The following is a 450,277-nucleotide window of genomic DNA, read 5'->3' on the forward strand; positions in this document are numbered from 1 at the left end:
GCGCCGATGAACCGGTCGAAGTAGGCGCGCTCGGTCGGCAGGAAGCCGGCCTTCTTGACGTTGCCCTTCCAGTTCTTGATGTCGAGGGTGCGGTGGCCGACGTTGAGGTCGCCGACGACGACGGCGAGGGGGGAGTGCGCGGCGAGTTCGGGCAGGCGCTGCTCCATCGCGTCGAGGAACTTGTACTTCTCGACCTGCTTGGGGGTGCCGTCTTCGCCGGAGTGCACGTAGGCGCTCACGACCGTGACGACGCGGTCGCCGACCTCGTAGTCGGCCTCGAGCCAGCGGCCGGCGCTGTCGAAGTCGGCGGCACCGAGCTCGACCCGGTGGATGTGCGCGCGTCGGCGGCTCGCGATGGCGACCCCGGCCCGACCCTTCGCGGTCGCGGGGTCGTGCAGGATGTCCCACTCGTCGCCGAGCAGGCCCTGGAGGTCTTCGGTGGACGCGCGCACCTCTTGCAGCGCGAGGATGTCGACGTCGCGCCCGGCGAGCCACTCGCCCATGCCCTTCCGGAATGCGGCACGCACTCCGTTCACGTTGACGCTGGCGAGACGGAGGGGCTTCGCAGAGGGCATGAACTCGATCCTACGGGAGCCCTCCGACGCCATCGGCCGACGGTGCGCCGTCGGGCATCGCCTCGAGATCGGCGAGCTCCTGCTCGGCGCGGGCGAGCCGGCGCTTCGCGCCGAGCTGCTCGAACCATCTCGCGTCGGCGACCGCACCGCGTGCCACCCGTACCCGGACCCGTGCGGCGGTGAGCAGCGCCTCGCGTTCGCGCTGTCGCTCCTCAGCGGCGAGCTGTTCGGCGGTGACGAGCCGCAGGCTCTCGTTCGCGTCGGCGGCCTCGACGGCGATCCAGCTGGCGGCGACGAGGATCACGATGCTCGTGAGGTGGAACCAGAGCAGGAGTCCCACGAAGACGGCGAACGTCGCGAGCAGCGGGTTGCTCGTGACGCCCGAGACGAGCAGGCCGCTGAGCAGTTGCATGGCCGACAGCGCGGCCGACCCGAGGAGCGAACCGACCCACATGCGGCGCCACGGCATCGCCGCGCCGGAGAGGAAGCGGAACATGACCGCGAGTGCGAGCGTGTCGATCACGAAGACGACGAACAGGGTGCCGAATCGCACGGTGAACGCCTCCCACCCGTCGGCGTTCGGCACGTTCAGGAGGTCGAAGAGCCACGTGACGAACGACGTCGTCGCGACCGACAGCACCGACGCGATGATGAGCACGCCGCCGAACGCGAGGCCGGCGAGGAAGTCTCGCGCCTTCAGCAGCACGTACGCCCGGGTGTCCTTCGGCAGTCCGAAGATGCTCCGCACGGCCAGGCGGGCGTAGGTGATCCAGCCGATGGCCGTCCAGATGAAGCCGATGACGGCGATGGCGCCCGTCCAGCCGAGCACGCCGCTCGACACGGTGACGATCGAGGTGAGCTCGTCCTTCGAGATGACGCCGGCGCCCTCCGTCTCGCCGATGAGACCCGGTGCGAACGTGTTGACGAGCTTGATGAGCGCCTGGAGGGTCTCGGGGTTGCTCGTGAGCCACAGGCCGGCGACCGCGAAGAGCACGTAGACGGCGGCGAACACCGCGAAGAGCGCCTGGTAGCTGAGACCTGCCGAGAGCAGGAAGCCGTTGCGCGCGAGGAAGTGCCGCCACACCCGCACCGGGAACAGCGCCATCGTCTTCTTCGTGATCGTCGACACCGTGCTGATCGGTTCCTCGAAGCGATCGCGGAGCGGCTGGCTGAGCGCGTCGAAGCGCTCCTTCGCGCTGAGCCCGGCGTCCGGCGTCGACCCATCGGCGCCCGGGGCGTCCACGGCGCCCTCGGGCCGGCGGCTCGCGTCGCCGCGGTTCGGCGTCGACGCTGCGCGACGTCGGGGGGCTCGCTCACTCACGATGCCAACGATAGCGAGAAGCGCAGCGACCCCGTCGCACGGCTCGAACGGCGGGCGGATGTCTCCGAAGGGGCGGTCCCGGAACTCGATCGCGCAGGCCCGGCACGGTGCCCCGATCGGCTGTTCCGCCCCGGCCCGAGTTCGGGGGACAAAGCGTGAGGAATTCTTGTTTTCGTGGGGCCGCGAGGAGGAAACTGGCGGTGCTGACCCGACTACCCGAGCCGGCTCCCTTACCCGTACCCGACGTTTGGAGCTGTCATGCCTCAGTACCCGCCTGTCCGTCGCGCCCGGAGTTCCGAGAGGGGCCGGCTTCGCGCCTCCCTCGCGGGGCTCGCCGTGGGCGCCCTCGTCGTCTTCGGCGCGCCCATGGCGGCGTTCGCCGACGACGCCGTCCCGGCCGATCCCGCGATCGCGAGCGAGCCGGCGGTCGTCGCCGCAGCTCCCGCGCCGGCGGCCGAGCCCGAGGAGGCGGCGCCGCCGGCACCCGAAGCGGCACCGGCACCGGAGGCCCCGCCCGCCGAACCCGAGCCCGCCGCTGAGGAACCCGCGGCCCCCGAGGATCCGGTGGCGCCCGAGGAGCCCGCCGAGCCCGAGCCCGCCGCGCCCGAGGAGGCGGTCGCCTCGCAGCCCGACGAAGCGGCGGCTCCCACGACGAGGACGGTCTCGAAGGAACTCGCGCCGGCCGCCGACGAGAACGGCGGACCGCCCGTCACGACCGTCCCCGAGTGGAACGACCACGTCGCGATCTGCCACGCCACCGCGAGCGAATCGAACCCCTTCGTGTTCATCAGCCCGAGCGTGCGGTCCATCATCGATCCGCAGGGCGACCCGAGCGACCCGTTCTCGGGCGGCCACGCGCACTCCCTGCACCAGGGCCTCGAGGACGTCATCCCGGCGTTCGACTACTTCGACGCCGAGGGCGAGCTGCAGCACTTCCCCGGGCTCAACACGACGAAGACCGAGCTCACCGGTGAGGAGGACTGCCTGCCCCAGCTGACGGTCACCGCTGCTCCCTGCATCGAGCCGGGCGGCGTTCCGCCGGCCGTGGAGGTCTCGCTGACCGGCCTGCTGTTCGACTTCGAGTACACGATCACGATCACCGAATCGGGCAGCGACGTCGTCGTCGACGAGCACACGTTCACCGACCCCGACGGGGAGTTCACGATGGAGTTCGACCTCCCACCCGGAACGTACGACGTGACCGTCCATCGCACCGACAGCAACGTGGAGCACGACCTGCATGCGACGGTGACGGTCGAGCCGTGCCCGCCGGTGCCGCACTGGGAGCTGCGGAAGTCCTCCGACCCGACCGACGGTGAGACGGTCGAGCCGGGCGAGCTCATCATCTACACCCTCCACGCCGTCAACGACTCGGAGGCCACGGTGACCGGGGCGCAGGCGTTCGACGACGTCTCGGACGTGCTCGACAACGGCACCATCGTCGACCTCGGCGACGGGTTGTCCGGCCCGGTGGACGACGTGCTCACGTGGGACATCCCGGACCTCGAACCCGGTGAGTCCGCGTCGGTGTCGTACACCGTCGAGGTCGCCGACGGCGTGTTCGGCGAGCTGCTGCACAACGTCGTCACGCCCGGACCCGGCGGCGAATGCCCGGTGGAGGAGAGCGACGACCCGTGCGTCGTCGACCACCCGGTGATCGACATCGACCTCGTGCTCGTGAAGGAGGAGGCCACCGAGAACGACGAACCCGTCCAGTCGGGCGAGGACGACGTCATCACCTACACGCTGACGATCACGAACGAGGGTGCCGATCCGGCGTATCGGAGCTTCGTGTTCGACACGCTCCCGGACGGCGTGACCTACGTCGACGGCTCGGCGGTGATCTCGCCGAACCCCGATGAATGGGGCGAGGTGGACGTGACCGACGGCATGCTCTCCGTCCAGCACGAGGGGTGGATCTTCCCGGGCGACGTCATCACGATCACCTTCGAGGTGACGGTCGGGGATCTCGGCCAGCCCGTGCCCACGGAGCTGCTGAACCACGCGTGCGTGGCGAGCGAGCAGTACCCGCCGGACGATGACGAGGTCGTGACCCTCGCCGACGGGCCGGGTTGGGAGTCGAACCCCGACAACAACTGCGATGACGCCCGGACGCCCGTGACCGAGCCCGACGAGCCGTCGAAGCCCGCCGGCCTCGCGGAGACGGGCGTCGAGACCGGTCTGATGCTGCCGTTCGCGGTGCTCATGACGGCCATCGGCGCCGCCGCCGTCGCGCGCGGCCTGCGTCGTCGCGAGAACTGAACCACTGATCGCGGATGCCTCGCCGGGAGCGATCCCGGCGAGGCATCCGTCGTTCGTGCGAGCCGCAGAGAACGGAACGGGGGCCGGTCGCCTCAGGCGACCGGCCCCCGTTCGAGGATGCTGCGTGGTTACGGCTTGCCGCGCATGACGGCCTGCTTGACCTCGGCGATCGCCTTCGTCACCTCGATGCCGCGGGGGCACGCCTCGGTGCAGTTGAAGGTGGTGCGGCAGCGCCACACGCCCTCCTTGTCGTTGAGGATGTCGAGGCGGGTCTGGGCGTTGTCGTCGCGCGAGTCGAAGATGAAGCGGTGCGCGTTCACGATCGCGGCCGGGCCGAAGTACTGGCCGTCGGTCCAGAACACGGGGCACGACGAGGTGCACGCGGCGCACAGGATGCACTTCGTGGTGTCGTCGAAGATCGCCCGCTGGGCGACCGACTGCACGCGCTCCTTGCCGGCCTCGGGCGTCGAGCTCGCGACGAGGAAGGGCTGCACCTCGCGGTAGCTCGCGAAGAACGGCTCCATGTCGACGATGAGGTCCTTCTCGAGCGGCAGGCCCTTGATCGCCTCGACGTAGATCGGCTTCGAGATGTCGAGGTCCTTGATCAGCGTCTTGCACGCGAGCCGGTTGCGGCCGTTGATGCGCATCGCGTCGGACCCGCAGATGCCGTGGGCGCACGAGCGGCGGAAGGTGAGCGAGCCGTCCTGCTCCCACTTGATCTTGTGCAGCGCGTCGAGCACGCGGTCGGTCGCGTACATCTCGACGTCGAAGTCCTGCCAGCGCGGCTCGGTGTCGACGTCGGGGTCGAAGCGACGGATCAGGAAGGTCACGGTGAACGACTGGATTGCGGCCTCCGCGGCCGGCGGCTGCTCGAGCGTGGCGGTGCTCACGATCAGTACTTCCTCTCCATCGGCTGGTAGCGCGTGACGACGACCGGCTTCCAGTCGAGCCGGATGTGGTCGCTCGCGTCGGACGAGTGCGCGTCGCCCGACAGGTACGCCATCGTGTGCTGCATGAACTTCTCGTCGTCGCGGTCGGGGAAGTCGTCGCGCATGTGACCGCCGCGGCTCTCCTGGCGGTTGCGGGCGCTCGTCACGACGACCTCGGCGAGGTCGAGCAGGAACCCGAGCTCGACGGCCTCGAGCAGGTCGGTGTTGAACCGCTTGCCCTTGTCCTGCACGGCCACGTTCTTGTAGCGCTCGCGCAGGCCCGCGATGACGCCGGCCGCGTGGGCGAGCGACTCGTCGGTGCGGAACACCTGGGCGTTGCGGTCCATCTCGTCCTGCAGCTCCTTGCGGATCGCGGCGATCCGCTCGGTGCCGGTCGAGTCGCGCAGGCCCACGAGCAGGTCGCGGACGCCCGCGGCGGGGTCGGCGGGCAGCGGCAGGAAGTCGACGCCCGAGTTCACGTACTCGACCGCGTTGCGGCCGGCGCGCTTGCCGAAGACGTTGATGTCGAGCAGCGAGTTCGTGCCGAGGCGGTTCGAACCGTGCACCGAAACGCAGGCGCACTCGCCGGCGGCGTAGAGGCCCGGCACGACGGTCGTGTTGTCGCGCAGCACCTCGGCGTTGTTGTTGGTCGGGATGCCGCCCATCGCGTAGTGCGCGGTGGGCATGACGGGCACCGGCTCGTACACCGGGTCGACACCGAGGTAGGTGCGGGCGAACTCGGTGATGTCGGGCAGCTTCGTCTCGAGCACCTCGGCGCCCAGGTGCGTGCAGTCGAGCAGCACGTAGTCCTTGTGGGGGCCGGCGCCGCGGCCCTCGGCCACCTCCTGCACCATGCATCGCGCGACGATGTCGCGGGGCGCCAGGTCCTTGATGGTGGGGGCGTAGCGCTCCATGAAGCGCTCGCCGCTCGCGTTGCGGAGGATCGCGCCCTCGCCTCGGGCGCCCTCGGTGAGGAGGATGCCGAGACCGGCGAGGCCGGTCGGGTGGAACTGGAAGAACTCCATGTCCTCGAGCGGCAGGCCCTTGCGCCAGATGATGCCGACGCCGTCGCCCGTGAGGGTGTGCGCGTTCGAGGTCGTCTTGAAGATCTTGCCGAAGCCGCCCGTGGCGAAGATGATCGCCTTCGCCTGGAACACGTGCAGTTCGCCGGTCGCGAGCTCGTAGGCGACGACGCCGCTCGGCTGCGGGGTCCCGTCGACCTCGGTCATGACGACGTCGAGGGCGTAGTACTCGTTGTAGAACTCGATGCCGAGCTTCACGCAGTTCTGGAACAGCGTCTGCAGGATCATGTGGCCCGTGCGGTCGGCCGCGTAGCAGGCGCGGCGCACCGGCGCCTTGCCGTGGTCGCGGGTGTGACCGCCGAAGCGGCGCTGGTCGATCTTGCCCTCGGGCGTGCGGTTGAACGGCAGGCCCATGTTCTCGAGGTCGATGACCGCGTCGATCGCCTCTTTCGCGAGGATCTCGGCCGCGTCCTGGTCGACGAGGTAGTCGCCGCCCTTGACAGTGTCGAAGGTGTGCCACTCCCACGAGTCCTCCTCGACGTTCGCGAGCGCCGCGGCCATGCCGCCCTGCGCCGCGCCCGTGTGCGAGCGGGTGGGGTAGAGCTTCGAGATGACGGCGGTCTTCGCCCCGGGGCCGGCCTCGATGGCCGCCCGCATGCCGGCGCCGCCGGCGCCGACGATCACGATGTCGTACTGGTGGTAGTGGACGCCGTCGACGATCTTGGTCTCGGCGTGGGTTTCGCTGGTCACGTGTCTCCTAGAGCGCGGCGCAGAAACTGGGGAGGAGGTCCGCCGGGGCGCCGGCGGGACACGGGTCGAAGGTGAAGACCACGAGCGTGCCGAGCACGATGAGCACCGCGGCGGCCGCGAAGAGGGCGCCCTTCAGGAGCTTCTGCACCGTGCCGGGGTTCGTGTAGTCGTTCACGAGGGTGCGCATGCCGTTCGCGCCGTGGATGAGCGCGAGCCAGAGCATCAGCACGTCCCACCACTGCCAGAACGGGTCGGCCCACTTGCCGCCGACGAAGCCGAAGTCGATGGCGTGGATGCCGTCGCCCAGCATGAGGTTCGTGAAGAGGTGCCCGAAGATGAGCACGAGCAGCAGCACGCCGGAGGCGCGCATGTAGATCCAGCCCCACTTCTCCAGGTTCGCGCCGCCCTTGCGGGCGGGTCGCGCCGGGGTGCGGGGAGCTTCGATGGTCGCAGTCATGTCAGTGAACCCCTCAGTGCCCGAACACGTTCATCAGGTGACGCGGCGTGAACGCCAGCATCGTGACGACCCAGAGGGCGATGACGACCCAGAACAGCACCTTCTGGTGGCGCGTCGCCCAGGTCCAGAAGTCCACGAGGATGATCCGCAGGCCGTTGTAGGCGTGGAACACGATCGCCCCGACGAGGGCGACCTCGCCGAGTCCCATGATCGGCGTCTGGTAGGCGCCGATGACCGTGTTGTAGGCCTCGGGGCTCACCCGCACGAGCGCCGTGTCGAGGATGTGCACGAGGAGGAAGAAGAAGATGGCGACACCCGTGATGCGGTGCAGCACCCATGACCACATACCCTCGTGGCCGCGATAGAGCGTGCCTCCCGGCTTCTGCTTCGCCGGCTTCTCGGGTGCGGTCAGGGTTCCTGCCGAGGTCTCTGGCATGAACAACCCTCCCTGGCTGTGTGAAACGCGCCCTTGACAGGCGGGCGCAGGGGCACGACGGCCCGCTCCGAGTCTAGACCCGGCTCGCTCGCCACGCAGGTGAGGGCACCCTTAGCCGCTCGCCACGGCGGCGAACAGCGGTCGCGGATGCCTCGCCGCTATCCTGTTCGGATGCCGAACGAACCGCTCGAGGGCTTCTACACCATCATCCCCGCCGGGGGAGTGGGCTCCCGGCTCTGGCCGCTGTCCCGCGCCGACGCGCCGAAGTTCCTGCACGACCTCACCGGTTCGGGGCAGACCCTCCTCAAGGACACCTGGGACCGGCTGGCGCCGCTGTCGGGCGACCAGCGCATCATGATCGTCACGGGCCGCGCCCACCGCGGGGCCGTCGAGGAGCAACTGCCCGACCTCGCCGACGCCAACATCGTGCTCGAGTCCGAGCCTCGCGACTCGACCGCCGCGATCGGGCTGGCCGCCGCGATCCTCGAGCGCCGCGAGCCGGGCGTGGTGATCGGCTCCTTCGCCGCCGACCACGTCATCTCGGGCGACGCCCTCTTCCAAGCCGCGGTCACCGAGGCCGTCACCGCGGCGAAGGCCGGCTACATCGCCACGATCGGCATCACGCCCACCGAGCCGGCGGTCGGCTTCGGCTACATCGAGTGCGGCAGCCCCCTCGACATCCCCGGCACCGAGCACGCCGAGGTCGTGTCGAGCTTCGTGGAGAAGCCCGACCTCGCGACCGCCAAGCGCTATCTCGCGGGCGGCAAGCACCTCTGGAACGCGGGCATGTTCATCGCCAGGGCCGACCAGCTGCTCGCCGAGATCGAGCGCAACAAGCCCGAGCTCCACGCCGGGCTCGTCGAGCTCGCCGAGGCATGGGACGATCCCGCGACCCGCGGCCCGGCGGTCGACCGCATCTGGCCGAAGCTCGAGAAGATCGCGATCGACTACTCGGTCGCCGAGCCCGCCGCCGCGGCCGGCCGGCTCGCCGTCATCCGGGGCCACTTCCAGTGGGACGACGTCGGCGACTTCGCCTCGCTCGCGAAGCTCAACACCGCGGGACGCTCGGGCGAGCTGGCGATCCTCGGCGAGCACGCACGCGTGCTCGCGGATGCGTCGAGCGGCATCGTCGTGAGCCGCTCGAAGCGCGTCATCAGCCTCATCGGCGTTCGCGATATCGTCGTCGTCGACACGCCCGACGCACTGCTGGTCACCACGAGCGAGCACGCCCAGCGCGTGAAGGCGGTCGTCGACGCCCTGCGGCTCGGCGGCTCGAGCGACGTGCTCTGAACCCACCACCATCGAGAGACAGGTAGCCGGATGCCTCGGACATCGCGCAATCTCATCGCCGCCGCGTTCGCCGTGGCATCCCTCGCCCTCGTCTCGTGCGCGACCGCGCCCGAGACCGGCCCGACCGACGCGGCGAGCGACGTCTGCGCCCGGATGGTGACGAACTCCGGAGGCCTCGAGGACCGCTCGTTCAACCAGTCGAGCTGGGAGGGCCTCCAGGCGGCCGAGGACGAGTACGGCATCGAGGCGGAGGCGATCGTCTCCACCGGCGAGACCGACCTCGCCCCGAACGTCGCCCAGGCGGTCGACTCGGGCTGCGAGCTCATCGTCACCGTCGGGTGGGAGCTCGCCGAGGCCACGACCGACCAGGCGGCGAAGAACCCCGACCTCGACTTCGCCATCGTCGACGAGACCGTCGAGGGCGACAACATCAAGCCGGTCGTGTTCGACACGGCGCAGGCCTCGTTCCTCGCCGGCTACCTCGCGGCGGGCGTCTCGAAGACCGGGGTGGTCGCGACCTTCGGCGGCGGCAACCAGCCGCCCGTCACCCTCTTCATGGACGGCTTCGTCGACGGCGTCGCGAAGTACAACGAGGAGCACGGCACGAACGTGCGCGCGCTTGGCTGGGACAAGGCGAAGCAGGACGGCGCGTTCACGGGCGACTTCGAGGACGTCAACAAGGGCAAGACGCTCACGCAGGGCTTCATCGACCAGGGGGCCGACGTGATCCTCCCGGTCGCGGGCCAGGTCGGGGAGGGGGCGACCGCCGCCGCGCTCGAGCACGACGGGGTCTCCGTCATCTGGGTCGACAGCGACGGCTACGAGACCCTGAACCCCGAGTTCCGCCCCGTCCTCCTCACGAGCGTGCTCAAGAACACGCAGGACGCGATGGTCGAGATCGTCGGCGACGTCGTCGGCGACGAGTTCACGAACGACCCGTACATCGGCACGCTCGAGAACGGCGGCGTCGAGATCGCGCCGTACCACGATCTCGCCCCGCTCGTCTCCGAGGAGCTCGACGCGGAGATCGACGAGCTGCGCGCGGCGATCGTCGCCGGCGACCTCGTGGTCGACTCGCCGAGCGCGCCGTAGGCGCGGGCGAGGCGGCCCGGTACCGCTTCACCCCCGTTCGCGGGGCAGATCGCGTGCTCATATGAGCAGAATGTCGCGTATTCATAACCATTGACGATGGCGCGCCCCGAGGGGCATCGCGCTCGGCGAAACATTGGGTAACGTGACATCGATCAGCCCCCGCGAAGGTCGGGGTCTTGCGTCTTTGGAGGACACAGTGAAGGTCACGACCAAGAAGGCCGCGCTCGGCGGTCTCGCGCTGCTCGGCAGCAGCGCACTGCTGCTCGCGGGCTGCGCATCGGCGCCTGAAGAGGCGGCCACCCCGACGGCAGAGGCGATCGAAGGCTTCCAGCCCTGCATGGTCTCCGACGCGGGCGGCTTCGACGACAAGTCCTTCAACCAGCTCGGCTTCGAGGGCATCACCAAGGCCGCCGACGAGCTCGGCGTCGAGCCGATCACGGTCGAGTCGAAGGACGAGACGGAGTACGCCCCGAACCTCTCGAGCCTCGTCGACCAGGGCTGCTCGGTCATCGTGACCGTCGGCTTCGCGCTCTCGGCCGCCACGGTCGAGTCGGCGCTCGCGAACCCCGACATCGAGTACATCATCATCGACGACGCGGCCGACAACGACTTCGACGGCACCGTCGACGCCGAGAACATCAAGCCGATCCTCTTCGACACCGCCCAGGCCGCGTTCCTCGCGGGCTACGCCGGCGCCGACTTCTCGGAGACCGGCGTCGTCGGCACCTACGGCGGCATGAACTTCCCGACCGTGTCGATCTTCATGGACGGCTTCGCCCAGGGCGTCGACTACTACAACGGCGAGAAGGGCACCGACGTCAAGGTCGTCGGCTGGGACCGCGCCAAGCAGGACGGCTCGTTCACCGGTGGCTTCGAGGCCAACGACCAGGCCCGCCAGACCGCGCAGGCGCTCATCGACCAGAACATCGACGTGCTCCTGCCCGTCGGCGGCCCGATCTACCAGTCGGGTGCCGCGGCAGTGCGCGACTCGGGTCGTGACATCGCGATGATCGGCGTCGACGCCGACCTCACGCAGACCGACCCCTCGGTCGCCGACCTGATCCTCACCTCGATCCTCAAGGGCATCGACGTCGCGACCTACGACTCGGTGCTCGCCGCGGGCAAGGGCGAGTTCGACCCGACGGCCTACGTCGGCACGCTCGAGAACGAGGGCGTCGGCATCGCGGAGTTCCACGACTTCGAGTCGAAGGTCTCGCCCGAGCTCCAGGGCGAGCTCGACGAGCTGCAGGCCGCCATCATCTCGGGCGACGTCCCGGTCGAGTCGTACCTCTCCGCGCAGGAGTAGTCTGATCCGCCTGATCGGGGAGGTCGGTTCGCCGGCCTCCCCGATCTGCGTTCCACCCGGTTGCGCGCCTTCGCGCCGACCGCAACATCTGAGCGGCCCGCATATCGGGCCGCCGACATCCGCGCAGCCTCTGCTACAGATGCTGCGCGCTCACTAGGATCGGGGACATGAAGCTCGAACTTCGCGGTATCACGAAGCGGTTCGGCAGCCTGGTCGCGAACGACCATATCGACCTCACCGTGGAGGCCGGAGAGATCCACTGCCTGCTCGGCGAGAACGGTGCGGGCAAGTCGACGCTGATGAACGTGCTCTACGGCCTCTACCAGGCCGACGACGGAGAGATCCTCCTCAACGACGAGGTGCAGCACTTCTCCGGTCCCGGCGACGCGATGGCCGCCGGCATCGGCATGGTGCACCAGCACTTCATGCTCATCCCCGTGTTCACGGTCGCCGAGAACGTCATGCTCGGCAACGAGGCCACCAAGGGCGGCGGATTCCTCGATCTCGACGCGGCCCGGCGACGGGTCCGCGAGATCAGCGAGCGCTTCGGGTTCGACGTCGACCCCGACGCCCTCGTCGACGACCTGCCGGTCGGCGTGCAGCAGCGCGTCGAGATCATCAAGGCGCTCTCGCGCGACGCGCGGGTGCTCGTGTTCGACGAGCCGACCGCGGTGCTCACGCCGCAGGAGACCGACGAGCTCATGGAGATCATGCGGCAGCTCAAGGCCTCCGGCACCTCGATCGTCTTCATCACGCACAAGCTCCGCGAGGTGCGCGAGGTCGCCGACCGCATCACGGTCGTCCGCCTCGGCAAGGTCGTCGGCGAGGCGTCCCCGACGGCCTCGAACACCGAGCTCGCCTCCCTCATGGTGGGGCGTGCCGTCGAGCTCACCGTCCAGAAGGACGAGCCCAAGCTCGGCGAAGCCGCCCTCGTCGTGCAGGGCCTCACGGTCATCGACCACATCGGCCAGCTCGTCGTCAACGACGTGAGCTTCGAGGTCCGCCAGGGCGAGATCCTCGCGGTCGCCGGCGTCCAGGGCAACGGCCAGACCGAGCTCACCGAGGCGCTCGTCGGCCTGCAGCCGCGCGTGCGCGGGTCGATCAGGCTCGACGGCGTCGAGCTCACGAGCGAGAGCGTGCGCAAGATCCTCGACTCCGGTGTCGGCTTCGTCCCGGAGGACCGCAACGAAGACGGTCTCGTCGGCGAGTTCACGATCGCCGAGAACCTGATGCTCGATCGCTCCGACGGCGCGCCGTTCGTGCGAGCGGGCAACATCCAGCGCGGCGTGCTCGCCGAGTTCGCCCGCGACAAGGTGAAGGAGTTCGACGTCCGCACCCAGGGCATCGACGAGAAGGTGCGCCAGCTCTCCGGCGGCAACGCTCAGAAGGTCGTGCTCGCCCGCGAGCTCAGCCGGGAGCTCAGCCTGCTCGTCGCGGCCCAGCCGACCCGCGGCGTCGACGTCGGTTCGATCGAGTTCATCCACAAGCGCATCGTCGAGACCCGTGACCGCGGCGTTCCCGTCGTCGTCGTGTCGACCGAGCTCGACGAGGTCGCCGCCCTCGCCGACCGGATCATGGTGATGTACCGCGGCAAGGTCGTCGGCATCGTGCCCGGCGACACCCCGCGCGACGTGCTCGGCCTGATGATGGCCGGCGAGCAGCCTGCAGAAGGAGCGGCAGCATGACCGAGCCCCAGCCTCAGACCAGCGCCGTCCCCAGGGACACCACGACGGTCCCCGCCGAGGCGCCCGAGCCCTCGCGCTGGCACACCATGTGGCAGCAGATCGTCACGGGCAACGCCCTCATCTCGGTGCTCTCGGTCGTGCTCGCGCTCATCGTCGGCGCGATCATGATCGCCTTCACCGACGAAGACGTGCAGCAGGCGAGCGTCTACTTCTTCGCCCGGCCCGGTGACACGCTGATCGCAGTGTGGGACTCGGTCTCCGGCGCGTACGCAGCGCTCTTCCAGGGTTCGATCTACAACTTCCGGCGCGACACGTTCCTCGACGGCATCAAGCCGCTGACCGACACGCTCACGTTCGCCACCCCGCTCATCGCGGGCGGCCTCGGCGTCGGCCTCGCGTTCCGCGTCGGCATGTTCAACATCGGCGGCCGCGGCCAGATGCTCATCGCCGCGTCGGTCGCCGGCTGGGTCGCCTTCGGATTCGACCTGCCGTGGGGCATCCACATGGTGGTGGCCCTCATCGCCGGCCTCCTCGGCGGCGCGCTGTGGGGCGGTATCGCGGGCCTCCTGAAGGCCCGCACGGGTGCGCACGAGGTGATCGTCACGATCATGCTCAACTTCGTCGCGTTCTACCTGGTGTCGTGGATGCTGCGCACCCCCGGCCTGCTGCAGGCGCCCGGCTCGTCGAACCCGAAGACGCCGCCCATGAAGGAGACGGCGATCTTCTTCGACCTGCTCGGCCCGAAGTACCAGCTGCACTTCGGCTTCATCCTCGCCGTCCTCGCGACCGTGCTCGTGTGGTGGATCCTCAGCCGCTCGAGCCTCGGCTTCCGTTTCCGGGCCGTCGGCGAGAACCCGAACGCCGCGCGGGTCGCCGGTATCAACGTCCCGTCGATGTACGTCTACGCGATGCTCATCTCGGGTGCGCTCCTCGGTCTCGCCGGCGTCAGCCAGGTGCTCGGCACCGTCACGACGGGTTTCACCGCCGGCATCGACGCGGGCGTCGGCTTCGACGCGATCACCGTGGCCCTGCTCGGTCGCTCCTCGCCGTGGGGCATCTTCCTCGCGGGCATCCTGTTCGGCGCGTTCAAGGCCGGCGGGTACTCCATGCAGGCCGCCGAGGGCGTGCCGGTCGACATCGTGCTCGTGGTGCAGTCGCTCATCGTCCTCTTCATCGCGGCGCCGCCGCTCGTTCGCACGATCTTCCGCCTGCCCGACCCCGCCCGCGGGCCGAAACGTCCCCGCCCGATCGTCACGAAGGAGGTGGAGGCGAAGTGAGCACCGTCACCGAGCACCACAAGGTCTCACCGCAGCCCGACGCCCTCGACACGACCGTCGTCGTCAGCTGGAAGGCGCCGATCGCGTACGCCGTCTTCGTGCTCGTCGCCCTGGCGCTCGCGGTGTTCGCTCCGCGCGAGGGCGACACCAACTACCGTCTCGTCGCGTCCGACGACGACGCGATCAAGGTCGCCGACATCTCGGTGCCCGCCATGCCCGCGCTGTGGACGGTCATCGTCCTCCTTGCGGTCATCACGGCGGTGTCGGTCTGGCTGGTCGCGTCGAAGCGCCGGGTGCCGCTCTGGCTCACCGTCGTGTACGCCGTGCTGTTCCTGTTCGGCTTCCTGACGTGGGCCGGCGCCGGCGCGACACTGCCGATGATCGGCCTGCTGTACGGAGCGCTGAGCCTCTCGGTGCCGCTCATCTTCGGTGCGCTCACCGGCGTGCTCGGCGAGCGAGTCGGCATCATCAACATCGCGATCGAGGGCCAGCTGCTCGCCGGCGCCTTCACCTCGGCGGTGACCGCGTCGGTCGTGACGTCGTCGACCGGCGTCGTCTGGATCGGCCTGCTCTCGGGCGTGGTCGGCGCGATGATCGCGGGCATGCTCGTCGGCATGGTCCTCGCGGCGTTCTCGATCAAGTACTTCGTCGACCAGGTCATCGTCGGCGTCGTGCTGAACGTGCTCGTCACGGGCCTCACGAGCTTCTTCTTCTCGCAGGTCCTCTCGAACAACGCCGCGGTGCTGAACTCGCCGCCGAGGTTCCCGAGGCTGCCGATCCCGCTGCTCAGCGACATCCCCGTCATCGGCCCGGTCTTCTTCCGCCAGACGCTCGTGGTGTACATCATGTACATCGCCGTCGCGGCGGTCTACGTCGGACTGTTCCACACCCGCTGGGGCCTGCGCCTCCGCGCGGTCGGCGAGCACCCGCAGGCCGCCGACACGGTCGGCATCAACGTCAACCGCACGCGGTTCTGGAACGTCGCCTTCGCCGGCGCGATCGCCGGCTTCGGCGGCATCTTCTTCACGCTCGGCTCGGGCATCGCCTTCAACAAGGAGATGACCGCGGGCATGGGCTTCATCGCCCTCGCCGCCGTGATCTTCGGCGGCTGGGACCCGATCCGCGCGACCCTCGCGGCGCTCCTGTTCGGCTTCGCGTCGAACCTGCAGAACACGCTCTCGGTGATCGGCTCGCCCGTGCCGAGCGAGTTCATGCTCATGCTGCCGTACGTGGTCACGATCATCGCGGTCGCCGGGCTCGTCGGCAAGGTCCGCGGGCCGGCCGCGGCGGGCAAGCCCTACATCAAGTCCTGACCGGATGCCTCGGGGCCGACGCCGGCCCCGAGGCATCCGTCACCCATCTCGAACGGGGGAGCAGCATGACCGCCACCGACGCGATCGATTGGGCCGACCTGCGCGAGCGCGCGCGGGAGGCCATGGCCAAGGCGTACGTCCCGTACTCCGAGTTCCCCGTCGGCGCCGCCGCGGTCGTCGACGACGGCCGCATCGTCAGCGGCTGCAACGTCGAGAACGCCTCGTACGGGGTGACGCTCTGCGCCGAGTGCTCCCTCGTGTCGGCGCTCGTGATGTCGGGCGGCGGCAAGCTCGTCGCCTTCACGTGCGTCGACGGGCACGGCTCGACGCTCATGCCGTGCGGCCGCTGCCGCCAACTGCTCTACGAGCACTCGGCCGAGGGCATGGTGCTCGACACCGTCTCCGGCTTCAAGACCATCGACGAGGTGCTGCCCGACGCGTTCGGACCGCGCCAGCTCGCAGAATTCCGAGGAGCGAAATGACCGACGCCGCCATCGAACCGTTCGACGCGGTCGATCTCATCCGTGCCAAGCGCGACCGCCGCGAGCTGACGACCGACGAGATCTCGTGGCTCGTCGACGCCTACACGCGCGGATACGTCGCCGACGAGCAGATGTCGGCGATGACCATGGCGATCTTCCTCAACGGCATGGGCCGGCGCGAGATCCGCGACATGACCATGGCGATGATCGCCTCGGGCGAGCGCATGGACTTCTCGGGGCTCGGCAAGCCGACCAGCGACAAGCACTCCACGGGCGGCGTCGGCGACAAGATCACCCTCCCGCTCATGCCGCTCGTCGCGACCTTCGGCGTCGCGGTGCCCCAGCTCTCCGGCCGCGGCCTCGGGCACACGGGCGGCACGCTCGACAAGCTCGAGTCGATCCCGGGCTGGCGGGCCGAGCTCACCAACGACGAGATGTTCGCGCAGCTGCGCGACGTCGGCGGCGTCATCTGCGCGGCCGGTGCCGGGCTCGCGCCCGCCGACAAGAAGCTCTACGCCCTCCGCGACATCACCGGCACGGTCGAGGCGATCCCGCTCATCGCGTCGTCCATCATGTCCAAGAAGATCGCCGAGGGCACGGGCGCGCTCGTGCTCGACGTGAAGTTCGGCTCGGGCGCCTTCCTGCAGGACATCGAGCGCTCGCGCGAGCTGGCCCGGACCATGGTCGAGCTCGGCGAGGACGCCGGGGTCGCGACGAGCGCACTCATCACGAACATGAACGTGCCGCTCGGCCTCACGATCGGCAACGCGAACGAGGTGCGCGAGTCCGTCGAGGTGCTCGCCGGCGGGGGCCCAGCCGACGTGCGCGAGCTGACGATCGAGCTCGCCCGCGAGATGCTCGCGCTCGCCGGCCGCGACGGCGAGGACGTCGAGGCCGCGCTCGACGACGGTCGCGCGATGGACACCTGGCGCCGCTCGATCGAGGCGCAGGGCGGCGATCCCGATGCGGCGCTGCCCGTCTCGAAGGAGCAGCACGTCGTCACCGCCGACCGCGACGGCGTGCTCGTCGCCCAGGAGGCCCTGCCGTTCGGCATCGCCGCATGGCGACTCGGCGCGGGCCGTGCGCGCAAGGAGGACCCGGTGCACCACGCGGCGGGCATCGACCTGCACGCGAAGCCCGGAGACGCCGTGCGCGCGGGGCAGCCGCTGTTCACCCTCCACGCCGACGAGCCGGCGCGCTTCGAGCGTGCGCTCGCCGCCGTCGAGGGCGCCTGGCGCATCGGCGACGAGGGCGACCCCGTCGAAGACGGCGGCCCGCTCATCGCCGATCGCATCGGACGCTGATGCGCGCGGGCGCGCGGGGAGCGAACGCCTCGGGCGCAACGGGCCGGCGAGCTTCGAGATTGCCGAGACTTCGCGGCGACCTCGCCGCTATCGTTGTCTCGTGAACACGATTCCGACCGAGTACCGCCTCGAAGGCGACGGCACGAACCTCCAGGCGCTGCCGAAGGTCTCCCTGCACGACCACCTCGACGGCGGCCTGCGCCCGCAGACGCTCATCGAGCTCGCCGACGAACTCGGCCTCGAGGTGCCGGCGCCCGACGCCGACTCGCTCGCGACGTGGTTCACCGACCAGTCGAACTCGGGTTCGCTCGTCGAGTACCTGAAGACGTTCGACCTCACCACGGCCGTCATGCAGACGCGTGCGGGCCTCACGCGCGTGGCGCGGGAGTTCGTGCAAGACCTCGCGGCCGACGGCGTCGTGTACGGCGAGATCCGCTGGGCCCCCGAGCAGCACCTCACCCGCGGGCTCACGCTCGACGACGCGGTCGAGGCGGTGCAGGCCGGCCTCGAGCAGGGTGCCGACGACGTGCGGCACCAGGGCCGAGCCATCCGCACCGGCCAGCTCATCACCGCGATGCGCCACGCCGACCGCGGCCTCGAGATCGCCGAGCTCGCGGTGCGCCACCGCGATCGCGGCGTCGTCGGATTCGACATCGCCGGTGCCGAGGCAGGGTTCCCGCCGAGCCGGCATCGCACGGCGTTCGACTACCTCGCGAGCCAGTTCATGCCCGTCACGGTGCACGCCGGAGAGGCCGACGGGCTCGAGTCCATCCGCGGCGCGCTGCTCGACGGCCGTGCGCTGCGCCTCGGGCACGGCGTGCGCCTCGCGGAGGACCTCGTCATCGAGCGCCAGGACGACGAGAACACCTACGTGTCGCTCGGCCCGGTCGCCCAGTGGGTGCGCGACCGCGAGATCGCCCTCGAGACGAGCCCGTCGTCGAACCTCCAGACCGGCGCGATCGCGGCGTGGGGCGACGAGCTCATCGACCACCCGTTCGACCTGCTCTACCAGCTCGGCTTCCGGGTCACGGTCAACACCGACAACCGACTGCAGTCGGGCACGAGCCTCACGCGCGAGCTCGCACTGCTCAGCGACGCGTTCGGCTACGACCTCGACGACCTCGAGACGTTCCAGCTCAACGCCGCTGCCGCGGCCTTCCTGCCCCTCGACGACCGCGACGAACTCGCCGAGCTCATCCAGGACGGCTTCGACGAAGCCTGACGACGAGCCCTGCGGGCGGATGCCTCGAGCCTCCGCCGCTCCTCACGCCGCCCCGAACGGACCCAGATGAACCTCCCCCCGCTGCCCGACGACGCCGTCGTCATCGGAGCGCACGCCCCCGACTGGCGTGCCGCCGTCCGCGAGGCCGGTCGCGCCCTGACCCGCTCGGGCTCGACGCGCACCGAGTACGCCGACCGCATGGTCGCCGTCATCGAGGAGTTCGGCGCCTACGTGGTGATCGCCCCCGGGCTCGCGCTCGCGCATGCGCGTCCGGGGCCCGACGTCCGGCGGGAGGGCATCGCGGTCGTCACGCTCGCCGAGCCGGTGCCGTTCGGTCACCCGCACAACGACCCCGTCCGCGTCGTCGTCGGGCTGGCGGTGTCGAACGCCGAGGAGCACGTCGCCTCCGTCGCGACCCTCGCGAACGTGTTCAACGACCCCGGTGCGGTCGGCCGCATCGCGCGCGCCGTCGACGCCGCCGAAGTGCGGGGGCTGCTCGGGCTCGAGGCTGCGGCATGAAGATCGTCGCGGTCTGCGGCGCGGGCATCGGCACCTCGGCGATCCTCAAGGTGAACGCCGAGCGCGCGCTCGAGCGGCTCGAACTGTCGGCCGACGTCGATGCGAGCGACCTCGCCGGCGTCGCGGTGGCGGCGGCCGACGCGCAGGTCATCCTGACCTCGACCGAGCTGGCCGACGCCGTGCGCACGGCGATCGGGCGCAGCTTCACCGAGGTCGTCGAGGTCGTGAACTACTTCGACGTCGACGAGATCACCCGCCTGCTCGAGCGGTCGCTCGGCTGAGGCATCCCCGCCGCGCACGTCGTCCCCGCCCGCCGGCGGTTGCCGCACGCGCGGCGTGGCGGCACCTGGTGTACGCAGCGCCATCCCTCGTCGAGAGTGCAGTCGTCGCCCGTGCGCCGGGCGACGACTGCACTCTCGACGCAGAGGGGGGCGGCGTGCTCGGTGCGAGACGCACCGAGGGTGCACTCCTCGCCCGCCTTCGGGCGACGAGTGCACGCTCGGCGAAGATCATCGAAGCGCACGAACGCCGAGGTTCGTGCGCCGCGCGTCCCGAGCTCAGGCCACGAGTTCGCGCATGCCGGCCTCGAGCGCGGCGATCGTCGCCGTCGCGGCGGCGCGGCGCTCGGCGACGGTGCCCTGATCGGCGACGGCGTCGAGGTAGACCTTGAGCTTCGGCTCGGTGCCGCTCGGACGGACCATGACCCGTGAGCCGCCCTCGAGCACGATGCGCAGCACGTCCGACGGGGGAAGCTCGCCGAACCCGTCGGCGAGGTCTTCGATGCGCTCCACCCGGATGCCGCCGACCGAGGCCGGCGGTTCGGCGCGCAGGCGTGCCATGACCGCGCCGATGCGCGAGAGGTCGGTGACCCGGATCGACACCTGGCCGGAGGCGTGGCAGCCGAACTTCTCGACGAACTCGTCGAGGTGGTCGGCGACGGTCCGGCCGGCGGCCTTGAGCTCGGCCGCGAGCGAGAGGAACGCGGCGGCGGCCGAGATGCCGTCCTTGTCGCGGACGACGCCGGGGTTCACGAGGTAGCCGAGCGCCTCCTCGAAGCCGAACACGAGGCCGGGCGCGCGCGAGATCCACTTGAAGCCCGTGAGCGTCGCCTCGAAGTCGAGGCCGTAGGCGCGGGCGACCGCCTCGAGCCCGGGGGAGGAGACGATCGAGCAGGCGAGCGAGCCGATCGGTCCGCCCTCGCCGGTCGCGGACTCGGCCGCACGACGCGCGGCGAGCCAGCCGAGCGTGAGTCCGACCTCGTTGCCGGTGAGCCGTCGATAGCCGGCGCCGTCGGGCGCGGAGGCGTCGGGGATCGCGATCGCGAGCCGGTCGGCGTCGGGGTCGTTCGCGACGACGAGCTCGGCGTCGACCGCGCGTGCGCGCTCGAACGAGAGGTCCATCGCGCCCGGCTCCTCGGGGTTCGGGAACGAGACCGTCGGGAACGCCGCGTCGGGGGCGATCTGCGCCTCGACGAGCGTCGGGGCGTCGAAGCCGGCGGTCTCGAGCACGCGCGCCGCCGTCTCCCAGCCGACGCCGTGCATGGCGGTGTAGACGACGCGAGGCTGCGCGGCGGGCCTGCCGGGTGCGGCGCTCGCGGCCGTCTGCCGCACGTACTCGTCGACGACCGACTCGGGCGCCGTCTCGAACCCGCCGCGCGGCAGGTCGCCCACCGTCGTCGAGGACGCGACGCGGAGGATGTGCGCCGCGATCTCGGCGTCGGCCGGTGCGACGATCTGGGAGCCGTGGTTCGCGCCGCCGAGGTAGACCTTGTAGCCGTTGTCGTTCGGCGGGTTGTGCGAGGCGGTCACCATGACGCCCGCCGACGTGTCGAGGTGGCGCACCGCGAACGCGAGCACGGGTGTCGGCAGGAGGCGCGGGAGCAGCACGGCGCGCACGCCCGCGCCCGCGAAGATCTCGGCGGAGTCGCGGGCGAACACGTCCGAGTTCTTGCGCCCGTCGTAGCCGATCACGACCGACGGGGTCGTGCCGGGCTCGGCGCGCTCGATGAGGTACGCGGCGAGGCCGGCCGCGGCCTGCGACACGAGCACTCGGTTCATGCGGTTGGGCCCGGCGGCGATCGCGCCGCGCAGGCCCGCCGTGCCGAAGGCGAGCCGGGAGTCGAAGCGGTCGGCGAGGTCGGTCGCGGCGCCGGCGTCGCCGCTCCGCACGGCCTCGACGATCGCGGCGAGCTCGGCGCGCGTCTCGGGGTCGGGGTCCTGTGCGATCCACGCCTCGGCGAGGGCGACGCGCTCGGCGTCGCGGGAATCGAGTTCGAGCGACATCCGTCGTCGTCCTTCCTGCCGCTGCGCTGCGTTACAGCGAGGCGACGATCTTCGCGAGCAGGGCGCTGATCACGGGCTCGGCGGCCTGGCCGGCCTCGATGACCTCCTGGTGGCTGAGCGGGGTCTTCTGGATGCCGGCGGCGAGGTTCGTGATGAGCGACATGCCGAGCACCTCCATGCCGGCCTGGCGGGCGGCGATCGCCTCGAGTGCGGTCGACATGCCGACGATGTGGCCGCCGATCGTCTTCGCCATCTGCACCTCGGCCGGGGTCTCGTAGTGCGGCCCCGTGAACTGGCAGTAGACGCCCTCGTCGAGGGTCGGGTCGATCGAGTGCGCGAGGTCGCGCAGCCGCTGCGAGTACAGGTCGGTGAGGTCGACGAAGGTCGCGCCCTCGAGCGGGGAGTCGGCCGTGAGGTTGATGTGGTCGCTGATGAGCACGGGAGTGCCGGGCTTCCACGTCTCCTTGATGCCGCCCGCGCCGTTCGTGAGGATCATCGTCGTCGCACCGGTCGCGGCGGCCGTGCGGACCGAGTGCACGACCCGTCGCACGCCGTGGCGCTCGTAGTAGTGGGTGCGGGCGCCGATCACGAGTGCGCGCTTGCCGGTCGGCAGCAGCACCGAGCGCAGCGTGCCCACGTGCCCCTCGACGGCGGGCTTCGAGAAGCCCGGCACGTCGGTCGCGGCGATCGTGTGGGTCGTCTCGCCGATGAGCTCGGCGGCCTTGCCCCAGCCCGAACCGAGCGTGAGGGCGACGTCGTGCCGCTCGACGCCGGTCAGGGCGGCGATCTGCGCCGCGGCCTCGCGGGCGATTTCGAACGGGTCTGCTGAGGGCGCGTCGAGCGGGTTGGCATCGTGCATCCCACCACTCTAGAGCGCGGGGGATGCTTCGGGCACGGCCCTGCTCATGTGCTGGCCGGGCTCGGGGAACTGACAGAATGTGAGCATGGCCTACGAGTTCGAGCGCACGCAACGGATCGCCGTCCTCGGAGGGGGGCCCGGCGGGTACGAAGCCGCCCTCGCCGCGGCGCAGCTCGGGGCCGAGGTCACCCTCATCGAACGTGCGGGCGTCGGCGGGTCGGCCGTGCTCACCGACGTCGTCCCGTCGAAGTCGCTCATCGCCACGGCGGAGGCATCCAACGCCGTGAAGGAGGCCGCCGACCTCGGCGTGCAGTTCTACGCCAAGGGCGAGGCCGAGAAGGCCGTCAAGCCGCAGGTCGCGATCAACCTGGCCGCCGTGAACAAGCGCCTCCTCGGCCTCGCGGCGCAGCAGTCGGAGGACATGCGCTCGAACCTCCTCGAGGCGGGCGTGCACCTCGTGCAGGGCGAAGGCCGGCTCGACGGACCCAACGCGGTGATCGTCGCGACCGCGAAGGGCGGCACCGACTTCGACCGCATCGAGGCCGACACGCTCGTGCTCTCCGTGGGCGCGACGCCGCGCGTGCTGCCGACCGCGGTACCCGACGGCGAGCGCATCCTCACCTGGACCCAGCTCTACCAGCTCGAGCAGGTGCCCGAGCACCTCATCGTCGTCGGCTCGGGCGTGACGGGTGCCGAGTTCGCCTCGGCGTACCGCGCCCTCGGCGCGAAGGTCACGCTCATCTCGAGCCGCGACCAGGTGCTCCCGGGCGAAGACCAGGACGCCGCGACCGTCATCGAGAAGGTGTTCAAGCGCAACGGCATGAAGGTGCTCAACAAGTCGCGCGCCGAGTCGGTCGTGCGCGAGGGCGACGGCGTCGTCGCCACGCTCTCCGACGGCCGCCAGGTGCACGGCTCGCACTGCCTCATGGCGGTCGGCTCGGTGCCGAACACGCGCGACCTCGGGCTCGAGCAGGCGGGCGTGCAGCTCGCCGAGTCGGGCCACATCCGGGTCAACCGCGTCGCGCGCACGTCGATGCCGAACATCTACGCCGCCGGCGACTGCACGACGTTCATGCCGCTCGCCTCGGTCGCCTCGATGCAAGGGCGCACGGCGGTGTTCCACGCGATGGGCGACGTCGTGAACCCGCCCGAGAACCGCAACATCACCTCCAACATCTTCACGCAGCCCGAGATCGCGACCGTCGGCTGGACCGAGAAGGAGATCGAGGAGGGCGTCGTGCCCGGCGTCGTCTACAAGCTGCCGCTCTCGTCGAACCCGCGCGCGAAGATGATGGGCATCCGCGAGGGCTTCGTGAAGCTGTTCGCCTCGAGCGGCTCGGGCTCGATCATCGGCGGCGTCATCGTCGCGCCGAAGGCGTCCGAGCTCATCTTCCCGCTCGCGCTCGCCGTCGAGCACCGCCTCACGGTCGACCAGTTCGCCGAGGCGTTCCCGGTGTACCCGTCGCTGTCGGGCTCGCTGACCGACGCGGCGCGCGCCATGCACGTCGTGCGCTGAGACCCGGCGCGCGCGCCCGCACCTCCGCCGCGGCGGGCCCGGGCGTACGCTGGGTGACACGCAGCGCCGCGCCCGCGGCGCGACGACGGCTTGGGGGAGCGATGAATCTACGGGTGAAGTCGGTCGAGGCGTCGATCGCCGATTCGGTCGACGAGACGCGCAGCCTGAAACGCTCGCTCGGCACGTGGGACCTCGCCCTCATGGGCATCGCGGTCGCCGTCGGCGCCGGCATCTTCTCGGTCGGCGCGCAGGCGGCGGCGAACTTCGCCGGGCCGAGCGTCATCCTCTCGTTCGTGCTCGCCGCGATCACGTGCGGCCTTGCGATCATGTGCTACGCCGAGTTCGCCTCGACGGTGCCGGTCGCCGGCAGCGCGTACACGTTCACGTACGCGACGATGGGCGAGCTCCTCGCCTGGATCATCGGCTGGGACCTCATCCTCGAGATGTTCACCGCCGCGGCCGTGCTCGCGAAATACTGGGGCGTCTACCTCTCCGAGGCGCTGCTCGCGTTCGGGCTCCCGTTCCCGGCGACGTTCTCGATCGGCGGCGTCGAGGTGAGCTGGCCCGCGTTCCTCATCGTCGCGGTCTTCACGGTGCTGCTCGTCGCCGGCACGAAGCTCACCGCACGGGTCGGCGCCGTCTTCACGCTCATCAAGGTCGCGATCGTGCTGTTCGTCATCGTCGTCGGCTTCTTCTTCGTGCAGGCGGCGAACTTCACCCCGTTCATCCCCGAGGCGGTGCCCACGGAGGGCGGCGCCGAGGACGTCTGGACGCAGTCGCTCTTCGCGTGGGCGACCGGTGCCGCGCCCGCGCAGTACGGCATCTTCGGCATGCTCGCCGCGGCATCCCTCGTGTTCTTCGCGTTCATCGGCTTCGACGTCGTCGCCACGAGCGCGGAGGAGGTGCGCGAGCCCCAGAAGCGACTGCCGCGCGGCACCTTCCTCGGCCTCGGCATCGTCACGCTGCTCTACGTGCTCGTCTCGATCGTGATGACGGGCATGGTGCCGTACACGGAGCTCGCCCAGGAGGAGACCCCGTCGCTCGCGACGGCGTTCCGCCTCGTGGGGCAGGACTGGGCCTCAGCGGTCATCTCGCTCGGCGCGCTCGCGGGGCTCACGACGGTCATCATGGTGCTGCTCCTCGGCCTCTCCCGCATCGTCTTCGCGATGAGCCGCGACGGGCTGCTGCCGCGCTGGCTCTCGAAGACGACCGAGCACACGAAGACGCCCGCGCGCATCCAGATCATCGGCGGCACCGTCGTCGCCCTCGTCGCCGCGTTCACCGACGTGGGGCTGCTCGAGGAGATGATCAACATCGGCACGCTCTCGGCGTTCGTGCTCGTGTCGATCGGGATCGTCGTGCTGCGCCGCACCCGCCCCGATCTCCCGCGCGGCTTCAAGGTGCCCTGGTCGCCCGTGCTGCCGATCCTGTCGGCGGCGCTCTGCGTGTGGCTCATGCTCAACCTCACGACGCTCACGTGGGTGCGGTTCCTGGTCTGGCTCGCGCTCGGCGTCGTCATCTACCTGCTCTACGGCCGTCGCCGTTCGCGCCTCGTGGGCGAGCAGGTCAGCGAGGTGGAGCTGCCCACCGCCCAGGGCGCCTGACGCCCGGTCTCCCCGGCGGCCGGTGCCGGCCGTCCGACTTCGCGCTCATCATGTCAACACCGTTGACACCGTTGTTCACACATCGATAGTCTCCGAGCATCCAGCGTCGGCGCGATGATGCACGCCGCGACCGACCCACCGGTACGACGAGGTTCCAGGAGGCGGACATGTCAGGGACGCGACCGAGCAGCACGACGACGACCGGCAGGGGAGGGGTGACGCGACGTGCCGTGCTCGTGCTCGGCGCCGCAGGTGCGGCGGGTGCGGCCACGCTGGCCCTCACCGCGGGCGCCCGTCCGCCGGCCGCCGTGCTCGGCGGCGACCGACGCATGTGGGATGCGATCGTGCTCGGCGCCGGGGCATCCGGACTCGGCGCGGCCCGCACGCTCGCCGACGCCGGCCGGACCGTGCTCGTGCTCGAGGCCCGCGACCGGATCGGCGGACGTATGTGGACCGACCGCACGAGCATGTCGATCCCGGTCGAGCGGGGCGCCGAGCTCGTGCACGGCAGCCGCGCCTCGACCTGGGACCTCATCGCCGCCGAGGGCATCGCGACGCGCCGGCAGCAGTCGATCCGGGGCCGGCTCGCGCCGGGCACCCCGTGGCTCGACGGCACGAGGTACGAGTCGCTGAAGTTCCCGCTCGGCGTGCCCGCCGGCCCGCTTCCCGACCCCGAGCCCGGCGAGACCGCGCTCGCCTGGCTGACACGGGCGGGCATCCCGCCCGAGAACTACCCGATCCTGCTCGCAGCGATCGAGGTCGACTCCGAGCAGTTCGACGTCCTCCCGGCCGACTGGGTCGTCGACACGGTCGCGTGGGCGATCGCCGAGCAGGATGTCCCGGGCTCGACGCCGTTCGAGGAGCCGTACGACGACCACCGCGTCATCGGCGGTTACGACCAGGTGCTCCGCCCGCTCGCGGCCGGGCTCCCGATCCGGCTCGACACGCGCGTCCACACCGTCGAGCATCGCGCGGGACGTGTCGACGTGCACACGAGCCGGGGGAGCTTCAGGGCGAAGACGCTCGTCGTCGCCCTGCCGGGCGGCGTGCTGAAGCGCGGGGACGTGACCTTCGACCCGCCGCTGCCCGCCGAGCGTCGCGCCGGCTTCCAGGAGATCGAGTACCTGCCCGTCTTCAAGGGCATCCTCGAGTTCGCCGCGCCAGTGCTGCCGCCGGGGCATGCGGTGCCGCGCGAGTGGGATGTGATGACGACCTTCTCGAAGCGTCCGCCGAGCCTCTGGAACGCCTCCATCGGCACGCCCGGCTACGCGGGCGAGGTCGTGGTCGCCTGGGCGACCGGCGGCGTCGCCCAGGACCTGCTCGACCTGCCGGAGGCCGAGCGGCTCGCTGCGGCCCTCGACAACGTCCGCACCGCGGTCGGCGACCAGGGGCTCCAGTCGGTCGATGCTTCGACGTACGACTGGTCGAAGGACGAGTTCGCGCGCGGCGCCTACCCCGGCCCGTTCTCGCGTCGCACGGGCCTCAACGGCCCGATCGCCGACACGATCTTCTGGGCCGGCATGGTGACGAGCACGATCCACTCCTCCCGCAACTCGGGCATCACGGCGGCGAAGCAGGCGCTCACCGCGCTCGCGCTCCGCTGACGCCCACGCACCCTGCAACACCCGCACCACCTTTCACGAGACGACGAGGTTCCAGGAAGGCAGGACAGATGTACGACGAGGGAACGAACCGACCGGCCGGACTCACCCGGCGGACCCTGCTCGCGGCCGGGGCGGCCGGGGCGGCCGGCGCGGTCGGGGTGCTCCTCACCGGCGGAGCGCCGCCGAAGCCCGGCGACTGGCAGAGCAGGACGTGGGACGCGATCGTGATCGGAGCCGGTGCGGCCGGCCTCGGTGCCGCGCGCACCCTCGCGGACGCGGGGCGCAGCGTCATCGTGCTCGAGGCGCGCAACCGGATCGGCGGTCGCATGTGGACCGATCGCACGAGCATGTCGATCCCGTTCGAGCGCGGCGCGGAACTCGTGCACGGCAGCACCGTGTCGACGTGGGGGCTGATCGACCAGCTCGGCCTCCAGACGCACCGGCAGACGGAACTCTGGGGGCGTCTGACCCCGCAGACGCCATGGGTCGACGGCGGCGACTACGCGTCGTGGCACTTCCCGCTCGGGGCGCCGTCGTTCCCGAACGGGCTGCCCGAACCGACCGCCGGCGAGACCGCGCTGCACTGGCTCGAGCGCGTCGGCATCGTCCGCGCGAACTACCCGATCATGCTCGCCGTGATCGAGGTCGACGCGGAGCAGTTCGACGTACTGCCGGCCAAGCCCGCCTTCGAGGCGGTGAAGACGGCGCTCAAGTTCGTGGACCTCTCCGGGCCGATCCCGCCGCAGGAGTACGGCGACTACCGGATCATCGGCGGGTACGACCAGGTGCTGCAGCCACTCGTCGCGGGCATCCCGCTCGTGCTGAACGCGCGGGTGCAGACGGTCGAGCACGCGCCGGGCCGGGTCGAGGTGCACTCGACCCAGGGCGCCTTCAGGGCGAACTCGGTGGTCGTCGCCCTCCCCGGAGGGGTGCTGCAGCACGGCGACGTCGTGTTCGACCCGCCGCTTCCGCCCGCGCAGGTCAACGCCTTCCAGGAGATCGACTACCTGCCGGTCTTCAAGGCGATCCTCGAGTTCGCGCATCCCGTGCTGCCCCAGGGACACGCGGTGCCGCCGAGCTGGGATGTCATGGCGACGTTCTCGAAGAACCCGCCCAGTCTCTGGAACGCCTCGATCGGCACACCAGGCTACGGCGGCGAGCTCGTCGTCGCCTGGATGACGGGCGGCAAGGCGCAGGAGCTGCTCGACCTGCCCGAGTCGCAGCGCTTCGCCGCGGCACTCGACAGCGTCCGCACGGCGACCGGGGACCAGGGCCTGCAGTACGCGCGCGCGTCGACGTACGACTGGTCGAAGGACCAGTTCGCCCGCGGCGCCTACTCGGAGCGGTTCACCCGGGGCACGCAGCTCGCGGCGCCGGTCGACGACACGATCTTCTGGGCGGGCATGATCACGAGCACGATCGCGTGGTCGCGCGACACGGGCATCGAGGCCGCGAACCAGGTGCTGGCCGCGCTCGCCGCACGCTGAACCGCGCGTCGAACGGGCGGCGCGGCGCTCGGCGCGCCGCCCCGGCTCAGCGCCGGCCGCGGATCGCGTCGAGGTGCTCGGGGCGGCGCGGCACGACGTGCGAGGCGTATTCGGGATGCTTCGGCAGCCACGCCCGCACGTACGGGCAGACCGGCACGATCGCGAACCCCTCGGCGATCACGTCGTCGACGACCGCCCGCACCAGCAACGAGGCGAGGCCCTGCCCCGCGTAATCCTCGGAGACCCCGGTGTGGATGAGCACCCTCTCGACGATGCCGTCGCGGTCGACGTCGACGTATTCCTCCTCGCCGATGACGAGGGCGGAGGCCGACTCGGTCGCATCGCCATCGATTCCGACGGCGCCATCGGCGGCATCGTGGTCGAGCAGCACGTAGCGCGCCTCGGCCGGCCGATTCTCGACGGTGAACCGTTCGCGCGTCATGCGTGCACCTTTCCCTCGGCATCCCGCGGCCGGACGGGGTGCTCGCTGAGGATCGAGATCCGGTTGAAGAGGTTGATGGTCGCGGCCACCCACTCCGCCGCGACGAAGGCCGACTCGCCCAGCACGTTCCGGGCGGCGGCGAGGTCGGCCTGCGCGTCGTCGGTCAGCGGCAGCCGGGTCGCCGCCTCCGCGACGGCGAGCACCGCCTCCTGCCGCGCCGAGTAGCGGTCGCTCTCCCGCCACGCGGGCAGGAGGTCGAGCTGCTGCTGCGGGATGCCGGCCGCCCTGGCCTGCCTCGAATGCAGGTCGAGGCAGAAGGCGCAGCCGTTCAGCTGCGACGCGCGGACCTTGATGAACTCCATCTCCTCGGCCGAGAGACCGAGCTCCGCGGCCTCCCGTGCGACGACGGCCGAGTAGGCGGACGCCGCCTGCCACGAGGCCGGACCGGCCTTGTCGAGGTACGGACGCATCGTGCGGGCTCCTCTCCGCGGACGGCCGGAGGCCGGGCCGGGACGTCTACGCGTCGGCGATCGAGAGGAGCAGGTGCCCGCTCGAGACGGTCGCGCCGGGCTCGGCGTTGATGCCGCCGATGACGCCGTCCTTGTGGGCGACGATCGGCTGCTCCATCTTCATCGCCTCGAGCACGAGCACGAGGTCGCCCTTGACGACCTTGTCGCCCTCGGCGACGGCGACCTTCACGACGGTCGCCTGCATCGGGGCCTTCACGGCGTCGCCCGTGCCCGTGTCGACGGCGTGCGAACCGGTGCGGCGACGCGGCGCCGGACCAGCGGTGTGCGAGAAGGATGCCCCGCCGGCGAGCCGCTTCGGCAGGCTGACGTCGATGCGACGCCCGGCGACCTCGACCACGACGTTCGTGCGCGCGGCGGGACCGCTGGTCTCCTCGAGCTCACCGGACCACGGCTCGAGCCGGTTGTCGTACTCGGTCTCGATCCAGCGCGTGTAGACGGAGAACGGCTCGTCGCCCGCCGGTGCGAACGCCGGGTTGTCGACGATGTCGCGGTGGAACGGCAGCACCGTCGGGAGCCCCGCGACCTCGAACTCGTCGAGTGCCCGGCGGGCGCGCTCGAGGGCGTCCTTGCGGTCGCGACCGGTCACGATGAGCTTCGCGAGCAGGGAGTCGAAGGCGCCCGAGATCTCGTCGCCGCTCGTGACGCCCGAGTCGACGCGCACGCCGGGGCCGCCGGGGAAGCGCAGCTGGTGGATCGGACCGGGGGCGGGCAGGAAGCCCCGGCCCGGGTCCTCGCCGTTGATGCGGAACTCGATCGAGTGACCGGTCGTCGTGGGGTCGGGGTAGTCGAGCACCCCACCCTCGGCGAGGCGGAACTGCTCGCGCACGAGGTCGAGGCCCGTCACCTCTTCGGAGACCGGGTGCTCGACCTGCAGGCGCGTGTTCACCTCGAGGAACGAGACGGTGCCGTCCTGGCCGATGAGGAACTCGCAGGTGCCGGCGCCGACGTAGCCGACCTCCTTGAGGATGGCCTTCGACGCCGAGTACAGCGCCTCGACCTGGGCCTCGGTGAGGAAGGGCGCGGGCGCCTCTTCGACGAGCTTCTGGTGGCGGCGCTGCAGCGAGCAGTCGCGGGTCGAGACCACGACGACGTTGCCGTGCTGGTCGGCGAGGCACTGCGTCTCGACGTGGCGCGGCTTGTCGAGGTACTTCTCGACGAAGCACTCGCCGCGGCCGAACGCCGCGACCGCCTCACGGGTGGCCGACTCGAAGAGCTCGGCGACCTCGTCGCGGTCCCGGGCGACCTTGAGGCCGCGGCCGCCGCCGCCGAACGCCGCCTTGATGGCGACGGGGAGGCCGTGCACGTCGACGAAGTCGAGCACCTCCGAGGCATCCGCCACGGGGTTGAGGGTGCCGGGTGCGAGCGGGGCGCCCACCTTCTCGGCGACGTGCCGTGCCGAGACCTTGTCGCCGAGGCGTTCGATCGCCTCGGGCGACGGGCCGATCCAGATGAGGCCCGCGGCGATGACCGCTCGGGCGAAGTCGGGGTTCTCGGCGAGGAACCCGTAGCCCGGGTGCACGGCGTCGGCGCCCGAGCGCCGCGCGACCGAGAGGATCTTGTCGATGACGAGGTACGTGTCGGCGCTCGTCGTGCCGTCGAGGGCGTAGGCCTCGTCGGCGAGCTTCACGTGGCGGGCGTCCCGGTCCTGGTCGGCGTACACGGCGACCGAGCCGATGCCGGCGTCGCGGGCGGCGCGGATGACGCGGACGGCGATCTCTCCACGGTTGGCGATGAGGACCTTGGTGATGCGCGGCATGACCCCCAGCCTATTGCGCGGGGCCGCCATCACTTTGGGCGACCTCCACAAAATGAACGGAAGTCTCTTGCGGCAGCCGACAATCGCGCGGATCAGGTCGTGCGGTTCCAGAGCGCGGTCCAGTCGACGCCGAGCTCCCGCACGAGATCGCGCAGGGTCGACAGCGAGAGGCCGACGACGGTCGACGGGTCGCCCTCGACCCGTCGGATGAACGGCCCGCCGAGCGAGTCGACGGTGAACGCCCCGGCGACGAGGAGCGGTTCGCCCGAGGCGATGTACGCGTCGATCTCGGCCTCGTCGAGCGCCGCGAAGCGCACGGTCGCGACATCCGGCCGGCCGACGGCGCCGTTCGCCCGGCCGCCGCGGTGGTCGATGAGCCAGTGCCCCGACCACAGGTCGCCGTGGCCGCCGTTCTGGGCGAGCCAGCGCGCCTTCGCCACCTCGGGCGTGTGCGGCTTGCCGTGGATCGCGCCACCCGTGAGGAATGCGGAGTCGCCGCCGAGGATGAGGCCGTCGATCGGCTCGCCGCCGGGTTCGGCGCCCACCAGCGCCTCGGCCTTGGCCCGCGCGAGCAACTGCACCATGTCGGGGGCGGCCAACGGCCCGTCGACGGCCTCGCGCGCCGCGACGGCGGCCTCCTCGTCGACGCCCGGCGCTACCGCGATCGGCTCGATCCCCGCAGCTCGCAGGGTCTGCAGGCGGGCGGGCGAGGTCGAGGCGAGGTAGAGGCGCATCCTCCCATCCTGCCCGCGGTCAGGCTGCTGTGGAATGCTCGAACCATGGTGAATCCCGATCGTCGACGCAGTGCCCGAACCCGCCGCCGCCCGGCGGGCGCCGCCGGTGCCGCGCCCCGCGCACCCCGCCCCGCACCGGCGGAGCCCCGGCTCGACGGGCCGGTGCTCGAGCTCGACGTCGAGCGCATCGCCCACGGCGGCGTCGCGGTCGCACGGCACGAGGGACGGGTCGTGTTCGTCGCCGATGCGATCCCCGGTGAGCGCGTCCGCGCCCGGGTGAGCGACACCGGGAAGGCGAAGTTCTGGCGCGCCGAGACCGTCGAGGTGCTCGAGCCGTCGGCCGATCGTCGCGAGCACCCCTGGGCGGAGGCCGGCGTCGACCACGCCCCCGAGCACCGCGCCGGCGGCGCGGAATTCGGCCACATCGGCATGGCCCGCCAGCGCGCGCTGAAGGCCGAGGTGCTCGGCGACGCGCTCGCACGGTTCGGCGGCATCGACCGGGTCGTCGAGGTCGAGGCCGTCGACCCCGCGCTCGCGCCGGGCGCCGATCCCGAGCTCGGCACCGGCTGGCGCACCCGGCTGCGACTGCAGGTCGACGCCGAGGGACGCGTCGGCCCGTATGCGGCTCGGAGCCACCGAGTCGTGCCCGTGGCCTCCGTGCCGCTCGCCGTGCCCGAGCTCGCACCCCTCGCGCCCCTCGACGAGCGCTTCGCCGGGGCTCGCGCCGTCGACCTCGTCGCCCCCTCGCTCGGCAACCCGTGGGTCGTCGTCGACACCGGCGAGGCGACGCGGGGCGGGCGCCGCCATCGCATCGAGGAGCAGGTCGGGGAGCGGGTCTTCCGACTCGACCAGGGCGGCTTCTGGCAGGTGCACCGTGGCGCCGCCGCGACGCTGACCGCGGCGGTGCAGCAGCTCGTCGACGCCGACCTGTTCGACCCCCGCGCCGCGAACCACGACCTCTACGGCGGGGTCGGCCTGCTCGCGGCCGCGGTCGGCGATCGCTTCGGGACGACCGTCCGCATCACCTCCGTCGAGTCCGACGCCCGCGCGACGGAGCACGCCGGTGCCAACCTCGCCGACTGGGTGGGTGCGCGCGCCGTGACCGGCCGGGTCGACCGATACCTCGACGAGCTCGCCGCCGGCGCGGGGCGCGCGGAGCGCGACCGCCTGCGCGCCGCCACGGTCGTGCTCGATCCGCCGCGCTCCGGGGCCGGCCGACCGGTCGTCGACCGGCTCGCCGAGCTGCGTCCCCGCCAGCTCGTCTACGTCGCCTGCGACCCGGTCGCGCTCGCCCGCGACATCGGGCTCCTGCGCGAGCACGGGTACGAGCTCGACGAGTTGCGGGCGTTCGACCTCTTCCCGAACACCCATCACGTCGAGGCGGTGGCACGGCTGACGGTCCACGAATAGGCGCGGCGCGGCGCGGCGCGACACGGCGTAGTCGCGGCTCGGCCGGGCGCTATCGTGGATCCGAGCCCGTAACCGACGAGAAGGGGGATCTCGTGGCAGACGGCGAGCATCAGGCGACCGTGGCGATCGTCGACGATCACGAGGCCGTGCGACTCGGCCTGCGCGCGGCGTGCGAGGCCGCCGGCTATCTCGTGGTCGCCGACACCGCCGACGTCGCGACGCTCCTCCCGGTGATCGACGGGCGCCCGTGCGACGTCGTCGTCCTCGATCTCTCGCTCGGCGACGGCACGACCGTCACCGAGAACGTGCGAGCCGTGCTCCGCACCGGCAGCGCGGTGCTCGTGCACAGCATCGCCGACCGCGTCGCCGCGGTGCGGGAGTCGCTCGCCGCCGGTGCGGCCGGCGTCATCCCGAAGGCCTCGCCGATGTCGTCGGTCATCGCCGCCATCGCGACGGTCGCGGGCGGGGGCGTGCTCAACAACGTCGAGTGGGCGAGCGCGATCGAGGCCGACCGCGACTTCGCGAAGGCGCAGCTGGGCCGGCGCGAACGCGACGTGCTGCACCTCTACGCCTCGGGCCTGCCGCTGAAGGCGGTCGCGATCCAGCTCGGCATCGCGCACTCGACGGCCCGCGAGTACCTCGACCGCATCCGGGCGAAGTACGTCGAGGTCGGTCGCCCGGCACCCACGAAGGTCGACCTGCTGCGTCGGGCGGTCGAGGACGGCATCCTGCCGGGGCTCGATTCCGAGGGCGGAGATGCCCGCGCCTGAATGGCGGGTGCCCCGCCTCGCGCGGACCCGCGCCACCGTGACCCGGGCCCAGGTCGAGACGATCGTCTCGCGGGCGCTGGGGCTGTTCGGGCTGGTGTTCGGCGCCCAGACGGTACCGCTCGCGCTCGGACAGGCCGACGCCCTGGGGCGCGGCTCGGGCGCCGCGCTCATGGCGGTCATCTACGGTTCGATCGCCGCGCTCGCCGTGGCGACGGTCATGAAGTCCGCCGTGCGGGTCGCCTGCCTCGTGTTCGCCGGGCTCTACGCCGTCTCGCTCGTCGTGTGGCCGCTGCTCGTCAGCGATCCCGCTGCGCTCGACGGCGCGGCGCCGTGGCTCTACTACCTGTGCACCGTCGCGACGACGGCCGCGGTCGTCGCCCTGCCGCCCGTCTGGGCGGCCGCCTACACGTTCGTGGTGCCGGCGATCTACGGCGTGGTCAGGATCACCCCGTCGGGCGGCGGGGCGCCGGCGCTGCTGGCCGTGCTCGACGCGGTCTACGCGATCGTGCTCGGGGTCGTGGTGCTCGCGATCATCACGATGCTGCGGGAGGCCGCCGAGTCGGTCGACAGCGCCCAGGAGGCGGCGCTCGAGCGGTACGACCTCGCGGCGCGCCAGCACGCGACGGAGGCGGAGCGGGTCAAGGTCGATGCGCTCGTGCACGACAGCGTGCTCACGACGCTCCTGTCGGCCGCCGCGGCGACGACGACGGGGGAGCAGCAGCTCGCGGCACGGATGGCGAGGGACGCGCTGCACCGCCTCGACGAGGCGGGGGCGACGGGTCCGAGAGCGCTCGACCGGGTCGGTCTCGCCGTGCTCGTGCGTCGCCTGCGCGCCGCGCTCACGACGTTCACCACGCCGTTCGTCGTGCGCGTCGTCAACGCGGCCGGCGTCGAGCTGCCGGTCGAGGCGATCGACGCCCTCTACACCGCCTCGGTGCAGGCGATGGTCAACAGCCTGCAGCACGCCGGTGAGCCCGGGCGTCGCGTGCGCCGCGACATCCGCATCCGCGGCGTGCGTGCGGGCGGATGCGTCATCGAGATCTCCGACAACGGCGTCGGCTTCGACGTCGCGACGGTGCCGGCCGTTCGGCTCGGGCTGCGGGTGTCGATCGAGGAGCGGCTGACGAACGTGGGCGGCAGCGCCGACATCGACTCGCATCCGGGGCAGGGCACGACCGTGACCCTCGCGTGGCCCGCGGGCGCCGACCACGCGCCGCGCACCGACGCCGGCCGGCTCGGCGGCCCCATCGACGACGGCGAGGAGGTGGACACGTGATCACGATCCCCCGATGGCTGCTGCTCGTGCTGGGCGCGATCTTCTCCGTCTACCACGTGGTGCTCGGCATCTACTCGATCGACGTGCCGGCCTCGCCGTGGCCGGCGGTCGCGGCGCTCGTGCTGTACGCGGCCGCCACGGCGATGAGCCTCTGGCCCACTCGCCGCATCCGGATGCCCGACTGGCTCGCCGCCTTCGATCTCGCCGTGAGCGTGGTCGTGCCGGTACTCGTCACCGGACAGCTCGACCCGAACGCCGACAACGGCTACGCGACCTGGTACGTCGCCGCGGTCGGCACGCTCATGACGATCGCGGCGGCCCGACGGCGGCTCGTCACCGCGTGGCTCGGCGTCGGGGCGCTCGCCGTGCAGACGGTCATCTGGGCGGGGCCGCTGGCGCTCGGATCGCTCGGCGTGATCGGCAGCATCGTCTGGGTCGCGATCGCCCACATGCTCACGAGCGCCCTCGCGAGCGCCGGCCGCGAGACCCGGCGCTACGCGCAGGCCGAACGCGAGGCCGCGGCGTGGCAGGCGGCGCAGGACGCGCACCTCTTCGAGGGCCGCATGCGACTCGCGCACACGAACCGCGTGGCCGCGCCGATGCTCCGGCGCATCGCCGACCTGGACGGGCGGCTCTCCGAGGCCCAGCGCGCCGAGTGCCGTCTGCTCGAGGCGACGGTCAGGGACGAGATCCGGGGGCGGATGCTGCTCACCGATGCCGTTCGCGTCGAGGTGCAGCGCGCCCGGCAGCGCGGCATCGACGTCACCCTGCTCGACGAGGGCGGCATCGACGACCTCGACGAGGCGGCTCGCGACCGGGTGCTCTCGCGCCTCGCGGAGGCGATCGCGTCGTCGCACGCCGATCGCATCATCGCCCGCACCGCAGCGGAGGGTTCCGCCACCGCGGTGACCGTCGTGGGCCTCGTCGAGGGCGGTGCTCCCGACGCCGTCGCGGGGGACACCGACGACCTCGATGTCGAGCTGTGGCTGGAGATCCCCCGGGCATGAAGGAGGGGGACCGATCCTCGATCGGTCCCCCTCAAGCCCGAGCCACGGCGACAACCCGAATATCGCCCTGGCTCGCCCCCAACAGGTCATCGGTTACCCGACCGATGACTGTGGCGACTCCAGTGGAGCCTGCACATCTATGGTCCCCGATCCGCAAGGCCGATACCAGTCAGCATTTCGGGGGACACCCGTGTCCCCCCTCCGCGGCACGGGTCGACGGCTGGGCGCGCGTGTGCGCGCACGACGCCGCATCCGCGACTCGGGCGAAACGGGGGACACGCCGCGGTCAGCGGACGGAGCGCACCCACCGGCCGGGGCCGACCTCGAGCGGCGTGCGGAACGCGCCGCTCGAACGCACCCAGGGGTCGCGCCCGGGCTCGGCGTCAGCGGACGCCGCGTCGCCCACGGCCTCGGCGTCGACGGCGGCGAGCAGCACCGCGGTGACCGCGGCCGCCTCCTCGTCGCTCACGGGCGTGAGGATGCGGAGGTCGGCCGCTCGCGGGTCGGCCTGGCGGTCTGCGACGGCGTCCGCCGCGGCATCCGATGCGTGATCGTTCATGGCCGGCCCCCTACAGCGGGATGTTCCCGTGCTTCTTCGAGGGCAGGCTCGCGCGCTTCGTGCGCAGTGCGCGCAGGGCCTTCACGACCGCGACGCGGGTCGCGGCCGGCTCGATGACGCCGTCGAGCTCGCCGCGCTCGGCGGCGAGGAACGGCGAGGCGACGTTGTACGTGTACTCGTTCGCGAGCTTCGTGCGCACGGCGGCCACGTCCTCACCCGCCTCCTCGGCGCGCTTGATCTCGCCGCGGTAGAGGATGTTGACCGCGCCCTGCCCGCCCATGACCGCGATCTCGGCGGTCGGCCAGGCCAGGTTGATGTCGGCGCCGAGCTGCTTCGAGCCCATGACGATGTAGGCACCGCCGTACGCCTTGCGCGTGATGACGGTGACGAGCGGCACCGTCGCCTCGGCGTAGGCGTAGAGCAGCTTCGCGCCGCGGCGGATGACGCCCGTCCACTCCTGGTCGGTGCCGGGCAGGTAGCCGGGCACGTCGACGAGGGTGAGGATCGGGATCGAGAACGCGTCGCAGAAGCGCACGAATCGCGAGGCCTTCTCGCCCGCGGCGATGTTCAGCGTGCCCGCCATCTGCGAGGGCTGGTTCGCGATGATGCCGACCGTGCGGCCCTCGACGCGGGCGAAGCCCACGACGATGTTCGGCGCGTAGAGCGGCTGCACCTCGAGGAAGTCGCCGTGGTCGACGACGCCCTCGATGACGGCGTGCATGTCGTACGGCTGGTTCGGCGAGTCGGGGATGATCGTGTTCAGCCGCTTGTCGTCGTCGGTGACCTCGAGCTCGACCTCCGAGTCGTACACCGGAGCGTCCGTCATGTTGTTGTCGGGCAGGAACGAGACGAGCGTGCGTGCGTAGTCGAGGGCGTCGGACTCGTCGCTCGCGAGGTAGTGCGCGACGCCCGAGACCGTGTTGTGGGTGAGCGCGCCGCCGAGCTCCTCCATGCCGACGTCCTCGCCGGTGACCGTCTTGATGACGTCGGGGCCGGTCACGAACATCTGGCTGGTCTTGTCGACCATGATCACGAAGTCGGTGAGCGCGGGGGAGTACACCGCGCCGCCGGCCGCCGGGCCGCAGATGATCGAGATCTGCGGGATGACGCCGGAGGCCTGCGTGTTGCGCCGGAAGATCTCGCCGTACTTGCCGAGGGCGACGACGCCCTCCTGGATGCGCGCGCCGCCCGAGTCGAGGATGCCGATGATCGGCACGCCGACCTTGATGGCGTGCTCCATGATCTTGATGATCTTCTCGCCGGCGACCTCGCCGAGCGAGCCGCCGAAGATCGTGAAGTCCTGCGAGTACACGGCGACCTGGCGACCGTGGATGGTGCCGGTGCCGATCACGACCGAGTCGCCGTACGGGCGCTTCTTGTCCATGCCGAAGGCGTGAGTGCGGTGCCGCACGAACTCGTCGAACTCGACGAACGAGCCCGGGTCGAGCAGTTCGGCGATGCGCTCGCGCGCCGTCATCTTGCCCTTGGCATGCTGCTTCTCGATCGCCGCCTCGCCCGACGCGGTCACCGCTTCGTGGTAGCGCAGCTTGAGGTCGGCCAGTTTGCCGGCGGTCGTGGAGAGGTCGGGGCCGTCAGTCGCTTCGGTCACGCCGTTCACTCTACCGGCGAGCATCCCGGCCACTTCGTTGATGGTTTCCTACAAATCCACGCGCGAGTTGCCCGAGTTCGTACAAATGCGGCGAGCGCAGGTCGTGCCGCGCCTGATCCGACCGCCCGCCCGGCGGCCGCGGCCGCGTGGCTAGGGTGTGTGTCATGGAGTGGGAGCGATCGCGCGCGGCGGTACCGCGCTTCGAGTTCCTCGCCGAGGCGGGGTCGACCAACGACGAGTTGCGTGCGGCGGCCACGGGCGAGGATGCCTCGAGCTGGCCGAACGGCTCGGTCGTCGTCACCGACAACCAGACGAAGGGCCGCGGCCGGCTGGGCCGCACCTGGCTCGCGCCCACGGGCAAGACGCTCGCCATCTCGCTGCTGCTGCGGCCGGAGCTCCCCGGCGGCCGGGCATTCCCGCCCGACGCGTACGGGTGGATCCCCCTCATCGCCGGTGCCGCGATGACCGAGGCCGTGCGCACGGCCGTCGCCGCCGCCGAGGCCGTCGTCGCCGCGAACGATCCCGAGCACGACGCCGACGACCGGTCGGGCGGGGTGTCCGTCGAGCTCAAATGGCCGAACGACGTGCTCGTGTCGGACTACAAGATCTGCGGCATCCTCTCGGAACTCGTGCCCGCCGCGGACGGGCGGCCGCCCGCCGTGGTCGTCGGAGCCGGCCTCAACCTCACGCTCGATGAGCACGACCTGCCGACGCTCACGTCGACGTCGCTGCTGCTCGCGACGGGCGTGCGGCCCGACGGCGACGCCGTGCTCGCCGACTACCTCGAGCGGCTGCTCGCGATGTTCGACGACTTCTGCCGCGCCGGCGGCGATGCGACCGCCGCCGGGGTGCACGAACGGGTGACCGCGCTCTGCGGCACGATCGGCGCCGAGGTGCGCGTCGAGCTGCCGGGGGACCGCGAGCTCCTCGGCCGTGCCGATCGGCTCGACGCCGACGGGCGGCTCGTCGTGATCGACCGCGAGAACGGCGAGCCGTGGTCTGTCGCCGCCGGGGACGTCACCCACCTGCGCTATTAATGGGCGTATGACGAGAGCCGACGCGCCGGCGACGGCCGCGCCGACCGTCCCGCCCGAGCGGGTCGTGGCACGGCTGCGCCGTCACGCGCGCGTGCTCATCCTGCCGGGGCTGCTGCTCATCGCGGTCGCCGGCGGTGCGGGCTACGCGGTCGGGTTCGTCGACGAATCGTGGCAGCTGCTGGCCCTCGGCGCCGCGGCGCTGCTCCTCGTCGTGCTCGGGTGCGTGCTCCCGTACCTCGCGTGGCTCACCGGCCGGACGACCGTCACGACCCGGCGCATCATCATGCGCCGCGGCGTGTTCGTGCGCGTGCGCAACGAGCTCGCCCACGCGCGCGTTCGCGAGGTGACGGTGCGCAAGAACCCGGGCCAGAGCCTGTTCGGCTCGGGCGACGTGCGCATCGACGTCGGGCAGGAGAAGCCCGTCGTGCTGCACGACCTGCCGCAGCCCCAGCTCGTCCAGTCGGCGCTCCACGAACTCATGGAAGCGGCTCACCGGAGCCCGATCGGGGTCGCGCACGACGTTCCGGTCGCGCTCGACGGCGACACCGTGGCGTGGGGCGGCCGCTGAGCGCGTAATGTAGTCGCTCGGTTCTCGCGCGCCCCCGAGCGCGAGACGCGCACGACGAAGGGTTCCAATTGGCCGACGAATGCATCCACGGTTTCGACGACGGGCTCTGCGCCATCTGCTTCCCGCCGAAGCAGCCCGAACCGACCGTCACGGCGCCCGTGCGCGGTTCGACGCGCGAGAACGCGCGCACCGCGACGCACTCCACCCGCACCGCGACCGCCGAGGCATCGCGGCCGTCGAGCAGGCCCGCCGCGTCGGGTCGCCCGCTCACGGCGCCGCCGATCGAGGTCGGCACTCTGCGCATCTACCACGTGACCCACCTCGACAACCTCGCCCGGATCCTCGGATCGGGCGCCATCGTGCCCGACGCGGCCGGGGCGAACCCCGCGGTCGACCTCGCGGCGCCCGCGGTGCGCGAGTACCGGCGCACCACCCCGGTGCCCGGGACCGACGCCGTGCTGGCCGACTACGTGCCGTTCCTGCTCACGCCCGACGCGCTCGTCTGGGACGCCGTCCGCACCGGCAGCCCCGATCCGCGCCTCAGCGCCGAGGCGATCGAGCGGCCGGCCGCCGACCACGTGATGCTCGTCGGCTCCGTGGCCGCAGCCCGCGGCGCGCTGACCGCGCCCGGGACGATCGCGGTGAGTGCGACCGACGCGTCGCTTCCCGGTGCGCAGGTCGTCGTGGAGTGGGGCGAGGTCGAGCGACTGCTGCGGCGGCTCGCGCACGACGACGAGACCGCGCGACTCGCGACCGCCGAGCTCCTCGTGCGCGGCGAGGTGCCGCTCGAGCGCATCGCCCTCATCGCGGTCGCCAACGAGAAGGTGCGGGATCGCGTCCGTGCCGCGCTCGCCGCGGTCGGCGTGCGCGCCCGCGTGGCGGTCTACCCGCCCTGGTTCCAGCCCGCGGGCGTCGACGAGGCCTGACCCGGCGCCGGGTCGCGCGGCGCGGCGTCGCGCGACCCGGCCGCCGAGGCATCCGGTTCCTCGAAGATGGCCCGCTGGGCCTCCTCCACGCGGTCGAGCTGCGAAAGTCCGTCCGCACGGTGGTGCCCGTACACCCAGTAGCGGTAGAGCACGAAGCGGAACGCCGTGCCGAGCCCCAGGCCGACGACGTTCGACGAGATGTTGTCGGCGACGAGGTTCGTGAGCCCGAGCCCGTGGTGGCTGATCCAGAGGCACGCGAGCGAGATCGCCATGCCGCCGAGGGAGACCACGACGTATTCCGCGAACTCGCGCAGGTAGTTGCGGCGCCGGTGCTTCCGGAAGGTCCAGTAGCGGTTGCCGAGCCAGTTGAACACGATCGCGACGCTCGTCGAGATCGTCTTCGCACCGATCGCGGACTGCGCCCAGCCGTCGGCGCCGAACATGCCGAGCCGCAGCGCATTGAAGAGCGCGACGTCGATGACGAGCCCGATGAGGCCGACGACGCCGAACTTCAGCGCATACGCGATCAGGCCGTGCCACGCGCGCGCGGCGACGCCGGCGGGGCGATCGGGCGCAACGGTGGACACCGGCACATCATATTCCCCGACCCGTAGACTGAACTGGGCGTCGGCCGGGCGCCCACGACGATGAGGAACAGGGGTGCACGGAGTGCGGGTCGGAGTGATCGGTGGCGGACAGCTGGCTCGGATGATGGTTCCCGCGGCGATCGAACTCGGCGTCGAACTCCGCGTGCTCGCCGAGCAGGCGGGCATGTCGGCCGAGATCGCCGCCGACCGCGTCGGCGACTACACCGACACGGCCACCGTGCTCGAGTTCGCGCGCGAGGTCGACGTCGTGACGTTCGACCACGAGCACGTCCCCCAGGACGTGCTGCGGGCGATGGTCGACGCGGGCATCGCGGTGCACCCCGGCCCCGACGCGCTGCGCTTCGCGCAGGACAAGCTGCTCATGCGCGAGCGGCTCTCCGAGCTCGGCCTCCCCGTGCCCGACTGGGCGCGCATCGAGACGGCCGACGAACTCGACGCGTTCATCGCCGACCACGGCGGCGCCGCCGTCGTGAAGACGCCGCGCGGCGGCTACGACGGCAAGGGCGTCAAGGTCGTGCGCAGCGCGGGCGAGGTCGCCGACTGGTTCACCACGATCGTCGAGGACGGCCGGCAGGGAGCGCTCCTCGTCGAGGAGCTCGTCGACTTCCGCCGCGAGCTCGCGCAGCTCGTGGCGCGGCGGCCGAGCGGCGAGATCGCGGCGTGGCCCGTCGTCGAGACCGTCCAGGTCGGCGGGGTGTGCAGCGAGGTCATCGCTCCCGCGCCGCGTTCGGCCGGGCGGCTCGCGGATGTCGCGGCCGACGTCGCCGTCACGATCGCCGAGGGACTCGGCGTCACGGGCGTGCTCGCCGTCGAGCTGTTCGAGACGACCGACGACCGCATCCTCGTGAACGAGCTCGCGATGCGTCCGCACAACAGCGGCCACTGGTCGATGGACGGGGCGACGACCGGCCAGTTCGAGCAGCACCTGCGCGCGGTGCTCGACCTGCCGCTCGGCGCCACCGGCAGCCGCGACGAGTGGTCGGTCATGGTCAACGTGCTCGGCGGCCCCGCCGAGGGTGCGCTCACCGACCGCTACGCGGAGGCGCTCGCGGGTCACCCGACCGTCAAGGTGCACAACTACGGCAAGGCCCCGCGACCCGGCCGCAAGATCGGCCACGTCACCGCGACCGGCGACGACCTCGACGAGGTCGTGTACGAGGCCCGGGCTGCCGCGGCGTTCTTCCAGGACTGACGCTTCCGATGGTCTCGATACGCTTCGCTGCTCGACCGAGCGTCGGTGTCGTTGCGGTGATCTCCCAGCGCTCGGCCGTACACTCGATCAAGTGACTGAGACGAACACCAGCCCGCTCGTCGGCGTCGTGATGGGGTCGGACTCCGACTGGAACGTCATGCGCGAGGCTTCCGCCGTGCTCGACGAGTTCGGCGTCGCCCACGAGGTCGAGGTCGTCTCGGCGCACCGCACCCCCGAGAAGATGATCGACTACGGCAAGCAGGCGGCCGCCCGCGGACTCAAGGTCATCATCGCGGGAGCCGGCGGCGCCGCGCACCTGCCCGGCATGCTCGCCTCCGTCACGACCCTGCCCGTCATCGGCGTGCCCGTGCCGCTCGCGAAGCTCGACGGGCTCGACTCGCTGCTGTCGATCGTGCAGATGCCCGGAGGCATCCCCGTCGCGACCATGGCCATCGGCGGCGCCAAGAACGCCGGTCTCTATGCGGTTCGCGTGCTCGGCGCCTCCGACCCCTCCCTCCAGGCCGCCCTCGACACGTACGCCCGCGACCTCGCCGCGCTCGTCGAGGAGAAGAACGAACGGCTGAAGCAGTCGCGATGAGCGTTGCAGCAAGCCCCATCCGGTACCCGGATGTCGCCTCGCGCACCGTGATGACCCGCCGCGGGTGGTGGCTCGTCGTGCTCAACTTCCTCATCCCGGGTGCTCCGCAGGTGCTCGCGGGCAACCGTCGCCTCGGCCGGTTCGGCCTCGGCGCGACCCTCGTGTTCTGGGCGCTCGCGATCCTCATGCTGCTCGGATGGTTCTTCTGGCGATCCGCGCTGTTCACGATGTTCACGATGACGTGGACCCTGTGGATCGTCGCGCTCGTGCTCGCCTTCTACGCCGTGCTCTGGGTGGTGCTGACGCTCGACACCCTGCGGCTCGTGCGCATCGTGAAGACGGCCCCCTCCGCCCGTGGCTGGATCGCCGGCCTCACGACGCTCGTCATGATCGTGTTCTCGGGCGGTGCCGCGTACGGGGCCTACCTGGCGACCACGGCCAGCGGGTTCCTCTCGTCGATGTTCGTCGCGGGCCCGACGGAGCCGCCCGACGAGAACGGCCGCTACAACATCCTGCTGCTCGGCGGCGACTCCGGGCCCGACCGCGAGGGCATGCGGCCCGACAGCATGTCGATCGTGTCGATCGACGCCGACACGGGTGAGGCCGTGACGATCGGCCTGCCGCGCGACCTCGAGTACTTCCCGTTCCCCGAGGGGTCGCCTCTCGCCGAGGTCTACCCCGAGGGCTACGGCGCCATCGACGGCTGCGAGGTCGACGTCTGCCAGCTCAACTCGGTCTACACCGAGGTCGAGCTGAAGAGCCCCGACATGTACCCGAACGCGGTCGCCGAGGGCTCGGAGCCCGGCATCGAGGGCATGCGCGACGCCGCCGAGGGCATCACGGGGCTCGACATCCAGTACTACGCGCTCATCGACATGCAGGGCTTCGAGGCGCTCATCAACGCGCTCGGCGGCGTCGACATCGATGTCGAGACGCGCATCCCGATCGGCGGCGACGAGGACAACAACGGCGTCGACGGCTGGATCGAGCCCGGTCAGCAGCACCTCGACGGGTACCACGCGCTCTGGTACGGCCGTGCGCGGTACGGCGTCGCGGGCGGCGACTACGAGCGGATGGCGCGACAGCGCGTGCTGCAGGAGGCGATCCTGCGCCAGTTCACCCCGACGAACGTGCTCGCGAAGTTCCAGGAGGTCGCGTCCGCCGGCGCGGACACGGTGAAGACCGACGTACCGCAGTCGATGCTCGGCTACTTCGTGAACCTCGGCATGAAGACCAAGGAACTGCCGATGGGACACGTCGAGCTCACGCCCGAGAACGGCATCGACCCGACCGACCCGGACTACGAGTACATCCGCCAGCTCGTGCACGATGCGGTCGTGCCGCCCGCGACCGAGGAGCCGGCCGAGTAGGTCGCCGGTTTCGCGGCCGCTGGGCCGCTGCGGTGGGCTTCGGCGGCGGGGCCGCGGCGCGGCTGCGCGAGCTTCGGCGCGGGGCCGCGGCGCGGCTGCGCACCCGTGCGGATGCCGCGGCGCGGCGCCCCTCAGATCTCGGCGTGCAGCGCCCAGACCCGCTCGGCCGAATCGCGCCAGCTGTACGCGTTGGCGCGGTCGCTGCCCGCGACCGACATCCGCTCCGCGAGGTCGTCGTCGCCCACGACGTCGGCGATCGCGCCGGCGAGCCGCTCGGCGTAGCCGTCGCCGCCGTCGCCGACCTCGACGGCCCGGCCGGCCTCTGCGGCGACCTCGAGGTAGGCGGGGGTGTCGGAATGGATCACCGGCACCCCGAGGTGGAAGGCCTCGATGAGCGAGGTGCCCGCCCCCTCGTCATGGCTCGGTGCGACGTACGCGGTCGCGCCGGAGAGGACGGTCGCCAGGTCGGCCGGGTCGGTCAGTTCGAGCGCGCGCACGCGGCCCGGCGTGACGCCGGCCTCTTCGGCGACGGTCGCGAGGTGCTGCTCGCCCCAGTTCTCGGGGCCGAGCACGACGAGCGGAAGGTCGGGGGAGTCGGCTCGGCCGAGCGCGGCGAGCAGGTCGACGACGCCGTTGCGCGGGTCGAGGGAGCCGGTCGTCACGAGGTAGTCGCCCGGCAGCGCGAACCGGGCGGCCCGGTCGGCGGCGTCCCGCGGCATCTTGAGCCCGAGTCGCGGGGCGGTGCCGATGACCCGCACGCGGTCGCCGAAGTCGGCGACCATGCCGAGCCGCTCGGCGAGGGCGTGGGTCGGCACGACGACGGCGTCGGCGTGCTTGCGGGCGCGCTTCAGCATGCCCTTGTGCCAGGCGACCGTCGTCGCGGTGAGCGACTCGGGGTGGGTCCAGGCGAGCAGGTCGTGCACCGTCACGACCGTCTGGTCGCCCGCCGATCGATCGTGCCGGCGCAGTGGCGCGAAGAGCCCGGGTGCGTGCACCATGCCGCCGCCGGGCGAGGTGGTCAGGCCGAACTGCCAGGCGGCCGCGAGCTCGCGACGCGCGAGGCTCGTCTTGTAGAGGCCCGAGAGCCCGGGGAACCGCGCGAGCAGCCGGTCGTAGTCGGCGGGGAGCGACGAGGAGACGACGCCCTCGACCTCGCAGCCGGGCGGCGCCGTGGCGATGAGCGACTCCGTGAGCGCCTCGGTGTAGCGGCCGAGCGCGCCGGGAACCGGCGCGACCACTTGGTCGACGATCATCCGAAGCGTCGTGGGCATGCCCCTCCTCCGAGCGTCACAGGCGACCATCCAATGTAGCGCGCCGCTTCCCGAGAATCCGGCGAGAGCCCGTTCCTGTGGAAAGTCGGGCGCCGGGGACAGGGCAAGATAGTGGGGAGCCTTCCCGAGATCAGCGAGAGTCGATGAGTCCGTCACCTGTGCCACCGCGCGTCGTCGCCGTCGTCGTCGCCTACAACCGGGCGGCCCTCCTCGCCGAGGTGCTCGCCGCGCTCGCGGCGCAGCGCGCGCCGCTCGCGAAGGTCGTCGTGGTCGACAACGCCTCAACGGACGACTCCGCCGAGGTCGCCCGATCCGCCGGCGACCGCGTCGACCTCGTCTCGCTGCCGCGCAACACCGGCGGAGCCGGAGGCTTCGCCGCGGGAATGGCGGTCGCCCTCGCCGACCACGCCCCCGACTGGCTCTGGCTCATGGACGACGACACGGTGCCGACCGGGTCGGCGCTCGCCGAGCTCCTCGCCGCCGTCGACGGCACCGACCTCGTCGTCGCGGGCTCCCGCGTCGTCTGGAACGACGGCACCGAGCACCCGATGAACACGCCGCGCCAGAAGCCGTTCGTCGACCGCGACGAGCGCATCGCCGCGGCGCGCCGCGGAGGCATCCCGATTCGCAGCACGTCGTTCGTCTCGATGCTCGTGCGGGCCGACGTCGTGCGCGAGATCGGCCTGCCCATCGCCGACTACTTCATCTGGAACGACGACTTCGAGTACTCCACGCGGGCGCTCCGCGGGCGCCGGGGCGTGCACGTGCCCGCCTCGGTCGTCGTGCACAAGACCAAGGTGCTCGGCTCGACCGACGCCGACCCCGGGCCGCGCTTCTACTACGAGGTGCGCAACAAGCTGTGGATGTTCCGCCGCTCATCGAGCCTCTCGGCCGGTGAGAAGCTCGTGTACGGCGCCTCGAGCGTGCGGCGGTGGATCCGCACCGTCGTGCGGTCGAGCGACCGCGCCGTGCTCGGCGACGGCTGGCGTCGCGGCTACCGCGACGGCACCCGCACCCGCCCGCGGCCGAACGCGATGGCCCTCGACGGGCTGGGCCGGGCGAGCGAAGCGGTACGCCTGGTGGAACCGACGTGAGCGCGCCGTTCTCGCTGCTCATGCCGGTCTACCGACGCGACGACGCCGCGCACTTCGCGAAGGCGTTCACGTCGAGCGTCGGCGATCAGGCCGTACGCCCCGCGCAGGTCGTGCTCATCCAGGACGGGCCGGTCGACGACGCCCTCGCGGCCGCGATCGACCGCGTCGTCGGCGACAGCCCGGTGCCCGTCACGCACCACGTCATCGACGAGAACGTCGGGCTCGCACGAGCCCTCGACCTCGGCTTGAGCCTGTGCGAGCACGAGATCGTCGCCCGCATGGACGCCGACGACATCTCGCTGCCCGAGCGGTTCGCGCGGCAGCTGCCCGTCGTCGAGGGCGGCGTCGACCTCGTCGGCACCGGGATGTTCGAGTTCCTCGACGACGGCGGCGCGATCGTCGCCCGGAGGACGCCCCGCACCGGGCACGACGAGATCTCGCGCTACGCGCGCTTCCACGACCCGTTCAGCCACCCGACCGTCATGTACCGCCGCAGCGCCGTCGAGCGGGCGGGCGGCTACCAGCCGCTCGGGCTGATGGAGGACTACTGGCTGTTCGCGAGGATGATCCACGCAGGGGCATCCGTCGAGAACCTCGCCGACCCCCTCGTGATGTACCGCGTCGGCGCCGGCGCGTACGCCCGCCGCGGCGGGCGGGCGCAGTGGCGCAGCGAGCTCGAACTGCAGCGGGCGCTGCGCCGCATCCGGTTCACGAGCCGCTGGGAGTACGCCCGCAACGTGACCGTGCGCGGGGTCTACCGGTTCGTGCCCGAACGGGTGCGGAAGGTCGCCTATCGCCGGCTCATCGCCGGCGGGGGCACCACGGCGTGATCGCGCCGCGCGGCGATCGCGCGGGCGGTTCGCGCGGCGGCGCCGGACGCCGCACCCGTGCGGCCGCAACTAGGATGTCCTGAGTGTCCAGGCCCCGCATCCTCTGCCTCTCGTTCTCGCACTTCCTCGCCGACTCGCGGGTGCTGCGCCAGCTCAAGGTGCTCGAGCGCTACGGGGACGTGACGACCGTCGGGTACGGCGAGGCGCCGCCCGGCGTCGCCGAGCACCTCGAGATCGACGCCGCGCTGCCGTCGCTGCCCCAGACCGTCGGCGGCGTGGCGAAGCTGGCCGTGCGGGCGTACCGCTCGGTGGAGTTCGACGCCCCGGCCGTCGCGCGGGCGCTCGAGCTGATCGGCGACCGCAGGTTCGACCTCGTCGTCGCGAACGAGGCGCGGGCGCTGCCCCTCGCGCACCGGGTCGCCGCGGGGGCGCCGGTGTGGGGCGACATGCACGAGTGGGCGCCGCAGGAGCGCACCCACGTCCTGTCCTGGCGCCTCCTCGTGGCGCCGTTCATGACCTGGGTCTGCCGCGAGTACCTGCCCCGCACCGCTGCGGTGTCGACCATCAACGGATCGATCGCCGAGCTCTACGAGCGCGAGTTCGGCGTGACGTCGCGCATCGTCCGCAACGCGATCGACCTGCAGCCGCTCGAGCCCGGCCCCGTCGCCCCCGATCGCATCAGGCTCGTGCACTCCGGCGGGGCGGTGCCCGGCCGCAGCATCGAGACCCTCATCGAGGCCACCAAGCAGCTCGACGAACGCTTCACGCTCGACCTCTACCTCGTGAAGGCCAGGGGCTCCGACGCGTACTGGCAGTCGCTCGTCGACGCCGCGTCGACGAGCGACCGCATCGCGGTGCACGATCCCGTCGCACCGGCCGAGCTGCCGCGCACCCTCAATGCCTACGACGTCGGCGTGTTCGTGCTGCCGCCGCGCACGACGAACCATCGCCTCATGCTGCCGAACAAGTTCTTCGACATGGTGCAGGCCCGCCTCGCCCTCGTGTTCTCGACGGCGGTCGAGACCGACGCGCTCATCGAGCGCTACGGCCTCGGACGCATCTCGCCCGGATTCGGCGTCGACGAGCTCGTCGAGACCCTGCGCGGCCTCACCCCCGAGGACGTGGCCGGCTACAAGGCGAACGCGGATGTCGCGGCCGAGTCGCTCAACTCCGCCGAGGACGAGCGGGTCGAGGCCGAGATCATCGAGTCGCTGCTCGGCCGCTGAGCCGCGCTCCGGTGCGCCGCTCGGAAGCGGGCACGGGTCAGCGCGCGCGGCCGTCGAGCAGGTCGGGGTAGAGGCGCGCGAGCTCGCGGTAGCCGAGTTCGGCGTCGTGCGTGCGGGCGATCCACTCGGGGCCCGCGGCGGGGTCGCCTTCGCGGTCGGCGTCGCCTTCGCGGTCGGCGTCGAGCATCGCGAGCGCCGCATCGGCGATCGCGTCGGGCCGGCCCCACGCGTCGGCGCCGCCGCCGATCGGCGGCTCGTCGGGATAGAAGCCGGGCTTCAGCGGCGCCACGACGGGGACCCCGGCGCCGATCGCCTCGAGTTCGCTCGACGAGAGGATCCCGGCGCTCTGCCCGACGACGAGCCGCGAGTCGGCCATGTAGCGCACGTACTCCTCGTGCGGCATCTTCGGGACGAGCACCACGCCCGCCGCGCGCGCGGCCTCCGTGCCCGGGCCCCAGTCGAGCCCGGTGACGACGACCCCTGGGGGCGCGTCGGCGACCAGCCGGCGAGCGACCGCGAGCTGCGACTCGAGCCCCTTGACGTCCTCCCAGCGCGAGGCGAAGAACACCCGGGGAACCGCATCGGCGGGATGCTTCGGCAGGCCGGCGAGGTCGACGGGGACGGGGAAGTAGCGGGCGTCGGGCCGGTGCGGCAGCACGTGCTCGGCGAGGTCGGGCGTCGAGTAGAGCACGGCCGCGGCCGTGCGGACGCCCCACAGCACGGAATCGCGCCAGGCGGGGTCGTACTGCAGCGTGCGGATGTCGGTGCCGTGCAGGTGCAGCACGAACCGCTTGGGCACGAGCCGCGTGTGCTTGAGCATCGCGCCGGAGTGCACGTGCAATAGGTCGACGCCCGCAGCCCGACGGGCGAGGCCGGCCGCCCAGGCGGCGCCGCGCGCCGCGAACCGGGCGCGGCCGACGACGCCCGACCAGGCGGGGTCGGCCACCGCCCGGGGATAGAACGACCACGGCTCGCCGTGCCGGGCGGCGACCGCCAGGAGACGATGCGCGGTGAAAGCGGCATCGTTCACGTGGAGGACGCGCACGCGGCGCGGCGAGCCGCTCACGTCAGGCGCGCCCGATGACCCGGTACACGACGTCGCCCCAGACCTCGGGCGAGCTCACGCGACGGCCGTCGATGAAGGCGCGCACGCCCGGCAGGTCGGCCGGGCCGATGCCGCGGTACTCGGCGTGGTCGGCCTGCACGATCACGGCGTCGACCGGCTCGCCGAGGTGGTACGGCGCGAAGTCGTAGCCGGCGAGCTCCTCGTCGGTGTACATCGGGTCGTGCACGAGCACCTCGGCACCGCGGGCGCGCAGGGCCGCCACGGTGTCGAAGACGCCCGAGAAGGCCGTCTCCTTCACGCCGCCGCGGTACGCGGCGCCGAGCACGGCCACGCGGGCGCCGGTCAGGTCGCCGAACGCGCCCTCGAGCATGCCGACCGCGTAGTCGGGCATGCCGAGGTTCGCCTCGCGCGCGGCGCGGACGACGGTGGCGTCGGGGTCGTTCCAGAGGTAGAGGCGCGGGTAGACGGGGATGCAGTGGCCGCCGACGGCGATGCCGGGCTGGTGGATGTGGCTGTACGGCTGCGAGTTCGAGGCCTCGATCACCTTGTAGACGTCGATGCCGGACTTCTGCGCGAACCGGGCGAACTGGTTCGCGAGCCCGATGTTGACGTCCCGGTACGTCGTCTCGGCGAGCTTCGCGAGCTCGGACGCCTCCGCGGAGCCGAGGTCCCAGACGCCGTTCGGCCGGGGGAGGTCGCTTCGCTCGTCGAAGTCGAGCACCGACTCGTAGAACTCGACCGCCTTCGCCGCGCCCGCCTCGGAGAGACCGCCGACGAGCTTGGGGTACTTGCGGAGGTCGGCGAAGACGCGACCGGTGAGCACGCGCTCGGGCGAGAACACGAGGTGGAAGTCCTCGCCCTCCTTCAGCCCGCTCGTCTCCTCGAGGAGCGGCTTCCAGCGGTCGCGGGTCGTGCCGACGGGCAGCGTCGTCTCGTATGCGACGAGGGTACCGGGCGTGAGGTGCTCGCCGAGGGAACGGGTGGCGGCGTCCATCCAGCCGAAGTCGGGGCGGGCCTCGGCGTCGACGAAGAGCGGCACGACGAGCACGACCGCGTCGGCACCGGGCACGGCGTCGGCGTAGTCGGTGGTCGCGCGGAGGCGGCCGGCCGGCACGAGCTCCGACAGCCGCTCCTGCAGCTCGGCCTCGCCGGGGAAGGGCTCGACGCCCGCGTTCACGAGCTCGACGGTGCGCGGGTTGACGTCGACGCCGACGACGTCGTGGCCCTTCGAGGCGAACTGCACCGCGAGGGGGAGTCCGATCTTGCCGAGGGCGATGACGGCGATCTTCACAGGGGAGCTCCTTATCGGATGATGCGTGCTCAGTCGCACGCGGTGATCTGGTACAGCGCCGCATCGCCGTGGCGCGCGACCTGCTCGAGGAACCTGGACTCATCGAGATCGTTGAGCCCAGCGTACTTGGGAGTGTCGCCGTACCCGTCGATCACGTAGCGGTCGCCGAAGTCGATGACGTACGTGATGTCGAGGTCGTCGAGCACGGGGCACAGCTCATCGGCGTCCGCGGCGAGGCGGTCGCCGACCGACAGCCGCTCGTCGCCCCACGAGCCGTTGATGTGCGGGAAGAGCACCTCGCGTCCGGTGTAGGCGTATGCCAGGGACGCGCCGCTCCACGGGTTGCCGGCCACCATCTCGCCCTCGGGGACGATGCGCTCGATCTCGTCGAAGACGGCGACCTCGTCGGGGGAGAGGATCGCGGACTTCTCGTCGAACCGGTAGGCCACCTCGCTGAGGAACGGGACCTGGGTGTTCAGCGTGCGCACCTGGCTGCCGGCGACCAGCACGGCGAAGACGCCGATGACGACGACGCGACGCGCGACGGTCGAATCGCGGAACCGGGTGGAGCCGAGCCCGCGCAGGCACCGGTCGACGACGAGCGACGCACCGAAGGCCGCGAGCGGGATGCCGACGACGGCGAGCATGCTCGCGACGCGGGTGGTGTCGTTGTACCAGATCCCGACGATGAATGTCCGGACGGCGGCGACCGTGAGCGCGGCGGAGACGATGTAGAAGGCGACCGACACGGCGTACGAGCCGACCACCCAGTACCGGCGGCGGAGCAGCTCTCCGACGATGCCGACGATCACGAGCACGGCGAGCACGACCGCGATCGGCCGGCTCACCGGAGCCATCCAGAGCACGTCGCCGGTCGCGGCCTGCACCGACTCGAACGGCTCCCACCTGGTGTCGGTCGGTCGTGCGCGGCTCCAGAGCACCGCTGCGCCGGCGACGTACGCGAGGCCGACCGCCACGACGAGCAGGCGCGTGCGGAGCGACGTCGCGCCCCGGAACCCGGCGATCAGCGCCGAGGCGAGCGGCGGGGCGGCGAGGGCGATCAGGGCGAAGAGCGCGTTCGGATGCGCGAGGGTCAGGCCGAGCACGGTGAGCGCGAGCAGCGGCCACCCGACGGCGGGCCCGATGCCGGGGGCTTCGGTGCGACCGAGCAGGACGACGAGGAGCGCGAGCGCGATCGGCACGGCAGCCATGCCCAGCAGGTTGGGGAACAGCACGCCCCACGAGAGCATCCCGAGCGGGAACATCGCGAACCCCGCCGAGAACGCGCCCCCGAACGCGACGGCGATGGGGCGCTTCGGCCACAGCACGCTCACGAGGTACATCACGGCGATCGGCCACAGCACGGCGACCACCGCGATCGTGAACGCGTTGGTGGCGGCGATGACCTGCCCGCCCGCGACGGGGACGACGAGGGCGACCATCGCGTGCCAGACCGTCGGGTAGAAGCTCGACGCCCGGCCGGGCACCGACATCGTCATGTCGAGCGGCGAGGCCATCCCGGTCTGGGCGATGAACTGCACGGCGTTGTAGTGGAAGACCGCGTCGAACAGCTGGTTCGGGTGCTCGGGCGCACCGATCGAGGGGATGAGCGCGGCGAGGAGCAGTCCGCCGCCGAGGATGCCGCCGACCGTCGCCGGGAGGAGCAGGCGAGCGCCGTCACCGCTCGGCTTCGCGGGCGCGAAGCGACGGCGGATGAGGAATGCGACGAGCGTGATGAGCGCGGAGACCGCGATGAGCGGGAGGTAGCCCCACGGGATCCCCGCCCATCCGGTGAGCACCGACGTGAGGGCGACGACGCCGATCGACGCACCGGCGCCGAGGGCGGGCAGGGCGAGCCCCCGGGCACCGCAGGCCCAGGCGATCGGGAGACCGGGAAGGAGCAGGAGCAGGGTCCCGACGAGAATCGCAGGAACCAGCTCGAGCCAGGTCATGCCTCGTCGCCGCTCTCCACCGCGACGCCGGCACGGATCGCGGGCGCGAGCCGGTTCTCGAACATGCTGAGGGCCGAGCCGATCGCCATGTGCATGTCGAGGTACTGGTACGTGCCGAGACGGCCGCCGAAGAGCACGTTCGACTCGCGCTTCGCGTCGCCCCGGTACTTGAGCAGCCGCTCGCGGTCGCTCGTGGTGTTGACGGGGTAGTACGGCTCGTCGCCGGTCTCCGCGAAGCGGGAGAACTCGCGCATGATGACCGTCTTGTCGGTCGGGTAGTCCCGCTCGGGGTGGAAGTGGCGGAACTCGTGGATGCGCGTGTACGGGACGTCGGCGTCGGGGTAGTTCATGACGCTCGTGCCCTGGAAGTCGCCGACCTGCAGCACCTCGCGCTCGAAGTCGAGGGTGCGCCACGAGAGGTGACCCTCGGAGTAGTCGAAGTAGCGGTCGACGGGGCCGGTGTAGACGACCGGGACGTTGCCGACCGTGTTGCCCTTCGAGAACGGCTGCGTCTCGTCGAAGAAGTCGGTGTCGAGGCGGACGTCGATGTTCGGGTGGTCGGCCATGCGCTCGAGCCAGGCCGTGTAGCCGTCGACCGGCAGGCCCTCGTGCGTGTCGTTGAAGTAGCGGTTGTCGTACGTGTAGCGGACCGGGAGCCGCGAGATCACCTCGGCGGGCAGCTCGCTCGGGTCGGTCTGCCACTGCTTCGCGGTGTAGTGCTTGATGAACGCCTCGTAGAGCGGGCGGCCGATGAGCTGGATGCCCTTGTCGTTGAGGTTCTGGGGGTCGGTGCCCGCGAGCTCGCCCGCCTGCTCGCGGATGAGCGCGCGCGCCTCGTCGGGGCCGTACGCCGAACGGAAGAACTGGTTGATCGTGCCGAGGTTGATCGGCATCGGGTACACCTCGCCGTTGTGGCGGGTGTAGACGCGGTGCACGTAGTCGGTGAACTTCGTGAAGCGGTTGACGTACTCCCACACCCGCTCGTTCGAGGTGTGGAAGAGGTGCGCGCCGTACTGGTGCACCTCGATGCCCGTCTCCGCGTCGTCCGCGCTGTAGGCGTTGCCGCCGATGTGTGGCCTGCGGTCGATGACGGTGACCTTGAGTCCGAGCTCCCGGGCGGCGCGCTCCGCGATGGTGAGCCCGAAGAAGCCGGATCCGACGACGAGCAGGTCAGTGTTCATGAATGGCGTGTCCTCTCAAAACAACACTCAAGGGTACCCGACCGCGACCGGGCATCCACCGGGGCGCCGCCGGCCCGTCTTCAGGGGCGGCCGGCCGTCGCGTAGACCTCGTCGTAGGCTGCGAGGCGGGCGGCGTCGCCGAACCGGTCGCCGAGCGTGGCGGCGATCTCGTCGGCCGTCATTCCGCGCGTGCGGGCCACGACGTGCTCGATCGCGTCGGCGTAGTCGGCCGGGCTCTCGCCGGTCACGAGTTCGCCGACCGCTGGGTCGACGAACTCGCGCTGCCCGCCGACGGCGCCCGTGACGACGGGCCGGCCGTGCGCGATCGCCTCCGCGATCGCGACGCCGAAGGTCTCGCCCGCGGTCGGCAGCACGAACAGGTCGGATGCGTCGAGCCGAGCGCCGACCGCATCGGGAGCCACCGCGCCGGCCAGTCGCACGTGCTCGGCGACGCCGAGCTCGGCGGCGAGGGTCGCGACCGGATCGGCGAGCGGGCCGGCGCCCACCCACTCGAGCTCGGCGTCGACGCCGCGCCCGCGCAGTTCGGCCAGCGCGCGCACGGCGAGGAGCGGGCGCTTGACGTCGGTCAGGCCGCCGACGGCGATGAGCCGGAGCGGACCCTCGACGGAACGGCGCGGGACGAGCGCGGCGGGGCCGTCGACGGCGTTCGGGATCACGACGACCGGCCCGCGGCGGCCGAGGCGGCGGACGAGCTCGGCGAGATGCCCGCTCACGGTCACGACCACGGCGGGGCGCTCGAAGAGGCGGCGGCGCAGGGCGCGGCTGCGCCGTGCCGACGCGGTCGACCCGAACGAACCGGCGACCGCGGAGGAGTGCTCGGTGTGCACCCACGGCACGCCGCTGCGGCCAGCGAGCGTCATCGGCCAGAGCGAGGTGGCCGCGTGGGAGTGGACGATGTCGGCCCGTTCGCGCAGGGCGCGCAGCCGACGGGAGGCCCGCCACCATTCGCGCGGATCCGCGGGGGCCATCGGGATGCGCACCACCTCGACCCCGTCGCGTTCGACGACGTCGGGGCCGTCGTCCCGGTGGCCGGGCGCCACGAGGTGCGCGACCGTCACGTCGTGCTCGCCCCGCAGCATCCGGACGTCGCGCTCGACGAACGCGCCCGTGTACGGACCGGTCTCGTTCGGATACCAGGGCGTGACGACGAGCACCCTCACGCCCGGCTCGCCTCCAGCACCGCATCCGCGGCCGCCGCACCCACCGAGGCGAGCGAGGCGTTCGCCTCGACCCAGGCCGCGCGCTCGGCGCGCGTGGCCGCGGTCGCGCCCGAGCCCCATTCGTCGATCGCCGCGATCATGGCCGCGGCGATGTCGTCGGCCCGGTAGTCGACGGCGCGGCCGAGCCGGTGGTCGCGCACGAGTGCCGCGCCCGATCCGGTGCCGGCGAAGATGACGGGCGTGCCGCACGCGGCCGCCGCGTACGTCTTCGTGGGACGTGCGAAGTCGTAGCCGATGCCGGGAACGATGCTCACGAGCGCGCCCGCCGCGCCGCGGATCCACTCGGCGGCCTCGGTCGGCGGCACGACGCCGCCGAGCAGCACGGCCTCGGGGGCGAGGCGGGCGGCCGTCGCCCGGATGGCGGGCTCCGAGGCGCCCTGGCCGAAGAAGCGCAGCCGGGTGCCGGGGTGGCGCTCGAGCACCGCCGGCATCGCCTCGACGAAGCGCTCGGCGCCCTGCCACTCCGACATCGTGCCGGTGTAGACGAAGTAGGGGTGCTCGTCGGACCTGGCCGGCCCGTCGGGCGAGAACATCGTGGTGTCGACGCCGTTGCCCACGGTCGCGATGCGCGCACGGTCGACGCCGAAGCCGGTCAGCCGGTCGGTCACCTCGTCCGAGATCGAGAGGACGCAGGCCGCGCGCCGCATGACGTGCCCCTCGACGGCCCGCATCGCGCCGATGACGAAGCGCGGGGCGCCCATCGCGATGACGCCGTCCGTCCAGATGTCGGCGGCGTAGTAGGCGTAGGGCTTCCGCCGGAGCCGGCTCACGATCGAGACGACGAGGCCCGTCGTCGGCGGCGCCTCGGCGACCGCGAGGTCGAAGCGGGCGAACAGGATGCGGAAGAACAGCGGGATGTCGAAGCTCAGGTACTGCACGTAGCCGCGGACGTTGCCGCCGCGATCGCGCAGCACCGGGAATCGGGAGACCTCGAGCCCGGGTTCGTCGAGGCTCGTCTCGGGAGCCGTCGGCGGCGCCGTCGTCGTGACGACGCGGACGCGGTGCCCGCGACGCAGGAAACCCTGGGCGAGCGCCCGGAGGCGGAACGCGCCGGCGCTCACCTCGGGGGCGAAGAGCCGCGACGCGATGAGGACGCGACGAGCTTCGGCCATGGTTCAGTCGGCGCCGAGCTCGATCGACCGCCCGGTGCGGGCGGAGTCGACGACGGCCTCGGCGACGCGGAGCGTCGCGAGCCCCTCGCGCATCGTGACGGTGTTCGCCGACTTGCCGAGGATCGCGTCGCGGAACGCCTCGTGCTCGCTTCGCAGCGGCTCGCGCTTCGAGAGGGCGAACCTCGTCATCGATCCCTCGGCGACGCCGCGGAAGGCGGCCATCGACTCCCACTCGGTCGCCTGCGTCCCGTTCTCGAAGAACGTGAGGTCGGCGCTGATGGTGTCGGCGACGAAGGCGCCGCGCTCACCGGTGACGACGGTGATGCGCTCCTTCATGGGGGAGAGCCAGTTCACGAGGTGGTTCGTGATCGCGCCGTTCGAGAGCACGCCCGTGGCCGAGACCATGTCCTCGTGGGGGCGGCCGCTGCGCGTCGTCGTGCGGGCCGCGATCGCCGTGTACGGCGACTGCGCGAGCCAGGCGGTGAGGTCGATGTCGTGGGTGCCGAGGTCCTTCACGACTCCGACGTCGGCGATGCGCGCCGGGAAGGGGCCCTGGCGGCGGGTCGCGATCTGGTAGAGGTCGCCCAGTTCGCCCTCGGCGAGACGTCGGCGCAGGTCCTGCAGGGCGGGGTTGAAGCGCTCGATGTGCCCGACGGCGCCGACGAGGCCGGCCCGTTCGAACGCGTCGGCGACCCGCTCGCCCGCGTCGCTGTCGCTCGCGATCGGCTTCTCGACCAGGGTGTGCACGCCCGCGGCGGCGAGTTCGAGCGCGACCGCCTCGTGGAAACCGGTCGGCACGGCGACGACGGCCGCGTCGATGCGCTGGTCGATCAGCGCATCGACCGTCGGCAGCACGGGCAGGCCGCCCGCGACGCCGTGGGGGTCGCCCTGGGCGTCGGCGGCCGCGACGAGCTCGACGCCGTCGACCTCGCGGGTCACGCGCACGTGGTGGCGGCCCATCATGCCGAGGCCGATGACGCCGATGCGGAGGTCGGCCATCACGCACCCGCCTTCGCGAGGGCGTTGACCGCCTCGACGATGCGGTCGAGGTCGCCCTGGCCGAGCGAGGGGTGCACCGGCAGCGAGAGCACCTCGCGGGCGGCGCGCTCGGTCTCGGGGAGGTCGAGCTCGAGGCCGAACGACGGCAGGCGGTGGTTGGGGATCGGGTAGTACACGCCCGACCCGACCCGGTACTCGTCGCGCAGCGCCGAGGCGAAGCCGTCGCGGTCCTCGGGCACGCGGATCGTGTACTGGTGGTAGACGTGGGTGGCGCCGGCCGCGACCGGCGGGGTGACGACGCCCTCGAGGTTGGCATCGAGGAAGGCGGCGTTGCGCTGCCGGTCGGCCGTCCAGCCGAGGACCTTCGTGAGCTGCACCCGACCGATCGCGGCGTGCAGGTTCGTCATGCGGGCGTTGAAGCCGACGAGCTCGTTCTCGTACTGGCGCTCCATGCCCTGGTTGCGGAGCAGCCGCAGCCGTCGCTCGACCTGGGAGTTGCCGGTCGAGACCATGCCGCCCTCGCCGCTCGTCATGTTCTTCGTGGGGTAGAGGCTGAACATCGCGAAGCGGCCGAAGGTGCCGACGCGACGGCCGTCGACCTCGGCGCCGTGGGCCTGCGCGGCGTCCTCGAAGAGGGCGAGGCCCCGCTCGTCGGCGAGCGCGCCGAGCGACGCGACGTCGGCCGGGTGGCCGTAGAGGTGCACGGGCATGATGCCGACGGTGCGGTCGGTGATGCGGGCGGCCACGTCGGCGGCGTCGAGTCCGAAGTGGTCGGGCTCGATGTCGGCGAAGACCGGGGTGGCGCCGGTGAGCGCCACCGAGTTGGCCGTCGCGGCGAAGGTGAACGAGGGCACGATGACCTCGTCGCCGGGGCCGACGCCCGAGGCGAGGAGCCCGAGGTGCAGGCCGGACGTGCCCGAGTTCACCGCGACCGACGCCCGGCCGTCGAGCAGCACCTGCGAGAACTCCTGCTCGAACGAGGCCACCTCGGCGCCCTGCGCCAGCATCCCCGAGGCGAGCACGGCGTCGACCGCCGCGCGCTCCTCGTCGCCGATGATCGGTCGTGCCGCGGGAATGAAGTCGGTCATCACTCAGCCTCTCGCAGAGTCTCGTTGTCTTCGATGTAGTGCTCGCCGGTCTCGGGGCAGACCCAGTGCTCGCCCGTTCGGACGAGCGGGACCCCGGCCTTGCCGACCCAGCGGATGCGCTTGGCGGGCACGCCGGCCACGAGCGCGAAGTCGGGGACGTCCTTCGTGACCACGGCGCCGGCCGCGACCGTGGCCCAGCGGCCGACGGTCACGGGGGCCACGCAGACCGCTCGGGCGCCGATCGATGCGCCGTCGCCGATCGTGACGCCGACCGGCGTCCAGTCGTGGGCGCTCTTGAGTGCGCCGTCGGGGCTGATCGCGCGCGGGTAGGTGTCGTTCGTCAGGACCACGGCCGGGCCGATGAACACGCCGTCTCCGAGGGACGCGGGCTCGTACACGAGCGCGTAGTTCTGCACCTTGCAGTTGTCGCCCATCACGACGCCCGTGCCGATGTACGCGCCGCGGCCGATGATGCAGTTCTCGCCGAGCTGCGCCTCCTCGCGCACCTGGGCGAGGTGCCACACCTTGCTGCCCTCGCCGATCCGGGCGTCGGGGGACACGTCGGCGCTCGGGGCGATCGTGGTCACGTGGGAGGTCCTTTCAAACGGGCTCATGGACGCGACGGTCGCTGAGGCGTGCCTGATTCGTCTCCGGAGGAGTCGCGGTCGGCCTCGAGCCGCTCCAATCTTAGCGACAGCAGCGCCGAGTGTTCGGCGAGGGTGCGGGTCTTGTCCTCGAGCTCCGTGAGCTCCGCGCTGTGCTGGAGGTTCACGAGGAACAGGATGACGATGCTGAAGAAGAACGCGAGATTGCTCGGCAGGCCGAAGCCGAGCCACGACGCGACCGAGGTGAGCATCGCGGGGAAGATCGCGACGACGAGCGCGAGGATCGCCGCCACGAACCACCAGATCGCGTGCCGCTCCCGGAGACGTCGCCGACGCAGCAGCTCGACGACGGCGAATAGGGCGATCGCCGCGGCGACGATGCCCAGCACGTAGGTGGCGGTGCTCATGAGGCGTCTCCTTCGGGGACGGTCACCCGCGGGCGCATGAGGGCGAAGACGAGGGCGATGCACGCGCGGCCGAGGTAGACGGTCGACTTCCACGCGTTGTGGGAGGGCGTGCCCGCGAGGCGCGGCCGCATGGCGACGGGGATCTGCGTCACGCGCAGCCCGGCCTTCTGCGCGATGACGAGCGCTTCGACGGTGTCGCCGAGGTACTCGGCCGGGTAGTGCTCCGCGAACAGCGCGATCGCGCGCCGTCCGTTCGCCTTGAGCCCGCTCGTGGCGTCGGTCAGCCGCACCCGGCCGATGGCGCTCACGACGCCGGCGAGCATGACCATCGCCCAGCGGCGCGGGCCCCGGGCGCTGTACTCGCCGGTGCCCGCGAAGCGGGCGCCGATCACGATGTCGGCGTCGGCCGCCGCGGCGACGAGGTCGGGCACGCAACGCGGATCGTGCTGGCCGTCGGCGTCGATCTGCACCACGAGGTCGTAGCCCTCGTTGCGCGCGTAGGCGAACCCGGCGCGCATCGCCCCGCCGACCCCGAGGTTGAACGGGAGATCGAGCACGGCGACGCCGGTCGCCCGCGCGGCGGCGCTCGTGGCGTCGGAGGACCCGTCGTTCACGACGAGGCAGTCGATGCCCGGGAGCACCTCGCCGATCTCGCGCACGACCTGGCCGACCGCCTGCTCCTCGTTGAAGGCGGGTACCACGACGAGTACCCGGGGGGAGCGTTGGGGCATGTAGGGGATCCTAGCAATCGGGGGCGCACGGCCCGTTTCGGCGAGCGCCTGCGCGCGGCCGCGCGGTCACGCCCGCGCGAGCAGTTCGCGGACCACGCGCTCGGCGGCGTGCCCGTCGCCGTACGGCGTCTCGCTCGTCGGGGCGGGCGCGGGCCGCGTGACACCCGCGGCGATCTCGTCGGCGGTGTTCGCGAGCACGTTCCACCCGAGGTCGACGGTCTCGACCCACTCGGTCTCGGTGCGCACGGTCGTGCACGGCACGCCGAGCAGGAACGCCTCCTTCTGGAGGCCGCCCGAGTCGGTGACGACCCCGGCGCTCGCGGTGACCGCGGCGACGAGGTCGGGGTAGGCGAGGGGAGAGTGCTGGACGAGCGAACCCCGGCTGAGGCTGATGTCGTGGGCGGCCGCCTTCGCAGCCACGCGCGGGTGCGCGAGCAGCACGACGGGCTTGTCGAGCCCGGCGAGGCCGGCGGCGATCTGCTCGAGGCGCGCCGGGTCGTCGGTGTTCTCGGCGCGGTGGATGGTCGCGACGTAGTAGCCGCCCCGGGCGAGGTCGAGCTGCTCGGCGAGCACCGAGGGCGAACCGGCGACGCGGTCGCGGATCTCGTAGAGCACGTCGGTCATGACGTCGCCGACGAGCACGGTGCGGTCGGCGAGGCCCTCGCCCGCGAGGTGGTCGACGGCCACCTGCGTCGGTGCGAGCAGCAGATCGGCGGCGTGGTCGGTGAGCACGCGGTTGTGCTCCTCGGGCATGCGTCGGTTGAACGAGCGCAGGCCCGCCTCGAGGTGGGCGACGGGCAGGTGCAGCTTCACGGCGCTGAGCGCCGCCGCCACCGTCGAGTTCGTGTCGCCGTAGACGAGCACCCAGTCGGGCGCGTGCTCGTCGAAGACGCCGTCGAGCGCGCCGAGCATGGCACCGGTCTGTACGCCGTGCGAGCCCGAGCCGACGCCGAGGTGAACCTGCGGCGCACCGATGCCGAGGTCTTCGAAGAAGACGTCGGAGAGCATCGGGTCGTAGTGCTGGCCGGTGTGCACGATCACGTGGTCGACCGAGGCGGCGAGCGCCGCACGGTGGATCGGTGCGAGCTTGACGAACTGGGGGCGCGCGCCGACGACGCTGACGATTCTCACGGGCATCGAGTCTAACCGCTGCGATCGGTCGCGATCACGGCGCTCAGCGCACCACGTCGCCGAGGGCGGCGATGCGCGGGTCGAGCTGGCGGCGGCGCTCGTACTGCGAGGCCCACGCCTGCGCCGCGGCGCGCTGCTCCGGCGACTGGGATGCCGCGAGCTCCGCGGTCTCCACGAGCGCGCGGGCGACGTCGTCGACCGCGAGCGACCGCGCGCCGACCCAGGCCGGCGAGCCCTCGAGCACCTGCGTCGCGGCGTTCCCGGGATCGTGCACCGAGACGATCGGCAGGCCGGTCGCCGCGTATTCGTAGACCTTGCCGCTCGTGACGTAGCGGCCGGTGCCGAGCGCGAGCACGAGCGCGTCGAGCTCCCGGTAGGTGCGCCCGATCTCCGACTTGCCGACGGGGCCGCGGTACGCGACGCCGTGGTCGCGGGCGGCCTCGATCGCGGTCGAGAGCCGCGCCGACGACTCGCTGAAGTGGCCGAGGTAGCCGAAAAGCTCGAGGCGGGCGCCGGCGAGCGGGGCGGCCGTGCGGGCCTGCTCCCATGCCGCGAGCAGCACGTCGATGTGGACCTGGTCGGTGATCGTGCCGATGTACCCGAAGACGAGCCCCGACTCCCGGCCCTCGCGCACCGGCACGGCGAGCGGTTCGCCGTACGACTCGTAGCCGTTCGCGACGACGTGCATGCGGTCGGCCGAGGCGGGGAACCGTTCGGCGTGCCACTCGCGGATCGGCTCGTTGACGAACCAGATCTCGGCCGCCCCGGCGAGCAGGGCGCGCTGCCGGCGGTCGACGCCGGGCACCCACGACTGCAGGTCGGCCCCAGAGAACACGTCGAGCGTCCACGCGTCGCGGTAGTCCATGACGTAGGGGACGCCGTGGCGGCGGTGCAGGTACCAGCCGGTCGCGAAGTCGACGTTCGGGTTCGCCGTGCCGACGGCGAGGTCGACCGGCTTGCGCGCGTGCACCGCCTCGGCGGCGCGCTCGAGCGCGGGGCGCCAGCGGCCGTAGCCGGGCTCGGGGAATCCGACGAGGTCGCGCCAGCGGTCGGCCACGCGCCACAGTTCGGGATGCCGCGCGCGAGTGCGGCTCCACCTCGAGAGGTCGTTCTGGAAGGCGGGGATGTCGGGTTCGATGCGCACGACCTCGACGCCGGGCGCGATCTTCTCCTCGAGCGTCGGATCGATGCCGGTCGAGCCCTCGAACAGGCCTCGGGGCACGGTGAGCACCGTGACGTCCCATCCGGCGTCGGCGAAGGCGTTGACGGTCGCGAGCGCGCGGTAGACGCCGCCGGCGCGGCTGGGCGGGAAGCTCCAGGCGGTGTACAGCAGGTGCGGGCGGCGGGCGGTCATCGTGCCCCCTCCGAGATCGCGGCCCGCGCCGCGGGGAAGCCGTGCACGACGCGCCGGCCGGGTCGGCCCGGGGTGCGTCGTGCCGCCTGCCAGGCGGCGTAGATGCCGTCGCGCTCGCCGGCGACCACGAGGTCGGCGTCGCGCACGGCCTCGGCGACCTCGGCGCGTCGGCGGACCGCGCCCCAGAAGGTCCGGCCGTGGTCGAGCGGCGAGATCCGGTGCAGGTTCCGTCCGAGTGCGCTCCGGCTCATCCGCGGCCAGGTCGTCGCGCCCCGGCGGGCGGTCCAGCTCGTGCGGGCCACGGCGATGTCGTCGCCGGTGGCGGTGCCGTCGGTCCAGCGGATGACGGTGAGGCGGGAGCCCTCGGGCAGCGCGGCGACGGTGGCGTCGTCGAGGACGCCGCTCGGGGCGAAGACCACCATGTTCGTCATGCGAGCCCCGCCAGTCGGGCCTGCACGCCGAACTCGGGCTCCGCGGCGACCACCTCGGAGAAGCTGCCGCGGGTACGGATCCGTCCGCCGCTCATGAACCATACCTCGTCGTTGTCCTTGATGGTCGAGAGCCGGTGGGCGACCGAGATCACGGTCACCTCGCCGTGGAGTTCGGCGATCGCCTGGGAGACATCCGCCTCGGTCTTGGTGTCGAGTGCGCTCGTCGCCTCGTCCATGACGAGCACGAGCGGATCGCCGTAGAGCGCCCGCGCGATGCCGAGGCGCTGGCGCTGGCCGCCGGACAGCGCGACGCCGCGGTCGCCGATGCGACCGTCGATGCCGCCCGTGCGCGACTCGACGAGGTCGAGCAGCTGTGCGCGGCGGAGCGCGGTGCGCACGCGATCCGGGTCGATGTCGTCGCCCCAGGAGAGGGCGACGTTCTGCGCGACCGACCCGTCGAAGAGCGCGACGTCCTGGGGGACGTAGCCCACCCTCGATCGCCACGCCTGAAGGACGTCGGCGAGCTGCTGGTCGCCGAGCGTGATCGTTCCCTCGGTGGGCGTGAGGAGCCCGAGCAGCAGGTCGATGAGGGTCGACTTGCCCGCGCCCGAGGAGCCGACGATGCCGATCGTCGAGCCGATCGGGAGGTCGGCGCTGAGCGCGTGCACGGCCGGTTCCTCGGAGCCCGGGTAGGTGAAGCTCACGTCGCGCAGGTGCACCGCGGTGGGTTCGCCGACGATCGGGTCGTGCCCGATCGTCTCGACGTTCGCGACGTAGCTCTGGGCGGCCGTGACGTCGCGGATGACGGCCTCGACGTGCGGCGAGTTCGACGTGAGGACCGTCATGAGGCTCTGGAAGCTCGTGAGCGAGGGAACGAGACGGAGTCCGGCCACGCCGAACAGCGCGAGTGCGCTGATCGCCGCGGGCATTCCGCCGGCCACGTACGCGATGCCGCCGACGAGCACGAACCCGCCGATGAGGGCCGCGTCGAGCACGAAGCGCGGCACTGCGCCGATGAAGTTGATGTTCGCGCGGGCGCGTGCGGTGATCTGCCGGTTCTCGTGGACCACGCGCGCGACGTCGGTCGACTTGCCGCGGAGCGTGATCTCCTTCATCGCGCCCATCATGTCGGTGAGGAGGGTCGCCACCCGGAACGAGTAGTCGCGGTTGACGCGGCCCGCCTGCACCGACTTCTTGGACAGCACCGAGTAGAGCAGGAAGGCGATCAGGCCGAAGTACACGACCGTGATGAGCGCGGTCAGGGGCTGCACGAATACGATGACCGCCATGACGACGATCGCCGTGATGATGAGCGTCGGCAGCTGCATGAACGGGAGGAGGAACCCGCTCGTCACGTTGGCGATGCCGACGTCGGCGAGACGGATGAGCTCCGCCCGGTTGCGCTGGATCCGCTCGGTCCACGGCGCGTGGATGTACGCGTCGAACAGCCGGTCGCCGATCTCGAGTTCGAACGCCGCCATGCGCCTGGTCGCGATCCACTGGAACGAGACCGCGAGGATCGACTTCAGGATGATGAGCGCCGAGACGGCGATCAGGATCCACACGTAGCCGTCCTGGTCGACCGACCCGATGACGGGCAGGGTCACGGCGCTGCCGGCCACCATCGACGCGAGCGACACGGCGAGCAGCATGAGCGCCGCGATGTCGAGCACCGCGAGCAGCGAGGTCGCCACCATGTAGAAGCGGATGTACTGCTGGGCCCGGCCCGGCAGGTGCGGGACGATGCTCCGGAAGGTCTTCATGATGTGCTTCATGCGGCACTCCGATCGGCCAGGGCGTCGATCGCCTGCTTCCATTTCGCGACCTCGGCGTCGGCCGCGAGCTCGCGCGCGTGCTCGTGGGCGGCGAGCCGCATCGCCGTGACGTCGTCGGCACCGAGCGACTCGACGGTCTCGGCGATCGCCGCCGGGGTGAAGTCGCGGGTGACCGTGCCGATGCCGTACTGCTCGACGACCCGAACCATCTCGGGCGACGGCCCGATGATCGTCGCGAGCCGCGCCTGCACGAAGTCGAAGAGCTTGTTCGGCAGGGTCCACTGGTAGTTGAACGTCGAGAACGGCAGCACGAATATGCCGGCGTCGTACTCGGCGAGCGTCGCGACGAGCTGTTCGTACGGGACGGGATCGTGCACCGTGATGCGTCCGTGGCTCGCCCGGGCGCGCCCGCGCAGCTCGTCGAGGTAACCCGGGTCGTTCGGGGTGAGGTAGAGGTCGAGCGTCGCCCCGTTCTCGGCGGCGAGCACGCCGTCCAGCATGAGGTCGAGGTGGCGCGCCCGCATGGCGCCGCCCGAGTGCACGAGTCGCAGCGGCAGCGTCGTCGGGGCGGGCGCGGGGACGTCGCGGAACGGGGTGGCGTTCGTCACGACGGTCGGCCGGAATCCGAACATGCGCTCGTACTCGGCCGCGATGCCCTCGCCGACCGTCGACCACGACGAGGCACGGCGGACGTAGCGACGGCACTGCCACTCGACGTAGGGCCGGATCCGCTTGTTCCAGAGCGGGAGGTTCTCCTTCACGCGGGGGTGGTACTCGTGCAGGTCGGCGTGGACGCCGAGCTTCGGCCGCAGGTCGAGCGCGAGCGGCACCGCGTCGACCTCGTTCGCGAGGACGATGTCGTAGGCGCCGCGCTCGAGGTGCCCCTTCGCCCACTTCACGGCGGAGGTCGACCAGTACGCGCGACGGTACAGGTGGGCGGTGATGAGCCGGCCGTTCAGGTCGTTCGCGCGCAGGCCGTCGGGGATCCGGATGTGGCGCACGACCCCCTCGGGCGCCTCGCCGTGTCCGCACGTGGTGACGTCGTAGCGGTCGGCGAAGAGCCGCACCTGCTTGAGCACGCGCGCGTCCTGCTCGATTCGGGAGAAGGAGAGGATCAGGAGGGACGGTCGCCCGCTCATCCGCGGGTGCCTGGGATCGACATGCCTTCGATCGTACCGGGGGCGCTCCCGGGAGTTGACCGAGCGGGCCGGTCAGGCCGGGGCGACCCCGAGGAACGGCGCGAGCGCCGCGGCCGACCGGCGACCGTCGTGGACGGCGGCGACGAACGCCGGACCGGCGGCCGCGACCTCCCGGTAGTGGGCGGGGCGCTCCCGGATGTCTCGGAGGACGTGCTCGAGCGTCGCCGCCGTGGTCTCGACGATCGGCAGATCCAGTCCGGTCTCGCGACGGACGGCGTCGCGGACGAATCCGGACACGTGCGAGACCACGAGGCGCCCGGCGGCCATCGCCTCGCACGCGGCGACGCCGTAGATGCCGAGCGTGAACTGGTCGATCACGATGTCGGCGCCGTGCACGATCGGGGGCATCCGCTCGGCGGGCGTGCGCTCGATGGCGCGGTACTCGACGACCCCGGCTTCTGAGAGGCGATGCAGCACGGGCTCGGCGAGGTCGGTGCCCTTCAGCCCGGCGTGGCTCGGCGCGTGGATCGCCACCGGCCGGTCGCCGGCGAACAGTTCCCGATCCGTCGTCCAGCGCTCGAGGTCGACGACGACGGGCAGCCAGGTCGCGCGGGGGCGGTCGAGCAGGAGGTCGGGCGTCGAGACGAACTCCGGTCCGTCGAGTTCGTCGAGGACGCGTGCGCTGCGCTCGGCGCCCGCCTGCAGCCGGCGGGTGAGCTCGCTCCCAGCGTCGTGGAAGGGGGAATCGGGCTCGTGCTCGCGGTGGCGGCTCGGCAGTCGGATGTCGCTGCCGTGGCAGAGGGAGGCGACGGCGACGCCGGCGCGGGCGAGCGCGGCCGCCTCGGCGATGACGTCACCGCCGAACCGCCGTCCGAAGATCGGGCGCTGCGACTCGACGATGACGTGCGAGAAGCCGGCCGCGACGGCGGTGAACTGGCCTCTGCCCCACCGATCCGAGTGGGCGACGACGGCGCTCGGCACGGTCGAGTCGGCGGGGTAGCCGAGGTCGCGAGCGCCGCGGACCTGCATGTCGACGGCGCCGACGCCCGGGAGCCGCTCGGCCGCCCTCGCCCACGCCCAGCCCTGGCCGGCCGAGTTCACCGGGGCGACGTAGAGGCGCACGGCGGCCTCGGGCGGGGTGACCGGCGGCGGGACGTCGGCGGCCCGGTAGGCGACGCGCGACGGGAACCAGCGCAACCGGAACGACTCGGGCAGACGCTGGAACGCCCGGTTCGCGGCACCGCGGAGGGTCGGCCGTCGGCGTTCGGCTCCGGTCTGGCTCACTGCTGCTCCAAGGGGTCGGATGTCGCGGGATCGCCGTTCGGCGCGCTGACGAGCCTAGTCCGGGCCCGGTGGTGGAAGCCCGGGTCGGTCGCTAGGGTGGACCCCACGGATCCCTGCGTCCGCACAGTTCCACCGGCCCGAACCCGGCGCCGCCGCGGGGGTGCGCCCGAAGGTGGTGCCGCAGTGAAGCAGCTCGCGATCGCAATCCTCGCCGGTGCGTTGGCCGGACTCGTCGGCCTCTCGCCGGCGCACGCCGACCCCGGCTCGGACCCCGCCAGCCCGGCGACCGAGGCGGCGGAGTACGCCGAGCACGTCGCCGGCCAGGCGGCCGGCGCCGACGACCCCGTTCCGGGCGACGAGGCCGCCGAGGCCGACGCCGAGGCGCGCACCGAACTCGATCGGGCGCTCGCCGAGGCATCCGGTTCTGCGACGACGTCCGCGACCGCGGCGACCGGCTTCACCGCGGGCAACCTCATCGCCGACGCCAACTTCTACAACGGCAACGCGATGAGCGAGTCCGCGATCCAGTCGTTCCTCGTGAAGATGGGCGCGGGGTGCACGAGCAGTTCGTGCCTCGCGAACTACCGGGAGACGACGCAGAACATCGACTGGAGCTACGGCGGCTGCACCGACTACGTCGGCGCGACGAACGAGTCGGCGGCCCGCATCATCTACAAGGTGCAGAAGGCGTGCAAGCTCAGCGCCCGCGTCATCCTCGTCACGCTGCAGAAGGAGCAGTCCCTGCTCACGAACCGCGCCCCCAGCGCGGCGACGCTCGCGAAGGCGATGGGCTACGGATGCCCCGACGAGGGCGCGTGCGATCCCGAGTACGCCGGGTTCTTCGAGCAGGTCGCGTTCGCGTCGCGGCAGCTGACCTACTACGGCACCGAGGGCAGCTCGTTCACCTATCTCAAGGTGGGCCAGTGGAACCCGATCGACTACCACCCCGACGACGCGTGCGGACGATCGAACGTCGCCATCGCCAACCGGGCCACGGCGGCGCTCTACTACTACACGCCGTTCCAGCCGAACGCCGCGGCGATCAAGAACCTCTACGGCGCCGGCGACGCCTGCTCGTCGTACGGCAACCGCAACTTCTGGCGCATGTACACCGACTGGTTCGGCGACCCCCGGGGCGGCGCGGCGATGAAGGTCGCGCGCCTGCAGGGCGCCGACCGCTATGCGACCGCAGCCGCGATCTCCAAGGCGTCGTATCCGACGCCCGGCGTGCCTGTGGTCTACGTCGCCGCGGGCCTGCAGTTCGCCGACGCGCTCGCCGCCGCGCCCGCCGCCGCCCACCAGGGCGGACCGCTGCTGCTCTCGGCGACGTCGTACCTGCCCGAGTCGACGCGCGCGGAACTCGTGCGGCTCGCGCCGGAGCGGATCGTGATCGTCGGCGGCACCGGCGCGATCAACGGGTCGGTCGCCACCGCGCTCGCAAAGGTGGCCACGGCGAAGCGGATCGGCGGCACCGACCGCTACGACACGTCGCGGCGCATCACCGCCGACGCGTTCGGCGCGGCGGACGTCGCGTACATCGCCACCGGCCGCGACTTCCCCGACGGCCTGAGCGCGGGTGCGGCGGCCGGGGCCATCGACGTCCCCGTCGTGCTCGTCGACGGCAAGGCGCGCACGGCCGGAACGGCGACGGTGTCGCTCCTGAAGCAGCTCGGCGTCGACCAGGTGCGCATCGCCGGAGGCACCGGGGCGGTCTCGTCCGGTGTGCAGTCGAACCTCGCGGCCTCGTTCGCCGTGAAGCGTTACTCGGGCTCCGATCGCTACTCGACGAGCGCGGCGGTGAACTCGATCTTCCGGACGACGGCGAACGCGTACCTGGCCACGGGGGCGGCGTTCCCCGACGCGCTGTCGGGCGCCGCGGCCGCGGGTGCCGCGGGAGACCCGCTGCTCCTGTCCCAGCAGGGCTGCGTGCCTCCGGTGATCCGCACCGCGATCTTCGCGAAGGGCGCGACCTCGATCACGCTGCTCGGCGGCACGGGAGCACTCGGCGATCGCGTCGCCAAGCTAGTGTCGTGTTGAGTCGCCGGTTCGGGGGCGGTTCGGGGGAGTGCGCCAATGTTGAAGACCACGATCGTCGGGATCATCACGGGAGCGGTGCTCGCCGCCTCCCTCTTGTCGCCCGCCGCGGCTGAGGAGGCGCCGCCGCCCGCGGTCGAGGCGTCGGCCCTTCCGTCGGCGGCTCCGGCCACGGGCGACGACACGGTCGACGAGCGCTCGCTGTACGAAGCCCACCTCGCCGAGCAGGCGGCGAAGGCGGGCGACGCCGCCCCGGGCGACGCCGCAGCGGCCGCCGAACGACAGGCCGCGCTCGACGAGGAAGCGGCGCTCGAGGCATCCACCGCGCCGTTCTCAGCGACCGCGACCTCGCCGTTCACGGCGGGCAACCTCATCTCCAACGCGAACTTCCGCAACGGTGCGGCCATGACGGAGTCCGAGATCCAGGGCTTCCTGCAGCGCATGGTCGGCACGTGCACGAGTTCGACATGCCTCGCGAAGCTCAAGATGGACACGCCGACCCGCACCTGGAGCTTCGGCACCTGCTCGACCTACCAGGGCGCTCGCGGCGAATCGGCCGCGCGGGTGATCTACAAGGTGCAGCGCGCCTGCGGGCTCAGCGCGAAGGTCATCCTCGTGACCCTGCAGAAGGAGCAGTCGCTGCTGACCGACCCCGCGCCCACCTCCGGCGTGCTCCGCAAGGCCATGGGCTACGGCTGCCCCGACACCTCCGACTGCGACTCGACCTACTACGGCTTCTTCAACCAGGTGTTCGCGGCGGCGCGGCAGCTGACCTGGTACGGCAACCCGGAGGGCTCGTTCACCTGGTACAAGGTCGGCCAGTCGAACTCCATACGCTACAACCCGGACTCCACCTGCGGTTCGTCGCTCGTCACGATCAAGAACGCGGCGACGGCGGCGCTCTACTACTACACGCCCTACCAGCCGAACGCGGCAGCGCTCGCGAACCTCTACGGCACCGGCGACCGCTGCTCGAGCTACGGCAACCGCAACTTCTGGCGCATGTATCGCGACTGGTTCGGCGACCCGCGCGTCGACACGGCCATCCCGATCAAGCGGCTCGAGGGCGAGGACCGCTTCGAGACCGCCGCGGCCATCTCGAAGTCGAGCTATCCCACCGCGGGAGTCCCGGTCGCCTACATCGCCTCGGGCTCCGACTTCGCCGATGCGCTGGCGGCCGCACCCGCGGCGGCGAAGCAGGGCGGACCGCTGCTGCTCGCCCTGAAGTCGTCGGTTCCGTCGCCCACGCTCACCGAGCTCAAGCGCCTGAAGCCGGCGCAGATCGTCGTGGTCGGCGGCACGGGTGTCATCTCGGGTTCGGTCGCGACCGCGCTGGGCTCGATCGCCCCCGTCAAGCGGATCGGCGGCGCCGACCGCTACGACACGTCGCGGAAGCTCGCGAGCTCCGCCTTCCCGTCGGCCAAGGTGGCCTACGTCGCGACCGGCCGGGACTATCCCGACGGGCTGACCGCCGGGGCGGCGGCCGGCTCGATCGGTGCGCCCGTCGTACTCGTCGACGGCCGGGCGAGCACCGCCGACAGCGCGACGAGAACGCTCCTCGGCGCGCTCGGCGTCACCGAGGTGCGCATCGCCGGCGGAACCGGCGTCGTGTCCGCGGGGGTCCAGTCGAAGCTGGCCGAGCAGGCCACCGTCAAGCGCTACGCGGGCCCGGACCGGTACGCGACGAGCGTCGCCGTGAACTCGATCTTCGCGACGAGCCCGAACGCGTTCATCGCGACCGGGTTCGACTACCCCGACGCGCTCAGCGGCGCGGCGGCGGCCGGCCGTGCGAAGCAGCCGCTCTACCTCACGCTGCGAACCTGCATGCCGAGTGCCGTTCGCGGCGCCCTGCTGAAGCAGCAGGTGACGCAGCTCACGCTGCTCGGGGGGCCCGGCGCCCTGAGCGACCGGGTGGCGCGCCTCGTGCTCTGCTGACGGCCACGCGCAACAGTCGTCGCCCGGTTCAGTTCGCCGGGCCGGCCTCAGCGCCCTCGCGGGCTCGCGACGGCTCGACGTCGAGCGACCGGATCGCGTCGACGAAGCGGCGGGCGAGGTATCGCTGACCGTCGGAGTTGACGTGCAGCCCGTCGCCCAGGTCGTACTCGGACGAATTGGCGTCGTCGATCCACGGGTCGGGCGTCATCGTGTCGATGAAGGTCGCACCGCCGTCGTGCGCCCCGGCCGACACCGCTGCGGCGTTCACCAGTCGCGTCCCGTCCTGGGCCACCGGTGCGGTGAGCCCCAGCACGATCACGTCGGCTCCCGGGAACTCCTCGTTCGCGGCGGCGACGGTCTCCTCGACCGCTCGGCGGACCTCGGCGCCGGTGTGCCGCCAGTCGTTGAGGCCGCCCTCGAGGATCACGACGTCGACCGGGAAGGCGAGGCGGCCCGACCACTGCTCGAGGCGCTTCGAGTACGGGGTGCCGGCGGGGTCCCTGGGTGCCGCTGTGAGGTACCCGCTTCCGCCGATGCCGTCGACGATGCAGTCCCAGCCGAGATCGCGGCAGGCGCGCCAGGCCCAGGACGTGCCCGCCGGCACGCCCTGACCGGCCGTGTAGGAATCGCCGATCACGAGCACCCGCGGCGCGGGCGGCCCGGGTTCATCCGTCGCCGGTTCCGCGGTGTGCGGATCGGTCGGCCCCGTCGAGGACGCGGGTTGCACGAACCACGGCAGCCGGTCGACGGGGATGCCCGCCGCGCAGCCGCCGAGGGCCAGCAGCGCGAGCGCGCCGACGACCCCCGCGCCGGCGACGCGCGCGACTCGGGTTCGCCGCATTCGGGGCATGGGCCGATCGCGCTCGGAACGCGGGCTCACGACTTCGGCGTGAAGTGCGGGTTCCACGCCTCCGCCGAGGTGATCTCCGGAAGCGCGGCCCGGTACTCGCGAGCGAGCTCGGGCCAGCGCCGGCGCAGCTCGCGGTGGAGTCGACGGCTCTCGCGCAGCAGCCGGCGGAAGGTCTTCGGGTCGCGCGTGTAGCGCACCTTGCCGGAACCGTCGGCCGTCGAGACGAGCGCGCTGTCGAAGTGGGGCAGGCGGAACCACGTGCCGTCGCGCTTGGAGAGTTCGACCTGGGGCTCGGCGACGTTCCGCGCCGCCGGCCTCGTGAACCACTGGCGCAGCGTCATCCGCGCCGTGAACGCGACGAGCGGGATGCCTCGGGGCCCGGCCGGCCCCGCGGCGGTCGGCGGCACGGGGTAGACGCGCTTGCCCTCGACCGTCATCGGGATCTCGGATTCGTGGCGCAGCACCGTCTTCTCGGGGAAGTCGGCGGCGGCGGCTCGGAGCTCGCCGAGGATGGTCGGCATGCCGCGCTGCATGTGCGCCGGCCCCGACAGGATGTCGCGGAGCGCCCGATGGCGGAGCGTCACGGGGTAGTACTGCATCGAGAGCAGGTGCTTGAGGTCCCAGCGCTCGCTGTCACGGGGCAGGAGGCCCCCGTTCGCGAAGGGGGAGTGGAGGAGGCCCGCGACGATGCGGTTGCGGGCGTGGAAGTACGCCTGCCAGTCGATCGAGTCGTCCTTGTCGAGCCACGACACGTGCCAGAGCGCCATGCCCGGCAGGGTCACGGTCGGGTAGCCGGCGTCGCGGGCCCGCAGGCAGTACTCCGCGTCATCCCACTTGATGAATGCCGGCAACGACAGGCCGATCGACCGGATGACCTCGGTGGGGATGAGGCAGAACCACCAGCCGTTGTAGTCGGCGTCCATGCGCGCGTGCATCCACCGCGTCTGGCGCAGGTTCGAGAACCGGAAGTCGTGCGGCGTCTCGTCGCGCGGCTGCGCGTGCCACACGAACGGCTTGAGGTCGACCGTCTCGGCGAACGCGTGCAGCACCGGACGGTTGAGGAGGTCGAACATGTGCCCGCCCACGACGATCGGGCGGGTCGCGTGCCGCGCGAATCGCACGGACCGGGCGATGCTCTCGGGCTCGACCGTGACGTCGTCGTCGAGCAGGATGAGGAAGTCGCTCGCGCCGGCTTCGACGGTCTCGGCCATCGAGCGCGCGAAGCCGCCCGATCCGCCGAGGTTCGGCTGCTCGATCATGGTGAGCGCGTCCCCGAGGCGTTCGGCGACGGCGTCGAAGCCGGGTTCGTCGACGACGCGCCGGTCGCCCTGGTCGACGATGTAGATGCGGTCGATGACCTCGCCCACGGTCGCGTCGCCGGCGAGCGCCTCGAGCGTGCGCACGCAGTAGTCGGGCTTGTTGAAGGTGGTGGTTCCGATCGAGGCGCCGCCCGAGCGCAGCTCGGGGGCGTCGGTCTCCCACCGGCCGTCGGCGACCACGACCTCCGCGTCGCCGGCGACGACGTCGAACCAGTACCAGCCGCCGTCGCCGAACGTGGTGACGGGCAGCTCGATCTCGTGCCGCACCGTGCCCGAGAACGGCTCGGAGGTGACGCGCTGCGGCACGCCCTGCGCCGTCGAGCGGTAGACGAGCAGGTTGCCCTCGCCGCTCGTCTCGACCGAGAGGCGAACGCGCGCGACGTTCGTCCACTGCTGCCAGTACGAGGCGGGGAAGGCGTTGAAGTAGCTCGCGAACGACACGCGGTCGCCCGACGAGATGCGATACCGGTCGCGTGCGAGCACGTCGTCGAGGTGCGCGCGATCGCTCACCCGCACCTCGCGGTCGCCGACCCTCGCCCACACGTCGGCGTCGACGTAGAGGGAGATGACGTCGGGGTCGGCGTCCTGCGGGAAGACGACGCGTTGGATCTCGTGCCAGGTAGCGCTCACGCTGCGGTGCTCCGTGTGGGTGTCGTGGGGATCGCGCCGCGGCCCCCGGCGCGACTACGAGCCTACTGGGTCGGTGCTGCGAAGGCTGGGAGTCTGCGCGACGAGCGGTCGCGGCCGCCCGGTCCCACGAGCGCGGGCCGCACGGGTTCGAATAGGATCGGATGACCGATCCGGCCATCCATACGCGACCAGAAGGCAGCGTGTTCGTGACTCTCCTCCATCGTGCGGTCCGACGAGCACCGCTCACGTCCGATCGGCGGGGATTCGGCGTCCGCTTCGATTCGCCGGCCATCGGACGGCTCGTCGACGTCGAGATCGACGGTCGTCGTCTCTGGAGCGTCCTGGTCCCGGAATCGGCGAAGCGCACCGTCCGGGTGCGCTGGCCGCAGGTCCTGCGCGACCACCTGAGCGGGTCGGGCGCCATCGCGCTCCGCGACCGGGCGAACGGCAGCCTGCTCGCCGAGGGGCGATTCGCGCTTCCGACGGAGCCGGGCCGCGTCGGGCTCGCCGACCTGGCCGCCGCGGGGCAGGTGATCGACAAGTGGGGCAAGCTGACGGACGCGCCCTCCGACACGCTGCACGACCGGCTGATGGTGGCGCTCCGGCAGGTGCTCGCCGACCTCTCCGGGCTGGGCTACACGGCCGCGATCACCGGGGGGACCCTGCTCGGCGCGATCCGGCAGGGCACGATCCTCGCCCACGACGACGACGTCGACGTGCTGGTCTACGTCGGCGAGGTTCCCGCGCCCGACGTCTCGATCGCGTCGTACGAGCTGGAGCGCCGCATCCGTTCGCGGGGATACGAGGTGATCCGTCACAGCGACGCGCACCTGCAGCTCATGTTCGGCGAGCCGAGCGGCTCGACCGTGCACGTCGACCTGTTCCTCGGCTTCCACGACCGGGGCGTCTACAACCAGCCCATCGCCGTGCGCGGCGAGTTCGCGCTCGATGCGCTCCTGCCGATCCGGGAGGTGACGCTCGCCGGCGTACCGGTGCCGTCGGTCGACGACGCCGACGCCTGGCTGGCGCTCTGCTACGGCCCGAACTGGCGCACGCCCGACCCGTCGTTCCGGTTCGAGACGCCGATGTCCACCCGGCGTCGCTTCGAGAACTGGTTCGGCGTGTACGACCAGAATCGCGACTTCTGGGAGCGGCACTTCCGATTCGGCCGGCCGCAGCGCTGGCGGGGCGACGCGGAGCGCATGCTCGCGGCGACGAACCCGGGTGATCGCGTGATCGACCTCGGTTGCGGCGACGGCGAGCTCGCCGCGTTGCTCGCCGCCGGGGGACGGCGGGTACTCGGCGTCGACTACGCGCGAACGGCGCTCGCGGCGGCGGCGAACCGTGACGGCGTGTCCGTCCGACGCGTCAATCTCGGCGACCGTCGAGCCGTGCTCGACCTCGTCGCCGACGAGCTGGCGCTCGACGCGGGTCCGCGTCACTTCCTGTTGTCCGACGTGCTGCACGCGCTCCCGAGGGAGGCCAGGGCGAACACGTTCCTCCTGCTGCGGGCGCTCATGGCGCCCGACTCGGTCGTGCTCGCGTCGTTCCCCGTCAACGCCTCGCTCGTCTTCGACCATCAGCGGCCCGACACCTGGCACCTGCCCCTGGCATGGCTGCGGAACGAGGCGGCGCCGTTCGGTATTGAGGCCTCGCTGCAGTCGCGGCGGATGCGGAAGACGACCGCCGGTACGAGGGCGGTCGCCACGGTGCGATTGCACCGAACGAAGGAGGCCGCTCCGGCGGTCCGGGAGGAGATCCGATGAACCGCATCCGAGCGGCCGTCCGCAAGCTCGAGCGCCGTGGGCCGGCGGTGCCGGAGTCGGCGGAGATCGCCCGGCTGCAGGGCGAGATCGACGAGCTCAGGGCCGAGGTCGACGAGCTCCGCGTCGACTCGCGCCGCATCGCCGAGCTCTACGACCTGGTCTTCGAGCGGTTGCGCGAACAGGCTCAGGCGGACCCGAACGGCTGACGACCGCCACCGGCGCGGGAGCGCGATGCGGAGCGGAAAGCGCGGATCGAGACTCCCGCCGACTCAGCGCTTCGCCGAGGCGACCTGCACGTCGACGACCTGGCCGGTGAGCTCGGAGTCGAGCACGCGCAGCGCGACCGCGGCCACGTGGTCGGGGTCGAGGAGGGTGTGCGTCGGCTCTTCACCGAAGGCCTTGGTGCGCATCGGAGTACGTGTGCGCTGCGGGTTGAGGCAGTTCACGCGCACGCCCGCCTCGGCCCACTCGTCGGCGAGTGCCTGCGTGAGGTTGACGACGCCCGCCTTCGTCGCCGAGTACATGCTGTAGCCGGCGCGACCCCGCGTGTACGAGCTCGACGTGAAGAGCAGGAGCTGGCCGTTCGACGCCTCGAGGTGCGGGTAGGCCTCCTGCGCGATGGTGGCGGGGGCCAGGAGGTTCGTCTCGAGCGTGGAACGCAGTCGCTTCTTCGGGGTGTCGGTGAGGTTCGCGATCGCGAGCACGCCGGCGGTGACCACGACGAAGTCCACGGGGCCCTCGGCGGCCGCTGTCGCGAGGGCACGGCGAACCTGCTTGCGCGACGTGACGTCCGTTCCGGTGGCCGAGCGGCTGAACGCGTGCACTCGCGCTCCGGCCGCCTCCGCCTGTTCGGCGATGCTCGCCCCGATGCCGTAGCTGCCGCCGAACACGACGATCGACTTGCCCGCGAGATCGAGCTCGGCGTCGCTGCGGGCGGCGAGGGGGGTGGTCTGCAGCTGGAAGATCTTGTCGGCGATGTGGATGTCGAGGGGCTCGGTGATCTTCATGTTCTCGGGCGTGCCGGCCACGACCTTGATCGGCACCTCTGGGAGGTACTTGAAGATGACGCCGCAGTCGTCCGTCGCCGCGAAGGACGGATCGCCGGCGGCGAGTTCGTACGCCCTGCGGATGACCGACAGGCGGAAGGCCTGCGGAGTCTGCCCGCGGCGCAGCCGTGCCCGCGGCGGGATGCCCGTGATGATCGAGCGGTCGTCGACCTCGATGATCGTGTCGGCCGACGGAATCGCGGTGTCGACCGCGTCGTACTCGTCGAGCGCGGTGACGCAGTCCTCGATGATGCGGTCGTCGACGAACGGGCGCACGGCGTCGTGGAAGAGCACCTTCGGGTCGCCGTCGGCCGGGAGCGCGTCGAGCGCGAGCCTCGTGGTGTCGTTGCGGGTCTCGCCGCCGGGCAGCACGGCGGTGAGCTTCGTGAACCGGGGATCGGATCGCAGCCGGTCGAGCTCGTGGATCGATGCGGCGTTCATCATGACGAACACCTCGTCGATGAGCGGGCTCGCCTCGAGCGCCTCGAGCGTGTGCTCGACGATCGCCTTGCCGGCGATGCGGATGAGCTGCTTCGGCGTGCCGAGTCCCACGCGCTCGCCGATGCCGCCGGCGAGCACGACGGCGTACGTGGTGGCGGTCATCGAGAGGCCTTGAGCGCGGCGATCGCCTCGGGCATCTCGCCGTCGAAGATGAGTTCGCCGTGACGCAGCACGATGCCGCGATTGCAGATCTTGGCCGCCATCGCCAGGTCGTGGGTCACGATGAAGAGCGTCTTGCCCTCGGCCACGAGCTCGCGGATCTTCGCGTTGCACTTCTCACGGAACGGGGCGTCGCCGACGGCGAGCACCTCGTCGACGAGCAGGATGTCGAGCTCGGTGTGGATCGCCACCGAGAACGCGAGCCGGACGAACATGCCGGAGGAGTAGTGCTTCACCTCCGTGTCGATGAACTCGCCGATCTCGCTGAACGCGAGGATGTCGTCGAATCGGGCGTCGATCTCCTCCTTCGACATGCCGAGGATGGCGGCATTGAGGTAGACGTTCTCGCGGCCCGAGAGGTCGGGGTGGAATCCGGCGCCGACCTCGATGAGCCCGGCGACGCGACCACGCGTCAGGATGCGGCCGGCGTCGGGCCGGAGCACCCCCGAGACGAGCTTCAGCAGCGTCGACTTGCCCGAGCCGTTGTAGCCGATGAGCGCGATCGCCTCGCCCTCGCCGACCGTGATGCTGACGTCGTTGATCGCGTTGAACGAGGTCGACGTGCGCCGCTTCCTGGCGCGGGCGACGAGCGTCTCCTTGAAGGAGTGCGTGTGTCGCAGCGTGTACGTCTTCTGGACGTTCTCGACGATGATGCGGGGCAGCTCGTCCTCAGAGTTCTTGAGCAAAGCGACCCTCCAGCCGGCGGAAGACGAGCTGTCCGATGAGCAGCGTGACGAGTGCGACGACCATCGAGATGCCGGCGAGCAGCCAGAGATGCTCGGGCCGGGCGGCGGTCTCCGACGTCGTCGGGTACCAGAACGCCGAGTGGAAGAGCTCGACCGCGGACGTCAGCGGGTTGAGCATGTAGAGGTCGTACGCCCACGGCTCGAGCTTGTCCTGGACCATCGCGTACGAGTAGAGCACCGGCGAGGTGTACGTCGCGAACATGAGGATGAGATCGACGAGGTTCTGCGAGTCGCGGTAGGACACGTTGACGGACCCGAACAGCAGGCCGAGACCGGTCGCGAGCAGCAGCACGATGGCGATCGCGAGCAGGGCACCGGCCAGCTGCACCACCGTGGGGACCCAGCCGGTGAAGAGGCACACGACGAGCAGGATCGTCAGCTGCGGCAGGAAGTGCACGAAGGCGATGAAGACGTCGGCGATCGGGAAGAGCTCGCGCGGCAGGTAGATCTTCTTGACGAGCGCCTTGTTGTTGACGATCGACTTCGTCGCATTGCCGAACGCCTCGTTGAAGAGGTTGACCACGACGATGCCCGAGAAGAGGTAGACGGGGAAGCCCTCGATGCCCCGGTTGAGGCCGAGGAACACGCCCATGACCATGTAGTAGATGAGGAACTGGGCCGCCGGCTTGACGTACGACCACGCCCAGCCGAGCACGGAACCGTGGTAGCGCGTCAGGATTCCCTTGCGCACCAGCAGGCGGAGGAGGTATCGGTAGCCGAAGACATCGAGGATGCCGCGCCCTGTACCGGGTACGGCGAACGCCGAGAGATCGACGGAATCGGGCTTGGACATCCCGACGATTCTATTCGTCCCGAGACCGTGAGAATGCCGTCGGCTCGCAGCGGTTGTTCAGTTTCGCTTCAACGCGTCGCGCCAGCTCATGTCTCTCGCCGCCTTGACGGCGCAGATGACGACGAGCATCCAGCCGCCCTCGTAGAGCGCGAAGCTCTCAGCGGCGCTCGTCGCGGTGATCGCCACGAGCACGAGCGCGGGCCACAGGTACACGACGCTGCGACGGTTCGACGCGAGCAGCCACGATCGTACGAGGGCGACGCCGATGAGGGCGGCGAACGCGAGCGCCCCGATCACGCCGATCTGGAAGTAGGCGTCAAGATAGGCGTTGAGCGCCGATTCGTGGGGCCGGCCGACGCCCGCCTCGAGCCAGGTGTACGGCGGCGCGTCGGGCCACTTGCCGACCCATCCCCAGCCCTGGAGGGGGTTCAGGCTGAGGTAGCGCGAGAGCTCCCGCCAGAGGTCGAGCCGCACGTCGAACTCGGCACGGGCGTCGAGGAGCTCGATGATCCGGATGCGCAGGATCCACCCGGTCACGAGCGCTGCGGCCACGAGGACGAGCAGCCCCAGCTGCCAGCGCCAGCGATTCGCTTCGGGAACGCGACGCAGCCCGTAGAGCGCCGCCAGCGCGACGAGCGCCGCACCGAGCGCGATCCACGTCGTCGGTGAGCCGGCCAGCACGATGCAGGCGAGCGCGAGCGCGGCCGAGAAGATCGTGCGGGTGCGGGTGACGATGTGCGTGCGCCACTCCACGATGAAGGTGATGAGGGCGATGAGCGCGACGAACCCGAGCATGTTGCGCGAACCGAAGATGCCCTGGATCGGGCCGAGGAGCGCGATGTTCCCCTCGATGCCGAGGAACCGGATGGGCGAGTCGATGAGGACTCCGGCGAACACCTCGAGCGCGAGGGAGACGCCGAGCAGCAGCCGGAAGGTGTCGCCGAAGGCGCGCACGATCTGGATCGTGTCGCGCATGAGCGCGATGTAGATGCCGAGCACCGCGTACGCGACGAGGTAGGCCACCCTGACCGTCGAGACCAGCGGGGTGTTGCTCCAGAGCACCGAAGCCGCGCTCCAGCCGACGAACACGAGGATCGTGAGCGGGAGGATGCCGTACCACTCGATCGCCCGCCACCTCGTGACGAGCGACGCGGCGCAGAGCACGAGCAGGCCGCCGAGCGCGGCGAGCATGCCGGGCCAGCCGATGAGCGATCGCACCGCGTGCGCGGTGAACGCGAGGCCGATCGCGATGAGCGAGAGCGCCTGGGCGAAGCGCGCCGAGCCCACGAACTCGCGAACCGCGCCCCAGTTCAAGCGCCGTCCTCCGCCGAGCGGATCGAGGATGCGGGAGGCGACGCCTCGTTCGAGGTGGTCGAGGGGGAGCGCAGCGACGTCTCGAAGCCCCGACCCGCCGGCAGCCGCCGCCGGTCGAACCCGGCGACGAGCGGCTCGGGCTCCCACTGGCGCCGCTTCGTCGCCCACGCGATCGCGAGCAGGAGCGCCCACCCGCTCTCGACGAGCAGGCGGCTCTCGGCGAGGCTCTGGCCGATCAGGGCGACGACGACGAGCAACGGCAGGAGCGCGGCGGGGGAGTACGGGATCGCTCGCCCCGAGGCATCCATCGGCCGGTCGACGGCGAGGAACCACGAGCGCCAGAGGGCGCCGACCACGATGGCCGCGAAGGCCAGCAGCCCCACGATGCCGATCTGCATCCAGACATCGAGCCAGGCATTGTGCGCCTGCAGGTAGACGACGCCCTTGCGGACGGCCAGGTCGTCGAACGGCTCGACGAAGGGGTTCCAGTAGCCGACCCAGCCCCAGCCGAACCACGGCCGCTCCGAGATCATGCCGACCACGGAGCTCCAGATGTCGAGACGACCGGTCAGGTCCTCGCCCTTGCCGAACACGGCGAGCAGGCGGTCCCAGAAGACGACGAGCAGCGCGACGGATGCCACGAGCACGCCGCCGGCGGTCCAGTAGACGCCGCGACGGCGATCGGGTCCCACCCGGCGGGTCCAGAGGGCGAATCCGAGTGCGACGGCGACGACGACGGCGACGAGGATGACGGTGGCCGACCGCGTGAGCGCGAAGGCGGCACCGGCGACGACGAGCCAGAACACGCCGCTCGCGCGGCGCATGGCGCCCGATGCGACCATCGTGCCGAAGACGATGAGCGCGAGCAGCGCGGTCATCGCCAGGAGGTTGCGGCTCGCCACGACGCCCTCGATCGGGCCGCCGTGGAACAGGAGGGCGCGCGACCAGTAGAACGCCATGGGAAGCTTCTCGGCGCTCGCGTCGAAATCGGGGAAGTTGGGCAGCAGCGGCTCGCGGACGACGACGGCGACCCAGAGCTCGAAGAGCAGCGAGAGGGCGAGCACCCACTTGAGCGCGGCGGCGAGCGCCCGGACCAGCCGCGGCCAGGCGAGGCACAGGGCCAGCGCGACGCCGACGAAGCTCGTCACGAGCGTGAGCGCAACCCCGAGCGCCGAGGCGCCCGGGTAGAACGACCAGGCGATGGACGCCGTCGCGATGACGAGGAAGACGAGCGTCGACTTCGGCACCCGACGCCAGTTCCAGGCGGGCTTGACGGCGACGATCAGCCAGACCGCGCCGACGATGACGAGCCCCGCGACGATGCCGAAGCCCCACCAGCCCAGCAGATTGCGCCAGAACTGGCCCGCGAGCAGGGTGAAGAGCGCGAACGTCGCGTACGCGCCGGTGAGCGCGTCTCGACGTCCGGGAGTCATGGGGTCAAGGCTACCCGGCCGAATAGCGCAGAATGGACTGGATTGACCTGAAGGAGAAACGTGAAGCTCTCGGTGATCGGCTGCGGCTATCTCGGAGCGGTGCATGCCGCCGCAATGGCCAAGCTCGGGCATGAGGTGATCGGCGTCGACACCGACCGATCGAAGATCGAGAAGCTCGCCGCCGGTGAGGCGCCGTTCCACGAGCCCGGGCTTCCCGAGCTCCTCGTCGAGGGGGTCGAGAGCGGCCGGCTCCGCTTCACCACCGACATCTCCGAGGCCGCCGACGCGCAGGTGCACTTCCTCGCCGTGGGCACGCCGCAGCTCGCCGACGCCGACGGCGCCGACCTGCGATTCGTCCACGGGGCCATCGACGCCCTCCGGCCGGTCCTCGCGCCGGGCGCCCTCGTCGCGGGCAAGAGCACCGTGCCGGTCGGCACGGCGGCCGCGCTCGCCGAGCGCATCGCCGACACGGGCGCCGGGCTCGCCTGGAACCCCGAGTTCCTGCGCGAGGGCTTCGCGGTCGCCGACACGCTGACGCCCGACCGCATCGTGTACGGCGTCACCGACGAGGCGCATGCCGAGCTGCTCGACGACGTGTATCGGGTCGCGATCGACGCGGGCACCCCGCGCATCGTCACCGACCTCGCCACGGCCGAACTCGTGAAGACCGCCGCGAACGCCTTCCTCGCGACGAAGATCAGCTTCATCAACGCGATGGCCGAGATCGCCGAGGTGACCGGTGCCGACGTCACGACGCTCGCCGACGCGATCGGCCACGACGCCCGCATCGGCCGCCGGTTCCTCAACGCCGGGATCGGCTTCGGCGGCGGCTGCCTGCCCAAGGACATCCGCGCGTTCACGGCCCGCGCCGAAGAACTCGGTCGTGCCGAGTCGGTCGCGTTCCTCCGTCAGGTCGACGCGATCAACCTCCGCCGACGCGAGCGGGTCATCGACCTCGCCGTCGAGATGCTCGGGGGTTCGGTCTTCCAGAAGCGCATCGCCGTGCTCGGCCTCACGTTCAAGCCCGACTCCGACGACATCCGCGACTCGCCGGCGCTCGACGTGGCGGCCCGCCTGCACGGCCTCGGCGCCGAAGTGATCGCGACCGACCCGTACGGCATCGAGAACTCGCGGGCGAGGCATCCGCAGCTCGACTACGTCACCGACGCCGGCGACGCGCTGCGCGACGCCGAACTGGCTGTGCTCGTGACCGAATGGGGCGAGTACCGCTCGCTCGATGCGGCTGCGGTCGCGGGCCTCATGGCGACGCCGCGCATCATCGACGGGCGGAACGTGCTGGATTCGGCGACCTGGAAGGCCGCCGGCTTCGAGTACCGCGGGCTCGGCCGGAGCTGACCCCGCGGCCCGCCGGTGTCCGATCGGGCACCGGCGCGGCCCCGGCGCCTCAGGCGTCGGTCTCGGGCAGTCGCATTCCCCGCCACTGCTCGAACGAGCCGTTGAGCAACTGGGACTCGGACCGCACCCACGTGTGCGAGTCGGAGTGCCGGATGTACATGTAGCCGAGCCCGTGCGTGCGGTACGCGACGCCGCCTTCGTCGGCCAGGCGGATGAGCACCGACCGGTCGGTCGAGTTCGGCGTGGGGCGCCATCCGCCGAGGCCGTCGAACGTCGCGCGGGACAGCATCATCGCGCCGCCGGCGGCCTGCTGGTGGTACCGCTCGACCGAGAACGTGCGATGCACGGTGTGGTCGATGCCCTCGAAGTAGAGGTACTCGGTGGTCTTGCCGACGAGGTCGGCGCCCGAGTAGAGATATGCGAGCACCAGGTCCCAGATGTGGTGCTCGCTGTACCAGTCGTCGTCGTCGAGCTTGGTGATCAGGTCGCCGTCGGAGTGCCGCACGCCTTCCGCGAGCGCTGCTCCGAAGAGCAGCGTCGAGTCGACGGGCACGATGCGGTGGTCGAGCCCGTCGAGCTCGTCGGTGAGCGCCGTCAGGTCGGGTGACTCGACGCCGTGCATCACGGCGATCACTTCGAAGTTCGGGTAGGTCTGGCGCGCCATCTGCTGCAGCACCGCCGGAATGCGGTCGGGCCGCATGCTCGAGAGGATGACGCTCACCCGCGGGAGCAGCCGGTGGCCCGTGCGCGCCGTCGTGGCGCCGGCGAGGCCGAGGAACCCGGCGTGGTGATGCATCGCCGCCCGGCGGAGGGCGACCGAGCGCTTCTCCCGCTCGAGCCCCATCGACTGCCGGTAGGGCTTGCGCAGCAGGTCGACGAGCTCGGGGGCGAGGTTCGGAGCGATCTCGCTCGATGCGGGGAGCCCGTGTCCGATCACGCCGGTCGCCGAGATCTCGGCCAGACGAGCGGCGAGCTCGGAGTCGACCGGCCCGACGAGCGAGTCGAGGGCGAGGCTCTCGACCCCGCGGAGCGCACGCACGTGCGAGGCGGCGAGGGGCTGCGCCGGATCGAACCGCAGTTCGTCGACCACGGTCCCGTCGGGTTCGAGCCGGCGCACGACGAGGTCGGCCCCGTCGGTGCCGACGAGTTCGTGCGGCGACGGCGACGGGTCGAAGGACTGGAACCTGCCGATCGGATTGTGCACCTGGAGGTCGATGATCGCCGAGGGCGCCGCTTCGACGGTGAAGTGCCCGGCGCCGGTCATCGTGAGCCGCTCAGTCGCTGCCCGCTCCTCGTCGCCGAGCGTCTCGCCCACGATCAGCACGTCGGCGTTCTGCAGGCCCACGCCCTCGAGTGCGCGAGGGAAGTCGATGAGTCGCCGCGGTGCGCGGGTCGGGATCGTCGCCAGGACGTCGGAGGGGGCGGAGGCGTCGACGGCGACGAGGGGGAATCCAGCACCGGTCATCGCGTAGCCGGGGACGAACGCCGGGAGCAGTGCCGCGGCGAGGTCGGCGAGCGCGACCGGCTCGTGGAGGCGGACGTGGGCTTCGGCCGTCTGCTGCTTCGGTCGGTACACGAGCGAGATCTTCGCGAGGTGCCGGATGTGTCCGGGGCGCCCGCGCCAGTGGGGGAGCGGAGCCTCCCAGTGATCGATGCGCAGGCGGAGGTCGCGAGTGTGGACCATCGGGTCGGCCGGCAGGGCGAGGAGCCGCAACGCGGACGCGTCCGGGACCCGCAGCTTCACCTTGGGCGCCGCGCCGGGGTCGGTCTCGACGAGGCGTTGCGCGCTCGCCGCGTCTTCGACGTAACTCGCTCCCGTCCACTGCGACTGGTCGGCCACCTTGACCGAGTGCCGCTTGAAGCGACCGAGTGCGCGACGGATCTTCGACACGGTGTGTGCAACCTCTCACGGGTGCGTCGGCACCCGGCTCGGGACGTTCGATGACACTCCGCCGAAACGGGCGCGTGCCCTCAAGATTGTATAATCGCTCGGTGCCCGAGATTCTCCTGCCTACGCCGTCCGCAACAGTTCCTGTCGTGAAGAACCGCTGGCGTGACGTCTTCGACGGCGAGCTCCCGAGCGGGTGGGTGCCGACCATGTCGGTCTCGGTCGTCATCGCCTCGTACAACAGCGCGACGCTTCCGCTCACCCTCGCGTCCCTCGCCGCGCAGGACTACCCCGAGGACCTCCTCGACGTCGTCGTCGTCGACGACGGGAGCGAGCCGGCCGTCGAGCTCGGCCCGGTGGTTCCGAAGAACCTGCAGCTGATCCGCGTGGAGGAGGGCTGGGGGCGTTCGAACGCCACCGACATCGGCATCAAGGCGACCAAGGGCGACATCATCTACTGGGTCGACGCCGACATGATCCTCTTCCGCGACAACGTCACCCAGCACGCGAAGTGGGCGCACTTCATCCCCGAGGCGGCCACGATCGGGCACAAGGGATTCATCGAGACGTGGGACTACACCCCCGAGACCGTGTACCAGAAGGTGCTCGACGGCACGATCGGCGACGACTACGACCCGACGACGTTGCACGAGCACTGGTCGATCGAGATCTTCCGGCAGACCGATGACCTCAACAACTCCGACGGTCGGAACTACTCGACGCACATGGGGGCCTGCGCGACCGTGACCCGCGCAGTCTACGACCGCACGTTCGGCCAGGACACGCGCCTCCACCTCGGCGAGGACACCGAGATCGCCTACCAGATCTGGCAGGCCGGCGGTGTGTTCATCCCCGTGAACGACGCGCGCACCTGGCACCTCGGTCGCGGCACCGTCCAGGACCACGCGGTCAAGGTCGCCTGGCACAACGACGTCCACTTCGCCCAGCGCATGCCGATCCCGCGCTACCGCCGACGAGCCGAGAACCGCGTGTGGGAGGTCCCGCTCGTGCAGGTCGTCGTCGAGGTGACGCCCGAGACGGCGAAGTTCGCGCGCAACTGCGTCGACCGCGTGCTCGCCTCGACCCTCACCGACGTGCACGTCGCGCTCGTCGGCCCGTGGTCCGAACTGCACGACGGCCGTCGGCGGGTGCTGGCCGATCCGATGAACGAGCTCTACCTGGTCCAGGAGTGGTTCCGTTCCGACGGTCGCGTGAAGTTCGTCGAGGAGGTGCCGGCGACGGTCTTCCCGGCGCCGTTCCGCCTCGACCTCCCGGTCACCGCGGGGCTCTCGTCGGACAGCCTGCGCCGGATGTACCGTCACATCGACTCGAACCGGCTCGGTGCGGTCCGTTTCTTCACACCCGGACACGGGAAGGACGAGTCCGTCACGATCTGGGATTCCGCAGCGGTCGCCCGTGCGCGTGCGTACGTCGACCCGGAGCACGACCTCGAGGACCGCATCGAGCAGGTCTGGGGATTCGAGTGGGGGTCGGCCGAGGAGGCCGAACTGCTCGACCTCCGTGAGGTCGACCTCGACGCGAAGGTGATCATGGAGGACGCGCGCGTCAACGAGCTCACCGAGCGCGTGGCCAAGGCGGAGTGGCGCCTGCACAAGGAGCTCGCCGCGAACCGCTCGGTGTTCCGACGCGGGATGCGGGCCGCGGTGAGACTCGTCGGCCGGCCGGCCGTGAAGGCCTACCGGTCGGTGCGACGGACGCCCCCGACTCCGTGATGAGCGGGGCCGTTCGCCCGACGCGGGTCCGTGACACGAAGCTGGACGTCGTCAAGGGCGTCCTGATCATCCTCGTGGTGTTCGGTCACTTCCTCGAGAAGTTCGGTCCGAACGGCGTGGGGGATGTGCCGCGCGGTTGGCAGAGCCAGCCGCAGGAGCTCATGCTCACGGCCATCTACCTGTTCCACATGCCGCTCTTCGTGGCGTTCGCGGGCATGACGGCACGTGCGGGGTCCGCGGTCCGTCGTGCACTGCAGATGCTCGTGATCTACGTCGTGATCCAGGCGAGCTTCGTCTTCTGGGACGGAGCGGCCTTCACGTTCGCGCCGGGCCGGCTCCTCTACCCGTTCTTCGCGCTGTGGTTCCTCGTCGCACTCGCCTTCTGGCTGCTGACCGTTCCGCTGATCGATCGCTTCCCCCGGATCTCGGTCGCCCTCTCGATCGTCATCGCGATGGTCTCGGCGCTGTCGCCGCTCCAGCCCGCCCTCCTCGGGCACAGCCGTGCGCTGTTCTACTTCCCCTTCTTCGTCATCGGCCACGTCTACGGGTGGCGCGTCCTCGCGTGGAGCAAGCAGCGCTCCTCGCGGTGGAAATGGGGGGCCGCTGCGGTGATCGGTCTCGTCACGCTGGCCGTCGTCGCCTCTCACCTCTACCCGCGCTGGATCATGGGCACGGCGACCGCCGACAACGTCGACGACGGCACGTTGGCCGTCATGGTGCTCAGGATCCTCCCGATCCCGATCATGGTGGTGGTCTCGGCGGCGGCGTTGCTGCTGATGCCGGAGCGCTCGGGAACGCTCGCGCGGCTCGGTACCGTCAGCCTCGCCATCTACGTGTTCCACCAGTACGTGGTCGTACCCTTCTCCTCGGTCACCTGGCCGAGCCTCCCGGGCTGGGTCTACGTGACTGCAGCGGTCGTGGCGACGGCGATCACGGTGTGGGTGACGTCGTTCCAGTTCTGGGAGACGGCGCTGCGCGAGTCGAGTCGGTTCGTCACCGACCTCTTCTGGTGGCGCTGGCGCGGAGACGGTCAGCGCCGACGCAAGACGGCCGTGCCCTTCTCGGTCGCCACGGATTCCAGCGAGAGTTCGGGGAACTCGGTCAGCCAGCGCTGAACGGTCGCCCGTTCCTCAGGGCGGTCGGCATCGTCCAGGTAGAAGACCGCCGTCTCCCGACACCTCTGCAGGAGCGTCGGCATGGCCGGATAGCGCGCGAACGTCCCGAGGTTTCCGGGCGGTCCGTCGACGAAGACGAGGTCGATGTCGTCGAGGTCGCTCATCGCATCGGTCTGGTACCACGGCAGATCGTGATCGAGTCCGGCGCCGCCGGTCGTCAACGGCGCGTGGCGCACCTCGACGACGCCGTCGAGCCCGTGCTCCTCGACGAGCCGCCGGCTCGCCGCGAGGAAGCGGTCGTCGTGCTCGATCGAAACGAGCCGACCGCCGACCTTCGCCAGGGCCTCACCCAGCCACACCGTGGATGCACCGCTGCCGAGCTCGACGACGAGGGCGGGCCGCGAACGGAGGATCTCGGCGACGATCAGTCGCAGCACATCGGGAGAGGCGGCCCAACCGCGCAGCGACGGCATCGGGTGGGTGATCCCGATCAGCTCGCGCAGTTCCGCCCAGGCCGCGCCCTGTTCGTAGTCGTGGATCCCGCTCGACGTGATGTGCCGACGCAGATCCACCCTGAGGGCCGGAAGCTCCGTTTCCCGGAGTTGCGCAAGAGCGGCCTCCAGATGACCCAGGGATTCGGCCGATGACCGGATCGCACCGGCCGTACCGCCGAGCTCTCGAGCGTGGGCCGCCTCGGACTCGGTCACACGACGTTGCAGGACGTCGACCTGTTCGCGAACGCGGCGGGCCTGGATGGAGGCGCGGCGAGCGTACACCGCACCGACGAGGACGACGAGACCGATGCCCCAGATCGCGATCCCCGCGACGGCTTCTGGGAGTCCGATCCACCCCATCGCCCACGAGGCGACGACGAGGCCGAGCCACGCCAGTGATGCGATGCCGATCACCGCGATGCCGACGAGACGGGGGGCAGACGAGGGCATGGCGCTCCAATCTCTGTGGCGGCCAGCATATCGTCGACCCCGGGACTCGCCTTCGCCGCGAAACCGCCGGCGACCTCGACGAATTAGTATGGTGGTGCGTTCACTCCCGAGCGCATTCCCTGGCGTCATCGCCGTCGGAGCGGTCAAGCATGGCTTTGATCCGACGGTCGTCGGCGGATGACCCGGTCTCCGGTGCGCTGCCATCCGCCGTGCACGTTGCCGATTGGAGACCACCCGAATGAACGCCGCCAGTAACGGCGCGACGGCGCGTGACGGCGCGACCACCGGTGACGGCGCGCCCCGAGTCGGAGCGGTCAAGATCAGTCTCGCGGTCGTCGGCGCGTTGGTGTCGACGACGGCGCTCTGCTCGACGACGCCGGGGTCGCTGCTCGCGCCCTCGACACCGGGTGCTTCGTTCACCGCGGTCGTCGTGTTCATCGCCCTGTCCGCTGCGGGGGTCTGGGTGCTGCGGTCTGCGAAGGCATCGATCTGGCTCTGGGCGGTCCCGGTCGGAGCGCTCCTCGCGGCGGCGGTCGTGGTCGGCGCCGCGTTGCGCGAGTTCGATCAGCTGGGCGCGATGCTGCACAACCCCGTCTGGTGGTCGATGCAATGGCTCGGCATCGCGTGGGCTGCCGCCGGTGCGGTAGCCGCGCTCATGGTCGTCGTGGACCGGTTGACCGCCGTGCCGGGCCCGGCCGATTCCCGGCCGACCTCGGCGATCGCACGCTTCATGGAGCGGCTGACCGCCGCAGACCGGCGGCGGCGCGCCATCGCGATCGCCGTCGTGGCGGCCGTCCTCTCGCTCTCCCGCATCCTGGTCCTCGTTCTGTGGTGGCCGGGCATCATCGTCCCCGACACCTTCCGCAGCTACGCCTACGCCCGCGGCACGTCCCCGTGGGAGTCCTACGAGCCCGTCGGCCACTCCCTGCAGATCGCTGCGACGCAGTGGCTCGGGACCGCGCTGGGCTTCGGGGATGCCGGCGGCGTCGTGCTCGGCGCGGCGACGCAGATCGTCGTGGAAGTGGCCGCGTACACGCTGCTCCTCACCCGGATGGCCGTCTGGCGCGTCGACCACCGCATCTGGCTGGCGTCGTTCGCGTGGCTCTCGCTCTCGCACGTGCTCGCGCTGAGCAGCATCGTGGTGGTCAAGGACGTTCCCTTCACCTCCTGCATCACGTTCTTCGCCGTCGCGATCGGGGAGCTGGTATTCCGATCCGATGCCGCCCGGAAGTGGTGGCCGTGGGTCACGCTGGTGGTGGCGGGCAGCATGGCTGTCGGAATGCGAAGCAACGGCATCTACGTGGTCATGCTGGGTCTCGCGCTCCTCTTCTTCCCGCTGAGGCGTCACTGGAAGAAGCTCCTCGCCGTCGTCGCCGTTCAGGCGGCACTCTTCGTCCTGTACGTCGGCCCGATCTACTCCGCGCTCGACGTCCAGCCCGGGCCGAAGGTGGAGACCTGGTCGGTGCCGATCCAGCAGTTGGCGCGAATCGCACGGGATGATGCTGCGGCACTGACTCCGGAGGAACGTGCGTTCCTCACCGAGTCCTTCGACGGTGCCGAGCTCGACGAACTGGTCACGCACTACGTTCCCGAGCTGTCGGACCCGATGAAACTCGAGGGCCGCGGTGCTTGGAACTCGAACTCGACGACGACGATGCTCTCCGGATGGGCCGAGCTGGCGCTTCGCTTCCCCGCGACCGCCATCGAGGCGACGCTGGCGAACACGGTCGGATACTGGGACCCGGCGTCGGCGCCGTACCAACTCCTTCCTCTGTACTCCGGGAACGACGTCAGGCAGATCCATCTCGACATTCCGTCCGGAGAGCCGACCGACGGCTTTCCCGCGTGGCTCATCGCCAGCGGGATCGTTCCGTCGCACGACTACTTCCTGGGCACCGAGAACGACGGTTTCTACGCGATCCCGGTGATCGGCCGCCTTGCTGCGCCGGGTTTCATCACATGGCTCTGGATCATCGCGGCCGTGGTCGTGATCCGTCGCCGGAACTGGACCTCGCTCGCCGTGTTCATCCCGTACGCGGTGCTCATGCTCACCCTGCTGGCTGGGCCGGGCAGCATCCAGCGCTATATGCTGCCCTTCTACGCCGCACTTCCCCTGGCCGCGGCCGCCATGGTGCTGACGCCGGCGGCACGGCCTCGGCGCGCCGGCGAAGGTGAAGCCGTCGACGCGGATCACCCCGAACCAGGACTCGCCGCACCGGACTCCTCGCCGGTGTCCCTCACGAAACCGGAGACCAGCAGTTGACCGCCGAACCGCAGATCGTCGCGATCGTCCCCTGTCACAACGAGGAGATCGCCGTCGGGCGGGTCGTCGGCGACCTGAAGGCGGCGGTGCCCGGCATCACCGTCTACGTCTACGACAACAACTCCACCGACGACACGGCACGCGTCGCTCGCGAGGCGGGCGCGATCGTCCGCACCGAGCGTCGCAAGGGCAAGGGCAACGTGGTTCGCCGGGCCTTCGCGGACCTCGACGCCGACATCTACCTGCTGATCGACGGCGACGACACGTACGACGCGTCGGCCGCGCCGGAGATGATCGAGGCGCTCCGCGAGGGGCCGCTCGACCACGTCCTCGGCGTGCGACGCCAGTCCCAGACGGAGGCGACCGCCTACCGTCCGGGCCACGAGACCGGCAACCGCATCTTCAACCGGCTCGTCGGCTCGCTCTTCGGCGAGCCCGTGAGCGACATGCTCAGCGGTTATCGCGTCTTCTCCCGGCGATTCGTGAAGTCGTTCCCCTCGCTCTCCCGCGAGTTCGAGATCGAGACCGAACTCACCGTGCACGCCATGAGCCTCCGAGTGCCGCAGACCGAGGTGCAGGTCGGCTTCCGCGACCGGCCCGACGGCAGCGTCAGCAAACTGCGCACGTACCACGACGGGTTCCGCATCCTCGGCCTCATCGGCAATCTCTTCCAGCACGAGCGACCGATGTTCTTCTACGGGGTGATCGCGTCGATCCTCGCGCTCGCCGGGCTCGTCTTCGGCATCCCCGTGATCGTCGACTTCGTGCAGACGGGCCTCGTTGCGCGGTTCCCGACCGCGGTCCTTGCGTCGTCGCTGATGATCATCGCGATGATGTCCTTCGTCGTCGGGCTCATCCTCAACGGCGTCCTCCACGCTCGACAGGAGGCCGCACGGCTCTCGTACCTGCGATGGTCGGCCCCCGGCCAAGACGGCCGGTGAACGGAGTGACGATCTCGGAGTCGGAGGAGTCGGAGTCGGGGTCCCGCCGAGGCGGGGCCGACGACGCCGCGCCCGACCCGCGTTGGAGGCGATGGTGGGACCGGTACGGTTCCATCCTGCGGTACCTCCTCGTCGGCGGGTTCAACACGCTCCTCGACATCGGGCTCTTCACGCTCTTCGCGAGCTTCCTCGGGATGCAGGCGTTGGTCGCGAACGTCCTCTCCACGGTCATCACGCTCTGCGTCAGCTACCTGCTGAACCGTACCTTCGTGTTCCGCTCCGATCGGAAGCACAGTCACACCCTCGTCCAGTTCGTGGCGGTGACGCTGCTGTCGGGCCTGGTCATCCAGTCGCTCGTGATCTGGCTCGTCATGGCGATCGGCGGTGCGGTGGCCCCTGGCGTGCCGACCGAGGTCATGGCCCCGATCGCGAAGGTCTGCGCGGTCTCGGTGGGCATGGTGTCGAACTACCTCGGCTACCGCTGGCTCTTCCGGTCGCGGTCGCAGCCGCACGAGAGCGCCTGAACCGCGCACGATCCGCGTCGCGCACTGGCGGAACCGTCGACGGACGGGCATCCTGTACCCAATTCGCAATGACGTACGGCGACCGCTCGGCGCCGACTCGCCGAGCAGCCGATGACGGTTGACACGAGAGAACCGTCGGGCGTCGGACCCTGCGCGGCAGCCTCCGGCGATCGCCCTGATGTTCGAAGAGGGTTCAACGTTGAGGGATCTGCGTCGCCTGTGGGACCTTCCGACCGCGCTGCTGTCCGTGGCGCTGGCCGGTTTCACCGTCGTCGGCGCCTCGTTCTCCGCCACGGACAGTGCCGCCTGGTTCTGGTCCTCGGCGGGAGCAGCGCTCGGCAGCCTCGTCGCCGTCATCGGGATCGCGGTGCTGCTCTACACGCTCGTCACCGTGGCGTTCGCCGCGCTCGACAGACGGTGGGACGGCTCGCCGCGCTCGGTGGGGACGGAGTCCGACCGGAGAGGGACGATCGCCGCCGACGGGCGACTGTGGCGGATGTGGGTCGCGCTCATCGGTCCGTGGTCGGCATGGTTGTTGCTCCATTGGCCCGGGAACATCGACTCGGACACGGTGACGCAGAAGCTCCAGTGGCTGGGACTCCAGCAGCAGACCGATCACCACCCGTGGTTCGACTCGATGGTGTTCGGAACGTTCTGGAATCTCGGAGAACTCCTCGGTGACGACCGGTGGGGGATGTTCACGTTCCTCGCGCTGCAGGAGGGTGCGATCGCATTCGGCGTCGCGTACATGCTGACGTACCTGGCACGACTCGGCTTGCCGCACGGGCCACGGTGGGTACTCGTGGTGGCTGCCGCGACGCTGCCGGCATTCTTCACGGGCCCCTCGGTCATGGTGAAGGACACGTTCGCCCTGGTGTTCTGGCTTCCGTTCCTCGTCGTGTACGTGGACGCTCTGCGTACTCGCGGGCAGTCGCTCATGAATTGGTCCGGTGCGATCCTGGCGATCGCGTTCTCCTGCGGACTCATCTTGACCAAGCGGACGAACGTCTACCTCGTCGCCGTCTGCCTCGCCGTGCTGCTCGCAACCTCGGTTCGAGGTCGGCGCTGGAGGATCCTGGCGGGCGGCTCGATCGCGATGCTCGTGTCGACGATCGCCTGGACGACCCTGGTGCTGAACCCGCTGGGCATACGCCCCGCCACGTCGACCGACGTCCTGAGCCTGCCGGTGCAGCAGACGGCGCGCATCGTCCGTGACCACGGCGACCAACTGCCGCCGGGCGAAAAGGCCGTCATCGACGAGGTGCTCCGATACGACGGTCTTGCGGCGGCGTACACCCCGCGGCGATCAGATCCCGTGAAGGGCCGCTGGAACCTCGAGGCATCGTTCGCGGATCGGCTCGACTATGCGCGCGTCTGGTTCGATCAGCTCATCCGCTACCCGGGTACCGCGCTGTCGGCGACGGCGAACAACACCTTCGAGTACTTCGCGCCGACCACGTCGATGTCGTTCCAGGACGACCTCGACACCAGCAGGTACATCGAGTACTGGAAGTCTCGAAGCCTCCCCACGACGACGGTGGAACAGATCACCGAGATCTCTGACGAACTGCACAATCCCGAGGCGCTCGTCGCGACGATGACGTCGGTGAACCGTGCCACGACGGCGTTCTCAACCGGCAACCTCTTGTCGACGAAGGCGTTCTACGCTTCGTGGATCCCGCTGATCGCGCTGGCCTTCTTCGTGCGCCGGCGGAGCCGGCTCCACGTGCTGGCCACCGTGCCCGCCTTCGTGAACCTCGCATTCCTCGTCGCCAGCCCCACGGCGCTTCCTCGCTACGTCGTCGCCTCGGTGTTCGGCAGCCTCTTCCTGATCGGGCTCATGCTGACACCGATCCCGTGGGCGCGGCGCGGCGCCGGGCGGAAGGCGACCGCTCCGGAACTGCTCGCCGATTCCGCGGGCGATCGCGCAGATCCCCGTCCCGAATCCGGGACGCGCTCGGCCGAAGAGGATGCGGACCACGGCAGCCGACCGTCGACCGCTTGATCCCCGGTGCCGCCCGGTCCGCAGCAACGGCCGACGAACGCCGGCCGCGACCGTTGGTAGCGTGGGAATCCCGGCGACGAGAGGACCCTCACCGATGTTCGTGGCGATCGACAACACCCCGCGCGACTACGCCTGGGGATCCCGCACCGCGATCGCCGACTTCCGGGGGCGCACCCCGTCGGGTCGCCCGGAGGCCGAGCTGTGGCTCGGGGCGCACGCCGGGTCGCCGGCGAGGCTCGTCCACGAGGCATCCTCGGGGCATGCGAACCTCTCCGAGTGGATCGCGGCCGACCCCGCGACCGCGCTGGGGCCCGACCTCGCCGCACGCGGCGCGCGCCTCCCGTTCCTTCTGAAGGTGCTGGCCGCCGCAGAGCCGCTCTCGCTGCAGGCGCACCCGACCCCGGCGCAGGCGCGCGCGGGCTTCGCTCGCGAAGAGGCCGAGGGCGTCGCCATCGACGCCTTCGACCGCAACTACAAGGACGAGTTCCACAAGCCCGAGCTCATCGTCGCGGTGAGCGAGACGTTCGACGCGCTCTCGGGATTCCGCCCGCTCGACGAGGTGGCGGGCGTGCTCGACGCGCTCCGCGCCGCCGACTCCGCCTCGGCGGATCCGCAACCCGGTGCGCTCGACCTGCTCGCGGCGCACCTCGCCGAACCCGAGCCGCTGCGGTCGACGGTCGAGTGGCTGCTGCGCGACGGTCGCGGCGGCGACTCCGGCGAGGCCAGCTGGGTCGTCGAGCGGGTGACCGCGCTCGCCGCATCGCCCGAGGCGGCGGCTTCCCCCTATGCCCTCTCGTTCGATACGGTCGGCGCGCTCGCCGAGGCGTACCCCGGCGACCCGGGCATCGTCATCTCGCTGCTGCTCAATCGGGTGCGGCTGCATGCGGGGGAGTCGCTCTACCTCGCGGCCGGCAACGTCCACGCCTACCTCGACGGACTCGGCATCGAGCTCATGGCCGCGAGCGACAACGTGCTGCGGGGCGGGCTCACGCCGAAGCACATCGACGTCGCCGAACTGGTCGACGTGCTCGACTTCACGCCGGGCGAGCCGCCGCGACTCGAGCCCGAGCGGCCCGGACCCGGCATCGAGACGTTCCGTCCCGATGTCCCCGATTTCGTGCTGCACCGGCTCGAATCCGGCTCGACCGCAGGCGATGCGGATGCCTCCGGCGGCGCCGCCCCGGTCGTCGAGCTCGAGGGGCCCGCGATCGTCATCGCCGACGGGGGGCCGATCGACCTGCGCGGCGCCCTCGGGGCTGTACGCCTCGAGCGGGGCGAGACCGTCTACGTGACGCCCGACGAACGGCGCATCGAGGTCGACGGCCCGGGCGTCGCGTGGATCGCGACCGTCGGGCGGGTCTGACGCGACGGGGAGGTCAGCGCCCCAGCCTGCGGATCAGCTTGGCCGGGACCCCGCCCACCATCGCATTGTCGGGGACATCGCGGGAGACGATCGCGCCGGCCGCGACGACGGCACCCGACCCGATGGTCACGCCGGGAAGCACGATGGCGCCCGCGCCGATCCAGGAGCCGTCGCCGATGCTGATCGGGGAATGCGAGACCGCTCCGGCTCGCCGTGATGCGGGACCGATCTCGTGCGTGTCGGTGATCAGCCGGACGAACGGGCCGAGATTGACGCGATCCCCGATCGTGACCTGCGGACGCACGTACGCGTCCCGATTGATGAAGACCGACGTTCCGATGGTGATCGGCCCGAGGAACTCACCGCCCCGGTAGATCGTCGTGCCGGACCCGATCACGATGCCGTCGCCGAGCATGCGGACGGTCTTGTCGATTCGGGTGTCTGAGGCGATCTCGTTGGTCACTGAGCCATGATTTCACGAGTGCCCGGCATTCGCGGCGCGCCCGCCGACGGTGCGGCCTTCGCTACCATTGGGAGCCGTGCGCAGCAGTCGACGTGTGATCGTCTTTCCGGCTTGGCCGCTCAACCCCTACCTGAACCTGATGAGCCTGGCGCCCCGTGCATCGGGGTGGGAGGTCATCGAGGTGACCGCCCGCCGAGAGCTCGAGTCGGCCGTGCGGCGACTCGAGCGGGGCGACGTCGTCCACATCCACTGGACGGCGCCACTGCTGCAGCGGGAACCCACCGAAGCCGATGCCCGGCGAGCCCTGCAGTCGGTCCGGACGATGGTGCGGCGGATGCGCCGGGCGGGCGTCCGGCTGATCTGGACGGTGCACAACCGCCTTCCGCACGAACTCCTCCACCGCGATGCCGAGATCGACCTGTACCGCCTGCTCGCGGCCGAGGCCGATGCGATCCACGTCATGGCGCCCGACACCGCCGAGATCCTCGCACCGATCTGCGTCCTCCCGCCGGATCGCGTCCACGTGATCGACCACCCCAGCTACGTGGGCGTGTACGGCGCGGCCGTCGACACCGCGACGGCTCGCACCCGGCTCGGTGTCGACGTCGCACGGCCCGCCGTGCTCTTCCTCGGCCAGATGCGCCCGTACAAGGGGCTCGACGTGCTGATCGGCGCGATGAACATCCTCGCCGCCGAGGGCGACGCGCCGACGCTCCTGCTCGCGGGCGCGGCCGACGCGGATGCCAGGCGTTACATCGAGCGCACCGTCTCCCCGGAGATCGAGTTCGCGTCGCATCTCGACTACGTCGCCGACGGCGATGTCGCGACGTGGTTCGCGGCGGCGGACCTGGCCGTGTTCCCGTACCGCGCCATCCTCAATTCGGGCAGCGTGCACCTCGCGGCGGCGTTCGAGACGCCGGCGATCCTGCCCGATGAGCCGCACCTGCGCGAACAGTTCGGCACGCAGTCGTGGGTGGGCTACTTCTCGGGCGGCGTTCCGGAGGAGGCGCTCGCGCGCGAGGTCCGCGCGCGGTTGCGGCAGCCGGCGACGTCCGCCGAGTTCACGGCGTTCAACGCTGCCCGGTCGCCGTGGCGGATCTCGAGCGAGTATCTCCGACTGCTCGCCGAGGTCAGCGGCCCCTCCGCATGACCTGGTGACGGACGACGCGCCCTCCCTTGGCGAGGGCGCGCGCGACCCAGGACCGGCGACGCGACACCTCCAGCACGTCGCGATGCCTGGTGAGCTCGAAATGGTCGAACCGGTCGTACTCCGGGAGGCCCGTCGCGAGGCGGGCCGTTCGCAGCCGACCCGTGCGAGTGTCGCGCATGACGAGGATGCCGCGCCCCGCGATCGGCAGGCGTCCGGGCCGGAAGTCGGCGACGATCCCGTCCTCCGTCCGCCTCGAGGCCGAGGACCGGACGACCCGGCCGTCGGCCGGCGTGAAGAGCGCCGGCTCGAGGTCGGCGGGGACCGGTGTCTCCGCGTCCGCGACGACCCGCAGCCGGCCCCCGCTCGTCACCGCGCGCAGCGTCGCCGGGGAACCGAGCCCGTCGACGAGCGACCGGCCGTCGGCGACCGGGAGGAGGGCGACCCCGCTGAGTTCCGGCACCTCGTCGAGAGAGGCCGGGAGCCGGTCGGCGGCGAGCGGCAGAAGCTCGGCCACACGCTCGGCGAGCGACTCCGTCGGGTCGCTCAACGCGGAGGTGAGGGCCGCCCCGAGGCGGCGAGCGAGCCACCCCTCGTGCGTCGCGAACAGGCGCAGGGCCGCCGGGTCGGCTCCGAGCAGCCCGATCCACTCGGTGAGCTCGTCCGCCGGCTCGAGCATCGGTCCGCTCGTGATCCGGGCCAGGTGCCCGGCCGCGTCGAACGCGCCCGCCAGTGCGAGTGCGAACACCAGCCGCTTGTGCGGGGCGGCGATGTCGTCGACCCCTCGGCCGACGGTCGAGAGGAGCAGCTCGACGGTCGTCCGGACGTCCTCATCGCGCGGGCGCTCGCGCTCGGGCGCTCGCAGGTACCGCGCGAGGTGCACCCAGCCGTCGCGCTCGAGGACGAGTTCGGCCTGGGCGAGCGCGAGGCCCGTCGAACCGTCGGCCCGGACGAGGCGGGCGCATTCGATCTCCTGGCCCAGGTAGCTCAACAGTGAGTCGGCACTCGCCGCCTTCGACGACATCGAGCTGCCGCCCTGCCGCTCGCGGTAGAGGTAGACGATGTCGTCGACCATGTCGATGGCTCGGGCCCGGAGGTACGTCGTCGTCATCGGCACGATGTCGTTGGAGCGCGGCACGTCGGGGAAGACGACCGCGGACTCGTCCCAGAACGAGCGCCGGAACACCTTGTTCCAGCAGGCCCGGCCGTAGAGGATCGACGGCACGTCGCGAGCCGTGAAGGCTCGGCGCGCGTGCGCGTACGCCGCCCAGTTCGCCGTCGGATGCCAGCTGGCGTTCGGCGAGAACTTGATGAAGTCGCCGAAGGCGATGTCGGAGCCCGACGCCTCGAGGCTCGCCACGAGCGCAGCGTACGCGTGCGGGGGAACGAGGTCGTCGCCGTCGCAGAAGGCCAGGTACCGGCCGCGAGCGAGCGCCACCCCGGCGTTGCGCGCGGATCCGCCGCCGCGCGTGTCCGCCCGGTGGAGCCGGATGCGCGGATCGGTCGCGGCCATCTCCCTGACCACGGCCGCCGTGTCGTCGTCCGAGTGGTCGTCGACCACGACGACCTCGAGGTCGTGGAGGTCCTGTGCGAGCACCGTCCCGAGGGTCTCGCGGATCCACGGGTGGACGTTGTGGGTCGGCAGGATCACCGAGAGCAGGGGGTCGTCCGACGTGCGAATCACCCGGCGATTCTACGATGGTGGTCGGCGCGCCCGAGGCGGCGCGAACGAAGCGACATCGAGATGGGGAGCTGATGGGTTCAGCGGCCGACGCGAAGAACATGCTGCGAGCACTGGCGTCGCGCGCCCGAGGGCGTGCGCTCGGAGTGCGAGGGCGTGTTGCGGCGCGAGCCGTGCCCGATGCCGATCGGGTGCGCGGATGGGTCGACCTCGTCATGCCGGTCCACGACGTCGGCCCGCTCGTGGAGCCGACGATCCGATCCGTGCTCTCGCAGGGGCACTGGAAGGTCCGGATCCTCGTCGTCGACGATGCATCGACGGACGACACCGCGGCCCGGGTCGCGAAGTGGGCTGCGCGCGATTCGCGCGTGCAACTGGAGCGGGTCGCGTTCCGCGACGTCAACGCGACGCGCAATCACGCGCTCGCGCTCGCGCGGGCCGAGTTCGTCGGGTTCCTCGACGGCGACGACCTGCTGCGCCCCGGCGCGCTGCGCGATCTCGTCGCGAGCCTCGAGTCGACGGGGTCCGACTTCGCGGTCGGCGGCTACGACCGCCTGCAGGGTCGTCGTCGAACGCCACCCGCGTTCTGGATCGACGAGGCGCACGAACAGCCTCGACGCCGCACCTCCGCCGAGGCGTTCCCGCTGATCATGGTCAACGCCGTGCAGTGGACGAAGCTCTACCGCCGCGAGTTCTGGGAGCGGGCAGGACTCCGCTTCCCCGAGGGCGGACACTTCCAGGACCAGCTCGTGAGCGCGCGGGCGTACGCCCGGGCGTCGACGGTCGACGTGCTCACGCGCAAGATCGTCGACTGGCGCATCCGCGCCGACGGGAGTTCCATGACGCAGCAGGGCGTCAGGCCCGGGCAGGTGCGCGACCGGTTCGCGACCGCGATCGCCGCGGTGCAGGTGCTCGCCGAGGAGTCGACCGACGCCGTCCGTCGGGCGAGGATCGCCCAGTTCCTGGCGAACGACGCCGCCGTGGCCACGGCGGAACTCCGCGACATGGACGACGAGGCGTTCGCGAACCTCCGATCGGGGCTCGGCGGCCTCGCCGCGCTCGCCGACGCGGAGATCTGGCGCGAGGTGCCCGCGGAGTCGAAGGTGCTGTACGAGTTCGTGCTGCGCGGCGACCGTGCGCGGGCCCGGGCGTACATCGAACGCGGCGGCCTCGAATCGATGCGCCATCCGCTCGTCGAGCACGACGGCGAGCGCTACATCGAGTTGCCGTTCTGGGGCGACGCCGAGGCATCCGTGCCGGTCGACCGCTTTCTCGCGGCGCCCCGCGAACTGCGCGCCTACGAGGCGACCCGCACGCCGAACAGCCGCCGGTAGGCGGTCGGGGTCGTCTGCAGCACCTTGACGAAGTGGTGCCGCATGACCGCGGCGGTGCCGAATCCGGTCTCGCGGGCGATCTCCTCGAGATTGAGGTCGCTCTCCTCCAGCAACTGCTGCGCCCGCAGCAGACGCTGGCGATTGAGCCAGGCGTTCGGCGTCGTGCCGGTCTCGGCCCGGAACCGGCGCGCGAAGGTGCGCGGCGACATGAGCGCCTTGCGGGCGAGCAGGTCGACGGTGAGGTCCTCGTCGAGGTGCTCGAGCATCCACGCCGTGATGGTGGCGAACGAGTCGCTGCGGCACTCGACGACCGGCGTCTGGATGAACTGCGACTGGCCGCCGTCGCGCTGCGGCGGCACGACCATGCGGCGGGCGACGATGTTCGCGGCGCTCGCCCCGAGCTCGGTGCGCACGATGTGCAGGGCGGCATCGATGCCGGCCGCGGTGCCCGCGCCGGTCACGACCTTGCCGTCCTGCACGAAGAGCACGTCGGGGTCGACCTCGGTGCCGGGGAAGTCGGCGGCGAGGCGGTCGGTGTACATCCAGTGCGTGGTCGCGCGGCGGCCCTCGAGGATGCCCGCCCTGCCGAGCATGAAGGCGCCCGAGCAGACGCTCAGCACCCAGGCGCCGCGGTCGACGGCGTCGCGCAGGACCTCGGCGATGCGCTCGTCGACGGGCTGGTCGATGAGCGCGGCGGGCACGGCGACGAGGTCGGCCGTGCGCGCGAAGTCGAGACCCTCGTGCACGACGAGGTCGAAGCCGAGCTTCGTCGAGACCGTGCCGGGGTCGGCGGCGACGACGTGGAAGTCGAAGACGGGCCCGCCGTGCTCGGAGCGGTCGATGCCGAAGACCTCGCAGATCACGCCGAACTCGAACGGTGCCATCTGCGGGACGGCGAGGCAGGCGATGGAGCGGAGCACGGGGGACCTCCGAACGGTCGAGGGCGGGTGGCAGGAAAGAGTCGATCTGTGTCAACTCTGCCACTGTCGGCAGGATCTTGCAATGCATAGATTTACTGCCATGTCCATCTTCGTGATCCTCCTCATCGCCGCTCTCATCGCGCTCGCCGTCTGGGGCGTCGTCGCCACGGTCTCCGGGCTCGGGGGCGACGGCTACGGCCGGCCCGAGATCCGCGATCGGGTGCGGCACGTCGAACGCCTGGGATGACTCGGGGTCGATCGACCTCGTCGTGCGCTTCCCGCACGTCGACCACCCGGGTCTCGATACGCGCTCCTCGCGTCTCGACCGGCGAGTTTCGTTAGGCTCGTGGGGGCGCCGGAGAGACCGTCGCCGGAGAGGCGGGACATGAGCTGGCTGGTCACCGGGGGAGCGGGCTACATCGGTGCGCACGTCGTGCGGGCGTTCCAGGCGAAGGGCATCGACACCGTCGTCGTCGACGACCTCTCCTCGGGGCGACGCGGGTTCGTCGCCGACGGCACGCCGTTCGTGCAGGGGTCGATCCTCGACGGGCGCCTCCTCGAGTCGACCTTCGAGCGCTACGACGTGCGGGGCGTCGTGCACCTCGCCGGCTTCAAGTACGCCGGCGTCTCGGTGCAGCGCCCGCTCCACACGTACCAGCAGAACGTCACGGGCACGTCGACCCTCCTCGCCGCCATGGAGTCGAAGGACGTCTCGCGCATCGTCTTCTCGTCGAGCGCGGCCGTCTACGGCACGCCCGACGTCGACCTCGTGACCGAGTCGACCCCGAAGCATCCCGAGTCGCCCTACGGCGAGTCGAAGCTCATCGGCGAGTGGCTGCTCGCCGACCAGGCCCGGGCGACCGGCCTGGCCCACACGAGCCTGCGGTACTTCAACGTGGTCGGCTCGGGCACGCCCGACGTGTTCGACCCGAGCCCGCACAATCTCTTCCCCCTCGTCTTCGACGCGCTGCTCGACGGGCGTACGCCGCGCATCAACGGCGACGACTACCCGACGCCCGACGGCACGTGCGTCCGCGACTACATCCACGTCGCCGACCTGGCCGAGGCCCACGTCGTCGCCGCGCAGCGCCTCGACGCCGGCGAGCCGGTCGAGCCCGTCTACAACCTCGGCTCGGGCGACGGCGTGTCGGTCGGCGAGATCATGCGCGCGGTCGCCGACGTGACCGGCATCGACTTCGCGCCCGAGATCGCGCCGCGTCGTGCGGGCGACCCGGCCCGCATCGTGGCGTCCGGCGAGCTCGCCGCCCGCGACCTCGACTGGACGATGCGGTACACCCTCACGGAGATGGTGCGCACCGCGTGGGAGGCGCGTCGCGCCGCCGCGTGATCGGCGTCGATTCATAACTTCTGTCCAACACCACGGCGTGTCGCGAGTGGCGTGAAGCCTCGACGGGTGATTGAGGGTTTACGATCCGCGACTTGACGCGCGGGAATTACACGGGTGTAATTGTTGTGACACACCCTCCGGGTGGTCGGTACAACTGGGTGGGAGACGATATGGCTAGTCCTGAATATCGTTCTGGAGTACCTGACGATTGGTTCGTCGATCCGGTCAGGCTGGGGGTACCCGGTGTGCGCCCCGCGGTCGACGACGACAATCCGTTGGCGTGGCAGAGCGACGCATTGTGCGCGCAGACCGATCCCGAGGCGTTCTTCCCCGAGAAGGGCGGTTCGACGAGGGACGCGAAGAAGATCTGCACCGGGTGCGAGGTTCGCGCCGAGTGCCTCGAGTACGCGCTCGGCAACGACGAGCGCTTCGGCATCTGGGGCGGGCTCTCCGAGCGCGAGCGGCGGAAGCTGCGCAAGCGAGCGGTGTGAGTGGCGGGGCCTGCTTCGGCGGGCCCCGCACTCGTCCGTCCCGGTTTCGAGGCACGCCCGGGGGAGTCGCGCGGCACGCGGCATGCGCCGCTTAGGCTGACTGCGATGTTCCCCAGAGTCACCGCCGTCCTCGTCGTGCATCACGGCGGCGACCACCTCCGTCAGACCCTCGAGGCGATCCGGGCGCAGGAGCGAGCCCCCGATGCGCTCGTCGTCGTGCTCACCGAGGCCGACGTCGTCGCTCGCGAGCAGATCGCGAAGATCTCTCCGACGCGCCTCGTCGACCTGTCGCAGCGCCAGTCGTTCGGCGATGCCGTGCGGGCCGCCGACCGCGTGCTCGACGACCCCGGGTCCGACGCCGACGCGCTCTGGCTGCTCGCCGAGGACAGCGCACCCGCACCCGACGCGCTCTCCCGGCTCATGGCCACCCTCGAGACGGCCAAGTCGGTCGCGATCGCCGGTCCGAAGCTCGTCGAATGGTCGGAGCCCGATCGCATCGCCCGATTCGGCCGCTCGATCACCCGCCTCGGTCGTAGCGTGACGATCGTCGCCGACGAGCTCGACCAGGGCCAGCACGACGGCATGAGCGACGTGCTCGGCCTCGACCCGGCCGCGATCCTCGTGCGGCACACCGTGTGGCGGGCGCTCGGGGGCTTCGACCCGGGCCTGCCCACCGTCGACGACGCGCTCGACCTCTCGATCCGGGCGCGCCTCGCGGGGCATCGCGTCGCCGTCGTCCCCGAGGCCCACGTGCGCTTCGCGGGGACCGGTGTCGCCGGCCCGGAGACCGGTCCGAAGGCGCGCACGACGCGTCGACGGGTCCGGGCGACGCGGGCGGCGCAGTTGCACCGGCGCCTCGTGTACGCGCCGCTGGCGGTCGTGCCCCTGCACTGGCTCGCCTTCCTTCCTCTCGCGGTGCTGCGGTCGATCCGATTGCTCCTCGTGAAGGCGCCCGGTGCCATCCCGGGCGAGTTCGCCGCCGCGGTGACGACGATGTTCTCCGGTGCGCGCGTGCCGCGCGCCCGCCGGGCGCTCAAGGCGGCCCGCACGGTCGGATGGTCGGCGATCGCACCGCTGCGCATGCAGCCCGACGAGATGCGGCGTCGGCGCCAGCACTCCGCCGAGGCCCGGCGCGAGCGGGCGCGCGGACGCAAGCACGAACTCCAGTTCCTGGGTACCGGCGGCGGCTGGGTGCTGCTCGTTTCGGTCGTCGCATCGGTCGTCCTCTTCTCGTGGCTGTTCGGTGCCGGCGGCGTCGGCGGCGGCGGCCTCGAGCCGCTGTCGAACCGGCTCGACGTGCTCTGGCGCAACGCGGCCTACGGCTGGCGCGACATCGGCCCGGGCTTCATGGGCGGGGCCGACCCGTTCGCAGGTGCGCTCGCCGTGCTGGGATCGGTCACGTTCTGGGCGCCCTCGTTCGCACTCGTGCTGCTGTGGCTGCTCGCGATCCCCACGGCCGCGCTCGGCGCCTGGTTCGCCGCCTCCCGCCTCACCGAGCGCGGATCGGTCCGCGCGGTCGCCGCGCTGCTGTGGGCGTTCGCACCTCCGTTCCTCATCGCGCTCGGCGATGGGCGACCCGGTGCCGTCCTCGCCCACGTGCTGCTCGCCTGGCTCGCCTTCGCCGCCTTCGGTGCAGCGACGTCGTGGGCGGCGGCGGCGACCGCGTCGCTCCTGTTCGCCGCCGTCATCGCCGCGGCACCGAGCCTCACGCCCGCGCTGCTGATCGCCTGGATCGTCGCGCTCGCGGTGAGCGGCCGCGCCGCCGTCCGGCTCGTCGGGCTGCCCATCCCGGCGATCGTGCTCGCCGCACCCCTCGTGCTCGGGCAGCTGCAGCGTGGAAACCCGCTCGGGCTGCTCGCCGACCCCGGCCTGCCGACCGACAGCACCGTCCCGTCGGTCTGGCAGCTGGCGCTCGGCCTCCCCGACGGATCATGGGGCGGCTGGAACGCGTACTTCGAGACGACGGACGTCGACTTCCGCATCGCCCTCAGCGCGCTCGTCATCCCCCTCGTGATCGTCGCGCTCACGGCGGTGCTGGCGCCCGCGTTCCGCTCCGCCGTGCTGTCGCTCGGGGTCGCCCTGCTCGGATTCGCGACGGCCGTCCTCGCCACGCACCTCGCCCTGTCGAGCTCGGGCGCCACGTCGGTGCCGCTCTGGTCGGGTGCCGGGCTGAGCCTCGCCTGGCTCGGACTCGTGCTCGCCGCCGTCGTCGCCCTCGACGCACTCCGGCGCGGCCGTGCGATCCTGGCCTGGGTCGTGCTCGCCTCCGTCGTGGCCGCCGTCGTCCCGACGGCCCTCGACCTCGCGACCGACCGGGTCGCGGTGCAGCCCGCGGCCGAGCGGACCCTGCCGGCGTTCGTCGGAGCCGAGGCCGAGACCGATGCGCGGGTCACGACCCTCCGGATGACGCCCGACCTCGACGGCAGTCTCCGTGCGACGCTCGAACGCGGCGCGGGCACCACCCTCGATGAGCAGTCGACGCTCGACGCGACGGCGCTGACCCTGTCGGCCGATGAAGCGCAGCTCGCCGAGATCGCCGGCAACCTGGCCTCCCGCAGCGGCTACGACCCCGAGGCGGCGGTGCGCGAGTTCGGCGCCTCGTTCGTGCTGCTCGACGACCCCGACGTCGACGACCCCGCTGCGGTCGCGACCGCCGAGCGGGCGCGAACGGCGCTCGACGGCAACGCCGCGCTCGTGGCCGTCGGGCAGACCGACTTCGGCACGCTCTGGCGGTTCGCGTCGGCCGAACCGGATGCCGCGGCGGCGCAGATCCCGGCCGAGGCGAGCAGCTGGCTGGTGGGCGCGGTGGCCGCCGTGCAGCTCATCGTGCTCGGAGCGACGGTGCTGCTGTCGATTCCGACGGGAGCCGGCCGCGAGGCCGACCGGAGCCCGCGGACTCGTCCGACGCGGCGACCGCTCCTGCGTCCCCGGAGGCCGAAGGCCGCTGCTGCGGTCGCCGGACCGCAGGCCGCCGACGCGGGCGAGCCGCCATCGGCGGTCGAGGCGACGGCAGATCCGGGGCCTCCGGCCGAGCACGAGTCCGCGCCCGCGGTCGCCGACGGACCCGGGCCGGAGGCATCCGACTCGCCGTCGGACGACGGGCCGGACGACGGCGAGCCCGAGGCATCCGCCACGACCCGCACCGAACCCGTGACCGACGCGACCGAAGGAGACGACGATGGCCGCTGAGCGCAACCTCGCTCGTCGCGTCGCGCGGATCGGCGGGCGCGGCCTCGCCGTCGTGATCGCCGTCGGTGTCGCCGCCGGCGCCATCGCGGCCGCCGCGCTCGTGCCGTGGCCCGAGCACCGCATCGACCCGCCGTCCGTCGTCGTGAAGCCGGCGGAGACGGGGCAGCTGCGCGTGTGCCCCGGGCCGCTGCTCTCGCTCGGCGACGACCCCGAGGCGGCGACCACCGCGACGTCCGTCGGGCCCGCATCCGTGACGCCGGGTGCCGCCCCCGACGACGCGGAGATCACCGAAACGCCGCTCACCGCGCCCGAGAACCCGCGCGCCGAGCGCGACGGGACGCCGCTCGCGCTCTCGACCGAACCCGGCTCCGTCGAGGCCGGCATGCTCGCCGGCGCCCAGAGCCAGGAGGTCTCGCGCGAGTCGATCGCCGGCTTCGCCGCGGCCGGGTGCACCGAGCCCGTCGCCGAGGCGTGGCTGGTCGGCGGCGCCACCGACGTCGGCCGTTCCGGACTCGTGCTGCTCTCGAACCCCACCGCAGTCGGGTCGACCGTCGACGTGCGCGTGCTCGGGGAGAGCGGCCCGGTCGAAGCGCCCTCCGGGCTCGGGATCATCGTGCCCGCCGGAGAGCAGCGCGTCGTCTCGCTCGCCGGTCTCGCACCGAATCTCGCCTCACCCGTCGTGCACGTCACGAGCACCGGCGGCGGCATCGCCGCCTCGCTCGAGCACACGGTCGTCGAGGGGCTGACGCCCGCCGGCGTCGAACTCGTCGGGCCCGCGGCGGCGCCCGCGCCGGAGCAGCTCATCCCCGGGTTCACGGTGCCGGTCGACGGCGGCGTCGAGGCGACCGACGACCACGCGGAGGGCGACGCCTTCCCCGCGGTGCGCCTGCTCGCGACCGGTGACGACCCCGTAGAGGTGTCGATCGACGTCGCGCCCGAGTCGGGCTCCGGCGGCGCGAGCATCGACGCGACCCTCGAACCCGGCATCGTGAGCGACGTGCCGCTCGGCGAGCTCGACGCGGGCGAGTACACCATCAGCCTCGACGCCGACGGCCCGATCGTCGCGGCCGCCCGGGCGACGACCGGTGCTCCCGAAGCGCAGACCGAACCCGGCGGCGACGACCGCGACGCCGCCGTCGACCTGGCCTGGACGGCGAGCACCCGGCCGCTGCTCGACACCGCCGTGATCGCGGTTCCTGCGGGACCGGATCCGGTGCTGCACCTCGCGAATCCGGGCGAGGAGGAGATCGAGGCGACCGTCGTGGTCGACGGTGAGGAACGGCTGCTGGGCGTTCCCGCCGGCGCGACCGAGGCCGTCCGGGTCGACGCACGCAGCGTCGTGGAACTCGAGGGAGCGGCCGGCCTGCACGCGACGGTGGCCTACTCGGGCCGCCAGGCGCTCTCCTCGTTCCCCGTGCGGCCGCCGGGACCGCTGGACTCGCCGCTCAGGGTGTACCCGCACTAGGTCTCACGGGTCGGTACGCGTCAGAAGTGGCGGTACCGGCCCGGAGCGAGCTCCCACGGGTCGCGCCCGAGGAAATCGGCGATCGCGCGGAACACGCAGCTCTCGACGAGGAGCTTCTCGTCCTTGTCCTCGCCCTCCTGGAGGCGCAGGAACCGCACGATCGGCAGGCGGAAGAAGATGATCCGCCGCTCGTCGTGGTACACCTTCCAGCGGTCGATGTGGTCGTCGTGGATCGCCTCGGCCGGCGCCTGGGCGACCTCGAAGACGACGCCCTCGAGTTCGGGCCAGAGGCCGCGGAGGTACGACACCGTCGTCGCGATCGTGAGCTCGAACTCGTCGAGCCGGTTCGTCAGCATCGGGAGATGCGGCCCCGTCACGGGCGAGCGCATGCCCCGCCCGTGACGATCGCGGGCCAGCCGCCTCGGGGAGCGCGGTTCGGCGACACGACGAGAGCGGGGCATACCCTCCATCGTAATGGCGGGGGTCGTCGCTACTCTTGATCTGCCATGAGACGTTGTTCGCGCACCGCATGCGCCGCCGAGGCGGTCGCGACCCTGACCTTCGACTACGCCGATTCGATGGCCGTGCTGGGGCCGCTCGCGGTCGTGCCCGAGCCGCACGGCTACGATCTGTGCGCCCGTCATGCCGAGCGCACGTCGGCCCCGGTCGGCTGGCAGGTCGTGCGGCACGTCTCCCTCGGTGAGGTAGGTTTCAAGGCATGAATCCCGCCGAGACCTCGGGCGCTCGTGCGCGCCTCGAATCGATCGTGAAGGCCTACGACGTCCGCGGAATCGTGGGCGAGGGGCTGACCGAGGCGACCGTCGAAGCGCTCGGAGCGGCGTTCGTCGACGAGGTCGGCGCGGCGGGCGGCCGGGTGGTCGTCGGCCATGACATGCGGGACTCGTCGCCGACCTTCGCGGCGGCGTTCGCGGCCGGCGCGTCGATCCGTGGCGCCGACGTCGTGTCGATCGGGCTGTGCTCGACCGACGAGAGCTACTTCGCGTCCGGTTCGATGGGCGCCCCGGCCGCGATGTTCACGGCGAGCCACAACCCCGCCGCGTACAACGGCATCAAGTTCTCGCGCGCCGGCGCGCAGGGCATCTCGCTCGACACCGGTCTCGCCGCGATCCGCGACCGCGCCGCCGACTACCTCGAGGCGGGCATCCCCGCCGCCGCGACGACGGGCGCCGTGACCGACGCCGACGTGCTCGCCGACTACGCGGCGTACCTCCGCTCGCTCGTCGACCTGTCGGGCGTCCGCCCGCTGAAGATCGTCGTGGACGCCGGCAACGGCATGGGCGGGCTCACGGTGCCGGCCGTGCTCGGCGACGGTGCAGGGCTTCCCGCCCTGCCGCTCGAGATCGTGCCGCTGTACTTCGAGCTCGACGGCACCTTCCCGAACCACGAGGCGAACCCGCTCGAGCCGGCGAATCTCGTCGACCTGCAGCGCGCGGTCGTCGAGCACGGTGCCGACCTCGGCCTCGCGTTCGACGGCGACGCCGACCGCTGCTTCGTCGTCGACGAGCAGGGCGGCGCCGTGAGCCCGTCGGCCGTCGCGGCCATCGTGGCCCTCCGCGAGATCGCGCGCGTCACGGCGGCCGGCGAGACCGACGTCAACGTCATCCACAACCTCATCACGTCGCGCTTCGTGCCCGAGACGATCGAGGCGGCGGGCGCGAATCCGGTGCGCACGCGCGTCGGGCACTCGCTCATCAAGGACCAGATGAAGGCGACGGGCGCCGTGTTCGGCGGCGAGCACTCTGCCCACTACTACTTCCGCGACTTCTGGGGCGCCGACAACGGCATGCTCGCGGCGATGCACGTGCTCGCCGAGTTCGGCGGCCAGGCGGTCCCGCTCTCCGAGCTGGCCGCCCGGTTCACGCCGTACTCGCTCTCGGGCGAGATCAACTCGGTGGTCGACGACGTGCCGTCCGCCTACACGCGCGTCGTCGAGGCGTTCACGGGTCGCGGCGAGTTCGACGAGCTCGACGGCCTGACCGTCACCGGCGTCACCGCGGGCGACGAGCCGTTCTGGTGGTTCAACGTGCGTCCCTCCAACACCGAGCCGCTGCTGCGCCTCAACGTCGAGGGTGAAGACGAACCGACCATGGCCGCCGTCCGCGACGAGGTGCTCGCGCTCATCCGCGCGGTGTAGGCGAGCGACAGGCGGCCGCGCGAGGTCACGGGCGCGCGGGCCTGCGAGAATGGTCGGCATGAGCATCGAGCCCGCCACCATCGCCCTCCCGTTCAAGGTCGCCGACCTCTCGCTCGCTGAGGCGGGGCGGCACCAGCTGCGGCTCGCCGAGAACGAGATGCCGGGCCTCATGGCGCTGCGCGCCGAGTTCGGCGCGTCGAAGCCGCTCGCGGGCGCCCGCATCGCCGGCAGCCTGCACATGACCGTGCAGACGGCCGTGCTCATCGAGACGCTCGTCGCCCTCGGCGCGCAGGTGCGCTGGGCGAGCTGCAACATCTTCTCCACGCAGGACGAGGCCGCCGCCGCGGTCGTCGTCGGCCCCGAGGGCACGGTCGACGAGCCCCAGGGCGTGCCGGTGTTCGCCTGGAAGGGCGAGACGCTCGACGAGTACTGGTGGTGCACCGACCGCATCTTCGACTGGAGCGCCGAGGCGACGGCGGCCGGCGCCGACTGGATCGGCCCCAACATGATCCTCGACGACGGCGGTGACGCCACGCTCCTCGTGCACCGCGGCCGCGACTTCGAGGCCGCGGGCGCCGTGCCCGAGGCATCCGCCGACGACAGCGCCGAGTACCGGGTCGTCCTCGAGACGCTCCGCCGCTCGCTCGAGCTCACCCCCGACCGCTGGACCCGCATCGCCGCGGAGCTCAAGGGCGTCACGGAGGAGACCACGACCGGCGTGCACCGCCTCTACGAACTGCACGCCGCGGGCGAGCTGCTGTTCCCGGCGATCAATGTCAACGACTCGGTGACGAAGTCGAAGTTCGACAACAAGTACGGCATCCGCCACTCGCTGCCCGACGGGCTCAACCGCGCCACCGACGTGCTCATGGGCGGCAAGGTCGCGTTCGTCGTCGGCTACGGCGACGTCGGCAAGGGCGCGGCCGAGGCACTGCGCGGCCAGGGCGCCCGCGTCATCGTGAGCGAGGTCGACCCGATCTGCGCCCTGCAGGCCGCGATGGACGGCTACCAGGTCGCCCGCGTCGACGACGTGGTCGGCGACGTCGACATCTTCGTCACCTGCACCGGCAACAAGGACGTCATCCGCCTCGAGCACATGCTCGCGATGAAGCATCTCGCGATCGTCGCGAACGTCGGTCACTTCGACAACGAGATCGACATGGCCGCGCTCGAGGCGCTCGCGGGCGCCGAGAAGGTCGAGATCAAGCCGCAGGTGCACGAGTGGCGCCTGCCGACGGGCCGGTCGATCCTCGTGCTGAGCGAGGGTCGCCTCATGAACCTCGGCAACGCGACCGGGCATCCCTCGTTCGTCATGTCGAACTCCTTCGCGAACCAGGTGCTCGCCCAGATCGAGCTGTGGACCCGCCCCGAGGCCTACCCGACGGGCGTCTACGTGCTGCCGAAGCACCTCGACGAGAAGGTCGCTCGCCTCCACCTCGACTCGCTCGGCGTGCAGCTCACGACGCTGAGCCCCGAGCAGGCCGCCTACATCGGCGTGCCGGTCGAGGGGCCGTACAAGGTCGACCACTACCGCTACTGAGCCGCGCGGACGGGCGGGCGCCATGAGGCGCTCGCCGCCCATCGCGTCACGGTCGGCGGGGTGGATGCCTCGTCGCCGGCGTCAGCGCTCGGGGAACCCCGTCGGCCGTGACGTGAGCACCGGCGCGAGCGCGTCGATGCGCGCGCGTTCGAGCTCGAGCGCTGCGGCGTCGCGCTCGCGCCGCAGGGCCGCGACGCCGGCGAGGAAGAGCTCGGGCGGTGCGGCCGGCACCGGCGAGACGTACGGCGCGACCTCGGCGGCGAGCGAGGCGGCGACGCGCGCACGGCTCTCGGGAACGAGATGCTCGACGTTCGCGAAGAAGGCGGCGACGCGGCGCGCGAGGGGGTCGGGCAGCCGGGCGACGTCGGCCGTCGTCGCCCATGCGGCGAGCGGCACCGGCACCCCGAACGCCGTCGACGGGGGAGCGGGCACCCGTTCGACCTGGGAGTGCGTGCCTGCGAGGATGTCGCCGAGCCGCTTCGACGACGGGTTCAGGAACCCGACGAGGAGCGCCAGCCCGCCGAACGTCATGTAGATCTCGACGACCCCGACGAGGGCGCGGATGAACGCATGGCGGAATCCGCTCGCACCGCCGTCGTCGCGGACGACCCGGAGGCCGAGGGCGAGCTTGCCGAGCGATCGGCCGTGCGCTGCCGTCTCGACCGCCGTCGGCACGATCACGAGCACGGTCACGATGCCGGCGATCATCGCGGCGCGCAGGGCCGCCTCGTCGACGCCGAGGCTCGCGAGGAGCCAGAGCAGGCCGAGGAGCAGCGCGATGCTGACGAGCACGTCGATCGCCGCGCCGCCGGCGCGCATGAGCACGCTCGCGGGGCGGACGTCGAGCGAGACCGCTTCGCCGGTGAGCACGCCGTCGTCCTCGAAGCGGCCGACCCGCACGAAGGCGGCCCCCTGTGGTGCCGTGCCGGTCGGAGAGGCCATGGGTAGTATTCAAGCAGATGGACCTCGAAGCCCTCGCCGCCGCACGCCACGACGACTGGCAGCGACTCGACGCGCTCGCGCGCAGTCCACGGCGCCTGACCGGCCCCGAGACCGACGAGCTCATCGAGCGGTACCAGGCCGCGGCATCCGACCTGTCGCTCGTGAAGTCGACCGCCGGATCGACCGCCCTCGGCGACCGACTCTCGCTGACCCTCTCGAAGGCGCGACTGCGATTCACCGCGGCGCCCGAGAACGCGCTGCGCCGGCTCACCCGGTTCGTCGGCGTCGACCTTCCGGCCGCGCTCTACCGGCTGCGGTGGCTGACGCTCGCGGTCGCGCTCGCGACGTTCGTCATCGCGGCGCTGTACGCGTGGTGGATCATGGGCGACCCTCGGGTGCTCGCGTCGATCGGCTCCGAGCGCGAGCTGCGCCAGATCGCGGAGGAGGGGTTCGTCGCGTACTACTCCGAGAACCCTGCGGGGTCGTTCGCCGGGTCGGTGTGGACGAACAACGCCTGGATCGCCGCGCAGTGCGTCGCGTTCGGCATCCTCGGCGTCTGGGTGCCCTGGGTGATCATGCAGAACGCGCAGAACCTCGGCGTCAACGCGGCCGTCATGTTCACGTACGGGGAGGGCGACACGTTCTTCCTCTACATCGCGCCGCACGGCCTGCTCGAGCTCACGTGCGTCTTCATCGCGGCGGCGGCGGGCCTGCGCATCTTCTGGGCGTGGGTCGCGCCGGGCCCGAGGCCGCGCGGCGTCGCGCTCGCCGAGGATGCGCGGGCGCTGTTCGCGGTCGCGATCGGGCTCGTGTTCTTCCTCTTCGTCGCGGGGCTCATCGAGGGATTCGTGACGCCGGCGCCCTGGCCGTGGGCCGTCAAGATCGGCATCGGCGCCCTCGCCCTGGCCGCACTCCTCTTCTACATGCTCGTCGTCGGCCGTCGCGCATGGCGGGCGGGCGCGACGGGCGACCTCGCCGAGTTCGACGCGGGGGCGACCCGGATCGTCGCGGGCTGACCGGGCCGGTCGCGGCGCCGACGCGCGGCGCGACCGGCGCACGCCACCGGCGCCGTCGCGCGCCGGGCGCACCCCGGCGCCGTGGCGCACCCTTCGTCCTCCCGCCCGACCCCGCGTCCCGGTGAGCGGGAACCGTCCCGGCCGCGCGCGCCCGGGTACGACGAAGGCGGATGCCTCGCGGCATCCGCCTTCGCGGGAACGGAGCGACTACGCGGCGAGACGCGCCGGGCGGTCGAAGAGCGCCTTGTAGATCACACCGGCGAGGAGCGCGCCGACGATGGGCGCGACGATCGACGCCCAGAGCTGGCTGAGCGCGAGCGGGCCGCCGAAGACCGCGGTCGCGATCGAGCGGGCCGGGTTGAACGAGCCGTTCGACACGTTGCCGGCGACGAGCACGAGCACCGTGAGGGTGAGGCCGATCGCGAGCGGGGCGAGGTTCGAGGCGGCGCGGCCGGCCGAGGTGACGCCGAGGATCACGAACAGGAACACGGCGGTCGCGACGATCTCGGCGATGAAGAACGACACGAGGCCGAATCCGCCGGGCGAGAGCTCGTCGTAGCCGGTCGACACGCTCTGGAAGATCGCCATGTCGAACTTCGGTCCGGTGGAGAGGATGCCGAGCAGCACGACCGAGCCGAGGATGCCGCCGACGACCTGCGCGACGATGTAGCCGAGGGTGTCCTTCCAGGCGAAGCGGCCGGCGATCGCGAGGCCGAGCGTGACGGCCGGGTTGAAGTGGCCGCCCGAGATCGGGCCGAAGGCGTAGATGCCGACGAGCACCGCGAGGCCGAGCGCGAAGGCGACGCCGAGCAGGCCGGTGCCGGCCGACGAGAAGATCGCGGCGCCGATGACGCCGAAGACGAGGATGAACGTGCCGAGCAGTTCGGCTGTGAGCTTCTGGCCGGTCGACGGCGTCGCGACCGCGGGAGCGGTCGTCGGTGCGGATGCGGGTGCGGTGTCGGACATGTGACTGCCTTTCATTGGGGGGACCGGAATCATGGGTTCGAACGGTCGGGAGACTCGGCGCACGGCCTCGACGGCGCCTTCCAGAGCGTAGCGACCGCCGGCACGCGGGCGCGTGAACCTCGCGCGAATGTCTCGAAACGTGTCGGTGTGCGACGCCGGGCGACACCGGCTCAGAGCTGCCCGGACGCCTTCAGGTCGAGGTAGCGGTCGGCGAGGGCCGGCGGGAGCCCCTGCGGCGATGCCGACACGGTCTGGCCGCCGAGCCGGCGGACGGCGGCGGCGACCCGCTCGCCGTCGTCGAGTCCGCGCTGGGCGGCGGCGGCCCGGTACACCGCATCGAGGTCGTCGCGCACGACGCCGGCCTCGAGGAGCGCCGGGTCGGCGACCGAGGCGACGATGACCGTGTGCCGCGCGGTGAGCTGCGGCAGCATCGAGAGCAGGCCGCGCGCGCTGCCGGGGGAGTCGGCGGCCGTGAGCAGCACGACGAGCGCCCGCCGGCTCGTGACCTGGCGCACGAGTCCTGGCACGATCGACCAGTCCGCCTCGAGCAGTTCGGCGTCGATGCCGGCCATCGTGTCGACCATGCGCGCGAGCAGCTCGGGTCCCGTCGCACCGTGCACACGCCCGCGCAGCCGGCGATCGGTCGCGAGGAAGTCGACGCGATCTCCGGCGTGCGTCGCGAGGGCGGCGAGCAGCAGGGATGCCTCGTACGCGGTGTCGAGTCGCGGCTCGTCGGCGATCCTCGCGGCGGCGGTGCGCGAGGTGTCGGCGACGATCACGATCCGCCGGTCGCGCTCGGGGCGCCACGTGCGGACCATGAGCCGGGCGTTGCCCGGCACTTCGGGGTCGATGTGGCGCGCCGTCGCACGCCAGTCGATCGAACGCACGTCGTCGCCGCGGACGTACTCGCGGATCGAGTCGAACTCGGTGCCCTGCCCGCGGATGAGCAGGGGCGTCCGCCCGTCGAGTTCGCGAAGACGGGTGAGCCTCGAGGGCAGGTGCACGCGGGAGTGGAACGGGGGCAGCACGCGCACCCTGCCCGGCGCGGCGAGCGTCGCCTGCCGCGCCCACAACCCGAGCGGACCCGCCGACCGGATCGTCACCTGCTCGGTGCGCCGATCGCCGCGCCGCGAGGGCACGAGATGCAGGGTCATGCGGCGCCGCTCGCCGGGCGGCAGGTCGAGGCGGGTTCGGTTGGCACCCCGGACGCCCGCCGACGGCTCCCATCCGTCGCGCACGACGGCGCGCATCCGCCGGCCGCCGAGGTTCTGCACGGTGAGCACCGATTCGACGGGTTCGCCGAGCCGCACCCGCTCGGGAAGTTCCCGGGAGAACGAGACCCGACGCGGGGAAGCGGCGATCGAGAGGTCGACCGCTCCGGCGCCGACGGCGACGAGCAGCCAGCCGACGAGCGCGACCCAGGCCTCGGCCGCGCCGGCGAACCCCGCGACGACCACGGGGATCACCCCGAGGGCGACGACGAGGGCGAAGCGGCCGGTCAGCGCCATCGCGGCTCCTCCAACGGATTCGGGGTCGTGCTCAGAGCGGCACCTGCACCTGCTGCACGATGCCCCGCAGCACCTGGTCGACGGAGACGCCCTCGAGTTCGGCCTCGGGGCGCAGCTGCACCCGGTGCCGCCACACGGGCAGCAGCATCGCCTGCAGGTGGTCGGGCGTCAGCGAGTCATGGCCGGTGAGCCAGGCCCACGCCTTCGCCGCGGCGAGGAGACCGGTCGTGCCGCGCGGGCTCACGCCGAGTCGCATCGACGGGCTGCGACGCGTCGCGCGGGCGAGGTCGACGACGTAGGCGAGCACGTCGTCGGAGACGCGCACCGCGGCCGCGGCCGCCCGGGCTCGGGCGAGCTCGGCGGCGCCGAGCACCGGCTCGACGCCGGCCGCGGCGAGGTCGTGCGGGTCGAACCCGTCGGCGTGACGGCGGAGCAGCGAGATCTCGGCGTCGCGTTCCGGCACGTCGAGGACGAGCTTGAGGAGGAAGCGGTCGAGCTGGGCCTCGGGCAGCGCATAGGTGCCCTCGTACTCGATCGGGTTCTGGGTCGCGGCGACCATGAACGGGTCCGGCAGGGGCCGGGTGACGCCGTCGGCCGAGACCTGACGCTCCTCCATCGCCTCGAGCAGGGCCGACTGGGTCTTCGGCGGCGTCCGGTTGATCTCGTCGGCGAGCAGGATGTTGGTGAACACCGGCCCTTCGCGGAACGCGAACTCGCCCGTGCGCGGGTCGTACGCGAGGGAGCCCGTCACGTCGCCCGGCATGAGGTCGGGCGTGAACTGCAGGCGCCGGGTCTCGAGCTTCAGCGTCCGGCTGAGGGTGCGGACGAGGAGGGTCTTCGCGACACCCGGCACACCCTCGAGCAGGACGTGCCCCCGCGTGAGGAGGGCGATGATGAGGCCGGTGACCGCGCCGTCCTGACCGACCACGGCCTTGCCGACCTCGCTGCGGACGCGATTGAGGGCGGCGCGCAGTTCTGCGTCGGGCGGGTTCGGCGCGCTCGCCGCGGACGGCATCGCCGCGGACGGCACCGCCGCGGCGCGGGCGACGGGCGGAGGCGCGGCCGGCGGCACGGCGGGCGGTGCCGCCGCGTCGTTCGGCATCGGGGCATTCGCGATCGGGTCGGTCATGGTCGCCTTCCTGGTCGGGTCTCGGGTGCGAGTGTCGCACGCACGTCGTCTTCGAGGTCGCCGAGTTCGCCCGCGAGTCGCACGAGCTCGGCGTCGCCGTCGGGTCGAGCGTCGACGAGCAGCACCCGCACCGCGACCGGATCGCGCCCGGTCGCGGCGGCCGCGGCGTCGGCGAGCCGCGCGACGTCGATCGACGCCGGCAGCCGCAGCGCGTGCGCGAGGCGGCGGATCGTGCCGATGCGCAGCTGGTCGAGGGCGTGGGCGCGTGCCGCGTTCCGCGCGTACATCCGCGCGCGACCCTCGCTCGTCTCGCCGGACGGGACGTGCACGGGAAGGTTCTCGACGACGAGCGGTCCGAACCGGCGACCGCGCCAGACGCCCACGACGATCGTGACGACGAGCGCGAGGGCGAGCACGGGCGACACCCAGCCGGGTGTGAGCTCGGCGAGCGTCGGCGCGTCGGCGGGGTCGGCGTCGGCGGGTCCGGGCAGGTACCAGGCCAGGCGGTCGGCCGCTCCGGTCAGGCCGATCGCGAGGGCCGCGTTGCCGTGCTCGGTGATCCGCCCGTTCTCGAAGGCGGTCGCCGAGGCCACGAGGGCGATCTCGCCGCCGCGGCCGTCGCCCGTCACGAGCGCGTAGCCGTATTCTCCGTCTCGGAAGCAGCCCATCCATCCGGCGGACGCGGCGTCGTCGTCGACCGTGAGCAGGCGCTGGTCGCTCGAGAGCGACCCGGCCCGCTCTGCGACCGGCAGGTCGCACGCGACGTCGTCGATCGGCCCGCTCGCGTCGCCGGCGAGGCGCACGCCCGGGGCGATCGCCTCGAGCGCCCGGAAGTCGGGGGCGACGACGACGAGCCGGTCCGCGAACATCGCGAGCTTCGACCAGTCCTCGGCGGCGAGCATGCCGTACTCGTCGTACACGAGCACCGTCGAACCGGACTTCGCCGCCTCGAGCGCCGCGTCGTAGGCGTCGACCGGCGTCGTCGCGACGCCGTGCCCGCGCAGCACCTCGACGAGGGCCTTCGAACCCTCGGGCGCCGGGTTGGCGGCGCCGAGCCGCGGCCCCGCGCCGCCGGCGGTGCCCTGGATGAGCAGTATCGCGAGCACGCCGATCACGACGAGCGCCGCGAAGGCGATCCAGATGCGCCGGCGTCGCAGCGTCGCCCGGATCGTCGGTGTGAGCACGGGGGCCGCCGCCTCCGCACGGGCGGGATCGCCGTCGCCGGGGCGTGCGCGCGATGAATCGGCCATCTCGTCGACCGCCGGTGCCGTGTGCCCGCTCATCGGGCGGTCTCCGCGGCGACGTCGACGGCCCCGGCCGGCCGGGCGCCGGCGATGCGCTGCTCGAGCCGGGTGAGGTCGCCGTAGATCACGGCGTCGCCCGTGCCGCCCGAGTAGCGCACCTCGTCGAAGGCCGCGGCCGCCGCGGCGAGCTCGGCCGCCTCGTCCGGGAAGGGACGTGCCGAGGCATCCGCGAACGCCCGGGCCGTGGTGCCGGGATGCACCTGCACGAGGTCGCGGTCGACGATGCCGCGCACGAGCGCTCGGAAGCGCTCCTCGATGGCGAGCGGCCAGTCGCCCGCGGTCGCCGCCGCCTCGGCCGCGCGCCGGATCTCCGCGAGGTCTCGCACGTCGTGGTCGTCGAAGAGCGGCAGCGTCGTGCGGCGGGCGCGCCTGAGTCGCGGGGCGCCGAAGACGAGGAACGCGACGACGACGAGTGCGACCACGACGAGCACGACGATGAGCCCGACGATCGGGCCGGGGACCCCGCCGGCGCCGCTCAGGAGCTCGGCGATCCAGTCGCGGATCGCCTGCATGGCGAGGTCGAACGCCGTGGGCTTCGCGTTCTGGTATTCGGGCTTCAGGAGCTCGTCCTCGAGCCACCGGCGCGCCTCGGGCGCGTCGGGATCGAGCGGAGTGGCGACGAACACGATCAGCGCGGCGCCCGGGTGTCGCCGGCCGACGCATCGGGCACGGGGCCGTCGTCGTGCATCGCAGCGGGGTACGACGTGTCCGTGTCCGCGGGCCGGGCGTACGGATCGCCGACGGGGCGCCCGGCGGCGCGTTCCTCGACGTGGCGGGCGAGCGAGAGGTCGAGTCCCTCGCGGCGCATTCGCAGGTCGATGTAGATGACCGCGACCAGGGCGGCCTGCACGACGGCGGTGATCGCACTGATCACGATCGTGAGCACGATCGAGACGACGACGGTCGCGATCATGATGCCGGTCGACGCGCCGGATCCGGTCGGGTCGACGATCCCGGCGAGTACGGTGCCGAGCAGGGCGACCGGCTGGGAGATCACCTGGCTCGCGAAGTAGAGGATGACCGCGACGAGCAGCAGCGTGCCGAACGTCCGCCAGAAGTAGCCGCTCGTCAGCCGCCAGGACCGCCGGACCGCCTCGGCGATGCCGGCCCGTTCGAGCACGATCGCGCTCGGCACGACGGCGAGCTTCGTCGTGAGCCACGCGGCGAGCACGAGGAACCCGAAGCCGCCGACGAGGCTGATGACGACCGCGGCGACCGCTCCGCTCGGACCGCCCGCGACCGCCGTGCCGGCGACGGCGGCGAGGGCGATCACCGCGACGAAACCGATCACGGCCGCGAGCAGCGCGCCGGTGACGATCGCCGTCCAGCCGAGCAGCGGCCCGAACCGGCGCGCCGCGCGTCGCCACAGCGCGCCGAACGCGAGGCGCTCGCCGACCGTGCCGCTCGCGACCTCGACGACCATCACGCCCTGCAGGAACGCGCTCGCGACGAGGGTGATCGCGATCGGCACGAGCATGAGCAGGAGGAGCCCGCCGAGGGCGCCGGCGGCGAGTGCGTCGGCGTCTTCGGCGCTCTCGGCGCTGTCGACCCGGCTGAAGACGAAGACCATGAAGGGCACGAACACGGCGAGGGTCGCGACCATCGTGACCAGTTGCACGATGAGGCCGGAGCCGAAGGTCGCGGCCGGGTTGCGGCGCAGTGTCTGGAACGGTGCCCACAGCAGCGTGCCGAACCCGAGCGGGCGCAGGGGGAGCAGACCGGGCTTCGGCGGCGGCGCCCACCCCGGTGCCGGGGGCGGGTACCCGCCGGCGGCCGGTGCGTACCCGGCCGGCGGAGGGTACCCGCCGGGGACGGCGTACGCCGCCGGGGCCGGGACCTGCCCAGGAGCCGGGTACGCGGGAGGCGGGTAGGCGACGGGCGGCGGGTAGGCCGCCGGCGGCGCGACGGGCGGCGGGTAGGCGTTCGGGGGCGCGACGGGCGGCGGATACGCAGCCGGGGGCACCGGCGCGGGCCCGGGACGGCCCCCTGCGGGCGGCGCGCCGGTCGGCGGTCCCGCCGTCGGGGTGCCGTTCGCGCCACCGGGCGCCTGCCAGTCCTGGTCCGACACGTCTACGCGCTCCTTCCGGCGGGTGTCCCCATGCTTGCACATTCGGCCGTGCGGCACGCCCGACCCGTTACGCTGGTGGGCACCGGATTCCGCCGAGCGATCGGCTCCTGACAGGAACGAACGGGATGACTCCACGCGTACTCGTCGTCGACGACGACACCGCCCTCGCCGAGATGATCGGCATCGTGCTGCGCACCGAGGGCTTCGAGCCCGTCTTCTGCGCCGACGGCGCCGGCGCGCTCGCGGCGTTCCGCGAGCACAAGCCCGACCTGGTGCTCCTCGACCTCATGCTCCCCGGCATGGACGGCATCGAGGTGTGCGGACGCATCCGCGCCGAGTCGGGCACGCCGATCATCATGCTCACCGCCAAGAGCGACACGGCCGACGTCGTCAAGGGCCTCGAGACGGGCGCCGACGACTACATGATCAAGCCCTTCAACCCGAAGGAGCTCGTGGCGCGCATCCGCACCCGCCTGCGCCCTGCGCCCGAGACGGCGTCGGCGACCCTGCCGATCGGCGACCTCGTCATCGACGCGGCGGGGCACGAGGTCCGCAGGGGCGACGCCCGCATCAACCTCACTCCGCTCGAGTTCGACCTGCTGCTCACCCTCGCGTCGAAGCCGCAGCAGGTGTTCACCCGCGAGATGCTGCTCGAGCAGGTCTGGGGCTACCACTACAAGGCCGACACGCGTCTCGTCAACGTGCACGTGCAGCGGCTGCGCGCCAAGGTCGAGCACGACCCCGACAACCCGCGCATCGTGATGACGGTCCGCGGCGTCGGCTACCGCGCCGGCGCGACGACCTGAGGCCGGCGACGGGCGGATGACGCAGGCCGAGGCCCCGGCGGTGGCATTCGCCGGCTCGTGGCGCGAGCAGCCGAGGCGGCTCGCGGCGCTCTGGCGACGGTCGCTGCAGTTCCGCACGGTCGCGATCACCCTGGCGCTCTCATCGCTCGCGATCTTCGTGATCGGCCTCTACATCTCGTTCAGCGTCGCGTCGGGCCTCTTCCAGAACCAGCTCGACGAGGCGCTCGACGCCTCGAACAGCGCGACGACCGCCGCGCAGCAGATCCTCAACGCCTCCGACGCGAGCGATCCCGCGTCGCTGCAGGCGCTCATGAGCTCGACCGTCCGCACGGTCACGTCGGTGTCGGGATCGAACGCGATCGCGTACTTCCGGGTCGACGAGGAGCCGAACCGCGTGGCCCCGCCGGACCGCGGCAACCGGGCACTGACGAGCGTGATCACGGAGGAGCTGCAGCAGCGGGTCGCCGACAATCCCGAGGGGCAGTTCTGGCAGTCGGTCGCGTTCAGCAACGAGACGGGTGGTGAAGACCCCGGGGTCGTCGTCGGGTCGACCATCACCGTGCCCCAGGCCGGCCGCTACGCCCTCTACATCGGCTACAACTTCGCGGGCGCCCAGCAGACGCTCGCGTTCATGCAGACGGTCGGCGTGATCGGGGCGATCGCGCTGCTCGCCCTGCTCAGTGCGATCACGCTTCTCGTCGTTCGCTGGGTGATCGAGCCGATCCGCACCGCCGCCACGACGAGCCGCAGGCTCGCCGCGGGCGACCTCGGGGTGCGCATGCCCTCGAAGGGCGAAGACGAACTGGCGACGCTCGCCGCCTCGTTCAACGGCATGGCCGACAGCCTGCAGGCGCGCATCAGGGAGCTCGCGGAGCTCTCGGTCATGCAGCAGCGGTTCGTCTCCGACGTCTCGCACGAACTGCGCACGCCGCTCACGACGATCCGCCTGGCCGGCGACGTGCTCTACGGGCAGCGCGACGACTTCGCGGGTCCAACCTCGCGCACCGTCGAGCTCCTCCACACCCAGACCGACCGGTTCGAGACCCTGCTCGCCGACCTGCTCGAGATCAGCCGGTACGACGCCGGCTCGGTCGAGCTCGCGACCGAGCCGACCAACCTCGTCCACCTCGCGGGCGACGCGATCGAGTCGATGCACGAGCTCGCTCGCGAGCACGGCTCGGAGCTGCGCCTGGTCGCCCCGGGCGGGCACCTCGACGCGGAGGTCGACCCGCGCCGCATCCGCCGCATCGTGCGCAACCTGCTCGGCAACGCGATCGAGCACGGCGAGGGCGGCCCGATCGTGGTCGCGGTCGACAGCAACGCGTCGGCGATCGCGCTCTCGGTGCGCGACTACGGTCTCGGCATGACCGAGGAGGAGAGCGCGCGGGTGTTCGACCGGTTCTGGCGCGCCGACCCGAGCCGCACCCGCACGATCGGCGGTACGGGGCTCGGCCTCGCGATCTCCCTCGAGGACGCCGTCGCCCACGGCGGCATGCTCGACGTGTGGTCGAAGCCGGGGGTCGGCAGCGTCTTCCGACTCACCCTGCCTCGCACCCGCGACGTCGAGGCCGTCACCTCGCCGTTGCCGCTCGAACCCGACGACGTCGACGCGGCGGGGCCGCCGCCCACGGGCGTCGTCACGGCCATCGACCTGGATGCCTCGGAGGGGGGCCGGCCCGATGCGTAGACGACCGCTCGCGACATCCCTCGTGGTGCTCGTCGCGACCCTGCTGACGGGGTGCGTCGCCCTGCCGACCTCGGGTCCCGTCGGCGTCGGCAATCCCGACCCGATCGAGGAGTCGCTCGAGTTGGACACGTTCGTGCGCCCCCCGCAGCCGGGCGACTCGCCCGAGGAGATCGTGCAGGGGTTCATCGAGGCTGCGGCGAGCCCGCGCAACAACTACGCGGCGGCCGGGCAGTACCTGACCGAGGAGTTCGAGTCGGAGTGGAACCCCGATGCCGGCGCCACGATCGACGTGCGCGCCGACCGGGCGATCGACGCCCCCGACGTCGCCGACGACGCGACCGAGGCCCAGGTCACCGTGGCCGCGTCGCCGGCCGCGGCCCTCACGGCGACGGGGCAGTACGAGCTGCCCGAGTCGACGGCCGACGCGACCCTGGCGTACCGCCTCGTCACGGTCGAGGGCGAGTGGCGCATCGCCGAGGCGCCGCAGGGGCTCCTGATCGACGAGCTCACGTTCAGCGAGGTGTACCGCGCCTACGAGCTGTACTTCTACTCGCTCGACGACCGCTACCTCGTGCCCGACCTGCGCTGGTTCGCGCGCAGCGACGCCGTGCAGACGAACGTGGTCCGGGCGCTGCTCGCCGGGCCGGCCGAGTGGCTGGCCCCCGGGGTGAAGACGGCATTCCCCGAGGGCACGGCGCTCGAGCAGAGCTCGGTGCCGATCACGAACGGCACCGCGAGCGTCGACCTCTCGGGCGCCCAGTTCGACGACACCCGCAGCGTGCAGCGCATGCAGGAGCAGCTCGACGAGAGCCTCGTCGGCCAGGTGCGCGATGTCGACAGCGTCGCGCTGTCGATCGACGGCGCCCCCCAGGATCCGCCGCCCCTCGCCGACCCGCCCCTGCAGAACCCGACGGTCGACCCGCGCCCCGTCGTCTACGACGGCACGAGCTTCGGCCACCTCTCCTCGTCGAGCGACGAGATCGAGCCGATCCCCGGAATCTCGCCGCAGGTCGAGGGCATCGCCCCGGAGGGCGCCGCGGTCGGGCCCGGGGGCAGCGCCGTCGCCGTGCGCAACCAGGCCGGCGTCTCGATCGTCCGGTCGGGCGAGGAGGCCGATGTGATCGATCCGAGGCAGGGGCTCATCGATCCGGCCATCGACCCGCAGGGAGTCGTCTGGTCGGTGCCGTCGACTGCGCCCGGCGAGCTCTTCGCCTACCCGCCGGGGGAGGACGCCGTGCCGATCCCCGTGCCCTGGGCGGGGTCGACGATCGCCGCGCTCGAGGTGTCGCGAGACGGCACCCGGCTCATCGCGCTGCTCGGCGACGGCACCCGTGCCAGGTTCGCGGCGGCGTCGATCGAGCGCGACGCCGCCGGCAACCCCGTGCGGCTCGGCGAGGTCGCGCTGCGCCTCTCGAGCCTCTCCGGCACGCCGTTGGACGTCGCGTGGCTCGACGCGAACCGCGTCGCCGCGCTCGTCGAACTGCCCGGCGGCGACACCCGGCTGGTGATCCAGGAGCTCGGCGGGGTGCCCGACACGACGGCCGGCCCGGTCGACGGACGGATGCTGGACGCGAGCAACGGCGAGCGCAGCCTGCGCGTGCTGACCGCCGACGGCGCGCTGGAGGTGCCGAGCGGCGTCGCCTGGCAGGTACGGGCGACCGGCATCGGCTTCGTGTCCGTGCAGATGCCCGACTGAGCCGACCCGTCCTCCCCAGCGGGCTGACGGATCCGGTTCGTCACGCCACTCGCTTCGATCGCACGAGCGCATCGTCGCCGACGACAGGCTGGCGGCATGACGGCCCGCCTCCGCCGCTTGGCCGATGTCGCCGCGGCCGCTGCGCTCGACGCGATCGGCGTGCTCGTCCCCGTCTCCTGCGCCGGCTGCGGGCGAGCCGACCGCGCGGTGTGCGGCGAGTGCCGAGCCGCACTCGCGGGCGCCCCGCGCACCGTCCATCGGGACGGACCCGACGGGCGGTTCGCCGTGCAGGCCGCGCTCGAGTACTCGGGCGTCGCGGCGAGGGCGATCGGGGCGTTCAAGGACGGCGGTCGCACCGATGCGGCACCGGTGCTCGGCGCAGCGCTCGGCGGAGCGATCTCGGCGACGCTCGAGGGGGTCGCCCGTGCGTCGGACGCGGCCCGCGCGGCCCCGATCGAGATCGCCGTCGTGCCGTCGACCCGCCGGGCGATGCGTCAACGCGGCTACGCCCCGGTCGGGCTCATGCTCGCACGGTGCGGCCTGCGGCCGGCCCGGGTGCTCGCGCTCACGAGGGAGCGCGCCGACCAGGCCGCGCTCGGCGCGGCGGCGAGACGCGCGAACGCCGCGGGCGGGCTCACGGCGGTCGGCGCCCTCGCCGGGCGCCGCTTCCTGCTCGTCGACGACGTCGTGACGACCGGGGCGACGCTCGCCGAGGCCGCCCGTGCGCTGCGGTCGGCGGGCGCTTCGATCGTCGGTTCGGCCGTGCTCGCGGAGACCCCGCTGCGGCATGTTCTCGCTCTCGGCGAACTCGATGGAAACACTCCGTGACATTGCCGGTCGGGCGGGCTACGGTGGCAGGACAGGCGTGGTCGATCCACCCTTCAGAACCGGGTGACACGCCGGTGAACGGAGGTCGTCATGGAACTGAACATCGTCGGACGAAACCTGGGGATCACGGACCGATTCCGCGCCTATGCGACGGAGAAGTCCGAGAAGGTCACGCATCTGACCGACCGGGCCATCTCCCTCGACGTGAAGCTCAGCCGCCACAACGAGAAGAACGGCAACCCCGGACTCGACCGGGTCGAGCTCACCCTCTTCGGCAAGGGGCCCGTCGTCCGGGCCGAGGCCGACGGCACCGACAAGTACGCGGCGTTCGACGTCGCACTGGGCCGATTGCTCGAACGCATCCGCCGCGCGAAGGATCGCCGCAAAGTGCATCGAGGCGGCAACCACCGGCACACCTCGCTCCGTGAGGCGGCCGAAGACGGCTTCTCCGGCGTCGGCGTGCAGGCCGCGGGCGTCGACGTGCTGGAACAGGTGCGCACCGGCAGCATCCCGGTCGTCGAGACGACCGACGAGATGGGCGACGACGAGGTCTACACGCCGGTGGTGATCCGGCGCAAGGTGTTCGCGTCGACACCCATGACCGTCGACGAGGCGCTCTACTTCATGGAACTCGTCGGCCACGACTTCTACCTCTTCATGGACTCGGAGACGAACCGGCCGAGCGTGGTCTACCGCCGCAAGGGCTGGGACTACGGCGTCATCGGCCTCGACGAGAACAGCGAGGGTGCGATCGACACCCCCGTGGCGAAGGGACGGGCGTCCGTCGCGTCCTGAGCGCGACCCGGCCCATCGGCGACCCCGCCACCGCATCCGGCGATGCGGTGGCGGGGTCGCTCAGGTGGCGGCCCACTAGCATGGCTATGATGGCCGCTGCACAGGCGGTCACGGGCGCCGAGGCCACCCGAGGCCACGCCCGATGACGCAGCGCCCATGAAGGCAGCGCCCATGAAGTACGGGAGAGAGAACATTCGTGGCTTCGATTCTTGAAAAGGTCCTCCGCGTCGGCGAGGGTCGAACCCTCAAGCGGCTCGAGAACTACGCGGCGGCGATCAACGCGCTCGAAGAGGGCTTCCTGGCCCTCAGCGACGACGAGCTGAAGCACGAGACGGTGGAACTCCGCGAGCGGTACGCGAGCGGCGAGTCGCTCGACGACCTGCTGCCCGAGGCCTTCGCGGCCGTCCGCGAGGCCTCCCGCCGCACGCTCGGCCTCCGCCACTTCGACGTGCAGCTCATGGGCGGCGCAGCCCTCCACCTCGGCAACATCGCCGAGATGAAGACCGGTGAGGGCAAGACCCTCGTCGCGACGACGGCCGCGTACCTCAACGCGCTCACGAGCCGCGGCGTGCACGTGATCACCGTGAACGACTTCCTCGCGAGCTACCAGTCGGAGCTGATGGGCCGTGTTTTCCGCGCCCTCGGCATGACGACCGGGTGCATCGTCGCAGGGCAGACGCCGCAGGTCCGCCGCGAGCAGTACGCCGCCGACATCACCTACGGCACGAACAACGAGTTCGGCTTCGACTACCTGCGCGACAACATGGCGTGGCAGGCGTCCGACATGGTGCAGCGCGGCCACCACTTCGCGATCGTCGACGAGGTCGACTCGATCCTCATCGACGAGGCGCGCACCCCCCTCATCATCTCGGGCCCGGCCTCGGGGGAGGCGAACCGCTGGTTCGCCGAGTTCGCGCGCCTGGCCGATCGACTCGTCCCCGGTGAGGACTTCGAGGTCGACGAGAAGAAGCGCACGGTCGGCGTGCTCGAGCCCGGCATCGAGAAGGTCGAAGACTACCTGGGCATCGACAACCTCTACGAGTCGGCGAACACGCCGCTCATCTCCTTCCTCAACAACTCGATCAAGGCCAACGCGCTCTTCAAGCGCGACAAGGACTACGTGGTCATGAACGGCGAGGTGCTCATCGTCGACGAGCACACGGGCCGCATCCTCGTGGGACGTCGCTACAACGAGGGCATCCACCAGGCGATCGAGGCGAAGGAGGGGGTGCAGGTCAAGGCCGAGAACCAGACCCTCGCGACCGTGACGCTGCAGAACTACTTCCGCCTCTACGACAAGCTCTCGGGCATGACCGGCACCGCCGAGACCGAGGCGGCCGAGTTCATGTCGACCTACAAGCTCGGCGTCGTGCCGATCCCGACGAACAAGCCGATGGTGCGGATCGACCAGCCCGACCTCGTCTACAAGAACGAGGAGGCGAAGTTCGCGCAGGTCGTGGAGGACATCGTCGACCGCCACAAGAAGGGCCAGCCGGTGCTCGTCGGCACGACGAGCGTCGAGAAGAGCGAGTACCTCTCGCGCCTGCTCGCGAAGAAGGGCGTACGGCACGAGGTGCTGAACGCCAAGAACCACGCTCGCGAGGCGGCGATCGTCTCGCAGGCCGGCCGGCTCGGTGCGGTCACCGTCGCGACGAACATGGCGGGCCGCGGCACCGACATCATGCTCGGCGGCAACGCCGAGTTCATCGCCGTGCAGCAGCTGCACGAGCGCGGCCTGTCGCCCGCTGAGACGCCCGACGAGTACGAGGCCGCCTGGGACGAGGTGTTCGAGGCCGTCAAGGCCGAGGTCGCGGTCGAGGCCGAGAAGGTGCTCGCCGCCGGCGGACTCTACGTGCTCGGCACCGAACGGCACGAATCGCGCCGCATCGACAACCAGCTCCGCGGTCGCTCGGGCCGTCAGGGCGACCCGGGCGAGAGCCGGTTCTACCTGTCGCTCACCGACGACCTCATGCGCCTGTTCAACGCGGGTGCCGCCGAGAGCCTCATGTCCCGCGGTGTGCCCGACGACGTCGCGATCGAGTCGAAGGTCGTCACCCGCGCGATCCGGTCGGCGCAGTCGCAGGTCGAGGCGCGCAACGCCGAGATCCGCAAGAACGTCCTCAAGTACGACGACGTGCTGAACCGCCAGCGCGAGGCGATCTACTCCGACCGCCGACACATCCTCGAGGGCGACGACCTGCACGAGCGCACCCAGAAGTTCCTCGACGACGTCATCGACGAGGTGCTCGACCAGCACACCGCCGACGGCAACCCCGACGAGTGGGACTTCGACGCGCTGTGGGCCGAGCTCAAGACCCTCTACCCGATCGGAATCACGATCGACGAGGTCGTCGCCGAGGCCGGCGAGAAGGGGCGCGTGAACCGCGAGTTCGTGCGTCGCGAGATCATCTCCGACGCGAAGCTCGCCTACCAGCGCCGTGAGCAGCAGCTCGGCAGCCCCGCGATGCGCGAGCTTGAGCGTCGCGTCGTGCTCTCGGTGATCGACCGCCGCTGGCGCGACCACCTCTACGAGATGGACTACCTGAAGGACGGCATCGGCCTGCGTGCGATGGCGCAGCGCGACCCGCTGGTCGAGTACCAGCGCGAGGGCTACGCGATGTTCCAGCAGATGATGGGCTCCATCCGCGAAGAGACCGTTGGCTTCCTGTTCAACCTCGAGGTCGAGGTGGCTCCGCAGGCGGGCGCCGGGGCGGCCACGACGATCGAGGCGAAGGGACTCGCCCGCGAGACGACGCCCGATGAGAAGCTCAGCTACACCGCGCCGAGCGACTCGGGCGGCGTCGAGGTGCGCAACCAGCGCGGCCAGGTGCAGCAGGCGGCGACGCAGCGCGCCCGTCGCGCCGTCGCCGAGAGCCAGTCGCCGCAGCAGGCGGTCGAGGGCGGCGAGCGCGGGGCGTTCGGCCAGCGTTCGGGCGGCGAGGCGCCGCAGAACCGCGCCGAGCGTCGCGCGCAGGAGCGCAAGGGCCGCTGAGCGCGGCATGACCGAACCGCGCGCCGTCGTCTCCTCGGGGAAGCTGCGCGGCACCCGCTCCGGCGGGGTCGCGCGCTTCCTCGGCGTGCCGTACGCGGCCGCTCCGTTCGGCGACGGCCGGTTCGCCGCACCAGCGCCGCATCCGGGTTGGGCCGGCGAGCGGGATGCCTCGGCGCCGGGCGCGACGGCGCCGCAGGCACCCTACGGCGGCGGTCTGGAGCAGGTGCTGCCGTCGGTCGAGGTTCCCGGCGATGAGATCCTGAACCTCAATGTCTGGGCGCCCGATTCGCCCGTCGCCGAGGGCGAGTCCTCCCGGCCGGTGATGGTCTGGGTCCACGGCGGCGCACTCTCGCGCGGTGCGAACGCGCTCGACACCTACGACGGAACGCCGTTCGCGCGCGACGGCCTCGTCTTCGTCTCGGTGAACTACCGTCTCGGCTCGGAGGGCTTCTCGGTGCTCGAGGGGGCGCCGCTCGATCCGGGCCTCCTCGACGTCATCGCCGCGCTCCGCTGGGTGCGCCGCGAGATCGCGGCGTTCGGCGGCGATCCCGCCCGAATCACGGTCGCCGGCCAGTCGGCGGGCGCCTCGCTCATCGCCGCGGTGCTCGCCCACCCCACGGCATCCGGCCTCGTCGACCGGGCGATCCTGCAGAGCGGACCGCTCGCGGCTCGTCCGCGGGAGAAGGCCGCCCGCATCACGCGACTCATCGCGAAGGACCTCGGCATCCCGGCCACCCGCTCGGCCTTCGCCGCGGTCGCACCGGCCGAGCTCGTCGCGGCGCAGCAGCGTGTGACCGCGGGCACGACGCCCGTCACCGGCGGGCCCGGATTCGCGATCGCGATCGGCGACGGCCTGCCCGATCCCGAGCAGGCGCTGGCTGCCGGGTCGGCCGACGGAGTGCCGATGCTCGTCGGGTGCACTGCGGAGGAGGCCCGGCTCTGGCTGCAGCCGACGGGACTCGTCTCGCGGATCGGCCGCGGGCATCTCCTCGCCGCCCGGCTCGCGTTCCGCATCCGATCCCGAACGATGCGCGTGTATCGGCGGAACCGCCCCGGCATCGGTCGGGGCGATCTGTTCGGCGTGCTCGCGACCGACCTCCTCCTGCGGCTGCCGATCAACCGCCTCGCCGACGCGCGGCTCGCGCGTGGCGCTGCGACCTGGGTGTACGAATTCGCCTGGCGGAGCCCGCGGCTCGAGCTCGGTGCGGCGCACTGCATGGAGCTGCCCGCGGTGTTCGACCGTCTCGACGCGCCCGACGCGCGCTCGCTCACGGGCGGAGCGGCGCCCGAGTCGCTCGCCCGCGAGATGCATGCCGCGTGGGTCGCGTTCTGCCGTGACGGCGACCCCGGCTGGGAGGCGTGGAACGCCGAACGGCCGGTGCGAACGTTCGACACCGAGACCCGCACCGTCCTCGCACCGCGGGAGGACGAGCGCGCGGCCTGGGACTGAGCCGACGCGCTACAGCACGCCGATGGCGCTCGCGCGCCACCGCTGGTCGAGACCCTCGAGGCGGATCGCGACGGCGCGCGAACGTGCCCGCTGGTGCACCATGACGACCGCCTCGACGACCCCGTCGGCCGGCTCGCAGACATGCACGCGGCCGACGGAGAACGCCGGGCGCTGCGCGGACTGCCCCTTGACCCGGCGCGCACGCGCGGCCAGGACGACGCGCTTCGAGAGGTTCCGGTAGACGTCGTCGGTGACCCAGCGCGCCAGCTGCTCGAGGTCGCGGGCGCCGGCCAGCGCCTCGATGACGCAGTGCGTGAGGTTGCGCAGCAACTGCTCGGGATCGGGAAGCTCGTCGCGGCGAGCGGGCTGGCGCGCGAAATACTCGTCGTCGTCGAGGTGGCGGGCTGCTGCGCCCTGCACGGCCGTCGTTCGGGCGGCGGCGTCGCGTACGGTCATCTTCGCTCCAGTAGGGCTGGCGGTCGCGCGAGCCTCGCAGCATCGCGATGGGAAATCACCCCCACTCGGGGGACACCGGTGATTCCTGAAGCGAATGTAAGCACGCCGGCCGAAGGTGTCAAGAGAATTCTCCGACTGTGGAGAACTTCGGACCCGCCGCGATGCATCGGGGTACCGTCGCGGTATGCGCTGGGACCAGCTGTTCGCCGACCTCGAGTCTCAACTCGACCGCGAGCACCTCGACGAGCAGCGCGCCCTCGAGCTCGAGGAGGAGCGGCTGCGGCTCGGCCGGCTGACCCTCCGCGACCGCATCGCGGCGCTCGCGCGTCGTACCGGGCCGGGCGACGAGGCGGTCGTCCGCATTGAGCTGCAGGGCGGCGGCGTCTTCGCCCTCCGGCCGCTCGCGTTCGGCCGGGACTGGCTGAGCGCGGAGACGCGGCACCACGGGCGACCGGCCGAGCAGGTCGTCGTGCCGTTCTCGGCGATCGCGGCGGTGCTGCCGGGGCGCGAACAGCTCGAGCACAGCCTCGTCGGCGTGCCGGAGTCATCCGTGCGGCTCGCCGAGCGCATCGGGTTGCCGTTCGTGCTGCGCGACCTCTCGCGGCGCCGCACGGCCGTGCAGCTGACCACGGTCGACGGCATGGCGCACGGCACGATCGACCGGGTCGCCCGCGATCATCTCGACCTCGCGTTGCACGAGCCCGGCTCGCCTCGGCGCGAACGCGAGGTGCACGGCTACCGCATCGTGCCGCTCGCGCGCCTGCTGCTCGTGCGCTTCGGCTGAGACGACCGCGGAGCGCTCCCGCCTCGCCGCTGCGCGGCGACGGCGGAGCTCGTGCGCGGCGACCGGCCGGTCAGTCGACCGGACGGATCGGCGTGGTGCGCACTCCTGAGAGCTCGGTGATGTTCGCGAACTCGCCCTCGTTCCACGCGACGTCGACGCGGGTCTCTTCGTACTGCAGTTCGATCCACACCTCGAGCTGGGCCCGCTCGATGCGCCACGGACCCGAGCTGCCCACACGGATCGCCGGCAGCTCGCCGCTGCGGATGAGCGCATCGACGGCCGCCACGTCGACGGCGAGGATCTCTGCCGCGTCGGCGATCGTGAGGAAGCGGCCGATCTCGCCGCCCGAACCTGGTGAGGGCATGTCTCGATTATCGACCCGTCGCGGCGGGCCGGGGTCGTGCCGGAGCCGTTGTGGATAACTTCGGGACGTTCTTCACGGTTCGGGCGACGATGGAGGCCGGCGCGTGCGCGTCGTGGAGAGGAGACGTGACCAGATGACCGGTCGCAGCCGTGAACGCGGGGCCGTCCGACTCGATCCGAGGCTGCTCATCGGCCTCGTGCTCGTGGTGGGCTCGACCGTCGGAGTCTGGGCACTCGTCGACGGGCTCGACGACACGGTCGACGTCTACGTCGCCCGCGAGACGCTCACCCCGGGCACCGCCCTCGAACTCGATCGACTCGACGTCGAATCGGTCAGGCTGGGCGCCGCCGAGGGCGGGTACCTCCGCGTCGACGAGACCGATGACGGGCTCGTCGTGACGAGCACCGTCCGCGAGGGCGAGCTGGTCCCGGCGGCGGCCGTCGGCCGCTCCGATCGCACCGGGCTCTCGGTCGTCGTGCTGCAGAGTCGCGGCGCACTCGCGAGCGGGCTCGACGCCGGTTCGCGGGTCGACGTGTGGGCGGCGAGCGCGACCGGGCGCGGCGGCTTCGAGGCGCCCAAGGTACTCGTCGCCGGCGCCGAGATCGCCGGGATCATCGAAGACGAGGGCATGGTCTCCACGGGCGGCACCTCGGTCGAGGTGCTCGTGCCCGCCGACCGCGTGGCCGCCGTGCTCGAGGCGCTCGCCACCGGTGACGCGATCGATCTCGTCGCCGCCGGGGCGGGCGACTGAGATGGCGAGGATCGCCCTCGCGCTCGATGCGGCGACCGAGAACCGCCTGCTCGCCGACCTCGTCGAGCACGGCCACACCGTCGTCGCGCGGCTCGTCGGCCGGCGCGACCTCGTCGACAGCCTCGACGTGCTCGCGCCCGAGGCCGTGCTCGTCGGCGCCGGCCGCGGCACGTTGAGCGCCGAGCTGTTGAGCGCCTGCGACGATCGCGGCATCCGGCTCGTCGCGGTCGCGGGCGACGACGCCGAACGCGCACTCGCGGTCGCGCTCGGCGTGCACGAGATCGCCGGACGGGACGACGGCTGGGTCGAGATCGAGTCGCTGCTGTCCGGCGTCGTGACGCTCCCGTCGCGGCTCGACGGCAGCACGCCGGCGCGAACCGAGGGCGCGGTGATCGCGGTGTGGGGCCCGGCCGGAGCGCCCGGTCGCACGACCGTCGCCGTCAACGTCGCCGCCGAGCTCGCGGGGGCCGGCCATCGGGTCGCGCTCATCGACGCCGATCCGTACGGCGGGGCGGTGGCACCGGCACTCGGCCTGCTCGACGAGACGCCGGGCTTCGCGTCGGCATGCCGCTTGGCAGGTGCCGGCTCGCTCGACCGTGCGGAGCTCGAGCGCGTCGCGCAGCGGTACAGCTCCCCGCGCGCGGCGTTCGACGTCTACTCGGGACTCGTCGGACCGAACCGCTGGCCCGAACTCGCGCACGAGCGAGTCGGCTCGGCGCTCACGGTGATGCGGGAGCACTTCGAGTTCCTCGTGATCGACACCGGCTTCAGCCTCGAACGCGACGAAGAGCTCACCAGCGACCAGTTCGCGCCGCGGCGGAACGCCGCGACCTTCGCCGCGCTCGAGGCGGCCGACCGCGTCATCGCCGTCGGGCTGGCCGATCCGGTCGGGCTCTCACGGCTGCTGCGCGGTCACGGCGAGCTCGTGTCGCTCGTCGATCACGATCGCGTCGACGTGATCGTCAACCGCGTCAGGCAGAGCGCGCTGGGCATCGACGCGCATGCCCAGGTGCGCCAGACGCTGCGCCGGTTCGCCGGCATCGAGGCGGCCGCGCTGCTGCCTCACGACGGCCGGGCGGCCGACGCCGCGATCCTCGGGGCGCGCACGCTGCGGGACGCCGCGGCTCGGGCCCCGCTGCGGTCCGCCCTTCGCGACTACGTGCTCCGCACCCTCCTGCCCGAGCCCGAGCCGCGTCGGCGCGGTTTCGGGCTTCCGCTGCTCCGCCGGATCGAGGTCGGCTGAGCCGGTCGCGCCGCACGGCGTCGTCCCCGTCGGGGATCGCCCCGCATCGGGTCGCGCCGGCGTCGCTTCCGGGCTGCGTGGCGGCGGGGCATCCGCCCAGTACGCTGGGTCTGTGTCGACCCTCAGTGATCTCGTCCTCGCCCAGGGCCGCAGCAGTCAGGCCGACGTCGACTGGCTGCACATGCTCGTCGGCGACCTGCAGCTGCTCGCCGATCTCGCCTTCGCGGACATCGTGCTCTGGGTGCCGTCGGGCGACGACGGCTTCGTCGCCGTCGCGCACTCGCGTCCGTCGAGCGCGGCGACGCTGTTCTACCGCGACTTCGTCGGGCAGGAGATCAAGCCCCAGTGGCGCGACCTCGTCACCGAGGCGTTCGGCTCGGCGGCGATCGCCGACTCGTCGGCGCCCGACTGGTACGAGGAGATGCCGACCCGGGTCCGCGCCGTTCCCGTGATGCGGCGCCTCACCGAGTCTGGCACGGCGCTCGCGCCCGAGCCGGTCGCCGTCATCACCCGGCACACCAACCTGGGCGCGACGCGCACGCCGAGCCGGCAGGAGCTCACGTTCAACGAGTGCGCCGAAGAGCTCTTCCAGATGATCGCCTCGGGCGACTTCCCCGATCTCGGGGCGCCGACCGGACCCCGCCGCGGGGCGCCGCGCGCGTCCGACGGGCTCATCCGTCTCGACGTCGACGGCGTGACGACCTTCGCGAGCCCGAACGCCCTCTCGGCCTTCAACCGCATGGGCTTCGACGACGAGCTCGAGGGCGAGTCGCTCGCCGAGGTCACGACCGGCCTTCTCGGCGGCAAGCTCGTCGTCGACGAGTCCCTGCCGCTCGTGGTCACCGGCCGGGCGCCGTGGCGAACCGACGTCGAGTCGCGCGGGGTGACGGTGTCGCTGCGGGCGATTCCCATCCGCCGGCGCGGTGAACGCATCGGGGCGATCGTGATGACGCGCGACGTCACCGAGCTGCGCCACCAGGAGCAGGAGCTCATCACGAAGGACGCGACGATCCGGGAGATCCACCACCGCGTCAAGAACAACCTGCAGACCGTGGCGTCGCTGCTGCGCATCCAGGCACGACGCACGCACTCCGACGAGGCGCGGGAGGCGCTCACGCAGGCGATGCGCCGTGTGGGCGCGATCGCGGTCGTGCACGACACCCTGTCGACGGGGCTCAGCCAGAACGTCGACTTCGACGAGGTCTTCGACCGGGCGCTGCTGCTCGTGGCCGAGGTCGCCTCGGCGCACAACACGACGGCGCACCCGAAGCGTCAGGGCTCGTTCGGCGTGCTGCCGAGCGAGTACGCGACGCCGCTCGCGCTCGCCCTCACCGAGCTCGTCACGAACGCGGTCGAGCACGGGCTCGCGGGGCAGGAGGGCGACGTGGAGATCATCGCGAACCGCTCCGACACCGTGCTCACGGTGCAGGTGCGCGACACCGGCGCCGGCCTGCCCGAGGGCAAGGTGGGCGAGGGTCTCGGCACGCAGATCGTGCGCACGCTCATCCAGGGCGAGCTCGGCGGCACGATCGACTGGCACACGGTCGTGGGCCGCGGCACCGAGGTCACGATCGACGTGCCGCTGCGCTGGATCACCCAGGCGTAGCGGCACCCGATCCGGGAGGCGTCGGCGAACCACGGCGGGACCACGGGGACGTCTTCGCGACGTGCGAGGTCGTGGATCGGGCGGCGCGGGGGAGCCCCGCCGATGCGGGCGCGCCCGGCGGAGTCACCGGGCGCGCGGCGCGCGGGATCAGCCCGCGCGACGGGCGCGAGCGGCGCGGCGCTTGAGGGCGCGACGCTCGTCTTCGCTCAGACCGCCCCAGACGCCCGAGTCCTGGCCGGTCTCAAGGGCGTACTGCAGGCAGATCTCGGTGACGGTGCAGCGGGCGCAGACCGCCTTGGCCTTCTCGATCTGGTCGACGGCGGGGCCGGTGTTGCCGACCGGGAAGAAGAGTTCCGGGTCTGCGGTGAGGCAGGCGGCCTTGTCGCGCCAATCCATGGAGATGCTCCTTGCGGGTGTTCGTTCGCAGACGTGCGTGATTGCACGTGCCCATTCGGGCTGCTGCAGGGGGAAAGCCGAATCTCGGGAAGTAGGATCATGACTGATCGGCTCACCACCCTGTGAGCATCAATTCGACCTTGTAAATGGTCGCATAGCCCCGAGTCCGAATCAATAGCCATGTATGGGATAACCCTGTGAATCGACGCGACGACCGGCCCGACACGTCCGAACGAGGCGGCGCCGAGGCATCCCCGTCACCGGCCGGCGAACGCGGCCCGCGCGTCGCCCTCGCGGTCGTCGGCGCCCTCCTGTTCGGCGAGGCCCTCCTGGTGACGGTGCTGCTCGGCTGGCTCCTCGTCGACCTCTTCTCGCTCGAGCCGTCGTCGATGGCGACCGCGATCGCGTTGATCGTGCTCGTGGCGATCGGCGCCATCTGGGTGTGGGCGGTCGCCGTCGCGTCGCTGCGCCGGGCGCCGTGGTCCCGTGCGGCCGCGATCGTCTGGCAGATCCTGCAGCTGTCGGTCGCGGTGGGGGCGTTCCAGGGGCTGTTCGCCCGTCCGGACGTGGGCTGGCTGCTGCTCGTGCCCGCGATCACGGTGATCGGGCTGCTGCTCTGGACCCCGGTGCGCGTCGCCTACTCGCGCCCGGAGGACCGCCCCGTCGAGGAGGCACCGCCCGGCGCCTGAGTGCACGAGCGTCCGCCTGCCGACGGCATCACGACGACGCACCGACGCACGAGGGCCCGGCCGCGATCGCGGCCGGGCCCTCGCGGGGACGATCGGGTCTCAGCCGTCGAGGCCGAGCTCGCGGCGCACGCGGGCGACGTGGCCCGTCGCCTTCACGTTGTACATCGCCCGCTGGATGCGGCCGTCCTCGTCGATGATGAAGGTCGAGCGGATCGAGCCGACCACGATCTTGCCGTAGAGGGACTTCTCGCCCCAGACGCCGTACCGCTGCTGCACCGCGAGGTCGGGGTCGGAGAGCAGGGTGAAGTTGAGCCGGTCGCGCTCGGCGAAGCGGCCGAGCTTCTCGACCGCATCCTTCGAGACGCCGAGCACTCGGATGCCGGCGCTCTTGAACGAATTGAGGCTGTCGCGGAAGTCGCACGCCTCGGTGGTGCAACCGGGGGTCATCGCCTCGGGGTAGAAGTACAGGACGACCTTCGTTCCGCGGAGCGACGAGAGCGTGACGGGGGAGCCGTTCTGGTCGTCGAGCGTGAAGTCGGGGGCGAGGTCGCCGGGGCTGAGTCGTGCATCGGTCATGCGTTCCATCGTAGGCAGGCATCGACGGCGGGATGCCGCGGTGTCGGCGCCGCTCGTCCCGTATTCGCCGGCGACCGGGCGTGTCAGGCGAAGGTCTCGAGCAGGCGCTGCAGCGAGTCGAGCCGGGCGCGGCCCGTGTCGCCGAGCTCGCCCGCGTCGACGGCCTCGACGATCGCGCAGTCGGGGGCGTCGGGCAGGTGCGTGCAGCCGCGCGGGCAGTCTTCGGCGATGCGGGCGAGGTCGGTGAACGCGCCGAGGATGTTCGCGGGATCGACGTGACCGAGCCCGAACGAGCGCACGCCGGGGGTGTCGATGACCCAGCCGTGCCGGCCGTCGTGCTCGATCCGCAGCGACACGGTCGACGACGACGTGTGCCGGCCGCGGCCGGTCACGACGTTGACGTGCCCGGTCGCGCGGTCGGCGCCGGGCACGAGTGCGTTGACGAGCGTCGACTTGCCGACGCCCGAGTGGCCGACGAACACCGTGCGATGCCCGACGAGGGCGTCGGAGATCTCGTCGAGCGGCATCGCATCGGTGCGCGAGCGGAACACCGGCAGGTCGAGCCCCGCGAAGTTCGCGAGGAACTCGGCCGGGTCGGCGAGGTCGGTCTTCGTCATGCAGAGCAGCGGCTTGATGCCGGCGTCGTACGCCGCGACGAGGTACCGGTCGATGAGCCGGATGCGCGGCTCGGGGTTCGCCGCGGCGACCACGATGAGCATCTGGTCGGCGTTCGCGACGATCACCCGCTCGACCTCGTCGGTGTCGTCGGCGCTGCGTCGCAGCAGGGTGGTGCGCTCCTGCACCCGGACGATGCGCGCGAGCGTGCCCTCGTCGCCCGACACGTCGCCGACGAGGTCGACCCGGTCGCCCGTGACGACCGACTTGCGACGGAGCTCCGACGCCCTGGCGGCAGTGAGCGCGCGTTCGTCGGGGCCGCCGTCGTCGACGAGCACGGCGTAGCGACCGCGGTCGACGCCGAGCACGGTGCCGGTCACGGCGTCGGCGTGCTCGGGCCGTACCTTCGTGCGGGGGCGCGAGCCGCGACGGTTGGGGCGCACGCGGACGTCGGACTCGTCGAACTCGGGCTCGTCGTCATCGTCGTCGTCGGGGCTCCACCAGGTCATGCCAGCAGCCGCCCCCAGAGCTCGGTGAACTGGGGCAGGGTCTTCGAGGTCGAGCCGATGTCGTCGACGACGACGTCGTCGACGGCGAGGCCGACGATGGCGCCCGTCGTGGCCATGCGGTGGTCGGCGTAGGCGTGCCACACGCCGCCGTGAAGCTCGGCCGGTTCGATGCGCAGGCCGTCGTCGAGCTCGGTCACCTTCCCGCCGAGCGCGTTGAGCTCGTTCGCGAGCGCCGCGAGCCGGTCGGTCTCGTGGTGGCGGATGTGCCCGATGCCGGTGAAGGTCGACGGTCCGTCGGCGAAGGCGGCCAGGGCGACGAGGTTGGGCGCGAGCTCGCCGGCCTCCGAGAGGTCGAGGTCGGCGCCGCGGATGCCGCGGCCCGTGCCGTCGGCGGGCGTCGGCGCGTGCACGGTGAGCCGGTCGCCGTCGCGCTCGACACGGGCCCCGAAGCGGGGGAGCAGCTCGGCGAGCTGCGCGCCGACCTGGGTGGTCTCCGCGGGCCAGCCGGTGATCGTGACCGAGCCGCCGGCGACGAGCGCCGCGACGAGGAACGGTGCGGCGTTCGAGAGATCGGGTTCGATGTCGACGTCGATCGCACGGATCGGACCCGGCGAGACGGTCCACCGACCGGTCTCGGGGCTCTCGACGACGACGCCGCGTGCGGCGAGCGTCTCGATCGTCATCTCGATGTGGGGCAGGCTCGGCAGGCGCTCGCCGACGTGGCGGAGGTCGAGTCCCTCGTCGAACCGCGCGGCCGACAGCAGCAGGCCCGACACGAACTGGCTCGACGCCGACGCATCGATCTCGAGCGCACCGCCCTCGACCCGGCCCGTGCCGTGCACCGTGAACGGCAGCGTGCCGCGCCGGTCGTCGTCGAGGTCGACACCGAGACCCTTGAGCCCCTCGATCACGCCCGACATCGGGCGCTTGCGGGCGTACTCGTCGCCGTCGAACGTGGTGGGGCCGAGCGCGAGCGCGGCGACCGCGGGCAGGAACCGCATGACCGTGCCGGCGAGGCCGCAGTCGATCGTGGTCGACCCGACGAGCTCGTCGGCGGGCGTCACGCGCAGGTCGTCGCCGAATCCGCCGTGGCCGGGCACGCGCTCGAAGACCGTGCCGAGCGCCCGCAGGCCCTCGATCATGAGCTCGCTGTCGCGCGACCAGAGCGGTGCGCGCAGCGTCGACGGGCCGTCGGCGAGGGCGGCGAGCACGAGCTCGCGGTTCGTGAGCGACTTCGACCCCGGCAGGGAAAGCGCGGCGGACAACGGCGTCGTCGCGCGCGGCGCGCGCCACGAGGCATCCGTCTCGGTCTGTTTCATGTCGCCGTACGGGTCGAACTCGGGTTCGGAATACCTCGAAATCTGCATCGGTTATCAACAGTAGCGTCGCCGTCCTCGACGAGTGCGACGCGGAAGGAGATGATGCGCGTGTCGCTTGCGGTACTCGAGCGGTCCACCGGACTGGTGGTCGATCGTGGCGTGGAGGCCGACGATCTAGGATTGCTGGTGATGACTGCCGACGAGATCGACCAGGCGCCCAGCGAGTCCGAGGCCCCCGAAGAGGCCCGCCCGCTCGGCGAACTCTTCGAAGAGCAGGCGCTGCCGTTCCTCGACCAGCTCTACGCCGCCGCACTGCGCATGACGAAGAACCCCGCCGACGCGCAGGACCTCGTCCAGGAGACGTTCGTGAAGGCCTACGCGGCGTTCGCCCAGTTCAAGCAGGGCACGAACCTCAAGGCGTGGCTCTACCGCATCCTCACGAACACCTTCATCAACAGCTACCGCAAGAAGCAGCGCGAGCCCTACCAGGGCACGATCGACGAGCTGGAGGACTGGCAGCTCGGCGGCGCCGAGTCGACGACCGCGCGCTCGAGCCGCTCGGCCGAGGCCGAGGCGATCGACCACCTGCCCGACAGCGCCGTGAAGGACGCCCTGCAGGCGCTGCCGGAGGACTTCCGGCTCGCCGTCTACTTCGCCGACGTCGAAGGCTTCTCGTACCAGGAGATCGCCGACATGATGAACACCCCCATCGGGACCGTGATGAGCCGCCTGCACCGTGGCCGGCGACTGCTGCGCGAGTCCCTCGCCGACTACGCCCGCGAACAGGGGTTCGCCGCGGCCGAGAAGGCGCCGAAACCCGCGAGGAGCACGAAATGACCGACTGCGGTTGCGAGAAGGCCCGCGCCGAACTCGAGGAGTTCCTGCACAACGAGCTGCAGGCCGCCGACGCGGTCGACATCCGCGAGCACGTCGAGAACTGCGCCGACTGCCAGGCCGAGCTGCGCGTGGGCGTCGCGATCACCGAGGTCGTGCAGCGCGCCTGCCGCGAGAGCGCCCCCGAGGAGCTGCGGGTGCAGGTGCTCACGAAGATCCGGCTGTACCAGTCGACCCACACGGTGACCGTCGCCGAGTAGCGCTCGTTCAATCGTTCGTTCGATGTGCGACCGGTCTCGACGCTCGTAGCGTCGGGGTGTGATCGAAACCCGTGCCCGTCGTCGCCTGCCCACGTGGCTGCGCGTCCTCATCCCCGTCGTCCTCATCCTCGTCTGGTTCGCCGCGTTCGGCGCGGGCGGCTCGTCGTTCGGCTCGCTGAGCAAGCTGTCGGTCAACGACCAGAGCCAGTTCCTGCCGGCATCGGCCGAGGCGACCGAGGTGGACGCCCTGCAGGAGGAGTTCCGCGACGCCGAGACGATCCCGGCGATCGTGGTCGTCGCGACCGACGACGGCACCGACCTCGACGACGCGCAGCTGGCCGCCGTCGACGACCTCCGCTCGGCGTTCGCCGATGTGCCGGGCGTCGTCGACGACGAGGTGTCGCCCGCGATCGCCTCCGACGACGGCGAGGCGGTCGAGATCGTCGTGCCGATCGAGTCGGGCGACGGGGCCGAGCGGGCGTCGGTCGTCGTGGGCGAGCTCCGCGCCGCCGTCGACGATGCGCCGATCGAGGGGGTGACCGTCGCCGTCGCCGGGCCGGCCGGCTTCAGCGCCGACATCGCGGGCGCCTTCAGCGGCATCGACGGCCTGCTGCTCGCGGTCGCGCTCGCCGCGGTGTTCATCATCCTCATCGTGGTCTACCGTTCGCCGCTCCTGCCGTTCATCGTGCTGTTCACGAGCATGTCGGCCCTCTGCGCGGCCGTGCTCACGGTGGTCTCGCTCGCGAAGGCCGAGGTCATCGTGCTCTCCGGGCAGACGCAGGGCATCCTCTTCATCCTCGTGATCGGCGCGGCCACCGACTACGCGCTGCTGTACATCGCGCGGTATCGCGAGACGCTCGCCCGGTACGAGCGCAAGTGGGATGCCACGTGGGCGGCGCTGCGCGGCTCGTGGGAGCCGATCGTGGCGAGCGGCGGCACGGTCATCGTCGGCCTGCTCATCCTGCTCGTGAGCGAGCTGAACTCGAACAAGACGCTCGGCCCCATCGCCGCGATCGGCATCGTGTTCGCCCTCCTGTCGGCGCTCACGCTGCTGCCCGCCCTCCTCCTCTGGGCCGGCCGTGCGGCGTTCTGGCCGCGCAGGGTCGCGCACGTCGGCGACCCCGGTGCCGAACTCCCGCACGCGAGGCATGCGGCCGGCGTCGTGCACGATGCATCCGCCCCCGACGAGCGCGACCTGCCCGACCGCGGCCTGTGGGCGGGTGTCGGCCGCCTCGTCTCGCGCCGCCCCCGTACGGTCTGGATCGTGTCGGTGCTCGCCCTCGCGGGCATGTCGCTCGGCCTCGCGCAGCTCGACGCCGACGGCGTGCCCTCGAGCGAGTTCGTGCTCGGCGAGTCGCAGGCGCGCGACGGGCAGGCGATGATCGGCGAGCACTTCCCGGCGGGCTCGGGCACCCCCGCGGTCATCGTCGGGCCCGAGGACGAGCTGCAGGCGATGGCCGACGTGGCACTCGCCACGCCGGGCGTCGCCTCGGTGTCGGTCGTCTCGGCCGACTCCCCGTCGGGCTCGGCGCCCGTCACGGAGGACGGCGTTCAGGCGTTCGGCCCGCCCGGAACCCCGGCGCCGGCGCCAACCGTCGTCGACGGCGAGGTGCTGCTGCAGGCCACCCTGTCGGACGCGTCGGACTCGCTCGAGGCGGAGGCGACGGTCGCCGAGCTCCGCACCGCGCTCGACGAGGTCGGCACCGACCTGCTCGTCGGCGGCCAGACGGCCGTCGCGCTCGACACGAACGATGCCGCGATCGCCGATCGCACCCTCGTCATCCCGCTCGTGCTCGCGGCGATCCTCGTGATCCTCATGCTGCTGCTGCGCTCGATCGTGGCGCCGCTCATCCTCATCGGCAGCGTCGTGCTGTCGTTCGCGGCCGCGCTCGGCGTGTCGGCCCTCGTCTTCGAGCACGTCTTCCACTTCCCGGGGGCCGACCCGTCGGTGCCGCTCTTCGGGTTCGTGTTCCTCGTGGCGCTCGGGGTCGACTACAACATCTTCCTGATGACCCGCGTGCGCGAGGAGTCGCTGCGCTTCGGAACGCGGACCGGCATCATCCGGGGGCTGCGGCTGACGGGCGGCGTGATCACCTCGGCCGGCCTCGTGCTCGCGGCGACCTTCGCCGCGCTCGGGGTGCTGCCCATCTTGTTCCTCGTGCAGATCTCGTTCATCGTCGCGTTCGGGGTGCTGCTCGACACGTTCCTCGTGCGCACCCTCCTCGTGCCGGCGCTCGCCTACGACGTCGGCCGCGCGATCTGGTGGCCCAGCAAGCTGGCCCGCTCGGCCGAGTAGCCTGGCAGCGGGAGGCCCGGCGGCACTGCCGCCGGGCCTAGCCATACCCGCCCGGACCTCGCCCGCACCATCCAGTGCGGCGAGTCGCCGAAAAGTGCGCTTCCCATGAACGGGAAGCGCACTTCTCGGCGACTCGCGGCAGGTACGGGAGGTAAGGGCGGCGGTACGGAGGGGAGGCGCGGCGGACGGGTGCACGGACGCACGCGCGCACGGGACGGCGCGGGGCGGCGCGGGGTGCGCGGCGCACCACGCGAGCAGGCGCTCCGGCGCGGGCGCCGCACCCGGAGACGACGAAGCGAGCGGATGCCGGTGGCATCCGCTCGCTTCGTTCGTTCGCGCCTGGCGCGGACGCCGCCGCTAGAGCGTGGTCGCCCGGCGCACCAGCTCGGCCTGCTCGGCCGCGTGGCGCTTGGCCGAACCCGTGGCGGGCGACGCCGCCGCCTGTCGGGCGACGACCGTCACCTCGCGGGGGCCGAGCTTGTTCGTCTCGATGATGAAGTACGGCCAGGCGCCCTGGTTCTCGGGCTCGTCCTGCGCCCACATGAGCTCGGCGTCGGGGTAGGCCTCCGCCACGGCCTTGAGCTCGACCGCGGGCAGCGGGTAGAGCTGCTCGACCCGGACGACCGCGACCTCGGTGTTCTGCTGCTTGTCGAGCTCGGCGACGAGGTCGTAGTAGATCTTGCCCGACACGAACACCACGCGCTTGACCGTCGAGCGGTCGGTGATGCGCGGGTCGTCGAGCACCGGCTCGAACCTGCCCTGCGTGAAGTCCTCGACCGAGCTCGTCGCGCCGCGCAGGCGCAGCATCGCCTTCGGCGTGAACACCACGAGGGGCCTGCGCGGGCGGGCGTACGCCTGTCGACGCAGCAGGTGGAAGTACGACGCGGGCGTCGAGGGGCGCGCGACCGTCATGTTGTTCTCGGCGCACAGCTGCAGGTAGCGCTCGATGCGCGCACTCGAGTGGTCGGGGCCCTGGCCCTCGTAGCCGTGGGGGAGCAGGAGCACGACGCTCGAGCGCTGGCCCCATTTCTGCTCGGCCGAGGAGATGAACTCGTCGATGATGGTCTGGGCGCCGTTCGCGAAGTCGCCGAACTGCGCCTCCCACAGGACGAGCGCGTCGGCCCGCTCGACGGAGTAGCCGTACTCGAAGCCCATCGCGGCGTACTCGCTGAGCAGCGAGTCGTAGATCCAGAAGCGGGCCTGGTTCTCGGCGAGGTTCTGCAGCGGCAGCCACTCCTGGCCGTTCACGCGGTCGTGGAGCACCGCGTGGCGCTGCACGAACGTGCCGCGGCGGGCGTCCTGGCCGGCGAAGCGGACGGGCGTGCCCTCGACGAGGAGCGAACCGAGGGCGAGCAGCTCGCCGAAGCCCCAGTCGATGCCGCCGTTGCGGCTCATGTCGAATCGCTTCTGCAGGAGCTGCTGGATCTTCGGGTGCACGGTGAAGCCGGCGGGCTTGTTGTTGAACGCGTCGCCGATCGCGTGCACGACCTCGAGCGAGACGCCCGTCGTCTCGAGTTCGCCGGTGGCGGGCTCGGGCGGGTGCACCTGGGCGGTCGCACCGACGACGTCGATCGCGCCGGTCTGCACCGCGTGCGTCTCCGCGAAGGCCCGCTCCATGCGGTCCTGGAAGTCGCGGTGCGCCTCTTCGTACTCGGCCTCGGTGATGTCGCCGCGACCGACGAGCGCCTCGGTGTAGAGCTTGCGGACGCTGCGCTTGGCCTCGATGAGGTTGTACATGAGCGGCTGGGTCATCGACGGGTCGTCGCCCTCGTTGTGCCCGCGGCGGCGGTAGCAGACGAGGTCGATGACGACGTCGCGCTTGAACTCCTGCCGGTACCGGAACGCGAGCTCGGCCACGCGCACGACGGCCTCGGGGTCGTCGCCGTTCACGTGGAAGATCGGCGCCTGGATCGTCTTCGCGACGTCGGTCGAGTAGATCGACGAGCGGGCGTCACCCGGCACCGTCGTGAAGCCGACCTGGTTGTTGATGTTGACGTGGATCGTGCCGCCCGTGCGGTAGCCGCGCAGCTGCGACATCTGCATCGTCTCGACGACGACGCCCTGGCCCGACATGGCCGCGTCGCCGTGCACGAGGATCGGCAGGGTCGAGAAGGTGCCGATGGGCTTGCGATCCTGCTTGGCGCGGACGATGCCCTCGAGCACGCCGTCGACGGCCTCGAGGTGCGAGGGGTTCGCCGCGAGCGACACGGGCACCTGGTGCCCGTCGTCGGCGGTGAACGTGCCCTCGGTGCCGAGGTGGTACTTCACGTCGCCCGACCCGTGCGCCGAGGCGGTGCCCTCGAACTCGCGGAACACCTGGCCGTAGGTCTTGCCGGCGATGTTGGTCAGCACGTTGAGGCGGCCGCGGTGCGCCATGCCGATGGCGACCTCGTCGAGGCCCTCCTTCGCGGCGCCCTGCAGGATCTCGTCGAGCAGGGCGATGACCGACTCGCCGCCCTCGAGGCTGAAGCGCTTCTGCCCGACGTACTTCGTCTGCAGGAAGGTCTCGAACGCCTCGGCCTCGTTGAGCTTGCGCAGGATGCGCATCTGCTCGTCGTGGGTCGGCTTCTCGTAGGGGCGCTCGACCTCGTTCTGGATCCACTGGCGCTGGACCGGGTCCTGGATGTGCATGTACTCGATGCCGATCGTGCGGCAGTACGAGTCGCGCAGCACGCCGAGGATGTCGCGCAGCAGCGCCTTGCGCTTGTCGCCGAAGCCGCCGGTCACGAACTCGCGGTCGAGGTCCCAGAAGGTGAGGCCGTGGCTCGCGATGTCGAGGTCGGGGTGCGAACGCTGCACGTACTCGAGCGGGTCGGTGTCGGCCATCATGTGGCCGCGCACGCGGAACGAGTTGATGAGCTCCTGCACGCGGGCCGTCTTGTCGATCGCGCTCGCGATGTCGACGGCGATGTCGGGCGCCCAGCGGATCGGCTCGTACGGCAGGCGCAGCGCGGCGAAGATGTCCTCGTAGAAGTCGCGCTGCCCGATGAGCAGCTCGTGCACCTTCTTCAGGAACTCGCCCGAGCCCGCGCCCTGGATGACGCGGTGGTCGTAGGTCGAGGTGAGCGTGATCGTCTTGCCGATCGCGAGGTTGGCGAGCGTCTTCTCGCTCGCACCCTGGAACTCCGCGGGGTACTCGAGGGCGCCGGCGCCGATGATGCAGCCCTGCCCCTTCATCAGGCGGGGCACCGAGTGCACCGTGCCGATGCCGCCCGGGTTCGTCAGCGAGATCGTCGCACCCGAGAAGTCGTCGGCTTTGAGCTTGTTCTGGCGGGCGCGCGAGACCAGGTCCTCGTAGGCGTTCAGGTACTCGTTGAACGTCATGGTCTCGGCCCGCTTGATCGCGGGCACGAGCAGCGCGCGGGTGCCGTCGGGCTTCGGGATGTCGATCGCGATGCCGAGGCCGATGTGGGCGGGCTTCACGAGCGACGGCTTGCCGTCGGGCTCGGCGTAGTAGACGTTCTGGCTGGGGAAGTCCTTGAGCGCCTGGATCAGCGCCCAGCCGATGAGGTGCGTGAAGCTGATCTTGCCGCCGCGGGTGCGCCGCAGGTGGTTGTTGATCACGATCCGGTTGTCGATCATCAGCTTCGCCGGGACCGTGCGCACGCTCGTCGCGGTCGGCACGGTCAGCGAGGCGTCCATGTTGGCGGCGAGCGCCTTCGGCATGCCCTTGAGCGTGAGGACCTCGTCCTCCTGGGGGGCCTCGGCGACGACCGGCTGCGGGCTCGTGACGGGGACGTCGGCCGGCACGGGCTGGGTGCGGGGGGCGACCGACGTGGTGCGGGCCGCGGGGGTCTGGCCGATGACGGGGGTCGGCGCCGTCGCCGGGGCGGGCTCGGCGGCCACGACGGGGCCGTCGGGCTGCGCGGGCGCGGCAGGCTGCGCGGGCGCGGCGGCCGGCTGGGCGGATGCCTCGGCGGGGCTCGCCGGCGAGGCCGAGCCGTTCGGGGCGGTGGCGCCCTCGGTCTGCACGCGGTGGTAGTGCTCGAGCACCGGCCACCAGGTCTTGTCGACCGACTCGGGATCGGCGAGGTACTTCTCGTACATCTCGTCGACGAGCCATTCGTTGGCTCCGTACTCGCCCGACGCCGACTCGTCGGCTCCCGCTCCGGTCAATTGGCTCGACACAGCCTCTCGCCCACTCTCTCCGTTGATGCTGGTTTGGCGGAGATCGACCCGGCCGCGCACGCGGACGTGGCCGATCACCCACACAAGCCTAAACCCCGCGCGCGGCACCCGGCGCACGCTTGCGCGCGCCGCCTACGCTGGGGGCATGGAGTTCTATCGCACGGCGCCGACGCACGATCTCACCTACTCCGACGTGTTCCTCGTCCCGAGCCGCTCGGGGGTCACGAGCCGGCTCGACGTCTCCCTCGCGCCCGACGACGGCTCCGGGGCGTCCGTGCCCATCGTGTCGGCCAACATGAATTCGATCACCGGACCGCGACTGGCCGCCGCGCTGGCACGACGCGGCGGCATCGGCGTGCTCCCGCAGGACCTCCACCTGCAGGACCTCGCCGAGGCGATCCGCCGGGTGAAGGCGCAGTCGCCCGCGTTCGACACGCCGCACTCGTTCGCGCCCGAGACCACCGTGGCCGAGGCGCTCGAGTCCATCCCGCCGGTCGACGGCCACGGCATCGTCCTGCACGATGCGAAGGGCCGATACGCGGGATGCCTCGTGGCCACGCGCCTCGCGAGCGCGCTGCCCGATGCGCGGCTGGGCGACCTCGTGCACGGCGGCATGCCGTCGCTGGACGCGGAGGACGTCGACACGCCCCGGCGGGCGTTCGACCTCATGGTCGAGGCGGACCTCGAGTTCGCCCCGGTCATGCAGCACGGCCGGGTCGTCGGCACGCTCAGCCGGCGCAGCGCGCTCCGCGGCACGATCTACGCGCCGAACGTCGACGCCGACGGCCGGCTCCGGGTGGCCGCGGCGGTCGGGATCAACGGCGACGTCGCCGCGAAGGCGACCGCGCTCGCCGAGGCGGGCGTCGACATGCTCGTGATCGACACGGCGCACGGCCACCAGGAGGGCATGGTGCGCGCGGTGTCGATCGTGCGCGACCTCGACCTCGGCCTGCCGATCGTCGCGGGCAACATCGTCACCGAGGCCGCGGTCGCCGACCTCGTCGAGGCGGGGGCTGACGTCCTCAAGGTGGGTGTCGGCCCCGGCGCCATGTGCACCACCCGCATGATGACGGCGGTCGGCCGCCCCCAGTTCTCGGCGGTGCTCGAGACCGCCGAGGCCGCGCGCGAACTCGGCGCCCGGGTCTGGGCCGACGGCGGGGTGCGATACCCGCGCGACGTCGCGCTCGCGCTCGCCGCGGGCGCCTCCTCGGTCATGATCGGCTCGTGGTTCGCCGGCACGATCGAGGCGCCCGGCACGTTGCGGCGCGACACGTCCGGCCGGCTCTTCAAGGAGAGCTGGGGGATGGCCTCGACGAAGGCCGTGCGCGAGCGGTTCGACCGGCTCTCGCCGTACGAGCTCGCCCGCAAGGAGCTCTTCGCGGAGGGCATCTCGTCGTCGTCGATCTACCTCGACCCGCTGCGCCCGTCGATCGAGGACCTCCTCGACATGATCACCTCCGGCGTGCGCAGCTCGTTCACCTATGCGGGCGCGCGGACGCTCGACGAATTCCGCGAGCGGGCGCTCGTCGGCATCCAGTCGGCGGCGGGCTACGAGGAGGGCAAGGCGCTCCCGGTCAGCTGGTAGCCGCCGCCGATATACTGGATCGACCATGGACGATCCTCCTTCTGCGACGACCCCCGGCCATAGACCCTCGCCCGTGACCGCTCGGGGAGGCAGCGATGTCTGAGTGGATCCTGCTCGGAATCGGACTCCTCCTCACGATCGGCACGGGCTTGTTCGTTGCGAGCGAGTTCGCGCTCGTCAATCTCGATCGAGCCGATCTCGAGGCGCGGCGCGAACGAGGCGAGTCCCGGCTCGGCATGACGATCGCCGCGCTCAAGATCACCTCGACGCACCTCTCGAGCGCGCAGCTCGGCATCACGTTGACGACGCTGCTCACCGGTTACACCATGGAGCCCGCGATCTCCTCGCTGCTCGCCGGCCCGCTCACCGCGGCGGGAGTGCCCGAGGCCCTCGTGCGACCCATCGGTGCGACGACCGCCGTCGTCGTCGCGACGCTCCTGTCGATGGTGCTCGGCGAACTCGTGCCGAAGAACTTCGCGCTCGCCCTCCCGCTCGCGACCGCGAAGTTCGTGATGCCGTTCCAGTCGGCGTTCACCTGGGTGTTCCGCCCCGCGATCGTGCTGCTCAACGGCAGCGCGAACGCCCTGCTCCGGTCGATCGGCATCGAGCCGAAGGAGGAGCTGTCGGGTGCGCGCTCCGCCGAGGAGCTCTCCTCGCTCGTGCGCCGTTCCGCGAGCGCGGGCCTCCTCGAGGAGGACACGGCGACGCTGCTCGGCCGCACGCTGCGGTTCGCCGAGCACGACGCGTCCGACGTCATGACGCCGCGCCCGCGGGTCGCGGCCGTCCAGCGGCTCGAGCCCGCCGAGGCCGTGCTCGAGCTCGCCCGCCAGACCGGGTTCTCGCGCTTCCCGGTCTACGACGAGAACCTCGACGACGTCGTCGGCGTGGTGCACGTCAAGCAGGCGGTCGCGGTCCCGCGCGACCGCCGCGGGGAGGTGCCCGCCTCGGCGCTGCAGTCCGACGCGCTGCGGGTGCCCGAGACGATCAAGCTCGACGCGCTCCTCAGCGAGCTGCGCGGGCGCGGCTTCCAGATGGCCGTCGTCGTCGACGAGTACGGCGGGACCGCGGGCGTCGCGACCCTCGAGGACCTGGTCGAGGAGCTCGTCGGCGAGGTCGCCGACGAGCACGACCGCACGCGCGCTGGCATCGTGCGCCGCGGTGACGTCGTGAGCTTCCCCGGAATACTGCGGCCCGACGAGCTCGAGGAGCGCACCGGGATCGGAGTCCCCGAGAACGGCGACTACGAGACGGTCGCCGGGTTCGTGATGTCGGCCCTCGGGCGGCTCCCCGTCGTCGGCGACGAAGTGGCGATCGACGGGGGCACCCTGTCGGTGCAGCGGCTCGACGGCCGGCGCATCGATCGGCTCCGCTTCGTGCCGAGTCCGGTGCCCGCCGGTGACGACGAGGAGGGCGGACGATGAGCGACTGGGCCGGACTGGCATGGCTCGTGGTGCTGCTCGCCGCGAACGCCTTCTTCGTCGGCGCGGAGTTCGCCGTCATCTCGGCGCGACGATCGCAGATCGAACCGCTCGCCGACGCGGGCCGCCGCAGCGCGAAGACCGCCCTCTGGGCGATGGAGCACGCGACGCTCATGCTCGCCATGAGCCAGCTCGGCATCACCGTCTGCTCGCTGCTCATCCTGAACGTGTCGGAACCCGCGATCCACCACCTGCTCGAGGTGCCGCTGCACCTGACCGGCTGGCCCGAGGAGGTCGTGGCGACGATCGCGTTCGTCGTGACCCTCGTGCTCGTCTCGTACCTGCACGTCGTGTTCGGCGAGATGGTGCCGAAGAACCTGTCGTTCTCGGTGCCCGACCGCGCGGTGCTGCTGCTCGCTCCGCCGCTCGTGTTCCTCGCCCGCATCTTCAAGCCCATCATCGTCGCGCTCAACGCGACGGCGAACGGGGTGCTGCGGCTGTTCGGGGTCGAGCCGAAGAACGAGGCGAACTCGACCTTCACCCTCGAAGAGGTGCAGACGATCGTCCACCAGTCGCGGCGCGAAGGGGTGCTCGACGACGCCAGCGGCACCCTCACGGCGGCGTTCGAGTTCACCGCCAAGCGGGTGAAGGACGTCGCGGTGCCCGTGTCGGGCCTCGTGAGTCTCCCGGCGGCGGCGACGCCGGGCGATGTCGAGCGTGCGGTGGCGCGGCGCGGCTTCTCCCGCTACCCGATCCTCGATGCGAACGGCGAACCCGACGGCTACGTGCACCTGAAGGACGTGATCGACCTCGACGACGACGAGTTCGACGACCCGATCCCCGCGAAGCGCATCCGGCGGCTCGTGTCGATCTTCGACGGCACCGACCTCGAGGACGCGCTCGCGACCATGCGTCGACTCGGCACCCATGTGGCTCGAACGTTCGAGGAGGACGGCTCGACGAGCGGGGTGATCTTCCTCGAGGACATCATCGAGGAACTCGTCGGCGAGGTGCAGGACGCGACCCGGCGGGGGTAGCCGCACCGGTGGGCCCGACGACGTCGGTCCGGGCCGTGCCCTCCTCAACGCGCGCGGGGCGGCGTAGACTTGCCTCGGCCCGAGGAACCCGAGGAAGAATCATGTTCGAGAAGATCATGGCGACCGCGGTCCTGCCCGCCGCGGACATCGCGAGAGCGAAGCAGTGGTGGCACGACGTGCTCGGCCGAGACCCCCTGATGGAGGACGACGAGTCGCTGTTCTACGAGATCGGCGGCGTCGTCGTGATGGTCTACCGCACCGACTACGCCGGGACTGCGGAGAACACCGCGTTCAACCTGTTCACCGACGACCTCGACCGCGACATGACGGCGATGCGCACGCAGGGCGTGGTCTTCAACGACTACGACCTGCCGGGTCTCACGACCGTCGACGGAGTGGCCGACCTCGGCGGCGAGCGCGCGGCGTGGTTCACCGACAGCGAGGGCAACATCTTCGCCATCGGCGAGATGTCTCCCGAGCGCAGCGAGGCCGCGGCGCGGCTGCGCCAGGCCATGCTCCACGGCTCGTGACGCCGGCGATCACCACTCGCCGTCGTTGAGCTCGGGCCGTGCCCTGAGGTACTGGCGGGGCCACATCGACGTGCCCGCGCCGAGTTCGTGCGCGGCCCGCATCGCGAAATGCGGGTCGCGCATCATCGCCTTGCCGAGCATGACCGCGTCGGCCCGCCCTTCGGCGACGATCGCCTCGGCCTGCGCCGCGTTCGTGATCCGGCCGACCGCCGACACCGGCGCCTCCGACCGTTCGCCGACGTACTCGGCGAAGCCCGCCTGGTAGCCGGGACCGATCGGGATCTCGGCCGCGGCGACGAGGCCGCCGGTCGAGATGTCGAAGAAGTCGGCTCCGGCTTCCTCGGCCCAACGGGCGACCTGCGCCGTCTGCGCCTCGTCCCAGCCGCCCGGCGTCCAATCGGTGGCGGAGAAGCGCACGAAGAGCGGCATCGCCTCGCCGATCTCGGCACGGACGGCCCGCACGATCTCGAGGAGCAGCCGCGCCCGGTTCTCGAGGCTTCCGCCCCAGTCGTCGGTGCGCCGGTTCGACAACGGTGAGAGGAACTGGTGGACGAGGTACCCGTGCGCGGCGTGCACCTCGACGAGGTCGAAGCCGGCTCGCACGGCGCGGGCGGCCGCCCGGCGGAAGTCGTCGACGACGCCCGCGATGCCGGCCTCGTCGAGCGCGACCGGCTCCCGGAGCCCGTCGAAGGCGACGGGCGAGGCCGACACCGTGACCCAGCCGCCCTCGTCGATCGGCTGCGAGCCCGCCCGGCGCATCGGCTCGGGCCAGACCGAGGCCTTGCGGCCGGCGTGCGCGAGCTGGAGCCCGGCCGCCGCGCCCTGGGAGCGGAGGAACCGGGTGATCCGAGCCCACGCCTCGACGTGCTCCTCACCCCAGATCCCCGTGTCGTGGTCCGAGATGCGACCCTCGGGGCTCACCGCGGTCGCCTCCGCGACGACGAGTCCGGCGCCGCCCGCAGCCATCGCGCCGAGGTGCACGAGGTGCCAGTCGTCCGGCACGCCGTCGCGGGCGGTGACCGAGTACTGGCAGAGCGGCGGCACCCACACGCGGTTGCGGATCTCGAGCCCGCGGATCGTGATCGGCCGGAACAGCGCCGGCGTCGCCCCGCGGCTCACGCGAGGCTCCGGAGCCACCGCTCGAGCCCCGAGGCATCCGTGAAGACGTGGCCCTCGCCGCCCACCGCGCGGGCGCCGTCCACGTTCTCGGTCCTGTTGTCGACGAACAGCAGGTCGGATGCCTCGATGCCGAGCTCGTCGATCACGTGCTCGTAGATCGCGGCGTCGGGCTTCACGAGACGGAGCTCGCCGCTCACGAAGACGCGCTCGAAGAGCGGACCGAACGAGCCGTGGCGCAACCAGCCGGCGAAGTCGGCGCCCGCATTCGAGAGGAGGGCGAGGCGCGTGCCGCCGGCCGCGAGGGCGTGCACGACGGCCAGCGTGCCCGGGTCGACGGAGAGCCAGCCGCGGTGATCGATCGCCCAGAGCTCGTGCACGTCGATCGCGCTCCACTCGGAACCCGTGTCGCGTGCGACCGCGCCCCAGTAGTCCGCGATCGACGTCGTGCCGCGGTCGAGGCCGTCGCGATGCGCCCAGTACGCCGACCAGAACGCCTCCGCGTCGGCCGCAGCGACGCCCGCCCGGGCGAGGAGTCGGGCGCGGTCGGTCCCGCTCGGTTCGCGCGAGATGACCTCCCCGTAGTCGAACACGACGACGCGGGGGGACAGGCTGATCGGGGCGAGGACTGTCGCAGGCATGATGCTCCAACCTATCGTTGGAACATGGGCAGCGATTGGCAGGAATGGACGGCCGCCGACGCGGCCCGCTGGGTGCGTGCACCCCGCGCGGAAGACGACAAGTACACCCGGGGCGTGCTCGGCGTGATCACCGGATCGACCGACTTCCCCGGAGCCGCGGTGCTCGGGGTCGAGGCCGCGACGCGTGCCGGCATCGGCATGGTGCGGTACACCGGCCCTCGCGGGGTGCGCGCGGCCGTGCTGCTGCGCCGCCCCGAGACGGTCACCGTCGCCGGCCGGGTCCAGGCCTGGCTGATCGGCTCGGGCATCGATCCGGGCCGGCGCTCGTTCGTGCTGCAGGGCGACCTCCAGCACGCGCTCGCCTCGCGCGTCCCGGTCGTGCTCGACGCGGGTGCGCTCGACCTCGTCGGCACGCACACCGCACCGACCGTCATCACGCCGCACGCGCGCGAACTCGCGAACCTGCTCGTCTCGCGCGAGGTCGAGACGACCGTCGACGAGGTGCGTGCCGATCCGGCCGGTTGGGCGGAACGCGCCGCGCACGAGCTCGGCGTCGCCGTGCTGCTGAAGGGCGCCGTGACCCGCATCACCGACCCCGACGGGCTGCGGATCACCGTGACGGCGCCGACGCACTGGCTCGCGTCCGCCGGCACGGGCGATGTGCTCGGCGGCGTGCTCGGCGCGCTCGTCGCGACGCATCACGCCGAGCTCGCGCACGATGCCGGCGTCATCACGCGCCTCGCCGCCACCGCCGCGTGGATCCACGGAGAGGCCGCGCGTCGCGCGAGCGCCGCGGTCGGCGGCGGGCCGATCGCCGCACTCGACATCGCCGCCGAGGTGCCGCGCGTCATCGGCGGGCTGATCGGGGCCGAGTAGTCGCTGCGGGTCGGTGACGCCGGCGCGCGACGACCGATCAGGCGAGGAAGCGCGCGAGGAACTCGCGCGTGCGCTCCTCGCGGGGCGCGCCGAAGAACTCGGCGGGCGGGGCGGCCTCGATGATGCGCCCGCCGTCGAGGAACACGACGCGGTCGGCCACCTCGCGGGCGAACGCCATCTCGTGCGTCGCCATGACGATCGTCGTGCCGCCCTCGGCGAGCGACCGGACCAGTGCGAGCACCTCGCCGACGAGCTCGGGGTCGAGCGCGCTCGTGACCTCGTCGAGCAGCAGGAGCTCGGGACCCGTTGCGATCGCGCGCACGATGGCCGCACGCTGCTGCTGGCCGCCGGACAACCGGTCGGGGAACGCCTTCGCGTGCTCGGCGAGCCCGATGGAGCCGAGCAGCTCGAGCGCCCGGCGCTCGGCCTCGCGCCGAGGCATCCGGTGCACGAGGATCGAGGCGAGCGCGACGTTGTCGAGCACGCTGAGGTGCGGGAACAGGTTGTAGTGCTGGAAGACGACGCCGATGCGGGCCCGCACCGCGTCGGCGTCGACCCGCGGATCGCTCACGTCGTCGCCGCGGAGGAGGATGACCCCGTCGTCGATCGGCTCGAGCAGGTTGATGGTGCGCAGCAGGGTCGACTTCCCCGAGCCGCTCGCGCCCACGAGCGCGACGACCTCGTGCGGGGCGACCTCGAGGTCGATGCCGTCGAGCACCACGCGGTCGCCGTACGCGCGGCGCACGCCGCGCAGGGTCAGCACCGTGCCGGCGCCGGCCGGGTCGTTCGCCGTGCCGGTCATACGATGCTCCCGATCTGCTCGCGCGAGCGCATGCGGGCCGTGACCCAGTCGGTCAGCCGGATCGTCGGCCAGGCGAGCAGCACGAACAGCAGCCCGGCGACGACGTACGGCGTGTAGTTGAAGTAGTGGGCGGTCTCGATCTGCGCCGCGCGCACCGCGTCGACGGCGCCGAGCACCGAGATGAGTCCGACGTCCTTCTGCATCGCGACGAAGTCGTTCATGAGCGCCGGGGTCACCTTGCGGAGCGCCTGGGGGAGCACGATGCGCCGCATCGTCTGGCCGTGGCTGAGGCCGAGCGCGCGCGCCGCGAGTCGCTGCGACGGGTGCACCGCCTCGATGCCTGCGCGGAACACCTCGGAGACGTACGCCGAATACGTCAGGATGAGCGCGATCGTGCCCCACACGGCGACGGGCAGCCGCGGGAAGAAGTCGAGGCCCGGCACGCCGAAACCGACGAGGTAGAGCACGATGAGCAGCGGCACTCCGCGGAAGAGGTCGGTGTACCCCGCGGCGAGCGCTCGCAGCGGGAAGAACACCGGGCCTCGGAGCGTGCGCAGGGTCGCGAGCAGGAGGGCGAACAGCACGACGCCGACGCTCGCCGCGATCAGCACCTGGATGTTGAGCCACAGCCCCTCGAGGATGCGGGGGAGCGAGGCGATCGCGACGTCGAGGTTGAAGAACGACTGCCGCACCGCCTCCCAGCCGGGGGAGCCGATGAGGGCCCACGCGACCAGCACCGCGAACACGATCGTCGAGACGGCGCTGACGAGGACGGACCGGCGCGTCTGGCGGCGGCGGAACGCGCGGCGGTCGAGCTCGAGCGCGCTCGGCTTCCACGCCGCGCCGGGCGCCGGGGGAGCGCCGGGTGCGCCGTCGCCCGTGGAGCTGGGGGTGATCACGACAGCAACGCTATCGGCCCGCGTGCGCCGGACGGCGCGTCACGGGGACCGGCCTCACTCGAGGACGGGTGCCGTGTCGTCGCCGCCGAGCCATTCGGCGGCCAGCTCGTCGAGCGTGCCGTCGGCGCGCAGCGCGTCGACCGCCGCGGTCACCTCGGCCGTGAGCGGCGAGTCCTTCGCGAGGACGAACCCGAACTCGTCGCCGCCGCCGGCGGTCTCGGGCAGCTGACCGATGATCTCGCCGCCGTCGAGCTCGACGCCCGTGAGGTAGAACGCCGTCGGCAGATCGACGACGATCGCGTCGACGGTGCCGTTCTGCAGGGCCAGCTTCGCGTCGTCGTTGGTGTTGAACACCTGCGCGCCGGCGGTCGGCTGGATGACCTGCTCGACGGCGTCGAAGCTCGTGGTACCCGTCTGGGCGCCCACCAGCAGGGGCTTCAGGTCGGCGATGGAGGAGGCGCCCGACGCGGGCGAGCCCTCGACCGTGATCACGACCTGGGTGGTGGCGTAGTACGGCGACGAGAAGTCGACGTTCTGCGCGCGCTCTTCCGTGATCGAGAACTGCTGCAGGTTGAGGTCGAAGTCCTTCGGGCCCGGCGCGATCGCCTGGTCGAAGGTGGTGCGCACCCAGACGACGTCGTCGTGGTCGTACCCGAGCTCATCGGCGACCGCGTAGGCGACCGCGGCCTCGAAGCCCTCGCCGCTCTCGGGGGCGTCGTCGACGACCCACGGGAAGTAGGCCGGCTCGCCGGTGCCGATCGTGAGCTTGCCCGGGGTCACGTGGCCGTCGCCGGCGTCGTCGCTCGCGCTCGTGCCGCCGCCCGTGGCGCAGCCCGCGAGCACGAGGCCGGCGGCGCCCGCGAGGGCGAGCGCGGCGAGCGCACGACGTGCGCGTGCGGCCGGGGAACGGCGGGCGGTCGTCGTGCTGGTCGTCGTGGTCGTCATGGCGTGCCTCCGGGGTGTCGTGCAATACAGCATCGCGGATGCCGCCGACGCCGCGCGTGCGCGTGGCGGAATGTGACGCTCGGATAGGCTCGTCGGCGTGACGGGGGACGAGCGCGAGGCGGCGGGCGTCGCGCCTCGGCGACGGCTCGGGGGCCGTGGCGCCCTGTGGGCGGGGTTCATCGCGGCGCACGGCCTCGTCGTCTGGCTCAACCTCGCCGCGCCCGGCCTGCCGATGGGCGACGTGACGGGCGTCTACCGGATCTGGGCGGAGAACGCCGCCCACGGCTGGCTGCGCATGGGCATCGACGCGCCGTGGGTGTACCCGATCCTCGCGTTCGCCCCGATGACCGCAGCGCTCGCGTTCGGCGAGGCGTACGTCGCGCAGACCTGGCTCGCGATCGTCGTGCTGCTCGACGCGATCGCGTTCTCGATCCTCATCGGTCGCGCGACGATCTCGCGCCGCCGTCGGCTGGCCGCATGGTGGTGGCTCGGGTTCATCGTGCTGCTCGGGCCGATCGCCCTCGGACGCATCGACGCCGTGACCGTGCCCTTCGCGATCACCGGCCTCCTCTGGGCCGCCGGGCGGCCGCGGGTCGCCGCGACGCTGCTGACGATCGGCGCGTGGGTGAAGGTCTGGCCGGCCGCCCTCGTGGCGGCGCTCGTCATCGCGGTGCGCCGCCGGCTCGAGGTGGTCACGGTCGCGGTCGTGCTGAGCATCGGCATCGTCGCCGTGAGCCTGCTCGCGGGATCGGGCGCGAACGCCCTCGGGTTCATCGCCGAGCAGGCCGGCCGCGGGTTGCAGATCGAGGCGCCAGCCGCGGTCTTCTGGCTCTGGCAGATCGTCGCCGGGTCGAAGGCGGTGCGGATCGTCTACGACCGCGACATCCTCACCTTCCAGATCGCCGGGCCCGGTGCGGACGCGGCCGCCGCGGCGACGACGCCGCTCATGGTCGTCGGCGTGCTCGTCGTCGTCGCGCTCGGCGTGCGCGCGGCTCGTCGTGACGCCTACCTCGGACGCCTCCTGGCACCACTCTCGCTCGCGTTCGTCGTCGTGCTCCTGCTCGCCAACAAGGTCGGCTCGCCGCAGTTCGTCACGTGGCTCGCCGCACCCGTCGTGCTCGGTCTCGTACTGCGCCCCTCGCGCTTCGTCGTGCCGGCCGTGCTCACGGCCGCGATCGCGCTGTTCACCCAGATCATCTACCCGTACTGGTACGGGTGGCTGCTCATCGCCGACCCGGCGTTCGTGTTCCTCCTGACGGTCAAGGCCGCGCTGCTCGTCGCGCTGCTCGCCTGGGCGCTGCACGCGGTGTGGCAGGCTGGTGCGCGGCGGGACGGGGCGCTCCCGATCGGTGAGCGCCGCGGCGGTCCCGCCTGAGGAGGGTGAGATGCTGGTCGCATTCTCGGTCGCGCCGAGCGGCACGGGCCGCGCCGACGGTTCGGTGCACGACGCCGTCGCGGCAGCCGTGAAGATCGTGCGGGAGTCGGGCCTGCCGAACCGCACCACGTCGATGTTCACCGAGATCGAGGGCGAATGGGACGAGGTCTTCGACGTCGTGCGCCGCGCCACCGAGGCGGTCGGCGAGTACGGGTCGCGCGTCTCGCTCGTGCTGAAGGCCGACATCCGCCCGGGCTACACGGGCGAGATCGAGGGCAAGCTCGAACGTCTCGAGGCCGAACTCGACGGCTGAGCCGCGCGGGCCGGTCGCCGGGGGGAGTCGGCGCCGACCCCGGGGGCGGGGCGCGTATCCGTCGAGCGCACCGGTTGTCGAATCGATTCGATCCGTGAGAGGATCTGCCGGTGACCCCTGATCCCTCCGGGCCGACGACGTCGTCGCCGGCCCGTACTCGTTTCGCGCTCCTCGCACTCGCCCTCGGCGGATTCGGCATCGGATCGACCGAGTTCGTCGCCATGGGCCTCCTGCCCGACCTCGCGCTCGACCTCCTGCCCGGCCTCCACGCCGAGTCGGCCGACGCGGCGAACGCGGCCGCGGGCTGGATCATCTCCGCATACGCGCTCGGGGTCGTCGTCGGGGCCCCGACCATCGCCGCCGTCGCCGCGCGGTGGCCGCGCAAGCGCCTGCTGCTCGCCCTCGTCGCCGCGTTCACGGTCGGCACGGTCGCCTCAGCGACCCTGCCCTCGTTCGGACTCGTGCTCGTGGCGCGATTCCTCTCGGCGCTGCCGCACGGCGCCTACTTCGGCATCGCCTCGCTCGTCGCGGCCGGCCTGATGGGGCCCGGCAAGCGGGGACGCGGGGTCGCCCTCGTGCTGTCGGGCCTGACCATCGCGAACGTCGTCGGCGTTCCCGCGATCACCTGGCTCGGCCAGGCGACCGACTGGCGGGTCGCCTACCTCGCCGTCGCCGCGATCTTCGCACTGACGTTCGTCGCCATCGCCGCCGCGGTGCCGTGGCAGCCCGGCGACGCCACGGCGAGCGTGCGTCGCGAGCTCGGCGCGTTCTCGCGGCCGCAGGTCTGGTTCGCCATCGCGATCGGCGCGATCGGGTTCGGCGGATTCTTCGCGATGTACAGCTACATCGCCCCGCTCGCGACCGAGGTCACCGGGCTCGCGGCGGCTGCGGTGCCGCTCGTGCTCGTGGCGACCGGTCTCGGCATGACCGTCGGCAACCTCGTCGGCGGCCGGCTCGCCGACTGGAGCGTGCGGCGCACGATGTACCTCTCGTTCCTGGCGCTCGCGGTCGCGCTCGCCCTCCTCGCGCTCACGGCGCAGGTCGCGGCAGGGCTCTTCATCGGCACGTTCCTCGTCGGGGCGACCTCGTCGGCGCTCGCACCGACCATCCAGACGAGGCTCATGGATGTCGCGCGCGACAGCCAGTCGATCGCCGCGGCGCTCAACCACTCGGCGCTCAACATCGGCAACAGCCTCGGCGCCCTGCTCGGAGGCACCGTGATCGCCGCCGGCTTCGGGTACCTCGCGCCGATCTGGACCGGGCTCGTGCTCACGATCGCCGGCATCGCGCTCGCGCTGTGCAGCTTCGCCATGGACCGTGCGAGTCGACGGCGCGGCGTGCACGTGCCGTACGCGACGGGGGCCACGCCGGCCGTCGACGTCTGACGGGACGGCGCCCGCCCGTCAGTCGGACTGCAGCAGGATGCCGTCGGCGATCGCGCGCTTGCGGAGCGCGACCTTCGTGCCGACGTCGTACCCCGCGGCGCGGTACTTCTCGCGGATGCGCTTGAGGTAGCTCTTCGCCGTCTCCTCCGAGATGCCGAGCTGGAACGCCACCGCCTTCACCGGCTGGCCCGCGCCGTAGAGGGCCATCACCCGGCGCTCCTGCGCCGACAGCTTCGGCACGGTGCCGTCGTCGAGCAGGGCCGCCTCGAGCTCGGGGGTCAGGTAGGACTCGCCGAGCATCGCCGACCGGATCGCCTCGATGATCGAGTCGACCGGCTCGGACTTCACGAGGTAGCCCATCGCGCCGGCGCTGAGGGCCTCGCGCACGACGGACGGCTCCGAGTAGTTGCTCATGAGCATCGTCTGCACCTCTGCCGACTTCAGCATCGACAGCTTGAGCGAGATGGGGATGTTGTCGCGCAGGTCGAGGTCGAGCAGCACCACGTCGACGGGGAAGTCGGGGTGGGCGAGCAGCTCGGACCACGAGGGCACGGCCGCGACGAGTTCGATCTCGGACGAAGCGCCGCGCAGCCACTCGGTGAGGGCACCGAGGAGCATACGGTGGTCGTCGACGATCGCGAGTCTGATCGGTGCAGCTGTGTCGGGCATTCAACTTCCCCTCGGACGGGCCGCGGTCGCGGCCGACGCACTCGCCGGGACGGTCGGGTCCGCCCGGCACTCGATGTCGATGCGGAACGAATCTGGCCCCCCGACGACATCGTGTGTTCCGACATTACCGATAGCGTCCCACGTTGCGGCGTCCAGACGTCGGCGTGCGACGCCGGAGATCTCGATCACGATGTGGACCGCCGCCCCCGATCGGGCCGCTTCGGCGCCCTCGCCGGGGCCGGCCTCGTCGTCGTCGGTGTCGGCGTCGGCCGGCGCGACGAGGACCGAGATCGGCGTGGGCTGGCCCTTCCTCCGCTCCCCGCCGAGCAGCCAGAGCGCGAGCAGCAGGTTGTCGCGCTGCGGCTTCGTGAGTCCGCCGGCCGCGCCCTCGGGGTCGTCGACCACCACGTGCTCACTGAGGTACGCGGACTCGGTCACGGCGTGTCGCAGCCAGGTGTCGGTGCGGCCCTCGATGAGCCGGGCGCGCAGCGCCGCGGCGAGTCGCCCGGCACGTTCGGCGGCCTCTGCCGGCAGGGGGATCGCGATGCGCCCGGAACCCACGTCGTCGAGCAGCGTCTCGGCGTCGAAGTCGAGCTGCGCGAGTTCCTCCGAGGCTCGCATGCCGACGGGGGACGGCTGCGTCGCCACCGTGCTCTGGACGAGCGAGAGGTCGAGCTCGCGCCCGACGAGCCTGCGGAATCCGCGGATCGTGACGACCGCGAGCACGAGCGGCAGCACGGTCGCCGCGGCGACCGCGAGCCCCGTCGCCGTGTACGGACCGGCCGACGGCGCCTGGAGGAGCGCCCACACGGCGAGGATCGCGCCCGTGGCGATCGCGACGGCGAGCGGCACGCGCGTGCCGCGGATCGCCGCGACCGGCATGAGCACGGCGCCCGTCGCCGCGGCCGCCGTCGGGGTGACGCCGAGGTGGAGAAGTCCCCACGTCGCCGACACGTCGAGCCAGATCGGCACGGCCAGTGCGACCAGCAGGACGGCGTAGAGCGGGTCGGGGAGCGGCTGGTCGCGCGAGATCATCCGCGAGACGACGCCGGCGCCCAGGATGGCGGCGACCGCCGCCCAGGCGGGCCACGGCCCCGGCCCCGGCGGGAAGAGCGGTGCGATGAGCACCGCTCGGGTGAGCAGCCAGAGGATGATCACGCCCGCGGCGACCGCGATGCCGGTCGCGAGGCGTCGCCCGCCATGACGCCCCCGGACGTCGCCGGCGGCGCGGACGGCCCGCGTCGTGCGGGACGGGCGGCGGAACCCGTTCGCGCCGGTCTGCTCGATCGCCCCGGTGCTCACGGCTTCGGCACCTCGAGCATGACGGTCGTGCCCGACCCGGGCGACGAGAAGATGCGTGCGCGACCGCCGACGGTGTTCAGGCGGCCGACGACCGATTCGGCGTAGCCGAGCCGGGCGGGATCGACCGCATCGGGTTCGAACCCGTGACCGGCGTCGGTCACCATGGCGCGCACCGTTCGGTCGTCGTCGCTCACGGTGACGTCGGCTTCGTTGACGCCGGAGTGGCGCCGCACGTTCTCGAGGCACTCGCCGAGCGCGCCCAGCAGGGCGTCGAGCGTCTCGCGGGGCAGCGCGAGCTGGCCGACGCCGTGCCAGTTGACGTCGAGGCCCATGCGGGCGAAGCGCTGGCGCACCGACTCGAACGTGGTCGAGAGGAGGTCGTCGTCGGAGTCCGGCGAGAAGATCGCGTTCGAGGCGTTGTCGAGCGGGGCGCCGAGTCGGAGCAGCTTGAGCAGCCTCGCGTCGTCGCCGGCCTGCTGCCGGAGGGCGGCAGCGCCGACGCCGACGCCCGAGTGCGCGAGCAGGCTCAGCGTCGCGAGCACCGTGTCGTGCAGCACGCGCGCATCCTGGCGCTGGCGGGCCTCGGTCTCGCTCGCGATGCGCTCCGCCTCGTGCGCCCGGCCGATCTCGTCGATACGGGCCGCCGCGCTCGCGATGCCGTGGTCGAGGGCGAGGGCGATCGCCGCGCCGACCGACCAGCCCGCGATCGTGGCCACGACGATGGTCGGGATCGTGTTCCCGATGACGACGACGAGACCCGCCACCACGAGCGAAAGGGCACCCAGCGAGATCACGAGCGGCACCCCGCCCGGCCGCACGATGAGCGTGATCGCCACGGACGGCGCCGCGGCCGCGACCGTCAGCGAGATGGCGGAGAGTGCGACGGGGTCGACCACGTCGGCCGAGCCGAGCACCGCGACCGTCGCGAGCGAACTCGCGACGACGCCGAGCGCCGCGGGGACGCTGCCGTGCATCGTGTGCACGACCACGAGGACGGCGGTCGTGAGCCCGAGCAGCACGACGACGCCGAGTTCGAGGGGACCTGCCGTTCCGGGGATGAGCATGCACGCGAGCGCCCCGAGCGCTCCGGACAGGCCGGAGATCCGCGAAATGCGACGGAGGAGCCGGTCGCGCTCCTTGTGGATGCGCTTCATGTCACCCCCTCGGCGCGACGAACGCGCTCGCGCGGGCGCCCGTCACCTCGAACACTAGCCCAGACGCGCCGGATCGGGGACCCTGCGCGCCGCATCCGGCCCGACGGCCGCTTCGAGTGCGCTCGCCGTGCGGACGGCGAGCCCGCCGACGGCCGTCGCCGGCCGGGGGCCGTCGTCACGCGGCGAGCAGGCGGGCGAGCTCGGCGCCGACCGCGTCGCGTTCGATGAGGAACGCGTCGTGCCCGAAGTCGCTCTCGACCACGACCGGCTCCGGGCCGTGCACGCTGCGGGGGAGGCCTGCGGCGATCTCGACCTGTCCGGCGAGGGGGAAGTACCGGTCGCTGTCGATGCCGAGCACGAGGCTCTTCGCCCGAACCCGGGCGAGCGCCGCGGCGGCACCCCCGCGCCCGCGACCGATGTCGTGCGAGTTCATCGACTCGGTCAGCACGATGTAGCTGTTCGCGTCGAACCGCCGGGTGAACTTGTTGCCGTGGAAGTCGAGGTAGGACTCGACCGCGAAGCGGCCGTCGCCGCCGAGCGGGTCGAGGCCCGACTGCCAGCTGCGCTCGAACCGGTCGTTGAGCTCGGCCGCCGTGCGGTAGTTGAGCATCGCCATGCGGCGTGCGAGTGCGAGCCCCCGTGTCGGTCCCTCGCCGTCGGGGGCGTCGTAGAACGCCCCGGCACGGAATGCGGGGTCGGTGCGGATCGCCTCGATCTGCACCGAGTTGAGCGCGATCTGGTCGGCCGTGGTCGCGGCCGGTGCCGCGAGCACGGCGATGCGCTCGACCGCCTCGGGCGCCTCGATCGCCCATTCGAGCACGTGCATGGCGCCCATCGATCCGCCGATCACCGCGGCGAACCGCTCGATGCCGATGGCCCGGGCGAAGGCGATCTGCGCGTGCACCTGGTCGCGGATCGTGAGGAAGGGGAATCGTGCGCCCCATTCGGCCCGGTCGGGGGCGAGCGAAGCGGGCCCCGTGGAGCCCTGGCAGCCGCCGACGACGTTCGGCGCGACGACGAACCAGCGGTCGGTGTCGACCGCGAGCCCGGGCCCGACGACGCCGTGCCACCAGCCGGCGCTCGCGTGACCGGGGCCGGCGTCGCCGATGACGTGGCTGTCGCCCGTCAGCGCGTGCAGCACGAGTACCGCGTTGTCGCGCTCAGGCGACAGCACGCCCCACTGCTCGTACGCGATGCGGACGCCCGGCAGCACGCCGCCCGACTCGAGCGGCAGGTCCCCGATGCCGACGAACCGGCGATCGCCGACGGGGTCGCCCTCGCGCCACGCACCCGTCGCGGGCGCCCGCCCGAGCAGCGCGAGTGCGCCCGTCTCGGGCACGAATCCCGCGGGAACCGCGTCGGCCGTCGTCTGCCAGTCCATGCCTTCGATTCTCCCGCGTCGGCCCGGCCGATCGTCCATTGTTACGTCGGCGGCCGCACGGGCGAACACCACGAAGGCGGATGCCTCGAGCCGGCGCGGGCTCGAGGCATCCGCCCCTTCGGTCGATGAGTCAGACGCGCAGCGCGTCGGTCGCCGCGCGGGCGGCCTGGAGGCCCGCCTCGAGGTCGGCCTTGAGGTCGTCGATGTTCTCGATGCCGACCGAGAGCCGCACGAGGCCCGGCGTGACGCCGCTCGTGAGCTGCTGCTCGGGCGTGAGCTGCGAATGCGTGGTCGACGCCGGGTGGATGACGAGGGAGCGCACGTCGCCGATGTTCGCGAGGTGGCTGAACAGCGACAGGCCGTCGACGAGCGCGCGGCCCGCGTCGACGCCGCCCTTGAGCTCGAACGAGAGCACGGCGCCGACGCCCTTCGGGGCGTACCTGTTCGCTGCCGCGTACCAGGGGCTCGAGGGCAGCCCCGAGTAGTTCACGTGCGCGACCTCGGGGTGGTCGTCGAGCCACTCCGCGATCTCCTGCGCGTTCTGCACGTGGCGCTCGATGCGCAGCGACAGGGTCTCGACGCCCTGCAGCAGGTTCCACGCGCTCTGCGGCGCGATGGCCGAGCCGAGGTCGCGCAGCAGCTGCACGCGCGCCTTGATGATGTAGGCGAGGCCGTCGCCGACCGCGGTCGTGTAGCTGGCGCCGTGGTACGACGGGTCGGGCTCGGTGAGGCCCGGGAACTTCTCGACGTTCTTCGACCACTCGAACCGGCCGCCGTCGACGATCACGCCGCCGATCGTCGTGCCGTGGCCGCCGAGGAACTTCGTGACGGAGTGGATCACGATGTCGGCACCGTGCTCGAACGGGCGGATGAGGTACGGCGTCGCGATCGTGTTGTCGACGATGAGCGGGAGGCCCGCCTCGTGCGCGACGCCCGAGACGAGCTCGATGTCGAGGATGTTGATCTTCGGGTTGCCGATCGTCTCCGCGAAGAAGAGCTTCGTGTTCGGCCGCACGGCGCGGCGCCACTCGTCGGCGTCGTCCTGGTTCTCGACGAAGGTGACCTCGATGCCGAGCTTCGCGAGCGTGTACTTGAAGAGGTTGTACGTGCCGCCGTAGATCGAGGACGACGAGACGATGTGGTCGCCGGCCTCGGCGATGTTGAGCACCGCGAACGTCGACGCCGCCTGGCCGCTCGAGAGCACGAGCGCCGCCGTGCCGCCCTCGAGCGCCGCGAGGCGCTGCTCGAGCACGTCCTGCGTCGGGTTCTGGATGCGCGTGTAGATGTTTCCGAACTCGGCGAGCGCGAAGAGGTTCTGCGCGTGCTCGGCGTTGTCGAACACGTACGACGTCGTCTGGTAGATCGGCGTCGCGCGGGCCTTCGTGACGGGATCGGGCGCAGCGCCCGAGTGGACCTGCTTGGTCTCGAAGCGCCAGTCGGCGTTGCTCATGGGTGTCTCCTCGGAAAGTCGGATGCGCGTCCTGCGTCGCGTGTCCGAGTCACGTTAGGCGGGCGTGCGGGCACGGGCAACGGATGCCGCAACACGGCGTCACGGGCCGACGGCGCCGCGCGGGGAAGGGAGGAGGCGCCTCGCCGAACCGGTCAGCGGTGATCGGGGTCGGGAGGCAGCACGATCGTTCCCGTCGCCGTCGAGGGCTCGGGTCGGAACAGCCACCGCGCGCGCGGCTCGACGAGCGGCCGGAAGACGCGGCGAACCGGTCTCAGCGAGAGCACGACCGAGATGGCGACGCAGAAGACGATCATCGCGGGCAGCACCCAGAAGGGCTGGTCGCCCGCGAGGACGCCCGACTCCCGGAAGGGGAACAGCACGAACGGGTGCAGCAGGTAGATGTACATCGTCGCCCGGCCGAACGGCGTGAACCAGTGGGTGCCGCGCGGCATGAGCACGAGGAAGGCGACGGCGAGCACCATCGCCGAGAGGAGCAGCACGAGCCGGATCGCGCCCGACCAGGGCTCGTCGTAGCCGATCGCCTCGTACGACTCGTCGTAGAGCATGAAGCGGCGGAGCTTCAGGTCGCGCAGCGTCTCGATCGTCATCGGCATGACCGCGAGCACCGCCGCGAACAGGGCGATCGCGCCGGCGCGCCAGCGCCAGGCGACCGCCGTTCGGAGTTCGAGCCACCGCCCGGTGACCTGCCACTGCCTGAGCTTCCAGCCGAACACGAAGAACGGCAGCATGCCGAACGTGCGGGTGAGTGCGAACGTCGAGTCGATCGCCTCGGAGTAGCCCGCGCCGATCGAGATGACGATCGCGATCAGCAGGGGGTAGCGCAGCAGCACGAGATACGGCAGCACGATGCGCCACACCGCGAGGGCGATGAGGAACCAGAGCGTCCACGACGCCGTCGTGAAGTCGAGGTTGAACTCGCCGCCGAGCGCCCACCGGACGACCGTCCAGATGGTCTCGAAGATGAAGTACGGGAAGACGATGTCGGTGAGGATCTGCCGGAGGGCCCGCGCGTTCGGCGGCCCCGACTTCGCGAAGTAGCCGCTCACGACGACGAAGACGGCGACGTGGAACGAGTAGATGAACAGGTAGACGCTGTACGCGGTGTCGGACTCGGCGATGAGCGGCAGGATGCCATGCCCGACGACGACGAGCGTGATCGCGATCCAGCGGGCGTTGTCCCACAGCGGCACCCGCTTGCGGGTCGGCCGGGGGTGGTCGATCCTCGTGTGCATCACTCCATTCAACCGCACGGTGCGCGTGCACGACGGGCCGGAGCGGGCAGAATGGGGCGCATGGTGAGACTTCGTGCGGTCGTGACGGGTGCGAGCTCGGGCATCGGCGCGGCCACCGTGCGCGCCCTCCGGGCGGCCGGATGGGACGTCGTGGGCGTCGCCCGCCGCGAGGAACGCCTGCGGGCGATCGAGGCCGAGACCGGGGCATCCGTGTTCGTCGCCGACCTCACGCGGCAGGCCGACGTCGACGCCCTGCGCGACCACCTCGCAGCGACGGGTCCCGTGCACGCGCTCGTCAACAACGCGGGCGGCGCGAAGGGCCTCGACACGGTCGAGGACTCCGACCTCGACGACTGGGCGTGGATGTTCGAGGTCAACGTGCTCGCGCTCAAGCGCGTGACGAGCGCGTTGCTGCCGCTGCTGCGCACGGGAGCCGTCGAGCGCGGCGTCGCCGACATCGTCAACGTCACCTCGATCGCGGGGCACACCGCGTACGTCGGCGGCGGCGGGTACAACGCCGCCAAGTTCGCCGCGCACGCGCTCACCGAGGTGCTGCGGCTCGAGCTCAACGGCGAGCCGCTGCGCGTGATCGAGGTCGCGCCCGGCCTCGTGAAGACCGACGAGTTCGCACTCGTGCGCTTCGGGGGCGACCGGGCCCGCGCCGACGCCGTGTACGAGAACGTGCCCGACCCGCTCGTCGCCGAGGACATCGCGGGCGTCATCGTCGACGCCGTGCAGAAGCCGCCGCACGTCGACCTCGACCTCATCGTCGTGAAGCCCGTCGCGCAGGCGGCGCCGTACCGGCTCACGAAGGGGCCGCTCGCCGTGCGCGGGACGGACGCCCCATGACCACCGGTCGGTCGACGTCGGATGTCGCGGAGGCGACCCGCGCGTCGACCGAGCGTCGCACCCGTTGGGAGGCCCGCACGGCCCTGCCGCTCGCGGTGCTCGGGGTCGTCTTCCTCGGCGTGTACGCGGTGCTCGTGCTCGACGAGCGCACGCCGCAGTGGCTCAACGTCGTCCTCGCGGTGCTCCTCATCGCGACGTGGGCGGCGTTCGTGCTCGACTTCGTCGTGCGGATCGCGCTGACGCCGAAGGGCCGCCGCGTCCGATTCGTGTTCACGCGGCCCCTCGACCTGCTCTCCGTGGTGCTGCCCGTGTTCCGTGCGCTGCGGGTCGTGAACCTGCTGCACAACGTCGCGTTCTTCAGGGGGCACAGCGGCGAGGCGTTCCGGGCGCGCGTCGTCATCTCGGCGCTCGCCTACGCGTCGGTCTTCGTGTTCTTCATCGCGCTCGCCACGCTGCACGTCGAGCGCGATGCCCCCGGCGCGAACATCACGAACTTCGGGGACGCGATCTGGTGGGCCTGCGTGACCATCGCCACGGTCGGCTACGGCGACACGTACCCCGTGACGGGCGCCGGCAGGTTCTACGGCGTGCTGCTCATGATCGGCGGCATCGCCATCGTGGGTACGGCCTCGGCGACCGTCGTCTCGCTCTTCAACGACCGGCTCGGGCGCATGCGGCACGAGGCCGAGACGACGGGGGAGATGAGCCCGATGGCCCGCCAGCCCGCGCTCGACCTCGAGCCGCTCGACGTCGACTCGGAGATCGACGACGAGCTCGAGGAGGGGCTGCGCGCCAGACGTCCCTCCGACGACCGGCCCGGCGACGACCCCGCCCGCTGAGCCGCACGGCCGGTTACGATTTCCAGATGACGTTCGATGCGAATGACGCCGGCCTCGGGGTGCCCGAGATCCGTCGTGAGATCCTCAGCTGGGACCAGTTCGGCGAGGCGGCCCGGGGGCTCGCCGCGGAGGTGCTCGGGTCGGGCTTCAAGCCCGACGTCGTGATCGCGATCGCGCGCGGCGGCCTGCTGCTCGCCGGCGCGATCTCGTACGCCCTCGGCACCAAGCAGTGCGGCTCGATCAACGTCGAGTTCTACACCGACATCGAGCAGGTGCTTCCCGAGCCGATCGTGCATCCGCCGATGCTCGACGCGCCCGCGCTCGCCGGCCTCACGGTGCTGCTCGTCGACGACGTCTCCGACTCGGGGCGCACGCTCGCGAAGGTGCTCGAGCTCCTCACGGAGGTCGGCGCCGAGGTGCGCACGGCGACGCTGTACACGAAGTCGCGCACCATCCTCGTGCCCGACTACAGCTACCGCGCCACCGACGACTGGATCGTGTTCCCGTGGTCGGCGCTGCCGCCCGTCGCCGTGCCCGAGGGCACCGCGTGAGCGTGCACCTCGTGGGCGGCGGCTGGCCCGCCGCCGGCGCCGCGGTCTTCGGGCGATTCGTCGACGAGGCGACCCGGCGGGCCGCAGCAGCCGGACGCGCCGAGCCCCGCATCGCGGTCGTCGCGGTGCGCGACGGCGACGCCGAGGCCCACGCCGCGAAGCTCGTCGAGACCGCCTCGGCCGCCGGTGCGATCGCGCCGGTCGTCACCGCGGTCGCGCACGGCGGCGAAGTGCCGCAGGCCGCCTTCGCCGACGTCGACGGCGTGATCGTCGGCGGCGGCAACGCCCCCGCGTACCGCGAGGCGCTCGAACCGCGGTTCGGCGAACTGCGACGACTCGTCGCCGCGGGCACGCCCTACCTCGGCTTCTCCGCCGGCGCGATGATCGCCGCCGAACGGGCGGTGATCGGCGGCCGGGCCATCGGCGGCGTGGCCGTGTCGCCGCAGGCGGGCGACCAGGGCCTCGACGAGGTCACGGTCGCGCCCGGCATCGGACTCGTCGACGTCGCGATCGACGTCCACGCCGCCCAGTGGGGAGCCCTGTCGCGCCTCGTCGCCGCGGTCGAGGCCGGCATCGCCGAAGGCGGCCTCGGCATCGACGAGGAGACGGTGCTCATCGTCGGCGAGGGCGGCCTGGAGGTGCTGGGGCGCGGGAGCGTCTGGCGGGTGCTGCCCGCCGAGCACGGCGTCGTCGTCTCGACGATCGGCGCGTGATGCCGGCGGAGAACCTCGGCGAGCCCGCCGGAGCCGGGGCGATCGGCTCCGGGGTCGCGGGCGCGGACAGGAGCGCGAGCGTCCACCTGGTCGGCGGCGGTGCGCTCACCGCTGCGGATGCCCCGTTGTACGCGCCGTTCGTCGCCGAGGCCGCCGATCGCGGCCGCGCGATGGGTCGCACCCGTCCGCGCATCGCGATCATCTCCGTGCACCCTGAAGGGCCGCCGCGGGCGAGCGTGCTCGTCGACGTCATCTCCGCCGCCGGGGACTTCGATCCGCACGTGACCGCGGTGCGCGGCGGCGACGAGATCGGGCTCTCCGCGCTCGCCGAGGTCGACGGCATCGCCGTCGGCGGCGGCATCGTCGAAGAGGTGCGCGCGGGGCTCGAGCCGCTGTTCGACGAACTGCGACGTCAGGTCGCCGACGGCGTGCCGTATCTCGGCGTCTCGGCCGGGGCGATGATCGCCGCCGAGGGCTCGCTCGGCGGCGGATCGAGCATCGACGGGGTCGTCGTCTCGCCCGAAGACCCCGAGGAGCCGGGCCGGGAACTCGCGATCGGGGCGGGCATCGGGCTCGTCGACGTCGCCGTCGAGGCGCACGTGGCGCAGCGCGGCACGCTCTCCCGCCTCGTCGCGGCCGTCGAGTCGGGCCTCGTCGAGGGCGCGCTCGGCATCGACGAGCGCACGGTGCTCATCGTGGGCGACGGCGGACTCAGGGTCGAGGGCTCCGGCAGCGTCTGGCGGGTGCTGCCCGCGGAGCACGGCGCCGTCGTCTCGACGATCGGCGCATGATGCCCGCGAAGAGCCTCGAGGAACTCGCCGCGGCCGGGCTCATCGACCCGACGTGGGCCGGTGCCCTCGCGCCGGTCGGCCCGCGCATCGCCGCCATGGGCGAGTTCCTGCGCGCCGAGACGGCGGCCGGCCGCGGCTACCTGCCCGCGGGCGACCGCGTGCTGCGCGCGTTCGGCGCCCCGCTCGACGACGTGCGCGTGCTCATCGTCGGCCAGGACCCGTACCCGACGCCCGGGCATCCGATCGGGCTCTCGTTCGCGGTCGACCCCCACGTGCGGCCCGTGCCGCGCAGCCTGCAGAACATCTACCGCGAGCTCCACGACGACCTCGGCCTCACGCCGCCGGCGCACGGCGACCTCACGCACTGGAGCCGGAGCGGTGTCATGCTGCTCAACCGCGTGCTCACGGTACGACCCGGCGAGGCCGCGTCGCACCGCGGGAAGGGCTGGGAGGAGGTCACCGACCACGCGATCCGCTCGCTCGTCGGCCGCGGCACGCCGCTCGTCGCGATCCTCTGGGGGCGGGACGCGCAGAACCTCAAGCCCATGCTCGGCGACACCCCCGTCATCGAGTCGGCCCACCCGAGCCCGCTGTCGGCGTCCCGCGGCTTCTTCGGGTCGCGTCCGTTCAGCCGGGCGAACGCGCTGCTCGAGGCGCAGGGCGCCGCGCCGGTCGACTGGAGCCTGCCGGCCTGAGCGACGCGCCCACCGAGGCATCCCGAAACCTGCCCGCAATCTCGGCGACGTAGGCTGGCCGCATGCTCGAGGAGGAATACCAGGACCGCCGGGTGCTGCCGCGTCACCTGCGCCGGCCCGCGCCCGTCGAGGCGCCGTTCGAGTACGCGCTGCGCGACGCCGTCGCCGCCGACCTGCCGAGCGTCCGCGAGATCTACAACCACTACGTCGCCAACTCGACGGTCACCTTCGACGAGGACCCGATGACCCTCGCCGAGTGGCGGGCGAAGTTCGCGCAGCTCACGGAGCTCGGCATGCCGTTCATCGTCGCCGAGTCGCCGTCGGGGCAGCTCCTCGGCTACGCGCTCGTCGCGCCGTGGAAGCCCAAGCGCGCGTACCGGTTCACCGTGGAGGACTCGATCTACCTCGGGCCGGCGGCGACCGGCAAGGGGCTCGGCCGGGTCATGCTCGGCGAACTGATCGACCGCTCGAAGGCCGCCGGCATCAAGGAGATCATCGCGGTCATCGCCGACCAGGGGGCCGACGCGTCGCTCGTGCTGCACGAGCAGTTCGGCTTCACCGAGATCGGGCGCATGGGCCGGGTCGGGTTCAAGTTCGACCGCTGGCTCGGCACGATCCTGATGCAGCGCTCGCTGAAATAGGGATGCCTCCGGCCCGTGCCGCTCGCATCCCGCCGAACGGGCGATGGCGGTCCGCCGGGGCACGCTCAGCGGGCGACCACAGCCCGTTCGATCGGGGACGGGTCGGCTCCGGGCCGTAGGCTCGTGGAATGACCGAGCTGCACGAGCACACCGCACTCGACCAGTACCGGCTGCTGCAAGCGGGGGACGTGTCGCCGTCGGAGCTCGCCGCCCACTACCTCGCGCGGATCGAACGGCTGAACCCCGCGGTCGGCGCCTTCGCGACGGTCACCCCCGAGCTCGCCCTCGAGCGCGCCGGACTCGTCGAGCGCGAGGTGCCGCGCGCGAGGCCGCTGTGGGGGCTGCCGCTCGCCGACAAGGACCTGCAGCTCCGGGAGGGCGTGCCCGCGGCGTTCGGTTCGCGCGCGTTCGGCGGGTTCGTGCCCGACGAGTCCGATGAGCTCGTCCGCGCCGTCGACGCGGCGGGCGCGGTCAGCCTCGGCAAGACCGCGACGCCCGAGTTCGGCCTGCCCTCGTACACCGAGGGCCTCGCGTTCCCGCCCGCGCGGAACCCGTGGAACCTCGAGCTCGGGGCCGGTGGCTCGAGCGGGGGAGCGGCGGCGGCGGTCGCCGCGGGCCTCGTGCCGTTCGCGCCGGGTTCCGACGGCGGCGGCTCGATCCGGATCCCCGCGGCCTCGTGCGGGCTCGTCGGCGTGAAGCCGTCGCGCGGTCGGGTGCCGGCAGGTCCCGGCATCGCGAGCCTGGCGGGGCTCGGGGTCGCCGGCCCCATCGCGCGCACGGTCGCCGACGCGGCGCTGCTGCTCGACGGGTTGATCGCGCCGGTCGGCTACCCGGCGGCGCACCGGTACGCGTTGCGATCGCCCGGCGACGACGGGCCGTTCCTCGGTGCCGCGATCCGCGGGGAGGGGCGGTACCAGCTCGGGGTGATGACGGACTCGCCGTGGGACGACGCCTACGAGATCGCGATCGACCCGTCGGCGCTCGCCGCGCTCGATGCGGCGGTCGCCGTGTTCGACGGGAAGGGCCACGGCGTCGAGGTCGTTCCGCCGTCGCCGGAACCCGGCTACCCCGAGGCCTTCCGCACGATCTGGCAGGTCGGCGCGGGCACCGTTCCGGTCGACGACGACCGCGTGGCGCTGCTCGAGCCGCTCACGCGATGGCTCGTCGCCCGCGGGCGGGCGCTGCCCGCGCGGCAGCTGGCCGAGGCGCTCGCGTGGCTCGCCGGGTTCGAGGAGCGCGTGATCCGGCGCTTCGCGCCGTTCGACGCCGTCGTGACCCCCGCACTCGCCCTCACGCCGCGCCCCGTCGGGTGGTACGACGCCGAGGACGGCGAACGCAACTTCGCCCAGCAGGTGCAGTTCACGCCGTTCACGTCGTTCGTGAACGTCTCGGGTCTTCCGGCGATCACGGTTCCCGTCGCCGAGACCGACGAGGGGATTCCGCTCGGCGTGCAGCTCATCGGCCGGCCCGGCGGAGAGGTGGTGCTCTTCTCGCTCGCGGCGCAGCTCGAGCGACGGGTCGGGCGCAGCTCGAGGCATCCGGCGTTGTGGTCGTCGTGACCCGACCGACCCCGATTTGACGAGGTTAGGTAAGCCTCACCTATAGTGGAGGCATGCTCGGTCTCGACCTCACGATCTCCTACAACGGCACGCCGGTCGTGCACGGTGCGGAGCTCCACCTCGAACCGGGCAGGGTCACCGCGCTCGTCGGGCCGAACGGCAGCGGCAAGTCGACGCTGCTCCGCGCGCTCGCGCGGCTGCACCAGCCCGACTCGGGCCGGGTGCTGCTCGCGAGCGGCGACGCGCACACCGTCTCCGACGGGTCGCCCGCGACCGCCGGCGACCTCGCCGAGCGCGGCGTCGACGCCGCGACGCTCAGCGCCCGCGAGTTCGCCCGGCGCGTGACGCTCCTCGCGCAGAGCCGGCCGACCCCGGGCGGCCTCACCGTGCGCGAGCTCGTCGAGTTCGGCCGCCACCCGCACCGGGGCCGCTTCATCGCGGGCGATGCCGGCGGCGCTGCGATCGTCGACCGGGCCATGGAGCTCACGGGAGTCCAGGGACTGGCCGCGAACGCCGTCGACCAGCTCTCCGGCGGGCAGCTGCAGCGCGTCTGGCTCGCGGCGTGCCTCGCCCAGGACACCGGCGTGCTGCTCCTCGACGAGCCGACCACCTACCTCGACCTGCGCTACCAGGTCGAGCTCCTCGACCTCATCCGCGAACTCGCCGACGAGCACGGCGTGACCATCGGCGTCGTGCTGCACGACCTCGACCAGGCCGCCGCGATCGCCGACCGCATCGTGCTGCTCGAATCCGGGCGCGTGCGCGCCGTCGGCACGCCCGCGGAGGTGCTCGTGAGCGACGTGCTGAGCTCGGCCTACGGCATCCGAGTCGACGTCGACGTCGACGAGCGCGGCTGCATCACGACCTGCCCCATCGGCCGTTACAACACCCGGCAACGCGCCGAACGACTCGTCGTCGCCTAGCGGCGACGTTCCCCCCACCACCCCTTGCGCGGGTTCACCATGCCCGCGCGCCGATCCGTGAGGAAACCTCTCCCGATGAGAACTCGTGCCATCGCCCTCAGCGCCGCCGCCGCGGCCTCCCTGCTGCTGCTCACCGGCTGCGGCACCACCGAGGCGCCCGAAGCGGCCGCCGACGGGGACGCGGCGATCACCGTGACCGACGATCGCGGCGAGGAGATCACCCTCGACGCGCCGGCCGAGGACGTCGTCGCGCTCGAGTGGAACACGGCGGAGAACCTCGTGGCGCTCGGCGTCATGCCCGTGGGCGTCGCCGACGTCGCCGGCTACAGCGCCTGGGTGCAGTCGGAGCAGCTCGATGAGGGCGTCACCGACGTCGGCATGCGCGGTGAGCCCTCGGTCGACGCGATCGCGGGCCTCGCGCCCGACCTCGTCGTCACGACGACCGACCTGCCCGAGACCGTCATCGCCCAGGTCGAGGAGTTCGCCCCCGTGCTCGTCGTGCGCGGCGCCGACGCCTCGAACCCGATCGGCCAGATGGAGTCGAACCTCGAGCGCATCGCCACCGCGACCGGCACCGAGGAGGAGGGCGAGGCGCTGCTCGACGGCTTCCACGCGAAGCTCGACGAGGGCGCTGCGGCGCTCGAGGAGGCGGGCCTCGCCGGCACGCCGTTCATGATGAGCGACTCGTGGGCCTCGGGCGGCCAGGTCTCGATCCGTCCGTTCGCGGAGGGCGCCCTGCTCACGGCCGTCACCGAAGAGCTCGGCCTCGAGAACGCCTGGACCGGTGAGGGCGACGCCGACTACGGCCTCGGCTCGACCGACGTCGAGGGCCTGACCGGCCTCGGCGACCTCGAGTTCCTCTACATCACCAACGGCGAAGCCGACGCCTACGCGGTCGACCTCGCCGACAACGCGGTCTGGAAGTCGCTGCCCTTCGTGCAGTCGGGCAACGTGCACCGGCTGCCCGACGGCATCTGGATGTTCGGCGGCCCCTCGTCGATGAACGACTACATCGATGCCGTCGTCAGCACCCTCGCGGACTGAGACGACGCCGTCGTCGGCCGCGCCGGCCGGGGGACGTGAGCGCCCCCGGCTCGGCGCGGTCCTGCTCATCGCCGTCGGGGCCGTCGTCGCGACGCTCCTCGCGGCGGTGCACGTCACCCAGGGCTCGGCCGACGTCGGGCTCCCCGAACTCGTCGGGCTCCTGACCGGCACGGGGACGGGCGCGGGCGCCGACGACCAGTCGGCGGCGGTCTTCCTCGCCTCGCGCCTGCCGCGACTCGTGGCGGGGATCGTCGTCGGCATCGCGCTCGGCGTGGCCGGCCTCATCCTGCAGTCGGTCTCGCGCAACGTCCTCGCGTCGCCCGACACGCTCGCCGTCAACGCCGGCTCCTACCTCGCGGTCGTCGTCGTCGCCGCCTTCGGCATCACGCTCCCCGTGATCGGCGGCGGCGCGGTCGCCTTCATCGGCGGCCTGGCTGCGGCCGGCCTCGTCCTCGCACTCTCGGCGAGCGGTTCGCGCGGCTCGGGCGCCGCGGGCGGATCGGGCGGCACGGTGCGCCTCGTGCTGGCCGGTTCCGCCATCGCCCTCGCGATGACGGCGCTCACGACCATGCTGCTGCTGCTCTTCCCCGAGCGCACCACCGGGCTCTACGCGTGGAGCCAGGGCACCCTCGCGCAGACCGGCATCGGTCCCGCCGCCCAGCTCGCGCCCGTGGTCGCGGTCGCCGTCGCGGTGCTCTTCGTCTTCGCCCGGCAGTTCGACCTCGTCGCCCTCGGCGACGACACCGCCACGGTGCTCGGCGTCGACGTGCGACGCACCCGGCTCGTCGGCGTGGTCATCGCCGTGCTGCTGTCGGCCGCGGCCGTCGCCCTCGTCGGGCCGATCGGCTTCGTCGGGCTCGCGGCACCCGCGATCGTGCGGCTCGTCGCGGTCCGCGTGCCCGGCATGCAGCGGCACGTCCTGCTCATCCCGGCAGCCGCGCTCATGGGCGTCATCGTCGTGCTCGGCGCCGACGTGCTGCTCCGGCTCGCCTTCGGCGGCGAGAAGGCGGTCGAGGTGCCGACCGGCGTCGTGACGACGATCTTCGGCGCCGTGTTCCTCGTGGCGCTCGCGCTGCGGTCGCGCGCGACGAGCGAGGCCGCGACCGGGTTCGTCATCGGCACGGGTCTCTCGCGGCGCGGGCGCGCGCTCGTGATCGCCGGCGCGGCCGTGCTGCTCGTCGTCCTCGCGTTCGTGTCGCTCCTCCTCGGCGACGCGAAGCTGCTCGGCGGCGACGTGCTCAACTGGATCACCGGCCAGGCCGGCCCCCTCGTCGAGTTCGTGATGAACACGCGCGCGCCGCGGGTGGCGGCCGCGATCCTCGCGGGCGCCGCACTCGCCACCGCGGGCACCGTCGTCCAGGCGGTCTCGCGCAACCCGCTCGCCGAGCCCGCCATCCTCGGCGTCACGGGCGGCGCGGGCGTCGGCGCGGTGCTCGTGATCACCTTCTGGCCGCTCGCGGGCTTCGTCGCGGTCACGACCGGCGGGTTCGTCGGCGCCGCCGTTGCGGCGCTGATCGTCTTCGGCCTGTCGCTGCGCGGCGGGCTCGCGACGAGCCGGCTCATCCTCGTCGGGCTCGGCGTCTCGGCCGCGGCGTCGGCGATGGTCGCGATGCTCATCATCGCGACCGACCCGTACAACGCCGCGAAGGCGCTCACCTGGCTGTCCGGGTCCACGTACGGGCGGACCTTCCCCCAGCTCATCCCGCTGCTCGTCGTGCTCGCGATGTCGCTGCCGCTCCTCGCCGCGACCCGGCGCGAGCTCGACCTGCTCGCCTTCGACGACGACACGCCGCGAGTGCTCGGCGTCCGCCTCGGCAGCGCTCGGCTCGGCCTGCTCGCGATCGCGGTCGCGCTCACGGCGACGGCCGTGTCGGCGGTGGGCGTGATCGGCTTCGTCGGCCTCGTGGCGCCGCATGCGGCGCGCGCGCTCGTCGGCGCCCGCCACGCGCTCGTGCTGCCGCTCGCGGCGCTCCTCGGCGCCCTCCTCGTGACGGTGGCCGACACGATCGGACGGACCGTCATCGCGCCCGGCCAGCTGCCCGCGGGCCTCGTGACCGCCGTCGTCGGCGCGCCGTACTTCGTGTGGCTGCTCTGGCGCTCGCGACGTTCGGCCTGACCCTTCGCCCTCTCCACCGACCACGACCCGCCGGCGCCCGCCGGCACCCACGACAGGAGCCCACCGCATGGCCAAGCCCGGATATCGCGTCTTCGAGACGATCGTCGGCGAGATCCGCAGGATGTCGCCGCACTTCGTGCGCGTGACCTTCCGCGGCGACGACCTCCGCGAGGTCGGCTGGGACGGACCGGACCAGCGGATCAAGATCATCCTGCCGCTCGAGGCTGCGCCGGACGGATCCGACGGACTGGGGCATTTCCCGACGGGCGACGACTGGTTCGGCGACTGGCGCGCACTGCCCGACGACCGGCGCAACCCGATCCGCACGTACACGATCCGCGACGCGCGTCCCGAGCTCGGCGAACTCGACGTCGACTTCGTCGCCCATGGCGACTCGGGGCCGGCGTCGCGCTGGATCGCGCGTGCGGAGCCGGGGGAGCGGATGCTGCTCATCGCGCCCGACGCGACGACCGATGAGCCGTCGGGCGGCTGGGAGTGGAACCCCGGCGCCGCGGGCACGCTCCTCATCGCCGGCGACGAGACGGCGGTGCCGGCGGTGAGCGCGATCCTCGCCCAGCTCCCGGCGACCGCCCGCGGCGCCGCCTTCCTCGAGGTCCCCGACGCGCGCGACGTGCTCGAGGTCCGGGCGCCGGCCGGCGTCGCCGTGCACTGGCTGCACCGCGGCGACGACGCCCCCGGCACGGAGGCGTACGGCGCCCGGCTCGTCGACGCGGTCCGCACGTGGGCCGACGACGAGATCGGCGGCCGCGCCGACGCGGGCGACCCCGGGTCCGTCGACCTGCCGCAGCTCGCCGAGGACGAGATCCTGTGGGAGGTGCCGGAGGCGACCGCAGACGACGGCGTCTACGCCTGGCTCGCGGGCGAGGCGACGGCGATCACGACGCTCCGCCGGCACCTCGTGAAGGGCCTCGGCGTCGACCGGCGGCGGGTCGCGTTCATGGGGTACTGGAAGCTCGGCCGCGCGGAGAACTGACCCGGGAACGGGCTCCGGGCAGGTAACCGCCCGCCTCGAGGCCCGCCTCGATCTCGAAGCGGTTCCGCAGTGGGTCGCGCCCCGCGGCCAGGTAGAGCACCGGCAGCAGCATGCCGTACTTCAGCCACTGCTGCTTGTGCACGGCCTCGTGGCCGAGCACGCGGTCGCCATCGTTGGAGCCGGTGAGGTAGCAGCCTCCGACGCACGAGCCGCCCCGCCCGTACGTCCACTTCGGCATGCCCGTGAACACGATGAGCCCACGGCGGTACGTCACCGGCCCGGTGCTCCAGATGAGGCCCCACGCGAACCCGACGAGGGTCGCCCACGCGTAGCCGATGCGGCTGATCGGCGAATCGGTCAGCCGGATGCGCAGCAGGCGGCCGGCGTCCCGGCGCTCGTCGCTCGGCGGGCGTCGCTCGGCGCCCGCACCGTTCGCCGCGGTCACGAACGGTCGCCCGACGTCAGTGCGCCGACGAGTCGCAGGATGGTCGGCAGGTCGTCGACCGCCGCCTCGGGGCTCGCCGGCGTGAACCCGGCGATCGCCGCGCCCGCGAGCGGGAAGCGCCCGGCGACGGCCCGGAGCAGGCTCGCGAGGTCGGCGGCGCCGATGCCGAACGGCATCGGGTACGAGAGGCCCGCCAGGGCCGACGGGTCGAGCACGTCGAGGTCGATGTGCACGAAGACCCGCGACGCGCCCGTCGCCTCGAGTTCGGCGATGACCGCCGCCGGGTCCGACAGGTCCTCGACGGTGAGGACCGAGACGCCGTGCTCGTCGATGAAGCGGCGCTCCTCGTCGTCGATGGCCCGGATGCCGCCGAGCACGAGCCGCCCGGGTGCGATGCGGGTCGCGTCGTCGAGCGCGAGGCCGGGGGCACCCTCACCCGTGATCGCCCGCAGCGTCATGCCCCCGAACCCTCCGGACGGCGAGGTCTCGGGCGTGTTGAGGTCGGGGTGCGCGTCGAGCCAGAGCACCGCGAGATCGCCCTCCGCCAGCCGGGCGGCGTGGGCGACGGCCGCCACCGAGGCGCCGCAGTCGCCGCCGATCGTGAGCGCCCAGTCGGGCACCCGATCGAGCGCTTCGGCGGCGGCGTCGCGCACGCGCACGATCGTGCTGTAGCGCCGCACGCCGGTACCGAGCGACTCGCCCGCCTCGACGGGCACGTCCACGGTGAGGGTGGCCGAACTGGGCAGGTCGCCGAGGATGGCGGCGGCGCCGTCGGCGAGGCTCATCGCGCGCGCGGAGACCGAGCCCTGCCACAGCGGGACGACGACGAAGGTGGCTGGCATGCTTCCCAGTATCGCGCGCCGCGGCGGACTGCGGCACGGCAGGGCGGCAACTCGTGCTCGCCGTGCGCGCGGCGGAGCCGCCTCAGCAAGCGAATGAGCGCGTTCGCGACGAGTGCGCGGCGTCCCCAGCGCTCGCTCGTCGCGACCCCGCTCAGTCACGGCCTTGACGCCTTGGTCAGCGGCGGCGAGACGGCAGTCCTGCAGCGAGCAATTCCCGACGGATGCCGCCGCCGCGTCCGAGCGTGTCCGCCCAGACCCAACGCGCGACATCGCGCCGATGGTCGCGCTTCAGCCGACGCTCGCGCAGTTTCTCCTGCCAGACGACGTCCGAGACGTCCCGGCCCTTCAGAAACTCACCGCGCGTGTATTTGACCTTGCCGTCGAACTCGCCGCAGACGCCCGCTTCCGGCCAATCGAAATCGACGATGTCCTGACCGGGTCCGTCCCTGCGCGCGAACGCGGCCTGAAGTCGCGGTTTGGGGGAAGCCGAGCAATCGGATCTGCATGCGACTGATCGATTCACCCGGTGTTGCAGCGAGCGGATTTCCGAACCGGACGACGTTCGCCCCTCGCGAGACGCCGCGCGCCCGTGGCATCGCGTCGAGTCGAGCGAGGAGCACGTCCCGATCCGTGCCGGCAAGCGCGGCGCCCTCTGAGCGCACGAGCAACCCGTCGCGGTATTCGATCGATGCGGCTCTGAGGCTCGGCCGGAGCGCGTGGTCGACCGCCGAGATCGATTGGAGTGCGGTGAGTCCCCGAGCGAGGTCGAGGACGGTCCGCGGGACGTCGGTGACGAGCAGGCCGCCGACTTCGATGATCGATTCGTCATCGATGCGATCGCGATGCCAGACGACTCCGTTCCCCGAAGCCGGGGCGACGCCCGTCATCGACACCAGGTGAACCGCGTGGCCCGGCACACCGACGAGGGGCAGACCGAGCACCCTCGCCGCAGATGCGCCGAAGAGCACCGGGCGGTCTCGGCGGGTGCCCACGACGGCGGCGATGTGCAGCAGTTCGCGGTCCGATGCGGTCGCACGCCGCCAGCGCCGGGCGTCGACGTAGACGCCTCGCCGGAGCCTGAGCGCCGTGCCGGCGCTCGCACGGCGCTGGAGCTCGCGCGTACTGAGCGACAGACGGTCCGCTTCGGCGATTCGCACCAGCGGGGGAAGGGGCTCGAGATCGTCCGGCATGCGAGCAATGCTGTCGCGGTCGTTCGCAGTCCGAGCGGCTTCGCCGGTCGCATGTGCATGAATGCGCAGGTCGGTGCGGTGTTGAGGAGGAGTCTGCGAGCGGCTTCGCGACGAGCGAGCGTTGTGCATCCCGCTCAGTCGTCGCGAACGCGCTCACTCGTGTCGCCGACCCGCTCACTCGTCGTGAACGCGCTCACTCGTGTCGCCGACCCGCTCACTCGTCGTGAACGGGCTCACGGTCGGCCGGCGCGGCCCGGCGCGGCGCATCCGGGCCGCGGCACGGACGACGAGGCGGATGCCTCGGGGTCGGCCCCGAGGCATCCGCCCCTGTGCTTCGCCGGTCGTCAGCCGCCGATGGCGCCCTGCGAACCGCCCGCCTTCAGCGCGGCGAGGCGCGCGTCGACCTCGGTGAGCTCGCCGAGGTCGTCGAGCTCGTTGAACTGGGCGTCGAGGCTCGACGCGGCGAGTTCCGCCTGGCCGCGCACGACCGCCTCCTCGCGCCGGATCTTGTCCTCGAAGCGGCCGATCTCGCTCGTCGGGTCGAGGATGTCGATCGACTTCACCGCGTCCTGCACCTGCTTCTGCGCCTGCGCGGTCTTCGCCCGCGCGACGAGCTCGGAGCGCTTGTTCTGCAGCTGGACGAGCTTCTCCTTCATGCCGTTGAGCCCGGCCTTCAGCTTGTCGACGACCTCGGTCTGCGCGGCGATCTGCGGCTCGGCGGCGTTGGCCTCGTTCTCGGCCGAGATCTGCCGGCTGAGCGCGACCTTCGCGAGGTTGTCGAACTTGTCGGCGCCGGGGGCGTCGCCCGCCGCGCGCAGTTCGTCGCCCTTGCGGCTCGCGGCGAGCGCCTTCTCGCCCCACTCGCGGGCCGCCTCGACGTCCTCGCGGTGGTCGTCCTCGAGGAGGCGCAGGTTGCCGATGGTCTCGGCGATGGCCGCCTCGGCGTCGGCGATCGAGTTGGTGTAGTCGCGCACCATCTGGTCGAGCATGAGCTGCGGGTCTTCCGCCTGGTCGATGAGCGCGTTGATGTTGGCTCGCACGAGCTGCGAGATCCGTCCGAAGATGGACTGCTTTGCCATGGTTACTCCCTGTTCGTCGTGGTCATGGTCGGGCGTGGGTTTCGGTGGTGCCGGATCGGCCGGGGCGCTGGATCAGAATCGGCCTCCGCTTCCGCGCCGCGCGCGCGTGCCGGAACCGCCGAAGCTGCCGGGGGAGCGACGGCCGCCGCCGAACCCTCCGCCGGAACGGCCGCCGAAGCCGCCTCCGCCTCCGCCTCCGCCGAAGCCGCCTCCGCCTCCGCCACCGCCGCCCAGCATGGAGTTGATCAGGATGCCGCCGAGCACGGCGCCCAGCATGTCGCCGCCGCCCGGCTGCCCGCCGGAACCGCCGAATCCGCCCGGGCCGCCGAACCCGCCGACGTCCTGCTGGGCGAGGTTCATGGCCTGCGCGGCGAGCTGCTCGGCGCGCTGCGCCGTCGCGAGCGCACCGGCCGGATCGGCGGCGGCGGTCTGCTCGGCCTGCACCACGAGCCGGCCGGCCTCGGCGAGCCGGGTCCGCGCCTCGGCGCCGACGGCACCGCGGCGGGCGACGAGGTAGTCCTCGGCGGCCTGCACCTGCGCGCGCGCCGACTGCAGGCTGCGGCCGAGTTGGGCCTGCGTGCGCGCCGCCTGCTCGGCGGCGTCGCGAGCGCCTTGGATCGCGGCGTCGATCTCGGTGTTCACCACGGTCAGCCGTGCCTGCAGCGCGAGCGGGTCGCGCACGGGGGCCGCCATGGCGGCGCGAACGGCGGATGCCTCGCCGGCGACCTTCTCGGCCAGGGCGTTCGTCGCCTCGGTGCCGAGCGATCGCGCGGCCTGCACGTCCCGGTCGAGCTCGTCGAGCATCGCGGCGACCGCCCGATCGGCCTCCGCGAGCTCGGTCGCGTGACGGTCGATCGCGGCAGTCAGGAGCCGCGCCTGGTCGACGGCTTCCTCGGCGGCCCGGATCTCGACCGCCGCCGGACCGCCCGCGCCGCGCGCGACCGCGGCGGCCGCCTCGGTCAGGGACGAGCGGGCGAAGTCCATGCGCGCCCGCGCCTGCACCGGGTTGTCGGCGACGGGCGCGAGCGCCGGCTCCGCGTACTCCGCCTGCAGGGAGACGAGCCGTTCGGCGGCCGGGGCGATTCCGCCCTCGACCTCGGCGGCGGCGGCCTGCACCCCGGCGAGCGCCTCGGGGGCGTTCCGCTCGAGGTCGCGGAGCGCGTCGAAGCGGTCGGTCTGCTCGTCGAGGAGCGCGTCGGCCTCGGCGGCGAGCCGGATGATGCCCCCGTACCATTCGCGGCGCTCGTCGTCGGTGTCGGGCTCGGCGTCGTCGAGCCGCTGCTGCAGCGCGAACGCCTCGCCGATCCTGGCCTTCGCCCCGTCGAGCGCGGCGCGGAACCCGGCGGTCGCGGCTTCGCCGTACGAGGCGACGGCGAAGCCGAGCTCCTCCTCGCTCGTCTTGAGCGCATCGTCGGCCTGCACCAGGGCGCTGCCGGCCTCGCGGCGGAGGTCCGCGATGGGCTTCACGGGCGCGCCCGCCGGACCGGTGCGCTGCCGGCGCTTGCGGCGGGCGAGCACGAACCACACGATGCCGACGACGACGGCCGCGATGACGAGGAACCAGAAGAAGCCCCATCCCGAGCCGCCGCCGCCTCCTGCGTCGTCACCGGCGATCGCCGAGGCGCCGGCGATCGCCGCACCCGCCCAGTCGCCCTCGCGAAGCTCCGGCTCGATGACCTCCGTGCTGATTCGATCGAGCTCCTCGTCGCTGATCGAGCTGTCGGCCGGGGCGGTCAGGTAGTAGGTTCGCCCGTCGACGGCGACCGCGAGCAGGTAATCCTCGGTACCGAGCCCGTTGTCGATCGCGGTCCGGTCGGCCCACGCGTCGGCCGCCTCGGGATTCGTGAACACGTCGACGTAGGCGACGAACAGCTGGCGGCCGCTGCGCTCGGCCAGGTCGTCGAGCGCGGCTCCCACCTCGTCGATCCGGCCGTCGAGCGCGCCGACCGTGTCGACCACGGGCGAGGCGCCGAACGTGACCGGATCTTCAGCGTGGGCGACGGCTGGAGCCGAGAGCGCGAGCGCGGCTCCCGTCACGATCGCCGCGATCACGGAACCCTTGCGCGTCGGACGCATGCACCAGTGCCTTCCCCCGTCTGACCGGACGGGTTCGAGTCTATGGGGGCGCGGTGCCGATCGTCCACGGCGAGGGGCGTGGTCGACCGGCCGGCGGCAGTGGGCCGAGCCATCCGTTCAACGCTCCTGAAACGCATTCGAGCGGGGAGCCGTACTCGGCTCGACCCGCTCGATCGCAACGTGCCCCCGGAGGGATTCGAACCCCCGACCTACGGTACCGGAAACCGGCGCTCTATCCCCTGAGCTACGGAGGCGCACAATTGAGAACCCTACCATCATCCGGGGACGCCGACGGTGCAGCGGGCCCCCGTCGGGGTGAGGGATCCGACCTCAGGGAAGCGCGAGTCGCGCGACGGTGCCGAGCAGGTCCTCGCGCACCTTCGCCGTGACGAACGCCGTGGCGCCCTGCAGCACGGCGTCGCCCTCGACGTGCGTCGCCACGACCTCGGGATACCAGCGGCTGAGGCGCCGGATCTCGCGTTCGACGGCCTCGGCCAGACGTGCGCCGCCCACTGCGGCGGTCGGGCCGGACAGCACCACGAGGCCGGGATCGAGCGTCGCGAGCAGCGGCAGCGAGATGTGCGCGATGCGCTCGCCGAGCTCGTCGACGATCCGTTCGCGCGCGTCGCTGCGCTCGATCGCTGCGACGAGCCCCGCGAAGTCGTCCGCCTCGATGCCGTGCGTCGCCGCGAGGCGGCGCAGGCCGATCGCACCGACCAGGTCGCCGCTCGTCGTGGCGCGCTCGTCGAGCGCCCGCGCCTCCGCGGAGAGCGGCAGGAAGCCGATCTCGCCCGCGCCGCCGAACGTGCCGCGGTAGAGGTCGCCGGCGACGTCGAACGAGGCGCCGACGCCGTTGCCGAGCCACAGCAGCACGAACACGTCGCGGCCCTCGCCAGCGCCCGTCTCGCGCTCGGCGACGGCCGCGAGGTTGACGTCGTTCTCGACGAAGACGGTGACGCCGAGCGCCTGCTCGAGCACGGCGCGCAGGCCGGTCGTCGGCCAGCCCGGCAAGGTCTCGCTGAACAGCGCCCCCTCGCCGGCCGGGTCGACGTAGCCCGCGGTGCCGATGCCCACGGTGTGCACTGCCGACGGGTCGGTGCCCGCGGCCGCGCTCGCCTCGTGGATGGCCCGACGGACCTCGTCGACCGCGGACCGCTCGCCCACGTCGCCCGGCAGCTCGATCGTGATGAGCGGGCGTTCGCTGCCCGCAGCGTCGACGACGCGGGCACGGAGCGCGAAGGCGTCGATGGCGATCGCGACGCCGAGCGGCCGGTCGATGCGGGCCGCGTAGAGCGTCGCGTTGCGCCCGGGGCTGCCGGCCACCTGGCCGCGCTCCTCGACGACGCCCGCCGCGATCAAGCGGGTCATCATCATCGAGGCGGTCGGCTTCGAGACGCCGACGAGTTCGCAGATGCGGTTGCGGGTCAGGGGTCCGTGATCGAGCAGTGCCGACAGGCCGACGCGGTCGTTCACCGCGCCGAGCCACGACGGGGTGCCCTGCGCCTGGCGCGTCGGCCCGGCCATCAGGCGGCCTCGAGGTTCGCGACGACGGCGCCCACGAGCGCCTGGGCGTCGCCCGGCTCGACGAGTTCGGTCGAGGCGATCACGATCCAGTACGGGCCCGTGAACACCTGCGCCTCGCCGGTCTCGCCGGAGCGTTCGAAGTACCCCTCGACGTCGGGCGGCGTGCCGTAGGTCGGCACGGGGTTCGACGACAGCGCGGCGTCGTTCTTGCGGGCCTCGAGCGCCGCCCCGGGCGGCGTCGCGACGGCGTACTCGATGATCGCGCCGTTCGTCTGGTTGACGAGGCCGCACGCGGTGCCGGCCTCCTCGACGACGCCCGCGACGCCGGCGGCCTCCGGCTCGTAGCCCGGCGCCGGGGTGTAGTTGGGGTTGAACGCGTAGACGTCGTCGGGCGTGAGCAGCACGTCGCACGCGATCTCGAACGGCGTCGCCGGCTCCTCGGTGGGCTCGGGGGTCTCGCTCGAGCCGGGACCGGGGACCCCGGTCGCCGAGGGCGGTGCGGCCGAGCCGCTCGGCTCCGGCGCGTCGGCGGTGCATCCGGTGAGCACGAGCGCGACCGCCGCGACGGCGACCGCGAGACCGGTCGAGCGGTGGCGGAGCTGGTGGGGGGAGCGCGGCATGTGACGAACCTTATCAATGAGGCCGATAGGATTTGCGGGTGACTCAAGCCGATCTCTCGAACGCCCTGTACGACCTCGTCCTCGCACTCGTCGAGCGACGTCGCGCAGCCGGCGAAGAGGTCGAACTGCGGCTCGAGCGGAGCGACGTGACCCTCGAGCGCCCGAAGCTGCGCGAGCACGGCGACTGGGCCTCATCGATCGCCCTGCGCATCGCGAAGCCGCTCGGCATGAACCCCCGGGAGGTCGCCGGCGAGCTCGCCCCGGCCGTGGCCGCGATCGACGGCGTCGCGAGCGCCGACATCGCAGGTCCCGGCTTCATCAACATCCGGCTCGACGCGGCCGCAGCCGGTGCGCTCGCCCGGACGATCGTGGAGCAGGGCGCCGAGTACGGCCGCGGCGACTCGCTCGCGGGCAGCGTCATCAACCTCGAGTTCGTCTCCGCGAATCCCACCGGCCCGCTCCACATCGGCCACACCCGTTGGGCCGCCCTCGGCGACTCGATCAGCCGGGTGCTCCGCGCCGCGGGCGCCGAGGTGGCGAACGAGTACTACATCAACGACGCCGGCAACCAGATGCAGATCTTCGGCGCCTCGGTGCTCGCCGCGGCCAAGGGCGAGCCGACACCCGAGGGGGGCTACCCCGGGAGCTACATCGCCGATCTCGCCGCGCGCGTGCTCGAGCGCGAGCCGAAGCTCGCCGAACTCGACGACGAGGTCGCGCTGCACACGGCGACCGAGATCGCGTACGAGCTGCAGCTCGCCGAGATCAAGGCCTCGCTCGAGCGTTTCAACGTGCACTTCGACGTCTGGACGAGCGAGCGCCGCCTGCACGCCAAGGGCGACGACGGCCTCAGCGACATCGACACCGCACTCGCCCGGCTGCGGGCGCAGGGCCACGTCTACGACGCCGACGACGCGGTGTGGGTGAAGACGACCGACTTCGGCGACGACAAGGACCGGGTCTTCGTGCGCGGCAACGGCGTGCCCACCTATTTCGCCGCCGACTCCGCCCTGTACCTCGACAAGGGCGACCGCGGCTTCAAGCACAAGATCTACCTGCTCGGGGCCGACCACCACGGCTACGTGCACCGGCTCAGGGCACTCGCGGGCGCCGCGGGCGACGACCCCGAGCGCGACGTCGAGGTGCTCATCGGCCAGCTCGTCTCGGTCAACGGCGCTCGGCTGTCGAAGCGGGCCGGCAACATCATCGAGCTCGACGACCTGCAGGCCTGGCTCGGGACGGACGCGCTCCGGTACACGCTCGCCCGCTACCCGGCCGACTCGCCGCTCACGATCGATCCCGAGATCCTGCAGCGCCGCGGCAACGACAACCCGGTGTTCTACGTCCAGTACGTGCACGCCCGCACGACCCAGCTCGCGCTCAACGCGCAGGCGTCGGGCGTGGATCGGTCGGCGTTCGCCCCCGAGCTGCTCGAGCACGAGACCGAGTCGGCGCTCCTCGGCGCGCTGCAGGAGTTCCCGCGCATCGTCGCGCAGGCGGCCGAGCTGCGCGAGCCGCACCGGGTCGCGCGCTACCTCGAGGAGCTCGCCGGTCTCTTCCACCGCTGGTACGACAACTGCCGCGTGCTCCCGCTCGGCGACGAGCCGATCGGCGACCTGCACCGCACCCGCCTGTGGCTCAACGACGCGACCGGCCAGGTCATCCGCAACGGCCTCGACCTGCTCGGCGTCTCCGCGCCCGAACGCATGTGAGCGCACCGCAATCGATCCGAGGGGGCACCGATGAGCGACGAACAGCCGACGATCCCGCTGGATGACCCGCCCGTCGGACCCGAACCGCGCCGGGGCCTCGGTCGCGGCGCGAAGGTCGGCATCGTCGTCGCGTCCGTCGTCGTCGGACTCGGGGCCGTCGCGATCGTGGCCGACGTGGTCGCACGCGGCATCGCCGAGCAGCGCGTCGCCGAGGAGGTGAGCCGGAACCTGCCCGCGCAGGTCGAGGGCGACGTCGACGTGTCGATCGGCGGCTTCTCGGTCATCGCGCAGTACCTCTCGGGCACGATGGACGAGGTCGTGCTGAGCGCGCCCGAGCTCGAGGTCGACGGCGTCCCGATCGACGTGCGGGTCGCGTTGTCGCAGGTGCCCGTCGACCTGGGGGCCCCGGTGGGGCACCTCGCCGCGACCGTGTCGGCCGACGAGGCCGCGCTGAACCAGCTGATCGACGTACCCGGTGTGACGGGCGCGGTGACGCTCGGCGATGGGACGGTGGGGTACGAGGGCAGCGTCGAGGTGTTCGGCTTCCCCGTGGCGTACCAGGTGACCGCCGCCCCGACGGCGGCGGGCGACCGGGTCCTGCTCGAACCGGTCGGGGTCGAGATCGGCGCGGGCGGCGGCTCGTTCGACCTCTCCGGTCTCGTCGAGCGACTGCTCGGCGACGACCCGGTGCCGGTCTGCGTCGCCGAGCACCTGCCCGAGGGCATCGAGGTGAGTTCCGTCGCCGTCGCCCCGGGTGTCGTCACGGTCGATCTCGAGGGCGACGACGTGCGGCTCTCCGGCGACGCGATGAGCACGACCGGTCGTTGCGCCTGATCCGCCGATTCGGCCCCGCCCGCTCGCCTCGGTAGACTCCCGGTAGTCCGACCCACAAGGTCGGCACGCATCAGGCTTCAGGGACCGATCCGGGTTCGCTCGCCGCGAGCGAACGTCGATTCGATCCCTCCCGTGAGGTTCCCCGTGGCATCCGTCTCCGCAGACCCCGGCGCGCAGCCCGAGCGCGTCGACGTCGACGCGCTCGTCCCCGAGGTGTGGCCGGTGAGCGCCCGTCGCGACGCCGCGGGCCGCATCGAGATCGGCGGCCTCGACGCCGTGTCGCTCGCCGAGCGGTTCGGCACGCCGCTCTACGTCGTCGACGAGTCCGAGGCACGAGCCCGGGCCCGTCGCACACGGCTCGCGTTCGAGGCGGCGGCGCGCTCGGCCGGCACGGATGTGACGGTCTATTACGCGGGCAAGGCGTTCCTCTCGGGCGAGATCGTGCGCTGGGTGGTCGAGGAAGGGCTCGCCGTCGACGTCTGCACGGGCGGTGAGCTCGCGGTCGCCCTCGCTGCGGGCGCCGAGCCCGCCCGGCTCGGCTTCCACGGCAACAACAAGTCCCTCGCCGAGATCGCCCGCGCGGTCGAGGTCGGCGTCGGTGCGCTCATCATCGACAGCGAGGTCGAGATCGAGCGGGTCGCCGAGGCGGCCGCCCGGGCCGGGCGCCGCCAGCGCGTGCGGCTGCGGGTCAACAGCGGCGTGCACGCGTCGACCCACGAGTTCCTCGCGACCTCCCATGAAGACCAGAAGTTCGGCGTGCCGCTCGAGCGCGCCGTCGAACTCGGCCGGCGCATCCGCGCGCACGACTCGCTCGAGTTCCTGGGCCTGCACTGCCACATCGGCTCGCAGATCTTCGACGCCGAGGGGTTCGCCGAATCCGCCTCGCGGCTGCTCGGCGCGCACGCCGAGCTCTCCGCCGACGAGCCGCTGCCGGAGCTCAACCTCGGCGGCGGGTTCGGCATCGCCTACACGGCCGCCGACACCCCGCAGCCGATCGAGCGCATCGCCGACGGCATCGTCGCCGCGGTCGTCGCGGGCTGCCGCGAACGCGGCATCGCCGTGCCGAGGCTCGCCTTCGAACCCGGCCGCTCGATCATCGGCCCGGCCGGCGTCACGCTCTACACGGTCGGCACCGTGAAGCCCGTGCCGATCGAGGGCGGCACGCGCCACTACGTCAGCGTCGACGGCGGCATGAGCGACAACGCCCGCACCGCGCTCTACGGCGCCGCGTACTCGGCGCGGGTCGCGAACCGCGGCTCCGACGGCGTGGCGGCACTCAGCCGCGTCGTCGGCAAGCACTGCGAGGCGGGCGACGTCGTCGTCGACGTCGAGCACCTGCCCGCCGACACCGCTCCGGGCGACCTCATCGCGGTCGCCGCCACGGGCGCGTACTGCTGGTCGCTCGCGTCCAACTACAACCACGTGCCGCGTCCGCCGGTCGTCGCGGTGCGCGGCGGCGAGGCGCGGGTCATCGTGCGCGGCGAGTCCGTCGACGACCTGCTCGCCCGCGACCTCGGGCTCGAGCCATCCGCCATCGCCACCATCGAAGGGAACCCCGCATGATCGAGTACCGGTCCATCCGAGTCGGACTGCTCGGAGCCGGCTCGGTCGGCTCGCAGGTCGCGCGGCTGCTGCTCGACCACGCCGACGAACTCGCCCAGCGCGTGGGCGCGCGGCTCGAGCTCGTCGGCATCGCGGTCCGCAACCTCGACGCGCGGCGCGACACGGAGCTGCCCGCCGAGCTGCTGACCACCGACGCCGAAGCCCTCATCCTCGGCTCCGACGTCGTCATCGAGCTCATGGGCGGCATCGAGCCGGCGCGCACCCTCGTGCGCCAGGCGATCGCGTCGGGCGCCGACGTGGTGACGGGCAACAAGGCGCTGCTCGCGTCGCACGGTCCGGAGCTCTTCGCCGCCGCCGAGCAGGTGGGCGCGCAGCTCTCGTACGAGGCCGCCGTCGCGGGCGCGATCCCGATCATCCGGCCCCTCCGCGAGTCGCTCGCCGGCGACCGCGTCGACCGCATCCTCGGCATCGTGAACGGCACGACGAACTTCATCCTCGACCGCATGGACCAGACGGGTGCCTCGCTCGAGGACGCACTCGCGACCGCGACCGAGCTCGGCTACGCCGAGGCCGACCCGACGGCCGACATCGGCGGCTACGACGCCGCGCAGAAGGCGGCGATCCTCGCGAGCCTCGCCTTCCACACGAGCGTGCCGGTCGAGGCCGTGCATCGCGAGGGCATCACCGGCGTCTCGGCCGCCCAGGTCGAGTCGGCTCGGCGCGCCGGCTACGTCGTGAAGCTCCTCGCGATCTGCGAGCGGCTCGTCGACGCGGAGACGGGCGCCGAGGGCGTCTCGGCGCGCGTCTATCCCGCGCTCGTTCCGCGCAGCCACCCGCTCGCCGCCGTGCACGGGGCGAACAACGCGGTGTTCGTGGAGGCGTCGGCCGCCGGCCCGCTCATGTTCTACGGCGCGGGCGCCGGGGGAGTGCAGACCGCGTCCGCCGTCCTCGGCGACCTCGTCGCGATCGCCCGTCGCAGGGTCTCGGGCGGGCCGGGCACGGCCGAGTCGACGCAGGCCGAGCTGCCGGTCCTGCCGATCGGTCGCATCACGACGCGCTACGCGATCACGCTCGAGGTGACCGACGAGCCGGGCGTGCTCGAGCAGGTCGCCCGCATCTTCGCCCAGCACGGCGTCTCGGTCGAACAGCTGCAGCAGACGGTCAGCGAGGGTTCGCGGCGGGCGACGCTCGTCATCGGCACCCACGAGGCCACCGAGTCGGCGCTCGCCGACACGGTCGCCTCGCTCGCCGAGAGCCCCGTCGTTGCCTCCGTCGCATCCGTCCTCCGAGTCGAAGGAGCCCAGTGAACCAGCCCACTCCCAAGCCCGGCTCGCGCCAGTGGCGCGGCGTCATCCGAGAGTACGCCGACCGCCTCGACGTGACCGACGCGACCCCCGTCGTCACGCTCGGCGAGGGCGGCACGCCGTTGCTGCCCGCGCCCGCGCTCTCGCGCCGCACCGGCGCCGACGTCTGGGTCAAGTTCGAGGGCATGAACCCGACCGGTTCGTTCAAGGACCGGGGCATGACGATGGCCGTCACGAAGGCGGTCGAGCACGGCGCGAAGGTCGTCATCTGCGCCTCGACCGGCAACACGTCGGCCTCGGCGGCGGCGTACGCGACCCACGCGGGCATCGGCGCGGCCGTGCTGCTGCCCGAGGGCAAGGTCGCCATGGGCAAGCTCAGCCAGGCGATCGCGCACGACGCGAAGCTCATCCAGGTGCAGGGCACGTTCGACGACTGCCTCGACATCGCCCGCGACCTCGCGGCGAACTATCCCGTCCACCTCGTGAACTCGGTCAACAACGACCGCATCGAGGGCCAGAAGACGGCGGCGTTCGAGGTCGTCGAGGTGCTCGGCGACGCCCCCGACCTCCACTTCGTGCCGGTCGGCAACGCCGGGAACTACACGGCGTACACGCGCGGCTACCGCGAGGACATCGCAGCGGGCAACGCGACCCGGATGCCGCGGATGTTCGGCTTCCAGGCCGCGGGCTCCGCACCCCTCGTGCGCGGCGAGCCGGTGCGCGACCCCGACACGATCGCGAGCGCGATCCGCATCGGCAATCCCGCGTCGTGGGGACTCGCACTCCAGGCGCGCGACGAGACCGACGGCTACTTCGGCGCGATCGAGGACGCGGCGATCCTCGAGGCGCAGCGCATCCTCTCGGCCGAGGTCGGCATCTTCGTCGAGCCCGCCTCGGCGATCTCGGTCGCGGGCCTGCTCGAGCGCTCGGCGGCGGGCGTCGTTCCCCGGGGCGCCCGGGTGGTGCTCACGGTCACCGGGCACGGGCTGAAGGATCCGCAGTGGGCCCTCCGCACGGCCGACGGCTCGGAGGTCGAACCCACGGTCGTCCCCGTCGACACCGCACAGGTCGCCGCAGCGCTGGGACTCGCATCGTGACCGGCACGCTCGTCGCCCCCGCGACCACCCCGCTCGCGGGGCGCTCCGTCCACGTGAAGGTGCCTGCCACGTCGGCGAACCTCGGCCCCGGCTTCGACACCCTGGGTCTCGCGCTCGCGGTCTACGACGAGCTCGAGATCGCGGCGACCGACGGCGGTGTGGAGGTCGAGGTCCACGGCGTCGGCGAGGGCGAGGTGCCCCTCGACGAGTCGCACCTCGTGGTCCGGTCGATCGCGCACACGTTCGAGCGGGCCGGCGTCGCGCTGCCCGGGCTGCGGCTCGTCGCGCACAACGCGATCCCGCACGGCCGCGGGCTCGGTTCGTCGGGTGCCGCGATCGTCGCGGGCGTGATGGCCGCGAAGGGCCTGCTCGAGGGCGTCGTCGACTTCTCGGCCGACGACCTGCTCGAGCTCGCGACCGAGCTCGAGGGGCACCCGGACAACGTGGCGCCCGCGCTCTTCGGCGGCCTGACGATCGCGTGGGTCACGCCGGAGGGTCCTCGGCACAAGAAGCTCATCGTGCACCGGGGCGTTTCGCCGCTCGTGCTCGTGCCCGAGCACGAGATGTCGACGGCGCTCGCCCGGTCGCTGCAGCCCGAGCAGGTGCCCCATGAGGACGCGGTGTTCAACGTGTCGCGCTCGGCACTGCTCGTCGCGGCGCTCATCCAGAGCCCCGAGCTGCTGTTCCAGGCCACGGAGGACAAGCTGCACCAGCACTACCGTGCCGCGGCCATGCCCGAGACCGACCGACTGATCCGGGCGCTGCGCGAGGCGGGGCATCCCGCCGTCGTGTCGGGCGCCGGCCCGTCGATCCTCGTGCTCGCGAACGACCCGAGCACGAGGGCCGAGGCGGTCGAGCTCGTCGAGCGCACCGCCGACACCGCCTGGCAGGCGCTTCCGCTCGCGGTCGACTTCAAGGGTGCGACGGTCCAGGGCGCGTAGCGCACCGGGCGGCGCGCACGGCGCCGCCCGGTCCGGTTCACCTCCGCGACATCGCGCCGCGGGAGAATGACCGGCATGACCGAGCCGTTCCACGTCGTCGTCGGTGCCGGACCCGTCGGGTCGGCGCTCGCGCTCCGCCTCGCCGGAGCCGGGGAGCGGGTCCGGGTCGTCACCCGCTCGGGCGGCGGACCGAGCCATCCGCTGATCGACCGCGTCGGGCTCGACGCCTCGGACCGCGACCGCCTCGCCGAGGCGGCGCAGGGTGCCGTCGTCGTGTTCAACTGCGCGAACCCGGGCGGCTATCCGGAGTGGAAGCGCGTGTGGCCTCCGCTGGCCGCGTCGATCCTGAACGCCGCCGAGGCCTCCGGCGCCGTGCTCGCAACGCTCGGCAACCTCTACGGGTACGGGCCGGTCGAGGGGCCGATGCGGCGCGACACCCCGCTCCGGCCGAGCGATCACAAGGGCGAACTGCGCGCCCGGATGTGGCATGAGGCGCTCGCCGCGCACGAGGCGGGCCGGGTCCGGGTCACCGAGGCGAGGGCGTCGGACTACCTCGGGCCGACCGCGCCGGTCTCGAACGGTCTCCTGCCGAGGTACGCGGCCGCGACGCTCGTCGGGCGACGCGCCACCGTGTTCGGCGATCCGGATGCGCCGCACAGCTGGACCGCTGTCGACGACATCGCCGCGACGCTCGACGTGCTCGCTCGCGACGAGCGCGCGTGGGGCTCGGCGTGGCTCGTGCCGTCGAACCCGCCGCGGAGCGTGCGCGACGTGCTCCGCCTCCTCGGTGAACGCGCGGGCTCCGGCGAGCCGGAGCTGCGGAGGATCCCTCGGTGGGTGCTCACGGCGGGCGGCCTCGTCGTTCCGATCCTCCGTGAGGTCAAGGGCGTGCTGTACCAGTTCGAGCGCCCGTTCGTCGTGGACGCGGCGGAGACCACCGAGGTGTTCGGCGTCGCCCCGAGCGACTGGGACGCGCTCATCGAAGCGACGGCGAGCGCGTGGCGCGAGCGGGCCGGGCGATGAACGCGTTCTCTGCAGGCGTGGCGCGTGGCGGGTTGCGTGGCCGCACGGTGCTAGACTGACTGCGCACCCGGCGGGTGAAGCGGCTGATACGTCAGACCCGACACCGCTCACGAGCCGCATCGTGCACTTCCCGGCAATCTCTTGCTTTCGCACCTGCGCAGTCTGCGCCGCGCGCGCCGACCTCGCTCGAGGCTGCGATCAACTCTCCTGCCGCGCAACACCTTGCGCCAGGGGAAAGGAAAACACCCAGTGACCAACGCATCCGACCACGCTGCAGGCGTGGCGAACGGCGCCCCTCTCACCGGCCTCAAGGTCGCCGAGCTCCAGGAGCTCGCGGCCTCGCTCGGCATCGTGGGCGCCTCCAAGCTCCGCAAGGGCGAACTCGTCGAGGCGATCACCGCCCGTCGGGCCGAGGGCGACGCAGCCCCCACGCTCGACGTCGACGGCGTCGAGGCCGCCGCACCGGCCGCCGAGGCCCCCGCAGACGCGGCTCCGGCCGCCGACGCGGTCCCCGTCGTCGCCGACGCGGCTCCGGCCGAGGAGCCCGCCCAGGCGGTCGTCGAGGCGCCCGCCGCCGAAGCCCCGGCCGAGGCATCCGCCCCGCGTCGCGGTCGCCAGCCGCGTCGCGCGACGAGCGCGACCACCGCGGCCGCGCAGCACGTCAACGGCGGCGGTGCCGGCGTCGGCCTCGTGCCGACCGCGAACGACGACGAGGCCCGCGAGGCCGCCCGCGCCGCCGTGCGCGAGGAGCTCGCGGCCGCCACCGGCGAGAGCCCCCGTGAGGGTGGCCGGGCCGAGGGCGCCGACGGCGAGCAGCCCGCCGAGGAGCCCCGCCAGGGCGGCCGCCGCAACCGCGGCCGTCGCGGCGGCGGCGACCGCAGCGAGCGCGCTGAGCGCGGCGAGCGCGGCGAGCGCGGCGAGCGCGGCGAGCGCGGCGACGAGACCCAGAAGGGCGGCCGCGGCAACGGCCAGAACCAGAACGGCCAGAACGGCGAGTCGCGCAAGGGCGACGAGCAGAAGGCCGACCGCCAGGGCGACGCTGAGAAGGGCAAGCAGGGCGAGAAGGGCCAGGGCGGCCAGGGTCAGGGCCAGGGCGGTCAGAACCAGGCCGACAAGGGCGAGGGCGAGGGCGGCCGTCGCAGCCGCTACCGCGACCGCAAGCGCCGCGGCCAGGGCGGTGCCGGCGACGAGCTCGAGCCCGAGATCCTCGACGACGACGTGCTGATCCCGATCGCGGGCATCCTCGACGTCCTCGACAACTACGCGTTCGTGCGCACGACCGGCTACCTGCCCGGCCCGAGCGACGTGTACGTCTCGCTCGGCCAGGTCAAGAAGTACCACCTGCGCAAGGGCGACGCCGTCGTCGGCGCGATCAAGCAGCCGCGCGACGGCGAGCAGTCGAGCCGCCAGAAGTACAACGCGCTCGTCAAGGTCGACTCGGTCAACGGCCAGTCGGTCGACGAGGCCGCCGCGCGCGTCGACTTCCAGAAGCTCACGCCGCTCTACCCGCAGGAGCGCCTGCGCCTCGAGACCGAGCCCACGAAGCTCACGCAGCGCATCATCGACCTCGTCGCCCCGATCGGCAAGGGCCAGCGCGGCCTCATCGTCGCCCCGCCGAAGGCCGGCAAGACGATCGTGCTGCAGCAGATCGCGAACGCGATCTCGATCAACAACCCCGAGGTCCACCTCATGGTCGTGCTCGTCGACGAGCGCCCCGAAGAGGTCACCGACATGCAGCGCACGGTCAAGGGAGAGGTCATCGCCTCGACCTTCGACCGCCCCGCCGAAGACCACACCACGGTCGCGGAGCTCGCGATCGAGCGCGCCAAGCGCCTCGTCGAGCTCGGCCACGACGTCGTCGTGCTGCTCGACTCGATCACCCGCCTCGGTCGCGCCTACAACCTGGCCGCGCCCGCCTCGGGTCGCATCCTGTCGGGCGGCGTCGACGCTTCGGCGCTCTACCCGCCGAAGCGATTCTTCGGCGCCGCGCGCAACATCGAGAACGGCGGCTCGCTCACCATCCTCGCGACCGCGCTCGTCGAGACCGGCTCGAAGATGGACGAGGTCATCTTCGAGGAGTTCAAGGGCACCGGCAACAGCGAGCTGCGCCTCTCGCGCCAGCTCGCCGACAAGCGCATCTTCCCGGCCGTCGACGTCAACGCGTCGTCGACGCGTCGGGAAGAGATGCTGCTCAGCCCCGACGAGGTCAAGATCACGTGGAAGCTGCGTCGCGCCCTCGCGGGCCTCGACCAGCAGCCCGCGCTCGAGGCCGTGCTGGGTCGACTGAAGGAGACCCAGTCGAACGCCGAGTTCCTCCTGCTCATGCAGAAGTCGATGCCGGTCGCCGGCCACGGCAACTCGCACGGGCACGAGACCGACCACCGCTGAGGCATTCGTGTTCGAATCGGTTCAACCGCTGCTCGACGAGCACGCGCAGCTGCAGGAGGAGCTCGCCGACCCGGCGCTGCACGCCGACGCCGCGCGGGCGAAGAAGGTCAACCGGCGCTACGCCGAGCTGAGCCGGATCGTCGCGGCGAACCAGGCGTGGCACCAGGCGCAGGAGGACCTCGAGGCGGCGCGGGAGCTCGCCAAGGAGGACGACGCCTTCGCCGAGGAGGTGCCCGCCCTCGAGGAGGGGCTCGCGCAGGCGCACGAGAGGCTCCGGCGCCTGCTCATCCCGCGCGACCCCGACGACGGCCGGGACGTCATCATGGAGATCAAGGGCGGCGAGGGGGGCGCGGAGAGCGCCCTCTTCGCGGCCGACCTCCTGCGGATGTACATCCAGTACGCCCAGTCGAAGGGCTGGAAGACCGAGCTCCTCGAGCGCAACGAGTCCGACCTCGGCGGCTACAAGGACGTGCAGGTCGCGATCAAGTCGAACGCGACCGACCCGTCGCAGGGCGTCTGGGCGCACCTCAAGTACGAGGGCGGCGTGCACCGCGTGCAGCGCGTGCCGGTCACCGAGACCCAGGGGCGCATCCACACCTCGACGACGGGCGTGCTCGTCTTCCCCGAGGTCGACGAGCCCGAAGAGGTCGACATCAACCAGAACGACCTCAAGATCGACGTGTACCGCTCGTCGGGCCCCGGCGGCCAGTCGGTCAACACGACCGACTCGGCGGTGCGCATCACCCACCTGCCGACCGGCATCGTCGTGTCGATGCAGAACGAGAAGTCGCAGCTGCAGAACCGCGAGGCCGCGATGCGCGTGCTCCGGGCGCGCCTGCTCGCCCGCCAGCAGGAGGAGCTCGCTGCGGCGGCCTCCGACGCGCGCAAGTCGCAGATCCGGTCGATGGACCGCTCCGAGCGCATCCGCACGTACAACTTCCCCGAGAACCGCATCGCGGATCACCGCACGGGTTACAAGGCGTACAACCTCGACCAGGTGATGAACGGCGCGCTCGAGCCGCTCATCGAGTCGGCGATCCACGCCGACGAGGAGGCCCGCCTCGCCGACCTCGGCGGCGAATAGCCTTCAGCCGCCCGCGCACGAACGACAGGGATGCCTCGCGGCCGGCCGGCCACGAGGCATCCGTCGTCTTCGGGTCAGATGTGCCAGTCGTGCACGCCGCGTGCGGCGTCGGCCGTCGCGTGCGAGAGCGGCCGCACCGTCGCCGGGATGCCGACGACGAGCGAGTGCGGGGGAGCGCCACGCGTCACGACGGCGTTCGCCCCGACGGCGCTCCACGCGCCGATCGTGATGTCGCCGAGGATCTTCGCCCCGGCGCCGACCGTGACGCCGTCTTCGAGCGTCGGGTGGCGCTTCGTGCCGGGCGGGGTGTGCCTCGGCGCCTTCCCGCCGAGGGTGACCCCGTGGTAGAGCATGACGTCGTCGCCGATGATCGCGGTCTCGCCGATCACGACGCCCATGCCGTGGTCGATGAAGAAGCGGCGGCCGATCGTCGCCCCGGGGTGGATCTCGATGCCCGTGAGGAATCGGGCGATCTGCGAGATGAGCCGGGCCGCGAACCGCCAGCCCGCGACCCACAGTCGATGCGTGAGCCGGTACGTCCAGATGGCGTGCAGGCCTGAGTACACGAGGAAGACCTCGAGCCCGCTCCGTGCTGCCGGGTCGTGGGCACGGGCGGTCGCGAGGTCTTCCTTCAATCGCGAGCGGATCGTCACGCGATCAGTCAAGCAGACCCTCGTACAGGACGGTCGAGAGATACCGCTCGCCGTAGCTCGCGACGATCACGACGATGGTCTTGCCGGCGTTCTCGGGGCGCTTGGCGAGCTCGAGGGCCGCGTGGACGGTGGCGCCCGACGAGATACCGCCGAGGATGCCCTCCTCCTGGCCGAGCCGGCGCGCCGTCGCGACGGCCTGGTCGATGTTGACGTCGAGCACCTCGTCGTAGACGGTGCGGTCGAGCACGTCGGGCACGAAGTTGGCGCCGATGCCCTGGATCTTGTGGGGGCCGGGCTGGCCGCCGTTGAGGATCGGCGACTCGGCCGGCTCGACGGCGACGACCTGCACCTCGGGCTTGCGCTCCTTGAGCACCTGGCCCACGCCCGAGATCGTGCCGCCCGTGCCGACGCCGGCGACGAAGATGTCGACGCCGCCGTCGGTGTCGTCCCAGACCTCCTCGGCCGTGGTGCGACGGTGGATCTCGACGTTGGCCTGGTTCTCGAACTGGCGGGCGAGGATCGCGCCGGGGGTCGAGGCGGCGATCTCCTCGGCCTTCGCGACGGCGCCCTTCATGCCCTCGGAGCCGGGCGTGAGCACGAGCTCGGCACCGTAGGCCTTGAGCAGGGACTTGCGCTCCTTCGACATGGTCTCGGGCATCGCGAGGATGACCTTGTAGCCGCGCGCCGCACCGATCGCGGCGAGCGCGATGCCCGTGTTGCCGCTCGTGCCCTCGACGATCGTGCCGCCCGGCTGCAGCTCGCCCGACGCCTCCGCGGCATCGACGATGCCGACGCCCAGGCGGTCCTTGACGCTCGCGGACGGGTTGTAGAACTCGAGCTTCGCGAGCACCGTCGCGCCGGCGCCCTCGGTGAGCCGGTTCAGGCGGACGAGCGGCGTGCGGCCGAACGCCTGCGTGATGTTGTCGTAGATCTGAGCCATGGTCGGGCCTTTCTCGAGGGGCGGTGCGAGCGTGCCCAGCCTATTGGCGCGGCCGGGGCAGTGGGCGTGCGTTACATTCCATTGCGTGGATGCACCCGTCGAACAACCTGCCCGATCGCTGCGCGAGGTCCGCGACGAGACCGTGGCGACGCTCGCGTCGGCCGGTGTGCCCGATCCGGACGTCGACGCCGAGCTGCTCATCGGCCACGTGCTCGGGCTGAGCCGCGGCGGTGTGCAGGCGCGCCTCGTCGTGGGCGGCGTCGTCGAGGCGGGGGAGGCCTCGGCGCTGGCCGGCCTCGTGGCCCGGCGTGCTCGTCGGGAGCCGCTGCAGCACCTGACCGGTCGAGCGGCGTTCCGCTCGCTCGAGCTGTCGGTCGGCCCCGGCGTCTTCGTGCCGCGGCCCGAGACCGAGGGCGTCGCGCAGCTCGCGATCGACGCCCTGCGCGCGGCGGCCGAGCCCGAGCCGATCGGCGTCGACCTCGGGTCGGGGTCCGGCGCCATCGCGCTCGCGCTCGCCACCGAGGTCCCGCACGCGCGCGTCTGGGCGGTGGAGAAGTCGCCGGAGGCCTTCGTGTGGACGCGGCGCAACGTCGAGGAGGTGGCGGCTCCGAACCTCGAGCTCGTCTTCGGGGATCTCGCGGATGCGCTTCCCGAGCTCGACGGCCGGGTCTCGGTCGTGGCCTCCAACCCGCCCTACATCCCGCTCGGTGCGATCCCGCGCGATCCCGAGGTGCGACTGCACGACCCCGAGGCGGCGCTCTACGGCGGGCCCGACGGGCTCGATGTCGTGCGGGTGCTCTCGCAGCGCGCGCTCGCGCTGCTGCGGCCGGGCGGGGTGCTCGTGATCGAGCACGGCGAGGCGCAGTCGGCCGACATCGCGGCGCTGCTCGCCGCCGACGGCTGGAGCGCGATCTCGCACCATCGCGACCTCACCGGGCGCGACCGGGCGACGACCGCGTTGCGCTGACTCCCGGCGGTCGAGGAGCGAGCGACGAAGGAGCACGCGCATCGAGACCGCTCGGCCGGGTCTCGACACGATCCGTCGTCGCCATTCGACCACGGGGGCCCTACTCGACCGATCGAAGCTTCTTCTCGCGCTCGAGCGCGTGCTTGATCGCCTCGCGCTCGCGCTTCTGCGCCTCTCGGAGTGCCTTCTGCGCTTCGCGCAGCGCCTTCTCGGCCTCGCGGCGGGCCCTCGCGGCATCGCGGACGCGCTGGTCGCGAGGGGCCTCGAGCTGCGGCGGCAGCTCGGGCAGCGGCTCGGGCTCCGCGGGCGGGGTCGCCCCGCCGTGACGGTCGACGTGGTGCTCGATGCCGTCGAGGATGCGGAGGAGGCCGAATGAGAAGTCGTCGTCGGTCTCGCCGGGGTGGGTGCCGGGCTCGGCGACGTAGGCGCCGGCGGCCAGGAGCGGGCTCAGGTAGGGGAACCGCTCGGGCGTCACGAGTTCCGAGAGCGCGGCGAAGGCGCTCTCGCCGGTGACGTCGCCCGGATCGGCGGCCGCCGCGGCCGCGACGCGGAGATCGCGATCCTGCGCGCTCGTCGCGCGGGCGTAGCTCGTGAGCAGGAGCAGGGCCGACATCTTCTCGCCGTCGCTCAGCGGGAGGTCGCGGACCTCGCGGAGGAACCAGTCGACGATGAGCAGGCTGTTCGGCGTGATCGGCGCGCCCGAGATCGGGATGTCGACGAGCCACGGGTGCTCGCGGTAGGCGGCTCGCATCGCGAGCACCCACGCGGTCACGCCCTCGCGCCAGCCGCGTTCGACGGATTCGTCGGGGACGGGCGGCTCGACGGCGCCCTCCTGCATGAGCAGGATCAGGTCGTCCTTGCTCGTGACGTATCGGTAGAGCGACATGGTCGTGAACCCGAGCGATGCGGCGACGCGGCTCATGGAGACCGCGCCGATGCCCTCGGCGTCGGCGATCTCGATCGCGGCGTCGACGATGCGCTCGATCGAGAGCTCGCGCTTCGGGCCGCGCTGCGGGTGGGCGGCCACGCCCCAGGCCAGGGCGACGCCGCGGGGGAGTTCGGGGTCGGCTCGCTCGTCGCTCATTCGGCTCCAGTCGGTGATGGGTTGACCTCAGTCTAGAACTGTGTATTACTTAAACAACAGTGCATGACATAAACAGTTTGCGCCATACGCAACAGCCGAGGCGCGAAACCGACGACAGGGAGCACGACATGGAACTCGCCATCGATGCGAGGGGCCTCCGCAAGGCGTTCGGCCGAACGGAGGTGCTCGCCGGCCTCGATCTCGCGGTGCCCGCCGGCAGCGTCTTCGCGCTGCTCGGGCCGAACGGCGCCGGAAAGACCACGACGATCAACATCCTCACGACGCTCGTCCGACCCGACTCGGGCACGGCCTCGGTGGCCGGCCGCGACCTCGCACGCGAGCCGGGAGCGGTGCAGGAGCGCATCGCGCTCACCGGTCAGGCCGCGGCCGTCGACGAGGCGCTCACCGCCCGCGAGAACCTCGTGATGATGGCGCGGCTCTCGGGCCTCTCGCGGCGCGACGCGCGGACGCGCGCCGCCGAGCTCATCGCGCGCTTCGACCTCGAGTCGGACGCCGACCGCAGGGTCGGCACGTACTCGGGCGGCATGCGACGCCGGCTCGACCTCGCGCTGAGCCTCGTCGTGCGGGTGCCGGTGCTCTTCCTCGACGAGCCGACGACCGGGCTCGACACCCGCAGCCGCCAGGAGCTCTGGGGCGTCATCCGATCGCTCGCCGACGCCGGCACGACGATCTTCCTCACCACTCAGTACCTCGAGGAGGCCGACCGGCTCGCCGACCGCATCGCCGTGCTCGACGGTGGACGCATCGCCGCGGAGGGCACGGCCGACGAGCTCAAGGCCCGCGTCGGCGGTGACGTGGTCGAGCTGCGCGACGCCGAGGGGGTGCTGCTCCGCGAGCTGCCCACCGACGGCAGCGTGCACGGGCTGCGCGCCGCGATCGACGAACTCGACCGCACCGCCGCGGGCGCCGACGGCGTCCAGGTGACGATCCGCCGGCCCAGCCTCGACGACGTGTTCCTCGCCATCACGGCCGGCGATCGTGCCGCGGCGCCGGTCGACGGCGAGGCATCCGCCCCCGAGCTCATCGCCACGAACTGAACGGAACCCGACATGACCACCATCACCGCACCCCGCGCCACGGCCCGCGACACCGCCGTTCGCCCGCGCCTCCGCGGCTTCGCCGCCGAGCGGGTGTTCATCACCCGCAGCTTCATCCACACGATCCGCGACGTCGACACCATGATGATGGCCGTCCTGCTGCCGACGATGCTCATGCTGATGTTCACCTACATCTTCGGCAACGCGATCGACCCGTCCGGCGGGTACGTCGACTACGTCGTTCCGGGCATCATCCTGCTCTGCGCCGGCTTCGGCGCATCGACGACCGCGATCTCGGTCTCCCGCGACATGACGACCGGCATCATCGACCGTTTCCGCACCATGCCGTTGCGCAGCGGCGCCGTGCTGACCGGGCACGTCGCCGTCAGCCTCGTGCGGAACCTCATCGCGACCGCGATCGTGATCGTCGTCGCCCTGCTCGTCGGGTTCCGGCCGTCGGCGACGCCGCTCGAGTGGCTCGCCGCCCTCGGCATGGTCGCGCTCTACATCCTCACGATCACGTACCTGTTCGCCGCGATCGGCCTGGCCGCGCCGTCGCCCGAGGCCGCGAGCGGCTACGGCTTCATCCTGCTGTTCCTGCCGTACGTGTCGAGCGCGTTCGTCCCGGTCGACACGATGCCCGAATGGCTGCAGTGGGTCGCCGAGAACCAACCCATCACGCCCGTCATCGAGACGATCCGCGCGCTCCTCATGGGCACGCCGCTCGACGACTCCGCGTGGTGGGCCGTCGGATGGTGCGCGGTCATCATCGCGATCGCCGCGACGTGGGGCGCCTGGCTGTTCCGGCGCAAGTCCGGCCGCCGCTGAGCGGCCGCCTCACCGAACGGATGCCTCGGGCGCACGCCGCCCGGGGCATCCGGCCGCACCCCGCCGCTGGTCTAGAATCGGGCACGTCATGACTGCCACCTACGACTGCTCGGTCGACTCCCAGCTGCTCACCGGCATGCGACTCGCGCGGGGCGCGATCGGCCGCGGCGAACTCGTCGTGATGCCGACCGACACGGTCTACGGCGTCGCCGCCGACGCGTTCAACGCGAAGGCCGTCGCTCGCCTGCTCGAGGCCAAGGGGCGCGAGCGGACGTCGCCGCCGCCCGTCCTCATCCCGGGGCTGCCGACCCTCGACGCGCTCGCGACCGAGGTGCCGTCCGCCGTGCGCGATCTCGTCGCCGAGTTCTGGCCCGGCGGGCTCACCGTGATCCTCCGTGCGCAGCCGTCGCTCCAGTGGGACCTCGGCGAGACGCGCGGCACCGTCGCCCTGCGCATGCCCGCGAATCCCATCGCGCTCGAGCTGCTCTCCGAGACGGGGCCGCTCGCGGTCTCCTCGGCGAACCTCTCGGGCCTGCCGAGTGCGACCACCGCCGACGCCGCGGTCGAGATGCTCGGCGAGTCGGTCGCCGTCTACCTCGACGGCGGAGCGGCGGGCACCGGGTACGAAGCCATCGGCGAGCGCCCGGGCGACACGTCGTCGACGATCGTCGACGCCACCGGGCTCACCGAGTCGGGCGGCGTGCTGCGCATCGTGCGCGCCGGCGTGATCTCGCGCGAGCGCATCGCCGCGGTCGTGGGGGAGGAGCTGCTCGCGCCCGAGGCGCCCGCGGCGTCCGAGGCGTCCGAGGCGCCCGCGTCGGCGGACGAGGCGCCCGCGTCGGCGGACGAGGCGCCCGCGCTCGCGGACGAGGCGCCGGCGACCGGGGCACCCGAGGCCGAGGCATCCGCGGTCGAAGGCGACCCCGCCGCCTCATGACCCTCTTCCTCGCCCTCGCGCTGCTCACCGCGCTCGTCACCCTCGGGGGCTCGATCCTCGTCTGGAAGCTGAGCCTCAAGTACCGCCTCTACCCGAAGATCCGCGAGCGCGACGTGCACACCCGGCCGACCCCCCGGCTGGGCGGCATCGCCATGTTCGTCGGCGTGCTCGTCGCGATCGGCGCCGCGGCGTTCATCTCCTCGCTCGGCATCGCGCGGTTCGCGAACGTCGCGATCATCTTCCAGAACCCCGCGCAGATGCTCGCCATCCTCGGGGCGGCCCTGCTCATCGTGCTCATCGGCGTAGCCGACGACATCTGGGACCTCGACTGGACGACGAAGCTCGCCGGCCAGTTCATCGCCGCCGGCCTCATCGCGTGGCAGGGCGTGTCCATCGTGTCTCTGCCGATCGCCGGCATCACCCTCATCCCGTCGTGGCTGAGCGCGACGCTCACCGTGTTCGTGATCGTGCTCGTGATGAACGCGGTCAACTTCATCGACGGGCTCGACGGGCTCGTCGCCGGCGTCTCGCTCATCGCGAACGGCGTCTTCTTCCTCTACACCTACCTGCTCGTGCAGCAGACGTCGCCCCTCAACTACTTCAACCTGGCGTCGCTGCTGGCCGTGGTCGTCGTGGGGGCGTGCGCCGGGTTCCTGCCGCTGAACTGGCATCCCGCGAAGCTCTTCATGGGCGATGCCGGCGCGCTCCTCATCGGCCTGCTCATGGCGACGTCGGCGATCGCGGTGACCGGGCAGATCAATCCGCGCGGCGTCGGCTTCAGCGAGCTGTTCGCCGCCTTCATGCCGATCATCCTGCCGTTCGTGGTGCTCATCATCCCGCTGCTCGACTTCGGCATGGCCGTGATGCGACGCCTGCGGGCGGGCAAGTCGCCGTTCGCGGCCGACCGGAAGCACCTGCACCACCGCCTGCTCGACATGGGGCACTCCCACCTCAACGCCGTGCTCATCCTCTACGGGTGGACGGCGGTCGCCTCGGTCGGCTGCCTCCTCACGTACGTGCTGCCCGTGTACTTCCACCTCAGCACCTGGTGGGCGTTCGTGTTCCTCGGCGTCGGCTTCCTCGTGTGCACGATCATCACGCTCGCGCCGCTCGGCCGCCGCAAGCGACTGACGGTGGCCGCGGAGGAGCGCCCGCCGGCCCCGTCGCAGCCGGAGCCCGCGGGCGAGACGGGCGCCGTCGACGAACTCGCAGCCTCGCCCTCGGTAGAATCGGGCGACCACTCGGCCGGAGCATGATGACCGACCCACGCCCCGAACCGGCCGACCGAACCCCCGTCCCGGGGACTGGAGCATGATGACCGACGCGCGCCCCGAACCGGCCGATCGAACCCCCACCTCGAACCCCGTGCTGAAGCGCGCCCTCGCGTGGGGCGGGCTGCTCGCGGCCGTGATCCTCGTCGTGAGCGCGGTGCTCGGTCTCGTGTTCGCGGGGGTGCCCGGCCTGTGGGGCGCCCTCATCGGCACGGTCATGGCCGTGGTGTTCATGGGCATCACCGCGGCGAGCATCCTGCTCGCCAACCGCTTCGCCGGCAGCGACCTGTTCGTGGGTGCCTTCTTCGGCATCGTGCTCGGCGGCTGGCTGCTGAAGTTCATCGTCTTCATCGTGCTCGTGGTGGTGCTGCGGGATGCCTCGTGGCTCGACACGACCGTGCTGTTCCTCAGCCTCGTGGCCGGCGTCCTGGCCTCGCTCGTGGTCGACGTGCTCGTCGTCGCACGCTCGCGACTGCCCTATGCGAGCGACGTCGAACTGCCCGAGGCGCCCGAGGACGAATGAGCTTCGATCTCGAATTCGTCTGCTCGTAGAAGTCTTGCTAGAGTATTCCCGATCCCCCACGGTTTTCGCCGGGTTCAGGCCTGTGTGAAATCCGTTTCCGATGTTCGTCGTCGCGAGAGCCCTGCTCCACGCCCCGAAACAGGAGATAGCGCTGCTAGCACACGCTCTGAACCTGCTGGTTCCGACTGCCACCGAAGACGGTGAGTTCCACGGTCCGTCGATCGAGGAGTTCTTCCCCGGTCCGCTCCTGTTCGAGGGCGAGCTCTTCGAGATCAACCGCATCATCCTGGTTCGCTGGGTCGCGGTCATCGCTCTCGTCCTCGTCTTCTGGCTCGGCACCCGCCGCATGAAGGTCGTCCCGGGCCGATTCCAGAGCCTCGTCGAGATGGGTCTCGACCTGGTGCGCGTGAACATCGCCGACGACCTGCTCGGCAAGAAGGACGGCAAGCGATTCCTGCCGATCCTCACGACGATGTTCTTCCTGATCCTGTTCATGAACCTGACGGGCGTCATCCCGGGGCTCAACATCGCGGGCACCTCCGTCATCGGCGTGCCGCTCGTGCTCGCGATCGTGGCGTACATCACGTTCATCTACGCGGGCGTCAAGAAGAGCCCCAAGAACTTCTTCAAGAACTCGCTCTTCCCGGCGGGTGTGCCGTGGCCGGTGTACATCATCGTCACGCCGATCGAGTTCATCTCGACCTTCATCATCCGCCCGATCACGCTGACGCTCCGACTCATGATGAACATGATCGTCGGCCACCTGCTGCTCGTGCTCTTCTTCGCGGCCACGCAGTTCTTCGTCTTCCAGCTCAGCGGCTGGTGGACCCTCCTCGGCGCCGGCACCCTGGCCTTCGGACTCGCGTTCACGCTGTTCGAGGTCCTCGTCGCCGTACTGCAGGCCTACGTCTTCGCACTTCTCACCGCGGTCTACATCCAGCTCGCGGTCGCAGAAGAGCACTGAGCCGGGCACCCGCCCGAAACATCCCTAGGAAAGGAAACCCAACGTGGACGCAACCACCGTTCTCGCTGCACTCGACGGCAACATCGCGACGGTCGGCTACGGCCTCGCGGCGATCGGCCCGGCCATCGGCGTCGGCATCGTCGTCGGCAAGACGATCGAGGGCGTCGCTCGCCAGCCCGAGCTCGCCGGCCGCCTGCAGGTCCTGATGTGGATCGGTATCGCCTTCACCGAGGCGCTCGCCTTCATCGGTATCGCGACCTACTTCATCTTCGTCTGATCCAACCGCCGCAACTGAGGAGGCCAAAGTGCTTCATGCAGTACTGAGCGCTGCAACCGAGGGTGGCGAGACGCACAGCCCCGTCATCCCGGAGCTGTACGACATCCTCTGGTCGACGGTCTGCTTCGTCATCATCCTCTTCTTCTTCTGGAAGTACGTGCTCCCGCGCGTCCAGAAGCTGCTCGACGAGCGTGCCGAGGCGATCGAAGGCAACATCGCGAAGGCCGACGAGGCGCAGCGCAAGGCGGAGGCGGCACTCGAGGAGTACACCGCCCAGCTCGCCGACGCGCGCACCGAGGCGGGCCGCATCCGCGAGACCGCCCGCGAGGACGGCAAGAAGATCGTCGCCGAGGCGAAGGACACCGCCGTCGCCGAGGCCGCTCGCGTCACCGCGAGCGCGCAGGCGCAGATCGAGGCGGAGCGCCAGTCGGCCCTCGTCTCGCTCCGCTCCGAGGTGGGCACGCTGGCCATCGACCTCGCGTCGGGCGTCATCGGCGAGTCGCTCACCGACGACGCCAAGGCGACCGCGGTCGTCGACCGCTTCCTCGCCGACCTGGAGGCCTCCGAGGCCGCCGCCGGAGGGAAGAAGTAATCCATGGGTAGCGCTACGAGAGAGGCCCTGGCCGGGTCGCGAGCTGCGCTCGCGGAACTCGGCCGGGCCGAACTTCCGGTCGCCGAGGGGCTCCTCGCCGCCGGCCGCGTGATCGGGGCGTCGTCGCAGCTGCGCACGGCGCTGACCGACGCCGAAGCCGACGTCGCCCAGAAGCGCGCGCTCGTCGAGCGCGTGTTCGGGTCGCAGCTGCCCGCTGCCACGGTGTCGCTCCTCGTGACCGCGGCGTCGAGCCGCTGGTCGTCGGGCGACGACTTCCTCGCGGGCGTCGAAGACCTCGGCTACCGCGTCGCGGCCGACTCGGCAGCGGAGGGCGTCGACATCGACGCCGAGCTCTTCGCTTTCGACCGCGCGGTCGCGTCCGACTCCGAGCTCGAGCTCGCGCTCGGCTCGAAGCTGAGCGCCCCCGAGGCGAAGACGCGACTCGTCGATCGACTGCTCGACGGCAAGGCCGCACCGCAGACCGTCGCGATCGTCCGGCACCTCGTGCAGCAGCCCCGCGGCCGCCGCATCGGCGAGGCGCTCCGGCACGCGGCATCCGTCGTCGCCGACCAGCGCGGCTTCGACGTCGCGACCGTGACGACCGCCGTTCCGCTCTCGGCCGACCAGCTCGGCCGGCTCGAGCAGGGTCTCGCGGCGCAGGCCGGGCGCCCCATCCGATTCGACACGATCGTCGATCCCGCCCTCATCGGCGGGGTCCGCATCCAGATCGGCGACGACGTCATCGACGGCAGCGTCGCCAGCCGCCTCGGCTCGCTGAGGCAGAAGCTTGCCGGCTGACGCCGGTTGAAACCACGACCGGCGTGCAGCGCCGCCACACAGAGAAGCTGAAACCGGTGCCCCGAAGGCCCGGCCCAGAAAAGGAAATGGCAATGGCAGAACTCTCCATCAGCCCCGACGAGATCCGTTCGGCTCTCTCGGAGTTCGTCTCGTCGTACGAGCCGGGCCAGGCGCAGAAGACCGAGGTCGGATACGTCACCGACGCGGCCGACGGCATCGCGCACGTGGGCGGACTGCCCTCGGTCATGGCGAACGAGCTCGTCCGCTTCGCCGACGGCACGCTCGGCCTCGCGCTCAACCTCGAGGAAGACGAGATCGGCGTCGTCGTGCTCGGCGAGTTCACCGGCATCGAAGAGGGCATGGAGGTGACCCGCACCGGCGAGGTCCTCTCGGTGCCCGTCGGCGAGGGGTACCTCGGCCGCGTCGTCGACCCGCTCGGCAACCCGATCGACGGCCTCGGCGAGATCACCGGCATCGAGGGCCGCCGCGCCCTCGAGCTCCAGGCTCCCGGCGTCATGCAGCGCAAGAGCGTGCACGAGCCGCTCCAGACCGGCATCAAGGCCATCGACGCGATGATCCCGGTCGGCCGCGGCCAGCGCCAGCTCATCATCGGCGACCGCCAGACCGGTAAGACCGCCATCGCGATCGACACGATCATCAACCAGAAGGCGAACTGGGAGTCGGGCGACCCGAACAAGCAGGTTCGCTGCATCTACGTCGCGATCGGCCAGAAGGGCTCGACCATCGCCTCGGTGAAGGGCGCGCTCGAAGACGCCGGTGCGATGGAGTACACCACCATCGTCGCGGCGCCGGCCTCCGACCCCGCCGGCTTCAAGTACCTCGCCCCGTACACCGGCTCGGCCATCGGCCAGCACTGGATGTACGACTCGAAGCACGTCCTCATCATCTTCGACGACCTGTCGAAGCAGGCCGAGGCCTACCGCGCCGTTTCGCTCCTCCTCCGCCGCCCGCCGGGCCGCGAGGCCTACCCGGGTGACGTCTTCTACCTGCACTCGCGTCTCCTCGAGCGTTGCGCCAAGCTCTCCGACGAGCTCGGTGCCGGCTCGATGACCGGTCTTCCGATCATCGAGACCAAGGCCAACGACGTCTCGGCGTACATCCCGACCAACGTGATCTCGATCACCGACGGCCAGATCTTCCTCCAGTCCGACCTCTTCAACGCGAACCAGCGTCCGGCCGTCGACGTCGGCATCTCGGTCTCGCGAGTCGGCGGTGACGCGCAGGTCAAGTCGATCAAGTCGGTCTCGGGCACGCTGAAGCTCGAGCTCGCCCAGTACCGCTCGCTCGAGGCCTTCGCGATGTTCGCGTCCGACCTCGACGCCGCGAGCCGTCGTCAGCTCGCCCGTGGTGCGCGCCTGACCGAGCTGCTCAAGCAGCCGCAGTACTCGCCGTACCCCGTCGAAGACCAGGTCGTCTCGATCTGGGCCGGCACGAAGGGCCACCTCGACGAGGTCCCGGTCGAGGACATCCTCCGCTTCGAGGCCGAACTGCTCGACTACCTGCGCCGCAACACCGACGTGCTCGACGTGCTGCGCGAGACGAACAAGCTCGACGACGAGACCGTCGCGAAGCTCGAGTCGTCGGTCGCGACCTTCAAGGGCGAGTTCCAGACCGGTGAGGGCAAGCCGCTCGCCTCGGTCGGCTCGGAGCAGTTCGAGGCCATCGCCGCCGAAGACGTCAACCAGGAGAAGATCGTCAAGGCCCGTCGCTGAGGCGACCTGACGAGCTGAACCGCTGACGTAGGGATACAGGAGAGACATGGGAGCGCAACTTCGGGTCTATCGGCAGAAGATCAAGTCTGCCCAGACGACGAAGAAGATCACCAAGGCGATGGAGCTCATCGCCGCCTCGCGCATCCAGAAGGCGCAGGCGAGGGTGGCGGCTTCGACGCCGTACTCGCGGGCGATCACCCGTGCCGTCTCGGCCGTGGCGACGTATTCGAACGTCGACCACGTGCTGACGACCGAGCCCGAGAAGATCGAGCGTGCGGCGATCGTGATCCTCACGAGCGACCGCGGCCTCGCCGGTGCGTTCAACTCGCAGGTCCTGCGCGAAGCGGAGGAGCTCGCCGAGCTCCTCCGCTCGCAGGGCAAGGAGGTCGTGTACTTCCTCGTCGGGCGCAAGGCGGTCGGGTACTTCCAGTTCCGCCACCGCGAGTTCGAGCAGGACTGGGTCGGCTCGAGCGAGAACCCCGAGTTCGAGCTCGCCAAGGAGATCGCCGATGCGGTGCTCGAGTCGTTCCTCCGGGACGCCTCCGACGGCGGGGTCGACGAGATCCACGTCGTCTACAACACCTTCGTCAGCATGATGACGCAGACCCCCACGGTCGTGCGCCTCCTGCCGCTCGAGGTCGTCGAAGGCGTCGATGAGCCCGACTCCACGGTGCAGCCCCTGTACGAGTTCGAGCCCGACGTCGAGACCGTGCTCGACGGCCTGCTGCCGGTGTACATCGAGAGCCGCATCTTCAACGCGCTCCTGCAGTCGGCCGCGGCCAAGCACGCGGCGACGCAGAAGGCGATGAAGTCGGCGTCGGACAACGCCGACAAGCTCATCACCGACTACACCCGCCTGGCGAACAATGCGCGCCAGGCCGAGATCACGCAGCAGATCTCCGAGATCGTGGGCGGCGCGGACGCGCTCGTCGCCGCCAAGTAGCAATCCAGAAAGAGTGAGCAGAATGACTGACACCATCGACATGGTCGCCGACCAGGCCGTCGCCGTCGGCCGCATCGCCCGAGTGACCGGCCCCGTCGTCGACATCGAGTTCCCGCACGACTCGATCCCCGACATCTACAACGCCCTCCAGACCGAGGTCACCATCGGCGGTGAGACCTCGACGCTGACGCTCGAGGTCGCCCAGCACCTCGGCGACGACGTCGTGCGCGCGATCGCCCTCAAGCCGACCGACGGCCTCGTCCGCGGCCAGGAGGTTCGCGACACCGGCGCGCCCATCTCGGTGCCCGTCGGCGACGTGACCAAGGGCAAGGTCTTCAACGTGATCGGCGACGTGCTGAACCTCGAGCCCGGTGAGACGATCGAGGTCACCGAGCGCTGGCCGATCCACCGCAAGCCCCCGGCCTTCGACCAGCTCGAGTCGAAGACGCAGCTCTTCGAGACCGGCATCAAGTCGATCGACCTGCTCACCCCGTACGTGCAGGGTGGCAAGATCGGCCTCTTCGGTGGTGCGGGCGTCGGCAAGACCGTCCTCATCCAGGAGATGATCCAGCGCGTCGCCCAGGACCACGGCGGTGTGTCGGTGTTCGCCGGCGTCGGTGAGCGCACCCGTGAGGGCAACGACCTCATCCACGAGATGGAGGAGGCGGGCGTCTTCGACAAGACCGCCCTCGTCTTCGGCCAGATGGACGAGCCGCCGGGGACCCGTCTCCGCGTCGCGCTCTCGGCCCTCACCATGGCCGAGTACTTCCGCGACGTGCAGAAGCAGGACGTGCTCCTCTTCATCGACAACATCTTCCGCTTCACGCAGGCGGGTTCCGAGGTGTCGACGCTGCTCGGCCGCATGCCCTCCGCGGTGGGCTACCAGCCGAACCTCGCCGACGAGATGGGCATCCTCCAGGAGCGCATCACCTCGACGCGCGGTCACTCGATCACCTCGCTCCAGGCGATCTACGTGCCCGCCGACGACTACACCGACCCGGCGCCGGCCACGACCTTCGCGCACCTCGACGCCACGACCGAGCTCTCGCGCGAGATCGCCTCGAAGGGTCTGTACCCCGCGATCGACCCGCTGACCTCGACGTCGCGCATCATGGACCCGCGCTACCTGGGCGCCGACCACTACCGCGTCGCGACCACGGTCAAGCAGATCCTCCAGAAGAACAAGGAGCTCCAGGAGATCATCGCGATCCTCGGTGTCGACGAGCTCTCCGAAGAGGACAAGATCACCGTGGCCCGCGCGCGCCGCATCCAGCAGTTCCTCTCGCAGAACACCTACATGGCGAAGAAGTTCACGGGTGTCGAGGGTTCGACCGTGCCGCTCAAGGACACGATCGAGTCGTTCGACGCGATCGCCCGCGGTGACTTCGACCACGTCGCCGAGCAGGCGTTCTTCAACGTCGGCCCGATCTCCGACGTGGAAGAGAAGTGGGCGCAGATCCAGAAGGAGAACGGCTGAGCATGGCCGCCCTCAACGTGAGCGTCGTCTCGGCCGACCGCGAAGTGTGGTCGGGCGAGGCGGCCATGGTGGTCGCGAAGACCGTCGAAGGCGAGATCGGCATCCTCCCGGGGCACGAGCCGATGCTCGCGATCCTCGCGAGCGGCGAGGTGCGCGTCACCCTGCCGGGCGGTGAGAAGATCACCGCCTCCGCGGAGGACGGCTTCCTCTCCGTCCAGTCCGATCAGGTGCAGGTCGTCGCGTCCCGCGCCGACCTCGCCTGAAAGGAAGCGGATGCAGGGGGAGCAGCCGTTCGACCGTCAGTTCGGTGACCTGAGCGTCACCCAGCTCATCGTGATGGCCGGTCTGCCGGGCGCGGGCAAGTCGACGATCGCCCAGATCGTCGGCGCCCGGCTCGGCGCCACGGTCGTGTCCGTCGACCCGATCGAGTCGGCCATCTTGAAGGCGGGTATCGACGCCGACCAGCCCACGGGGCTGGCGGCCTATCTCGTCGCCGAGGAGATCGCCGAGAAGGAGCTCGCGTCGGGTCGGACGGTCATCGTCGACGCGGTGAACGCCGCCGAGGCCGCACGCCTGCAGTGGCGCGACCTCGCGGCCCGCACCGACGCCCGCCTCCGCGTGATCGAGGTCGTCTGCTCCGACGAAGAGCTGCACAAGGCGCGGCTCGAGAAGCGGGAGCGAGGGCTGCCGCATCTCGAGGAGACCACGTGGCGCGCCGTCGAGCAGAGCCTCGAGGGCTACGCCGCGTGGACCGGACCGTCGTCGGCGCTGCCGCGCGTCACGATCGACAGCGTCGAGTCGCTCGGCGCCAACGTCGAGTCGGCACTCGCCTTCATCGGCTCGTAGTGCTGCTGCTCCTTCCGCCGTCCGAGACGAAGCGCGACGGCGGCTCCGGCGGGCCGCTGTCGCTCGATGCACTCTCGTTCGACGGGCTCCGGGCGCCGCGCGCGCAGCTGACCCGCGCCCTCGTCGACCTCGCGGGCGATCATGACGCGATGATGCGGGCGCTCAAGCTCGGCCCGCGCCAGGCCGCCGAGGTGGGCCGCAACCGAGCGCTCGCCACGGCGCCGACGATGCCCGCGATCGACCGCTACACCGGCGTGCTCTTCGATGCCCTCGATGCGCCGTCGCTCGACGAGGCGGCTCGCGAGTTCGCGGGGCGTTCGGTGCTCGTGCACTCCGCGCTCTTCGGCCTCGTCGGTGCGCTCGACCCGATCCCCGCCTACCGACTCTCGCACGACTCGCGGGTGCCCGGCGTTCGGCTCAAGCCGTTCTGGCGCGATCATCTCGCCGAGGTGCTCCAGCGGGAGCCCGGCCTGATCGTGGACCTCCGGTCGGAGGGGTACGCCGAACTCGGTCCCGCGCCCGCCCGTCAGGGCAGCGTGTACGTTCGGGTCGTCTCGATCGACGGCGCCGGTCGCAGGCGCGCCCTCAACCATTTCAACAAGCAGGCCAAGGGGCGCTTCACGCGGGCCGTGCTCGAGCGGCGTCCCGAGCTCGACACGCTCGAGGATCTGCTCGCCTGGGCGGACGCCGAGGGGTTCTCGATGCATCCGGGCGAGGATCTCGGCGCAACGCAGCCGCGCGAGGTCGAACTCGTCGCGTGAGACCGGCGGTCTCGCGGTGCACCGACGGCGGAGCCGGCTGGTGGTCGCTGTCCGGCACCATCGACGCCCGCCGCACGGCCTGGCCATCGGTCGCACGCCGGTGCGCGTCGGACGAGATCGACCGCCCGCTGACGTGCGCCCTCGTGACGGACCGCTGGGCCCGGTCGACGCGACCGGGCCCAGCAGCCTCTGACGGAGCGCTCGGACGAGCGTCGGCTCAGTTGCCGTAGAGCGCGACGACGCCCGCGCGGTCGGAGCTCGTCATCGACAGGTCGTCGGACGAGCCGTTGCACTGCGGGTAGTGCATGATCGACGCCGAGTCGTACGGCGTCAGCGGACGCCAGTTGTTGTCCTCGAAGCACGTGCCCGACTCGGGGCGCGTGTGCTCGTGACGGAAGCCGAGGGTGTGGCCGAGTTCGTGGCCGAGGATGTTCGTCGGCGTCCACGAGCCCGAGCTCCAGATGGAGTCGTCGATGAGCACGTTCTGCTGACGATCGGGCGAGCTCGGGAAGAACGCGCGGGCGATGTACTGCGACGTCTGCACCGGCTCGACCGAGAACACGACCGACTTGTTGCGCGTCGTGCACTGAGCGTCGGCGCTCGGCACGTACACGAAGTCGACCTTCGACGATGCGGCCTCCCAGAGACCGGCACCGCCGGCCATCGCGTTGACGACGTCGGCGTGACGCGTACCGAACTTCGTGCTGACGCAGTAGGTCAGGTTGCCGACCTGCGAGGTCGACCACTTGTCGTCGGCACCGTTGACCGTGTTGACGATGAGGCCGTCGGTCGGGGTCTCGGGGCCGATGAGCAGGTCGTAGAACGTCTGCAGGTCGCCCTGGTTCGAGACCAGCTCGTCACCGTTGACGATGTAGCCGCCGTCGACGTCGCGATAGGTCGATGCCGCGAACTCCTGGTAGGAGGGTACGTCGGATTCATCGAGCGGGGTGGCGCCGGCAGCCGGGATGACGGTGCCGACGGCGAGCGCTGCTGCCGCGGTGGCGGTGAGCGCGAGTGTTCTCGTGATTCGCATGCAGTATTCCTTACTGAATCGAGCGATCTCCGCTCGCCTGGTCGGCGAGCGGCTCCGGAGCCGAATGGGGGGCGTCGCTGCCCGTCCGTCCGAAGTGCGCTCAACGTATCCGGGCCGATTCGACGGTGTCAAGGATTTCTGCCGTGCACCCGGACGGGGGACATCACGCGTGCCTGGTGGAGGCCTCGGACCGGAAGCAACCCGCGACGTGATCGTCGACCATCCCCGCCGCCTGCATGAGGGCGTACATCGTGGTCGGTCCGACGAACGCGAACCCGCGGCGGCGGAGCTCGCGGCTCATGGCGACCGACTCCGCCGTCGTCGCAGGGACCTCGGCGAACGACGCCGGCGCCGTCGGGCGCGGCGGCGGGGCGAACCCCCAGAGCAGTTCATCGAGGGGACGGTCGAGGGCGAGGGTGGCGCGGGCGTTCGTGATCGTCGCCCGGATCTTGCCGCGGTGCCTGATGATCCGGGCGTCCTCGAGCAGGCGCTCGACGTCGGCGTCGGTCATCACCGCCACCCGCTCGGGATCGAACCCGTGGAACACCTCGCGGAACGCCTCGCGACGCCGGAGGATCGTGATCCACGACAATCCGGCTTGGAAGCCCTCCAGGCAGACCTTCTCGTAGAGCCGCACCGGGTCGTGCTGCGGTGTGCCCCACTCCTCGTCGTGGTAGCGCCGGTACTCGGGGTCGCTCGCGCCCCAGGCGCAGCGCGCGAGCTCGTCGTCACCGACGACGACGTCGGTGCGCGGGATCGCGCTCACGCGGCGAAGCCGATCTGCTCGTGCCCGAGCAGCCAGAGCTTCGTCGGGATGCCCTCGCCCGCCGAGTAGCCCGTGATCCGGCCGTCGGAGGCGAGGACGCGGTGGCAGCCGACGAGGATCGGCACCGGATTGGCGCCGACGGCCCCGCCGATCGCACGCGATGCGCCGGGGCGGCCGACGGCGGCGGCGAGCGAGCCGTAGGAGGTCGCCTCGCCCCAGCCGAGCCGGGCGAGCTCGGCCCACACGGCCTCCTGGAAGGGCGTGCCGTGCCAGCGGACGGGAATGTCGAACGCGGTGCGCGTGCCCGCGAAGTATTCGTCGAGTTCCACGCGCGCCCGCTCGAGCACGGGGTTGGTGCGTTCGGCATCGCCGTCGTGGGGGAGGGCTCCCTCGCGCTCGATCGTGAGCGCGGTCACGGCGTCGTCGTCGGCGACGACCTCGAGCCGGCCGATCGGGCTGTCGAGGCGGATGAGGTACTCGTTGGTCATGCGTTCGAGCGTAGCTGCGACCTCCGACGGTGGCTCGCGGGATTCGGACATCGCACGGGGTCAGCGCATCGGGCTCGGTGTCGAGGAGGGGTGGCCGACCCGTCCTCCACAGTCCGGCCTCATGGCGCCGGGGCCGATGCGGGGTCGCGCCGCCCGCCACGGCCGCCACGCTCGGTGCATGACCACGATCATCCGCGCCGGTTCGGCGCAAGAGTTCCTCGCCCTCGTGCCGGCGCTCGCAGGCTACCCGCCCGAGCGGTCGCTCGTGTGCGTCGCCTTCGACGGGCGCCGGGCGGTCGGCGTGCTGCGCCACGACCTGCCGAGCCTGCCGCACGGCCGCGATCCCCTCGTCGCCGCCGTCGTCGCATCGCTCTGCCGGATGCCGGACATCGACGCGATCGTGCCGGTGGTCTACAGCGACGAGGGCTTCGCGGACCACGGCGGTGCGCCCGAACGGCGCCTCGTCGACCTGCTCCGCCGTCGCGCGAGCGAAGCGGGATTCACCGTGCGCGACGCCCTCTGCCGGGCGCGCGACGGATGGGGCTCGTACCTCGACCCCGCGCTCCCGCGGGCCGGGCGACCGCTCGCGGAACTCGACGAACCCTCGATCCGCGCCGTCGTGCCCGACATCGAGCTCGCCGAAGGACCTGCGGCGTCGGCGGAGATCCCGCGGCCCGACGAGCGCCGCGTGCGGGCGATCGGGCGCGAACTCCGTCGGATCGAGCGGGCGGAGGCGGGCGACGCCGTCTTCCGCGCGCTGGGTGACGACGTCGACCCGGTCGAACTCGTCGAGCGGCTCCTCGACCCCGTCGGCGGGTCCGCCCTGCAGCACGCGTGGTTCCTGCACCTCGCGTCGCGGCCGGTGTTCCGCGACGGCATGCTCCTGCAGTTCGGCTTCGGGCCGCTCGTCGGTGCCGCAGCCCATGACGACGCTGTGGACCTGGCCGATCGCGCGGAGGCCGCCGGGGAGACGGTCGATGCACTCGTGCGGCGCGAGTTCGAGGGGGACGGGACGGGCCTGGAGACGAGCGAGCTCCTGTCGCGGCTGATGCTCGGAAGGTCGAGCCTGCGTCCCGATCGGACTCGCCTCGAGCGCGCGCTCGAGGTCGTCCGGCGGATCGTCGCCGACGCACCGCCGAGCCATCGGCCGGGGCCGCTCTGCATCGCGGCGTGGCTGTGCTGGGCGCTCGGCCGCGGGTCTGCGGCGGGGGCGCTGCTCGACGTCGCGCTCGCGGAGGATCCCGATCACTCGATGGCGCGACTTCTGGACGTGTACCTGGGCAGCGGTGCATTGCCCGACTGGGCGTTCGTACGTCGGGCGTGACCGGCTGTGCGGTGCCGCTCGGGACCACCCGGAACGACGCACCCGGCGGCGGGCTCGTCGGAGCCCGCCACCGGGTGCGAAGGGTGCGGTGAGTCGATCAGATCCGGTTGGATGCCTCGGTGAGGACGCTCCGCAGAATCTGCTCGATCTCCTGGAACTCGGGCACGCCGATGGTGAGCGGCGGCGAGAGCTGGATCACGGGGTCGCCGCGGTCGTCGGCGCGGCAGTACAGGCCGGCGTCGAACAGGGCGGTCGAGAGGAAGCCGCGCAGCAGGCGCTCCGACTCGTCCTCGTTGAAGGTCTCGCGCGTGGCCTTGTCCTTCACGAGCTCGACGGCGAAGAAGTAGCCGGCGCCGCGCACGTCGCCGACGATCGGCAGGTCGTTGAGCTTCTCGAGCTCGGCGCGGAACAGCGGCGAGTTCTCGCGCACGTGCTCGAGGAGGTTCTCCTCCTCGAAGATGTCGAGGTTCTCGAGCGCGACGGCGGCCGAGACGGGGTGACCGGCCCAGGTGTAGCCGTGGTAGAACGTCGTGTCGCCCTTCGAGAACGGCTCGTAGATGCGCTCGTTGATGATCGTGGCGCCCATCGGGGCGTAGCCCGAGGTCATGGCCTTCGCGCAGGTGATCATGTCGGGCACGTAGCCGTACTCGTCGCACGCGAACATGTGGCCGATGCGGCCGAACGCGCAGATGACCTCGTCGGAGACGAGCAGCACGTCGTACTTGTCGCAGATCTCGCGCACGCGCTGGAAGTACCCGGCGGGGGGCGGGAAGCAGCCGCCGGAGTTCTGGACGGGCTCGAGGAAGACGGCCGCGACGGTGTCGGGGTCCTCCATGAGGATCTGCTCCTCGATGCGGTTGGCGGCCCAGATGCCGAACGCCTCTTCGCTCTCGGTCGGCGCGCCCATGTCCGCGGCGCGGTAGAAGTTCGTGTTCGGCACGCGGAGTCCGCCGGGCGTGATCGGCTCGAACGGCGCCTTGATCGGCAGGCCGGTCACGGCGAGGGCGCCCTGCGGGGTGCCGTGGTAGGCGAGGGCGCGCGAGATGACCTTGTACTTGGTCGGCTTGCCCATGAGCTTCCAGTAGTTCTTCGCCAGCTTGTAGGCGGTCTCGACCGCCTCGCCGCCGCCGGTCGAGAAGAACACGTGGTTGAGGTCGCCGGGCGCGTAGTCGGCCAGGCGGTCGGCGAGCTCGATCGCCTTCGGGTGCGCGTACGACCAGATCGGGAAGAACGCGAGCTCCTCGGCCTGCTTCGCCCCGGCCTGCGCGAGGCGCTTGCGGCCGTGGCCGGCGTTCACGACGAAGAGGCCGGCGAGGCCGTCGATGTAGCTCTTGCCGTTGATGTCGAAGACGCGGTGGCCCTCGCCCTTGGTGATGATCGGCACGCCCGAGGTCTCCATCGTGGACTGCCGGGCGAAGTGCATCCAGAGATGGTCCTTCGCCTGTTGCTGCAGTGCAGCGTTGTCGTAGACCGTGTCGGTCATGATCTTCCCTTCTTAGCGAGTGCCCCAGTTGTAGAACTGCTTCTGGAGCTTGAGGTAGACGAACGTCTCGGTCGCATTCACCCCGTCGAGGCTGCGGATGCGCGTGTTGAGCAGGGAGATGAGCTCCTCGTCGTTCTCGCACACCACCTCGGCGAGCAGATCGAAGCTGCCCGCGGTGAGCACGACGTAGTCGATCTCGGGGATCTCGGCCAACTGCTCGGCCAGGACCCGGGTGTCGCCGGATGCTCGGACGCCGATCATCGCCTGGCGCGTGAACCCGAGCTGCATCGGGTCGGTGACCGCGACGATCTGCATGACCCCCGACTCGGTGAGTCGCTGCACGCGCTGGCGCACGGCGGCCTCGGAGAGACCCACCGCCTTGCCGATGTCGGCGTACGACCGGCGGCCATCGGCCTGCAGCTGCTCGATGATCGCCTTCGACACCTCGTCGAGCTGCACGGGTCGATGCCCGTTGGAACGACCTGCGTTCGTCATGGCTCGATTGTGACAGTCAAGGATGCCTCTGGCAAGTGATTCCGTCGCTTCGAGCGCCATTCACAACTGATTCGATGGTGTCGGAGCCCGGTGACCGCGCATCTCGAGCGTCAGCTGCATCGATCGGGCGCCGCCTCCCCGAAGGCGGCCCGCCGCCGACGGTGGGAGACTGGACGACATGCCACGAGGGACGGTGTCGAGCCATGCGATCCCCGGCGACGCCGCCTGGGACGCGATCGTCGGCGAGCGATTCGTCGTCCTGCTCGCCGCGCCGGCGGACGACGACGTGCTCGCGTCGATCGCCGGACTCGCGGCGGACCCCTCGCCGGCGCTCGAGCCGCTGATCGGGATGATCCCCGCGCGGCTCGAACCCGACGAGCACGACTTCGCCATCGTCTGGTGGCCGGGCGAGGACACCGGGGAGGTGACCGCCGTCGTGCGCGGTCGCGCCGTCGTGGACCTCGAGTCGCCGGGCGGCAGCCGGCGATTCGATGCGCGTGGAATCCGGCCGTGGCACCTCGCCGAGTTCCACGACGTCTCCGCGTTGCGGCTCGGCCGGGATTCCGCGCCGCTCGCACCCGTGGTCGGCGGCGCCGTGATCGCGCACGCTCGCGCGCGACTGCGCGCCTCGGCCGTCGAATGGCAGCAGTCGGCGGTCCCGTTCGACGCCGACACGGTCTACAGCGCGACCGCCGCCGACGCCGCGACGGTGCGTGCTGCGCCGCCCGGATCCGCCGACGTCCCGGCAGCCGACACCGGTGAGCTCTCCACGCCCGTCCTCCTGCCACTGGTGCGGATCGCCGGCGGTGAGCCGTTCCTGCCGGAGGGCTCGGTGCTGATCGGCCGCAGGCCGGGGGCGCCGCGCATCCTCGGCTCGCACGGGGCGCCCCGCCTGGTCGCGGTCGACTCGCCGCGGAGGACCGTCTCGTCGACGCACCTCGAGCTCAGGGTGGAGGGCTCACGGCTCGTCGCGAGCGACCTGCGCTCGACCAACGGCACCACCGTGATCGGTCCGCGCGCCTCCCGGCGGCTGCGGGCCGGGGAGTCGATCGTCGTCGTGCCGGGCATGAGCCTCGATCTCGGAGACGATACGATCATCGAGATCCTCCCACCCCCAGGAGTCGATCACCCGACGCGAGACAGGCCGAAGACGTGACGCAGATAGGCAACGGCAACGCGCGCCATCGGGTCGCGCTTCCCGACGGCACCGAGGTCACCCTCTCGTGGGCCGCCATCACCGACACCGGCTTGCGGCGCGAGGTCAACGAGGACAGCTACGTCGCGCAGGCCCCCGTGTTCGCGGTGGCCGACGGCATGGGCGGTCACGCGGCCGGCGATTTCGCGAGCGCCGCCGTGGTGACCCGACTCGCCGAGCACGGCGGCAAGCCCGTCATCGGCACCGCCGAGATCGACGCCTCACTGCACCGTGCCGTGCAGGACATGGGTCGTGGCGCCGGCGTGACCGACGAGGGCAGCGGCACGACCGTGACGGGCGCCGCGCTCGGACTCATCTCGGGCGAACCGGCCTGGATCGTGTTCAACATCGGCGACTCGCGCGTGTACCGCCTCGTGGGGGGCGTGCTCGAACAACTCACCGTCGACCATTCGATCGTCCAGGAACTCGTCGACGCGGGCCAGATCACGCGCGAGGAGGCCGACACGCACCCCCATTCGAACGTGATCACGCGCGCGGTCGGGTTCCACGAGGCGCCGATCCCCGACTACCGGGCGATCGCGGTCGAGGAGGGCATGCGGCTGCTGGTCTGCTCGGACGGCCTCACCAAGGAGCTGACGTCGTACGGGATCCGGCACTTCCTCGTCGCGAATCCCAAGGCCGAGAAGGCCGCGAACCAGCTCGTCGACGCCGCGCTCGGCAACGGCGGACGCGACAACGTGACGGTCGTCGTCATCGATGTCGTCAAGGTCGTTCCGCCCGAGCCCGAGGCGGACGAGCACGACGACGGGGCCGGCGAGACCGCACGGGCCTGAACGCCCGGGACCGCGGGCCGACGGCGACCTACAATGGGGGTCAGCAGGCCCTGCCGGCATCGAAGCCTGCGGCGCTGTCCCGAAGAGCACCGGCCCGACGAGCACTGGGAGGATCGTGTCGCGACGACTGCCGTCCACCCCGCCGACCCTGCCCGGCTTCGAGTTCATCCGCGTACTCGGCTCGGGCGGATTCGCGGATGTGTTCCTGTACGAGCAGAACATGCCGCGCCGACTCGTCGCCGTGAAGGTGCTGCTCGCCGGCGTCGTGAACGACGACCTCCGCCAGATGTTCCAGGCCGAGGCGAACCTCATGGCCCAGCTGAGCTCGCATCCGTCCATCCTGACGGTCTACCAGGCGAGTGTCGCCGCCGACGGCCGCCCGTACCTGGTCATGGAGTACTGCTCGGCCTCCATCGGCCAGCGCTACCGCGCGGTGCAACTCCCGCTCGGAGAGGTCCTCTCGATCGGCGTCCGCATCGCGAGCGCGGTCGAGACCGCGCATCGCTCCGGGGTCCTGCATCGCGACATCAAGCCCTCCAACATCCTCACGACCGCGTACGGGCACCCCGTGCTCAGCGACTTCGGCATCGCCGCGACGCTCGGCCAGGCCGAACGCACCGAAGCGGTGGGCCTGTCCGTGCCGTGGTCGGCGCCCGAGGTCCTGCGCGACGAGACGAGCGGCACCGTCGCGAGCGAGGTGTGGGCCCTCGGCGCGACCGTCTACTCGCTGCTCGCCGGGCGCAGTCCGTTCGAGATCGCCGGCGGCGACAACTCTCCGCAGGCGCTCACCGCGCGCATCGCCAAGGCCAGGCTCGCACCCACCGGGCGAATCGACGTTCCCGCGAGTCTCGAGGCCGTGCTCGCGCGGGCGATGTCGAAGCAGCCGAAGGCCAGGCAGTCGGGCGCGCTCGAGTTCATCCGCGACCTCCAGGCGGTCGAGGAGGAGTTGGGCCTTCCGCAGACGCCGATCGAGGTGGCGATGGACGACTGGGCGCTCGCCACGGCCGTCGACCTCGACGAGCGCACGCGGGTGAGTCCGGCGCGCACCGGCATCGACCCGAGCCGACGCCGGCGGCGGCCGCCCGTTCGGACGGCCGCCTCGACCGAGGTCGAGACGACCGCCGGGCGCGCCCGCTCGGCACCGCCCACGGCACGCCGGCTCGCGTGGGGCATCTCGGTCGCGGCGGTGCTCCTCGTGGTACTCGTCGGCGCCGGCATCGTGACCGTGCTGCAGAACACCCGGACCATCCCGGTCGTCACCGACCTCCGTGGGGCCGCGACCGGTACCGAGGTCACGTTCGAATGGAGCGACCCCGGACTGCGCCAGGGTGACGCGTACCTCGTGCTCGTCGACGGCGACGCCGCCCCGATCCAACGCGAGGCGAGCCTCTCGGTCGACGCCGGAGACCGCGATCGCGTCTGCGCGAGTGTGACCGTCACGCGCGACGGGAAGGCGGGAACCCCGAGCACCGAGCGCTGCGTCGACGTCGAAGGGGTCGGGTGATGCGGTTCGCGTTCCCGCGTCGGCATCGGTCCGCGATCGTCACCGCGGCCGCGATCACGGCCGTCGTCGGGATCGTCGGCACGATCGCGGTGACGAGCGGGGGATACGCGGCCCAGCGGGTCGACCTCGGTGACGCCTCGGTCTGGGTGGCGAACGAGCGACTGCAGGCGGTCGGCCGGGCGAGCACGGCCGCGCTCGAGCTCAACTCGATGGTCGAGACGGGCGGGGGTTCGAGGATCGCCCAGAGCGGCGCCACCGTGCTCGTGTTCGACGCCGACCGATCGAGCGTGGGCATCATCGACGCCGCCGCATCGACGCTCACCGACGCGGTGCCGGTGCCGCCCGACGTCTCGACGCTCGCCCTCGCCGGCGACCGCGTCGTCATCGCCGCCGGCGGCAAGCTGTGGACGAGCCCGGTCGACGAGTTCGCCGACTTCAAGGAGAGCGCCGATCCCGACCTGACGTTCGGTGCGGGCGCGGTCATCTCCGCGGCGCCGTCGGGCCTGCTCTTCGCCTACGCCCCGTCGACGGGCGATCTCTCGGAGGTGGCCGCGGCCGACGGCGACCAGGTGGCCGCCAAGTGGTCGCTCGAGCCCTTCCCCGCCGACCACCAGGTGCAGGTCACGTCGGTCGCCGGACGGTGGGCGGTGTTCGACGTCGACGACCGGAAGCTCGTGATCGACGGGCGGACCGTCGAACTCTCCGAGGAGATCGGTCCGGGATCCGCGCCTCGCCTGCAGTCGCCGTCCGATGACGGCAGCGAGGTCTGGATCGCGCATCGGGGCGGGCTCGTCGCCGTCGACCTCGCCGGCGGCGCCGTCCGCGTCGCGACCGACGACCGGGACGGCGCGCCGGCGGCGCCGGTCGTGCACTCCGGCTGCGTGTACGCCGCGTGGTCCGGCGGCACGGCGTGGCGTTCGTGCGACGGCGGCGGTGCGCCGGTCGAGTTGGACGGGACTGCGGGCGACGATCTGGCGTTCATGGTGAACGGCCGCTCCATCGTGCTCAACGACCGCGCCAACGGACGGACCTGGGCGGCGGACGCGGGCTTCCGCCGGATCGACGACTGGCAGAAGCTCATGAAGACCGAGCGCGACGACGAGGAGGTCGAGCGCAACGACCCCGACAGCGAGCCCGAGATCGAGAAACGGCGAACCCCGCCGGTCGCCGAGGACGACGAGTTCGGTGCGCGGCCGGGGCGCACGACCGTGCTGCCCGTGCTCCTCAACGACTACGACGCCAACGGCGACGTGCTCGCGATCGCGGGCGTCGACGGCGAACTGCCCGACTGGGCGCGGCTCGACCTGATCTCCGATTCGCAGGAGCTGCAGCTCACGCTCGACGATGCGGCCGCGGGAACGCTCCGCTTCGGCTACGCGGCCGACGACGGGCACGGCGGCTCGAGCCGGGCCACGGTCGAGATCGAGGTGCGCTCGCCCGATGAGAACGCCCCGCCCGAGCAGCGACGGCCGATCCGCGCCGATGTCGCCGTGGGGGGTCGCGTGTCGACACCCGTGCTCGGCGACTGGGTCGATCCCGACGGCGACCCGATGTACCTGCGGCGGGCCGAAATCCCCGAGCCCGATACGGGGTCGTCGACGGCCGAGGGCACGGTCGTGCTCCTGGCGCGGGACGCGGCGCACGACGAACGCACCGTCCCGCTCGTCGTGTCGGACGGCCGTGACGACGGCGGCGGGGCGCTCGAGGTCGAGGTGCACCCCGAGGGCTCGGTCCCGCTCGAGGCGGAGCCGTTCATCGCCCTCGCGACGGCCGGCCGCGAGATCGTCGTCGATCCGCTGCGGCACGTGCGCGGCGGCAACGGGCAGGTGAGCCTGAGCGCCGTCCCGGCCAAGCCCGACGTCCGCATCACACCCGACTTCGACGGCGGGACGTTCCGGTTCACGAGCGACGAGGTCGGCACGCACTACCTCGAGTACACCGTCACCGACGGATCGAACCCCGCGACGGGCTTCGTGCGGGTCGACGTGCAGGCCCCGCCCGACCGGGACACCACCCCGATCACGGTGCCGCACACCGCCTTCGTGCGCGTCGGACAGCCCACGACGGTCGACGTGCTCGCGACCGACATCGATCCGACCGGCGGCCTCCTGGTCCTGACGGAGGCGGGGGAGGGCGGTACGCCGCCGGACGGCGTCCAGGTGGAGATCGTCGACCACGGACTGCTGCGGGTCACGCTCGCGGCACCGCTCGAGACGGGATCGGACGCCTTCCCGTACAGGGTCAGCAACGGCCTGGCCGAAGCGACCGGCGAGGTCACGATCGTCGAGGTCCCCGAGCCTGAAGCGGCGCAGGCGCCGCTGGCCGCCGCCGACACGGTCTCGGTTCGCACGGGCGATGTCATCGACATCCCGGTGCTCGAGAACGACGAGCAGCCCGACGGGCTGCCGTTCACCCTCGCGCCGGATCTCGTCGACGAGCCCGACGCCGGCCTGCTGTTCACCTCGGGCGACCGGCTGCGTTATTTCGCGCCGAGCGAGGCCGGCGAGTACACGGCGACCTACCGCATCGACTCGGAGGGCCAGTTCGCGACCGCCGCGGTCACGATCTCGGTGCGCGACGCCGACCCCGAGACGAACACCGATCCCGTCCCCTCGACGGTGACCGCCCGCGTCATCGCCGGCGAGACCGTGCGGATCCCGATCCCGCTCTCGGGGGTCGACCCCGACGGCGACTCGGTGCAGCTGCTCGGCCAGCAGTCGAACCCCGAACGCGGTGCCGTCGAGGAGACGGGTCCCGACTGGCTCGACTACCGGGCCGGAGACTACTCGGCGGGCACCGACGAGTTCGAGTACGCGGTGATCGACGCCCTCGGCGGGCGGGCCGAGGGCACCGTGCGCATCGGCATCGCGCCCCGCGCGGACCGCCCCGTGCGTCCGATCGCGGCCGACGACCTCGTGACGGTGCGTCCCGATCGCACCGTCACCGTGCCGGTGCTCGACAACGACTCCGACCCCGGTGACGCGCCGTTGCGGATCGTCGGCGTCGACGGGACGACCGACGCCGCCGAGGCGCGCATCGTCGACGACCGGATCGAGGTCGACGTTCCGCCGGGTGAGGGACGGTACGGCTTCAGTTACGTGATCGAGAACGAGTCGCTCGGGCGGGCGCAGGCATGGCTCTGGATCGACGCCGACGAGGACGCGCCGCTCGCCCGGCCCGTCGCCGCCGACACGGTGCTCGGCCTCACGGACATCGCCGGCGAGGACTCCGTCGTCGTGCCGGTGCTCGAGCACGTCTTCCTGGCCGACGCCGACGTCGACGACGCGGGCGTGGACCTCGTCGACCGATACCGGCGGGGAGCCGAGGTCCTGCGCGACGGCTCGATCCGAGTCGACGTCGAAGACCGTCGTCGGGTCGTGCCCTTCGTCGTGAGTCATCCCGACGACCCCCGGGTCGAGGCGTACGCGTTCATCTGGGTGCCGGGCCGCGACGATGCGCTGCCGCAGCTGCGCTCCGACGCGCCCGATGTCGTGGTCGCGAGCGGGGAGGCCGTCGAGCTGGAGCTGGCCGATTTCGTGATCGCGGCGTCGGGCAGGCCCGTGCACATCACCGACGAGGCGAGCGTGCGCGCCTCGCACAGCGACGATGCGTCGCTCGTCGTCGACCGCGACACCCTCAGGTTCCGCAGCGAACCCGGCTACGCCGGGCCGGCCTCCATCTCGTTCACCGCGACCGACGGCGACGGGCCCGACGACCCGACCGGGAGGACCGGCACGATCGTCATCCCGATCGACGTGCGAGCCGACGAGGACGAACCGCCCGCGTTCACCGGGGCGGTCATCGACCTCGAGCCCGGCCAGACGAAGCCGATCGATCTCCGGCGGCTCACCCTGCCGCTGGCGACCACGACGACGCCCGATCGCACGTACCGGATCCTCCCGCCCGAGGCGGAGGGCTTCGACGTGCGTCTCGACGGCGACGAACTCACCATCACCGCGCGCTCCGACACGCCGTTCGGAACGCGTTCGGCCGTGCTCATCGGCGTCGCCGACGAATCCGGCGAGGGATCGGGCGGGCGCATCGAACTGCATGTCGTGCCGTCGACCAAGCCGCTCGCGAGCCCGATCGAGGATCGCGCGATCGCGGTCCGCGGGCGGACGACGACGATCGACGTGCTCGCCAACGACGAGGCGACGAACCCGTTCCCCGACACCCCGCTGCGCGTGGTGGCCGTCGAGCTCGAGGGCGTCGGCGAGGGGGTCGACGTGGCACCCGGCGAGGACCGGTCGACGCTCACGGTGACCGCGGCGCCGGACGCGGCACCGGTCAACACGACCGTCAGGTACCAGGTCGAGGATGCCACGGGCGCGGTGTCGCGCCGCGCCTGGGGCACCGCGACCATCTCGGTGCAGGACCGACCCGAGCCCGTCGTCGCGCCGCAGGTGACGGGCTTCGGCGACGGCACCCTCGACATCGCCTTCGGCGCCGGCGGCTTCAACAACTCGCCGATCACGGGATACGAGATCGCGCTCCTCGAACCCGGCACGGGCGATCCGCTGTCCACGACGATGTGCGCCGCCACCAGTTGCACGGTCGCGACCCCCGGCAACGGGCAGGGCAACGCCGTGGACGTGCGGATCCGGGCGCGCAACGGCGTCGGCTACTCCGACCCGCAGACCGCGCCGGGGTCCGTGTGGTCGGACGTCATCCCCGCGCCTCCGAGCGGGCTGGCGGCCCTGCCGCTCGACGGCCGGCTGCGCATCGTGTGGAACCCCGTCTCGACGGGTTCGGGCAGCGCCGTGCACTCGTACGTCGTCACGGTCGCGGGCATCGCGACCGAAGTGACGGCATCGGCCTGCACGCCGAGCGAATGCCGCGTGGACTCGCAGGCGCTCGCCAACGGCAGCCGGGTGCCGGTGAGCGTGAGCGCACGCAACGAGGCGTATCCCGCGCTCGCCGTCTGGACCGACGCCTCGACGGCCGGCACGCCGTTCGGCCCGCCGGCGGCGGGTTCGATCGACGTCGCGGCCGACGCCGCGGCCGGAGCCGTCACCGTCACCTGGTCGCCGTTCGCGGCGAACGGCGACCCCGTCGCCGGCTACTTCGTGCAGCGGCTCGTCGAAGGTGCGGGCGGCGTCCCGACGGGGGCGCAGGCCTGCCAGGTCACGTCGCCGGCCCCGGGCACGGTCATCCCGCCCACTTCGGGAGGAACCGTCGCCGAGACCGTCCGCGTCGGGCCCGAGACATCCAGCCTGCGGTTCGCGGGAACCGCAACGGAATCGACCCGGTACTCGTTCATCGTGTGGGGCTACAACCGCGCGGGCTGCGCGCACACCGAGGTCGCCGGAACGGTCGTCCGCCCGGGGCCCGGCCGGGTCGACGGCGTCGACAGCGGGATGGCGTGGAACGGCCCCGAGATCTGGGACCGGTACATCGACGACGTCGACGTCTCGACGTCGCGGGTCGAGATCGTCGGCGTCGACGACCACGGCGTCCAGATCGCGGGCACGAGACGGGAGTTCCGCGGGTCCGGCTGGCTCCGGGACCTGCTGAGCGAGCGGTTCGACTTCGGCGAGACCGGGCGGTTCCAGGTGCGCGGCTGCACCGTGTGGGGCAGTTGCGGACCCTGGTCGGACGTGCTTCCCTCCGGCGAGTCGCCGACGCTGACCTTCGCCCTGCCGAGCCGGCAATGGGACGCGAGGCGAGCGATGTGGTCGTGGACCGAGGCCCCGGACAACTCGGGCCTGCCCGTGGAGTTCCGCTGCGGGCTCGCGGGCGAGGCGGACGGCCGTCCGGCGCAGACGCCGACGAGCTGCGAGATCCCGGGCGCCGGTCCCGGCGACACGGTCTGGTTGGATGTCAGGATCGCCGGAGTGAGCGCGCGCTACGAGGCGAAGAGCAAGGAGACGCAATGACGATGACCCCCGATGAGGCCGCCGGCTTCGCCGCGACGCTCGACCGGCTCGTCGCCGCGGTCGAAGAGGTGCTGCTCGGCAAGAACCGGGTGGTGCGCCTGGCGTTCACCGCGCTCCTGAGCGAGGGGCACCTGCTGCTCGACGACGTGCCCGGCACCGGCAAGACCTCGCTCGCGCGCAGCATGGCGCAGTCGGTCTCGGGCGCGAGCAACCGGGTGCAGTTCACGCCCGACCTGCTGCCCGGCGACATCACCGGCGTCACCGTCTACGATCAGCGCGAGGGCGTGTTCGAGTTCCATCCGGGCCCCGTCTTCGCGAACATCGTGCTCGCCGACGAGATCAACCGGGCGAGCCCGAAGACCCAGTCGGCGCTGCTCGAGGTCATGGAGGAGGGCCAGGTCACGGTGGACGGCCAGACCCACCCGGTCGGTCACCCGTTCATGGTGATCGCGACCCAGAACCCCGTGGAGCAGGCGGGCACGTACCGCCTGCCGGAGGCGCAGCTCGACCGCTTCCTGATGCGCACCTCGATCGGGTATCCCGACCACGCGTCGACCATCCGGATCCTGGAGGGGGCCGACCAGCGCGCGCACGACCACCGCGTGGAACCCGTGGTCGGCGCGGACGACGTGGTCCAGCTCGCGGCGCTCGCCCGGACGGTCTACGTCGATCCGACGATCCACGACTACGTCTCGCGGCTCGTCGACGCGACCCGCACGGCACGCGAGGTGCGCCTCGGCGTGAGCGTCCGCGGGGCGCTCGCGCTCATCCGGGCGGCGAAGACCCACGCGGCGGGCCGCGGCAGGCACTACGTCGTCCCCGACGACGTCAAGGCGCTCGCCGAGCCCGTGCTCGCCCACCGGCTCATCCTCGATCCCGAAGCCGAGTTCGACGGCGTGACCCCGTCGAACCTCGTGGCGCAGGTGCTGATCGAGACGCCGCCGCCGTCCACGAAGCAGGCGGTATGAGCCTTTCCGCGACGCGAACGACGATCCCCGAGGAGGCCAGGAGCCAGGGCCTGCTCGCCGTCGTCATCGCGCGAGCCGTGCGCGGCGGCAGGGCCGCCGGCGGTGCGGTCATGCGCTGGAGTCGCGCCGTGCAGGGCGTGGTCACGCCGCTCGGCTGGGCGGTCGCGGGCGCGGCGGCGATCTCGCTCCTCGTCGGCTACAGCTGGGGGCTCGTCGAGATCATCGCGCTCGGCTGGGCGTTCGTCGTGCTCATCGCCGTGGCCGCGCTGTGGCTCGTCGGTCGCGGCGCGGGTGAGGTGCACCTCTCGCTGCCGACGCCGCGCGTCGTCGTCGGCGATCACGCCGAGGCGCGGCTCGTCGCGAGCAACCGGGGCCCGCGCCGGTTCGGCGGCGTGCAGCTCGAGGTGCCGGTCGGCCAGCGCGTCATCGAGCGGGTGCTGCCCGGCCTGCCGCGCGGCGGCACGTTCGACGAGGTGCTGCGCATTCCCACCGAACGCCGCGGCGTCGTCCCGATCGGCCCGGCCCGGACCGTGCGGGCCGACCCGGTCGGCCTCATGCGCCGTGAGATCGTCTGGTCGGAGACCGTCGAGCTGCGCGTGCACCCGCGAACCGTGGCCGTCTCCGCGCTGAGCACGGGATTCATCCGGGACCTCGAGGGTTCGCCCACTCGCGACCTCACGACGAGCGACATCGCGTTCCACGCGCTCCGCGAGTACCTGCCCGGTGACGACCGGCGGTACATCCACTGGCGTTCGAGCGCGAAGACGGGCACGTTCATGGTGCGGCAGTTCGAGGAGTCGCGACGCAGCCGGCTGATGGTGCTGCTCGATCTCGATCCGGGTGCCTACGTCGACGACGCCGAGTTCGAGCTCGCGGTCGGCACCGCGGCATCCGTCGGCGCGCGCGCGATCCGCGACGCGAGGAGTGTCGTGTTCGTCGTCTCAGGGCGGCTGTCGGGTCGGACGGGGGCGATGCGCGAGCTTCCGACCGTCTCGCGCGACCGACTCGTCGACGCGCTCTGCCTGGTCGAACGCGACGAGCGGGCGGCGCTCCTGCCCGACGTCGCGCGCACGGCCGCCGAGTCGCTGCACGGCCTCTCGCTGGCGGTTCTCGTGACCGGGTCGGCCCGGGGAGTCGCGCCGCTGCGCTCCGCGGCGAGCCGTATGCCCCAGGGCATCGAGGTCGTCGCGGTGCAGTGCGCCCCCGAATCGCATCCGACGGCGCGCACGGTGGGCGGCCTCACGGTGTTCGGCATCGGTTACCTCGAGGACCTGCGCGCGATGCTCGCGAGATCGGCGTCGGTCGCATGAGTTCGCGCATGGGGCTCGGGCCGGGCCGCGCGTGGCCGGTCGCGATCAGCACCGCACTCGTCGCCGCCATGCTCGCGGCGTCGATGATCCCGTGGTGGCCGATCTACGAGAGCCCCGCCTTCTTCGCGGCCGCGGGCGCGGCGATCCTCGCCGGCAGTGCGATCGCGCTCGCCGGAGCCCGCTGGTCGTGGCCGGCCTGGCTCGTCGCCGTGTGCGTGGTCGCCGCGTACCTCGTGCTCGGCGTGCCGGTCGCGGTACCCGACCTGGCGCTCTTCGGCGTGCTGCCCACACCCGAGGGCCTCGTCGAACTCGTCGCGGGAGCCGCGCTCTCGTGGAAGCAGCTCGTCACGATCGCGGTACCGGTCGGTTCGTACCAGGCACTGCTCGTGCCGCCGTTCCTCCTCGGGCTCGTCGCCTCGACGGTGGCGCTCACGATCGCGCTCCGCACCTCCCGCCCGGCCGCTGCGGTGCTGCCGCCGGCGGCGCTGCTCATCACGGGCATCGCGCTCGGCGTCGTGCACGACGACTTCGCCCTCGAGGCGGGGCTCGCGTTCTTCGTCGCCGCCGTGGCGTGGTTCGTCCGCATCCGGATCGCCGACCGGCGGGCGATCGGCGGCGGACGTCGGGTCGAGTCGACGCTGGCCGACGCGCGGCGCGTGCTCGGGGCATCCGCCCTCGTCGCCGTGGCCCTCGTGGGCGCGACGGCCGCGGCGGTGGCGCTGCCCACGCCGCCGCGCAACGTCGTCCGCGCGGAGCTCCAGCCGCCATTCGAGCCGAGCGAGCACGACAGCCCGCTCGCCGACTTCCGGACGGCGTTCGCCCCCGACGTCGCCGACGAACCCATGCTCGACGTGCGCGGGCTGCCCGAGCGCACCGGACTCTCGATCGCCGTGCTCGACACGTACGACGGCATCGTCTACTCGGTCGGCGGCTCCGACGGCACGGGGCCGTCGGGACGCTTCAGCAGGGTGCCGTACCGACTCGACCAGTCGCTCGAGGGCGGGACCACCGCGCGCATCGACGTCGAGGTGGAAGGCTACCGCGACGTCTGGGTCCCCGGGATCGGCCGGCTCGAGCGCATCGAGTTCGCGGGGCCGCGAGCGGACCGGCTGAGCGAGTCGTACTTCTACAACGACGTGACGGGAACCGGCGCCGCCGTCGACGGCCTGCGGTCCGGCGACCGGTACGTCGCGGTGTCGGTCGTGGCGACGCGCACCGCGCTCGCCTCGCTCGAACCGGGCACGAGCGTCCTGCCGGCCCTGCCCGAACTGCCGCCGTCGCTCGTCGAACGGCTGGAGGAGTGGGCGCCCGCGACGGCGACGCCCGGGGAGCGGCTCGCCGCGGTCATCGACGGATTCCGCAACGACGGCTTCGTCAGCCACGGTCTCGACGGCGAGGAGCCGAGTCGCTCCGGGCACGCGCTCGACCGCATCGAGGAACTCGTGACCGAGGAGCCGATGGTCGGCGACGGCGAGCAGTACGCCGTGGCCGCCGCACTCATGGCGCGGCAGATCGGGTTCCCGGCCCGCGTCGTCGTCGGCTACCTGCCGGGCCCGGGCACCGATCGGGATGCCTCCGCCGGGGTGGTGCGCTTCAGGAGCGCCGACCGGCAGGCCTGGATCGAGGTGCAGACCTCGGACGGCGTGTGGGTCGCGGTCGATCCGAACCCGATTCCGGGTCCGATCCCGCCCCGCGAGCCCGAGCAGCCGAAGATCGTCTCCCGGCCCGAGTCGGTGCTCCCGCCGCCGGCCGAACGAACGCCGCTCGTCGACGAGGCGGCGGGTCCGGGCTCGTCGCCCGACGGCGGCGACGACGGCGACGACTGGTTGCAGGCCCTCCTCGGCGGTCTCGAGGTCGCGGGAGTCGTGCTGGTCGGCGTCGTCGCGCTCTGCAGCCCGCTCCTCGCGATCGTCGTCGCGAAGCTCCGCCGGCGTCGCCTGCGACGGCGGGCGCCGACGGCCGTCGAACGGATCGAGGGCGGATGGCTCGAGTTCGCCGACTCGGCGGCGGACTACGGGTATGCGATCGTGCCGACCGCGACGCGTGCGGAGCAGGCGGCGACGGTGGGCGGGCTCGCACCGCTCGTGCTCGCCTCGGTGGTCGACCGGGCGGTCTACGCGCCCGGCGGACCCGCCGCGGGCGACGATCAGAGGGTGTGGGCGACCGTCGACGAGCTGCAGCAGCGCCTCGGCGCCTCGCGCAGCGTCCGCGACCGGCTGCGGGCGGCGATCTCGCTGAACTCGCTCGGCGGGTACGCTGTCAGCCGGAGAGGAGCCCGTTCGTGAACTGCCGGATCTGCGGTGCCGAACTGCCTGCCGACGCGATGTTCTGCGGCGAGTGCGGCAGTTCGACGAGTGCGACGCCTGAATCGCGGCGTCGACCGGATCCGCGTCCCGGCGACACGACGAGGGTCGAGCGGTTGCCCCGCTCGTCGCAGCGCAACAGCGGCGTGATCAGCGTGCCGGTCGAGGGATTCCGCCCGGCAGAACCGATCGTCGAGGCGGGCGCGGGCGCGGGCGCGGGCGACGCCGCCGAGCCGGGCCGCCCTCGATTCTCACTGCGGTTCAGCACGGGGGAGACGCGCACCGTGTTCGGCTCGGGGCTCATCGGGCGCAAGCCGATGCCGCAGCCCGGCGAACGGTTCGACCACCTCGTGCAGATCGCCGACCACACCCTGTCGGTCTCGAAGACGCACGTGGAGTTCGGGGAGCACGAGGGCACGCTGTGGGTCGCCGACCGCTTCTCGAGCAACGGAACGGTCGTGCGTCGACCCGATGACGGCGCCGTGCGCTGCGAGCCCGGCCGGCGGTACCTCGTTCCACGCGGAAGCCGGGTCGAGCTGGCCGAGCAGTACTTCTCGGTCGACTGACCCCTCCTCCACAGCGCCCTCGGTCGCTCGACCCGTCCACGGCGAGCGGCGACGCCGCACCTTCCGCATCGGGCGATGGTCGAATGAGCCGGTGGACCAGACCGAGCTCGCCGAACCCGTCGTGCATCTCCCGCTGCGCCTGCCCCCGGCCCCGGCCGAGGCCGAGCGACCCGCCTTCCCGTGGTTGGCCGCGGCGGCCCCGGTCGCCGGCGCGCTCGCGTTGTGGGCCATCACCGGGTCGACGTACGCGCTGCTGTTCGCCGTGCTCGGGCCGCTCGTGGCGGTCGCCTCCGTGCTCGACGGCCGCCGGCAGGCGCGACGTCGACGGCGCCGTGCGGAACGCGAGCGCACCGACCGGCTCGCCGAGCTCGACGACGAGATCACCGCACGGCACGATGAGGAGCGCCGTGACGCGTGGGGTGCCGACCCGTCTGCGGCGGCGCTCGTCGAGCACGCGATCCGGCCGCAGTGGCTGGGCGCGACCGGCGGACGGATCGTCGTCGGCACGGGCACGGTGCGGAGCTCGGTGCGCATCGACGGAACGGCGGCCGATGCCCGCGATCGTGCGGTCCTCGAATCCGCCGCCCGCCTCGGCGGCGCCCCCGTCGCGGTCGAGGCCTCGCACGGGATCGCCTTCGTGGGTCCGCCCCCACTCGCACGCGCGGCCGGTCGCGCCGCACTCGTCGCGTGCGCGCACCGGGCGGACCCGAGGGTCGTCGGACTCGACCTGCCCGAGTCGCCCGAATGGGCGTGGGCCGCGCGCCTGCCCCATGCCGCCCGAGGTCCGGGCGTCGCAGCGCCGCGGCGCGGCGCCGGAGGACCGGCCGTTCCGGCGGCCGAGCCGATCCGCGTCATCGATGCGGAGGCCGACCCCGAACAGGCCCGCCGCGTCGGCGCCCCGGCCACCGCTCGCATCGTCATCGTCACCGACGCCGGCGCCCTGCCGCCGGGCATCGGAGCGGTCGTCCGGCTCGACGGCCCGCGTCGCGCGCGGCTCGAGGGCGCAGCCGGGGCGACGCCCTCGAACATCGAGCCGGTGCTCGTGTCACGGGCCGCGGCGCTCGGGTGGAGCGAAGCCGCGGCAGCGATCGCCGAGCGCCTCGAAGACTCCGGGGCATCGCTGCCCTCGCGAGTGACCCTCGCGGAACTCCCCGCACCGGCCGGAGAACGGCGAGGCGTCGAGCGGTCGAGCCTGGCCGTCGCGGTCGGACGAACGGCGAACGGGCCGCTCGTGCTCGATCTCGTGGGGAACGGCCCGCATGCGCTCGTCGGCGGCACGACCGGCAGCGGCAAGAGCGAGTTCCTCCTCGCCTGGCTCACCGCGCTGGCGCGCGCGTACACGCCGAGCGAGGTGTCGTTCCTGCTCGTCGACTTCAAGGGCGGTGCCGCATTCGAACCGATCGGCGAGCTGCCGCACGTGACCGGCATCGTGACCGACCTGGACGGCGCCGAGGCGCGCCGGGCGGTGGAGAGCCTGCGGGCGGAGCTGCGGCATCGCGAGACGGTCCTCGCCGGGGCCGCCGCCCGCGACGTGCGCGAACTCCCCGACGGCGTCGACCTCGCGAGACTCGTGATCGTCGTCGACGAGTTCCAGGCGATGATCGAGCAGCACGCGGACCTCGGTGCGGTGATCGCCGACATCGCCGCCCGCGGCCGATCGCTCGGCGTGCATCTCGTGCTCGCCTCGCAACGCCCGAACGGCGTCGTGCGCGAGCAGATCACCGCGAACTGCGCGATCCGGGTGTCGCTCCGCGTCATGCAGCGCGCCGACAGCCTCGCCGTCGTCGGCACCGAGGCCGCGGCCTCGATCCCGCCCGACGCACCCGGCCGCGGCATCCTCGATCGGGGCGACGGCGATCCGGTGCTGTTCCAGTCCGCGGTCGCCGACGGGGCCGCCGTGCTCGGCGCGAAGGTCGCCTCCGCCGGCCTCCGTCGCGCGCGCCGCCCATGGCTCGACCCGCTGCCGGCCATGATCACGAGCGGCGAACTCGCCGCGTTCGCGAGTCCGTCCGACGATCGTCCGGCCGGTCGGCCGGCGGCGCCGGCCGAGGAGGTCCTCGTGTTCGGCCTCATCGACGAGCCCGAACGGCAGCGCCGTGGCCCGGCGGAATGGCGGCCGGGCTCGGACGGCCCGCTGCTCGTCACGGGGATCTCCGGCAGCGGGCGGTCGAGTGTGCTCGCCGCGCTCGCCGAGGCGGCGACCGGACGGCACGGCGCCGGTTCGGTCGTCGAGCTGGCGGGCGCGGGCAGTGCGCTCTGGGATGCGCTCGCGTCCCTCGTGCGCGACCTCGGCATCCGCGATCGTGCGACGCCGCCGCCCCGACTCGTCGTCATCGACGACCTCGACCGTCGGTTCGCATCCTGGCCGGACGAGTACCGGGTCGTCGGCGTCGAGCGGATCGGCCGACTGCTGCGCGAGGGCCGCGCCCGGGGCATCGCGATCGCCGCCTCGGCCGTGCAGTGGCTGGGCATCCCGCACGAACTCCGCGACGCCTTCGGAGCGCGGGTCATCCTGCGCCAGGCGACCAGGTCCGACCTGATCCACGCCGGGGGAGCGGCCGAGCTGTGGCGTCCCGACGAGGTCGCAGGGGCCGGTCAGTGGAAGGGACATCGCCTCCAGTGCGTCCTGCCCGCGGGCGCCTCCGCCGTGGACGCTGCGGTGCGGCCGAGCGATCCCGCGCGACGGGCCACCGCCGCCCCCGCCGCCCATGCCGCACCGCCGCTCCGCCTCGTCGCAGGCGCGCGCTACGCCGTCGTCACCGTCGACCCTGCGGGCGACGCCGAACTGCTCGCAGCCCTGGGCGCCACGGTCGTCCCGGTGGCGCCGGGTGCACCCGTCGACCACGCGGCGATCGCCGGCGCGGCCGGCGCGCCCGAGCCGATCGCGTTCGTCGGCGGCGTCGACGGCTGGTCGGCGAACTGGTCGCTCGGGGCGATCGTCCGCGACAGCGCGATCGTGCTCGTGCGCGGGGGGCGCGCCGAGTACCGAGCGCTCGTCGCGGATCGTTCGCTGCCACCCCTGCTCGACGACGACGCGGGGCAGGGCTGGGCGAAACCGCCCGGGGCGCCGGCCGTGCGGATGAGTTGGCCGAACGCCGACTCGCAACCGAATCCGCTGCCGCAGGCCGGATCGGGCACTGATTCCGTGCAGAACGTTCTCAGAAATTAACGATTCGGACACCATGTACTGCCAAACCATCGCACCCTGTGTCAGGATCATCCCACCCCGTATGCGCTTGCAACCGAATGGAGTCCCCCGTGAGCCCTCGGCCCCTGCCCCAAGACCCGATGATCCGCTCGCTGATCGCACAGGCGCGCCAGTCGCAGCTGAATCGTCGCACCCTCCTCGCCGGCGCGGGCGCCGGCGCGACCGCCCTCGCCCTCGCCGCGTGTTCGACCGGTGGCGGCAAGGCCAAGCCGACCGCCGCCGCCGACCAGTCGAGCACCGACAAGACCGTCAACTGGGCCAACTGGGCCGCCTACATCGACGAGGACGACGCCGGCAACTACCCGACGCTCCAGGCCTTCACCGAGCAGACCGGCATCGAGGTCAACTACGAGGTCGCCGTCGACGACAACAACACCTACTACGGCAAGGTGAAGGACCAGCTCGCCCTGGGCCAGGACATCGGCGCCGACACCGCGGTGCTCACCGACTGGATGGCCGCGCGGTGGATCCGGCTCGGCTACACCCAGGAGCTGAACCACGACAACCTGCCCAACCTCGCGAACCTGAACCCCGCGCTCCAGAACCCCGACTTCGACAAGGGCCGCAAGTTCACCGTGCCGTGGCAGGGTGGATTCGCCGGCATCGCCTGGAACAAGGAGGCGATCCCCGGCGGCCTCGAGAGCGTGTCCGACCTGTGGGACCCGTCGCTCAAGGGCCGCGTCGGCGTGCTCTCCGAGATGCGCGACACGATGGGCTGCATCATGCTCGAGAACGGCACCGACATCGCCGGCGACTGGGGCGACGAGGAGTACACGGCCGCCATCGAGATCCTGCGCGAGCAGGTCGAGAACGGCCAGGTCCGGAACATCAAGGGCAACTCGTACCTCGAGGACCTGAAGAGCGAGGACACGCTCGCCGCGATCGTGTGGTCGGGCGACATCACGGTGATCAACGCCGAAGCCGGCGACAAGTGGGAGTTCGCCCTGCCGACCGCGGGCGGCACGCTGTGGAACGACAACTTCCTGGTGCCGATCGGCTCGCCCCGCAAGACGAACGCCGAGACGCTCATCAACTACTACTACGACCCCGAGGTCGCGGCAGAGGTCGCGGCGTGGGTGAACTACATCACCCCGGTCATCGGTGCGAAGGAGGCGGCCGCCGCGATCGACCCGGAGCTCGCCGAGAACCAGCTCATCTTCCCCAACGCGGAGACGCTCCAGCAGGCGCACATCTTCCGCTCCCTCTCGGGCGCGGAGGAGCAGAAGTACCAGGCGCAGTTCCAGAGCATCCTGCTGGGGTCGTGACGATGGCGATCCGAGAATTCGCCGAACGCGGCGCCGATCTCGAGCTCGTCGGCATTCAGAAGCGGTTCCCCGGCTTCACCGCCATCGAAGACCTCGACCTGAAGATCCCCGCCGGTTCGTTCTTCGCCCTGCTCGGCCCATCGGGCTGCGGCAAGACGACCACCCTCCGTCTCGTCGCGGGCCTCGAGGAGCCGACGCAGGGGCGCATCCTGATCGGCGGCACCGATGTGACGAGCACGCGCGCGCACGAGCGGCCGGTCAACACGGTGTTCCAGAGCTATGCGCTCTTCCCGCACATGACGATCCTCGAGAACGTCGCCTTCGGCCTGAAGCGTCGCAAGATCGGCGACGCGATGGCCAAGGCGCACGAGGCGCTCAAGCTGGTCGAGCTCGATCACGTCGCCCAGCGCAAGCCCCAGCAGCTCTCGGGCGGCCAGCAGCAGCGCGTCGCGCTCGCTCGCGCGATCGTCAACCGTCCGGCGCTGCTGCTGCTCGACGAGCCCCTCGGCGCGCTCGACCTCAAGCTGCGACGCCAGATGCAGCTCGAGCTCAAGGCGATCCAGGAGGAGGTGGGCCTCACCTTCCTCCACGTGACCCACGACCAGGAGGAGGCCATGACCATGGCCGACACCGTCGCCGTCATGAACAAGGGCGCGATCGAGCAGATGGGGGCGCCCGAAGACCTGTACGAGCTGCCTCGCACGGCTTTCGTCGCCAACTTCCTCGGCCAGTCGAACCTGTTCACCGGCCAGGTGGTGTCGACGACCGCCGACGCCATCACGGTGGAGTCGGCGGGCGCGCGCATCATCGTGCCGACGGCCCGTGCCCAGCGCCACCAGGGCGAGGTCACGGTCGGCGTCCGGCCCGAGAAGGTGTCGCTGCACACCGACGCCCCCGTCGCCGACGCGCGACGGAACGTGCTCGGGGCCGGCCGCGTCGTCGACGTGTCGTTCTCCGGTGTGAGCACGCAGTACCTCATCGAGATCCCGGGCCACGGCACCATCATGGTGTTCGCGCAGAACATCGGCTTCGGTCCGGTCGCCGGCCTCGGCACCGAGGTGTGGGTCAGCTGGGCGGTCGAGCACGGCTTCGGACTCGAAGACGGCCCCGACGAAGCACGCTTCCAGGACGACGCCTCGACGACGTCCCTGGCCGCACTGCACCGCGAGACGCTCGTCTCGGAGCTCGAGGAGCACTGACATGGCCTTCGCAGCGTTCTCGACCACCGAGGCGCAGCCGCAGGCCCCGCGCAGGCGCAGTCCCATCGCGCTCTTCCTGCTGCTGCCCGGTATCGCCTACCTGGTGCTGTTCTTCCTCACCCCGCTCGTCTCGCTCGTGCTCACGTCGCTCCAGGCGCCGAGCGAGTTCGGCGACATCGGGGTGTACGACTACGCGTTCAACTGGCAGAACTACGTCGACGTCGTCAACCTCTACTGGCCGCACATCCTGCGCTCGTTCGGCTACGCGCTCGTCGCGACGATCGCCGCCCTCGTGATCAGCTACCCCCTGGCGTACTTCATCGGCGTCAAGGCCCGTCGCTGGCCGCTCCTGCAGAGCCTCATGCTCGTGCTCGTGATCGCCCCGTTCTTCATCAGCTTCCTGCTGCGGACCCTCGCGTGGAAGCAGATCCTGTCGGACGAGTCGTTCATCATCACGTCGCTCAAGGCCCTGTCGCTGCTCGCCCCGGACGCCCACTTCACGGGCACGCCGTTCGCGGTCATCTTCGGTCTGACGTACAACTTCATCCCGTTCATGACTCTGCCGCTGTACACGACGCTCGAGCGGCTCGACCTGCGCTATCTCGAGGCCGGGAGCGACCTCTACGCCAACCCGTTCCACGTGTTCCGCAAGATCACGATCCCGCTGTCGATGCCCGGCATCGTCGCGGGCACGCTGCTCACGTTCATCCCCGCAGCGGGCGACTACGTGAACGCGAGTCGCGACTTCCTCGGCGGTCCCGACACGCAGATGATGGGCAACGTGATCGAGGCGAACTTCCTCGTGCTGCTCAACTATCCGGCGGCGGCGGCGCTGTCGATCATCCTCATGGCGGCGATCCTCGTGCTCGTCGGCATCTACGTGAAGCGCTCGGGAACGGAGGACCTGCTGTGAGCGGAGAAGTCCAGGCTGCCGCCGTCCTCGGCGGGCTCAGCGAGAACGAACAGCTCGATGCGAACCGACCGGCCGGCGGCCGCGTGCGCCCGCGTCGTCTCGGGCTCGGCGACTGGCTGCTGCCGGTCTACACGGTCATCGCCTTCGTGTTCCTGCTGATCCCGATCGCCTACACGTTCGTGTTCAGCTTCAACGACTCCATCAAGTCGAACATCTCGTGGCGCGGGTTCACCTTCGACAAGTGGCTGAACGTCTGCAATGTCGAGGGCGGCGCCGTGTGCGAGGCGTTCGCGAACAGCATCGTCATCGGCCTCGTCGCGACGGTCGCCGCGACGGTGCTCGGCACGATGATCGCCATCGCCATCGTGCGCTACCGGTTCCGGGCGCGCTCGGCGATCAGCCTGCTGCTGTTCCTGCCGATGGCGACGCCCGAGGTCGTGCTCGGCGCCGGTCTCGCCGCGCAGTTCCTCGCGGCGGGCGTCGCGAAGGACATGACGACGATCATCCTCGCCCACACGATGTTCTGCATCAGCTTCGTCGTGGTGACGGTCAAGGCGCGCGTGGCGAGCCTCGACCCGGCCCTCGAGGAGGCGGGGCGCGACCTCTACGGTTCGCCGGCGCAGGTGTTCTGGCGGGTCACCTTCCCGCTGCTGATGCCGGGTATCGCCGCGGCGGCACTGCTGTCGTTCGCGCTGAGCTTCGATGACTTCATCATCACGAACTTCAACTCCGGCTCGGTGTCGACGTTCCCGAAGTACATCTACATCTCGGCGGCGCGCGGCATCCCCGCGGAGGCGAACGTCATCGCGTCGGCGGTGTTCATCATCGCCCTCGTGCTCGTGGTGGGCGCCCAGGTCTCCCGGGCGGCGCGGCAGAAGCGCCTCGCCAAGCTGGGCTGACCCGACGGCCGCGAAGCGGCCGACGACGAACGAGGGATGCCTCGGCGAGATCGATCTCGCCGAGGCATCCCTCGTCTCCGATGCCGGCCCGGCGTCAGACGGTCGCCCGGATCTCGCCGACGCGTCGGTCGCCGCCCATGACCCAGAGGTCGAGCTCGGTCTGCACGTCGTCGATCGCAGCGTCCTCGATCGCGCCGGCGGCCGCGAGCAGCCGCAGGGCGATGATCGTCGATGCGCGGTTCGAACCGTCGAGCACCTTGACCGCGGTCGTGGTTCCGTCGGGCGCGGACATGATCATGACGCCCTCGGCGCCGAACTTCGCGAACACGCCGAGCCGCTCGATCGCCACGGTGTCGGGCTGGCCGGGACCGGCGACGGCCCAGCCGTGCTCGCGCGCGCCGACGGCCAGCGCTGCCGACTCGCGGTAGAGCGCGAACGGCGAGCCCGCCTGGGCGGTCGTGATCTTGTGGACGCCGCGGGCGAGCGCCGTGAGGCTCACGGCGTGCACCGGCGCGCCGCAGCCGTCGATCGCTGTCGCCGCGGGGCGCTCGCCGGTGAGGCGCTCGAGCACGTCGAGGATGCGCTTCTGCAGCGGGTGCTCGACATCGAGGTAACCCTCGAGCGGCCAGTCGTTCGCGGCGCACGCCGAGAGCATCGCCGCGTGCTTCCCCGAGCAGGTCATGTACGCGCGACGCTTAGGCCCGCCGCGGCGGATGAGCTCGTCGCGCGCCACGCGGTCGCCGGGTGCGGCGGCGGGGCAGCCGAGCAGCGACTCGTCGAGGCCGGCGCGGGCGAGCAGACCCTCGACGAGGGCGACGTGCGCGGCCGTGCCGGAGTGGCTCGCCATCGCGATCGCCGCGTCCTCGCCGCGCAGCGTGACGCCGGAGGTCATCACGGCGACGGCTTGGAACGGCTTCAGGGCCGACCGGGGGAAGATCGGGGTCGCGACGTCGCCGAGGGCACGCACGACCTCGCCTTCGGGGGAGAGCACGACGGCGGAACCGGCGTGCCGGGACTCGATGAAACCACTGCGTTCGACCACGGCGAGCTGGACGGAATCGGAGACGGAGAAGGTGCCGGACACGGGTTCAGCCGAGGGCCGCGAGGCCGTCGTCGAGCACGCGCAGGCCGTCTTCGATGAGCTCGTCGCTCATGGCGAGGCTCGGGAGGAACCGCAGCACGTTGCCGTAGGTGCCCGCGCTGAGGAAGAGCACGCCACGCTGCGCCGCGAAGGCGACGAGCGAGGCGACGGCCTCGGCGTTCGGTGCCTTGGTCGTGTCGCGCGTGCCGGGCTGGACGAGCTCGATCGCGATCATCGCGCCACGGCCGCGGACGTCGCCGATGATGTCGTAGCGCTGCCGCAGCCGCTCGAGTCCGGCCGTGAGGGTCGCCTCGATGCGGCGCCCCTCGGCGAGCAGGTCGTTCTCCTCGATGGCCTCGAACACCGCGATCGCGGCGGCGCACGCCACGGGGTTGCCGCCGAACGTGCCGCCGAGCCCGCCGGGGTGCGAGGCGTCCATGATCTCGGCGCGGCCGGTGACGGCCGCGAGCGGGAGGCCGCCGGCGATGCCCTTCGCGCTCAGCACGAGGTCGGGCTCCCAGCCGAAGTGCTCGCTCGCGTAGTAGCGGCCCGTGCGGGCCATGCCCGACTGGATCTCGTCGGCGATCATGACCACGCCCTGCTCGGTGCACCACGCCTGCAGTGTCGGCAGGTAGCCCTCGGCCGGCACCATGAAGCCGCCCTCGCCCTGGATGGGCTCGACCACGAGGCAGGCGAGGTCGGCGGCGCCGACGACCTTCTCGAGGTAGCCGATCGTGCGGGCGGCGGCGTCGGCTCCGGAGAGGCCGTCGCGATAGGGGTACGAGCCCGGCGCGTGGTAGACGTCGCCCGCGAAGGGGCCGAAGCCGGCCCCGTAGGGCATGGCCTTGTAGTTCATCGCCATCGTGAGGTTGGTGCGGCCGTGGTAGGCGTGGTCGAGCACCGCGACGGCGCGGCGGCCCGTGTGCTTGCGCGCGATCTTCACGCCGTTCTCGACCGCCTCGGCGCCCGAGTTCACGAGCACCGACTTCTTCGCCCAGTTGCCGGGCGTGTGCTCCGCGAGCAGCTCGGCGACGCGCACGTACTCCTCGTAGGGCGTGACGGTGAAGAGGGTGTGGATGACGTCCTGCAGCTGCGCGGCGGCTGCGGCGACGACACTCGCCTCGGTGTGGCCGACCGTCGTGACGCCGATGCCGGCGCCGAAGTCGAGGAACCGGTTGCCGTCGACGTCGACGAGGATCGCGCCGTTCGCGCGCTCGATGAACACGGGCAGGGCGCTCGACACGCCGGAGGAGACGACGCTCGCGCGGCGGGCCTGCAGCTCCTGCGACCTGGGGCCGGGCACGGCGGTGACGATCTTGCGCTCCTGCGGCACGGAGTACACCGGTGCGGCAGCGTTCTGGACGGGCATCTGCGAGTCAGTCATGGTGCCTCCACCCTATCGCCGCGAGAGGATGGGACCACGGAGAGGAGACGGGATGCTCGGACGGCACGAGTACGAGGTCGAGGTCGAGTGGCAGGGCGACCGCGGCACCGGCACGAGCGGCTATCGCGACTACAGCAGGCGCCACGTGGTGCGGGTCGCGGGCAAGGACCACGACATCGCGGGGTCGAGCGATCGGGTCTTCCACGGCGACGCCGAACGCTGGAACCCCGAGGACCTCCTCATCGCGGCGCTGAGCCAGTGCCACATGCTGTCGTACCTCCACGTCGCGACCAACCACGGCGTCGTGGTCCGCGGCTACACGGACGTCGCCGCCGGGGTCATGCAGGAGGACGGCCGCGGGGGCGGCCGGTTCACCGAGGTCGTCCTGCGTCCGCGGGTCGTGGTGGCGGATGCCTCCATGGCCGAGCTCGCGCTCGGGCTCCACGCCGAGGCATCCGAGAAGTGCTTCATCGCCGCCTCGGTGGGGTTCCCGGTGCGCCACGAGCCGACCGTCGTCGTCGCCGGCTGAGACGGCGCGCGGCGCCCGGCGCCTACGCGCCGGGTTCGAGCGCGGCCGGCCGGGCCGGCAGTGTCGGGCTCGGCGGGCACTCGTGCCCGCCGACGAGCCGGGTGCACTCGGGCAGGAAGCCCGGATAGCGCTCGGCCTCCGGGTCGCCGAACCAGCGATGCCACAGCCGCCAGAAGTTGAGGTTGCCGAACGCCGAGCAGTCGTCGCCCGCCTCGGGGTCGGCGAGCGTCGCGTCGCTCGGCTGGTAGGGCGTGTAGTTGTAGAGGTTCGCGGTCGCCTGGTTGCGGATCGCGACCTTCGTCGCCCCGCACGCCGCATCGGGGTTGAACGCGACGCGCACCGAGCCGATGCGGTACTTGCGCTTCGGCTCCTCGGTGTACTGCCGGAACTGCCAGGCGGCGTTGTACACCTGGTTGAAGAAGCCGAAGTACTCCTGGTCGCAGTCGGCCGTGTCGGGGCAGCCGTACCCCGTGGCCCGCAGGTAGCCGTCGGCCGTCGGCCTGGTGAGCAGCGACTGCTCCTTCTGCAGCAGCACGAGCAGGGTCCGCGGGCTGATGCCGCAGGCTCGCGCGACCTTCGCGATGATCGCCGAGGCGCGCTCACGATACTCGCCCTCGTACGCCGCGCAGTGCTCGCCGCCGACCGCGGGCTGCGACGTCGTCGTCTGCCGGTAGTCGGCGAGGCACGGCGTGTCGTCCTCCGGCCGGCAGTCGATGCCGTCGAGGAAACGCTGGATCTCGCCGGCCGTCATCGCGTCGCTGTCGAAGAACGCGTCGTCGCTCACGATGTACCCGGGGTCGAAGCCGGTCGTGGCGTCGGGGATCGCGAACTCGGGCGTCGGAACGGCACGGTTGGCCGCACCGCCCTCCCACGGGGTGCCCGACTCGACGTCGGCGGGGGCGCAGGCGGCGAGTCCGAGCACGGCGACCGCGGCGACGGCGACCAGTCGTGCGGCGCGCACGGCGCGCGTGCTCGCCGACGCGCGGAGGCGGGGACGGGCGACGGGCTTCGCTGAGGTCACCGGAGCGACGATACCGGGTGGCTCGACGGCCCGGCTGGGAATACCGTCAGATCCGCTCCCGCGGCACGACCCGGTCGGCGAGCTTCGCGAGCGCGCCCTGCGGCGGCGCCTCGTTGTAGACCCCGGCGAGCTCCTGCTCGCTCAGGGCGTGGATCGCGGCCATGATCTCGTCGGTCGCCGCGCGGCGGGCGCGACCGCTCGTGGCCGCCCCGTGGCGCGAGACGTCGATCGGGGCGCCGAACCTCACGGTCACCGGTCGCACCCGCGGGAACCTGGCTCCGACCGGCTGGATCTCCTGCGTGCCGATGAGGCCGACGGGCACGACCGTGGCGCCGGTCATGAGCGCGAGCCAGGCCACCCCCGTCCGGCCGCGGTAGAGCCGGCCGTCGAGGGACCGCGTGCCCTCGGGGTAGAGCGCGAAGGCGTTGCCGCCCTCCAGGATGCCGCGACCCGCGTCGAGGGCCTCCTGCGCCTGGGAGCCGGCGCCGCGCTCGACGGGTACGGCGCCGATCGCGCCGAAGAAGGTGCGCGAGACCCAGCCGGAGAAACCGGTACCGGTGAAATAGCTCGATTTCGCGAGGAACTGGACGGGGCGCGGCGACGCCAGGGGGATCACGATGCTGTCGACGAACGAGAGGTGGTTCGACGCGAGGATGACGGGACCCGACGCGGGTACGTGCTCGGCGCCGGTGATGGTCGGGCGGTAGACCAGCCGTACGAGGGGCTTCAGGATGCCTCGGAAGATGCGGTAGGCGGGTCCCTGCCTCACCTGCTTGACCGTCGGTGCACTCACCATCCGACCCTACGTGCGCCGGTATGCGGTCGGTGGCATATGGGGTCGACGGCGCGCCTCGCCGCGATGCGGGAGAATCGGGGCATGGAACCGATCGGCGACGGCGAGCTCTTCGAACTCGCGGGCGGCGACACGCGCGTGCTCATCACGACGCGCGGGCGTCGGGGCCCCGCGGTCGACGCGGTGCTGCGACGTCTCGTGGCGCACGGCTCGGGGGTGCCCGCCGACGACGTCGAGCTCGTGCACGCGTGCGAGGTCTGCGGCAGCCGCCACGGCCGCCCCTCCGTCGGGTATCCGACGACGCCGACCGGTGCGCCGTGGTTCGTCGACGTCGGTGCGGCCGGCGAGGTCGTCGTCGCCGCAGCGGCGACGAGCCGCCGAGTCGGCGTCGGCATCGAGCCGGCCGCCGACGCGGTGCGCGAGTCGGTCGACGAGGTCGCCCTGCACTCGAGCGAGCGCGAAGCGCTCGAGGCGATCGATCCGGCCGAGCGCGCCCGCGCGCGGGCGATGCTCTGGGCGCGGAAGTCGGCGCTCCTGCGCGCGCTCGGGCACACGGGCTTCATCGAGCCGTCGACGCTCGCGCTGTCGATGCCGGGCGACGACGGCGGCATCGGCCGCATCGAGCGCACCGTGCCCGAGTTCGGCCCCGGCTGGCGAGGGATCCGCTTCCACGACCTGAGCGTTCCGGCGCCCGTCGTCGCCTCGGTGGCCGTGCTGGTCTGACGGTCGGGCCGGCCCATGCCGGCGCCGGGCTCCGCGAGCGCACGGGTCGTAGGGTGGACACGTGCGCAGCGTCATCATCCTCGGTTCCTCCGGTTCCATCGGCGTCCAGGCCCTCGACGTCATCAGGGCGAACCCGCGGCGGTTCGAGCTCGTCGGCCTCGGCGTCGGCTCGAACCGCGCCCTGCTCGCCGAGCAGGCGGCCGAGTTCGGCGTCGAGCACACCGCCGTCGGCATCGACGAGGCGGTCCAGCTCGTGCGCGACGTCGACGCCGACGTCGTGCTCAACGGCATCACCGGCTCGGTCGGGCTGGGCCCGACGCTCGCGACGCTCGAGCGCGGCGCCACGCTCGCCCTCGCGAACAAGGAGTCGCTCATCGTCGGCGGCGACCTCGTCACGCGGATCGCGAAGCCCGGCCAGATCGTGCCGGTCGACTCCGAGCACTCGGCGATCGCGCAGGCGCTGCGCTCCGGCACCGACGACGAGGTGCGACGGCTCGTGCTCACCGCCTCGGGCGGCCCGTTCCGCGGTCGCAGCCGCGAGTCGCTCGTCGACGTCACGCCGGCCGAGGCGCTCGCCCACCCGACCTGGGACATGGGACTCGTGATCACGACGAACTCGGCGACGCTCGTGAACAAGGGGCTCGAGGTCATCGAGGCTCACCTGCTGTTCGACGTCGACTACGACCGCATCGACGTCGTCGTGCACCCGCAGTCGATGATCCACTCGATGGTCGAGTTCGTCGACGGCTCGACGATCGCGCAGGCCTCGCCGCCCGACATGCGGCTGCCGATCTCGCTCGGGCTCGACTGGCCGAACCGGGTCGCCGCCGCCGGGCGGCCGATCGACTGGACGCAGGCGCAGACCTGGACCTTCGAGCCGCTCGACGAGGAGGCGTTCCCCGCGATCCGGCTCGCCAAGCAGGTGGGCCGTGCGGGCGGCGAGTACCCGGCGGTCTTCAACGCGGCGAACGAGCAGGCCGTCGCGGCGTTCCACGCCGGCCGGATCGGATTCCTCGACATCGTCGACACCGTTCGCGAGGTCGTGGAGCACCACGAGGCATCCGGCCCAGTGACCCTCGAGTCGCTCGCCGCCGCCGAGGCGGCGGCGCGCCGCGCCGCCGACGCCCGGATCGCCCGCTCAGCGGATCGATAGCCCGCGCCCAGCGCGTTCCGAGCCGTCGGCAGTACGCTGTCGACCGTGGATTCCGTGCTCGCGTTCGTCATCGGCGTCGCCATCATCGTCGTCGGCCTCGCCCTGTCGATCGGCCTGCACGAGATCGGGCACCTCGTGCCCGCGAAGCTCTTCGGCGTCAAGGTGACGCAGTACATGATCGGCTTCGGCCCGACCATCTGGTCGCGCCGCAGGGGTGAGACCGAGTACGGCGTGAAGGCCATCCCGCTCGGCGGCTACATCTCCATGATCGGCATGTTCCCGCCCGGCAAGAAGGGCGAGGTGAAGGCCGACTCGACGGGCTTCTTCCGCGGGCTCGTGCAGGACGCGCGCGACTCGAGCGCCGAGTCGATCACCCCGGGCGACGAGGATCGCGCCTTCTACCGGCTCCCCGTCTGGAAGCGCATCGTCGTGATGTTCGGCGGGCCCTTCATGAACCTCGTGCTCGCGGTCGTGCTCTTCGGGGTGCTCCTCATGGGCTTCGGGGTGACGCAGGCCTCGACGACGGTCGGCACCGTCTCGGCGTGCGCGCTGCCCGCGACGAGCGAGCGCCAGACGTGCGAGCCGTCCGACCCGCAGGCGCCGGGCGCCGCCGCCGGCATCGAGCCCGGCGACCGCATCGTGTCGGTCGCGGGCGAGCCCATCGAGTCCTGGTCCGAGTCGACCGCGATCATCCGCGACCACCCGGGCGAGCCGATCGCGGTCGTCGTCGAGCGCGACGGCGCGACGGTCGCCCTCACGGTCACGCCGATGCTCAGCACCCAGTACGCGCTCGGCGAGAACGGCCGGCCGCTGGAGGACGCCTCGGGCGAGCCGGTCATGGTCGACGTCGGGTTCGTCGGCATCGGCGCGGCCTCCGAGACGGTGCAGCAGCCGATCACGGCCGTGCTGCCGGCCGTGGGCGAGCAGATGAACGCCGTCGCCGGGGTCATCTTCAACCTGCCGCAGCGCATGGTCGACGTCGCGCAGGCCGCGTTCGGCCCCGAGGAGCGCGACCCGAACGGGCCGATGTCGGTCGTCGGCGTGGGGCGCGTCGCGGGCGAGGTCGCCGCCCTCGACGACGTTGCCGTCGTCGACAAGGCGGCATGGATGGTCGGCATCCTCGCGGCCCTCAACGTCATGCTCTTCGTGTTCAACATGATCCCGCTGCTGCCGCTCGACGGCGGCCACATCGCGGGCGCCCTCTGGGAAGGCATCCGCCGGGGCTTCGCGAAGCTCTTCAAGCGCCCCGATCCCGGGCCCGTCGACCTCGCGAAGCTCATGCCCGTGACGCTCGCGGTCGTCGTCGTGTTCGGCGCCATGAGCGCGCTGCTCATCTACGCCGACATCGTGAAGCCGGTCTCGCTGTTCTGATGCGCGGGCGCGTCGCGGATCGCGCGTACTCCCGGGGGAGTACCCCATGAGCCGTCGCCCGGCCGACGCCCGCGGGCCCGCGCGGCGATACGATCGGGCCGTGCCCGACTCACGTCCTCCCGCAGAGACCTGGAGCGGTCGGCCGCCGTGGGCGGGCGGACCGCCGTGGGCCGGGCCCGAACGCCGCCCACCGGCGGGCGTCGTGCTGTGGGCGCCCGTCGTGATCAGCCTCCTCGTGCAGGTACCGGCGGCGATCGGCATCGCCGTCTGGCTGCAGCTCGACGCGCCGCAGGCGGCCCTGCAGGTCGCGCTCGCCCTCGCCGGGCCGCTCGCCCTCCTCGCCTCGCGCCGGTTCCCCGGCCCGACGGTCGCCGTCGTGAGCCTCGCCGCGCTCGCCGACCTCCTGTTCACGCCCGACGCGGGTCCGCCGTACGTCGCGCTCGCGTTCGCGATCGTGCTCGCGGTCGCGCGCGGGGCGGTCGTGTGGGCCGCGGCGTCGGTCGTCACGGCATGGGCGGCGGCGATTGCGCTCGGCCCCGCCGTCGGGGTGTCGTGGCATCCTGCCCGCATCGCCCTCACGACGCTCGCGCTCGCCGCATGCTTCGGCATCGGGTGGTTCGCGCGCTCGCGCCGGGCGCGCTTCGCGGCGATGCGCGCCGAGGCCGCGCGCCGCCGTCGAACGGCCGAAGAGCAGGAGCGGGTGCGCATCGCCCGCGAACTCCACGACGTCATCGGGCACGCGCTGTCGCAGATCAACGTGCAGGCGAGCGTCGGGCTGCACCTCATGGATCGCGACGCCGAGCAGGCCCGCACGGCACTCGCGAACATCAAGGAGACCTCGAAGACCGCCCTCGAAGAGGTGCGGAGCGTCCTCGGCGTCATCCGCGACGGCGACGCGCCCCTCGTGCCCCAGGCCGAGCTCGCCGAGCTGCCGAGGCTCGTGCGGGGCCTCGAGACTCCCGACTTCACCGTCGAGCTCGACGACCGCCTGGTCGAGCCGCCCGGACGCGCCGTGCAGTTCGCCGCGTACCGGATCGTGCAGGAGGCCCTCACGAACGTCGTGCGCCACGCGGACGCGCTCCGAGCGGTCGTCGTGCTCGAACGGACGGGCGACGCGCTCGTCGTCACCGTCGACGACGACGGCACCGGTCCCGGGCCGGCCGACCACCCGGCGGCCCTCGGCCGCGGCGTGCTCGGCATGCGCGAGCGCGCTGCGCTCCTCGGCGGTACCGTCGAACTCGGACGTGCACCGCTCGGCGGCACCCGCGTGCGTGCCGAGCTGCCGTGGGGAGGCGCCGCATGATCCGGGTCGCGCTCGCGGACGACCAGGTGCTCGTCCGCGCGGGGTTCCGGGCGCTCCTCGACGCCGAGCCCGACCTCGACGTCGTCGGCGAGGCGTCCACCGGGGAGGACCTCCTCGCCCTCGTCCGGCGCGAGCCGGTCGACGTCGTCCTCATGGACATCCGGATGCCGGGCGGCGACGGGCTGTGGGCCACCGAGCAGATCGCCGCCGACCCGGCGCTCGCCGGCGTGCACGTCGTGATCGTGACGACCTTCGAGCTCGACGAGTACGTCGCGAGGGCCGTGCGGGCGGGGGCGAGCGGCTTCCTCGTGAAGGACACCGAGCCGGTCGACCTCATCCGTGCGGTGCGGGTCGTGGCGGGCGGTGAGGCGCTCCTCTCGCCGGGCGTCACGAAGCGATTGCTCGAGCGCTTCGCGACCGGCCTGCGGGAACCCGACGAGGCATCCCTCTCGGTGCTCACCGAGCGCGAGCGGGAGGTGCTGCGGCTCGTCGGCCAGGGCCTCACGAACGACGAGATCGCCGAGCGGCTCGTGCTGAGCCCGCTCACCGCCAAGACGCACGTGTCGCGCATCATGCAGAAGCTGCACGCGCGCGACCGGGTGCAGCTCGTCGTCGTCGCCTACGAATCGGGCCTCGTCGCGCCCGGCTGGCAGGAATAGCGCGACGCGGCGCACCGCGCCGTGCCACGACTGCTCCCGGGGGAGCAGTCGAAGTGCCTCCACCGGGCGGATTCGCGCGGAGCCCCGTCTCGCGAGACTCGTATCGACGGTCGAGACACGACCGCACGAATCACCGGGAGCAACCCATGTTCACGACCCTCGCCGCCACCGCGGCCACCCACGCCGGCCCCTGGGCGGCCGGCTTCGGGTGGATGTTCTTCCTCATCCCGATCTTCTGGATCCTCGTGATCGGGCTCGTCGTCTTCCTCGTGAGCCGCAACCGCCGCCGCTACTGGGCCGAGGCGCAGGCCTCCGGCTACGGTCCGCCGTGGGCGCGCGGCGCGCGCACAGCCGAGCAGACGCTCGCCGAGCGGTACGCGCAGGGCGACATCGACGAGACGGAGTACCGCGCACGCCTCGAGGTGCTGCGCGCGAACCGGCCGAACGCCTGATCGAGGATCACGACGGGGATGCCGCGGCGCGATGCCGCGGCATCCCCGTCGCCGTGCCGGCTCACGGACGGGCCAGGATCTCCTCGAGCGCCTGGAGCTGGTGGCGATGCCCGACGGTCTCGTAGCCGACCACGACGACGATCGGGGAGCAGGCGGTGATGACGATGCCGACCGGCAGGCTCGCCCCGGCCGCGACCGCGACGACCGCGAGCGCGAGCACCGCGAGGCTGCCGAGGAAGAGCCCGATGTGGAACGGGTCGAACCGCCCCATCAGGAAGCTGTAGAGCGTGAAGAGGGCCGTGAGGAAGACCGCGACCGGCACGACGACCGTGCCGAGTGCCGCGACGTCGTCGATCTCCGTGTGGCCCGTGATCGCATTCGCCGCCACGTGCAGGCCGGCGCCCGTCGCCGCGAGCGAACCGAACACGACCATGTGCCCGTAGCCCCAGACCCACGCTCGGCGCCGGAATCTGGCGAGCAGCTTGCCGGACGGCATCGTGAAGTACGTCCACCACAGGCCGAACGCGAGCATCGTCCCGCCGAACGCCACCGCGCCGGCGTCGAACGACCAGCCCTCGGCCTCGACGACGGCGGAGATCGCGAGGATCGTGCCGAGGACGACCTCGCCGAGCGTGATGATGACGAGCAGGCCGTAGCGTTCGGCGATGTGGTGGGGATGCCACGGCGTCGCGCCGCCGTGCCGTTCGGAAAGGAGCGGGATCGCCATCTCGCAGATGCTGAGCAGCACCATGAGCCACAGCGTGAGCGCGAACGGCAGGTTCACGAAGATGAGCACGATCCACGCGACCTGCACGACGGCGAGGTAGCCCGCGTACCGCAGCGCCGTGCGCCGAGCCGACGGGTCGTGCCGCGCGATGCGCAGCCAGAGGGCGATCGTCGACAGGCGCATGATGACGTAGCCCGCGATGATGAGGCCGTTGTCGACGTGCTCGCCGCCGTAGACCGAGTGGAAGAACGCGGGCATGCCGAGCGCCATCACGAGTACGCCGACCATCTGCACCATCGTCGCGATGCGAACGTAGGCGTCGTCGTTGTCGTACGCGCTCGCGAGCCACGAGTAGTTGATCCACGCCCAGCAGATCGCGAACACCGCGATCGAGAACGCGATCGCCGCCGACGCGAAGTGCCCCAGTTCGAGCAGGTGCGCCGCCTGGGTGCCGGCCTGGCTGAAGGCGACGACGAAGGTGAGGTCGAAGAGCAGTTCGAGCGGGGTCGCGGCCCGGTGCGATTCGGACGGGTCGCGTCCGGCCATGCGGCGCAGCCGGTGGTCGAGCGGGGGGTGCGCTGGCGTCGTCATGCGCTTATCGTCGCACGGCCGGCCGGTCGAGCAGCGCGACGAAGGAGCGTATCGAGACCACCGTCGCCGTGGTCTCGATACGCGCTTCGCGCTACTCGACCGACCCCCGGCTCAGCGGCTGAGGAGGAGCGCCTCGCCCTGGCCGCCGCCGCCGCAGAGCGCGACGGCCGCGTTGCCGCCGCCGCGGCGCGAGAGCTCGAGCGCCGCGTGGAGCGCGAGCCGGGCGCCCGAGGCGCCGATCGGGTGGCCGAGGGCGATCGCGCCGCCGTGCACGTTCACCTGCTCGAGGTCGAGGTCGAGGTCGCGGGCCGACTGCAGCGAGACCGCTGCGAACGCCTCGTTGATCTCGACGAGGTCGAGATCGGACGCCGCGACGCCGCCCTTCTCGAGCGCGGCCGCGATCGCGTTCGACGGCTGCGAGTGCAGCGAGTTGTCGGGCCCCGCGACCTGCCCGGCGGCCCCCACGAGCGCGAGCCAGGGGAGGCCCTTCGACTCGGCCCACTCGCGGCTCGCGACGACGACCGCCGCGGCGCCGTCGGAGAGCGGCGACGAGTTGCCGGCCGTGATCGTGCCCTCGGCGGCGAACGCCGGGCGGAGCTTCGCGAGCACCTCGACCGTCGAGTCGGGGCGGACGCCCTGGTCTTCGGCGACGACGACCGGGTCGCCCTTGCGCTGCGGGATCTCGACCGCGACGATCTCGTCGGCGAAGACGCCGGAGGCCTGCGCGGCACCGGCGCGCACGTGCGATGCGGCCGCGATCTCGTCCTGCTCGGGGCGTGCGATGCCGTAACGCGCGTTGACCCGCTCGGTCGAGGCGCCCATCGACTCGTGGTCGAACGCGTCGGTGAGCCCGTCGTGCGCGGCGTGGTCGAGCATCGGCCAGTCGCCGTAGGTCTTGCCGGCGCGCGATCCCTGCAGCAGGTGCGGCGCGTTCGTCATCGACTCCTGGCCGCCGGCGACGACGACGTCGGCCTCGCCGAGCCGGATGAGGCGTGCGGCGTCGGTGATCGCGACGAGGCCGGAGAGGCACACCTTGTTGACGGTGACGGCGGGCACGCGCCACGGGATGCCCGCGGCGACGGCCGACTGCTTCGCGGGGTTCTGGCCGGCTCCGGCCTGGAGCACCTGGCCCATGATGACGGCGTCGACGTCGTCGGGCGAGACGCCGGCCCGCTCGAGCGCGCCGCGGATCGCGACGGTGCCGAGCTCGACGGCCGACTGCGAGGCGAGGTTGCCGTTGATGCGGGCGAACGGGGTGCGGGCGCCGGCGATGATGACGACGTCGGGCGTGCTCATGGTGTGGTGACTCCTTCGTCAGCAGGTGGGGTGTGCTTCCAGTCTAGGTTCCTCCGGGACCGCCATCGCCGCGCGGGCGATGTGCAGAACTGCACATCGATCCTGCGATTCTCGACATCGACGATGCAAGCATGCGCATCGAATACTGGTGAACGCACACCGGGCGTCGCAGTTCGCGGCACCCGTCCACACAGCCGTTCACCGTTGAGAGGCACACACACCATGCGGGTTACGAAGACGTATCTCGCGACGGCCGTCATCGCCGCCGCGTCCATCGCCCTGGTCGGTTGCGCACCGACCACCCCCGGGGGCGGGGGCGATGCGTCGGGCGACGCGGCCCCCGTGAAGGTCGCGATGATCACGAGCCAGTCGGGCCCGCTCGCCGCCTACGGCGAGGCCTACACCGCGGGCTTCGAGGCCGGCCTCGACTACGCGACCGACGGAACCGGCGCCGTCGACGGGCGCGAGCTCGACATCGAATGGCTCGACGACCAGGGCAACCCCGACACCGCCGTCTCGCTCGCGAAGGACGTCATCGGCCAGGGCACGCAGATCATCGCGGGCACCGTCGTCTCGGGCATCGCGACCGCGCTCGCCGAGCAGGCCGAGCAGAACGAGATCCTCTACATCTCGGGCCCGGCCGCGGCCGACGCCATCACGGGCGCCAACGACTACACGTTCCGCTCGGGCCGCCAGACCTACCAGGACGTCGCGACCGCAGGCACCTTCATCGGCGACCCGTCCGGCAAGAAGGTCGTCGTGTTCGCGCAGGACAACGCCTTCGGCCAGGGCAACCTCGCCGGCGTGCAGGCCGTGCTCGGCGGCCAGGGCGCGACGGTCGAGGGCGTGCTCGTCGCCGAGGACGCGACGGAGTTCACGCCCTTCGCGCAGCAGCTCGTCGCCGCCTCGCCCGACCTCGTGTTCGTCGCATGGGCCGGCGCCTCGTCGGGCGCCATGTGGACCGCGCTCGCCCAGCAGGGCGTGTTCGACGCCGCGCCCGTCGTGACCGGCCTCGGCGACGTCGCGACCTACGGCGCCTACGGCGACGCCTCGGGCGACATCTCGTTCCTGAACCACTACTTCGCGGGCGCTTCGGGCACCGACGTCGAGGCCGCCATGATCGAGCACCTCGACGAGGCCGGTGCGACGCCCGACCTGTTCTCGCCCGACGGCTTCGTCGCCGCGCAGATGCTCGTGCAGGCGGTGCGCGAGGGCGGCGACACGGTCGACGGCATGGTCGACGCGCTCGAGGGCTGGACGTTCGACTCGGTTAAGGGCGAGATCACGATCCGCGAGGAGGACCACGCGATGATCCAGCCGATGTACCAGGCGAAGCTCGTGCAGGACGGCGCCGCCTGGGTGCCCGAGCTCGTCGACACGGTCGACGCCGAGACGGTCGCCCCGCCCGTCGCGGGCGAGTGACCGCATGACGAGCGATCACGCGATGCTCGCTCTCGACGGGATCGGGCTCCGCATCGGCGGGGCCCGCATCCTCGAGGGCGTCTCGCTCGAGGTCCGCGCCGGGGAGATGCTCGGCGTGATCGGCCCGAACGGGGCCGGCAAGACGACGCTCTTCAACGTCGTCTCCGGCGTCGTGCGCCCCACCGCCGGCCGGGTGCTGCTCGACGGCGTCGAGGTCACGCGCGAGCCCGTCCACCGGCGCGCGACCGCCGGGCTCGGCCGCACCTTCCAGACCTCGAGCCTCTTCCCGGCACTCACCGTGCTCGAGAACGTGCGCCTCGCCGCGCAGGCCCGCATGGGCGGGGCCACGAGCCTCCTGCGCATCCCGCGGGCGGGCGACGCGGCCACGAGCCGGGCCCTCGAGTGCCTCGAGGAGGTCGGGCTCGCGCACCGGGCCGGCGCCGAGGCATCCGGACTCGCGCACGGCGAGAAGCGCAAGGTCGAGATCGCGATGCTCATCGCCCAGGACCCGAAGGTCATCCTGCTGGACGAGCCGATGGCGGGCGTCGCCTCCGGTGACGTGCCCGCCCTCACCGAGGTCATCCGCCGGCTGCATCGCGGCGGGCGCACCGTGCTCATGGTCGAGCACCACATGGAGGTCGTGCTCGGCCTCGTCGACCGCGTCGCGGTCATGCACCACGGCGAGCTGCTCGCCGTCGACACCCCGGAGGCCGTCATGGCGAACCCCACCGTGCAGTCCGCCTACCTCGGGGAGGCGATGTGAGCGAGCCGATCCTCGCCGTCCGCGGCCTCACCGGGCGCATCGCCGGACAGCAGGTCGTCGAGGACGTGACCTTCGACGTGCCAGCCGCAGGGGTCACCGCCCTGCTCGGCCGCAACGGCGTCGGCAAGACCTCGACCGTGAAGTCGATCCTCGGACTCATCGAGCGCACGGGGGACGTGCGCCTCGCCGGTGAACGCATCGACGGCCTGCCGACGCACCGCATCGTGCAGCGCGGCGTCGGCTACGTGCCCGAGGACCGCGAGGTGTTCGGCGGCCTCACCGTCGCCGAGAACCTCCGGCTCGCCGAGCGCGATGCCGCGCCGCGGCGCGAGCTCGTCGAGCGGCTCTTCCCCGACCTCGTCGAGCGGCGGGCGCAGCGCGCGGGCACCCTCTCGGGCGGGCAGCAGCAGATGGTGTCGCTCGCCAGGGCGCTCGTGAACGACAACCGCCTGCTGCTCGTCGACGAGCCGACGAAGGGGCTCGCGCCGCGCATCGTCGACGAGGTCGCGACGGCGCTCGCCGCCGCGGCCGAGACCGTGCCGATCCTCCTCGTCGAGCAGAACCTGCACGTCATCCGACGGCTCGCCGAGCGGGCCGTCGTGCTCTCCGGCGGGCGGGTCGTGTTCACCGGCGCCGCATCCGCGTTCCTCGACGACGAGGCGCTCGTGCAGCGCCACCTCGGCGTGCACGACGCGAGCGAGGCCGCCTGATGAGCACCGTCGTCCTGCTCCTCATCACCGGGCTCGGGCTCGGGGCGCTCTACTTCCTCGTCGCGAGCGGGCTCTCGCTCATCTACGGGCTCATGGGCGTCCTGAACTTCGCGCACGGCGCGTTCCTCACGGTCTCCGCCTTCCTCGGCTGGGAGGTCGGGCGTCGCGTGTCCGACGGCACCTGGCTCGGGCTCGCGATCTCGACCCTCGTCGGCGTGGCCGTCGGCGCGATCGTCGCGGCCCTCACCGAGTACCTGCTCATCCGCCGCCTCTACGAACGGCACATCGAGCAGGCGCTCGTCACCGTCGGGCTCTCGCTCGCCGCCGTCGCGCTGTTCGAGGGCATCTGGGGCACCGACCCCATCTACACCGCGAAGCCCCAGTGGCTCACGCAGACGACCGAGATCCTCGGCGCGAAGATCCCGAACGACCGGTTCCTGCTCATCGCGTGCGCGCTCCTCGTGCTCGGCGGCATCGTGCTGTTCCTGCATCGCACCCGGTACGGCCTCATCATCCGCGCCGGCGTCGAGAACCGGCACATGGTGTCGGCCCTCGGCATCGACGTGCGCCGCTCGTTCACACTCGTCTTCGCGATCGGCGGCGCCGCCGCCGGCCTCGGCGGCGTGCTCGCCTCGGTCTACTACGGGTACGTCTCAGCGCACCTCGGCAGCGTGCTGCTGATCTTCGCCTTCATCGTCACCGTGATCGGCGGGCTCGGCTCGCTCACGGGCGCGGCGGTCGCGTCGGTGCTCGTGGCCGTGCTGCAGCAGTTCGCCAACTTCTACCTCGGCGGCACCGGCGACCTCGTGGTCGTCGTCGCGCTCGCCGCGGTGCTGCTCATCCGCCCGACGGGCCTCTTGGGGAAGGTCGCCTGATGTCGAGACTGAACCGTTCGCGGGTCGAGGTCCTCCGCCCGGTCGTCGTCGGCGTGGCCGTCGTCGCCGTGCTCGCCGTCCTGCCGCTGCTCGCGATCGACATCCCGGGCGTCCTGCCCGGACCGACGTACACGCCGGGCACCTTGCAGCTGCTCGCCTACGCGATGCTGATCGCGGCGCTCGCCCTCGGCTACCGCATGATGTTCGGGCTCGCGGGCCTCCTCTCGTTCGGCCACGCGCTCTTCTTCGCGGCGGGCGCCTACGGGCTCGGCATGACGCTCGACGCGTTCGCACCGCCCGAGTGGCCGAGCGACCTCGTCTTCGTCGTCTCGATCCTCGTGACGCTCGTCGGGGGACTCGTGCTGTCGATGACCGTCGGCGCACTCGCCCTGCGGGTGACCGGCATCTCGTTCGCGATGGTGACGCTCGCCTTCGCCCAGGCCGGCTCGGTGCTCATCCGCCGCAACCCGGGCGGTGCGACGGGCGGCGACGAGGGGCTCTCGCTCGACATCGAGCACGTGCCCGACGCGCTCGTGGGGGTCGTCGACACCCGCAACCTCTACTGGCTCGCGCTCGGCGTGCTCGTGGTCGTGTACCTCGTCGTGCTGTGGGTCGAGCAGAGCCGCGCCGGGCACGTCGCCGCCGCGACCCGCGAGAACGAGCTGCGCGTGCGGGTGCTCGGCCTGCGCCCGTACACCGTGAAGCTCCTCGTCTTCGTCGTGGCGTCGGTGCTCGCCGTCGTCACGGGCATGGCCTACCTGCTGCTGCAGTCGGGCGCATCGCCGCGGATCGCGACCGCCGACTTCACGCTCACGCTGCTCGTGATCGTGGTGCTCGGCGGTGTCGGGTACCGCTGGGGCGCGATCGTGGGCGGCATCGTGTACACGCTGCTCGACCAGCGGCTCACCGCGCTCGCCGGCTCCGACCTCATCGCCGGGCTCCCGGCCGTGCTCCGGGTGCCGCTCAGCGAACCGTTGTTCATCCTCGGCACGCTCTTCATCCTCGTCGTACTCTTCCTGCCGGGCGGCATCGCCGGCCTCCCGCAGCGCATCCGGTCGGGTCGGAAGAATCACCCCATGGAGCCGGAGGCGACGACCGATGCCTGAGCCCGGGACATCCCACCCCACCCACGACGCCGCGCGGGGGCGCGGCCTTCAAGGAGGAAACGTGACCGATCTGACCGGACGGCGCGCCGTCGTCACCGGGGGAGCGAGCGGCATCGGGGCGGCGTGCGCCCGGGCGTTCGCGAACGCCGGCGCGCACGTCGTCATCGCCGACCTCGACGGCACCGCCGCGGCCGCGCTCGCCGACGAGCTCGGCGGCGAGTCGTGGGCCGTCGACCTCGCCGACACGTCGGCGCTCGCCGACCTGTCGCTCGACGCCGACATCCTCGTGAACAACGCCGGGATCCAGCACGTGCGCCCGATCGAGGAGTTCGAGCCCGAACGGTTCTCGTTCATCCTCCGGCTCATGCTCGAGTCGCCGTTCCTGCTCATCCGGGCGGCCCTGCCCGGCATGTACGAGCGCGGATTCGGACGGATCATCAACCTCTCGAGCGTGCACGGCCTGCGGGCCTCGCCGTTCAAGTCGGCATACGTGGCCGCGAAGCACGGCCTCGAGGGGCTCTCGAAGGTCACCGCACTCGAGGGCGGCCCGCACGGGGTCACCTCGAACTGCATCGACCCCGGGTACGTGCGCACGCCGCTCGTCGAGAAGCAGATCGCCGACCAGGCGCGCCTTCACGGCATCACCGAGGAGGAGGTGCTGCCTCGGATCATGCTCACCGAGTCGGCGATCAAGCGGCTCGTCGAGCCGGCCGAGGTGGCAAGCCTCGCCCTCTGGCTCGCCGGGCCCGACGCGGGCATGGTGACGGGCGCGAGCTGCACGATGGACGGCGGATGGAGCGCACGATGATCCGCGCCGCGTTCAGCGCGCCGGTCGCCGGCGGCGACCTGGCCGGTGGGCGATGGCACGAGGATGCCTCGGGCCTGCCGATCCTCGCGGTGCACGGCATCACCGCGAGCCATCGCGCGTGGGACCAGCTCGCCGAGGGGCTCCCCGAGCGGCAGGTGATCGCCCCCGACCTGCGCGGCCGCGGCCGCAGCAACGGGCTGCCCGCCCCGTACGGACTCGAGCAGCACGCCGACGACCTCGCCCGTGTGCTCGACGCGCTCGAGATCGAGCGGGCGTACGTCGCCGGGCACTCGATGGGGGCCTTCGTCACCGTCCGCTTCGCTGAGCGGCATCCCGATCGCGTCGCGGGCGTCGCCCTCGTCGACGGCGGGCTGCCGATCCCCGCGCCCGAGGGCGTCGCGCCCGAGGACCTGCCGGCGCTCCTGCTCGGGCCGGCGCTCGAGCGGCTCGCGATGACCTTCCCCGACCGGGCGGCGTACGTCGCCTTCTGGCGGAGGCATCCCGCGCTCGGCCCCTACTGGAGCGACGCGATCGAGGCGTACGTCGACTACGACCTCGAGGGCGAGCCGCCCGCGCTGCGGAGCTCGGCGAAGGCGGAGGCCGTCGCGGTGAACGCGCTCGAGCTCGACGGACAGGCGGGCTATGCCGAGGCGCTCGCCGCGCTGCCCGGCCCGGTCGACTTCTTCCGGGCGCCGCGCGGCCTGCAGGACGGCCAGCCGCTCTACTCCGAATCGCTCGTCGCCGCCTCGGCGGCACGGGTTCCGCAGCTCGTCGTCCACGAGGTCGACGACGTCAACCACTACACGATCCTCATGTCGGCCTCCGGCACCGGTAGCGTGATCGATGTGATCCGCACCCGCATCCAGGCCGCGGAGACACAGGAAGGTGCATCGTGACACTCGACAAAGTCGTCGGGTCCGCCCAAGAAGCGGTCGCCGACATCCCCTCAGGAGCCAGTCTCGCCGTCGGCGGGTTCGGGCTCTGCGGCATCCCGATGGTGCTGATCCAGGCCCTGCTCGACGCAGGGGTCGACGGGCTCTCCGTCGTCTCCAACAACTGCGGCGTCGACGACTGGGGGCTCGGCGTGCTGCTCGCGAAGCAGCGCATCGCCAAGATGACGTCCTCGTACGTCGGCGAGAACAAGGAGTTCGAGCGGCAGTACCTCTCGGGCGAACTCGAGCTCGAACTGACCCCGCAGGGCACGCTCGCCGAGAAGCTCCGCGCCGGGGGCAGCGGCATCGCCGCGTTCTTCACGCAGACGGGCGTCGGCACGCAGGTCGCCGAGGGCGGCCTGCCGCGTCGCTACAACGCCGACGGCACGATCGCCGTCGCGAGCCCGGCGAAGCCCGTGCAGACCTTCGAGGTCGCAGGGGAGCCGCGCGAGTTCGTGTTGGAGGAGGCGATCACGACCGACTTCTCGCTCGTGCACGCGCTGAAGGCCGACCGCTTCGGCAACCTCGTGTTCGACAAGTCCGCCCGCAACTTCTCGCCGCTCGCGGCGATGGCCGGCCGACTCTGCATCGCCCAAGTCGAGGAGCTCGTCGAGCCCGGCGACCTCGACCCCGACGCCGTGCACCTGCCCGGCGTGTACGTCGACCGCGTGGTCGTCGTCGGCCCCGACATCGAGAAGCGGATCGAGCGCCGGACGGTCTCGGTCGAGAAGGCGGCGTCGCGCGAGATGCCGGAAGGAGCCTGAACCATGGCACTCACCCGCCTCGAGATGGCGGCCCGCGCCGCCCGCGAACTCAGCGACGGATCGTACGTCAACCTCGGCATCGGCCTGCCGACCCTCGTGCCGAACTACGTGCCGGAGGGCACCACCATCCTGCTGCAGTCGGAGAACGGCATCCTCGGTGTCGGGCCGTACCCGACCGAGGACGCGGTCGACCCCGACCTCATCAACGCCGGAAAAGAGACGGTGACCGTGCTGCCCGGCGCCGCGTACTTCGACTCGGCGCTCAGCTTCGGCATGATCCGCGGTGGCAAGATCGACGCCGCCATCCTCGGCGCGATGCAGGTCTCGGCTCGCGGCGACCTCGCGAACTGGATGATCCCCGGCAAGATGGTGAAGGGCCCCGGCGGCGCGATGGACCTCGTGCACGGCGCCCGCCGCCGCATCGTGCTCATGGAGCACGTCGCGAAGGACGGCTCGCCGAAGATCGTGAACGAGTGCTCGCTGCCGCTCACCGGCAAGGGCGTCGTCGACCGCATCATCACCGACCTCGCCGTCATCGACGTCACGGCCGACGGGCTCGTGCTCGTCGAGTGCGCGCCGGGCGTCTCGGTCGACGAAGTGGTCGCCGCGACGGAGCCGCCCCTCGACATCTCCGCGGTCGGGTAGCGCCGTGGTCGACACGATCCTGCCGGGCATCGAGGTCCGGCAGGTGGCCACGTCGCGCCTGCGCGCCGGGCTGTTCGAGCGGCCCGCGGCGTCGGCCGAGGCATCCGCGACCGTCGTCTTCGTGCACGGCAACGTCTCGTCGTCGCTGTTCTGGCAGCCGGTCATGCTCGCGCTGCCCGCATGGGTGCGAGCGCTCGCGATCGACCTGCGCGGTTTCGGCGACAGCGAGACGCTGCCGGTCGACGCGACCCGCGGGGTGCGCGACTTCTCCGACGACGTCGCCTCGGTCATCGACGAGCTCGGCCTCGGCACCGTGCACCTCGTCGGCTGGAGCATGGGCGGCGGCGTCGCGATGCAGCTCCTCATCGACCGGCCCGAGCTCGTCGCGAGCCTCACGCTGCAGTCGACCGTGTCGCCGTACGGCTTCGGCGGCACCCGGCTCGACGGGTCGCTGCTCGCCGACGACGGCGCGGGCACCGGCGGCGGGGGAGCGAACCCCGACTTCGTCGCACGCCTCGCCGCGGGCGACCGCAGCGAGGAGGCGCCGACCTCGCCCCTTGCCGTGTACCGGTCGAGCTACGTCGCACCCGGCTTCGCCTCCGAGCACGAGGCGCACTGGGTCGAATCGATGCTCACGACCGCGACGGGCGACGACAACTACCCCGGGGATGCCTCGGCGTCGGCGAATTGGCCCGGCTTCGCGCCCGGCAGGCGTGGCGTGCTGAACACGATGGCCCCGACGTGGTTCGACACCTCCGGCATCGCCGACGTGGCCGAGAAGCCGCCCGTGCTGTGGATCCACGGCGCCGACGACGCGATCGTCGGAGACGCGTCGTTCTTCGACCTCAACCAGCTCGGCAAGGCCGGCGTCATCCCCGGCTGGCCGGGCGACGACGTCGCACCGCCGCAGCCGATGGTGTCGCAGACCCGAGCGGTGCTCGCCAGGTACGCCGAACGCGGCGGGGCGGTGACCGAGGTCGAGCTCGAGGGGTGCGGGCACTCGCCGCACCTCGAGCGGCCCGGGGAATTCCTCGAGGCGCTCGTCACACTGATCGCGTGAAAAGCAGGAGCGTTACCGAATCGTGTCGAGTGACGCTTCCAGCCATCCTCCGCGACCCGCGAGACTTGGCGCAGCGATCACGAGCGATAGGAGAGTCGATGACGTCGGTGGGGCATGTCGGGACGATCACAGGTGTGCTGGTGACGGCACTGCTGCTGGCCGGTTGCGCGTCAACGGCGACCGCCGAGACGCCCTCGTCGCCGTCGGCGGAGCCGTCGACGGCGACCTCGGCGTCGCCGACCGCCTCGGCGACGCCCGCCGACCCCCTCGCGAACGTGAGCGCGCTGGTTGCGACCGGGACGACGCTGCGACTCGAGGGAGCCGACGGCACGCTGGTCGAGGAGTACGGCTACCTCGACGACCCCGAGTCCGTGCTGGCCGCGATCGGAGCGGTGTTCGACGCCGAGTCGATCGCCGAGGAGCGGCCCGGGTCGAACCACACGCCGCCGTCCACCGCGCACACGTGGGGCGATGTCGAGATCGAGGTGCGCCACTACGACGAGGAGCGCCGTGAGGCGGAGTCGATCGGCATGTCTTGGCCTCGATTCGCCGTCTACTTCGACGCGGCGGAGTACGACGGCGTCGAGCTCACCACGCCATCGCGCATCCACGCAGGCGACGCGTTCGCCGATCTCGCCGAGACGCTCGACCCCGACGACTGGACCTGCGTCGGTTCTGGCGTGGACGTCGTCACGATCGATGAGTACGTCGAATGGCAGGGCGGCATGGTCGAGCGGGAGTACGGGGTCGCCCTCAACCACGGGGACGGGAACGCGCCGCCGGCCGACGACGCCGTGGTGATCTGGGTCGGCGCACCCTACGCGATCGCCGAAGGCTGCGCCTGATGCGCACACGGGATGCTCGGCGTGGCTGGTGCCGGGCCGGTGCGCTGGCGGGGACCGTGCTGATCGCGGCGGGGTTGGTCGGGTGCGCGCCGGTCGAGACCGGCGCGGGGTCCTCCACTCGCCCCCCGAGTTCGATGGTCAGCGCGGCGCCGACGCCGACGGCCGACCCGCTTGCCGCCACCGCGGCGATCACGGTGACGGTCGACGAGGTCGTCCTCCGATCCGGCGACGGGGACGTCCTCGCGACCTACGACTACTACGCCGATGATCCGGGAGCGGTCGTCACCGCGTTGACGACCGCATTCGGCAGTGCGGCGACTCTCGAAGAGGTTCCCGGCAGCCAGGAGACCCTCCCCGCCACGAGGCACACCTGGGGTGCGTTCACCCTGGTCGAACAGCAGTATCGCGATGCGGCGCATCGGAATGGGTTCGTGCCGACCCGCGCCCCCGCGTTCGTCGTCGAGTTCACCGGCGAGAGTTCGGACGGCATCGAGTTCGCGACCGCCGACGGCAGGACCGTCGGGGAGCCCTGGTCCGAGGTCGAAGCAGTGCCGACGTTCCAGGTCGCGGGGGAGTGCGCCCACGCGTACACCGAGTCGAAGGAGCTGGAGGTGGTCTGGTACGACGGGTCGCCGAAGACGGAGCGCCTCGTGGTCGACCTCATTCCCAGCGACGACGCGGCCGTGCTCGCCGAGGTGAATGCGCCCGTCGTGGAGACCGGCTGCGTCTGACGGCGGATCCGTCCTCACGGGGCGTCCCCTCGCAGCCGACACCCCGCTCGCTCGCAAGTAGACTCGACTCGTGCCTGCTGTGAATCTCGGAATGCCCAAAGTCCCTGAGGTCCTGGCCCCTCGACGCAAGTCGCGCCAGATCAAGGTGGGCAAGGTGCTCGTGGGCGGCAACGCCCAGGTGAGCGTCCAGTCGATGACGACGACGCCCACGACGAACATCAACGCGACCCTCCAGCAGATCGCCGAGCTCACTGCCTCGGGCTGCGACATCGTGCGCGTCGCCGTGCCGAGCCGCGACGACGCCGAGGCGCTGCCGATCATCGCGAAGAAGAGCCAGATCCCGGTCATCGCCGACATCCACTTCCAGCCGAACTACGTCTACGCCGCGATCGACGCCGGCTGCGCGGCCGTGCGCGTGAACCCCGGCAACATCCGCAAGTTCGACGACCAGGTCGGCGAGATCGCCCGGCGGGCGAAGGAGGCCGGCGTCTCGCTGCGCATCGGCGTCAACGCCGGTTCGCTCGACCCCCGGCTGCTGCAGAAGTACGGCAAGGCGACGCCCGAGGCGCTCGTCGAGTCGGCCGTATGGGAGGCGTCGCTGTTCGAGGAGCACGACTTCCACGACTTCAAGATCTCGGTCAAGCACAACGACCCGATCGTCATGGTGAAGGCGTACCGCATGCTCGCCGAGCGCGGCGACTGGCCGCTGCACCTCGGCGTCACCGAGGCGGGTCCCGCCTTCCAGGGCACGATCAAGTCGGCGACCGCGTTCGGCATCCTCCTCGGCGAGGGCATCGGCGACACCATCCGCGTCTCGCTGAGCGCACCGCCCGTCGAAGAGGTCAAGGTCGGCCTGCAGATCCTGCAGTCGCTGAACCTCCGCGAGCGCAAGCTCGAGATCGTCTCGTGCCCGTCGTGCGGTCGCGCGCAGGTCGACGTCTACACGCTCGCGAACGACGTGACCGAGGGGCTCAAGCACGTCACCGTGCCGCTGCGCGTCGCGGTCATGGGCTGCGTCGTGAACGGTCCGGGCGAGGCCCGCGAGGCCGATCTCGGCGTCGCGAGCGGCAACGGCAAGGGTCAGATCTTCGTCAAGGGCGAAGTCATCAAGACCGTGCCAGAGGCCGAGATCGTCGAGACCCTCATCGCCGAGGCGCAGCGCATCGCCGACGAGATGGGCACCGACGCCCCGGTCGGCGCGCCCACGGTCGTCACGCCGTAGCCGCGTCCGCCGCGCGCGAGTAGGGTGTGCGCACACGGATGCCTCGCCGGCATCCGTCGGCGAGAGGAGACCCGCGATGCGTGGCGACGACAGCCGGTTCGAATATCCCGACACGGCGGGCTATCCCGACGGCATGGGCACCCTTCACGAAGGCATCGACGACGAGAACGTCGGTGATGAGAACGACGACGAGAACGACGAGGTGGCGACGACAGCCGAGGGCGACCTCGAACACTTCGCCCTCGAAGACGAAGAGGACGCCGAGGGCGCCTGAGACCCGTCGCCGCAGGGCGCGCTGCGGCGGTGCGCGTGGACTCAGCCCGCGGCGAAACGCGTCGTCCCCTCGCCGATGTCGGCCACCTCCAGCACGACCTCGATCGTGCCGCCGGGCACGGCGCCCTCGGGCGCCGGACAGCTCGCCGTCACGGCGGGGGAGTCGAGCTGGAACACCGCGCGCTCGCCGCGCAGCTCGAGCACCGTCGCCGTGAACCGCTCGCCGACGCGGTCGCTGAGCAGCGCCGCCTCCACGCGGGCCACCGCCGCGCCGTTCAACCGGCCCGCGAGCTGTTCCGACGCGGCCATGATCGCGGGGAGCTCGCCGAGCGACGCTCGCGCCCACTCGGGCACCTCCAGGCCGGCGGTGATCGCTTCGCAGACGACGAGACCCCACCGGTCGACGAGTCGGCGGATGGGCGCGGTCACGTGCGCGTACGGTGCGGCGAGCGCCGCCTGCATCGTCTCCGCGGGCGGTGCGCCGTCGAAGGCGGCGTAGCCGGCTCCACGGAACAGGCCGCCAGCGGCCTGCAGCACGGCGAGGGCCACGGGGTCGGCCCGATCGAGCCGACGCAGGTACTCGCCGTACGACTCGCCCACCGGCCACGGGCGCCCCAGTGCCTCGGTCTGCCGCCGGAACGCCGCGAGGCGCTCGTCGTCGGGGCTCGGCATCGTGCGCAGGATGCCGACGCCCGCGTCCAGCATGATCGACGCGGCGGCCATGCCGGTCAGCAGGGAGAGCTGCGCGTTCCAGTCCTCGACGGGCAGCGGCATGCGGCGCTCGAGGTCGTAGCCGCCGTCGCTGCGCACGATCTCCTCGTCGGGGGCGTTGAGGCTCGCTCCGCCTCGGCGGCGCTCCTCCTCGATGCGGGCGCGGCCGATCTCGCCGAGGAGGGCGACGGGCGACTCGGCGTCGCCGTCGTCGATGAGCGCCTGCGCGGCGGGGTAGTCGAGCCTCGTCCGTGAGCGGACCAGCGCTCGCTCGAGCGTGGTCGCTTCGAGCCCGCCGTCGGCGGCGAGCTCGAAGCGCCAGACGTACGCGGTGCGGTCGGCGCCGGGCAGCAGCGAGGCGCGGTCGTCGCCGATCACCGGCGGATGCAGCGGCACGCGACCGTCGGGCGCGTAGAGCGTCTGGCCGCGGTCACGGGCGGCGCGGTCGACGGTGCCGCCCGGGCGGACGAACCCGGGCACGTCGGCGATCGCGTAGTGCACGAGGTAGCCGGCGCCCCGGCGGGCGAGGTGCATCGCCTGGTCGAGGTCGGTCGAGCCCGCCGGATCGATCGTCGCGAACGGCAGGTCGCGCAGGTCGCGGCCGGGTGCGGTGGGCCGGGATGCCTCGGCCTCGGCCAGGACGTCGGGGGCGAAGCCGTCGGGCAGGGCCATCGACGCGCGCAGTTCGGCGAGCGATGCCGCGAGCTCGCTCTGCGCGACGGACGGGGCGAGGTGCGGTCGGCGGGCGGGCATGCGCCCAGCCTACGAGTCGCCCGGTCGCCCGAGCACGCGCGAGAAGTGGCGCAGCACGGCCTCGCCCCACTCCCGGGTCTCGTCGTCGGTGGCCTGGGCGAGGCATCCCCACCAGGTGTACGCGCGGTTCACCGCCTGGGAGGTCTCGGCCGCGGCGACGAGCTTCGCCCACCCGGCGTCGTCGAACCGGGCGACCTCGGCCCAGGCCTCGCGGAAGCCCGCGACGGCGGGCTCGGGGTCGATGCCCCGGTACTCCATGACGCCGTACGGCACGAGCACGGCCTCGATCGGGTGCGCCCACTGCGCGTCGCCGAAGTCGAAGAGCCGCAGCCCGGAGCCGTCGCCGGTGGCGAACACGTTGCCCGGGTGCAGGTCGCCGTGCTGGAGCGTGGCGGGAAGCCCGCCCGCCTCGAGCGTCTCCACGGCACGTGTCACGCGATCGGCCGCTCCCGCGAGCGCCGCAGCCGTCGCGTCATCGGGTGCCGAGGGATGGCTCGCCGGGAGTCCGAGCACGAGCTCGAGCAGCTCCGCGAAGCGGGCCGGCACGGTCGTCGGCGCGCAGTCGGGAACACCGGCGTCGAGCAGCTCGCGCGACCGACCCGCGACGGTGAGCTGCAGGCGCGCCCACTCGGCGATGACGCGCGACCAGTCCTCCTGGTCGGGTGCGTGCCGGTCGGCGAGCGTCGATCCGCGGTCGGCCGTCAGCATCCAGCCGCGGTCGGGGTCGGCGGCCACCGGGGCGTCGACGTCGTCGGGGACGATCGACGACAGCAGCGACTGCAGCGCCGGCTCGAACGACTGCGAGCGGCAGTTCGCCTTGAACCAGTACTTCTGCGTGCCGTCGGGCCCGGCCGCCTCGACGACGAGCTGGGTCGACCACGGACGCACCCGCGGCTGGCGGGTCTCCACCACGGCGACGTCGCGGCCCGCGAGCGCCGCCGCGATCCAGCGCTCGGCGTCGGCCCGCCACGCCTCGGAGGAGACCACGACGGAGAACGGCGTGTTCGACTCATCCATTCGAGCACCATAGGGCATGCCCGGGGCGACGGCCCGAGGCATCCGGCGGGTACGTGCGCCTACGCAGGCCGCTACGCAGGATTGCGAATGCGGCCCCTCGCCCCGACCCATAGCGTGTGCGCCGGCGCGGGGCGTCCGCGCCGAGGCATCCGATCGAAGGAGCACGTCATGAAGCATCCGCGTCGTCTGGCCCTCGTCATCGCCCTGGTCGGCGGACTGGCCCTGCCGTTCGCCGCCGTCACCGCTGCGAGCGGCCACGGCTGGGTCGACGACCCGCCGAGCCGGCAGGACTACTGCGCGCAGGGGCTGACCTCGTTCGACTGCGGCCAGGTGGAGTACGAGCCGCAGAGCGTCGAGGCGCCGAAAGGGTCGCTCCGCTGCAGCGGCGGCAACCCCGCGTTCGCGATCCTCGACGACGCGACGAAGCCGTGGCCGCGCAAGGGCGTCGACGACTCGGTCACGATCCAGTGGCACGTGACCGCGCGGCACGCCACCGAGAGCTGGGAGTACTTCGTCGACGGGGTGCTCGTGAAGCGCGTGAACGACTTCGGCGCGCAGCCGGCCGCGACCGTGCAGCACATCCTGACCGGTCTGCCCGCCGGCGAGCACACGATCCTCGCCCGATGGAACGTGGCCGATACCGTGAACGCCTTCTACAGCTGCATCGACGTCAACGTCGGCGGCCCGTCGTCGGGTGGCGGCACGGGCGGATCCGACGGCTGCCCGCCGGCGTGGCAGGCCGACGTCGTCTACACGGCCGGTCAGCAGGCGGGTTCGGGCGGGCGGGCCTGGGCGGCGAAGTGGTGGACCCGCGGCGAGGTGCCGGCCTCGGGCGGCGAGTGGGGCGCGTGGCGCGATCTCGGGCCCTGTCCGGCCTGAGCCCGGCACGTGCGGGCACCCGGCGCCGTCTCAGTAGAATCGTCGGGTGCCCACACGCCTTTCGAACTTCTTCCTCCGCACGCTCCGCGAAGACCCCGCCGACGCCGAGGTCACGAGCCACAAGCTGCTCGTCCGCGCCGGCTACATCCGGCGCCAGGCGCCGGGCATCTTCGCGTGGCTGCCGCTGGGCCTCCGGGTGAAGGCGAAGATCGAGCGCATCGTCCGCGAGGAGATGGAGGCGGCCGGCGCCCATGAGGTGCACTTCCCGGCGCTCCTGCCCCGAGAGCCCTACGAGGTCACCGGCCGGTGGACCGAGTACGGCGACGCGCTCTTCCGCCTGCAGGACCGCAAGGAGACCGACATGCTCCTCGCGCCGACGCATGAAGAGGTCTTCACCCTGCTCGTGAAAGACCTGTACTCGTCGTACAAGGACCTGCCGCTCTCGATCTACCAGATCCAGGACAAGTACCGCGACGAGGCGCGCCCCCGTGCCGGCCTCCTGCGCGGCCGCGAGTTCACCATGAAGGACGCGTACTCGTTCGACATCTCCGACGAGGGGCTGGATGCCTCGTACCAGGCGCAGCGCGACGCCTACGAGCGCATCTTCACCCGGCTCGGCCTCGAGTACGTCATCGTCAAGGCCGACGCCGGTGCGATGGGCGGCTCGAAGAGCGAGGAGTTCCTGCACCCGACGCCCGTCGGCGAAGACACCTTCGTGCGTTCGGCCGGCGGCTACGCGGCGAACGTCGAAGCGTTCGAGACGCTCGTGCCCGAGCCGCTGCCGATCGACGGGCAGCCCGAGGCGCGCATCTTCGACTCGCCGAACACGCCGACCATCCTGAGCCTCGTCGACCACGTCAACGACCACGAACCCCGCGCCGACCGGCCGTGGCACGCGGCCGACACGTTGAAGTGCGTCGTGCTCGCGCTCACCCACCTCGACGGCACCCGCGAACTCGTCGTCGTCGGCATGCCCGGCGACCGCGACGTCGAGCTGAAGCGCGCCGAGGTGGCGTTCGCCCCGGCCGAGGTCGAGGCGGCCACCGAGTCCGATTTCGCCAAGCACCCCGCCCTCGTGAAGGGCTACATCGGCCCCTGGTCGCCCGAGGGCGCCGTGCTCGGCGAGGAGTCGACGAGCGGCATCCGTTTCCTCGTCGACCCGCGCGTCGTCGACGGCACCGCCTGGGTCACCGGGGCCAACCGGCATGAGCAGCACGTGCTCTCGCTCGTCGCGGGCCGCGACTTCACGGCCGACGGCGTCATCGACATCGCCGATGTGCGCGCCGGCGACCCCGCGCCCGACGGCTCGGGCCCCGTGGAGCTCGCCCGAGGCATGGAGATCGGCCACGTCTTCCAGCTGGGCCGCAAGTACGCCGAGGCGCTCGGGCTCAAGGTGCTCGACGAGAACGGCAAGCTCGCGACCGTCACGATGGGCTCGTACGGCATCGGCATCACGCGCATCCTCGCGATCATCGCCGAGCTGCACAACGACGACAAGGGCCTCATCTGGCCGGCGTCGGTCGCCCCGTTCGACGTGCACGTCGTCGCGACCGGCAAGGACCAGGCGGCGTTCGACGCCGCCGAGCGCATCGTGGCCGACCTCGAGGCATCCGGTCGCGACGTGCTCTACGACGACCGGCCCAAGGTGTCGCCCGGCGTGAAGTTCGGCGACGCCGAGCTCATCGGCGTGCCGACGATCGTGATCGCGGGCCGCGGCGTCGCCGACGGCGTCGTCGAGGTCTGGGACCGCGCGACCAGCGAGCGCACCCAGGTGCCGATCGACGGCGTGGTCGCCGCGCTCGGCTGAGCCCGGGCCGCGGGGCGCGGGGCGCGGCCTCGTGCCGATCGCGGCCCGGGGCCCACATGTCGGTTCGGCCTGCGCGCCCTGAGCGCGCGATCGAACGGGCAATGGTTGCCCGATTCGGAGGTCGGATCGGACCACCATTGCCCGTTCGATCGGGCGATCGGGCTGGTCGCGGACAGGCTGTGGAGAACCTCGAGCGCCATCGCAGGCAACACTGCAGGGTTGGTGGATGCCTCGCCGCCAAGCGCTTCCCGCACACCTCGAGCGACGTGCGTTTCTCGTGACGGCGAATGGTGCGGGCGGGGTCGGGGCGAAGCGACTCCGCGCAGCCGATCTGGACCGGCCGTTCTACGGGGTGCGTGCCGTCGGTATCGACCTCTCCGAACTCGAGGAGCGCTGCCGCGCGTATCTGCCGAAACTCCGACCGCAGGAGGCGTTCAGCCACTCGACGGCGGCCCGACTCTTCGATATCCCTCTCCCTACCGAGCTCGAGCGTGAAATCGAGGTGCACGTCGCCTCAGGGGATGAGTCGCGCCCGCGGGCACGAGGCGTCGTCGGGCACCGGATCAAACGGATGCTGACCGTCCGACGCGGACTGCTGCCGCTAGCGTCGCCGGCTGATACCTGGTGTCAACTCGCGACGATGCTCTCGCTCGAGGACCTCATCGCGGCGGGCGACGCCTTCGTCTCCGGGAAGCGAGTCGGACCGGGCTATCGGACCGAACCGCTGTGCGGCATCGACGAACTCGCCGCCGCGATCGACCGCCATCGTCCGGCGCGGGGGACCACGAAACTCGATGAGGCGATCCGCTCCGTACGCACGGGTGTCGACTCGCGGCGGGAGACCCACACCCGGCTGCTCATCGTGCGTGCGGGGTTCCGTGAGCCGGTGATCGCCCATCCGGTCGTCACCGCCGGCGGCGTCGTCCTGCATCCTGATCTGGCCTATCCCGAGCTGCGCATCGCCATCGAGTACGAGGGGGAGGAGCACCGCATCGACGATCGGCGCTGGCGCGATGACATCGCGCGCCGCCGAGCGCTCGAAAGTCTCGGTTGGATCGTGCTCAGAGTGACGATCGATGATCTCCGGAATCCCGCGGGCCTGCTCGCCGACCTGCGCAGGGTGATCCAGGCGCGATCCGCGCGCTGATCATCCGACTCCGCCGCTCAGGGCAGGGCGAGTCCCTCGTCTCGGATCGAACGGTCAATGATCGCCCATGAAACGGGAGTCCCAGGACCACCATTGCCCATTCGATTCCGGGACCCCCAGTTCGCCGCATCGAACGGGCAATGGTCGTCCACTGGCGTGCGGTGGACGGGCAACGATTGCCCGTTCGATCTGCGGGTCAGCTTTCGGGGGAGGCGTCGGCGAGGAGACGGCGCAGTTCGGACGCCGTGGCCTCCGACTGGGCGATCAGCGACTCGAGGCGGGCGCTGAGTTCAGCCGGCGAGGCCGAGGGGCCGGACGATGCAGCAGCCGCTCCTGCCGCCGCGCCGCTCGCGCCGGCGCCGGCGTCGACCGCACCCGCGACGGCGCCTGCCGCGACACCGGCCGACGCGGCATCGCCGACCGACCCGGTCGCCGCCTCATCGGCCGCAGGGGCCGCCGCGACGTCGGCCTCCACCTCGGCGTCGACGGCCGCGTCATCTCCCGACTGCTTCTGCGGCCCGAGGAAGAGGTTCGCGAGATAACCGGTGAACGTGCCGAAGATGCCGACGCCGACGACGATGATCATCGCACCGATCAGGCGCCCGAGGTTCGTGACGGGGAACTGGTCGCCGTAGCCGACCGTCGAGATCGTCACGATCGTGTACCAGAGAGCGTCGGAGGCGGTCGTGATGTTGGCGCCCTCGGCGTCCTCCTCGACCGCGAGGATCGTGATGCTGCCGAACTGCAGTACGAGCACGCCGAGCAGCAGCAGGGTCATCAGCGTGCTGTTCGCCCGATCGTGGATGAGCGTGTTCCAGATCTTGCGCGGCCCGACCTCGCGCAGGAGCCTGAAGACGCGGAGCAGCCGGAAGATGCGCAGGACCTTGAGCTGCGGGAACGGCAGGCTCGCGAGCAGGTCGGCCCAGCCGAACCCGCGGAAGAAGTAGCGCGATGCCGACGGAGCGGTCGTGATCCGGTAGATGAAGTCGCCGAGGAAGATCAGGCTGAACAATCCGTTCATCGCCGACAGCACGACCTGCAGCGCCCGGTCGTCGCGCATCACGTACACGAGCACGAGATTCAGGATCGAGAGCACCGACAGGATGCCGATGAAGATCTCGTACGCGGTGTTCTTCAGCTCGCTGCGCTGACGTGCGATGCGCCGCTTCGCGCGTGATGACCTGGCCATGTGGGGTCCTCCGGCTGTGGCGGCCGGTCCTGCGGCCGCGCTCTCGATCCTGGGCGATTCCGATTCTGCAGGATGCCGGCGGGCTCCGCCCGCAAGGCGGCCCTCGAAGGCGGTCGCGTCGGACCCGGTCGTCCGGACCCCGATCGTTCGGTCGTCGTTCACGCACAGGTCACCCGGCATCCCGCCCGACGTCGGTTTCGGCGAGCAACCTGCAGTCGACCCCCTGACCGACGGCGTGAGGAAACGATCCGTGACGATCACCGACATCCAACTGCTCCCGATGGCCGATCACGTGCGCGGCAAGCGCTCGGCCGTGACCTGCCACTTCAAGTGCGCGAACGCCTGCCTCGGACCCGAGTGCAACACGACGGCCAACGCCCACTTCCGCGACATCGCCTCGGCCGCACTGACGCGGCGGGCGCTGCTCGGCTTCGGGGCCGCCGGCGCCGTCGGCATCGCGCTCGCCGCGGCGACCCCGGGCGGCTCGGCGTTCGCTGCACCCGGCGGCGGTGCGTCCGGAGCGGCCGGCGGCCTCCCGTTCGACGCGATCGACCCGGTGCCCATGCTCGTCGACGACGTCACGGTGCCCGCGGGCTACACGTGGCAGCCGATCATCCGCTGGGGCGACCCCCTCTTCTCGAGCGTGCCGGCCCTCGACTTCGAGCACCAGACCCCCGAGGCGCAGGCCGGCCAGTTCGGCTACAACTGCGACTACCTCGACATCCTCCAGGACCGCAGCGGCCGCACGGCCGTGCTCGTCAACAACCACGAGTACGTCAACCCCGGCATCATGTTCGCGCCGTCGACCGACCCCGCCGAGCTCGACCGACGGGCCGCGATCGCGAAGGCCGCGCACGGCTTCTCGGTGGTCGAGCTGCGCCGCTCGAAGCTCGGGCAGCCGTGGCGCTACCTCGTCGACGGCCGCCGCAACCGGCGCATCACCGCGGACACGGTGTTCGAGGTCACGGGTCCCGCGGCGGGCAGCGCCCTCCTGCGGACCGCGGAGGACCCCGAGGGTCGCTGGGTCAAGGGCACGCTCGGCAACTGCGCGGGCGGCACGACGCCGTGGGGCACCGTGCTCTCCGGCGAGGAGAACTTCGACGGCTACTTCGTGTGGGCCGCCGACACCGCGGGGCAGAAGCGCTACCGCGCCACGCCGAGCACGAAGTCGACCTACACGTTCGAGCGCATCGACCCGCGCTTCAACGCGAAGGACCCGGGCTTCGTCAACGAGCCGAATCGGTTCGGCTGGATCGTCGAGATCGACCCCGAGGACCCGACGTCGACCCCCCGCAAGCACACGGCGATGGGGCGGTTCAAGCACGAGGGCGCCAACGTCATCATCGGCGAGGACGGCCGCGCGGTCGCCTACATGGGTGACGACCAGGCGAACGACTACATGTACAAGTTCGTGTCGAAGGGCGTGTTCGACGCGTCGGGCTCCAAGGCGGCACGTCGTCGCAACATGACGCTCCTCGAGGAGGGCGACCTCTACGTCGCGAAGTTCACCGGCGACTCGCCCGCGGCCGAGATCACCGGAACCGGCGCGCTGCCGAGCGACGGCGCGTTCGACGGGACCGGCGTCTGGATTCCGCTCACGCAGGACGGCGAGAGCGTTATCCCCGGCATGTCGACCGAGGAGGTGCTCGTCTACACTCGGCTCGCCGCCGACGCAGTCGGCGCCACGAAGATGGACCGCCCCGAGGACGTGCAGCCGAACCCGCACACGGGCAAGGTCTACGCCGCGCTCACGAACAACTCCGGTCGCACCCGCGCGCAGGTCGACGAGGCCAACCCGGTCTCGCTGCTCTCGGCGACCGGTTCGGTGACGGGCAACCGGCACGGACACGTGATCGAGCTCACCGAGACGGCCGGGCAGTCGGGCACCGCGTTCGGCTGGACGATCCTGCTGCTCTGCGGCGACCCGTCCATCGAGGGCGAGCTGCCGTACTTCTCGGGCTTCCCCGCCGACCTCGTGTCGCCGATCTCGTGCCCCGACAACGTCGCGTTCGACTCGGTGGGCAACCTCTGGATCTCGACCGACGGCGCGCCGAGCAAGATCGGCTACAACGACGGCCTGTTCAAGGTCGGGCTCGAGGGGGAGGAGCGCGGACGCGTGGAGCAGTTCCTCTCGGTGCCGCGCGACGCCGAGACCTGCGGGCCGGTCATCCACGACCGCGAGGGCATGGTGTTCGTCGCCGTCCAGCACCCGGGCGAGGAGGGCACGGTCGCCGAACCGCACTCGTACTTCCCCGATTACGTGCCGACGCACCGCCCTGACACGGGCCTGGTCGCGGCGCCGCGCCCGTCGGTGATCCAGGTGTGGCGCGGCTGAGGGGGTTCGCTGCGTCATGAGGGGGATGCCGCGTGGTCAGGGGGGCCACGCGGCATCCGGCCGATCGGGGGTCGCATCCGGGATGTCTCGGGCCGGAGGTCGTGCGAGCATGGCAGGCTGGCCTCGTGAGTGAGATCGCCGCGCCGTCGTCCGCCGCCCTGCCAGCTTCCGTCGGCGAGGCGGTCTCGGCGCTCGTCGCCGAGATCGGCGCGGGGCGCAATCGCGCGCTCGTCGAGCGGATCCTCGCGTCCGGGGCGCGACTCGGCCTCGACGGGACCGACCGGCTCGACCTGAAGATCACCGCGGCCGCCCTCGAGGAGATGCGGCAGGCGTTCCGGCTGTTCGCGCCCTACTCGGCCGTGCCGAAGGTCACGGTGTTCGGATCGGCGCGAATCGCCGCCGACGACCCGCTCTACCGACACGCGCAGGGCGTCGCGGCCGCGCTCGCCGGCGACGGATGGATGGTCGTCACGGGGGCCGGGCCGGGCATCATGCAGGCCGCGGCCGAGGGGGCCGGGCCCGCGCTCGCGATCGGCGTGTCGATCCGGCTGCCCTTCGAGGAGAAGCCGAGCGCGGCGATCGCGGTCGACGAGCGGCTCGTGACGATGAAGTACTTCTTCACGCGCAAGCTCATGCTCATGAAGGAGTCCCGCGGCTTCGTCTGCCTGCCCGGCGGGTTCGGCACGCTCGACGAGACGTTCGAGCTGCTCACGCTCCAGCAGACCGGCAAGGCGGAGCCGATGCCGATCGTGCTGCTCGACGCGGCGGGCGGCACGTACTGGACGAGCCTCCGCCGGTACGTGGAGACCGAGCTCGCGCCACTGGGGATGGTGTCGCCGGGCGATCTCGACCGGGTGCTCATCACCGACTCGGTCGATCAGGCGGTCGCCGAGATCACCGGATTCTGGCGCAACTACGACTCGCTGCGGTGGGTGGGCGACCGTCTCGTGCTTCGGCTGAACGCCGAGCCGAGCGATGCCGAGGTCGCCGAGCTCGACGAGCGGTTCGGGCACCTGCTCGCGGCGGGGCGCATCGAGCGCACCGAGCCGCTCGGACCCGAGGTCGCCGACCGCGACGCACTCGACAAGCCGCGACTCGTGCTCGAGCTCGACCTGCATCGGGTCGGCGAGCTGCACCGCCTGATCCGGGCGATCAACGACCTGCCTTCGGCGCCCGCCACCGCGACCCCGCCGTCGGTGCCGGGGGAGTGACCGGCCCGTTCAGTTCGCTCCTGAGGCGCGTGCGACCCCGATCCGCTCGAGCACGTCCGCGGCCTCCGAGCCGGCGTCGTGCGCCCTGATGCGTGCGCCGATACCCATTGCGGTCGCCGGCATGCCGCCGTCGGCGAGCACGCGGGTCACGGCGTCGGCGATGCGGGCTGCGGGCGCGCGTCTCGGAAGGCGCAGGCCCGCGCCGGCCGATTCGACCGCCGCGCCCACCATCGGCTGGTCGAGCAGCGGATGCATCGGGATCACGATGACCGGCACACCGTGCGCGAGCGCGCGGAAGGTCGTCGAGTGCCCGCCGTGGCCGACGAGCAGCGACGCCCGGGCGAGTACGTCGTCATGATCGGCGCGGTCGACGAGCTCGACGTTCGGCGGGAGCCGGAGCGGCCGGTCGGGGGCGAGCCCGCCGAGCGTGATGAGCCCCTTCACCGGAAGCGCACCGAGTGCCGTCGCGATGCGCTGGTACGCGTCGGTCTGCCCCGGCAGCCAGGTCGTGCTGAGGCTCACGACGACGAGCGGCGGTCGTACCGGGTCGGGTTCGGCCGGCCGGCCGCGCTCGACCGGGCCCACCCAGTCGATCGCGTCGGTCGCCCCCGGGCGACGCGCGTCGGGATCGAGCAGCGGGTCGCTCGTCACGATCCGGGCCGAGGCTGCGGCCCACTGCCGCCGCGGATCGACGCCCCGCAGCCCTGATATCACGCCCACCGGCCCGCGCACATAGCTGCGACGCCAGAAGGCGTGCAGGGTGTGGAACAGCACCGCGACCGGCACGCCGACGTGCCTCGACGCGCGACCGGACCCGGCCATCAGGCAGTCGACGAGGGCGGCGTCGACGTCGAGCTCGCTGAGCCGCTCGGCGACTTCGCGCTCGAGGCGCCCGTCGGAGGCGAGCCCGACGAAGACGGCGATGGAGCGCGGCACGCTGCGCCGCTCAGCCGTGCTCCAGCCGCGCAGACAGTCGAGCGCGACGAAACCGTGGCCGGCGGCGACGAAGCGCTCGCGCAGCGACTCGTCGGCGAGGACGTGGACGGCGTGGCCGCGTCGACGGAGCTCGGCGGCGATTGCGAGGATCGGCGGCAGGTTGCCGCCGCCCGAGACGGTGACGATGGCGAAGGTGCCCATGACGACTCCTCGGTTCGAACTCGGGAATCAGCGCTGATCGACGATCGCGCCGATCAGGCGCAGCATGCGGTCGCGCACGTGGCCGCGGGACAATCCGCGGTCGCGGCGCCAGAGCTTCCAGGTGTAGAGGTCGGTCGCGGCGACGAGGAGGTCGACGACCTCGTCGCGCGCGCCCTGGGGGCGGCGCTCGAGCGGGCGGGCGAAGGTGCGCTCGACCCACGCACGGTGCGCCGCACGGCCGCCGGTCGTCACCCTGAGCGCAAGCGGCTCCCAGGCCTCCTGCCCGAGCAGCAGCAGGGTTCCGTCGCCGCGGCGCTCGTAGTGGTCGACGAGCAGGTCGATCGACCGGGCGATGTCGTCGGGGTCGGCGGGGCGTTCGGCGAGGATCTCGGCCCGGCCGTGCTCGATCGCCGCTTCGAAGAGCCCGTCGCGGGACCCGAAGACCCGGAGGATCGTCTGCACCGACACCCCGGACCGCTCGGCGACCGCGGGCAGCGTGCACATCGCGAGCGGCACCTCGAAGGCGAGGGCGATCGTCGCCTCGAGGATGCGACGGCGCGTCTGCTCGGCCTGCTCGGCGCGGGCTCGCATGGTGTAGCTGCGCTTCGTTTTCATTTCAATCCCTATTAACGCCGATATGCTGTTCCATGTCAATGAGCATTAACGTGAAATTCTGGGCGGTCCGCGGGTGATGTTCGGTCGCGGCATCCGATACGCTTGAATGTCCGCTCCGAGGGGAAGCGGCCGAGAGCTGAATAGAGGAGGCCGGCGATGGATATCGACCTCAGCATGCTTCGCATGGTGGAGCGCGAGAAGGAGATCCCGTTCGACGAACTGGTGCAGATCATCGAGCAGGCGATCCTGATGGCCTACCTCAAGCACCAGAACCCGAACCAGCACGGGCACGCCAACCCGAAGGGGGCTCGCGCCGAGCTCGACCGCAAGACGGGCCACGTGACGATCTACGTCCCCGAGCTCGACGAGTCGGGCGACGTCATCGGCGAGGCCGATGACACGCCGAGCGACTTCGGCCGCATCGCGGCGTTCGCCGCGAAGCAGGTCATCATGCAGCGCCTGCGCGACATCGCCGACGACGCCGTGCTCGGCGAGTTCCGCGGACGCGAGGGCGACATCGTCGCGGGCATCATCCAGCAGGGTCCGAACCCGAAGATGGTGCACATCGACCTGGGCACGGTGGAGGCGATCCTGCCTCCGGAGGAGCAGGTCCCCGGCGAGGAGTACCCGCACGGCCAGCGCATCCGCGTGTACGTGACGAGCGTCGCGAAGGGCGCGAAGGGGCCGTCGATCACGGTGTCGCGCACGCACCCGGCGCTCGTGCGCAAGCTCTTCGCCCTCGAGGTGCCCGAGATCGCGTCCGGCGTCGTGGAGATCGTGTCGCTCGCCCGTGAGGCGGGGCACCGCACGAAGATCGCGGTGCGGGCCAACCAGCCCGGGGTCAACGCGAAGGGCGCCGCCATCGGCGAGCTCGGGCAGCGCGTGCGCGCCGTCACCGCCGAGCTCGGCGCCGAGAAGATCGACATCGTCGACTGGTCCGACGACCTCGCCACGTTCGTCGCCTCGGCCCTGTCGCCCGCGAAGGTGACGAGCGCCTACGTGATCGACGAGCAGACGCGTGCGGTGCGCGCGCTCGTGCCCGACTACCAGCTCTCGCTCGCGATCGGCAAGGAGGGTCAGAACGCCCGCCTCGCCGCGAAGCTCACGGGGGCGAAGATCGACATCCAGCCCGACTCGATCCTCGAGCAGGGCTAAGCGGCCGCGAGTCGGTTTCGAGCCCTGCCGACGGCCGCGTCGGCGGGGCATGAGCGCAGAGTGTAAGATGGAACCCGTCAGAACGTGCATCGGATGCCGTTCGCGCGCCCCGCGATCCTCGCTCATGAGGGTCGTTCTCCAGGAATCCCGAGTGATCGCAGATGATGCGGCCGTGCTTCCGGGGAGGGGTGCGTGGTTGCATCCGACGCTCGAGTGCTACCGCCTCGCAGAACGACGCCGTGCCTTCGCACGAGCGCTCCGCATCCGCGGCGAGGTGGACACCAGCAACGTAGAGAACAGGCTGAACGGCTAATGGACAAGTAATGAGCGGCTCGAAATGAGACCCGTCCGCTGATTACGGTCTGCCCCTGTCCGGGTGCAGGCCCGGAACAGGAGAGAAGTGGCTGCCAAACCACGCGTACACGAGATCGCATCCGAACTCGGTGTCGACAGCAAGATCGCCCTTGAGAAGCTCAAGGAGATGGGCGAGTACGTCAAGGGACCGTCCTCGTCGATCGAACCCCCCGTCGCGCGTCGCCTGAAGGCGGCGCTCGAGGCCGACGGCGCCGCCAAGGGCGCTGCGGCCGCGGCTCCGGCCGCGCCCGCGAAGACCGCGGCGAAGCCCGGCCCGAAGCCGGGACCCAAGCCCGCCGCGCCGGCTCCCGCGCCCGCCCCGGCCGATGCGCCGCTGACGGTCGCCGAGCGCCAGGCCCAGGCCGAGGAGAAGGCCGCGCAGGCGGCCGCCGAGAAGGCCGCGGCCGAGCAGGCCGCCGCAGAGACCGCGCCCGCCCCGGCGAAGTCCGGCGACGTGGCCAAGCCCGGCGGCGCCCCCAAGCCCGGCGGCGCCATCCCGCGCCCGGCCCCGAAGCCCGGCGCCCCGCGCCCCGGCAACAACCCGTTCTCGAGCTCGCAGGGCATGGGCCAGCGTCCCGCCCAGCCGCGCCCGGGAAACAACCCGTTCTCGAGCTCGCAGGGAATGGGCCAGCGTCCCAGCCCCGGCAACATCCCGCGGCCGCAGGCGCCGCGCCCCGGTTCGCCGCGCATCGGCGCCCCGCGTCCCGCGGGTGCCGGTCGTCCCGGCGGCTTCCAGCGCCCCGGCGGCGCCGGCGCGGGTGCACGCCCGGGCGGCGGCGCCGGCGGTGCCGGCGGCGGCTTCCAGCGCCCCGGCGGCGGCTTCGGCGGCCCGCGTCCCGCGGGCGGCGGCGGTCGTGGTCGCGGCCCCGGCGGCGGCACGGCCGGTGCGTTCGGTCGCGGCGGCGGCAAGTCGAAGGCCCGCAAGTCCAAGCGGACGAAGCGGCAGGAATTCGAGATGCGGGAGGCTCCGTCGCTCGGCGGCGTGAGCGTTCCCCGCGGCGACGGCAACACCGTCATCCGCCTGCGCCGCGGCGCCTCCATCTCCGACTTCGCCGACAAGATCGACGCGAACCCCGGTTCGCTCGTCACGGTGCTCTTCCACCTCGGTGAGATGGCGACCGCGACGGAGTCGCTCGACGAGGCCACCTTCGAGGTACTCGGCGCCGAGCTCGGCTACAAGATCCAGGTCGTCTCGCCCGAGGACGAGGACAAGGAGCTCCTCGAGGGCTTCGACATCGACCTCGACGCCGAAGAGGCCGAGGAGACCGACGAAGACCTGCAGGCGCGCCCGCCGGTCGTCACCGTCATGGGCCACGTCGACCACGGTAAGACCCGACTGCTCGACGCGATCCGCAACGCGAACGTCGTCGCGGGCGAGGCCGGCGGCATCACCCAGCACATCGGTGCGTACCAGGTGCACACCGAGCACGAGGGCACCGACCGGGCGATCACCTTCATCGACACCCCGGGTCACGAGGCGTTCACCGCCATGCGTGCCCGTGGTGCGCAGGTCACCGACATCGCGATCCTCGTGGTCGCGGCCGACGACGGCATCATGCCGCAGACGATCGAGGCGCTGAACCACGCGCAGTCGGCGAACGTGCCGATCGTGGTCGCGGTGAACAAGATCGACAAGCCCGACGCGAACCCGGCGAAGGTGCGTCAGCAGCTCACCGAGTTCGGCCTCGTCGCCGAGGAGTACGGCGGCGACGTCATGTTCGTCGACGTGTCGGCTCGTGAGGGCATCGGCATCCAGGAGCTGCTCGACGCGGTCCTGCTGACGGCCGACGCCGGACTCGACCTGCGCGCGAACCCCGACAAGGCCGCCCGCGGTGTCGCGATCGAGGCGAAGCTCGACAAGGGGCGCGGCGCCGTGGCGACCGTGCTCATCCAGTCGGGCACGCTCAAGGTCGGCGACGCGATCGTCGCGGGCACGGCCTACGGCCGCGTGCGTGCCATGGCCGACGAGAACGGCGACCCGGTGACGGCGGCGACCCCGTCGCGACCGGTGCAGGTGCAGGGCCTCTCGAGCGTTCCGCGCGCCGGCGACACGTTCCTCGTCACCGATGAGGACCGTACCGCCCGCCAGATCGCCGAGAAGCGCGAGGCCGCCGAGCGCAACGCGCAGCTCGCGAAGGCCCGCAAGCGCATCTCGCTCGAGGACTTCACGCGTGCGCTCGAAGAGGGCAAGGTCGAGGCGCTCAACCTCATCATCAAGGGCGACGTGTCGGGTGCCGTCGAGGCGCTCGAGGAGTCGCTCATGAAGATCGAGGTCGACGACTCGGTGCAGCTGCGCATCCTCCACCGCGGTGTGGGTGCGATCACCGAGAGCGACATCGACCTGGCCACGATCGACAACGCGATCGTCATCGGGTTCAACGTGCGTCCCGACGTGAAGGCGCGCGAGCGCGCCGCCCGCGAGGGCGTCGACGTGCGCTTCTACTCGGTCATCTACAACGCGATCGACGACATCGAGAACTCGCTCAAGGGCATGCTCAAGCCCGAGTACGAAGAGGTCCAGTCGGGTGTCGCCGAGATCCGCGAGGTGTTCCGCTCCTCGAAGTTCGGCAACATCGCCGGTGTCATCGTGCGCAGCGGTACCATCACGCGCAACGCGAAGGCCCGGGTCATCCGCGACGGCGTCGTCATCGGCGACAACCTCGCGATCGAGTCGCTCCGCCGGTTCAAGGACGACGTCACCGAGGTCCGCACGGACTTCGAGGCGGGCATCGGCCTCGGCAAGTACAACGACATCCAGGTCGGCGACGAGATCGAGACCATCGAGATGCGCGAGAAGCCTCGCGTCTAACCGAACGGCCCGGGGCGGCTCGCCGCCCCGGGCTCCGCTCGGAAGGAGACACTGACCATGGCTGATCCGGCACGGGCCAGGAAGATGGCCGACCGCATCAAGGAGATCGTCGCCCGACGTCTCGACAAGGGGCTTCGCGACCCTCGGCTGGGATTCGTGACGATCACCGACGTGCGCGTCACGGGCGACCTGCAGCACGCGAGCATCTTCTACACGGTGTACGGCACCGACGAGGAGCGCCGCGATTCGGCACTCGCGCTCAAGGCCGCGACCGGGATGCTCCGCAGCGAGGTGGGCCGCAACATCACGGCGCGGCTCACGCCCACGCTCGAGTTCATCGCGGATGCGATCCCCGAGAACGCCGAGCACATCGAGGAACTGCTGCGCGAGGCGCGCACCCGCGACGAGGCGACGACCGCGCTCGCGGCGAACGCCGAGTACGCCGGCGACGCCGACCCGTACGTGAAGCCGCGTGAGCTCGACGACGACACCGACGACGAGTTCGACGAGGCAGAGACGCGCTGAGCCGAGGCACGGCACCGCGCCGCGCGATCAACGCGGCGCGGCCGTGCCCTGGCCGAGCAGCTCGCCCTGCACCTCGGCGACCCGAGCACGCAGGGCGGCGATGAACGCGAGGACGGTCGGCTGCCGCAGCGCCTCGGGGCGGCAGACCAGCCAGTAGGGGAGCCGCTCCTCGACCTCGTCGGGGAACAGCCGGACGAGATCGTCGTGGCGGTCGGCGAGGAACGCGGGCAGGAGCCCGTACCCGGCGCCCGCTCGTGTCGCATCGACCTGCACGTAGACGTTCGTGCTCGAGACGGTGTCGACCATGCCCTGCGTTGGCCGTCGCGCCTCGTCGAGCGCGTCGACCTGCAGCATCGACTCGATGAAGTAGACGAGCGGAGCCCCGGCGAGATCGCGGGGCGTCGCCGGTGCGCCGTTCGCGGCGAGGTAGTCACGGCCGGCGTAGAGCCCGAGCACGTAGTCGGCGAGGTGTATCGCCTCCGCCTTCTGCACGTGCGGCCTGCCGACCACCACCTCGAGGTCGATGCCGACCCGCTGCTGGGTCGCGCGGCGCTGCGCCGCGACGATCTCGAGGGTGACGCCGGGGTGCTCCCGTCGCACCGCGACGATCGCCGGTGCGGCGATGTACCCGCTGAACCCGTCGGTGGCCGACAGGCGCACGACGCCGGTGAGGGTCGAACCGCCGGGCCGGAGTCCCTGCATCGCCTGCTCGACCGCCTCGGCCGAGGCGACCGCGTGCTCGCCGAGCGGGGTCAGCACCCAGCCCGAGGCGCCGCGGGCGAGCACCCGCCCGCCGAGGGCGTTCTCGAGGGCATCGATGCGTCGCGCGACGGTCGTGTGGTTGAGGCCGAGCTCGGCAGCGGCGAGCGTGTACCTCCCGGCCCGGGCGACCGCGAGCAGCACGAGCAGGTCGTCGGGGCTCGGCGCCGGGCGCGGGTCGGAAGCGAGGCTCATCCCTGCATGCTCGCACAGTCGGGAGGCGTGCGCAGGTCTCCGTCGCGACCGATCAGGCGTCCGGAAGGACGTAGCCCCCGTCGTCGGCGATGACCGCGAGGCCGTCGGCGACGAGCCCCGCGAGGGCGCGGTCGAGCTGGGCCGCGTCGGCCCACAGCGGTGACAGCTCGTCGCGCGCGACGGGGCGGTGCGCGGCGCGGAGTTCGCGCATCACGAGGCCGCGCACCTGCCGGTCCGACCCCTCGAAGCGCGCCTGGCGCGCCCTCCTGGGGCCGTCGTACGCCGGGTACCCGGCGGCGCGCCAGGCGCACCGGCCGCGGATCGGGCAGGACTCGCATCGCGGCGCACGTGCCGTGCACACGGTGGCGCCGAGTTCCATCGCCGCCGCGTTGAACGTCCGTGCAGCGGCGTCCTCGGCCGGAAGCAGGGCCGTCATCGCGGGCAGGTCGCGCGCCGCCGACGGGGGAGTGGCTTCGGCCCGCCCGTCGATCGCCCGCGCGATCACGCGCCGGGTGTTGGTGTCGACGACCGGAACGCGCACGCCGAACGCGAACGCCGCGACCGCGCGCGCCGTGTACGGGCCGACGCCCTGCAGCGCGAGGAGCGCCTCGACGTCGTGCGGCACCTCTCCGCCGTGGCGCTCGACGATCTCGACGGCCGCGCGGTGCAGCCAGAGCGCCCGGCGCGGATAGCCGAGCCGGTCCCACGCGCGGACGGCCTCGGCGGCCGGCTCGGCGGCCAGGCTCGCCGGCGTCGGCCACCGGTCGATCCACGCCGACCAGCGGGGGACGACGCGGTCCACCTGCGTCTGCTGCAGCATGAACTCGCTCACGAGCACCGCCCACGGCGAGACCTCGGCGGCGCGCCACGGCAACGGGCGCGCGGCGTCCGCGAACCACTCGACGAGCGCGTCGGGGATGGGGGCGGCGGTCGCACGAGGCATCCGACCAGCCTACGGCGATGCGAGGATGCCTCGCGGCTATGCTCGCTCGTATGCGCCTCGTCACCACGCCCAGGGTCGCGTTCCTCCGCGAACTCGCGGAGGAGATCTCGCGCCGGTACGGCCGCGGCCGGATGATCGTCGCGATCGACGGGCCGGTGCGGAGCGGCAAGACCGCATTCGCGGACGACCTCGCCGCCGTGCTCGAGGAGCGCGGTCGCACGGTGTTCCGCGCCCGCATGGAGGGATTCCACCGCTCGCGCGCCGCGCAGGACGCGTACGGGGCCGATACGGCGGAGCGCTACTACCGCTACGGGTTCGACGAGTCCGCGCTCAAGCGCGTGCTCGTCGAGCCGTTCCGGATGGCCGGCTCGACCGCGTTCGTCACGCGCGTGCTCGATCCGGCCCGAGACGCCTGGGTCGAGCCGAAATGGATCACGGGGCCGGCGGACGCCATCCTCGTGCTCGACGGCCGATTCGTGCTGAGGGATCGGCTCGACGAACTCTGGGACTACCGCGTCGTCATCGACGGCGAACCGCTCGACGACGCCGATCGGCTCGCGTACGCCGATCGCGACCCGCGCTCGGTCGCGGATGCGATCGTCGACCTCGCCGATCCCGAACGACCGATCAGGCGTTGATCGCGGCGCGGATCGCCCCTCCCGCCTGTACCCCGTTCCGAGTACCCCGTCTTCGGGGGACATCTCTGCACGCAGGGGCTCGAAATGCTAGCGTGTCCCCCTCTTTGCGGACATAATGGGGTTGATTGCCCAAGCCCCCGGCAGGCAGCGAAACCCGACGCACCACCCGAAGTACCCGAACCTCCCGCAGAGATCGACGCGACACGCATTCGCGTCGATCGCCGCTGCGCGATCGACCCGACCCGCGCGTGCCTCGCACGCCCCGCTCGTCGGGTCGATCGCCCAGCGACCGCGCCATGTCGCGCTCTCCGCTCGTTCGCTCCCGGTTTTCGCAGCGCCGCCGGGCCGAACCCAGGAGATACCCCGAATGAGCAAGCTCGGCGCCCGCTCGGCGCACGCTGCCGACGGCGACGTCCTCGCCCGCAAGCGATCCACCAGTCCGAATCCGATGCGCCGGCTCGCCGCGGCCGTCGCGGCCGTCGCGCTCGGCACGGGCCTCGCGCTCGTCGGCATCGCGGCACCCGCCTCGGCCACCGGTGACGGCAACGGCGGAAAGGTCTGCCAGAACTTGGACACCGGCCACCTGTCGGCGAACGACGAGAAGACCTGGGTCGTCACGGCGCCCGAGGGCGAGCTCATCGCCGAGGTCTGCGTCAAGGCCGGCTCCGACAAGCAGGGCGACGGCCCGGTCGTCACCGTGTACGACCCGCCCGTGAAGAGCGTCGAGATCTCGCACCCGAGCGGCAAGGACATCAGCCACTACTCGGTGCGCTACGTCGACGAGCCGACGACCCCCGAGGAGCCCGAGCTCGTGACGATCGACGTCGAGCCGACGTCGATCGACCTCTGCGGCGTGGCGAACGACGCGGTCTCGCACCTCACCGACACCGACGCGATCGACTGGGAGACCGTCGGCGAGGTCGCGAGCGGAACGGTCGTCGTGACGGCCACCGCCAAGCCCGGCTACGTGTTCGCGAAGGACGCGACGACGAGCTGGACCTTCCACTTCACCGACACCCCGTGCTCGGAGGAGCCCGAGGAGGCGACGATCGAGATCGAGCCCGAGTCGGTCGACCAGTGCGGCACCGCCAACGACGCGTTCACCCTGCCGAGCGACACCGACGCCGTCACGTGGAAGGTCGACGGCTCGGTCGCGGCCGGCGAGGTGACGATCACCGCGATCGCGAACGACGGCTACACCTTCGCCGAGGGCACGAAGACCTCGTGGACGTTCGCGTTCACCGACACGCCGTGCGAGGAGGAGCCCGCCGAGCCGAGCCTCGAGGGCTCGGTCGCGACCGGCACCTGCGTCGCCGACGCCCCGTGGATCTTCTTCGACGTGGTCCTCACCGACCCCGACCACCAGGTCACCAACCGCGAGGTCTCCCTCGTCCTGACCGACGGCGAGAACACCGAGACGATCGAGCTCGGAACGCTCGACGAAAACGGCGAGCTCGAGGGCAAGACGCTGTGGCCCGGCGCCGCGGTCGACGACGAGGGCAACGCCATCGCCTGGCCGGGCTGGAAGCAGCTCGACGACGGCACCTGGGTGAAGACCGACGGCAACTACGCCTGGACGCACGACCTGACGAGCGCGAAGTTCGTCGTCAACCCCGAGCTCGAGGTGGCGCTGGCCTACCCGCCGGCGACGCCCGACTGCATCGCGGCACCGCCGGTGACCCCCGCCGGACCGGCCGACGGTGACGGCGAGGGCGAAACCCCGTCGACCCCGGCCGGCGACCAGGAGGCGGCTCCGGCCGGCGGCTCGGGCCTCGCGGAGACCGGCTTCGCCGGCACCTCGATCGCCATCGTCGCGGGCGTCATCGTGCTCGCGGGCGCCGCGTTCGTGGTCGTCGCACGCCTGCGCCGCAAGAACGGCTGAGGTCGTCGCCGCGCTGCCCAGCGCACGCGATGACCGAAGGGGGCCCGGTTCGCCGGGCCCCCTTCGTCGTCGGTACGAACGGGGGATGCCTCGGGCCGAGCCCGCGGTCCGAGGCATCCCGCGGTCAGATGGGAACGGCCTCGAGCACTCGCTCGTCGGGCAGGGGAGCGCCCGTCGCCTCGACCTCGTGGACGAGCGCGGTGAGCGCCCGGCTGACGGGGGCGTCGAGTCCGGCGGCGGCCGCCTCGCGCACGACCGCCCCGTTCAGGAAGTCGATCTCGGTCGGCTGGCCGCGGCGCACGCTCTGCTGGGTCGACCCGAGGTTCGGCACCGAGCCCATGCGGACGCGCATGAGCCACGGCAGCACCTGCCCGAGCCGGAGCGGCAGCCGGGCGAAGAGCCGCAGGCGCCGGTCGCCGAGGCCCTGCAGGGCGCCGAAGCGCACACCGCGCGCGATGCCGACGCGCACCGTCTCGCGCATCGACGCGGCGACGACGCGTCGGAGGCGGTGGTCGTCGATCACGTCCTGCACGCTGCGTCCGACGATCGTCGGCACCGCGTTGACCATGTTCACGACGAGCTTGGTCCACTGCGCGCCGCGGAAGCCCGGGATCGCGACGACCGGGACGGCGTCGGAGAGGATGCGTGCCAGGCGCTCGGACTCGGCGTCGGGCTCGCCGTCGCCACGGCCCAGGTAGCTCGTCGCCGGCGTGGTCACCCGCACGACGCCGGGCTCGGTGTAGTTCGCGGCGATGATCGACAGGAGCCCGACGCACGTCGATGCCGGCAGGAGGCGCTCGGCCGTCGCGACGCCGTCGAGCCCGTTCTGCACGACGACCACCGGCACGCCGTCCACGAGTGCGGCATTCGCCTCGATCGCGGCGGCCGCGTCCTGCGCCTTCGTGCACACGAGCACGAGGTCGGGGCGCACCGAGAGGATCTCGGAAGCCGTGACGCGGGCGTGCGCCTCGCCGTACCCGCCGCTCAGCCGGATGCCGTGCTCCCGGATGGCGGCGAGGCCCGCGCCCCGCGCGGTCACCTCGACCTCGTGCCCGGCCCGGGCGAGCAGCGCCGCGAACGTCCCGCCGAGCGCACCCGCGCCGATGATGCCGATCCTCACGGCTTCCAGCGTAGGGCCGCACGGCGCGCCCGTCGGCCGTGCACGGCTCCGGGCGGGGGCGCTCGACTGTTAGCCTGTACCGCGTGAACAGCGGCATCCTCCTCGTCGACAAGCCGCAGGGAATCACCAGCCACGACGTGGTCGCCCGCATGCGCCGGCTCGCCGGAACCCGCAAGATCGGCCACGCCGGCACCCTCGACCCGATGGCGACCGGGTTGCTCGTGCTCGGCGTCGACAGCGCGACCCGACTGCTGCACTACCTCGTCGGCCTCGACAAGGAGTACTTCGCGACGGTGCGCCTCGGCCTCGGCACGACGACCGACGACGCCGAGGGCGACGCCCTGCCGCGCACGGCCGAGGGCGACGCCGTCGTCGTCGCGCTCACCGCGTCGAGCGACCGCGGCGACGCCGCGATCCGAGAGGCGATGCGCGCCTTCACGGGCGAGATCGACCAGGTGCCGAGTTCGGTGAGCGCCGTCAAGATCGACGGCAAGCGGGCCTACCAGCGCGTTCGCGACGGGGAGACGGTCGAGATCACGCCGCGCCGCGTGACGGTGACGGCGTACGACCTGCTCGCCGTACGGCAGGGCGACGACGGATGCCTCGACCTCGACGTCCGCGTCGAGTGCTCGTCGGGCACGTACGTCCGCGCGCTCGCGCGCGACCTCGGTGCGTCGCTCGGCACCGCCGCCCACCTGACGGCGCTCCGGCGCAGCCGCATCGGCCGGTTCGCGGTCGACGAGGCCGGCGAGCTCGACGGCTTCGACGTCGCCGCGCGACTCATCGCCCCGGCCGACGCGGCCCGGCGCGCCCTCCCGGTCGTCGAGATCACCGACGACGAGGCCGTCGACCTCGGCCACGGCAAGCGCATCGCCGCCGCGCCCGACGCCGCCGAGGCATCCACGTCTGGCGCCGTCGCCGCGATCGCGCCGGGCGAGCGCCTGGTCGCGATCGTCGAACGGCGCGGCACGCAGTGGAAGGTCGTCACCGGATTCCCGCAGGAGCAGCGCGCATGATCGAGTGGTTCACCTGGGTGCAGCTGGCCGTCGCGGTCGTGGCGGGGCTCCTGTGCCTCGTGCTCGGCCTCGCGGGGCGGAAGCCGAGCGACCTCACGCTCGGGTCGGTCGCCGTGGTCGAGGTGCTGCTCGTCGTTCAGGTCGTCGTCGCGATCGTCGCCCCCGCCGTCGGGAACGCGCCCTCGGGCAACGCGCTCGAGTTCTGGGTCTACCTCGTCTCGGCCGCGCTCGTGTCGCCCGCCGCAGCGTTCTGGGCGCTCCTCGAACCGAACCGGTGGTCGACCGTCGTGCTCGGCGTCGCCGCGCTCGCGGTCGCCGTGATGGTGTACCGCATGTACCAGATCTGGACCGTGCAGGGCGTCTGAGGCCCGTGCGTCTGAGAGAATCGAACGTCATGGAACGACTGCAGAGCGCCCCCGCAACCACCGGTCCGGCCGGTACCCGCGCGACCCGCATGAGCGGCGTCGGCCGCGTGCTCGTCGCCGTCTACGGGGTGCTCGCGCTCGCGGCCCTCGGTCGCTCGTTCGTGCAGATCGTCACGAAGTTCGACGAGGCGCCCCTCGCCTACGCGCTCTCCGCGCTCGCCGCGGCCGTCTACGTCGTCGCGACGATCGCGCTCGTGCGACCGGGGCGGGTCTGGTACCGCGTCGCCTGGGTCACGCTGATCTTCGAGCTCACCGGCGTGCTCGTGGTCGGCGCGCTGAGCGTCGTCGACCCCGCCCTCTTCCCGCACGACACGGTGTGGTCGTGGTTCGGGCGCGGCTACCTCTTCATCCCGCTCGTGCTGCCCGTGCTCGGCATGTGGTGGCTCGCGAAGCACCGCCCCGTCGAGGCGGACGCCGCGTGAAGACGTTCAAGGGACTCGAGGCGGTGCCGCACGGCTTCGGGCCGACGGCGGTGACGATCGGCAAGTTCGACGGCGTGCACCGCGGGCACCGCGAGATCATCGCGCGCCTCCGCGGCATCGCCGACGCGCACGACCTCGCGACGACGGTCGTCACGTTCGACCGCAATCCGCTCGCGCTGCTGGCGCCCGACAAGTGCCCCGAGTCGCTCGTGAGCAACCGGCAGAAGCTCGAGCTGCTCGCGACGACGGGCATCGACGCCACGGTGCTGCTGCCGTTCGACCGGGCGCTCGCCTCGGTGCCGGCGACCGAGTTCGTCGAGCGAGTGCTCGTCGACACGCTGCACGCGAAGGCCGTGCTCGTCGGGCGCGACTTCCGCTACGGCGCCCGGGGCGCGGGCGACGTGACCCTCCTCGCCGACCTGGGCGCGACGTTCGGATTCACGGTCGAGGTGGTCGACGACGTCGCCCCCGACGGTGAGCGGCGCGTCTCGTCGAGCTGGGTGCGCGAGCTCCTCGCCGAGGGCGACGTCCGTCGGGCGACCGAGCTGCTCGGCCACACGCCGACCGTGTCGGGCATCGTCGTGCACGGCGCCGCCCGCGGGCGCGAGCTCGGGTTCCCGACGGCGAACCTCACGCCCGAGTCCGAGGGCCTCATTCCGGCCGACGGCGTCTACGCCGGCTGGCTCACCGACGCCGGCACGCGCTATCCGGCCGCGATCTCGGTCGGCGACAACCCGACCTTCGAGGGCGTGCCGAAGAAGCAGGTCGAGGCGTACGTGCTCGACCGCGAGCTCGACCTCTACGACCACGTCGTCGACGTGGAGTTCGTCGACCGCATCCGCGGCATGGTCGCCTTCACGACGATCCCCGACCTGATCGACACCATCCGCGACGACGTCGAGCGCACCCGCGGCATCCTCGGCCTGTGACGGCCGCCGTTCGGCCGCTGTGGGCCGGCCGGGCGCTCGCCCTCGTCGGCATCGCCCTCGTCGCCGTGAACCTGCGCACGGGCGTCGCGTCGCTCTCGCCGATCATCGCCCGGATCGAGCACGAGATCGCGCTCGACCCCGCGGTCGTGGGCCTGCTCGGCATGCTGCCGCCGCTCTGCTTCGCCGTGTTCGGCATCGCGACGCCGCCGCTCGCGAAGCGGTTCGGGCTCGAGCCGCTGCTCGTCGTCGCGCTCCTCGCGCTCACGGCGGGCCTCGCCTGGCGGGGGCTCGCCGACTCGGCGTTCGCACTCGTCGCCGCCGGCGTCGTGATCTTCGCGACGACCGGCATCGGCAACGTGCTGCTGCCGCCGCTCGTCAAGCGCTACTTCCCCGACCGCATCGGGCTCGTGACGACGATCTACGTGACGGCGATGTCGATCAGCACGTTCATTCCGCCGCTCGTCGCGGTTCCCGTCGCGGATGCCGCGGGGTGGCGCGTCTCGATCGGGGCGTGGGCCGTCGTGGCCGTCGTCTCGGTGATCCCGTGGATCGCGCTGCTCGTCCACCCGAGGCGCGACGCCGGCGACGCGCTGCCGGAGGAGCCCGGCGCGGCCGGGCTCGGCCGGGTGGTGCGATCGCCCGTCGCCTGGTCGCTCGTCGTGATCTTCATCGTGAGCTCGTTCAACGCGTACTCGGCGTTCGCCTGGCTGCCGCGGCTGCTCGTCGACGTCGCCGGCGTCACGCCCGCGCAGGCGGGGGCGCTGCTGTCGCTCTACGCGGCGATGGGCCTGCCCGCCGGCATCGTCGTCCCGATCGTCGCCGCCCGCCACGGTCGGGTGCGCCTGCTCGTCGCGGTGTCGATGGCGGCGTTCGTGCTCGGCTACCTCGGGCTGCTCGTCGCGCCGGCGGCGGCGACCTGGTTGTGGGTCGCGCTCGCCGGCATCGGTCCGCTGATGTTCCCGCTCGCGCTCGTGCTCATCAACCTGCGATCCCGCACGCACGCCGGCGCGGTCGCGCTCTCGGGCTTCGTGCAGTCGACCGGCTATCTCGTCGCCGCTGCCGGCCCGCTCGTCATCGGCTTCGTGCACGCGGCGACCGACGGCTGGACGGTGCCGCTCATCCTGCTGCTCGCCTCGATCGTGCCGGGCGCGATCGCGGGCGTCATCGCGGCGCGCCCCCGCTACGTGGAGGATGCCGGCGCACGCTGAGCGACACCGCCCCGATCCGGTTCCACGCGACGCGCCGCCGAACGGCGACCGCGGCCCGGCGCGGAGCGGGCACCTCCGAGCGCGGGTCAGACGACGAGGTCGGGGCGGTGCACGAGGGCGGCCGCGCCGATGAGCGGGCCCTCGTCGGAGAGGCCGGACGGCACGATCTCGACCCGGGTCGCGAAGGCGAAGGCCGTGCGTTCGGCGACCGCGGCGCGGGCGTGGTCGAACAGCACGGGGGAGACCCGCGAGAACCCGCCGCCGATCGCCACGAGGTCGAGGTCGAGCAGGTTCGTCGCCGAGGCGATCGCCTGGCCGATCGCGCGGCCCGCGCGCTCGACCGCGGCGATCGCGATCGCGTCGCCGGCCGCGTGGGCTCGGGCGAGGTCCTCCCCGGTGGTGCCCTCGAAGCCCTGCGTGCGCGCCCACGCGACGGTGCGCGGACCGGAGGCGACGGCCTCGAGGCAGCCGCGGCCGCCGCACGAGCAGCGGTCGTCGAAGCCGCCGACCTCGATGTGGCCGATGTGGCCGCCGTTCCCGGTCGGGCTCGCGACCGCACGACCGCCGATGACGATGCCGCCGCCCACTCCCGTCGAGACCACCATGCCGAGCAGGTTCGCGGCCTCGCGGCCCGCGCCGACCCAGTGCTCGGCGAGGGCGATGCACAGCCCGTCGATGCGCAGCGTGACGGGAACGTCGGGTACGGCCTCGACGAGGACGTCGCGCAGCGGGTGCATGCGCCAGGCGGGCACGTTGAGCGGCGAGACGCGACCGGTCGCGACGTCGATGGGGCCGGCCGATCCGGCACCCACCCCGATGAGTTCGGCATCGGCCGGCAGCGCGGCGAGCGCGTGCGCCACGACCTCGCGCACGGCGTCGTCGAGTTCGGTCGCGGAGGCGGTCGGGCCGGTGGGACGGCGGCGGCGGGAGTCGGGGACGAGGCGGCCGGATGCTTCGACGAGGGCGGCTTCGACCTTGGTGCCGCCGAAGTCCACGGCGAGCGCGAGGGGCGTGGGCATTGCACCAGCATAGGCGCGCAGCATCCGTGCTCGGAATGCTCATATGAGCAGGAATGCCCGCGAGTGTTGCCGCTGCGCACGACGCTGCCTACGCTGGGAGGGAGGCGGACGGAGGCGCATGGACGAGATCGACGAACTCCTCTCGATCAGGGCGGCCGAGCTCTACTACGAGGAGAACAAGACCCAGGACGAGATCGGGCAGGCGCTGAACCTCACCCGGTGGAAGGTCGGTCGACTCCTCGCGCAGGCCAAGCACCGCGGATTCATCCGCATCGAGATCGTGCACCCGCGTGCGCGACGCCTGCCGATCGAACGGCGGTTGCGCGACGAGCGCGGCCTCGACGACGCGATCGTCGTGTCCTCGGCCGGCGTGGCGTCGTTCGAAGAGCTGCAGGCGCGCACGGCTCAGGCGGCCGCCGACTACCTCACGGCCCTGCGGCCGGTGCCGCGCACCCTCGGTGTGAGCTGGGGGCGCACCCTCTTCGAGATCTCCCAGCACCTGCGCAACGGCTGGGCCACGGGCGTCAACGTCGTCCAGATCAACGGCGGCGTGAGCCTCAACCGCCGTGCGGGCACCGCGGCGGCGACCGCGGTCTCCATCGCGCAGAAGGGCGGCGGCCAGGCGACGCTCCTGCCGAGCCCCGCCATCCTCGAGCGGCTCGAGACGAAGGAGGCGATCGAGTCCGACCGCGTCGTCGCCGGCGTCATCGAGCTCGCCCGCTCGGCCGACGCCTACCTCTTCAGCGCCGGCGCCGCCGACCATAACTCGGTGCACGTCGAGAGCGGCTACCTGTCGCCGACCGACGTCGACCTGCTCGTCGCGAAGGGCGCCGTCGGCGACGTCGTCGGCCGCTACATCGATTCCGACGGCAACATCGTCGACCCGGCGCTCGACGCGCGCACGGTCGGCCTCACGCTCGACGAGCTGCGCGCCGCGCGGCTCTCCGTCGCCGTCGTTGCCGGCCCGGCGAAGCACGCCGTGGCCGACGCGGTCGTGCGCAGCGGTCTCTGCACGGTGCTCGTCACCGACGAGGCGACCGCCCTCCATCTCCTCGACGGCTGACGCCGTCCCGCAACTCGCAACGAAAGCCAGGTCACCCCATGTCAGCTCCGGCCAACACCGGCACCGCGCTCGTCACCGCACGCGAGCGCGCGCTCGCCGTGCTCGGCGGCGAACCCGACGACCAGACCCTCGGCCGCTACCTCCACGGCATCCCCGGGGTCGACGCGGTCGGGCTCGAGCAGCGCGCCGCCGCGCTCGGCACCCGTTCGATCAAGACCACGTCGAAGCGCTGGGCGCTCGACAAGATCATCTCGCTCATCGACCTCACGACCCTCGAAGGGGCCGACACCCCCGGCAAGGTGCGCTCGCTCGTCGCGAAGGCGATGAACCCCGACCCGGCCGACCCGACGGTGCCGCGCGTCGCGGCGGTCTGCGTCTACGGCGACATGGTGCCGTTCGCGACCGAGGCCCTCGGCGCCGCACACGGCGACCCCGACGACGGGCTCATCTCGGTGGCCGCGGTCGCGACGGCGTTCCCCTCGGGTCGCTCGTCGCTCGAGATCAAGCTCGCCGACACGGCCGAGGCGGTCGCCGCCGGCGCCGACGAGATCGACATGGTGATCGACCGCGGCGCGTTCCTCGCGGGCCGCTACGGCGAGGTGTTCGACCAGATCGCGGCCGTGAAGGAGGCGTGCCGTCGTGCGGACGGCACGAGCGCGAGCCTCAAGGTGATCCTCGAGACCGGCGAGCTCGTGACGTACGACAACGTACGCCGCGCGTCGTGGCTCGCGATCCTCGCGGGCGGCGACTTCATCAAGACCTCCACCGGCAAGGTGCAGCCGGCCGCGACGCTGCCCGTCACACTCCTCATGCTCGAGGTCGTACGCGACTGGTACCGCCTCACGGGTCATCGGGTGGGCGTCAAGCCGGCCGGCGGCATCCGCGCCTCGAAGGACGCGATCAAGTACCTCGTCACGGTCGCCGAGACCGTCGGCGAGGAGTGGCTCGTGCCCCACCTGTTCCGCTTCGGCGCGTCGAGCCTCCTGAACGACGTGCTGCTGCAGCGGCAGAAGATGACGACCGGGCACTACTCGGGCGCCGACTACGTGACGATCGACTGACTGGACTGAACATGAGCTTCCTCGAGTACGCGCCGGCCCCCGAGTCGCGCGCCATCCTCAACCTCCGCGACGCCTACGGGCTGTTCATCGACGGCGAGTTCGTCGACGGCCGCGGCACCCCGTTCCAGACCATCTCGCCGTCGAGCGAAGAGCGCATCGCGATGATCGCGAACGCGAACGAGGCCGACATCGACGACGCGGTCGCCGCCGCCCGGCGCGCGTACGACCGGGTCTGGTCGAAGATGAGCGGTCGCGACCGGGGCAAGTACCTCTTCCGCATCGCCCGCCTCGTGCAGGAACGCGCCCGCGAGCTGGCCGTCGCCGAGTCGCTCGACAACGGCAAGCCCATCAAGGAGTCGCGCGACGTCGACGTGCCGCTCGTGGCGGCGTGGTTCTTCTACTACGCGGGCTGGGCCGACAAGCTCGACCACGCCGGCCTCGGCGCCGACCCGCGCTCGCTCGGCGTGGCCGCACAGGTGATCCCGTGGAACTTCCCGCTGCTCATGCTCGCGTGGAAGATCGCGCCCGCGCTCGCCGCCGGCAACACGGTCGTCCTGAAGCCCGCCGAGACGACGCCGCTCACGGCGCTCATCTTCGCCGAGATCCTGCAGCAGGCCGACCTGCCCCCGGGCGTCGTGAACATCGTCACGGGCGCGGGCGACACGGGCGCCGCGCTCGTCGCGCACGAGGGCGTCGACAAGGTCGCGTTCACGGGCTCGACCGCGGTCGGCCGCGCGATCGCGAAGCAGATCGCGGGCACCGACAAGAAGGCGACCCTCGAGCTCGGCGGCAAGGCCGCGAACATCGTCTTCGACGACGCGCCGATCGACCAGGCGATCGAGGGCATCGTCAACGGCATCTTCTTCAACCAGGGCCACGTCTGCTGCGCCGGCAGCCGCCTGCTCGTGCAGGAGAACATCCACGACGAGGTCGTGGAGCGCCTGAAGACGCGCCTCTCGACGCTGCGCCTCGGCGACCCGCTCGACAAGAACACCGACATCGGCGCCATCAACTCCCGCGAGCAGCTCGACCGCATCCGCACGCTGAGCGATGCCGGTGTCGAGGAGGGCGCCGAGCGCTGGAGCGCACCGTGCGAGATCCCCGAGAACGGCTTCTGGTACGCGCCGACGATCTTCACGAACGTGCAGACCTCGAGCCGCATCGCCCGTGAGGAGATCTTCGGCCCGGTGCTCTCGGTGCTCACGTTCCGCACACCGCAGGAGGCGATCGCGAAGGCGAACAACACCCCGTACGGCCTCTCGGCCGGCATCTGGACCGACAAAGGCAGCCGCATCCTCGCCGTCGCCGACCAGCTGCGCGCGGGTGTGATCTGGGCGAACACGTTCAACCGCTTCGACCCGAGCTCGCCGTTCGGCGGCTACAAGGAGTCGGGCTACGGCCGCGAGGGTGGCCGCCACGGCCTCGCCGCCTACCTGTCCCCGGCGCCCATCGGGCGTTCGGCCGCGCAGGTCACCGCCGGCCGCGGGGGCGCGCAGCGCCGCATCGAGCGCGCGGATGCCTCGGCCGAGGCATCCGCGTCGAAGCCGAAGGCGCGCGCCCGACGAGCGGGCGCCGCGAAGAAGGGAGCCGCGAAGTGAGCCGCCTCGCCGTGCCGAAGACCTACAAGCTCTACATCGGCGGCGCGTTCCCGCGCAGCGAGTCGGGGCGCACCTACGAGGTCGTCGCCGCCGACGGTCGCTTCCTCGCGAACGCCGCGAAGGCCTCGCGGAAGGACGCGCGCGACGCGGTCGTCGCGGCGCGCGGCGGAGTCGCCGGCTGGGCCGGCGCGACCGCGTACAACCGCGGCCAGGTGCTCTACCGCATCGCCGAGGTGCTCGAGGGGCGTCGAGCCCAGTTCGTCGCCGAGATCGAGGAGGCCGAGGGCGTCTCGCGCGCCGTCGCGACCGCCCAGGTCGACGAGGCCATCGACCGGTGGGTCTGGTACGCCGGCTGGGCCGACAAGTTCGCCCAGGTCGCGGGCAACGCGAACCCGGTCGCAGGTCCGTACTTCAACATCTCGGTGCCCGAGCCGACGGGCGTCGTCGCGATCATCGCCCCGCAGGACTCGTCGCTCGTCGGCTTCGTGTCGGCGCTCGCCCCCGCCCTCGTGGCCGGCAACTCGGTCGTGATCGTCGCGAGCGAGCGGTTCCCGCGGTCGGCGATCTCGCTCGCCGAGGTGCTCGCGACGAGCGACGTGCCGAAGGGCGTCGTGAACGTGCTCACGGGGTCGCCCGCCGAGATCGCGCCGTGGCTCGCGAGCCACGCCGACGTCAACGCCATCGACCTCGTCGGTGCGGGCGGGCTCGACTGGGTCTCGCTCGAGGTCGACGCGGCCGACACGCTGAAGCGCGTGCTGCGCCCCGAGAACGGCCCCGACGCCGCGGCACCCGCCCTCGGCCGCATCACGGCGTTCACGGAGACGAAGACCGTCTGGCACACGAAGAGCCTGCGGTAGGTCCCGCAGTGTCCGGTCGCAGCGGCGCGTCCGACGAGCGAGGACGGCTCGTCTCCGACCCGTTCGAGTACCGCGTCGCCAAAGACGGCGCGGTACTCGTCTCGCGCGGCGGTCGCGTCGTGACGACCGTCGGCGGTTCGGCTGCGGCACGGCTCGTCGCCGGGCTCGAACGTGCCGAGGCGGCCGGCGACGAGCTCGCGGCGCAGCACCTGCTCGCCCGGGTCACCGGCAACTACCGTCGCGGCAACGAACGGCGGTGACCGAGCGAGCTGTGCCCGCATCCGGTCTCGCCGAACGGTAACGAAACGGTAACGACGGTGCTAAGGTTTCCTGCACCGGTCGCGCGACGGAGCACGGCCGGTGGAAAGGCCCGAACCCGTGACGCACGCCTCGCGTGCGGTCGCCCCGACGACCGCACGTCGGCGGCCGAGTGCCGCCGCATCAACGCACCCGACCCGATCGCTCCTCCTCGCGCGGCTCGAGCGCCCACCACGTCGAGCGATCCGCGCCACCATCGCGGCGGCCGCCGTCGCGCTCGTCGCGACGATCCTGTTCATCGCGCAGTCGCCGCCCATCGTGTACGCGATCGACGTCTTCGGCGCGCTGCGCGAACCCGGCGAGCCGGCCTTCACGGTCGGCCATCGAGGTGACCGGGCGACGGCGCCCGAGAACACGATGCCCTCGCTCGAACTCGCGATGGACGAGCTCGAGTTCGTCGAGACCGACGTGCAGCTCAGCCGCGACGGCGTTCCGGTGCTCTTCCACGACACGACCCTCGAGCGCATCACCGGCGACCGTCGCCGCGTGGGCGAGCTCGACCTCGACGAACTGTCGCGGCTCGACGCGGGGGGCTGGTACGCGCCCGAGTACGCGGGTGCGAAGATCCCTACGCTCGACGCCTTCCTCGGCGAACTCGCCGCGCGTGACGAGGCCCGGGCGCTCGTGGAGCTCAAGGCCGACTGGACGCCGAAGGAGGTGCGCCTCGTCACGGACCTCGTCGAGCGCCACGGCCTGCGCGGAAGGGTCGTGCTCCAGAGCTTCAGCATCGAGACGTTGACCTCGCTCCAGGCGGTCGCGCCGACGCTGCCGCGCATCATGCTCATCCGCGAGCTGCCCGCCGACCCGGTGCCCCTCGCCGAGCACCTCGGCGTCATCGGGTTCGGCACGACCGTCGACTCGGTCACGGCCGCGCCGGGCGCGCTCGAGCTGGCGCACGAGGCGGGTATCGCGGTGCTCTGCTACACGCTCAACACCCTCGAGCACTGGGAGACCGTGAACGCGATGGGGGTGGACGGCATCATCACCGACGAGCCGAGCGAGCTCGACGCGTGGCTCGCGGAGACCGCGCCCGGAACCTGATCGGCCGCGGCGCCGACGCTGGCGCGGGCACGGGCGCCGCCGGCGAGCGGGCGCGCCCGAGTCGGCCGTGCAGGCCGGGAGGCCTCAGCCGCGGTTGGAGAGCTCGAAGATGCGCACGAGTTCGGCGACGGCCGCCTCGCGCTCGTCGCCGCCCGCCTCGTACTGGTGGGTGACGTGCGTGCGCAGGTGGTTCTCGACCAGCAGCTTGTTGAGCGACCCGAGCGACTTCTGCACGGCGAGCGACAGCGTGATGATGTCGACGCAGTAGTCGTCGTTCTCGATCATCTTCTCGATGCCGCGCAGCTGGCCCTCGATGATCTTCGTGCGGTGCAGGGCGCGCTTCTTGATGTCCTCGATCACGAGTACAGGATACCGCGTTTGCACCCGATACCCCTAGGGGGTATAGTCGACGCCATGACCACGCTCGACGACTCCCGGCTGCGCACGATCGACCTCGACATCGAGGGCATGACCTGTGCGAGCTGCGTCGGCCGCGTCGAGAAACGGCTCGGCCGGCTCGACGGCGTCGAGGCCGCCGTCAACCTCGCGACCGAGCGGGCACGGGTGCGGTTCCCGTCGACGACGTCGATCGACGCGCTCGTCGAGGCGGTCCGGCAGGCCGGGTACACGGCGACGCCGGTCGGTGGTGCGGATGCCTCGCCGCCGGCGCCGAGCGCGCGGGAACGCACGGTCGCGGCCCAGCACCCGGCACCCGCCCGAACGGCGGAACCGGCTCCGACCGCGGCGTCCGCCGAGCCATCCGCGACGGATGACCCGCTGCGCACCAGGCTGATCGTGTCGGCCGTGCTGACGGTGCCGGTCGTCGCGATCGCGATGATCCCTGCGCTGCAGTTCACCTACTGGCAGTGGCTCTCGCTCGCGCTCGCCGCGCCCGTCGTCGTGTGGGGCGGCTGGCCCTTCCACCGCGCAGCCTGGGTGAACCTGCGGCACGGCTCGCTGACGATGGACACGCTCGTCTCGCTCGGCACGCTCACCGCGTTCGCGTGGTCGCTCTGGGCCCTCTTCTTCGGGCACGCCGGCATGCCGGGCATGACCCACGAGTGGACCTTCGGCGTACGCGGCGCCCCCGGTGGCGACGTGTACCTCGAGGTCGCCGCGGGGGTCATCACGATCATCCTGCTCGGGCGCTGGATCGAGGCGCGATCGAAGCGCCGGGCGGGGCGGGCGCTGCGAACGCTGCTCGAGCTCGCCCCGCGCGAGGTGACCGTCCTCCGCGGCGAGGGCGCCGCGGTCGTCGAGACCCGTGTGCCGATCGCCGAGCTCCACCCCGGCGACCGCTTCGTGGTGCGGCCCGGCGAGCGGGTCGCCGCCGACGGCACCGTCGTCGACGGCGAGGCGAGCGTCGACGAGTCGATGCTCACCGGCGAGCCCGCGCCCGTCGACGCCGCTCCCGGCAGCGAGGTCACCGCGGCGACGATCGTGCACGGCGGCAGCCTCGTGGTCGAAGCCGCACGCGTCGGCGCCGACACCCGGCTCGCCCAGATCGCCCGACTCGTCGAGGACGCGCAGCTCGGGAAGTCGCGCGCGCAGCGCCTCGCCGACCGGATCTCGGCCGTGTTCGTGCCGATCGTGATCGCGATCGCCCTCGGCACCGCCATCGTGTGGATCGCGACCGGCAGCCCCGTCGAGCAGGCGATCACCGCGGCCGTCGCCGTGCTCGTCATCGCCTGCCCGTGCGCGCTCGGCCTCGCGACGCCGATGGCGATCCTCGTGGGCACGGGGCGCGGCGCCGAGCGCGGCATCCTCATCACGGGGCCCGAGACCCTCGACCGCATCGCCGGCATCGACACGATCCTGCTCGACAAGACGGGCACGCTCACGACCGGCCGCATGCGGCTCGGCGAGATCGTCGTGGATGCCTCGGCCGAGGCAACGACGGCGCTCGGCGTCGCCGCGGCGCTCGAACAGCGGTCGGAGCATCCGATCGCCCGCGCCGTCGTCGCGGGCGCCGCCGAGCGCGGCGTCGCCGTGCCGGCGGTCCGGGAGTTCCGCGCGCACGCCGGACTCGGCGTCACCGGTGTCGTCGACGGCGTGAGCGCCGCGGTCGGCCGCCCCCGATTCCTCGAAGAGCTCGGCCTGCGCCTGCCCGACGACCTCGCCCGCCGCATCGCCGACTCCGATGCGACCGCGGTCGCCGTCGGCTGGGACGGCGAGGTGCGCGCCGTGCTCGAGGTCGGCGACACGACGCGGGCCGGCGCCCGAGAGGCGATCGACCGCCTGCGCGGCCAGGGGCTCACCCCGGTGCTCGTCACGGGCGACGCCGAACGGCCGGCCCGCCGCGTCGCCGCGGAGCTCGGCATCGACGAGGTGCACGCGGGCACGAGCCCCGAGGGCAAGCTCGCGGTCGTCACCGGCCTCCGGGCCGACGGTCACAAGACCGCGATGGTCGGCGACGGGGTGAACGACGCCGCCGCGCTCGCGGCGGCCGACCTCGGCATCGCGATGGGCGGCGGCACCGACGCGGCGGCGAGCGCGAGCGATCTCGCGCTCACCCGCGACGAGCCCGGCGCCATCCCCGACGCGATCTCGCTCGCGCGCGCCACCCTCGGCACGATCCGCGGCAACCTGTTCTGGGCGTTCGCGTACAACGTGGCTGCGATCCCGCTCGCGGCGGCGGGCTTCCTCAACCCGATGATCGCGGGCGCCGCGATGGCGTTCTCGAGCGTGTTCGTCGTGCTCAACAGCCTGAGGCTCCGTCGGGCCTGAGCCGCGGTCGACCGGCGGCCGCCCGCCGCGTTCGGGGGATCACGCGCCGCGTCGGAGGCCGCTACCGTGGGGGCATGCCGCTTCGCCGACCGCTCCGCCGCCTCGCGGCCGTCGCGCTCGCGGCGGCCGCCGTCGCGATGCCCGTGATCATCGCCGCCGATGCTCCCGGCGCCGAGGCGGCGGTCCCGGTCGCCGCCTCGGCGATCGGGGTCCGATCGGGGGTCGAGGACTTCACCTTCGATTCGTTCGACGCGGTGTACGAGCTCTCGCTCGACGCCGAGGGGCGTTCGGTGCTCGAGACGACGGAGACGCTCGTCGCCCGGTTCCCCGAGTTCGACCAGAACCGCGGCATCCGCCGCGCCATCCCGCTCGACTACGACGGCCATCCGACCGACCTCGAGATCGAGTCGGTGACCGACGGCACGGGCGCGCCGCGCGCGTTCGAGACCGAGACCGACGAGGACGGCGAGTTCCTGCTCGTCACGATCCGGGCCGACGACTTCGTGCACGGCGAGCAGACCTACGTCATCGAGTACCGCCAGCGCAACGTCACGCACGTGCCCGACGACGCGGCGATCGACGAGTTCTACTGGGACGTCAACGGCACCGGATGGGCGCAGCCGTTCGGCGTCGTGCGGGCGCAGCTGCGGTTCGGGGGAGCGCTCGCCGACGGGTTCACCGGCGCCGTGGCGTGCTATCGGGGCTGGAGCGGGTCGAACACCCCCTGCGACGGGATCTCGACCGCCGACGAGGGAGGCGAGACGGTCGTCGTCGCGGAGGCCGCCGCGATCGGCCCGTACGAGAACCTCACCATCGCAGCGGGCTTCACCGCCGGCACGATCGCGCCCCGTGACGACGCGTTCTGGTCGTCTCCCGCGGCGGTCGGCGGCGGGGTCGCGGGCCTCGTCGCGGTCGGCGCCGCCCTCGCGGCCGTCGTCGTCCGCCTCGTGCGCTGGCGCGACCACCCGGGCCGGGGCACGATCGTCGCGCAGTACGAGCCGCCCGAGGGGGTCTCCGCGTTCGTCGCGGCCGACCTCGTCGGCCGGGCGGGCAAGGGCGTGACCGCGACCGTGCTCGAGCGCGCGGTCGCGGGAGACATCCGCGTGATCGAGACCGGCCGTCGCCGGTACGCGATCGAATACCTCGGCGGCGCCGGGCCGGCCGACGAGCACGCCCGCGCTGTGCAGGGGGCCCTGTTCGGCTCGCCGCCCGCGCGCGGCGCGTACCGCGACCTCAAGTCGCGCGACACCGCGCTCGGACGACGGCTGCTCGCGATCCGCCAGCGGGTGAAGAAGGGCGTCGTCGCCGCAGGCCTGCGGCGACGCCCCGACCGCGGACTGCGGGTCGCCCTCGGGATCATCGCGGTCGTCGGGGCCGGACTGAGCCTGCTGCTCGGCATCGTCGCGCTCGACGGCGTCATGGGCGGGGTCTGGCCCGTGGTCTGCTTCCTCGTCGCCGGGCTCGCGGCGCTCCTGACGCTCGGCCTCGTCGCCGACGTCCGCCCCCTCACCGAGCGGGGTCGCGAACTGCACGATCACCTCGAGGGGCTCCGCCTCTACATCCGGCTGGCCGAAGCCGATCGGCTTCGGATGCTGCAGAGCCCGAGCGGCGCGCTGCGCATCGACACGACCGACCGTCGCGCCGTCCTGAAGCTCAATGAACGGCTGCTGCCGTACGCCGTGCTGTTCGGGCTCGAACGCGACTGGAGTCGCGAGCTCGCCGACCTCTACGAGCGCGAGGGCGGCTCGCCCGACTGGTACTCGGGGCGCGACGGGTTCAACGCGGCGGCATTCACGGCCGGGGTCTCGTCGTTCTCGTCGGCGTCGAGCAGTTCGTGGTCGGGCTCGAGTTCGAGCTCGTCGTCGAGCGGCTCGGGCGGCGGCGGTTCGTCGGGCGGCGGCGGTGGCGGCGGCGGTGGCGGAGGCGTCTGAGCCCCGGCCCGCGTCGGGCGGTGCCGCGGCCCGCGCTCACTCGTCGGATGCGGGCGCCCGCTCGTCGCGCAGGTCGACCCGTCGTTCGGCGTCGATGCCGGGCCGCTCGTCGTCGAGGCCGTCGTCGAGCGATCGCTCGTCGTCGTCGTGCGCCTCGTCGGCCTCGTCGAACTCGGTGTCCTGCGACACCGTGAAGTCGTCGTCATCGGGCGCGAACTCCGCGCCCGCCCCCGCGAGCTCGTCCATACTCCAAGGGTAGGCGGGTCGCGGCGGCAGGGGTAGTCCTCCGCCCTATGCTCGCTGCATGTCCGACTGGATGCTGGCGGGCCTCGCGGGCCTCATCGCGGGCGGTGCGCTGCTCGCGGGTGCCGTCATCGCCTGGTTCGTCGACGTGCCGACCCGCATCGTCGCGGGCGTCATGGCGTTCGGTTCGGGTGTGCTCGTCTCCGCGCTCGCCTACGACCTCGTGCTCGAGGCGCAGGCCGAGGGCGGCTTCTGGCCGACCGTCGGCGGATTCGCCGTCGGCGCCGTCGTCTACGTCGTCGCGAATCGCCTGCTCGACCGATTCGACCAGCGCAACCCGCGCGGCCGGGGAGAGGACCCCGGCACCGGCACCGGCATCGCGGTCGGCGCCCTCCTCGACGGCATCCCCGAGTCGGCGGTGCTCGGGCTCAGCATGGTGGGCGGCGCGGGGATCAGCATCCCCGTCTTCGTCGCCGTGTTCATCTCGAACCTGCCCGAGGGGCTGAGCTCGACCGCCGAGCTGAAGGCGAGCGGTCGCTCGCGCTCGTACGTGTTCCTGCTGTGGACGGGCATCGCGCTCGCGAGCGGACTCGCGTCGCTCGCCGGCTACACGTTGCTCGACGATGCGACCGGCGAGCTCACGGCGTTCATCACGGCGATCGCGGCGGGCGCGATCCTCGCCATGATCTGCGACACGATGATCCCCGAGGCCTTCCGCACCGCCCACGCGTTCACCGGGCTGCTCGCGACCGCGGGATTCCTCCTGAGCTACGCGGTGCACGTCGCCGGGTGACCCCGTTTCCCGTTCCGGGCCTCCGGCCCGCTAGAATGGGCACCGCGCCCGACGAATCCGTTCTTCGGCCGACCGTGCGAGCCCCGCTCGCCGCTGCTCGGTTCGGGATTCGGCGTACCGCGCCGCGCGGCCTCCGAGCCGTCGCAGCAGGCTCGATCACCCATCGGTGCCGAGGGGGCGTGCAGGGGATGACGTGCCGCGATCGGCACGAACGAACGGGAGAACAATGGCCCAGCAGAGGCAGCGGCAGCGCACGCGTTCGCGCGACGACGACGCGCCCATCATCCCGATCCTCGCCCGCAAGGTGCGAGAGGTCGAGCAGAAGGCGCAGAAGGGCAAGCTCGGTCCGACGAACCGGCAGAAGTTCCAGGTCATCGCGCTCCTCATGCGCGAGGAGCGCGCGCGGGTCAAGGGCGACGCCGAGATCACCGACGCCGCCCGTGCCGAGCTGCTGAAGCGTCTCGACGGCATCGCGCAGATCCTCGCGAAGACCGCGGCGCGCGACACGAGCCTCATCCAGCTGCTCGAGCCCGACGCCTCGATCTCGACGGTCGCGCAGCGGTTCCGCCGCGACTGGCTGCTCGAGTCGGGCGCCGAGCTGAGCCCCGACGAGCTCATCATCACGCGCGAGGCCGAGCCCGTCGTGCCCCAGCTCAGCGAGAACCAGGTCATCCCGCGGTCGGTGAAGTCGCGGCAGCTCGCCAACCCGTTCCTCGCGCCGGACTTCTCGAAGCCGACTGCGCCGATCGTTCCCGTGCGCCGCCTCGCGAACTGGGAGCTGCTCGGCCCGCTGTTCAAGGCGTTCGAGCAGGGTTCGGGCGGCCAGGCCGCGACGATGGAGCTGCCCGAGGCGCCGAGGGTCGACCGGCTCGCGCCGCGCGGCCTCGAGCTCATGAAGCACCAGGCCCGCTTCATCGAGAGCGCCCGGAACGGGCACCGCACGTTCCTGCTCGCCGACGAGCCGGGTCTCGGCAAGACGGCGCAGTCGGTCCTCGCGGCATCCGTCTCGAACGCCTACCCGCTGCTCGCGGTCGTGCCGAACGTCGTGAAGATGAACTGGGCGCGCGAGGTCGAGCGCTGGACGCCGCACCGTCGCGCCACGGTGATCCACGGCGACGGCGACACGCTCGACGCGTTCGCCGACGTCGTGGTCGTGAACTACGACGTGCTCGACCGGCACATGGCGTGGCTGTCGACCCTCGGCTTCCGCGGCATGGTCGTCGACGAGGCGCACTTCATCAAGAACCTGCAGTCGCAGCGCTCGCGCAACGTGCTCGCGCTCGCCGACCGCATCCGGCGCGCCACGCCCGGCGGCGATCCGCTGCTGCTCGCCCTCACGGGCACCCCGCTCATCAACGACGTCGACGACTTCCGGGCGATCTGGCAGTTCCTCGGCTGGATCGAGGGCGACAAGCCGTCGCCCGAGCTCCTCGGCAGGCTCGAGGAGACGGGGCTCACGCCCGCCGAGCCCGGTTTCTACGCCGAGGCCCGCCGTACCGTCATCGACCTCGGCATCGTGCGGCGCCGCAAGGTGGATGTCGCGGCCGACCTGCCGGCCAAGCGCATCGCCGACCTCCCCGTCGAGCTCGACGACGAGCTGGGCCGTTCGGTCCGCGCGGCCGAGCGCGAGCTCGGCAATCGCCTCGCCTCGCGCTTCCGCGCACTCGTCGAGGCGCGCCACCTGCGCGTCGGCGACCTCGACGAGGACCAGCGCGACCAGTTCATCCGGGCGGTCGCGAGCGCAGAGCTCGAGGAGTCGAAGTCGGCGAAGTCGGGCGAGAACGTCTTCACGATGGTGCGCCGCATCGGCCAGGCGAAGGCCGGCCTCGCGGCCGACTACGCCGCGCAGCTGGCCCGCTCGGTCGGCAAGGTCGTGTTCTTCGCGAAGCACATCGACGTGATGGACCAGGCCGAGGCGGCGTTCGCCTCGCGGGAGCTGCGCACCGTGTCGCTCCGTGGCGACCAGACGGCGCTCCAGCGCCAGGCCGCGATCGACGCGTTCAACAAGGACCCCGAGGTCCACGTCGCCGTCTGCTCGCTCACCGCGGCGGGCGTCGGCGTCAACCTGCAGGCCGCGTCGAACGTCGTGCTCGCCGAGCTCAGCTGGACGGCCGCCGAGCAGACGCAGGCGATCGACCGCGTGCACCGCATCGGCCAGGACGAGCCCGTGACCGCGTGGCGCATCATCGCCGCGCACACGGTCGACGCGCGCATCGCGGAGCTCATCGACTCGAAGCAGGGCCTCGCGGCGCGAGCGCTCGACGGCCAGGACGTCGAGCCCGGCTCGGCCGACTCGGTGCAGCTCGACGCGCTGCAGCACCTGCTGCGGCAGGCGCTCGACGGGGCGCTGTAGCCGCGGCCCCGCGAGCCGCTCGGAGCAGCGGCTCGCGGGTCCGTTCAGAACAGGGTGAAACCGCCGTCGACCTTGACGACGGACCCGGTCATGAAGCTCGAGGCGTCGCTCGCGAGGAAGACGGCGACCGGGCCGAGCTCGTGGGGGAGACCGTAGCGCTTCATGGGAGCGGGGTCGACGACGTACGGTGTGTACTCGGGCTGATCGACCGGTGACATCTCCGTGAGGAAGTAGCCGGGCGCGATCGCATTGACGCGGATGCCGAACCGCGCCCACTCGGCGGCGAGGCCCTCGGTCATGCGGTGCACGGCGGCCTTGGACGTGAGGTACGAGATCTGCCACCGCGGCTGGTTCACGATCTCGGCCGACATCGAGCCGATGTTGACGATCGCGCCTCCGCCGCGCTCGGCCATGCGGCGTGCGACCGCGCGGCTGCAATACCAGACCCCGTCGACGTTGACCGACATGACTTCGCGCCACACCTCGTCGGGCGCGTCGAAGGCGGCCCCGCCGATGCTGATCCCGGCATTGTTCACGAGCACGTCGATCGGGCCGAACTCCGCCTCGACCTCGCCGACGGCGCGCTCGACGTCATCGACGTCGGAGACCTCGAGCCGCACCCCGTAGGCGCGGATGCCGGCCGCCTTGAGTTCGCGCGCCGCGACCTCGGCTCCCTCGGCAGTCGTCGCGCTCACGGCGACCGATGCGCCTGCCTCGCCGAGGGCCTGCGCGATGGCGCGTCCGAGCCCTCGGCTGCCGCCCGTGACGAACGCGGTCCGGCCCCGGAGCGAGAAGGCGTCGAGCACGTTCATCGGGAACCCCCGGGCGTCAGGCCCGCCGCGGCAGGAAGCAGGATCGGGACGCGAGCCGCCGTCCGGAGCGATTCGCGCGCCGCCAGCCCGACGCGGAGCGCCGCGACCGCATCCTCCACCGAGCATCGGAGCGGTTCCGATCGCGCCTCGACGCACGCGAGGAAGTACCTCGCTTGGGCGAGGAACGGATCGTCGAGCGTGTCGGCAGCGCCTGCCGAAGCTCCCTCGGCATCGGCGACGGTCGCCTCGATCGAGTCGGTGCCGGTCGTGCCGATGACGCTGAGCTCGCTGCGGAACGTGAAGCCGGTCGGCAGGTCGGCGACGCTGAGCACCCGGGCGATCCCGCCCCCCGCATACTCGACCGTCGTCGTGACGGGAGCGCCGAACCCCGAGCCGGTGCGCACGCTCTGCACGGCGACGGGTGTGCCGAGCAGGCGGTTCGCCTGGTCGAAGTCGTGGATCGCGAAGTCGACGGTCAGCCCACCCGAGCGTCGTTCGTCGTCGAACCACGACCCGAGGGGCGGGCCCGAATCGAGCCGTGCGGCACTGACCACCCGGACCCGGCCGACCGATCCTCGGGCGACGCGATCGGCGAGCCCGGCGTACGGGGCCATGAACCGCACGACGTGCGCGACCATGAGCACCCCGTCGCTGCGGCGCGCGGCGGCGGCGACCGCCTCGGCGTCGGCCACCGTGAGGGCGATGGGCTTCTCGAGCAGGACGTTCCTGCCGCGGTCGAGTGCGGCGATCGCGATCTCGGCGTGCGCGGGGGTGGGCGTGCACACCGAGAGGATGTCGACGGCCGCGTCGGCGAGCGCGTCGTCGAGGCGCGTGACCCACTGCGCCCGCGTGGCCGATGCGAGTGCCGGCCGTGTGCGCGGCGAGACGACGTACGCGATCGCATCGCCGAGACCGGCGCGGTTCCAGGCGGCGGCATGCGCCTCGGCCATCCGACCGGCTCCGACGATCGCGATGCGGTGCGTGCTCATCGGGCCGGGTCGAGGTCGTGGACGTCGAACACGCGGTCGAGGATGAGGCGACCCGCGCCGAGCACGCCCGCCCGTTCCTTCGCCCGGCTCACCGCGATGTCGAGCTCATCGGTGATCATCGGGAGGCAGTCGTGGTAGATCGCCGAGCGCACGCCGGCGGCGAACGCCTCGGACTCGCCGAGGATGCCGCCGAGCACGAGCTGCTGCGGGTTGAAGAAGTTCATGATCGTCGCGAGGACGCGACCGACACGGATGCCCGCCTCGCGCAGCATCTGCGTCGCGAGCGGATGCGCGTCGTTCGCGAGGGCGAGCACGCCGTCGACCCCGTCGACCTCGACGCCGGCTTCGCGGAGCGCGCGGACGATCGCCGCACCTCCTGCCACGGCGTCGAGGCACCCGGTTCGGCCGCAGGAGCAGAGCACGGGTGGGGCATCGGGCACGTTCACATGGCTGATGTCGCCGGCCATGCCGCGATGACCGTGATGCAGCGCGCCCGACGCGATCACGCCGCAGCCGATGCTCGAGCCGACCTTCACGAACACGAGCTGCTCGATGTCGGGCGACAGGCTGTGCTCTCCGAGCGCCATGAGGTTCGCGTCGTTGTCGACGGCCGTCGGCAGGCCGGTGAGCCGTGTGACCTCGCCCGCGACGTCGACCCCGTTCCAGCCCGGCATGCGCGACGGGGAGACGAGTGCCCCGGTGCGCGCGTCGACCGGGCCCGGCAGCCCGACCCCGTACCCGCGAAGCCGCTGTCCCGGTTCGGCGTGCTCGGACACGAGCGAGTCGACGACGCCGACCATCCACGTGAGGATGGGGTTCACCCCCTCGGCGATGTCGATGCGCTCGCGGCGGGAGGCGATGAGCCGACCCGAGAGATCGAGCAGGCCGAAGGTTGCGTGTTGCGAGCCGAGATCGACGGCGCACACGACGCCGCTCGAAGGGTCGATCTCGAGCGCACGCGGCCGGCGTCCGCCTTGGGAGGCGCCCATGCCGCCCTCGCGCACGTAGCCGGCATCGATGAGCGACTCGACGCGCTGCGCCACCGTCGTCGGCGAGAGCCCCGTGACGCGGGCGATCTCGGCGCGGGAGCTCGCCCGCCGGTTCCGGATGAGCTCGAGCACGACGGAGGCCGAGCCTTGCGCTCGAAGGAGATCGGTCGAGCCGTGCATCGTGTCGAGTCCTTCCTCTCACGCCCGATGGCGTGCTGCGGCGGTGGTCCGAGACTACTGTACCCACTTTCTCCATAATTGGAGCAATTAAATACAGAGTTGCACGTTTGAATCTAAGTTAGTACGCTCGCCGACAACCACCGACAACGATGTGAGGAAAGATGTCAGCAACCGAGCCCCGGCCCATGGTCAGCCTGCGGTCCGTCGACAAGTACTTCGGCGAGCTGCACGTGCTCAAGGACATCGACCTCACGGTGGCGCCGCGCGAGGTCGTCGTGGTGATCGGCCCGTCGGGCTCCGGGAAGTCGACGCTCTGCCGTTCGATCAACCGGCTCGAGTCGATCGACGCCGGCGAGATCCGGATCGACGGCGAGGTGCTTCCGGTCGAGGGTCCCGCCCTCGCCGACCTCCGTGCCGACGTTGGCATGGTGTTCCAGTCGTTCAACCTCTTCGCGCACCGCTCCGTCCTCGACAACGTCACCCTCGCGCCGATCAACGTCCGCCGCACGCCCAAGGCGGAGGCTCGCCAGGAGGCGATGGAACTGCTCGACCGCGTCGGCATCGCCGACAAGGCCGATCACCTGCCGGCACAGCTCTCGGGCGGGCAGCAGCAGCGGGCGGCGATCGCGCGCGCGCTCGCGATGCACCCCAAGGTCATGCTCTTCGACGAGCCGACCTCCGCACTCGACCCCGAGATGGTCGGTGAGGTGCTCGACGTGATGGCCTCGCTCGCGGCCGAGGGCATGACGATGATCGTCGTGACCCACGAGATGGGCTTCGCACGCCGGGCCGCCGACCGGGTCGTATTCATGGATCAGGGGCGGATCGTCGAAGAGGCGGCACCCGACCGATTCTTCGACGCGCCGAGCTCCGAGCGTGCCCGCTCGTTCCTGGCGTCCGTGCTGTCCCACTGAGGCCGGCACAGCTCTACCTGCACCACAACCCGCAACCCGCACAGGAAGGACACCACCATGTTCCGCACCACACGACGGACGGCGCTCGCCGGCGCCGTCCTCGCCGCCGCGCTCTTCGCGGTCACGGCGTGCTCGAGCAACACGACGAGCCTGCCGGGCGACGACGGCGAGACGGATGCCTCCGCGGAGACCAATCCCGTCTTCGCCGACGCCCCCGTGGCGAGCGACGACCTGATCCTGCCCGGATCGACGATGGAGAAGATCAAGCAGCGCGGCAAGCTGATCGTCGCCGAGGCGCTCGACGCGCCGCTCCTCTCGCAGCAGGACCCGACGAATCCCGACAACGTCGAGGGCTTCGACGCCGACCTCGCCAAGCTGCTCGCGATCTACATCCTCGGCGAGCCGAACGTGGAGATCGTGCCTCCGGCCACCGAGACCCGCGAGGCGATGCTGCAGAACGACACGGTCGACGTCGTGTTCAACACCTACACGATCACGCCCGAGCGTGCCGAGCAGATCTCGTTCGCCGGTCCCTACTTCGAGTCGGGCCTCGCGGTCGCGGTGAAGAGCGACAACGACGAGATCACGGGCGTCGACGACCTCGACGGCAAGCAGGTCATCGTCGGGGCGAACACGCCGGCCGTGACCGCCGTGCCGGAGGTGGCGCCCAACGCCACCGTCACCGCGTTCGCGTCGGACCCCGCGGCCGTCCAGGCGCTCGTCCAGGGTCGCGGCGACGCCTACGTGCAGGACTACACGCTGCTCGCGAGCGATGCCGCCAGCAACCCCGACATCAAGGTCGTGGGCACGCCGTTCACGAAGGAGCCCTACGGCATCGGCCTGAAGCACGACGACGCCGAGTTCAAGGCGTTCGTGAACGACTGGCTGCTGAAGATCCAGGAGGGCGGCCAGTGGGCCGAGGCATGGAAGACCACGCTCGGCACCGTGACCGACTCCGAGGTTCCCACGGCTCCCGAGATCGGCTCCGTCCCCGGTTCCTGACCGACGCGGGTGCGGCGGGCCAGACCGCCCGCTGCACCCGCCCGACCGGCGCGCTGCGCCAGTGAGTGCTCATGAATCCCCTCCTCGACAACCTCGGGCTCGTGCTCGAGGGGCTCGGCACGACCCTGCTGATGGCGATCCTCGCCGGCGTCGGCTCCATCGTGCTCGGCGTGCTCATCACGGTCGCCCGCGTCAGCCCGATCCGCGCGCTGCGCGTCGGGGCCTTCGCCTACGTCCAGTTCTTCGTGAACGTCCCGCTGCTCGCGCTGCTGCTCCTCGCGGTGTTCGCCCTGCCCGACGCGGGTCTCATGCTGCCGCTCACCCCGACCTCGATCATCGTGCTGACGGTCTACGAGGCCGCGTACGTCTCCGAGGCCGTGCGCAGCGGCGTCAACACGGTCGCGGTCGGCCAGCTCGAGGCGGCCCGGGCGCTCGGACTCACCCTCGCCCAGTCGCTGCGGCTCGTCGTCCTGCCCCAGTCGCTTCGCGCCGTCGTCCAGCCGATCGGCAACGTCATGATCGCGCTGGCCATGAACACGGCCCTCGCGGCCGCCGTCGGCGTCGTCGATCTCACCGCCGCCGTGAACAAGATCAACCTCGTCGCCGCCCAGCCCATCCTCATCTTCTCGAGCGCGGGCCTGATCTACATGGTCATCGCGCTCGCCATCGGGCTCGCGGCCGGCCGGGTCGAACGAAAGGTGGCGATCGTCCGATGACGGCGCAACTGATCCCCGACCGCCCGTCGCCTCCGCGCACGCGCAAAGCGCCGCGATACGCGGCCGCCTTCCTCTACGACGAGCCCGGGCCGAAGTCGCGTCGCCGTCATCTCATCGGCTCGCTCGTGAGCTGCCCCGTATTCGCCGCCGTCGTCGGCCTGGGCCTGTGGCAGTTCGCCGAGCACGGCCAGCTCGACCCGGCGAAATGGGCGCCGTTCACGGACCCCGCCGTCTGGGAGTACCTCTTCGTCGGCCTCCTCGGCACACTCGAGGCGACCGTCGTGGTCGCCCTGCTCGGCTCCGCACTCGGCGTGGTCCTCGCCTTCGGCCGGCTGAGCCAGCGCGTCTGGATCAGCCGCCTGAGCGGCCTGTACATCGAGATCGCCCGGACCGTGCCCGTGCTGCTGATGATCTACCTCATGCTCTTCGGCCTCCCGCAGATCGGCATCAACGTGCCGACGCTCTGGAAGCTCGTCATCCCGCTCACGATCGCCAACTCCGCGGTCTTCGCCGAGATCATCCGGGCGGGCGTGCTCAGCCTCCCGCGAGGCCAGCGCGAAGCCGCGCTGAGCCTCGGGATGCGTCCCGCTCAGGCCAGTCGGCTGGTCGTGCTCCCGCAGGCGGTGCGCAACGTGACGCCCTCGCTCGTGACCCAGCTCGTCAGCCTGATGAAGGACACGTCGCTCGGATTCATCGTGGCGTTCACCGAACTGCTCTACCGGGGCCAGGTACTCGCGACCTACCTGCACCTGCTCATCCCGACGTACCTCGTCGTGACCCTCATCTACCTCGTGGTGAACGGCAGCCTCTCGGCGTTCGCGGCGCGACTGCAGCGCCGCCTGCACCGCACGGGATCGCCGCTGCCCCGCCTCCCACGACTGCCCGCACTCGCCGGAAACTCCAGAAAGGCCTCCTGATGCCACTGTCGCGCCACGCAGACTCGACCGGACCGTCGCTCGCCGAACTCGCCGTCGTCGAGCGGTCGGGCATGATCGAGAGCCGTCACTTCGGCTCGATCGTCGCCATCGGCCCCGGGGGCGAGACGCTGCTCGAGCTCGGGGCGCCCGACGCGCGAGTGCTCCCGCGTTCGACGGTCAAGCCGGTGCAGGCGCTCGCGTGTCTGCAGGCGGGAGCCGAGCTCCACGGACCCGAACTCGCGATCGCCGCGGGCAGCCACACGGGCGAGGACGCGCACGTGGAGGTCGTGACCGCGATGCTCGAGCGCGTCGGCCTCGGGCCAGCCGACCTCGGCTGCCCTGCCGACCGTCCCGAGGACGAGCCGACGTTCGAGCGCCTCATCCGCGCCGGCGAGCCGCGCAGCGCCGTGCGGATGAACTGCTCGGGCAAGCACGCCGCGATGCTCGTCGCGTGCGCCGTGAACGGCTGGTCGACGCGCGACTACCTCGACCACGCGCACCCCATCCAGCAGTCCGTGCGGCGGGCGATGACGCAGGTGACCGGTGTGGAGGTCGGCCACGACGCCGTCGACGGGTGCGGTGCACCGTTGTACGACACGACCGTGCGCGGACTCGCGCGCGGATTCCGGGCGCTCGTCTTGGCCGATCCCGCCACCCCGGAGGCCGCGGTGGCCGACGCGATGCGGGCCCACCCGTTCTACGTCGGCGGCACCGGGCACCAGAACAGTCGGCTGATGGAGACCGTGCCCGGCGCCCTCGCCAAGGGCGGTGCGGAAGGGGTCATCGGCGTCGCGGCAGCCGATGGGACCTCCGTCGCGATGAAGGTCATCGACGGCAATCCGCGGGCCACGACGCTGCTCGCGCTCCGCGTGCTCGAGGCGCTCGGCGTCGACGTCGCCGGGGCGACCGACCTCGCCGCCGTGCCCGTGCTGGGCGGCGGACGACCGGTCGGCGCGATCGGGGTCGGAGCGGACCTGGCCGACGCACTGGGCCGCCTGGGGACGGTGCGATGACGCTGCTCGAAATCTGCCTCGACGACATCGAGGGCGCCGTGGTCGCCGAGTCGGCCGGCGCGGATCGGATCGAACTCTGCGCCGCGCTCGACGAAGGGGGTCTCACGCCGAGCATCGGTACGGTCGCTGCCGTCTTGGACCGCGTCCGCCGGATCGGCGTCCAGGTGCTCATCCGGCAGCGGGGAGGCGACTTCGTCTTCGGCGACGCCGAACTCGACGCCATGGTCGCCGACATCGCCGCGCTGCGGGCCCTTCCGCGTTCGGAGGGGGTCGTGCTCGGGGTGGTCATCGGTGCGCTCAGCCCCGACGGCACGATCGATCGCGCGGCGGTCGAGCGCCTCGTCAATGCGGCCGCCGAACTCCCGGTGACCTTCCACAAGGCGTTCGACCAGTGCCCCGATCTCGTGGCGGCCCTCGACCTGCTCATCGACCTCGGCATCGAGCGCGTACTGACCTCGGGAGGGGCGCGGACGGCTCGCGAGGGTGCATCCGGGCTCACCGAGCTCGTCGTCCACGCCGCCGGGCGGATCGAGGTGCTCGCCGGCGGCGGTGTGCGGCCCGATCACGTCGCCGAGCTCGTCGGCGCGACCGGCGTGCGCGAAGTGCACCTGCGGGCGGGTGCGCCCGTACCCACGGCAGCGCTCGCCGATGCACTCGCCGCGTCGCCGACGGCGCGAGCCTACGACCGGGGTGAGCGCATCGTGACGTCGGGCGACGTCGTCGCCGCGATGCGCGCCGCCCTCGACGTGGCGGAGCCTGCGGCATGACCACCCGATCAGCTCATCGCTCGGTGCTGGCGGTCGACCTCGGCGGGACCGCCATGAAGGGCGCCGTCGTGGACGAGCTCGGGCGCACGCTCGCGCGGCGCGCCGTGCCGACGCCGTCCCAGGACGTCGAGACGGCGCTGCTCGAGCTGTTCCGCGAGCTCGGCGCGATCGCCGTCGCCGCCGGGGCCGGTCCGGTCGGGGCTGCGGTCGTGACGCCGGGGTCGGTCGACGAGGCGCGGGGAGTGGTGAGGTACGCCTCCAACCTCGGCTGGCGCGACATGCCCCTGCACGACGTCCTGAGCTCCTCGTTGTCGATGCCCGTCGCCGTCGGGCACGACGTGCGTGCCGCCGGGCTCGCCGAGCTCCGGTTCGGCGCCGCTCGCGGCCGCGACGACTTCGTGCTCGTGCCGATCGGCACGGGGGTGGCCGCGGCGCTCGTGACCGACGGCGGCACCGTCGTCGGCGCGACGGGTGCCGCCGGGGAGTTCGGCCACATCCCCGTGGTCCCCGGGGGAGAGGCGTGCGCCTGCGGCCAGCGCGGCTGTCTCGAGGTCTACGCCTCGGGCGCCGGGGTCGCACGCCGGTATGCGGCGGGCGGCGGCGGGCGTCGCAGCTCTCGCGAGATCGTCGAGCGCCTCGGGGTCGACGCCGTGGCCGACGCGGTCTGGTCGGACGCCGTGGACGTGCTCGCGCAAGGGCTCGTCATCCTGACGCTCCTGCTCGATCCGGGCGTGATCGTGCTCGGCGGCGGGTTCTCCCGGGCGGGCGACGCGCTGCTCGTCCCGCTGAGGGAACGGATGTCCGAAGGGCTCGCCTGGCGTGAGCGGCCCGAAGTGAGAACGAGCGAGCTCGGCGACGGTGCCGGCGGCGTCGGTGCGACGATCCTCGCATTCCGGGCCGCGGGGCTCGAAGGGATCGTCGACACCTTCTCATCGGAGGCGCTGATCGCCTGACCGTGCGCGACGCACCGTGGCGCGGGAGAACTGGGTGAGCGCGGTTCGACGTGCGGTCTCGCCGGGTCCGTGGAGACGGGGCCGTTGTTGGCGCGAAGCTTTCGGCATTCTGGCGACCTCGCGCCGCGACGTCGTCGGCGACGTCGCACCAGAGTCGAGGTTCGCTAGACTTCCGAACGTCGTGCCCCGATGAAGCGGCTCCAGCGACGATTCCCCCAGCACTAGGAGTCCAACGAGCATGAAGATCGGCATCCTCACCTCGGGCGGCGACTGCCCCGGCCTCAACGCGGTCATCCGCGGCGCGGTGCTCAACGGCGTGATCTCGCACGACACCGAGTTCGTCGGCTTCCGCTGGGGCTGGAAGGGCGTCGTCGAGGCCGACATCATGCCGATCACGCGCCACGACGTGCGCGGCCTGTCGAAGCAGGGCGGCACGATCCTCGGATCGAGCCGGACGAACCCGTTCGAGGGCGAGGGCGGCGGCCCCGAGAACATCCAGCGCATGCTCGACGAGCACGGCATCGACGCGATCATCGCGATCGGCGGCGAGGGCACGCTCACGGCGGCGCGCCGACTGCACGACGAGGGCGGCATCAAGGTCGTCGGCGTGCCGAAGACGATCGACAACGACCTGGCCGCGACCGACTACTCGTTCGGCTTCGACACCGCGGTCGAGATCGCCACCGAGGCGATCGACCGCCTGCGCACGACGGCCGACTCGCACGGCCGGTGCATGGTGCTCGAGGTGATGGGCCGTCACGTCGGCTGGATCGCGCTGCACTCGGGCATGGCCGGGGGAGCGCACGCCATCCTCATCCCCGAGCAGCCGCAGTCGATCGAGCAGATCTGCGAGTGGGTCGAGTCGGTGCGCGATCGCGGCCGTTCGCCGCTCGTCGTCGTCGCCGAGGGCTTCACGCTCGAGGGCATGGACGAGGCGCACTCGCACAAGGGCCTCGACGCGTTCAACCGGCCCCGGCTCGGCGGGATCGCCGACATCCTCGCCCCGATGATCGAGGAGCGCACGGGTATCGAGTCGCGTGCGACCGTGCTCGGCCACATCCAGCGCGGCGGCGCGCCCTCGGCGTACGACCGGGTGCTCGCGACCCGGCTCGGCATGGCCGCCATCGACGCCGTCTACGCGCACGCCTGGGGCTCGATGGTCACGCTCCGCGGCACCGACATCGAGACGGTCTCGATCGCCGAGGCGGTCGGCACGCTGAACCGGGTCCCGCAGTCCCGGTTCGACGAGGCGCGCATCCTCTTCGGCTGATCGCGTGTACGACGTCTGCGTCTGCTACCTGCTCCGCGAGCGGGACGGGGTCATAGAGGTGCTCCTCGGCCGCAAGAAGGCGGGCCTCGGCGAGGGGCGCATCGTCGCGCCCGGCGGCAAGCTCGAGCCGGGCGAGAGCGCGACGGATGCCTCGGTGCGCGAGATCCTCGAGGAGGTCGGCCTCGTCGTGGCGGCCGACGACCTCGAGCCGCGCGGACTCATGACGTACCACTTCCCGCATCGCGAGCGGTGGAGCCAGCGCTCGCACGTGTTCGTCGCCCGTGCGTGGCAGGGCGAGCCCTCGGCGTCCGATGAACTCGACCCCGAGTGGTTCGCGCTCGACGCCGTGCCGTACGACGCGATGTGGGACGACGCGAGGCGCTGGCTTCCCGCGGTGCTCGCGGGAGGCCGGGTCGAACGCACGTTCGTGTTCGGCGAGGATCTCGCCACGGTGGTGTCAGAGCATCCCCCCGTAACGTAGGATCGACGGGGCCCTGAACTCCAGGTGAACCGCTCCCTCTCGCAAGAAAGTCGCCGGTGGATACGCCTCTCATCGTCGTGCTGGTCATCGCGCTGGCGCTCTTCTTCGACTTCACGAACGGCTTCCACGACACGGCGAACGCGATGGCGACGCCGATCGCGACCGGGGCGCTCCGCCCCAAGGTCGCCGTCGCGCTCGCCGCGGTGCTCAACCTGATCGGCGCCTTTCTGTCGACCGAGGTCGCCATGACGATCTCCGGCGGCATCATCAAGGAGGGCGACGGCGGCGTGCTCATCACGCCCGAGCTCATCTTCGCCGGCCTCATCGGCGCGATCGTGTGGAACATGATCACCTGGCTGCTGGGGCTGCCGTCGTCGTCGAGCCACGCCCTCTTCGGCGGTCTCATCGGCGCCGCGCTCGTCGGCTTCGGCGCCGCCGCGATCGACTTCTCGGTGGTCCTCTCGAAGGTGATCCTCCCGGCGGTCCTCGCCCCGCTGACCGCCGGGCTGATCGCGTACCTCGCGACGAAGCTCGCCTACGCGATCACCCGACGCCACGACGGCAAGCCCGACGGACGCGACGGATTCCGCCACGCGCAGATCTTCTCCTCGTCGCTCGTGGCGCTCGCGCACGGCACCAACGACGCGCAGAAGACGATGGGCATCATCACCCTCACGCTCGTCGCGGCCGGCGCACAGGCCGTCGGCAGCGACGTGCAGCCCTGGGTCATCGTGACGTGCGCGGTGGCGATCGCCCTCGGCACCTACATGGGCGGCTGGCGCATCATCAAGACGCTCGGCACGGGCCTCACCGACGTCAAGCCCGCGCAGGGCTTCGCCGCCGAGACGGCGACCGCCGCGACGATCCTCGCCTCGAGCCACGTCGGCTTCGCGCTCTCCACGACCCAGGTCGCGTCGGGCTCGGTGATCGGCTCGGGCCTCGGCCGCCGCGGCTCGAAGGTGCGCTGGCGCACCGCCGGCCGCATCGGCGTCGGCTGGCTCATGACCCTGCCGGCCGCAGGCGGCGTCGGTGCGCTCGCCGCCTTCGTGGCCCTGCAGTTCGGCGTGGTCGGCATCATCATCGACACGGTCGTCGGCGTCGCCGTCATCGCCGGCATCTTCCTGTGGTCGCGCCGCAGCGAGGTCTCGGCGAGCAACGTCGTCAGCGAGGTGGCCGACTCGGGCCGGGCCGTCAAGATCAAGCGCAACCCGAAGCCGAAGAAGAAGGTCAAGAAGTGATCGACTGGCTGGCATTCGTCCTCGTCCTCGTGTCGGCGCTCGTCGGCACGGCCGTGGTCGTCTCCGCGTACTCGCTCGGCATCCGCCTGCTCACGATCTCGGGCCGCACGCCGATCGTCACGCCCGCGGAGTTCACCGACGCCATCACGATCGTGACCCCCGCCGAGGCCAAGGCCGCCGAGAAGCGGGCGAAGAAGGCGGCGAAGAAGAGCCCGCTCTCCGAGGGGCAGAAGCGCGCCGCCCTCGTGGGGGCGTGGGCCTGCTTCGCGGTGAGCGCCGTCGCGGTCGTCTACGGCATCTATCTGATCGTCGGCGACCACGTCATCAGGCTGTTCGGCGGCTGACCCGACCGGTCGGCGCCACCCGATCCGACAACTGCACACCGACCGTTCACCCGTCGTGCGGCACTGCGCGCACGTCCCTCATCGAAGGTTCCCGGATGACCACTGCCACGCCGCCCATGACCGACCCGACCGGCGAGAAGCCGGTCGGCGCGTTCGACCGCTTCTTCGAGATCACCGCGCGCGGCTCGAACCTGCTCACCGAGGTGCGCGGCGGCATCGTCACGTTCGTGACGATGGCGTACATCGTGATCCTCAACCCGATCATCCTGTCGACGCCCGACGTCGACGGCAACACCCTGAACGGCGCAGCGGTCGCGGCGGCGACCGCGCTGACCGCGGGCGTCATGACGATCCTGTTCGGCCTCGTCACCCGCCTGCCGTTCGCCTTCGCAGCCGGCCTCGGCATCAACGCCTACATCGCGTTCTCGGTCGTCGGCCAGGTCACCTGGCCCGAGGCGATGGCACTCGTCGTGATCAACGGCGTCGTCATCGTGCTGCTGGCCGCCACCGGTCTGCGCAAGATGATCTTCGACGCCGTCCCGGTGCAGTTGAAGCTCGCGATCACCGTCGGAATCGGCGTGTTCATCGCGTTCATCGGACTCGTGAACGCCGGCTTCGTCACGGCGACCGGCAACCCGTCCCCGCCGGTCGGGCTCGGCGTCGACGGTTCGGTCGGGAGCCTGCCCACCCTGCTCTTCGTCATCACGGTACTGGCGGGCGGCGTGCTGATCTCGCTGCGCGTGAAGGGCGCGATCCTCATCGCCCTCGTGGGCGGCACGGTGCTCGCCGCCATCACGAACGCCATCTGGCCGTTCGGCCTCGACTTCGGGTTCGCGGGCGGAATCGTGAGCCTGCCGGACCTCAGCCTCATCGGCGCCGTCGACTTCTCGTTCGACCTCGCCAAGGTCGGCGTCCTCGCACTCGTGATGATCGTCTTCACGCTCGTGTTCTCGAACTTCTTCGACGCCATGGGCACCATGACGGGTCTCGCCGAGGAATCCGGCCTCGCCGACGCGAAGGGCGACTTCCCGCGCATCAAGTCGGCCCTCGTCGTCGAGGGCGTCGGCGCGATCGTCGGCGGCAGCACCTCGTCGTCGTCGGCGACCGTGTTCGTCGAGTCGGGCGCCGGCATCGGCGAGGGCGCGCGCACGGGCTTCGCGACGCTCATCACCGGCGGACTGTTCCTGCTGGCGATGTTCTTCACGCCGCTCACCTCGCTCGTTCCCGGCGCGATCGCCGGAGCCGCCCTGGTGCTCGTCGGCGCGATGATGCTCGCGCAGATCAAGAACATCGACTTCAGCGACTACCGTGTGCTGCTGCCCGTCTTCCTCACCATCACGGTGATGCCGATGACCTATTCGATCGCCAACGGCATCGGCGCGGGCTTCGTGAGCTGGGTCGTCGTCAACGCGCTCTCCGGCAAGGCGAAGTCCGTCCACCCGCTGCTCTGGGTGGTCGCCGGCGGGTTCGTGCTGTACTTCGCCCGCGGGCCGATCGAGGCGCTCTTCGCCGGCTGAGTGGCGCGTCGGCAACACCCCTGAACGACGGATGCCTCGTGCCGCACGTGGCGGCACGAGGCATCCTCGTTCTTCGCGGAGCGTCAGTTGGTGCCGCGCACCTTCGCGATCGCGTTCATGCCGTGGTACACGACGAGCGCGGCGATCGTGCCGAGCGCGATGCCGCCGAACACGATGTTGCCGAACTCGATCGTGAAGTTCGCGATGCCGATGACGAGCGCGACCGCCGCCGTGAACTGGTTCACCGGGCGCGAGAAGTCGACCTTGTTGTCGACCCAGATCTTCACGCCGATGATGCCGATGAGGCCGTACAGCGCGACGGTCGCGCCGCCCAGCACGCCCTGCGGGATCGTCGCGACGAGGGCGCCGAACTTGGGGGAGAGGCCGAGGAGCACCGCGACGATGCCGGCGATCCAGTAGGCGGCGGTCGAATACACGCGCGTCGCGGCCATGACACCGATGTTCTCGCCGTACGTCGTCGTGCCCGAGCCGCCGAACAGGCCCGCGACCGTCGTCGCGAGGCCGTCGGCGAACAGCGCTCGGCCCGTCTGCCGGTTGACCGACGCGTCGGTCATCTGGGCCACGCCGCGCACGTGGCCGACGTTCTCGGCGATGAGCACCAGCACGACCGGGAGGAAGGCGGGCAGGAGCCCCCACACCGCGGGGTCGGCGAACGGGTTCGTCGCGAGGTGGAACGTCGGCAGGCCGACCCACGCCGCCTCGTCGACGACGGTGAAGTCGACCTGCCCCTGGACGACCGCGGCGATGTAGCCGACGACGACGCCGACGAGGATCGAGATCCGGCCGAGCATGCCCCGGAACAGCACCGTCGTCAGGAGGATCGCCGCGAGGGTGATGAGTGCTGTGAGCGGGGCGGCGTCGAAGTTCTGCTTCGCGACGGGGGCGAGGTTGAGGCCGATGAGGGCGACGATCGCACCCGCGACGACGGGCGGCATGAGCACGTCGATCCAGCCGGTGCCCGTCCACAGCACGAGCGCGCCGATCGCGGCGAGCAGGAGGCCAACGCTGACGATGCCGAAGAGCGCGGCACCCATCGGGTCGGCGACCTGGGTCGACGCGAGCGCCGCGAGCATCGGCGCGATGAACGCGAACGAGGAGCCGAGGTAGCTCGGCAGCTTGTTCTGCGTGATCACGAGGAAGAGCAGCGTGCCGATGCCCGAGAAGAACACGGTGGTCGCGGGTGGGAAGCCGGTCAGCAGCGGGACCAGGAACGTCGCGCCGAACATCGCGACGACGTGCTGGGCGCCGATGCCGATCGTGCGCGGCCAGCTGAGGCGTTCGCCGGGGGCGACGACCTCGCCCGGCGCGACGTGCTTGCCGTCGCCGTGCAGCGTCCAGGGCAGGTTCATGGGTCTCCGATCGGTGTCGAGGGGCGGAAGTCCTCAGATCGTATCGGGGGGATACCCCCATACCGCCAGCCCTCGGCCGCTTCTAGCGTTGGAAGCACCAACCGAGAACAGGAGCTCACACCATGACCACCGTCACCGACACCGCAACCCGGGCGCCGTACGAGGGCCGGCCCGCCGCGCCCGTCGCGGAGTCGAAAGGCTTCAGCGTCGCGAGCCTCGTGCTCGGCATCGTCTCGATCGTCGCGAGCTACACCTTCGTCGTGCCGATCGTCGGCCTCGTGCTCGGCGTCATGGCGCTCAAGCGCGAGCCGGAGAGCCGCACCATGGCGATCTGGGGCATCGTGCTCAACGGCGTCATGCTCGCCGGTGCCGCGCTCTTCGCGATCGGTGCCGCGATCTTCGGCCTCGTGATGCTGCCCTTCGCGTTCCTCTGAGTCGACGCCGAGTCGACTCCGAGTCACTACGGGTCGACGCCGCGTCGACGTGGGCGGGGTCCGAGCCGAGCTCGGGCCCCGTCCGTCGTCCGCGGGGTGGGATGGTCAGCCGTAGAAGCCGCGCAGCAGCGCCTCGGTGCCGGTGAGGTGCTCGGCCATCGCCGCGGCGGCCTCGTCGGCGGAGCCGCGGAGGATCGCGGTCACGATCGCGCGGTGCTGCTCGTCGGAGTGCACGATGTTCGGCGCGAGCAGCGGGATGCCGTCGAGCAGCTCGTTGACGCGCATGCGCACCTCGGCGACGAGCGGCGTCACCGACTCGGCGCCGATCACCTCGGCGATGACCAGGTGCAGCCGCGAGTCGGCGACGCGGTACTGGCCCGGTTCGGCGGTCGCGCATTCCTCGCAGGCCTGCCAGAGGCGGTCGCGGTCGCCGGCCGTGAGCTCGCTCTCTGCGGCTCGCCGCGCGACGCCGACCTCGACGACGGCACGCAGGGCGAGCGTGTCCTCGAGCCGTGCGTGATCGACGACGAGGGTGCGGGGCGTCGAACGCTCGGGCAGCGGGTCGGAGACGAACGTCCCGCCGTACCGGCCGCGTCTCGACACGACCCAGCCGGCGTCGGCGAGCGAGCCGATCGCCTCGCGGAGGGTGTCGCGGCTCACCTCGAGGGTGACGGCGAGCTCGCGTTCGGCGGGCAGGCGCTCGCCCGGCGGGATGAGCCCGAGCCGGATCGTCTGCAGGAGCCGCTGCACCGTCTCCTCGAAGGCGTTCGCGGGCCGCGCGGGCCGCAGGAGGAGCCCGGCGTCCAGGACGTCGGGGCTCTCCTGCGGTACGTGCTCCATGTTCCGAGCTTAGAGCGGCGTCACGTACGCGGCGCTGATGCCGCCGTCGACGAGGAAGGTCGATCCCGTGATGAACGAGGCGTCGTCGCTCGCGAGGAACGCGACCGCGGCCGCGAGCTCCTCGGGCTTCGCGAATCGCCCGACCGGCACGTGCACGAGGCGCCGCTGGGCGCGTTCCGGGTCCTTCGCGAACAGCTCCTGGAGGAGCGGCGTGTTCACCGGGCCGGGGCAGAGCGCGTTCACGCGGATGCCCTGGCGGGCGAACTGCACGCCGAGCTCGCGGCTCATCGCGAGCACGCCGCCCTTCGACGCCGTGTACGAGATCTGCGAGGTCGCCGACCCGAGCACCGCGACGAACGAGGCGGTGTTGATGATGGATCCGCGCTGCTGCGCCACCATGTGGCGGAGCGCCGCCCGTGAGCACAGGTAGACGCTCTTGAGGTTGACGTCCTGCACCTTCTGCCAGGCGGGCAGCTCGGTCGTCTCGATCGAGTCGTCGTCCGGCGGCGAGATGCCGGCATTGTTGAACGCGACGTCGACCGAGCCGTAGACCCGGGCGGCCTCGTCGAAGAGGTGGTTCACCTGTGCCTCGTCGGTGACGTCGACCTGCACGAACAGGCCGTCGACCTCGGCCGCCGCAGCGGCGCCGGTCACGGGGTCGAGGTCGCCGATGACGACCTTCGCGCCCTCGGCGGCGAAGCGCTTCGCGGTCGCGAGGCCGATGCCGCTGGCGCCGCCCGTGACGACGGCGACGCGGCCGGCGAGGCGCTGGGTGAGATCGATCGGTGCGGTGGTCATGCTGCTCCTTGCTGTTGCGGCGACGGTGCCCGGTGCGGGCGGCGGCTGGTGGTCGTGCGATTCAGTCGACGGCGATGAAGACGTTCTTGGTCTCGGTGAACGCGAGCGGTGCGTCGGGTCCGAGCTCGCGGCCGAGGCCCGACTGCTTGAACCCGCCGAACGGCGTCGAGTACCGCACGGAGGAGTGCGAGTTGACCGAGAGATTGCCGGACTCGATGCCCCTGGCGACGCGGATGCCGCGGCCGATGTCGCGGGTCCAGATCGAGCCCGACAGCCCGTATCGCGAGGCGTTCGCGAACGACAGCGCGTCGGCCTCGTCGTCGAACGGGAAGACGCTCACGACGGGGCCGAAGATCTCCTCCGTCGCGGCCGGCGCCGTGCGCGAGGGCGTGAGCACGGTCGGCGGGAACCAGAAGCCCGGACCGTCGGGCGCGCTGCCGCGGAATGCGACGTCGGCGTCGTCGGGCACGAACGATCGCACGCGGTCGAGGTGCGCGGCCGCGACGAGCGGTCCCATCTCGGTCGTCTCGTCGGCCGGATCGCCGACGACGACGCCCTGCACCGCCGGTTCGAGCAGTTCCATGAATCGCTCGTACGCGCTGCGCTCGACGAGGATGCGGCTGCGGGCGCAGCAGTCCTGGCCGGCGTTCTCGAACACGCCGTAGGGCGCGGTCGCGGCGGCCTTCTCGAGGTCGGCATCGGCGAAGACGATGTTCGCGCTCTTGCCGCCGAGCTCGAGCGTGACCCGCTTCACCTGGTCGGCGCAGCCGGCCATGATGCGCGTGCCGACCTCGGTCGAGCCGGTGAAGACGACCTTGCGCACGGTCTCGTTCGTGACGAAGCGCTCGCCGACGACCGAGCCCTTGCCCGGGATGACCTGGAACAGCCCCTCTGGCAGGCCCGACTCGAGCGCGAGCTCGGCGAGTCGCAGGCTCGTGAGCGGCGTCCACTCGGCGGGCTTCAGCACGACGGCGTTGCCGGCGGCGAGCGCGGGGGCGAAGCCCCACGAGGCGATCGTCATGGGGAAGTTCCACGGCGTGATGACCCCGACGACGCCGAGCGGCTCCTGGAAGGTCACGTCGAGCCCGCCGGCCACCGGGATCTGCCGGCCGAAGAGCCGCTCGGGTACGGCCGAGTAGTACTCGAGCACGTCGCGCACGTGGCCCGCCTCCCAGCGCGCCTGGCCGATCGGATGGCCGGAGTTCCGCACCTCGAGCGCGGCGAGCTCCTCGACCGCGCCGTCGACGGCCGCGGCGAAGCGGCGCAGGGCCCTGGCCCGGTCGACGGGCGCGACCGCGGCCCAGTCGCGCTGCGCGACGGCCGCACGCGCGATCGCGGCGTCGGCCTCCTCGACCGTGGCCGGCTCGACGGTCGTGACGACCTGCTCGTCGGCGGGGTTGACGATCGTGTGGGTCATGGTCGGGTCCTCTCGCGGTGGGTCCGGGCGGCACGGTGTTCGCGGGCGGCCTCGACGAGGCCGGCGAACAGCCGGCGGTCGGCGGCGTTCTCCTCGGGATGCCACTGCACGCCGACGCCGAACGCGGCGCCGGGCAGCTCGACCGCCTCGATGATGCCCTCGGCGGTGCGGGCGGTCACGACGAGCCCGTCGGCGACCTCGTCGAGCGCCTGGTGGTGGTAGACGTGAACGGGCAGGCCGTCGGTCTCGCCGACGAGCCCGGCGAGCAGCGACCCGGGGGCGACCTCGACCGTCGTCTCGCCGAATACCGCCGGCGCCGGCTGGTACGACTCGTTGCCGACGACGTCGGGCAGGTGCTGGTGGAGCGTGCCGCCGAGGGCGACGTTGAGCATCTGGGCGCCGCGGCAGATGCCGAGGAACGGCAGGTCGGTCTCGATCGCGGCGGTCAGGAGCGCGTCCTCCCAGTCGTCGCGGTCGATGCGGGGCGCTCCCGTGCGCTCGTGCGCCGCCTGGCCGTAGCGGGCGGGATCGACGTCGGCGCCGCCGGCGACGATGAGCCCGTCGAGCGCGCCGAGCACCGCACGCGCGATCGCGGGGGAGACGGGTTGCGGCGGCAGCAGCACGGCGATGCCGCCCGCGTCGGTCACCGCGTCGAGGTACACCTTCGGCAGGAACGAGGCCGGCACGTCCCAGACGCCCGTCTGCGCCTGCTCCAGGTAGGTGGTCACCCCGATCACCGGCGCGGATGCCTCGACACTCGCCGAGGCATCCACGCCGTCGCCCCCCGGCCCGACCACTGAGTCGTCGAAGTCAGAGTCGCTCGAAGCCACGCACCCGCTCCCAGTCCGTGACGGCCGCGTCGTACGCGGCGAGCTCGATGCGCGCGTTGTTGAGGTAGTGCTCGACCACCTCGTCGCCGAACGCCTCGCGCGCGACGGCCGACGACGCGAAGAGCTCGGCGGCGTCGCGGAGCGTCGCGGGCACCCGGGCCACGTCGGACTCGTACGCGTTGCCGGCGAAGAGCTCGTCGGGCTCGAGCTCGTGCTCGATGCCGTGGAGCCCGGCCGCGATGAGCGCGGCCACCGCGAGGTACTGGTTGACGTCGCCGCCCGGCACCCGGTTCTCGACGCGCATGCCGTGGCCGTGGCCGACGACGCGCAGCGCGCACGTGCGGTTGTCGAGGCCCCAGGCGATCGCGGTCGGGGCGAAGCTGCCGGCGACGTAGCGCTTGTACGAGTTGACGTTCGGCGCCGAGAAGAGCGTGAGCTCCCGCATCGCGGCGAGCTGGCCGGCGAGGAAGTGGCGGAACAGCTTCGACATGCCGTGCGGGGCGTCGGGGTCGCTGAAGACCGCTTCGCCGCCCCGGCCGCGCAGCGAGATGTGGATGTGGCAGCTGTTGCCCTCGCGCTCGTTGAACTTCGCCATGAACGTGATCGCCTTGCCGTGGCGGTCGGCGATCTCCTTCGCGCCGTTCTTGTAGAGCGAGTGGTTGTCGCACGTCGTGAGCGCGTCGGTGTAGCGGAACGCGATCTCCTGCTGGCCGAGGTTGCACTCGCCCTTGACGCCCTCGCAGTACATGCCCGCCGCATCCATCGAGCGGCGGATGTCCTGCAGGAGCGGCTCCATGCGGCTCGACGCGAGCAGCGCGTAGTCGATGTTGTAGTCGCTCGCGGGGGTGAGGTCGCGGTACCCCTTGCGCCAGGCCTCGCGGTACGAGTCGTCGAAGACGATGAACTCGAGCTCGGTGCCGACGAACGCGGTGAGCCCGCGCTCGGCGAGGCGCTCGAGCTGCCGCTGCAGGATGCGCCGGGGCGAGGGCTCGACGGGCGCGCCGTCGAGCCACTGCAGGTCGGCGGTGACGAGGGCGGTGCGCTCGAGCCACGGCGTCATGCGCAGCGTCGTGAAGTCGGGGATGAGGGCCATGTCGCCGTAGCCGCGCTCCCAGCTCGACATCGCGTAGCCGTCGACCGTGTTCATCTCGACGTCGACCGCCAGCAGGTAGTTGCACGCCTCGGCGCCGTGCGCGCCGACGTCGTCGAGGAAGAGCCGTGCCGAGACGCGTTTGCCGATGAGGCGGCCCTGCATGTCGGTGAAGGCGACGATCACGGTGTCGACGTGATCGTCGGCGACCGCGCTGCGAAGCTGTTCGAGCGTCAGGTGACCGGTTGGTGCCGACATCCGGGCTCCTCCTTGAGTTGGAATGGTCGGTTCTGGCGACCATTACATCACACCATCGAGGGGTGCGCGCATCACTCTGCGCGGCGAGATCCCTGTGGCGGGACGGTGGCCCCTGAAAAATGGTCTGTACAAGCGACCATTGACCGCCCTATCATCGTGCCCACCACATCGCACCCCCGCGCGCCGCCGACCGGCCCGCGCGATGACTGCAAGGGAGCACCATGGCCAAGGACACGCTCAAGGTCTCGGGCGTCACGTACGCGACCGCCGACGAGGGCTATTTCGAGAAGCGGCGGTTGAAGCGCTCGGCGGGCGTCTGGGGGCTCTGGGGCCTCGCCGTCGCCGCCGTCATCTCGGGCGACTTCTCGGGCTGGAACTTCGGCATCGACTTCGCCGGTTTCGGCGGCATGCTCATCGCGTTCGCGATCCTCATCGTGATGTACTACGGCCTCATCTTCTCGATCGGGGAGATGAGCTCGGCCATGCCGCACACGGGCGGCGCCTACTCGTTCTCCCGCGCGGCGATGGGGCCGTGGGGCGGATTCGTCACCGGCCTCGCCGAGACGATCGAGTACGTGGCGACCACCGCGGTGATCGTGTACTTCTCGGCCGCCTACGCCGACGGCATCACGAGCGAACTGCTCGGCTTCTCGATGCCCGCCTGGATCTGGTGGGTCATCCTCTACGTCGCGTTCATCGCCCTCAACTCGGCCGGCGCGAGCATCTCGTTCAAGTTCGCGATCGTCGTCTCGATCATCTCGATCGCGATCATCCTCGTGTTCAGCGCCATGGCGATCTTCTCCGGCCGGTTCTCGTGGGACTCGCTCTGGAACATCGCGCCCGACGCCGGCCAGACCGCCTTCCTGCCGCACGGCGTGCTGCCGATCCTGTTCGCCCTGCCGTTCGCGATGTGGTTCTTCCTCGGCATCGAGGAACTGCCGCTCGCCGCGGAGGAGTCGCACGACCCCGTGCGCGACATCCCGAAGGCGGGACTCATCGCCCGTGCGACGCTCATCATCACCGGCCTGCTCGTGCTCTTCCTCAACACGGGCGTGCTCGGCGCCGAGGCGACCGGCACGGCGGGCGAGCCGCTGCTCGACGGATTCCGTGCGATCGTCGGCGACAGCGCCGCGGCGGTGCTCGCCCTGTTCGCGCTCATCGGCCTGCTCGCGTCGCTGCAGGGCATCATGTTCGCCTACGGGCGCAACATGTACTCGCTCTCGCGCGCGGGCTACTACCCGAAGTTCCTCTCGCTGACCGGCAAGCGGCAGACGCCGTGGGTCGCCCTCGTCGCGGGCGCCGTGATCGGCTTCGTCGCGCTGGTCCTCGTCGACGCGCTCGGCGGTGCCGGCGGCGTCGCCGGCGCGATCGTGCTGAACATCGCGGTCTGGGGCGCGGTGCTCGCATACCTCCTGCAGATGGTCGCGTTCGTGATCCTGCGCCGCAAGTTCCCGAACGCGAAGCGCCCGTACGTCAGCCCGTGGGGCGTGACCGGCGCCGTCGTCGCGGCGGTCATCGCGGCGCTCATCTTCCTCGGGTTCCTGCTCAACCCGACGTTCGTGCCCGCGATCATCGCGATCGCGGTCGTCTACGTCGTCATGCTCATCGGATTCGGCGTGTGGGGCCGGCACCGCCTCATCCTCTCGCCCGAAGAGGAGTACGCCGTCTCCGGCGGGCTCCACGGCGACCCGCAGACGGAGGGCTACGGCGGCGCCGTGGAGGAGGAGCTGCTCGCGACGGACGGGGTCGACGGGGAGAAGCCGCTCGCGATCGACGAGGTCGACGAGCCGGATCGCGCCTAGCGGTGCGCGCGGAACGGCGGCGGGCGTGGGGGCGCCCGCCGCCGTTCCGTGCACGGGGGAGCGGAGCACGGCCCCGGCCGGGTGAGCGCGCGTCCTTCGCTGCCGTGTCCGGCCGGGCAGAGCGTCCCGTCTGCGGCCACGGTCCGGACGCCTCGATGCCGGAAGCGGCATGGCCCGAACGGTAGGCTCGAGGGGACGAATGCGCGGCGATCCCGCGCTCAACCGAGGCGATGGAGCCGGGTCACGGGCGTCGATCCCCGACGTGCGGCACGGCTCCGTGGAGGAAACGAGAGATGCACGAGCCCGAAGTGACCGAACCCACCCGCACCGAGACCGATTCGCTCGGCTCGGTCGAGGTTCCGGCCGACGCCTATTGGGGCGTGCACACCAAGCGGGCGCTCGACAACTTCCCGATCTCCAAGCGCCCGATCTCGGTCTACCCCGATCTCGTCGTGGCGCTCGCCTCGGTGAAGCAGGCTGCCGCGCGCGCCAACCGGCAGGTGGGCGTGCTCACCCCGCAGAAGGCCGCGTGGATCGACGAGGCCTGCCAGCGCATCATCGACGGCGAGCTGCACGACCAGTTCGTCGTCGGCGTCATCCAGGGCGGCGCGGGCACCTCGACGAACATGAACGCGAACGAGGTCATCGCGAACCTCGCGCTCGAGATCGCCGGCTACCCCAAGGGCCGCTACGACGTGCTGCACCCGATCGACGACGTCAACCGCAGCCAGTCCACGAACGACACCTACCCGACCGCCGTCAAGATGGCGATGGCGTTCTCGCTGCGCACGATGCTCGTCGAGCTCGACCTGCTGCGCATCGCGTTCAGCAAGAAGGGCCGCGAGTTCCACGAGGTGCTGAAGGTCGGCCGCACGCAGCTCCAGGACGCTGTGCCGATGACGCTCGGCCAGGAGTTCCACGGCTTCGCGACGACGCTCGGCGAAGACATCGACCGCCTGCGCGAGACGATCAAGCTGCTCGGCGAGGTCAACCTCGGCGCCACGGCGATCGGCACGGGCATCACGGCCGACCCCGGTTACGCGGCATCCGTCGTCGAGCACCTGAGCGCGATCACCGGGCTCCGCCTCGAGACGGCGCCAGACCTCATCGAGGCGACGAGCGACACGGGCGTGTTCATGACCTTCTCGAGCGCGCTCAAGCGCAGCGCGATCAAGCTCTCGAAGATCTGCAACGACCTGCGGCTGCTCTCCTCGGGTCCGCAGGCCGGTCTCGGCGAGATCAACCTGCCGCCGATGCAGGCGGGCTCGTCGATCATGCCGGGCAAGGTGAACCCCGTCATCCCCGAGGCGGTCAGCCAGGTCGCCTACTCGGTCGCGGGCGCCGACGTCACCGTGATGATGGCCGCCGAGAGCGGGCAGCTGCAGCTCAACGCCTTCGAGCCGGTCATCGCCCACTCGCTCCTGCAGTCGATCACGTGGATGCGCCAGGCCTGCTGGACCCTCCGGGTCAACTGCGTCGACGGCATCACCGCGAACACCGACCGCCTCGAGCAGATGGTCGCCTCGAGCGTCGGCGTCATCACCGCACTGATCCCGTTCATCGGCTACACCGAGGCGGCGAAGCTCGCGAAGCTCGCGCTCGCGACGGGGCGGCCCGTCGCCGATCTCGTCGTCGAGGCGGGCCTCATGAGCCGGGAAGAGGTCGTCGCGCAGCTGCAGCCGTCGAAGCTGTCGGGCATCCGCCCGATCACGACGGTCATCCCCGTGCAGCACCTGCAGAGCGAACCCCACGAGTGACCTGGATGCCTCGGGCCGGCGCCGATCGGACGCCGGCCCGAGGCATCACGACGTCGGGGAGCGCGTCAGGGCTGGGCCGGGGGCGCCTCGAGCGCGTCCCTGAGTACGCCGAGTGCGTCGGCGAGGGCGGCCCGCCGGCCGCGGTCGAGCGCCGCGAGCCGGGAGCGCAACGATGCGGTGACGAGCGGCGTCGCCTCGTCGAGCCGTCGACGGCCCTCGCCGGTGAGCTCGATGAGCGACGACCGGCGATCGGCGGGGTTCGCGCGCCGCGCGACCCAGCCGGCCAGCTCGTACCGATCGATCGCCTTGCTGACGGCGCCCACCGTGATGCCGATCTCACGGGCGATGTCCTGCACCCGGCAGTCGTCGACGGTGGCGACGACGTTGAGCACGTCGTAGGTCGACAGCGGCAGGCCGTGCGCCGCCTGCAGCTCGTCGGAGAGCTGCTCGTACCAGAGCGTCTCCACGCGCACGAGCTGGGTGAAGAGGGCGAGATCGTCGGACATTCGTTTCCTCGTAATTAGATTGACAGGAATCTAATTCCTCGTAATATCGATTCCCAGGAAGCAATCTACGCGAGGAGGAGCACCATGTCACGATCCGAGTTCGACCGGCTCTCGGCCGAGTACGCCGCACTGCGGTTCGCCCCCGACGCGACCGTCGGCGAGATGCGCACCGCGTTCGCCTCGGGCGCCGTCGCGCCGCCCGCCGGCTTCACGGCTCGCGACGTCGTGCTCGGCGCGCGGCCCGCCATCGAGCTCGTGCCCGGCCACCGCGGGGGAGCCGGCGCCCTGCTCTACCTGCACGGCGGCGGCTACGTCATCGGCTCGGCGGCGACCGGCGTCGGCATGGCGGCCGCGCTCGCCGGGCGCACGGGTGCGACCGCCTACTCGCTCGACTACCGGCTCGCACCCGAGCACCGCTTTCCGGCTCCCGTCGACGACGCGCTCGCGGCGTACCGGCAGCTGCTCGAACGGGTCGGTGCGGCCGAGCTCGTCGTGGCGGGCGACTCCGCCGGGGGTGGACTCGCGATCGCGATGCTCGTCGCGGCCCGGGACGCGGGCCTCGCGATGCCCGCAGCCGTGGCCGTGTTCTCGCCCTGGGCCGACCTCAGCCTGAGCGGCGACTCGTTCACCGCCAGGGTCGGCGACGACCCGTTGTTCGACCAGGACGACATCCGCGGCTACGCGGAGCGCTACCTGCCGGAGTCCGGGCAGGGCGAGGCGGCGGTGTCGCCGCTCGCGAGCCCGGTCTTCGCGAGCCTGCGCGGCCTGCCGCCCCTGCTCGTGCAGGTCGGCACGCGGGAGCTCCTGCTCGACGATGCCGTGCGCCTCGCCGCGAACGGCGCTCGCGACGACGTCGACGTCGTCTTCGAGGCCGCGGCGCGGGCCCCGCACAACTACCAGACGTCACTCGATGCACTCGACGCGTCTGCCGAGGCGCTCGATCGCGCGGGCGCCTTCCTCGCGCGCCGGCTCGGCGCTCGCGACCTCGCGGCGGCCTGATCTCCGCAGTCGTCGACCGCGAACGCGGCCGCCGCAGCCGGCGACGGTCGACGCATGGGTGCGCCGGCCTGCGGTCAGATCACGCGGCAGTGCGTCGTGAGCGACCCGATGCCGCCGATCGACACGGTGACCGTCGAGCCGTCCTGCAGGAACACCTGGGGGTTGCGCGAGTAGCCGGCGCCGCCGGGGCTGCCGGTCGAGATGAGCGTGCCGGCCGGAATGGTCGCCGAGCGCGAGAGGTACGAGATGATCTCGGCGACGCTGCGCACCATGTCGCCCGTCGACGCGTCCTGGAGGATGCGACCGTCGAGGTTCGTGGTCAGCCACAGGTCCTGCGGATCGGCGACCTCGTCGGCCGTGACGACGACGGGGCCGGTCGGGGTGAAGCCGTCGAACGACTTGCATCGCGACCACTGGGCCTCCGAGAACTGGATGTCGCGTGCGGTGATGTCGTTGACGACGGTGTAGCCCCACACGTAGTCGAGCGCGTCGCGCTCGTGCACGCCGCGCGCGGGGCGGCCGATGATGACGCCGAGCTCGGCCTCGTAGTCGACCTGGTGCGTGAGGTCCTCGGGCCACGTGGTCGTCGCGCCGTGCGCGGTGAGCGAGTTCGGCCAGAGGGCGAAGATCGTGGGCGCCGTCTCGTGGCGGAGCTTGAGCTCCTGCGAGTGGGCCGCATAGTTCGCGCCGATCGCGAGGATGTGCGGCGGGCGCAGCACGGCGGACGCGTGGCGGAGCTCGCTCACCGGCGTGAGCACGGCGCCCGCCTCGAGCGCGGCGTCGACGGCCGTGCGGACCTCGGCCAGCCCCTCGGGGCCGCGCTCGATGAGGTCCTGCAGGTCGCGGGGGGAACGCTCGAGCACCTCGTCGAGGAACAGTGCCGCTTCGGCGACCACCACCGCGAGCCGAGGGGTCGATTGGCCTTCAGCTCTCAGGTGCGCGAACTTCACCCGTCCACGCTATCGCGACGTGCGCGGGGATCGTTTGTCGAGATGTACAAGCAGACGTCTCCGACCTTCCACGAAGGCGACAGTCGAATTCCGTGATGCGAAAGGATCTCGCCGCTGCGGGAGGTGTGCACCGTCCATGGCCGGCCTCCGCCCCGCTCGTCAGGCGGGTCGCAGGCGGAGCTCCTGCATGCCGCCGTCGACGGCGAGCTCGACGCCCGTCGTCGATCCCGACGCCGGGCTCGCGAGGTAGGCGACCGCCGCGGCGACCTCGTCGGCGGCGACGAGCCGGCCGTGCGGCTGGCGCGCCTCGAGCGCGGCGCGCTCGGCAGCCGGATCGGGCGCCTGGGCGAGCAGCCGTCCGATCCACGGGGTGTCGGCGGTGCCCGGGTTCACGGCGTTCACGCGGACGCCCTCGCGCAGGTGATCGGCGGCCATCGCGCGGGTGAGCGCCGAGACGGCGCCCTTGCTCGCGCTGTACAGCGCACGGTCGGGCAGCCCCGCGGTCGCGGCGATCGACGACGTGTTCACGATCGCCGCAGCCGGCGACCGGCGCAGGTGCGGCAGCGCGGCGCGTGCGACGCGCATCATGCCGAGCACGTTGATGTCGAGCACGCGGTGCCACTCGTCGTCGGCGTTCGCCTCGATCGTGCCCTGGGCGCCGATGCCGGCGTTGTTGACGACGAGGTCGAGTCGCCCGAGTTCCTCGACGACCCGGTCGACTCCCGCGCGGACGCTCGCATCGTCGGCGATGTCGACGGCGACCGCGAGATCGGCGTCGGCCTCGTCGGGGTGCAGGTCGAAGACGGCGACCAGGGCGCCGCCGCGTCGGAGGCGCGCGGTGATCGCGGCGCCGATGCCCGATGCCCCGCCGGTGACGACGGCGACGAGTCCGTCGAACTCCTCGGGGCCGATGGGTTGCTGGGTCATGTTCGCTCCTTGCTGGTCGGTCGGAGGGGAGGTGCGGTCAGGCGTCGACGTAGCGCTGGCGCTGGCGCCCGAGCCCGTCGATCTCGATCTCGACGACGTCGCCGGCGCGGAGGTAGGGGAATCGGCCCGAGAGCGCGACCCCCTCGGGCGTGCCGGTGAGCACGAGGTCGCCCGGCTCGAGCGCGAGGTACGTGCTGAGCTCGTGCACGATCGTGTCGATGCCGAAGATGAGGTCGCTCGTGCGCGAGTCCTGGCGCGGCTCGCCGTTCACGAAGCTGCGCAGCCGCACGTCGTCGGCCTCGAGCTCGTCGGGCGTCGCGAGCCACGGGCCGGTCGGGCAGAAGCCCGGCGCGCTCTTGCCCTTCGACCACTGGCCGCCCGAGACGGCGAGCTGCCAGTCGCGCTCGGAGAGGTCGTTCGCCGCCACGAATCCGGCGATGTGCCCGCGCGCCTCGGCGGGGGAGCCGAGGCGGCTCGCCCGCCGTCCGATGACGATGCCGAGCTCAACCTCCCAGTCGGTCTTCGCGCTGCCCGGCGGGATGGCGACCTCGTCGTCGGGGCCGATCACCGTGTTCGGCGACTTCATGAACATCACGAGCTGCTCGGGCGGGGCGGAGCCCGACTCCGCGGCGTGCGCCGCGTAGTTCATGCCGATGCAGTAGACCGCACCGGGGCGGGCGATCGGGGCGCCGATGCGCAGCCCGTCGGCGTCGGGGAGCTCGGGCAGCTCGCCCGCCGCGAGCGCGGCGGCGGCCCGGCCGGCGCCGTCGCCCGCGAGGAAGGCGCCGTCGATGTCGCCGGTGAGACCCCGCAGGTCGAGGGTGCGCCCGCCGTCGAGCAGCACGGGGATCTCGGAGCCGGCCTCGCCGAGCCTGGCGAATCTCATATCTGTGGTCCTTCCGTTCACAGGCCGCGCGAACATCTGGTGTATTCGTCGAGGGCGGGGTGATTCACGGCGATTCTTGCACATTCGAGGGTGGTTGACAGCAGAGACATCCGATGTTTATGCTCGGACCGCCCACGAAAGGACGCCATGAGCAGGATCGTCAGTGTCGACACCCGGGACATCCGGTTCCCGACCTCACTCGAACTCGACGGGTCGGACGCGATGAACCCCGACCCCGACTACTCGGCCGCCTATCTCGTCATCCGCACCGATGCGGCCGACGGGCTGGCCGGTCACGCCTTCGTCTTCACGATCGGCCGCGGCAACGACGTGCAGGTCGCGGCGCTCGACGCGCTGCGCGGCCACCTCGTCGGCCGCGACGTCGAGGAGCTGCTCGACGACATGGGCGGGGCGTGGCGCCTGCTCGCGCACGACTCTCAGCTGCGCTGGCTCGGCCCCGAGAAGGGCGTCATGCACATGGCCATCGGCGCGGCGCTCAACGCGCTGTGGGACCTCAGGGCGAAGCGCGCGGGGCTGCCGCTCTGGCAGCTGCTCGCGGGGCTCAGCCCAGAGGAGCTCGTCTCGCTCATCGACTTCCGCTACCTCTCCGACGCGGTCACGCCCGCCGAGGCGCTCGAGCTCTTCCGCGCCGCCGAGCCCGGTCGCGCCGAGCGCACCGCGAAGCTGCTCGAGGCCGGCTACCCCGCCTACACGACGACGCCCGGCTGGCTCGGCTACTCCGACGAGAAGCTCGAGCGCCTCTGCCGCGAGGCCGTCGCCGAGGGCTACCCGCAGATCAAGCTCAAGGTCGGCGCCTCTCTCGACGACGACCTCCGCCGGCTCGCGATCGCGAGAGCCGCGGTCGGCGAGGGGTTCCCCATCGCCATCGACGCCAACCAGCGCTGGGGCGTCGACGAGGCGATCGACTGGGTGCGCGCGCTCGCCGGGTTCGACCTGGCGTGGATCGAGGAGCCCACGAGTCCCGACGACATCCTCGGCCACGCCGCGATCGCCCGCGGCATCGCGCCCGTGCGGGTCGCGACCGGCGAGCACGTGCAGAACCGCATCGTCTTCAAGCAGTTGCTGCAGGCCCGTGCGATGCACGTCATGCAGATCGACGCCGCGCGCGTCGGCGGGGTCAACGAGAACCTCGCGAACCTCGTGCTCGCGGCCAAGTTCGGGGTTCCGGTGTGCCCGCATGCCGGCGGCGTCGGGCTCTGCGAAGCCGTGCAGCACCTGTCGATGTTCGACTACGTCGCGCTCTCGGGCAGCATGGAGGGGCGCATGATCGAGTTCGTCGACCACCTCCACGAGCACTTCGTCGTGCCCGCCGTCGTCGAGGGCGGCCGCTACCGCACGCCGACCGCGCCCGGAGCCGGTACCGAGATGCGCGCCCAGTCGATCGAGTACTACACCTGGCGCGGTTCGCACGTGATCGACGAAGCCGCCGGGGTGCGCGCATGAACGACGCCGACGAACGCCTCGGCCCGCTCGGCTACGGAGCGGCTTCGATCGGCAACCTCTATCGCGCGGTGAGCGACGTCGACGCCCGCGCCGTGGTCGACGCCGCGTGGGAGGCGGGCGTCCGGTACTTCGACACCGCGCCGCACTACGGGCTCGGCCTCTCCGAGCGTCGGCTCGGCGAGGCGCTGCGCGGGCGCCCCCGCGACGAGTTCGTCGTCTCGACGAAGGTCGGGCGGCTGCTCGACGTGAACCCCGACTTCTCGGGCGGCGACGACCTCGACTTCGGCTTCGCGGTGCCGAACCGCACCGTGCGCCGCTTCGATCCGAGCGAGGCGGGGGTCCGCCGCAGCGTCGAGGAGTCTCTCGAGCGCCTCGCCCTCGACCGGATCGACATCGCGTTCCTGCACGACCCCGATGCGTACGACCTCGATCGCGGACTCTCCGAGGGGCTGCCCGCACTCGCGAAGCTCAGGGAGGAGGGAGTGGTCGGCGCGATCGGCATCGGCACGAACAGTGCGGATGCCGCGGCACGCGCCGTGCGCGAGGGCGACCTCGACCTCGTCATGATCGCCGGCCGGTACACGCTGCTCGAGCAGCCCGCGCTCGCCGAGCTGCTGCCGCTCTGCCTCGACGCGGGAGTGGACGTGGTCGCTGCCGCCGTCTTCAACTCGGGGCTGCTGGCGACGTCGACGCCGGGTGCGACGCCGCGCTACAACTACGGTGCGGTGCCCGCTGAGCTGCTCGCACGTGCCCGGCGGCTCGCCGACGCGTGCGAGGCCGAGGGTGTCGAGCTGCCCGTCGCCGCGATCCAGTACCCCCTGCAGCATCCGGCGGTGCGGGCGGTGGTGGTCGGTTCGGCTCGCGCCGCCGACATCGAGCAGAACCTCCGGCGCGTGCACGAGCCGCTGCCCGAGGGGCTCTGGTCCCGCCTGCGCGACGAAGGGTTGATCCCGTGACGGCCGCAGCACGGACGATCGACGCGCACCTCCACCTGTGGACGCGCGCGGCGGACGCCTACCCCTGGATCACGCCCGAGCTCGGCGCCCTGTACGCGGACTTCGGTCCCGACGAGGCCCGGGCCGAGCTCGACGACGCCGGCATCGACGCGGCGATCCTCGTGCAGGCCGCCGACACGACGGCCGACACGCGATTCATGCTCGACGTCGCCGCGCGGCACGACTGGGTGGTCGGCGTGGTGGGATGGGTGCCGCTCGACGACCCCCGTGCCGCCGCCGACGCGCTCGACGACCTCGCCGCCGAACCCCGGCTCCGAGGCATCCGTCACCTCGTGCACGACGACCCGCGCGACGACTTCCTCGACCTGCCGGCCGTCCGCGCCTCGCTCGCGGAGGTCGCGGCGCGCGGCCTCGCGTTGGACGTGCCCGACGCGTGGCCCCGGCACCTCGGCGCAGCGCGTCGCGTCGCGTCGGCCCTGCCCGAGCTCACGGTCGTGGTCGACCACCTCGCGAAGCCGCCGGTCGGCCGCGACGACTTCGACGCGTGGCACGCCGAACTCGCCGCGACGGCCGACGTGCCGAACACCGTGGCGAAATTCTCCGGCCTGCACCTACCCGGGATCGCGTTCGGCGAGGCCTCGGTGCGCCCGCTCTGGGAGATCGCACTCGAGGGTTTCGGAGCCGATCGGCTCATGTACGGTGGCGACTGGCCCATGTCGGTGCCGCACGGCGGCTACGGGCCGACCTGGCGCGTGATGCGCGCCTGCATCGACGAGCTGTCGCCGTCGGAGTCGTCCGCGGTGCTCGGCGGCACGGCTGAGCGGGTGTATCGGCTTGAATAATCCGATCTCTGGGCGATTTTCGCGCGCGTTTCTGAACTTCGTCCGCTGAAACCTGATGAAACATCGGATGAGTAGTACACTCATCCCACATCTCAAGGAAGAGAGGCCCACGTGCTGAGTGGTATTGACCCGATGCTCGGCGGCGACCTGCTCGCCGCGCTCGATCGACTCGGACACGGCGACGAGCTCGTCGTCGCCGACGCGAACTTCCCCGCGCACCGGGTCGGCCGGGTCGTCGTCGAGGTGCCGGGCTCGGCGGCACCCCGGGTCGTCGAGGCCATCCGCACGGTCGTCCCGCTCGACGGGCACGAGGGCGCCGCGGTGCTGCTCATGACCGCGGAGGGCGGCGAACGGCGCGACGTCCAGCACGAGATCGTGACCGCCGCGGCCGTCGACGCCGACCGCCTCGGCGAGCTCGAGCGGTTCGCGTTCTACGAGCGGGCGGCGGCCGCACGGCTGATCGTCCGCACGGGAGAGCTTCGTCCGTACGGCAACGTCATCCTCCGCAAGGGCGTCGTGAACGCCTACGAGCCGAAGGGAGCGGTTCGATGACGGCGACGTCGGCGGCGCTGCTCGAGGTCGAAGGCGTCAGCAAGGGCTTCCCGGGCGTGCAGGCCCTCGCCGACGTGCGGCTCGAGCTTCGGCACGGCGAGGTCCTGGCCCTCGTCGGCGAGAACGGCGCCGGCAAGTCGACGCTCATGAAGCTCCTGGCCGGCATCTACACCCCCGACGCCGGGACCTTCCGCCTGAACGGCGCGGAGCTCTCGATCGAAGGACCGCGGCACGCGCAGGAGCTCGGGATCTCGATCATCCACCAGGAGTTCAACCTGATGCCCGACCTCACGGTCGCTCAGAACATCTTCATCGGACGCGAGCATCGATCGGCGGGACTCTTCCTCGACGACCGCTCCCTCAACCGCCGCGCGCAGGAGCTCTTCGACCGGCTCGGGCTCGCGCTCGACCCGACCGAGCGGGTCGAGCGGCTGACGGTCGCCCGACAGCAGATGGTCGAGATCGCGAAGGCGCTCTCGTTCGACGCCAGGGTCCTCATCATGGACGAGCCCACCGCGGCGCTCAACGACGCCGAGGTCGACGTGCTGTTCGGGCTCATCGAGCGGTTCCGCACCCCCGAGACCGGCGTCATCTACATCTCCCACCGCATGGAGGAGCTCGCCCGAATCTCCGACCGGATCAGCGTGCTGCGCGACGGCCGGTACGTCGGCACGCGGGTCACCGCCGAGACCGAACCGCGCGAGATCATCTCGCTCATGGTCGGCCGCGAGATCCAGGGCGAGCAGCGGCCGGCGCCGCGCAGGCCCGAGGGCGAGCCCGTGCTTTCCGTGCGCGGGCTCTCGACCAAGCACCTGCTGCGCGACGTCGACTTCGACGTGCACCCGGGCGAGATCCTCGGCTTCGCGGGCCTCATGGGCGCGGGTCGCACCGAGGTCGCCCGCGCGGTCGTCGGGGCCGACCGGCGCGAGTCCGGCGAGATCCGCGTCCGCGGCAGGGTCGTCGAGATCGGGAGCCCGGCCGAGGCGGCCCGGCTCGGCATCGGCTACCTGTCGGAGGATCGCAAGCAGCTCGGCGTCCTGCTCGAGCGCAGCGTCCGCGAGAACATCGTGCTCTCGTCGCTGAGCGACTACGCGTCGGGCCTCGGCTTCGTGCGCGACCGCCGTATCGAGGCGACCGGCCGCGAGTACGTCGACCGGCTCCGCATCAAGACGCCGTCGACGGCCCAGCTCGTGCAGAACCTCTCCGGCGGCAACCAGCAGAAGGTGGTCATCGCGAAGTGGCTCGTGAAGGACTGCGACGTGCTCATCTTCGACGAGCCGACCCGCGGCATCGACGTGGGGGCGAAGGAGGAGATCTACGCGCTGCTGCGGCGACTCGCCGACGACGGCAAGGCGATCGTCATGATCTCGTCCGAGCTGCCCGAGGTGCTGCGCCTCTCCGATCGCATCGCCGTCATGGCCGAAGGGCGGCTGACCGCCGTGCTCGACAACGCCGAGGCCACCCAGGAGAACCTCATGGACTACGCAACCCGATTCTCAAGCGAAGGAACGATCGCACGATGAGCCCGACCACGACGAAACCGGAATCCGGCCGCGCCGATGCCGCCAGCACGCCGTCGACGAGCGCCTACGCCGCGATCGACGCCGGCAAGCCGCGCATGGCGCGGCTGCGCGGCTCGCTGCAGCAGCTGCTCGCCTTCGCGAGCCTCATCGTCATCGTCGCGGTGTTCTCGTTCGCGAGCCCGCACTTCTTCACCGCCAACAACCTGGTCTCGATCCTCACGGCCGCGACGGTCACGGGCATCCTCGCCCTCGGCACGACGTTCGTGATCATCACGGGAGGGATCGACCTGTCCATCGGCACCGGCATGGTGCTCTGCGGCGTGATGGCGGGCGTCTTCCTCACCTACCTCGGCTGGCCGCTCTGGGCGGGCGTGACGGCGACGATCCTCTTCGGGGCGCTCATCGGGCTCGTGAACGGCGTGAACGTCTCGGTGCTCGGCATCCCGCCGTTCATCGCGACGCTCGGCATGATGCTCATCGCCGCGGGTCTCTCGCTCGTGATCTCGGGCACGAAGCCGATCTACTTCTCGGAGACGCCCGAGTTCCAGTCGATCATGAACCTGTCGATCATCCCCGGCATGCGGTTCCCGCTCGGCGTCGCGATCTTCATCGTCATGATCATCGTCGCCGCGGTGCTGCTGTCGAAGACGATCCTCGGCCGCTACACGTTCTCGATCGGCTCGAACGAGGCGGCCACCGCCCTCTCGGGCGTGAACGTTCGCCGGTGGAAGATCATCATCTACACGCTCGCGGGCCTCTTCGTCGGCCTCGCCGGCGTGCTGAGCGCCTCCCGGCTGTCCTCGGCCCAGCCGACCGGCGGCATGGGCCTCGAGCTCGAGGCGATCGCCGCGGTCGTCATCGGCGGCACGTCGCTCCAGGGCGGCAAGGGCTCGATCGTCGGCACGGTGATCGGCGCCCTCATCATGGCCGTGCTCACGAACGGCCTGCGCATCATCTCGGTCCCGCAGGAGTGGCAGTCGGTCGCCGTCGGCATCGTCATCCTCGTGGCCGTGTACCTCGACATGCTGCGGCGCCGACGCGCCTGAGCACACCCGCGCCCGGGGCATCCGCCCCCGTCGCTCGGGCGCACCCCAACCGAACCCGACCGAACCAGTTCCACCCGTATCACCGACACCAAGGAGTGAGCATGTTCAACAAGCGCGCCATGGGCGCCGTCGTCGGCGCCGTCGCCGCGGCCCTGATCCTCGCCGGCTGCGCGAGCGAGGGCGGCGACTCGGCCTCGGGCGATAGCGGCAGCGGCGAGAAGCCGTACGTCGCACTCGTCTCGAAGGGCTTCCAGCACCAGTTCTGGCAGGCCGTGAAGACGGGCGCCGAGCAGGCGGCCGAGGAGTTCGACGTCGAGATCACCTTCGAGGGACCCGACACCGAGGCCGACGTCGACCAGCAGATCCAGATGCTGCAGACGGCCCTCGACAAGAGCCCCGCCGCGATCGGCTTCGCCGCGCTCGACAGCCAGGCCGCCGGGCCCCTGCTGCAGCAGGCGAAGGACTCGAACATCCCGGTCATCGCGTTCGACTCGGGCGTGGAGAGCGACATCCCGCTGACGACCGCCGCGACCGACAACCTGGCGGCCGCGGCCGAGGCCGCCGAGCACCTGGCCGACGCGATCGACCACGAGGGCAAGGTCGCCCTCGTCGTGCACGACCAGACCTCCGTCACCGGCCAGCAGCGTCGCGACGGCTTCGTCTCGTACATGGAGGAGAACGAGCCCGGCATCGAGATCGTCGACATCCAGTACGGCGGCGGCGACCAGGCGAAGTCGGCCGACCTCGCGAAGGCGATCATCGCCGCGCACCCCGACCTCAAGGGCATCTACGGCTCGAACGAGGGCTCGGCGATCGGCGTCGTGCAGGCCGTGAAGGAGCTCGGCATCGACCCGGCGACGCTCGCGGTCGTCGGCTTCGACTCGGGCAAGGCGCAGATGGACGCCATCCGCGACGGGCTCATGCTCGGTGCGATCACCCAGAACCCGATCGGCATCGGCTACGAGACGGTGAAGGCCGCCGTCGAGGCGATCGACGGCGAGGAGCTGCCGACGACGATCGACACCGGGTTCTACTGGTACGACTCGACGAACATCGACGACGAGGAGATCCAGGCCGTCCTCTACGAGTGACGCGCTGAGGGATGCCTCGGGGGCGCCGGCTTCGGCCGGCGCCCCTTCGTCGTCCCGGAGGTCAGAGCGCCGAGCGCAGCCACTGCTCGACGCCCGACACGTGCACGACGGTCAGTGCGGAGGCGAGCTCGGCGTCGCCCGCGGCGATCGCGTCGAGGATGGCGTGGTGCTCCTGCAGCGTGCGCTCGACCGCGCTCTCCTGGGTGATGCCGCGCCAGATGCGTGCGCGCACCGTGTGGCTCGAGAGCGAGTCGATGAGGCTCGCGAGGTAGCCGTTGCCGCCGGCGTCTGCGATGCCGCGGTGGAACTCGAGATCGTGCGCCACGAGCCCTTCGACGTCGGCGGCGTGGTCGACGCCGGCCACCGATTCGCGCAGGCGCTCGAGATCGGGCTCGGTCGCGTTGCGCGCCGCGAGCGAGGCCGCGGCCGGCTCGAGGATGCGCCGGACGGCGAAGATCTCGAGCACCGACTGGTCGTCGTGCAGGTCGACCACGAACGACATCGCCTCGAGCAGCAGACGCGGTTCGAGGCTCGTGACGTAGGTGCCGTCGCCGCGGCGAACGTCGAGCACCCGGATCACCTCGAGGGCCTTGACGGCTTCGCGCAGCGAGGAGCGGGAGAGGCCGAGTCGCTCGCTCAGTTCCTTCTCGGGCGGAAGGCGATCGCCGGGGGCGAGTTCGCCCGTGATGATCATCTCTTTGATGCGCAGGATCGCTTCGTCGGTGACGGCCATGCCCGAATCGTAGCGCGTCGCCTCCGAGACATCAGATCTCTGCGGCGGCGGCGCGCCACAGGTGCATCGAGGCGTAACTGCGCCACGGTGCCCAGTCGGCGCCGATCGCGTCGAGCTCTGCCGCGGTGCCGGGCAGGCCGAGTCGCTCGGCGCCCGCCCGCAGGGCGAGGTCGCTCGTGAGGAGCACGTCGGGCGCCCGGGTGACGCGCATCGCGACGTAGCCCGCCGTCCAGCGGCCGATGCCCGGGATCGCGATGAGGTCGCGGTAGAGCTCGTCGCGGTCGCGATCGGTGGACACGACGAGTCGGCCCGAGTCCAGCCGCGCCGCGACGTCGAGGATCGTGCGGATGCGGCTCGCCGGCCCGCGCAGCACGTCGGCGCCGTGCCCGGCGATCGCCGCCGCCGTCGGGAAGAGCCGGAGCAGCTCCTCGCCGCCGGCGGGGCCCGGCCGGTCGCTCGGTGCCAGCGGCTCGCCGAGCTCGGCGGCGAGCCTCGAGAGGGTCGTGCGCGCCGCCTTGACCGAGATCTGCTGCCCGATGAGGGCGCGGAAGACGAGCTCGTGGGGGTCGAGGCACCCGGGCACGCGCACCCCGGGGTGCGTCGCGACCGAACGCGCGAGCACCGGGTCGGCGGCGAGCGCCGCGTCGATGGCGACGGCATCGGCGTCGAGGTCGAACAGTCGCCGAACCCGGGCGACGAGCGGCGAGAGGTCGGTGAGCGAGGCGAGCAGCGCCTCGACCTCGATCGCCGGCGAGCGTTCGTCGCCGCTCGGCTCGAGGGAGATGACGGCGGGCCCGGCGGGCAACCGCAGCGTGCGCGCGAACCCGCGCTCCGTCGCGACCTCGACGCCGTCGACCGATCGTGCGGCGAGCCAGTCGAACACGCCCGCGGCGTCGAAGGGCGGTCGCGCGGGCAGCCGGAGGCGCACGAGCCCGTCGCCGGTCGGCTCGCGCCGGTCGGTCGCCCGCGCGGTCAGTCGCAGCTCGCGAGGCGTGCGCTCGTACACCTCGCGGATGGTGTCGTTGAACTGCCGCACACTGCCGAAGCCCGCGGCGAAGGCCACGTCGGCCGCCGGCAGGTCGGTCGAGGTCAGCAGGGTCCTCGCGGTCTGCGCTCGGTGCGCCCGTGCGAGCGCGAGCGGGCCGACGCCGAGTTCGGCTGTGACGACGCGGGTCAGGTGGCGCGGGGTGTAGCCCAGGTGCGCGGCGAGGCCCGGCACCCCCTCGCGCTCGACGACGCCGTCCGCGATGAGCCGCATGGCGCGGGCGGCGAGGTCGTCGCGCAGGTCCCACTCGGGCGAGCCGGGGACGGCGTCGGGCAGGCAGCGTTTGCACGCCCGCAGCCCGGCGTCGTGCGCGGCCGCGGCGGTCAGGTAGAAGCTGACGTTGCCCGGCTTCGGCGCCACCGCGGGGCAGCTCGGCCGGCAGTAGATGCCGGTCGAGTGGACGCCGGTGATGAACTGGCCGTCGAACCGCGTGTCGCGCGCCTGCATGGCGCGGTACCGCTCGGCGAAGACCGGGTCGTCGAGCGGGTCGGCCGGGCGGGCAGGGCGCGTGGCGGAGATCGTCATGCTCCAAGACTCGCACGGTCAGCCGACACCGACTGGCGGAAATCGGACGCAACCGCCGCGTGGCTAGGGTGGAGGGGTGCCGCACGTTCTCGCCCAGCTCAACGACGCCCTCGGCGCCGCCGTCACCGTCGATCCCGTCGCTCTCGAGGCCACGCGGGAGGACCGTTCCGGCTGGCGCAGCGACCGTCCGCCGCTCGCGGTCGTGCGCGCGACGTCGGTCGACGACGTCCGGTCGGTCATGCGGATCGCGCACGCGACCTCGACGCCCGTCGTCGTGCGCGGCGCGGGCACCGGCCTCGCGGGCGGCGCCATCGCGAGCCCCGGCGCGATCGTGCTCGACCTGTCGCGCATGAACCGCATCCTCGAGATCTCCGAGGCCGACGAGCTCGCGGTCGTCGAGCCCGGCGTCATCAACGGCGACCTCAACGATGCGCTCGCTCCGCTGGGCCTGTGGTTCGCCCCGGATCCGGCCAGCCGGGCGATCTCGTCGATCGGCGGCAACATCGCGACGAACGCGGGGGGCCTGCTCTGCGCGAAGTACGGCGTCACCCGCGAGGCCGTCCTCGGCCTCGCCGTCGTCCTGGCCGACGGTCGCCTCGTACGAGTCGGTCATCGCACGGTGAAGGGGGTGACCGGGTACGACCTCACCGCCCTGTTCACGGGCTCGGAGGGCACGCTCGGCGTCATCGTCGAGGCCACCGTGCGCGTGCGACCCGTGACGGCCGGGCTCCCGGTGACGGTCGCCGCGGCCTTCGCCGACGTCGAGTCGGCCGCAGGCGCGTGCGCCGCCGTCACCGCCGCCCGCGTCCGCCCCGCCGTGCTCGAGCTCATGGATGCGGGCGTGGTCGCCAGGGTCGCCGCCTACCTCGGCGACGAGGCGCTCGCCGGCACGCCGCTCGCGACGACCGCGCCGGGCGAGACCTTCCTCATCGCGCAGGCCGACGACGGCTCGGCGGCGGCCGAGGCCGCGAGCATCGCCGAGCTCTTCGCCGCCGCGGGCGGCCGGGTCACCCTCTCGAACGACCGGGCGACCGGCGAGCGACTGCTCGACATCCGGCGGGCGATGCACCCGGCGCTCGCCGCCAGCGGGCAGGTCCTGATCGAGGACGTCGCGGTGCCGCGTTCGAAGCTCCCCGAGATGTTCCGCATCATCGAGGAGATCGGTGCGCGCCGCGGCGTCGAGATCCCGACGATCGCGCATGCCGGCGACGGCAACCTGCACCCGAACTTCGTCTTCACCGGCGACGACGTCCCCGAGCACATCTGGGAGGCGGCCGATGAGATGTTCCGGGCGGCCGTCGCGCTCGGCGGCACGCTCACGGGGGAGCACGGCGTCGGCGTGCTGAAGCGGCGCTGGCTCGCCGAGGAGCTCGGCGACGACGTCTTCGAACTCCAACGTGCGGTGAAGTCGGTCTTCGACCCGACCGGCATCCTGAACCCGGGGGTCATGTTCGAGGCGCCCGGGCCCGCGCCCACGGCGCGCGAGGTGCAGGCATGAGCCGGACCACGCTCAGGCGTTGAGCGAATCCGGCGAACCCGATCGAGGCGGCGCCTGGGTCGAGCGAGGTATGCCCCTCTCGGAGGTCATCGTCCTTCGTTCTGACGGCGAATCGTCTCGTCGCTGTATCCGGCGTTGTGCCAGTGCCCGTCGTGCGCGGTTCGCCACCGCTGCTCGCGACGCTCGGCCGCCGCATCCGCCGGAGGCGTTTCAGGTCCGGTGACCTGCTCGGCGTCCCTCGCGCCGCCGTCGGTTTCCCGGCGCCGGTCGGAGCGAGTGCCTTCTGGGGTCTTCCGATGCTTCGGCATGGTGATCGCCTGTTCAGTGGTACTGCGATGCGTGGGGGTGGAAGTCGACCTGCTCGGCGGCGCGAACGACGGCGGCGGCCCGGGCGGCTTCCTCCCGATAGAGGCTCGCAGCCTCCGCGTCGCGCAGCCCTTGCTCCTCAGCGGCCTCCGTGCTGATGTCACTGAGGATCGTCCCGATCAGCGGGCCGAGACCGTTCTTGAGTTCCGTCAGGCTCGTGCCCTCGACGATGAGCCGCCGGTCGGCCGCGCGAAGCGACACCGTCGGGTATCCCCTCTCGACCAGCTTCGCTTCGACGGCCGGTGCCGCGAGCAACCGCAGTTCGTTCGTCGTCGGGCGTCTGGTGAACACCGCGGCGACGTCGTACCGGGCCGGCGCCTCGACGGTTCCGAGCGTCACCGGCAGTTCCGTCACGAGGATGTGCGAGAGCGCGAGGCTCTCGGAGGCGCTCACGAGGACACCGGCGTTCCGTATCGCGTCCAAGCGGCTCGGGTCGCCTGCGCCCATCGGTTCGGGGCCGCCGGATGGGCGGCGAGGTGAGCCCAGAAATGGGCGTCTCGTGGAGTCGTCGTCTCCGCGGCAGCGGTGACTGCATCCTCGACCGGCTCGGGCTGGTTGTTCTTCATCTGCCGAGTATGGTCGCCCAACATGTATGCGCTCACAGCTTCGCCGAGCGCAGTGCATGGAGCGGACCGGCCGTGAGCGGGCGACTCGGCCGGACGCGACCTGCGCGCGCACGGCATTCACCTTCCCTGGGCTTCCGCGCGCGGCGCGTCGCGACCGTTCGGTAGGCTGCCGCGGTGAGCCACATCGTCCCCGGCCCCGCGCCCCGACGCGCCGTCGCGCCCGCCTGGGCGGCGCCCGTCCGCGCGCGCAGCGGCGGCACGGTCTTCGCCGTCATCGGCATCGTCGTCGGCGGGTTCGCCGCGCTCCTCGTCGTCGCATACCTCGCGATCGCACTCGGCGCGTCGACGCTCGTCATCGGGTCGCTCCTCGCGCTCGTCCCGCTCGCAGGGGTGCTGCTCGTGATCCGGTGGGTCGACCGCTGGGAGCCCGAGCCTCCCGGTGCACTCTGGTTCGCGTTCCTCTGGGGTGCCGCGGTCTCGGTGGCGATCGCGCTCGTCGTGGACCTCGGCGTCCAGTTGGCCGTCGCCTTCGCGGTGCCGGGCGGCGGTGCCGACGAGGCCTTCGCCGCGGTCGTGCAGGCACCCGTCGTCGAGGAGGTCGCGAAGGGCCTCGGCGTGCTGCTCGTCTACGCCTTCGCGAGGTGGCACTTCGACGGACCGGTCGACGGGCTCGTCTACGCCGCGACGGTCGCCGCGGGCTTCGCCTTCACCGAGAACATCATCTACTTCGGGTCCGCGCTCATCGAGGGCGGCGCCGAGTCGCTCGGGGCGACGTTCGTCGTCCGGGGCATCTTCTCGCCGTTCGCGCACGTGCTGTTCACCGCGTGCACCGGACTCGCGATCGGCATCGCCGCCCGGCGCGGGGCGGGTGCGGGCGGTGTGATCGGCTGGTTCCTGCTCGGGCTCCTCGGCGCCATCGCCCTGCACGCGCTCTGGAACGGTTCGCTCGCCTTCGGCGGCGACATCGTCGGCCTCTACCTGACGGTGCAGGTGCCGATCTTCGTCGCGGCCATCGCGATCGCCGTCCTGCTGCGTCGGGCGGAGGTCCGCACGACGCGGCAGCGGCTCCGCGAGTACGCCGCAGCGGGCTGGTTCAGCCCGGGTGAGGTCGACCTGTTCGCGACGCCCGCCGGCCGTCGCCAGGCGAAGGCGTGGGCGCGGGCGCAGCATCCTCCCCGTGCGGCCGGCATGCGGCGGCTCATCACCGACGCCACGCATCTCGCGTTCGCCCGGCAGCGGGTCCTGTCCGGGGTGGGCGGCGCGAAGTCGGTCGCCGACGAGCAGGCGCTGCTCGCCGCGATCGTGTCCGAGCGTGCGGCGCTCATGCGCTGATCGCGGGCGATGCCAGCAGGGTGCGCCGGATATGATGTCGGCATCCGCGACGATGCGATCGGAGACGGCATGCCCGTGCCGCAGCGACCTCCGCAGGAGCTCGACGCCCTGCGTGATCGACTCCTGCGCGCGCAGGAGGAGGCCCTCGCCTCCGGCTCGGTGCCGCCGACGCTCCGCCCCGTCGTCCGTGCCTCGTGGGAGCGAGCGCTCCGCGGAGCGATCGATCCGGTCCACGCGCTCCCGACCATCGAGCTCGACGAAGACGGATTCCGGGCGTACCGCGAGGCTCACGTGCTCGCCCCGGTGATGCCCGTGATCCGGCGGCTGCTCGTCGACGACGCGGGCGAGGCCGGCCTGGTCGTCGCCGTCGGCGACGAGCACGGACGACTGCTGTGGGTCGAGGGCGACCCCGCGCTGCGGCACCGGGCCGAGGACATGCTCTTCGTCGCGGGCGCCGACTGGTCGGAGTCCCGGGTCGGCACGAACGCGCCGGGAACCGCCATCGAACTCGACCGCGGGGTGCAGATCCGCGGCGCGGAGCACTTCAACCGCATCGTGCACCCGTGGAGCTGCACCGCAGCTCCGGTCCACGACCCGCAGACGGGCGCGGTGCTCGGAGTCATCGACATCACCGGCACCGACCACGCGGTGGCTCCGCACACGCTCGCGCTCGTCACGGCCACCGTCGCCGCGGTGGAGGCCGAGCTCAAGCTCGCACAGCTCGAGTCGACCGTTCGCTCCACACTCCGCCGGTCGAGGATCCGGACGGTCGATCCGCCGCGGTGCGCCCTCGACGCGCTCGGGCTGCAGCGCCCGCGCCTCGGCGGGCGCGAGCTCGGGCTCCGCCACGCCGAGATCCTCGTGCTCCTCGCCTGGAACCCGCGCGGTCTCACGGCAGAGCGGCTCGCCGCGCTCGTCTACGGCGAATCGGCCGCCACCGCGACCCTCCGTGCCGAACTCGTGCGGCTCCGGCGCGTCCTCGACGTCGCGGGCGAGCCGGCGATCGCATCCCGGCCCTACCGGCTCGCCTGGCCGCTCGCGCTCGACGCGCACGAAGTGCTCGGCCACCTCCGGCGGGGCGCGCGGCGGCGTGCGCTCGAGGCGTATCGAGGGCCGCTGCTGCCCGACTCGACGGCGCCCGGAATCGTCGAGATCCGCGACGAGGTGGCGAGCCGTCTTCGCGAATCGCTCATCGCGGATGGGTCGCCCGAGCTCATCCTCGACTACGCCGAACGCGAGGAGGGGCGCGACGACGTCGACCTCTGGCGCGCCGCGCTCCGGCTCCTTCCGCCTCGATCGCCGCGCCGCGCGTCGGTCGTCGCGCATCTCGAGCGCCTCGACGCCGAACTCGGCTGACGGTCGACTCCTGCCGGCCCGCCGGTGGGCGGTACGGCGTCGGGCGATCGATGCCGTGCGCGAGAGCCGTTGCAATGCCGGTGCAACGTTCGGGCAACCGGGTTGCAACCCGCGCCGACGTAGCGTGACGTCGTCCCGCACCGGGGCATCCGACAACGACGTCAAGGAGACACGATGACCGTGTACGCCGCGCCCGGCACCCCCGGCGCGCTCATCGAGTTCAAGCCGCGCTACGAGCACTTCATCGGCGGCGAGTGGGTGAAGCCCGCGGGCGGCGCCTACTTCGAGAACATCTCGCCGGTGAACGGCAAGCCGTTCACCGAAGTCGCGCGGGGGACCGCCGCCGACATCGACGCCGCGCTCGACGCGGCGCACAGGGCGGCACCCGCGTGGGGCCGCACGAGCGCCGCGCACCGCGCGGGCATCCTCAACGCCATCGCCGACCGCATCGACGAGCACCGCGAGCTGCTCGCGGTCGCCGAGACCTGGGACAACGGCAAGTCCATCCGCGAGCCGCTCAACGCCGACCTGCCGCTCGCGAGCGACCACTTCCGCTACTTCGCGAGCCTCATCCGTGCGCAGGAGGGCAGCTTCACCCAGCTCGACGACGACACCGTCGCGTACCACTTCCAGGAACCGCTCGGCGTCGTCGGGCAGATCATCCCCTGGAACTTCCCGCTGCTCATGGCCGTATGGAAGCTCGCTCCCGCGCTCGCCGCGGGCAACGCGGTCGTGCTGAAGCCCGCCGAGCAGACCCCGACCTCGATCCTCGTGCTCGTCGAGCTCATCGCCGACCTGCTGCCCGCCGGCGTGCTCAACGTCGTGAACGGCTTCGGCGTCGAGGCCGGCAAGCCGCTCGCCTCGTCGAACCGCATCCGCAAGATCGCGTTCACGGGCGAGACGACGACGGGCCGGCTCATCCTCCAATACGCGTCGAACAACATCATCCCCTCGACGGTCGAGCTCGGCGGCAAGAGCCCCAACATCGTCTTCGAGTCGGTCGCCGACCGGCGCGACTCGTTCTACGACAAGGCGCTCGAGGGCTTCAGCCTGTTCGCATTCAACCAGGGCGAGGTGTGCACGTGCCCGAGTCGTTCGCTCATCCAGAAGTCGATCTACGACACCTTCCTCGACGACGCGATCGAGCGCACGAAGCTGGCGAAGCAGGGCAACCCGCTCGACACCGAGACCCAGGTCGGCGCGCAGGCGTCGAACGACCAGCTCGAGAAAATCCTGAGCTACATCGACATCGGCAAGCAGGAGGGCGCGAAGCTGCTGCTCGGCGGCGAGCGGGCCGACCTCGGCGGCGACCTCAGCGACGGCTACTACGTGCAGCCGACCATCTTCGAGGGGCAGAACCGCATGCGCCTGTTCCAGGAGGAGATCTTCGGCCCGGTGGTCGCCGTCACGAGCTTCGCCGACTACGACGACGCGATCTCGATCGCGAACGACACCCTCTACGGCCTCGGCGCCGGCGTCTGGAGCCGCAACGGCAACGAGGCGTACCGCGCAGGTCGAGACATCCAGGCCGGACGCGTCTGGGTGAACAACTACCACGCGTACCCCGCGGGCGCCGCGTTCGGCGGGTACAAGTCGTCGGGCATCGGCCGCGAGAACAACAAGCTCGCGCTCGACCACTACCAGCAGACGAAGAACCTGCTCGTCAGCTACAGCGAGAACCCGCTCGGGTTCTTCTGATCGGCGGTCCGCGATGTCGCTCGAACGATACGCCGCCGGCGTCGTCGGCCGGGTCGTGATCGCGGGGGAGTCGTCGCCGCGGGTGGAACTCTCACCCGCGGCGGCGGCGCTCGTCGACCGGCTCTGGGCGGCCCACGGCCCGCTCATGTTCCACCAGTCGGGCGGATGCTGCGACGGCAGTTCGCCGATGTGCTACCCCGCGGGCGAGTTCCTCACGAGCGAGGCCGACGTGCTGCTCGGCGAGCTCGAGATCGGCGCGGATGCCTCGGGGTCGGCGCGCCTCGTCGGCTTCTGGATGTCGGCGGAGCAGTTCGCCTACTGGCGGCACACGCACCTCACCGTCGACGTCGTCCCGGGCCGCGGAAGCGGGTTCTCGATCGAGGCGCCCGAGGGCGTTCGCTTCCTCATCAGGTCTCGCCTGATGCGGGAATGAGGTCACCGCAGGGCGGCGGAACCGCCTGCTCCGTCGTCGCCCGACGGCCCGGCCGACGTGCCGCCGGGACGGAGAAATCCGCCGCCCTGTGGTGTGGCACTGCCGACATCTCTACGGGGCGACGGATCTCTTAGGGTTCCAGCGTGCATGGTGTTCGCCAGTAGCGCAAGACCCCGGTGGACATCCGTCCGCGATGGACACGGGCACGCCGGATCCGTTTTGATTGAGGCATGACCGATACGAACAGCAAGCCCGAAATCGACGCTCCCGAGGGTCCCGCGCCCGTCGAGCTCGTGATCGAGGACATCGTCGTGGGCGACGGCCCCGAGGCCCAGCCCGGCTCGACGGTCGACGTGCACTACCTCGGCGTCGAGTTCGACTCCGGTGAGGAGTTCGACTCCTCGTGGGGTCGCGGCCAGTCGATCAACTTCCCCCTCTCCGCCCTCATCACGGGCTGGAAGGAGGGCATCCCCGGCATGAAGGTGGGCGGCCGTCGCCAGCTCATCGTGCCGCCGCACAAGGCCTACGGCCCGGCGGGCGGCGGTCACCCGCTGTCCGGCAAGACCCTGATCTTCGTGATCGACCTGCTCGGCGTCAGCTGAGTTCCGAGGCCGACGACGAAGGCCGGTGGGCGAACGCCCGCCGGCCTTCGTCGTCGTTCGGCTACGATTCGAGCGTGCTGCCGGCCTTCGCCCCCTACCTCGTCGTCTCGATCGCGCACCTCGTGCTCCAGTACGCCGGACCGGCCTGGAGCGTGACGGCGACGAAGGCGCTCCTGATGCCGCTGCTGGCGCTCGCCGTGGTGATCGTCTCGCGGCGCTCCGGTGCGCCCATGCCGGCGCTGCTGCTCGCGGGCATCGGGCTGTCGTGGGGCGGCGACGTGCTGCTGACCTTCCCGGGCGATCTCTGGTTCGTGGCGGGCCTCGCCTCGTTCCTGGCGGCGCACGTCGCGTACATCGTGCTCTTCCTGCGGATGCCTCGTACGCGACGCCGCCCGCCGGCATGGACGATCGTCTACCCGCTGTGGGTCGTCGCGATGCTCGCCATCCTCCTGCCCGGCGCGGGCGCCCTCTCGGTGCCGGTGATCGCCTATGCGCTCGTCATCGGCACGATGGCCGTGGGAGCGTCGCTGCACGGCGGCTGGATCGCACTCGGCGGCGCGCTGTTCGTCGTGTCCGACTCGGTGCTCGCGATGGGCCGGTTCCTGCCCGGGTACGAGTTCGCGGCGCACGACTTCGCCGTGATGTCGACCTACCTCGCCGCACAGGGGCTCATCGCGTTCGGGGTGCTGCGGGCGGTTCGCGGCGCGGGGGCACCGTCTCGCGCACCCGATCGACCAGTTCTCGCCACGGGCCGGTGACCTGCCGCTCGGCGAGCAGCGCCTCGTGCGGATCGCACTCGATGCGGTAGACGTAGCGATCGGGCTCGGGGGGAGCCGGCGGCACCTCGCGCCACGGCAGCTCATCGAGGAGCACGACCCAGGCCTCGGGGTCGGGTTGATCGTCGACCTCGACGCGCCACGTGATGCGGAGGCCGGCCAGACCCCCGGTGCGCTGCACGATGACCTCCATCGTGCTGGATGCTACTCCTCGATCAGGCGTCGCGCTCGGCGTCGCCGGGCGCGGGCAGGACGCCGACCGACTGCCAGCCCGTGCGCACCGCCCGCGCCTCGCGCGAGTCGACGCCGAAGCGCGCCTCGGCCCGCCCGACCGTCTCGGCCGCGAACTCGGCGAACGTCGCGGTCGTGCTGAGTCGCCCGGACGTCAGGGCGTCGTACCAGATACGCCCGACGTGCTCCCAGGCGAAGCCGCCGAGCTCGCGCGCGGCCAGCGCGAACGCACGATTCGGGATGCCGGAGTTGAGGTGCACGCCGCCGTTGTCGTCGGTCGTCTCGATGTAGTCGCGCATGTGCGCCGGCTGCGGGTCGCGCCCGAGCACGTCGTCGTCGTAGGCGGTGCCGGGCTCGATCATCGAACGGAGGGCGCGGCCCTGCACCTCGTCGGTGAAGATGCCCTCGCCGATGAGCCAGGTCGCCGCCTCGGCGTCTTGACCGAGGGCGTACTGCTCGACGAGCGCGCCGAACGCGTCGGAGACGTGCTCGTTGAGCGCGCCCGGCTGGCCCTGGTAGCGCAGGCCCGCCGTGTGCTCGGTGACGCCGTGCGCGAGCTCGTGCCCGATGACGCTCAGCGAGTCGGTGAATCCCCGGAAGACCTCGCCGTCGCCGTCGCCGAACACCATGCGCTCGCCGTCCCAGAAGGCGTTGTCGTAGCGGTCGCCGAAGTGCACCGTCGCCTCGAGCGGCATGCCGGACCCGTCGATCGAGTCGCGTCCGAAGACGCGGTCGAAGAGCCGGTGGGTGTCGCCGAGCCCGTTGTAGGCGTCGTCGACCGATTCGTCGCCGGTGGCGCGTTCGCCCTCGCGCCGCACGAGCCGACCCGGCAGCTTCTCGGCGTGCTCGGCGTCGGAGATGCGACGGTCGGGGTGAGACGGCGCGTCGGGCAGCGCCGCGGGCTGCCGCGGTTCGTGCTCGTGCGGGATGACGGGCGGCGCACCCCGCAGCTCGCGCCGCGGCGCGTCGTGCAGCAGCGACCGTCGTGCCGCCTCGGCCGCGAGCGGGAAGCGGTGGGCCGAGTCGGCGATGCGGTCGAGCAGGTAGGGCGGGACGATCGTCTGCGGCATGCCTCGATCGTCGCACCCGCCGGCGACATTCGGGTGCGCCGCTCCGTGCGGCGTCGCATGCCATGCTGGGGGCGTGCCCGCCGCCCGTACCGACCCTCCCGCCGTCTCGTCGTCGGCCCTCCGCACGCATCCCGTCGCGCTCGCGCCGGCGATCCTCGTGTGCGGGGCCGCGGTGCTGTTGTTCGGCCTCCGGTGGCAGTGGGCCGGCTGGGCCGCGCTCGCCGTCGGCGTGATCGTCGCCTGGATCTGCGACCGATCCGGTCGTACCGAGCGCCTCGCGCCCGATCTCGCGCTCATCGCGATCGGGCAGGCGATCATCTCGACGATGTCGCTCCACGCCGACCTCAGCGACGCCGGAATGCTCCGCTTCACGGTCGTGCTCGGCCTCGCGGTCGCCGTGCCCTTCCTCATCTCGCGCGTCGTCTACCGGGAGCGGACGATCCGATTCCCGTGGCGCACCGGCCGGCGATGGACGCGCACGCAGTGGGCCTACCTCGCGGGGGTCACGCTCGCGGGCTGGCTCATCCTGCCCGCCTACTTCATCGGGTCCGGGGTCTACGAGAACTGGCCGGCGGTCGACGACGCGAACGAGATCGGCCGTCTCGCGGTGGGGGTGACCGCCGTCGGCACGTGGGACGAGCTCTTCTTCATCTGCACGGTGTTCGCCCTGCTCATGCGCCACTTCCCGGCGTGGCAGGCGAACCTGCTGCAGGCGACGGTCTTCGTCTCGTTCCTCTGGGAGCTCGGCTACCAGAGCTGGGGGCCGCTGCTCACGATCCCGTTCGCGCTCGTGCAGGGCTACACGTTCAAGCTCACGAAATCGCTGACCTACGTGCTCGTCGTGCACCTCCTGTTCGACCTCGTGGTGTTCCTCGTGATCGTCTACGCGCACACGGGGGCTCCCGCGATCTTCCCGTTCGTGCCGTGATCGCGTTCGCGCAGCCGGGTCGCCGCTACTTCAGCTGACCCCTGATCTCGCCGCCCGGGTACGTCGTCGTGTGCACGTTGACGTAGTACTCGCGCGGACTCTCGGCGATGGCGTCGAGCACCGCTTCGTCGGCGGTCGTGCAGTCCGAGACGGTGAACTCGGTCGATCCCTCGACCGCGAGCGGCACGACGACGCCGCCGTTGACGTCGCGCGGAGCCAGGTGGATGTGCGCGGCGACGGCAGCGGTCGTGAGCCCCTCGACCGTGAGGGTGTAGCAGATCGTGTCGCCGTCGATCTCGTACGCGAAGAAGCCGTGCGCGCTTCCGGTCACGTCCGCGGTCTCCTGCTCGGTGTTCAGGGGGATGGCCGGGGTGCCCGGTGGTTGCGCCTGCGCGGCGGCGGCGCTGCCGAACGTGAGCGCGGCGACGGCCGCGAGCGCGAGGACGGTGGTTCCGGTCGGGTGCTTCGCAATCATGGTGAGAGCTCGCTTCCTTCGGGTCATGTCGCACGCTACGCCGGGCGGCCGGCGGCCTCAAGGGGCGATCGGCCGTTCATTCGGGGTGCGAAGCCCGCCCCGCATGCCGGGATCGCTCTAGCCGCGGTCGACCTCCGCGCCGTGCGCGGCGAGCCAGTCGAGCAGCACCTCGGCGTGGTTGGCCTGCGTGTCGCGCGCGCCGTAGAGCAGCGTCACGCGATCGTGCTCGCGACCGAGCCCGACGAGCGCCGCCGCCGCGGGGTTCTCGTCGAGCTCGGCCCGGTACCGCCCGGCGAAGTGCTCGAAGTCGCCGACGCGATCGGGGGCGTGGTGCCATTCGGTGCGCAGTTCCGGGGAGGGGGCGACGTCCTTGTCCCACTGGTCGAGCTCGGCCCGCTCCTTGCTCACGCCGCGCGGCCACAGCCGGTCGACGAGCACCCGGTACCCGTCGCCCGCGGCGGCGGGCTCGTACACGCGCTTGATCACGAAGGCCATGGCCCCAGTCTCGCCGGGGCGGTGCGCAGAAGCAACGGATGCCTCGTGCCGCGACGTGCGGCACGAGGCATCCGGTTCGTGAAGGCGGTCGGTCAGATCGCCGACCAGCCGCCGTCCGACGCCAGCACGACGCCCGACACGTTCGCCGAGTCGTCGGAGAGGAGCCACGTGATCGCCGCGGCGAGCTGCTCGGGCTCAGCGGGCACGAGGGCGAGGGCGCCGAGCACGGGGCCCAGCACCTTGCCGGCGTGCTCCGAGTGGAACGGCGCCTCGATGTTCGTCTTGACCCCGCCGGGGGCGACCGCGTTGACGCGCACGCCCGAGCCCGAGTACATCACCGAGGTGTTCTTCGTGAAGCCGACGACGGCGTGCTTCGAGGTCGTGTAGGCGGCGCCCGCCGAGGCGCCGCGCAGGCCGGCCTCGCTCGTGACGTTGACGATCGATCCCGAGCCCCGCTCGAGCATCGTGGGCAGCACGGCGCGGGTGAGGCGCATGACGGCGGTGACGTTGACGTTCATGACGCGCTCCCAGGTGGCGTCGTCGACCTCGGCGGCGGGCAGGAACGCGTCCATGATGCCGGCGACGTTCGCGAGCACGTCGATCTTCTCGCCCGCGGCGGCGACGAGCGCCTGCACGTTCTCCTCGACGGTGATGTCGCCCGCGACGGCGACGATGTCGAGCGACGGGTGCTCGGCGACGAGCGCGTCGAGGCGCTCCTTCGAGACGTCGGCCGCGATCACGCGGGCGCCCTCGGCGGCGAGCCGCACGGTCGTGGCCAGGCCGATGCCCGATCCGGCGCCGGTCACGATCGCGACCTTGCCGTCGAAGCGTCCGGGGGTGATGGCGGTGTTCATTGCTGCTCCTCAGCGGTGAGTGCGGCGTCGTGGGATGCGCGGCGTCGCGGGGTTCGCCGGTCGGTTCAAGGCCGGTCCACCAGTTATAACACTCAGTGCCATAAAATGTTCCCGAGAGAATGGCGGGGTGATCATGGATGCTTCGACGAACGCCGCGCCGTCCGCGGGGGAGTCGTCGCGCGCGACCCGAGGCCGCCCCGTCGAGGTCGACGCCGAGGCGCTCGCGGCCCGCGCGCTCGCGCTCTTCACCGAGCGGGGCTTCGACGAGGTGACGATGGCCGACGTCGCCGACGCCGCCGGCGTGAGCCGGCGCACCCTCTTCCGCTACTTCCCGTCGAAGCCCGACCTCGTGTGGGGCGGCTTCGACGAGGCGATCGCGCGGTTCGAGGCCGCACTCGCGCTCGACGGTGCCGAGCCTGCATCGGGGGCGACCACGGCCGTCGCCGCCCTGCACCGCGCCTACGTCGCGATGGCCGAGTTCCCCGCGGACCTGCTCGAGGTCACCCGTCGACGCCTCCGCATCATCGACGAGCACCCGTCGGTGCTCGCCCACGGGCTCGCGAAGTTCGGCGCCGTGCACGAGCTGCTCGAGCCGCATCTCGGCGAGCCGGCCTCCCTGCGGGCGCACCTGCTCGCCGACCTCTACGTGACCGCGGGATTCAGCGCGATGCGGTGGTGGGCGCGCAGTGGAACCGGTACCCCCGCGGAGGCGGTCGACGCAGCCCTGGCCCTGCTCGAGGGGCCGCTCGACTGAGGCCGGTTGGCCAGAGGATACTCGGGCGCGGAACGAGGTGCCGGGAAGTCAGCGGTCGACGCTACGCTCTGCATACTGCTCGAAGGTGAGGGGGAAGATTGTCACGCGGTTCAATACTCGTTCGAGATATCGCCAAGCAGAGTGGCCTCGAAGTCGAAGAAGTCCTGGTTCGGCTGTGGTACGAGGCTGATATCTCCTACCCGCTGGACGGTTCGTCCCGAATCCTTCCGGAGGATGCGAAGAAGGCGCTTCGCGCGTTCAGTATTCCTGGCTCGGCTGAGACTCGGAAAAGGCGCTACTGGCTCGATGCTCTCGGATGCAACGATGCCGAGCTAAATGCTGTTCTCGTTGAACTTGGTTTCCGAGTCTCGAGTAACGCGACGACTCTCCCGAAAGGTGCATTGACCAAGCTTCGTCGCTATTTCGAGTCAAGTGATCACGGTACGGACCTCGCGTATCGAGTGAGAACGAGCCAGCTTGACGAGCCGCCGAGTTTGCCAGCCCCTCCATTGGTCTGGGCGAACGTCGGCCAGAAGCAAGCATCGAACTTTCTGACCGGAGAAGAGATCATTCGGATACATGAAGCGCTCGAACGCGATGCGGCTGAGGCGTACGATCCGATCTGGCCGCCCGGCGTAAAGAACGCGGATGCACTCGAGAGTGCTGCGACTCGACCAACGACTGGACGCACCACGCAGGCGAAGTACCCAACAATTGAGATGGCTGCCGCCGCCCTCGTGCACTCGCTCGTACACAACCATCCGTTCCATAACGGAAACAAGCGGACAGCCGTGGTGGCCATGCTCGTCTTCCTCGACCGACACAATCAGTGGCTGAGGGACACGGTGTCGAAGGATGAACTATTCAGGTGGATCCTTCAGGTTACGCAGCACCGCGTTCTTCCCACCGGCTATGACTACGACCTCTTTGCCGATCGGGAGGTGTTGTGTATTGCGGAGTGGATCCGGAAGAACTCGCGAGCGATCGCGCGTTCTGAACGGCCGACTACATGGCGGCGGCTTCGGGCAATCCTTCAGAAGGACTACGGATGCGAGATCAGCACGCGCGGGACGGGAGTTGTCATTCGCCGAACCGCTGAAGTGCGGGGTCGGTTTGGACTTCGCAGGACGGAGACATATACCTTCCCCCTCACGACGGGCGGGGACGGCCGCGAAGTCGGTCTCGGCACGATCAAGAATCTGCGACGCGAGCTGCGACTCGACGAAGAACACGATGTCGATTCCGTAATATTCTACGGCGACGAGAAATCACCCGACGAATTCATCGAGCAGTACCGAGGGCTGCTCAGGCAGTTGGCAAGAGTGTGACTCGGAGGGTGCTAGAGTATTGAGGTTGCCGTGAAATCGGCCGCGCATCAAGAGAGCCCAGGCATCCCGCCCCGGGCAGCGCGCAACGAGAAGAAAGGGGATCCCATCTATGGCACTCGAAGCAGACGTCAAGAAGGCGATCATCGAAGAGTACGCGACGCACCCCGGTGACACTGGATCCCCCGAGGTCCAGATCGCGCTGCTCACCAAGCGCATCAAGGACCTCACCGAGCACCTGAAGGAGCACAAGCACGACCACCACTCGCGTCGTGGCCTGCTGCTCCTCGTCGGTCAGCGCCGTCGTCTCCTCGGCTACCTCGCCGATGTCGACATCGCGCGCTACCGCTCGCTCATCGAGCGTCTCGGGCTGCGCCGCTAAGCACGGCAGTCCGCGCGGCTCTCGAAGACACCGCGAACTTCTTGCGAAGGCCCCCGCCGTTTCGGCCGGGGGCCTTCGTCATGCCCGGGATGCCTCGTGGCTGACCCTGTCGGCGGGCCGGCGTGGCGCGCTCAGTCGGCGCTGCGCGCCCGATGCGCCCGCGCGGCCATCCGGTTGCCGCAGCGCGTGCTGCAGTAGCGGCGGGACGCGTTCTTCGACAGGTCGACGAAGAGGCCCGTGCAGTCGTCGGCCGCGCACTCGCGCAGGCGCTCGGTCTCGTCGGCGCGCACGACGTCGACCAGTGCCATCGCGGCCTCGACGAGCATGCGCTCGGCGAGCGGCGCGTCGGGCGAGGTCGCGTGGATGTGCCAGTCGGCGCCGTCGTGGCGCACGAGTCGGGGGAGCGCGCCCGCCTCGGCGAGGATCGCGTTCACCTCGTCGACGACCTCGTCGCGCGGGCGGCCCCAGATCGCCCGCATGCGCTCGCGCGCCTCGCGCACCTCGGCCAGCTCGCGGGCGTCGCCGTCGTGCCGGCCCGAGTACCGCCAGGCGCCGATCAGCGCGCCGAGCTGGGCCGTCGTCGACAGCTCGTCGTCGCCCGATTCGGACGCGCCGGGAACGGTGTCGGCGAGCGCCGCCATGAACTCGAGTGCAGCGACGGTGTCATCGGTGAAAAGCATTTGACTCCTGACCTTGGCGAGGGGTACTGTCACGAGCATAACGGTGTTCACTCCTGACGCGGCCTCGATCGGCTGGGGTTCGGGGAACAACGGAAACGGTTGCGAACGGCGGGAGGCGACATGACGTCACAGCGGCGCGGAGTGCTCGGCATCATGCTCGGGCTCGGCGCGAGCCTGGGCTTCGGCGTGGGCGGCGTCTTCGTGAAGCCGCTCATCGAGGGCGGCTGGTCGCCGGGGGCCGCGGTGCTCGCCCGCATCACGATCGCCGCCGTCCTGCTCGCGATCCCGGGTCTCATCGCCCTGCGCGGCGACCTGCGCCCGCTGTGGCGCGCCAGGTGGACGGTGCTGCTCTACGGCCTCGTCGCGGTCGCCGGCGTGCAGTTCTTCTTCTACGCGTCGCTCGAGCGCATCCCCGTGTCGATGACGCTCCTCATCGAGTACCTCGCGCCGATCGCGCTCGTGCTGTTCGCATGGCTGCGCTCCCGGCGCACGCCGCAGCGGGTCGTGCTGGCGGGTTCGGTGCTCGCGCTCGCCGGGCTCGTGCTCGTGATCGGTCCGGGCGGCGGCGGCCTCGACCCGCTCGGCATCGCCTTCGCAGCGCTCGCCATGATCGGCGTGTGCGTCTACTACGCGGTCGGCGAGTCCGCCGCCGAGCAGCTGCCGCCGCTCGCCCTCATCGCCGCGGGCTTCGTCGTCGCGGCGATCGCGCTCGCGATCGCCGGGCTCACGGGGCTGCTGCCGATGGGGGCCACCACCGCCGACGTGCCCTTCCTCGGCACGCCGGTGCCATGGTTCGTGCCGCTCCTCGCCGTCGGCATCGTCTCGACCGCGTTCGCGTACACGGCGGGCATCGCGTCGATCGGCATGCTCGGCTCGCGACTCGCCGCGTTCCTCGGGCTCTCCGAGGTCGTCTTCGCGGCGATCGCGGGGTGGATCCTGCTCGGCGAGGCGCTCGGCCCGCTGCAGATCCTCGGCGGCCTGCTCATCCTCGCCGGCATCGTCTGCGTGAAGCTCGAACGGCAGGAACTGCCGGGAGCCGCGGTCGAGCTGGGCGCGGAGCCGGTGCCGGTCACGGCCTCGACGCCGACGATCGACGTCATGGCCGACGACCGACGCGCACGTCGAGCGAGCGACGCCGGCCGGCCGCCGGCCGGCCCCGCCCCGCATCCGCACCGCTCGGCCTAGGCTACGGCCATGCGATTCGGCATCGTCATCCTGCCCCAGTTCGACTGGCCCGACGCCGCCCGGTACTGGCGCGAGGCCGAGGCGTACGGCTTCGACCACGCCTGGACCTACGACCACCTCGCGTGGCGGAGCCTCGCGGGGCAGCGCTGGCACGCGACGATCCCGACCCTCACCGCCGCGGCCATGGTCACCGAGCGCATCGGCCTCGGGACGTTCGTGTCGCACCCGAACTACCGTCACCCGGTCACCCTCGCGAAGGACGTCGCGACCATCGACCAGATCGCCGGCGGGCGCGTGCTGCTCGGCATCGGCTCGGGCGGAACGGGATTCGACGCCCGAGTGCTCGGGCAGCCCGAGCTCACGCCGAGACAGCGGGCCGACCGGTTCGAGGAGTTCGTGCGCGGCCTCGATGCCCTGCTGCGGTTCGAGGAACCGGGGGGATCCGGCATCTCGTTCACGGGCGAGTGGTTCACCGCCTCGGGCGCCCGCATGGTCGGCGAGCCGGCCCAGCGGCCGCGGATGCCGCTGCACCTCGCGGCGAACGGCCCGCGCGGCCTCGCGCTCGCCGCCGCCGTCGCCGAGGGGTGGGTCACGACGGGCGGCGACGACGACGGCACGGATGCCTGGTGGCACGGCGTCGCACGCCTCGTCGAGCGGCTCGACGCGGCGTGCGACGCGGCCGGGCGGGAGCCCGGGTCGATCGCGCGCACCCTCTCGCTCGACTCGGAGGCCAGATTCAGCCTCGCGAGCGTCGACGCGTTCGAGGAGGCGGTCGGACGCGCCCGCGAACTCGGGTTCACCGACGTCGTCGCGCACTGGCCGCGGCCCGAGGGCATCTACGCCGGCGACGGGCGCGTGCTCGACGAGGTCGCGAGCCGGCTCGGCGCCCTCCGCTGACCTCGGCGCCGAGTCATCCCGCGATACGCTGTTCAGCGTGTCTGCGCCCCGACGGAAGCCCCTGCTCGCCTGGGAGCCGCTGCCGTACCTCGTCGCCCTCGTCCTGTTGATCGCGACGGGCGGCGTGCGACCCGAGTCGCCGCCGTGGCTGTTCTGGCCGTTCACGATCGCGCTCGTCGCCGCCGTCGGCTGGGTCGTGGCCGGGCTCCTCCGTCGCCATCGCACGAACCCCGACCAGTGGGGCGACCTCAGGAGCCTCGACGGGCTCGACATCGTCGATGCGCCGCACGTCGAGCGCGAGGTGCGCGCCGTCGCCACCGTCGACGACGTCCGCCGGCACCAGCCCGCGATCGAACTCGCGCGACTCCACGGGGGCCCCGACCAGCCGGCCGTTCTCGTGCCACGGGCGAACCGCTGGCTGTCCCGGCGGTACCGCATCGGCGTGCAGCTCGTCGGCGGCGACCGGCCGCGCCACGCGGGGTTCCTCGGCGAGGCGACCGACGCGGCCTGGCGCGACCGGCTCGATGGGCTGGCCCAGCGCGGTCGTTATGTGCGCGTCCCCGCCCGCATCACGAGAGCCGAACGCCCGTTCGGCGTCGAGCTCGACCTCTCGGGGCTCGAGCGCGCGGTGCCGGCGTCGAGGAGCACGCCCGAAGCGGGCTGACCGACGCGGCCGTCAGACGGCCGTGCGTCGGGCGACCGTGTCAGACGCCGTCGGTGCCCGTGGCCTCGCCGGCCTCCTCCTGCGCCAGCTGGGCGCGCACCTGGTCCATGTCGAGGGCGCGGACCTGCGAGACGAGCTCGTCGAGCATCGGGCGCGGCAGCGCGCCCGCCTGGGCGAACACGCCGATGCCGTCCTTGAACGCCATGATCGTCGGGATCGACGTGATGTTCATCGCGGCGGCGAGCTGCTGCTGGTCCTCCGTGTCGACCTTCGCGAAGACGAGGTCGGGGTTCGCCTCGGCGGCCGCCTCGTAGTTGGGCGCGAACTGACGGCACGGGCCGCACCACGCGGCCCAGAAGTCGACGAAGACGGTTCCGCCCTCGAGGATGGTCTTCTCGAAGGTGTCCAGGGTGAGCGCGACGGTAGCCATCGTTCCAGCGTAGGCGACGAGCCTGAGCGGGCGCCCAGCCGCTATCGTGATGGTCGTGGCGGCGATCGACGAGGCGAGGGCGCTCGACGAGGCGCTGCCCGACATCGACTGGCATGAGCTCCCGCCCGGCACCGAGCGCACCCGCTTCGCTGCACCGAGCGGTCCGCTGGCCCGCATCGCGCTCGGCCCGGCCGACGGGCCGCGCGTGGTGCTCGTGCCCGGGGCCACCGGCTCGAAGGAGGACTTCGTCCTCATGATGCCCCTGCTCGCCGACGCCGGCTACCGGGTCGAGTCGTTCGACCTCGCGGGCCAGTACCAGTCGTTCGAGGCCGGACCGTGGAACCTCGACCCCCCGCGCGAGCACTACGACCAGCGGCTGTTCCTCGACGACCTCGTCGCCGTACTCGACGACGGCCGGGGCTCCGCGCACGTGCTGGGGTACAGCTTCGCCGGTACGCTCGCCGGCCTCGCGCTGCTCGAGCGCCCCGACCGGTTCGCGAGCCTGACGCTGCTGAGTTCGCCGCCCGAACCGGGGCAGGCGTTCCGCGGCGTCAAGCGCATCGGCGCGCTGAGCGGGTTCACGACGCCGCGACAGGGGGCGGCGCTCATGCTGTGGGGAATCCGCAACAACCTCAACAAGGTGCCCCCGGGGCGACTCGCGTTCGTGCGCGAGCGGTTCGCCCTCACCCGGCGCGACAGCGTCGACGACATCATCGGCCTCATGATGGCGACGCCCGACGTGCGTGCCGAGCTCGCCGCGACCCCGGTGCCGAAACTCGTCGCCGTCGGCGAGCACGACCTCTGGCCGCGCGAGCTCCACGAGCGCTCGGCCCGAGAGCTCGGAGCCCGGTTCGCGGCGTACCCGACAGGCCACAGCCCGTGCGAGACCGCGCCGCACCAGCTCGTGCGCGACCTGCTCGCCCTGTTCAGGGCGAGCCAGTCGGCCTCCGGCCCGTGAGCGGGATGCCTCGTGCCGGGCGTCGCGGAGCGCTCAGGTGCGGCTCGCCGTCAGGCGGGCAGTGCGCCGTCGTCGTCGGCGTCGTGATCGAGGGCCGCCTCGCGGAGCTCGGGCGATTCCCAGACCCAGGCGGGAGCGCGCCGTCGTTCGGCGCGGCGGGCGATCGGCGGCCACTCGCGGGATTCGACCGACATGGTGTGGAACGCCATGCGCACGCGCCGCCACAGCCCGGCCGCCGTGTCGAACGGCCGCGCCGAGACCCCGACGGCGAGCCGCCGGTCGCGCACCACGGTCATTCCGGGCTGCATCCACCAGGCCAGGTCGAGGTCGTCGTGCACGTCGGCGCGCTCGCGGTGCACGAGGTGCCGGAGGCGACGCCAGGCATCGGCGCGCATGGCGTAGTTCGAACCGAAGATCGGAGGGTGGCCGAGCAGCGCGCCGACGACGGTGAAGTAGCCGCCGATGTAGATGTTGCGCGCGATCCAGCGCACGATCGCGGTACGCCCGTAGAACGTGCCGCCGTTCGTGACCACGGTCGGCCGGTCGCGGCCCGACATGCGTCGTTCGATCTCGGCGAGCCAGTCGGTCGCGGGCACCGAGTCGGCGTCGAGCCTGGCGAGGATCTCGCCGCGCGCGGCGTCGAATCCCGTCGCCGTGGCGGGCCAGATGCCTCGTCGCGGTTCGACGAGCACTCGTGCGCCGGCGGCCCGCGCGACGGCGGCGCTGTCGTCGCTCGAGCCGTTGTCGACGACGATCACCTCGTCGGCCGGGCGCGACTGGGTCGCAAGGGCGCGGAGGCATGCGGTGAGGAACTCCGCGTCGTCGAGGCACGGAATGACGACCGAGATCGTGCTCATCAGGCCGAGTGTATCGCCGCGAACGATCGATCCGGCCGATCGGGAATACCGTGGCTACGACCCCGGTTGGAAGAGATATATGCAAACGCATAGAATCGACGCATCACCCGATGAGCCCAGGAGCAGCATCATGCAGTTCGGTATCTTCACCGTCAGCGACATCACGCAGGACCCGACGACCGGCCGCACGCCGACCGAGGCCGAGCGCATCCAGGCGACCCTGACGATCGCCAAGCACGCCGAGGAGGTCGGGCTCGACGTCTTCGCCCTCGGCGAGCACCACAACCCGCCGTTCTGGTCGTCGTCGCCGACGACGACCCTCGCCTACATCGCCGGGCAGACCTCGACGCTCCAGCTGTCGACCGCGACGACGCTCATCACCACGAACGACCCGGTGAAGATCGCCGAGGACTACGCGATGCTGCAGCACGTCTCGGGCGGCCGCGCCGACCTCATGCTCGGCCGCGGCAACACCGGGCCCGTCTACCCCTGGTTCGGCAAGGACATCCGCCAGGGCCTGCCGCTGGCCGTCGAGAACTACGAGCTGCTCCACAAGCTGTGGCGCGAGGACGTCGTCGACTGGTCGGGCAAGTTCCGCACGCCGCTGCAGGGCTTCACCTCGACCCCGCGGCCGCTCGACGGCGTGCCGCCGTTCGTCTGGCACGGCTCGATCCGTACGCCCGAGGTCGCCGAGCAGGCCGCCTTCTACGGCGACGGCTTCTTCTCGAACCACATCTTCTGGCCCGCCTCGCACACCCAGCGCATGGTGGCCCTGTACCGCCAGCGCTTCGAGCACCACGGCCACGGCACCGCGGCGCAGGCGATCGTCGGCCTCGGCGGCCAGGTGTTCATGCGCAGGAACTCGCAGGACGCGGTGCGCGACTTCCGTCCCTACTTCGACAACGCGCCCGTCTACGGCCACGGGCCGAGCCTCGAGGAGTTCACGCAGCAGACGCCGCTCACGGTCGGCAGCCCGCAGGAGGTCATCGACCGGACGCTCTCGTTCCGCGACTACGTCGGCGACTACCAGCGCCAGCTGTGGCTCATGGACCACGCGGGGCTGCCCCTCAAGACCGTGCTCGAGCAGCTCGACCTGCTCGGCGAGGAGGTCGTGCCGGTGCTGCGCGAGGAGTTCGCGAAGAACCGCCCGGCCGAGGTCCCGGACGCGCCCACCCACGCCTCGCTCGTGACGGCGAAGTACGGCGACGAGGCGCCCCGCCAGGCGACGCCGAACGCCAACCGCGGCGACAACCTCACGGTCGGCTCGCCGTACCAGGACACCGACGAGGTCGCCGCGTCGGCGAAGTCGACCGGCTCGGCCTTCGGCCCCGCCGCGACCCGTCAGGGAGTGGCCCGATGACCGCCAAGCGGATCGTCGTCGTCTCGGCGGGCCTCTCGACCCCGAGCTCGACCCGCCAACTCGCCGACCGGCTCGCCGCCGACGCGGTCGCCGCGCTCGCCGAGCGCGGCGTCGAGGCCGAGGTCCGCACGTTCGAGCTGCGCGAGCTCGCGCACGACATCACGAACCACCTGCTGCTCGGCTTCGCCCCGCCGAAGCTCGAGGAGGCGCTCGAAGCCGTCGCCTCGGCCGACGGCCTGATCGCCGTGACGCCGATCTTCACGACGAGCTACGCGGGCCTCTTCAAGTCGTTCATCGACGTGATCGACCCGCAGGCGCTCACCGACCTGCCCGTGCTCATCGGCGCGACCGGCGGCACGCCGCGGCACTCGCTCGCGATCGACTACGCGATCCGCCCGCTGTTCACCTACCTGCACGCGGTGCCCGTCACCACGGGCGTCTTCGCCGCGACGAGCGACTGGGGCGGATCGGAGGGCGACGGCGTGCGATCGCTTCCCGACCGCATCTTCCGCGGGGCGAAGGAGTTCGCCGACCTCGTCGAGCGCACCGACCGCTCGCAGCTCGTGAACGACCCGTTCCAGCTCGACCGCCCCTTCGGCCACCTCATCGGAGGCCTGGCGGGGGAGTAGTCGCGACCTCCGGCGACCGGGCCGGCTCCGCGTCCGCGCGGGGCCGGTCCGGTTCGGCGACTCGACCGGCCGGGCGGCCATCGACCTCGTGCTCGTCGCGATCGTCGCGGTCCTCGCCCGCGCTGTGCGCGGCGTCGACCAGTGAACCGGGCTCCAGGTCGTAGACGCCGTCGTGCGGCTTGGCGTCCTCGCCGGTCTCGACTCCGCGGAACCACGGGGCCCACCAGAGCACCGTGCCGGCGACCCACGCCGAGACGAGGAAGGCGATCGCCGTCCGAAGGGCCTCGAGGCCGGCGGCCGCCTGGACCTCAGGGCGGAACTCGCCGTCATCCAGCGCGTTCGTGCTGCTGCCGACGTCGAGCGCTTCGAGCTGCGACATCGATTCGAACACCCATCCGGTCGACGCGACCGCGAGTGCCGTGACGATCGCCGCGACGAGCACGACCGCGATCAGCTGGCGCCAGCGCATGGCCTGGGCGAACAGCGTGGTGGCGAGCGCCGCGGCGACGACGGCGGCTGCCGCCGCGCCCGGAAGCATGCCGGCCCACGGCCGGTCGAGCCGGTTCGCGAGGTCGCCGAGGATCAGCGCCAGCTGTGCGGTCACGGCGACGGCGACGACGCTCAGCGCGATGGCCAGGACCCAGCGCCACGGACGGGAGCGCCGGGCGGAGGGCACCGTGCGCAACCGGCGGCCCGCGATCTCGCCGACCGTGACGGCGGCAACGAGGGTGACCCAGAATGGCACGCCCCACAGCGGGTAGAAGATGCACGCGAGCACGAAGAGCGCGATGAAGCAGAACGCGAGCACCACGAGCGCCGCGCGGACCGGGGCCGAGCGACGTTCGGCATGCTCGATCACGGCCGACTGGCGGGAGTCGGAACCCGTCACGTCGGCGACCATGCGGGCGCGGGCGCGGTGCGTCCGGCCGCTCGCCACCAGCCGCAGCACGACGAACGCGATGAGCGCGATCGTGATGACCGCGATGACCGGGCCGCTGTCCGGGATCGTCGCAGCCGGATCGAGCGGATGGTCGAGCTGCGGCCACGTGAGCAGCACGCCGCAGGCGATGACGACCGCAGCGAGCACGAGCCGTGGCGGGGAGAGGAGCGTCGGGACGAGCACGAGCAACGGCCGGAGCAGCCAGTGCGCGATTCGGGTGGGCGAGCCGGCGCCGCTGCCGCGCACCATCGCGGCCGAGACCGACCGCACGGTGCGAGAGGCTAGAGCGAGCCGGTATCCGGATCGAAGCGACTCCACGTCCTGCACGCCCCGTACGAACCGCCCGCGGATCTCGTCCGGTTCTCCGGTCGGCGTCGCATCCGCGTAGGGCCTCACGTCCGCGTCTCGGTCGAGCTGTCGCAGCAGGGCGTCCTGCACCCGCTCCACGGCGACCTCGACCCCCGGAGCCGCGCCGGCCAGGTCGTCCGGCGGTCGGCCGCGGTCCGCCGTGGTCGCGTCGGTTCCGGCCGGTGCCGGCGTCGGTGCCGGCTCCATGCTGTCGAGCAGCCGCACGAGCCCGGCCGCGGCGTCGAGCCGGCCCCACCACCAGTCGTTGCGGCGCCATGCGCCGCTCAGGAAGCCGGCGAAGGCGGCTATGCGAAGGCCCGCGAGCTTCGACGTCGAGCGGAGCGCTCCGTCGTCGAGCAGTCGCGCGACGCTCTCCCGATCGAGTTCGGAGGCGTCCTTCGCGAGCGCCGCGCGATAGCCCTCGAGGATCTGGGCGTCGAGCAGCGTGCGGAACCGTTTTGTCCTGGACGGCTGCGTGTCGGAGCCGATCGTGTGGAACCGGATCGTCGAGTCAGGCACGGGGATGCCGCTCCCGCCGAATACGAGCGGGAGCTCGCGGGCGAGCACGATGCGCTCCTCGGGCGGCGGGAAGCGGTGCCACGGCGAATCCGTCCACCGCGTCGATTCCGATCGCGAGAGCACTCGGGCGGCGTGCTGCAGCCAGACGACGATCCGGTCGAGTTCGGTCCACAGCTCTCCACGCTCCCGGGCGGACGCCGCGTTGCCTGCGAGCCAGGTGACGGCGAGGTCGCGCGCCCGCTCGGGAGTGAGCTCCCGCTCCTGCCGCGACATCCCGTCGACCTCGTCGATGACGCCCGCGATCGCGGCGTCGCGGAGGTCGCGCGCGCGCCGGAGCGTGGCGTACAGCGCCTCCCGCAGGGCCCGACGGCTCGGCTCGGCCGTCTCCGGTCGGGCGGCGAGCTTCGAATCGAGCTCGGCGAGACCGATCGAGCGGAAGGCGTGGTCCTCGATCGCCCGCACCCACGAGAGGCACGCGAACGCCGCGTCGACGAGGGTCTGCGCGCCGTGGGAGATCGCATCCGGCGGCACGCCGTCGATCCCATCGGCGACGAACTCGCCGAGCGCGCCGCGCAGGACCGGCGCGAACCGCCCGATGTCGAGACGGTCGAGGGCCCGACGCGGTGGGCGCTCGAGGAGGTCGGTGCCGAGGGCCCACTCACCGGGGCGGGTGAGGACGTCGCGAAGCAGTTCGAGGTCGGTCGCGGAGCGCATGCTCGCGTACGCCACCTCGTCGGCGGACGGGGCGCCGTCGGCGCCGATCGCGGGTTGCGTGCCGAGGCGCACGGCGAGCATCGCACCGCGCCCCTTCGCGACGATCTGCGCCGTGCGCGCCGCGTCGACGCCGTCGATCTCGTCCTCGCTGTTCTCGCCGCTCGCCTGCTTCCTCACCGCGGCGAGGATCGGGGACAGGAACCGGGAGAGCGGGTCCCGTCGCTGCGTGCGTGGATCGGGCGGGAGTTCGGGAACCGGGCCTTCGTATCGGTTCGCGCGGATGAGCCAGTGCGACATCTCCTTCGGCGACGGATCGAGGTAGACGAGCACCCGGTTCACATGCTCGTTCGCCGGGATGTTGCGCACCGCACGCAGCGCCCGGTCGATCGGGATGTTGTCGAGCACGCCGCCGTCGACGACCCGGAACGGATGGTGGGCGCCGTCGACGCGATGCGCGCTGAACACGTTCCGCATGTCGGGCGGATTCGCCACGACGTCGGGTGCGGCGAGGGCGTCGTCGCTCGAGTAGATGAGCGCCGGTTCGAACGCGCCGGGGAACGACGACGTCGAACGGGCGGCGTAGGCGATCCGCTGCACGTCGCGGGTGAAGCGGGTGCCGCGAGGGTCGCCGAGCCGGTCGAACTTCGGTACGGCGCGGTCGGGGACGGGGTCGTCGTCGGTGCCGACGAATCGGAAGTGGGCGTGACCCTCCGCCGCGCTGCGCTCGCTCGTGTCGCGCCCGTCGATGAGCGTCGCCGAGAGGTCGACGACGACATGCGGTGCGATGAGCGATCGGCGTCCCGACGACGGGATCGCGGCGTCCGGCGGCGTGCCGATTCCGGTGAGCTCCTTGGTGAGCTCGCTCCAGAAGTACTCGTCGCCCCGGAAGACCGAATCGAAGGCGGCCGGCCGGCCGGGCTGCAGGAGGCTCCACGCCGAACCCGCGCGAAGCCACACCGGGAGCAGGCCGTTGACGTCGACGCCCGCCCGCTGCGCGACCGCGTACATGACCGCGTTCAGCCCGCCGGCGCTCGCGCCGGCCAGGACGTCGAACTCCACTCGGTCGTATCCCCGCGAGTACAGGAGTTGCGCGTAGACGTCGGCGCGCGCGAGCAGGTACCGGTCGGTCGCCGAGCTCGAGGGATCGATGAGGAGCGCACGCGGACGCGGGTCGGACTCGGTCCGATAGATGCGGATGTGTCGGAGGACGTCCAGTTCGGCGACGGCGCCGCCGATCCAGACCGCGAGGCTGACGCCGCCCTTCATCGCGAGCGCGACTCGGAGGCCGCGCGAGTGGAACGGCCGAGCACCCGCCGGCAGGTAGACCCGCGGGTTCGGGTCGGGCACGGAGGCCGGGCCGTGCCGTCCCGGCGCGGCGTCGGTGCCGGCCGGGTAGGGGAAGGAGCCGTACACGGGTTCGGCGCCGCGTCTTCGCGGCCGGTCGGGATCGAGCACGAGTTCCACGTAGTCGTGGGTCAACGTCGCATCGGACATCGCCGACTCCTTCGTCCAGGCGCGGCCCGTCGGTCAGCGGACCGGCATCAGCGTAGGACGGCGGCCCCGCCGAGACATCCGGGAAGGCACTGAACACGCGCGGAGCGGCGCGGTTCTTCGGATCCGGACGAAGACAACCGAGGAATCCTCGAATACTCTCGCGCCGTGCGGACACCGGCGGTAGCCTTGCAGTCGGGACGCGGCCGGATGGCCGCGAACACCGCGCGCAATCCGATCGGGGCGGGTCACGAGGTCTCGCGGGTCGACGACGGCCGGGTCACCGATTTCGAAACCCGATCGGAAGGATCCACCATGTCCATTCGCAAGGCCTTGGTCGCGCTCGCCGCGGCGGCGGCGCTCGTGCTCGTCGGCGCGGGCCCGGCCATGGCGGGCGGCAGCCCGCACTTCATCAAGAGCGCGACGAGCGCGTCGGCCGACGGGGTCGACCTCGTCGTCCAGTTCAAGGAGGCCGGCCTGTCGTCGGGCTCCGTCGAGACCGTCCAGGCGACGGCGCATCTCGACGCCACCTACCAGTGCATCAACAACGGCGGCAAGAACCCGAGCGACCCGAAGAAGACGACCATCTCGGCGGACGTCTCGGAGAGCGGCGTCTTCACCGCCGGCAAGAACGGCAACCTCGTCGGCTCGCTCAGGTTGAGCCCGCCCGCGGCGGATGACGTGCTCGACTGCCCCGGTGGTCAGACGTCGACGCTGACCGCGGTCACGTGGTCGGACGTCATGGTCGCCGACCTCACGAGCGGAGCATCGATCTCGCTGCCCGGCACGTTCAGCTCGGGTTCGCCCGTCTGATCGGCACGCGCCGACCCGGCGGGGGAGCGGTTGCGCCTCCGCCGGGTCGCGCTGTGGATGCCCGCTGTCCGACGACGCTCAGTCGTCGAGCACGAACGTCACTTCGAGCGTCACCGACCAGCCGGTGATCCGCCCGTCGGTCGCCTCGACCTTCTGCTCCTTCACCCAGGCGCCGCTCACGTTGCGCAGCGTCTCGGCGGCGCGGGCGACTCCCGCGGCGACGGCGTCCTCGAAGCTCACATCGGAGCGGACGGTGATGGTGGTGACTCGTGCGACGGTAGCCATGGCGTTCCTCCTCGAACGATCGGCGTACCGCCCCATCATCCGCCTTCCGGCGCGCGGCCGCGAGGGGTTGACCCGAGGTCGGCCGGTCAGCCGCTCTTGCGGCGGAACTCCCGCTTGTGCGACGCGGGTCCGTGCGCGTCGTGCGCCTGGCCGCCGCCGTCGAGGTGCGCCTCGCCCTCGCGCTGCTTCGACGCCTTGTTCTTGCGCTCGAGCGCCTCGCGGAACTTGCGCTTCGTCTCGTCGGAGGGGCCGGTGGGCTTCGCATCGTCGGCTGCCATGCGTTCGAGTCTGGCATGGATGCCGCGGCGAGTGCCGCACGGCCGGGGGAGCGGCGCGTGCGACCGGGCACGTCGGCCACGCGACATCCGCAGTTCACGGCCCGAAAACGGCCGCTCTGCTAGCATTGCAGGCGGTTACCCGTGCGATTCGCCCGGGCGACCGTCTGGAGCAGGCCGGCAGGAAGCTGGTCCCCTGTGGTGGATCACCAAACGTGGTCTCGATACGCGCTTCGCGCTACTCGACCGACGATTGGTGGACTTCTACTGGTGGCCAGCGTGAACGCAAGCTCTTGCGATTCGTAATGCCTGTTCCTGCTCCTTCGTACGAGTCGCGCCCACACGGGGTGCGACGTTAAACAAAGGAGAGGCCTCTTGGAAGGTCCTGAAATCACGTTCGCCGAGACCGTCATCGACAACGGCAAGTTCGGCACGCGTACCATCCGCTTCGAGACCGGTCGCCTCGCGCAGCAGGCGCAGGGCTCGGCGGTCGCCTACATCGACGAAGAGACGATGCTGCTGTCGGCGACCTCCGTCTCGAAGCAGCCGAAGGAGCACTTCGACTTCTTCCCGCTGACGATCGACGTCGAGGAGCGCATGTACGCCGCGGGCCGCATCCCCGGTTCGTTCTTCCGTCGCGAGGGCCGCCCGTCGACCGAGGCGATCCTCACCTGCCGCCTCATCGACCGCCCCCTGCGCCCCTCGTTCGTCGAGGGCCTCCGCAACGAGGTGCAGGTCGTCGTCACCGTGCTCGCGATCGAGCCCGACGAGCTCTACGACGTGCTCGCCATCAACGCCGCCTCGCTCTCGACCCAGCTCTCGGGCCTGCCGTTCTCCGGCCCCGTCGCGGGTGTGCGCGTCGCGCTCATCGACGGCCAGTGGGTCGCCTTCCCGAAGCACTCGCAGCTCGACGAGGCCGTGTTCAGCATGGTCGTCGCCGGCCGCGTCGTGACCGAGGCCGACGGCTCGCAGGACGTCGCGATCATGATGATCGAGGCCGAGGCGACCGACAACGCGTGGAACCTCATCCAGGGCGGCGCCGTCAAGCCGAACGAAGAGGTCATCGCGCAGGGCATCGAGTCGTCGAAGCCCTTCATCAAGCAGCTCGTCGAGGCGCAGCTCCAGGTCGCGAAGACGGCGGCGAAGCCCGTCGCCGACTACCCGACGTTCCCGCCCTACCAGCCCGAGGTCAAGGAGGCCGTCGCGGCCTTCGCCGGCGCCGAGCTCAAGGACGTCTACCAGATCGCCGGCAAGGTCGAGCGCCAGGACGCCGACGACGCCCTCAAGGCGCGCACCAAGGAGCACATCGCGGCCAAGGTCGAGGCGGGCGAGCTGCCCGAGTCGGCCATCGCCGAGGTGTCGGCCGCGTACAAGTCGGTCACGAAGAAGGTCATGCGCACGCGCGTGCTCGAAGAGGGCGTCCGCATCGACGGCCGCGGCCTCGCCGACATCCGTCCGCTCGACGCCGAGGTGCAGGTCGTGCCCCGCGTGCACGGCTCGGCGATCTTCCAGCGCGGCGAGACCCAGATCCTGGGCGTCACCACGCTGAACATGCTCAAGATGGAGCAGCAGATCGACTCGCTCTCGCCGGTGACGAAGAAGCGCTACATGCACAACTACAACTTCCCGCCGTACTCGACGGGTGAGACGGGTCGTGTGGGTTCGCCCAAGCGCCGCGAGATCGGCCACGGCGCCCTCGCCGAGCGCGCCCTCGTGCCGGTGCTGCCGTCGCGCGACGAGTTCCCCTACGCGATCCGGCAGGTCTCGGAGGCGCTCGGCTCGAACGGCTCGACCTCGATGGGCTCGGTCTGCGCGTCGACCCTGTCGCTCCTCAACGCCGGTGTGCCGCTCAAGGCCCCCGTCGCGGGCATCGCGATGGGCCTCATCTCCGACACCGTCGACGGCGAGACCCGCTACGCGGCGCTCACCGACATCCTCGGTGCCGAAGACGCCCTCGGCGACATGGACTTCAAGGTCGCCGGCACCAGCGAGTTCGTCACGGCGATCCAGCTCGACACGAAGCTCGACGGCATCCCCGCCTCGGTGCTCGCCGGCGCGCTGACGCAGGCGAAGGACGCCCGCACGACGATCCTCGCCGTGCTCAACGCCGCGATCGACGCGCCCGACGAGATGGCGCCGACCGCGCCGCGCGTCATCAGCGTGCAGATCCCGGTCGACAAGATCGGTGAGCTGATCGGCCCGAAGGGCAAGACGATCAACGCCATCCAGGACGAGACCGGCGCCGAGATCTCGATCGAGGAGGACGGCACCGTCTACATCGGCGCGACCGACGGCCCCTCGGCCGAGGCCGCCCGCGCCCAGGTCAACGCGATCGCCAACCCGACCAACCCCGAGGTCGGCGAGCAGTTCCTCGGCACGGTCGTGAAGATCGCCGCCTTCGGCGCGTTCGTCTCGCTGCTGCCCGGCAAGGACGGCCTCCTCCACATCTCGGAGGTGCGCAAGCTCGCCGGCGGCAAGCGGGTCGAGAACGTCGAGGACGTCCTCGGTGTCGGCCAGAAGATCCTCGTCGAGATCACGAAGATCGACGACCGCGGCAAGCTCTCGCTCGCCCCGGTGCTGCAGGAGGACGCGGACTCCGAGGGTCGCGGCGCGACCGGCGAGCACGCCGAGGCTCCCGCCGAGGGTGCCGACGCGTAGTCGCACCCCGCACGCGCACGGATGCCCCGCCCGATTCACTTCGGGCGGGGCATCCGTCGCTTCGACGCGAGTCCGCGACTCAGAGCAGTCGGGTCGTCGCCCGGCTCGTCAGCGCATCGCGCTCGGCGAGGGCCCGGCGTGCTGCGGCGCGGGCCTCGAGCCGGTCGAGCTGCCGCTCGCGGTCGTTGCGCCGGCTCGCGAGGCGCAGGCCCCAGCTCGCGAGGCCGAGGCCGCCGCGTACGGCGAGGCCGGCGAGCGTGCCCGCACCGGGCGCGAGGGGGGAGAGGGTGGCGTTCGTCATGATCGCTCCTTCTTCGTGTCGTCGGTGACCTCCCCGCGTACGAGCGGGAAGGCGTTGAGGTGGATCTGCACCGGGCGCGAGCCCGGCGTGGGAGTGAACTTGTAGAGTTCGCCGTACTTCAGGAAGACGGCGTCGATCTCGGCGACGAGCGCCGCGAGCTGTTCGGGGGTCAGTCGCAGGTTGATCGTGTCGGCCGTCGCGACGTCGAGCCACTCCGGCCCGAACACCTGGTCGCCGTCGGCGACGAAGTGGCGGTAGTTCTGCTCGCGGGCGTGCATCCACTCGTCCTCCACGAGCTTCGCGGCCAGGCGCTCGGCGCTGCCGGCCGGCAGCGAGCGTGCATCGGGAATGGCGACCGAACCGGGCACCCGCTCCCACCAGCGCTCACGACCCTTTCCGCGCGTGGTGTTCTCGCGGATGAGGCCGGCGCCCTCGAGCTGGCGGAGGTGATAGCTCATCGAGCCGCTCGACTCGCCGAGCCGTTCGGCGAGCCCGCTCGAGGTGAGCGGGCCGAACGCCGACAGCTCGTCGTAGATGCGCACGCGCAGCGGATGGGCGAGCGATTTCAGCGCGGTCGTCGACAGCACGTGGTCGATTCCCGGGTGGCGGGTGCTGCTCGGCTGGTCTTCGAAGTTCTCGGGCGTCTCGGTCATGTTGCAAAGATACCGCTGCAAAGAACTCTTTGCAAGAGTTTGTTTGCAATGGTTTCTTTGCGTGTCGGCTAGCTCCCCGATTCGAGCAGCGGCCCGAGTCGATACGGGATGAGCTCGCCCATCGCGAGCGACGTCTCGGTGCGCTCGACGCCGTCGACCGCCAGGATCTCGCCGTCGATGCGGAAGAGATCGTGCGCGTCGCGGCAGACGACCCGCACGAGCAGGTCGACGGATCCCGAGAGTCCGTGCGCCTGGATGACCTCGGGTATCTCGGCGATGCGGTCGACCACCTCGCCGAGCACCTTCTGCCGCACGTGAACGGCGATGAACGCCTCGAGCGGGTAGCCGAGCGGGGCCGGGTCCATGCTGCGCTCGAACGAGAGGAACGCGCCGGATGCCTCGAGTCGCGCCATCCTCGCCTGCACGGTGTTGCGCGACAGGCCGAGCCGGTCGGCCAGGGCGACCACCGTCGCGCGGGGGTCGGGAGCGAGTGCCGAGAGCAGGGCGCGATCGACGGCGTCGTAACCGGTCATATCGCCCGACGATAGCACCGCTGGGGCCCCCGTAGTTGAGCAACATGCTCAGCCGATCCATCGATGCTTGAGCGGTGTGACCGATCGACGTATGCTCGCGGTATCCGGCAGAGCGGCCGGTGCGGGCTGCCCACGAAGCGGGCCCGCCGAAAGCGAGGATCGACGATGACCCCATCCGACCGAGACGCCACGGGGCTTTTGACCCGCCCCGATCCGTTCGTCCAGCTGATCACCCCGGCGGGCGAGCGCGTGCGCGACGACGCCTACGACCCGTGGGTGCGCGACATCGACCTCGATGTGCTCGCGCGGCTGTACCGCGACATGGTCGTCGTACGCCGACTCGACACCGAGGCCACCGCGCTCCAGCGACAGGGCGAGCTCGGCCTGTGGCCGCCGCTCGCCGGCCAGGAGGCCGCCCAGATCGGTTCGGCGCGAGCCCTCCGCGACGACGACTTCGTCTTCTCCAGCTATCGCGAGCACGCCGTCGCCTGGGTGCGCGACGTGCAGCCCGCCCAACTCCTGAGCGTGTGGCGCGGCACCGCCGCGAGCGGCTGGAACCCGTTCGAGCACAACATGGCCGTGCCGCAGATCATCATCGGCGCGCAGGCGCTCCACGCGACGGGTTACGCCATGGGCGCCCGCTGGGAGGGCAGCGACACCGCGGCGATCGCGTACTTCGGCGACGGCGCGACGAGCGAGGGCGACGTCAACGAGGCTCTCGTGTTCGCCGCGAGCTTCGACGCCCCCGTCGTGTTCTTCTGCCAGAACAACCAGTGGGCGATCTCCGAGCCCGTCGGCCTGCAGTCGAAGCAGCCGCTCGCCCGTCGGGCGGACGGCTTCGGCATGCCCGGCATCCGCGTCGACGGCAACGACGTGCTCGCCGTCCTCGCGGCGACCCGCATCGCCCTCGACCGCGCCCGCCGCGGTGAGGGGCCCACGTTCATCGAGGCCGTCACCTACCGGCTCGGACCGCACACCACCGCCGACGACCCGACGCGCTACCGCGCCGAACCCGAGCTCGCCGAGTGGCGCGAGCGCGACCCGATCGCGCGCGTCCTGGCGTTCCTCGAGGCCTCGGGCGTCGACGCCGAAGGCCTGCAGCGCGACGCGCAGGCCGAAGCCGACCGCGTCGCCGCCGAACTGCGCGCCGCGATCACGACCCTCGCCGACCCTGCGCCGCTGACGGTGTTCGACCACGTCTACGCCGAGCCGAACAGCCACCTCGATCGCCAGCGCGACCGGTACGCGCGCTACCTCGCGATGTTCGACGAGGCCGGCACCGAGGCATCCGGTCGCGAAGGAGGCGTGCGATGACCCAGCTGACCCTGGCGAAGGCCCTGAACGCCGGGCTCCGCCGCGCCCTCGCCGACGACGACAAGGTCGTGCTCATGGGCGAGGACATCGGCACGCTCGGCGGCGTGTTCCGCGTCACCGACGGCCTGAAGGCCGAGTTCGGCGCGCATCGCGTCGTCGACTCGCCCCTGTCGGAAGCGGGCATCGTCGGTACCGCGGTCGGGCTCGCGTACCGCGGGTTCCGCCCCGTCGTGGAGATCCAGTTCGACGGCTTCATCTACCCCGGCTTCGACCAGATCGTCGCCCAGGTCGCGAAGCTGCACTACCGCTCGCGCGGCACGGTGAAGATGCCGATCACGATCCGCGTGCCCTTCGGCGGCGGCATCGGCGCGGCCGAGCACCACTCCGAGTCGCCCGAGGCGTACTTCGCGCACACCGCCGGCCTTCGCGTCGTCGCCTGCTCGAACCCGGCCGACGCGCACCTCATGATCCGCCAGGCGATCGCCAGCGACGACCCGGTGCTCTTCTTCGAGCCGAAGCGCCGCTATCACGTCAAGGGCGAGGTCGACCTCGACGCGAGCCTCGCCGACGCGCCGCCGATGGGGGTCGCGTCGACGATCGCACGGGGCGACGACGTCACCCTCGTCACGTACGGCGCGCTCGTGCAGACCGCCCGCGACGCGGCGATCGCCGCCGCGGAGGACGGCATCTCGATCGAGGTGATCGACCTGCGCTCGCTCGCACCGATCGACTACGCCCCGGTCGAGGCGTCGGTGCGCCGCACGGGCCGGCTCGTGATCGCGCACGAGGCGGGCCAGCAGGGCGGCATGGGCGCCGAGATCGTCGCGTCGATCACCGAGCGCTGCTTCGAGTTCCTCGAGGCCGCGCCCGTGCGCGTGACCGGCCACGACATCCCGTACCCGCCCGCGAAGCTCGAGAAGCACCACCTCCCCGACCTCGACCGCATCCTCGACGGCGTCGACCGGGTGCTGGGGCGTCCCAACTCGCTGAGCGGAGTGGAGGCATGACGACGATGATCCGCGACTTCCCCCTGCCCGACCTCGGCGAGGGCCTCACCGAGAGCGAGATCGTCGCCTGGCGCGTCGCCGTCGGCGACCGGGTCGAGCTCAACCAGATCGTCGCCGACGTCGAGACCGCGAAGGCGGTCGTCGAGCTGCCGACGCCCTACGCGGGCGTCATCACCGCGCTGCACGCGGCCGAGGGCGAGACGGTCAACGTCGGCGATCCGCTCTTCTCGTGCGACACGGGCGAGCCGGTCGAGGGCGGCGAGCCGGCCGACGGCGAACCGGCCGGCACGGATGCCTCGGCGCCGAGCACCTCGACCGCCGATGCCCCCGAGCCCACGCTCGTCGGCTACGGCGCGCGCGACGAGGGCGGCCCGAAGCGGCGCGCACGTCGTGCGCCCGGAGCCGCGGCGCCCGCGGCCGCCGCGGCAGCGGTCGACGAACCCGCGCCGACCGCTGCGGAGCCGGTGGGCACGGCTACCGGCGGTTCCCCGCTCGGCGAGCGCCCCGAGCGTCCCCGCTCGACGCCGCCCGTGCGCAAGCTCGCGCGCGACCTCGGCGTCGACCTCGAGCGGGTCGCGGGCACCGGCCCGCGCGGGCTCATCACCCGCGACGACGTCGAGCACGCGGCATCCTCGCTCACGGCGCCGGCGACCGCCGCACCCCAGGCGGGGCAGACCCGGGGGGAGCCGGTCGGGGGCGCCCGCGCCGGGCAGCCGGCCGAGACGCGAGTCCCGATCCGCGGCGTGCGCAAGCACACGGCCGCGGCGATGGTGCGCAGCGCCTTCACCGCCCCGCACGTCACCGAGTTCCTCACCGTCGACGTCACGGAGACGATGGAGCTCGTGCGCGGCCTGCGCGACGATCGTGCGCTCGCCGCCCACCGGGTCACGCCGCTCGCCGTGGTCGCGAAGGCACTCTGCATCGCCGCCCGTCGCACGCCCGACGTCAACGCCCGATGGGACGAAGAGGCCCAGGAGATCGTGCAGTTCGGCGGCGTCAACCTCGGCATCGCCGCGGCGACCGAGCGCGGTCTCGTGGTGCCGAACATCAAGGGCGCCGACGGGCTCACGCTGCTGGGCCTCGCCGACGCGATCACCGCGCTCGCCGAGACGGCCCGCGCGGGGCGCACGAGCCCCGCCGACCTCGCGGGCGGCACGATCTCGATCACCAACATCGGCGTCTTCGGCATCGATGCGGGTACGCCGATCCTCAACCCGGGCGAGGCCGCGATCCTCGCGATGGGGGCCGTGCGCCGGCAGCCGTGGGAGCACCGCGGCGAGATCGCACTGCGCGAGGTGATGACGCTCAGCCTGTCGTTCGACCACCGGCTCGTCGACGGCGAGCAGGGTTCGCGGTTCCTCGCCGACATCGGGGCGATCCTGCGGGAGCCGGGGCGTGCGCTGACGATGATGTGACCCCCGGGCCGCGGTAGCCGCCCGATCGAGTGGGCAGAGATCGTCCGGTGATGACCGATTCCGGACGACCACTGCCCACTCGATTCCGCGTGCGCGTCACGTCGGTGGACCCGTACCCTTTCCGCGTGACACGGCCCGGAGGATGATGGCGGTATGAACGACCCGCGCCGCATCCTCACCCCTGCCGAGACGGCCGACGACCTGGCGGGCACGGCGTTCGTGCACACCGGCGATCGGCTCGACGGCGCCTACCGCACCGACGACTTCGCGAGCGCCGTCGACCTCCTCGACGAGGTGGCGGCCGTCGCCGACGCCCTCAACCACCATCCCGACGTGCGGCTCGGCTGGGGCCGCATCGACTTCGAGCTGAGCTCGCACGACGTCGGGGGCGTCACCTCCCGCGACGTCGAACTCGCCCGGCGCATCGACGCGCTCGCCGACGGGCAGGGTGCGCGGCCCGGCAACTGATCGCGAGCGGGCGCACCGCGGCACGCCGGACGGGCCCGCGCACGACGGCGCGCGGGCGAGGCATCCGCCGGCTCAACCGAGCTGGTAGACGCGCTCCTCGACCTCGGTGCCGCGCGCGTTCGCGAACCCCGTCTCGGTGCCCACCTGCTCGAAGCCGAGCTTCTCGAGCACCGCGATCGAGCCGGCGTTGTCGGCGGCGACGCGGGCCCGCACAGGGCGTTCGCCGAGCGTGTCGAGGAAGAGCCGCATCGCGCGCGTCGCGATGCCGCGTCCCCAGTAGGCGCGGTCGATCCAGTAGGTGATCTCGGGCGTGCCCTCGTCGAACCAGCGGGCGACGCTGCCCACGATGTCGCCGTCGGCCCGGACGGTGCGGGCGTCGACGCCCGGGTCGTCGAAGAGCCGTCGCCAGTGGGCGTCGAACATCGCCCGGTCGCCCGGATCGGGCGGGGTGAACGCGGCCATCTCGACCGCGACGGGGTCTTGCTCGATCAGGAACAGTGCATCGAGATCGCCGACGCGGGTCGCGCGCAGCGTCACGACATGAGGCTCGCCCATGCCATCTCCTCCAGGATGCCGCGGACGGTGCCCTCGGCAGGTCGGCGCCCCGGGATGCGGGCGCTGTGCGGAGTGGAGTTCAGGAGGCCGAAGGCGGCGTGTGCCCGGACCCTGAGCTCCGCCTCGGCCCGATCGGGCCGGAGTCTGGAGAGGACGTCGACCCAGTTCTCGACGTACCGGCGCTGGAGCAGGCGCACCTCGTGCCGCGCGCCGCGATCGAGCTGCTCGAGTTCGCGGTCCTGCACGAGGATGACGTCGGCGTCGCCCAGCGCGAAGTCGACATGGTGCGCGATGAGGGCGCGCAGCGCCTCGTCGGGGGCCGATGCCTCGTCGAGGACCCGTTCGGCCCCGTCGAGCAGGGCTCGGCTCGCGCCCTCGAGGATCGCCGCCAGCACGGCGGCCTTGCCCGGGAAATGCCGGTACACGGCGGGGCCGGAGACGCCGACGGCCGTGCCCAGGTCTTCGATCGTGACCCCCGCGTAGCCTCGCTCGGCGAAGAGCGTGGCCGCGGCGGCGAGGATGGCGGCGCGGCGGTCGGCCTTCTGGCGGCCGCGCTCCGTGAGCACGGCCGGTGCCTCGGGCACGGGGGCGGGGCTGCTTGCCATCTCGGTTAACGCTCGCTAACATCGGGAATCGAGTTAGTGCACACTAACCGAAATCACGTGCCGTCCACAAGGGGGCGCGCCGCCGCCGGCGAGGGCGCCGACGACGGACCGAGCGAGACGGGGCGAAATGGTCACGCTGCACACGCACATCGACGCCGAGGGCGAAGCGGGGCGCGCGAACGCCGCCGCGCACGCCGAACTCGTGGGAGAGCTGCGCGAGCGGCTCGCCGCCGCCGCGCTCGGCGGGCCCGAGTCATCCCGCGAACGCCACGTCGCCCGCGGCAAGCTGCTGCCCCGCGACCGAGTCGACCGCCTGCTCGACGAGGGCAGCCCGTTCCTCGAGGTCGCGCCGCTCGCCGCCGACGGGCTCTACGACGGCGATTCGCCGGGCGCAGGCATCATCACGGGCATCGGCCTCGTGCACGGCCGCCCGGTCATGGTCGTCTGCAACGACGCGACCGTGAAGGGCGGCACCTATTACCCGATGACGGTCAAGAAGCACCTGCGTGCACAGGAGATCGCGAAGGAGCAGCGCCTGCCGTGCGTCTACCTCGTCGACTCGGGCGGCGCGTTCCTGCCGCTGCAGGACGAGGTCTTCCCCGACCGCGAGCACTTCGGCCGCATCTTCTACAACCAGGCGCAGCTCTCCTCGATGCGCATCCCGCAGCTCGCGGCCGTGCTCGGCTCGTGCACGGCGGGCGGAGCCTACGTGCCCGCGATGAGCGACGAGACCGTCATCGTCCGGGGCCAGGGCACGATCTTCCTCGGCGGCCCGCCGCTCGTGAAGGCCGCGATCGGCGAGGTCGTCACGCCCGAAGAACTCGGCGGCGGCGAGCTGCACTCGCGCGTCTCCGGTGTCACCGACCACCTCGCGGAGGACGACGAGCACGCCCTCGAGCTCGTGCGCGACATGGTGGCGACGCTGCCCGCCCAGCCGGCGCGCGCCTGGGCCGTGCGCGAGCCCCGGCCGCCGGCCGTCGACCCGGCGGGCCTCACCGCGGCCGTGCCGGTCGACGTGCAGCAGCCCTACGACGTGCGCGAGGTGATCGCGCGGCTCGTCGACGGCAGCGAGTTCAGCGAGTTCAAGCCCGAGTACGGCGACACGCTCGTCACGGGGTTCGCCCACATCGACGGCCATCCCGTCGGCATCGTCGCGAACAACGGCGTGCTCTTCAGCGAGTCGGCGATGAAGGGCGCGCACTTCATCGAGCTGTGCGACCAGCGCGGCATCCCGCTCGTGTTCCTGCAGAACATCTCGGGCTTCATGGTCGGCCGCGACGCCGAGTCGGGCGGCATCGCGAAGCACGGAGCCAAGATGGTGACGGCCGTCGCGACGACGCGCGTGCCGAAGTTCACGGTCGTGATCGGCGGCTCGTTCGGTGCCGGCAACTACTCGATGTGCGGCCGCGCGTACTCGCCCAGGTTCCTCTGGATGTGGCCGAATGCGCGCATCTCGGTGATGGGCGGCGAGCAGGCCGCCTCGGTGCTCGCGACGGTCAAGCGCGACCAGCTCGCGGTCAGGGGCGAGACCTGGTCGGATGACGCGGAGGAGGCGTTCCGCGCACCGATCCGCGCCCAGTACGAGGACCAGGGCAGCCCGTACCACTCGACCGCGCGGCTCTGGGACGACGGCATCATCGCGCCCGAGGACACGCGAACGGTGCTCGCCCTCGCGCTCGAGCTCGCGAGCCGGACCCCGCTGCCCGAGCCGGCTTTCGGCCTCTTCCGCATGTAGCGGCACCGCAGCGGGCGATGGTCGTCCGGAGATCGCGCAGATCGGACGACCGTCGCCCGCTCGACCCGTGCGGCGTTCAGCGACCGGATGCCTCGGCGGCGCGCTCGATCGCGGCGACGATCGCCGGCACCCCCTCGTGCCACGGCGTGCCGTGCCCGGGCAGCACCCAGCTCGCCTCGATGCCGTCGAGCCGGTGCAGGGAGGCGAGCGCCTCGGCGGGGTCGTCGGTGAAGGGCGCGGGCCGAGGGCCGTGCTCGCCCGTGAGCACGTGGCGAGTGGTGAGCGCGTCGCCGACGAACACCGCGTCGACGGCGGGCACGTGGATCGCGACGCTGCCGGCCGAATGCCCCGGCAGGCCGATGATCCGCGGCTCGCCCGGCAGGTCGAGCACGTCGCCGTCGTGCATGGGCACGACCTCGGTGAGGTGCGTCGTGCGCAGGCCGCCCTTGCGCGCCGCGTACCAGAGGAACTTCGCGGTCGCGCCGAGCCGGACGTGTCCCCACTCGGGCTTCGTCGACTCCTCGCCGCGCGCCCGGGCCGCGTCGGCCTCGTGCACGTGCACCGGCACGCCGTGGTCGCGCCGCAGGCGTTCGGCGAATCCGATGTGGTCGGTGTCGCCGTGGGTCAGCACGACGCCGCGGATGTCGTCGATCGAGCGGCCCATCGCGGAGAGCTCGGCGACGAGCTCGGGCCATTGGCCGGAGAGGCCGGCGTCGATCACGGTCACGCCCTCGGGGGCGTCGACGAGGTAGACCGCGACGAGGTCGTTGCCGATGCGGTGGAGGGAAGGGGCGAGTTGCATGATCGGCGTCCTCGGGTCGTTGGCGGAATCGGTGATGGCTATGCTACATAGCCATCATGGCTATGCGCAATAGCCTAGAATCTGAACCAACGCAGGAGGGAGTCAAGATGCCCGCACCCGATCGCACCTCGCTCGAGGAGATCGTCGCCGCAGGTCGATCGATCGTCGAGTCCGCCGGGCTCGACGGACTGACCATGCAGGCCGTCGCAGGCCGCGTCGGCGTGCGCGCGCCGTCGCTCTACAAGCGCGTGCGCAATCGCGGCGCGCTCGTCGCGCTCGTCGCCGAGGCGACCGTGCGCGATCTCGCCGCTCGGCTCGATGCCGCGGTGGCATCGGTCGACGATCCGCGTCGCGGTCTCGTCGAGCTCGCCCATGGGCTGCGGGCGTTCGCGCACGAGCGCCCCGTCGCCTTCGGGCTCGTGTTCGCGCCCGCCGGCGGGGGAGTGTCGCAGTCGGTGCTCGCCGAGGCGAGTGCTCCCGTCCTGCGCGTCGCGCGGGCGCTCGTCGGCGAGGCCGATGCGCTGAACGCGGCCCGCACGGTCACCGCCTGGGCGAACGGGTTCGTCACGATGGAACTGTCCGGCGCGTTCCGGCTGGGCGGCGACGTCGACCGCGCCTTCGAGTACGGCGTCGACCGCCTCGCGGACGCCCTCTCGGCTTCCGCGTCGGAGGCGGCCCGGGGAGAGCTGCGATTCTGAGGAGATCTGCGATTCCGAGGAAGCCTGTGCTCGACGCGATCCTCGGATTCACAGATCTCCTCACGTCGCTGCCCGCCGCGCACCGGGCGCACTCGTCCTCCCCAGGGGGCGGCGGCCACCGTGCGTCCCCCGATGCCGGCCCGGTACCCGGCGAATCGGTCGGCGTCCGCGAGGCTCGTCGGGTGAACAGCGTCGACCTCGTCCGGCTCGGGTCTGCGCACGGACTCGAACCCGCCGCCGAGGACGTTGGCGCGCCCCCGTCCGTCGCCGCGACGGTCGCGGCTGCCGGCGGAGTCGCGCGGACCCGGCGGCTGATCCTGGCGGGCCGCAGTCGGCACGACATCGCCCGTGCGCTCGCGATCGGACAGGTCGTGCGCGTGCGCAAAGGTTGGGTTGCGCTGCCCGGTGCCGACCCCTACCTCGTCGCCGCGGCGCGGGCCGGGGTCGTCATCTCCTGCATCACGCAAGCGAAACGGCTCGGGCTCTGGGTCTTGGAAGAGGACCGGCCGCATGTCGCCGCACCTCCGCACTCCGGCTCCGCATCGCCCCGTCGAGCCACGGTGCACTGGGCCAGGCCGCTGGTGCCGCGGCATCCTGATGAACTCGTCGACCCGATCGAGAACGTGCTCACGATCGTCGCGGCCTGTCAACCGTTCGAATCCGCCCTCGCGGTGTGGGAGTCGGCGCTTCGGCGGGGGCTCGTCGATCGCGGTTCCCTCGAACGGATGCCGCTGCCGTCGTCAGCGCGGACGGTGCTCGAGTCCGCCGTGCCGTTCTCGGACTCGGGGCTCGAGTCGTTCGTCGTGCCGCGGTTGTCGTGGTTGCGTCTGGCGATCGTGCCGCAAGTCTGGATCGCTGGGCATCACGTCGACTTCCTGATCGGCGATCGACTGGTTCTGCAGATCGACGGCGGGCACCACGTCGGCTCCCAACGCGAGTCCGACGTCGAGCATGATGGGGCGCTGATGCTGCTCGGGTACCACGTGATCCGGATCGGCTACCACCAGGTCGTCGACGGCTGGCACGGCGTGCACGCCCTCATCGCTCGCGCCGTCGCCCAAGGGCTCCACCTCGCGGCCTGAAGGTTGCCGCCGTGGCGCGGGGGAGACCGTGCTGAGACGAGGAGTTCTGCTATATCGAGGAGCGAATCATATGCAGGCTTCTCGGAATCGCCGAACTCCTCGGAATCGCGGCGGGACTGTGCCCGGCACGCTTGCCATTTCAGTTAGCGAGCACTAACATCGAATCCAGTTAGTGCGCGCTAACTGGACGGCGCGCTGCAGTGTTGCAGAGGGGCGCGAATGGTCACGTTCGAGGGCTGGTCCGGCGATGCCGGGTCCCGACTTCCCGCCGATCCCCGCCCGTTCGAGCGCGTGCTCGTCGCGAACCGGGGTGAGATCGCCTTCCGCGTCATCCGAACCCTCCGGCGGCTCGGCATCCACTCGATCGCGGTGTTCTCCGACGCCGACGCCGACGCCCCGCACGTCCGGCTCGCCGACGACGCCGTGCGCATCGGTCCGGCCGCCGCCGGGGAGAGCTACCTCGACCCCGATCGACTCATCGCGGCCGCGCTCGCGACCGGTGCTCAGGCCGTCCATCCCGGCTACGGGTTCCTCTCAGAGGACGCAGGCTTCGCGGCCGCGTGCGCTGAGGCGGGCATCGTCTTCGTCGGCCCCGGATCGCGGGCGCTCGAGATCATGGGCGACAAGATCCGGGCCAAGCGGCACGTCGCCGCATCCGGGGTGCCGACCGTGCCCGGCATCGCCGATCCCGACCTCGACGACGCGGCGCTTTCGGAGGCGGCGCCCGGCGTCGGCTTCCCGCTGCTCGTCAAGCCGTCCGCGGGCGGCGGCGGCAAGGGCATGCAGGTCGCTCGCGACGCCGACGAGCTCGCGGCGGCCCTGCCGGCTGCCCGCCGCATCGCCAGAGCGGCGTTCGGCGACGACACCCTCCTGCTCGAACGGCTCATCGAGCGCCCCCGGCACATCGAGGTGCAGGTGCTCGCCGACGCGCACGGCCACGTCATCCACCTCGGCGAACGCGAGTGCTCGCTGCAGCGCCGTCACCAGAAGGTCATCGAAGAGGCGCCGTCGCCCCTGCTCGACCCGGCGACCCGCGCCCGCATCGGCGAGGCGGCATGCGACGCGGCGCGCAGCGTCGACTACCGCGGCGCCGGCACGGTCGAGTTCCTCGTGTCCGACGCGGCGCCCGAGGAGTTCTTCTTCATCGAGATGAACACCCGCCTGCAGGTCGAGCACCCGGTCACCGAGCTCGTCACGGGCATCGACCTCGTCGAGCAGCAGTTGCGCATCGCGGCCGGTCAACCGCTCGCCGTGCGACAGGACGACGTCGAACTGACCGGCCACGCGATCGAGGCGCGCGTCTACGCGGAGAGCCCCGAACGCGGCTTCCTGCCGTCGACCGGTGAACTGCTCGCCTGGCGCGAGCCGAACGGCGCCGGGGTCCGCGTCGACGGCGGCATCCGCTCGGGCCAACGCATCACCGCCGACTACGACCCGATGCTTGCGAAGGTCATCGCGCACGGCGCCGACCGCGCCGAGGCCCTCGCCCGCCTCGACGGCGCACTCGCCGACACGGTCGTGCTCGGCGTCGACACGAACGTCGCATTCCTCCGGCGGCTCATCGCCGAACCGGCGGTGCAGCGGGGCGATCTCGACACCGGCCTCATCGACCGCATGCCCGATCCCGAGTCCGACGGCGCACCCGCGGAGGTGCTCGCCGCCGCTCGCGCGGTGCGTACCGCCGAAGCGGTCGACGCCGCGCGCGAGGCCGGCGGCCGGGCCTGGCAGCTCGCCCGGGACTGGCGACTCGGCCGCACGGGCGGCAGTGTCTCAGCCGGGGCCGCGCCCACCCCGGGCGGCGTCGTGTCGACCGCCGTGGACGCCGACGTCGTCGCGACCGCTCCCGACGGTGCGATCTGGCTGCACACGCGCCAGGGCACCTGGCGCGTGGCCGCGACCGACCGCCGCGCCGCACTCGACGCGAGGCTCGCCATGATCGAGCGCGGCGGTGCCACCGACCCCGAGCTCCGGGCACCCATGCCCGGCACCGTCACCGCCGTGCTCGTCGCCGACGGCGACCGGGTCGAGCCGGGCGATGCCGTGGTCGCGATCGAGGCGATGAAGATGGAGCACCGCGTGACCGCCGCCGTCGGCGGAATCGTGACACTGTCGGTCGCCACTGGCGAGCAGGTCTCGCGCGACCAGGCCGTCGCCCGCGTGCACGTCGAGTCCGAGCCGTCCGCAGATCTCGAAGGCGAGGTCGACCGTCGGCCGGTCGGCGTCGCCTCGACCCCCGACGCCGCATCGTCGGGCGCATCCCACGAGGGTGCGCACCCGAGAACACCCCACGAGGAATGAGGAGCACGACGTGAGCACCGAGCTGAGCCCGGAAGAACAGCAGCTGTACGACATGGTCTGCGAGTTCGCCGACACCGTCGTCGCACCGCAGTCGTACGAAGCCGACCGCACCCACACGCTCTCGATGGACGTCGTCGCGCAGATGGGCGACCTCGGGCTGTTCGGCCTGCCGTTCCCCGAAGAGGTCGGCGGCCAGGGCGGCAACTATCTCGCGCTGTGCCTCGCGATCGAGGCGCTCGCCCGCGTCGACCAGTCCATCGCGATCACGCTCGAGGCCGCGGTCGGCCTCGGGGCGATGCCGATCTTCCGGCACGGCACCGACGAGCAGAAGGCCGAGCTGCTGCCCGACCTCGTCGCCGGTCGCGCGCTCGCCGGGTTCGGCCTGACCGAGCCCGAGGCCGGGTCCGACGCCGGCGCGACGCGCACGACGGCCGTGCTCGACGGCGACGAGTGGGTGATCAACGGCTCGAAGCAGTTCATCACCAACTCGGGCACGCCCATCACGAGATTCGTCACCATCACGGCGGTGACCGGTGAGCGCACCCGCCCCGACGGTTCGGTCTCGAAGGAGCTCTCGACGATCATCGTGCCGAACGGCACGCCCGGCTTCACGGTCGCCCCCGGCTATGACAAGGTGGGCTGGCGCGCGAGCGACACGCACCCCCTCACGTTCGACGACGTGCGCGTGCCCGCGGCGAACCTGCTCGGCGAGCGGGGCCGCGGCTTCGCGAACTTCCTGCAGACGCTCGACGAGGGCCGCATCGCGATCGCCGCGCTCTCGACCGGCGCCGCGCAGGGCTGCCTCGACGAGGCGATCGCCTACGCGAAGACCCGCAACGTGTTCGGCGTGCCGATCGCCTCGCACCAGTACATCGCGTTCACGATCGCCCAGATGCAGGCCCGCGTGCACACCGCGCGCCTCGCCTGGCACGACGCGGCCCGCCGTGCCGACGCCGGCCTGCCGTTCAAGAAGGAGGCCGCGATCGCGAAGCTCGTCTCGAGCGACGCCGCCATGGCGAACTCGCGCGACGCGACGCAGATCTTCGGCGGCATGGGCTTCATGAACGAGACCCTCGTGGCCCGGCACTACCGCGACTCGAAGATCCTCGAGATCGGCGAGGGCACCAACGAGGTGCAGTTCATGGTCATCGCGCGCGAGCTCGGTCTCGCGGGGTAGCGTTCGAACCGAGAGGGATGCCGCGGGTCGACCCGCGGCGGGAGGGAGCGGGCGATGCCCGGCGAATCGACCGAACTGCCCGAGGTGCACCGCGAGGTGCTGCAGCGCGGCCTCTGGTTCGACGAGTTCGAACCGGGCACCCGTTACCTGCACCGCCCGGGCCGCACCGTGACCGAGGCCGACAACGTGCTGTTCACGACCCTGACGATGAACACGCAGTCGCTGCATCTCGACGCGGCCTGGGCCGAGGGGCAGCCGTTCGGTGAGCGGCTCGTGAACTCGATGTTCACGCTCGCGACGATCGTCGGCGCCTCGGTCGCCCAGCTCACGCAGGGCACGATCGTCGCGAACCTCGGGTTCACCGAGGTCGCGTTCCCGGCGCCGATGTACCACGGCGACACGCTCTACAGCGAGACGCTCGTCGTCGCGACTCGCGAGTCGGCCTCGCGGCCGGGCCAGGGCATCGTGACGCTGCACCACGTCGGGCGCAACCAGCACGGGGCAGAGGTCGCGCGCGCGACCCGCTCGGTGCTCATGTGGATGCGCGAGGCGGGGGAGCGGCAGCCCGCCGAGGCCGCCGGCCGCGTGCGCGAGGCCGCCGCCGGCGAGGAGGAATGATGACCGATCGCCCCGCCTTCCGGTTCGGCCCCGCGATCCTGTTCTGCCCGGCCGACCGGCCCGAACGCTACGCGAAGGCGCTCGACCGCGCCGACGCCGTGATCCTCGACCTCGAAGACGCGGTCGCGCCGGCCGCCAAGGCCGCGGCCCGCGTCGCCCTCGTCGAGACCCCGCTCGACCCCGAGCGGGTGATCGTGCGGGTGAACCCCGCGGGCACCGACGACTTCGCGTCGGACCTCGCGGCGCTCGCCGAGACCGGCTACCGCACCGTGATGCTCGCCAAGTGCGAGGGTACCGCCGACCTCGTCGATCTCGCCGAGGTCGAGGTGATCGCGCTCTGCGAGACGGCGCGCGGGGTGATGGCCGCCGCCGAGATCGCGGCGATCCCGAACGTCTCGGCGCTCATGTGGGGCGCCGAGGACCTGGTCGCCTCGCTCGGCGGCTCCTCGAGCCGCGGGCCCGCCGGCGAGTACCGCGAGGTGGCGCGTCACGCCAGGTCCCAAGTGCTGCTCGCCTCCGGCGCGCACGGCGCCGCGGCGATCGATGCGGTGCACCTCGATATCGCCGACCTCGACGGCCTGCGCCTCGAGGCGGAGGATGCGGCGGCGGTCGGGTTCGCCGCGACCGCGTGCATCCACCCCTCGCAGGCCGCCGTCGTGCGGGCGGCGTACCGGCCCGACCCCGAGCGGGTCGAGTGGGCTCGGGAGGTGCTCGCGGCCGCCGAGGGCGAGCACGGCGTGTTCGCGTTCCGGGGGACGATGGTCGACGCGCCGCTGCTCGCGCAAGCCGAGGCCGTGCTCCGACGCGCTCGTGACTGACGCATCGCGGTCGTTCCTGAGGCCGGCTCGAGATCCCCGCGAACGGGGGACAGCGAGGGGCCCGCAGCAAACGATTCGATAACGGTTCACCCGATCTCCATCGATTCGGCGCCGAATGGGCCATCGATCTGCCTATTCTCGGAGCCAATCCTGGGGAGGAGGAGACGAGTGGCACGACACGTCTACCGCGGTGATGCGGTGAGCGCTGCGGGGGCGGCGGTCGCCGAGATCGACGACGTCCTCGAGCGGGCAACGCCCGACCAGGCCCGCGCCCGCGTCGAGACGATCTCGTCCAATCCGCTCTCCGGACCCATCACCGTGCCCGCCCGTGTCGCCATCGGCGACACCGGCATCGACGCGCAGCCGTTCGCGCTCGGGGCCTCGACGTTCGGCTGGACGCTCGGCGCCGACGACGCGTTCGCCGTGCTCGACCGCTTCGCCGGCATCGGCGGCTCCCTCATCGACACCGCCGACAGCTACGCCGCAGGGCGCAGCGAATCGATCATCGGCATGTGGCTCGCGTCGCGTCGGACGCACGGGCGCATGTCCGTCATGACGAAGATCGGTCAGCACCCCGATCACCCGGGCCTCGCGCCGAAGCGGATCAACGCCGCCGTCGACGCTTCGCTCTCGCGGCTGGGCGTCGAGCGGCTCGAGCTCGTGCACTTCCACGGGGAGGACCCCGAGGTGCCGCTCGAAGAGAGCCTCGGTGCCGTCGACGCGCTCATCGCCGCCGGCAAGGTCGGCGCCATCGGCGCGAGCGACTTCGGACCCGATCGCCTCATCGAGGCCCGCGTGCTCGCGGCCAACGGGCTTCCGCGGTTCGAGACCTTCACGACCCGGTACAACCTCATGGAGCGTCGGCCCTACGAGGGCGCGCCCGAACTCGTCGCCCACGCGCAGGGCCTCGCCGTGCTGCCGTACTTCGCGCTCGCGAACGGATTCCTCGGCGGGCAGGTCCGCCGGCGCGCCGACGTGCGGCACGATGCGCGCGGGGCGCGCCAGGCCCGGCACCTCGGGCGACGCGGGCATCGCGTGCTCGCGGCCGTCGACGCGGTCGCCTTCGCCCACGGCGTGCAGCCGGCGACCGTGGCGCTCGCCTGGCTGCTCGCCAAGCCCACGGTCGCCGCACCCGTCGCGAGCGCGACGCGACCCGACCAGGTCGACGCGCTCCTCGCCGCCGCCGCGGTCGAGCTGAGCCGCTCCGAGCTCGTCGAACTCGATCGCGCCTCGGCCTGAACCGAGCAGCGCCGCACCCGACCTGCTTTCCGTGCGCGGTTGGCATAGGCTGTTCGGGATGAACGGCGCCGTCGACCTCCCACTCGGCCAGGCCGAGCTCTCGTTCGAGGCGACGGGCGGCTCGCGCGTGCGGCGTTCGGTGCTCCCCTCCGGCGTCCGCGTGCTGAGCGAGCAGGTCCCCGGCAGTCGCAGCGTGACGGTGGGCTTCTGGGTCGCGGTCGGCTCGCGCGACGAGCAGGGGGCGGATGCCTCGCGGCCGGCGAGCCTCGGGTCCACCCACTTCCTCGAGCACCTGCTGTTCAAGGGCACCGCGAGGCGCACGGCCCTCGACATCGCGATCTCGTTCGACTCGGTCGGCGGCGAGCACAATGCGCTCACCGCGAAGGAGTACACCTGCTACTACGCCAAGGTGCAGGATCGCGACCTCCCGATGGCCGTCGAGGTGCTCGCCGACATGTTCACGTCGTCGCTCCTCGACCCGGGCGAGTTCGAGACCGAACGCGGCGTCATCCTCGAAGAGCTGTCGATGGCGGGCGACGACCCCGCCGACGTCGCCAATGAACGATTCTTCAGCACGGTGCTCGGCGACCACCCGCTCGGGCGCCCGATCGGCGGCGACCCCGCGACGATCCGCGCCGCCACCCGGTCGGCCGTGCACGAGCACTATCGCGCCAACTACCGTCCGCAGGACCTGGTCGTCTCGGTCGCGGGCGCGGTCGACCACGACGTGCTCGTCGCCGACCTCGCACGTGCGCTCGGCGATGCGGGCTGGCGCCTCGACGAGGCCGGCGACCCCGTCGCGCGCCGCTCGACCGACCCGGCGGTGCTCGCCACGGGGCATCCGCTCACGGTCGTCGAGCGGCCCACCGAGCAGGTGAACCTGCTCGTGGGCGTGCCCGGCCTCGTCGCGACCGACGAGCGTCGCTCGACGATGAGCATGCTCAACGCGATCTTCGGTTCGGGCATGTCGTCGAGGCTGTTCCAGCAGGTGCGCGAGCGCCGCGGGCTCGCGTACGCCGTGTACTCGTTCGCGCCGGCCTACTCCGACGCCGGACTGTTCGGCATGTACGCGGGCTGCGCCCCGTCGAAGGCCGGCACGGTCGCCGAGCTCATGCGCGACGAGCTCGAGCGGCTCGCCCGCGACGGGGTCACCGCCGAGGAGCTGCGGCGCGCGGCCGGTCAGCTCGCCGGCGCCTCCGCGCTCGCACTCGAAGACTCCGACACCCGCATGAGCCGGCTCGGCCGGGCCGAGCTGACGCTCGGCGAATTCGCAGACCTCGACGAGGCGCTCCGTCGCATCGCACGCGTCACCGTCGACGACGTGCGCGCGCTCGCCGCCGACCTCGTCTCCCGGCCGTTCTCGCTGGTCGCCGTCGGGGCGATCGACGAGTCGGCGTTCAGCGGCGTGATCGACCAGGTCGCGCCGAGCACCGACGTCGCCTGACGCGACCCTACGAGCAGTACAGGAACGAAACCTTGGCACACCACCTCTATCTCGTGCGGCACGGCGAGCAGCTCGACGCCGAGCACGGCCTGCCCGACGGCCCGCTCTCACCGAGGGGACGCCGGCAGGCGGAGCTCCTCGCCGAGCGGCTCGGCGGCATTCCGTTCGACCACGCCTGGCACTCGCCCCTGCAGCGAGCCGCCGAGACCGCCGAGATCATCGCCGCGAAGATGCCGGCGTTGAACCCCGAGCCGTCGCCGCTCCTGTTCGACTGCATCCCGTCGGGCCCCGCACCCGAGACGCCGAAGTTCTACGATCCGTTCTTCGGGTCCGTGACCGAGGACGAGATCGAGGCCGGCAGCGCGCAGATGGCCGACGCGGTCGCCGAGTTCCTGCGTTCGCACCGCGACGACCGCCACGAGCTGCTCATCACGCACAACTTCGTCATCGGCTGGTTCGTGCGCGAGGTGCTCGGCGCCCCCGACTGGCGCTGGGTCTCGATCAACCAGGCGAACGCCGGCCTCACCGTGCTCACCCAGAAGCCCGGCCGGCCGTGGAGCCTCGTCGTGCACAACGACCTCTCGCACCTGCCGCCCGAGCTGCGCACCGGCCTGCCCGAGCCGTTCGCGATCTGATCGCTCAGACCCGCTTGCCGTACCAGTTCGTCGCGTTCGGGTTGGCGTTGTACGGCTCGATGGGGGAGTAGCCGGCCGAGCGGTAGAGGCCGCCGGCCGCCTCGAGGCTCGCGTTCGTGTCGAGCACGAGCTCCTGCGCGCCGAACTCGATCGCCCGGCGCTCCAGCTCGGTGAGGAGGCGCTTGCCCTCGCCGCGGCCGCGACCGTCGGGGGCGAGCCAGAGGTGCTTGACCTCGAACCGGATCTCGTAGGTCTCGGGGCGCCGCTGGATGCGCCGCACGCCGCCGCAGCCCACCGCTTCGCCGTCGCGCTCGTCGTCGACCGCGAGCAGGAAGACGCCGGCGGGCGGGGTGAACTGCGAGGCGTCCGGCCAGGTCGGCCGATACTCGCCCTGCTCCGCGGGGAAGCCCGCGGCACGTTCGGCGAAGTACGCCTCGAGCATGGCGTGGGCGTCGGGGTCGGTCACGGCGGCCTCGCGGAATCGCAGCATGTGTCGAGCCTAATCGGCGCGCAGGCGACGACGAGGCCCGCTGCCGGCAGTGCTCTCGGGTCACCGGATGCCGCGGCGAAGGCCCGTCGGCGCACCTCGGTAGACTCGACGGGTGACGATCAAGGTCGCCGTGGCCGGAGCCACGGGCAAGATGGGGCAACTGGCGATCCGACTCATCGAGGCGGCCGACGACCTCGAGCTGCACTCGGCGCTCGGCTCGGGGTCGAGCCTCGACGACATGCTCGGCGCCGACGTGGCACTCGACGTCACGCACCCCGCGGCGAGCCCCGCGATCGTCGAGTTCGCCGCAGGCGCAGGCATCCCGATCGTCGTCGGCACCTCGGGCTGGTCGCGCGACCGCATCGCCGAGATCACGACGTTCGTGCGCGGCCACGACGACGCCGGCGCGGTGCTGTTCGTGCCGAACTTCTCGATCGGCAGCGTGCTCGCGACCAGGTTCGCCGCGCTCGCCGCCCCCTACTTCGACTCGATCGAGATCGTCGAGGCGCACCACGCCGGCAAGGTCGACTCGCCGTCGGGCACCGCCGTGCGCACGGCCGAGCTCATCGGCGAGGCCCGCGGCGCCGCCGGCCCGGTGTCGGCGCCGCATGCCGACCAGCGCGCCCGTGGGCAGCTTGTCTCCGGCGTGCCGGTGCACAGCCTCAGAATGGCGGGCACGCTCGCCGAGCAGCGCGTCATCATGGGCGGCGACGGCGAGACGCTGACGTTCACCCACTCGACGCTCTCGCCGAGCTCGTACGAGGCCGGCATCCTGCTCGCGCTCCGGCGCGCGCCCGAGGCATCCGGGGTCAGCGTGGGGCTCGACGCCCTGCTCGACCTCGGCCTGCCGGGCGCCGCACGATGAGTGCTGCCGGCCGTCGCCGCGGGCTCACCGCCAAGACGGGCGCGCTCGTCATGGCGGCGCTGCTCGCGCTGTACCTCGTGCTCATCGGATGGCGCGCCGTGCAGTTCATCGGCACGGGCGAGCCCGTCGCCGTGGTGATGGGCGTCGCGCTCATCGTGCTGCCCGTCATCGCCGTGTGGGCGCTCTGGCGCGAACTCGCGTTCGGCATCCGCTCGCAGGAGCTCATCAGGCGCCTGAACGACGAGGGCGGCACCGACCTCGGGCTGCCGCTGCGCCCGAGCGGGCGCGCCGACCGGGCGGCGGCCGACGCCGAGTTCGGCCGGTTCAAGGCCGAGGTCGAAGCCGACGAGGACTCCTGGCGGGCGTGGCTCCGGCTCGGCCTCGCCTACGACGCGGCGGGCGACCGGCGCCGCGCGCGTCAGGCCGTTCGCACGGCTATCGGGCTCGAGCGGCGGCAGCGCTGACCATCGCGTCGATCGCCGACTCGACGGTCGTGTGCGTGAACCGGTAGCCGTCGTCGATGAGGCGCTGCGGCCGGACCTTCTGGCTCGCGAGCAGCAGCTCGTCGGCGGCGCTGCCGAGTGCGAGCTCGAGTACTTTCTCGGGCACGCCGAAGACGTGGGGGCGCCGCATCCGATCGGCCATCGCCCGCATCACCCGGTCGGCCGTGGCCGGGGTCGGCCCGACGAAGTTGACCGGACCCGACAGCTTCGAATCGAGCAGGTGCACGAGCGCGCCGACCTCGTCGTCGAGCGCGATCCACGGCCAGTGCTGGCCGCCCGTGCCGAGTCGGCTCGACAGCCCGAACTTCGTCAGGGTCGCAACCCGCTGGATCGCCCCGCCGCCCGCGCCGACCACGAGGCCGGTGCGCACGAGCACCGTGCGGGTCTCCTCGGGGGCGAGCGTGGCGGCGGCCTCCCATCGGCCCACGACATCCGAGAGGAATCCGCCGCCCGCGCTCGAGTACTCGGTCAGCAGCTCGCCCGGACGGTCGCCGTAGTAGCCGACCGCCGAGGCGCTGAGGAACACCGCGGGCGGCGTGCGCGCCTTCCGCATCGCGTCGGCGAGCGTCCGCGTCGCGCCGATGCGCGACTCGAGGATCTCGTCGCGGTACCGCTTCGTCCACGGCAGCCGGGCGAGCGACGCGCCCGCGAGGTTCACGACCGCGTCGACGCGGTCCATGACGGTGAAGTCGATGATTCCCGCCGCCGGCGACCACGAGACCTCGTCGGCCTCGTGCGCGCGACGGCGCACGAGACGGACGACCTCGTGGCCGCCGTCGCGAAGCCGGGCCGTGAACGAGGTGCCGATGAAACCCGTGGCACCGGCGATCAGGACCCGCATCGATCAGGCGAGTTCGGCTTCGATCGTGATCGGGATGCCGGCGAGCGCCTGCGAGATCGGGCAGCCGGCCTTCGCGTCGTTCGCGAACGCCTCGAACTCGGCCTCGCTGAGGCCCGGCACGCGTGCGCTCACGAGCAGGTGGCTGCCGAGCACGCCCTTGCCGGGCTCGAACGTGACGGCCGCGGTCGTCTGGATGCTCTCGGCGGGGTTGCCCGCCTCCGCGAGGGCGAGCGAAAGCGCCATCGAGAAGCACGACGAGTGCGCCGCCGCGAGGAGCTCTTCGGGGTTCGTGGTGTTCGCCACGCCCTCGGCGCGCGCCTTCCAGTTGACGGGGAAGCTCGCGAGCCCCGACGAGTCGAGGGCGACGTCGCCCGACCCCTCGAACAGGGTGCCCTTCCAGACGGTGGTCGCTTCACTGGTGAGTGCCATCGGGTTCCTCCACTTCGAGCCGGGCTCCCAGCCTAGCGGGGGAGCGGGGACCGCCGGCAGGCGGTCGTGCGGGGCTGTGGATGCCTGCGGCTCACGCCGTGCGGATGATGCGCGCCCGCACGAGCCGGAGGTACAGCCAGCAGCCCAGGCAGAACCCGAACACCGCGTTGAGGAACGCCGCGAAGAACGCGATCGCGGCCGCGATCGGCACGGCGGCCGGCACTCCGAGGAGTGCGAGCACGACGCCCGCGAGCGTCACGGCGAACCCGACCCCCTGCGCGAAGGTCGGCGGGCGCGGGTCCTCGAGCTCCGCGGGCGGTGCGAGCCGGGGCCGGACGAGGCGCTTGAAGATCAGGCCGAACGGGTGCCTGGCGATGCCCGCGAACGCGCCCCAGGCGAAGAGCGCGGCGATCGCCACGAGCAGCCAGAACGCGGCAGTCTGCGCGCCGGCGACCGCGAGCACGACCGTCAGGAGCAGCAGCACCGCCGTGATGCCGGCGCCGAAGCGCGGGCCGCGCGGGTCGACGCCGCTCGATTCGCGCCCGTCAGTGGATGTCGACATGCTGCCTCCCGAGCACTTCGTCGAGTCGATCGCGCACCACGTCGGCGCGCGGCGCCCCGCCGATGCGCGCTCGAACGATGCCGTCGGCATCGACGACGAGCGTCGTCGGGGTCTGGGTCACCTCGAAGCGGCCCGCGAGGTCGGCACGGTTCGTCAGGTCGATCTCGACGTGCCGGGCGCCCGGCACGTCGTCGGCGATGCCGCCGAGCAGGCGCGCGGCCCCGGGGCAGCGGCTGCAGAACTCGGTCGAGAACTGCACGAGGGTGGCCCGCTCGCCGAACGCATCGGCCGGCAGGCCGAGCTCGGCCGGCCTCACCCGATGGCCCGATCCCGCCACCGCGCGGCCCTGGTTCGCACGCCAGACGAGCCCGACGACGGTCGCCGCGGCGACGAGCGCGGCCCCGGTGGCGAGGGCTGGCAGGAGGTCCATGGTCCGACCGTACGGCGGCCCCGCCGCGCCACGGCGACTGTGACGACGAATGACGCCCGCCACGAGGCATCCGCGGGTTAGCCTTGACGGGATGTCCGAGACGATCGCCACCCCGTACGAAGACCTCCTCCGCGACGTGCTCGAGCACGGCGAGGCGAAGACCGACCGCACCGGAACGGGCACGCGCAGCGTGTTCGGCCGTCAGCTGCGGTTCGACCTCTCGAAGGGCTTCCCGCTCATCACGACGAAGCGCGTGCACTTCAAGTCGATCGCGTACGAGCTCCTGTGGTTCCTGCAGGGGGCGTCGAACGTCGGCTGGCTGCGGGAGCACGGCGTCACCATCTGGGACGAGTGGGCCGACGCCGAGGGCGAGCTAGGCCCCGTCTACGGCGTGCAGTGGCGCTCGTGGCCGACGCCCTCGGGCGAGGTCATCGACCAGATCGCCGACGTCGTCGCGCAGATCCGCGAGAACCCCGACTCGCGCCGGCTGATCGTCTCGGCGTGGAACCCGGCCGACATCCCCTCGATGGCGCTCGCGCCGTGCCACGCGCTGTTCCAGTTCTACGTCGCCGACGGCAGGCTGTCGTGCCAGCTCTACCAGCGCAGCGCCGACCTCTTCCTCGGCGTGCCGTTCAACATCGCCTCGTACGCGCTGCTCACCCACATGGTCGCGGCGCAGACGGGGCTCGAGGTCGGCGACTTCGTGTGGACGGGCGGCGACTGCCACATCTACGACAACCACGTCGAGCAGGTCACCGAGCAGCTCACCCGGGAGCCGTACCCGTACCCGACCCTCCGGCTCGCGCGGGTGCCCGAGTCGATCTTCGACTACGAGTACGACGACTTCGTGGTCGAGGGCTACCAGCACCACCCGGCGATCCGCGCCGCCGTCGCCGTATGAGCGCGGATGCCTCGGCGCCGTCGTTCGACGCCGCTCGTCGGGCGCGTGTCGGACTCGTGTGGGCCCAGGCCGCGGGCGCGGTCATCGGCCGCGACGGCGGCATGCCGTGGCATGTGCCGGAAGACCTGGCGCACTTCAAGGCCGTGACCATGGGCGAGCCGGTCGTGATGGGACGCAAGACCTGGGACTCGCTCGATCCGCGGTACCGGCCGCTGCCGGGGCGGCGCAACGTCGTCGTGACCCGTCAGGCCGACTGGTCGGCCGACGGCGCCGAGCGGGCGGGGTCGCTCGACGACGCCCTCGCCCTCGTCGCCGGCGTCGAGCGCGCGTGGCTGATCGGCGGCGGGCAGCTCTTCCTCGAGGCGCTCGAGCGATCCGACCTCGCCGGCGTCGTCGACCTCGTCGAGGTCACCGAGCTCGTGCATCCCGACGGATTCGCCCCCGAGCCGGGCGACGTGCTCGCCCCGGCGCTGCCGGCCGGCTTCGAGCTCGTCGCCGCCGACCCCGTCGACGGCGCGCACGAGTCGCGCAGCGGCATCCACTACCGGTTCCTCACCTACCGCCGCGCCTGAGCCGGCGCGCTTCGCGGTTCGTCGGGTCGCAGGAGGATCCGCGCGATTCCTCGCCCCACGCGCTTCAACGGCCGATCCGATCCTGCGACTCACGACCGCTCGTGACGTCGTAGCGACGAGCGCCGACCAGTCGCAGGATCAGGCGGGCGTTCCGGCAGCCAACGCGCCCGAATCGGAACAGATCCTCCTGCGACTCGCGGGGACTCCCGCCGTCGAGTGCTCGCGACTCGTCCTCGACAGATGACTCGTGGGGTCGATTCCGCCCGGAGCGCCCATAGGGGCAGTCGAGGGGGCGAACGCGGGCGCAGTCTCGAGGGATGCGCATGCAACCGTTCGATGTCCGCCGCCGGTGCGAGACCGTCGGCGGTGTCGCGCGCACGGCCGAGCTCGCACATCTGGGCGTCGATGCCCACTCCCTGCGTGCAGCCGTGCGATCGGGCGAAGTCCGGCGGGTACGCGAGGGCGTGTATGCGACGCCTGACACTGCGGCCGACATCATCGCCGCGGTCGCCCACGGCGGCACGCTCGGCTGTCGGAATCGGTTGGTGGAAGCGGGCTTGTGGCTGCTCGATCGCGACGACCGGCGGGTGCATGTCTCGATGCCGCGCACGGGCCGTCGTCGCGCTCATGAGAGCTGCGAATGCGTGCTCCACTGGAACGGCGGTCCGGCGTCGGGCGGGCTCGCGCCATTCGTCGAGGCGCTCGCGCAAGTGCTCACATGCTTCGGGCCGGAGGACTTCTTCGTCGCACTCGAGTCGGCGATGCGCAAGCACCTTCTCGCCCCCTCGGCGGTGCAGCGCTTGCGCTCGCTCATCCCGAAGATGCATCGGCATCTTGTCGACCTCGCCCACTGGAACGCCGACAGCGGCCTCGAATCCCTGCTGCGTCTGCGGCTGAACCGCCTCGGCATCGACCTCGAGGCGCAGGTGCCGATTCCCGGGGTCGGGTGGGTCGACTTCACGATCGACGGCTGCATCGTGCTCGAAGTCGACGGCGTTCCCGGCCATGCCGACACGAAGCAGTCGCGTCACAAGGATCTCGTGCGCGACGCCGTCGCATCGACTAGAGGATACGAGGCGTTGCGATTCGACTACGCGCTCGTGGTGCACGACTGGCCGCTCGTCGAGGCGGCGATCCTCGCCGCGCTCGACCGGGCTCGCGCGCGCTCGGTGCGGACGGGCCGGCGTGCAGTGACGAGTCGCAGGACCGAACCGGCTCGCACGCCAGCAGCGAGGGCGATCGGTGCTTCTGCTCCTGCGACTCGCGAAGCGGTCCGGTCCCACCGGCCAGGAGCGACATGACCGCCTGAGTCGCGGCGGCCATGCGGTATCCCGCCGAACCGATACGCTGGTGGGCGTGACTCAAGAGAACCCCTTCGGACAAGTGCTCGTCGCGCTCGTCACGCCGATGACGGCGGACGGCGAGGTCGATTGGCCCGGGGTCGAGAAGCACATCGACGACGTCATCTCGGCGGGCGCCGACGGCATCGTCGTCACGGGCACCACGGGCGAGACGTCGACCCTCACCGACCCCGAGAAGCTGCGGCTCGTCGAGGTCGGCAAAGACGTCGCGGCCGGCCGCGCCAAGATCATCACGGGCGGCGGCTCGAACGAGACCGCGCACGCCATCGAGCTGTACCAGCACAGCGAGAAGGCCGGCGCCGACGGCATCATGATCGTCACGCCGTACTACAACAAGCCGACCCAGGCCGGCATCCTGACGCACTTCAGAATGGTCGCCGACGCGACCGACCTGCCGGTCATCCTCTACGACATCCCCGGTCGCACGGGCGTGCCGATCAAGTACGAGACGATCCTCCGGCTCGCGAAGCACCCGAACATCCTCGCCGTGAAAGACGCCAAGGGCGACTTCTCCGAGGTGAGCCGGGTGCTCAACCAGACCGACCTGATGTACTTCTCTGGCGACGACGCCAACGTGCTGCCGCACCTCGCGATCGGCGCGACCGGGCTCATCGGCGTCACGGCGAACATCGCGCCCGCGCCGTACCGCACGATCGTCGACGCCGTGAACCGCGGCGACCTGAAGGCCGCGACCGACGCGCACCAGCAGCTCGAGCCGCTCGTCCGCGCCACGATGACGCACGTGCCCGGCACCGTCGCGGCGAAGTACATCCTCCACGGTCTCGGCCGCATCTCGAGCCCGCGCGTGCGGCTGCCGCTCGTCGGCCCCGAGGAGTGGGAGGCCGCCCTCATCGAGGACGAGATCGACCTCGTGCGCGGCGTCGACGGCGTCGACTTCCACAACTTCCGGCCCGACCGCAACGCCGCCGCCGGCGGCGCGCTGCCGAAGGTCGCGGGCACGACCCGCTGAGCGGGCGCGCCCACCACGAGACATCCGCGATGCCCGAGCGCATCGCACCGAACTGAACACCGCGAACGTAAGGAGGGCACTGTGCCCGACACCGTCATCGATCCCGCTCCGCTCGAGGCAGGGACGCTCCGCATCATCCCGATCGGCGGCCTGGGGGAGGTCGGCCGCAACATGACGAGCTACGAGATCGACGGCAAGATCCTCATCGTCGACTGCGGCGTGCTCTTCCCCGAAGAGCACCAGCCGGGCGTCGACCTGATCCTGCCCGACTTCGGCTTCCTCCGCGAGCGCCTTGACGACATCGTGGGCGTCGTGCTCACGCACGGCCACGAGGACCACATCGGCGCCGTGCCGTACCTGCTGAAGCTCCGCGGCGACATCCCGCTCATCGGATCGCAGCTCACCCTCGCGCTCGTCGAGGCGAAACTGAAGGAGCACCGCATCGCGCCCTACACCCTCACGGTGAAGGAGGGCCAGCACGAGGAGATCGGCCCGTTCGACCTCGAGTTCATCGCGGTCAACCACTCGATCCCCGACGCGCTCGCCGTCGCCATCATCACCGACGCGGGCACCGTGCTCGCGACCGGCGACTTCAAGATGGACCAGCTGCCGCTCGACGGCCGGCTCACCGACCTGCGCGAGTTCGCGCGGCTCGGCGAGGAGGGCGTCGACCTGTTCATGGTCGACTCCACCAACGCGGATGTCCCGGGGTTCACGCCGCTCGAGCGCGAGATCGGCCCCGTGCTCGACCAGGTGATCTCGCGCGCGTCGAAGAAGGTCGTCGTCGCGAGCTTCTCGAGCCACGTGCACCGCGTGCAGCAGGTGCTCGACGCCGCGCACGCGAACGGGCGCCGCGTGGCCCTCCTCGGCCGCAGCATGGTGCGCAACATGACGATCGCCGCCGATCTCGGCTACCTCAACGTGCCCGAGGGGGTGCTCGTCGACTACAAGAAGGCCGGCGACATCCCCGACGACAAGATCGTCTACATGTCGACCGGCTCGCAGGGCGAGCCCATGGCGGTGCTCAGCCGCATGGCCAACCGCGACCACCAGATCGAGATCGGCGAGGGCGACACGGTGATCCTCGCCTCGAGTCTCATCCCCGGCAACGAGAACGCGGTCTACCGCGTCATCGACGGCCTGACGAAGCTCGGCGCGAACGTCGTCCACAAGGCCAACGCGAAGGTGCACGTCTCCGGCCATGCGGCCGCGGGCGAGCTGCTCTACTGCTACAACATCCTGAAGCCGGCGAACGTGCTGCCGATCCACGGCGAGTACCGTCACCTGCAGGCGAATGCGAAGCTCGCCCGCGACACCGGCATCCCGGCGGAGAACACCTTCATCGGCGAGAACGGCACGGTCTACGACATGACCGACGGCGTCGTGCGCGAGGTCGGCCAGCTCGACCTCGGCTTCGTCTACGTCGACGGGTCGACCGTCGGCGAGATCACCGACGCCGACCTGAAGGACCGTCGCATCCTCGGTGAGGAGGGCTTCATCTCGGTGATCGTCGTCGTGGATGCCACGACGGGGCGCGTCATCTCGGGTCCCGAGATCCACGCCCGCGGCTTCGCCGAGGACGACGCCGTGTTCGAGGACGTCAAGCCGAAGATCGTGGCGGCACTCGCCGACGCCGCGCAGAACGGCGTGCGCGACTCTCACGCCCTGCAGCAGCTCGTGCGCCGCACGCTCGGCACGTGGGTGAACCGTCGCCTGCGCCGCCGCCCGATGCTCGTGCCGCTCGTCATCGAGGCGTAGCCCGGGGGTGCGGCGGCGATTCGGGGTTGTCCCGGATTCGTCCCTGAGAAGGATTCCTTCCGGCGCGCGGACTCCCTAGGGTGGTGGAGATGCCCGCGGCCCTTCACCCGGGCGACCCGACGAAGGAGTGCCGTGGGCGTCTGGCGCAAGTGGATCTTCCCGACCGTTCGCATCGTGTTCGTGGCGGTCATCGCCGTGGCCCTCGCGAAGCTCGCGTTCTTCCCCGATCGGGCCGAACCCGAGGCAGAGGCGCTCATGCCCACCGGCTCGGTCGTCGAACCGCAGGTGGCGGTCGAGCGCGGAGTCATCGCGAACGACGTGCTGCTGACGGGCACGGTCGGGGCGGATGCCTCGGTGCCGGTCAAGGCCGCGGCGACCGGCCCGGTCGACGAGGTGTTCGTGAAGGTCGGCCAGCGCGTCGATGCCGGGCAGAAGCTCTTCGACATCAAGGTCGAGGACGAGATCGATCCGGCCGAGCTCGCCGCACCGGCCGAGCCGCCGGCCGCAGGACAGCCGCAGCCGGCGGCGCCGCAGCCGACGTTCCACTACGAGAAGGTGCTCGCACCGGTCGCCGGGGTGCTCTCGTCGCTCGACGTGATCCCCGGGCAGCCGGTGTCGACGGGCGAGGTGGCGGGGCAGGTCGCGCCGCCGAGCTTCAGCGTCACCGCGACGCTGAGCCCCGAGCAGCAGTACCGACTGACGAGTTCGCCGACGGAGGCGGTCGTGACGATCGCGGGCGGTCCGGCGCCGTTCACCTGCACGGGCCTCAAGATCAGCACGCCCCTCGCCGGGAGTGGGGGCGGGGGCGGTCAGGGCGCCGAGGGCGCCGCAACGTCACCCGAGACCGGGTCGGCGACGACCGTGCGGTGCGCCGTGCCGGGCGATGTGCAGGTCTTCTCGGGGCTCACGGCGCAGGTGAAGATCTCGGCGGGCAGCGCCGAGGACGTGCTGACCGTGCCGACCACCGCGGTCGAAGGCGGCGCCGAGACCGGCGTCGTCTGGCTCGTCGGCGCCGACGGGGAGCCCGTGGAGCAGGAGGTGAAGCTCGGCCTGTCGGACGGCTCGAAGGTCGAGGTCATCGAGGGGCTCGCCGAGGGCGACCAGGTGCTGCAGTTCGTGCCGGGCGGCGCGGCCGGCGGTGAGCAGGCCTGCGTGAGCACGTCGGACGGGGCGATGATGTGCGGGACGCCCGTCCAATGAGCCTCGTCGTGGCGCGCGGCGTCGGCCGCACCGTCGAGCTCCCCGACGGTTCCCCGCTCGAGATCCTCACGGGGGTCGACCTCGAGATCGCCGAGCGCGACCGGGTCTCGATCGTCGGACGCAGCGGCTCGGGCAAGTCGACGCTGCTGAACCTGCTGGGCCTCCTCGACCTGCCGACGGCGGGCGAACTGCACTGCCTCGGCGTCGACGTGCGCCGCACGCGCAGCGGCACCCGCGACCGCCTCCGCGGCGAGGGCATCGGCTTCGTGTTCCAGCAGTTCAACCTGCTGCCGGGGCGCACGGCCCTCGAGAACGTGCAGACGCCGTTGCTCTACTCCGGCGGCCGGACGTTCTGGCGGCGCGAGCGCCTCGCCCGAGAGATGCTGGAGCGCGTCGGCCTCGGCGCACGCCTCGAGGCGAAGCCCGAGCGGCTCTCCGGCGGCGAGCAGCAGCGGGTCGCGATCGCCCGCGCGCTCGTCCGCCGCCCCCGGCTGATCCTCGCCGACGAACCGACGGGGGCGCTCGACCTCGAGACGGGGGCCGAGGTCATGCAGCTGATCGAGTCGGTCGCCGACGAGACCGGCGCCGCGCTCGTGACGATCACGCACGACCCGTCGATCGCGGCCCGGTCGACCCGCCATTTCCGGCTCGTCGGCGGGCGCCTGGAGTCGCGCGACCCCGATCCGTCGGGCGGCGACGCCGCCGACGTCGACCAGCGTCCCGGCGCGCCGTCGCGGGAGGCCGCCGATTCCGGCGCCGAGGTCGAGGCGGCCGCATGAAGCGGGCCGCACTGCGCATCGTCACCTCCGTCGTCGCGACCGTGGTCGAGGCATTCGAGGAACTCCGCGTGCATCGCGGCCGCGTGCTGCTCTCGCTCATCGGGGTCGCGGCCGCGGTCTGCGCACTCGCGACCGTGGTCGGGGCCGGCGCGATCGCCGAGCAGGCGGGTCGTGAGCTGCAGGAGCGCGGCGGCGGTCGACCCGCGACCGTCAGCATCAACGCCTGGAGCGCGACCGGGGCGATCGACACCGCGCAGGCGGGCATCGCCTGGCAGGATGCGCTCGACCGGCACGGCATCGAATACGCGAGCCGCGTCGGCTGGGGCGGACTCACGGTGCCGTTCGCCGACGGGGCGGTGATGGTGCAGGCGCAGGTCGTCGACCCCGACTACGGCATCATCCACCGCATCGCGGTCTCGGCGGGCCGGTGGTTCACCGACCGCGATGCCGATCGCCTCGCGCCGGCGCTCGTCGTGAACGAGGCGTTCTGGTCGAAGCTCGGGCGTCCCGCGCTCGCGAGCCATCCCGTCGTCGAATTGGTCGGCTCCGAACGGGTCGACGCGGTCGTGGTCGGCGTCACGCCGTCGCAGGGGGAGTGGGACACCCAGCCGACGATGTTCGTGCTCACCGACGCGTATCTCGCGCTCCAGCCCGAGACGCCCGACCCGATGATGGGCGAGTACGTGCCCGCCTACGAGATGTGGGTGCCCGACGGCACGTCCGACGAGCTGACCGAGTCGATGCGCGAGGCATTCCGGCACGGACTCGGCGACGGGGCGACGGTCGACGGATGGCGCAGCGACTACGCCGCGATGGGGGAGGACCCGTACCTCCCGCTGAAGCTCACCGTCGCGGGCGTCGCCGTCGTCATCCTGCTGCTCGGTGCGCTCGGGCTCGTCACCGTCTCGCTCGTCACGGTCCGCACGCGCATCCGCGAGATCGGGATCCGCCGTTCGTTCGGCGCCTCCGCCGGGCGGGTCTTCTTCGCGGTGCTCATGGAGTCGGTCGTCGGCACCTTCGTGGCCGGCGTGGTGGGCGTCGGCGTCGCGATCGCGCTCGTCCGCAGCCCGCTCATGGGCATGGCGATCGGCGGCGCGCAGATCGAGGACATGCCGGGCTTCCCCGTCGAGGCCGCGCTCATCGGCATCGCGGCCGCCGTCGCGGTGGGCGCGCTCGCCGGGCTCGTGCCGGCGCTCGCCGCCGTGCGCGTGCGCGTGATCGACGCGATCCGGTTCTGAGCGCCGCCGACCGTCGGGCCGGCGCCGAACGCGCCGCCGACTCCCGGTCGTGCGAAACACCGCCGAAACGGGCCGGTCGTAGCATTCCCGCATGTCGACGTTCACGCTTCGCCCCGCGGCGGGCGCCGACGGCGCCTTCCTCGCCGACATGGTCGTCGAGACCGCGAACTGGAGCGCCGGACCGACCCGCCCGCGGGCGTCGGTGCTCGCCGACCCGGTGTCGCGCGGCTACGTCGCCGGGTGGCAGCGTCCGGCCGATCGGGGAGTCGTCGCGCTCGACGAGGTCGGGCGGCCCATCGGTGCCGCCTGGTACCGGCTCTTCCCCGCCGACCGACCCGCGCACGGCTTCGTCGCGGCGGGCGTTCCCGAGCTCATCATCGGCGTGCGTCCCATCTGGCGAGCCCAGGGCGTCGGACGGGCGCTGCTGCGTTCGCTCGTCGAGGTCGCGGGAGCGGCCGGCTTCGCCCGCCTGGCCTTGAGCGTGGAGCATGGGAACTTCGCCGAGAACCTCTATCGATCGGAGGGGTTCGCAGTGGTCGGAACCGACGGCGACCGTCGGACGATGGTGCGCGTGCTCGGTTGAGCGCGGGGCCCTCGATCGCGAACACCCCCGGCGACCTACCGGCCCGTGTCGGCCCGCGGCCGTAGCCTTGTGGGCATGGCTACGGGCACCAAGTCGAACGGGCGCGCCTCGGGCACCTCGCCCCGCGGCGGTGGCTCGCGCACCGCCGCGTCGAAGACCGCACCCACGAAGAAGCTGCCGGCGCAGTCGACTCGGGGCGCGGCCGCGAAGAAGCCGGCCCAGGCATCGACCGGGCCGAACGTGTTCGTGAAGGCCTGGATGGGACTCGCCCACCTCGCCGGCGGTGCCGCGCGCGCGCTCGGCCCCGAGACCCTGCAGAAGGACGAGCGGCGCGACGGCCTGCCCTTCTTCATCGTCGTGCTCGCGATCACCGGTGCAGTGGTCGAGTGGTTCTTCATCAACGAGCCGGTCGCCCAGACCCTCGACTCGTGGACGTTCGGCGGCCTGTTCGGCCGTGTCGCGTTCGCGCTGCCCGTCATCATGCTGCTGTTCGCGGTGTGGCTCTTCCGCCACCCGAGTTCGGTGCACGACAACACGCGCATCGGCATCGGGCTCGTCCTGCTGCTCCTCAGCGTCTCGGCCCTCTGCCACATCTTCGGCGGCCAGCCCGAGCCGAGCGAGGGCATGGCGGTGCTGGCACGGGCCGGCGGCATCCTCGGCTGGATGCTCGCGACCCCGCTGATCCTCCTGATCACCGAGGTCGGCGCGGCGATCGTCGTGATCCTCCTCGTCGTGCTGTCGGTGCTGATCATCACGAAGACGCCGCCGAATCGGATTCCCGCGAGATTCCGAGAGCTCTACGCCTGGCTGTTCGGTGCCCCCGAGCACGAAGAGCCCGAGACGGATGCCTCGGCGAAGCCCTCGCGGCGTCGCGCGGAGAAGAGCGTCCCGACCGAGCTCGACGGCGTCGACGGAGAGGCCGAGGACGAGGCTCCCGGGCTCGTGCCGTGGTGGCGGCGCAACGCGCAGGGCCGCGAGGAGGACCCCGAGTTCGAGGCCTCTGGCGTCGACGGCCTCACCGAGGTGTTCGGCGCCGGGTCGGCGGCCGGCAGTTTCGACAGCCCCATCGAGGGCGCCGGTGCGGCGGACCCGTACGGCACCGAACTGCTCGGCGACCTCGAGCGCGCGGAGTCGGCCGTCGCGAACTTCGCGGGCGACGGTTCGGCCGCGGGGCTCGGACTGCGCGGCGACGATGCCGGCGCGACCCAGGCGATCCCGCTGTACGACGCCGCCGCCGATTTCGTCGACGATGCCGCGGGCGCCGGCGCCGAGGCATCCCTCGTGCCGGCCGACCCCGATGCCGGCGACCAGCCCGACCGACCCTACTTCCTGCCCTCGGCCGCGACGCTCGCGGCCGGGCCGCCGGCGAAGTCCCGCTCGCAGGCGAACGACGACGTCGTGCGGCAGATCACGGGCGTGCTCGACCAGTTCTCGGTCGACGCGAAGGTCACCGGATTCTCGCGCGGACCGACCGTGACGCAGTACGAGATCGAGCTCGGCCCGGGTGTCAAGGTCGAGCGCGTCACGGCGCTGTCGAAGAACCTCGCCTACGCGGTGGCGTCGAACGAGGTGCGCATCCTCTCGCCGATCCCGGGCAAGAGCGCGATCGGCGTCGAGATCCCGAACGCCGACCGCGAGACGGTGACGCTCGGCGACGTGCTGCGCTCGCACGCGGCGGTGGGCGCCAAGCACCCGATGACGATCGGCGTCGGAAAGGACGTGGGTGGCGGCTACGTGGTCGCGAACCTCGCCAAGATGCCCCACCTGCTCGTCGCGGGTTCGACGGGCTCGGGCAAGTCGAGCTTCGTCAACTCCATGATCACGAGCCTGCTGATGCGCGCGAAGCCGAGCGAGGTGCGCATGGTGCTCATCGACCCGAAGCGCGTCGAACTGGCGCCCTACGCGGGCGTGCCGCACCTGATCACCCCCATCATCACGAACCCGAAGAAGGCGGCCGAGGCGCTGCAGTGGGTCGTGAAGGAGATGGACATGCGGTACGACGACCTCGCGTCGTTCGGATTCCGCCACATCGACGACTTCAACAAGGCCGTCGTGGGCGACGAGATCGTGCTGCCGGCCGGCTCCGAGCGCAAGCTCAAGCCGTACCCGTACCTCCTCGTCGTGGTCGACGAGCTCGCCGACCTCATGATGGTCGCGCCCCGCGACGTCGAGGACTCGATCGTCCGCATCACGCAGCTCGCGCGCGCGTCGGGCATCCACCTGGTGCTCGCGACGCAGCGCCCGTCGGTCGACGTCGTCACCGGCCTCATCAAGGCGAACGTGCCGTCGCGCCTCGCCTTCGCCGTGACGAGCGTCACCGACTCGCGAGTCATCCTCGACCAGCCCGGCGCCGACAAGCTCATCGGCCAGGGCGACGCGCTCTTCCTGCCGATGGGTGCGTCGAAGCCGCTCCGCGTGCAGGGGGCGTGGGTCACCGAGGCCGAGATCGAGAAGGTCGTCACCCACGTCACGCGGCAGGCCAGGCCCGAGTACCGGCAGGATGTCGCGGCGGCGGTGGAGCGCAAGGAGATCGACTCCGACATCGGCGACGACCTCGAGCTCCTGCTCGCCGCAGCCGAACTCGTCGTCTCGACGCAGTTCGGCTCGACCTCGATGCTGCAGCGCAAGCTCCGGGTCGGGTTCGCGAAGGCCGGGCGCCTCATGGACCTCCTCGAGTCGCGCGAGATCGTCGGCCCCTCGGAGGGGTCGAAGGCGCGCGACGTGCTCGTGACCGCCGAGCAGCTGCCGGGCGTGCTCGCGAAGCTGCGCGGCGAGCCGAGCGGTCCGGCGGCGCCGCCGCCGGCGGCACCCGCGGTCGCCGCACCCGCGCCGGGCTCGCACGACGTCGACGACCGGTACGACGACCCGGTGGGGCGCATCCCCGAGGGGCTCGAAGAAGTCGAGGCCGAGGGCGACGAAGACGCCTGGGGGCTCACCGGCCGCGACTGAGCGCCCGGTATCCTTGGCACCATGACCTCCTCCGCCGAAGGGCGCGCCCGATCGGCGAACTGGAACCTGCCGAACGCCATCACGATCGTCCGGATCCTGGCCGCCCCGGTCTTCTTCTGGCTGCTGCTCGCCGACGACGGCGCCGACGGGCCGTTGCGCTGGTGGGCCGCGGCCCTGTTCATCGTCGCGATCGCGACCGACGGCATCGACGGCCACATCGCACGCAGTCGCGGGCTCGTGACCGATCTCGGCAAGATTCTCGACCCGATCGCCGACAAGCTGCTCACGAGCGGTGCGCTCGTCTGCCTGTCGATCCTGGGCGAGCTGTGGTGGTGGGTCACGATCCTCATCGTCGTGCGCGAGGTCGGCATCACGGTGTGGCGGCTCGTGGAGCTCCGGCGCGGCAACGTGGTGCCCGCCTCGTCGGGCGGCAAGCTCAAGACGCTCGTGCAGTCGGTCGCGATCTCACTCGCGCTCCTGCCCCTCTGGACGATCGTCGGAGACTGGATCCTCTGGGTGAACTGGATCGCGATGGGGCTCGCCCTCGTGCTCACGGTCTGGTCCGGCCTCGTCTACGTGCGCGATGCGGTGCGGCTCGCCCGGAGCCGCGCCGCGTGAGCGGGCCGGTGGTCCTCCCGGGCGGCGACGCCGCCCGTCTGATCGCCGAGCTCACCCGCCGCAGCCTGCGCATCGCGGTCGCCGAATCGCTCACCGGGGGACTCGTGACGGCCGAGCTGACGAGCGTGCCCGGCGCGTCGCTCGTCGTGTCGGGCGGCGTCGTCGCCTACGACACCGCCGTCAAGCGTTCGCTGCTCGGGGTCGATGCCGAATTGCTCCGTCGAGAGGGCGCCGTGCACGCCGAGGTCGCGCGGCAGATGGCGGCCGGCGTACGAATCGCGCTCGCGGTCGACGGCCGCCCGGCCGACATCGGCCTCTCGACGACCGGCGTCGCCGGACCCGATCCGCAGGACGGCCGACCGGTCGGGACGGTGCACGTCGGCCTCGCGATCGGCGATCGCCTCGAGGCGATCGACCTCGCCCTCTCCGGCGACCGTGCCGAGATCCGCAGGCGGACGGTCGAGGCCTCGATCGGCGCGCTCCTCGCGCGTCTGCAGGATCGGATCGAACCGGCGGAATAGTCTTCGTGAACACCCTGTTACACGTGGCAGGTTCACACGAAAGCCCCAGTGTGCAACGCTAGATTCGAAGACATGAGCATCAGGTAGACTGACGCTCCCGTTTCCGGCTCCGGCGGAGTCGAGGCAGTGTAGAAGGAGGTTCCCCGATGGTTCTGGTTCGACAGGAGATCGGCGACGTGTTGAGGGACTTCCGCCTGCAGAAGGGGCGTACGCTCCGGCAGGTCGCGTCCAAGGCGAGTGTCGCGCTGGGCTACCTGAGCGAGGTCGAGCGGGGTCAGAAAGAGGCCTCGTCCGAGATCCTCGCCTCGGTCGCCGAGGCGCTCGACACGCCCATCTCGGTGATCATGCACGAGGTCGGCGACCGCATCGCGGTGCTCGAGGGCCTCTCGGTGGTGCCCGACAGCCTGCCCGACGAGCTCGTCGCCGAGTTCGACGCGGACATGATGGTCCGCTGACCCGATCGTTCTTTCCCGTACTCCGGCCGGTCTGATGACCGGCCGGAGCTGTTTCCGGAGGTCCTCGTGAAGCTCAGCGAGTTCCAGTTCGCCGTCGACGCCGAGTTCGGTGCGGGCTACGGCGGCGTCGTCGTGAACGATCTCGTGCTCGCGCAGCTCGGCGGTCGCACCGCCCGTGAGGCGCTCGACGCAGGCGTCCGGCCGCGCGACGTGTGGCTCGCCCTCTGCGAGGCGACCGACGTGCCCGAGTCGCACCGTCACGGTGCGGGGCGCCCCGTCCCCGGCCAGGCCGGGAGCGGCGCGGCCCGCTGACGTCGTCGTCCGGGCGAGCGACCGACCGTACCGAAGAGGTGTTCGACACGCCGCAGGGCGTTCGAACATCAGTTCGGATTCTGCGATACGCTCCTCAACAGCAGGAGGAACGACGGATCCGTCCACATCCGCACCCGTCAGGGCGTCGATGTCGGCGGTCGGCCGTACGGTCGAAGCGTCGGGACACACCGCAACCGCCTTGTCGCGAGACGCCGCGGGTCGGCACCGGTCGACCGGGGCCCGCAGCGAAGAACGACAGCCTAGAGGCAGCCGAACACGAGCATCGAAGGAGCCCACCACCATGGCATCACCCGCAGACCGCGAGAAGTCACTCGAAGCCGCCCTCGCGCAGATCGACCGCCAGTTCGGCAAGGGTTCGGTCATGCGCCTCGGCAGCGAAGAGCGAGCCCCCGTCGAGGTCATCCCCACCGGTTCGATCGCCCTCGACGTCGCACTCGGCGTCGGCGGGCTCCCGCGCGGCCGCATCGTCGAGATCTACGGCCCCGAGTCCTCGGGCAAGACCACGCTCACGCTCCACGCGATCGCCAACGCCCAGCGGGCCGGCGGCATCGCCGCGTTCGTCGACGCCGAGCATGCGCTCGATCCCGAGTACGCGAAGAAGCTCGGCGTCGACATCGACGCACTGCTCGTTTCGCAGCCCGACACCGGCGAGCAGGCGCTCGAGATCGCCGACATGCTCGTGCGTTCGGGGTCGATCGACCTCATCGTCATCGACTCGGTCGCGGCCCTCGTGCCCCGTGCCGAGATCGAGGGCGAGATGGGCGACTCGCACGTCGGCCTCCAGGCCCGCCTCATGTCGCAGGCGCTCCGCAAGCTCACGGGCGGCCTGAACCAGACGAACACCACGATGATCTTCATCAACCAGCTGCGCGAGAAGATCGGCGTGTTCTTCGGCAGCCCCGAGACGACGGCCGGCGGCAAGGCGCTCAAGTTCTACGCGTCGGTCCGCATGGACATCCGCCGGATCGAGACGCTGAAGGACGGCTCCGACGCGGTGGGCAACCGCACCCGCGTCAAAGTCGTCAAGAACAAGATGGCGCCTCCCTTCAAGCAGGCCGAGTTCGACATCCTCTACGGCGTCGGCATCTCGCGCGAGGGCAGCCTCATCGACTACGGCGTCGATCAGGGCATCGTCAAGAAGTCGGGTGCCTGGTACACCTACGACGGCGACCAGCTCGGTCAGGGCAAGGAGAACGCGCGCAACTTCCTGCTGCAGAACCCCGACATCGCCGCCGACATCGAGCAGAAGATCCTCGTGAAGCTCGGCATCGGCGCCGCAGGCGCCGCGGCGCCTGCCAACGTCGAGTCGCTCGACGCGAAGCGCAAGGGCGCCTGAGCGGCCGAGTCCGAGCGAGCGAGATCGAGTGACCGGGGAGGGCAGCATGGGTGACGCATCGGCCGAGCGCCTCGCCCCGGTCACCTACCTTCCGTGGGTGGGCGACGAGTCGACGGACTCGGGCATGCCGTCGTCGGGCGTATCGTCGAGCGAGCCGGAGCCGGGCGAGACGTCGCGCGGCGCCGGCTCGCGATCACGGCGACGGACCCGCACCGGGCCGAGCGAGACCGAACCGGCCGTCGAAGAGACGGGGGTCGAGCGCGATGCGCGCATCGACCGTCTCGTCGTCTCGCGGTTGCGACGGTCAGCGCTGTCGGTGGCCGAGGTGCGGGCGGTCCTCGTCGAGCACGGGCTCGACGAGGTCGAGGTCGAGGAGTGGCTCGAACGCTACGAGCGCTACGGGTACCTCGACGACGCGCGGCTCGCGGAGCAGGTCGTGCACAGCCACGGGGTGCGGCGCGGGCGCGGATCGGGCGCGATCCTGCACGAACTCGGCCGGCGTGGCATCGAGCCGGCGGTCGCGAGGGCGGCCGTCGACGACCTCGATCCCGAGGCCGAGCGCGAGAACGCGACCGTCGTCGCGACGCGGAGGGCGCGACAGCTGTCGGGGCTCGACCGGGCTACCGCGGAGCGTCGGCTGTCCGCGTTCCTGCAGCGACGGGGCTACTCGGGCGAGGTCGTGCGCGAGGCGGTGACGACCGCGCTCTCAGCCGACGACTCGTAGACTGGTGCGATCATGAGCACCATTCACGAGGTCGCCCGCGTCGAGGCGACGGAGCCCGCACCGCGCACCTACGAGGTTCGCACCTTCGGGTGCCAGATGAACGTCCACGACTCCGAACGGCTCTCGGGCTCGCTGGAGGCGGCCGGCTACGTCCCCGCGAACGGCGCCGAGCCCGACGTCGTCGTCATCAACACCTGCGCGGTTCGCGAGAACGCCGACAACAAGCTCTACGGCAACCTCGGCCACCTCGCCGGTGTCAAGCGTCGTCACGCCGGCATGCAGATCGCCGTCGGCGGCTGCCTCGCCCAGAAGGACAAGAACGTCATCCTCGAGAAGGCGCCGTGGGTCGACGTCGTGTTCGGCACGCACAACATGGGCTCGCTGCCGAGCCTGCTCGAGCGGGCCCGCCACAACGACGAGGCGCAGCTCGAGATTCTCGACGCGCTCGAGGTCTTCCCGTCGACGCTGCCGACGAAGCGCGACTCGACGTACAGCGGCTGGGTCTCGATCTCGGTCGGCTGCAACAACACCTGCACGTTCTGCATCGTGCCCGCGCTGCGCGGCAAGGAGAAGGACCGCCGTCCCGGCGAGATCCTCGCCGAGATCCAGGCCCTCGTCGACGACGGCGCCGTCGAGGTGACCCTGCTCGGCCAGAACGTCAACTCCTACGGGGTCGAGTTCGGCGACCGGCAGGCGTTCGGCAAGCTCCTGCGCGCCGCAGGGCAGATCGACGGGCTCGAGCGCATCCGGTTCACGAGCCCCCACCCCGCCGCCTTCACCGACGACGTCATCGACGCGATGGCCGAGACGCCGAGCGTCATGCCGCAGCTGCACATGCCGCTGCAGTCGGGCTCCGACCGCATCCTCAAGGCGATGCGACGTTCGTACCGTTCCGAGAAGTTCCTCGGAATCCTCGACCGCGTTCGCGCGAAGATCCCGAACGCGGCGATCTCGACCGACATCATCGTCGGCTTCCCGGGCGAGACCGAGGAGGACTTCCAGGAGACGATGCGCGTGGTCGAGGCGGCGCGCTTCGCGTCCGCCTTCACGTTCCAGTACTCCATCCGTCCGGGCACGCCGGCCGCGACGATGGAGGACCAGGTGCCGAAGGAGGTCGTGCAGGAGCGCTACGACCGACTCATCGCGCTGCAGGAGCGGATCTCGTGGGAGGAGAACCAGCGGCTCGTCGGCACGACGGTGCACCTCCTCGTCGCGACCGGCGAGGGCAAGAAGGACGCGGAGACCCATCGTCTGAGCGGCCGCGCCGAAGACAGCCGACTCGTCCACTTCGAGGTGCCGGCCGGCTCCGAGCTTCCGCGTCCCGGCGACGTCGTCACGGTCGAGATCACGCAGGCGGCGCCGTTCCACCTGCTCGCCGACTCGATCGACGGCTCGCCGTTGCGCGTGCGTCGCACGCGCGCGGGCGACGCATGGGACCGCGACCAGGCCGAGAGCTGCGGCGTGCCCGCCGCAGGCGGATCGTCGACCCCGGGGCGGGTCTCGCTCGGTCTTCCGGCGTTGCGGGTCGCGAGCGAGCCGCTCGTGTCGCCCGGCGTCGGCACCTTCCCGATCTACGACCCGACCGACGGCCAGCGCTGACGTGACGCTCATCGCCGTCGTCGGCGCGACGGGTACGGGCAAGTCGGCCTTCGCGCTCGACCTCGCCGAAGCGCTCGAACGCACCGGCCGTTCCGCCGAGGTCGTGAACGCCGATGCCATGCAGCTGTACCGGGGCATGGACATCGGCACGGCGAAGCTCGCGCCCGCCGACCGCAGGGGCGTTCCGCACCACCTGCTCGACGTGCTCGAGGTCACCGACGAGGCGTCCGTGGCGGCCTTCCAGGTCGAGGCGAGGGCGCGCGTCGACGAGATCATCGCCCGCGGCGGGGTGGCGCTTCTCGTCGGCGGATCGGGGCTCTACGTGTCGTCGGTCATCCACGACTTCCGGTTCCCCGGCACCGATCCCGAGGTGCGCGCACGACTGGAGGCCGAACTGGCCGAGCAGGGGCCCGGCCTGCTGCACGCGCGACTGCGGGCGATCGACGTCGAGACGGCGGCGAAGGTCGACCCGCTCAACGGACGGAGGGTCGTCCGCGCCCTCGAGGTGATCGAGGTCACCGGCTCGCCGGCCGCAGCGCGGATCCCCGACGAGCCGGTGCCCTGGCGGCCGCACCGCATCGTGCACCTCCGCAGCGACCGCGAGCGGCTCGTCGCGCGGCTCGACGCCCGCGTCGACGACATGTGGGCGGCCGGCCTCGTCGACGAGGTGCGCGCACTCGTCCCCCTCGGCCTCGAGCGCGGGGTCACGGCGCGCAAGGCGATCGGCTACGCCCAGGCGCTCGCCGAGTTGCAGGGGCGGATGCCTCGCGCCGACGCCATCGCCGAGACGCAGCAGCTCACCCGGACGTACGCGAGGCGCCAGGTCGGCTGGTTCAAGCGATACCGCGACGCCGTGCAGCTCGACGCCGACGACGCGGTCGACCGGGGCGCCGAGCTCGCCCGGCAGGCCGCCCTAGACTGATTCGCATGCCGTTCGATCTGCGATTCACCAAGGGCCAGGGCACGGGCAACGACTTCGTGCTCTTCAGCGATCCCGAGGGCGAGAACGAACTCGAGCCCACGCAGATCGCGGCCGTGTGCGACCGCCGGTTCGGGGTCGGCGCCGACGGGCTCATCCGGGCGGTGCGGTCGCAGAACCTCGCCGACGGCGCGGCGGCGCTCGCGGCCGATCCGCGCGCCGTGTGGTTCATGGACTACTGGAACGCCGACGGCACCGTCTCCGAGATGTGCGGGAACGGCATCCGCGTGTTCGTGCGCTACCTGCTCGACCAGGGGCTCGCCGAACTGCACCCGGGTGACGAGATCGCGATCGGCACTCGAGCCGGCGTCCGTACCGTGAGTCGCACCGCGACGGGCTTCCAGGTCGACCTCGGCCCCTGGCGGCTCGCCGGCGGCGAGCCGCTCGTCCGCGCGAAGCAGCTGCCGGTCGCGCGGCCCGGCCTCGGCATCGACGTGGGCAACCCGCACGTCGTCGTCGCCCTCGCCGACGACGACGAGCTCGAGGGGCTCGACCTCGCGTACGCGCCCCTCCTCGACCCCGTCCCCGAGGCGGGCGCGAACGTCGAGTTCGTCGTGCCGGCCGAACCGCTCGTCGAAGACGGCGTGGGCCGGATCCGCATGCGCGTGCACGAGCGGGGCTCCGGCGAGACGCTCTCGTGCGGCACCGGCGCGGTGGCGTCCGCGCTGGCCGTGCGGTACTGGGCCGGAGCCGGCGCGCCGAACGACTGGCGCGTGCAGGTGCCCGGCGGGGTGCTCGGGGTTCGCATGTTCGAGGCGGCCGATGGTGAACACGTCGCCCTCGCCGGCCCGGCCGAGCTCGTCTTCGACGGCGTGCTCACCCTGGCATGAGCCGTTCGGCCGTCGGCCGGCCCGCGGCCTTCCCCTGGTTGCTGCTCGTCGGCATCTCGCTCGTCGCGCTCAACATGCGCGGTCCGCTCGTCGCGATCGCCCCGGTGATCGAGGACATCGAGGCGGCGCTCGGCCTCTCGCCGACCGCGGCCGGCCTGCTCACGAGCCTGCCGGTGCTCTGCTTCGCCCTCGGCACCCCGATCGCCGCGTGGACGATCCGGCTGAGCGGCGCCGAGCGCGCCGTCGCGATCTCGCTCATCGGCACGCTCATCGGCACGATCGTGCGCTCGGGCGGCACGACGTGGGCGGCGTTCGCGGGAACGGTGATCATCGGCCTCGCGATCGCGATCGGCAACGTCGTCGTCCCGGTCGTCATCCGCCGCGACGTGCCGCCCCAGCGGGCGCAGCTCGTGACGGGCGTCTACTCGGCGATGATGAACATCGGCTCGATGCTCACGATCGCGGTGACGGCACCGCTCGCCGAGCGGATCGGCTGGCAGTGGGCGACCGCGATCTGGGGCGTGCTCATCGTCGTGGCGCTCGCCGTCTGGGGCGTGCACCTGCGGCGCGTCACCGCCGAGAGCCGCGAGGCGCGCGAGGCGGAGGCGCTCGCCGTGACGGGGTCGATGGCGGCCGTCACCGGTCCGACGGGTGCGATCGCGCCGGGGGAGTACTCGGCGTGGCGCAACCCCATGACGTGGCTCCTCGCGGCGGCCTTCGCCGCGCAGTCCTTCTCGTACTACGGGCTGAGCGCGTGGTTGCCGAGCCTGTACGCCGACGAGTTCGGCCTCGACCCGATCGCCGCGGGCAACGTCGCGTCCCTCTTCCAGCTCGCGGCCGTCGTGGGCGCCCTCGGCGTGCCGTTCCTCGGACGGCTGCGGCCGGCGTGGGTGCAGCCCGCGATCGTCGGCGTGCTGTGGACGACGCTGCCCCTCGGCCTGCTCCTCGCCCCCGAGGCGTACCTCGTCTGGACGGTCACGGGCGGCATCGCCCAGGGCGGCGGGTTCGTCGTCATCATCGCCACCGTCGTGCGGATCACGCGCACCGACCGCGAGACCACCCAGATGTCGGCGCTCGTGCAGGCCGGCGGCTATCTCCTCGCCGCCACGGCACCCCCGGTGCTCGGAGCCCTGCACCAGTCGACCGGGGCGTGGGCGCTTCCGCTCGTCGCGGTGCTCGTGGCGACGGTCGCGTTCCTCGTCCTCACGACCGCCGCGGCCGTGCGTGCCGCACGCCTGACGGCCGGGCGGTAGCGTCGGCCGCGGCGGGCCCGATCGATCGCCGGCGCGTCAGCGACGAACGTCGAGCACGCGGAACCCCTTGGAGTTCGCCGCGCGTTCGACGTCGAGGCCGAGCTCGTCGCCGATCCAGCGCTGCAGCGACTCGGCGCCGAGGTGCTTGGCGACCACGAGCCAGGCCGCAGCGCCTTCTGTGTCGTCGAGGCGGGTCAACCAGCGCGAGAGGAGGTCGTGGAGCTCCTGCTTGCCCACCCGGATGGGCGGGTTCGACCAGATCGTCGCGAAGCGAACGTCGCCGGGAACACCGTCGGGCGTGACGGCGTTGATGTTGTGGAGGCCGAGCCGCGCGGCGTTGCGTCGCGTGAGGTCGAGGGCGCGTTCGTTGACGTCGACCGCCCAGACCGTCGCCTCGGGCGACCGCATCGCGAGGGTCAGCGCGATCGGGCCCCAGCCGGCGCCCAGGTCGAGCAGGTGGCCCGTCGCCGGGGGAGCGGGCACCGCGTCGAGGAGCACGCGGGTGCCCTGGTCGAGGTGCTCGGGGCTGAAGACGCCGCCTGCGGTCACGAGTTCGACCTCGCGTCCGGCGAGCGTCACGCGGATGGTGCGGGTGCGTGCGTCGCTCGACGGCGCGGAGGAGAAGTAGTGGTCGGAACTCATGTAGGGGAACCTATCGCAGCGATCGGAAGTAGGGTTAACACGATGAACGAAGCCGAACAGAACACCGCCGACGACGCGGTCGAGCGAGTGCTGCGGGGCGCCGAGACGAAGGCCGGCGTGACCCGGTTCGGCTCGGGCGAGGCCGAGGCCATGATGGCGCACGGCTCCGACGCGGCCGCCGGTGCCGACACCGACGGCGAGCAGTACGACCGCGAAGAACGCGCGGCGCTGCGTCGCGTCGCGGGCCTCTCGACCGAGCTCGAGGACGTCACCGAGGTCGAGTACCGGCAGCTCCGGCTCGAGAACGTCGTGCTCATCGGCGTGTACTCGCAGGGCTCCCTCGACGACGCCGAGAACTCGCTGCGCGAGCTCTCGGCCCTCGCAGAGACCGCCGGTGCCCGGGTGCTCGACGGCGTGCTGCAGCGCCGCCCGCACCCCGACCCCTCGACCTATCTCGGTCGCGGCAAGGTCGAGGAGCTCCGGCACATCGTCGCCTCCCTCGGCGCCGACACGGTCGTCGCCGACACCGAGCTCGCTCCGAGCCAGCGGCGCGCGCTCGAAGACGCGGTGAAGGTCAAGGTGATCGACCGCACCGCCGTCATCCTCGACATCTTCAGCCAGCACGCGAAGAGCCGCGAGGGCAAGGCCCAGGTCGAGCTCGCCCAGCTCGAGTACCTGCTTCCCCGCCTGCGCGGCTGGGGCGAGTCGATGTCCCGCCAGGCCGGCGGCCAGGTCGGCTCCGGGGGCGCCGGCATGGGCTCGCGCGGCCCGGGTGAGACGAAGATCGAGCTCGACCGCCGACGCATCCACTCGCGCATGGCGAAGCTCCGCAGGCAGATCGCCGGCATGAAACCCGCCCGCGAGGCGAAGCGGGCCAACCGACGCCGCAACGCGGTGCCCTCCGTCGCGATCGCCGGGTACACGAACGCGGGCAAGTCGAGCCTCCTCAACCGCGTGACGGGCGCGGGCGTGCTCGTCGAGAACGCCCTCTTCGCGACGCTCGACGCCACGGTCCGCCGCAACACGACGGCAGACGGACGCGTCTACACGATCGCCGACACCGTGGGCTTCGTGCGCAACCTGCCGCACCAGCTCGTCGAGGCGTTCCGGTCCACGCTCGAAGAGGTCGGAGACGCCGACCTCATCGTGCACGTCGTGGATGCGGCACATCCCGACCCGGCCGGCCAGATCGCAACGGTGCGGGACGTCATCGGCGAGGTCGGCGCCCGCGACATCCCCGAGCTCGTCGTCTTCAACAAGGCCGACCTCGTGTCGCCCGAAGACCGACTGGTGCTGCGCGGCCTCGAGCCCGACGCGGTGTTCGCCTCCGCGCGAACGGGCGAGGGCATCGCCGACGTGCTCGCGGCGATCGGCGAGATGCTGCCCGACCCCGCGATCGAAGTCGAACTGCTCGTGCCGTACGACCGCGGCGACGTCGTCTCGACCCTGCACGAGCAGGCGCGCGTGCTCGAGCTCGACTACGTCGAAGACGGCACGCGCGTGCGCGCACTGGTCTCGCCCGAGCTCGCCGGCCAGTACGCCGAGTTCACCGCGCCCGTCGCGGCCGCGTAGTCCGTCGAACGGCTCGGATGCCTCGGCGCGCGCCGAGGCATCCGAGCCGTTCGTCATCCCGGGTCATATTGACCCGTCCGCCGCACCGACCGCGTATCGTCGCTCATGATCGTCGGCGACGGGCCGGATGCCCGCCGCCTGGAGCGACCGCCGAGCCCGGCACCCGCCCGCGTGACCCATCCGCCGTCCGGCGGCGGCCGCGGCCTGCCGTGCCACCACCGCCGCCGGCATCCCATCGAGGAGTCCGACATGGCCGCGAACGGCGCCGCCGGCACCCGGGAGACGGGCGACTGTACCGGGTGCCCGCCGATCTCCTTCGAGCTCTTCCCGCCGCGCACGGACGCGGCGGCGATCGCCCTCGGGCGGACGATCGACCGGCTCGCCGAGGTCGACCCGGCCTTCATCTCGGTGACGTTCGGGGCGGGCGGGTCGCAGCGCGGGCGTTCGCTCACGGTGCTGCGGTACATCCTCGAGCACACGTCGGTCGAGCCGATGGCGCACCTGACGTGCGTCGGCTCGTCGCACGCGGAGGCCAACCGTCTCGTCCGGGAGTTCCTCGATGCGGGCATCACGAGCTTCCTCGCCCTGCGCGGCGACCCGCCCGAGGGCGATGACCCCGACGCCGGCCTCGGCGACCTGGGCACCGCCGCCGAGCTCGTGCAGCTCATCCACCGGGTGCAGGAGGAGCGCGAGCCGTTCGGCGAGGCGGGGGTGCCCGGGGCGCCGCGCGCCCGACGGATCGACGCCCGGCCACGGCCCGAGCGGGTCGCGGTCGCGGCGTTCCCGACGGGGCACCCGCGATCGCGCGGTCTCTCGCAGGACGTCGACACGCTCCTCGCGAAGGAGGTCGCCGGGGCCACCCTCGCGATCACCCAGCTCTTCTGGCACGCCGACGACTACCTCGGCTTCGTCGAGCGCTCCCGCGCCGCGGGGGTGACCATCCCGATCCTCCCGGGGCTCATGCCGGTGACGAACCCCGCACGACTCGCGCGGCTCACCGAGCTGACCGGGGTCGAGGCGCCGGCGGACCTCGCGATCGCCCTCGAGATCGAGCCCGACATCGAGGCGCGCGCGGAGATCGGCGAACGCCATGCCGCGTCGCTCGCCGACGAGGTGCTGCGGGGCGGAGCGCCGGGCCTGCACCTCTACACCTACAACCGGCACGAGACCGTGCTCTCGGTGCTCGACCGGCTCGGGCTCGGCGCCCGCGCCGGCCGGAGGACCTGACCGCGGCGCACGCCGGTCCGGCGTACCTCACTCCCATCACCACCGGCCCGGGGCCCGATGCCCCGCGGTCGATGTCGACGACCCGCCATCTGCGCGGTGCTTCGGCGTACCCGGAAATCGAAAGGAACGAGTCATGACCGAACCCACCACCGGCTTCCCGACGGGAACCGTGCTCGGCTATCCCCGCATCGGCCGACGCCGCGAGCTCAAGCGCGCGGTCGAGGCGTTCTGGGCCGGCGCGATCGACGAGGCCGAGCTCGAGGAGCGGGCTCGCGCGCTGCGATCGCGGACGCGCGAACGGCTCGCCGAGCTCGGACTCGCCCGCACGGGATCGGCGATCCCGGAGACGTTCTCGTACTACGACCAGGTCCTCGATGCGGCCGTCGCGGTCGGCGCCGTGCCGGCCCGTTTCGCGGACCTGCTCGACGAGCACGGCGGGCTCGACCTCTCGGGCTATTTCACGATCGCGCGCGGCGAGGGCGAGCGGGCTCCGCTCGAGATGACCAAGTGGTTCGACTCGAACTACCACTACCTCGTGCCCGAGATCGGGCCGGAGACCGAGTTCTCGCTGCATGCCGAGCGACTCGTCGCCCAGTTCGCCGAGGCGAGCGCCGAGGGCTTCGTCTCCCGGCCGGTCGTGATCGGCCCGGTCACGTTCCTGTCGCTGGCCAAGGCCGCCGACGGTGCGCCCGACGGGTACCGCCCGATCGATCGGCTCGCCGACCTCCTTCCGGTCTACGCGGCGCTGCTCGCCGAGCTCGCGGACGCAGGTGCCCAGTGGGTGCAGCTCGACGAGCCGGCGCTCGTGTCGGAGGCGATCGACGTGCCGCGCGATCGCGTGCTCGACGCCGCAGCGACCGCGTACGAGGCCCTGGGCGAGCTCGAGCGGCGCCCGGCGATCTTCGTCGCGGCCCCGTACGGCTCGCTCGACGACGCCCTCCCGGTCCTCGCGGCGACGCCGGTCGAGGCGATCGGACTCGACCTCGTGCGCGGCACCGCCCCTTCCGGACTCGACGCCGCGACCGCGGCGGCGCTGCGTACCAAGACGCTCGTCGCGGGCGTCGTCGACGGGCACAACATCTGGCGCGGCGACCTCGCGGCCGCGCTCGACCGCGCCGAGGCCCTGAGGGACCGCTCCGGCGCCGTCGCCGTCTCGACGTCGACCTCGCTGCTGCACGTGCCGCACGACGTCGACGACGAGTCGCGGCTCGACCCGCGGCTCGCGAGGTGGCTCGCGTTCGCCGACCAGAAGGTCGGGCAGGTCGCGACCCTCGCGCTCGGCCTCGCCGAGGGGCGCGAGGCGGTCGCGCCGGCGCTCGCCGAGGCATCCGCCGCCCTGGCCGACCGGGCGGCCGCACCGGGCGTGCGCGTGCCCGCGGTGCGCGAGCGGCTCGCGGGCCTCACCGAGGGCGACTTCCACCGCGGTGCCGAGGCCGACCGGATCGCGGCGCAGGCGAACCTCGGGCTGCCCGAACTGCCGACGACGACGATCGGGTCGTTCCCGCAGACGAGCGACCTCCGCGTCGCCCGCGCACGCCTCGGGCGCGGCGAACTCGACGCCGACGGCTATGCGTCGCTCATGCGCGACGAGATCGAGCGGGTCGTGCGCCTGCAGGAGGAGCTCGGCCTCGACGTCCTCGTGCACGGCGAGCCCGAGCGCAACGACATGGTGCAGTACTTCGCCGAGCTGCTCGACGGCTTCGCCGTGACCGAGCACGGCTGGGTCCAGTCGTACGGTTCGCGCTGCACGCGCCCCTCGATCCTGTGGGGGGATGTCTCGCGCCCGGCGCCGATGACGGTCGAGTGGTCGACGTTCGCGCAGTCGCTCACCGACCGGCACGTCAAGGGCATGCTGACGGGTCCGGTGACGATCCTCGCGTGGTCGTTCGTGCGCGACGACCAGCCGCTCGGCGAGACCGCCCGTCAGGTCGCGCTCGCCCTCCGCGACGAGATCGCCGACCTGGAGGAAGCGGGCATCCGCATCATCCAGGTCGATGAGCCGGCGCTCAGGGAACTGCTGCCGCTGAAGCTCGCCGAACAGCCCGCGTACCTAGAGTGGTCGGTCGGCTCGTTCACCCTCGCGACCGCCGCGGCAGCGCCGGGCACGCAGGTGCACACGCATCTCTGCTACTCCGAATTCGGTGTCGTGATCGAGGCGATCAAGGCGCTCGACGCCGACGTCACGTCGATCGAGGCGGCACGGAGCCGGATGGAGGTCGTCGACGACCTCGCGGCCAACGGCTTCGACCACGGCATCGGACCGGGCGTCTACGACATCCACTCGCCCCGCGTGCCGTCGACGGCGGAGCTGCGGGAACTGCTCGAGCGGGCCGCCGCCGGCATCCCGGCCGGGCGGCTCTGGGTGAACCCCGACTGCGGGCTCAAGACCCGGGGCTACGACGAGACGGTCGCCTCGCTCGCGAACCTCGTGGAGGCGGCGCGCGCGGTCCGCGGCGCGTCGTCGACCGCGGGCGCGGCGGTCTCGGCACCCGTCCGATAGGCGTCGACGGGGCGGATGTCGCGGGCACGCGGCATCCGCCCCGTCGATGTTCGGCGGCCTCGCATCATCCACGGGGCGGATGCACAGGCGGCCGACGTACCGTCGTCGCATGCAACTCGCGGTCCACGAGACGGGCGCCGGATCCCGGACGGCCATCCTCATCCACGGCATCATGTCCGACTCGCGCGCGTGGCACCGCGTCACCGCCGAGCTCGAGGCGCAGGGGTTCCGGGTGCTCGCGGTCGACCTCGCCGGTCACGGGCGCAGCCCGCGCGCTTCACGGTACTCGCCGGCGGCCTGGGCCGACGACGTCGTCGAGACCGTCGCGCCGATGCTCGACGGCCCGCCCGACGTCGTGCTCGGCCATTCGCTGGGCGGCCTCGTGGCGAGTCTCGTCGCCGACCGTCTCGCACCGCGTGCCGCGATCTACGTCGACCCGGCCTTCGCGTTCCCGAAGGGTCCGCTCGGTCTCGCGTACAAGGTCTTCTTCGCGATCGCCCCCCGCCCGCGACGGGGCGCGCTGGTTCGGATGAACCCGAAGTGGAGCGCCGTCGACGTCGACATCGAGCTCGCGACGCTGCGCGACTGGGACAAGCGCACGATCCTCGGCTTCGCCGACACTCGTCCCCTCGTGCCGCCGACGCGTCTGGTGGCGCCGAGCCTCGTGCTGCTCGCCGAGCGGAGCCTGCTCATCACCGACCGGGTGGCGGCCGACCTGCGGCGCCGGGGGATGACCGTCACCACGGTGCCCGGCACGGGACACACGGTCTTCCGCGACGATCACACCGGGTTCATGCACGCGATCGTCGAGTGGCTGCGAGGCCAGGGTCACGCGGTGAGCGCGGCCTGATCGGGCTCAGACCGTCCGGAGCACGGCGACGACCTTGCCGAGGACCTCGGCGTGGTCGCCGAGGATCGGCTCGAACGCGGTGTTGCGCGGCAGCAGCCAGGTGTGGCCGTCGCGCTGGCGGAACACCTTGACGGTCGCCTCGCCGTCGAGCATCGCGGCGACGATCTCGCCGTTCTCGGCGGTGCGCTGCGACCGGACGACGACCCAGTCGCCGTCGCAGATGGCCGCGTCGACCATCGAGTCGCCGACCACCTTGAGGATGAAGAGCTCGCCCTTGCCGACCAGCTGGCGGGGGAGCGGGAAGACCTCGTCGATCTGCTGCTCGGCCGTGATCGGAACGCCGGCGGCGATGCGACCGACGAGCGGCACCATCGCGGCGTCGCCGACCGGTGCGGGCTCGCCCGCCGACGGAGTGCGCTCGTCGAGCCCGGGGAGCTCGATGAGCACCTCGAGCGCGCGGGGCCGATTGGGGTCGCGTCGCAGGTAGCCGGCGAGCTCGAGCTGGTTGAGCTGGTGCGTGACGCTCGACAGCGACGAGAGGCCGACCGCGTCGCCGATCTCCCGCATGCTCGGCGGGTACCCGCGGGTGGCGACCGACCGCTGCACGACCTCGAGGATCGCGATCTGCTTCGCACTCAGGCTCTTGCGGCGGCGTGCCCTGCCGATCTCGCGCACGTCGTTGTCGCTCTTCACGATTCCGCCCCTCGTTGCGATCGCCCTCGCGATCGGATGTCGGTGGTGTCTGGTCCACTGTTCCCAGACATTCGAAACTGTATCCGCCACGGGCGGGCGCGGCAAACATTCGTTCGAGTGTGTCGCCACATCGGTTCGCACGAGTTCCGCCGCCGAATGCTTGCAGTCGAAGATGTTCGAAGATATATTCGGAACAGAGATTCGCATCCGGCCCTCCCGGCCGAGGGCCGGATGCAGTCCACGCAGGAGGGTGACATGAGCGCAGCGATCATGACGAACGAGTACCGTCACGGTGCATCGACGCCCCGTGCGAACCGCGTCGACGGGGCGGCGGGCCCCGGGGTTCGCACGCGGCTGCGGCTGACCCGACGCGGGCGCGTCGTGTTCACGGCCCTCGCCGCGCTGCCGATCGTCATCTGGGCGTTCACCGCCGTGCTGAACACCGGCGGTGCCGCCGCCGACATGGCGGGCGGCGGGTCGCTGCAGTACGTCACGGTCGATGTCGGCGGCTCGCTCTGGGAGATCGCCGAGGCGATCGACCCCTCGGCCGATCCGCGCGACACGATCGCCGAGATCGTCCGGCTCAACGGGCTCGACGGCGCGACGATCGAGCCAGGCCAGCGTCTCGCGGTCCCCGCTTCCGAATGAGCGGTGCGCGCGTCTCAGCCTGCCGCACCGCGGCGCCGGTCGGGGCCTCGGTCACACGGTGACGCACGCGGCGTCGGGCCCGGGCAGCGTGGCTAGCATGGTTCGGTGACGAGTCTCGACGACCTTCCCATCCGTGACGACCTCCGTGGTCGCTCCCCGTACGGCGCTCCGCAGAAGGCCGTGCCGGTCGCCCTCAACGTCAACGAGAACACGCATACCATCCCCGAGGACGTGGCGCACGACATCGTCGCCCGGGTCGCCGCCGCGATCCTCCGACTGAACCGGTATCCCGACCGCGAGTTCACGGAGTTGCGAGAGGCGCTCGCCGGGTACCTCGGCCACGGGCTGGCTCCCGAGCAGATCTGGGCGGCGAACGGTTCGAACGAAGTGCTCCAGCAGGTGCTGCAGGCGTTCGGCGGGCCCGGTCGGTCGGTGCTCGGGTTCACGCCGACCTACTCGATGTACTCCCTGCTCGCCTCCGGCACCGGCACCAGGTGGATCTCCGCGGAGCGCGACGACGACTTCGAGCTGAGCCCGGAGACGGCGGCGGCCGCGGTGCGCGAGCACGACCCCGACCTCGTCTTCCTCTGCACGCCGAACAACCCGACGGGGACCCCGCTCCCGCTCGACACGGTGCGTGCCGTCGCCGACGCGGCGCGCGGCATCGTGGTCGTCGACGAGGCGTATTTCGAGTTCGCCGACCCCGGCACGCCGAGTGCCCTCACCCTCCTCGAGGGGCGGCCGCGCCTCGTCGTCTCGCGCACCATGAGCAAGGCGTTCGCATTCGCGGGCGCGCGCGTCGGCTACCTCGCCGGCGACCCCGCGACCATCGACGCCCTCCGGCTCGTGCGCCTGCCCTACCACCTCTCGGCGCTGACCCAGGCCGCAGCCCTCGGCGCGCTCGCCCACGCCGATGAGATGCTGGCGATGGTCGACGACATCCGCCGTCAGCGCGAACGCATCACGACCGAACTCGCACGGCTGGGTTTCGCTCCGCACCGCAGCGGCTCGAACTTCGTGCTCTTCGGCGGCGTCGACGACCCGCACGCCGTGTTCGAGGGGCTGCTGGCGCGAGGCATCCTGATCAGGGAGCTGGGCATCCCCGGGCACCTTCGGGTGAGTGCGGGCACCGAGGCGGAGACCACCGCGTTCCTCGAGGCGATCGCGGTGTTCGCGCCGGTCGGCTCCACGTCCGGCGAAGCCGGCCCGTCCGCCGAGAATAGGATCGACGCATGACCGCCCAGCCCAAGCCGCGCACGGCGCGCATGCAGCGCGAGACGAGCGAATCGAGCATCGACCTGTCGATCGACCTCGACGGCTCGGGTGCGAGCGACGTCGAGACCGGCGTGCCGTTCTACGACCACCTCCTCACGGCGTTCGCGAAGCACTCGCTGACCGACCTCACGGTCCGCGCGTCGGGCGACCTCCACATCGACGTGCACCACACCGTGGAGGACACGGGGATCGTGCTCGGGCAGGCGATCCGCGAAGCGCTCGGCGACAAGCGCGGCATCTCGCGGTACGGCGATGCGCTCGTGCCGCTCGACGAGGCGCTCGCACAGGCGGTCGTCGACATCTCGGGCCGGCCGTTCCTCGTGCACTCGGGGGAGCCCGAGGGGTTCGAGTACCACCTCATCGGCGGGCACTTCACCGGATCGATGGTGCGCCACGTGTTCGAGGCGATCGCCTTCAACGCGGGGCTCACCGTGCACGTGACGGTGCTCGGCGGGCGCGATCCCCACCACATCGCCGAGGCCGAGTTCAAGGCGTTCGCCCGCGCGTTCCGTCAGGCGAAGGCGCTCGACCCGCTCGTCAGCGGCATCCCGTCGACGAAGGGCGCGCTGTGAGCCGCACCCGCCGCGTCGTCGTGCTCGACTACGGGTCGGGCAACGTGCACTCCGCCGCGAAGGCGCTCGAGCGCGCGGGGGCCGAGGTCGAGGTCACGGCCGATCGTGCGGCGGCGATGGAGGCCGACGGACTCGTCGTGCCCGGCGTCGGCGCGTTCAAGGCCGTGATGGAGCAGCTCCGCGCGGTGCGCGGCGACGAGGTCATCGACCGGCGCCTCGCCGGAGGCCGGCACGTCCTCGGGATCTGCGTCGGCATGCAGGTGCTGTTCGAGCACGGCGTCGAACGCGGCGTCGACACCGAGGGCCTCGGCGAGTGGCCCGGCGCCGTCACCGAGCTCCCCGCCGAGGTGCTGCCGCACATGGGCTGGAACACGGTGACGCCCGACGTGGGATCGGTGCTCTTCGACGGGATCGAGGACGAGCGCTTCTACTTCGTGCACTCGTTCGCCGCGCAGTCGTGGCACCTCGACGTGATGCCCCCGTTCCCGCAACCGAAGCTGACGTGGGCCGAACACGGCGGGCGATTCCTCGCCGCGGTCGAGAACGGCCCGCTGTCCGCGACGCAGTTCCACCCCGAGAAGTCGTCGGATGCCGGCATCCGGCTGCTCTCCAACTGGCTCGGCGCACTCGCCTGAGCCATCCGTCGGTCATGGGGACGTCGCGCGCGCCGCGGGCGACTATGATCCTGTGACTGTGCCGACCGTCGGGTCTCCGACGGTGTACCGCGATCGAGGACAGTAGTGATGAGTGAGTTCAACAAGACCCCCGGCCTCGTGCTGCTGCCGGCCGTCGACGTCGCGGGCGGCAAGGCCGTTCGCCTGACGCAGGGCGAAGCCGGCACCGAGACGAGCTACGGCGACCCGGTCGATGCGGCCGTCGACTGGGCGGACCAGGGCGCGGAGTGGATCCACCTCGTCGACCTCGACGCGGCGTTCGGGCGCGGCTCCAACGGGGGCATCCTGAAGAAGGTCATCCGGCAGGTGCGCGGCGTCAACGTCGAGCTGTCGGGCGGCATCCGCGACGACGAGTCGCTCGAGCACGCCCTCGAGATCGGCGCGAAGCGCATCAACCTCGGAACGGCGGCACTCGAGAACCCCGAGTGGGCCGCCTCGGTCATCGCCCAGTACGGCGAAGCCATCGCCGTCGGCCTCGACGTGCGCGGCACGACGCTCGCCGCGCGGGGGTGGACGAAGGACGGCGGCGACCTGTGGCAGGTCATGGACCGCCTCGAGGAGGCGGGCGCCGCCCGCTACGTCGTGACGGACGTCACGAAGGACGGCACGCTGCAGGGGCCGAACGTCGAGCTGCTGCGCCAGGTCATGGACCGCACGCACCGTCCCGTCGTCGCATCGGGCGGCGTCTCGAGCCTCGACGACCTCGCGACGCTCCGCGAACTCGTCCCGCTCGGCCTCGAGGGGGCGATCGTCGGCAAGGCGCTCTACGCCGGCGCGTTCACGCTCGCCGAGGCGCTCGACGTCGCGAGCAACTGACGACGCCCCGCACATGACCGCAGAGCACGGCGAAACGGCGCACGACGGGGATGCCGCGGGCTCCACGCCCGACGCGTCGAGGCCGTTGCCGGCGCATCTCGCCGACTCGGCGGGCGTCCCGTGGGCGGGCCGCTCGTTCGATGCGAATCCGCACGCGGACGACGACGGCTCGACGCCGGCGGCGCTCGCGGCCGCGCTGAGCGCGTTCCGCGACGGCGACGGCGGTCAGGCCGAGGTGGTCGCGGCGTTCGGCGCGTCCCGGCTGCTGATCCCGCTGCTCGCAGAGCTCGGCGACGGCGGTGCCGAGATCGGGGCGCACGGCCACGCCGTCGACAAGAGCCAGGAGCTCTCGATCGTCACGGTCGACGGACCCGACGGGCGCCGGGTGCTGCCCGTGTTCTCGTCGGTCGACACCATGCGGGCCTGGAACCCGGTCGCGCGCCCGGTGCCGGCGGACGGCGTCAGGGTCGCGCTCGCCGCGGCCGACGACGGCACCGAGCTCGTCGTGCTCGACCCGGCATCGCCAGGGGAGTTCGTGCTGCGTCGGCCGGCCGTCTGGGCGGTGGCCCAGCAGAAGCCGTGGACCCCGCCCTTCGCCGACGAGGTCGTGCGCCGGGCGTTCGAGCGCTCGATCGGCAGCGAGCTGGCCGTGCTCGGCGTCGACCTCGCCGCGGGCGACCCGCTCGCGCGCCTCGCCGGTCCCGAGCTCGTCGTGACGCTGCGCCTCGTCGACGGCCTCACCCGCGAGGAGCTCGACGCCACGACCGCGCGGCTCGCGCGGCGCTGGGCCGAGGACGACGCGATCGCGACGGGCGTCGACTCGCTCGCCGTGCGCCTCGTCGGCGGTCGGCGCAACGGCTGAGCCGTCGGAAGACCGGGCGATCCGCTCCGTCCCGCGGTGGCGGCGGTCGGAACGCGTGAGCACCGCCCGAACTGGGCATTGACCGCGCGGCCGGGCCGGAGCATCATCTGGAACGCGCACGAGTGCGCGGAAGTCAGGTGTGGATCATGACCGAGCGACCGTCGGCCGGAGCACGGCGACCCGAGTACGACCGACCGCTGGAGTTCGCGGCCGCACGCGCCCGGACGTGGATCGACGGGCTCGCCGAACGGCCGATCCCGCCCGAACTCGACGCCGATGCGGTGAAGGACCGGCTCGGTCGATCCCTGCCGACCGCCGGCGAGAGGCCGGAGCGCGCGCTCGAGCGCCTGGCCGACGCCGTCGAGCCCGGACTCCTCGGCGTCAATTCGCCGCGCTTCTACGGATGGGTGATGGGCGGCGCGCAGCCCGTCGCGCTCGGCGCCGACTGGCTCGTCTCCGCGTGGGACCAGAACACGGGCCTGCGGTTCGCGACGCCAGGCGTCGCGGCGGTCGAGGAGCTCGCGGGGGAGTGGATCGTCGACCTGCTCGGTCTGCCCGCCGAATCGGCCGTCGGCTTCACGACGGGCGCTACGATGGCGCATTTCGTCGGGCTCGCGACCGGACACGACGAGCTGCTGCGCCGGGTCGGCTGGGACGCAGCGACCGACGGCGTGTTCGGGGCGCCGCGCGTGCGCTTCGTCGTCGGGGCCGATCGGCACGGCACGGTCGATCTCGCCGGACGCTATCTCGGCCTCGGCGCGCCGATCGAGGCGGCGGCCGACGAGGAGGGCCGGATCCGGGTCGATGCGCTCCGCGAGGTGCTGGGCGCCGGGTCGGGGCCGGCACTCGTCGTGCTGCAGGCCGGCAACATCCACTCCGGGTCGTTCGACGACTTCGCCGCCGCGATCGAGGTCGCGCACGAGGCCGGTGCCTGGGTGCACGTCGACGGGGCGTTCGGGCTCTGGGCGTGCGCGAGCCCGCGCCTCCGGCACCTCGTCGACGGGGTCGGAGCGGCCGACTCGTGGTCGACGGATGCGCACAAGACCCTGAGCGTCCCGTACGACTGCGGCATCTCGATCGTGCGCGACGAGCGGGCGATGCAGCGGGCGCTCAGCATGCACGCGAGCTACCTGCAGGCGAGCGACGCCGTCGCCGACCCGCACGAGCGGGTGCCCGAGCTGTCGCGACGGGCGCGCGGCGTGCCGACGTGGGCGGTGCTGCGTTCGCTCGGTCGCGAGGGCGTCGTCGCCCTCGTCGAACGCCTCGCCGACTCGGCCCGGCGCATCGCCGAGGGCGTGGCCGGGCTGCCCGGCGTCGAGGTGCTCAACGAGGTCGTGTTCACGCAGGTCTGCCTGGCGCTCGCCGATGATGCGGCGACCGAGGCCCTCTCGGCACGACTGTGGGAGGAGGGCGAGGTGCTCGCGATGACCTCGCGGTGGCGCGGCAGGTCGGTGGTGCGGTTCTCGGTGAGCAACTGGGCGACCTCCGCCGCCGAGGCCGATCGCACCGTCGCAGCCGTCGCCCGGGCGCTCGAGGCGGTCGGCGGCGGCCGGGCTTGATCCGCACGGCCGGACCCGTCCCGCGGCCGGCGGCGATGAAGCCGACGCCCGCGGGAAGCGATGTCGGCGGCATCCGCTTGAATGGGAGCCATGACCGACGCGCTCGCGGCCTTCTCCGAGGCGACGCGCACGTGGTTCGCCGAGGCGTTCCGCGCGCCCACCGCCGTGCAGCAGGGCGCCTGGCGGGCCATCGGGGGCGGTGCGCATGCGCTCGTCGTGGCGCCCACCGGCTCGGGCAAGACGCTCTCGGCCTTCCTCTCGGCGATCGACCGGCTCACGACCGAGCCGGCCGCCGCACCCGGCACGCGGGTGCTCTACCTGTCGCCGCTCAAGGCGCTCGGCGTCGACGTCGAGCGAAACCTGCGGGCACCCCTCACCGGCATCGCTCGGGTGGCCGAACGACTCGGGGCCGCCCCACCGCGCGTCACCGTCGGTGTGCGGTCCGGCGACACGCCGGCGAACGAACGTCGGGCGCTGCTGCGCACGCCGCCCGACATCCTGATCACGACGCCCGAGTCGCTGTTCCTCATGCTGACCTCGCAGGCGCGCGACACGCTGCGCTCGGTCGAGACGGTCATCGTCGACGAGATCCACGCGGTCGCCGGCACGAAGCGCGGCGCGCACCTCGCCCTCTCGCTCGAGCGGCTCGACGCCCTGCTCGAGCGGCCCGCACAGCGCATCGGGCTCTCGGCCACGGTGCGCCCGGTCGACGAGGTGGCGCGCTTCCTCTGCGCGAGCGCCCCGGTCGAGGTCGTCGCGCCGCCGGCCGAGAAGCGATTCGACCTGCGCGTGGTCGTGCCGGTCGAGGACATGGCGCGGCTGCCCGCCGACGACGACGCCACGGGCTCGATCTGGCCGCACGTCGAACAGGCGATCCTCGATCGCGTGCTCGAGCACCGATCGTCGATCGTCTTCGCGAACTCCCGCCGGCTCGCCGAGCGTCTGACGGCCCGCCTCAACGAACTGCACCTCGACGAGCTCGAGCGCGCCGAACTGGTCGCCGCGTCGGCGGCAGCCGGGCCGCCCGCGGCGCTCATGGCGCAGTCCGGGCAGACCGCAGGGGCGCCGACCGTCATCGCCCGCGCGCACCACGGGTCGGTCAGCAAAGAACAGCGGGCCGACATCGAAGACGACCTCAAGTCGGGGCGGCTGCGCTGCGTCGTGGCGACGTCGAGCCTCGAGCTCGGCATCGACATGGGCGCGGTCGACCTCGTCGTCCAGGTCGAGTCGCCGCCCTCGGTCGCGAGCGGGCTGCAGCGGCTCGGTCGCGCGGGCCACCAAGTCGGCGAGGTCTCGCGCGGCGTCATGTTCCCGAAGCATCGCGCCGACCTCGTGCACACCGCGGTCGCGGCAGAACGCATGCTCGGCGGGCTCATCGAGACCATGCGGGTGCCGGCGAACCCGCTCGACATCCTCGCCCAGCAGACGATCGCGGCGGCCGCCGTCGACGAACTCGACGTCGAGGGCTGGTTCGCGACGGTGCGCCGAGCCGCCCCGTTCGCCACCCTGCCCCGCTCGGCCTACGAGGCGACGCTCGACCTCCTCGCGGGCCGCTACCCGTCCGACCGGTTCGGCGAGCTCCGCCCGCGCGTCGTCTGGGACCGCGAGGCGGGCGTCGTCACCGGACGACCCGGGGCGCAGCGGCTCGCGGTGACGAGCGGCGGCACGATCCCCGATCGCGGCATGTTCGGCGTCTTCCTCGTCGGCGGCGACGAGACGACGGGACGCCGAGTCGGCGAGCTCGACGAAGAGATGGTCTACGAGTCACGGGTCGGCGACGTCTTCGCGCTCGGAGCGACGAGCTGGCGCATCCAGGAGATCACCTTCGACCGGGTCAACGTGGTGCCCGCGTTCGGGCAGCCCGGCCGGGTCCCCTTCTGGAAGGGCGACGGACTCGGGCGCCCGGTCGAGCTCGGGCGCGCGCTGGGTGCGTTCATGCGCGAGGTCGGGTCGGCGACCGAGGCGGAGGCGCGCTCGCGCATCGCGGCCTCCGGGCTCGACGAGAACGCGACCACCAACCTCATCGCGTTCCTCGCCGACCAGGCGCGGGCGACGGGCGCGGTGCCGAGCGATCGCACCCTCGTCGTCGAGCGCACGCGCGACGAGCTCGGCGATTGGCGCATCATCCTGCACTCGCCGTTCGGAATGCCCGTGCACGCGCCGTGGGCGCTCGCCGTGGCGGCGAGGGTGCGCGAACGGCACGGGGTCGACGGCGCCGCGGTCGCCGCGGACGACGGCATCATCGTCCGAATCCCCGACACGGGCGACGAGCCGCCCGGTGCCGATCTCTTCCGGTTCGAGGCGGCCGAGCTCGAGCAACTGGTCACCGACGAGGTCGGCGGGTCTGCGCTCTTCGCGAGCCGATTCCGCGAGTGCGCCGCGCGCGCACTGTTGCTGCCGCACTATCAGCCGGGCCGGCGGTCGCCGCTCTGGCAGCAGCGGCAGAAGGCCGCGCAACTGCTCGAGGTCGCGAGCGCGTTCCCGACCTTCCCGATCATCCTCGAGACCGTCCGCGAGGTCCTGCAAGACGTGTACGACGTGCCCGGCCTGGTCGAGATCGCGGCCGACCTCGCGGCGCGTCGCGTGCGCCTCGTCGAGACGACCACCGAGTCGCCGAGTCCGTTCGCGAGCACGCTCCTGTTCGGCTACGTCGGCGCGTTCATGTACGAGGGCGACTCGCCGCTCGCCGAGCGTCGTGCCGCCGCCCTCGCGATCGACCAGTCGCTGCTCGGCGAGCTGCTCGGCCGCGTCGAACTGCGGGAGCTCCTCGACCCCGGCGTCATCGAGCAGACGGAGCGCGAACTCCAGCGGCTCGAGCCCGAGCGCCGAGCACGCGGCACGGAGGGCGTCGCCGACCTGCTGATGGCACTCGGGCCGCTCACCGACGACGAACTCGCGGCTCGCGTCGACGACGCGACCGATGCGGCCGCGGCGGTCACCGAGCTCATCGTCGCCCGACGGGCCGTGCGGGTCGGCTTCGCCGGGCGCGAGCACGTCGCCGCCGTCGAAGACGTCGGGCGCCTGCGCGACGCCCTCGGAGTCCCCGTGCCGCCGGGAGTGGCCGTCGCGTTCGGCGAGCAGGTGGTCGATCCGATGGGCGACCTCATCGGTCGATACGCGCGCACGCACGGACCGTTCGCCGTCGACGAGGTGGCCGACCGGTTCGGCATCGGCGTCGCAGTGGCGCGCGCCGCACTCCGGCGCCTCGCCGACGAGCGACGGGTCGTCGAGGGGGAGTTCCGCCCGCACGGCACGTCGACGGAGTGGTGCGACGCCGAGGTGCTGCGCCGGCTCCGTCGGCGCTCCCTCGCGGCGTTGCGGCACGAGATCGAGCCCGTGCCCCAGCGCGCCCTCGCCCGGTTCCTGCCCGCGTGGCAGCAGGTCGGCGGCGGCCTGCGCGGCATCGACGGCGTGGCGAGCACGATCGAGCAGCTCGAGGGCGTGCGCCTGCCGGCGTCGTCGTGGGAATCGCTCGTGCTGCCCTCGCGGGTCGCCGACTACAGTCCCGCGATGCTCGACGAGCTCATGGCGAGCGGCGAGGTGCTCTGGGCCGGCGCGGGCGAGCTCGCCGGCGACGACGGCTGGATCACCCTGCACCTCGCCGAGACGGCCCCGCTCACGCTCGCGACCCCGATCGACGCCGACCTCACGCCGCTCCAGCGCGAGGTGCTCGTCGCGCTCGGTTCCGGCGGGGCGTTCTTCTTCCGGCAGCTCGCCGACGCGGTCGGCGCCTTCGGAGAGCTCGACGCGCCCGTCGACGACGGCGCGCTCGTCGAGGCGCTCTGGGGCCTCGTGTGGGCGGGCCTCGTCACCAACGACACATTCTCCCCGGTGCGCGCGCTCACGAGCGGGGGGCGCAGCGCGCACAAGGCGTCGCGACCGGTGCCGAGGGCGCGGATGCTGCGAGGCAGGTCACTGCCGCGTGCGACGATGCCGAGTCGTAGCGGCCCGCCGTCGGTGGCGGGGCGCTGGTCGATCCTGCCCGTGGCCGACGCCGACGCGACCCGGCGCGCGCACGCGCTCGGCGAGATGATGCTCGACCGCTACGGCGTGGTCACCCGCGGTGCGGCGGTCGCCGAGGGCGTCGTCGGCGGCTTCGCGCTCGTCTACAAGACCCTGAGCGGGTTCGAGGAGTCAGGGCGCGCCCGGCGCGGCTACTTCGTCGAGCGGCTCGGCGCCGCCCAGTTCGCCGCCCCGGGTGCGGTCGACCGGTTGCGCAGCCACGCCGACCTCGACGTGCGCGACGCCGACGCGCCGAGGGCCGTCGCGCTCGCGGCGACCGACCCTGCCAACGCCTACGGGGCCGCACTCCCGTGGCCCGACCCACCCGGCGAGAGCTCGCACCGGGCGGCCCGCAAGGCCGGCGCGATCGTGGTCGTCGCCGACGGCGAGCTCGTGGCCTACGTCGAGCGCGGCGGCAAGACGGTGCTCGTCTACAGCGACGACGACGAGCTGCTCGCGCTCGCGGCGACGGCGGTGGCGGACCTCGTCACGGCGGGGCGGGTCCGGCGACTGGCGGTCGAGTCCGTGAACGGCGCGTTCGTGCTCGGCACCCCGTTCGGCGCCGTGCTGCGAGCTGCGGGATTCGGCGAGACGCCCAGAGGGTTGCGGCTCGATGCCCGAAGGTGATTCCGTCCACCAGCTCGCCGCGAGGCTGCGGCCGGTGCTCGCCGGGCACGAACTCGTGCGGACCGACTTCCGGGTGCCCCGCTATGCGACGGTCGACCTCGCCGGCGAGCGCGTCGACGAGGTCGTGAGCCGCGGCAAGCACCTGCTCGTCCGGACGACCGGGCACACGATCCGGACCCATCTCAAGATGGAGGGCGAATGGCGGGTGTTCGCGCCGGGGGAGCACTGGACGAAGCCGGCCCATCGGGCACGCGTCGTGCTCGTCACGGCTGCGGCCGAAGCGGTCGGATTCGACCTCGGCGAGGTCGAGGTCGTGCCGCGAAGCGGTGAGTCGGCCATGCTCGCCCACCTCGGCCCCGACGTGCTCGACCCGGGATGGGGCCCTCCGCACGCGGCCGAGGCGACCCGGCGTCTCGGCGAGCATCCCGACGTGCCGGTCGCGGTCGCCCTCCTCGACCAGCGGAACCTCGCCGGGCTCGGCAACGTCTACGTCAACGAGCTGTGCTTCCTCCGAGGCATCCGGCCCCAGCGCCGCGTCGGCGAGGTCGACGACCTCGCCGCGGCCGTCGACCTCGGACGGCGCCTGATCGTCGCGAACCGCGACCGTCGGGCGAGGGTCACCACGGGCGTCGATCGGCGCGGGCAGCGGCTCTGGGTCTACGGCCGGGGCGGGGAGGCGTGCCGGCGCTGCCGCACCACGATCATGCGCGACGAGCTCGGGCGCGAACGGGTCGACGCCGTCACCGACCCGCAGGAGCGCGTCGTCTTCTGGTGCCCGAACTGCCAGCGCTGACCGAACTGCCGGCGCTGATCGAACGTCGAGCCTCGGGTCAGCTGACCGGGCCGGTCCACTTCTCGCCGGGCCCCTGGCCGATGGCGTCGGGGATCGGCGAAGCCTCGCGGAAGGCGAGCTGCAGCGATCGCAGGCCGTCGCGCAGCGAGCGGGCGTGCATGTCGCTGATCTCGGGCGCACCCGCCGTGATCAGCCCGGCGAGGGCGTTGATGAGCTTGCGGGCCTCGTCGAGGTCGAGCTGCGAGTCGGGGTCGTCGGCGAGGCCGACCTTGACGGCCGCGGCGCTCATCAGGTGCACGGCCGTGGTCGTGATGACCTCGACGGCCGGCACGTCGGCGATGTCGCGGGTGGCGCCCTCGACCTCACCGGCAACGGCCTCGTCGTACGCGACGCGCTCGGACGCGTGATCGTCGGCGACGGAGCGCTCGGGGCCGGGGGTGGACTCGTCGAAACCCGCGTCGGCGGGCGAATTCCAGGTCACAGACATCCTCTGCTAGACTACTTCGGGCTCCGGGGCTTCTCCCCGGTACGAAAGTGGAGATTCTCCCACCCGCGCATACCGCTTCATCAAGGTTACCGGGTCGATTGCACTCCGCTTCCACGCCCCGATCGCGAGATCGGCGCGGGGGAGTAGACAGGGTGCCGTACGAGCCGCGGTGAGAATCCGCGCGAGTACGTGAGTCTCCTCCTTCGGCGCATGAAACAGCTTGAGTAGAGGAGTACACGCATCAGCGATCCGCGTACCAATGACCGTATCCGCGTTCCCGAGGTCCGCCTCGTGGGTCCTGGCGGAGAGCAGGTCGGCGTCGTGAAGATCGAGGTGGCCCTGCGGCTCGCGCAGGAGGCCGACCTCGACCTCGTCGAGGTCGCCCCGAACTCTCGTCCGCCGGTCGTCAAGATCATGGACTACGGCAAGTACAAGTACGAGGCTGCGCAGAAGGCGAAAGAGGCCCGGCGCAACCAGGCGAACACCATCCTCAAAGAGGTCCGGTTCCGCCTCAAGATCGACAAGCACGACTACGAGACCAAGATGAAGCGCGCCGTCGGCTTCCTGAAGGCCGGCGACAAGGTCAAGGCGATGATCCTCTTCCGCGGGCGCGAGCAGTCGCGTCCCGAGATGGGCGTCCGCCTCCTCCAGCGCTTCGCGGAAGACGTGGCGGAGTTCGGCACGGTCGAGCACAACCCCACGATCGACGGCCGCAACATGGTCATGGTCATCGCGCCCCTCAAGAACAAGTCCGAGGCCAAGGCCGAGGCGAATGCACAGCGTGCTGCGGCGAAGGCCCGGCCGGCGGCTGAGGCCCCGGCGGAGTCCGACTCGCAGACGGCCGAGCCGACCGAGGCGTAGGCCGAACCCCACGTCCGTCACCCGCGTGACGGCAGAACCAAGGAGAAACACGAGATGCCGAAGCAGAAGACCCACTCCGGGTCCAAGAAGCGCTTCAAGATCACCGGCACCGGCAAGGTCAAGAAGCAGCAGGCCGGTATGCGCCACAACCTCGAGGGCAAGTCCTCGGTGCGCACTCGCCGCCTGAACCAGGACAAGGTCGCCTCGGCGCCCGACACCAAGGTCATCAAGAAGCTTCTCGGCCGCTGAGCCGCGAGACCCGCTAAGGAAGAAACAGAGTCATGGCAAGAGTGAAGCGCGCTGTCAATGCGCACAAGAAGCGTCGGGTCATCCTCGAGCGCGCCGAGGGCTACCGCGGTCAGCGGTCGCGCCTCTACCGCAAGGCGAAGGAGCAGGTCACCCACTCCCTCGTCTACTCGTACAACGACCGTCGCAAGAAGAAGGGCGACTTCCGTCGCCTCTGGATCCAGCGGATCAACGCGGCCTCGCGTCAGAACGGCCTCACCTACAACCGCCTCATCCAGGGCCTCGGCCTGGCCGGCGTCGAGGTCGACCGTCGCATCCTCGCCGAGCTCGCGGTGAACGAGCCCGCCACCTTCGCGGCGCTCGTCGAGACCGCCAAGAAGGCGCTGCCCGCCGACACCTCGGCTCCGAAGACCGCCGCGTAAGCGACGACTTCTCCACGAACGGCCCGGCACCCATGTGGGTGCCGGGCCGTTCGCATGCGCGGATGCCTCGGCCGGGGCATCCCGCTGAATAGACTGGAACCATGCTCGAGAACCCCCGCTCGCCGCGCGTCCGTGCCGTCGCGAAGCTCGCCAAGAAGGCGGCGAGAGTCGAGAGCGGGCTGTTCCTGCTCGAGGGGCCGCAGGCGGTCGCCGAGGCCCTCCAGTTCCGACCCGAGCTCCTCGTCGAGCTGTACGCGACGCCGACCGCGCTCGACCGCTATCCCGAGATCGCCGAGGCGGCCGTGCTGGCCGGGCTCACCGCAGAGTACATCACCGAAGAGGTGCTCTCGGCGATGGCCGACACGGTCACCCCGCAGGGGTTCGCCGCCGTGTGCCGGCAGTTCCCGACGGCCGTGAAGGACGTCTTCGCGGCATCCCCGAAGCTCATCGCGATCCTCGAAGAGGTGCGCGACCCCGGCAACGCCGGCACGATCGTGCGCGCCGCCGACGCCGCCGGCGCGGATGCGGTCATCATGACCGGACGCGCCGTCGACCTCTACAACCCGAAGGTCGTGCGCTCCTCGACCGGGTCGATCTTCCACGTGCCGGTGGCGGTCGGCGCCGACCTCGACGACGTGCTCGCGAGGGCGCGTGCGGCCGGACTCACCGTGCTCGCCGCGGACGTCAAGGGCGAAGACCTGCTGGCGGCGCGCAACGACGGCGTGCTCGCGAAGCCGACGGCCTGGCTCTTCGGCAACGAGGCGCGTGGGCTGCCCGACGAGCAGTTGGCGCTCGCCGACCGGGTCGTCACCGTGCCGATCTACGGTCACGCCGAGTCGATGAACCTCGCCACGGCCGCGTCGGTGTGCCTCTACGAGAGCGCGTTCGCGCAGCGCAGCTGATCTTCGAGCCGGCCGCGCTGGTCACGAATCGGTAACCGCGCCGCGAATGCTCTGGTGGCGAGGTACGGAATCTCCCTAGTTTTGGGGGTATGGAACCGAGTGATCAGTCACCGCCGACGTCGAACATCAGCGCGCGGCGTGGTGAGCCGCTCGTCGTGGTCGAGCACGTCGAGAAGCACTACGGCCAGTTCCACGCCCTGAAGGACGTCTCGATGACCGTCCATCGGGGCGAGGTGGTCGTCGTCATCGGCCCCTCCGGCTCCGGCAAGTCGACGCTCTGCCGCACGATCAACCGGCTCGAGACCTTCACGACCGGCTCGATCCGCATCGACGGCGACGAACTGCCGCAGGAGGGCAAGGAGCTCGCGGCGCTCCGTGCCGACGTCGGCATGGTCTTCCAGTCGTTCAACCTGTTCTCGCACCTCACGGTGCTCGACAACGTCACGCTCGGGCCGATCAAGGTGAAGCGGCAGTCGAAGGCCGACGCCGAGCGGGCGGCGAAGGTGCTGCTCGACCGGGTCGGCGTGGGCGAGCAGGCGCAGAAGCTGCCGGCCCAGCTCTCGGGCGGGCAGCAGCAGCGCGTTGCGATCGCCCGCGCGCTGGCCATGAACCCGAAGGTCATGCTCTTCGACGAGCCGACGAGTGCGCTCGACCCCGAGATGATCAACGAGGTGCTCGACGTCATGGTCGGCCTCGCGCAAGACGGCATGACCATGATCGTCGTCACCCACGAGATGGGGTTCGCCCGCAAGGCGGCCGACCGCGTCGTCTTCATGGCCGACGGGCAGATCGTCGAAGAGGCGACACCCGACGAGTTCTTCACGAACGCGCAGAGCGCCCGCGCGAAGGACTTCCTCGCGAAGCTCATCACCCACTAGACGTCCGCGCTCCGCGCGGCGACCGTACCGGATTCGATACCAGGAGGACAAGATGCGCAGGACTACACGAATCGCCGGTGCGCTGGCGGGCATCGCGATCGCGGCGCTCGCGCTCAGTGCGTGCAACAGCGGCAGCCCGGGCGACACCGGCGACGGTGCGACCGACGACGCGGGCGGCGACGCCGCGCTGTGGGAGGTCGCGACCGACGTGCAGCTCGAGGGCAGCCCGACGTTCGACACGATGACCGACCGGGGCAAGGTCGTCATCGGCGTGAAGAACGACCAGCCCGGCCTCGGCTACGAAGACGCGGCGACCGGCGAGCGCAGTGGATTCGACATCGGCATCGCGCAGTGGATCGCGGCCTCGCTCGGCTTCGACGAGAGCCAGATCGAGTACCAGACGATCCCGTCGGCGAACCGCGAGCAGGCGCTCGTGAACGGCGACATCGACTACTACGTCGGCACCTACTCGATCACCGACAAGCGCAAGGAGCAGATCGACTTCGCCGGCCCGTACTTCATCACCGGTCAGGGCCTGCTCGTCGCCGCCGACAACGAGGACATCAACGGCCCCGACGACCTCGAGGGCAAGATCGTCTGCTCGGTGACCGGTTCGACGCCGCTGCAGCGCATCCGCGACGAGTACAACCCCGGCGACACGGTCGAGTACGACACCTACTCGCAGTGCGTCGAGCAGCTGAAGGCCGGCGCGGTCGACGCGATCACGACCGACGAGGCGATCCTCGCCGGCTACGTCGCGCAGGACCCCGACGCCCTGAAGATCGCGGGCGAGCCGTTCAGCGAGGAGCGCTACGGCGTGGGCCTCCAGAAGGGCGACGCCGCCCTGCAGGAGCACATCAACACGCTCTTCACCGAGGGCAACGACGTCTGGCAGGCGCTCTTCGACGAGAACCTCGCACCCGCGGGCATCTCGGGCGAGCAGCCCGAGGTCGACCCGGTCATGTGATCACGGTGCGGGGGCGGTGCGCCGCCCCCGCACCTCCACTCCCGAGGCCGCAGAGCGCGGCCATGCCGAGCAACGTGAAGGAGCGCGATGGGCATCATCACCGATTACCTCGATGTCTGGGGTGTGGCGCTGCTCGGCACGCTCATATTGTTCGTCGGCGGCGGTGTGGTCGCGCTCGTGCTCGGCACCGTCGTCGGGGCGATGCGCGTCTCGCCGGTGCCGATCGCCCGTTCGGTCGGTGCGGTGTATGTGAACACCATCCGCAACACGCCGCTCACGCTCGTGTTCTTCGCGTTCGCGTTCGCCCT

At 71.8% G+C, this 450,277-nt stretch carries 415 protein-coding genes, 1 tRNA gene and 1 pseudogene (2 of these 417 running past the window's edge); 272 read left to right on the forward strand and 145 right to left on the reverse strand.

What is annotated here, in order from left to right:
* Both AC3RJ7_RS10335 and AC3RJ7_RS10340 read right to left on the reverse strand, forming a co-directional pair.
* A protein-coding gene (locus tag AC3RJ7_RS10335) for an exodeoxyribonuclease III (protein ID WP_491455749.1) crosses the window boundary here: on the reverse strand, positions 1–575 show its 5' portion. Its footprint begins 265 nt before the window's first position; only the first 575 of its 840 coding nucleotides appear in the window; it begins with the start codon at positions 573–575; its stop codon lies beyond the left edge, outside the window.
* Between the two features lie 10 nt (positions 576–585).
* Complete coding sequence (locus AC3RJ7_RS10340; protein ID WP_491455750.1) at positions 586–1,896, reverse strand: YihY/virulence factor BrkB family protein; 1,311 nt, start codon at positions 1,894–1,896, stop codon at positions 586–588.
* A gap of 336 nt (positions 1,897–2,232) precedes the next feature.
* Between AC3RJ7_RS10340 and AC3RJ7_RS10345 the strand changes: the two genes are divergently transcribed.
* Entirely contained in the window at positions 2,233–4,158 is a 1,926-nt protein-coding gene (locus AC3RJ7_RS10345) for a DUF7927 domain-containing protein (protein WP_491455751.1), read from the forward strand.
* Positions 4,159–4,286: 128 nt separating this feature from the next.
* Here the strand turns inward: AC3RJ7_RS10345 and AC3RJ7_RS10350 are convergent, their stop codons facing one another.
* Genes AC3RJ7_RS10350 through sdhC form a run of 4 tightly spaced genes read right to left on the reverse strand, consistent with a single transcriptional unit; the run spans position 4,287 to position 7,752 of the window.
* Positions 4,287–5,048 (reverse strand): succinate dehydrogenase iron-sulfur subunit, encoded by a 762-nt coding sequence (locus tag AC3RJ7_RS10350; protein WP_491455752.1) that lies wholly within the window; start codon positions 5,046–5,048, stop codon positions 4,287–4,289.
* A 2-nt stretch (positions 5,049–5,050) separates the two neighbouring features.
* Positions 5,051–6,859 (reverse strand): succinate dehydrogenase flavoprotein subunit, encoded by a 1,809-nt coding sequence (sdhA, locus tag AC3RJ7_RS10355; RefSeq protein WP_491455753.1) that lies wholly within the window; start codon positions 6,857–6,859, stop codon positions 5,051–5,053.
* Positions 6,860–6,866: 7 nt separating this feature from the next.
* Entirely contained in the window at positions 6,867–7,316 is a 450-nt protein-coding gene (locus AC3RJ7_RS10360) for a succinate dehydrogenase hydrophobic membrane anchor subunit (RefSeq protein WP_231431638.1), read from the reverse strand.
* 13 nt (positions 7,317–7,329) lie between these two features.
* Entirely contained in the window at positions 7,330–7,752 is a 423-nt protein-coding gene (gene sdhC, locus AC3RJ7_RS10365; protein ID WP_491455754.1) for a succinate dehydrogenase, cytochrome b556 subunit, read from the reverse strand.
* 171 nt (positions 7,753–7,923) lie between these two features.
* On the opposite strand from sdhC, the gene AC3RJ7_RS10370 reads away from it, so the two are divergent.
* From AC3RJ7_RS10370 to AC3RJ7_RS10420, 11 genes are all read left to right on the forward strand, one after another.
* The gene (locus AC3RJ7_RS10370) at positions 7,924–9,042 is read left to right on the forward strand and encodes a mannose-1-phosphate guanylyltransferase (protein WP_491455755.1); all 1,119 of its coding nucleotides are present in this window, start codon (positions 7,924–7,926) and stop codon (positions 9,040–9,042) included.
* 30 nt (positions 9,043–9,072) lie between these two features.
* Complete coding sequence (locus AC3RJ7_RS10375; RefSeq protein ID WP_491455756.1) at positions 9,073–10,134, forward strand: BMP family lipoprotein; 1,062 nt, start codon at positions 9,073–9,075, stop codon at positions 10,132–10,134.
* Positions 10,135–10,330: 196 nt separating this feature from the next.
* Entirely contained in the window at positions 10,331–11,440 is a 1,110-nt protein-coding gene (locus tag AC3RJ7_RS10380) for a BMP family lipoprotein (protein WP_491455757.1), read from the forward strand.
* A gap of 167 nt (positions 11,441–11,607) precedes the next feature.
* The gene (locus tag AC3RJ7_RS10385) at positions 11,608–13,125 is read left to right on the forward strand and encodes an ABC transporter ATP-binding protein (RefSeq protein ID WP_491455758.1); all 1,518 of its coding nucleotides are present in this window, start codon (positions 11,608–11,610) and stop codon (positions 13,123–13,125) included.
* Positions 13,122–14,402, forward strand: a complete 1,281-nt coding sequence (locus AC3RJ7_RS10390) for an ABC transporter permease (RefSeq protein WP_491455759.1) — start codon at positions 13,122–13,124, stop codon at positions 14,400–14,402. Before AC3RJ7_RS10385 ends, AC3RJ7_RS10390 begins: the two co-directional genes overlap by 4 nt.
* Entirely contained in the window at positions 14,399–15,715 is a 1,317-nt protein-coding gene (locus AC3RJ7_RS10395) for an ABC transporter permease (protein WP_491455760.1), read from the forward strand. The genes AC3RJ7_RS10390 and AC3RJ7_RS10395 overlap by 4 nt, the downstream gene beginning before the upstream one ends.
* 65 nt (positions 15,716–15,780) lie before the next feature.
* Positions 15,781–16,197, forward strand: coding sequence for a cytidine deaminase (locus AC3RJ7_RS10400; RefSeq protein WP_491455761.1), 417 nt, complete (start codon positions 15,781–15,783; stop codon positions 16,195–16,197).
* A complete protein-coding gene (locus tag AC3RJ7_RS10405; RefSeq protein WP_491455762.1) occupies positions 16,194–17,501 on the forward strand; it encodes a thymidine phosphorylase in 1,308 nt (435 codons plus the stop codon). Before AC3RJ7_RS10400 ends, AC3RJ7_RS10405 begins: the two co-directional genes overlap by 4 nt.
* 109 nt (positions 17,502–17,610) lie before the next feature.
* On the forward strand, positions 17,611–18,723 hold the full coding sequence (locus AC3RJ7_RS10410) for an adenosine deaminase (protein WP_491456159.1): 1,113 nt from the start codon (positions 17,611–17,613) through the stop codon (positions 18,721–18,723).
* Positions 18,724–18,789: 66 nt separating this feature from the next.
* Positions 18,790–19,242, forward strand: coding sequence for a PTS sugar transporter subunit IIA (locus AC3RJ7_RS10415; protein WP_491455763.1), 453 nt, complete (start codon positions 18,790–18,792; stop codon positions 19,240–19,242).
* The gene (locus AC3RJ7_RS10420; RefSeq protein WP_491455764.1) at positions 19,239–19,523 is read left to right on the forward strand and encodes a PTS sugar transporter subunit IIB; all 285 of its coding nucleotides are present in this window, start codon (positions 19,239–19,241) and stop codon (positions 19,521–19,523) included. The genes AC3RJ7_RS10415 and AC3RJ7_RS10420 overlap by 4 nt, the downstream gene beginning before the upstream one ends.
* 276 nt (positions 19,524–19,799) lie before the next feature.
* On the opposite strand, the gene AC3RJ7_RS10425 is transcribed toward AC3RJ7_RS10420, so the two are convergent.
* Together AC3RJ7_RS10425 and AC3RJ7_RS10430 are read right to left on the reverse strand one after the other, a co-directional pair.
* Entirely contained in the window at positions 19,800–21,524 is a 1,725-nt protein-coding gene (locus tag AC3RJ7_RS10425) for a phospho-sugar mutase (RefSeq protein ID WP_491455765.1), read from the reverse strand.
* Positions 21,525–21,555: 31 nt separating this feature from the next.
* Positions 21,556–22,383 carry a purine-nucleoside phosphorylase gene (locus AC3RJ7_RS10430; protein WP_491455766.1) on the reverse strand — a complete coding sequence of 276 codons (828 nt, stop codon included), beginning with the start codon at positions 22,381–22,383 and terminating at the stop codon, positions 21,556–21,558.
* 85 nt (positions 22,384–22,468) lie between these two features.
* On the opposite strand from AC3RJ7_RS10430, the gene AC3RJ7_RS10435 reads away from it, so the two are divergent.
* The 4 genes from AC3RJ7_RS10435 (at position 22,469) to AC3RJ7_RS10450 (ending at position 28,594) form a co-directional block, all read left to right on the forward strand.
* A complete protein-coding gene (locus AC3RJ7_RS10435; protein WP_491455767.1) occupies positions 22,469–23,899 on the forward strand; it encodes an NAD(P)H-quinone dehydrogenase in 1,431 nt (476 codons plus the stop codon).
* A 101-nt stretch (positions 23,900–24,000) separates the two neighbouring features.
* Positions 24,001–25,503 carry an amino acid permease gene (locus tag AC3RJ7_RS10440; RefSeq protein WP_491455768.1) on the forward strand — a complete coding sequence of 501 codons (1,503 nt, stop codon included), beginning with the start codon at positions 24,001–24,003 and terminating at the stop codon, positions 25,501–25,503.
* Between the two features lie 167 nt (positions 25,504–25,670).
* Positions 25,671–27,107, forward strand: a complete 1,437-nt coding sequence (locus AC3RJ7_RS10445; protein ID WP_491455769.1) for a flavin monoamine oxidase family protein — start codon at positions 25,671–25,673, stop codon at positions 27,105–27,107.
* Positions 27,108–27,175: 68 nt separating this feature from the next.
* Entirely contained in the window at positions 27,176–28,594 is a 1,419-nt protein-coding gene (locus tag AC3RJ7_RS10450; protein ID WP_491455770.1) for a flavin monoamine oxidase family protein, read from the forward strand.
* A gap of 46 nt (positions 28,595–28,640) precedes the next feature.
* Here the strand turns inward: AC3RJ7_RS10450 and AC3RJ7_RS10455 are convergent, their stop codons facing one another.
* The 4 genes from AC3RJ7_RS10455 to AC3RJ7_RS10470 all read right to left on the reverse strand — a co-directional run bounded on the left by AC3RJ7_RS10455 (position 28,641) and on the right by AC3RJ7_RS10470 (position 32,056).
* Entirely contained in the window at positions 28,641–29,036 is a 396-nt protein-coding gene (locus AC3RJ7_RS10455; protein WP_491455771.1) for a GNAT family N-acetyltransferase, read from the reverse strand.
* Positions 29,033–29,506: a carboxymuconolactone decarboxylase family protein gene (locus AC3RJ7_RS10460; protein WP_491455772.1), complete on the reverse strand. Its 474-nt coding sequence runs from the start codon at positions 29,504–29,506 to the stop codon at positions 29,033–29,035. The genes AC3RJ7_RS10455 and AC3RJ7_RS10460 overlap by 4 nt, the downstream gene beginning before the upstream one ends.
* Before the next feature lie 46 nt (positions 29,507–29,552).
* Positions 29,553–31,322 (reverse strand): acetyl/propionyl/methylcrotonyl-CoA carboxylase subunit alpha, encoded by a 1,770-nt coding sequence (locus tag AC3RJ7_RS10465; protein WP_491455773.1) that lies wholly within the window; start codon positions 31,320–31,322, stop codon positions 29,553–29,555.
* Between the two features lie 92 nt (positions 31,323–31,414).
* Positions 31,415–32,056: a Maf family protein gene (locus tag AC3RJ7_RS10470; RefSeq protein ID WP_491455774.1), complete on the reverse strand. Its 642-nt coding sequence runs from the start codon at positions 32,054–32,056 to the stop codon at positions 31,415–31,417.
* Between the two features lie 45 nt (positions 32,057–32,101).
* Here AC3RJ7_RS10470 and AC3RJ7_RS10475 point away from each other — a divergent pair, with 45 nt between their 5' ends.
* The 4 genes from AC3RJ7_RS10475 to AC3RJ7_RS10490 all read left to right on the forward strand — a co-directional run bounded on the left by AC3RJ7_RS10475 (position 32,102) and on the right by AC3RJ7_RS10490 (position 36,519).
* Positions 32,102–33,466 carry a class I SAM-dependent RNA methyltransferase gene (locus AC3RJ7_RS10475; RefSeq protein WP_491455775.1) on the forward strand — a complete coding sequence of 455 codons (1,365 nt, stop codon included), beginning with the start codon at positions 32,102–32,104 and terminating at the stop codon, positions 33,464–33,466.
* Positions 33,467–33,558: 92 nt separating this feature from the next.
* Positions 33,559–34,236: a response regulator transcription factor gene (locus tag AC3RJ7_RS10480; protein ID WP_491455776.1), complete on the forward strand. Its 678-nt coding sequence runs from the start codon at positions 33,559–33,561 to the stop codon at positions 34,234–34,236.
* Positions 34,223–35,512: a sensor histidine kinase gene (locus AC3RJ7_RS10485; protein ID WP_491455777.1), complete on the forward strand. Its 1,290-nt coding sequence runs from the start codon at positions 34,223–34,225 to the stop codon at positions 35,510–35,512. The genes AC3RJ7_RS10480 and AC3RJ7_RS10485 overlap by 14 nt, the downstream gene beginning before the upstream one ends.
* On the forward strand, positions 35,509–36,519 hold the full coding sequence (locus AC3RJ7_RS10490) for a DUF8320 family protein (protein WP_491455778.1): 1,011 nt from the start codon (positions 35,509–35,511) through the stop codon (positions 36,517–36,519). The genes AC3RJ7_RS10485 and AC3RJ7_RS10490 overlap by 4 nt, the downstream gene beginning before the upstream one ends.
* A gap of 286 nt (positions 36,520–36,805) precedes the next feature.
* Here the strand turns inward: AC3RJ7_RS10490 and AC3RJ7_RS10495 are convergent, their stop codons facing one another.
* Together AC3RJ7_RS10495 and AC3RJ7_RS10500 are read right to left on the reverse strand one after the other, a co-directional pair.
* Positions 36,806–37,078, reverse strand: coding sequence for an acyl-CoA carboxylase epsilon subunit (locus tag AC3RJ7_RS10495; RefSeq protein ID WP_491455779.1), 273 nt, complete (start codon positions 37,076–37,078; stop codon positions 36,806–36,808).
* Between the two features lie 10 nt (positions 37,079–37,088).
* Positions 37,089–38,687: an acyl-CoA carboxylase subunit beta gene (locus AC3RJ7_RS10500; RefSeq protein ID WP_491455780.1), complete on the reverse strand. Its 1,599-nt coding sequence runs from the start codon at positions 38,685–38,687 to the stop codon at positions 37,089–37,091.
* A gap of 164 nt (positions 38,688–38,851) precedes the next feature.
* On the opposite strand from AC3RJ7_RS10500, the gene AC3RJ7_RS10505 reads away from it, so the two are divergent.
* The 3 genes from AC3RJ7_RS10505 to AC3RJ7_RS10515 all read left to right on the forward strand — a co-directional run bounded on the left by AC3RJ7_RS10505 (position 38,852) and on the right by AC3RJ7_RS10515 (position 41,218).
* On the forward strand, positions 38,852–39,724 hold the full coding sequence (locus AC3RJ7_RS10505; RefSeq protein WP_491455781.1) for a biotin--[acetyl-CoA-carboxylase] ligase: 873 nt from the start codon (positions 38,852–38,854) through the stop codon (positions 39,722–39,724).
* A 7-nt stretch (positions 39,725–39,731) separates the two neighbouring features.
* On the forward strand, positions 39,732–40,292 hold the full coding sequence (locus AC3RJ7_RS10510; RefSeq protein ID WP_491455782.1) for a PH domain-containing protein: 561 nt from the start codon (positions 39,732–39,734) through the stop codon (positions 40,290–40,292).
* Positions 40,293–40,360: 68 nt separating this feature from the next.
* Positions 40,361–41,218 carry a DarT ssDNA thymidine ADP-ribosyltransferase family protein gene (locus tag AC3RJ7_RS10515; RefSeq protein ID WP_491455783.1) on the forward strand — a complete coding sequence of 286 codons (858 nt, stop codon included), beginning with the start codon at positions 40,361–40,363 and terminating at the stop codon, positions 41,216–41,218.
* Here AC3RJ7_RS10515 and AC3RJ7_RS10520 read toward each other — a convergent pair.
* On the reverse strand, positions 41,176–41,805 hold the full coding sequence (locus AC3RJ7_RS10520; protein WP_491455784.1) for a GtrA family protein: 630 nt from the start codon (positions 41,803–41,805) through the stop codon (positions 41,176–41,178). The two genes, AC3RJ7_RS10515 and AC3RJ7_RS10520, sit on opposite strands and share 43 nt — an antisense overlap.
* Before the next feature lie 94 nt (positions 41,806–41,899).
* Here AC3RJ7_RS10520 and AC3RJ7_RS10525 point away from each other — a divergent pair, with 94 nt between their 5' ends.
* From AC3RJ7_RS10525 to AC3RJ7_RS10535, 3 genes are all read left to right on the forward strand, one after another.
* A complete protein-coding gene (locus tag AC3RJ7_RS10525) occupies positions 41,900–43,018 on the forward strand; it encodes a 5-(carboxyamino)imidazole ribonucleotide synthase (RefSeq protein WP_491456160.1) in 1,119 nt (372 codons plus the stop codon).
* A 130-nt stretch (positions 43,019–43,148) separates the two neighbouring features.
* Complete coding sequence (gene purE / locus AC3RJ7_RS10530; RefSeq protein ID WP_491456161.1) at positions 43,149–43,616, forward strand: 5-(carboxyamino)imidazole ribonucleotide mutase; 468 nt, start codon at positions 43,149–43,151, stop codon at positions 43,614–43,616.
* Positions 43,613–44,986, forward strand: coding sequence for an LCP family glycopolymer transferase (locus AC3RJ7_RS10535; protein WP_491455785.1), 1,374 nt, complete (start codon positions 43,613–43,615; stop codon positions 44,984–44,986). The genes purE and AC3RJ7_RS10535 overlap by 4 nt, the downstream gene beginning before the upstream one ends.
* 131 nt (positions 44,987–45,117) lie before the next feature.
* On the opposite strand, the gene AC3RJ7_RS10540 is transcribed toward AC3RJ7_RS10535, so the two are convergent.
* Positions 45,118–46,257, reverse strand: coding sequence for a glycosyltransferase family 4 protein (locus AC3RJ7_RS10540; protein ID WP_491455786.1), 1,140 nt, complete (start codon positions 46,255–46,257; stop codon positions 45,118–45,120).
* A gap of 143 nt (positions 46,258–46,400) precedes the next feature.
* On the opposite strand from AC3RJ7_RS10540, the gene AC3RJ7_RS10545 reads away from it, so the two are divergent.
* The 3 genes from AC3RJ7_RS10545 (at position 46,401) to AC3RJ7_RS10555 (ending at position 49,407) form a co-directional block, all read left to right on the forward strand.
* Positions 46,401–47,351 carry a glycosyltransferase gene (locus AC3RJ7_RS10545; protein ID WP_491455787.1) on the forward strand — a complete coding sequence of 317 codons (951 nt, stop codon included), beginning with the start codon at positions 46,401–46,403 and terminating at the stop codon, positions 47,349–47,351.
* Positions 47,348–48,181 carry a glycosyltransferase gene (locus tag AC3RJ7_RS10550; RefSeq protein WP_491455788.1) on the forward strand — a complete coding sequence of 278 codons (834 nt, stop codon included), beginning with the start codon at positions 47,348–47,350 and terminating at the stop codon, positions 48,179–48,181. Before AC3RJ7_RS10545 ends, AC3RJ7_RS10550 begins: the two co-directional genes overlap by 4 nt.
* An 83-nt stretch (positions 48,182–48,264) precedes the next feature.
* A complete protein-coding gene (locus AC3RJ7_RS10555; RefSeq protein WP_491455789.1) occupies positions 48,265–49,407 on the forward strand; it encodes a glycosyltransferase in 1,143 nt (380 codons plus the stop codon).
* Positions 49,408–49,444: 37 nt separating this feature from the next.
* Here the strand turns inward: AC3RJ7_RS10555 and AC3RJ7_RS10560 are convergent, their stop codons facing one another.
* The 17 genes from AC3RJ7_RS10560 to AC3RJ7_RS10640 form a co-directional block, all read right to left on the reverse strand.
* On the reverse strand, positions 49,445–50,437 hold the full coding sequence (locus AC3RJ7_RS10560) for a glycosyltransferase family protein (protein ID WP_491455790.1): 993 nt from the start codon (positions 50,435–50,437) through the stop codon (positions 49,445–49,447).
* Between the two features lie 37 nt (positions 50,438–50,474).
* A complete protein-coding gene (locus AC3RJ7_RS10565; protein WP_491455791.1) occupies positions 50,475–51,764 on the reverse strand; it encodes a nucleotide sugar dehydrogenase in 1,290 nt (429 codons plus the stop codon).
* 29 nt (positions 51,765–51,793) lie between these two features.
* Positions 51,794–53,716, reverse strand: coding sequence for a DUF6541 family protein (locus AC3RJ7_RS10570; RefSeq protein WP_491455792.1), 1,923 nt, complete (start codon positions 53,714–53,716; stop codon positions 51,794–51,796).
* Positions 53,713–54,897, reverse strand: coding sequence for a UDP-galactopyranose mutase (gene glf / locus AC3RJ7_RS10575; protein WP_491455793.1), 1,185 nt, complete (start codon positions 54,895–54,897; stop codon positions 53,713–53,715). The genes AC3RJ7_RS10570 and glf overlap by 4 nt, the downstream gene beginning before the upstream one ends.
* An 80-nt stretch (positions 54,898–54,977) precedes the next feature.
* On the reverse strand, positions 54,978–56,078 hold the full coding sequence (locus AC3RJ7_RS10580; protein WP_491455794.1) for a glycosyltransferase: 1,101 nt from the start codon (positions 56,076–56,078) through the stop codon (positions 54,978–54,980).
* The gene (locus AC3RJ7_RS10585; RefSeq protein ID WP_491455795.1) at positions 56,075–57,250 is read right to left on the reverse strand and encodes a glycosyltransferase family 4 protein; all 1,176 of its coding nucleotides are present in this window, start codon (positions 57,248–57,250) and stop codon (positions 56,075–56,077) included. The genes AC3RJ7_RS10580 and AC3RJ7_RS10585 overlap by 4 nt, the downstream gene beginning before the upstream one ends.
* A gap of 3 nt (positions 57,251–57,253) precedes the next feature.
* Positions 57,254–58,249, reverse strand: a complete 996-nt coding sequence (locus AC3RJ7_RS10590; RefSeq protein WP_491455796.1) for a Gfo/Idh/MocA family oxidoreductase — start codon at positions 58,247–58,249, stop codon at positions 57,254–57,256.
* Positions 58,249–59,337, reverse strand: coding sequence for a DegT/DnrJ/EryC1/StrS family aminotransferase (locus AC3RJ7_RS10595; protein WP_491455797.1), 1,089 nt, complete (start codon positions 59,335–59,337; stop codon positions 58,249–58,251). Before AC3RJ7_RS10595 ends, AC3RJ7_RS10590 begins: the two co-directional genes overlap by 1 nt.
* On the reverse strand, positions 59,337–59,924 hold the full coding sequence (locus tag AC3RJ7_RS10600) for an acyltransferase (protein ID WP_491455798.1): 588 nt from the start codon (positions 59,922–59,924) through the stop codon (positions 59,337–59,339). The genes AC3RJ7_RS10595 and AC3RJ7_RS10600 overlap by 1 nt, the downstream gene beginning before the upstream one ends.
* Before the next feature lie 23 nt (positions 59,925–59,947).
* Positions 59,948–60,349 carry a DUF2304 domain-containing protein gene (locus AC3RJ7_RS10605; protein ID WP_491455799.1) on the reverse strand — a complete coding sequence of 134 codons (402 nt, stop codon included), beginning with the start codon at positions 60,347–60,349 and terminating at the stop codon, positions 59,948–59,950.
* Positions 60,346–61,080, reverse strand: coding sequence for a glycosyltransferase family 2 protein (locus AC3RJ7_RS10610; RefSeq protein ID WP_491455800.1), 735 nt, complete (start codon positions 61,078–61,080; stop codon positions 60,346–60,348). Before AC3RJ7_RS10610 ends, AC3RJ7_RS10605 begins: the two co-directional genes overlap by 4 nt.
* Positions 61,081–61,146: 66 nt before the next feature.
* Positions 61,147–62,211: a non-hydrolyzing UDP-N-acetylglucosamine 2-epimerase gene (gene wecB / locus AC3RJ7_RS10615; protein ID WP_491455801.1), complete on the reverse strand. Its 1,065-nt coding sequence runs from the start codon at positions 62,209–62,211 to the stop codon at positions 61,147–61,149.
* Positions 62,212–62,254: 43 nt separating this feature from the next.
* On the reverse strand, positions 62,255–63,565 hold the full coding sequence (locus AC3RJ7_RS10620) for a glycosyltransferase (protein WP_491455802.1): 1,311 nt from the start codon (positions 63,563–63,565) through the stop codon (positions 62,255–62,257).
* On the reverse strand, positions 63,562–63,996 hold the full coding sequence (locus tag AC3RJ7_RS10625; protein WP_491455803.1) for a hypothetical protein: 435 nt from the start codon (positions 63,994–63,996) through the stop codon (positions 63,562–63,564). The genes AC3RJ7_RS10620 and AC3RJ7_RS10625 overlap by 4 nt, the downstream gene beginning before the upstream one ends.
* A complete protein-coding gene (locus AC3RJ7_RS10630) occupies positions 63,993–65,771 on the reverse strand; it encodes an ABC transporter ATP-binding protein (RefSeq protein WP_491455804.1) in 1,779 nt (592 codons plus the stop codon). The genes AC3RJ7_RS10625 and AC3RJ7_RS10630 overlap by 4 nt, the downstream gene beginning before the upstream one ends.
* Entirely contained in the window at positions 65,768–66,910 is a 1,143-nt protein-coding gene (locus tag AC3RJ7_RS10635) for a glycosyltransferase family protein (protein WP_491455805.1), read from the reverse strand. Before AC3RJ7_RS10635 ends, AC3RJ7_RS10630 begins: the two co-directional genes overlap by 4 nt.
* Positions 66,911–66,982: 72 nt before the next feature.
* Positions 66,983–68,194 (reverse strand): hypothetical protein, encoded by a 1,212-nt coding sequence (locus tag AC3RJ7_RS10640; protein ID WP_491455806.1) that lies wholly within the window; start codon positions 68,192–68,194, stop codon positions 66,983–66,985.
* Between the two features lie 183 nt (positions 68,195–68,377).
* On the opposite strand from AC3RJ7_RS10640, the gene AC3RJ7_RS10645 reads away from it, so the two are divergent.
* Entirely contained in the window at positions 68,378–70,231 is a 1,854-nt protein-coding gene (locus AC3RJ7_RS10645) for a cell wall-binding repeat-containing protein (protein WP_491455807.1), read from the forward strand.
* Between the two features lie 36 nt (positions 70,232–70,267).
* Positions 70,268–72,163 (forward strand): cell wall-binding repeat-containing protein, encoded by a 1,896-nt coding sequence (locus AC3RJ7_RS10650; protein ID WP_491455808.1) that lies wholly within the window; start codon positions 70,268–70,270, stop codon positions 72,161–72,163.
* A gap of 28 nt (positions 72,164–72,191) precedes the next feature.
* Here AC3RJ7_RS10650 and AC3RJ7_RS10655 read toward each other — a convergent pair whose 3' ends face one another.
* Together AC3RJ7_RS10655 and AC3RJ7_RS10660 are read right to left on the reverse strand one after the other, a co-directional pair.
* Positions 72,192–73,004 carry an SGNH/GDSL hydrolase family protein gene (locus AC3RJ7_RS10655; RefSeq protein WP_491455809.1) on the reverse strand — a complete coding sequence of 271 codons (813 nt, stop codon included), beginning with the start codon at positions 73,002–73,004 and terminating at the stop codon, positions 72,192–72,194.
* Positions 73,005–73,039: 35 nt separating this feature from the next.
* The gene (locus AC3RJ7_RS10660; RefSeq protein WP_491455810.1) at positions 73,040–74,962 is read right to left on the reverse strand and encodes a glycosyltransferase; all 1,923 of its coding nucleotides are present in this window, start codon (positions 74,960–74,962) and stop codon (positions 73,040–73,042) included.
* 206 nt (positions 74,963–75,168) lie between these two features.
* Here AC3RJ7_RS10660 and AC3RJ7_RS10665 point away from each other — a divergent pair, with 206 nt between their 5' ends.
* Positions 75,169–76,728 (forward strand): class I SAM-dependent methyltransferase, encoded by a 1,560-nt coding sequence (locus AC3RJ7_RS10665; protein ID WP_491455811.1) that lies wholly within the window; start codon positions 75,169–75,171, stop codon positions 76,726–76,728.
* Positions 76,725–76,934: a DUF6752 domain-containing protein gene (locus AC3RJ7_RS10670; protein ID WP_491455812.1), complete on the forward strand. Its 210-nt coding sequence runs from the start codon at positions 76,725–76,727 to the stop codon at positions 76,932–76,934. The genes AC3RJ7_RS10665 and AC3RJ7_RS10670 overlap by 4 nt, the downstream gene beginning before the upstream one ends.
* A 63-nt stretch (positions 76,935–76,997) precedes the next feature.
* Here AC3RJ7_RS10670 and AC3RJ7_RS10675 read toward each other — a convergent pair whose 3' ends face one another.
* From AC3RJ7_RS10675 to AC3RJ7_RS10695, 5 genes are read right to left on the reverse strand one after another with little or no spacing between them, the layout of a single operon-like run.
* Positions 76,998–78,377: an SDR family NAD(P)-dependent oxidoreductase gene (locus AC3RJ7_RS10675; RefSeq protein WP_491455813.1), complete on the reverse strand. Its 1,380-nt coding sequence runs from the start codon at positions 78,375–78,377 to the stop codon at positions 76,998–77,000.
* The gene (locus tag AC3RJ7_RS10680; protein WP_491455814.1) at positions 78,374–79,120 is read right to left on the reverse strand and encodes an ABC transporter ATP-binding protein; all 747 of its coding nucleotides are present in this window, start codon (positions 79,118–79,120) and stop codon (positions 78,374–78,376) included. Before AC3RJ7_RS10680 ends, AC3RJ7_RS10675 begins: the two co-directional genes overlap by 4 nt.
* Positions 79,104–79,973, reverse strand: coding sequence for an ABC transporter permease (locus tag AC3RJ7_RS10685; RefSeq protein WP_491455815.1), 870 nt, complete (start codon positions 79,971–79,973; stop codon positions 79,104–79,106). The genes AC3RJ7_RS10680 and AC3RJ7_RS10685 overlap by 17 nt, the downstream gene beginning before the upstream one ends.
* Before the next feature lie 57 nt (positions 79,974–80,030).
* Entirely contained in the window at positions 80,031–81,287 is a 1,257-nt protein-coding gene (locus AC3RJ7_RS10690; protein ID WP_491455816.1) for an O-antigen ligase family protein, read from the reverse strand.
* On the reverse strand, positions 81,284–82,720 hold the full coding sequence (locus AC3RJ7_RS10695; protein ID WP_491455817.1) for an O-antigen ligase family protein: 1,437 nt from the start codon (positions 82,718–82,720) through the stop codon (positions 81,284–81,286). Before AC3RJ7_RS10695 ends, AC3RJ7_RS10690 begins: the two co-directional genes overlap by 4 nt.
* 60 nt (positions 82,721–82,780) lie before the next feature.
* On the opposite strand from AC3RJ7_RS10695, the gene AC3RJ7_RS10700 reads away from it, so the two are divergent.
* Entirely contained in the window at positions 82,781–84,076 is a 1,296-nt protein-coding gene (locus tag AC3RJ7_RS10700) for a UDP-glucose dehydrogenase family protein (protein WP_491455818.1), read from the forward strand.
* Positions 84,077–84,125: 49 nt separating this feature from the next.
* On the opposite strand, the gene AC3RJ7_RS10705 is transcribed toward AC3RJ7_RS10700, so the two are convergent.
* Complete coding sequence (locus AC3RJ7_RS10705) at positions 84,126–85,967, reverse strand: glycosyltransferase family 2 protein (protein WP_491455819.1); 1,842 nt, start codon at positions 85,965–85,967, stop codon at positions 84,126–84,128.
* Between the two features lie 146 nt (positions 85,968–86,113).
* Here AC3RJ7_RS10705 and AC3RJ7_RS10710 point away from each other — a divergent pair, with 146 nt between their 5' ends.
* Both AC3RJ7_RS10710 and AC3RJ7_RS10715 read left to right on the forward strand, forming a co-directional pair.
* Positions 86,114–87,697: a glycosyltransferase gene (locus AC3RJ7_RS10710; protein ID WP_491455820.1), complete on the forward strand. Its 1,584-nt coding sequence runs from the start codon at positions 86,114–86,116 to the stop codon at positions 87,695–87,697.
* Entirely contained in the window at positions 87,697–88,812 is a 1,116-nt protein-coding gene (locus AC3RJ7_RS10715; protein ID WP_491455821.1) for an acyltransferase family protein, read from the forward strand. Before AC3RJ7_RS10710 ends, AC3RJ7_RS10715 begins: the two co-directional genes overlap by 1 nt.
* Here the strand turns inward: AC3RJ7_RS10715 and AC3RJ7_RS10720 are convergent.
* A complete protein-coding gene (locus AC3RJ7_RS10720; RefSeq protein WP_491455822.1) occupies positions 88,728–90,194 on the reverse strand; it encodes an O-methyltransferase in 1,467 nt (488 codons plus the stop codon). The two genes, AC3RJ7_RS10715 and AC3RJ7_RS10720, sit on opposite strands and share 85 nt — an antisense overlap.
* Between AC3RJ7_RS10720 and AC3RJ7_RS10725 the strand changes: the two genes are divergently transcribed.
* The 5 genes from AC3RJ7_RS10725 to manA all read left to right on the forward strand — a co-directional run bounded on the left by AC3RJ7_RS10725 (position 90,187) and on the right by manA (position 96,852).
* Positions 90,187–92,019, forward strand: a complete 1,833-nt coding sequence (locus tag AC3RJ7_RS10725) for a DUF6020 family protein (RefSeq protein WP_491455823.1) — start codon at positions 90,187–90,189, stop codon at positions 92,017–92,019. The genes AC3RJ7_RS10720 and AC3RJ7_RS10725 overlap by 8 nt on opposite strands.
* Entirely contained in the window at positions 92,016–92,960 is a 945-nt protein-coding gene (locus tag AC3RJ7_RS10730) for a glycosyltransferase (RefSeq protein ID WP_491455824.1), read from the forward strand. Before AC3RJ7_RS10725 ends, AC3RJ7_RS10730 begins: the two co-directional genes overlap by 4 nt.
* On the forward strand, positions 92,957–93,484 hold the full coding sequence (locus tag AC3RJ7_RS10735; RefSeq protein WP_491455825.1) for a GtrA family protein: 528 nt from the start codon (positions 92,957–92,959) through the stop codon (positions 93,482–93,484). The genes AC3RJ7_RS10730 and AC3RJ7_RS10735 overlap by 4 nt, the downstream gene beginning before the upstream one ends.
* Before the next feature lie 199 nt (positions 93,485–93,683).
* The gene (locus AC3RJ7_RS10740) at positions 93,684–95,489 is read left to right on the forward strand and encodes a DUF6020 family protein (protein ID WP_491455826.1); all 1,806 of its coding nucleotides are present in this window, start codon (positions 93,684–93,686) and stop codon (positions 95,487–95,489) included.
* Positions 95,490–95,583: 94 nt separating this feature from the next.
* Positions 95,584–96,852, forward strand: a complete 1,269-nt coding sequence (gene manA / locus AC3RJ7_RS10745; RefSeq protein WP_491455827.1) for a mannose-6-phosphate isomerase, class I — start codon at positions 95,584–95,586, stop codon at positions 96,850–96,852.
* A 13-nt stretch (positions 96,853–96,865) separates the two neighbouring features.
* On the opposite strand, the gene AC3RJ7_RS10750 is transcribed toward manA, so the two are convergent.
* Positions 96,866–97,267, reverse strand: a complete 402-nt coding sequence (locus AC3RJ7_RS10750) for a DapH/DapD/GlmU-related protein (RefSeq protein ID WP_491455828.1) — start codon at positions 97,265–97,267, stop codon at positions 96,866–96,868.
* 124 nt (positions 97,268–97,391) lie between these two features.
* On the opposite strand from AC3RJ7_RS10750, the gene AC3RJ7_RS10755 reads away from it, so the two are divergent.
* Positions 97,392–98,465 carry a glycosyltransferase gene (locus AC3RJ7_RS10755; RefSeq protein ID WP_491455829.1) on the forward strand — a complete coding sequence of 358 codons (1,074 nt, stop codon included), beginning with the start codon at positions 97,392–97,394 and terminating at the stop codon, positions 98,463–98,465.
* Here the strand turns inward: AC3RJ7_RS10755 and AC3RJ7_RS10760 are convergent.
* On the reverse strand, positions 98,446–100,146 hold the full coding sequence (locus AC3RJ7_RS10760; protein ID WP_491455830.1) for a glycosyltransferase: 1,701 nt from the start codon (positions 100,144–100,146) through the stop codon (positions 98,446–98,448). The two genes, AC3RJ7_RS10755 and AC3RJ7_RS10760, sit on opposite strands and share 20 nt — an antisense overlap.
* Positions 100,147–100,316: 170 nt before the next feature.
* On the opposite strand from AC3RJ7_RS10760, the gene AC3RJ7_RS10765 reads away from it, so the two are divergent.
* Positions 100,317–101,477, forward strand: coding sequence for a glycosyltransferase family 2 protein (locus AC3RJ7_RS10765; protein WP_491455831.1), 1,161 nt, complete (start codon positions 100,317–100,319; stop codon positions 101,475–101,477).
* On the opposite strand, the gene AC3RJ7_RS10770 is transcribed toward AC3RJ7_RS10765, so the two are convergent.
* Entirely contained in the window at positions 101,441–102,397 is a 957-nt protein-coding gene (locus tag AC3RJ7_RS10770; RefSeq protein WP_491455832.1) for a GlxA family transcriptional regulator, read from the reverse strand. The genes AC3RJ7_RS10765 and AC3RJ7_RS10770 overlap by 37 nt on opposite strands.
* Positions 102,398–102,497: 100 nt before the next feature.
* Here AC3RJ7_RS10770 and AC3RJ7_RS10775 point away from each other — a divergent pair, with 100 nt between their 5' ends.
* From AC3RJ7_RS10775 to AC3RJ7_RS10795, 5 genes are all read left to right on the forward strand, one after another.
* On the forward strand, positions 102,498–102,644 hold the full coding sequence (locus tag AC3RJ7_RS10775; RefSeq protein ID WP_491455833.1) for a hypothetical protein: 147 nt from the start codon (positions 102,498–102,500) through the stop codon (positions 102,642–102,644).
* Between the two features lie 138 nt (positions 102,645–102,782).
* Positions 102,783–103,745 carry a UDP-glucose 4-epimerase GalE gene (gene galE, locus AC3RJ7_RS10780; protein ID WP_491455834.1) on the forward strand — a complete coding sequence of 321 codons (963 nt, stop codon included), beginning with the start codon at positions 102,783–102,785 and terminating at the stop codon, positions 103,743–103,745.
* Between the two features lie 170 nt (positions 103,746–103,915).
* Positions 103,916–104,236, forward strand: coding sequence for a WhiB family transcriptional regulator (locus AC3RJ7_RS10785; RefSeq protein ID WP_231431566.1), 321 nt, complete (start codon positions 103,916–103,918; stop codon positions 104,234–104,236).
* Between the two features lie 105 nt (positions 104,237–104,341).
* Positions 104,342–107,425, forward strand: coding sequence for a glycosyltransferase (locus tag AC3RJ7_RS10790; RefSeq protein WP_491455835.1), 3,084 nt, complete (start codon positions 104,342–104,344; stop codon positions 107,423–107,425).
* Positions 107,415–108,890: a DUF5719 family protein gene (locus AC3RJ7_RS10795; protein ID WP_491455836.1), complete on the forward strand. Its 1,476-nt coding sequence runs from the start codon at positions 107,415–107,417 to the stop codon at positions 108,888–108,890. The genes AC3RJ7_RS10790 and AC3RJ7_RS10795 overlap by 11 nt, the downstream gene beginning before the upstream one ends.
* Before the next feature lie 20 nt (positions 108,891–108,910).
* On the opposite strand, the gene AC3RJ7_RS10800 is transcribed toward AC3RJ7_RS10795, so the two are convergent.
* The gene (locus AC3RJ7_RS10800) at positions 108,911–109,246 is read right to left on the reverse strand and encodes a hypothetical protein (protein WP_491455837.1); all 336 of its coding nucleotides are present in this window, start codon (positions 109,244–109,246) and stop codon (positions 108,911–108,913) included.
* Positions 109,247–109,396: 150 nt separating this feature from the next.
* Between AC3RJ7_RS10800 and AC3RJ7_RS10805 the strand changes: the two genes are divergently transcribed.
* Genes AC3RJ7_RS10805 through ahcY form a run of 3 tightly spaced genes read left to right on the forward strand, consistent with a single transcriptional unit; the run spans position 109,397 to position 112,585 of the window.
* On the forward strand, positions 109,397–109,612 hold the full coding sequence (locus AC3RJ7_RS10805; protein ID WP_491455838.1) for a DUF3499 family protein: 216 nt from the start codon (positions 109,397–109,399) through the stop codon (positions 109,610–109,612).
* Entirely contained in the window at positions 109,609–111,045 is a 1,437-nt protein-coding gene (locus tag AC3RJ7_RS10810; RefSeq protein ID WP_491455839.1) for a phosphomannomutase/phosphoglucomutase, read from the forward strand. Before AC3RJ7_RS10805 ends, AC3RJ7_RS10810 begins: the two co-directional genes overlap by 4 nt.
* Before the next feature lie 58 nt (positions 111,046–111,103).
* Positions 111,104–112,585 (forward strand): adenosylhomocysteinase, encoded by a 1,482-nt coding sequence (gene ahcY / locus AC3RJ7_RS10815; protein ID WP_491455840.1) that lies wholly within the window; start codon positions 111,104–111,106, stop codon positions 112,583–112,585.
* An 81-nt stretch (positions 112,586–112,666) separates the two neighbouring features.
* Here ahcY and AC3RJ7_RS10820 read toward each other — a convergent pair whose 3' ends face one another.
* Positions 112,667–113,527 (reverse strand): RDD family protein, encoded by an 861-nt coding sequence (locus AC3RJ7_RS10820; RefSeq protein WP_491455841.1) that lies wholly within the window; start codon positions 113,525–113,527, stop codon positions 112,667–112,669.
* Between the two features lie 17 nt (positions 113,528–113,544).
* Here AC3RJ7_RS10820 and AC3RJ7_RS10825 point away from each other — a divergent pair, with 17 nt between their 5' ends.
* Positions 113,545–114,543 carry a stage II sporulation protein M gene (locus tag AC3RJ7_RS10825; RefSeq protein WP_491455842.1) on the forward strand — a complete coding sequence of 333 codons (999 nt, stop codon included), beginning with the start codon at positions 113,545–113,547 and terminating at the stop codon, positions 114,541–114,543.
* A gap of 207 nt (positions 114,544–114,750) precedes the next feature.
* Here the strand turns inward: AC3RJ7_RS10825 and AC3RJ7_RS10830 are convergent, their stop codons facing one another.
* The 6 genes from AC3RJ7_RS10830 to AC3RJ7_RS10855 form a co-directional block, all read right to left on the reverse strand.
* A complete protein-coding gene (locus AC3RJ7_RS10830) occupies positions 114,751–115,509 on the reverse strand; it encodes an aquaporin (protein ID WP_491455843.1) in 759 nt (252 codons plus the stop codon).
* Positions 115,510–115,679: 170 nt separating this feature from the next.
* Complete coding sequence (locus AC3RJ7_RS10835; protein WP_491455844.1) at positions 115,680–117,017, reverse strand: DUF58 domain-containing protein; 1,338 nt, start codon at positions 117,015–117,017, stop codon at positions 115,680–115,682.
* A 31-nt stretch (positions 117,018–117,048) separates the two neighbouring features.
* The gene (locus AC3RJ7_RS10840; RefSeq protein ID WP_491456162.1) at positions 117,049–118,032 is read right to left on the reverse strand and encodes an AAA family ATPase; all 984 of its coding nucleotides are present in this window, start codon (positions 118,030–118,032) and stop codon (positions 117,049–117,051) included.
* A gap of 110 nt (positions 118,033–118,142) precedes the next feature.
* On the reverse strand, positions 118,143–119,429 hold the full coding sequence (locus AC3RJ7_RS10845) for a DUF4350 domain-containing protein (RefSeq protein ID WP_491455845.1): 1,287 nt from the start codon (positions 119,427–119,429) through the stop codon (positions 118,143–118,145).
* Complete coding sequence (locus AC3RJ7_RS10850) at positions 119,426–120,076, reverse strand: DUF4129 domain-containing protein (protein ID WP_491455846.1); 651 nt, start codon at positions 120,074–120,076, stop codon at positions 119,426–119,428. The genes AC3RJ7_RS10845 and AC3RJ7_RS10850 overlap by 4 nt, the downstream gene beginning before the upstream one ends.
* A gap of 2 nt (positions 120,077–120,078) precedes the next feature.
* Entirely contained in the window at positions 120,079–121,518 is a 1,440-nt protein-coding gene (locus tag AC3RJ7_RS10855) for a DUF7847 domain-containing protein (RefSeq protein ID WP_491455847.1), read from the reverse strand.
* 125 nt (positions 121,519–121,643) lie between these two features.
* Here AC3RJ7_RS10855 and mtrA point away from each other — a divergent pair, with 125 nt between their 5' ends.
* The 7 genes from mtrA (at position 121,644) to AC3RJ7_RS10890 (ending at position 131,772) form a co-directional block, all read left to right on the forward strand.
* A complete protein-coding gene (gene mtrA, locus AC3RJ7_RS10860; RefSeq protein ID WP_491455848.1) occupies positions 121,644–122,324 on the forward strand; it encodes an MtrAB system response regulator MtrA in 681 nt (226 codons plus the stop codon).
* A gap of 16 nt (positions 122,325–122,340) precedes the next feature.
* Entirely contained in the window at positions 122,341–124,011 is a 1,671-nt protein-coding gene (gene mtrB / locus AC3RJ7_RS10865; protein WP_491455849.1) for an MtrAB system histidine kinase MtrB, read from the forward strand.
* Positions 124,004–125,707 (forward strand): LpqB family beta-propeller domain-containing protein, encoded by a 1,704-nt coding sequence (locus AC3RJ7_RS10870; RefSeq protein ID WP_491455850.1) that lies wholly within the window; start codon positions 124,004–124,006, stop codon positions 125,705–125,707. The genes mtrB and AC3RJ7_RS10870 overlap by 8 nt, the downstream gene beginning before the upstream one ends.
* Before the next feature lie 96 nt (positions 125,708–125,803).
* Entirely contained in the window at positions 125,804–126,535 is a 732-nt protein-coding gene (locus tag AC3RJ7_RS10875) for a ComF family protein (protein WP_491455851.1), read from the forward strand.
* Positions 126,536–126,625: 90 nt separating this feature from the next.
* A complete protein-coding gene (gene hpf / locus AC3RJ7_RS10880) occupies positions 126,626–127,330 on the forward strand; it encodes a ribosome hibernation-promoting factor, HPF/YfiA family (protein ID WP_491455852.1) in 705 nt (234 codons plus the stop codon).
* A 196-nt stretch (positions 127,331–127,526) separates the two neighbouring features.
* Positions 127,527–130,322 carry a preprotein translocase subunit SecA gene (gene secA / locus AC3RJ7_RS10885; RefSeq protein WP_491455853.1) on the forward strand — a complete coding sequence of 932 codons (2,796 nt, stop codon included), beginning with the start codon at positions 127,527–127,529 and terminating at the stop codon, positions 130,320–130,322.
* Positions 130,323–130,329: 7 nt separating this feature from the next.
* Positions 130,330–131,772 (forward strand): carboxylesterase/lipase family protein, encoded by a 1,443-nt coding sequence (locus tag AC3RJ7_RS10890; RefSeq protein ID WP_491455854.1) that lies wholly within the window; start codon positions 130,330–130,332, stop codon positions 131,770–131,772.
* A gap of 9 nt (positions 131,773–131,781) precedes the next feature.
* On the opposite strand, the gene AC3RJ7_RS10895 is transcribed toward AC3RJ7_RS10890, so the two are convergent.
* Positions 131,782–132,228 carry an Rv3235 family protein gene (locus AC3RJ7_RS10895; RefSeq protein ID WP_491455855.1) on the reverse strand — a complete coding sequence of 149 codons (447 nt, stop codon included), beginning with the start codon at positions 132,226–132,228 and terminating at the stop codon, positions 131,782–131,784.
* Positions 132,229–132,412: 184 nt separating this feature from the next.
* Between AC3RJ7_RS10895 and AC3RJ7_RS10900 the strand changes: the two genes are divergently transcribed.
* Complete coding sequence (locus tag AC3RJ7_RS10900; protein ID WP_491455856.1) at positions 132,413–133,012, forward strand: hypothetical protein; 600 nt, start codon at positions 132,413–132,415, stop codon at positions 133,010–133,012.
* A gap of 70 nt (positions 133,013–133,082) precedes the next feature.
* On the opposite strand, the gene AC3RJ7_RS10905 is transcribed toward AC3RJ7_RS10900, so the two are convergent.
* The gene (locus tag AC3RJ7_RS10905; protein WP_491455857.1) at positions 133,083–133,376 is read right to left on the reverse strand and encodes a helix-turn-helix domain-containing protein; all 294 of its coding nucleotides are present in this window, start codon (positions 133,374–133,376) and stop codon (positions 133,083–133,085) included.
* Between the two features lie 133 nt (positions 133,377–133,509).
* Here AC3RJ7_RS10905 and AC3RJ7_RS10910 point away from each other — a divergent pair, with 133 nt between their 5' ends.
* The 3 genes from AC3RJ7_RS10910 to AC3RJ7_RS10920 all read left to right on the forward strand — a co-directional run bounded on the left by AC3RJ7_RS10910 (position 133,510) and on the right by AC3RJ7_RS10920 (position 136,976).
* Positions 133,510–134,127, forward strand: coding sequence for a CpaB family protein (locus AC3RJ7_RS10910; protein WP_491455858.1), 618 nt, complete (start codon positions 133,510–133,512; stop codon positions 134,125–134,127).
* A gap of 1 nt (position 134,128) precedes the next feature.
* Positions 134,129–135,370, forward strand: a complete 1,242-nt coding sequence (locus AC3RJ7_RS10915; protein ID WP_491455859.1) for a CpaE/TadZ family protein — start codon at positions 134,129–134,131, stop codon at positions 135,368–135,370.
* A 112-nt stretch (positions 135,371–135,482) separates the two neighbouring features.
* Positions 135,483–136,976, forward strand: a complete 1,494-nt coding sequence (locus tag AC3RJ7_RS10920; protein ID WP_491455860.1) for a sensor histidine kinase — start codon at positions 135,483–135,485, stop codon at positions 136,974–136,976.
* A 147-nt stretch (positions 136,977–137,123) separates the two neighbouring features.
* Here AC3RJ7_RS10920 and AC3RJ7_RS10925 read toward each other — a convergent pair whose 3' ends face one another.
* Positions 137,124–137,372, reverse strand: coding sequence for a WhiB family transcriptional regulator (locus tag AC3RJ7_RS10925; protein ID WP_055859573.1), 249 nt, complete (start codon positions 137,370–137,372; stop codon positions 137,124–137,126).
* Between the two features lie 197 nt (positions 137,373–137,569).
* Here AC3RJ7_RS10925 and AC3RJ7_RS10930 point away from each other — a divergent pair, with 197 nt between their 5' ends.
* Positions 137,570–138,061: a hypothetical protein gene (locus AC3RJ7_RS10930; RefSeq protein ID WP_491455861.1), complete on the forward strand. Its 492-nt coding sequence runs from the start codon at positions 137,570–137,572 to the stop codon at positions 138,059–138,061.
* Positions 138,062–138,160: 99 nt separating this feature from the next.
* On the opposite strand, the gene bcp is transcribed toward AC3RJ7_RS10930, so the two are convergent.
* The 3 genes from bcp to aroA all read right to left on the reverse strand — a co-directional run bounded on the left by bcp (position 138,161) and on the right by aroA (position 141,128).
* Positions 138,161–138,637 carry a thioredoxin-dependent thiol peroxidase gene (bcp, locus tag AC3RJ7_RS10935; protein WP_491455862.1) on the reverse strand — a complete coding sequence of 159 codons (477 nt, stop codon included), beginning with the start codon at positions 138,635–138,637 and terminating at the stop codon, positions 138,161–138,163.
* Positions 138,638–138,720: 83 nt separating this feature from the next.
* Positions 138,721–139,761, reverse strand: a complete 1,041-nt coding sequence (gene rsgA, locus AC3RJ7_RS10940) for a ribosome small subunit-dependent GTPase A (RefSeq protein WP_491455863.1) — start codon at positions 139,759–139,761, stop codon at positions 138,721–138,723.
* Positions 139,758–141,128 carry a 3-phosphoshikimate 1-carboxyvinyltransferase gene (gene aroA / locus AC3RJ7_RS10945; protein WP_491455864.1) on the reverse strand — a complete coding sequence of 457 codons (1,371 nt, stop codon included), beginning with the start codon at positions 141,126–141,128 and terminating at the stop codon, positions 139,758–139,760. Before aroA ends, rsgA begins: the two co-directional genes overlap by 4 nt.
* Positions 141,129–141,269: 141 nt before the next feature.
* On the opposite strand from aroA, the gene AC3RJ7_RS10950 reads away from it, so the two are divergent.
* Genes AC3RJ7_RS10950 through AC3RJ7_RS10960 form a run of 3 tightly spaced genes read left to right on the forward strand, consistent with a single transcriptional unit; the run spans position 141,270 to position 144,470 of the window.
* Positions 141,270–141,917: a sigma-70 family RNA polymerase sigma factor gene (locus AC3RJ7_RS10950; protein ID WP_491455865.1), complete on the forward strand. Its 648-nt coding sequence runs from the start codon at positions 141,270–141,272 to the stop codon at positions 141,915–141,917.
* Positions 141,914–142,174 carry a zf-HC2 domain-containing protein gene (locus tag AC3RJ7_RS10955; RefSeq protein ID WP_491455866.1) on the forward strand — a complete coding sequence of 87 codons (261 nt, stop codon included), beginning with the start codon at positions 141,914–141,916 and terminating at the stop codon, positions 142,172–142,174. Before AC3RJ7_RS10950 ends, AC3RJ7_RS10955 begins: the two co-directional genes overlap by 4 nt.
* Before the next feature lie 58 nt (positions 142,175–142,232).
* Entirely contained in the window at positions 142,233–144,470 is a 2,238-nt protein-coding gene (locus AC3RJ7_RS10960; RefSeq protein ID WP_491455867.1) for an MMPL family transporter, read from the forward strand.
* Positions 144,471–144,827: 357 nt separating this feature from the next.
* Here AC3RJ7_RS10960 and AC3RJ7_RS10965 read toward each other — a convergent pair whose 3' ends face one another.
* Positions 144,828–148,598 (reverse strand): multifunctional oxoglutarate decarboxylase/oxoglutarate dehydrogenase thiamine pyrophosphate-binding subunit/dihydrolipoyllysine-residue succinyltransferase subunit, encoded by a 3,771-nt coding sequence (locus AC3RJ7_RS10965; protein WP_491455868.1) that lies wholly within the window; start codon positions 148,596–148,598, stop codon positions 144,828–144,830.
* A 145-nt stretch (positions 148,599–148,743) separates the two neighbouring features.
* Here AC3RJ7_RS10965 and guaB1 point away from each other — a divergent pair, with 145 nt between their 5' ends.
* From guaB1 to AC3RJ7_RS10985, 4 genes are all read left to right on the forward strand, one after another.
* Positions 148,744–150,183 (forward strand): GMP reductase, encoded by a 1,440-nt coding sequence (guaB1, locus tag AC3RJ7_RS10970; RefSeq protein WP_491455869.1) that lies wholly within the window; start codon positions 148,744–148,746, stop codon positions 150,181–150,183.
* A 95-nt stretch (positions 150,184–150,278) separates the two neighbouring features.
* A complete protein-coding gene (locus tag AC3RJ7_RS10975) occupies positions 150,279–151,604 on the forward strand; it encodes a hemolysin family protein (protein WP_491455870.1) in 1,326 nt (441 codons plus the stop codon).
* Positions 151,601–152,638 (forward strand): hemolysin family protein, encoded by a 1,038-nt coding sequence (locus AC3RJ7_RS10980; RefSeq protein WP_491455871.1) that lies wholly within the window; start codon positions 151,601–151,603, stop codon positions 152,636–152,638. Before AC3RJ7_RS10975 ends, AC3RJ7_RS10980 begins: the two co-directional genes overlap by 4 nt.
* 101 nt (positions 152,639–152,739) lie before the next feature.
* Positions 152,740–153,168 carry a VOC family protein gene (locus AC3RJ7_RS10985; protein WP_491455872.1) on the forward strand — a complete coding sequence of 143 codons (429 nt, stop codon included), beginning with the start codon at positions 152,740–152,742 and terminating at the stop codon, positions 153,166–153,168.
* Positions 153,169–153,177: 9 nt separating this feature from the next.
* Here AC3RJ7_RS10985 and AC3RJ7_RS10990 read toward each other — a convergent pair whose 3' ends face one another.
* Together AC3RJ7_RS10990 and AC3RJ7_RS10995 are read right to left on the reverse strand one after the other, a co-directional pair.
* Complete coding sequence (locus AC3RJ7_RS10990) at positions 153,178–154,287, reverse strand: NADH:flavin oxidoreductase/NADH oxidase (protein WP_491455873.1); 1,110 nt, start codon at positions 154,285–154,287, stop codon at positions 153,178–153,180.
* The gene (locus AC3RJ7_RS10995) at positions 154,284–154,925 is read right to left on the reverse strand and encodes an HAD family hydrolase (protein ID WP_491455874.1); all 642 of its coding nucleotides are present in this window, start codon (positions 154,923–154,925) and stop codon (positions 154,284–154,286) included. Before AC3RJ7_RS10995 ends, AC3RJ7_RS10990 begins: the two co-directional genes overlap by 4 nt.
* A 24-nt stretch (positions 154,926–154,949) precedes the next feature.
* Here AC3RJ7_RS10995 and AC3RJ7_RS11000 point away from each other — a divergent pair, with 24 nt between their 5' ends.
* Positions 154,950–155,801, forward strand: a complete 852-nt coding sequence (locus AC3RJ7_RS11000; RefSeq protein WP_491455875.1) for an ADP-dependent NAD(P)H-hydrate dehydratase — start codon at positions 154,950–154,952, stop codon at positions 155,799–155,801.
* A gap of 37 nt (positions 155,802–155,838) precedes the next feature.
* On the opposite strand, the gene AC3RJ7_RS11005 is transcribed toward AC3RJ7_RS11000, so the two are convergent.
* Genes AC3RJ7_RS11005 through AC3RJ7_RS11015 form a run of 3 tightly spaced genes read right to left on the reverse strand, consistent with a single transcriptional unit; the run spans position 155,839 to position 158,447 of the window.
* Positions 155,839–156,603 (reverse strand): amino acid ABC transporter ATP-binding protein, encoded by a 765-nt coding sequence (locus AC3RJ7_RS11005; RefSeq protein ID WP_491455876.1) that lies wholly within the window; start codon positions 156,601–156,603, stop codon positions 155,839–155,841.
* On the reverse strand, positions 156,600–157,499 hold the full coding sequence (locus AC3RJ7_RS11010) for an amino acid ABC transporter permease (RefSeq protein ID WP_491456163.1): 900 nt from the start codon (positions 157,497–157,499) through the stop codon (positions 156,600–156,602). The genes AC3RJ7_RS11005 and AC3RJ7_RS11010 overlap by 4 nt, the downstream gene beginning before the upstream one ends.
* Before the next feature lie 57 nt (positions 157,500–157,556).
* Positions 157,557–158,447, reverse strand: coding sequence for an ABC transporter substrate-binding protein (locus AC3RJ7_RS11015; RefSeq protein ID WP_491455877.1), 891 nt, complete (start codon positions 158,445–158,447; stop codon positions 157,557–157,559).
* A 97-nt stretch (positions 158,448–158,544) separates the two neighbouring features.
* Between AC3RJ7_RS11015 and AC3RJ7_RS11020 the strand changes: the two genes are divergently transcribed.
* From AC3RJ7_RS11020 to AC3RJ7_RS11030, 3 genes are all read left to right on the forward strand, one after another.
* On the forward strand, positions 158,545–159,822 hold the full coding sequence (locus AC3RJ7_RS11020) for a hypothetical protein (RefSeq protein WP_491455878.1): 1,278 nt from the start codon (positions 158,545–158,547) through the stop codon (positions 159,820–159,822).
* Between the two features lie 10 nt (positions 159,823–159,832).
* On the forward strand, positions 159,833–160,135 hold the full coding sequence (locus AC3RJ7_RS11025; RefSeq protein ID WP_491455879.1) for a thiamine-binding protein: 303 nt from the start codon (positions 159,833–159,835) through the stop codon (positions 160,133–160,135).
* Positions 160,136–160,245: 110 nt separating this feature from the next.
* On the forward strand, positions 160,246–161,520 hold the full coding sequence (locus tag AC3RJ7_RS11030) for an MFS transporter (RefSeq protein WP_491455880.1): 1,275 nt from the start codon (positions 160,246–160,248) through the stop codon (positions 161,518–161,520).
* A gap of 18 nt (positions 161,521–161,538) precedes the next feature.
* Here AC3RJ7_RS11030 and AC3RJ7_RS11035 read toward each other — a convergent pair whose 3' ends face one another.
* The 6 genes from AC3RJ7_RS11035 to AC3RJ7_RS11060 form a co-directional block, all read right to left on the reverse strand.
* Positions 161,539–162,189 (reverse strand): response regulator, encoded by a 651-nt coding sequence (locus AC3RJ7_RS11035; protein ID WP_491455881.1) that lies wholly within the window; start codon positions 162,187–162,189, stop codon positions 161,539–161,541.
* Complete coding sequence (locus AC3RJ7_RS11040) at positions 162,190–163,491, reverse strand: hypothetical protein (protein ID WP_491455882.1); 1,302 nt, start codon at positions 163,489–163,491, stop codon at positions 162,190–162,192. It abuts the gene before it with no gap.
* Positions 163,488–164,645, reverse strand: a complete 1,158-nt coding sequence (locus AC3RJ7_RS11045; protein ID WP_491455883.1) for a sensor histidine kinase — start codon at positions 164,643–164,645, stop codon at positions 163,488–163,490. The genes AC3RJ7_RS11040 and AC3RJ7_RS11045 overlap by 4 nt, the downstream gene beginning before the upstream one ends.
* A gap of 175 nt (positions 164,646–164,820) precedes the next feature.
* On the reverse strand, positions 164,821–166,026 hold the full coding sequence (metX, locus tag AC3RJ7_RS11050; RefSeq protein ID WP_491455884.1) for a homoserine O-acetyltransferase MetX: 1,206 nt from the start codon (positions 166,024–166,026) through the stop codon (positions 164,821–164,823).
* A gap of 130 nt (positions 166,027–166,156) precedes the next feature.
* Positions 166,157–167,476, reverse strand: coding sequence for a bifunctional o-acetylhomoserine/o-acetylserine sulfhydrylase (locus AC3RJ7_RS11055; protein WP_491455885.1), 1,320 nt, complete (start codon positions 167,474–167,476; stop codon positions 166,157–166,159).
* Between the two features lie 152 nt (positions 167,477–167,628).
* Positions 167,629–168,729, reverse strand: coding sequence for an acyltransferase family protein (locus tag AC3RJ7_RS11060; protein ID WP_491455886.1), 1,101 nt, complete (start codon positions 168,727–168,729; stop codon positions 167,629–167,631).
* Between the two features lie 60 nt (positions 168,730–168,789).
* On the opposite strand from AC3RJ7_RS11060, the gene AC3RJ7_RS11065 reads away from it, so the two are divergent.
* The 12 genes from AC3RJ7_RS11065 (at position 168,790) to AC3RJ7_RS11120 (ending at position 180,444) form a co-directional block, all read left to right on the forward strand.
* Positions 168,790–169,578: an SDR family NAD(P)-dependent oxidoreductase gene (locus tag AC3RJ7_RS11065; RefSeq protein ID WP_491455887.1), complete on the forward strand. Its 789-nt coding sequence runs from the start codon at positions 168,790–168,792 to the stop codon at positions 169,576–169,578.
* Positions 169,575–170,417 carry a potassium channel family protein gene (locus AC3RJ7_RS11070; RefSeq protein WP_491455888.1) on the forward strand — a complete coding sequence of 281 codons (843 nt, stop codon included), beginning with the start codon at positions 169,575–169,577 and terminating at the stop codon, positions 170,415–170,417. The genes AC3RJ7_RS11065 and AC3RJ7_RS11070 overlap by 4 nt, the downstream gene beginning before the upstream one ends.
* 26 nt (positions 170,418–170,443) lie before the next feature.
* On the forward strand, positions 170,444–170,968 hold the full coding sequence (locus AC3RJ7_RS11075; RefSeq protein ID WP_491455889.1) for a phosphoribosyltransferase: 525 nt from the start codon (positions 170,444–170,446) through the stop codon (positions 170,966–170,968).
* Entirely contained in the window at positions 170,965–171,681 is a 717-nt protein-coding gene (locus AC3RJ7_RS11080; protein ID WP_491455890.1) for a Type 1 glutamine amidotransferase-like domain-containing protein, read from the forward strand. The genes AC3RJ7_RS11075 and AC3RJ7_RS11080 overlap by 4 nt, the downstream gene beginning before the upstream one ends.
* Positions 171,681–172,472, forward strand: coding sequence for a Type 1 glutamine amidotransferase-like domain-containing protein (locus AC3RJ7_RS11085; RefSeq protein WP_491455891.1), 792 nt, complete (start codon positions 171,681–171,683; stop codon positions 172,470–172,472). Before AC3RJ7_RS11080 ends, AC3RJ7_RS11085 begins: the two co-directional genes overlap by 1 nt.
* On the forward strand, positions 172,472–173,167 hold the full coding sequence (locus tag AC3RJ7_RS11090; RefSeq protein WP_491456164.1) for a uracil-DNA glycosylase: 696 nt from the start codon (positions 172,472–172,474) through the stop codon (positions 173,165–173,167). The genes AC3RJ7_RS11085 and AC3RJ7_RS11090 overlap by 1 nt, the downstream gene beginning before the upstream one ends.
* A 62-nt stretch (positions 173,168–173,229) precedes the next feature.
* Positions 173,230–173,808: a GNAT family N-acetyltransferase gene (locus AC3RJ7_RS11095; RefSeq protein ID WP_491455892.1), complete on the forward strand. Its 579-nt coding sequence runs from the start codon at positions 173,230–173,232 to the stop codon at positions 173,806–173,808.
* A gap of 128 nt (positions 173,809–173,936) precedes the next feature.
* Positions 173,937–175,367: an amidase gene (locus tag AC3RJ7_RS11100; RefSeq protein WP_491455893.1), complete on the forward strand. Its 1,431-nt coding sequence runs from the start codon at positions 173,937–173,939 to the stop codon at positions 175,365–175,367.
* Positions 175,368–175,420: 53 nt separating this feature from the next.
* Entirely contained in the window at positions 175,421–176,290 is an 870-nt protein-coding gene (locus AC3RJ7_RS11105) for an ABC transporter ATP-binding protein (protein WP_491455894.1), read from the forward strand.
* A 75-nt stretch (positions 176,291–176,365) separates the two neighbouring features.
* Positions 176,366–177,334: an iron-siderophore ABC transporter substrate-binding protein gene (locus AC3RJ7_RS11110; RefSeq protein ID WP_491455895.1), complete on the forward strand. Its 969-nt coding sequence runs from the start codon at positions 176,366–176,368 to the stop codon at positions 177,332–177,334.
* Complete coding sequence (locus tag AC3RJ7_RS11115) at positions 177,306–179,450, forward strand: iron ABC transporter permease (RefSeq protein WP_491455896.1); 2,145 nt, start codon at positions 177,306–177,308, stop codon at positions 179,448–179,450. Before AC3RJ7_RS11110 ends, AC3RJ7_RS11115 begins: the two co-directional genes overlap by 29 nt.
* Positions 179,451–179,517: 67 nt before the next feature.
* Positions 179,518–180,444, forward strand: a complete 927-nt coding sequence (locus tag AC3RJ7_RS11120; RefSeq protein WP_491455897.1) for a siderophore-interacting protein — start codon at positions 179,518–179,520, stop codon at positions 180,442–180,444.
* On the opposite strand, the gene AC3RJ7_RS11125 is transcribed toward AC3RJ7_RS11120, so the two are convergent.
* From AC3RJ7_RS11125 to AC3RJ7_RS11160, 8 genes are all read right to left on the reverse strand, one after another.
* Positions 180,407–180,889 (reverse strand): Fe-S oxidoreductase, encoded by a 483-nt coding sequence (locus AC3RJ7_RS11125; RefSeq protein ID WP_491455898.1) that lies wholly within the window; start codon positions 180,887–180,889, stop codon positions 180,407–180,409. The two genes, AC3RJ7_RS11120 and AC3RJ7_RS11125, sit on opposite strands and share 38 nt — an antisense overlap.
* Positions 180,886–181,731 carry an arginase family protein gene (locus AC3RJ7_RS11130; RefSeq protein ID WP_491455899.1) on the reverse strand — a complete coding sequence of 282 codons (846 nt, stop codon included), beginning with the start codon at positions 181,729–181,731 and terminating at the stop codon, positions 180,886–180,888. The genes AC3RJ7_RS11125 and AC3RJ7_RS11130 overlap by 4 nt, the downstream gene beginning before the upstream one ends.
* A 353-nt stretch (positions 181,732–182,084) precedes the next feature.
* Positions 182,085–182,921 carry a hypothetical protein gene (locus AC3RJ7_RS11135; RefSeq protein ID WP_491455900.1) on the reverse strand — a complete coding sequence of 279 codons (837 nt, stop codon included), beginning with the start codon at positions 182,919–182,921 and terminating at the stop codon, positions 182,085–182,087.
* Between the two features lie 344 nt (positions 182,922–183,265).
* On the reverse strand, positions 183,266–184,000 hold the full coding sequence (locus AC3RJ7_RS11140) for a PspA/IM30 family protein (RefSeq protein ID WP_491455901.1): 735 nt from the start codon (positions 183,998–184,000) through the stop codon (positions 183,266–183,268).
* Positions 184,001–184,072: 72 nt separating this feature from the next.
* A complete protein-coding gene (locus AC3RJ7_RS11145; RefSeq protein WP_491455902.1) occupies positions 184,073–186,076 on the reverse strand; it encodes a TPM domain-containing protein in 2,004 nt (667 codons plus the stop codon).
* A 181-nt stretch (positions 186,077–186,257) separates the two neighbouring features.
* Positions 186,258–186,330, reverse strand: a tRNA-Arg gene (locus tag AC3RJ7_RS11150).
* Positions 186,331–186,406: 76 nt separating this feature from the next.
* Positions 186,407–187,600 carry an ROK family protein gene (locus AC3RJ7_RS11155; protein WP_491455903.1) on the reverse strand — a complete coding sequence of 398 codons (1,194 nt, stop codon included), beginning with the start codon at positions 187,598–187,600 and terminating at the stop codon, positions 186,407–186,409.
* Entirely contained in the window at positions 187,600–188,220 is a 621-nt protein-coding gene (locus tag AC3RJ7_RS11160) for an iron ABC transporter ATP-binding protein (RefSeq protein ID WP_491455904.1), read from the reverse strand. Before AC3RJ7_RS11160 ends, AC3RJ7_RS11155 begins: the two co-directional genes overlap by 1 nt.
* Before the next feature lie 38 nt (positions 188,221–188,258).
* Here AC3RJ7_RS11160 and AC3RJ7_RS11165 point away from each other — a divergent pair, with 38 nt between their 5' ends.
* The 9 genes from AC3RJ7_RS11165 to prfA all read left to right on the forward strand — a co-directional run bounded on the left by AC3RJ7_RS11165 (position 188,259) and on the right by prfA (position 200,166).
* Positions 188,259–189,932 carry an arginine--tRNA ligase gene (locus AC3RJ7_RS11165; protein WP_491455905.1) on the forward strand — a complete coding sequence of 558 codons (1,674 nt, stop codon included), beginning with the start codon at positions 188,259–188,261 and terminating at the stop codon, positions 189,930–189,932.
* A gap of 30 nt (positions 189,933–189,962) precedes the next feature.
* Entirely contained in the window at positions 189,963–190,766 is an 804-nt protein-coding gene (locus tag AC3RJ7_RS11170; RefSeq protein WP_491455906.1) for an LmeA family phospholipid-binding protein, read from the forward strand.
* Positions 190,767–190,898: 132 nt separating this feature from the next.
* Positions 190,899–192,329 carry a diaminopimelate decarboxylase gene (lysA, locus tag AC3RJ7_RS11175; protein ID WP_491455907.1) on the forward strand — a complete coding sequence of 477 codons (1,431 nt, stop codon included), beginning with the start codon at positions 190,899–190,901 and terminating at the stop codon, positions 192,327–192,329.
* Positions 192,326–193,636: a homoserine dehydrogenase gene (locus tag AC3RJ7_RS11180; RefSeq protein WP_491455908.1), complete on the forward strand. Its 1,311-nt coding sequence runs from the start codon at positions 192,326–192,328 to the stop codon at positions 193,634–193,636. Before lysA ends, AC3RJ7_RS11180 begins: the two co-directional genes overlap by 4 nt.
* Positions 193,633–194,730, forward strand: coding sequence for a threonine synthase (gene thrC, locus AC3RJ7_RS11185; RefSeq protein WP_491455909.1), 1,098 nt, complete (start codon positions 193,633–193,635; stop codon positions 194,728–194,730). Before AC3RJ7_RS11180 ends, thrC begins: the two co-directional genes overlap by 4 nt.
* Entirely contained in the window at positions 194,727–195,671 is a 945-nt protein-coding gene (gene thrB / locus AC3RJ7_RS11190) for a homoserine kinase (RefSeq protein WP_491455910.1), read from the forward strand. The genes thrC and thrB overlap by 4 nt, the downstream gene beginning before the upstream one ends.
* Before the next feature lie 75 nt (positions 195,672–195,746).
* Complete coding sequence (locus tag AC3RJ7_RS11195) at positions 195,747–196,694, forward strand: NAD-dependent epimerase/dehydratase family protein (protein ID WP_491455911.1); 948 nt, start codon at positions 195,747–195,749, stop codon at positions 196,692–196,694.
* A 249-nt stretch (positions 196,695–196,943) separates the two neighbouring features.
* Positions 196,944–199,082 carry a transcription termination factor Rho gene (rho, locus tag AC3RJ7_RS11200; protein WP_491455912.1) on the forward strand — a complete coding sequence of 713 codons (2,139 nt, stop codon included), beginning with the start codon at positions 196,944–196,946 and terminating at the stop codon, positions 199,080–199,082.
* Positions 199,083–199,089: 7 nt separating this feature from the next.
* The gene (prfA, locus tag AC3RJ7_RS11205; protein ID WP_491455913.1) at positions 199,090–200,166 is read left to right on the forward strand and encodes a peptide chain release factor 1; all 1,077 of its coding nucleotides are present in this window, start codon (positions 199,090–199,092) and stop codon (positions 200,164–200,166) included.
* 74 nt (positions 200,167–200,240) lie between these two features.
* Here the strand turns inward: prfA and epsC are convergent, their stop codons facing one another.
* A complete protein-coding gene (epsC, locus tag AC3RJ7_RS11210) occupies positions 200,241–200,819 on the reverse strand; it encodes a serine O-acetyltransferase EpsC (protein WP_491456165.1) in 579 nt (192 codons plus the stop codon).
* A gap of 4 nt (positions 200,820–200,823) precedes the next feature.
* A complete protein-coding gene (gene cysK, locus AC3RJ7_RS11215) occupies positions 200,824–201,759 on the reverse strand; it encodes a cysteine synthase A (protein WP_491455914.1) in 936 nt (311 codons plus the stop codon).
* 85 nt (positions 201,760–201,844) lie between these two features.
* Here cysK and prmC point away from each other — a divergent pair, with 85 nt between their 5' ends.
* The gene (prmC, locus tag AC3RJ7_RS11220; RefSeq protein ID WP_491455915.1) at positions 201,845–202,726 is read left to right on the forward strand and encodes a peptide chain release factor N(5)-glutamine methyltransferase; all 882 of its coding nucleotides are present in this window, start codon (positions 201,845–201,847) and stop codon (positions 202,724–202,726) included.
* A 100-nt stretch (positions 202,727–202,826) separates the two neighbouring features.
* On the opposite strand, the gene AC3RJ7_RS11225 is transcribed toward prmC, so the two are convergent.
* The gene (locus AC3RJ7_RS11225) at positions 202,827–203,810 is read right to left on the reverse strand and encodes a TetR/AcrR family transcriptional regulator (protein ID WP_491455916.1); all 984 of its coding nucleotides are present in this window, start codon (positions 203,808–203,810) and stop codon (positions 202,827–202,829) included.
* A gap of 128 nt (positions 203,811–203,938) precedes the next feature.
* On the opposite strand from AC3RJ7_RS11225, the gene AC3RJ7_RS11230 reads away from it, so the two are divergent.
* The 15 genes from AC3RJ7_RS11230 (at position 203,939) to AC3RJ7_RS11300 (ending at position 216,818) form a co-directional block, all read left to right on the forward strand.
* The gene (locus tag AC3RJ7_RS11230) at positions 203,939–204,868 is read left to right on the forward strand and encodes an ATP-binding cassette domain-containing protein (protein WP_491455917.1); all 930 of its coding nucleotides are present in this window, start codon (positions 203,939–203,941) and stop codon (positions 204,866–204,868) included.
* Between the two features lie 12 nt (positions 204,869–204,880).
* A complete protein-coding gene (locus AC3RJ7_RS11235; RefSeq protein ID WP_491455918.1) occupies positions 204,881–205,696 on the forward strand; it encodes an ABC transporter permease in 816 nt (271 codons plus the stop codon).
* Positions 205,697–205,784: 88 nt separating this feature from the next.
* Positions 205,785–206,633, forward strand: coding sequence for an L-threonylcarbamoyladenylate synthase (locus AC3RJ7_RS11240; protein WP_491455919.1), 849 nt, complete (start codon positions 205,785–205,787; stop codon positions 206,631–206,633).
* Positions 206,630–207,889: an MraY family glycosyltransferase gene (locus tag AC3RJ7_RS11245; protein ID WP_491455920.1), complete on the forward strand. Its 1,260-nt coding sequence runs from the start codon at positions 206,630–206,632 to the stop codon at positions 207,887–207,889. The genes AC3RJ7_RS11240 and AC3RJ7_RS11245 overlap by 4 nt, the downstream gene beginning before the upstream one ends.
* Before the next feature lie 55 nt (positions 207,890–207,944).
* Complete coding sequence (locus tag AC3RJ7_RS11250) at positions 207,945–208,427, forward strand: Cg1360 family ATP-synthase-associated protein (protein WP_491455921.1); 483 nt, start codon at positions 207,945–207,947, stop codon at positions 208,425–208,427.
* Between the two features lie 166 nt (positions 208,428–208,593).
* Complete coding sequence (gene atpB, locus AC3RJ7_RS11255; protein WP_491456166.1) at positions 208,594–209,391, forward strand: F0F1 ATP synthase subunit A; 798 nt, start codon at positions 208,594–208,596, stop codon at positions 209,389–209,391.
* Between the two features lie 43 nt (positions 209,392–209,434).
* Positions 209,435–209,668 (forward strand): ATP synthase F0 subunit C, encoded by a 234-nt coding sequence (gene atpE, locus AC3RJ7_RS11260; RefSeq protein WP_122937972.1) that lies wholly within the window; start codon positions 209,435–209,437, stop codon positions 209,666–209,668.
* 28 nt (positions 209,669–209,696) lie between these two features.
* A complete protein-coding gene (locus tag AC3RJ7_RS11265; protein ID WP_491455922.1) occupies positions 209,697–210,260 on the forward strand; it encodes a F0F1 ATP synthase subunit B in 564 nt (187 codons plus the stop codon).
* A gap of 3 nt (positions 210,261–210,263) precedes the next feature.
* Positions 210,264–211,058, forward strand: a complete 795-nt coding sequence (locus AC3RJ7_RS11270) for a F0F1 ATP synthase subunit delta (protein ID WP_491455923.1) — start codon at positions 210,264–210,266, stop codon at positions 211,056–211,058.
* A 92-nt stretch (positions 211,059–211,150) separates the two neighbouring features.
* Positions 211,151–212,791 carry a F0F1 ATP synthase subunit alpha gene (atpA, locus tag AC3RJ7_RS11275; RefSeq protein ID WP_491455924.1) on the forward strand — a complete coding sequence of 547 codons (1,641 nt, stop codon included), beginning with the start codon at positions 211,151–211,153 and terminating at the stop codon, positions 212,789–212,791.
* Positions 212,792–212,837: 46 nt separating this feature from the next.
* Positions 212,838–213,734, forward strand: a complete 897-nt coding sequence (locus AC3RJ7_RS11280) for a F0F1 ATP synthase subunit gamma (protein WP_491455925.1) — start codon at positions 212,838–212,840, stop codon at positions 213,732–213,734.
* A 22-nt stretch (positions 213,735–213,756) separates the two neighbouring features.
* Positions 213,757–215,211, forward strand: a complete 1,455-nt coding sequence (gene atpD, locus AC3RJ7_RS11285) for a F0F1 ATP synthase subunit beta (RefSeq protein ID WP_491455926.1) — start codon at positions 213,757–213,759, stop codon at positions 215,209–215,211.
* Positions 215,212–215,213: 2 nt separating this feature from the next.
* Positions 215,214–215,474, forward strand: a complete 261-nt coding sequence (locus tag AC3RJ7_RS11290) for a F0F1 ATP synthase subunit epsilon (RefSeq protein WP_491428042.1) — start codon at positions 215,214–215,216, stop codon at positions 215,472–215,474.
* A gap of 10 nt (positions 215,475–215,484) precedes the next feature.
* Positions 215,485–216,057, forward strand: coding sequence for a P-loop nucleotide/nucleoside kinase family protein (locus AC3RJ7_RS11295; protein WP_491455927.1), 573 nt, complete (start codon positions 215,485–215,487; stop codon positions 216,055–216,057).
* Positions 216,057–216,818, forward strand: coding sequence for a YaaA family protein (locus tag AC3RJ7_RS11300; protein WP_491455928.1), 762 nt, complete (start codon positions 216,057–216,059; stop codon positions 216,816–216,818). The genes AC3RJ7_RS11295 and AC3RJ7_RS11300 overlap by 1 nt, the downstream gene beginning before the upstream one ends.
* A 217-nt stretch (positions 216,819–217,035) precedes the next feature.
* Here AC3RJ7_RS11300 and AC3RJ7_RS11305 read toward each other — a convergent pair whose 3' ends face one another.
* From AC3RJ7_RS11305 to AC3RJ7_RS11315, 3 genes are all read right to left on the reverse strand, one after another.
* Entirely contained in the window at positions 217,036–217,851 is an 816-nt protein-coding gene (locus AC3RJ7_RS11305) for a M57 family metalloprotease (protein ID WP_491455929.1), read from the reverse strand.
* 163 nt (positions 217,852–218,014) lie between these two features.
* Entirely contained in the window at positions 218,015–218,608 is a 594-nt protein-coding gene (locus AC3RJ7_RS11310; RefSeq protein ID WP_491456167.1) for a DNA-3-methyladenine glycosylase I, read from the reverse strand.
* Between the two features lie 5 nt (positions 218,609–218,613).
* Complete coding sequence (locus AC3RJ7_RS11315; protein ID WP_491455930.1) at positions 218,614–219,105, reverse strand: methylated-DNA--[protein]-cysteine S-methyltransferase; 492 nt, start codon at positions 219,103–219,105, stop codon at positions 218,614–218,616.
* A 178-nt stretch (positions 219,106–219,283) separates the two neighbouring features.
* Here AC3RJ7_RS11315 and AC3RJ7_RS11320 point away from each other — a divergent pair, with 178 nt between their 5' ends.
* Positions 219,284–220,429, forward strand: coding sequence for a DUF4192 family protein (locus AC3RJ7_RS11320; RefSeq protein WP_491455931.1), 1,146 nt, complete (start codon positions 219,284–219,286; stop codon positions 220,427–220,429).
* Positions 220,430–220,526: 97 nt separating this feature from the next.
* Here the strand turns inward: AC3RJ7_RS11320 and AC3RJ7_RS11325 are convergent, their stop codons facing one another.
* Together AC3RJ7_RS11325 and AC3RJ7_RS11330 are read right to left on the reverse strand one after the other, a co-directional pair.
* On the reverse strand, positions 220,527–221,912 hold the full coding sequence (locus AC3RJ7_RS11325; RefSeq protein ID WP_491455932.1) for an aspartate aminotransferase family protein: 1,386 nt from the start codon (positions 221,910–221,912) through the stop codon (positions 220,527–220,529).
* 12 nt (positions 221,913–221,924) lie between these two features.
* Entirely contained in the window at positions 221,925–222,407 is a 483-nt protein-coding gene (locus AC3RJ7_RS11330; protein WP_491455933.1) for an Lrp/AsnC family transcriptional regulator, read from the reverse strand.
* Between the two features lie 178 nt (positions 222,408–222,585).
* Here AC3RJ7_RS11330 and AC3RJ7_RS11335 point away from each other — a divergent pair, with 178 nt between their 5' ends.
* The 13 genes from AC3RJ7_RS11335 to AC3RJ7_RS11395 all read left to right on the forward strand — a co-directional run bounded on the left by AC3RJ7_RS11335 (position 222,586) and on the right by AC3RJ7_RS11395 (position 244,407).
* The gene (locus AC3RJ7_RS11335) at positions 222,586–223,563 is read left to right on the forward strand and encodes an FHA domain-containing protein (protein WP_491455934.1); all 978 of its coding nucleotides are present in this window, start codon (positions 222,586–222,588) and stop codon (positions 223,561–223,563) included.
* Positions 223,560–224,396: a PP2C family protein-serine/threonine phosphatase gene (locus AC3RJ7_RS11340; RefSeq protein WP_491455935.1), complete on the forward strand. Its 837-nt coding sequence runs from the start codon at positions 223,560–223,562 to the stop codon at positions 224,394–224,396. The genes AC3RJ7_RS11335 and AC3RJ7_RS11340 overlap by 4 nt, the downstream gene beginning before the upstream one ends.
* A 112-nt stretch (positions 224,397–224,508) precedes the next feature.
* Positions 224,509–225,900, forward strand: coding sequence for a serine/threonine-protein kinase (locus AC3RJ7_RS11345; protein WP_491456168.1), 1,392 nt, complete (start codon positions 224,509–224,511; stop codon positions 225,898–225,900).
* Positions 225,900–231,776, forward strand: coding sequence for an Ig-like domain-containing protein (locus tag AC3RJ7_RS11350; RefSeq protein WP_491455936.1), 5,877 nt, complete (start codon positions 225,900–225,902; stop codon positions 231,774–231,776). The genes AC3RJ7_RS11345 and AC3RJ7_RS11350 overlap by 1 nt, the downstream gene beginning before the upstream one ends.
* Complete coding sequence (locus AC3RJ7_RS11355) at positions 231,773–232,744, forward strand: AAA family ATPase (protein ID WP_491455937.1); 972 nt, start codon at positions 231,773–231,775, stop codon at positions 232,742–232,744. Before AC3RJ7_RS11350 ends, AC3RJ7_RS11355 begins: the two co-directional genes overlap by 4 nt.
* The gene (locus AC3RJ7_RS11360) at positions 232,741–234,054 is read left to right on the forward strand and encodes a DUF58 domain-containing protein (protein ID WP_491455938.1); all 1,314 of its coding nucleotides are present in this window, start codon (positions 232,741–232,743) and stop codon (positions 234,052–234,054) included. Before AC3RJ7_RS11355 ends, AC3RJ7_RS11360 begins: the two co-directional genes overlap by 4 nt.
* Complete coding sequence (locus tag AC3RJ7_RS11365) at positions 234,051–236,339, forward strand: transglutaminase TgpA family protein (protein ID WP_491455939.1); 2,289 nt, start codon at positions 234,051–234,053, stop codon at positions 236,337–236,339. The genes AC3RJ7_RS11360 and AC3RJ7_RS11365 overlap by 4 nt, the downstream gene beginning before the upstream one ends.
* Before the next feature lie 134 nt (positions 236,340–236,473).
* Positions 236,474–236,923 (forward strand): FHA domain-containing protein, encoded by a 450-nt coding sequence (locus tag AC3RJ7_RS11370; protein ID WP_491455940.1) that lies wholly within the window; start codon positions 236,474–236,476, stop codon positions 236,921–236,923.
* A 91-nt stretch (positions 236,924–237,014) separates the two neighbouring features.
* A complete protein-coding gene (locus AC3RJ7_RS11375) occupies positions 237,015–240,092 on the forward strand; it encodes an FtsK/SpoIIIE domain-containing protein (protein ID WP_491455941.1) in 3,078 nt (1,025 codons plus the stop codon).
* Between the two features lie 89 nt (positions 240,093–240,181).
* Positions 240,182–241,396: a polyamine ABC transporter substrate-binding protein gene (locus tag AC3RJ7_RS11380; RefSeq protein ID WP_491455942.1), complete on the forward strand. Its 1,215-nt coding sequence runs from the start codon at positions 240,182–240,184 to the stop codon at positions 241,394–241,396.
* A gap of 2 nt (positions 241,397–241,398) precedes the next feature.
* Positions 241,399–242,595, forward strand: coding sequence for an ABC transporter ATP-binding protein (locus tag AC3RJ7_RS11385; protein ID WP_491455943.1), 1,197 nt, complete (start codon positions 241,399–241,401; stop codon positions 242,593–242,595).
* Position 242,596: 1 nt separating this feature from the next.
* The gene (locus tag AC3RJ7_RS11390; protein ID WP_491455944.1) at positions 242,597–243,508 is read left to right on the forward strand and encodes an ABC transporter permease; all 912 of its coding nucleotides are present in this window, start codon (positions 242,597–242,599) and stop codon (positions 243,506–243,508) included.
* Positions 243,509–243,624: 116 nt separating this feature from the next.
* Complete coding sequence (locus tag AC3RJ7_RS11395) at positions 243,625–244,407, forward strand: ABC transporter permease (protein ID WP_491456169.1); 783 nt, start codon at positions 243,625–243,627, stop codon at positions 244,405–244,407.
* 94 nt (positions 244,408–244,501) lie between these two features.
* Here AC3RJ7_RS11395 and AC3RJ7_RS11400 read toward each other — a convergent pair whose 3' ends face one another.
* Both AC3RJ7_RS11400 and gabT read right to left on the reverse strand, forming a co-directional pair.
* Positions 244,502–245,491, reverse strand: a complete 990-nt coding sequence (locus AC3RJ7_RS11400) for an asparaginase (protein ID WP_491455945.1) — start codon at positions 245,489–245,491, stop codon at positions 244,502–244,504.
* 4 nt (positions 245,492–245,495) lie between these two features.
* Entirely contained in the window at positions 245,496–246,872 is a 1,377-nt protein-coding gene (gabT, locus tag AC3RJ7_RS11405; RefSeq protein ID WP_491455946.1) for a 4-aminobutyrate--2-oxoglutarate transaminase, read from the reverse strand.
* Between the two features lie 52 nt (positions 246,873–246,924).
* On the opposite strand from gabT, the gene AC3RJ7_RS11410 reads away from it, so the two are divergent.
* Positions 246,925–247,401 carry an OsmC family protein gene (locus tag AC3RJ7_RS11410; protein WP_491455947.1) on the forward strand — a complete coding sequence of 159 codons (477 nt, stop codon included), beginning with the start codon at positions 246,925–246,927 and terminating at the stop codon, positions 247,399–247,401.
* 22 nt (positions 247,402–247,423) lie between these two features.
* Here the strand turns inward: AC3RJ7_RS11410 and AC3RJ7_RS11415 are convergent, their stop codons facing one another.
* Both AC3RJ7_RS11415 and AC3RJ7_RS11420 read right to left on the reverse strand, forming a co-directional pair.
* The gene (locus tag AC3RJ7_RS11415; RefSeq protein WP_491455948.1) at positions 247,424–248,422 is read right to left on the reverse strand and encodes a hypothetical protein; all 999 of its coding nucleotides are present in this window, start codon (positions 248,420–248,422) and stop codon (positions 247,424–247,426) included.
* A 46-nt stretch (positions 248,423–248,468) separates the two neighbouring features.
* The gene (locus tag AC3RJ7_RS11420) at positions 248,469–249,215 is read right to left on the reverse strand and encodes a lysophospholipid acyltransferase family protein (RefSeq protein ID WP_491455949.1); all 747 of its coding nucleotides are present in this window, start codon (positions 249,213–249,215) and stop codon (positions 248,469–248,471) included.
* Between the two features lie 84 nt (positions 249,216–249,299).
* On the opposite strand from AC3RJ7_RS11420, the gene AC3RJ7_RS11425 reads away from it, so the two are divergent.
* From AC3RJ7_RS11425 to AC3RJ7_RS11450, 6 genes are all read left to right on the forward strand, one after another.
* Complete coding sequence (locus AC3RJ7_RS11425; RefSeq protein WP_491455950.1) at positions 249,300–249,938, forward strand: 4'-phosphopantetheinyl transferase family protein; 639 nt, start codon at positions 249,300–249,302, stop codon at positions 249,936–249,938.
* Positions 249,939–249,999: 61 nt separating this feature from the next.
* The gene (gene dxr, locus AC3RJ7_RS11430) at positions 250,000–251,091 is read left to right on the forward strand and encodes a 1-deoxy-D-xylulose-5-phosphate reductoisomerase (protein ID WP_491455951.1); all 1,092 of its coding nucleotides are present in this window, start codon (positions 250,000–250,002) and stop codon (positions 251,089–251,091) included.
* A 45-nt stretch (positions 251,092–251,136) separates the two neighbouring features.
* Entirely contained in the window at positions 251,137–252,462 is a 1,326-nt protein-coding gene (locus AC3RJ7_RS11435; RefSeq protein ID WP_491455952.1) for a M50 family metallopeptidase, read from the forward strand.
* A 100-nt stretch (positions 252,463–252,562) separates the two neighbouring features.
* On the forward strand, positions 252,563–253,765 hold the full coding sequence (locus tag AC3RJ7_RS11440; protein ID WP_491455953.1) for a sensor histidine kinase: 1,203 nt from the start codon (positions 252,563–252,565) through the stop codon (positions 253,763–253,765).
* Positions 253,762–254,424: a response regulator gene (locus AC3RJ7_RS11445; protein WP_491455954.1), complete on the forward strand. Its 663-nt coding sequence runs from the start codon at positions 253,762–253,764 to the stop codon at positions 254,422–254,424. Before AC3RJ7_RS11440 ends, AC3RJ7_RS11445 begins: the two co-directional genes overlap by 4 nt.
* 146 nt (positions 254,425–254,570) lie before the next feature.
* Positions 254,571–254,876: an SHOCT domain-containing protein gene (locus AC3RJ7_RS11450; protein WP_491455955.1), complete on the forward strand. Its 306-nt coding sequence runs from the start codon at positions 254,571–254,573 to the stop codon at positions 254,874–254,876.
* Between the two features lie 61 nt (positions 254,877–254,937).
* On the opposite strand, the gene AC3RJ7_RS11455 is transcribed toward AC3RJ7_RS11450, so the two are convergent.
* Both AC3RJ7_RS11455 and AC3RJ7_RS11460 read right to left on the reverse strand, forming a co-directional pair.
* On the reverse strand, positions 254,938–256,194 hold the full coding sequence (locus AC3RJ7_RS11455; protein WP_491455956.1) for a low temperature requirement protein A: 1,257 nt from the start codon (positions 256,192–256,194) through the stop codon (positions 254,938–254,940).
* Between the two features lie 111 nt (positions 256,195–256,305).
* Positions 256,306–257,490 carry an acetyl-CoA C-acetyltransferase gene (locus AC3RJ7_RS11460; RefSeq protein WP_491455957.1) on the reverse strand — a complete coding sequence of 395 codons (1,185 nt, stop codon included), beginning with the start codon at positions 257,488–257,490 and terminating at the stop codon, positions 256,306–256,308.
* Positions 257,491–257,712: 222 nt separating this feature from the next.
* On the opposite strand from AC3RJ7_RS11460, the gene AC3RJ7_RS11465 reads away from it, so the two are divergent.
* The 14 genes from AC3RJ7_RS11465 (at position 257,713) to AC3RJ7_RS11530 (ending at position 269,647) form a co-directional block, all read left to right on the forward strand.
* Positions 257,713–258,912, forward strand: coding sequence for a substrate-binding domain-containing protein (locus tag AC3RJ7_RS11465; protein WP_491455958.1), 1,200 nt, complete (start codon positions 257,713–257,715; stop codon positions 258,910–258,912).
* Positions 258,913–258,916: 4 nt separating this feature from the next.
* A complete protein-coding gene (locus AC3RJ7_RS11470; RefSeq protein WP_491455959.1) occupies positions 258,917–259,675 on the forward strand; it encodes an ABC transporter ATP-binding protein in 759 nt (252 codons plus the stop codon).
* Complete coding sequence (locus tag AC3RJ7_RS11475; protein ID WP_491455960.1) at positions 259,672–260,385, forward strand: ABC transporter ATP-binding protein; 714 nt, start codon at positions 259,672–259,674, stop codon at positions 260,383–260,385. The genes AC3RJ7_RS11470 and AC3RJ7_RS11475 overlap by 4 nt, the downstream gene beginning before the upstream one ends.
* Positions 260,385–261,260, forward strand: coding sequence for a branched-chain amino acid ABC transporter permease (locus AC3RJ7_RS11480; RefSeq protein ID WP_491455961.1), 876 nt, complete (start codon positions 260,385–260,387; stop codon positions 261,258–261,260). Before AC3RJ7_RS11475 ends, AC3RJ7_RS11480 begins: the two co-directional genes overlap by 1 nt.
* Positions 261,260–262,366, forward strand: a complete 1,107-nt coding sequence (locus AC3RJ7_RS11485; protein WP_491455962.1) for a branched-chain amino acid ABC transporter permease — start codon at positions 261,260–261,262, stop codon at positions 262,364–262,366. The genes AC3RJ7_RS11480 and AC3RJ7_RS11485 overlap by 1 nt, the downstream gene beginning before the upstream one ends.
* A gap of 61 nt (positions 262,367–262,427) precedes the next feature.
* Positions 262,428–263,174, forward strand: coding sequence for a 3-hydroxybutyrate dehydrogenase (locus AC3RJ7_RS11490; protein ID WP_491455963.1), 747 nt, complete (start codon positions 262,428–262,430; stop codon positions 263,172–263,174).
* The gene (locus AC3RJ7_RS11495; RefSeq protein ID WP_491455964.1) at positions 263,159–264,070 is read left to right on the forward strand and encodes an alpha/beta hydrolase; all 912 of its coding nucleotides are present in this window, start codon (positions 263,159–263,161) and stop codon (positions 264,068–264,070) included. The genes AC3RJ7_RS11490 and AC3RJ7_RS11495 overlap by 16 nt, the downstream gene beginning before the upstream one ends.
* Positions 264,067–264,870, forward strand: a complete 804-nt coding sequence (locus tag AC3RJ7_RS11500; protein WP_491455965.1) for a CoA transferase subunit A — start codon at positions 264,067–264,069, stop codon at positions 264,868–264,870. The genes AC3RJ7_RS11495 and AC3RJ7_RS11500 overlap by 4 nt, the downstream gene beginning before the upstream one ends.
* Positions 264,871–264,873: 3 nt before the next feature.
* Positions 264,874–265,515, forward strand: a complete 642-nt coding sequence (locus AC3RJ7_RS11505) for a CoA transferase subunit B (protein ID WP_491455966.1) — start codon at positions 264,874–264,876, stop codon at positions 265,513–265,515.
* Positions 265,516–265,519: 4 nt separating this feature from the next.
* On the forward strand, positions 265,520–266,575 hold the full coding sequence (locus AC3RJ7_RS11510; RefSeq protein ID WP_491455967.1) for an alpha/beta fold hydrolase: 1,056 nt from the start codon (positions 265,520–265,522) through the stop codon (positions 266,573–266,575).
* Positions 266,576–266,709: 134 nt separating this feature from the next.
* Entirely contained in the window at positions 266,710–267,420 is a 711-nt protein-coding gene (locus tag AC3RJ7_RS11515; protein WP_491455968.1) for a hypothetical protein, read from the forward strand.
* Between the two features lie 134 nt (positions 267,421–267,554).
* The gene (locus AC3RJ7_RS11520; protein WP_491455969.1) at positions 267,555–268,151 is read left to right on the forward strand and encodes a hypothetical protein; all 597 of its coding nucleotides are present in this window, start codon (positions 267,555–267,557) and stop codon (positions 268,149–268,151) included.
* Positions 268,152–268,242: 91 nt separating this feature from the next.
* Positions 268,243–269,373: a flavodoxin-dependent (E)-4-hydroxy-3-methylbut-2-enyl-diphosphate synthase gene (ispG, locus tag AC3RJ7_RS11525; protein WP_491455970.1), complete on the forward strand. Its 1,131-nt coding sequence runs from the start codon at positions 268,243–268,245 to the stop codon at positions 269,371–269,373.
* Positions 269,374–269,449: 76 nt separating this feature from the next.
* The gene (locus AC3RJ7_RS11530; protein WP_491455971.1) at positions 269,450–269,647 is read left to right on the forward strand and encodes a hypothetical protein; all 198 of its coding nucleotides are present in this window, start codon (positions 269,450–269,452) and stop codon (positions 269,645–269,647) included.
* Between the two features lie 41 nt (positions 269,648–269,688).
* Here the strand turns inward: AC3RJ7_RS11530 and AC3RJ7_RS11535 are convergent, their stop codons facing one another.
* A complete protein-coding gene (locus tag AC3RJ7_RS11535) occupies positions 269,689–271,110 on the reverse strand; it encodes an RNB domain-containing ribonuclease (RefSeq protein WP_491455972.1) in 1,422 nt (473 codons plus the stop codon).
* Between the two features lie 9 nt (positions 271,111–271,119).
* Entirely contained in the window at positions 271,120–272,127 is a 1,008-nt protein-coding gene (locus AC3RJ7_RS11540; protein WP_491455973.1) for a phosphotransferase family protein, read from the reverse strand.
* A gap of 168 nt (positions 272,128–272,295) precedes the next feature.
* Here AC3RJ7_RS11540 and AC3RJ7_RS11545 point away from each other — a divergent pair, with 168 nt between their 5' ends.
* The 3 genes from AC3RJ7_RS11545 (at position 272,296) to AC3RJ7_RS11555 (ending at position 275,960) form a co-directional block, all read left to right on the forward strand.
* The gene (locus tag AC3RJ7_RS11545) at positions 272,296–273,006 is read left to right on the forward strand and encodes a lytic polysaccharide monooxygenase (protein WP_491455974.1); all 711 of its coding nucleotides are present in this window, start codon (positions 272,296–272,298) and stop codon (positions 273,004–273,006) included.
* 46 nt (positions 273,007–273,052) lie between these two features.
* Positions 273,053–274,813 carry a proline--tRNA ligase gene (locus AC3RJ7_RS11550; RefSeq protein WP_491455975.1) on the forward strand — a complete coding sequence of 587 codons (1,761 nt, stop codon included), beginning with the start codon at positions 273,053–273,055 and terminating at the stop codon, positions 274,811–274,813.
* A 226-nt stretch (positions 274,814–275,039) separates the two neighbouring features.
* Entirely contained in the window at positions 275,040–275,960 is a 921-nt protein-coding gene (locus tag AC3RJ7_RS11555; RefSeq protein ID WP_491455976.1) for a hypothetical protein, read from the forward strand.
* Positions 275,961–276,156: 196 nt separating this feature from the next.
* Here the strand turns inward: AC3RJ7_RS11555 and AC3RJ7_RS11560 are convergent, their stop codons facing one another.
* Positions 276,157–277,149, reverse strand: coding sequence for a potassium channel family protein (locus AC3RJ7_RS11560; RefSeq protein WP_491455977.1), 993 nt, complete (start codon positions 277,147–277,149; stop codon positions 276,157–276,159).
* A gap of 280 nt (positions 277,150–277,429) precedes the next feature.
* Here AC3RJ7_RS11560 and AC3RJ7_RS11565 point away from each other — a divergent pair, with 280 nt between their 5' ends.
* On the forward strand, positions 277,430–279,484 hold the full coding sequence (locus tag AC3RJ7_RS11565) for a PhoX family protein (protein ID WP_491456170.1): 2,055 nt from the start codon (positions 277,430–277,432) through the stop codon (positions 279,482–279,484).
* Positions 279,485–279,618: 134 nt separating this feature from the next.
* A complete protein-coding gene (locus AC3RJ7_RS11570; protein WP_491456171.1) occupies positions 279,619–280,695 on the forward strand; it encodes an LOG family protein in 1,077 nt (358 codons plus the stop codon).
* Positions 280,696–280,704: 9 nt separating this feature from the next.
* On the opposite strand, the gene AC3RJ7_RS11575 is transcribed toward AC3RJ7_RS11570, so the two are convergent.
* Both AC3RJ7_RS11575 and AC3RJ7_RS11580 read right to left on the reverse strand, forming a co-directional pair.
* Complete coding sequence (locus AC3RJ7_RS11575; protein ID WP_491455978.1) at positions 280,705–281,832, reverse strand: glycosyltransferase; 1,128 nt, start codon at positions 281,830–281,832, stop codon at positions 280,705–280,707.
* Positions 281,833–281,859: 27 nt separating this feature from the next.
* Positions 281,860–282,447, reverse strand: coding sequence for a TetR/AcrR family transcriptional regulator (locus tag AC3RJ7_RS11580; protein ID WP_491455979.1), 588 nt, complete (start codon positions 282,445–282,447; stop codon positions 281,860–281,862).
* Between the two features lie 156 nt (positions 282,448–282,603).
* On the opposite strand from AC3RJ7_RS11580, the gene nusA reads away from it, so the two are divergent.
* From nusA to rbfA, 4 genes are all read left to right on the forward strand, one after another.
* Positions 282,604–283,602 carry a transcription termination factor NusA gene (nusA, locus tag AC3RJ7_RS11585; RefSeq protein ID WP_491455980.1) on the forward strand — a complete coding sequence of 333 codons (999 nt, stop codon included), beginning with the start codon at positions 282,604–282,606 and terminating at the stop codon, positions 283,600–283,602.
* 67 nt (positions 283,603–283,669) lie between these two features.
* The gene (locus AC3RJ7_RS11590) at positions 283,670–283,915 is read left to right on the forward strand and encodes a YlxR family protein (protein ID WP_491455981.1); all 246 of its coding nucleotides are present in this window, start codon (positions 283,670–283,672) and stop codon (positions 283,913–283,915) included.
* 87 nt (positions 283,916–284,002) lie between these two features.
* Positions 284,003–286,765 (forward strand): translation initiation factor IF-2, encoded by a 2,763-nt coding sequence (infB, locus tag AC3RJ7_RS11595; protein WP_491455982.1) that lies wholly within the window; start codon positions 284,003–284,005, stop codon positions 286,763–286,765.
* A 57-nt stretch (positions 286,766–286,822) separates the two neighbouring features.
* Complete coding sequence (rbfA, locus tag AC3RJ7_RS11600) at positions 286,823–287,290, forward strand: 30S ribosome-binding factor RbfA (protein WP_491455983.1); 468 nt, start codon at positions 286,823–286,825, stop codon at positions 287,288–287,290.
* Between the two features lie 27 nt (positions 287,291–287,317).
* On the opposite strand, the gene AC3RJ7_RS11605 is transcribed toward rbfA, so the two are convergent.
* Both AC3RJ7_RS11605 and AC3RJ7_RS11610 read right to left on the reverse strand, forming a co-directional pair.
* Entirely contained in the window at positions 287,318–288,244 is a 927-nt protein-coding gene (locus tag AC3RJ7_RS11605; RefSeq protein WP_491455984.1) for a LysR family transcriptional regulator, read from the reverse strand.
* A gap of 52 nt (positions 288,245–288,296) precedes the next feature.
* Positions 288,297–289,187: an HhH-GPD family protein gene (locus AC3RJ7_RS11610; RefSeq protein ID WP_491455985.1), complete on the reverse strand. Its 891-nt coding sequence runs from the start codon at positions 289,185–289,187 to the stop codon at positions 288,297–288,299.
* Between the two features lie 50 nt (positions 289,188–289,237).
* Here AC3RJ7_RS11610 and AC3RJ7_RS11615 point away from each other — a divergent pair, with 50 nt between their 5' ends.
* Together AC3RJ7_RS11615 and AC3RJ7_RS11620 are read left to right on the forward strand one after the other, a co-directional pair.
* Positions 289,238–289,825 carry a nucleoside/nucleotide kinase family protein gene (locus AC3RJ7_RS11615; protein ID WP_491455986.1) on the forward strand — a complete coding sequence of 196 codons (588 nt, stop codon included), beginning with the start codon at positions 289,238–289,240 and terminating at the stop codon, positions 289,823–289,825.
* Positions 289,826–290,192: 367 nt separating this feature from the next.
* Positions 290,193–291,707: a hypothetical protein gene (locus AC3RJ7_RS11620; protein ID WP_491455987.1), complete on the forward strand. Its 1,515-nt coding sequence runs from the start codon at positions 290,193–290,195 to the stop codon at positions 291,705–291,707.
* A gap of 124 nt (positions 291,708–291,831) precedes the next feature.
* On the opposite strand, the gene AC3RJ7_RS11625 is transcribed toward AC3RJ7_RS11620, so the two are convergent.
* Complete coding sequence (locus AC3RJ7_RS11625; RefSeq protein ID WP_491455988.1) at positions 291,832–292,827, reverse strand: ketopantoate reductase family protein; 996 nt, start codon at positions 292,825–292,827, stop codon at positions 291,832–291,834.
* A 74-nt stretch (positions 292,828–292,901) separates the two neighbouring features.
* Between AC3RJ7_RS11625 and truB the strand changes: the two genes are divergently transcribed.
* From truB to AC3RJ7_RS11650, 5 genes are read left to right on the forward strand one after another with little or no spacing between them, the layout of a single operon-like run.
* Positions 292,902–293,843 (forward strand): tRNA pseudouridine(55) synthase TruB, encoded by a 942-nt coding sequence (truB, locus tag AC3RJ7_RS11630; RefSeq protein WP_491456172.1) that lies wholly within the window; start codon positions 292,902–292,904, stop codon positions 293,841–293,843.
* Positions 293,840–294,208 carry a hypothetical protein gene (locus tag AC3RJ7_RS11635; RefSeq protein ID WP_491455989.1) on the forward strand — a complete coding sequence of 123 codons (369 nt, stop codon included), beginning with the start codon at positions 293,840–293,842 and terminating at the stop codon, positions 294,206–294,208. The genes truB and AC3RJ7_RS11635 overlap by 4 nt, the downstream gene beginning before the upstream one ends.
* A gap of 29 nt (positions 294,209–294,237) precedes the next feature.
* Positions 294,238–294,690 carry a hypothetical protein gene (locus tag AC3RJ7_RS11640; RefSeq protein ID WP_491455990.1) on the forward strand — a complete coding sequence of 151 codons (453 nt, stop codon included), beginning with the start codon at positions 294,238–294,240 and terminating at the stop codon, positions 294,688–294,690.
* Positions 294,687–295,619 carry a bifunctional riboflavin kinase/FAD synthetase gene (locus AC3RJ7_RS11645; RefSeq protein WP_491455991.1) on the forward strand — a complete coding sequence of 311 codons (933 nt, stop codon included), beginning with the start codon at positions 294,687–294,689 and terminating at the stop codon, positions 295,617–295,619. The genes AC3RJ7_RS11640 and AC3RJ7_RS11645 overlap by 4 nt, the downstream gene beginning before the upstream one ends.
* Entirely contained in the window at positions 295,616–296,827 is a 1,212-nt protein-coding gene (locus AC3RJ7_RS11650) for an MFS transporter (protein WP_491455992.1), read from the forward strand. Before AC3RJ7_RS11645 ends, AC3RJ7_RS11650 begins: the two co-directional genes overlap by 4 nt.
* An 86-nt stretch (positions 296,828–296,913) precedes the next feature.
* On the opposite strand, the gene AC3RJ7_RS11655 is transcribed toward AC3RJ7_RS11650, so the two are convergent.
* Positions 296,914–297,846 carry an ROK family protein gene (locus AC3RJ7_RS11655; protein ID WP_491455993.1) on the reverse strand — a complete coding sequence of 311 codons (933 nt, stop codon included), beginning with the start codon at positions 297,844–297,846 and terminating at the stop codon, positions 296,914–296,916.
* 118 nt (positions 297,847–297,964) lie between these two features.
* Here AC3RJ7_RS11655 and AC3RJ7_RS11660 point away from each other — a divergent pair, with 118 nt between their 5' ends.
* From AC3RJ7_RS11660 to AC3RJ7_RS11685, 6 genes are all read left to right on the forward strand, one after another.
* A complete protein-coding gene (locus AC3RJ7_RS11660; RefSeq protein ID WP_491455994.1) occupies positions 297,965–298,909 on the forward strand; it encodes a sugar-binding transcriptional regulator in 945 nt (314 codons plus the stop codon).
* A gap of 38 nt (positions 298,910–298,947) precedes the next feature.
* Complete coding sequence (gene deoC / locus AC3RJ7_RS11665; RefSeq protein ID WP_491455995.1) at positions 298,948–299,970, forward strand: deoxyribose-phosphate aldolase; 1,023 nt, start codon at positions 298,948–298,950, stop codon at positions 299,968–299,970.
* An 11-nt stretch (positions 299,971–299,981) separates the two neighbouring features.
* On the forward strand, positions 299,982–301,568 hold the full coding sequence (locus AC3RJ7_RS11670) for an aldehyde dehydrogenase family protein (RefSeq protein WP_491455996.1): 1,587 nt from the start codon (positions 299,982–299,984) through the stop codon (positions 301,566–301,568).
* Positions 301,565–302,425: an aldehyde dehydrogenase family protein gene (locus AC3RJ7_RS11675; RefSeq protein ID WP_491455997.1), complete on the forward strand. Its 861-nt coding sequence runs from the start codon at positions 301,565–301,567 to the stop codon at positions 302,423–302,425. Before AC3RJ7_RS11670 ends, AC3RJ7_RS11675 begins: the two co-directional genes overlap by 4 nt.
* Positions 302,426–302,433: 8 nt before the next feature.
* Positions 302,434–302,685: a hypothetical protein gene (locus AC3RJ7_RS11680; RefSeq protein ID WP_491455998.1), complete on the forward strand. Its 252-nt coding sequence runs from the start codon at positions 302,434–302,436 to the stop codon at positions 302,683–302,685.
* A 100-nt stretch (positions 302,686–302,785) separates the two neighbouring features.
* The gene (locus AC3RJ7_RS11685) at positions 302,786–303,784 is read left to right on the forward strand and encodes a glycerophosphodiester phosphodiesterase (RefSeq protein WP_491455999.1); all 999 of its coding nucleotides are present in this window, start codon (positions 302,786–302,788) and stop codon (positions 303,782–303,784) included.
* A gap of 84 nt (positions 303,785–303,868) precedes the next feature.
* On the opposite strand, the gene AC3RJ7_RS11690 is transcribed toward AC3RJ7_RS11685, so the two are convergent.
* Complete coding sequence (locus tag AC3RJ7_RS11690; RefSeq protein ID WP_275506703.1) at positions 303,869–304,144, reverse strand: metal-sensitive transcriptional regulator; 276 nt, start codon at positions 304,142–304,144, stop codon at positions 303,869–303,871.
* A 54-nt stretch (positions 304,145–304,198) separates the two neighbouring features.
* Between AC3RJ7_RS11690 and AC3RJ7_RS11695 the strand changes: the two genes are divergently transcribed.
* A complete protein-coding gene (locus AC3RJ7_RS11695; RefSeq protein WP_491456000.1) occupies positions 304,199–306,511 on the forward strand; it encodes a heavy metal translocating P-type ATPase in 2,313 nt (770 codons plus the stop codon).
* A gap of 74 nt (positions 306,512–306,585) precedes the next feature.
* Positions 306,586–308,442 (forward strand): DUF2207 family protein, encoded by a 1,857-nt coding sequence (locus AC3RJ7_RS11700; RefSeq protein WP_491456001.1) that lies wholly within the window; start codon positions 306,586–306,588, stop codon positions 308,440–308,442.
* Between the two features lie 36 nt (positions 308,443–308,478).
* On the opposite strand, the gene AC3RJ7_RS11705 is transcribed toward AC3RJ7_RS11700, so the two are convergent.
* A complete protein-coding gene (locus AC3RJ7_RS11705; protein ID WP_491456002.1) occupies positions 308,479–308,688 on the reverse strand; it encodes a hypothetical protein in 210 nt (69 codons plus the stop codon).
* A 58-nt stretch (positions 308,689–308,746) separates the two neighbouring features.
* Between AC3RJ7_RS11705 and AC3RJ7_RS11710 the strand changes: the two genes are divergently transcribed.
* Positions 308,747–309,478, forward strand: coding sequence for a ZIP family metal transporter (locus AC3RJ7_RS11710; RefSeq protein ID WP_491456003.1), 732 nt, complete (start codon positions 308,747–308,749; stop codon positions 309,476–309,478).
* Positions 309,479–309,704: 226 nt separating this feature from the next.
* Positions 309,705–311,831, forward strand: a complete 2,127-nt coding sequence (locus AC3RJ7_RS11715) for a DEAD/DEAH box helicase (protein ID WP_491456004.1) — start codon at positions 309,705–309,707, stop codon at positions 311,829–311,831.
* Positions 311,832–311,875: 44 nt separating this feature from the next.
* Here the strand turns inward: AC3RJ7_RS11715 and AC3RJ7_RS11720 are convergent, their stop codons facing one another.
* Genes AC3RJ7_RS11720 through AC3RJ7_RS11730 form a run of 3 tightly spaced genes read right to left on the reverse strand, consistent with a single transcriptional unit; the run spans position 311,876 to position 314,753 of the window.
* The gene (locus AC3RJ7_RS11720) at positions 311,876–312,643 is read right to left on the reverse strand and encodes an SDR family NAD(P)-dependent oxidoreductase (protein ID WP_491456005.1); all 768 of its coding nucleotides are present in this window, start codon (positions 312,641–312,643) and stop codon (positions 311,876–311,878) included.
* On the reverse strand, positions 312,640–313,632 hold the full coding sequence (locus AC3RJ7_RS11725) for a Gfo/Idh/MocA family protein (RefSeq protein WP_491456006.1): 993 nt from the start codon (positions 313,630–313,632) through the stop codon (positions 312,640–312,642). The genes AC3RJ7_RS11720 and AC3RJ7_RS11725 overlap by 4 nt, the downstream gene beginning before the upstream one ends.
* Positions 313,629–314,753 carry an ROK family transcriptional regulator gene (locus tag AC3RJ7_RS11730; protein ID WP_491456007.1) on the reverse strand — a complete coding sequence of 375 codons (1,125 nt, stop codon included), beginning with the start codon at positions 314,751–314,753 and terminating at the stop codon, positions 313,629–313,631. Before AC3RJ7_RS11730 ends, AC3RJ7_RS11725 begins: the two co-directional genes overlap by 4 nt.
* 209 nt (positions 314,754–314,962) lie before the next feature.
* On the opposite strand from AC3RJ7_RS11730, the gene AC3RJ7_RS11735 reads away from it, so the two are divergent.
* The 12 genes from AC3RJ7_RS11735 to AC3RJ7_RS11790 all read left to right on the forward strand — a co-directional run bounded on the left by AC3RJ7_RS11735 (position 314,963) and on the right by AC3RJ7_RS11790 (position 325,933).
* Positions 314,963–315,715 (forward strand): amino acid ABC transporter ATP-binding protein, encoded by a 753-nt coding sequence (locus tag AC3RJ7_RS11735; protein WP_491456008.1) that lies wholly within the window; start codon positions 314,963–314,965, stop codon positions 315,713–315,715.
* 57 nt (positions 315,716–315,772) lie between these two features.
* The gene (locus AC3RJ7_RS11740; protein WP_491456009.1) at positions 315,773–316,717 is read left to right on the forward strand and encodes a glutamate ABC transporter substrate-binding protein; all 945 of its coding nucleotides are present in this window, start codon (positions 315,773–315,775) and stop codon (positions 316,715–316,717) included.
* A gap of 71 nt (positions 316,718–316,788) precedes the next feature.
* Positions 316,789–317,433: an amino acid ABC transporter permease gene (locus AC3RJ7_RS11745; protein ID WP_491456010.1), complete on the forward strand. Its 645-nt coding sequence runs from the start codon at positions 316,789–316,791 to the stop codon at positions 317,431–317,433.
* On the forward strand, positions 317,430–318,350 hold the full coding sequence (locus AC3RJ7_RS11750; protein ID WP_491456011.1) for an amino acid ABC transporter permease: 921 nt from the start codon (positions 317,430–317,432) through the stop codon (positions 318,348–318,350). The genes AC3RJ7_RS11745 and AC3RJ7_RS11750 overlap by 4 nt, the downstream gene beginning before the upstream one ends.
* Positions 318,350–319,363, forward strand: a complete 1,014-nt coding sequence (locus AC3RJ7_RS11755) for an asparaginase (RefSeq protein WP_491456012.1) — start codon at positions 318,350–318,352, stop codon at positions 319,361–319,363. The genes AC3RJ7_RS11750 and AC3RJ7_RS11755 overlap by 1 nt, the downstream gene beginning before the upstream one ends.
* Positions 319,360–320,130, forward strand: a complete 771-nt coding sequence (locus AC3RJ7_RS11760; RefSeq protein ID WP_491456013.1) for a copper homeostasis protein CutC — start codon at positions 319,360–319,362, stop codon at positions 320,128–320,130. Before AC3RJ7_RS11755 ends, AC3RJ7_RS11760 begins: the two co-directional genes overlap by 4 nt.
* Positions 320,127–321,083, forward strand: a complete 957-nt coding sequence (locus tag AC3RJ7_RS11765; protein ID WP_491456014.1) for an ROK family protein — start codon at positions 320,127–320,129, stop codon at positions 321,081–321,083. Before AC3RJ7_RS11760 ends, AC3RJ7_RS11765 begins: the two co-directional genes overlap by 4 nt.
* Positions 321,084–321,321: 238 nt before the next feature.
* Positions 321,322–322,353: a 6-phosphofructokinase gene (locus AC3RJ7_RS11770; protein WP_491456015.1), complete on the forward strand. Its 1,032-nt coding sequence runs from the start codon at positions 321,322–321,324 to the stop codon at positions 322,351–322,353.
* A gap of 4 nt (positions 322,354–322,357) precedes the next feature.
* Positions 322,358–322,834, forward strand: a complete 477-nt coding sequence (locus AC3RJ7_RS11775; RefSeq protein ID WP_491456016.1) for an 8-oxo-dGTP diphosphatase — start codon at positions 322,358–322,360, stop codon at positions 322,832–322,834.
* Between the two features lie 56 nt (positions 322,835–322,890).
* The gene (locus AC3RJ7_RS11780; RefSeq protein WP_491456017.1) at positions 322,891–324,072 is read left to right on the forward strand and encodes an inorganic phosphate transporter; all 1,182 of its coding nucleotides are present in this window, start codon (positions 322,891–322,893) and stop codon (positions 324,070–324,072) included.
* Complete coding sequence (locus tag AC3RJ7_RS11785; protein WP_491456018.1) at positions 324,069–324,416, forward strand: peptidase; 348 nt, start codon at positions 324,069–324,071, stop codon at positions 324,414–324,416. The genes AC3RJ7_RS11780 and AC3RJ7_RS11785 overlap by 4 nt, the downstream gene beginning before the upstream one ends.
* Positions 324,417–324,511: 95 nt before the next feature.
* Positions 324,512–325,933, forward strand: a complete 1,422-nt coding sequence (locus tag AC3RJ7_RS11790; protein ID WP_491456019.1) for an NCS2 family permease — start codon at positions 324,512–324,514, stop codon at positions 325,931–325,933.
* An 83-nt stretch (positions 325,934–326,016) separates the two neighbouring features.
* Here AC3RJ7_RS11790 and AC3RJ7_RS11795 read toward each other — a convergent pair whose 3' ends face one another.
* On the reverse strand, positions 326,017–327,303 hold the full coding sequence (locus AC3RJ7_RS11795; RefSeq protein WP_491456020.1) for a uracil-xanthine permease family protein: 1,287 nt from the start codon (positions 327,301–327,303) through the stop codon (positions 326,017–326,019).
* Positions 327,304–327,425: 122 nt separating this feature from the next.
* On the opposite strand from AC3RJ7_RS11795, the gene AC3RJ7_RS11800 reads away from it, so the two are divergent.
* A complete protein-coding gene (locus AC3RJ7_RS11800; RefSeq protein ID WP_491456021.1) occupies positions 327,426–327,737 on the forward strand; it encodes a DUF4190 domain-containing protein in 312 nt (103 codons plus the stop codon).
* A gap of 105 nt (positions 327,738–327,842) precedes the next feature.
* Here AC3RJ7_RS11800 and AC3RJ7_RS11805 read toward each other — a convergent pair whose 3' ends face one another.
* The 5 genes from AC3RJ7_RS11805 to AC3RJ7_RS11825 all read right to left on the reverse strand — a co-directional run bounded on the left by AC3RJ7_RS11805 (position 327,843) and on the right by AC3RJ7_RS11825 (position 332,970).
* Complete coding sequence (locus AC3RJ7_RS11805; RefSeq protein WP_491456022.1) at positions 327,843–328,577, reverse strand: FadR/GntR family transcriptional regulator; 735 nt, start codon at positions 328,575–328,577, stop codon at positions 327,843–327,845.
* Positions 328,578–328,586: 9 nt separating this feature from the next.
* On the reverse strand, positions 328,587–329,375 hold the full coding sequence (locus AC3RJ7_RS11810) for a 3-oxoacyl-ACP reductase (protein ID WP_491456023.1): 789 nt from the start codon (positions 329,373–329,375) through the stop codon (positions 328,587–328,589).
* A 61-nt stretch (positions 329,376–329,436) separates the two neighbouring features.
* On the reverse strand, positions 329,437–330,792 hold the full coding sequence (locus tag AC3RJ7_RS11815) for an aldehyde dehydrogenase family protein (protein ID WP_491456024.1): 1,356 nt from the start codon (positions 330,790–330,792) through the stop codon (positions 329,437–329,439).
* The gene (locus AC3RJ7_RS11820) at positions 330,789–331,565 is read right to left on the reverse strand and encodes a gamma-glutamyl-gamma-aminobutyrate hydrolase family protein (protein ID WP_491456173.1); all 777 of its coding nucleotides are present in this window, start codon (positions 331,563–331,565) and stop codon (positions 330,789–330,791) included. The genes AC3RJ7_RS11815 and AC3RJ7_RS11820 overlap by 4 nt, the downstream gene beginning before the upstream one ends.
* 37 nt (positions 331,566–331,602) lie before the next feature.
* Complete coding sequence (locus tag AC3RJ7_RS11825) at positions 331,603–332,970, reverse strand: glutamine synthetase family protein (protein WP_491456025.1); 1,368 nt, start codon at positions 332,968–332,970, stop codon at positions 331,603–331,605.
* 221 nt (positions 332,971–333,191) lie between these two features.
* Here AC3RJ7_RS11825 and AC3RJ7_RS11830 point away from each other — a divergent pair, with 221 nt between their 5' ends.
* Both AC3RJ7_RS11830 and AC3RJ7_RS11835 read left to right on the forward strand, forming a co-directional pair.
* Positions 333,192–334,772 carry an amino acid permease gene (locus AC3RJ7_RS11830; protein WP_491456026.1) on the forward strand — a complete coding sequence of 527 codons (1,581 nt, stop codon included), beginning with the start codon at positions 333,192–333,194 and terminating at the stop codon, positions 334,770–334,772.
* A 293-nt stretch (positions 334,773–335,065) separates the two neighbouring features.
* Positions 335,066–336,529 (forward strand): aspartate ammonia-lyase, encoded by a 1,464-nt coding sequence (locus AC3RJ7_RS11835; RefSeq protein ID WP_491456027.1) that lies wholly within the window; start codon positions 335,066–335,068, stop codon positions 336,527–336,529.
* 65 nt (positions 336,530–336,594) lie between these two features.
* On the opposite strand, the gene AC3RJ7_RS11840 is transcribed toward AC3RJ7_RS11835, so the two are convergent.
* Entirely contained in the window at positions 336,595–337,035 is a 441-nt protein-coding gene (locus tag AC3RJ7_RS11840) for a MarR family winged helix-turn-helix transcriptional regulator (protein ID WP_491456028.1), read from the reverse strand.
* Between the two features lie 84 nt (positions 337,036–337,119).
* On the opposite strand from AC3RJ7_RS11840, the gene AC3RJ7_RS11845 reads away from it, so the two are divergent.
* A complete protein-coding gene (locus tag AC3RJ7_RS11845; protein WP_491456029.1) occupies positions 337,120–338,034 on the forward strand; it encodes an alpha/beta hydrolase in 915 nt (304 codons plus the stop codon).
* Between the two features lie 74 nt (positions 338,035–338,108).
* Here AC3RJ7_RS11845 and AC3RJ7_RS11850 read toward each other — a convergent pair whose 3' ends face one another.
* The 3 genes from AC3RJ7_RS11850 to AC3RJ7_RS11860 form a co-directional block, all read right to left on the reverse strand.
* Complete coding sequence (locus AC3RJ7_RS11850) at positions 338,109–338,984, reverse strand: fumarylacetoacetate hydrolase family protein (RefSeq protein ID WP_491456030.1); 876 nt, start codon at positions 338,982–338,984, stop codon at positions 338,109–338,111.
* Between the two features lie 159 nt (positions 338,985–339,143).
* The gene (locus tag AC3RJ7_RS11855) at positions 339,144–339,911 is read right to left on the reverse strand and encodes an SDR family NAD(P)-dependent oxidoreductase (protein ID WP_491456031.1); all 768 of its coding nucleotides are present in this window, start codon (positions 339,909–339,911) and stop codon (positions 339,144–339,146) included.
* 37 nt (positions 339,912–339,948) lie between these two features.
* The gene (locus AC3RJ7_RS11860; RefSeq protein WP_491456032.1) at positions 339,949–340,797 is read right to left on the reverse strand and encodes a fumarylacetoacetate hydrolase family protein; all 849 of its coding nucleotides are present in this window, start codon (positions 340,795–340,797) and stop codon (positions 339,949–339,951) included.
* A 147-nt stretch (positions 340,798–340,944) separates the two neighbouring features.
* Here AC3RJ7_RS11860 and AC3RJ7_RS11865 point away from each other — a divergent pair, with 147 nt between their 5' ends.
* The 7 genes from AC3RJ7_RS11865 to AC3RJ7_RS11895 all read left to right on the forward strand — a co-directional run bounded on the left by AC3RJ7_RS11865 (position 340,945) and on the right by AC3RJ7_RS11895 (position 348,271).
* Entirely contained in the window at positions 340,945–342,261 is a 1,317-nt protein-coding gene (locus tag AC3RJ7_RS11865; RefSeq protein ID WP_491456033.1) for an L-fuconate dehydratase, read from the forward strand.
* Positions 342,258–343,217, forward strand: coding sequence for an aldo/keto reductase (locus tag AC3RJ7_RS11870; RefSeq protein WP_491456034.1), 960 nt, complete (start codon positions 342,258–342,260; stop codon positions 343,215–343,217). The genes AC3RJ7_RS11865 and AC3RJ7_RS11870 overlap by 4 nt, the downstream gene beginning before the upstream one ends.
* Positions 343,214–344,059, forward strand: a complete 846-nt coding sequence (locus tag AC3RJ7_RS11875) for an amidohydrolase family protein (RefSeq protein WP_491456035.1) — start codon at positions 343,214–343,216, stop codon at positions 344,057–344,059. The genes AC3RJ7_RS11870 and AC3RJ7_RS11875 overlap by 4 nt, the downstream gene beginning before the upstream one ends.
* Before the next feature lie 111 nt (positions 344,060–344,170).
* Entirely contained in the window at positions 344,171–344,611 is a 441-nt protein-coding gene (locus tag AC3RJ7_RS11880; RefSeq protein ID WP_491456036.1) for an RbsD/FucU family protein, read from the forward strand.
* Entirely contained in the window at positions 344,608–346,134 is a 1,527-nt protein-coding gene (locus AC3RJ7_RS11885; protein ID WP_491456037.1) for a sugar ABC transporter ATP-binding protein, read from the forward strand. The genes AC3RJ7_RS11880 and AC3RJ7_RS11885 overlap by 4 nt, the downstream gene beginning before the upstream one ends.
* On the forward strand, positions 346,131–347,180 hold the full coding sequence (locus tag AC3RJ7_RS11890; protein ID WP_491456038.1) for an ABC transporter permease: 1,050 nt from the start codon (positions 346,131–346,133) through the stop codon (positions 347,178–347,180). Before AC3RJ7_RS11885 ends, AC3RJ7_RS11890 begins: the two co-directional genes overlap by 4 nt.
* A 101-nt stretch (positions 347,181–347,281) precedes the next feature.
* Positions 347,282–348,271, forward strand: a complete 990-nt coding sequence (locus AC3RJ7_RS11895) for an ABC transporter substrate-binding protein (RefSeq protein WP_491456039.1) — start codon at positions 347,282–347,284, stop codon at positions 348,269–348,271.
* Between the two features lie 61 nt (positions 348,272–348,332).
* On the opposite strand, the gene AC3RJ7_RS11900 is transcribed toward AC3RJ7_RS11895, so the two are convergent.
* Positions 348,333–349,004 (reverse strand): FadR/GntR family transcriptional regulator, encoded by a 672-nt coding sequence (locus tag AC3RJ7_RS11900; RefSeq protein ID WP_491456040.1) that lies wholly within the window; start codon positions 349,002–349,004, stop codon positions 348,333–348,335.
* Between the two features lie 31 nt (positions 349,005–349,035).
* Positions 349,036–350,574 (reverse strand): AlkA N-terminal domain-containing protein, encoded by a 1,539-nt coding sequence (locus AC3RJ7_RS11905; protein ID WP_491456041.1) that lies wholly within the window; start codon positions 350,572–350,574, stop codon positions 349,036–349,038.
* A 76-nt stretch (positions 350,575–350,650) separates the two neighbouring features.
* Between AC3RJ7_RS11905 and AC3RJ7_RS11910 the strand changes: the two genes are divergently transcribed.
* Positions 350,651–352,072 (forward strand): FAD-binding oxidoreductase, encoded by a 1,422-nt coding sequence (locus tag AC3RJ7_RS11910; protein ID WP_491456042.1) that lies wholly within the window; start codon positions 350,651–350,653, stop codon positions 352,070–352,072.
* Between the two features lie 321 nt (positions 352,073–352,393).
* Here the strand turns inward: AC3RJ7_RS11910 and AC3RJ7_RS11915 are convergent, their stop codons facing one another.
* Entirely contained in the window at positions 352,394–352,831 is a 438-nt protein-coding gene (locus AC3RJ7_RS11915; RefSeq protein WP_491456043.1) for a hypothetical protein, read from the reverse strand.
* 347 nt (positions 352,832–353,178) lie between these two features.
* Here AC3RJ7_RS11915 and AC3RJ7_RS11920 point away from each other — a divergent pair, with 347 nt between their 5' ends.
* The 6 genes from AC3RJ7_RS11920 to AC3RJ7_RS11945 all read left to right on the forward strand — a co-directional run bounded on the left by AC3RJ7_RS11920 (position 353,179) and on the right by AC3RJ7_RS11945 (position 359,183).
* Positions 353,179–354,336 carry a PrsW family intramembrane metalloprotease gene (locus tag AC3RJ7_RS11920; RefSeq protein ID WP_491456044.1) on the forward strand — a complete coding sequence of 386 codons (1,158 nt, stop codon included), beginning with the start codon at positions 353,179–353,181 and terminating at the stop codon, positions 354,334–354,336.
* 69 nt (positions 354,337–354,405) lie between these two features.
* Positions 354,406–355,692 carry a GAF domain-containing protein gene (locus AC3RJ7_RS11925; RefSeq protein ID WP_491456045.1) on the forward strand — a complete coding sequence of 429 codons (1,287 nt, stop codon included), beginning with the start codon at positions 354,406–354,408 and terminating at the stop codon, positions 355,690–355,692.
* A 174-nt stretch (positions 355,693–355,866) separates the two neighbouring features.
* A complete protein-coding gene (exaC, locus tag AC3RJ7_RS11930; RefSeq protein WP_491456046.1) occupies positions 355,867–357,390 on the forward strand; it encodes an acetaldehyde dehydrogenase ExaC in 1,524 nt (507 codons plus the stop codon).
* A 13-nt stretch (positions 357,391–357,403) separates the two neighbouring features.
* A complete protein-coding gene (locus AC3RJ7_RS11935; RefSeq protein WP_491456047.1) occupies positions 357,404–357,823 on the forward strand; it encodes a DUF779 domain-containing protein in 420 nt (139 codons plus the stop codon).
* Positions 357,824–358,053: 230 nt separating this feature from the next.
* Positions 358,054–358,425: an FKBP-type peptidyl-prolyl cis-trans isomerase gene (locus tag AC3RJ7_RS11940; RefSeq protein WP_491427918.1), complete on the forward strand. Its 372-nt coding sequence runs from the start codon at positions 358,054–358,056 to the stop codon at positions 358,423–358,425.
* A gap of 74 nt (positions 358,426–358,499) precedes the next feature.
* Positions 358,500–359,183: a lysoplasmalogenase gene (locus AC3RJ7_RS11945; protein ID WP_491456048.1), complete on the forward strand. Its 684-nt coding sequence runs from the start codon at positions 358,500–358,502 to the stop codon at positions 359,181–359,183.
* Here AC3RJ7_RS11945 and AC3RJ7_RS11950 read toward each other — a convergent pair.
* Both AC3RJ7_RS11950 and AC3RJ7_RS11955 read right to left on the reverse strand, forming a co-directional pair.
* Entirely contained in the window at positions 359,095–359,394 is a 300-nt protein-coding gene (locus tag AC3RJ7_RS11950; protein ID WP_491456049.1) for a protealysin inhibitor emfourin, read from the reverse strand. The two genes, AC3RJ7_RS11945 and AC3RJ7_RS11950, sit on opposite strands and share 89 nt — an antisense overlap.
* Positions 359,395–359,416: 22 nt before the next feature.
* On the reverse strand, positions 359,417–360,502 hold the full coding sequence (locus tag AC3RJ7_RS11955; RefSeq protein ID WP_491456050.1) for a M4 family metallopeptidase: 1,086 nt from the start codon (positions 360,500–360,502) through the stop codon (positions 359,417–359,419).
* A 73-nt stretch (positions 360,503–360,575) separates the two neighbouring features.
* Here AC3RJ7_RS11955 and AC3RJ7_RS11960 point away from each other — a divergent pair, with 73 nt between their 5' ends.
* Positions 360,576–361,430, forward strand: coding sequence for a CPBP family glutamic-type intramembrane protease (locus tag AC3RJ7_RS11960; protein ID WP_491456051.1), 855 nt, complete (start codon positions 360,576–360,578; stop codon positions 361,428–361,430).
* Positions 361,431–361,455: 25 nt separating this feature from the next.
* Here the strand turns inward: AC3RJ7_RS11960 and AC3RJ7_RS11965 are convergent, their stop codons facing one another.
* The 3 genes from AC3RJ7_RS11965 to AC3RJ7_RS11975 form a co-directional block, all read right to left on the reverse strand.
* Positions 361,456–361,905, reverse strand: coding sequence for a CHRD domain-containing protein (locus tag AC3RJ7_RS11965; protein WP_491456052.1), 450 nt, complete (start codon positions 361,903–361,905; stop codon positions 361,456–361,458).
* Between the two features lie 117 nt (positions 361,906–362,022).
* A complete protein-coding gene (locus tag AC3RJ7_RS11970; RefSeq protein ID WP_491456053.1) occupies positions 362,023–362,400 on the reverse strand; it encodes a DUF488 domain-containing protein in 378 nt (125 codons plus the stop codon).
* A gap of 92 nt (positions 362,401–362,492) precedes the next feature.
* Positions 362,493–363,254, reverse strand: a complete 762-nt coding sequence (locus AC3RJ7_RS11975; RefSeq protein ID WP_491456054.1) for an SDR family NAD(P)-dependent oxidoreductase — start codon at positions 363,252–363,254, stop codon at positions 362,493–362,495.
* Between the two features lie 133 nt (positions 363,255–363,387).
* Here AC3RJ7_RS11975 and AC3RJ7_RS11980 point away from each other — a divergent pair, with 133 nt between their 5' ends.
* The 3 genes from AC3RJ7_RS11980 (at position 363,388) to rpsO (ending at position 365,715) form a co-directional block, all read left to right on the forward strand.
* Complete coding sequence (locus tag AC3RJ7_RS11980) at positions 363,388–364,008, forward strand: TetR family transcriptional regulator (RefSeq protein WP_491456055.1); 621 nt, start codon at positions 363,388–363,390, stop codon at positions 364,006–364,008.
* A gap of 98 nt (positions 364,009–364,106) precedes the next feature.
* Positions 364,107–365,336 carry a type II toxin-antitoxin system death-on-curing family toxin gene (locus AC3RJ7_RS11985; RefSeq protein ID WP_491456056.1) on the forward strand — a complete coding sequence of 410 codons (1,230 nt, stop codon included), beginning with the start codon at positions 364,107–364,109 and terminating at the stop codon, positions 365,334–365,336.
* Positions 365,337–365,445: 109 nt separating this feature from the next.
* A complete protein-coding gene (gene rpsO / locus AC3RJ7_RS11990; protein WP_231431357.1) occupies positions 365,446–365,715 on the forward strand; it encodes a 30S ribosomal protein S15 in 270 nt (89 codons plus the stop codon).
* Positions 365,716–365,846: 131 nt separating this feature from the next.
* Here the strand turns inward: rpsO and AC3RJ7_RS11995 are convergent, their stop codons facing one another.
* Positions 365,847–366,395 (reverse strand): CGNR zinc finger domain-containing protein, encoded by a 549-nt coding sequence (locus AC3RJ7_RS11995; RefSeq protein WP_491456057.1) that lies wholly within the window; start codon positions 366,393–366,395, stop codon positions 365,847–365,849.
* Between the two features lie 120 nt (positions 366,396–366,515).
* Here AC3RJ7_RS11995 and AC3RJ7_RS12000 point away from each other — a divergent pair, with 120 nt between their 5' ends.
* The 3 genes from AC3RJ7_RS12000 to AC3RJ7_RS12010 are packed head-to-tail and all read left to right on the forward strand — an operon-like array spanning position 366,516 to position 369,141.
* On the forward strand, positions 366,516–367,580 hold the full coding sequence (locus tag AC3RJ7_RS12000; protein WP_491456058.1) for an EamA family transporter: 1,065 nt from the start codon (positions 366,516–366,518) through the stop codon (positions 367,578–367,580).
* 9 nt (positions 367,581–367,589) lie between these two features.
* The gene (locus AC3RJ7_RS12005) at positions 367,590–368,477 is read left to right on the forward strand and encodes an LLM class flavin-dependent oxidoreductase (RefSeq protein ID WP_491456059.1); all 888 of its coding nucleotides are present in this window, start codon (positions 367,590–367,592) and stop codon (positions 368,475–368,477) included.
* A 37-nt stretch (positions 368,478–368,514) separates the two neighbouring features.
* Complete coding sequence (locus AC3RJ7_RS12010) at positions 368,515–369,141, forward strand: hypothetical protein (RefSeq protein ID WP_491456060.1); 627 nt, start codon at positions 368,515–368,517, stop codon at positions 369,139–369,141.
* Positions 369,142–369,181: 40 nt separating this feature from the next.
* Here AC3RJ7_RS12010 and trxA read toward each other — a convergent pair whose 3' ends face one another.
* Entirely contained in the window at positions 369,182–369,571 is a 390-nt protein-coding gene (trxA, locus tag AC3RJ7_RS12015; protein WP_491456061.1) for a thioredoxin, read from the reverse strand.
* Positions 369,572–369,620: 49 nt separating this feature from the next.
* Here trxA and AC3RJ7_RS12020 point away from each other — a divergent pair, with 49 nt between their 5' ends.
* Positions 369,621–370,529 carry an alpha/beta fold hydrolase gene (locus AC3RJ7_RS12020; RefSeq protein WP_491456174.1) on the forward strand — a complete coding sequence of 303 codons (909 nt, stop codon included), beginning with the start codon at positions 369,621–369,623 and terminating at the stop codon, positions 370,527–370,529.
* A 50-nt stretch (positions 370,530–370,579) separates the two neighbouring features.
* Here the strand turns inward: AC3RJ7_RS12020 and AC3RJ7_RS12025 are convergent, their stop codons facing one another.
* Complete coding sequence (locus tag AC3RJ7_RS12025; RefSeq protein WP_491456062.1) at positions 370,580–371,386, reverse strand: glycosyltransferase family 2 protein; 807 nt, start codon at positions 371,384–371,386, stop codon at positions 370,580–370,582.
* Between the two features lie 130 nt (positions 371,387–371,516).
* Between AC3RJ7_RS12025 and AC3RJ7_RS12030 the strand changes: the two genes are divergently transcribed.
* Both AC3RJ7_RS12030 and AC3RJ7_RS12035 read left to right on the forward strand, forming a co-directional pair.
* Positions 371,517–372,746 (forward strand): LLM class flavin-dependent oxidoreductase, encoded by a 1,230-nt coding sequence (locus tag AC3RJ7_RS12030; protein ID WP_491456063.1) that lies wholly within the window; start codon positions 371,517–371,519, stop codon positions 372,744–372,746.
* The gene (locus tag AC3RJ7_RS12035) at positions 372,743–373,375 is read left to right on the forward strand and encodes an FMN reductase (protein WP_491456064.1); all 633 of its coding nucleotides are present in this window, start codon (positions 372,743–372,745) and stop codon (positions 373,373–373,375) included. Before AC3RJ7_RS12030 ends, AC3RJ7_RS12035 begins: the two co-directional genes overlap by 4 nt.
* Here the strand turns inward: AC3RJ7_RS12035 and AC3RJ7_RS12040 are convergent.
* On the reverse strand, positions 373,350–377,390 hold the full coding sequence (locus AC3RJ7_RS12040; protein WP_491456065.1) for a DUF3376 domain-containing protein: 4,041 nt from the start codon (positions 377,388–377,390) through the stop codon (positions 373,350–373,352). The two genes, AC3RJ7_RS12035 and AC3RJ7_RS12040, sit on opposite strands and share 26 nt — an antisense overlap.
* Before the next feature lie 312 nt (positions 377,391–377,702).
* Here AC3RJ7_RS12040 and AC3RJ7_RS12045 point away from each other — a divergent pair, with 312 nt between their 5' ends.
* On the forward strand, positions 377,703–378,200 hold the full coding sequence (locus AC3RJ7_RS12045; RefSeq protein ID WP_491456066.1) for a hypothetical protein: 498 nt from the start codon (positions 377,703–377,705) through the stop codon (positions 378,198–378,200).
* A gap of 78 nt (positions 378,201–378,278) precedes the next feature.
* Here the strand turns inward: AC3RJ7_RS12045 and AC3RJ7_RS12050 are convergent, their stop codons facing one another.
* Positions 378,279–378,485, reverse strand: coding sequence for a dodecin family protein (locus AC3RJ7_RS12050; protein ID WP_491456067.1), 207 nt, complete (start codon positions 378,483–378,485; stop codon positions 378,279–378,281).
* Positions 378,486–378,571: 86 nt separating this feature from the next.
* Entirely contained in the window at positions 378,572–378,763 is a 192-nt protein-coding gene (locus AC3RJ7_RS12055) for a DUF5302 domain-containing protein (RefSeq protein ID WP_491456068.1), read from the reverse strand.
* 372 nt (positions 378,764–379,135) lie between these two features.
* Here AC3RJ7_RS12055 and AC3RJ7_RS12060 point away from each other — a divergent pair, with 372 nt between their 5' ends.
* On the forward strand, positions 379,136–381,418 hold the full coding sequence (locus AC3RJ7_RS12060) for a polyribonucleotide nucleotidyltransferase (protein ID WP_491456069.1): 2,283 nt from the start codon (positions 379,136–379,138) through the stop codon (positions 381,416–381,418).
* Between the two features lie 79 nt (positions 381,419–381,497).
* On the opposite strand, the gene AC3RJ7_RS12065 is transcribed toward AC3RJ7_RS12060, so the two are convergent.
* From AC3RJ7_RS12065 to AC3RJ7_RS12075, 3 genes are all read right to left on the reverse strand, one after another.
* The gene (locus AC3RJ7_RS12065; protein ID WP_491456070.1) at positions 381,498–381,719 is read right to left on the reverse strand and encodes a hypothetical protein; all 222 of its coding nucleotides are present in this window, start codon (positions 381,717–381,719) and stop codon (positions 381,498–381,500) included.
* On the reverse strand, positions 381,716–382,372 hold the full coding sequence (locus AC3RJ7_RS12070) for an ArsR/SmtB family transcription factor (RefSeq protein WP_491456071.1): 657 nt from the start codon (positions 382,370–382,372) through the stop codon (positions 381,716–381,718). The genes AC3RJ7_RS12065 and AC3RJ7_RS12070 overlap by 4 nt, the downstream gene beginning before the upstream one ends.
* A 68-nt stretch (positions 382,373–382,440) precedes the next feature.
* Entirely contained in the window at positions 382,441–382,905 is a 465-nt protein-coding gene (locus tag AC3RJ7_RS12075; protein ID WP_491456072.1) for an Lrp/AsnC family transcriptional regulator, read from the reverse strand.
* A gap of 165 nt (positions 382,906–383,070) precedes the next feature.
* On the opposite strand from AC3RJ7_RS12075, the gene pdhA reads away from it, so the two are divergent.
* From pdhA to AC3RJ7_RS12095, 4 genes are all read left to right on the forward strand, one after another.
* Positions 383,071–384,219, forward strand: a complete 1,149-nt coding sequence (gene pdhA, locus AC3RJ7_RS12080; RefSeq protein WP_491456073.1) for a pyruvate dehydrogenase (acetyl-transferring) E1 component subunit alpha — start codon at positions 383,071–383,073, stop codon at positions 384,217–384,219.
* Complete coding sequence (locus tag AC3RJ7_RS12085; protein WP_491456074.1) at positions 384,216–385,226, forward strand: alpha-ketoacid dehydrogenase subunit beta; 1,011 nt, start codon at positions 384,216–384,218, stop codon at positions 385,224–385,226. Before pdhA ends, AC3RJ7_RS12085 begins: the two co-directional genes overlap by 4 nt.
* Before the next feature lie 5 nt (positions 385,227–385,231).
* On the forward strand, positions 385,232–386,641 hold the full coding sequence (locus tag AC3RJ7_RS12090; RefSeq protein WP_491456175.1) for a dihydrolipoamide acetyltransferase family protein: 1,410 nt from the start codon (positions 385,232–385,234) through the stop codon (positions 386,639–386,641).
* 153 nt (positions 386,642–386,794) lie between these two features.
* Positions 386,795–387,109, forward strand: coding sequence for a 4a-hydroxytetrahydrobiopterin dehydratase (locus AC3RJ7_RS12095; RefSeq protein ID WP_491456075.1), 315 nt, complete (start codon positions 386,795–386,797; stop codon positions 387,107–387,109).
* A 72-nt stretch (positions 387,110–387,181) separates the two neighbouring features.
* On the opposite strand, the gene AC3RJ7_RS12100 is transcribed toward AC3RJ7_RS12095, so the two are convergent.
* On the reverse strand, positions 387,182–387,664 hold the full coding sequence (locus AC3RJ7_RS12100) for a GNAT family N-acetyltransferase (RefSeq protein ID WP_491456076.1): 483 nt from the start codon (positions 387,662–387,664) through the stop codon (positions 387,182–387,184).
* Complete coding sequence (locus AC3RJ7_RS12105) at positions 387,643–388,269, reverse strand: TetR/AcrR family transcriptional regulator (protein ID WP_491456077.1); 627 nt, start codon at positions 388,267–388,269, stop codon at positions 387,643–387,645. Before AC3RJ7_RS12105 ends, AC3RJ7_RS12100 begins: the two co-directional genes overlap by 22 nt.
* Before the next feature lie 127 nt (positions 388,270–388,396).
* Here AC3RJ7_RS12105 and AC3RJ7_RS12110 point away from each other — a divergent pair, with 127 nt between their 5' ends.
* Entirely contained in the window at positions 388,397–390,004 is a 1,608-nt protein-coding gene (locus AC3RJ7_RS12110) for a carboxyl transferase domain-containing protein (RefSeq protein ID WP_491456078.1), read from the forward strand.
* A gap of 76 nt (positions 390,005–390,080) precedes the next feature.
* Here AC3RJ7_RS12110 and AC3RJ7_RS12115 read toward each other — a convergent pair whose 3' ends face one another.
* Positions 390,081–390,806 carry an MBL fold metallo-hydrolase gene (locus tag AC3RJ7_RS12115; protein WP_491456079.1) on the reverse strand — a complete coding sequence of 242 codons (726 nt, stop codon included), beginning with the start codon at positions 390,804–390,806 and terminating at the stop codon, positions 390,081–390,083.
* A 107-nt stretch (positions 390,807–390,913) separates the two neighbouring features.
* Between AC3RJ7_RS12115 and AC3RJ7_RS12120 the strand changes: the two genes are divergently transcribed.
* From AC3RJ7_RS12120 to AC3RJ7_RS12160, 9 genes are all read left to right on the forward strand, one after another.
* Entirely contained in the window at positions 390,914–391,504 is a 591-nt protein-coding gene (locus tag AC3RJ7_RS12120; RefSeq protein WP_491456080.1) for a TetR/AcrR family transcriptional regulator, read from the forward strand.
* 182 nt (positions 391,505–391,686) lie between these two features.
* The gene (locus AC3RJ7_RS12125; RefSeq protein ID WP_491456081.1) at positions 391,687–392,586 is read left to right on the forward strand and encodes an endonuclease domain-containing protein; all 900 of its coding nucleotides are present in this window, start codon (positions 391,687–391,689) and stop codon (positions 392,584–392,586) included.
* Positions 392,587–392,805: 219 nt separating this feature from the next.
* On the forward strand, positions 392,806–394,884 hold the full coding sequence (locus tag AC3RJ7_RS12130) for an acetyl/propionyl/methylcrotonyl-CoA carboxylase subunit alpha (protein ID WP_491456082.1): 2,079 nt from the start codon (positions 392,806–392,808) through the stop codon (positions 394,882–394,884).
* Between the two features lie 10 nt (positions 394,885–394,894).
* Positions 394,895–396,061, forward strand: coding sequence for an acyl-CoA dehydrogenase family protein (locus AC3RJ7_RS12135; protein ID WP_491456083.1), 1,167 nt, complete (start codon positions 394,895–394,897; stop codon positions 396,059–396,061).
* 54 nt (positions 396,062–396,115) lie between these two features.
* Positions 396,116–396,679: a MaoC family dehydratase gene (locus AC3RJ7_RS12140; protein WP_491456084.1), complete on the forward strand. Its 564-nt coding sequence runs from the start codon at positions 396,116–396,118 to the stop codon at positions 396,677–396,679.
* Positions 396,679–397,497, forward strand: a complete 819-nt coding sequence (locus AC3RJ7_RS12145; RefSeq protein WP_491456085.1) for an HpcH/HpaI aldolase/citrate lyase family protein — start codon at positions 396,679–396,681, stop codon at positions 397,495–397,497. Before AC3RJ7_RS12140 ends, AC3RJ7_RS12145 begins: the two co-directional genes overlap by 1 nt.
* 168 nt (positions 397,498–397,665) lie before the next feature.
* A complete protein-coding gene (locus tag AC3RJ7_RS12150; protein ID WP_491456086.1) occupies positions 397,666–398,736 on the forward strand; it encodes an aldo/keto reductase in 1,071 nt (356 codons plus the stop codon).
* Positions 398,737–398,794: 58 nt separating this feature from the next.
* On the forward strand, positions 398,795–400,180 hold the full coding sequence (locus AC3RJ7_RS12155) for a M16 family metallopeptidase (protein ID WP_491456087.1): 1,386 nt from the start codon (positions 398,795–398,797) through the stop codon (positions 400,178–400,180).
* 32 nt (positions 400,181–400,212) lie between these two features.
* The gene (locus tag AC3RJ7_RS12160) at positions 400,213–400,815 is read left to right on the forward strand and encodes a histidine phosphatase family protein (protein ID WP_491456088.1); all 603 of its coding nucleotides are present in this window, start codon (positions 400,213–400,215) and stop codon (positions 400,813–400,815) included.
* Between the two features lie 4 nt (positions 400,816–400,819).
* Here the strand turns inward: AC3RJ7_RS12160 and AC3RJ7_RS12165 are convergent, their stop codons facing one another.
* Positions 400,820–401,305 carry a GNAT family N-acetyltransferase gene (locus AC3RJ7_RS12165; protein WP_491456089.1) on the reverse strand — a complete coding sequence of 162 codons (486 nt, stop codon included), beginning with the start codon at positions 401,303–401,305 and terminating at the stop codon, positions 400,820–400,822.
* A gap of 112 nt (positions 401,306–401,417) precedes the next feature.
* Here AC3RJ7_RS12165 and dapB point away from each other — a divergent pair, with 112 nt between their 5' ends.
* Positions 401,418–402,170 carry a 4-hydroxy-tetrahydrodipicolinate reductase gene (gene dapB, locus AC3RJ7_RS12170; RefSeq protein ID WP_491456090.1) on the forward strand — a complete coding sequence of 251 codons (753 nt, stop codon included), beginning with the start codon at positions 401,418–401,420 and terminating at the stop codon, positions 402,168–402,170.
* On the forward strand, positions 402,167–402,634 hold the full coding sequence (locus tag AC3RJ7_RS12175) for a hypothetical protein (RefSeq protein WP_491456091.1): 468 nt from the start codon (positions 402,167–402,169) through the stop codon (positions 402,632–402,634). Before dapB ends, AC3RJ7_RS12175 begins: the two co-directional genes overlap by 4 nt.
* Here the strand turns inward: AC3RJ7_RS12175 and AC3RJ7_RS12180 are convergent.
* The 4 genes from AC3RJ7_RS12180 to AC3RJ7_RS12195 all read right to left on the reverse strand — a co-directional run bounded on the left by AC3RJ7_RS12180 (position 402,606) and on the right by AC3RJ7_RS12195 (position 404,935).
* Positions 402,606–403,514, reverse strand: a complete 909-nt coding sequence (locus AC3RJ7_RS12180; protein WP_491456092.1) for a TIGR01777 family oxidoreductase — start codon at positions 403,512–403,514, stop codon at positions 402,606–402,608. The genes AC3RJ7_RS12175 and AC3RJ7_RS12180 overlap by 29 nt on opposite strands.
* 3 nt (positions 403,515–403,517) lie before the next feature.
* Positions 403,518–403,943, reverse strand: a complete 426-nt coding sequence (locus AC3RJ7_RS12185) for an OsmC family peroxiredoxin (protein ID WP_491456093.1) — start codon at positions 403,941–403,943, stop codon at positions 403,518–403,520.
* 91 nt (positions 403,944–404,034) lie between these two features.
* Positions 404,035–404,505 (reverse strand): DUF4395 domain-containing protein, encoded by a 471-nt coding sequence (locus tag AC3RJ7_RS12190; protein ID WP_491456094.1) that lies wholly within the window; start codon positions 404,503–404,505, stop codon positions 404,035–404,037.
* Positions 404,489–404,935, reverse strand: coding sequence for a TlpA family protein disulfide reductase (locus AC3RJ7_RS12195; protein ID WP_491456095.1), 447 nt, complete (start codon positions 404,933–404,935; stop codon positions 404,489–404,491). The genes AC3RJ7_RS12190 and AC3RJ7_RS12195 overlap by 17 nt, the downstream gene beginning before the upstream one ends.
* Positions 404,936–405,026: 91 nt before the next feature.
* Between AC3RJ7_RS12195 and AC3RJ7_RS12200 the strand changes: the two genes are divergently transcribed.
* The 21 genes and pseudogenes from AC3RJ7_RS12200 (at position 405,027) to AC3RJ7_RS12300 (ending at position 425,894) form a co-directional block, all read left to right on the forward strand.
* Entirely contained in the window at positions 405,027–405,836 is an 810-nt protein-coding gene (locus AC3RJ7_RS12200) for a thymidylate synthase (protein ID WP_491456096.1), read from the forward strand.
* Positions 405,833–406,408 (forward strand): dihydrofolate reductase, encoded by a 576-nt coding sequence (locus tag AC3RJ7_RS12205; RefSeq protein ID WP_491456097.1) that lies wholly within the window; start codon positions 405,833–405,835, stop codon positions 406,406–406,408. Before AC3RJ7_RS12200 ends, AC3RJ7_RS12205 begins: the two co-directional genes overlap by 4 nt.
* Positions 406,409–406,731: 323 nt before the next feature.
* Positions 406,732–406,872 (forward strand): annotated as a pseudogene (locus AC3RJ7_RS12210) (type IV toxin-antitoxin system AbiEi family antitoxin domain-containing protein); the annotation flags it as partial.
* A 180-nt stretch (positions 406,873–407,052) separates the two neighbouring features.
* Positions 407,053–407,709, forward strand: coding sequence for a DUF559 domain-containing protein (locus AC3RJ7_RS12215; protein ID WP_491456178.1), 657 nt, complete (start codon positions 407,053–407,055; stop codon positions 407,707–407,709).
* A 55-nt stretch (positions 407,710–407,764) separates the two neighbouring features.
* A complete protein-coding gene (gene dapA, locus AC3RJ7_RS12220; RefSeq protein ID WP_491456098.1) occupies positions 407,765–408,739 on the forward strand; it encodes a 4-hydroxy-tetrahydrodipicolinate synthase in 975 nt (324 codons plus the stop codon).
* 81 nt (positions 408,740–408,820) lie between these two features.
* Positions 408,821–410,497, forward strand: a complete 1,677-nt coding sequence (locus AC3RJ7_RS12225; protein ID WP_491456099.1) for a ribonuclease J — start codon at positions 408,821–408,823, stop codon at positions 410,495–410,497.
* A gap of 132 nt (positions 410,498–410,629) precedes the next feature.
* Positions 410,630–411,697, forward strand: coding sequence for an efflux RND transporter periplasmic adaptor subunit (locus AC3RJ7_RS12230; RefSeq protein ID WP_491456100.1), 1,068 nt, complete (start codon positions 410,630–410,632; stop codon positions 411,695–411,697).
* Positions 411,694–412,476 carry an ABC transporter ATP-binding protein gene (locus AC3RJ7_RS12235; RefSeq protein ID WP_491456101.1) on the forward strand — a complete coding sequence of 261 codons (783 nt, stop codon included), beginning with the start codon at positions 411,694–411,696 and terminating at the stop codon, positions 412,474–412,476. Before AC3RJ7_RS12230 ends, AC3RJ7_RS12235 begins: the two co-directional genes overlap by 4 nt.
* A complete protein-coding gene (locus AC3RJ7_RS12240) occupies positions 412,473–413,714 on the forward strand; it encodes an ABC transporter permease (RefSeq protein WP_491456102.1) in 1,242 nt (413 codons plus the stop codon). The genes AC3RJ7_RS12235 and AC3RJ7_RS12240 overlap by 4 nt, the downstream gene beginning before the upstream one ends.
* Positions 413,715–413,805: 91 nt before the next feature.
* Positions 413,806–414,297, forward strand: a complete 492-nt coding sequence (locus AC3RJ7_RS12245; RefSeq protein ID WP_491456103.1) for a GNAT family N-acetyltransferase — start codon at positions 413,806–413,808, stop codon at positions 414,295–414,297.
* Between the two features lie 75 nt (positions 414,298–414,372).
* Entirely contained in the window at positions 414,373–417,246 is a 2,874-nt protein-coding gene (locus AC3RJ7_RS12250) for a DNA translocase FtsK (RefSeq protein WP_491456104.1), read from the forward strand.
* A gap of 21 nt (positions 417,247–417,267) precedes the next feature.
* Complete coding sequence (gene pgsA / locus AC3RJ7_RS12255) at positions 417,268–417,864, forward strand: CDP-diacylglycerol--glycerol-3-phosphate 3-phosphatidyltransferase (RefSeq protein WP_491456105.1); 597 nt, start codon at positions 417,268–417,270, stop codon at positions 417,862–417,864.
* Positions 417,861–418,385 (forward strand): CinA family protein, encoded by a 525-nt coding sequence (locus tag AC3RJ7_RS12260; protein ID WP_491456106.1) that lies wholly within the window; start codon positions 417,861–417,863, stop codon positions 418,383–418,385. The genes pgsA and AC3RJ7_RS12260 overlap by 4 nt, the downstream gene beginning before the upstream one ends.
* Positions 418,386–418,531: 146 nt before the next feature.
* Positions 418,532–418,840: a helix-turn-helix domain-containing protein gene (locus AC3RJ7_RS12265; RefSeq protein ID WP_130351053.1), complete on the forward strand. Its 309-nt coding sequence runs from the start codon at positions 418,532–418,534 to the stop codon at positions 418,838–418,840.
* Between the two features lie 66 nt (positions 418,841–418,906).
* A complete protein-coding gene (locus tag AC3RJ7_RS12270; RefSeq protein WP_491456107.1) occupies positions 418,907–419,152 on the forward strand; it encodes a DUF3046 domain-containing protein in 246 nt (81 codons plus the stop codon).
* Positions 419,153–419,453: 301 nt separating this feature from the next.
* Complete coding sequence (recA, locus tag AC3RJ7_RS12275) at positions 419,454–420,509, forward strand: recombinase RecA (RefSeq protein ID WP_231431309.1); 1,056 nt, start codon at positions 419,454–419,456, stop codon at positions 420,507–420,509.
* A 46-nt stretch (positions 420,510–420,555) separates the two neighbouring features.
* Positions 420,556–421,233 carry a regulatory protein RecX gene (locus AC3RJ7_RS12280; RefSeq protein ID WP_491456108.1) on the forward strand — a complete coding sequence of 226 codons (678 nt, stop codon included), beginning with the start codon at positions 420,556–420,558 and terminating at the stop codon, positions 421,231–421,233.
* A gap of 12 nt (positions 421,234–421,245) precedes the next feature.
* Positions 421,246–422,832 (forward strand): tRNA (N6-isopentenyl adenosine(37)-C2)-methylthiotransferase MiaB, encoded by a 1,587-nt coding sequence (gene miaB, locus AC3RJ7_RS12285; protein ID WP_491456109.1) that lies wholly within the window; start codon positions 421,246–421,248, stop codon positions 422,830–422,832.
* A gap of 1 nt (position 422,833) precedes the next feature.
* A complete protein-coding gene (gene miaA / locus AC3RJ7_RS12290; RefSeq protein WP_491456110.1) occupies positions 422,834–423,754 on the forward strand; it encodes a tRNA (adenosine(37)-N6)-dimethylallyltransferase MiaA in 921 nt (306 codons plus the stop codon).
* Positions 423,755–423,759: 5 nt separating this feature from the next.
* On the forward strand, positions 423,760–424,641 hold the full coding sequence (dapF, locus tag AC3RJ7_RS12295) for a diaminopimelate epimerase (protein WP_491456111.1): 882 nt from the start codon (positions 423,760–423,762) through the stop codon (positions 424,639–424,641).
* Complete coding sequence (locus tag AC3RJ7_RS12300) at positions 424,638–425,894, forward strand: MFS transporter (RefSeq protein WP_491456112.1); 1,257 nt, start codon at positions 424,638–424,640, stop codon at positions 425,892–425,894. Before dapF ends, AC3RJ7_RS12300 begins: the two co-directional genes overlap by 4 nt.
* 36 nt (positions 425,895–425,930) lie before the next feature.
* On the opposite strand, the gene AC3RJ7_RS12305 is transcribed toward AC3RJ7_RS12300, so the two are convergent.
* Positions 425,931–426,536, reverse strand: a complete 606-nt coding sequence (locus tag AC3RJ7_RS12305) for a class I SAM-dependent methyltransferase (RefSeq protein ID WP_491456113.1) — start codon at positions 426,534–426,536, stop codon at positions 425,931–425,933.
* A gap of 42 nt (positions 426,537–426,578) precedes the next feature.
* Here AC3RJ7_RS12305 and hflX point away from each other — a divergent pair, with 42 nt between their 5' ends.
* From hflX to AC3RJ7_RS12325, 4 genes are all read left to right on the forward strand, one after another.
* Positions 426,579–428,108, forward strand: coding sequence for a GTPase HflX (gene hflX / locus AC3RJ7_RS12310; RefSeq protein ID WP_491456114.1), 1,530 nt, complete (start codon positions 426,579–426,581; stop codon positions 428,106–428,108).
* A 249-nt stretch (positions 428,109–428,357) separates the two neighbouring features.
* Positions 428,358–429,335: a methylenetetrahydrofolate reductase gene (locus tag AC3RJ7_RS12315; protein WP_491456115.1), complete on the forward strand. Its 978-nt coding sequence runs from the start codon at positions 428,358–428,360 to the stop codon at positions 429,333–429,335.
* Between the two features lie 133 nt (positions 429,336–429,468).
* Positions 429,469–431,835, forward strand: a complete 2,367-nt coding sequence (gene metE, locus AC3RJ7_RS12320; protein ID WP_491456116.1) for a 5-methyltetrahydropteroyltriglutamate--homocysteine S-methyltransferase — start codon at positions 429,469–429,471, stop codon at positions 431,833–431,835.
* Positions 431,836–431,944: 109 nt separating this feature from the next.
* Positions 431,945–432,685 (forward strand): alpha/beta fold hydrolase, encoded by a 741-nt coding sequence (locus tag AC3RJ7_RS12325; RefSeq protein WP_491456117.1) that lies wholly within the window; start codon positions 431,945–431,947, stop codon positions 432,683–432,685.
* 6 nt (positions 432,686–432,691) lie between these two features.
* Here AC3RJ7_RS12325 and lexA read toward each other — a convergent pair whose 3' ends face one another.
* Positions 432,692–433,360, reverse strand: coding sequence for a transcriptional repressor LexA (lexA, locus tag AC3RJ7_RS12330; RefSeq protein ID WP_491456176.1), 669 nt, complete (start codon positions 433,358–433,360; stop codon positions 432,692–432,694).
* Positions 433,361–433,633: 273 nt separating this feature from the next.
* On the opposite strand from lexA, the gene AC3RJ7_RS12335 reads away from it, so the two are divergent.
* The 9 genes from AC3RJ7_RS12335 to AC3RJ7_RS12375 all read left to right on the forward strand — a co-directional run bounded on the left by AC3RJ7_RS12335 (position 433,634) and on the right by AC3RJ7_RS12375 (position 445,206).
* On the forward strand, positions 433,634–434,026 hold the full coding sequence (locus AC3RJ7_RS12335) for a LysM peptidoglycan-binding domain-containing protein (RefSeq protein WP_491456118.1): 393 nt from the start codon (positions 433,634–433,636) through the stop codon (positions 434,024–434,026).
* 105 nt (positions 434,027–434,131) lie between these two features.
* Entirely contained in the window at positions 434,132–435,262 is a 1,131-nt protein-coding gene (locus AC3RJ7_RS12340) for a histidinol-phosphate transaminase (RefSeq protein WP_491456119.1), read from the forward strand.
* Entirely contained in the window at positions 435,259–435,873 is a 615-nt protein-coding gene (gene hisB, locus AC3RJ7_RS12345) for an imidazoleglycerol-phosphate dehydratase HisB (protein WP_491456120.1), read from the forward strand. The genes AC3RJ7_RS12340 and hisB overlap by 4 nt, the downstream gene beginning before the upstream one ends.
* Positions 435,870–436,508 carry an imidazole glycerol phosphate synthase subunit HisH gene (hisH, locus tag AC3RJ7_RS12350; protein ID WP_491456121.1) on the forward strand — a complete coding sequence of 213 codons (639 nt, stop codon included), beginning with the start codon at positions 435,870–435,872 and terminating at the stop codon, positions 436,506–436,508. The genes hisB and hisH overlap by 4 nt, the downstream gene beginning before the upstream one ends.
* A gap of 108 nt (positions 436,509–436,616) precedes the next feature.
* Entirely contained in the window at positions 436,617–437,363 is a 747-nt protein-coding gene (gene priA / locus AC3RJ7_RS12355; protein ID WP_491456122.1) for a bifunctional 1-(5-phosphoribosyl)-5-((5-phosphoribosylamino)methylideneamino)imidazole-4-carboxamide isomerase/phosphoribosylanthranilate isomerase PriA, read from the forward strand.
* Between the two features lie 13 nt (positions 437,364–437,376).
* A complete protein-coding gene (locus tag AC3RJ7_RS12360; RefSeq protein ID WP_491456123.1) occupies positions 437,377–438,225 on the forward strand; it encodes an SseB family protein in 849 nt (282 codons plus the stop codon).
* A gap of 146 nt (positions 438,226–438,371) precedes the next feature.
* The gene (locus AC3RJ7_RS12365) at positions 438,372–439,784 is read left to right on the forward strand and encodes a pyridoxal phosphate-dependent decarboxylase family protein (RefSeq protein ID WP_491456124.1); all 1,413 of its coding nucleotides are present in this window, start codon (positions 438,372–438,374) and stop codon (positions 439,782–439,784) included.
* A gap of 90 nt (positions 439,785–439,874) precedes the next feature.
* Positions 439,875–444,413 (forward strand): ATP-dependent helicase, encoded by a 4,539-nt coding sequence (locus AC3RJ7_RS12370; RefSeq protein WP_491456125.1) that lies wholly within the window; start codon positions 439,875–439,877, stop codon positions 444,411–444,413.
* Positions 444,400–445,206 carry a DNA-formamidopyrimidine glycosylase family protein gene (locus AC3RJ7_RS12375; RefSeq protein ID WP_491456126.1) on the forward strand — a complete coding sequence of 269 codons (807 nt, stop codon included), beginning with the start codon at positions 444,400–444,402 and terminating at the stop codon, positions 445,204–445,206. Before AC3RJ7_RS12370 ends, AC3RJ7_RS12375 begins: the two co-directional genes overlap by 14 nt.
* Before the next feature lie 37 nt (positions 445,207–445,243).
* On the opposite strand, the gene AC3RJ7_RS12380 is transcribed toward AC3RJ7_RS12375, so the two are convergent.
* Entirely contained in the window at positions 445,244–445,687 is a 444-nt protein-coding gene (locus tag AC3RJ7_RS12380) for a DUF1844 domain-containing protein (RefSeq protein WP_491456127.1), read from the reverse strand.
* 246 nt (positions 445,688–445,933) lie between these two features.
* On the opposite strand from AC3RJ7_RS12380, the gene infC reads away from it, so the two are divergent.
* From infC to AC3RJ7_RS12415, 7 genes are all read left to right on the forward strand, one after another.
* Positions 445,934–446,554, forward strand: coding sequence for a translation initiation factor IF-3 (gene infC / locus AC3RJ7_RS12385; protein WP_231432349.1), 621 nt, complete (start codon positions 445,934–445,936; stop codon positions 446,552–446,554).
* 54 nt (positions 446,555–446,608) lie between these two features.
* Positions 446,609–446,803, forward strand: coding sequence for a 50S ribosomal protein L35 (gene rpmI, locus AC3RJ7_RS12390; RefSeq protein ID WP_491456128.1), 195 nt, complete (start codon positions 446,609–446,611; stop codon positions 446,801–446,803).
* Positions 446,804–446,835: 32 nt separating this feature from the next.
* The gene (rplT, locus tag AC3RJ7_RS12395) at positions 446,836–447,222 is read left to right on the forward strand and encodes a 50S ribosomal protein L20 (RefSeq protein WP_231431287.1); all 387 of its coding nucleotides are present in this window, start codon (positions 446,836–446,838) and stop codon (positions 447,220–447,222) included.
* 101 nt (positions 447,223–447,323) lie between these two features.
* A complete protein-coding gene (locus AC3RJ7_RS12400) occupies positions 447,324–448,124 on the forward strand; it encodes a TrmH family RNA methyltransferase (RefSeq protein WP_491456129.1) in 801 nt (266 codons plus the stop codon).
* Between the two features lie 89 nt (positions 448,125–448,213).
* The gene (locus AC3RJ7_RS12405) at positions 448,214–449,002 is read left to right on the forward strand and encodes an amino acid ABC transporter ATP-binding protein (protein WP_491456130.1); all 789 of its coding nucleotides are present in this window, start codon (positions 448,214–448,216) and stop codon (positions 449,000–449,002) included.
* Positions 449,003–449,054: 52 nt separating this feature from the next.
* Complete coding sequence (locus AC3RJ7_RS12410) at positions 449,055–449,969, forward strand: glutamate ABC transporter substrate-binding protein (protein ID WP_491456131.1); 915 nt, start codon at positions 449,055–449,057, stop codon at positions 449,967–449,969.
* 87 nt (positions 449,970–450,056) lie between these two features.
* Positions 450,057–450,277 carry the 5' end (the start) of an amino acid ABC transporter permease gene (locus tag AC3RJ7_RS12415; protein WP_491456132.1) on the forward strand. The gene runs 436 nt beyond the window's last position, so 221 of the gene's 657 nt are visible here — the first part of the coding sequence; its start codon is at positions 450,057–450,059; its stop codon lies off the right edge, out of view.

The sequence above is a fragment of the Agromyces solani genome, from assembly GCF_058349925.1.

What these genes read in the sequence shown, in the direction of transcription:
- AC3RJ7_RS10360 (WP_231431638.1), bottom strand. Translation starts at nt 7,316, where the DNA reads ATGACTGCGACCATCGAAGCTCCCCGCACCCCGGCGCGACCCGCCCGC.
- sdhC (WP_491455754.1), bottom strand. Translation starts at nt 7,752, where the DNA reads ATGCCAGAGACCTCGGCAGGAACCCTGACCGCACCCGAGAAGCCGGCG.
- AC3RJ7_RS10370 (WP_491455755.1), top strand. Translation starts at nt 7,924, where the DNA reads ATGCCGAACGAACCGCTCGAGGGCTTCTACACCATCATCCCCGCCGGG.
- AC3RJ7_RS10375 (WP_491455756.1), top strand. Translation starts at nt 9,073, where the DNA reads ATGCCTCGGACATCGCGCAATCTCATCGCCGCCGCGTTCGCCGTGGCA.
- AC3RJ7_RS10385 (WP_491455758.1), top strand. Translation starts at nt 11,608, where the DNA reads ATGAAGCTCGAACTTCGCGGTATCACGAAGCGGTTCGGCAGCCTGGTC.
- AC3RJ7_RS10390 (WP_491455759.1), top strand. Translation starts at nt 13,122, where the DNA reads ATGACCGAGCCCCAGCCTCAGACCAGCGCCGTCCCCAGGGACACCACG.
- AC3RJ7_RS10400 (WP_491455761.1), top strand. Translation starts at nt 15,781, where the DNA reads ATGACCGCCACCGACGCGATCGATTGGGCCGACCTGCGCGAGCGCGCG.
- AC3RJ7_RS10405 (WP_491455762.1), top strand. Translation starts at nt 16,194, where the DNA reads ATGACCGACGCCGCCATCGAACCGTTCGACGCGGTCGATCTCATCCGT.
- AC3RJ7_RS10415 (WP_491455763.1), top strand. Translation starts at nt 18,790, where the DNA reads ATGAACCTCCCCCCGCTGCCCGACGACGCCGTCGTCATCGGAGCGCAC.
- AC3RJ7_RS10420 (WP_491455764.1), top strand. Translation starts at nt 19,239, where the DNA reads ATGAAGATCGTCGCGGTCTGCGGCGCGGGCATCGGCACCTCGGCGATC.
- AC3RJ7_RS10425 (WP_491455765.1), bottom strand. Translation starts at nt 21,524, where the DNA reads ATGTCGCTCGAACTCGATTCCCGCGACGCCGAGCGCGTCGCCCTCGCC.
- AC3RJ7_RS10430 (WP_491455766.1), bottom strand. Translation starts at nt 22,383, where the DNA reads ATGCACGATGCCAACCCGCTCGACGCGCCCTCAGCAGACCCGTTCGAA.
- AC3RJ7_RS10435 (WP_491455767.1), top strand. Translation starts at nt 22,469, where the DNA reads ATGGCCTACGAGTTCGAGCGCACGCAACGGATCGCCGTCCTCGGAGGG.
- AC3RJ7_RS10440 (WP_491455768.1), top strand. Translation starts at nt 24,001, where the DNA reads ATGAATCTACGGGTGAAGTCGGTCGAGGCGTCGATCGCCGATTCGGTC.
- AC3RJ7_RS10445 (WP_491455769.1), top strand. Translation starts at nt 25,671, where the DNA reads ATGTCAGGGACGCGACCGAGCAGCACGACGACGACCGGCAGGGGAGGG.
- AC3RJ7_RS10450 (WP_491455770.1), top strand. Translation starts at nt 27,176, where the DNA reads ATGTACGACGAGGGAACGAACCGACCGGCCGGACTCACCCGGCGGACC.
- AC3RJ7_RS10455 (WP_491455771.1), bottom strand. Translation starts at nt 29,036, where the DNA reads ATGACGCGCGAACGGTTCACCGTCGAGAATCGGCCGGCCGAGGCGCGC.
- AC3RJ7_RS10460 (WP_491455772.1), bottom strand. Translation starts at nt 29,506, where the DNA reads ATGCGTCCGTACCTCGACAAGGCCGGTCCGGCCTCGTGGCAGGCGGCG.
- AC3RJ7_RS10465 (WP_491455773.1), bottom strand. Translation starts at nt 31,322, where the DNA reads ATGCCGCGCATCACCAAGGTCCTCATCGCCAACCGTGGAGAGATCGCC.
- AC3RJ7_RS10470 (WP_491455774.1), bottom strand. Translation starts at nt 32,056, where the DNA reads ATGCGCCTCTACCTCGCCTCGACCTCGCCCGCCCGCCTGCAGACCCTG.
- AC3RJ7_RS10475 (WP_491455775.1), top strand. Translation starts at nt 32,102, where the DNA reads ATGGTGAATCCCGATCGTCGACGCAGTGCCCGAACCCGCCGCCGCCCG.
- AC3RJ7_RS10485 (WP_491455777.1), top strand. Translation starts at nt 34,223, where the DNA reads ATGCCCGCGCCTGAATGGCGGGTGCCCCGCCTCGCGCGGACCCGCGCC.
- AC3RJ7_RS10495 (WP_491455779.1), bottom strand. Translation starts at nt 37,078, where the DNA reads ATGAACGATCACGCATCGGATGCCGCGGCGGACGCCGTCGCAGACCGC.
- AC3RJ7_RS10505 (WP_491455781.1), top strand. Translation starts at nt 38,852, where the DNA reads ATGGAGTGGGAGCGATCGCGCGCGGCGGTACCGCGCTTCGAGTTCCTC.
- AC3RJ7_RS10510 (WP_491455782.1), top strand. Translation starts at nt 39,732, where the DNA reads ATGACGAGAGCCGACGCGCCGGCGACGGCCGCGCCGACCGTCCCGCCC.
- purE (WP_491456161.1), top strand. Translation starts at nt 43,149, where the DNA reads ATGGGGTCGGACTCCGACTGGAACGTCATGCGCGAGGCTTCCGCCGTG.
- AC3RJ7_RS10535 (WP_491455785.1), top strand. Translation starts at nt 43,613, where the DNA reads ATGAGCGTTGCAGCAAGCCCCATCCGGTACCCGGATGTCGCCTCGCGC.
- AC3RJ7_RS10540 (WP_491455786.1), bottom strand. Translation starts at nt 46,257, where the DNA reads ATGCCCACGACGCTTCGGATGATCGTCGACCAAGTGGTCGCGCCGGTT.
- AC3RJ7_RS10545 (WP_491455787.1), top strand. Translation starts at nt 46,401, where the DNA reads ATGAGTCCGTCACCTGTGCCACCGCGCGTCGTCGCCGTCGTCGTCGCC.
- AC3RJ7_RS10570 (WP_491455792.1), bottom strand. Translation starts at nt 53,716, where the DNA reads ATGACCTGGCTCGAGCTGGTTCCTGCGATTCTCGTCGGGACCCTGCTC.
- glf (WP_491455793.1), bottom strand. Translation starts at nt 54,897, where the DNA reads ATGAACACTGACCTGCTCGTCGTCGGATCCGGCTTCTTCGGGCTCACC.
- AC3RJ7_RS10585 (WP_491455795.1), bottom strand. Translation starts at nt 57,250, where the DNA reads ATGGCCGAAGCTCGTCGCGTCCTCATCGCGTCGCGGCTCTTCGCCCCC.
- AC3RJ7_RS10590 (WP_491455796.1), bottom strand. Translation starts at nt 58,249, where the DNA reads ATGGCCGACCTCCGCATCGGCGTCATCGGCCTCGGCATGATGGGCCGC.
- AC3RJ7_RS10595 (WP_491455797.1), bottom strand. Translation starts at nt 59,337, where the DNA reads ATGACCGACTTCATTCCCGCGGCACGACCGATCATCGGCGACGAGGAG.
- AC3RJ7_RS10605 (WP_491455799.1), bottom strand. Translation starts at nt 60,349, where the DNA reads ATGAGCACCGCCACCTACGTGCTGGGCATCGTCGCCGCGGCGATCGCC.
- AC3RJ7_RS10610 (WP_491455800.1), bottom strand. Translation starts at nt 61,080, where the DNA reads ATGCCCCAACGCTCCCCCCGGGTACTCGTCGTGGTACCCGCCTTCAAC.
- AC3RJ7_RS10620 (WP_491455802.1), bottom strand. Translation starts at nt 63,565, where the DNA reads ATGACCGCCCGCCGCCCGCACCTGCTGTACACCGCCTGGAGCTTCCCG.
- AC3RJ7_RS10625 (WP_491455803.1), bottom strand. Translation starts at nt 63,996, where the DNA reads ATGACGAACATGGTGGTCTTCGCCCCGAGCGGCGTCCTCGACGACGCC.
- AC3RJ7_RS10630 (WP_491455804.1), bottom strand. Translation starts at nt 65,771, where the DNA reads ATGAAGCACATCATGAAGACCTTCCGGAGCATCGTCCCGCACCTGCCG.
- AC3RJ7_RS10635 (WP_491455805.1), bottom strand. Translation starts at nt 66,910, where the DNA reads ATGAGCGGGCGACCGTCCCTCCTGATCCTCTCCTTCTCCCGAATCGAG.
- AC3RJ7_RS10650 (WP_491455808.1), top strand. Translation starts at nt 70,268, where the DNA reads ATGTTGAAGACCACGATCGTCGGGATCATCACGGGAGCGGTGCTCGCC.
- AC3RJ7_RS10655 (WP_491455809.1), bottom strand. Translation starts at nt 73,004, where the DNA reads ATGCGGCGAACCCGAGTCGCGCGCGTCGCCGGCGCGGGGGTCGTCGGC.
- AC3RJ7_RS10670 (WP_491455812.1), top strand. Translation starts at nt 76,725, where the DNA reads ATGAACCGCATCCGAGCGGCCGTCCGCAAGCTCGAGCGCCGTGGGCCG.
- AC3RJ7_RS10675 (WP_491455813.1), bottom strand. Translation starts at nt 78,377, where the DNA reads ATGACCGCCACCACGTACGCCGTCGTGCTCGCCGGCGGCATCGGCGAG.
- AC3RJ7_RS10685 (WP_491455815.1), bottom strand. Translation starts at nt 79,973, where the DNA reads ATGTCCAAGCCCGATTCCGTCGATCTCTCGGCGTTCGCCGTACCCGGT.
- AC3RJ7_RS10695 (WP_491455817.1), bottom strand. Translation starts at nt 82,720, where the DNA reads ATGACTCCCGGACGTCGAGACGCGCTCACCGGCGCGTACGCGACGTTC.
- AC3RJ7_RS10715 (WP_491455821.1), top strand. Translation starts at nt 87,697, where the DNA reads ATGAGCGGGGCCGTTCGCCCGACGCGGGTCCGTGACACGAAGCTGGAC.
- AC3RJ7_RS10720 (WP_491455822.1), bottom strand. Translation starts at nt 90,194, where the DNA reads ATGAACACGACGACCGCGGTGAACGAAGCACCCGGTGTCGAGGGCGCG.
- manA (WP_491455827.1), top strand. Translation starts at nt 95,584, where the DNA reads ATGTTCGTGGCGATCGACAACACCCCGCGCGACTACGCCTGGGGATCC.
- AC3RJ7_RS10750 (WP_491455828.1), bottom strand. Translation starts at nt 97,267, where the DNA reads ATGCTCGGCGACGGCATCGTGATCGGGTCCGGCACGACGATCTACCGG.
- AC3RJ7_RS10775 (WP_491455833.1), top strand. Translation starts at nt 102,498, where the DNA reads ATGTCCATCTTCGTGATCCTCCTCATCGCCGCTCTCATCGCGCTCGCC.
- galE (WP_491455834.1), top strand. Translation starts at nt 102,783, where the DNA reads ATGAGCTGGCTGGTCACCGGGGGAGCGGGCTACATCGGTGCGCACGTC.
- AC3RJ7_RS10785 (WP_231431566.1), top strand. Translation starts at nt 103,916, where the DNA reads ATGGCTAGTCCTGAATATCGTTCTGGAGTACCTGACGATTGGTTCGTC.
- AC3RJ7_RS10790 (WP_491455835.1), top strand. Translation starts at nt 104,342, where the DNA reads ATGTTCCCCAGAGTCACCGCCGTCCTCGTCGTGCATCACGGCGGCGAC.
- AC3RJ7_RS10795 (WP_491455836.1), top strand. Translation starts at nt 107,415, where the DNA reads ATGGCCGCTGAGCGCAACCTCGCTCGTCGCGTCGCGCGGATCGGCGGG.
- AC3RJ7_RS10800 (WP_491455837.1), bottom strand. Translation starts at nt 109,246, where the DNA reads ATGCTGACGAACCGGCTCGACGAGTTCGAGCTCACGATCGCGACGACG.
- AC3RJ7_RS10805 (WP_491455838.1), top strand. Translation starts at nt 109,397, where the DNA reads ATGAGACGTTGTTCGCGCACCGCATGCGCCGCCGAGGCGGTCGCGACC.
- AC3RJ7_RS10810 (WP_491455839.1), top strand. Translation starts at nt 109,609, where the DNA reads ATGAATCCCGCCGAGACCTCGGGCGCTCGTGCGCGCCTCGAATCGATC.
- ahcY (WP_491455840.1), top strand. Translation starts at nt 111,104, where the DNA reads ATGAGCATCGAGCCCGCCACCATCGCCCTCCCGTTCAAGGTCGCCGAC.
- AC3RJ7_RS10820 (WP_491455841.1), bottom strand. Translation starts at nt 113,527, where the DNA reads ATGGCCTCTCCGACCGGCACGGCACCACAGGGGGCCGCCTTCGTGCGG.
- AC3RJ7_RS10825 (WP_491455842.1), top strand. Translation starts at nt 113,545, where the DNA reads ATGGACCTCGAAGCCCTCGCCGCCGCACGCCACGACGACTGGCAGCGA.
- AC3RJ7_RS10830 (WP_491455843.1), bottom strand. Translation starts at nt 115,509, where the DNA reads ATGTCCGACACCGCACCCGCATCCGCACCGACGACCGCTCCCGCGGTC.
- AC3RJ7_RS10835 (WP_491455844.1), bottom strand. Translation starts at nt 117,017, where the DNA reads ATGGCGCTGACCGGCCGCTTCGCCCTCGTCGTCGCCCTCGGGGTGATC.
- AC3RJ7_RS10840 (WP_491456162.1), bottom strand. Translation starts at nt 118,032, where the DNA reads ATGCCGTCCGCGGCGAGCGCGCCGAACCCGCCCGACGCAGAACTGCGC.
- AC3RJ7_RS10845 (WP_491455845.1), bottom strand. Translation starts at nt 119,429, where the DNA reads ATGAGCGGGCACACGGCACCGGCGGTCGACGAGATGGCCGATTCATCG.
- mtrA (WP_491455848.1), top strand. Translation starts at nt 121,644, where the DNA reads ATGACTCCACGCGTACTCGTCGTCGACGACGACACCGCCCTCGCCGAG.
- mtrB (WP_491455849.1), top strand. Translation starts at nt 122,341, where the DNA reads ATGACGCAGGCCGAGGCCCCGGCGGTGGCATTCGCCGGCTCGTGGCGC.
- AC3RJ7_RS10870 (WP_491455850.1), top strand. Translation starts at nt 124,004, where the DNA reads ATGCGTAGACGACCGCTCGCGACATCCCTCGTGGTGCTCGTCGCGACC.
- AC3RJ7_RS10875 (WP_491455851.1), top strand. Translation starts at nt 125,804, where the DNA reads ATGACGGCCCGCCTCCGCCGCTTGGCCGATGTCGCCGCGGCCGCTGCG.
- hpf (WP_491455852.1), top strand. Translation starts at nt 126,626, where the DNA reads ATGGAACTGAACATCGTCGGACGAAACCTGGGGATCACGGACCGATTC.
- AC3RJ7_RS10890 (WP_491455854.1), top strand. Translation starts at nt 130,330, where the DNA reads ATGACCGAACCGCGCGCCGTCGTCTCCTCGGGGAAGCTGCGCGGCACC.
- AC3RJ7_RS10895 (WP_491455855.1), bottom strand. Translation starts at nt 132,228, where the DNA reads ATGACCGTACGCGACGCCGCCGCCCGAACGACGGCCGTGCAGGGCGCA.
- AC3RJ7_RS10900 (WP_491455856.1), top strand. Translation starts at nt 132,413, where the DNA reads ATGCGCTGGGACCAGCTGTTCGCCGACCTCGAGTCTCAACTCGACCGC.
- AC3RJ7_RS10905 (WP_491455857.1), bottom strand. Translation starts at nt 133,376, where the DNA reads ATGCCCTCACCAGGTTCGGGCGGCGAGATCGGCCGCTTCCTCACGATC.
- AC3RJ7_RS10910 (WP_491455858.1), top strand. Translation starts at nt 133,510, where the DNA reads ATGACCGGTCGCAGCCGTGAACGCGGGGCCGTCCGACTCGATCCGAGG.
- AC3RJ7_RS10915 (WP_491455859.1), top strand. Translation starts at nt 134,129, where the DNA reads ATGGCGAGGATCGCCCTCGCGCTCGATGCGGCGACCGAGAACCGCCTG.
- AC3RJ7_RS10925 (WP_055859573.1), bottom strand. Translation starts at nt 137,372, where the DNA reads ATGGATTGGCGCGACAAGGCCGCCTGCCTCACCGCAGACCCGGAACTC.
- bcp (WP_491455862.1), bottom strand. Translation starts at nt 138,637, where the DNA reads ATGACCGATGCACGACTCAGCCCCGGCGACCTCGCCCCCGACTTCACG.
- rsgA (WP_491455863.1), bottom strand. Translation starts at nt 139,761, where the DNA reads ATGACCTGGTGGAGCCCCGACGACGACGATGACGACGAGCCCGAGTTC.
- aroA (WP_491455864.1), bottom strand. Translation starts at nt 141,128, where the DNA reads ATGCAGATTTCGAGGTATTCCGAACCCGAGTTCGACCCGTACGGCGAC.
- AC3RJ7_RS10950 (WP_491455865.1), top strand. Translation starts at nt 141,270, where the DNA reads ATGACTGCCGACGAGATCGACCAGGCGCCCAGCGAGTCCGAGGCCCCC.
- AC3RJ7_RS10955 (WP_491455866.1), top strand. Translation starts at nt 141,914, where the DNA reads ATGACCGACTGCGGTTGCGAGAAGGCCCGCGCCGAACTCGAGGAGTTC.
- guaB1 (WP_491455869.1), top strand. Translation starts at nt 148,744, where the DNA reads ATGGAGTTCTATCGCACGGCGCCGACGCACGATCTCACCTACTCCGAC.
- AC3RJ7_RS10975 (WP_491455870.1), top strand. Translation starts at nt 150,279, where the DNA reads ATGTCTGAGTGGATCCTGCTCGGAATCGGACTCCTCCTCACGATCGGC.
- AC3RJ7_RS10980 (WP_491455871.1), top strand. Translation starts at nt 151,601, where the DNA reads ATGAGCGACTGGGCCGGACTGGCATGGCTCGTGGTGCTGCTCGCCGCG.
- AC3RJ7_RS10985 (WP_491455872.1), top strand. Translation starts at nt 152,740, where the DNA reads ATGTTCGAGAAGATCATGGCGACCGCGGTCCTGCCCGCCGCGGACATC.
- AC3RJ7_RS10995 (WP_491455874.1), bottom strand. Translation starts at nt 154,925, where the DNA reads ATGCCTGCGACAGTCCTCGCCCCGATCAGCCTGTCCCCCCGCGTCGTC.
- AC3RJ7_RS11000 (WP_491455875.1), top strand. Translation starts at nt 154,950, where the DNA reads ATGGGCAGCGATTGGCAGGAATGGACGGCCGCCGACGCGGCCCGCTGG.
- AC3RJ7_RS11005 (WP_491455876.1), bottom strand. Translation starts at nt 156,603, where the DNA reads ATGACCGGCACGGCGAACGACCCGGCCGGCGCCGGCACGGTGCTGACC.
- AC3RJ7_RS11015 (WP_491455877.1), bottom strand. Translation starts at nt 158,447, where the DNA reads ATGACGACCACGACGACCAGCACGACGACCGCCCGCCGTTCCCCGGCC.
- AC3RJ7_RS11025 (WP_491455879.1), top strand. Translation starts at nt 159,833, where the DNA reads ATGCTGGTCGCATTCTCGGTCGCGCCGAGCGGCACGGGCCGCGCCGAC.
- AC3RJ7_RS11035 (WP_491455881.1), bottom strand. Translation starts at nt 162,189, where the DNA reads ATGCCCGACACAGCTGCACCGATCAGACTCGCGATCGTCGACGACCAC.
- AC3RJ7_RS11045 (WP_491455883.1), bottom strand. Translation starts at nt 164,645, where the DNA reads ATGAAGCGCATCCACAAGGAGCGCGACCGGCTCCTCCGTCGCATTTCG.
- metX (WP_491455884.1), bottom strand. Translation starts at nt 166,026, where the DNA reads ATGGACTGGCAGACGACGGCCGACGCGGTTCCCGCGGGATTCGTGCCC.
- AC3RJ7_RS11055 (WP_491455885.1), bottom strand. Translation starts at nt 167,476, where the DNA reads ATGAGCAACGCCGACTGGCGCTTCGAGACCAAGCAGGTCCACTCGGGC.
- AC3RJ7_RS11060 (WP_491455886.1), bottom strand. Translation starts at nt 168,729, where the DNA reads ATGCACACGAGGATCGACCACCCCCGGCCGACCCGCAAGCGGGTGCCG.
- AC3RJ7_RS11065 (WP_491455887.1), top strand. Translation starts at nt 168,790, where the DNA reads ATGGTGAGACTTCGTGCGGTCGTGACGGGTGCGAGCTCGGGCATCGGC.
- AC3RJ7_RS11070 (WP_491455888.1), top strand. Translation starts at nt 169,575, where the DNA reads ATGACCACCGGTCGGTCGACGTCGGATGTCGCGGAGGCGACCCGCGCG.
- AC3RJ7_RS11075 (WP_491455889.1), top strand. Translation starts at nt 170,444, where the DNA reads ATGACGTTCGATGCGAATGACGCCGGCCTCGGGGTGCCCGAGATCCGT.
- AC3RJ7_RS11085 (WP_491455891.1), top strand. Translation starts at nt 171,681, where the DNA reads ATGCCGGCGGAGAACCTCGGCGAGCCCGCCGGAGCCGGGGCGATCGGC.
- AC3RJ7_RS11090 (WP_491456164.1), top strand. Translation starts at nt 172,472, where the DNA reads ATGCCCGCGAAGAGCCTCGAGGAACTCGCCGCGGCCGGGCTCATCGAC.
- AC3RJ7_RS11095 (WP_491455892.1), top strand. Translation starts at nt 173,230, where the DNA reads ATGCTCGAGGAGGAATACCAGGACCGCCGGGTGCTGCCGCGTCACCTG.
- AC3RJ7_RS11100 (WP_491455893.1), top strand. Translation starts at nt 173,937, where the DNA reads ATGACCGAGCTGCACGAGCACACCGCACTCGACCAGTACCGGCTGCTG.
- AC3RJ7_RS11105 (WP_491455894.1), top strand. Translation starts at nt 175,421, where the DNA reads ATGCTCGGTCTCGACCTCACGATCTCCTACAACGGCACGCCGGTCGTG.
- AC3RJ7_RS11110 (WP_491455895.1), top strand. Translation starts at nt 176,366, where the DNA reads ATGAGAACTCGTGCCATCGCCCTCAGCGCCGCCGCCGCGGCCTCCCTG.
- AC3RJ7_RS11115 (WP_491455896.1), top strand. Translation starts at nt 177,306, where the DNA reads ATGCCGTCGTCAGCACCCTCGCGGACTGAGACGACGCCGTCGTCGGCC.
- AC3RJ7_RS11120 (WP_491455897.1), top strand. Translation starts at nt 179,518, where the DNA reads ATGGCCAAGCCCGGATATCGCGTCTTCGAGACGATCGTCGGCGAGATC.
- AC3RJ7_RS11130 (WP_491455899.1), bottom strand. Translation starts at nt 181,731, where the DNA reads ATGCCAGCCACCTTCGTCGTCGTCCCGCTGTGGCAGGGCTCGGTCTCC.
- AC3RJ7_RS11135 (WP_491455900.1), bottom strand. Translation starts at nt 182,921, where the DNA reads ATGCCGGACGATCTCGAGCCCCTTCCCCCGCTGGTGCGAATCGCCGAA.
- AC3RJ7_RS11140 (WP_491455901.1), bottom strand. Translation starts at nt 184,000, where the DNA reads ATGGCAAAGCAGTCCATCTTCGGACGGATCTCGCAGCTCGTGCGAGCC.
- AC3RJ7_RS11145 (WP_491455902.1), bottom strand. Translation starts at nt 186,076, where the DNA reads ATGCGTCCGACGCGCAAGGGTTCCGTGATCGCGGCGATCGTGACGGGA.
- AC3RJ7_RS11155 (WP_491455903.1), bottom strand. Translation starts at nt 187,600, where the DNA reads ATGGCCGGGCCGACGCGCCAGGCGCAGGGCACCCCGTCGTGGCTCGGC.
- AC3RJ7_RS11160 (WP_491455904.1), bottom strand. Translation starts at nt 188,220, where the DNA reads ATGCCGCGCTCCCCCCACCAGCTCCGCCACCGCTCGACCGGTCTCGCG.
- AC3RJ7_RS11170 (WP_491455906.1), top strand. Translation starts at nt 189,963, where the DNA reads ATGAGCGACGAACAGCCGACGATCCCGCTGGATGACCCGCCCGTCGGA.
- AC3RJ7_RS11180 (WP_491455908.1), top strand. Translation starts at nt 192,326, where the DNA reads ATGATCGAGTACCGGTCCATCCGAGTCGGACTGCTCGGAGCCGGCTCG.
- AC3RJ7_RS11195 (WP_491455911.1), top strand. Translation starts at nt 195,747, where the DNA reads ATGACCGAGCCGTTCCACGTCGTCGTCGGTGCCGGACCCGTCGGGTCG.
- cysK (WP_491455914.1), bottom strand. Translation starts at nt 201,759, where the DNA reads ATGGCTCAGATCTACGACAACATCACGCAGGCGTTCGGCCGCACGCCG.
- AC3RJ7_RS11225 (WP_491455916.1), bottom strand. Translation starts at nt 203,810, where the DNA reads ATGAGCGACGAGCGAGCCGACCCCGAACTCCCCCGCGGCGTCGCCCTG.
- AC3RJ7_RS11230 (WP_491455917.1), top strand. Translation starts at nt 203,939, where the DNA reads ATGGAACTCGCCATCGATGCGAGGGGCCTCCGCAAGGCGTTCGGCCGA.
- AC3RJ7_RS11235 (WP_491455918.1), top strand. Translation starts at nt 204,881, where the DNA reads ATGACCACCATCACCGCACCCCGCGCCACGGCCCGCGACACCGCCGTT.
- AC3RJ7_RS11240 (WP_491455919.1), top strand. Translation starts at nt 205,785, where the DNA reads ATGACTGCCACCTACGACTGCTCGGTCGACTCCCAGCTGCTCACCGGC.
- AC3RJ7_RS11245 (WP_491455920.1), top strand. Translation starts at nt 206,630, where the DNA reads ATGACCCTCTTCCTCGCCCTCGCGCTGCTCACCGCGCTCGTCACCCTC.
- AC3RJ7_RS11250 (WP_491455921.1), top strand. Translation starts at nt 207,945, where the DNA reads ATGATGACCGACGCGCGCCCCGAACCGGCCGATCGAACCCCCACCTCG.
- AC3RJ7_RS11270 (WP_491455923.1), top strand. Translation starts at nt 210,264, where the DNA reads ATGGGTAGCGCTACGAGAGAGGCCCTGGCCGGGTCGCGAGCTGCGCTC.
- atpA (WP_491455924.1), top strand. Translation starts at nt 211,151, where the DNA reads ATGGCAGAACTCTCCATCAGCCCCGACGAGATCCGTTCGGCTCTCTCG.
- AC3RJ7_RS11280 (WP_491455925.1), top strand. Translation starts at nt 212,838, where the DNA reads ATGGGAGCGCAACTTCGGGTCTATCGGCAGAAGATCAAGTCTGCCCAG.
- atpD (WP_491455926.1), top strand. Translation starts at nt 213,757, where the DNA reads ATGACTGACACCATCGACATGGTCGCCGACCAGGCCGTCGCCGTCGGC.
- AC3RJ7_RS11290 (WP_491428042.1), top strand. Translation starts at nt 215,214, where the DNA reads ATGGCCGCCCTCAACGTGAGCGTCGTCTCGGCCGACCGCGAAGTGTGG.
- AC3RJ7_RS11295 (WP_491455927.1), top strand. Translation starts at nt 215,485, where the DNA reads ATGCAGGGGGAGCAGCCGTTCGACCGTCAGTTCGGTGACCTGAGCGTC.
- AC3RJ7_RS11305 (WP_491455929.1), bottom strand. Translation starts at nt 217,851, where the DNA reads ATGCGAATCACGAGAACACTCGCGCTCACCGCCACCGCGGCAGCAGCG.
- AC3RJ7_RS11315 (WP_491455930.1), bottom strand. Translation starts at nt 219,105, where the DNA reads ATGACCAACGAGTACCTCATCCGCCTCGACAGCCCGATCGGCCGGCTC.
- AC3RJ7_RS11320 (WP_491455931.1), top strand. Translation starts at nt 219,284, where the DNA reads ATGACCACGATCATCCGCGCCGGTTCGGCGCAAGAGTTCCTCGCCCTC.
- AC3RJ7_RS11325 (WP_491455932.1), bottom strand. Translation starts at nt 221,912, where the DNA reads ATGACCGACACGGTCTACGACAACGCTGCACTGCAGCAACAGGCGAAG.
- AC3RJ7_RS11330 (WP_491455933.1), bottom strand. Translation starts at nt 222,407, where the DNA reads ATGACGAACGCAGGTCGTTCCAACGGGCATCGACCCGTGCAGCTCGAC.
- AC3RJ7_RS11335 (WP_491455934.1), top strand. Translation starts at nt 222,586, where the DNA reads ATGCCACGAGGGACGGTGTCGAGCCATGCGATCCCCGGCGACGCCGCC.
- AC3RJ7_RS11350 (WP_491455936.1), top strand. Translation starts at nt 225,900, where the DNA reads ATGCGGTTCGCGTTCCCGCGTCGGCATCGGTCCGCGATCGTCACCGCG.
- AC3RJ7_RS11355 (WP_491455937.1), top strand. Translation starts at nt 231,773, where the DNA reads ATGACGATGACCCCCGATGAGGCCGCCGGCTTCGCCGCGACGCTCGAC.
- AC3RJ7_RS11360 (WP_491455938.1), top strand. Translation starts at nt 232,741, where the DNA reads ATGAGCCTTTCCGCGACGCGAACGACGATCCCCGAGGAGGCCAGGAGC.
- AC3RJ7_RS11365 (WP_491455939.1), top strand. Translation starts at nt 234,051, where the DNA reads ATGAGTTCGCGCATGGGGCTCGGGCCGGGCCGCGCGTGGCCGGTCGCG.
- AC3RJ7_RS11385 (WP_491455943.1), top strand. Translation starts at nt 241,399, where the DNA reads ATGGCGATCCGAGAATTCGCCGAACGCGGCGCCGATCTCGAGCTCGTC.
- AC3RJ7_RS11390 (WP_491455944.1), top strand. Translation starts at nt 242,597, where the DNA reads ATGGCCTTCGCAGCGTTCTCGACCACCGAGGCGCAGCCGCAGGCCCCG.
- gabT (WP_491455946.1), bottom strand. Translation starts at nt 246,872, where the DNA reads ATGACTGACTCGCAGATGCCCGTCCAGAACGCTGCCGCACCGGTGTAC.
- AC3RJ7_RS11410 (WP_491455947.1), top strand. Translation starts at nt 246,925, where the DNA reads ATGCTCGGACGGCACGAGTACGAGGTCGAGGTCGAGTGGCAGGGCGAC.
- AC3RJ7_RS11425 (WP_491455950.1), top strand. Translation starts at nt 249,300, where the DNA reads ATGGAACCGATCGGCGACGGCGAGCTCTTCGAACTCGCGGGCGGCGAC.
- AC3RJ7_RS11445 (WP_491455954.1), top strand. Translation starts at nt 253,762, where the DNA reads ATGATCCGGGTCGCGCTCGCGGACGACCAGGTGCTCGTCCGCGCGGGG.
- AC3RJ7_RS11450 (WP_491455955.1), top strand. Translation starts at nt 254,571, where the DNA reads ATGTTCACGACCCTCGCCGCCACCGCGGCCACCCACGCCGGCCCCTGG.
- AC3RJ7_RS11455 (WP_491455956.1), bottom strand. Translation starts at nt 256,194, where the DNA reads ATGACGACGCCAGCGCACCCCCCGCTCGACCACCGGCTGCGCCGCATG.
- AC3RJ7_RS11460 (WP_491455957.1), bottom strand. Translation starts at nt 257,490, where the DNA reads ATGAGCACGCCCGACGTCGTCATCATCGCCGGCGCCCGCACCCCGTTC.
- AC3RJ7_RS11465 (WP_491455958.1), top strand. Translation starts at nt 257,713, where the DNA reads ATGCGGGTTACGAAGACGTATCTCGCGACGGCCGTCATCGCCGCCGCG.
- AC3RJ7_RS11470 (WP_491455959.1), top strand. Translation starts at nt 258,917, where the DNA reads ATGACGAGCGATCACGCGATGCTCGCTCTCGACGGGATCGGGCTCCGC.
- AC3RJ7_RS11480 (WP_491455961.1), top strand. Translation starts at nt 260,385, where the DNA reads ATGAGCACCGTCGTCCTGCTCCTCATCACCGGGCTCGGGCTCGGGGCG.
- AC3RJ7_RS11485 (WP_491455962.1), top strand. Translation starts at nt 261,260, where the DNA reads ATGTCGAGACTGAACCGTTCGCGGGTCGAGGTCCTCCGCCCGGTCGTC.
- AC3RJ7_RS11495 (WP_491455964.1), top strand. Translation starts at nt 263,159, where the DNA reads ATGGAGCGCACGATGATCCGCGCCGCGTTCAGCGCGCCGGTCGCCGGC.
- AC3RJ7_RS11505 (WP_491455966.1), top strand. Translation starts at nt 264,874, where the DNA reads ATGGCACTCACCCGCCTCGAGATGGCGGCCCGCGCCGCCCGCGAACTC.
- AC3RJ7_RS11520 (WP_491455969.1), top strand. Translation starts at nt 267,555, where the DNA reads ATGGTCAGCGCGGCGCCGACGCCGACGGCCGACCCGCTTGCCGCCACC.
- ispG (WP_491455970.1), top strand. Translation starts at nt 268,243, where the DNA reads ATGCCCAAAGTCCCTGAGGTCCTGGCCCCTCGACGCAAGTCGCGCCAG.
- AC3RJ7_RS11530 (WP_491455971.1), top strand. Translation starts at nt 269,450, where the DNA reads ATGCGTGGCGACGACAGCCGGTTCGAATATCCCGACACGGCGGGCTAT.
- AC3RJ7_RS11535 (WP_491455972.1), bottom strand. Translation starts at nt 271,110, where the DNA reads ATGCCCGCCCGCCGACCGCACCTCGCCCCGTCCGTCGCGCAGAGCGAG.
- AC3RJ7_RS11540 (WP_491455973.1), bottom strand. Translation starts at nt 272,127, where the DNA reads ATGGATGAGTCGAACACGCCGTTCTCCGTCGTGGTCTCCTCCGAGGCG.
- AC3RJ7_RS11545 (WP_491455974.1), top strand. Translation starts at nt 272,296, where the DNA reads ATGAAGCATCCGCGTCGTCTGGCCCTCGTCATCGCCCTGGTCGGCGGA.
- AC3RJ7_RS11555 (WP_491455976.1), top strand. Translation starts at nt 275,040, where the DNA reads ATGCCTCGCCGCCAAGCGCTTCCCGCACACCTCGAGCGACGTGCGTTT.
- AC3RJ7_RS11560 (WP_491455977.1), bottom strand. Translation starts at nt 277,149, where the DNA reads ATGGCCAGGTCATCACGCGCGAAGCGGCGCATCGCACGTCAGCGCAGC.
- AC3RJ7_RS11565 (WP_491456170.1), top strand. Translation starts at nt 277,430, where the DNA reads ATGGCCGATCACGTGCGCGGCAAGCGCTCGGCCGTGACCTGCCACTTC.
- AC3RJ7_RS11575 (WP_491455978.1), bottom strand. Translation starts at nt 281,832, where the DNA reads ATGGGCACCTTCGCCATCGTCACCGTCTCGGGCGGCGGCAACCTGCCG.
- AC3RJ7_RS11580 (WP_491455979.1), bottom strand. Translation starts at nt 282,447, where the DNA reads ATGAAAACGAAGCGCAGCTACACCATGCGAGCCCGCGCCGAGCAGGCC.
- nusA (WP_491455980.1), top strand. Translation starts at nt 282,604, where the DNA reads ATGGATATCGACCTCAGCATGCTTCGCATGGTGGAGCGCGAGAAGGAG.
- AC3RJ7_RS11590 (WP_491455981.1), top strand. Translation starts at nt 283,670, where the DNA reads ATGGAACCCGTCAGAACGTGCATCGGATGCCGTTCGCGCGCCCCGCGA.
- rbfA (WP_491455983.1), top strand. Translation starts at nt 286,823, where the DNA reads ATGGCTGATCCGGCACGGGCCAGGAAGATGGCCGACCGCATCAAGGAG.
- AC3RJ7_RS11605 (WP_491455984.1), bottom strand. Translation starts at nt 288,244, where the DNA reads ATGAGCCTCGCTTCCGACCCGCGCCCGGCGCCGAGCCCCGACGACCTG.
- AC3RJ7_RS11610 (WP_491455985.1), bottom strand. Translation starts at nt 289,187, where the DNA reads ATGCCTCGTGCGACCGCCGCCCCCATCCCCGACGCGCTCGTCGAGTGG.
- AC3RJ7_RS11615 (WP_491455986.1), top strand. Translation starts at nt 289,238, where the DNA reads ATGCGCCTCGTCACCACGCCCAGGGTCGCGTTCCTCCGCGAACTCGCG.
- AC3RJ7_RS11620 (WP_491455987.1), top strand. Translation starts at nt 290,193, where the DNA reads ATGAGCAAGCTCGGCGCCCGCTCGGCGCACGCTGCCGACGGCGACGTC.
- AC3RJ7_RS11635 (WP_491455989.1), top strand. Translation starts at nt 293,840, where the DNA reads ATGATCGAGTGGTTCACCTGGGTGCAGCTGGCCGTCGCGGTCGTGGCG.
- AC3RJ7_RS11640 (WP_491455990.1), top strand. Translation starts at nt 294,238, where the DNA reads ATGGAACGACTGCAGAGCGCCCCCGCAACCACCGGTCCGGCCGGTACC.
- AC3RJ7_RS11655 (WP_491455993.1), bottom strand. Translation starts at nt 297,846, where the DNA reads ATGCCCACGCCCCTCGCGCTCGCCGTGGACTTCGGCGGCACCAAGGTC.
- AC3RJ7_RS11660 (WP_491455994.1), top strand. Translation starts at nt 297,965, where the DNA reads ATGGACGAGATCGACGAACTCCTCTCGATCAGGGCGGCCGAGCTCTAC.
- deoC (WP_491455995.1), top strand. Translation starts at nt 298,948, where the DNA reads ATGTCAGCTCCGGCCAACACCGGCACCGCGCTCGTCACCGCACGCGAG.
- AC3RJ7_RS11670 (WP_491455996.1), top strand. Translation starts at nt 299,982, where the DNA reads ATGAGCTTCCTCGAGTACGCGCCGGCCCCCGAGTCGCGCGCCATCCTC.
- AC3RJ7_RS11695 (WP_491456000.1), top strand. Translation starts at nt 304,199, where the DNA reads ATGACCACGCTCGACGACTCCCGGCTGCGCACGATCGACCTCGACATC.
- AC3RJ7_RS11700 (WP_491456001.1), top strand. Translation starts at nt 306,586, where the DNA reads ATGCCGCTTCGCCGACCGCTCCGCCGCCTCGCGGCCGTCGCGCTCGCG.
- AC3RJ7_RS11705 (WP_491456002.1), bottom strand. Translation starts at nt 308,688, where the DNA reads ATGGACGAGCTCGCGGGGGCGGGCGCGGAGTTCGCGCCCGATGACGAC.
- AC3RJ7_RS11710 (WP_491456003.1), top strand. Translation starts at nt 308,747, where the DNA reads ATGTCCGACTGGATGCTGGCGGGCCTCGCGGGCCTCATCGCGGGCGGT.
- AC3RJ7_RS11715 (WP_491456004.1), top strand. Translation starts at nt 309,705, where the DNA reads ATGGCCCAGCAGAGGCAGCGGCAGCGCACGCGTTCGCGCGACGACGAC.
- AC3RJ7_RS11720 (WP_491456005.1), bottom strand. Translation starts at nt 312,643, where the DNA reads ATGAACGTGCTCGACGCCTTCTCGCTCCGGGGCCGGACCGCGTTCGTC.
- AC3RJ7_RS11725 (WP_491456006.1), bottom strand. Translation starts at nt 313,632, where the DNA reads ATGAGCACGCACCGCATCGCGATCGTCGGAGCCGGTCGGATGGCCGAG.
- AC3RJ7_RS11735 (WP_491456008.1), top strand. Translation starts at nt 314,963, where the DNA reads ATGTCAGCAACCGAGCCCCGGCCCATGGTCAGCCTGCGGTCCGTCGAC.
- AC3RJ7_RS11740 (WP_491456009.1), top strand. Translation starts at nt 315,773, where the DNA reads ATGTTCCGCACCACACGACGGACGGCGCTCGCCGGCGCCGTCCTCGCC.
- AC3RJ7_RS11745 (WP_491456010.1), top strand. Translation starts at nt 316,789, where the DNA reads ATGAATCCCCTCCTCGACAACCTCGGGCTCGTGCTCGAGGGGCTCGGC.
- AC3RJ7_RS11750 (WP_491456011.1), top strand. Translation starts at nt 317,430, where the DNA reads ATGACGGCGCAACTGATCCCCGACCGCCCGTCGCCTCCGCGCACGCGC.
- AC3RJ7_RS11755 (WP_491456012.1), top strand. Translation starts at nt 318,350, where the DNA reads ATGCCACTGTCGCGCCACGCAGACTCGACCGGACCGTCGCTCGCCGAA.
- AC3RJ7_RS11760 (WP_491456013.1), top strand. Translation starts at nt 319,360, where the DNA reads ATGACGCTGCTCGAAATCTGCCTCGACGACATCGAGGGCGCCGTGGTC.
- AC3RJ7_RS11765 (WP_491456014.1), top strand. Translation starts at nt 320,127, where the DNA reads ATGACCACCCGATCAGCTCATCGCTCGGTGCTGGCGGTCGACCTCGGC.
- AC3RJ7_RS11770 (WP_491456015.1), top strand. Translation starts at nt 321,322, where the DNA reads ATGAAGATCGGCATCCTCACCTCGGGCGGCGACTGCCCCGGCCTCAAC.
- AC3RJ7_RS11790 (WP_491456019.1), top strand. Translation starts at nt 324,512, where the DNA reads ATGACCACTGCCACGCCGCCCATGACCGACCCGACCGGCGAGAAGCCG.
- AC3RJ7_RS11795 (WP_491456020.1), bottom strand. Translation starts at nt 327,303, where the DNA reads ATGAACCTGCCCTGGACGCTGCACGGCGACGGCAAGCACGTCGCGCCG.
- AC3RJ7_RS11800 (WP_491456021.1), top strand. Translation starts at nt 327,426, where the DNA reads ATGACCACCGTCACCGACACCGCAACCCGGGCGCCGTACGAGGGCCGG.
- AC3RJ7_RS11805 (WP_491456022.1), bottom strand. Translation starts at nt 328,577, where the DNA reads ATGGAGCACGTACCGCAGGAGAGCCCCGACGTCCTGGACGCCGGGCTC.
- AC3RJ7_RS11810 (WP_491456023.1), bottom strand. Translation starts at nt 329,375, where the DNA reads ATGACCACCGCACCGATCGATCTCACCCAGCGCCTCGCCGGCCGCGTC.
- AC3RJ7_RS11815 (WP_491456024.1), bottom strand. Translation starts at nt 330,792, where the DNA reads ATGACCCACACGATCGTCAACCCCGCCGACGAGCAGGTCGTCACGACC.
- AC3RJ7_RS11825 (WP_491456025.1), bottom strand. Translation starts at nt 332,970, where the DNA reads ATGTCGGCACCAACCGGTCACCTGACGCTCGAACAGCTTCGCAGCGCG.
- AC3RJ7_RS11830 (WP_491456026.1), top strand. Translation starts at nt 333,192, where the DNA reads ATGGCCAAGGACACGCTCAAGGTCTCGGGCGTCACGTACGCGACCGCC.
- AC3RJ7_RS11835 (WP_491456027.1), top strand. Translation starts at nt 335,066, where the DNA reads ATGCACGAGCCCGAAGTGACCGAACCCACCCGCACCGAGACCGATTCG.
- AC3RJ7_RS11840 (WP_491456028.1), bottom strand. Translation starts at nt 337,035, where the DNA reads ATGTCCGACGATCTCGCCCTCTTCACCCAGCTCGTGCGCGTGGAGACG.
- AC3RJ7_RS11845 (WP_491456029.1), top strand. Translation starts at nt 337,120, where the DNA reads ATGTCACGATCCGAGTTCGACCGGCTCTCGGCCGAGTACGCCGCACTG.
- AC3RJ7_RS11855 (WP_491456031.1), bottom strand. Translation starts at nt 339,911, where the DNA reads ATGACCCAGCAACCCATCGGCCCCGAGGAGTTCGACGGACTCGTCGCC.
- AC3RJ7_RS11860 (WP_491456032.1), bottom strand. Translation starts at nt 340,797, where the DNA reads ATGAGATTCGCCAGGCTCGGCGAGGCCGGCTCCGAGATCCCCGTGCTG.
- AC3RJ7_RS11865 (WP_491456033.1), top strand. Translation starts at nt 340,945, where the DNA reads ATGAGCAGGATCGTCAGTGTCGACACCCGGGACATCCGGTTCCCGACC.
- AC3RJ7_RS11870 (WP_491456034.1), top strand. Translation starts at nt 342,258, where the DNA reads ATGAACGACGCCGACGAACGCCTCGGCCCGCTCGGCTACGGAGCGGCT.
- AC3RJ7_RS11885 (WP_491456037.1), top strand. Translation starts at nt 344,608, where the DNA reads ATGACGGCGACGTCGGCGGCGCTGCTCGAGGTCGAAGGCGTCAGCAAG.
- AC3RJ7_RS11890 (WP_491456038.1), top strand. Translation starts at nt 346,131, where the DNA reads ATGAGCCCGACCACGACGAAACCGGAATCCGGCCGCGCCGATGCCGCC.
- AC3RJ7_RS11895 (WP_491456039.1), top strand. Translation starts at nt 347,282, where the DNA reads ATGTTCAACAAGCGCGCCATGGGCGCCGTCGTCGGCGCCGTCGCCGCG.
- AC3RJ7_RS11900 (WP_491456040.1), bottom strand. Translation starts at nt 349,004, where the DNA reads ATGGCCGTCACCGACGAAGCGATCCTGCGCATCAAAGAGATGATCATC.
- AC3RJ7_RS11905 (WP_491456041.1), bottom strand. Translation starts at nt 350,574, where the DNA reads ATGACGATCTCCGCCACGCGCCCTGCCCGCCCGGCCGACCCGCTCGAC.
- AC3RJ7_RS11925 (WP_491456045.1), top strand. Translation starts at nt 354,406, where the DNA reads ATGCCCGTGCCGCAGCGACCTCCGCAGGAGCTCGACGCCCTGCGTGAT.
- exaC (WP_491456046.1), top strand. Translation starts at nt 355,867, where the DNA reads ATGACCGTGTACGCCGCGCCCGGCACCCCCGGCGCGCTCATCGAGTTC.
- AC3RJ7_RS11935 (WP_491456047.1), top strand. Translation starts at nt 357,404, where the DNA reads ATGTCGCTCGAACGATACGCCGCCGGCGTCGTCGGCCGGGTCGTGATC.
- AC3RJ7_RS11940 (WP_491427918.1), top strand. Translation starts at nt 358,054, where the DNA reads ATGACCGATACGAACAGCAAGCCCGAAATCGACGCTCCCGAGGGTCCC.
- AC3RJ7_RS11950 (WP_491456049.1), bottom strand. Translation starts at nt 359,394, where the DNA reads ATGGAGGTCATCGTGCAGCGCACCGGGGGTCTGGCCGGCCTCCGCATC.
- AC3RJ7_RS11955 (WP_491456050.1), bottom strand. Translation starts at nt 360,502, where the DNA reads ATGCCGCAGACGATCGTCCCGCCCTACCTGCTCGACCGCATCGCCGAC.
- AC3RJ7_RS11965 (WP_491456052.1), bottom strand. Translation starts at nt 361,905, where the DNA reads ATGATTGCGAAGCACCCGACCGGAACCACCGTCCTCGCGCTCGCGGCC.
- AC3RJ7_RS11970 (WP_491456053.1), bottom strand. Translation starts at nt 362,400, where the DNA reads ATGGCCTTCGTGATCAAGCGCGTGTACGAGCCCGCCGCCGCGGGCGAC.
- AC3RJ7_RS11975 (WP_491456054.1), bottom strand. Translation starts at nt 363,254, where the DNA reads ATGAACACCGCCATCACCCCCGGACGCTTCGACGGCAAGGTCGCGATC.
- AC3RJ7_RS11980 (WP_491456055.1), top strand. Translation starts at nt 363,388, where the DNA reads ATGGATGCTTCGACGAACGCCGCGCCGTCCGCGGGGGAGTCGTCGCGC.
- rpsO (WP_231431357.1), top strand. Translation starts at nt 365,446, where the DNA reads ATGGCACTCGAAGCAGACGTCAAGAAGGCGATCATCGAAGAGTACGCG.
- AC3RJ7_RS11995 (WP_491456057.1), bottom strand. Translation starts at nt 366,395, where the DNA reads ATGCTTTTCACCGATGACACCGTCGCTGCACTCGAGTTCATGGCGGCG.
- AC3RJ7_RS12000 (WP_491456058.1), top strand. Translation starts at nt 366,516, where the DNA reads ATGACGTCACAGCGGCGCGGAGTGCTCGGCATCATGCTCGGGCTCGGC.
- AC3RJ7_RS12005 (WP_491456059.1), top strand. Translation starts at nt 367,590, where the DNA reads ATGCGATTCGGCATCGTCATCCTGCCCCAGTTCGACTGGCCCGACGCC.
- trxA (WP_491456061.1), bottom strand. Translation starts at nt 369,571, where the DNA reads ATGGCTACCGTCGCGCTCACCCTGGACACCTTCGAGAAGACCATCCTC.
- AC3RJ7_RS12020 (WP_491456174.1), top strand. Translation starts at nt 369,621, where the DNA reads ATGGTCGTGGCGGCGATCGACGAGGCGAGGGCGCTCGACGAGGCGCTG.
- AC3RJ7_RS12025 (WP_491456062.1), bottom strand. Translation starts at nt 371,386, where the DNA reads ATGAGCACGATCTCGGTCGTCATTCCGTGCCTCGACGACGCGGAGTTC.
- AC3RJ7_RS12030 (WP_491456063.1), top strand. Translation starts at nt 371,517, where the DNA reads ATGCAGTTCGGTATCTTCACCGTCAGCGACATCACGCAGGACCCGACG.
- AC3RJ7_RS12035 (WP_491456064.1), top strand. Translation starts at nt 372,743, where the DNA reads ATGACCGCCAAGCGGATCGTCGTCGTCTCGGCGGGCCTCTCGACCCCG.
- AC3RJ7_RS12040 (WP_491456065.1), bottom strand. Translation starts at nt 377,390, where the DNA reads ATGTCCGATGCGACGTTGACCCACGACTACGTGGAACTCGTGCTCGAT.
- AC3RJ7_RS12045 (WP_491456066.1), top strand. Translation starts at nt 377,703, where the DNA reads ATGTCCATTCGCAAGGCCTTGGTCGCGCTCGCCGCGGCGGCGGCGCTC.
- AC3RJ7_RS12050 (WP_491456067.1), bottom strand. Translation starts at nt 378,485, where the DNA reads ATGGCTACCGTCGCACGAGTCACCACCATCACCGTCCGCTCCGATGTG.
- AC3RJ7_RS12055 (WP_491456068.1), bottom strand. Translation starts at nt 378,763, where the DNA reads ATGGCAGCCGACGATGCGAAGCCCACCGGCCCCTCCGACGAGACGAAG.
- AC3RJ7_RS12065 (WP_491456070.1), bottom strand. Translation starts at nt 381,719, where the DNA reads ATGACGAACGCCACCCTCTCCCCCCTCGCGCCCGGTGCGGGCACGCTC.
- AC3RJ7_RS12070 (WP_491456071.1), bottom strand. Translation starts at nt 382,372, where the DNA reads ATGACCGAGACGCCCGAGAACTTCGAAGACCAGCCGAGCAGCACCCGC.
- AC3RJ7_RS12075 (WP_491456072.1), bottom strand. Translation starts at nt 382,905, where the DNA reads ATGACCGGTTACGACGCCGTCGATCGCGCCCTGCTCTCGGCACTCGCT.
- pdhA (WP_491456073.1), top strand. Translation starts at nt 383,071, where the DNA reads ATGACCCCATCCGACCGAGACGCCACGGGGCTTTTGACCCGCCCCGAT.
- AC3RJ7_RS12085 (WP_491456074.1), top strand. Translation starts at nt 384,216, where the DNA reads ATGACCCAGCTGACCCTGGCGAAGGCCCTGAACGCCGGGCTCCGCCGC.
- AC3RJ7_RS12090 (WP_491456175.1), top strand. Translation starts at nt 385,232, where the DNA reads ATGATCCGCGACTTCCCCCTGCCCGACCTCGGCGAGGGCCTCACCGAG.
- AC3RJ7_RS12095 (WP_491456075.1), top strand. Translation starts at nt 386,795, where the DNA reads ATGAACGACCCGCGCCGCATCCTCACCCCTGCCGAGACGGCCGACGAC.
- AC3RJ7_RS12100 (WP_491456076.1), bottom strand. Translation starts at nt 387,664, where the DNA reads ATGGGCGAGCCTCATGTCGTGACGCTGCGCGCGACCCGCGTCGGCGAT.
- AC3RJ7_RS12105 (WP_491456077.1), bottom strand. Translation starts at nt 388,269, where the DNA reads ATGGCAAGCAGCCCCGCCCCCGTGCCCGAGGCACCGGCCGTGCTCACG.
- AC3RJ7_RS12110 (WP_491456078.1), top strand. Translation starts at nt 388,397, where the DNA reads ATGGTCACGCTGCACACGCACATCGACGCCGAGGGCGAAGCGGGGCGC.
- AC3RJ7_RS12115 (WP_491456079.1), bottom strand. Translation starts at nt 390,806, where the DNA reads ATGCAACTCGCCCCTTCCCTCCACCGCATCGGCAACGACCTCGTCGCG.
- AC3RJ7_RS12120 (WP_491456080.1), top strand. Translation starts at nt 390,914, where the DNA reads ATGCCCGCACCCGATCGCACCTCGCTCGAGGAGATCGTCGCCGCAGGT.
- AC3RJ7_RS12130 (WP_491456082.1), top strand. Translation starts at nt 392,806, where the DNA reads ATGGTCACGTTCGAGGGCTGGTCCGGCGATGCCGGGTCCCGACTTCCC.
- AC3RJ7_RS12140 (WP_491456084.1), top strand. Translation starts at nt 396,116, where the DNA reads ATGCCCGGCGAATCGACCGAACTGCCCGAGGTGCACCGCGAGGTGCTG.
- AC3RJ7_RS12145 (WP_491456085.1), top strand. Translation starts at nt 396,679, where the DNA reads ATGACCGATCGCCCCGCCTTCCGGTTCGGCCCCGCGATCCTGTTCTGC.
- AC3RJ7_RS12155 (WP_491456087.1), top strand. Translation starts at nt 398,795, where the DNA reads ATGAACGGCGCCGTCGACCTCCCACTCGGCCAGGCCGAGCTCTCGTTC.
- AC3RJ7_RS12165 (WP_491456089.1), bottom strand. Translation starts at nt 401,305, where the DNA reads ATGCTGCGATTCCGCGAGGCCGCCGTGACCGACCCCGACGCCCACGCC.
- AC3RJ7_RS12175 (WP_491456091.1), top strand. Translation starts at nt 402,167, where the DNA reads ATGAGTGCTGCCGGCCGTCGCCGCGGGCTCACCGCCAAGACGGGCGCG.
- AC3RJ7_RS12180 (WP_491456092.1), bottom strand. Translation starts at nt 403,514, where the DNA reads ATGCGGGTCCTGATCGCCGGTGCCACGGGTTTCATCGGCACCTCGTTC.
- AC3RJ7_RS12185 (WP_491456093.1), bottom strand. Translation starts at nt 403,943, where the DNA reads ATGGCACTCACCAGTGAAGCGACCACCGTCTGGAAGGGCACCCTGTTC.
- AC3RJ7_RS12190 (WP_491456094.1), bottom strand. Translation starts at nt 404,505, where the DNA reads ATGTCGACATCCACTGACGGGCGCGAATCGAGCGGCGTCGACCCGCGC.
- AC3RJ7_RS12195 (WP_491456095.1), bottom strand. Translation starts at nt 404,935, where the DNA reads ATGGACCTCCTGCCAGCCCTCGCCACCGGGGCCGCGCTCGTCGCCGCG.
- AC3RJ7_RS12200 (WP_491456096.1), top strand. Translation starts at nt 405,027, where the DNA reads ATGTCCGAGACGATCGCCACCCCGTACGAAGACCTCCTCCGCGACGTG.
- AC3RJ7_RS12205 (WP_491456097.1), top strand. Translation starts at nt 405,833, where the DNA reads ATGAGCGCGGATGCCTCGGCGCCGTCGTTCGACGCCGCTCGTCGGGCG.
- AC3RJ7_RS12235 (WP_491456101.1), top strand. Translation starts at nt 411,694, where the DNA reads ATGAGCCTCGTCGTGGCGCGCGGCGTCGGCCGCACCGTCGAGCTCCCC.
- AC3RJ7_RS12240 (WP_491456102.1), top strand. Translation starts at nt 412,473, where the DNA reads ATGAAGCGGGCCGCACTGCGCATCGTCACCTCCGTCGTCGCGACCGTG.
- AC3RJ7_RS12245 (WP_491456103.1), top strand. Translation starts at nt 413,806, where the DNA reads ATGTCGACGTTCACGCTTCGCCCCGCGGCGGGCGCCGACGGCGCCTTC.
- AC3RJ7_RS12250 (WP_491456104.1), top strand. Translation starts at nt 414,373, where the DNA reads ATGGCTACGGGCACCAAGTCGAACGGGCGCGCCTCGGGCACCTCGCCC.
- pgsA (WP_491456105.1), top strand. Translation starts at nt 417,268, where the DNA reads ATGACCTCCTCCGCCGAAGGGCGCGCCCGATCGGCGAACTGGAACCTG.
- AC3RJ7_RS12265 (WP_130351053.1), top strand. Translation starts at nt 418,532, where the DNA reads ATGGTTCTGGTTCGACAGGAGATCGGCGACGTGTTGAGGGACTTCCGC.
- recA (WP_231431309.1), top strand. Translation starts at nt 419,454, where the DNA reads ATGGCATCACCCGCAGACCGCGAGAAGTCACTCGAAGCCGCCCTCGCG.
- AC3RJ7_RS12280 (WP_491456108.1), top strand. Translation starts at nt 420,556, where the DNA reads ATGGGTGACGCATCGGCCGAGCGCCTCGCCCCGGTCACCTACCTTCCG.
- miaB (WP_491456109.1), top strand. Translation starts at nt 421,246, where the DNA reads ATGAGCACCATTCACGAGGTCGCCCGCGTCGAGGCGACGGAGCCCGCA.
- dapF (WP_491456111.1), top strand. Translation starts at nt 423,760, where the DNA reads ATGCCGTTCGATCTGCGATTCACCAAGGGCCAGGGCACGGGCAACGAC.
- AC3RJ7_RS12300 (WP_491456112.1), top strand. Translation starts at nt 424,638, where the DNA reads ATGAGCCGTTCGGCCGTCGGCCGGCCCGCGGCCTTCCCCTGGTTGCTG.
- AC3RJ7_RS12305 (WP_491456113.1), bottom strand. Translation starts at nt 426,536, where the DNA reads ATGAGTTCCGACCACTACTTCTCCTCCGCGCCGTCGAGCGACGCACGC.
- hflX (WP_491456114.1), top strand. Translation starts at nt 426,579, where the DNA reads ATGAACGAAGCCGAACAGAACACCGCCGACGACGCGGTCGAGCGAGTG.
- AC3RJ7_RS12315 (WP_491456115.1), top strand. Translation starts at nt 428,358, where the DNA reads ATGGCCGCGAACGGCGCCGCCGGCACCCGGGAGACGGGCGACTGTACC.
- metE (WP_491456116.1), top strand. Translation starts at nt 429,469, where the DNA reads ATGACCGAACCCACCACCGGCTTCCCGACGGGAACCGTGCTCGGCTAT.
- AC3RJ7_RS12325 (WP_491456117.1), top strand. Translation starts at nt 431,945, where the DNA reads ATGCAACTCGCGGTCCACGAGACGGGCGCCGGATCCCGGACGGCCATC.
- AC3RJ7_RS12335 (WP_491456118.1), top strand. Translation starts at nt 433,634, where the DNA reads ATGAGCGCAGCGATCATGACGAACGAGTACCGTCACGGTGCATCGACG.
- hisB (WP_491456120.1), top strand. Translation starts at nt 435,259, where the DNA reads ATGACCGCCCAGCCCAAGCCGCGCACGGCGCGCATGCAGCGCGAGACG.
- priA (WP_491456122.1), top strand. Translation starts at nt 436,617, where the DNA reads ATGAGTGAGTTCAACAAGACCCCCGGCCTCGTGCTGCTGCCGGCCGTC.
- AC3RJ7_RS12360 (WP_491456123.1), top strand. Translation starts at nt 437,377, where the DNA reads ATGACCGCAGAGCACGGCGAAACGGCGCACGACGGGGATGCCGCGGGC.
- AC3RJ7_RS12365 (WP_491456124.1), top strand. Translation starts at nt 438,372, where the DNA reads ATGACCGAGCGACCGTCGGCCGGAGCACGGCGACCCGAGTACGACCGA.
- AC3RJ7_RS12370 (WP_491456125.1), top strand. Translation starts at nt 439,875, where the DNA reads ATGACCGACGCGCTCGCGGCCTTCTCCGAGGCGACGCGCACGTGGTTC.
- AC3RJ7_RS12375 (WP_491456126.1), top strand. Translation starts at nt 444,400, where the DNA reads ATGCCCGAAGGTGATTCCGTCCACCAGCTCGCCGCGAGGCTGCGGCCG.
- rpmI (WP_491456128.1), top strand. Translation starts at nt 446,609, where the DNA reads ATGCCGAAGCAGAAGACCCACTCCGGGTCCAAGAAGCGCTTCAAGATC.
- rplT (WP_231431287.1), top strand. Translation starts at nt 446,836, where the DNA reads ATGGCAAGAGTGAAGCGCGCTGTCAATGCGCACAAGAAGCGTCGGGTC.
- AC3RJ7_RS12400 (WP_491456129.1), top strand. Translation starts at nt 447,324, where the DNA reads ATGCTCGAGAACCCCCGCTCGCCGCGCGTCCGTGCCGTCGCGAAGCTC.
- AC3RJ7_RS12405 (WP_491456130.1), top strand. Translation starts at nt 448,214, where the DNA reads ATGGAACCGAGTGATCAGTCACCGCCGACGTCGAACATCAGCGCGCGG.
- AC3RJ7_RS12410 (WP_491456131.1), top strand. Translation starts at nt 449,055, where the DNA reads ATGCGCAGGACTACACGAATCGCCGGTGCGCTGGCGGGCATCGCGATC.